The organism is Pseudomonas sichuanensis, assembly GCF_024749065.1.
Lineage (GTDB): Bacteria > Pseudomonadota > Gammaproteobacteria > Pseudomonadales > Pseudomonadaceae > Aquipseudomonas > Aquipseudomonas sichuanensis.
Map to the genome: position 1 here is coordinate 1759776 of NZ_CP087185.1, position 450730 is coordinate 2210505.

The following is a 450730-nucleotide window of genomic DNA, read 5'->3' on the forward strand; positions in this document are numbered from 1 at the left end:
GGGCGCGGCCGAGCCGCTGCGTCGCATGCTGCGGATTTTGCTGGAGCGTTGATCGTTCTGGGGTGATTTGTGGTTTGAGAGAACCCGTGCCATGAGAGTGGTGCGGGTTTTTTATGGGGGCTGGGTTAGTTGTTGGTTTGTTGGTTTGTTTTGGAAGTTTTATGCGCATTCATTTGTGATGTCGACGCGTAGTCACCTTTCCGCCCTTACGGCGGCCTACTTTGGTCTTGGTGTATGGACCGGACACATGGTGGACACGTGTGCGGAGACATGGTGGACACTTTTCGGCAAGCAATCTGCCGGGAATACGACCATGCCTTGGAACGCGAGAGATGCCATGAGCTTGAGAGAAGAGTTCGTTAACCTGGCCAATCACCCGGACGCCAACATGAGGGAGCTGTGCCGCCGGTTCGGCATTAGCCCTCAGACGGGTTACAAATGGCTCAACCGATTTCGACAGGACGGCCTGCCTGGCTTGCAGGAGCGCTCTCGAAAGCCGGCCGTCAGCCCTCGCAAGACTCAGCCTGGGCTAGAAGAGGAAGTGATTGCCATCCGTAAGGAGCACTCCACGTGGGGTGGCCGAAAGATCAGTCATCTGCTTGATCAGCGAATCTGTGCCAGCACCGTAACCAATGTCCTGCATCGGCATGGATTGATCACCGCAGAGGCCTCTGAGGCTGCTAAACCATGGACACGCTTTGAGCGCGAAGCCCCAAATGATCTGTGGCAGATCGATTTTAAAGGCTTCTTCCAAACGGCCCAGGGACCTTGTTATCCGCTGACGCTGATTGATGACCACTCTCGCTTCAACCTTGTGATACAGGCCTGCGCACATCAGCGCACAGGGTTGGTCATGGAGCACCTGACCGATCTATTCAGCCGGTATGGACTGCCTGCGCAGATCAACGCGGATAATGGCTCGCCCTGGGGAGCACCAAGAAATCCTGGAGAACTCACACCGCTAGGTATCTGGCTGGTTCGCCTGGGAATTCGACTGACTTTCAGCAGGCCAGGCCACCCACAAACCAATGGCAAGGATGAGCGATTCCATCGGACGCTCAAGGCCGAGGTACTGACAGGGCGCAGCTTTCGGGATCTGCGAGAAGCGCAGGAAGCTTTCGACCTCTGGCGGGGCATCTACAACTACAAGCGTCCTCATCAGCAACTGGACTACAAAGTGCCGGCAGATCGCTACCAGATGAGCAGGCGGGCTTTCCCAAGCCGTCTACCGACCATTGAATACGGTCCCGACGATATTCTGGTGAAGCCCTACAGCAGTCAGTTCCGCTTCAAGAAGCGCTCATTTCGGATAGCGAAGGCGCTAGCGGGCTATGTGTTAGCGCTCCGCCGTAGCGATCAAGGAGCTGACCATTTTGATGTTTACTTCTGCCAACACAAGCTGCGAACCATCGACTTCAACAACCCCGACGGTAAGCGATAATGTGTCCACCATGTCCCCGCACAGGTGTCAACGATGTCTCAAGTCCATACATCTTGGCCAAAGTAGGCAAAGCCGCTCGCTCCCATCATACGGCCCCTACGCTGCGCTTCGGGGTCCCTTCGCTCCGGCGTCCTGCGGGCCCGCGCGGCCTCCGACTTGCTGCGCAAGTCTACATCTCGCGCCTTCGGCTGCGCCGAAGGGTGCTGCGCACCAGGGCCCTCCAGACGCCTACGCTCAGCCTCCTGAAGTCGCGAAGTTAGGGGCGGCGCCTGGGCTGGCGTTAGCTGTCGCTAGTTGGATTGGCTGGGAGCTCAGGATTGCAATCGCTGGCAAGCCAGCTCCCACAGGTTAGTGCGAACTTTCAGACTTGCGCTGTACCTGTGGGAGCCGGCTTGCCGGCGATAGGGCCCGAACAAACAACACGGAAACAACAGCCAAACCTAGTTAGCCGCATTACTGCTCTTGACCTGCTCTTGACCTGCTCTTGACCTGCTCTTGATCTGCTCTTGATCTGTTTTTGATTTTGCTTCTAAGCGCGCAATAGTCCAGGCAACACAAATTGCGACTTCAGGAGGCCGAGTGGAGGTGACTGTAGGGCCCTGGTGCGCAGCACCCTTCGGCGTAGCCGAAGGCGCGAGATGTAGACTTGCGCAGCAAGTCGTAGGCCGCGCGGGCCCGGAAGGCACCGGAGCGAGGGGACCCCGGAGCGCAGCGCAGGGGCCGTATGATGGGAGCAGGCGGCTTTGCCTACTTTGGCCAAGACCAAAGTAGGCCGCCGTAAGGGCGGAAAGGTGACTAAGCGTCGCCATCGCCAACGAATGCGCATACATCTATCAAAACCCACACTCTGAAAGCAGAAGCCGAAGCCAAACCTATCTCCCACCCCACAATCCAAGTAAAGTGCCGCTCCCCGCCGTACCCGCTGAACACAGAAGGAACCCCAGCCATGACCACCCCAGTAGATATCGCCGTAGTAGGCGCCACCGGCGCAGTCGGTGAAACCCTCGTGCAAATCCTCGAGGAACTGTCCTTCCCGGTGGCCACCCTGCACCTGCTGGCCAGCATGGAATCGGCGGGCAGCAGCGTCATGTTCGCCGGCAAGAAGCTCAAAGTCCGTGAAGTGGACAGCTTCGACTTCAAGCAAGTGAAACTGGTGTTCTTCGCCGCCAGCCCCGCCGTCAGCCGTAGCTTCGCACCCAAAGCACAGCAAGCCGGCTGCACCGTGATCGACCTGTCCGGCGTGCTGGACGGGGCCGTGGCGCTGGTGCCGGAAGCCAACGCCGAGCGCATCGCCGACCTGCCGCAGCCAGCCCTCATCACCAGCCCCTGCGCAGGCGCGGTGGCACTGGCCGTGGCGCTGGCGCCCCTCAAGGGCTTGCTCGACATCGAGCGCGTTCAGGTCAACGCTTGCCTGGCCGTTTCGGCCCAGGGCAGGGAGGCGGTCAGCGAGCTGGCCCGGCAAACCGCCGAGCTGCTCAACGCCCGCCCGCTGGAGCCGCGCTTCTTCGACCGCCAGGTGGCCTTCAACCTGCTACCGCAGGTCGGTGCGTCCGACGAGCAGGGCCATACCGCCGTCGAGCGGCGCCTGGTCAGTGAGCTGCGCCAACTGCTGGGCCTGCCTCAATTGAAGATTTCCGTGTCCTGCATTCAAGTCCCGGTGTTTTTCGGCGATAGCTTCAGTGTGGCGGTGCAGAGCCGTCGCCCGGTCGATCTGGGCGCTGTGAACACCGTACTCGAGGCGGCCGAGAGCATCGAACTGGTAGAGCCAGGCGATTATCCGACCCCGGTAGGTGACGCAGTGGGCCAGGACGTGGTCTATGTTGGTCGTGTACGTCACGGGATAGATGAGGATGAACAGCTCAACCTCTGGCTGACCACCGACAATGTGCGCAAAGGCGCGGCACTCAACGCCGTGCAGGTGGCGCAATTGTTGATTAAACACATGGCGTAAAAGATACTGACCAGCAATTTTGTCCTGCACCACAACAGGGTTTTTGGGACGGTTCTTACAAGGGAAGAGTTCATGCTTCGAATTCGCAAACTGGTACTGGCCATCGCGGCAGCCTCGGCGCTGTCGTCCGGCGTGGCGAATGCCTTGGGGTTGGGGGAGCTGGCCCTGAAGTCGGCACAGAACCAGCCACTGGATGCCGAGATCGAACTGCTCGACGTGCGCGACCTCACCGCAACCGAGATGGCGCCAAGCCTGGCGTCGCCGGAGGAGTTCGCCAAGGCCGGGGTGGCTTACCCGACCTACCTCGAAGACCTGACCTTCACCCCCGTGATCAACCCCAATGGCCGCAGCGTGTTGCGCGTCACCTCCAGCAAGGCGTTGCCGGAGCCGGTGGTCAAGTTTCTGGTCCAGGTGATGTGGCCGCAGGGGCGTCTGCTGCGCGACTACAACGTGCTGCTCGATCAGGCCAAGGCCCAGGGCAGCCAGCCCTCCCAGGCCAACATCAACCCAGCGCAAAGCTCCGGCAGCTACACCACCAAGCGTCGTGACACGCTGTGGCAGATTGCTGCGCGCAATACCCAGGGCGGCTCGGTCCAGCAGACCATGCTGGCGATCCAGGCGTTGAACCCGGATGCGTTCATCGGCAACAACATCAACCAGCTCAAGACCGGGCAGGTGCTGCGCCTGCCCGATCAGCAGCAGGTACAGAGCATTGCCCAGGGCGAAGCCAACCGTGAAGTGGCCGAGCAGTACGCCGCCTGGCGTGAAGGCCGACGCCTGGGGCCGCGCGCCCGCCAGTTGGACGCCACCCGTCGTGGCCAGGCCGGCGAGGCCCCGGCGCGTATCGCCCAGGGCGACAACCTGCGCCTGGTGGCCCCCGGCGGCAAAGGCGCCGCTGGCCAGGCCAAGGCACTGAACGACAAGCTTGCCGTGGCCCAGGAAAGCCTGGACACCAGCCGTCGCGACAACGACGAGCTCAAAAGCCGCATGGCCGATCTGCAGAGCCAGCTGGACAAGCTGCAGCGGCTGATCGAACTGAAGAACGACCAACTGGCACGCCTTGAAGCTCAAGGTGCGGCACCGCAGGCACAGCCAGGCGAACCTGCCCCCGCGCAGCCAGCCCTCAACGCCCAGTTGACGCCCGCCGAACCTGTGGTGGCGCCAGCACCTGCTGCGGTCGATACCGCGCCGGCAACCACACCGGCCACCAGCGAAGCACCTGCTGCCCAAGAGCAGGGCGCGCTCGATCAACTGATGGGCAATCCGCTGCTGCTGGGGCTGATTGCCGGCTCGGCGTTCCTCGCCCTGTTACTGTTGCTGCTGCTTTTGGCGCGCAAGCGCAAAGCCCAGCAGGAAGCTGAAAAACACCTGCGTATGGCTCGCGCCCTGTCCGAAGAGGGCGACCGTGCCCCGGACCTGGACCTGCCGCCGGACAGCTTCGACGGCCTGGACGTCTCGGCGCCCAGCGTCACCCTGTCGCCTGCGGTGGTCGCCGCCTCGGCGGCGGCGGCAACGGCTGCCGAGATACCTGCGCCTGCGCCAGCGCCTGCCGCGCCCGCAGTGGACCCGCGCGCCGCGCTGTTCGCCGAGGTAGATGAGAGCCTGGCCCGTGGTCGCCTGAACCATGCCGCCGACCTGCTGGAAGCCGCCGTCGCTTCCGAGCCGCAGCGCAGTGACCTGCGCCTGAAACTGATGGAAGTGTATGCCCGTCAGGGTGACCAGGATGCCTTTGCTGGCCAGGAGCGCAAGCTGGCGCCGGGCGAGCAGAACCAGGCCGAAGTCGCTTCGCTCAAGGAGCGCTTCCCGGCGATGCTCGGCGTCGCAGCGGTGGCGGCTGGCGCCGCAGCCTTGGCTGCCGAGCTGGACGAACAGTACGTTCAGGACCTGTTGCAGGACCCGGCGCCGGCTGCCGTCGAAGCCGAGCCTGAGCCGGCAGTGGAGCCCGAGGCCGTTGCCGAAGCCTTCCAGGAGCCAGAGCCAGAGCCTGAACCGGCCCCGGTTGCTGAAGACGACCTGGACAGTGCCTTCGACTTGAGCCTGGGTGATGACCTGCCGGAAGAAGACCCTCTCGATCTGACTTCACTGGAAGAGGCGGTGTCGGCTGCCGCGCTACCTCAGGCCGATGCTGCGCCTGCCGTCAGCGAAACCGATGCCGACGATGATTTTGAAGCTCTGTTGGCTCAGGCGCAGGCTCAGGCACCGGAGCAGCCGCAGGCCCTCGATGACCTGGCCGATTTCGACCTTGATGTGGGTGAGCCAGAGGCCTTGGCCAGCAGCGAGGAGCCGGCGGTGGATGTGGCGGCCGAGTTGGCGGCCTTCGAAGCCATGCCCGAGTTCGACCCGATTTCCGAGCTGGAGCTGCCGGACGACTTCGACCTGTCGCTGTCGCTGGATGACGACTCGCCGGCGGCGCAGAAATTTGCTTCCGAACTGGACGACGTCAACGCCGAGCTCGACAAGCTGTCGCAAAGCCTCGATGCGCCAGACAATGCGCCAAGCTTCACCGCCGAAGACGCCGCCCAGGAGCCGGAGCCGCTGGATGACCTGGACTTCGATTTCTTCTCCGGTACCGACGAAGTGGCCACCAAACTGGATCTGGCGCGTGCCTACATCGACATGGGTGACCACGACGGCGCTCGCGACATCCTTGACGAAGTGGCCAAGGATGGCGATGAGAACCAGCGTCAGGAAGCCAACGAGATGCTCTCGCGCCTGGTCTGATCGCTGAATCGATCGCGGGGCAAGTCGCATCGGCGCACCGCCGCTCCCACAACAGCCCTGTAATGAGGGGCGCGTGGGAGCGGCGGTGCGCCGATGCGACTTGCCCCGCGATCGTTTCGGCCAGCATGCGGTTTACCGCTATACTGCCTGCCTTTTTGTTACATCATCAGGTTTCACGTTCTTGGACATCATCGACAACGCCGCCGCCGAATCAGCGGCCGAAGGCTTCACCCGTATCGCCCTGGGCGTGGAATACAAAGGTTCGCGCTACCGCGGCTGGCAGCGCCAGGCCAGTGGTGTGCCCAGCGTCCAGCAAGCGCTCGAGCAGGCGCTGTCGAAGGTGGCCAATGAACCGATCAGCGTGATCTGTGCCGGGCGCACCGACGCCGGGGTGCATGGCTGCGGGCAGATCGTGCATTTCGATACCCAGGCCGTGCGCGATGAACGCGCCTGGACCCTGGGCACCAACTTCAACCTGCCCCACGACATCAGCGTGGTCTGGTCCAGGCCAATGCCTGCGGATTTCCATGCCCGCTTCAAAGCCAATGCGCGGCGCTACCGCTATGTCATCTACAACGACCCGATCCGTCCGGCCCACCTTGCCGAGGAAGTGACCTGGAACCATCGGCCGCTGGATGTCACGCGCATGGCCGAAGCCGCACAGTACCTGCTCGGCACCCATGACTTCAGCGCCTTCCGCGCCAGCCAGTGCCAGGCCAAGTCGCCGGTCAAGCACATCCATCACCTGCGCGTTACCCGCCATGGCCAGATGATCGTGATCGATGTGCGTGCAACCGCCTTCCTCCATCACATGGTGCGCAACATCGCCGGCGTGCTGATGGCCATCGGTACCGGCGAACGCCCGGTGGAATGGGCTCGCGAGGTGCTCGAGGGGCGTGATCGCCGCGCGGCGGGGGTGACCGCGCACCCTTATGGGCTGTACCTGGTGAAGGTGGAGTACCCGCCCGAGTACGAGCTGCCGCAGCGTTACATCGGCCCACACTTTCTCACCGGTTTCGAGGCGTTGCTGGACTGACGGAGCAAAGGTCATTTGCTACCATCGGCGCTTTCATCGATCACTCAAGGTTCGCTGTCCATGAGCAAGGTTCGCAGCAAGATCTGCGGGATTACCCGCATCGAGGACGCCCTCGCCGCTGTCGAGGCCGGCGCCGATGCCATCGGCCTGGTGTTCTATGAAAAAAGCCCACGTGCCGTGGACGTACGCAAGGCCCGGGCGATCGTCGAGGCCTTGCCGCCCTTCGTGACGACCGTAGGCCTGTTCGTCAATGCCTCGCGCTGCGAGCTGAACGAGATCCTCGAAGTCGTTCAACTGGACCTGCTACAGTTCCACGGCGATGAGAGCCCGGCTGATTGCGAGGGTTACCATCGCCCCTGGATCAAGGCCCTGCGTGTACGGCCCGGCGATGACCTCGAGGCGGCCTGCAAGCACTACGCCGGCGCCCGCGGCATCCTGCTGGACGCTTATGTGCCCGGCATCCCGGGGGGAACCGGCGAAGCGTTCGACTGGTCTTTGATACCGCAACACCTGAGCAAACCGATCATCCTGGCTGGCGGCCTGTCGGCCGATAATGTCGCCGAGGCCATCCGTCAGGTGCGCCCGTACGCGGTGGATGTCAGTGGCGGCGTGGAGCAGGCCAAGGGCATCAAGGATGCCGTGAAGATCGAGGCCTTCATGCAGGCAGTGCGCCAGGCGTGATGGTGGATGTGACGGCTGGCCGCGCGCCATCGTCCATAGGTTTCGCAGCCCGATGCTGCCAGGCCGCGCCTGCAAGGCAGCGGCTCAGGCCATCGGCGTAATTATTGGAGGTGGGGCGGTACATGGCGCAGTCATGGCCGGCCCATCGTCGTTTCAAAGCAGAATTTGAGCTCAAGGGCAGGGTGGGGCAGGCAATGCCTCCCGCCCGCCATTACTGGAGAAAGAAAGCATGAGCAACTGGTTGGTAGACAAACTGATCCCTTCGATCATGCGTTCCGAGGTGAAGAAGAGCTCGGTGCCCGAAGGGCTGTGGCACAAGTGCCCGTCCTGCGAGGCCGTGCTTTACCGTCCGGAGCTGGAAAAGACCCTCGATGTCTGCCCCAAGTGCAACCACCACATGCGCATCGGCGCACGTGCGCGCATCGACATCTTCCTCGACCAGGACGGCCGTGCCGAACTGGGTGCCGACCTGGAACCGGTCGATCGCCTGAAGTTCCGTGACGGCAAGAAGTACAAGGACCGCCTGACCGCTGCCCAGAAGCAGACCGGCGAGAAAGACGCACTGATCTCCATGAGCGGTACCCTGATGGGCATGCCGATCGTGGTCAGCGCATTCGAATTCTCCTTCATGGGTGGTTCGATGGGTGCCATCGTCGGCGAACGCTTCGTGCGCGCTGCCAACTACGCCCTGGAGAACCGCTGCCCGATGGTGTGCTTCTCCGCCTCCGGTGGTGCGCGCATGCAGGAAGCGCTGATCTCGCTGATGCAGATGGCCAAGACCTCGGCGGTGCTGGCGCGCCTGCGTGAAGAAGGCATCCCGTTCATTTCGGTGCTGACCGACCCGGTCTATGGCGGTGTTTCCGCCAGCCTGGCAATGCTCGGCGACGTGATCGTCGGCGAGCCCAAGGCACTGATCGGTTTCGCCGGCCCGCGGGTCATCGAGCAGACCGTGCGCGAGAAACTGCCAGAAGGCTTCCAGCGCAGCGAGTTCCTGCTGGAGCATGGCGCCATCGACCTGATCATCTCCCGTGACCAGTTGCGTCCGCGCCTGGCCCGCCTGCTGGCCCAGATGACCGGCCAGGCAACCCCGGCAGAAGCCCGTGAGGCGGCTGCGGTAGCGTGATGAGCCAGCGCAACCTGGGCGAGTGGCTCGCCTACCTCGAACAGTTGCACCCTACGGCCATCGACATGGGCCTGGAGCGTTCCCAGCGGGTGCTGGCGCGCCTGCAGTTGGGCAAGCTGGCGCCTCGCGTGGTGACGGTCACCGGCACCAACGGCAAAGGCTCCACCTGTGCTTTCGTGGCCTCGCTGCTGCGCGCCCAGGGGCTCAAGGTCGGGGTTTACAGTTCACCGCACCTGTTGCGTTACAACGAGCGCGTGCTCATCGATGGCGTCGAAGCCAGCGATGAGCAGCTGTGCGAAGCCTTTGTCGCCGTCGAGGCGGCACGCGGCGATACCTCGCTGACCTATTTCGAGATGGGTACCCTGGCGGCGTTCTGGCTGTTCAGCCAGTCGCAACTGGATGCCGTGGTGCTCGAGGTAGGCCTGGGCGGCCGGCTGGATACGGTCAATGTGGTGGATGCCGACATTTCGCTGGTCACCAGTATCGGTGTCGATCATGTCGACTACCTGGGGAACACCCGCGAATTGGTGGCCTTCGAGAAGGCCGGGATCTTCCGCCAGGGCAAACCGGCCCTGTGCGGTGACCTGGATCCGCCGCAACCCTTGTTGGACAAAGCGAGCGAGCTGGCTTGCCCGTTGTTCCTGCGCGGGCGCGACTTCGACCTGGCCAGTACCGACGACCACTGGCATTGGCGCGGCAGCAAGGCCGATGGAACGCAGCTTGAGTTGCGCGACCTGCCGTTGCTCGACCTGCCCATGGAGAACGCAGCGCTAGCCCTGCAGGCTTTTGCGCTGATGGGCCTGCCGTGGGATGAGGCACTGGTTAAGCAGGCGCTGCTGGACACCCGTATCACCGGTCGGCTGGATCGGCGCTCGCTGGTATTCAAGGGCAAGCGCGTTGAGTTGCTGCTGGATGTGGGCCACAACCCGCATGCGGCCGAGTATTTGGCGCGTCGCCTGGCGGCCCGCCCGCCGAAGGGTCGGCGCCTGGCTGTTTTCGGTCTGTTGGCCGACAAGGATCTGCAGGGCGTAATCGAGCCTTTGCAGGGATTGGTCGGGCATTGGGCTGTGGCTCCGCTGGATACGCCGCGCAGCCGCCCGGCTGAGGAACTGGCCAAGGCCTTGACGAACCTCGGTGCGACAGTGAAGTCTCACCCCAGCGTCGATGCTGCCCTGGAAGGGCAGTGCGCCCAGGCGACGGCGGATGACCAGATCCTGCTGTTCGGTTCGTTTTTCTGCGTCGGCGAGGCCCTGGCCTGGCTTGAACGGCAGGCCCCAGAGGATGGAGTAGATGGCAGTGCTGGATAAAGGGATGAAGCAGCGCATGGTCGGTGCGCTGGTGCTGGTGGCGCTGGCGGTGATCTTCCTGCCGATGCTGTTCACCCGCGAGGACGAGATGCGTCAGGTGCGCGTCGAGGCGCCCCAGGCGCCAGCCATGCCGAGCTTGCCTCAGGTGCAGGTCGAGCCGGTGCAGGTGCCGGAGCCGCAACCATTGCCGGAGCAGGTTGATCCAGCGCCGGTGGTGATCGATGAATCGACGGCGCCAGTGACCACGCCAAGCCAGCCTATCGCGCCCGCGCCTCAGGCCCAGGTGGCTGTTGCGCCCAAGCCGCAGACGCCGGTGCCGACGCCAAAGGTTGAAACTCGTCCAGCACCTGCGCCCGCACCTGCTCCGGCAGTCACGGCGGCGGCGAGCAAGCCGGCCGCGCCAGGCAAGATCGACGTCAACGGCCTGCCGGTGAGCTGGTCGATCCAGCTGGCCAGCCTGTCCAACCGCGCTGGTGCCGAAAAACTGCAAAACACCCTGCGTAGCCAGGGCTACAACGCCTACATCCGTTCGGCCGGTGGCATGAACCGGGTGTATGTGGGGCCGTTGATCGAGCGCGCCGAGGCCGAGCGCGTGCGTGACGTGATCAATCGCCAGCAGAATCTCAAGGGGATTCTGGTGCGCTTCCAGCCGGAGCGCGGCTGAAACCATCGCGGGGAAGTATCAGCGGCGCACCGCCGCTCCCACGGGTATTGAGGGTTGTGCAATCCCTGCGGGAGCAACTGTCTGCTGTTGCCTGTGCTGGCCTTATCGCTGGCAAGCCAGCTCCCACAGGTATGGCATTAGTCCTGAAGGTCATGTGACTCCTGTGGGAGCCGGCTTGCCGGCGATAGGGCCCAGGCAGGCGCTACGGCCCGAACGGCAAGGCGCAAAGCTGTCCCTGGAGTCAGCCTGCAGCCCTTCAAACACCTGACATTCCGCTTACCCCAAGCCCTCCGCTCTGGTAAAATGCGCCGCCTCAAACGTCGGCAGGCAGCACCGTGGCATTTACCTGGGTTGATTGGGCGATCATCGCGATCATCGCCGTTTCCTCACTGATCAGTCTCAAACGCGGCTTCGTCAAGGAAGCTCTGTCTCTGGTCATCTGGATTGTCGCCGGGGCGCTGGCCTGGATGTTCGGTGGCTCGCTCTCGGTCTATCTCGAAAGCTACATCCAGACGCCCTCGATGCGCACCATCGCCGGCTGCGCCATTCTTTTCGTCGCCACCTTGCTGGTGGGGGCAATGCTCAACTTCCTCATCGGCGAGCTGATTCGCGTGACCGGGTTGTCCGGCACCGATCGCTTCCTCGGCACGGCCTTCGGCGCCGCGCGTGGGGCCTTGCTGGTGGTGGTGGCTGTCGGGCTGCTCAGCCTGGGGCCGGTACAACAGGATCCGTGGTGGCAGGAATCACGCCTGATACCACAATTTCTATTGGTAGCCGACTGGTCGAAAAACCTGATTCTCGGGTTCACCGGCCAGTGGATGTCCAGTGGGGTCAGCGCACCCGTTGACCTTCCGTTCAAGGAACAGCTGCTCGGGCCTGCAAAGCCCTGAGCGCTATTCACTCAAGTTTCATCAAAGTAGGGGTTGCGTCGCATGTGTGGCATCGTCGGTATCGTCGGTAAGTCGAACGTCAATCAGGCGCTGTATGACGCGCTTACGGTCCTCCAGCACCGCGGCCAGGACGCTGCCGGTATCGTGACCAGCCATGACGGCCGGTTGTTCCTGCGCAAGGATAATGGCCTGGTGCGCGACGTGTTCCAGCAGCGCCACATGCAGCGCCTGGTCGGCAGCATCGGTATCGGTCATGTGCGTTACCCGACCGCCGGCAGCTCCACCTCGGCCGAGGCCCAGCCGTTCTATGTCAACTCGCCGTACGGCATCACCCTGGCGCACAACGGCAACCTGACCAACGTCGAGCAGCTGGCCAAGGAGATCTACGAGTCCGACCTGCGTCACGTCAACACCAACTCCGACTCCGAAGTGCTGCTGAACGTGTTCGCCCATGAGCTGGCGGTGCGCGGCAAGCTGCAGCCTACCCAGGAAGACGTGTTCGCCGCGGTGTCCCACGTGCACAGCCGCTGCGTCGGCGGTTACGCGGTGGTGGCGATGATCACCGGCTACGGCATCGTCGGTTTCCGTGACCCCAACGGCATCCGTCCGGTGGTGTTCGGCCAGCGTCACACCGACGAAGGCGTCGAATACATGATCGCCTCGGAAAGCGTCGCGCTCGACGTGCTCGGCTTCACCCTGATCCGTGACCTGGCGCCAGGCGAAGCGGTGTACATCACCGAAGAAGGCCAACTGTTCACCCAGCAGTGCGCGAACAACCCCAAGCTGCAGCCGTGCATCTTCGAGCACGTCTACCTGGCCCGCCCGGACTCGATCATCGACGGCGTCTCGGTGTACAAGGCGCGCCTGCGCATGGGCGAGAAACTGGCCGAGAAGATCCAGCGCGAGCGCCCGGACCATGACATCGACGTGGTCATCCCGATCCCGGACACCAGCCGCACCGCCGCGCTGGAGCTGGCCAACCACCTGGGCGTGAAGTTCCGCGAAGGCTTCGTCAAGAACCGCTACATCGGCCGTACCTTCATCATGCCCGGCCAGGCTGCGCGCAAGAAATCGGTGCGCCAGAAGCTCAACGCCATCGAGCTGGAATTCCGCGGCAAGAACGTGATGCTGGTGGACGACTCGATCGTGCGCGGCACCACCTGCAAGCAGATCATCCAGATGGCCCGCGAAGCCGGCGCCAAGAACGTCTACTTCTGCTCCGCGGCCCCTGCGGTACGCTACCCCAACGTCTACGGCATCGACATGCCGAGCGCTCACGAACTGATCGCCCACAACCGTACCACCGAACAGGTGGCCGAGTTGATCGGCGCCGACTGGCTGATTTACCAGGACCTGCCGGACCTGATCGAATCGGTCGGTGGCGGCAAGATCAAGATCGAGCACTTCGATTGCGCGGTGTTCAACGGTGAGTACGTCACCGGCGACATCGACGACGCCTACCTCGAGCGCATCGAGCAGGCCCGTAACGACCTGGCCAAGGTGAAGACCCAGGCAGTCAGCGCGATCATCGACCTGTACAACAACTGACTTTGGGAGCGACGGCATGACGGATCAATGGGATGCCGGGCGACTGGACAGTGACCTCGAGGGTGTCGGTTTCGACACCCTGGCGGTTCGCGCCGGTCAGCACCGCACACCGGAGGGCGAGCACAGCGAAGCGCTGTTCCTGACCTCCAGCTATGTCTTCCGCACGGCCGCCGACGCCGCCGCGCGTTTCGCCGGCGAGACGCCGGGCAACGTTTATTCGCGCTACACCAACCCGTCCGTGCGCGCCTTCGAAGAGCGCCTGGCGGCAATGGAAGGTGCCGAGCAGGCCGTGGGTACTTCCACCGGCATGGCGGCGATCCTGGCCGTGGTGATGTCGCTGTGCAGTGCCGGCGACCACGTGCTGGTGTCGCAGAGCGTGTTCGGCTCGACCATCAGCCTGTTCGAAAAGTACTTCAAGCGCTTCGGCGTGCAGGTGGACTATGTGCCGCTGGTCGATCTGAGCGGTTGGGAGCAGGCCATCAAGGCCAACACCAAGCTGCTGATCGTCGAGTCGCCGTCCAACCCGCTGGCCGAGCTGGTGGACATCACCGCGCTGGCCGAGATCGCCCATGCCCGTGGTGCCATGCTGGTGGTGGACAACTGCTTCAGCACCCCGGCCTTGCAGCAGCCGCTCAAGCTTGGCGCCGACATCGTGTTCCATTCGGCCACCAAGTTCATCGACGGCCAGGGCCGTTGCATGGGCGGCGTGGTTGCCGGGCGCAGCGAACAGATGAAAGAAGTGGTGGGCTTCCTGCGCACCGCCGGGCCGACCCTCAGCCCGTTCAATGCCTGGATCTTCACCAAGGGCCTGGAGACGCTCAAGCTGCGCATGCGCGCCCATTGCGAGAGCGCCCAGCGCCTGGCCGAGTGGCTCGAGCAGCAGGACGGTGTGGAGAAGGTGCACTACGCCGGGCTGCCTAGCCATCCGCAGCATGAGCTGGCCAAGCGCCAGATGAGCGGTTTCGGCGCGGTGGTCAGCTTCGAGGTCAAGGGTGGCAAAGAGGGCGCCTGGCGCTTCATCGATGCTACTCGGGTGATCTCGATCACCACCAACCTGGGCGACAGCAAGACCACCATCGCCCACCCGGCCACCACCTCCCACGGCCGCTTGTCGGCGCAGGAGCGTGAAGCGGCGGGCATCCGTGACAGCCTGATCCGCGTCGCCGTCGGCCTGGAAGATGTGGCCGACCTGCAAGCCGATCTTGCCCGCGGTCTGGCGGCGCTGTGATCGACTGGAAGGGTGGCGAGCCTGGCCATAACGGCCGGGTGGCCCTGGTCACCGGTGCCGCGCGTGGCATCGGCCTGGGCATCGCCGCCTGGCTGATCTGCGAAGGTTGGCAAGTCGTCCTCAGTGACCTGGACCGCCAGCGTGGCGCCCGGGTGGCCAAGGCGCTGGGCGACAATGCCTGGTTCGTCAGCATGGATGTTGCAGACGAAGCCCAGGTCAGTGCCGGGGTGTCCGAAGTGCTCGGGCAGTTCGGCCGGCTGGATGCGCTGGTGAGCAATGCGGCCATCGCCAATCCGCACAACCAGACGCTGGAAAGCCTGTCGCTCAGCCAGTGGAACCGTGTGCTGGCGGTCAACCTCAATGGTCCGATGCTGCTGGCCAAGCATTGCGCACCGTACCTGCGCGCCCATGGCGGTGCCATCGTCAACCTGACCTCTACCCGTGCCCGGCAGTCCGAGCCGGATACGGAAGCCTACGCGGCAAGTAAAGGCGGGCTGATGGCACTGACCCACGCCCTGGCGATGAGCCTGGGGCCGGAAATCCGCGTCAATGCCGTCAGCCCCGGCTGGATCGATGCCCGTGACCCGTCGCAGCGTCGAGCCGAGCCCTTGACTGAGGCCGACCATGACCAGCACCCGGCGGGCAGGGTAGGGACGGTGGAGGACGTGGCGGCCTTGGTGGCATGGTTGCTGTCGCGCCAGGCGGGGTTCGTCACCGGCCAGGAATTCGTGGTCGATGGCGGCATGACCCGCAAGATGATCTACACCTGAGCGACAAGCTATTAGCTTCAAGCTGCAAGAAGGGACCGCGAGGTCCTTTCGTTGTTTCAGGGTTTCAAAAGGGTGTGCAGGCGACGTGCTTTTTTCTTGCCGCTTGCAGCTTCAAGCTAGCAGCTGCTTTTTCATCTTTTTTAAAAAAAATTCAATGGGGCTATTGACTTAGCATCGGTACCTGCGTAAATTTCGCGGCCTCAGCGAAGCAAACGCAACAAGCAACATCGCGGGGGTGATTAGCTCAGCCGGGAGAGCATCTGCCTTACAAGCAGAGGGTCGGCGGTTCGATCCCGTCATCACCCACCACTTCCTGAGAATGTTTCTGGTACAGGATGCTTCTAGCGAAGCTGAAAGTCAGAGAGGAACAGGACGCAAGTCCACACTGCGCGGCGGTAGTTCAGTCGGTTAGAATACCGGCCTGTCACGCCGGGGGTCGCGGGTTCGAGTCCCGTCCGCCGCGCCATTTTTCAGTATCAGATGGGTGCCTGGCACCGGTCTGAAGTCGAAGGCAAATATGCCTGAGGCTGATCCCAGTTTCAATCAGGTGCAAACCTGAACGATACGCAGCGGTAGTTCAGTCGGTTAGAATACCGGCCTGTCACGCCGGGGGTCGCGGGTTCGAGTCCCGTCCGCTGCGCCATCTTGTGTTTTGAACTCCTTGAACAGTTCGAAGCAAAACAAAAAAGGCGATCTCGCATCGCTTTTTTTGTGCCTGGCTTTCGCGTCCAAAACGCTTGAAAGCCTGGATCCCAGTTTCAATCGGGTGCAAGCCCGAGCGATACGCAGCGGTAGTTCAGTCGGTTAGAATACCGGCCTGTCACGCCGGGGGTCGCGGGTTCGAGTCCCGTCCGCTGCGCCATCTTCAGTTCTGAGCCCCTTGAACAGCTCGGAACAACAAAAAAGCGACCTTCGGTCGCTTTTTTCGTTTCTGGCGCTTGTCAGGTTGCCTCATTCAGAGCCTGAAATTACCGATCAACCCTTTCAGCTCGCCGCCCACCCGCTCCAGTTCGATAGACGCTTCCTCGATTTGCCGGCTGGCATCGAGAGAGTGGCCGGCGACATCGCGCACCCGCTCCACATTACGGCGAATGGCCACCACGACCGTGCTTTGCTGCTCGGTACTGGCGGCAATCTGCTGATTCATGCCTTGGATATCATCAACGCTGGTCGTGATGACCTGCAGGGCCTCGCTCGCCTGATTGGCAAGCTCAACGGTGGTGCTGGCCACGCGGCGGTTGCCTTGCAGGCATTCCACCGCCTGGCGGGCACCGTCCTGCAGGCGGGTGATCAGTGCTTCGATCTCGGCAGTGGAGCGCTGGGTACGCAGGGCGAGACCGCGCACCTCGTCGGCCACCACCGCGAAGCCGCGCCCGGCATCGCCGGCGCGGGCGGCCTCGATGGCCGCGTTCAGGGCCAGCAGGTTGGTCTGCTCGGCCACCGAGCGGATAACTGTCATGATGCTGCTGATCTGTTCGGCAGAGGCGCACAGCTGTTGCACGGCCTCGGTGCTGCTGCTGATGTCACTGGCCAGCTGGGCAACCTGGCTCTGGGTATTGCTGACCACCTGCTGACTGAGTTCGGCCTTGTCAGTGGCCTGGCGGGTCGCCTCGCTGGCCAGCGAACTGTTGTGCGCCACCTCCTGCACGGCGCAGGCCATCTGGCTCATGGCCGCCGCCACCTGGCGAGTTTCGCTCTGCTGGCTGGCGGCACCGCTGCTGGTGCGTTCGATCACGCAAGCCAGGGCCGCCGAGGCCTGTGAAAGCTGCTCGCAGGCCTGGCCGATCCGGCGCAAGATACCGCGCAAATTGGCGCTGCTGCGCTCAAGGGCCTGGAGCAGTTGGCCGAACTCATCGTGGCGTGGGCCAAGGTCATTGGCGCTCAGGTCGCCTTCGCCAATGCGCCGGGCCATGTCCAGTGCCTGTTGCAGGGGGGCGCAGATCTGCCGGATCAGCAGCCAGGCTACCAGGCAGGCCAGCAGCAATGTGCCGCAGAACACGGCAAGCATGAGGCGCGTGCGTTGGCCGAGCTCGGCGGCACTGACCTGGTTCTGCTGGGTGATCAGTTGGTTGATGTGTTCGATGGCCGCAAGCACTTGTGTGGTGAGCTGTTTGCCCGTGGAGCCGACCAGTGTCTCAGTACCTGCCTCGAGGCTGTGCTGCAGATCGCCCATGTAGTTGCCCATGATCTTGCGTGTGACGCCAAGATGGGTCTGCGCCTGGGGGGAGGGCATCTGCGTCAGATTCTCGTCGATCAGCTCGTTTACTTTTCGGTAGGCGTGGCGCAGGTTTTCCAGCTCTGCATGTTCACCGTTCAGCGCATAGGCCATCTGTGTGGCGCGGATGTCGTTGAGGTTGTCGAGAATGTAGTTGACCGAGACCAGGCGTTCAGCCCGATGGGTCAGGGTGCCGAGGGTGAAGATCGCGGTCAGGACGAGGAGGGCTGCCAGCAAGACCAGTGGGGAGAGGCTAAGCAAGAGTTTCAGGCGGACCGGCAGATTCTTCATCAGCGATTTCCTTGGGCATTCGAACGGGCGAATGAGTCTAGCGAGGGAATTTCCTTGTCTGGTTAGGAGGTTCTTGTGACTGGCGTACGAAAAATCGCTAATTATCGCGAGAAAGTTCCCAGCGCTTTGGTCGGCGTCATCCACGCCTTTACATGAACCTTGCGCAATGTTGGCCCTTTCAAGGTTTCGGTGGCTTGTGGATGTGTTGCACAATAGGCACCGTTCGATTTACCCGGAATTCACGATGTCCAGATCATCCGTCTACGGTGCGCTCGGGCTGGCCCTTGTGCTGGCGGGCGTATCCGGTTGCTCCTCGAAGAAGGCTACCGTGTACGAGCACGAGAACTTCGACGACTCGGGCACCTTCTCACGCAGTTTCCCGGTCAGCGAAGCGGGCTCCTGCGAAGCTGCCCGGCGTGCGCTGCTCAGCCAGGGCTACATCATCACCAGCAGCGATGCCAACCAGGTGGCCGGCAACAAGAGTTTTCAGCAGAGCGCCGAAAACCACATGCAGATCAGCTTCAACATCACCTGCGTGCCGGACATGAGCGACAAGCAGCGTTCGACCATGTTCGCCAACGCCCTGCAGGACCGCTACACCCTGAAAAAATCCAACACCTCTGCCAGCCTGGGGGTCGGGGTGCTGGGCTCGGTGTCGATGCCGATCGGCTCCAGCGACGACTCGATGGTCAAGGTCGCCAGCGAGACAGTGGCCGCGCCACAGTTCTACGAGCGTTATTTCGCCTTGGTGGAGGGCTACCTGCCGAAGCCGAAAAAGGTGAAGAAGGCCGATACCCCTGCCGAGCCGCCGAAAGTGGAGCAACCAGCGCCAGCCTTGGGGCTGCCCGAGCCTGCGCCAACTTCGCTGGCACCCGCCCAGCCAGAGGCGGCGCCGCTGGCGGCAAGCGCCCCGGTGGCCGCGTCTGCCGCAGCCCAGGCCAGCGCACCTGCCGCCCCTGAGCCGGCCCCCGCCGTGCCCGTTCACGAAGCGCCGGCAGCTCCGGTGGTGGATGACAGCCACGGTTCGCAACCGGTTGCACCGCCCGTCGAGGCGGCCCCGATCCAGGCCCTGCAGCAGCCTGCGCAGAGCGAAGCGGCACCGGCTTCGCCGTGAGCGGTCGCTAACTTCCCGCAGGCCTGCTACGTTTACCGTTCATGGGGCTGTAATGGCTCTGTCATTCGACCCGCTTAGGGTTTGTACGAAAAGTCGCCGAGCGGCGATCAGGCAAGGCGAAAACAGGCGAGGAAGCGGAGTTTGCTGGTTGCAAATGAGCATTCCGAGCCTGTTTTCAACGCAGCATGATCGTCGCGCAGGCACTTTCCGTACAAACCCTAGGGTGGCGGTGGATCCCATGAACGAAGAACGAGGAAGCAGGCAGATGGACGACTACCAGGAAGAATTGCTCGAATTCCAGGCTTATGAACTGGATGTGCCTGAGCCGGCGGACGACGCCACCGAGCTTTAACCCACCTGCCGCTGATGGCGGCGAAACTCCCCCGGCGTTACGCCCGTCCAGCGCTTGAATGCGCGCTGGAAGGCCTCGGCCGATGCAAACCCCAGCAGATAGGCGATTTCGCCGAAGGCCAGCTCCGTGTCGCGGATGTAGGTCTCGGCCAGGTCGCGGCGTGTATCGTTGAGCAGGTTGCGATAGCGCGTGCCTTCTTCGGCGAGTTTGCGCCGCAGGGTCCAGGTGGGCATCTGCAGGTGCTGCGCCACTTCCTCCAGATCCGGTTCGCGGCCGCCATTGAGCAGCGGCCCCAGCAGGTGGGTGATACGTTCGCCCAGGCTGCGTACCCGGGTGCGCTGGGCCAGTTCCGTTTCGCACAGCTGCAACAGGTGCTGCCAGGTGCTCGGGCAGTGTTGCGGGTTGGCCAGGGCCAGGGTGGCCTGGCCCAGGCGTAACTGGTTGGCTGCGGCGCCAAACTGCACGGTGGTGCTGCACAGGCGCTGGTATTGATCGGCATAAGCCGGCGCTTCGAACTCGATCTCCAGCCGCTCGGCCTGGATCGGCCTGCCGGCCAGGCTGGACAGTTGCGCCAGCCAGCCGCCGAGCAGCGAGTCGACCACGAAGCGGTTGTAGGCGTTGTACGGGCTGATGGAGTAGAAGCGCAGCCAGGCGCCTTGTTGGTCTTCATGAAAGCTCGACTGGCCACGGTAGTTGGCGGCATACAGCGGCTCGAAGCGCAGCAGCGTACGCGCGGCCTCGCCGAGGGTCGGCGCCTGGGCGGCGGTGACGCCGGCCAACCCGGCCTGGGCCAGGTGGCTGAGCTGGCCCATGTGCAAACCCAGGGCAGGCTCAGCGCTCAAGGCGATGGCGGCGTGGCCCAAGTGCATGTAGCGCGGAATCGACAGGCGCGCCCCGGGTTCGGCCAGGCGCCGATTATCCAGCCCATAACGCAGCAGCAGTGGCTGCGGATCGTGGCCGAGCTGGCCGAGCGCTTCGGCCAGGGGCTGGACGAAGCCTACCGACAACTCGCCCAGGCGCACGCGCTGACGGGGCATGGCGTTACAGCCACAGGTTGAGCAGGCGGGCGCCCTGGCTGGCGCTGCCCGCCCACAAGGTGCCGGCCTCGCTGGCAAAGCCCTGGCCGCCACCGCTCTGTTCCCAGAACTGCCCACGCATGAACACGCTCATGCTGGCGGCGCCGTCGCTGGCCGCCTGGGTCAGCCGTTGCCAGGCCTCCTGCTCGCTGACCTCGCCACGCTGCAACGGCAGTTCGGCCGCCGCGGCCTGGTGACGGTTGCCGCGCCAGGGCAGTTGCCAGCGCTGCTTGCCGCTGAGAAACACCGGGTTGGCGATCAGTTGCACCGACTGCCCGGCCAGCAGCCGGTAGTTGTCCGGGTACCAGCTGTCACTGCCGACCAGCACGCCCAGGCGCCCGGCGGGTGTCTGCAGCACCTGCAGCGGCTGCTGGCGGCCATGGTGGATGTAGCGGCGGGTTTCGCTGTCCGGGTAGCGCTGGTATTGCGGTTGCCCCAGCACGCTGCCGTCAGCGGCGAACACCAGGCTGCTGTTGAACAGCGGGCCGCTGCCGGCATGCAGCACGCCGTTCTTCACGTAAGGGGCGGGCAAGACAATCGAACCGGCCACCAGGGTGACCCCGAACTCCCGCGCCAGACCGCCGAACAGCTGCTGGTAATCGGCGGCCATCTGCGCGGCCTTCATGCGCAGGCGCGCATCGCTGCGCCGGTCGTCGCCGCTGGCCGACAACATCGCCAGGCCGTAGCGCAGCGGGTTGCTCAACTCCAGCCATTGCCAGGCCTCGCGGTCGCGGGTGGCCTGGTACAGCTCGTTCTTCTCGCCACGGGCCCACAGCCAGGTGCCGATATGCTCGGGCAGCACCACCACGGTACGGGCATTCACCAGGCCCTGGTCACGGGCCTGCTGCAGGTACGCCGACAGCTTGCGGTGCAGGCGTGCAAGGTTCTGGTAATCGCCTGGGTACAGCAGCGGTTCCACACCCAGGAGGTTGCCGTGCTCGCCCGGCACTCCCTGGTTGAGCGCCAGCTCGATACGCAGGTCGGACAGGTAGTGGCCTTCCGGTCGTTGCAGGGTCCAGAAGCCATAGCCGCAAAGGCCGGCGATGATGACCAGCGCCAGGGCGCCGGCTAGCAGTTTTCGCATGGAGCGGTTCAGCGCAGTGGGGAAAGAGGAGGTTAGGGTAAGCCTGCTGTGCAGCAGGATCAATAAGTTGTCAGTTTCGATCATTGAGCGCATTCAAACGCCTGTTTAATGTCGGTCACAGACAAACGACGGGGCCCGCCTTCGAGGTTCCCGCATTCCGTGATCACGCCACCTGTGGAGCTTATCCATGGCCAACACCCCTTATCCGCACCTGCTGGCCCCACTCGACCTGGGCTTCACCACCTTGCGCAACCGTACGCTGATGGGCTCGATGCACACCGGGCTCGAAGAGCGCCCGGGCGGCTTCGAGCGCATGGCGGCCTACTTCGCCGAGCGTGCCCGCGGTGGTGTCGGCCTGATGGTCACCGGCGGCATCGCTCCCAACGACGAGGGCGGGGTGTATTCCGGTGCGGCCAAGCTGAGCACCGAAGCCGAAGCTGACAAGCACCGGATCGTCACCGAGGCCGTGCATGCAGCCGGTGGCAAGATCTGCCTGCAGATCCTCCACGCCGGGCGCTATGCCTACAGCCCCAAGCAGGTGGCGCCCAGTGCCATCCAGGCGCCGATCAACCCGTTCAAGCCCAAGGAGCTGGACGAGGAGGGCATCGAAAAGCAGATCGCCGACTTCGTCACCTGTGCCAGCCTGGCCCAACGCGCCGGCTACGACGGCGTCGAAATCATGGGTTCGGAAGGCTACTTCATCAACCAGTTCCTGGCGGCCCACACCAACCACCGCACTGACCGCTGGGGCGGCAGCTACAAGAACCGCATGCGCCTGGCGGTGGAGATCGTGCGCCGGGTCCGCGAGGCGGTAGGGCCGAACTTCATCATCATCTTCCGCCTGTCGATGCTCGACCTGGTCGAGGGCGGCAGCAACTGGGAAGAGATCGTGCTGCTGGCCAAGGCCATCGAGCAGGCCGGCGCCACCCTGATCAACACCGGGATCGGCTGGCACGAGGCGCGCATCCCGACCATCGCCACCAAAGTGCCGCGCGCGGCATTCAGCAAGGTCACCGCCAAGCTGCGCGGCGCGGTGAGCATTCCGCTGATCACCACCAACCGCATCAACACCCCTGAGGTGGCCGAGGCCGTGCTGGCCGAAGGCGACGCCGACATGGTGTCGATGGCCCGGCCGTTCCTGGCCGACCCGGACTTCGTCAACAAGGCCGCGCAAGGCCGCGGCGACGAGATCAACACCTGCATCGGCTGCAACCAGGCCTGCCTGGACCACACCTTCGGCGGCAAACTGACCAGTTGCCTGGTCAACCCGCGTGCGTGCCACGAGACCGAACTCAACTACCTGCCAGTGCTCAACGTCAAGCGCATCGCCGTGGTCGGCGCCGGCCCTGCCGGCCTGGCTGCCGCCACCGTGGCTGCCGAGCGTGGCCACCAGGTGACCCTGTTCGATGCCGCCAGCGAAATCGGCGGGCAGTTCAATGTGGCCAAGCGTGTGCCGGGCAAGGAGGAGTTCTTCGAGACCCTGCGCTACTTCCGTAACAAGGTGAAGAGCACCGGCGTCGACCTGCGGCTCGATACGCGCGTCGATGTGGCGGCGCTGGTCGAGGGCGGTTTCGACGAAATCATCCTGGCCACCGGCATCGCACCGCGCACCCCGGCCATCCCCGGCATCGACAACGCCAAGGTACTCAGTTACCTGGACGTGCTGCTGGAGCGCAAGCCGGTGGGCGAGCGGGTGGCGGTGATCGGCGCCGGCGGTATTGGTTTCGATGTGTCCGAGTACCTGGTGCACAAGGGCGTGGCCACCAGCCAGGACCGCGAGGCGTTCTGGAAGGAGTGGGGCATCGACGGCCAGTTGCAGGCCCGTGGCGGCGTGGCCGGTATCAAGGCCGAACCGCATGCCCCGGCGCGCCAGGTGTACCTGCTGCAGCGCAAGAAAACCAAGGTCGGTGACGGCCTGGGCAAGACCACCGGCTGGATCCACCGCACGGGGCTGAAGAACAAGCAGGTGCAGATGCTCAACAGCGTCGAGTACCTGAGCGTGGACGATGCCGGCCTGCATGTGCGCGTCGGTGAAGGCGAGCCGCAGTTGCTGGCGGTGGACAATATCGTCGTCTGCGCAGGGCAAGACCCGCTGCGCGAGTTGCACGAAGGGTTGTTGGCAGCGGGGCAGTCGGTGCACCTGATCGGTGGCGCGGACGTGGCTGCAGAGCTGGATGCCAAGCGTGCGATCAACCAGGGGTCGAGGTTGGCCGCCGAGCTGTGATCCATCGCAATCGCGGGGCAAGCCCGCTCCCACGGGCTAGCGTGGGAGCGGGCTTGCCCCGCGATGCGTTTGTCCGGGCAACTGATAAACTCGCGCCATGCCCGAATTCTCCCTGCCCCAAGCCCCCCTGCAGCGCCTCGATCTGCCCTGGCTCCAGCATGCCGGTCTGGAGGCCGCCGTCCTGCGCCTTGACCTGATCGACCCACTGATCAGCGGCAATAAATGGTTCAAGCTGCGCCACCACCTGCTCGAAGCCCGGCAGGCCGGATCACCGGGCCTGATCAGCCTGGGCGGCAACCACTCCAACCACCTGCATGCCCTGGCCGCTGCCGGCAAGCGCTTCGGCTTCGCCACCGCCGGGCTGCTGCGTGGCCATGAGCAGGACACGCCGACCGTGCGCGACCTTCGGGCGCTGGGCATGCAGTTGCACTGGCTGGGTTACGCAGGTTACCGAGACCGGCACCAGGCGGGTTTCTGGCAGCCCTGGCAGGCCCGTTATCCGGGCTGGCACTGCGTCCCCGAAGGCGGCGGCGGCCCCGCCGGTGCCCAGGGCTGCGCGCTGATCGTCGAGCAGTGCCGGGCACAACTGGCCGCACTGGGTTGGCAGGACTACGACGCCTGGTGGCTGGCCGCCGGTACCGGCACCACCCTGGCGGGGCTGGTGTTGGCGGAGCAGGGCAGGCATGCGGTGCATGGTGCCCTGGCCGTGCCCCTGGATCATGGCGTGCCGCAAACCGTGGCGGCACTGGCTGGGCCGTACGGATACACGCTGCATGAAGCCAGCCGTGGCGGCTTCGCCCGGATCGACGACGAGCTGCTGGCGTTCGTCGCCGATAGCGAACGGCAGGCCGGCTTACCTCTGGAAGCCTTGTACACCGGCAAGGCGCTGCTGGCCCTGCGTGACCAGGTGGCGGCCGGGCGCTTCAAGCCCGGCACCCGCCTGGTGTTCCTGCACAGCGGTGGCCTGCAGGGGCGACGCGGTTACTTGTAGGGCAGCATGCGCAGCAGGGTGTTGTCGCGGCGCACGTAGTGGTGATACAGCCCGGCGAGTGCGTGCAGGCCGATCAGCCAGTAGCCCCAGCTGCCGATGCGTTCATGCCAGCCTTTGATGAACTTGGCCAGGTCCGGGTCCGGCGCGACGATGGCCGGCAGCTCCAGGCCATAGAAGGGGATCGGCTTGTCGGCGGCGCTGAGGATCGCCCAGCCGGCCAGCGGCAGGCCGATCATCATCAGGTACAGCAGCAGGTGCACCAGGTGCGACAACCCGGTCTGCCAGGCCGGTGGCTTGGGCACGATCGCTGGGGTGGGGCGCGACAGGCGCAGGGCCAGGCGCAGCCACACCAGCACGAACACGCTCAGGCCAAGCATGAAGTGCAAATCCTTCATCACATCGCGTTCGGCGCTGCCCTTGGGGAACAGGCCGCGCAGCTCGATGCAGGCGTAGACGGCGGCCAGCAGCACCAGCATCAGCCAGTGCAGGGTGATCGACAGCCGCGAGTAATGGGCTGCGGGGGTGGATGAAACCATGGTGGATCCTCGTCATCAGGTCTGGAAGGGCGCTCTTGATTGGCGCCTGCCCTCAACTTTAATCGCTGGCGTGAAAAACGGCTTGCTTCAGATCTATCAAGTGCAGCCGACATAGCGAACCAGGTGGTGGCCATGGGCCTGCGCCTGTTTTCTATCGCACAAGGATGATGTGTTCAATGAAACCCCTGATTACCGCCCCTCGGGCGGCGCTGTTGGCTTCCCTTTCCCTGCTGCTTGCCGGTTGTGAGCAAGCCCCGGCCGTCAAGACGCCGCCGGTTGCCCAGATGACCATTCCGCTGTGCGTCAACGACCAGTGCGCGGTACTGGATCAAAACGGCGCCTTTCGCGTTGGCCCCGACAACGACTACGACCTGATCTACACCCAGCCCTTCACCAATGCCTTCATCTTCGGCAAAGGCGACTACTGGAACCTGGCCAGTGGCGACGGCAAGCAGGTGCTGCGCGCCGAGCTCACCGATGAGGTCTTCCCCTTGACGCCGGGCCTGTTCGGCTTCGTGCGCGATGGCAAGTCCGGGGTGATGGACGAGCAGGGCAAGGAAGTCCTGCCGGCCGCGTTCGATAGCATTTATGTCGGTGGCGAAAATGACTTCATCGTCGTTGAGCTGGATGAGCGGCGCGGCATCCTTACGCCCAAGGGCGAGAAGGTCAGCGAAGCGGTGTTCGATTCGATGTACGTGCGCGACGATTTCGCCAAACGCGGCAACTGGGTGCTCGCCCAGAAAGGCAGTGAAAACTGGGGCTACAACCTGCAGACCAAGGTGCTGCGCAAGCTTGATTTCGACACCATTACCAGCGCGGCGGATGGTTTCCTGGTGGTCTCCCGCGAAGGGCAAGCCGGTGTCGGCCTGGCCAATGCCGCAGGCGATCTGGTGATCCCGCTCGGTAAATACTGGCTGGGCACTCCGGGCGCTGGCCTGGTGGGTTACCGCGATGGCTACGACAAACCCTGTGGTTATCTCGACTACCAAGGCAAGGTGATCATCGAGGCGCAATACCAGAGCTGCGAAACCTTCGGCAAGACCGGTGCCATGGTGCAGGTGCCACGCACCGAGGAAGATCGTGGCAAGGCCGGCATGATCGGCCACGACGGCAAGTGGCTGATCCAGCCCGAATACGATTCGGTCGGTGACGCAGGCCTCGGCCTGATGGGCATGAGCGGCCATCGCCCGGGTTTCAACCATATCGGCAAGCTGCAGAACGCCTTCCTGGCGACCTACGGCACCATCGACCTGGACCAGGGCAAAGTGCTGGTTCAGCCCACCTACCAGCAGATTGGCGTGATCACCCCCAAGCGCTTTGCCTTCACCGAACTGAAGTCGCCGCGCAAGACCGTGACGTTCCTCGGCATGCCGAGCGAGACCGCCACCGTGGGCCTGATGGACGAGCAGGGCAAGGTGCTGATCAAGCCTGAGCAGTTCGTGATGATCAAGCTGACGGCGGACGGGCACCATCTGGTGGCTTCCGAGGGCAGCACTTCGGACGCTTCGCGGGCGCTGTACGACCTCGACGGCAAGCTGCTGGTGCCGGCCAAATGGCAAGACCTGCAGGTTGACGAAGCAAGGGGTGCAATCTTCGGCTACCGGGTCGAGGGCAATGGCGACGACGCCGTGCGAACCCTGCGTGCCCTGTACCGCCTGGACGGCACCGTGGTGTTCGACACCAACCGTCTGCCGTGCGGTGCGGAGCAGGTAGTGGATGGCAAGGGCAAGGTGCTGTGGCCGCAGGATGCCCAGGCCCATTGCCCGGCGCCTGAGCCTGTGGCCGAGGCCTCCTGATCTTCCCTCGCGCCTGCCGGGCCTCTTCACGGATCAGCCGCTGAAGGGGCCTGGGCTCATCACCCAGGCAGGTGTGGCCAGCTGTCGGCCACCAGGAATACCCGCTCGACCTCTTCCCAGGCCCCGTCTGCCTGCTGCGCCATTCTGGCCAGCAGTTGTGCGGGTGCGTGGGCGTCCAGCCCCGCCAGCCACGCCTGGAATTGCGCTGCACTCAAGCAGTCCCCTGGCGCCAGGCGTGCCGGTGCCAGCCAGGCATGCCGGGGCAGGGGCTGCCAGCGCTGCGCCGGGTCGTTGGCCCAGTCTCGCCGGTGCAGCCAGCCGCCGCGCAGGTGTTCGGGGTTGCTGCCGGTGGGCGGTCGGGCTGCCGGGCCTGCCAAGGGATAGAACAGATAACCGCCGAGCCACAGGTGTGCCTGCACTTTGTCCACGCCCAGCGAGTCGAGCACCTGACGACTGTGCGGGCCACTCGACATGGGCAACTGGTGGTGCGCCAGGTGCGCCAGTTTCTGTCCCAGCCGGTCATGACAGCCAGGCCCAAGCCAATCGGCCGGGTCGCTGCCCTCACCCGTACTGGGCCCCAGGTAAAGCTTGATTGCCAGCTCCAGGTGATGATCGCCTTGGCGGTCGCGCAGCAGGATGTCCAGCTCGCCCAGGGTGTGCCCGCCATCGCGGATCGCCAGGTTGGCCGCCAGCAGCTCGATGCCGGGCGCCTGGCGCAAGGCGAACTGCCACAGCGCTTCGTAGTACAGCCCCAGCCGACGGCTGCTCAGGCGTGCCAGCCCTTCGAGCAACGGCGCCGGGGCCTGGTCGAGTGCGCGCAGCCAGTCGGCCAGGCGCGCCGGGTCGTCGGCCCAGCCGCTGGCGTGGAGCGGGTGGCGCTGTGGCTGCGGGGTGTCTTGCAACAGGGGCGGCGACAGGATCGTCCAGGCCAGGTCGCGCACCGCGGGGTGGCGCAACTGGCGGGGCAGGGGGGCGAGGTCGGCGAAGGGCATCATCCCGCGAGCATAGCCGGTTTGCCGCTGCCCGGTGCTTTCGCCCATAATCCCGGCATAGTCACCCCGCCGCAGAGCCTTGCAGGAGCACCATGGAGCAATTTCGCAATATCGGTATCATCGGACGCCTTGGCAGCTCCCAGGTGCTCGACACCATTCGCCGACTGAAAAAATTCCTCCTCGAGCGCCACCTGCACGTGATCCTCGAGGACACCATCGCCGAAGTACTGCCCGGCCACGGCCTGCAAACCTCCACCCGCAAGCTGCTGGGCGAGGTGTGCGACCTGGTCATCGTGGTCGGTGGCGACGGCAGCCTGCTTGGCGCCGCCCGCGCCCTGGCTCGGCACAACATTCCGGTGCTGGGCATCAACCGCGGCAATCTGGGTTTCCTCACCGATATCCGCCCCGATGAGCTGGAACAGAAAGTCGCCGAAGTGCTCGACGGCCACTACCTGGTAGAGAACCGCTTCCTGCTGCAGGCCGAGGTGCGCCGCCACCACGAGGCCATCGGCCAGGGCGATGCGCTCAACGATGTGGTGCTGCACCCGGGCAAATCGACGCGGATGATCGAGTTCGAAATCTACATCGACGGCCAGTTCGTCTGCAGCCAGAAGGCCGACGGCCTGATCGTCGCCACCCCCACCGGTTCCACGGCCTATGCGCTGTCCGCCGGTGGGCCGATCATGCACCCCAAGCTCGACGCCATCGTCATCGTGCCGATGTACCCGCACACGCTGTCGGGCCGGCCGATCGTGGTGGATGGCAACAGCGAGCTGAAGATCGTGGTGTCCAACGACCTGCAGATCTACCCGCAGGTCTCCTGTGATGGCCAGAACCACTTCACCTGCGCCCCCGGCGACACCATCACGGTGAGCAAGAAGCCGCAGAAGCTGCGCCTGATCCATCCGCTCGACCACAACTACTACGAGGTCTGCCGCACCAAGCTTGGCTGGGGCAGCCGCCTGGGGGGCAGGGACGACTGATGCTCGATCCGGCGCGCAGTTTCGACATCATCGGTGACGTGCACGGTTGTGCGCTCACCCTCGAGCGCCTGCTCGACGCCCTCGGTTACAAACGCATCGGTGGTGTATGGCGGCACCCACGGCGCCAGGCGCTGTTCCTCGGCGATATCGTCGACCGGGGCCCGCGCATTCGCGAAGCGCTGCACATCGTCCACGACATGGTCGAGGCCGGCCAGGCCTTCTGCATCATGGGCAACCACGAATACAACGCCCTGGGCTGGGTCACGCCGGCGCTGCCGGGCAGTGGCAAGGCCTACGTGCGCGAACACACGCCACGGCATGCCCGGCTGATCGACGAAACCCTCACCCAGTTCGCCCAGCACCCCGGCGACTGGCACGACTTCATCCAGTGGTTCTACGAGCTGCCGCTGTTCGTCGACGCCGGGCGTTTCCGCCTGGTGCACGCCTGCTGGGACCCGCAGTTGATCGAACCGCTGCGTAAGCAGTACCCCAACGGCTGCATCGACGAGCACTTCGTGCAGGCCTCGGCAGTGTCCGGCAGCTTCGCCGCTACCGTGTGCAATCGCCTGCTGCGCGGCACCGACATGCGCCTGCCGGACGGCCTGACGCTGACCGGCGGCGATGGCCTGACCCGCGCCTTCTTCCGCACCAAGTTCTGGGAAGAAGACCCGCAGACCTACGGCGATATCGTCTTCCAGCCCGACGCGTTGCCCGACGAGGTGGCGCGTGCGCCGCTCAGCCATCACCAGAAGAACGCCCTGTTGCGCTACACCGAGGACGAACCGCTGCTGTTCGTTGGCCACTACTGGCGCAGCGGCCGCCCGGCGCCGATCCGCGGCAACCTAGCCTGTCTGGACTACAGTGCCGTGCTGTACGGCAAGCTGGCCGCCTACCGGCTGGATGACGAAACCCGCATCGACCCGCACAAGTTCGTCTGGGTCGACGTCGAACGCCCACAGGCCAATCAATGAACGTGATCGAAGTGCTGCGCCTGCCGCTGGCGGTCGACCTCAGCGGTTTCGTCGCCCTGCTGCGGCGCCTGCAGGTGCCGCACCGGGTGGTCGAGGAGGGCGGGGAGCAGGTGCTGTGGGTGCCGCCGGCAATTGCCGAGGATGTTCGCGAGCTGTACACGCGCTACCCCGACGGCAATGCCGATCTGCAAGCCATCCCGGAGCAAGCGCAAGGCAGCTTGCCTGCGCCTGTGCCCTCCTTGAAAGAACAGGCCATCGCCTGCAAGGTCACCGCCAGCGTGCTGTTCCTGAGCCTGGTGGTCGCCGGCCTGACCGGTCTGGGCGACAACCTGACCACCATCGCCTGGTTCACCTTCCTGCCGTTCCAGGTGCAGGGCGAGTACCTGTATTTCACCCCGCTGCTGCAGGCGCTCGGCGAAGGCCAGTGGTGGCGCCTGGTGTCGCCCATGCTGCTGCACTTCGGCGTGCTGCACCTGGCGATGAACGGGATGTGGTACTGGGAGCTGGGCAAGCGCATCGAGCTGCGCCAGGGACCGTGGATGCTGCTGTCACTGACCCTGCTGTTCAGCCTGGTGTCCAACCTGGCCCAGCACTTCACCAGCGGGCCGAGCCTGTTTGGCGGCTTGTCCGGCGTGCTGTACGGCTTGCTCGGGCATGTCTGGCTGTACCAGAAGCTGGCGCCCAATCCGCAGTTCAGCCTGCCCCGGGGCGTGCTGGCGATGATGCTGATCTGGCTGCTGGTGTGCCTGAGCGGTGTGGTGGGGCAGCTCGGCTTCGGCCAGATCGCCAACGCCGCCCATGTCGGCGGGTTGCTCATCGGTTGCCTGACGGGGCTCTTGGGTGGATGGCTCGCCCGGCGTAAACTGTCCGCCTGACTGAGGAGACACCATGTCCACGTTCGCGCAAATGATCGAAAACATCACCCCCGAGATCTACGAAAGCCTGAAAACGGCCGTCGAAATCGGCAAATGGTCCGATGGCCGCAAGCTCACCGCCGAGCAGAAAGAACTGTCGCTGCAGGCCGTGATCGCCTGGGAAATCCAGAACCTGCCCGAAGACCAGCGCACCGGCTACATGGGCCCGCAAGAGTGCGCATCGAAGTCCGCGCCGATCGCCAACATCCTGTTCAAGTCGGACTCGGTACATTGATCGAACTCGCTCGTGGCTCTTTGAGCAAGATGGCGGTGCGTCTGGAAGCACCGGTCGTTCAATACAGTTTCCGCCTGGACGACACCCAGGTGCCGGTGAACCCGCTGATCGGCCAGTCGATCCGCCTGGAGTACCTCGGCGCCATCCACTGCACCCACTGCGGCAAGCGCACCAAGACCAGCTTCAGCCAGGGTTACTGCTACCCGTGCATGACCAAGCTGGCCCAGTGCGACGTGTGCATCATGGCCCCGGAACGCTGCCACTACGATGCCGGCACCTGCCGTGAGCCGTCGTGGGGCGAGCAGTTCTGCATGACCGACCACGTGGTGTACCTGGCCAACTCGTCGGGCATCAAGGTCGGCATCACCCGTGCCACCCAACTGCCCACCCGCTGGCTCGACCAGGGCGCCAGCCAGGCGCTGCCGATCATGCGCGTGGCCACCCGGCAACAGTCCGGGCTGGTCGAAGACATCCTGCGCAGCCAGGTGCCGGACCGCACCAACTGGCGTGCATTGCTCAAGGGCGATGCCGAGGTGCTCGATCTGGTGGCCATCCGCGAACAGATTTTCGACGCCTGCGCCGACGGTATCCGTGGGTTGCAGGAGCGCTTTGGCCTGCAGGCCATCCAGCCGCTGCCCGACGCCGAGGTGGTGCAGATGCGCTACCCGGTCGAGGCTTACCCGAAAAAGATCGTCAGCTTCAACCTCGACAAGGACCCGGTCGTGGAAGGCACGCTGCTGGGCATCAAGGGCCAGTACCTGATCTTCGACACCGGCGTGATCAACATTCGCAAGTACACGGCCTATCAACTGGCCGTGCTCCAGTAAAGGATCGTCACCATGCGTACCGAACAACCGCAAGTGATCTACCTCAAGGACTATCAGGCCCCCGAGTACCTGATCGACGAGACGCACCTGACCTTCGAGCTGTTCGAGGACCACACGCTGGTGCACGCGCAACTGGTCATGCATCGCAACCCCGCGCGTGGCGCGGGCTTGCCGCCACTGGTGCTCGACGGCCAGCAGCTGGAGTTGCTGAGCGCATCGCTGGATGACCAGGAACTGCAAGCGGGCGACTATCAACTCGACGACAGCAGCCTGACCCTGCAGCCGAAAACCGAGCGCTTCACCCTCGACACCAGCGTGAAGATCCACCCGGAAAGCAACACTGCGCTGGAAGGCCTGTACAAGTCCGGCAAGATGTTCTGCACCCAGTGCGAGGCCGAGGGCTTCCGCAAGATCACCTACTACCTCGACCGCCCGGACGTGATGAGCGTGTTCACCACTACCGTGATCGCGGAGCAGCATCGCTACCCGGTGCTGCTGTCCAACGGCAACCCGATCGGCAGCGGGCCGGCCGAAGACGGCCGCCACTGGGCCACCTGGGAAGACCCGTTCAAGAAACCGGCTTACCTGTTCGCCCTGGTGGCGGGTGACCTGTGGTGTGTCGAGAGTGAGTTCACCCGTCAGTCCGGCCGTGACGTGACCCTGCGTATCTATGTCGAGGAAGAGAACCTCGACAAGTGCGACCACGCCATGGTCAGCCTGAAGAAGTCCATGCGCTGGGACGAAGAGGTCTACGGCCGTGAATACGACCTGGACATCTTCATGATCGTCGCGGTCAACGACTTCAACATGGGCGCCATGGAAAACAAGGGCCTGAACATCTTCAACTCCAGCTGTGTGCTGGCCCGTGCCGAGACCGCCACCGACGCTGCCCACCAGCGCGTCGAAGGCGTGGTCGCCCACGAGTACTTCCACAACTGGTCGGGCAACCGCGTGACCTGCCGCGACTGGTTCCAGCTGTCGCTCAAGGAAGGCTTCACGGTGTACCGCGATGCCGAGTTCAGCGCCGACATGAACTCGCGCACGGTCAAGCGCATCGAGGACGTCGCCTACCTGCGCACCCATCAGTTCGCCGAAGACGCCGGCCCCATGGCCCACCCGATCCGCCCGGACAGCTTCATCGAGATCTCCAACTTCTACACCCTGACGGTGTACGAGAAGGGCGCCGAGGTGGTCGGCATGGTCCACACCCTGCTGGGGGCCGAGGGCTTCCGCAAAGGCAGCGACCTGTATTTCGAGCGCCATGACGGCCAGGCGGTGACCACCGACGACTTCATCAAGGCCATGGAAGACGCCAACGGCGTCGACCTGAGCCAGTTCAAGCGTTGGTACAGCCAGGCCGGCACCCCGCGCCTGGAAGTCAGCGAGGCTTACGATGCCGCTGCGCAGCGCTACAGCCTGACCTTCCGCCAGAGCTGCCCGCCGACCCCGGACAAGGTCGAGAAGTTGCCGTTCGTGATCCCGGTGGCACTGGGCCTGCTGGACGCCGAAGGCAATGACCTGCCGCTGCGCCTGGCCGGCGAAAGCGCCGCCAACGGCACCAGCCGCGTGCTGTCGGTGACCGAAGCCGAGCAGACCTTCACCTTCGAAGGTATCGCCAGCAAGCCGCTGCCCTCGTTGCTGCGCGGCTTCAGCGCCCCGGTCAAGCTGAGCTTCCCCTACGACCGCGACCAGCTGATGTTCCTCATGCAGCACGACAGCGACGGCTTCAACCGCTGGGAAGCGGGGCAGCAGTTGTCGGTGCAGGTGCTGCAGGAACTGATCGGCCAGCACCAGCGTGGCGAAGCGCTCACGCTTGATCAGCGCCTGATCACCGCACTGGGTACCGTGGTTGGCAATGAGTCGCTGGACCCTGCCATGGTCGCCGAGATGCTCTCGCTGCCGGGCGAGGCCTACCTCACCGAGATCAGCCAGGTGGCCGATGTGGACGCCATCCATGCGGCCCGCGAGTTTGCCCGCCAGCAGATCGCCGCGCAGTTGTTCGACGCCCTGTGGGGCCGTTACCAGGCCAACCGCGAAGTGTCGCGCAAGACCCCTTACGTCGCCTCTGCCGAGCACTTCGCGCGCCGCAGCCTGCAGAACATTGCGCTGTCGTACCTGATGTTGAGCGGCAAGCCGCAGGTTGTGGAAGCGACCCTGGAGCAGTTCGATCAGTGCGACAACATGACCGAGCGCCTCACCGCCCTGGCGGTGCTGGTCAACTCGCCGTTCGAGGCTGAGCGGGCCAAGGCCCTGGAAACCTTCGCCGAGCACTTCAAGGACAATCCGCTGGTCATGGATCAGTGGTTCAGCGTGCAGGCGGCAAGTGCCTTGCCGGGCGGGCTGGCGCGGGTCAAGGCACTGATGCAGCACCCGGCCTTCACCTTGAAGAACCCGAACAAGGTGCGGGCACTGGTCGGTGCTTTCGCCGGGCAGAACCTGGTCAACTTCCATGCCGCTGACGGTTCGGGGTATCGCTTCCTGGCGGACCTGGTGATCGAGCTCAATGCACTGAACCCGCAGATCGCTTCGCGCCAATTGGCGCCGCTGACCCGCTGGCGCAAGTATGACGATAAACGTCAGGCGCTGATGAAGGGTGAGCTGGAGCGGATTCTGGCTTCGGGCGCGCTGTCCAGTGATGTGTATGAGGTGGTGAGCAAGAGCCTGGCGTAAGCCTGGAGAAGTTGGGGCTGCTGCGCAGCCCTTCGCGGGTAAACCCGCTCCCACAGGGTTTCATGCAATCCCTGTGGGAGCGGGTTTACCCGCGAAGGGCCGCGCAGCGGCCCCAAATGTTTTTGTGGTTAACAAAACATAACGTCCCGCTCGTTGTTTTCTGTCGGATTACCCCGATAGGATGGCCCGAAGCTATTCCAGGGCTCTGGAACAGGGTTTCTCAGCACCTGGCAATAGATTGACCCAGCACAAGAACACAAAAGGGGCAGTCATGAGAGAGCGGATCACGGCACGGGGCCGGCACGGCGCCTGGCCATTGGCAGCCAGCGCGATGCTGGCGCTGGCACTGGCGGCATGGGCGGGCAGCGTCGATGCGGCGGTGGCCGCCGAGGAATACTCGGTGGAGTCGGCCAAGGCCAGCCAGAGCCTGTTGATCGGTGCCACCCACGCAGGCAAGCGCCTGGTGGTGGTCGGCGACCGCGGCCATATCCTGTTCTCCGACGACCAGGGCAAGACCTGGACTCAGGCCCGGGTACCCACCCGGCAACTGCTCACCGCCGTGTTCTTCCTCGATGACAAGCGCGGCTGGGCCGTTGGCCATGACGCGCAGATCCTCGCCAGCAGCGACGGCGGCGCGACCTGGAGCAAGCAGTTCGAAGACCGCTCCCGCGAAGCCCCGCTGCTCGATGTGCGCATGCTCGACCCGCAACAGGGTTATGCCGTCGGTGCCTATGGCACGGTGCTCGAAACCCTCGACGGTGGCCAGCACTGGCAAGACGTCGGCGAGCGCCTGGACAACCCCGATCAATTGCACCTCAACGCCATCACCTTGGTGAAGGACGCCGGCCTGTTCATCGTCGGCGAACAAGGCAGCATGTTCCGTTCCAGCGACAACGGCCAGAGCTGGTCGAAAGTCGAAAGCCCCTACGAGGGCTCGTTGTTCGGCGTGATCGGTACCGCCCAGCCCAACACCCTGCTGGCTTACGGCCTGCGCGGCAACCTGTTCCGCTCCACCGATTTCGGTGACAGCTGGCAGCCGATCGAGCTTCGGGCCGAACGTGGCCCGCTCGAATTCAGCCTGGCAAGCGCTACGCTTCTCGAGGACGGCAGCGTGGTACTGGTCGGTAACAGCGGCAGCGTGCTGCGCAGCCATGACGACGGGCAGAGCTTCAGCGTGCGCAACCGCGCCGACCGCGTCGCCCTGGCCGGGGTCAGCGGCCTTGCCGGCGGCGGCCTGCTGCTGGTAGGGCAGGGCGGTGTGCACCTGGCATCGGCCGACGGCACCCAGGAGGTGCGCCCATGACCAGCCGGGAGAGCTTCGACATGCAGCACAAGGACAAGGCCACCCTGCTGGAACGCCTGATCTTCAACAACCGCCCCATGGTCATCGCCATCTGCGTGCTGGTGAGCCTGTTCCTGTTCTGGCAGGCCACGCAGATCCGCCCGTCCACCAGTTTCGAAAAGATGATCCCGCTGCAGCACCCCTTCATCGAGCAGATGATGGAGCACCGCAACGACCTGGCCAACCTCGGCAACACCGTGCGCATCTCGGTCGAGGCGGTCAACGGTGACATATTCGACAAGGACTACATGGAAACGCTGCGGCAGATCCATGACGAGGTGTTCTACATCCCCGGCGTCGACCGCGCCGGCCTCAAGTCGTTGTGGAGCCCCAGCGTGCGCTGGAGCGAAGTCACCGAAGAGGGCTTCTCCGGCGGCGAGGTGATCCCCAACACCTACAACGGCTCGCAGGGCAGCCTCGACACCCTGCGCGACAACGTGCTCAAGTCCGGCCAGGTCGGGCGCCTGGTGGCTAACAACTTCAAGTCCAGCATCGTCGACATTCCGCTGCTGGAGAGCTTCCCCGACCCCCAGGACCCAGGCAAGCAGGTCAAGCTCGACTACCAGCAGTTCTCCCATCAGCTGGAAGAAAAGATCCGCGACAAGTTCCAGGCGCAAAACCCCAACGTCAAGATCCACATCGTCGGCTTCGCCAAGAAGGTCGGTGACCTGATCGACGGGCTGGTGATGGTGGCGATGTTCTTCGGCATCGCGCTGGTGATCACCTGGGCGCTGCTGTACTGGTTCACCTGGTGCATCCGCAGCACCATCGCCGTGCTGATCACCACCCTGGTGGCGGTGGTCTGGCAGTTGGGGCTGATGCATGCGGTGGGCTTCGGGCTCGATCCGTATTCGATGCTCGTGCCGTTCCTGATCTTCGCCATCGGCATCTCCCACGGGGTGCAGAAGATCAACGGCATCGCCTTGCAGTCCAGTGACGCCGACAATGCCCTGACCGCAGCCCGGCGTACCTTCCGCCAGTTGTTCCTGCCGGGGATGATCGCCATCCTGGCCGACGCCGTGGGCTTCATCACCTTGCTGATCATCGATATCGGGGTGATTCGCGAGCTGGCCATCGGTGCCTCGATCGGCGTGGCGGTGATCGTCTTCACCAACCTGATCCTGCTGCCCGTGGCCATCAGCTATGTCGGCATCAGCCAGAAGGCCATTGCCCGCAGCAAGAAGGACGCTACCCGCGAGCACCCGTTCTGGCGCCTGCTGGCCAACTTCGCCAGCCCCAAGGTGGCGCCGGTGTCCATCGTGCTGGCACTGCTGGCCTTCGCCGGCGGCCTCTGGTACAGCCAGAACCTGAAGATCGGCGACCTCGACCAGGGTGCCCCGGAGCTGCGCCCCGACTCGCGCTACAACCAGGACAACCGTTTCATCATCAGCAACTACTCGACCAGCTCCGACGTGCTGGTGATCATGGTCAAGACCCCGGCCGAGAGCTGCTCGATCCACTCGACCATGGCGCCCATCGACGAGTTGATGTGGACCATGGACAACACCCCGGGCGTGCAATCGACCATCTCCCTGGTGACCGTGTCCAAACAGGTCATCAAGGGCATGAACGAGGGCAGCCTGAAGTGGGAGACGCTGTCGCGCAACCCGGGCATCCTCAACAACTCCATCGCCCGTGCCGACGGCCTGTACAACGGCGACTGCTCGCTGGCACCGGTGCTGGTGTTCCTCAACGATCACAAGGCCGAAACCCTGGAACGGGTCACCGCCGCGGCCAAGGCCTTCGCCGACAGCCACAACAAGGACGGCCTGCAGTTCCTCCTGGCGGCGGGTAACGCCGGTATCGAGGCAGCGACCAATGAAGTGATCAAGTCGGCCGAGCTGACCATCCTGATCCTGGTCTACCTGTGCGTGGCGGTGATGTGCATGATCACCTTCCGCTCCTTTGCCGCCACCCTGTGCATCGTGCTGCCGCTGGTGCTCACCTCGGTGCTGGGCAACGCGCTGATGGCGTTCATGGGCATTGGCGTGAAGGTCGCAACGCTGCCGGTGGTGGCGCTGGGTGTGGGCATTGGCGTGGACTACGGCATCTACATCTACAGCCGTCTGGAGAGCTTCCTGCGCGCAGGCCTGCCACTGCAGGAGGCCTACTACCAGACGCTGCGCTCCACCGGCAAGGCGGTGCTGTTCACTGGCCTGTGCCTGGCCATCGGCGTGTGCACCTGGATCTTCTCGGCCATCAAGTTCCAGGCCGACATGGGCCTGATGCTGACCTTCATGCTGCTGTGGAACATGTTTGGCGCACTGTGGCTGCTGCCGGCGCTGGCGCGGTTCCTGATCAAACCGGAGAAGCTGGCGGGCAAGGAGGGCGGGTCGATCTTCGCCCACTGATCCTCAGCAAGGGGCCGCTCTGCGGCCCGATCGCCGGCAAGCCGGCTCCCACAGGTATTGCGCTGGCCTTGAAGATGGCGCGATCTCTGTGGGAGCCGGCTTGCCGGCGATTGGGCTGCAGCGCAGCCCCATGGCTATAATGGCCGCCCAATTTCCCGGATGTCCCCATGACCCTCGCCACCACCCTCGCAGCCTGCGACATGCTGCTGATCGACGGCCTGCATGCCTTCGACTTCACCTTCGACGAAACCGGCCTTGTGATCGAGTGCATGGACGGTCGCCAGCTGCGCCGCTGGACCTTCACCCCCGAGCAAGTCGCCGCCGCCACTGGCGCGGGCGACGACTGGCGGCTGGCCTCTGCCGAGGGTGAGCATCGTCTAGTCTGTATGAGTGCTTTCAGAGCCCCGGATGAAGAAGACGATGAATCGGACGTGGACCAGCCTGCTGACCGCTAGCCTCATGACCCTTGCAATCAATGCCCACGCCGCCACCTTGCTGGTGGGCAGCTACACCGATGGCCCCAGCCAGGGCATCTACCGCTACGGTTTTGACGAGCGCAACGGCCACATCGATGCCAAGCCCCAGCAAGTGGTCAAGGCGGTCAGCCCGTCATGGCTGGTGCTGTCCGCCGACCAGCGCCTGCTGTTCGCGGTCAACGAGACTGCCCAAGGCCATGCCAGCAGCTTTTCGCTGAGCAGCAAGGGCGAGATCAAACCGCTGAACCAGGTACCCAGCCAGGGCGACGAGCCGACCCACGCCAGCCTCAGCCACGACCAGCGCTACCTGTTTGTTGCCAACTACGCCGTCGCCCCCGACCCCGGCGGCAGCCTGGTGGTGATCCCGGTGGCGAAGGACGGCAAGCTCAAAGCGGTGGTGCAACAGGCACGGCATGCGCCGAGCAAGGTCAACCCCGAGCGCCAGGCCGGTGCCCATGTGCATTCGCTGGTGCTGTCGCCCGATGGTCGCCACCTGTACGCCTGCGACCTGGGCGCGGACAAGGTGTTCATCTACCGCTACGACGGCGCCAGCCCCGAACACCCGCTGAGCCCGGCGATCCCGCCAGCGGTCGACCTGCCGCCGGGCAGCGGGCCGCGGCATCTGCTGTTCGACGCCAAGGGCAAGCACGCCTACCTGACCCTGGAAATGAGCGCCGAAGTGGTGGTTTTCGATGCCCAGGATGGCGCGCTCACCGAGCGCCAGCGCTTGCCGCTGACCGACCTCAAGGACCCCGCCGCCAAAGCCGCCGGCGGGCTGCACCTGTCGGCGGATGGCCGTTTCCTTTACGTCAGCAACCGTGGCACGGCCAATGAGATCGTGGTGTATGCGGTGGGCAAGGACGACGGCCAGCTGACCCTGCTGCAGCGCCGTTCGGTGGAGGGCGATCATCCCCGGGAATTCACCCTCGACCCCAGTGGCGACTTCCTGCTGGTAGCCAACCAGAAGAGCAACCAGATCGTGGTCATGCACCGCGATCCGCGCAAGGGCACCCTGGGCCAGACCGTACAGAAGTTCGACCAGCCGGCGCCGTCGGACCTCAAGTTCCTCGAGTGATAAGTCTTGCTTGTGGGGGCAACTGTCTTGCTCGCCATTCAAACAGCTGCGCGATTCCTGTGGGAGCGGGTTTGCCCGCGAACACGGGCAAAGCCCATGCCAGGCACCTAGGTTCATCTTCGCGGGTAAATCGCAGCGGCGAACCGCCGCTCCCACAGGCAGAGTGCAGGGCGAGGCAATTATCGATTGCCGTGATATTTGCTACTGCCGCAATGAATTTCAGACAGCGGCTGCATCGGCGTAAGTTTTGACCCAAGGCCCCGACGGGCCAACGTCAAACCACCGAAGTCGAGGTCCGCCCACATGAACTTCAATCTTTTCTCGCTCATCGCCGCTTCCGCCATCTCCGCCTCGGTCGTGCTGCCAGCACACGCGCAGGCCGAACACAGCGGCAAGCCATCCACTACCCACAGCTACACCGACAAATACCTGCAACAGAGTGCGCATTTCCACGCCGCCCTGAGCAAGCACTCCAATTGAGTGTGTAAAGCCATTGGTAATAGCACAACGCCATGTGATTTAATTTGACGCTAAATTTTTGACTCTCCAGGGGGCAGAGCATGATGTGGCGTATCACGGCGGTAGTGCTGTTGCTGATGTCGGCGCCGATCCTGGCGCTGTGAGCTGCAAGCACAGAGTTTCAAGCTACAAGACAAAGCAGAGTCAGCCGCTCGACTTGGCGCTTGAGGCTCGTAACTTGAAGCTGCTTCACCTGGCCATGATGGCCTTGAACAGGTCCGATTCCAGCAGGCCCTGCAACCAGCTCCGCACCCGCGGATAAGCCGCCTCGGCGAACCACTCAGGTTCGACCCCGGCAAACTGGCGCATCAAGGGCAGCAAAGCGGCATCGGCCAGGCTCGGGTGGTCGGCCAGCAGGTAAGGCCTGCCTTCGAGCAGGCTTTCCAGCTCCACCAGCCACGCTTCGGCCTGTTGCCGGTAATGCTCCCGGGAATGCTCGGGGTAGCGCTCGGCATATTTGTACAGGTTCACCTGGGCCTTGAACGTGCTGTCGTTACGCGCGATCAGCGCATCGGCCCGTTGTGCCGCCGCTGGGTCGGCCAGCAGGCGCCAGTCCTCGGGGTCATGTCGGGCAAGGGCCCAGCGCATGATATCCAGGCTCTCTTCCAGCACCCCATCCCCGGTATCAAGCACTGGCACCGTGCCTTTGGGCGACAGTGCCAGCAGCTCGGCCGGCTTGTTCTTCATCGCCACCTCGACAATCGCCACCGGGCACTGCGCATAGCGCAGGGCAAGGCGCGCACGCATGGCCCAAGGGCAGCGGCGGAACGAGTAAAGGATCACCCGCTCACCTCGACATCGCTCAGACCGTTACCTTGCCGGCGCACCTGGATCTGCACCGGGATGCGCTCGTGCATCTCCTGTACGTGGGAGATCACCGCCACTTTGCGGCCCTGGGCCTGCAAGCCGTCGAGAGCGTCCATGGCCAGTTGCAGCGACTCGGGGTCGAGGCTGCCGAAGCCCTCGTCGATGAACAGCGATTCGATGCGCAAGGTGCTGGAAGCCATCGAGGCCAGGCCCAGTGCCAGTGCCAGCGAGACCAGGAAGGTTTCGCCGCCCGACAGCGAATGCACCGAACGCAGTTCGTCGCCCATCTCGGTGTCCAGCACCAGCAGGCCCAAGGCACTGCCGCCGCGCTTGAGGCGATAGCGCCGGGCCAGTTGGCGTAGCTGGCTGTTGGCGTGGTGCAGCAACAGGTCGAGGTTGTAGCCCTGGGCGATCTTGCGGAACACATCGCCCGAGGCGGAACCGATCAGGGCGCTCAGGCGTGCCCAGCGTTGCCACTGCTGATAGGCCTGGTCGATCTGTTCGGCCAGGGCCTGGTGTGCCTGCTGGCGGCGTTGATCGTCAGCCTGCTGGGCGCGCAGTTCGGCGCATTGCTGCTCCTGGGCGACCAACTGCTGTTGCAGCTCGGCGAGGCTCTGCTCCAGCGCTTCGACCGGCAGTTCGCCATGGGCTTGGGCAGCATGTTGCTGCAGGCGCTGCTCGCGCTCCTGCAACAGTACCCGGCCTTGCTCGATGGCCTTCTCCGCCGCCTGCAACTGTTGGCGCAGCTCACCGAGCTGGGCGTCGTCGATGGCCAGCAGGCGGTCGAGGCCGGCGTCGTCCAGTTCCGGGTGGCTGCTGCGCCATTGGGCGATTGCGCCCTGCAGCTGCTGGTGCTCGTGCTCCAGGGCCTGCTGGCGCTGGCTGTTGGCGTTGAGTTCAGCGGCCAGTTGCACGCCCTGGGTACGCAATGCCTGCAAGCGCTGGGCAGTGTCGGCGTCGGCGGCGCGAGCCTGTTCCAACTGCGCTTCCATATGCTGCTGCCAGGCTTCGGCGCTGGCCTGCTCGCCGAGCAGCTCGCCGAGGGTGGCCTGGGCCTGCTGGCGCTGTTCGTCCAGTGCGGCGATTTTCTCCAGCAGTTGTTGCTGATTGTGCTGCCGGGCCTGTTGCTGGTCGCGCAGCTTGTCCAGCTGCTGCTGGCGGGCCTGTTGTTCTTCCTGTTCGTCCTTGCGCTGGTCGAGTTGCTGACGGCGCAGGGCAATCTGCTGGTCAAGACCGAGGAAGGCCTGGGCCGGGTCGTCGCGCAGGGCCTGAAGAATGTCCTGGGGCAGCACGCTGGCCAGGTCGTTCAGGCCCTGTTCCAGTTGCTGCTGGTCGGCAGCCAGGGCTTGGTGTTGCTGGTCGAGGTGGCGCTGGGCCTGTTGCTGGGCCTCGCTAGCAGCCTGCAACTGCTGGGTGAGGCGAGCGGCGTCCTTTTGCAAGGCGAGCAGGGCGCCCTGGCGTTTTTCGTCGCGGTCGATCTCGTCGCCCAGGCGGCGCAACTGGCCGTCGAGCCAGGCGCTGCGAGCCTTGTCGTCCTGGGGCGCGAGCGCCGGCCACAGGGCATGGGCCTGAACCTGTTCGAGCAACGGTTGTAGCTGTTCGCCCAGCGTGAGCTGTTGCTGCTGATAATCCTTGAGCTGGGCGTTGACCACGCCCAACTCGGTACGCAGCTCCACCAGCCTGGCGTTGAGGTGTTCGACCTGTTTCTGCGCTGCTTCCTCCTCGGCCTGGTCGTGGCGGCCCAGGCTGTGCAGCAAGGCTTCTGGCTGATGGAACGGGTGCTCGGCGCTGCCGCATACCGGGCACGGCTCGCCATCGCGCAGCTGGGCGCGCAGTTCTTCGACGCTGGTGTTGCGCGCCAGGCGCTGGCGATCAAGCAACTGGCGGGTCAGGGTCAGGGCCTGCTCGGCGCTTTCCAGCTCGCTCTTGGCCGCGGTGCCTGCGCCGATCAGTTGCTGGCGCTGCTGCATGGCCTGCTGCTGGCGGTCACGCAGGGCGTCGATTGCCTGGCGCAGTTCCAGTTCACGGCCATGCAGGCGGGCAAGTTCCTCGACGGCGCGCTGCTGCTTGCGGTTGTCCTGGAGCATGGCGCCGAGCAGGTCGATCTGCTCGGCCAGGGCATGGGGTTCGGCCCCGGCTTCGCGGAACAGCATCTCGAAGTTGTCGCGCTGGGCTTGCAGCTGGGCATTGGCCTGGCTCACCTGGGCCTGCAAGCCTGGCAACTCCTCGCGGCCCTTGGCCAGCCGGCCGCCGATCAGCATCACTTGCTTCAATTGCGGCAGATAGGCCTGCCAGGCGTTGGCCAGGCTACCCAGGTGTTCACTGTCGGCCAATGCCGCATCGATCTGCGCCAGTTGCTGCTGGCTGCGCAGCTGGTTTTCCTGCAACTGCTGCAGGTGTTGCTCAGCGTCGCTGACTTCCTGCGCAGCCTGCTGGCAGGCTGCGCGTTGTTCGCCCAGTTCTTTGTCGAGGCGGGCGAGGTCGCCTTGGGCGGCGAATGCCTGGCGCAGGCGCGGGGCGTTATCGCTGTGCTGGGCCTGATGCTGGGCCAGGGCCTGGCGCGCCGTTTCCAGTGCCTGCTCGAGTTCGCTGGTGCGGCTATGCAGTTCGCCTTGTTGGCGCTGCTGTTCGGCAATCGCCACGGCCAGCGGCGCCAATTGCCCGGCCAGATCCTGCTGGCGATGGAACTGGTGACGCTGCGGTGCAAGGCGTTCCAGGCGCTGCAGGTCGAGGCGCGGTTCGGCCAGTTGCTGCCAATTGTGCTCGGCGGCTTGCAAGGCTGCATGGGCTTCGCCGTGCTGGGCTTGCAGCTGGCGTTGTTCGTCGAACCAGACGCGCTGCTGTTCCAGCTGGCGCTGGCGGGCCTGGTCGGCCTTGAACTGCTGCTGGGCCTGGTCCAGTTGCTGGTCGAGCAGGGCGCGGGCGTCGCTTGCCATCGGCAGTAGGTGCTCGGCCTGCTTCTTCAGGTCGTTGTGGCGTTCGCCGGTTTCCCGCGCCTTGCTGAAGGCGCGCTGGCCGAGGCGGGTGTAGATCGCCGTGTTGGTGAGCTTTTCCAGCAGCTCGCTGCGCTCTTTGTCGTCGGCCTTGAGGAAGGCGCCGAACTCGCTCTGGGCCAGCATTACCGCGCGGGTGAACTGTTCGAAGTTCAGCCCCAGGCGCGCTTCGATCAGTTGCTTGTATTCATTCTTGCCACTGCCAAGCAGCTGTTCGCTGTCCAGGTCGTACAGGCTCTGGCGGCTATTCTGCAGCTTGCCATTGGCTTTCTCGCGGGCGCGGTTGGCTTCCCAGCGGGCGCGGTAGCGGCTGCCGTCGATGCCGACGAAGTCGACCTCGGCAAAACCGCTGCCGGTGCCGCGGCGCAGTAGGTTGCGCGGGTCCGAGGTGGGGATGTCGCCGTCGGCGTCGGGCACCTTGGCTTCCCGGGCAATGTCGTTCAGCCGCGGCACAGTGCCGAACAAGGCCAGGCACAGGGCATCGAGCAGGGTGCTCTTGCCGGCGCCGGTGGGCCCGGTGATGGCGAACAGGCCGGCGCTGGCCAGGGGCTCTGCGGTGAAATCGATGTCGATCGGCCCGGCCAGCGAGGCGAGGTTCTTCAGGCGGATGGCAAGAATCTTCATGGCTGCTCCTCTTCGTGCAGGACGTCCTGCAGCAGCTCGGCAAAATCGGCCAGGGCCTGCTCGTCGGCGGGGTTGCCGTAGGCCTGCTGCCAGGCGCGGCCGAACAGGTCCTGCGGGGTCATCTGGGCCAATTCAACGAAGGCGAGTTCGTCGTCTTCCTGGCGGCCCGCGCCTGCGTACTCGGCGCTGATGCGCACCAGGCGCACCGCCTTGCCCTGCAGGGCAACCTCGATCTGCTGGCGCAGGTCGGGCTGCGGCTCGTCCAGCACTACCCGAACTTCGAGCCATGGCTGGCGGTTGGGGTCTTCGAGCAGGTCGATCACCGGCAGTTCGCCGAGCTGCACCAGCAGCTCGCCCAGCGGGGCCGGACCGACCCGCTGCAGGGCCACCGCCCGCGGGACCAGGCGTGGTTCGACGCTGACCAGTTCGCTGCCGTCGAGCTCCACTTCCAGCACCTGGTGCGGGTAGTTGATCTCGGCGAACGACAGCGGGATCGGCGCGCCGCTGTAGCGGATGCGGTTCTCGCGGTTGACCTTCTGTGGTTTGTGCAGATGGCCAAGGGCAACGTAGCCGATGGCCTTGTCGAACAGCCGCGCAGGCAGGGCTTCGGCATTGCCGATGATCAGGCTGCGTTCGGAGTCTTCCGAGATGCTGCCGCCGGCCATGTGCGCATGGCTGATGGCGACCAGCGCATGGTCCTTCTTGCGCTTTTTCTGCGCTGCCGCGATCAGTTGCTCGTGCACCTGGGTGATGCCTTGCAGGTAGTCGTCCCCCAGTGCCGGACCGGTGACTTCGGCCGGGCGCAGGAACGGCAGGGCCAGGCACCAGGCTGCCACCTTGCCGCGGGCGTTGGTCAGCGGGATCAGCAGCCGCTCGGCGTCCAGCTGGCCTTCGTCCAGCCAGTGCACCCGGCCCAGGGCATGGGTGCGCAGGCGGCGCATCAGCGGCGCAGGCAGCTCGATGCGCGAGCCGGAGTCGTGGTTGCCGGCGATCATCACGATATCCAGCTTGGGCTGCTGCTCATGGGCCTGGACGATGAAGTCGTACAGGCGTTCCTGGGCTTTGACCGGCGGGTTGACGGTGTCGAAGATGTCGCCGGCGATCAGCAGCGCATCGGGCTGGCGCAGGTGCAGTTGACCGAGCAGCCAGTCGAGGAAGCAGGCGTGTTCGAAGTCGCGTTCCTGGCCATGCAGGCTCTGGCCAAGGTGCCAGTCGGAGGTGTGAAACAGACGCATGGAAGATCCGTTGGATGAGCGGCAGGGGGCATTTGGGTGAGGGCGGTATGGTAACCCATTGCGGGGTAAGCTCGCTTTCGCTGTGCCGCCTCGATTGAGAATGGGGCGAAAGGTGGGCCAAAGCTTCTGACAGATATCAATACGTTCTTGCGGAGTTTTTTTGTTAAGGACAAGGCATGTTCGAGTGAGTGTTCTGCTGTTGCTGTAGGACGTTTCTTGATCCGCTTCCGGTGCCGTCGGAGGCGTCATCAAGCTGCTAGCGTTCGGCGTTTTCTGCGTACAAAGGAAAGGCCGCATGACCCGCAACTCTTTCAAGGGCATCGCCGCAGGTGACCGCCCATGACCTATCGCATCGTGATTTTCGGCAAGGGGCAGGGCCTGGTGGGCGACCGCACCACCACCGGCGCCACCTGCATCGGAGACCGCGCAGCGGGTAACGTGAATGGCCGCGCCTGGCTGCTCGAAGGCGACCAGACCACCGCCTGCCCGAAGTGCGGACAGGTGGGCACCCTCATCGACGGCGAACAGCGCTTCCTCCAGGATGGCGTACCCACCGTCGTCGACGGCGCCCGCGTGCGCTGTGGCTGCCCGTTGGGCAGCAACCGCCTGATCGCATCCTCGCAGGCCGCCCCGGCCAAGGCGCCTGTCACTTCACCGGTGGCTGCTGAACGCGCCACACTCACCCCACAAGCCGCCATGGCGACCCCTGCAGGGCTGCAACCCGGTTTCTACATCGTGCCGCGCAGCATGACCGGCGAGCAGGTGCTGCAACAGCTGGCCGCGCTGCCGGGCAACCTGCCGCTGTCGCTGGTGCGTCGCCTCAACCCCACCTTCGACGAGGGCTTCAAGGCGGGCGAGCTATTCGTGCTTGGCGCCCCCGAGCACAGCTACGCCTGCACTCGCGAAGAAGCCGAATTGATGGCAGCGGCCCGCAGTGCCCGGGCGTCGCTGGCGCAGCTCAGCACCGAAGAAGCCGACTTCATGATGCGACACATGGCCGAGATCGCCGGTGTGCTCAACGGCGCGAGCCAGTCGATGGGGGTGGGCAAGGACATGCTGTCGCGGGGGCTGGGTCAGGTGGAAGACACACTCAAAGGCATCGAGCGTTTGCACCAGCGCGAGTTCATTGCGCATCGGCACCTGAACAGCCCGCAGTTCTTCGCTGAGCGCAAGGCGCTGTATGGCCAGCTGAACGCACAGCTGCGCAGCGCGTTTCTCGGCAAGTACCTGAACCTGGGGCAGCACGAGGACCTGCGCCGGGGGCTGGGGATCTCGACCAAGAGCCTGGTGCATCACTGGTCGAAGGCCGGCGCGTCGGGGGCGATTCCTGGGTATGCGACGCACCTGGATGAAGTGGCGAAGATGACCAAGTACCTGAAGTACGGCGGGCATGTGGCGGTGGGGGTGGGGGCGACATCGTCGTACATGAAGATCTACGAGGCGTGCCGGGCGGGGGAGACCGAAGAGTGCAAACGGATTCGGTTCACTGAGACAGGTAGCTTTGCTGGAGGGTTGGCCGGAGGAACAGCTGGCGCTTTGGCCGGGCAGTCGGCAATCAAGTACGTTTGCTACTTCGGCCCGTGGGGGCGAGCAGTCTGCGCAATAGCAACAGTTGGGGCAGGTTCTTTTGCAGGCAGTTCGTTCTTGGGGCAAGCCGCTGAGTATGTTGGAGAGACAATTTACGAGACATTCTATGATTGATCTGAATGATTGGCCGGCAGGTGTGAAAATCGCAGTATTGATTACACCCTTTTTAACTGGGCTCACAGGCATAGGAATCAGTGCGCATATCGCTTCCTCGAGGCACTTTGATTTGATGTGTGAAGCGCTTCAGAGAAGTAAATGTTTGCATGATGAGTTGAGGCGAGGAGGGGGGTTTACATTAAAGCTCCGATTGATGACGGTGGGTGCTATTGCGGGAGTGCTAATCTGGCCAGGGTTATCGATTAGGCGGGGTGATCTGGATTCGGAGGACTATCAAAACTTTCCTGCCTATCTCAAGAGGCGTATAAGAGCCGCTATTGTCTGTGTCTATGTTTCTTTGGTTTGGGCAGCCGTCATTGAGCTATTTGTTGAGCTGAAACGGACATAATAGTTGCGGGGTCAATCATCTCGGCTATTAATGGAGGTTGTGGTGATGCGGTCACCGTCGAGGACTTGGCCTTTGCGGTAGATCACGATGCGATAGACCATAGCGATCACCTGCGGCAATGACCTTGAAGCGGTTGCTGGTCATGCGGGCTTTCCTTGTGCGCAGAAAACGCCGAACGCTAGCAGCTCGATGGGGGTTATTTATAATGCTGAATATGATTGATGTCAGTGGGGGCTCTGTTGTTGTAAAGCTGCTGTTGCTGGTGACTCCATTTCTTTTGTTGATTGTCGGGCTCGTCGTTAATGCCTATATTGCGGGTTCACGCCACTTTCACGTCATGTGTCGTGCCTTTGGGCGCAGCAGTGGCCTGCAGGATGAGCTTGTTCTTTGGGGGGCGACGAGGTTGCGGTCTCGGATGTTGATCGTTAGTGCTATGAGCCTTGCTGCGGTTTGGCCATCACACGGGTTCCGCCGTGGATGGTTGGACGCTAACGACTGGCGAGATTTCCCTGAATATTTGAAATGCTGCATGAAAGTGAGTAGCTATTGTTTATTTATAGGGCTGGGAATGCTTTTTCTCTTGGTGTCATTTGTGAGGGTTGTACCTTGAGAAAGTGATAATTCAGGTAAGGCTTTGATGCCTTGCAGTAGTCTGTGGTTTGAGCTTGGGGTAGCACGAGGACCTGCGTCGGGGGATCTCTTGGCCGAGTAGCCAGTCGAGGAAGCAGGCATGTAATAAGTCGTTCCTGGCCATGCAGGCTCTGGCCAAGGTGCCAGTCGGAGGTGTGAAACAGACGCATGGAAGATCCGTTGGATGAGCGGCAGGGGGCATATCGGTGAGGGCGGTATGGTAACTCATCGGGGGGGAATTGGAGCCAGGGGTGTGGTGCTGAGGTTGGATCGGAGTTTCGGCCTTGATGTGTTCGCCGAAAGAGTTGTAGCGCCTACAAGATCGAGCGCCGCCCGCGCGGCGCTTCGCGGGTAAACCCGCTCCCACCGTTTGTTTCGGGCCAGTCTCTCCTGTGTCAGCACCTGGTCCGCCTTGTTGGCACGACGCGGTTTCAGTGTGGGCGTTGCCGCCGCCCCACATGGTTCAAGACATGCACCAAGGCAGGCGCCGATACTTTCACAGGAATAATTGGCCCGAAACAAACTGTGGGAGCGGGTTTACCCGCGAAGCGCCGCGCGGGCGGCGCTCGATCTCGAGAGCGCTGCAAGACTGTCGCCTGGCACCTCGCCGCCCTCGCACGATAGATCTCAAAACCCCAAAAAGCCCAACCCTAGCTATTTCGGATACAACGGCGGCAAGCTCCCCGCCTCACCCGCCGGCGCCAGCACCTGCTCGGCCCGGGGAATGTCGCCGATCGCCCGCCACAGTTCATCCCCGTGCCAATACTGGCCGCTCTCGCTGTACAACGCCCCGTTCAAACCATCCAGCGCATCCGACAACGGCACGAACCGCGCCGCCATCTCGGCCAGGGTCTCCGGCTGCTGCCGCGCCCAGGCGTCGAGCGCCTGGCGCGTGGCCTGGGGGTCGTTGGCCTGGCAGGCACGCTTGAGGTCGTCGAGCAGTGTGCGCGGGCTCGGGCCGGTCTGCGCGGCGCGCAACACCGCCGGTTGCGAGCGGGCGCGCCACCACAGGGTGAAGCCGAGCAGGGTGGTCAGCGCCAGGATCAGCGTGGCCAGTTGCCAGGGCCACAGCAGGCGGCTGGCGCTGCTGCTGTCGCCGACCGGGGTGTCGGCGCTCAGCGCCGGGTTGTCCTGCACGCTGAGGGTGCGCGCCGGCAGGCTGGTCTGTTGCAGGTGGTCTTCGAGGGTGTTCCACCAGGTCACCTCCAGCGCCGGCAGGGCCAACTCGCCACTGTGGGTGGGCACCAGCGCCTCGCGCTCTTCGCGGTTGGCGACCATGCCGCGCTCGCTGATCTCGTTGCGCAGCAGCGGCTGGTCCGGGTAGCGGCGCAGGCCGACTGCCTCGGTGGCCGGCAGCGGCGGCAGCTGGGTGCTCGACAGCCCGTCGGCGCGCAGGGTGACATTGCGCGTCAGCGAGTCGCCGATCTGGGTAGGCTGGCTTGCTGGGTCGGGGTACCAGTGCTCTTCCAGGGTCAGGTTGCGTGTCGGCAGCCAGGGGCGGTCTTTCGGATAGTTGGCGGGGATTGGCTTGACGGTCAGGCGCAACGGCAGCGAGCTGACCTGCACCTGGCGGCCGACCCGGGGGCTGCCGGCCGCTTGCGTGCCGTTGTCTGCGGCGGTGGCGGTGAACTGCAGCGGTGGGATTTCGAGCTCGCCACTTTGCTGCGGGTAGAGCGCGTAGCGGGTTTCGATCACCCCGTGGCGCACGCCGTTGATGTCTTTTTCATAGGTGCGCGACTCACCCAGCGGGTCGACCTTGGCGTTGTCCAGTTGCAGCGGGCTGAGGCTGCTGTCGTCGTACAGCGCCACCGAATGATAGATGCGCAAGGTGAGCACGGCCTGGGCCTGCACATACACCTCGTTGCTGTCCAGGGTGGTCTCGACGAACACCTGGGAGGCGACGTCCGGGCGTTGGCTTTCGGCCTGCTGCACTTGCAGGTCGATGGCCTGGCTGTGGGACTGCCCCAGTTGCAGTTCGGGGATGCGCAGGCTGCCGCTGCGCCGCGGCAGCAGGGTGATGATCCAGCGGGTGCTGGCGCGGGTTTCGCCGTCAAGGCTGTGCAGGCTGTTGAGCTGGCGCGTGCCGCGCACCTCGAAGTCGGCGTCGAGGGCATGCAGGTCGGGTTTGCCGAACTGGGTGACGTCCTGGCTCTCGAGGGTGAGCTCGAGGGTTTCGCCGGCTTCCAGGCGCGTGCGGTCGACACTGGCCTTTAGGGTGAGCTCGGCCTGGGCCGCCAGGGCCCACAGCAGGGTGAAAATCAAGACGCCGAGGCGACTCATCGTGAGGTTTCCTGATGCAATTGCTGTTCATACCAGAATTTGCGCCGCAACAGCTCCGCCGGGTTGTCGGGGATCTCGCGCAGCCATTGTTCCAGGGCCTGGCGCTGTTCGGCGTCGAGGCTGGTGGAGACCGGCCGCTGTGGCGGCTGGGTGACACTGTCATCGTTGCCCCCGGCAGTGCCCGGCGCTGTCTGGCTGGTGTTGCCGTTGGCATTTTCAGCGGACTGCTCTGGCTGGGCCTGCTCATCGGCGCCAGGGGTTCCCTGGGCGCTGGATGAACTGCTGTTGCCTTGGTTGTCGGTGCCGGGTGTGTCCTGGGCATCGGCATTGGCCGGCGGTTCCTCGGCCTTGGCCTCGCGCTGTTGCAGCAGCTGCTGGACCAGGGCCTGGTTGTCCAGCGCCGGCTTCAGGTCGGGCTGGCGCTCCAGCGCCTGTTCGTAGGCGTCCAGCGCCGCTTCCAGCTCGCCGGCGCGGGCCAGGGCATTGCCTCGATTGTAGTGGGCGGCGGCGTCGCTGCCTTGGGCGAAGGCGGCGGCGGCGCCCGCGAAGTCGCCGGCCTGGTACAGGGCCATGCCGCGCCATTGCGGGTCCTGGAAGTGGCGCGCGGCCGCCGCCGGTTGCTGGCGCTGGAGCAACTGCTGGCCCTGCTGGTCCGGCCTTAGCCACAGGTCATTGAACTCGAAGGCCTGGCTCGGTTGCGGCAGCGCCAGCAGCAGCGGCAGGCAGAACAGCCACCCGCGTCGACCGGCGCAGGCGGCCAGCAGCAGCAGGGGCAGCAACAGCCAGTAACCCTGGTCTGCCCAGCTGTCCAGTTGCACGGTCTGGCCGTCGTTGCGCAGCAGGCGTGGGTTGTCGAACAGGCCCAGGCCGCGCAGGTCGAGGTCGTCGATCCGGGCGTGGCGGTAGCGCCCGCCGGTGCCATTGATGAAGCTCTTGAGCGCGGCGCTGTCCAGACGCGGCATGAGGATGCCGCCCTGATCGTCCTTGAGGTACTCGCCGTTGGCCTGGCGCACGGGCGCGCCTTCAGTGCTGCCGATGCCCAGCATCAACAGGCTTGGGCCCTGGCGGCCCAGGGCCTTGGTGATGCCGTCGCGCTCCTGTTCGCTCAGGGCCGAGCCGATCAGCAGCAGGCGGCCCTGGCCAAGGCCGCTCTGGGCCAGCAGCGAGAGGCCTTTCTGCACGGCCAGGTCGGCGCGCTGGCCGGGCTGGGGCATGATCGACGGGTCGATCGATTCGAGCAGATTGCGCGTGGTACCGAGGTCGTCGGACAGCGGCACCAGGGTGTGCGCGGAGCCGGCGTAGACCACCAGCGCGGTCTGGCTGTCACGCCGGTGTTCGAGCAGGTCGAGGATCTTGCGCCGGGCCTGCTCCAGGCGGTTGGGCGCGGTGTCTTCGGCGAGCATCTGCGGGGTGAGCTCGAGCAGGATCACCAGCGGGTCGGCGGGGCGCTGGCGGGTTTCTTCAAGGCGCTGCCAGCTTGGCCCGAGCAGGGCCAGCACCACCAGCAGCCAGGCCAGGCCCAGGGCGACCCAGGGCAGTTTGCTGGTGCTGCCGCTGCCGCCACCGAGTAGCACGGCGTGGAACTGCTGGGGCAGGATCAGTTGCCAGCGCCCGGCACGCTTGCGCCGGTGCCAGAGCTTGAACAGCAGCCAGCCGAGCAGGGGCACTACCAGCAGCCAGAGTGGGCGTAGCCATTGCGGCCAGAGTTCGATCATCGCCGCCTCCTCAGGCGCAGGCGTTTGAGGCGCTGGCGCCATTCGGGGTGCGGCTGCAGAAAGCGCGGTTTGCGCAGCAGGCGTTGCAGCAGGTTGTCCGGCCACTGCACGGCTACCACCAGCAGCACGCTGAGCAGCAGGGCCAGGGCCAGCGGCCAGGCGTACAGCTCGCTGGCGGTGCGGGCCTGGGTGGGTTGCTGGGCCACCGGTTCCAATTGGTCGAGGGTGTCGCCGATGGCGTTGAGCTCAGCGCCGTCATGGGCACGGAAGTAGCTGCCGTGGGTGATGTCGGCAATCTCCTTGAGCGAGGCCTCGTCCAGGTCCAGGCTCGGGTTCAGCCCGAGCAGGCCGGGGGTGCCGCTGGCCTCGGGGTTGGCGCCGATGCCGATGGTATAGATGCGCACGCCTTCCTGGGCCGCCAGGCGGGCGGCGGTCAGCGGGTGTATCTGCCCGCCGTTGTTGGCGCCGTCGGTAATCAGTACCAGCACCCGGCTTTGTGCCGGGCGCTGGCGCAGGCGCTTGACCGCCAGGCCGATGGCGTCGCCGACGGCGGTGTTCTTGCCGGCGATGCCGATCTGCGCTTCGTCGAGGAAGGTGCGCACGGTGCGCCGGTCGAAGGTCAGCGGGGCCTGCAGGTAGGCCTGGCTGCCGAACAGGATCAGCCCGACCCGGTCGCCCTGGCGGTCCTGGAGGAAGTCGCCCATCAGGGCCTTGACCAGGTCCAGCCGGCTGATTTCCTCGCCTTGCCATTGCATGTCGGGGAAGTCCATGGAACCGGACACATCCACCGCCACCAGCAGGTCGCGGCCGCTGGCCGACACCGGCACCGGCTCGCCCAGCCATTGCGGGCGGGCGGCGGCCAGCAGCAACAGCAACCAGATCAGGATGAACGGCGCCTGTTGGCGCCAGGTCGGCAGGTTCAGCCGTGCGCGGCGCCCGGCCAGGCCTTCGAGCTCGTCGAGGAAGCCGACCTTGAGTACCGGCTCGCCACTGTCGGCGGCGGGCAGCACCAGGCGCGCCAGCCAGGGCAGCGGGAACAACGCCAGGAGCCACGGCCAGGCCAGTTCAAACATGCTTGCGGATCCAGGTTTCGACCGCCTGGGCGAGCCCGGCGATGGCTTTATCGTCGAGCTTGCACTCGGGCTTGTAGGCGCCTTCGACCAGCACCATCCAGCGTGTCAGGCCGGCGGCCGGGCAGCGGTTGTCGAGGAAGGCCAGCCATTGCCGGCCATTGAGGGTATGGCTGTTGGCGCCGGGGTAGTGGTTGCGGCACAGGCGTTTGAGCAGGGCGTTGATCTGCTGCAGCCAGGCGCCGGCCGGCACACCGTCGTAGGGGCGCGGCAGGCGCGCCAGCTCTGCCAGCGCTTCGACGCGCACCGGGTCCAGCGGCAGTTCGGCACGCACCACCTTGCGCTTGCCTGGGCGCCAGCGGCGCAGGCGCCAGGCACCCCAGGCCAGCAACGGCAGCAGGGCCAGCAGCAACCACCAGCCCGGCGCCGGTGGCCACAGGCCGATCGGCGCCGGGGCGATCAGAGGCTGCAGCTGATCCAACGGGTTCATTGGCGGCTCCCGGAGCGCTGGGCATTCAGGTATTCGCGCAGTTGCTCGATCATTTCGCTCTGGGTGCTCAGCGGCATCAGCACCACCCGCAGTTTTTGCGCCAGCAACTCCCAGCGCTCGATGCGTGCTTCGGCCTGCTGGCGATAAGCCTGGCGCAGGTTGGCGTCGAGGGTGTCGAGTTCCAGTTGCGCACCGCGCTGGGCGAAGCGCAACAAGCCGGCGGCGGGCAGGGCGTGGTCCAGCGGGTCGCTGACCGGCAACAGCAGCACATCGCAATGGCGCGAGAGCATCGCCAGGTGTTGCTCGACGCTGGCGCTGAGGGCGCGTTCGTCGCAGATGACGATGGCCAGGCTGCCCGGGCGCAGTACCTCGCGCGCCCGGCGCAGGGCCAGGCCGAGGCTGTCGGCCTGGGGCAGGGCTTCGGTATGCAAGGCCTGGTTGACCTTCGCCAGGCGGTTGAGCAACTGCAGCAGGCTTTGTTTGCTGCGCCGTGGCTTGATCTCCAGGTGCTCGTTGTCACCGAACACCAGCCCGCCGATACGGTCGTTGTGGCCCAGCGCGGCCCAGCCGAACAGGGCAGCGGCCTGGGCCGCCAGCACCGACTTGAACATCAGCCCTGAGCCGAAGAACAGGCGCTGGCTCTGTTCGACCATGATGAAAATCGGCCGCTCGCGCTCCTCATGGAACAGCTTGGTGTGCGGCTCCTGGGTGCGCGCGGTGACGCGCCAGTCGATGTTGCGCACATCGTCGCCGGCCTGGTAGACCCGCACCTGGTCGAAGTCCACCCCGCGCCCGCGCAGCTTGGAGTGGTGCAGGCCCACCAGCGGGCTGCGTTGCCCGGGCCGCGAGAACAGCTGGATTTCGCGCACACGGTGGCGCATGTCGATCAAGTCGGCGAGGCCGATGCGGATGCCGGAGTCGGCCAGCGTGCGGGTGGGCATGGGTTCAGGCGACGGCGACGACGTCGAGGATGCGCTGCACCACGCGGTCCTGGTCGACCCCCGCGGCCTCGGCCTCGAACGACAGGATGATGCGGTGGCGCAGCACGTCGAACAGCACCGCCTGGATGTCCTCGGGGCTGACGAAGTCGCGCCCGGCCAGCCAGGCGTGGGCGCGTGCGCAGCGGTCCAGGGCGATCGAGCCGCGCGGGCTGGCGCCATAGGCGATCCAGTCGGCCAGTTCGCTATCGAACTTGGCCGGGGTACGCGTGGCCATCACCAGTTGCACCAGGTATTCCTCCACGGCGTCGGCCATGTACAGGCCGAGGATTTCCTTGCGTGCGGCGAAGATGGCCTGCTGGCTGACCCGCCGCTCGGGTTTCACTTCACCGCCCAGTGCTTCGCCACGGGCCTGCTGAAGGATGCGCCGCTCGACCGCAGCATCGGGGAAGCCGATCTTCACGTGCATAAGGAAGCGGTCGAGTTGGGCTTCGGGCAGCGGGTAGGTGCCTTCCTGCTCGATCGGGTTCTGCGTGGCCATCACCAGGAACAGCGGCGACAGCTCGTAGGTGCTGCGCCCGACGCTGACCTGGCGCTCGGCCATGGCTTCGAGCAGCGCCGACTGGACCTTGGCCGGGGCGCGGTTGATTTCGTCGGCCAGCACCAAGTTGTGGAAGATCGGCCCCTGCTGGAACACGAAACTGCCGGTTTCCGGGCGGTAGATTTCGGTGCCGGTGATGTCGGCGGGGAGCAGGTCGGGGGTGAACTGGATGCGATGGAATTCGGCTTCGATGCCCTCGGCGAGCTCTTTGATGGCCTTGGTCTTGGCCAGGCCCGGAGCCCCCTCCACGAGCATGTGGCCGTCGGCCAGCAGCACGATCAGCAGGCGCTCGACCAGTTTTTCCTGGCCGAGGATCTGGGAAGAGAGAAAGGTGCGCAGCGCGTTCAGCGCCTCACGGTGTTCCATCGTCGACGGTTCCTGGGAGTGGGCCTGGGGTGCGCTGGGGCGCGGTTGCCGGGCGGGGGGATACTTTAATCTATCCGGGGGTGCGGGGCCTAATGGGCGGGGGTAAAAATCTTGAAAAGAAAGGGTGTGTGAGGGCGGCTGGGAATTGCGTCAGGGCCACCGGGTGTTCGCCTTGGTTTTGGGGTTGGGGCACAGATCGAGCGCCGCCCGCGCGGCGCTTCGCGGGTAAACCCGCTCCCACAGTCTGTTTCGGGCCAATTATGCCTGTGAGGGTACCGCTGCCCGCCTAGGCGCATGTCTCAAGTCAGGTGAGGCGCCAGTGGTGCCCACCTCACTACCGCGTCGTGCCAACAAGGCGGACCAGGTAATGGCACAGGAGAGACTGGCCCGAAACAAACTGTGGGAGCGGGTTTACCCGCGAAGCGCCGCGCGGGCGGCGCTCGATTTCACAGGCGCAACACCTCTCAAGGCGAACACATCTCCACCTTTTCCCCAAAGTTGGAAAGCTTCTTGCAAAGCCAGCGCCAGGCGCCACCCAGGCGTCAAAGTTTTGCTTCAAGAGGACTCGCGGTGGATCGCACTCAGTTAATCAGCAACGCGCGCAACAACCTGGCCGGTCTCGGCAGGGGCAACCTCGGCGTGCCGCTGTTACTGCTGGTGATGTTGGCAATGATGATGTTGCCGATACCGCCGTTCCTGCTCGACGTGTTCTTCACCTTCAATATCGCCCTGTCGATCGTGGTCCTGCTGGTGTGCGTCTATGCCCTGCGCCCGCTCGACTTCGCCGCCTTCCCGACCATCCTGCTGGTGGCCACGCTGTTGCGCCTGGCGCTGAACGTCGCGTCCACCCGCGTGGTCATGCTGCATGGCCAGGAAGGGCATGGCGCCGCGGGCAAGGTGATCCAGGCGTTCGGTGAAGTGGTGATCGGCGGCAACTACGTCGTCGGTGCGGTGGTGTTCGCCATCCTCATGATCATCAACTTCGTGGTGGTGACCAAGGGCGCCGGGCGTATCTCCGAGGTGAGCGCGCGTTTCACCCTTGACGCCATGCCCGGCAAACAGATGGCCATCGACGCCGACCTCAATGCCGGCCTGATCGACCAGGCCCAGGCCAAGGCGCGTCGTAGCGAAGTGGCCCAGGAGGCCGAGTTCTACGGCTCGATGGACGGTGCCAGCAAGTTCGTCCGTGGCGATGCCATCGCCGGCCTGCTGATCCTGTTCATCAACCTCATCGGCGGCATGCTGATCGGCATGCTGCAGCACGGCATGACCTTCAGCGATGCCGGCAAGGTTTACGCGCTGCTGACCATCGGTGACGGTTTGGTGGCGCAATTGCCATCACTGCTGCTGTCCACCGCTGCCGCGATCATGGTGACCCGTGCTTCGGGCTCCGAGGACATGGGCAAGCTGATCAATCGGCAGATGTTCGATTCGCCCAAGGCCCTGGCGGTTTCCGGCGCGCTGATGATCGTCATGGGCCTGGTGCCGGGCATGCCGCACATGGCTTTCCTCAGCCTGGGCGGGGTGGCCGCCGGCGCTGCCTACCTGGTGTGGAAGAAGCAGCAGAAGGCCAAGGCCCTGGCCTTGGAAGAGATTCAGCGCCAGCAGGACCTGCTGCCATCGCCGCAGCGTGCCATGGACACCAAGGAACTGGGCTGGGATGACGTCACCCCCATCGACATGATCGGCCTGGAGGTGGGTTATCGCCTGATTCCGCTGGTGGATCGCAACCAGGGCGGCCAATTGCTGGCGCGGATCAAGGGTGTGCGCAAGAAGCTGTCCCAGGACCTGGGCTTCCTCATGCCCACCGTGCACATTCGCGACAACCTCGACCTGCAGCCCAGTGCCTATCGCCTGACGCTGATGGGCGTGATCCTGGCAGAGGCCGAGATCTACCCGGACCGTGAGCTGGCAATCAACCCCGGCCAGGTATTCGGCACGCTCAACGGCATCGCCTCGCGCGACCCGGCGTTCGGCCTGGAGGCGGTGTGGATCGATGTGGGTCAGCGCGCCCAGGCGCAGTCGCTGGGTTACACAGTGGTGGATGCCAGTACCGTGGTCGCCACCCACCTCAACCAGATCCTGCAGAAGCACTGCCATGAGCTGATCGGCCATGAAGAAGTCCAGCAGTTGCTGCAGGTGCTGGCCAAGGCGTCGCCGAAACTGGCGGAAGAGCTGGTGCCGGGTGTCATTTCCTTGTCGGGTTTGCTCAAGGTTCTGCAGGCGTTGCTTTCCGAGCAGGTGCCGGTACGCGACATTCGCAGCATTGCCGAAGCCATCGCCAACAATGCGGTGAAGAGTCAAGATACCGCCGCGCTGGTGGCGGTGGTGCGGGTCGGGTTATCCCGCGCTATCGTTCAAAGCATTGTCGGCGTTGAGTCCGAGCTGCCTGTGATCACCCTTGAGCCAAGGTTGGAACAGATCTTGCTCAATAGTTTGCAAAGGGCCGGGCAAGGTCAGGAAGACGGTGTTCTTCTTGAACCGAGCATGGCCGAAAAGCTTCAGCGCTCGTTGATCGAGGCGGCCCAGCGTCAGGAAATGCAGGGCCAGCCGGCCATCCTTCTGGTGGCGGGCCCGATCCGCGCCATGCTGTCGCGTTTCGGTCGCCTGGCTGTACCGAATTTGCATGTTTTGGCGTATCAGGAAATACCTGACAACAAGCAAGTCACCATTGTTGCCACCGTGGGCCCCAACGGCTGAGGTAGTGGGTTATGCAAGTTAAGCGTTTTTTCGCCGCCGATATGCGTCAGGCCATGAAGCTGGTTCGTGATGAGCTTGGCTCCGATGCCGCCATCATCGGCAACCGGCGCATCGCTGGCGGTGTCGAGTTGACGGCCGCGCTGGACTACAAGCTGTCCGCCCTGGCCCCACGGGTGCCCAATGCCGAGCTCGAGGACGAGTTGCGCAAGACCCAGTCGCGCATTGTCACCGCCCAGGCTGAAATCAGCGGGCGCAACGAAATCGGCGAGGGCAACCGGCAGTTGTTCGCCGGCCAGTCGCTGACCGCTTCCGAACCGCTGGTCGAGCCGCATGTCGACGTGCCTGCGGCGCCTGCCGCACCGGCTGCCGCGCCGGTCGACCCGCGCCTGTTCGACGCCATGCGCTCGGAGCTCACCGGCCTGCGCGAGCTGCTTGAAGTGCAGCTCGGTTCGCTGGCCTGGAGCCAGCTGCAAGGTAACAAGCCACAACAGGCCAACCTCTGGCGCCGCCTGCAGCGCTTGGGCTTGTCGGGCGGGCTGGCCCGCGAACTGCTTGAGCTGACCGCCGAAATCGAAGAGCCGCGCCACGCCTGGCGCATGGTCCTGGCGCACCTGGCGCGGATGATCGACGTGCCCGAGGTCGAGCCGATCGAAGAGGGCGGGGTGATCGCCATGGTCGGCCCGGCCGGCATGGGCAAGACCACTACCCTGGCGAAACTGGCCGCACGCTATGTGCTCAAGTACGGCGCGAGCAATATCGCCCTGGTGAGCATGGACAGCTTCCGCATCGGCGCCCAGGAACAGCTGAAAACCCTGGGGCGCATCCTCAATGTGCCGGTTACCTACGTCGACCCGGGCGAGTCCCTGGCCCAGGCGCTCGAACCGCTGCTGCGCAAGCGCGTGGTGCTGATCGATACCGCCGGCCTGCAGGCCAGCGACCCGGCGCTGCGCATGCAGCTGGAGACGCTGGCCGGGCGTGGCATCGCCTCGAAGAACTATCTGGTACTGGCCACCACCAGCCAGAAACAGGTGCTCACCGCCGCCTACCACAGCTACAAGCGCTGCGGCCTGGCCGGTTGCATCCTGACCAAGCTCGATGAAACTGCCTGCCTCGGTGAAGTGCTGAGCCTGGCCATCGGTCACGAATTGCCGATTGCCTACCTGACCGACGGGCCACGCATTCCGGATGACCTGCAATTGCCGCGTAAACACCAGTTGGTGAGCCGCGCGGTGAGCGTACAGATGCAGGACGAGCCCAGCGAAGAGGCCATGGCCGACATGTTCGCTGATCTCTACCACAACCCCGGCAAGCGGGCGGGGTGAAGGTGAACACTGTGCAAAGTACCTACATCATGGGGTTGCCCGGCCTGGCCGCGGCGCTGAGCATCAAGCCCCTCATGTGGCCTGGGTCCAAGCAAGACAAGGTAAACAACAGACATGGGTAGCATGCATCCCGTACAGGTGATCGCCGTCACCGGTGGCAAAGGTGGCGTCGGCAAGACCAACGTTTCAGTGAACCTGTCCCTGGCGCTGGCCGAACTCGGCCGCCGGGTCATGCTGCTCGACGCCGACCTGGGCCTGGCCAATGTCGACGTGCTGCTGGGCCTGACACCCAAGCGCACCCTGGCCGACGTCATCGAGGGCCGTTGCGAGCTGCGTGACGTGCTGCTGCAGGGGCCGGGCGGGGTACGCATCGTGCCGGCCGCCTCGGGCACCCAGAGCATGGTGCACCTGGCACCGGCCCAGCACGCCGGCCTGATCCAGGCGTTCAGCGAAATCGGCGACAACCTCGATGTGCTGGTGATCGACACCGCCGCCGGGATCGGCGAATCGGTGGTCAGCTTCGTGCGTGCGGCGCAAGAGGTGTTGCTGGTGGTCTGTGACGAGCCTACCTCGATCACCGATGCCTACGCCCTGATCAAGCTGCTCAACCGCGACTACGGCATGAACCGTTTCCGCGTGCTGGCCAACATGGCGCAGAGCCCGCAGGAAGGGCGCAACCTGTTCGCCAAATTGACCAAGGTCACGGATCGCTTCCTCGACGTCGCCCTACAATACGTCGGCGCCGTGCCTTACGACGAATGTGTGCGCAAGGCGGTGCAGAAGCAGCGGGCGGTCTATGAGGCCTTCCCACGGTCCAAGTGTGCGCTGGCCTTCAAGGCCATCGCGCAGAAGGTCGACAGCTGGCCGCTGCCAGCCAACCCACGCGGGCACCTGGAGTTTTTCGTCGAGCGTCTGGTGCAGCCCACCAGCGCGGGGCCAGTGCTATGAGTGCGAGCGGCTTCAAGATGTACAGCAAGGCGTCGAAGGACGCCCAGTACGAGCTGGTCGAGCGCTACGCGCCGCTGGTCAAGCGCATCGCCTACCACCTGCTGGCGCGCCTGCCGGCCAACGTGCAGGTCGAGGACCTGATCCAGGCCGGCATGATCGGCCTGCTGGAAGTCGCCAACAAGTACGACGCCAGCAAGGGCGCCAGCTTCGAGACTTACGCCGGCATCCGCATCCGCGGCGCCATGCTCGACGAGGTGCGCAAGGGAGATTGGGCACCACGTTCGGTGCACCGCAATACGCGCATGGTCAGTGACGCAATGCGCTCGGTTGAAGCAAGAACTGGTCGCGACGCTAAAGATCACGAGGTTGCTGCCGAACTCCAATTGAGTCTCGATGATTACTACGGGATTCTGAACGACACCTTGGGCAGCCGCCTGTTCAGTTTTGACGACCTGTTGCAGGACGGTGAACACGAAGGTTTGCACGAGGACGGGGCCAGCGGCCAGCTGGAGCCATCGCGTGACCTGGAAGACGAGCGCTTCCAGCGCGCCCTGGCCGAGGCGATCGCCAACCTGCCGGAGCGTGAGCGCCTGGTGCTCGCGCTGTACTACGACGAAGAGCTGAACCTCAAGGAAATCGGTGAGGTACTGGGGGTCAGCGAGTCACGTGTCAGCCAGTTGCATAGCCAGTGCGCGGCGCGTTTGCGCGGCCGCCTGGGGGAATGGCGGGCACGCTGAGCCCGGGTTCGATGCAGTCGTTTTTTGCTCTACCGAATTGATTGACTGCGCGCTCGGCGCCGAGCGCGTTTAAGACTGCTTGGAGGTCTACTTGAACAAAGACATGAAAATCCTCATCGTTGACGACTTTTCGACGATGCGGCGGATCATCAAGAACCTGTTGCGTGATCTGGGGTTCACCAATACCTCGGAAGCTGACGACGGCAACACCGCGTTGCCGATGCTGGAAAGCGGCCACTTCGATTTCCTGGTGACCGACTGGAACATGCCGGGCATGTCCGGTATCGAACTGCTGCGCAAAGTCCGCGCTGACGAGCGTCTGAAGCACCTGCCGGTGCTGATGGTGACCGCCGAAGCCAAGCGTGAGCAGATCATCGAAGCGGCCCAGGCCGGGGTAAACGGCTATGTGGTCAAGCCTTTCACCGCCCAGGTGCTCAAAGAAAAGATCGAGAAGATCTTCGAACGCGTCAACGGCTGAGTCACCTCAGGGGGCGCCATGGAGTCAACCAACAACTCGCTGGGTGAGTTCGAATCAACCCTGAAAAAACATGCCCAGGAACTGGTCGAGAGCCTCGAGCGCGGCCGTTTCGGCGATGCGGTGCAGCTGATTCATCAGCTCAACCAGACTCGCGACCGGGGCTTGTATCAGGAAGTCGGCAAACTCACCCGTGAACTGCACAGTGCGATCGTCAGTTTCCAGATCGATCCGGCGATGCCGCAGGCCGAGGAGGTCTCGCAGATCACCGATGCCACCGAGCGCCTTTCATACGTGGTGCGCCTCACCGAAGGCGCGGCCAACCGCACCATGGACCTGGTGGAGGAGAGCACGCCGGTGCTCAACACCCTGGCCAGCGAAGCCCAGGACCTGTCCGCCGATTGGCAGCGCTTCATGCGCCGCGAAGTGGCGGCGCCGGAATTCCGTGAGCTGGTCAAGCGTGTCGACAGTTTCCTGGCGCACAGTGCCGAAGGCAACCGCAAGGTCGCCGGGCACCTCAACGATATCTTGCTGGCTCAGGACTATCAGGACCTGACCGGCCAGGTGATCAAGCGGGTTACCGCGCTGGTCACCGAAGTAGAAAGCAATCTGCTCAAGCTCGTGCTGATGGCCAGCCAGGTCGACCGCTTCGCCGGTATCGAACATGACCACCAGCAGCTGCGCGCTGAAAAAGATGAAGAAAAACATCCGACTCGGGGTGAAGGTCCGCAGATTCATGCCGATAAGCGTGAAGACGTCGTGTCCGGTCAGGACGATGTCGATGATCTGCTGTCCAGCCTGGGTTTTTAAGGAGCACGTTTAATGAGCTTCGGCGCCGATGAAGAAATCCTTCAGGATTTCCTGGTAGAGGCCGGCGAAATCCTCGAGTTGTTGTCCGAGCAACTGGTCGAGCTGGAAAGCCGGCCCGATGATGCGGACCTGCTCAATGCGATTTTCCGCGGTTTCCACACTGTAAAAGGGGGCGCCGGCTTCCTTCAGCTCAACGAACTGGTGGAGTGCTGCCACATCGCCGAAAACGTGTTCGACATCCTGCGCAAAGGTGAGCGCCGGGTCGACGCGGAACTGATGGACGTGGTGCTTGAAGCGCTCGACACGGTCAACAGCATGTTCGGCCAGGTGCGTGAGCGTACCGATGTCACCCCGGCCACCCCGGAGCTGCTGGCGGCGCTGTCGCGCCTGGCCGAACCGGGTACCGCCCAGGCACCCGCCGCCGTGGTCGAGGCCGAGCCTGTGGTCGAGGCCAGCGCCGAGCCGGACATCACCGACACCGAGTTCGAGCAACTGCTCAATTCGCTCGACGCGGTCAAGGCCGAAGCCGAGCTGCATGAGCAGATGCAAGGCGAGGCGCCGGTCACCGGCGGTGACGAGATCACCGACGCCGAGTTCGAAAACCTGCTCGACCAGTTGCACGGCAAAGGCCAGTTTTCGACCGAAGTGGCGGCCAGCGAGCCGGCAACTGCCGCTCCCGCTGCAGCCAGCGACGAGATTACCGACGACGAGTTCGAGTCGTTGCTTGACCAGTTGCACGGCAAGGGCACCTTCGCCGTCGATGCACTGCAGGGCGCTGCCGCGCCGGCTGCAAGTGCCGCGCCTGCTGCTGGGGGCGATGACATCAGCGAGCATGAATTCGAAGCACTGCTGGACCAGTTGCATGGCAAGGGCAAGTTCTCCGCTGATGCGGCGGTTGCCGAAGCACCCGCTGCCGCCGTGGCGACCGCGCCCAAGGCAGAAGCAAAGCCTGTGGCCAAGCCTGCACCTGCGCCAGCTGCCGCACCGGCCCCGGCTGCTGCCGCCAAGCCGGCCGCTGCGGCTCCTGCCCGTGCCCCGGCACCGGCCGCCGAGAAGCATGGCGCCAGCGAAGCGGAAACCACGGTGCGGGTCGACACTGCGCGCCTGGACGAGATCATGAACATGGTCGGCGAACTGGTGCTGGTGCGTAATCGCCTGGTACGCCTGGGCCTGAACAGCGGCGACGAGGCCATGTCCAAGGCCGTGTCCAACCTCGACGTGGTCACCGCCGACCTGCAGACCGCGGTCATGAAGACCCGCATGCAGCCGATCAAGAAGGTCTTCGGTCGCTTCCCGCGCTTGGTTCGTGACCTGGCGCGCCAGCTCAAGAAAGAGATCAACCTGGAACTGGTCGGTGAAGAGACCGACCTCGACAAGAACCTGGTCGAGGCCCTGGCCGACCCGTTGGTGCACTTGGTGCGCAACGCCGTCGACCATGGTGTAGAGATGCCCGACGAGCGCGAAGCTTCGGGCAAGGCCCGTACCGGCCGCGTGGTGCTGTCGGCGGAACAGGAAGGCGACCACATCCTGTTGTCGATCTCCGACGACGGCAAGGGCATGGACCCAAGCGTGCTGCGTGCCAAGGCCGTCGAGAAGGGCCTGATGGACAAGGACGCCGCCGACCGCCTGAGCGAGTCGGACTGCTACAACCTGATCTTCGCCCCGGGCTTCTCGACCAAGACCGAGATCTCCGACGTGTCCGGCCGCGGTGTCGGCATGGACGTGGTGAAGACCAAGATTTCCCAGCTCAACGGTTCGATCAACATCTTCTCGGCCAAGGGCCAGGGCTCGAAGATCGTCATCAAGGTGCCGCTGACCTTGGCGATCATGCCGACCTTGATGGTGATGCTGGCCAACCAGGCGTTTGCCTTCCCGCTGGTCAACGTCAACGAGATCTTCCACCTCGACCTGTCGCGCACCAACGTGGTCGACGGCCAGGAGGTGGTGATCGTCCGCGACAAGGCGCTGCCGCTGTTCTACCTCAAGCGTTGGCTGGTCCAGGACCAGGCGCACGAGGAGCAGCACGAAGGCCACGTGGTGATTCTGTCGGTGGGCACCCAGCGCATCGGCTTCGTGGTCGACCAGTTGGTGGGGCAGGAAGAAGTGGTGATCAAGCCGCTGGGCAAGATGCTGCAGGGTACCCCGGGCATGTCCGGCGCCACCATCACCGGTGACGGCCGTATCGCGTTGATCCTCGACGTTCCGAGCATGCTCAAGCGTTACGCCGCCCGGCGTATTTGATTTCGGTGGCGCGCCCTGGCGGGTGCGCCACCTAATGGAGTGTTTATGGCAGTCAAGGTCCTGGTGGTGGATGATTCCGGTTTCTTCCGCCGCCGTGTCTCGGAAATTCTCTCGGCCGACCCGACGATCCAGGTCGTGGGCACCGCGACCAATGGCAAGGAAGCTATCGACCAGGCGCTGTCGCTCAAGCCCGATGTCATCACCATGGACTACGAAATGCCCATGATGGACGGCATCACTGCGGTGCGGCACATCATGCAGCGCTGCCCGACGCCGGTGTTGATGTTCTCCTCGCTGACCCATGAAGGCGCCCGCGTTACGCTGGATGCGCTGGATGCCGGTGCAGTGGACTACTTGCCGAAGAATTTCGAGGACATTTCGCGCAACCCGCAGAAGGTCCAGCAAATGCTGTGCGAGAAGGTTCACACCCTTGCACGCAGCAACCGCCGTTTCGGCGCCTATTCCAGCCCGGCGCCGGCCGCAGCGCCTGCACCGGCCAGCAGCCACGCCCCGGCCAGCAGCTTTGCCGGCAGCGCGCCTGCTCGCCCGGCCGCGCCGGTGCGCACCGCCGCGCCTGCGGCTGCCCATTCGCCAGCACCCAAGCGCAAGCCTTACAAACTGGTGGCCATCGGTACCTCCACCGGCGGCCCGGTCGCGCTGCAGCGCGTGCTCACCCAGCTGCCTGCCAGCTTCCCGGCGCCGATCGTGCTGATCCAGCACATGCCGGCGGCCTTTACCAAGGCCTTCGCCGAACGCCTGGACAAGCTGTGCAAGATCAGCGTCAAGGAAGCCGAGGACGGCGACGTGCTGCGCCCGGGCCTGGCCCTGTTGGCGCCTGGCGGCAAGCAGATGATGGTCGACGGCCGTGGCACGGTGAAAATCCTGCCGGGCGACGAGCGCCTGAACTACAAGCCTTGCGTCGACATCACCTTCGGCTCCGCCGCCAAGTCCTATGGCGACAAGGTGCTGTCGGTGGTGCTCACCGGCATGGGCTCCGATGGCCGCGAAGGCGCGCGCCTGCTCAAGCAGGGTGGCAGCACCGTATGGGCGCAGGATGAGGCCAGTTGCGTGATCTATGGCATGCCCATGGCGATCGTCAAGGCCAACCTCGCCGACGCGGTGTACAGCCTGGACGAGATCGGCAAGCACCTGGTCGAGGCGTGCGTCTGATGGATGTCTTGAGCCTGATCGGCCTGATCCTCGCTTTCGTCGCCATCGTTGGCGGTAACTTCCTCGAGGGTGGGCATGTCGGTGCGCTGCTCAACGGCCCGGCGGCGCTGATCGTCCTGGGCGGCACCCTGGCGGCGGCGCTGCTGCAGTCGCCGCTGTCGTCGTTCAAACGGGCGCTGCAGATCGTCCGCTGGATCTTCTTCCCGCCACGGGTGGACCTGGCCGGCGGTATCGACCGTGTCGTCAACTGGAGCCTGACCGCGCGCAAGGAAGGCCTGCTGGGCCTGGAAGGCGTGGCGGATGCCGAGCCCGACCCCTATGCGCGTAAAGGCCTGCAACTGCTGGTCGACGGCGCCGAGCCGGAAGCCATTCGCAGCGTCCTCGAGGTGGATTTCCTGACCCAGGAGTCCCGCGACATCCAGGCGGCCAAGGTGTTCGAGAGCATGGGCGGCTATGCGCCGACCATCGGTATCATCGGTGCGGTGATGGGTTTGATCCATGTGATGGGCAACCTCGCCGACCCTTCGCAGTTGGGTAACGGCATTGCCGTGGCGTTCGTCGCCACCATTTACGGTGTTGCCAGTGCCAACCTGATCCTGCTGCCGATCGCCAACAAGCTCAAGGCCGTCACCCTGCGCCAGTCGCGTTACCGCGAGATGCTGCTCGAGGGCCTGCTGTCGATCGCCGAAGGGGAGAACCCGCGTTCGATCGAACTCAAGCTGCAAGGCTTCATGGAGTAACCCATGGCCCGTCGTCGTCATACCGAGGAACATGAAAACCACGAGCGCTGGCTGGTGTCGTACGCCGACTTCATCACCTTGCTGTTCGCCTTCTTCGTGGTCATGTACTCGATTTCCTCGATCAACGAGGGCAAGTACAAGCAGATCTCGCAGGCGCTGATCGGGGTGTTCAACGACCCCGAGCGCAGCATGAAGCCGATCCCCATCGGTGACGAGCGCCCGCTCACGGTCAAGCCGGCCGAGCCGCTGGTCAAGGACAGCGAGCAGACCGACGCCGGCCTGGCCCAGGCCAGTGTCGATCCGCTCAAGAGCATTGCCGACGATGTGCGCGATGCGTTCGGCGACCTGATCAAGTCCGACCAGATGACCGTGCGCGGCAACGAGCTGTGGATCGAGATCGAGCTCAACTCCTCGCTGCTGTTCGGCAGCGGTGACGCCATGCCCAGCGATGTTGCGTTCTCGATCATCGAAAAAGTGGCGAAGATCCTCAAGCCGTTCGCCAACCCGGTGCACGTCGAAGGCTTCACCGACAACCTGCCGATCCGCACGGCGCAGTACCCGACCAACTGGGAGCTGTCTTCGGCGCGTGCGGCGAGCATCGTCCGCCTGCTGGCGATGGAAGGCGTCAACCCGGCGCGCATGGCTTCGGTGGGCTACGGCGAGTACCAGCCGGTGGCCGGCAACGACACTGCTGAAGGGCGCGCGCGCAACCGTCGGGTGGTGCTGGTGATTTCACGCAACCTCGAGGTGCGTCGCAGCCTGACCGGTAGCGGCAGTGCCAACGCCACGCCGGATGCGGCCTTGCGCCGGGCTGGCACACAAAGTGCACCAGCCTCGCCAGCATCGGTGGCGGGGCAATAACTCGTCAATTCTCTGTCGCCGCAAGGCGGTGATCGCCGGCATCAACGAGTCAAGAGTTGTCCTATGAGAGTCTGGGCAGTAGCCAATCAAAAGGGTGGCGTTGGCAAGACCACCACCACCATCGCCCTGGCCGGCCTGCTGGCCGAGGCGGGCAAGCGCGTGGTCGTTGTCGACCTCGACCCGCACGGCTCGATGACCAGCTATTTCGGGCACAACCCCGACGCGCTCGAGCACAGCTGTTACGACCTGTTCCTGCATAAAGGCACGGTGCCCGAAGGGCTGCCGGGCCAGTTGCTGCTGCCCACCAGCGACGAGCGTATCTCGCTGCTGCCGTCGAGCACCGCGCTGGCGGTGCTGGAGCGCCAGTCGCCGGGGCAGAGTGGCCTGGGCCTGGTGATCGCCAAGAGTCTGGCGCAGCTGTGGCAGGACTTCGACTTTGCCCTGATCGACAGCCCGCCGCTGCTCGGCGTGCTGATGGTCAATGCCCTGGCCGCCTGCCAGCAGCTGGTGATCCCGGTGCAGACCGAGTTCCTTGCCGTCAAAGGCCTGGAGCGCATGGTCGGGACCCTGGCCATGGTCAACCGTTCGCGCAAGCAGGCACTGCCCTACCAGATCGTCCCAACCCTGTTCGACCGCCGCACCCAGGCATCGCTGGGCACCTTGAAAGTGCTGCGCGACACCTATGGCGAGCAGGTCTGGCAGGGCTACATCCCGGTTGACACGCGCCTGCGCGATGCCAGCCGCAATGGTGTCACGCCCTCGCAGTTCGACGGCAAGAGCCGTGGCGTCATTGCCTACCGGGCGCTGCTCAAGCACCTGCTTACTTATCGCTCCGCGCTGCAGGTGGCCTGATGAACCAAGCCCGGCATATTGCCAGCAAACCGCAAATGGCCCTGCAGTCGTACCTTGATGGCCTGCTGCAGGAAGCCACCGAGTCGTTCGAGCTGCCAGAACCTGCGCCTGCCGCGCAGCCGGCCAGCCAGGCGCCCAGTGACGAATTCGAAGCGGCTGTTCGCGAAGAACAGGCCGCTGACGCCCGCCGCCAGGCCGAACCGGCACCCGCAGCGCCGCGACCTTTTGCCGAGCCGCAGGTCAAGGTGCTGCCGACCGTTCTGCCGCCGGCCCAGCCAGTGGTCAGCGTGGTCGAGCAAGAAGTGCCGGCCGAGGTGCAGGCCGCCGAACCGGTCGCACCCTTGGTCGAGGTGCACCTGCCAGCACCCGCCGCGCCTGTGCCACCGGCCACGGTCGACGGCCGCCCAGCCTGGGCGGCCGAACCGTTCGAATGCCTGCTGTTCGACGTCGCCGGCCTTACGCTGGCGGTGCCGCTGGTATGCCTGGGCTCGATCTACTCGCTGGCCGGTCAGGAACTGACGCCGCTGTTCGGCCAGCCCGACTGGTTCCTCGGCATCCTCAGCTGCCAGGCGGGCAACCTGAAGGTCCTCGATACCGCGCGTTGGGTCATGCCCGACCGCTACCGCGAGGACTTCCGCCAGGGCCTGCAGTACGTGATTTCGGTGCAGGGCTACGAATGGGGGCTGGCGGTACACCAGGTCAGCCGTTCGCTGCGCCTGGACCCGAACGAGATCAAGTGGCGCAGCCAGCGCGGCCAGCGCCCGTGGCTGGCCGGCACGGTGATCGAACACATGTGCGCGCTGCTCGACGTCGCCGAGCTGGCCGAGCTGATCGCCAGTGGCGCGGTCAAGCAGATGAATACCAAACACAACTGAATCAACGCCGCTACTGCCGCGGCTATACAGAGCACACCGCCGAAGGCGGATTGAGAGGGCTAGGGGAATGAAGAAGTCGTCTGCACAAGGTTCCGAAGATCCGATCCTGCAATGGGTTACTTTCCGTCTGGACAACGAGTCCTACGGCATCAACGTCATGCAGGTCCAGGAAGTGCTGCGCTACACCGAGATCGCTCCGGTGCCGGGCGCACCCAGCTACGTGCTGGGCATCATCAACCTGCGCGGCAACGTGGTGACGGTGATCGACACCCGCCAGCGCTTCGGCCTGATGCCCTCGGACATCACCGACAATACCCGCATCGTCATCATCGAGGCGGACAAGCAGGTGGTCGGTATCCTCGTCGACAGCGTCGCTGAAGTGGTGTACCTGCGTCAGTCGGAAATCGAGACTGCGCCGAACGTCGGCAACGAAGAATCGGCCAAGTTCATCCAGGGCGTCTGCAACAAGAACGGCGAGCTGCTGATCCTGGTCGAGCTGGACAAGATGATGACCGAGGAAGAGTGGTCCGAGCTGGAGAGCATCTGAGTTGATTTTCGAGGCTGCTGTCATCCTCCTGGCGCTGCTGTGGGCGCTGAGCCTGTGGTTCTTCCTCAATTACAGCAAGCGCCAGCGCGAGCTGGCGGCACAGCAGGCCCAGGGCGATGCGCTGCGTGATCAGCGCATCAAGGACCTGGGCAAGCGCCTGGACGACTACCAGAACGGTACCGTGCGCATGGGCGAGGCCATTCACGAACTGCGCGCGGTGGTCGCGCCGTTGCCGGAGAAGCTCCAGCAACTGGAACAACGCGACCCCAACAGCGTCACCTTCACGCAGGCCGCCAAGCTGGTAGGCATGGGGGCCAGTGTCGAGGAGCTCACGCAAACCTGCGGCCTGACCCAGGCCGAGGCCGAACTGATGCGCAAGCTGCACCACGGCGAGTGATCCTCGCCGGCTCGCTATCGAGGGCGCGCAGCGGCCCCGACAGGCTTGAGTGACATCAGGTGGTGGCCCAGGAATGGCTGCCGCCGATCCTGACGATGCGGCCCAGTGGCAGCCACTGGTGCTGCAATTGGTTGAAGCGCTGCAGGTCGACGAAGTGCCCTGCGTTTACCCGGGGCATGCCATACAGGTTGGTGATCTGGCGCAGCGTGGCCTGCAGTGGCATGTGCCTGTCGATTACGCTGTTGAGCATGGCCGGACCGGTCAACTTGTTCAGTCTCGTTGCATAGTCGTAGGCGGCCTGCGGGTCGACCTGTGGGTCGGGTCGGCTGTCATAGAAGCCCGGCTCCGCGGCAAACCTTGAATGCATTTCCTCCGAAATGGCCTCCAGCAGTGGGTTGCCTGGGTGGCTGCCGATCGGTGTGGTGTTGTACAGCAAGTGCATGCCGAGCTTTTCGTTGGAAACCGGTGGGTACAGCAGCAGGCCATCCCTGGGGGCGAGCAATTCGATCGAATCGATGGCCTCGCCCGGCTCGCCCCGTGGCTGGCCATTGATCATCAGCGGCCTGCCAGGTTCGCGCAGGGTGTCGTCCACGTCCAGGTACAGGCCGCCCTCGTGGTTGAGCAACGGATAACGCAGCACGTCCGAAGCAGAGGAAAAATTGGTGGCCACGCCACTGTTGCCGTCGATGGCCGCCTGGTACTGAGCGAAGTAGCGACTGCGTTGGAAGCTGGCGTAGAACGGCTGTTCTTCCAGGGTCATGACCTGGAGGGTCGGTGCGTGTTCGGCGAGCAGGCGCAGGTTCTCCCGGTAGGCTTCGGGCGTTGTGTTCGACAGGAACAACCGGTAGGCATACTGGCTTTCACTCAGGCGCGTGGCGTTCCTTCCGAGGTTGGTCAGCAGCGCTGGACTGATCACCTTGTCACCGACCCAGATGCTCGATACCTGTTTGGGGATCGGCTGCAGTGCCGTGGCGTCGATAGTGGGGTACTCGACCGGCAGGTGCAGGTCGATACCCAACGCACGCAACGTGCCCATGCGCATGGCGTCGGTGACCGGGCGGGTGCGCACATCGACTTCCATCAGACGGTTGGTCTCTGGATCCGGTACATGGAAGTTAGGGTCCACATGGTTGAGTTCGTCCTCCCGGATGAACGCATCGAACTCCACGTCGTAGATCATTTCGGTGACATAGCCGTCGACCGTCGCATACAGGCTGTCGGGTGTGCCGTCGTAGCGCGGCGTGCGTGTAACCCTGCTGCTGACCAGTGGATCGGCGTCAGTCAGTGGGGCGATCGGTTCGGGGTTGTGAAAGTACTCGACTATTGCTTCAGGAAAGTGAGGCGGCGAGACCGGCCCCATGGGATAACCCAACTGGCCGTTGACCTGGCTGGGCATGACGAAGCGTTCGTCCTTGAAACTCAGCAGCAAGGGTGATTCCTGGGCGAGCTGGTGCAACAGGGGCGCGGCGTTGAGCAGGCCGAAGGCGGCCCCTTGCACGCCCGCGGCCTGTTGCGCCTGGCTCTTGCCGTGGATGGCCTGATCCAGCCCGAGGCCGAATTGCGCCATGCCGCCGATGGCGAACAGCGGAGCCAGTTCCGGTACCACCAGCGCCAGGGGCGCAAGGTAGTCGAGCGCCGACTTCAGGTAACCGCGCCAGCGCGCCTTGAGCACTTCGTTTTGGTCGGTGACGATAAAGTCCGCGTCCTGATAGCTGCGACGTTTGTGGCGCTGGGCCAGCGCCAGGAACAGCTCGCCTGCGATGGGCGGGCTGTAGGTGTTGATCTTGTAGTTCACATAGTCCCGAGGCGCCCAATGGCCTTCTGTGGTGAACCCGGGGCGCTGAGGGTTCAGGTCGTTGCTGCGCGGGTATGCCGCCAGGCCGTCGAGGGCAGTCGCCAGGCCGCTGTAGCTCAGGCCGTCCGGCGTATCGGCCTGGGCGAAGTGTTCCATCAGCGCCTGGCGTTTTTGCAGGTCCTTGCACTGCTGCGCGAACCACTCCTTGAGCAGCGCCTCGTTGGCGAACTCATGCAGGGGCGAGGCGTTGCCGGGTATGTACAGCAGGGTCAGGCCGCTGGTCCTGTCCTTGAAGCAGAGCAGGTCGGTCGCGGTATAGCCATACACATTCAGTGGGCGGACCAGGACGCTGGAAGGTCGGGTGGTCACTCCAGCGGCCTGCCAGGCGAGGCGTACGCCGGCGCGGCTGAGGCTGCCTTGCGCTGCCTGCTTGTTGCAGGCAGCGAGGAAGTTGATCTGCGCGCTGACGCGATAGCTGTCCAGGTGGTTGGACCAATAGCTGTCCAGCAAGGCCTTGTAGCGGGTATGAAAATCCAGGTTCCAGATGAACCGCTGCAGGTCTTCGGCCGGCACATCGATATGGGTCTTGTGGCTGTATTCCTGAGGCTGCGAGCGTCGGAACAGGCCGTTGTACACTGCGTAGGCCGCGCCATTGCTGTACCACTCGCGCTCACGCAATTTTTCGACCAGGCGGATCTTGCCGGGAAAATGCCCGGCCCAGGGTTCACCGAACAATCCGCCAACCAGATTGTTGTTGGATTCGCCTTGCCAGTTCGACAGCATGGCCTGCGTCAGGCTCTGCTTCTGCACGACGATACCCTCCCAGCTGGCGTTGCTGCCTGACTGGTAGTGCAGGGTCACCACATCGACCTGGTCGGGGTCCAGATTCAGCTGGTGCTGGGCCGCCCAGGCCTTGATGGCATCGGCAGCGATGCGGTCGGGGCGAGGAAAGTGGCGCAGATGGTCGCGGACGTACTGCACACCCGCGTTGTTGACGATGGGAGTATTCAAGGTAGTGCACCTTAGCCGTTAACGAGTTGGCAAAGGTGGCAGGCGGCGGGGGCGCGCGGGCCCTACATAGTTATCGTCGCGGTTCGGGCAGGGCGAGTACGGATGGGGAAATGTCCCGTTCGCCTGGCGGTGTGTCGTCGAAGCCGGCCGGCACCTTGCCGCGCAGTTGCCAGGCGAAGGCGATGATCTCGGCGATGGTCAGGTACAGCGCTTCGGGGATCTGCTCGCCCAGTTCCAGGCGCGCCAGCAGGCGTACCAGCTCGGCATTCTCGTAGATCGGCACTTCATGCTCGCGGGCCAGCGCGAGGATGGCTTCGGCCAGTTCGTCGTCGCCCTTGGCACTCAGAGTGGGGGCCTGCTGGCCGTCGTAGCTCAGGGCAATGGCCTGGCGTGGTTGCGGCTGCTTCATGCGTTCTCGTCCACCCAACGTTGTTCCAGGCGTGTGCGTGGGCCTTGCGGTGGCGTGCCGGGATGGCATTCCAGGTCGCCGACATCCAGGCCGCAGGCCAGCAGGCGTTCGCGCAGGGCGCCGAGCTGGCTGTCGATCAGCCGTGCCGTGCGCTCCTGCTCGGCCCAGAGCTGGCCCGACAGGCGCCCCTGGGACAGTTGAGCCTGGACTTGCAGGGGGCCAAGGGGGGCCAGATCGAAGGCCAGCTCGATGCGCCATAGTGCGGCCAGCGGATCACGCTGTTCGTGCTGTTCACGTTCACGGTCGGCTTGCTGCTGCGGGGTTTCCTCGCGTTGCAGCTTGACCTGCAGGGGGATGAACTCCTGGCCGTGGCGGATGGGGATTTCGGTCTGCCAGGTGGTCTGCAGGTTGCCGTTTTCCAGCTGGCCGGATTGCTGCAGGCTGGACAGCGCATGGCTCTGCAGGCGCGACACGGCCCCGGCGGCCAGGCGCAGCAGTTGCTGCAGATCGCCTTCCTGCTCCAGCTTCTGCAGCAGGCGCGTGGGCAGCGGGAAGGGGCCCGACTGTGGGCGTGGGCTGACCTGGCCGAGCATGCCCAGTGCGCTGCGGGCAAAGCCAGGCAGCGCCTGGGCCAGGGAAGTGCTGGTCAGCATCGGGCTGAGTGTCGCGTTGGCCGGTGGCGGCGGCAACTGGGCGATCAGGCGCACCAGCTGTGCCTTGAGGTCGGGTGCCACGCCGCTGGCAAGGCCGCCGAGCAACTTGGACTCCAGGAATGCGCCGCTGCTGCTGAGCGCCTGGGCGAGGTTCTTCGGTTCGCTCAGTTGGCGGGCGTCCGGCAGGCTGGCCAGCAGGCGCTCGGCGCTGGCGCGTAGTTCGACACCGGCGTCTGGCGAGCGGGCGATCTGCTGAAGGCCGCTGAGCAGCCCCGGCAGTGATGCCTGCTGCCCTTGCTGGGTGACCAGGTGCTGGGCGATCGCCAGTTGATCCTGACGGCCACTGAGGGGCACGAAACGCAGCGACTGGTCGCCTTGCACCAGGGCGCTAAGCAGGCTGCCGACCGGTAGTGGGCGTGGGCTGTCGATGGTCAGGGTGGCTCCGGCCTGGCTGCTGTTGAGCAGGCTCACCAGCGAACGGAAGCTGGCTGCTTCTCCGGGGGGCTGCGGCAATGCCTGGCTGGTCAGCACTTTGCCTTGCAGCAATGTGCCGACCGGCACTTGGCGGGTGTCGAGGCGGGTGAGGGTGGCGATATTGTTGGCGTTGGCCTGCTGCACCAGCACCGCGAGGCGGTTGCTGTCGGTTTGGCTGACGGTGATCAGGCTGCCCTGGGGCAGTGGCTGGCTGGCGCTGGCCTGCAGCTGGGTCTGGTTGCCGTTGGTCTGGGTCAGGCGCAGCAGGAGCTGGAATTCCTGGCCGACCTGGCGCAGCGACATGACTTCGGCGCGCGCCGTCTCGCCCGGTGCCAGCAGATCGGGCTGCGATTGCAGCAGGCGCAGCAGTTCACCGGTCATGGCGGCCCTGGTCGCCTGGGGGCTTGGCGCAGTTTGTGCGCCGAGACTATTGATTTCAGTCATGATTGTATACAACCTGTCGAACCCGCCCTCTTGGCAGCGGGACAGCGCGTGTAATAATGCCGGCCGCCCGCCTGCCAGTATAACGGCAGGGCAGGGGGCGACTTGAGACACAGGGTTTAAGACCGGTGTCGTCTGCTTCGCGGGTAAACCCGCTCCCACAGGGATTGCGTTGGTCCTTGTGGGAGCGGGTTTACCCGCGAAGGAGCGGCGTAGATCATGAGCCCAACCTTAATAAGGCGAAACCGTGACCCTTCACCTCCAAGCCGCAGGCCTGGCCTGCGAGCGCGACTGGCGACTGCTGTTCGAGCACCTGGACTTCGAACTGCGCCCTGGCGACATGCTGCAGATCGCCGGCCCCAACGGCAGCGGCAAGACCAGCCTGTTGCGCCTGCTGGCCGGGCTGATGCAGCCCACCGCCGGGCAGATCCTGCTCGGCGGCCAGCCATTGGCCGAGCAGCGCCACGCCCTGGCCAGCATCCTCATCTGGATCGGGCACGCCGCCGGCATCAAGGACTTGCTCACCGCCGAGGAGAACCTCGCCTGGCTCTGCGCGCTGCACCAGCCGGCGGGCCGCGATGCCATCTGGCGCGCGCTGGAGGCCGTCGGCCTGCGCGGTTTCGAGGATGTGCCGTGCCATACCCTGTCAGCCGGCCAGCAACGGCGCGTGGCGCTGGCGCGGTTGTACCTGGACAGCCCGCCGCTGTGGATTCTCGACGAACCGTTCACCGCCCTCGACAAGCAGGGCGTCGCCCAGCTCGAGGCGCACCTGGCGGCGCATTGCGAACAAGGCGGCACGGTGGTGCTGACCACCCACCACAGCCTCGCGCACAAGCCTGCCGGTTACCGTGAACTTAACCTGGGGCAATGGGCGGCATGAGCGTATTCCTTCTGCTGTTGCGCCGCGAAGCGCGCCTGTTGTTCCGCCGTCCGGCGGAACTGGCCAACCCGCTGGTGTTCTTTGCCATAGTGGTCGCGCTGTTCCCCCTGGCGGTGGGCCCTGAGACGCAATTGTTGCAAACCTTGTCGCCGGGACTGGTCTGGGTCGCGGCGTTGCTGGCGGTGTTGCTGTCGCTGGACGGGCTGTTTCGCAGTGACTTCGAGGACGGCTCGCTGGAGCAGTGGGTGCTGTCGCCGCACCCACTGGCGTTACTGGTGCTGGCCAAGGTCCTGGCGCACTGGATCTTTTCCGGCCTGGCGCTGGTATTGTTGGCGCCACTGTTGGCGCTGATGCTCGGCTTGCCGGCCAGTTGCCTGCCGGTGCTGCTCGCTTCGCTGTTGCTGGGCACGCCGGTACTGAGCCTGCTGGGCGCGGTGGGGGCGGCGCTGACGGTCGGTCTCAAGCGCGGCGGTTTGCTGCTGGCGTTGCTGATTCTGCCGTTGTATATCCCTGTATTGATCCTGGGCAGTGGTGCGTTGCAGGCGGCGTTGCAGAATATGCCGGCCACCGGCCACCTGCTCTGGCTCGCCAGCCTGACGGCCCTGGCGGTGACACTGGCACCCTTTGCGATCGCCGCCGGCCTGAAGATCAGCGTCGGCGAATAACGAGTTCCGGGCATTGCAGCCTGGCCAACACCCTGGATGTACCCTGATGAAAATTAGCTGGACGTGGTTCCACAAGCTGGGTTCCCCCAAATGGTTCTATGCCATCAGCGGCCGCATGCTGCCGTGGCTGACCGTTTCCGCCATCCTGCTGCTGCTGGTGGGCATCACCTGGGGCCTGGCCTTCGCCCCCCAGGACTACCAGCAGGGCAACAGTTTCCGCATCATCTATATCCACGTGCCGGCAGCGATGCTGGCGCAGTCCTGCTACGTGATGCTGGCGGTGGCCGGGGTGGTGGGGCTGGTGTGGAAGATGAAACTGGCCGACGTCGCCCTGCAATGCGCAGCGCCCATCGGCGCCTGGATGACCGCAGTGGCGCTGGTTACCGGCGCCATCTGGGGCAAGCCGACCTGGGGCAGCTGGTGGGTGTGGGACGCGCGCCTGACCTCGATGCTGATCCTGCTGTTCCTGTACTTCGGCATCATCGCCCTGGGCCAGGCCATCAGTAACCGCGACAGCGCGGCCAAGGCCTGCGCGGTGCTGGCCATCGTCGGCGTGATCAACATCCCGATCATCAAGTACTCGGTGGAGTGGTGGAACACCCTGCACCAGGGCGCCACCTTCACCCTTACCGAAAAACCGGCGATGCCGGTGGAAATGTGGCTGCCGTTGCTGCTCACGGCGCTGGGTTTCTACTGCTTCTTCGGCGTGGTGCTGTTGCTGCGCATGCGCCTCGAAGTGCTCAAGCGCGAAGCCCGCGCCAGTTGGGTCAAGGATGAGGTAATGAACAGCCTGGGCCGGGGGGCAGCACGATGAGCTTCGCCTCGTTCAATGATTTCCTCGCCATGGGCCACCATGGCCTGTACGTCTGGTCGGCCTACGGCATCTGCCTGGCGGTGCTGGCGCTGAATGTCGCCGCGCCCCTGCTGGCCCGCCGGCGCTACCTGCAAGAAGAGGCGCGCCGTCTGCGCCGGGAGAGCAAACCGTGAATCCGCAGCGCAAGAAACGCCTGTTCATCATCCTCGGCCTGCTGGCCGGTGTCGGCGTGGCCGTGGGCTTTGCCCTGAGTGCCCTGCAGCAGAACATCAACCTGTTCTATACCCCCACGCAGATCGCCAACGGCGAAGCGCCGCTGGACACCCGCATCCGCGCCGGCGGCATGGTCGAGAAGGGCTCGGTGCAGCGCTCGGCGGACTCGCTGGACGTGCGCTTCGTGGTCACCGACTACGCCAAGTCCGTGCCGATCACCTACCGCGGCATCCTCCCCGACCTGTTCCGCGAAGGGCAGGGCATCGTCGCGCTGGGCAAGCTCAACGCCGACGGCGTGGTGGTGGCTGACGAAGTGCTGGCCAAGCACGACGAGAAATACATGCCGCCGGAAGTCAGCAAGGCCCTGAAAGAAAGCGGCCAGGCGGAGGCCAAGCCATGAACGCGGCCCTGGTGATCCCCGAACTCGGCCAGTTGGCGATGATCCTGGCGATCTGCTTCGCGGTCGTGCAGGCCACGGTGCCCTTGCTTGGCGCCTGGCGCGGCGACAGCCTGTGGATGAGCCTGGCGCGCCCGGCGGCCTGGGGGCAGTTTGCCTTCCTTGCCTTCGCCTTCGCCTGCCTGACCCACGCCTTCATGACCGACAACTTCTCGGTCGCCTATGTGGCCAGCAACTCCAACAGCGCCTTGCCCTGGTACTACAAGTTCAGCGCCGTGTGGGGCGCCCACGAGGGCTCGCTGCTGCTGTGGGCGCTGATCCTCGGTGGCTGGACCTTCGCCGTGTCGATCTTCTCGCGCCAACTGCCGCAAGTGATGCTGGCCCGGGTGCTGGCGGTGATGGGCATGATCAGCGTCGGCTTCCTGAGCTTCCTGATCATCACGTCCAACCCGTTCTCGCGCCTGTTGCCGCAGGTGCCAGGCGACGGTCGCGACCTCAACCCGCTGCTGCAGGACTTCGGCCTGATCGTTCACCCGCCGATGCTGTACATGGGCTACGTGGGCTTCTCGGTGGCCTTCGCCTTCGCCATCGCCGCGCTGCTCGGCGGGCGCCTGGACGCTGCCTGGGCGCGTTGGTCGCGGCCCTGGACCATCGTGGCCTGGGCCTTCCTCGGGGTGGGCATCACCCTCGGCTCGTGGTGGGCCTACTACGAACTGGGCTGGGGCGGCTGGTGGTTCTGGGACCCGGTGGAAAACGCCTCGTTCATGCCCTGGCTGGTGGGCACGGCGCTGATCCATTCGCTGGCGGTCACCGAAAAGCGCGGCGTGTTCAAGAGCTGGACCGTGCTGCTGGCCATCGCGGCGTTCTCGCTGAGCCTGCTGGGTACCTTCCTGGTCCGTTCCGGCGTGCTGACGTCGGTGCACGCGTTCGCCGCCGACCCGTCGCGCGGCATCTTCATCCTGATCTTCCTGCTGTTCGTGGTCGGTGGCTCGCTGACCTTGTTCGCCCTGCGCGCACCCGTGGTCAAGAGCCAGGTCGGCTTTGCCCTGTGGTCGCGGGAAACCCTGCTGCTGGCCAACAACCTGGTCCTGGTGGTGGCGGCCTCCATGATCCTGCTCGGCACTCTCTACCCGCTGGTGCTCGATGCCTTGACCGGGGCCAAGCTGTCGGTTGGCCCGCCTTACTTCGATGCCTTGTTCCTGCCGCTGATGGCGCTGCTGATGCTGGTGCTGGGCGTGGGTGTGGTGGTGCGCTGGAAGGACACCCCCGGCAAATGGCTGGCCAGCATGATGACCCCGGTGCTGATCGGCAGCGCCGTGCTGGCGCCGCTCGCCGGGTTGCTGGTCGATGATTTCGACTGGCCGGCCCTGAGCGTATTCGCCCTGGCTGCCTGGGTGGTCCTCAGCGGCGTACGCGACATCCTCGACAAGACCCGCCACAAGGGCCTGTTCAAAGGCCTTGGCGGCCTTGGTCGCAGCTACTGGGGCATGCAGCTGGCCCACCTCGGCCTGGTGGTGTGCGCCCTGGGCGTGGTGCTGTCGAGCAACAACAGCGCCGAGCGCGACCTGCGCATGGCGCCGGGCGAGACGGTCGAGCTGGGCGGCTACCACTTCCTGTTCGAAGGCGCCAAGCACTTCGAGGGCCCGAACTTCATCTCCGACAAGGGCACCGTGCGCGTTTCCCGCGAGGGCCGGGAAGTCTCGGTACTGCACCCGGAAAAACGCCTGTACACCGTGCAGCAGTCGATGATGACCGAGGCCGGCATCGATGCCGGCTTTACCCGCGACCTGTATGTCGCTCTGGGCGAGCCGCTGGAAAACGGCGCCTGGGCGGTGCGGGTGCATATCAAACCCTATGTCCGCTGGATCTGGCTGGGCGGTCTGCTGACCGGCCTGGGCGGCTTGCTGGCGGCCTTCGACCGACGCTACCGCGTCAAGGTCAAGACCCGGGTGCGTGAGGCCCTGGGCGTGTCTGGAGCAACTGCATGAAGCGTTGGGTCATGGTGGTGCCACTGGCGGTATTTCTGCTGGTGGCGGTGTTTCTTTACAAAGGGCTGTTCCTCAAGCCCGACGAGCTACCCTCGGCGATGATCGGCAAGCCGTTCCCGGCCTTCTCGCTGGGTACCGTGCAGGGCGACCGCACGCTGACCCAGGCCGACCTGCTCGGCCGTCCGGCGCTGGTCAACGTGTGGGGCACCTGGTGCCCGTCGTGCAAGGTCGAGCACCCCTACCTCAACCAGCTCGCCGAGCAGGGTGTGGTGATCCACGGGGTCAACTACAAGGACGACAACGCCGCCGCGTTGAAATGGCTGGCCGAGTTCCACAACCCCTACCAGCTCAATATCGCCGACCCGCAAGGCTCGCTGGGCCTGGACCTGGGGGTGTACGGCGCGCCGGAAACCTTCCTGGTCGATGCCAAGGGCATCATCCGCTACAAGCACGTCGGTGTGGTCGATGCCACGGTGTGGCGCGAGCAGCTGGCGCCGCTGTACCAGGGCCTGGTCGATGAGGCCAGGCCATGAAGCGCTGGTTAGCCGCCGCCGTGCTGGGTTTGAGCCTGGCCGGCGCCGCCAGGGCGGCCATCGACACCTACCAGTTTCGCGACGAAGCCGAGCGTGAGCGCTACCAGCAACTGACCAAGGAACTGCGCTGCCCCAAGTGCCAGAACCAGGACATCGCCGACTCCAACGCGCCGATTGCCGCCGACCTGCGCCGCGAGATCTTCCGCATGCTTGGCGAGAACAAGAGCAATCAGCAGATCGTCGACTTCATGGTCGATCGCTATGGCGACTTCGTGCGTTACAAGCCAGCGCTCAGTGGGCGCACCTTCCTGCTCTGGTTCGGCCCGGGCATCCTGCTGGCTGGCGGTTTCGTGGTGCTGGCGCTGATCGTGCGCCGCCGCCGTGGCCAAGCCGCGGCCGGCCCCGCCGAATTGTCTGCCGACGAACGCGAGCGTCTCGCCAAACTGCTGGAAAAAGACCGTACCCATGACTGAATTCTGGCTTAGCGCGGGCCTGCTGCTGCTCGCCGCCCTGGCATTTCTGCTGCTCCCGATCCTGCGTGGCCGCCGTCGCCAGCAGGCCGAGCAGGACCGTACCGCACTCAACGTGGCGCTGTTCGAAGAACGGGTCGCCGAGCTGGCTGCCCAGCAGCAGGCCGGGGTGCTCGACGCCGAACAACTGGCCAAGGGCCGCGACGAAGCGGCCCGCGAGCTGCTGGCCGACACCGAGCGCGACGGCGCCGCCCGCCAGGGCCACCTGGGCAAGGCCATCCCGCTGCTGGCGGCGGTGCTGGTGCCCGCCATGGCGCTGGGGCTGTACCTGCACTTCGGCGCTGCCGACAAGGTCGAGCTGACCCAGGAGTTCGCCAAGGCGCCGCAATCCATGCAGGAAATGACCTCGCGCCTGGAGCGGGCGGTACAGGCCCAGCCGGACTCGGCCGAAGCCCTGTACATCCTGGGCCGCACCTATATGGCCGATCAGCGCCCGGCGGATGCCGCCAAGGCCTTCGAGCGCGCAGTATCCCTGGCCGGGCGCCAGCCGGAGCTGCTCGGGCAATGGGCCCAGGCGCTGTACTTCGCCGCTGACAAGCAGTGGAGCCCGCAGTTGCAAGCGCTGACCGAGGAGGCCTTGAAGGCCGACCCGCAGGAAGTCACCAGCCTTGGCCTGCGCGGTATTGCCGCGTTCGAGGGGCAGCGTTACCAGGAGGCCATCGGCTTCTGGCAGCGCCTGCTGGCGCAGCTGCCCGAGGGCGATGCCTCGCGTGCCGCACTGCAGGGCGGCATCGACCGCGCCGCAGACAAGCTCAAGGCTGGCGGCGCCAAGGTCGAGCAAAGCGCACGTCTGAAAGTGCGGGTAGAGCTGGCCGCCGCGCTCAAGGACAAGGTCCGCCCGGACGACACCGTGTTCATCTTCGCCCGCGCCAGCAATGGCCCGCCCATGCCGCTGGCGGCCAAGCGGGTGACCGTGGCGCAGTTGCCGATCGAGGTGGAGCTGTCGGACGCCGACGCGATGATGCCGCAGATGAAACTGTCGGACTACGCTGAAGTCCAACTGGTTGCCCGTGTCTCCCGTGCAGGCCAGCCGACCCACGGTGAGTGGAAAGGCCAGAGCGCCCCGCTGGCCAGCGGCACCCAGGCCATCCAGCACCTGACCATCGACAGCCCCGATTCATAAGAGAGCAACGCCATGAACAGCACCGTCCGCCTGACCCTGATTACCCTGGCCCTGGGTCTGTCCGCGTGTACGGTGCATCAGCCAGGCGAGCGCGAGCCGCTGCCGCCAATCCAGACCACACCGCCGCCGCACCAGGGGCCGGCGGTCAAGCCGCTGCCAGGCAGCAAGCCCGGTGGGCCGGCGGCGACGCCCAAGCCAATGCCGCGCACTTCCGCCAGTTTTGCCCCGCCACCCGGCGGCGCCAGCCACTGGGACCCGAAGCTGGGGGTCTATGTGCTGGAAAAGCAGCCCAACACCTTCTACCGCCAACGCACCTATTACCGCTGGAACAACGGCTGGAGCTGGTCGTTGAGCCCCAACGGCCCGTGGCAGGACACCGACAGCAGTGGTGTGCCGGGTGGCCTGGGCAGGGCGTTCGGGCAATAACTGCCGTGGTCTGATCGCGGGGCAAGTCGCATCGGCGCACCGCCGCTCCCACGATTCTTCGTGGGAGCGGCGGTGCGCCGATGCGACTTGCCCCGCGATAGGGCCGGCAGCGTCAACAACTGGCATACTCCCCCTTCGCATTCAATGGAGGGTGGCATGAGCAAGACAGTCCTGGTGCTGGTGGAAACCGTCGATGACTACCTACCCCTGCTGGAACAGGCCGGTTACCGCCTGATCCGCGCGCCCTCGCCGCAGCTGCGCGCCGATGCCATCGCCCGGCACGCTGGCGAAATCGATGCTGTGCTCACCCGTGGCCCGTTGGGCCTGACTGGTGCTGAAATCGAACAGCTGGTGAAGCTGCAGATCATCTGCGTGATCGGCGCCGGCTACGAGCAGGTCGACCTGGCCGCCGCCGCGGCACGGGGCATCACCGTCACCAATGGCGCCGGGGCCAATGCCGGCGCGGTCGCTGACCATACCCTGGCCCTGCTGCTGGCGCTGCTGCGCGACATCCCGCGTGCTGACGCCAGCACCCGTCGCGGTGAATGGAACCGAGTGATCAGCCCATCGGTGAGTGGCAAACGCCTGGGCATCATCGGCCTTGGCGCTGTCGGGCAGGCCATCGCCCGGCGCGCCGCCCTGGGCTTCGACATGAACGTCAGCTACCACAGCCGCACCCCGCGCACCGATGTGCCCTACACCTGGTACGACAGCCCGCTGCACCTGGCCGACGCGGTGGACATCCTCGTGGTGGCCACTCCGGGCGGCAACGGCACTCGCCACCTGGTGGATGCCCAGGTGCTCGAAGCCTTGGGCGCCGAGGGCTATCTGGTCAACATCGCCCGAGCCAGCGTGGTGGATACCCAGGCGTTGGTCGCTGCCTTGCAGCAGGGTGCGATCGCCGGCGCTGCGCTGGATGTGTTCGATGACGAGCCTGCCGTGCCCGATGCGCTCAAGGCGCTGGCCAACACCGTACTCACCCCGCATGTCGCCGGCCAGTCACCGCAAGCGGCCCGTGACACCGTGACCCTGGTGCTACGCAACCTGGAGGCGTTCTTCGCCGGCCAGCCAGTGCTCACGCCCGTTCGCGGCTGAACCTTTTGCCGATGTTTGCCTGGCACCCTGCCGGGCTTGAGGAGTTTTTGCATGCAACTCGAGATCTTCCAGGTCGATGCGTTTTCTGCCGTGCCTTTCGGCGGCAACCCCGCGGCGGTAATTCCACTGGAGCAGTGGTTGCCGGACGACCTGCTGCAACGCATCGCCGAAGAGAACAATCTGTCGGAAACCGCCTATTTCGTCCGCAATGGCGAAGTGTTCGACTTGCGCTGGTTCACGCCGGCCGTGGAGGTCGACCTGTGTGGTCATGCGACCTTGGCGGCGGCCTGGGTGCTGTTCGAGCAACTGGGCGAGCGAGCCGAGGTGCTGCGGTTCAGTACCCGTAGCGGTGAGTTGCGGGTCAGCCGTGCTGCCGATGGCCGGCTGGCCATGGATTTCCCGGCCAAGCAGCCGGTTGCAGTGGATATACCCGAAGGCTTGCTGGCGGCATTGGGTCTGGGTACCGCGAGTGCAGTGTACCGATCGGACGATTATGTGGTGATGATCGATGACGCCTCGCTGCTCGACGCGCTCGAACCGGACTTCGTTGCACTGTCGGCTTTCGATGTACGTGGCATCGCAGTGACCGCGCCGGGCCGCGGCTTCGATTTCGTTACCCGCTGGTTCGGCCCTCGGGTCGGGGTCAATGAGGACCCGGTCACAGGCTCTGCTCATACTTCGCTGGCGCCGTTGTGGGCGGCTCGACTGGGCAAACCAGTGCTTAGTTGCGAACAGGGCGGTGCTCGCAAGGGGCAGTTGACTTGTGAAGTGCCGGGTAATGGGCGGGTGATCATTCTTGGGCTTGGGGCGCTGTATCTTCGCGGCTCGATTCATATCTGAACATGCGGGCCTGCTTCGGCTCGAAGCAGGTCCGTCAAGGATTGGGCTATTGATCGCCGGCAATATATTGGAAAGTGGCATCGCCACTGGGCACTGTCGGCAGCGTGACCTTGATGAGCGGAATACTGATACCGGTCTTGCTCAGGAATTTTGCCCTGTCCTTTTTGGCATCGATCAAGGCCGTACTGTTGTTGTAGAAGAAGGCCTGTAGCGGTAGACGGCCATCCAGATTGTCATCCCAGACTTTTAGCAACAGTTCATTCCATTGGTTGAAGTAGCGTGAATCACGCCATTTGGAGCGCATGCCTTGATAGAAGTTGGGGCCTGCATACTGGTTCAGTTCATCACGAACATCCCAACCACAGATTCTGCTGCCGGCGGTACCTGGCGGATAGGCCGCGTTCCACTGCTCCGCCATTGTGATATTCAGGCGATGGCATTTGTCGGAATTGGCAACGCCCGGGTAAACGCCACAACCTTGATCCGCCTTACGGTTGTCGGTCCAACCGTCCATGGGGAAAAAGCAAAGCACTTGTATGCGTTCAAGACCCGCAGGCGTGTTCAGCACGGGATAGAAAATCAGGCCGTTCACATTGGGACGATCCCAGGCGAAGGAGGCAAAGTTGTTGTCCTTGCGCAAGTACGAGAATGAAACGCTGCCCTTGGCGTGTGCCTTGGGGCTGGGGTCCCAGGAATCATAGGCGTCCCCGTAAGTGGTGACGCGAATCATCACCCCTGAGCACAGAAAAGCGGGCATGGTGTCGCTGCCGCAGTCTGCCGGTCTTTCATGATAGCTGCTGGTCAGCGCCGCTGCGGTCGCCGGGCCATCGGCCCTGGTGACGGTCGTGGAGGGGCGTTGCCCGGCACACCCGGTAAGTAGCAACACAATCAACAGAAAGAGCCTGGTCTTCATGGCAGGTGACCTCGATTCGCCACTGAGGCGTAAGTGATAGCCGCTGCATCCCGGTTGGATGCGGCAAGCATCGGGTTACATGTTTCAAGGCCTAGGCGTGAGTGAAACTAAGGCAGGAGGGCAGAGAGCCACAACTGGCAAAAATACCAGGTGGCGAGGCTGCGCGTTGTGGGATGGGCACATGTCCCTCTCGGGCTATCAGTGCGGGTTCTGACTATACTCGCTGCCTCATCCAGCAGAGATGCTCAACTATGTCCATGGAAAAGCAAGGCACCTGCCTGTGCGGTGCGACCCGCTTGAAGGCCACCGTCGGCAACACCCATATCAGCGCCTGCCACTGCAGCATGTGCCGCAAGTGGACCGGCGGCCCGCTGCTGGCGGTGCATTGCGCCGCGCCGCCGCAGATCGAGGGCCCGGCGCCCAGCGTCTACGACTCCTCGCCATGGGCCCAGCGCGGTTTCTGCGGCCAGTGCGGTACGCACTTGTTCTACCGCTTGAAAAAGGACGATATGTACGTTGTGCCGGTAGGCTTGTTCGACGGTAAGCAAGACTGGACCTTCACCGAGCAGATCTTCATCGATGAAAAGCCCACCTGGTACTGCTTCAGCAACGAGACCAAAAATCTCACCGGCCAGCAGATCTTCGAGCAGTTCTCCCCATCCTGAGGCAGCCGGTCTTGCCAAGCAGCTGCATTCCTGCGAAAAGGGCGGCCACGAAAAACCGCTTCGAGGAACCTGCCATGAGCAGTGAGCTGCAAGTCATCGATCTACAGGAAGGCGACGGCAAGGCCGTGGTCAAGGGCGCGCTGATCACTACCCAGTACCGGGGCACCCTGGCCGACGGCAGCGAGTTCGATTCGTCCTGGACGCGCGGCAAGCCGTTCCAGTGCGTGATCGGCACCGGCCGGGTGATCAAGGGCTGGGACCAGGGCCTGATGGGCATGCGCGTGGGCGGCAAGCGCAAGCTGCTGGTGCCGGCACATCTGGGCTATGGCGAGCGCAGCGTGGGCACGATCCCGCCGAATTCCGATCTGACCTTCGAGATCGAACTGCTCGAAGTACTGACCCGGGACGATTGAGGCACGGGACATCATTTGGCAACAGTCCTCTACTAACGTGGTCGCTGGTCACGGAACGGCAGTTGTATCCAGGGAGGAACCAAACGGGGCGAGGGCACTCTGACCCTCACGCGCGGCCAAGGATGGCATCCACTTCAAGGGCGCCTGCGGCATCGACGGCAGGCCATGTGGCGAGCCTCGATACCTTCTGTCACAAGAGCCTGCCGTAGATGAAACTGCCCCCTTCGTTCGCCGTCGTCGTCACCTGCTGTTGAGCCTGTTGCTCACCGCTGCGGCCGTGCCCCTGGCAATGGATGTGGTCGAAAGCCGGGCGCAACCGGTGGATGGCACCCAGACCCTGGTGTTCCTGCGCCACGCCGAAAAGCCTGGCGAAGGCTTGGGCCAGTTGAACTGCCAGGGGCTCAACCGTGCCATCGACCTGGCCACCTTGCTGCCGGAGCGTTTCGGCAAGGCCGACTACGTGTTCGCCGCCAATCCTTCGCGGCATGTCGAGGAGGGCAGCCAGGACCGAAGCTACAGCTATATCCGCCCACTCATGACCATCACCCCCAGTGCCATCCGCCTGGGCCTGCCGGTGAACATCGACTACGGCGCAAACGACACCGACGGCCTGGCCAGGGAACTGCTGCGCGACAAGTACCGCAATGCCACCGTCTATACCGCCTGGTCCCATGGTTACCTGCCGGAACTGATCAATGCCGTGGCCGGCAAGGCCCTGGGTGAGGATCGGGTGATCACCCAGGACTGGAGCGGGGATGACTTCGACACCCTGTACGTGCTCACCCTGACCTGGCACGACGGCAAGGCCAGCCTGCTCAGCCGTAATGTGCGCCAGGGCCTCGACAACGGCGAGTCTGGCTGCCCGACCTGAGCTGCTGGTACTGTCTTGCGCTGAACCCATGCACAGGGATGTACGGATGAGCCAGCGGGTAACAGTGATCGGAGGAGGGGTGGTTGGCCTGGCGACCGCCTATGCGCTGGTGCGCGAGGGGTACTCGGTCGACCTGGTCGAAGCCCGTGACAGCCTGGCCAGTGCCACCAGTTTCGCCAATGGCGGGCAGCTGTCGTACCGCTATGTGGCGCCGCTGGCCGATGCCGGAGTGCCATGGCAGGCGCTTGGTTGGTTGTTGCGGGGCGATTCGCCCTTGCGCTTGCGCCTGCGCCTGGACCCGGCCCAGTGGCGCTGGCTGGCGGCCTTCGTCATGGCCTGCCGCACAGGGGTCAATCGCCGCAATGCTGCCCAGTTGTTGAACTTGGCCCTTGAGAGCCAGGCGGCGCTGGCGCGTTGGCGCGAGGAGGACGGCCTGACGGATTTTGCCTGGCGGCGCAACGGCAAACTGGTGGCCTTTCGCACCCGGCAGGCCTTCGCCCATGGGCGCGAACAGTTGCTCGATCCACTCAATCAGCAGGTGCTGGATGCCGGGCAATTGCGCCTGCTCGACCCGGCGTTGGCCGAGGCGCCTTTTATCGGCGGTGTGTTCACCCCGGACGAGGAAGTCGCCGATTGCCACCGCTTCTGCCTGCGCCTGGCCGAGCGGCTGGAGGCGTCGGGGCACTGCCGGCTGCACCTGGGCCAGGCGGTGACTCGGCTGATACGGCGCAAGGACGAAGTGGTGGCGCTGGCGCTCGCTGATCGCCAGTTGGACGTCCAACGCCTGGTGCTGTGCGCCGGGCACCGCAGCGCCAGCCTGGCATTGCCCGGCTTGAACCTGCCGGTTTATCCACTCAAGGGCTACAGCCTGACCGCACCCGTCACCGAGGCGCATCGGGCGCCTGACGTGAGCCTGACCGACTACGAGCGCAAGATCGTCTATGCGCGGCTGGACCAGCAGCTGCGGGTGGCGGCGATGGTGGACATTGTCGGCTATGACGAAACGGTGGATGCCGGCAGGCTGCGCAGCATGCGCCGTCTGGCGGGAGAGACGCTGCCCGGGGCGGCCGATTATGGCCAGGCGGTGGAGTGGGCGGGGATGCGGCCGGCAACGCCGACCGGGGTGCCGATCATCGGGGTGACGATGTACCGCAACCTGTGGTTGAACCTGGGGCATGGGGCGTTGGGGTTCACCCTGGCCTGTGGCAGTGGCGAGCGGTTGGCCAGGATGATGGGGTGAGTCTGCGGGCCCTATCGCCGGCAAGCCGGCTCCCACAAGTGCATGTGGGAGCCGGCTTGCCGGCGATAGGGCCAGTACTGGCGGTAAGTGATTCAGCGACCGAACCGCATCGGCCAGCCCACCACCTTCTTCACCCGCGGCGTGGCATAGGTGCGCACCTTGGATGTGCTCAAGCCCAGGCGCACCAGCGATTCGGCGATGGTCACCGCCGCACTCACACCATCCACAACCGGCACCCCGGTGCGCTGGCGAATTTCTTCGTCAAGCCCGGCCATACCGCCACAACCCAGGCAGATCACCTCGGCCTTGTCCTCCTGCACGGCGCGCTCGGCCTGCTCGACGATGGCTTCAACGGCCCGCCTTGGGTCGGCCTCCAGCTCCAGTACCGCCAGCCCGCTGGCACGCACCGAGGCGCAGCGGTCGTACAGGCCCGACAGTTTCAGACGGTCCTCGATCAGCGGCACGGTGCGGTCCAGGGTGGTTACCACCGAGTAAGCGTGGCCCAGGTACATCGCCGTGCTGGCGGCGGCGTCGGTGATGTCCACCACTGGTACGTTGAGCAACTCCTGCAGGCCTTCGCGGCCATGTTCGCCGTAGCCGGCCTGGATGACGGCGTCGTAGGGCTGGTCATAGGCCAGCACCCGGTCCATCACGGCGATGGCGGCCAGGTAGCTCTCGAAATTGCCTTCCACCGATTCGGCGCCGAACCAGGGCGTCAGGCCGACGATCTCGGTGCCCGGCGCGGCGACGCTGCGCGCCTGCTCGGCGATGGCCTCGGTTATGGCTGCGGTGGTGTTGACGTTGGCGATCAGAATACGCATGACGGACTTCCCTGAAATCAGTGGCTGCTGTGGTCGACGGCGATGCACTCGCCGCTGACGTCGTGGTACTGGGCGTGGCGCGGTGCGATCAGCAGGTACAGGGCGGCGGCGATGCCGGCCCCGATCAGCCAGGAGAACGGCGCGACACTCTGGAAGTTGGGTACCAGGGCCAGGACGATGGCCAAGAGCGCTGCGGGGATGAACGCGGCGAGGGCGCGCAGGTTGATGCCCTTGCTGTAGTGGTAGGCGCCGGCAGGGTTTTCGCTGTACAGCTCGGGCACGTTGATGCGGCCCTTACGCAGCAGCCAGTAGTCGGCCATGATCACGCCGTACAGCGGGCCGAGCAGGGCGCCCAGCCCCGACAGGAAGTACACGATCACCAGCGGGCTGTTGTACAGGTTCCACGGCAGGATCAGCACCGCCAGGGTGGCGCTGATCAGGCCGGCACGGCGGAAGTTCAGGTGGCGTGGCGCCAGGTTGCTGAGGACGAAGGCCGGGGCGACGAAGTTGGCCATGATGTTCACCGCCACGGTGACGATCAGGAAGGCCATGCAGCCCAGCACCAGGAACAGGGTGTTGGGGATGCTGGCGACGATCTGCGTCGGGCTGTCGATGATCTGGCCGTTGATCTGGAACTGCGCGCCGCACAGCACCACTGTGATGGCGGCGAACACCAGGATGTTCACCGGCAGGCCCCAGAAGTTGCCGACGCGGATGGTCTTGCGGCACGGCGAGCTGCGCGCGAAGTCGCAGAAGTTCAGCACCAGGGTGCCGTAGATCGCCAGCCACAGTGCGCCGCCGGCAAAGATGTTGCGCCACATCTCGTAGCCGGTCAGGGGTTCGGCAACCGACCAGGCGATGCGCGCGTCGGCCTTGAAGTACATGAATACCGCCAGGCAGGCCACGGTCAGCAGGATCACCGGGCCGGCGAAGGCTTCGTAGCGGCGCACCATTTCCATGCCGTAGGCGAGGATCACCAACTGCACCAGCCAGATCGACACGAAGCACACCCAGCCCAGGCTCGACAGGCCGAGGATGCTGTCGTGGTCGTAGGCGGCCACTTGCGGCCAGACGGCCGTGAGCAGCACCCGCAGCACTACAGAGGCGAGGTAGGTCTGGATACCGAACCAGGCGATGGCGATCACCGCGCGGATCAGCGCCGGGATCTGCGCGCCGTGGATGCCAAAGGCGATGCGGCTGATCACCGGGAACGGCACGCCGGTTTTCTGCCCCATGTAGCCGGACAGGTTCATGAAGAAGTACACCAGCGCCGCGCCGATCGCCAGCGACAGGAGGATCTGCCAGCCGCCCAGGCCGAGGGCGAACAGCCCCATGGCGAAGGAGTAGTTGGCGATGTTGTGCACGTCGTTGGTCCACAGCGCGAAGATGCTGTAGCCGCCCCAGCGCCGGCCTTCGGCTTTGGTCGGGGCGAGGTCGCGGTTATGCAGGCGCGGGCTCAGTTCGAGGTCGGCCGGGTGGCCTTGGAGGGTGGTTGCGGCGGGGCTGGTGCTGGCAACGGAAAGTTCAGGGGCAAGGGGGAGGCTGCTACTCATTCCGGCGGCTCCTGATGCGTGTGACTGCGATGAGCGGGCGCTGGCGCACGGGCTCGCCATCTCGTCGGTGCAGGCGTTGGCATCACTGGGTTCTGGGCGCGGCGGTCGCGGTTCGGGGCGACGCTGCGGGTTCTTGTGTATTTATGTTTCGTTCAACTTGTATACAAAACACGAACACACAAAAGCCAGTTCTATGCCAGGGTGAATCCAAGTTTCAGGCTGCCACCATTTTGAATTTGGCTAGTTGAAATATAAGTTGCTGAAATTAAGGATTTATAAGTTGACCGAATGAACAGTTTAAATTTTTTAAGATGCGAATTAGTTGATCAACTGGTCAAAATTAGTTGGCTGTGGTGTGTAACCTAATGGGGCGCTGCTTCGCAAAAGTGCACACAAAAATGGCACTTAAGGTGACATTTATGTGTACAAAAAATCGCCAAGGTTCTTCGCCGGCAAGCCGGCTCATTCAGCGCGCACTGCGATACCCCGCCATGCCAACAAGGCGGACAGCGGTGATGCCACAGGAAAGACTGGCCCGAAACAAACTGTGGGAGCGGGTTTACCCGCGAAGCGCCGCGCGGGCGGCGCTCGATCTCATAGGCGCTGATGAAACATCGGCGAACACCTAGTGGCCCATATGCGAATTCAAGACAGGCCCCTGGGCGTCACACCGCTGGCCTTGGGTAATCAGGATCGGGTAACGGCCACCAGGCGCATGGCGGGAGATTGGGTGAAGGCCACCAGGTGCCTGGCGATGTTTTTGTAGCGCCTATGAGATCGAGCGCCGCCCGCGCGGCGCTTCGCGGGTAAACCCGCTCCCACAGTTTGTTTCGGGCCAGTCTTTCCTGTGCCATCACCTGGTCCGCCTTGTTGGCATGACGCGATATCGCGGTGCGCGCGGATGCCGCTGCGCCTGTCTCACAGGCAATCCACCCCTCAGTGCTTCATCCCCAACTCCGCATCATCCATCAGTGCCTTGGCCAGCGCGCTCAGGTAATACGACGCCCAGAGCAGTTGCGGCTTTTCCTCCATGATCCCGGCGATGGTCAGGTCGCGCACGCAGCCCATCAGCTCCGAGGCCTGGTCCCGCGCATGCTGGCAGGGGATGCCGGGCTCGATGCAGAACAGCGGGGCGGTCATCCCTTCGCCTTGATAGAACTTGGTTTTGCCCACGGTGGTGCGGGGCGTGGTGTCGTCTGTGTTCATTGCTCACTCTCCCTGAAATGATCGATGCCTGGACGGCCCCTGTCGCTGGCAACCCAACGCCACAGTTACGGCACCGGTGCTAGGGCAAAGCCAATCCCTGTGGGAGCCGGCTTGCCGGCGATGAGGGCGGCCCAGGCAAAACACGCCTACCGGCCTAGTGGAACGCCCGGCGCTCCAGCTGCGGCATCTGCGCTTGAATCAACGCCGACTCGAGCAGCACCCGCAGCGCCTCGATCTCATGCATCAACGCCATGATCAGAAGCGACGCGGGCGACTTGGGTTGCTGGACCGAAATGGCCTGATGCGCCATGGCCTGAGCGCACAGGGCGTACTCCGTGGCCTGGACGAGGGTGTCTTCGAGGGAGTGGTGGTTGTGGGGTGGATCGGGGACGATCTTCAACATAGCTATTTACCTTTCAGGTGCGACCACCTGCCTGCTGTCAAACAGGAGGGTGGCAGCTGTACGTGGGTTGACAGACCGGCGGAAATAGCAAAGTTCCGGCGCACGCGAACGTGCCCGCACGTACAGCCGCCATAACGGCAAACCGCACGCTATTTACCGTCACAGCCTGTCAAAGCTGTGTCGTTGATGAGCAACGACTCGCCGAGACTAGGGGGCCGCCAGGGCGACCGCAACGGAAAAAAGGCGGCAGGAGTATGTTTGGGAAATGGACTACAAGTAAGGGCTTTAATCTGATTCTTCGTGGCCGGTAGCAAAGTCAGGAGTTGCAGACATCGCATGGATATTGGCCGGTCTTCGTAGGCGCATTTCAGCGCGCACAAAGATATCGCGCCATGCCAACAAGGCGGACAGCGGTGATGGCCCAGGCTTAACTGGCCCGAAACAAATGTGGGAGCTGGCTTGCCAGCGATGCGCCGCGCGGGCGGCGCTCGATCTGATAGGCGCTGCAAACCTGTCGCCATGCACCTGGTGGCCCACATGCGATTTCAAGACAGGCCCTTGGGCCTCACACCGCTGGCCCTGGGTAGTCAGGATCGGGTAACGGCCACAAGGTGCATGCCGGGAGATTGGGTGAAGGCCACCAGGTGCCTGGCGATGATTTTGTAGCGCCTACAAGATCGAGCGCCGCCCGCGCGGCGCTTCGCGGGTAAACCCGCTCCCACAGTTTGTTTCGGGCCAGTCTTTCCTGTGCCCTCACCTGGTCCGCCTTGGCGCATGTCGAAAGTCCTGCGCTGGCCCATCTTCAAGCCATCGGCGGCAGTCTGCGCTTCACCGGGGTCTTCTTGATGATTGCGGTATTGGTCTCGGCCAGCGTATTGAGCAGGTCGAGCAGGGTGTCCAGCTGTTCCATCGAACGCACATGCAGGCGGGCGATAAAGCAGTCCTCCCCCGTAACCTTGTCGCATTCGGTGAACTCGGGGATGGCGATGATCTGCCGCTCCACCTCCTGCAACTTCCCCGGCAGTGGGCGCACGCGCACGATGGCCTGCAACTGGTAACCAAAGCAGCGTGGGTCCACCTCCACCGTATAGCCACGCAGCACGCCACGTTCCTCCAGGCGGCGCAGGCGCTCGCTGACGCTGGGCGCGGACAGCCCGCTGATCTGCGCCAAAGCCTTGAGCGAGCGGCGAGAGTCCTCCATCAAGGCGTTGATCAACAGCTGATCAATGTCGTCAGTCATGGCTACCTCGTTAGGCAATTCTGGAGATTGGCCTTGATAGTAAAGGCGAATGGCTAAATCTGCCTTCGCTATCCGCTGGAAGGCCCATCGGCACCCCGCGCATACTGTGGCCATCGTGTACAGGAGGTGTGAGATGGACAATTCGCTGCGCCGCGGCTCCCTGGAAATGGTCGCCGCCATGCTGATCTCCGGGACCATCGGCTGGTTCGTGCTGGTGTCCGGGCAGCCGGTGCTGGAGGTGGTGTTCTGGCGCTGCTTGTTCGGCGCCGGCACCTTGCTGCTGATTTGCGCGGCCATGGGGTTTCTCAAACCCGGCGTGCTGACCCGCGCCACCTTCCTGCTGGCGGTGGTCAGCGGGGTGGCGATCGTCGGCAACTGGGTGTTGCTGTTCGCCTCTTACTCGCGGGCATCGATCGCCATCGGCACGGCGGTATACAACGTCCAGCCGTTCATGCTGGTGGGGCTGGCGGCGCTGTTTCTCGGCGAGAAGATCACTCTGCCCAAGCTGACCTGGCTGGGCGTGGCCTTTGTCGGCATGCTGGCCATCGTCAGCGCCCATGGTGCCGGGCAAGCCAGCGGCAGCGAGTACTTGTTGGGCATCGGCCTGGCGCTGGGGGCCGCTTTCCTTTATGCGGTGGCGGCACTGATCATCAAGCGCCTGACCGGCACGCCGCCGCACCTGATCGCACTGATCCAGGTGAGCACCGGGGTGTTGCTGCTGGCGCCGTGGGTGAAGCTCGGCGGCCTGCCGGGTGAGTGGCCGGCTTTGGGCAGCCTGGTGACCTTGGGCATCGTCCATACCGGGTTGATGTACGTGCTGCTGTACAGCGCCATCCAGCGCCTGCCCACCGCGCTGACTGGCGCGCTGTCGTTCATCTACCCGATCGCGGCGATCCTGGTGGACTGGGTGGCCTTCGGTCATCGACTGGCGCCGTTGCAATGGCTGGGGGTAGCGCTGATCCTGCTGGCGGCCGCGGGCATGCAGCAAGGCTGGTGGTTGCGCCCGGCGCGCACTGAGGGCGCGGCCAGGACTTAGTCGCGGGCCGCTTCAGAACTTCTTGGCGACGCTGGCCACCAGCGTCGCCGAGCAGACATCGTCGAAGCCATAGCTGCTGGCGCACTCGGTCTGCGACAGGTCGGTGTCGACATAGGCCAGGCTCCAGTCGACCCCGGCGAAGGCGCGGGTCAGCTTCACTTCCCATTCGCGGTAGCTGTCGGCCGTGCGCTCGCTGGCCGAGACGAACATCGGGTCCTTGAAGTCCATGCGCCCGTAGCGCAGCTGCAAGCCTAGCTCCAGGGGCAGTTGAGCTTCGTAGCCGACATAGGTGTAGAGGGTGTCCTGGTCCTCGCCGAACAGGTTGCCGGCGTCGTCGGAATAATTGGCGGCCAGCTTGAAGCCGTAGGCCGTCAGGGCGGCGTAGTACTCGCTCTGGTTGTACAGGCTCGACTTGGGGTAGGTGTACCTCAGGTAGCCCAGGTCCAGGCTCACCTCTTCGCTGGCCTGCCAGTACCAGCCGGCGTAGTAGTCCACCTCCTGGCGTGTCTTGGAACCGAAACCGAAGTCGACGTTGGAGGTCCAGGCGCCGAGGTACAGGCCGCTGGCGTGCTGCAAGGTGGCGCCGAACTGGGCGGCGGGGTCGTTCTGGGTCTGCGAGATGCCGCGGTTGCGGTAGTCGCTGTGCAGGGCGAGGTCGAACTCCAGGCTGAAGTCGTCGTTCAGTGGCACGGCCTGGCAGGCGAGGGGGGCCAGGGTGAGGGCGAGCAGGGTGATGCGGCGCATGGCGATACCTGTTGTTGTGATTGTCGGTAGATGCGGGGCACGGCTGGGCCAGGCCCCCGCCGTGCGACGGGAGCCGGGCAGGGGGCGACGGGGTCAGAGCTCGGCTTTGTACACTTCGCGGCCGCCGAACCAGGTCTGCAGCACGCGGGTGTCGGCCAGGTCCTGATCGGCGACGCTGAGCACGTCGCGGTCGAGGATGATGAAGTCGGCCTGTTTGCCGGGGGTCAGCGAGCCGATCTGCCGCTCCAGGCCGATGGCCTTGGCCGCGTTGAGGGTGTAGGCCTGCAACAGGGTCTGGCGGTCGATGCGCTCGGCGGCGTTGAGCACGCCCTTGGGGCCTTCGCGGGTGATGGCCTGGTGAATCGCCAGCCACGGGTTGGGCGAGGACACCGACCAGTCACTGGCGCCGGCGATGGTGGCGCCATGGCTGAGCAGCGAATGGGCCGGGTACTGGTAGGGGTAGATCGCGCTGCTGACATAGGGCTTGACCATGTCCACGGTGTACTCGTCGGCCGAGGCCCACAGCAGTTGCATCGAAGCGATCACGTCCAGCGGCTTGAGGCGGGCGAACTCGGCGGGGTTGACCAGTTGCAGGTGGGTCAGCGAATGGGTGACGCCGCTGTGGCGGTCCTTGCGCGCCTGCTCGATGCCATTGAGCGACTCGCGCACCGCGCGGTCGCCGATGGCGTGGATGTGCACCAGCCAGCCACGGGCGTCGGCGGCGCTGACCAGCTCGCCGAAGTGCGCCGGGTCGATCAGCAGCTCGCCGTTGCCGTGGGTGTTGCTATAGGGCTCGAGCATGGCTGCGCTCTGCGCCGGGTACTCGACCACGCCGTCGGCGAAGATCTTGATCCCCGGCAGGGTGAGGTTGGGGATGCCCTGGAACTGCTGGCGCACCTTGTCCAGGGTATCGAGGTCGGCCGGGGTGCTTTTCGGGTTGGCCACCAGCAGGGCGGCGACGTGGGCATTCAGCCCGCCCTGGGCGGCCAGCGCCTTGTAGGCCGGCAGCACGCCGACCGATTTCTCCGTGGGTTTGAGGCTGAACAGCGATTCACCTGGGGCAGCGTTGACGGCCGGGTCCATCCAGGCGGTGATGCCGAAGCTGTTGTTGTACTTCACTGCGGCGTCGGCGGCGTGCAGCAGCGCCTCGGCGCTGTGCGCGGGCATGGCGGCGGCGATGCGGTCCCAGCCGGCGTCCACGGCGAAACCGTTGGGGCTGCCGTCCTTGCGCTTGCCCAAGGTACCGCGTTCGGCCGCCGGCAGGCTGGCCAGCAGGCGGGCGTCTACACCTGCGCGGTCGAGCATGGCCTGGTTGGCCCAGGCGGTGTGGTGGTCGCTGCCGATGAACACCACCGGCACGTTCTGCCACTCGCCATGGCTGAAGGTGCGGCCCAGCTCCTCGGCTTTGGCCCAGTAGGTCGAGCTCACCCCGACCACCACCAGCACGTCGCCCAGGCGCGCCCGGCCATCGTCGCGCCAGCCGCGCAGGCGTTGTTGCAAGTCTTGGGTGCTGACCCCTTCTTCGCTGTCGAGGTTGGCCGCCGACAGTTCCAGGCCGCCGAAGATGGCGTGGTTGTGGCTGTCGATCATGCCGGGCAGCAGGCGCTTGCCGGCCAGGTCGACCACCCGGGTCGAGGCGTCGGCCAGGGCCTTGATTTCGCTGTCGCTGCCCACCTTGAGCACCTTGCCGTCCGCCACGGCCATGGCCTGGGCCGATGGCTGGGCGGGGTCGGCGGTGTACAGCTTGCCATTGAGCAACACCAGGTCGGCCGCGGCCATGGCGTCCAACGAGGCAAAAGCCAGCGCCGCCGCCAGCAGGGTGGGTTTGAAAGCTTTCATCGACGAACCTCTTGTTTTTTTGGGCTTGCCGGCGAGACTAGCCACTGGCCCGGGCCGGCAGAACGCCCGAAACGCGAAAAACGCTTTTGCCTGCCAGGAAAAACCATGGACAAGTTCGCCGCTGTCAGCATGTTCGTCGCCACCGCCGAGCACGGCAGTTTCAGCCGCGCCGCAGAGCAGTTGGGCAAGACTCCGTCGGCGTTGACCAAGGCCGTCAGCCACCTGGAGGCGGAGCTGGGGGTGCGCCTGTTCGAGCGCAGCACCCGGCGCACGGTGCTCACCGAGGCGGGCCGGGTGTACCTGGAGACCGCGCGCCAGGTATTGATGCGCCTGCACGAGGTGGGTGAGGTGGTGGGGCAGATCCAGCATGGCCTGCACGGCATCCTGCGCCTGACCGCGCCACTGGCCTATGGCCGGGCGTTTCTCGATGAGGTGTGCGCGGGTTTCCTGCGCGAGTACCCGCAGATCCGCCTGCGCGTGGACCTGTGCGACGCCTTCGTCGACCTGGTCGAGAGTGGCTACGACCTGGCCCTGCGCGAGGGCCGGGGCGACTTGCCGGGGTTGATCGGCAAGGCCGTCGGGCGCAACTGCCTGACCCTGTGCGCCAGCCCCGCGTACCTGGCGCGCAACCCGCTGCCGGTCACCCCGCAGACCCTCGACCGACACGACTGGCTGTTGTACCGGCATGCCGCCTTGAGCCGGACCTACTGGTGGGTGGAGAAGGACGGCGAACGGCTCAGCCTGCTGCAGCCTGCCAACGCGCGACTGGAAAGCGACAACTATGACCTGCTGCTGGCCAGCGCGCTGGCCGGGGGCGGCTTGTTCCACGTGCCCATGTGGAGCGGTGCGCCGTATCTGGCCGATGGGCGGCTGGTGCAGGTGATGGCGGATTACGCGATCGACCCGGACGCCTTCGGCCCGCAGATCCTGGCCGTGTACCCCAGCCACCGTCGGGCCACGGGCAAGGTGCTGGCGTTCATCGACTACCTGGCCGGGTATCTGGACGCGCGCGGCTTGGGCTGAATGCTCGGCATTCGATGGCGGCGCGAGCCCCAGCAGGTAGAATGGCGCTTTTGCCCGACCCATGACCGATATGAGCCCAGCCATCGCCACCCTCGAGCAGCACCTGCTCGCCGCCCTCGATCCCGCCCCGACTGAGACCCGCCGTCTGTTCCATGGCCGTGGCCGTTGCTGGCCGGGGCTGGAGCAGATCACCGTCGACTGGCTCGACGGTGTGCTGTCGGTCGCACTGTTCCGTGAACCACCCGAGGGTCAGTTGGCTGAGCTCGAAGCGATGCTGCGCAGCCTGGCCGAGCGCCCGCAGTGGACTGGCCAGGCCATGCTGTTGCAGCACCGCTACCTGCCCGACAGCCCAGGCCAGTGGCTGCTCGGTGAACCCTGCCAACAGCGCGAAGTCACCGAGGATGGCCTGAAGTACCTGCTCGACCTGGGCGTGCGCCAGAACAACGGCCTGTTCCTCGACATGCGCTATGGCCGGCGCTGGGTGCGCGAGCAGGCGGCGGGCAAGCGGGTGCTCAACCTGTTCGCCTATACCTGCGGGTTTTCGGTGGCGGCGATTGCCGGGGGCGCCGAGCAGGTGGTCAACCTGGACATGGCCAAGTCGGCGTTGTCCCGTGGGCGTGACAACCACCGGCTCAACGGCCACGACGCGTCGCGCGTCGCCTACCTGGGGCATGAGTTGTTCAAGTCGTGGGGCAAGGTGCGCAAGTACGGGCCGTACGATCTGATCATCATCGACCCGCCGACCTTCCAGCGCGGCAGCTTCGTGCTGACCCAGGACTACGGGAAGATCCTGCGGCGCTTGCCGGAGCTGTTGAATGCGGGCGGGACGGTGCTGGCGTGTGTCAACGACCCGGGGATCGAGTCGCAGTTTCTGATTGACGGCATGGCTGAGCATGCGCCGGGGCTGGCGTTTGTCGAGCGGCTGGATAACCCGCCGGAGTTTCCCGATGCGGACGCGGAGGGTGGATTGAAGGCCCTGGTATTCCGCCAGGTGTGATATTGCCTTTGCCGGCCTCTTCGCGGGTAAACCCGCTCCCACAGGGACCCTACAGTATTCAGACCTGTAGCGATTCCCGTGGGAGCGGGTTTACCCGCGAAGGGGCCGGACCTGCCTGAATCAGTTGCTACTTATTGGTATAGATCTGGTCGAACACGCCACCGTCGTTGAAGTGGGTCTTCTGCACGGTGCGCCAGTCACCGAAGGTCTTCTCCACCGACAGGAAGTCCACTTTCGGGAAGCGGTCGGTGTACTTGGCCAGTACCGTGGCGTCACGCGGGCGCAGGTAGTTGTTGGCGGCGATTTCCTGGGCTTCAGGCGACCACAGGTACTTCAGGTATTCCTCGGCCACGGCCTGGGTGCCTTTCTTGGCCACCACCTTGTCGACCACGCTCACCGGCGGCTCGGCTTCTGCCGACACGCTTGGGTAGACCACTTCGAACTGGTCGCGGCCGAACTCGCGGGCGATCATTTCGGCTTCGTTCTCGAAGGTCACCAGCACGTCGCCGATCTGGTTGGTCATGAAGGTGGTGGTGGCGGCGCGGCCACCGGTATCGAGCACCGGCGCCTGCTTGAACAGCTTGCCGACGAAGTCGCGAGCCTTGCCTTCGTCGCCGCCTTGCTTGAGCACATAGCCCCAGGCCGACAGGTAGGTGTAGCGGCCGTTACCCGAGGTCTTGGGGTTGGGCACGATCACCTGTACGCCGTCCTTGAGCAGGTCGGGCCAGTCTTTCAGCGCTTTCGGGTTGCCCTTGCGCACGATGAACACGGTGGCCGAGGTGAACGGCGCGCTGTTGTTCGGCAGGCGGGTCACCCAGTTGTCCGGCACCAGCTTGCCGTTGTCGGCCAGGGCATTGATGTCGGTGGCCATGTTCATGGTGATGACATCGGCCGGCAGGCCATCGATCACTGCGCGGGCCTGTTTGCTCGAGCCGCCGAAGGACATCTGCAGGTTGACCTTCTCGTTGTGTTCTTTCTCCCAGTGTTTCTGGAACGCCGGGTTGTAGTCCTTGTAGAAGTCGCGCATCACGTCGTACGAGACGTTGAGCAGGGTCGGGGCGGCCTGGGCGAGGTTGCCCAGGGCCAGGCCCGCGGCCAGCAGCGAGGCGCTGAAGAGTTTTTTCACTGGGGGCATTCCTTGTTCTGGTTCAAAGGGTTGGCGATATGCCAGCGACTATAGCGGGTGGCTTTGCGTGGGTTAAAGAACAAAAAGGACTTTGGTTATGTCGTTGTCAGTACTGGCCTCTTCGCGGGTAAACCCGCTCCCACAAGGAGGTCACAATACTTCCGGGTTGCGCAGTACCTGTGGGAGCGGGTTTACCCGCGAAGTGGCCAGCACAGGCGACCTCAATGCTTGGGAAACAATGCATTGCCGCAGCGCGAACAGAACGCCGCGCCATGTTCATGGTGGTTCTTGGCGCAGGTCGGGCAGTCGTGCTGCAACTGCTCCCCACGCAGCGCGTTGGCCAGCTCGGCAGTGAAAATGCCGGTAGGCACGGCAATGATCGAGTAACCGATGATCATCACCAGCGACGACAGCACCTGCCCCAGCGGAGTCTTCGGCACGATGTCGCCGAAGCCCACGGTGGTCAGGGTGACGATGGCCCAGTAGATGCCCTTGGGGATGCTGGTGAAACCATGCTCGGGGCCTTCGATCACGTACATCAGGGTGCCGAACACCGTCACCAGGGTCGACACGCTGACCAGGAACACGATGATCTTCTGCTTGCTGCCCTGCAGCGCCGCCAGCAGGTAGTGGGCCTGCTTGAGGTAGGGGCTGAGCTTGAGCACGCGGAAGATCCGCAGCATGCGGATGACGCGAATGATCAGCAGGTACTGGGCATCGCTGTAGTACAGGGCGAGGATCCCCGGCACGATCGCCAGCAGGTCCACCAGCCCATAGAAGCTGAAGGCGTAGCGCAGCGGTTTGGGCGAGCAGTACAGGCGGGTGATGTATTCGGCGAGGAAGATCGCCGTGAAACCCCACTCGATGGCGGCCAGCAGGCCGGCGTAGCCCTGGTGTACTTCGTCGATGCTGTCGAGGATCACCGTGACCAGGCTGGCGAGGATGATCAGCAGCAGGGCCTTGTCGAAGCGTCTTCCAGCTGCGGTATCGGTCTGGAAGACGATGACGTAGAGCCGCTCGCGCAGGCTTGCAGGGTTATCCATGGGCGCGTTCCATTGTGCAAATGGGCAGAGCCTAGGGGCTGGGTATCAGCTGTGCAAGCGCGGCGCGTTGCGGCGTTGGTTGAGCTGCGCCAGGTGGCTGCCCAGGTGCATCAACCAGCAGGCGACCACAAACGGCGCGGTCAGCCCGGCAATCGGCAGCAGGTTGAACAGCGGTTGCAGCAACAGCGCCAGAGCGATGGCCAGCAACGTCACCCAGGGTCTCTCACCCTGACGGCTGAAGGCCAGTGCAGCCAATGCCGCGTTGAAACCATACAGCCCTAGCCAGGCCCCTTGCGCCTCACCGGCCAGCAGCGCAACACCACCACCGATGGCCGCACCGATCACCGCCCAGGTGGCGGCATAAGGGTTGGCAAAGTACATCCCGATGACGATCAGCAACCCGGCCATTGGCTTGTCGAGCAGGAAGATCTGCCCGATGCCGCGCAGCATGGCATACAGCGGGTCGGCCTCGACGTAGCTGTTGGTGGTGGGTTCGGCCAGCAGCAGCGCGGCCCAGCCCAGCAGCACGAAGGGCGCGGTGTAGGCCACCAGCAACTTGCCGCCGCGTTTACGCCACTGATGGGTGAGCATGCTCGACAGCCCACCGGCGGCGATGATCAGCGGCGGCAGGATGGCCGACCAGGGCAGCACGGCGCTGATCAGGATGCCGATCAGTACGCCGTTATAGCAGTACAGCCCGGCCTGGCGGTCGGCGCGGTCATAGCCGCGACGTTGGGCGGTGAGCAGGCCGGCGAGGGCACCGAGCAGGGCGCCGCCGACCAGCGAAGGGGCGGTCAGCAGGATGGCCAGCAGGCAGCACAGGCCGCACAGGGGGTTGCGCAGCAACAGCACCTGGCTGAAGCCGTTGAGCAGCGCCGTGGCCCAGTCGGGGCACGGGTTGACGAAATTTTTGGTGTACATGGGCAGTCGGTAAGGTGAGTGGTCAGCGGTGGGCCTCTTTGGGCCTCGGTTTTCCGCGGGTTCGGTGTATCGGGAGGGCTTTGCCCTCCTTTCGCGACACAAGGCCGCTCCTACAAGGGATCGCGGTCTCCTGTAGGAGCGGCCTTGTGTCGCGAAAGGGGCGCAAAGCGCCCCCGGCGATCTCAGACCAAGGTCTCGATTCGCAGCGTATTAGTCGAACCTGGCTTGCCGAAAGGCACACCGGCGGTGATCAGCAGCGTGTCGCCGCGGCTGGCCATGCCTTGTGCCTGGGCGATCTCCAGCGCGGTGGAGACCACCTCGTCGACCTGGCGCAGGCGGTCGTTGACCACCGAGTGCACACCCCAGGCCACGCTCAGGCGCCGTGCGGTGTTGAGGTTCGGCGTCAGGTTGAGGATCGGCGCCCGTGGCCGCTCGCGGGCGGCGCGCAGGGTGGAGTTCCCCGACTCGCTGTAGTTGACCAGCACCGCCACCGGCAGGATGCCGCTGATGCGGCGGATCGCGCAGCTGATGGCATCCGATACCGTGGCCTCGGCCTTGGGCCGGCCGACGTCGAGCTGGGCCTGGTAGTCCGGGCCGTTCTCCACCTGGCGGATGATCTTGCTCATCATCTGCACCGCTTCCAGCGGGTAGTCACCCGAGGCGGTCTCGGCCGACAGCATCACCGCGTCCGCACCTTCGGCCACGGCGTTGGCCACGTCGGTGACTTCGGCGCGGGTCGGGGCAGGGGAGAAACGCATGGATTCGAGCATCTGCGTGGCCACCACCACCGGTTTGCCCAGCTGGCGACAGGTGCCGATGATGGCTTTCTGGATCTGCGGCACGCTCTCGGCCGGGACTTCCACGCCCAGGTCGCCACGGGCGACCATGATCGCGTCGGACAGCTCGGCGATGGCTTGCAGTTGCTCGACCGCCGAGGGCTTCTCGATCTTGGCCATCAGGTAGGCGCGGTCGCCGATCAGCTGGCGCGCCTCGACGATGTCTTCCGGGCGCTGCACGAACGACAGGGCCACCCAGTCCACGCCCAGCTCCAGGCCGAAGGTGAGGTCGCGGCGGTCTTTGTCGGTGAGCGGGGACAGGTCGAGCACCGCTTGCGGCACGTTGACGCCCTTGCGGTCGGACAGCTCGCCGCCGGCCAGCACTTCGGTGTCGATGGCATCGCTGTGCTTGGCGGTCACCCGCAGGCGCAGCTTGCCGTCATCGAGCAGCAGGTCCATGCCGGGCTCCAGCGCGGCGATGATCTCCGGGTGCGGCAGGTTCACCCGGCGGCTGTCGCCCGGGGTCTTGTCCAGGTCCAGGCGCAGGGCCTGGCCACGCTGCAGTTGCACCTTGCCGTCGGCGAAACGGCCAACGCGCAGTTTCGGGCCCTGCAGGTCCATGAGGATGCCCAGCGGGTAGTTGAGCTGCTGCTCGACTTCGCGGATCCACTGGTAGCGCAGGGCGTGATCGGCGTGTTCGCCGTGGCTGAAGTTGAGGCGGAAGATGTTCACCCCGGCTTCGACCAGCTGGCGGATGTCATCGATGCCTTTGATCGCAGGCCCGAGGGTGGCGAGGATTTTTACTTTTTTATCAGGCGTCATGATTGCGGAGTCTCGAGGATCAGGATGGCGCGGAAGTCGTTGACGTTGGTGCGGGTCGGCTCGGTGACGATCAGCGCATCCAGGGCGGCGAAGTAGCCGTAGCCGTTGTTGTTGTCCAGCTCATCGCTGGCCGACAGGCCCAGGGCCTCGGCGCGGGCGTAGCTGTCCGGGGTCATGTAGGCGCCGGCGTTCTCTTCCGAGCCGTCGATGCCGTCGGTGTCACCGGCCAGGGCGTACACGCCCGGCAGGCCCTTGAGGCTTTCGGTGAGGCTGAGCAGGAACTCGGCGTTGCGCCCGCCGCGGCCGTTGCCGCGCACGGTGACGGTGGTCTCGCCGCCGGAGAGGATCACGCAGGGCGCCTTCAGCGGCTGGCCATGCAGGACGACCTGCCGGGCGATGCCGGCGTGGACCTTGGCCACTTCCCGCGACTCGCCTTCCAGGTCGCCGAGGATCAGCGGGCTGAAGCCGGCCTGGCGGGCCTTCACGGCGGCGGCCTCGAGCGACTGCTGGGGTTTGGCGATCAGCTGGAAGTGGCTGCGCGCCAGCGCCGGGTCGTCGGCCTTGACGGTTTCGGAGGCCGGGTTGTTGAGCCAGTCGATGACGGCTTTGGGGGCCTCGATGTTGTAGCGCTTGATGATCGCCAGGGCATCGGCCGAGGTGCTCGGGTCGGCCACGGTAGGGCCGGAGGCGATGACCGTGGCCAGGTCGCCCGGTACATCGGAAATCGCATAGGTGTAGACGGTGGCTGGCCAGCAGGCTTTGGCCAGGCGGCCGCCTTTGATCGCCGAGAGGTGCTTGCGCACGCAGTTCATCTCGCCGATGGTGGCGCCGGATTTCAGCAGCGCCTTGTTGATCTGCTGCTTGTCGGCCAGGGTCAGGCCTTCGGCGGGCAGGGCCAGCAGGGCCGAGCCGCCGCCGGAGAGCAGGAAGATGACGCGGTCGTCTTCGGTGAGGTTGCTGACCAGCTCGAGCACGCGCTTGGCCACGGCCAGGCCGGCGGCGTCGGGGACCGGGTGGGCGGCTTCGACCACTTCGATCTTCTGGCAGTTGGCGCCGTGGCCGTAGCGGGTGACGACCAGGCCTGAGACTTCGCCCTGCCAGCTTTTTTCGACCACTTCGGCCATGGCGGCGGCGGCTTTGCCTGCACCGATGACGATGACCCGGCCGCTGCGGTCGGCGGGCAGGTAGGGTTCGAGGACCTGACGGGGGTGGGCGGCGGCGATGGCTGTGTCGAACAGTTCGCGCAGGAGGTTTTGTGGATCGACCGACATGGCAGGCTCCCAGATTATTGTTGTTCTGCAGAATCAAAAACGCCCCTGGAACTGCCTCCGTGCAGGCCGAACCAGGGGCGGTCCCCACAGCTGCAAGCTTCAAGCTACAAGCTGCAAGTAAAAGCAGATCTGCTTTTGCTTGCCGCTTGAAGCTTGCAGCTTGAAGCTTGAAGCTTATTTCTCGTCGCGGATCGAGAAGTTGGCCATGTGCTCCAGGCCTTTGATCAGCGCCGAGTGGTCCCAGTTGCCGCCGCCCAGGGCCTGGCAGGTGTTGAACACTTGCTGGGCATTGGACGTGTTGGGCAGGTTGATGCCCAGCTCCTTGGCGCCTTGCAGGGCCAGGTTCAGGTCCTTCTGGTGCAGGTTGATGCGGAAGCCTGGGTCGAAGGTGCCTTTGATCATGCGCTCGGCATGCACTTCGAGGATCTTCGAGGAGGCGAAGCCGCCCATCAGGGCCTCGCGCACCTTGGCTGGATCCGCGCCGTTCTTGGCAGCGAACAGCAGCGCTTCGGCAACGGCCTGGATGTTCAGGGCGACGATGATCTGGTTGGCGACCTTGGCGGTCTGGCCGTCACCGTTGCCGCCGACGCGGGTGATGTTCTTACCCATGGCTTCGAACAGCGGCAGGGCGCGTTCGAAGGCTTTCGGGCAGCCGCCGACCATGATGCTCAGGGTGGCGGCCTTGGCGCCGACCTCACCGCCGGACACCGGGGCGTCCAGGTAGGCGGCGCCGGTGGCCTTGATCTTCTCGGCGAAGGCTTTGGTGGCGGTAGGCGAGATCGAGCTCATGTCGATCACGACCTTGTTCGGGCCCACGCCTTCGGCAACGCCGTTTTCACCGAACAGGACGCTCTCGACCTGCGGGGTGTCGGGCACCATGACGATGATGAATTCAGCTTCCTGGGCCACTTCCTTGGGGTTGGCCAGGGCCACGCCGCCGGCGGCGATCAGGTTGGCTGGAGCTGCGTCGTGGTGGGTCGATACGAAGATGCTGTGACCTGCTTTTTGCAGGTTCTGGGCCATGGGGTTGCCCATGATGCCGGTGCCGATGAAACCGATTTTAGCCATGAGAGATTACCTCGTTGTAATTGTTGAATCTCGATGGAGCAGGCTGAACAGGCCCCTGTGGGAGCGGGTTTACCCGCGAAGCAGGCACTGCGGTGGATGGCACCGGCTTCGCCGGTGTTCGCGGGTGAACCCGCTCCCACAGTGTCCTGTTTTCAACAGGGGCCTGCGCTCAGCCGTTAGATAGCGTTGTGCGTCTTCAGCCAACCCAGACCCGCCTCGGTGGTGGTCTTGGGCTTGTACTCCGCGCCCACCCAGCCCTGGTAACCGATGCGGTCCAGGTGCTCGAACAGGAAGCGGTAGTTGATCTCGCCGGTGCCGGGCTCGTGGCGGCCCGGGTTGTCGGCCAGCTGCACGTGGTTGATCAGCGCCAGGTTGGCTTCCAGGGTGCGGGCCAGGTCACCTTCCATGATCTGCATGTGGTAGATGTCGTACTGCAGGAACAGGTTGTCGCTGCCCACTTCGGCCTGGATTTCCAGGGCCTGCTGGGTGGTGTTCAGGTAGAAACCGGGGATGTCGCGGGTGTTGATCATTTCCATGACCAGGCGGATCCCGGCGGCCTTGAGCTTGTCGGCGGCGTACTTGAGGTTGTCGACGAAGGTCTTGCGTACGTCGGCGCACTGCAGGCCTTGCGGACGGATGCCGGCCAGGGCGTTGACCTGGGTGTTGCCCAGCACCTTGGCGTACTCGATGGCCTTGTCGACGCCGGCGCGGAACTCTTCGACGCGGTCCGGGTGGCAGGTGATGCCGCGCTCACCCTTGGCCCAGTCACCGGCCGGCAGGTTGAACAGCACCTGGGTCAGGCCGTGGGCGTCGAGCTGCTGCTTGATCTCGGCGGCGCTGAAATCGTACGGGAAGAGGTATTCGACACCGCTGAAGCCAGCATCGGCGGCGGCCTTGAAGCGGGCCAGGAAGTCCTGTTCGGTGAACAGCATGGACAGGTTGGCAGCGAAGCGAGGCATGGTTGTCTCCTTGCAATGAGGGCCCCCGGCACGCCGGTGCGCGGGGGCGTCAGGCAATCAGTCGAGCATCGAGATGGCGGTTGGCGCGTCGTTGCCGACCAGGGCGAGGTCTTCGAACTCGTTGACCGCGTTGATCTCGGTGCCCATGGAAATGTTGGTGACACGCTCGAGGATCACTTCGACCACGACCGGTACGCGGAACTCTTCGGCCATCTTCTGCGCCTTGAGCAGGGCAGGGGCGATCTCGGCCGGTTCGAACACGCGGATGGCCTTGCAGCCCAGGCCTTCGACCACGGCGACGTGGTCGACACCGTAGGTGGCGGCGTCGGTGGAGTTGATGTTCTCGAACGCCAGTTGTACACAGTAATCCATGTCGAAGCCACGCTGCGCCTGGCGGATCAGGCCGAGGTAGGCGTTGTTCACCAGCACGTGGACGTACGGCAGGTTGAACTGCGCGCCCACTGCCAGCTCTTCGATCATGAACTGGAAGTCGTAGTCACCGGACAGCGCGACAACCTTGCGTTTCGGGTCGGCCTTGACCACGCCCAGGGCAGCAGGGATGGTCCAGCCCAGCGGGCCGGCCTGGCCGCAGTTGATCCAGTGGCGTGGCTTGTACACGTGCAGGAACTGCGCGCCGGCGATCTGCGACAGGCCGATGGTGCTGACGTAGGTGGTGTCCTTGCCGAACACTTCGTTCATTTCCTGGTACACGCGCTGTGGCTTGACCGGAACGTTGTCGAAGTTGGTCTTGCGCTGCAGGGTCGCCTTGCGCTGCTGGCAATCTTCCAGCCAGGCCTTGCGGCACTTCAGCTTGCCGGCGGCTTTCCACTCGCGGGCCACTTCGAGGAACACGTCCAGCGCCTTGCCGGCATCGGAGACGATACCCAGGTCCGGGGTGAACACGCGGCCGATCTGGGTCGGCTCGATGTCCACGTGCACGAACTTGCGGCCTTCGGTGTAGACGTCGACGGAGCCGGTGTGGCGGTTGGCCCAGCGGTTGCCGATACCGAACACCAGGTCGGATTTGAGCATGGTCGCGTTGCCGTAGCGGTGCGAGGTCTGCAGGCCGACCATGCCGACCATCAGTGCGTGGTCGTCAGGGATGGTGCCCCAGCCCATCAGGGTCGGGACTACCGGTACGCCGGTCAGTTCGGCGAACTCGACCAGCTTGTCGCTGGCGTCTGCGTTGATGATGCCGCCACCGGCTACCAGCAGTGGGCGCTCGGCGTCATTGAGCAGGGCCAGGGCTTTTTCGGCCTGTACGCGGGTGGCGGACGGCTTGTTGATCGCGAGTGGCTCGTAGGCGTCGATGTCGAATTCGATCTCGGCCATCTGCACGTCGAACGGCAGGTCGATCAGCACAGGGCCTGGGCGGCCGGTGCGCATTTCATAGAAGGCCTTCTGGAACGCGTAAGGCACCTGGCCCGGCTCCAGCACGGTGGTCGCCCACTTGGTCACCGGCTTGACGATGCTGGTGATGTCGACGGCCTGGAAGTCTTCCTTGTGCAGGCGGGCACGCGGAGCCTGGCCGGTGATGCAGAGGATCGGGATGGAGTCGGCCGACGCACTGTACAGGCCGGTGACCATGTCGGTGCCGGCAGGGCCGGAGGTGCCGATGCATACGCCGATGTTGCCCGGGTTGGCGCGGGTGTAGCCCTCGGCCATGTGCGAGGCACCTTCGACGTGGCGAGCGAGGACGTGATCGATGCCACCGACTTTTTTCAGGGCCGAGTAAAGCGGGTTGATCGCGGCGCCAGGAATGCCGAACGCGGTATCTACACCTTCACGGCGCATGACCAGAACGGCTGCATCGATTGCTCTCATTTTGCTCATGGTTTGTGCCTCATCGATTTTGTAATTGTATACAACTTGCTTTGCGACAGAGTGTATTCACGCTTCGACCCAAAGGTCAATCCATTTTCGTCGGCAGGGTTTGATTGGCGCTTGGGCCCGTGAAAAGCGGCATTTCGTCGCAGTGGGTACGATTGCGTCAAATTATTGTATACAAAACATATCTCTGTTGTGTTCTATTCTCTCATCGGTTTTCAACTGCCCTCAGGGCTTCTCACAACAAGAAGAGGACCTTTTCATGAACGCATTGACCCTTAAAGTCGCCGTCGGCGTGGTAAACGCCGCGCTGGCCGCAGGCCGCAAGATCAACGCAGCGCCACTGACCGTGGCGGTGCTGGATGCCGGCGGGCACCTGCTGGCGCTGCAACGGGAGGATGGCGCCAGCCTGCTGCGACCGGAGGTGGCCATCGGCAAAGCCTGGGGGGCAGTGGCCCTGGGCAAGGGCTCGCGCCTGCTGGCGCTGGATTCGCAGCAGCGGCCGGCGTTTTATGCCGCGTTGAATGGCTTGGGTGAGCGGCCGGTGGTGCCGGTGCCGGGGGGTGTGCTGATTCGCGATCAGGACGGCAAGGTGCTGGGTGCGGTAGGGATCAGCGGGGATACGTCGGATATCGACGAGCAGTGTGCGATCAGTGCGATCGAAGAGCTGGGGCTGACGGCGGATGCCGGGGTGGCTGCCTGATTCTTTATTGACGCTACCGGCCCTTTCGCGGGTAAACCCGCTCCCACAGGTTCACCACAATGTTGAAGGTTGTGGTGACCCCGTGGGAGCGGGTTTACCCGCGAAGGGGCAATCGCCGTGGTTCAGGCTGCCTCTGGCTCGCAGCCCTTCAGCACCAGGCGAATGATGGTTTCTGCCGCCGCATCGTAGTCACTGTCGGCCAACTTGGCCTTCCCCGTCACCACGGCAATCTGCCAGTCGAAATCCGCGTAGGTCTGTGTCGCTGCCCAGATGCTGAACATCAGGTGGTGCGGGTCGACGTTGGCGATCTGCCCGCGGTCGATCCAGCGCTGGATGCACTCGATGTTATGCCGGGCCTGCTCGTTGAGCTGCTCGACCTGGCGCGGCGACAGGTGCGGCGCGCCGTGCATGATCTCGCTGGCGAACACTTTCGAGGCGTGGGGCAGGTCGCGGGAGATGAGGATCTTCGAGCGGATATAGGCGCTCAGCACTTCCTTGGGGTCGCCATCGGCGCTGAACGGCGTCGAAGCCTGCATGATCGGCGCGATGATGCTTTCGAGCACCTCGCGGTAGAGGTTTTCCTTCGACTTGAAGTAGTAGTACACGTTCGGCTTGGGCAGGCCGGCCTTGGCCGCGATATCGCTGGTCTTGGTGGCGGCGAAGCCCTTGTCGGCGAATTCTTCACTGGCCGCGCGCAGGATCAGTTCCTTGTTGCGCTCGCGAATGGTGCTCATTGTCGGGGGTCTTCCTCGTGTATGGCCCCCTCCGTGAGGGGTCCGGCATGGTAGCACCCGCCTCGACGGGGGCTCAAGGCAGCGACTTTCGGCTAGAATCCGCAGCACTCAAACCACGGGATACAAGCAAACATGGCAGGAAGCAGTCTACTGGTACTGATCGACGACATCGCCACGGTACTCGACGATGTGTCGCTGATGACCAAGGTCGCGGCGAAAAAGACCGCCGGCGTGCTCGGTGACGACCTGGCGCTCAATGCCCAGCAGGTTTCCGGCGTGCGCGCCGAGCGCGAGATCCCGGTGGTGTGGGCGGTGGCCAAGGGCTCGATGGTCAACAAGGCGATCCTGGTGCCGGCGGCGCTGCTGATCAGCGCGTTCATTCCCTGGGCGGTGACGCCGCTGCTGATGGTCGGTGGCGCCTACCTGTGCTTCGAGGGTTTCGAGAAGCTGGCGCACAAGTTCCTGCACAGCAAGGAAGAGGACGAGGCGCAGCACGAGGCGCGTAAAGAAGCCGTAGCCGATGCCAATGTCGACCTGGTGGCCTTCGAGAAGGACAAGATCAAGGGCGCGGTGCGGACCGACTTCATCCTCTCCGCCGAGATCATCGCCATCACCTTGGGTACCGTCGCCGATGCGCCGCTGACCCAGCAGATCATCGTGCTGTCGGGCATCGCCATTGTCATGACCGTGGGTGTGTATGGCCTGGTCGGCGGCATCGTCAAGCTCGATGACCTCGGGCTGTGGATGAGCAAGAAGGCCTCGAGCGTCACCCGTGCCGTCGGCAACGGCATCCTGCGCGCGGCGCCATACCTGATGAAGAGCCTGTCGGTGATTGGCACTGCGGCCATGTTCCTGGTTGGTGGCGGCATCCTGGTGCACGGCATTGCACCGCTGCATCACGCCATCGAGGCCTTCGCCGAAGGCCGGGGCGGGGCGCTGACCGGTGCCTTGCTCAACGGCGTGGCCGGCGTGGTCGCCGGGGCCGTGGTGCTGGCGCTGGTCAGCGCTGTATCGAAGCTATGGCGCGCGGTCAGGGGCTGACCGTGACGCTCTTCTCCTGTGGGCGCCAGCTCAGCAGGTTCTGGCTGAAGCCGTAGGCCGCACTCTGGTAGTAGGCAATGGCCCGGCGGATCAGCGGGTTGTCCACGCCCACCTTGGTTTCATGGCTGTTGCCCAGGGCATCCTGGTGAATCCGCAGGCCACCGCGTGGGCTGAGGATCGCCAGGTCCTTGCCGTCGTACAGGCCCAGGTGCTGGTAGTTGCCGATCAGCACCCGGGGTGGCAAGTCGTCGCCCTTGAGCAGGTCGCGGCCGAAGAAGGTCGAGGTGTAGCTGAGGTTGAGCAGGCCGAGCAGGGTCGGCGCCAGGTCGATCTGGCTGGCCAGGGTCGGGTTCTCGGCCGGTTCGATCATCTTCGGTGCATAGATCCACAGCGGAATTTGGTAGTTGGCGACCGGCAGGTCCTCTTTGCCGGCGCTGCCGGCTGTGTGGTCGGCGACGAAGATGAACAGGGTATTGTCGAACCAGGGCTTTTTGCGGGCCTGTTGCAGGAACTGGTCGATGGCGTAGTCGGTGTACTTCACCGCACCTTCGCGACCGTCACCGGAGGGGATGTCGATACGCCCCTCGGGGTAGGTGTAAGGGCGGTGGTTGGACGTGGTCATCAGCTGCAGGAAGAACGGCTTTTGCGTGGCGTGGTCGGCATCGGCCAGCTTGATCGCCTGGCGATACAGGTCTTCGTCGGCCATGCCCCAGGCATTCTTGAAGCTGATTTCGCTTTCATCGACGCTGCTCTGGTCGACGATGCGATAGCCGTTGCCGCTGAAGAACGCGTTCATGTTGTCGAAGTAGCCGCGCCCGCCATAGACGTAGACCGCGTCGTAACCCACGGCCGCCAGTTGCTGGCCGAGGCTGGCGTAGCCGCTTTCGCGGCCGATGCGCTTGACGATCGAGCGCCCGGGGGTGGGCGGAATCGACAGGGTGATGGCTTCCAGGCCACGGTCGGTGCGCGTGCCGGTGGCGTAGAAATTGTTGAAATACAGGCTCTGCTTGCGCAGCACGTCGAGGTTGGGCGTGAGGTTGCGCGGGTCGCCGTTGCTGCCCATGTACTTGGCGCTGAAGCTTTCGATGGTCACCAGGATGATGTTTGGCGTGCGCTGCGGGCCGCTGGCGCTGATGTGGCGGCGGATGTCCTGGGGCTCGCGCAGGTCGAAGCGGGCATTGGCGGCGGCCAGTTCATGGTGCATCTGCGCACCGACATCATCGGCGCCGAGGGTGGCGTAGAACTGGCTGTAGTCCAGTTCGTTGTTGCGAAAAGCGGCGAAGAACTGGTACGGGCCGTTGCTGGACAGCTCGCTGGTAGGCGTTGCCATCCGGGTTGCGCGGGAACTGCTGGTCGATGATCAATACCGAGGCGCCGCACAGTACCGTCAGCACGGCAATGCCGGCCAGGCGCTGGCGCGCGTTGGCGGGCGCTGCGGACAGTGCGCGGAGCAGTGGCTTGCGCAGCAGCAGGCAAAGCACCACGGCAGCCACCGCGAGGCTGCCGAGCAGGGTTGGCAGGGGGTAGGACTCGCGGATGTTGTCCAGCACTTCCTTGGAATACACCAGGTAGTCGACGGCGATGAAGTTGAAGCGCACGCCGAATTCGTCCCAGAACAGCCATTCGGCCACGGCGACGAACAGCATCACGAACAGGCTGACGGCCAGCACGCCCTGCATCAGCCAGCGGTGCGCCCGGGTGCGCCACAGCGACTCTGGGCATAGGGCCAGGTAAAGGCCTAGCGGCAGGGCGGCATAGATGAGGAAGCTGAGGTCGTACAGCGCGCCGGTGAAAAACACCGCGAAGTAGTTACCGCTGAACTCGTCTGCGTGGGCCAGCAACAAGACCAGTCGGGTCAGCAGAAAAACGCCGAACCAGGTAGAGCACAAAAGAATGAGGAAGCGCCAGGGGCGGCGAGAGGTGCACGCATGAGTTCTGCCTATGTCCTTATTGGGTGCAGGAAAGCGTGCAGAGTACCGGAGTGTTTGCAAAAGTTTTGTCAAAGTTTCGCTGTATGCTGAGTGAATTTTCACCTTTATAGTTCAGGCCTTTCTTTATTAATAAAGGCGAGGGCTGAACATGTTTGGCAATGTGTTGACCTATGATGCCTATCACTTGGCGCTATACCTGCTCACTGCGCTGGCCTGGAGCGTTCTGGGCCTGTGGTTGCTGATGAGTGGCGTGGGCGTCGCGGCGTTGCTCAGGTGTTGCGCCATGTTTGGCGTGGCGCTGCTGATCAATGGATTCATGCTGATGCTGGATATTTGGCGGGTGCTCGATCATGCCCAGGTTGAGGCTGGTTTATTGGCGGTAGGTGTAGTTTTGCCAATAATGTTGATGTTGATTTACAAGACAAGTTTTTCAAAAGTAAGAAAAGGCTGACTTATATGTAGGTTTATTCCTACATGCTCTAACGAAACAGCGCCTCTATTAGAGGCGCTGTTTCGTTTTAGTCATCAGAAGTGCACTTTCACCAACAAGCTTGCGGTGTTCTGGTCGGTGGTGAAGGCGTCGCTGTCCTTGATGCCGTACTTGTTCTTCCAGTAGTCGTACTCGATACCGACGTACAGCTGCTTCTCACCCAGGTGCAGGGCTTTACCCAGGTCGTACTTGATCTGCGGGTTGAAGTGCAGGTTGGCCTGGTAGGTGCCGCGACGGTTCTCGTCGTTGTCCACCACCCAGTCCATGAAGCCGTCGATCAGCACGTCGGACGAACCCACAGGGATGGTGTAGGACCACACTGGGGTGATCTGCCAGACGTTGTCGCCCGGGCGGCTGCCGTCGGTGGTGCGCTGGTAGAAGTTCAGCTGGAAGTAGTCGAAGCCTGGAATGGCCAGGTCGAAGCCTGGGCCGATCAGGTAGGACTCGGTGTCACCCTCGCCGAACTCGTAGGTCATGGCCAGCAGCACGTCCTTGACCGGGCCGAACTCGATCTTCTGGTCGAAGATCTTGCCGAACGACAGGCGTGGGCTGAACTCGCCGTAGTAGGTGTTCGGGCCGTTATTGGCGTCCTTCTTGCCCTGGTAGAAGATCTTGTCGAGGAAGAAGAAGTTGTCGCCGTACTTCCAGGCATCGGCGTGCTCGAAGGTCACCGTCTGCTGGATTTCGGGGTTGACCTTGAAGTTCTTGCCCCACAGATAGGTCAGGCTGTTGTTCTGCCACTGCAGCAGGTCACCGGCTTGGCTGGCGCCGCAGGCCAGCAGGCCGCCAGCGAGGATCAGGCTATTGATGATGCGCATTGCGTGTGTCGCTCCCTTGATTGGATCTGTTGTCAGCGCTCGGGCGCCGTTTTTTGTCTTTTGAGTCAGCTTTTTTCGATTGGCCACAGCTGTTTGGCAAGAGCTGCGCCAACTTTTCCGGGTTGGCCACAACCATCCTGCTCGACGTCTTGCTGAACGGATGAACATGGTTCTTTCAGGCTGGCAACACGTTGACCAACCGCCCGAATTCATTGACTGAGCGGTCAGCAAACGTGGGCAGGATCCTTCCTGCCCCGATCGAGGGGGCGCGCAGATTACTGGCTTGCGCGCCGGTCCTCAAGTGCTCCGTCCTGGAGCACGGTGTTACAAAGTTGTGCGTTTGGTCAGGTTATCAGAAGTGGACCTTGATCAGGGCACTGGCGACGCTCTGGTTGCTTTCCAGGTTGCCGCGGCTGTCGATGCCGTATTTGTCCTTCCAGTAGCTGTACTCGAAGCCCACGTAAAGCTGCTTGGCGCCCAGGTTCAGGGCCTTGCCCAGGTCGTATTTGACCTGTGGGTTGAAGTGCAGGTTGGAATGGTAGGTGCCACGGCGGGTCTGGTCGTTGTCGGTGACCCAGTCCATGTAACCGTCGATCAGGATGTCGGAGCGGCCCACGGGAATGGTGTAGGACCAACCGGGGGTGATCTGCCAGACGTTGTCACCCGGGCGGCTGCCTTCGGTGTTGCGCAGGTAGAAGTTCAGGGTGAAGTAGTTGAAGCCGGGAATGTTCAGGTCGAAGCCGGGGCCGATCAGGTAGGCCTCGTTGTCGCCTTCGCCGCGTTCGTAGGTCATGGCCAGCAGCACGTCCTTGACCGGGCCGAAGCTCAGGTTGCGGTCGAGGATCTTGCCGAACGACAGGCGCGGGCTGAACTCGCCGTAGTAGGTGGTCACGCCTTTGCTCGGGTCGGGCTTGCCGTTGTAGAAGATCTTGTCGACGAACAGGAAGGTGTCGCCGTACTTCCACTTGTTGGCGTGCTCGAAGGTGATGGTCTGCTGGATATCGGGGTTGACCTTGAAATCCTTGCCATACAGGTAGGTCAGGCTTTCGCCGTGCCACTGCAGCCATTCGCCGGCGTGGGAGGGGAGGGTGGCCAGCAGGCTGCTGCCCAGCAACAGCGAGGAAGTGATGCGCTTCATGTTGTGTTTCCCGGACTTATTGTTTTTGTTGGCGGTTTTTTCGGCGCGCAGGCGCCCCGGGCGGCCCATTCCGGCGGGCCGACGGTCATGCGGTTACTGCGGGTGGCAAGCGGGGCGGCAAAGGCTGCCGCCCCTGGTCCTCAATGCTGGTGGCAGGCGTCGTTGTGCGCGGCGCGTTCGGCGCCACCGAGGATGTTGAACAGCAGGTTCAGCACCAGGGCGCTGAGGGTGGCCATGGCAATGCCACTGTGGGTGATGGGTTCCATCCACTGCGGCATCTGTGCGAAGAACTCCGGGCGCACCACGGGGATCAGGCCCAGGCCGACGCTGACCGCAACCAGCAGCTGGTTGCGACGGTCGGAGATGTCCGCTTCCTGGAGGATCTTGATCCCGGTGGCGGTGACCATGCCGAACATGGCGATGGACGCGCCGCCCAGTACTGCAGGCGGGATCGAGGCGATCAGGAAGGCCGCCTTGGGCAGCAGGCTGAGCAGGATCAGCAAGCCACCGGCCATCACCGTGACGTAGCGGCAACGCACCCCGGTCATCTGCACCAGGCCGATGTTCTGGGCGAACGAGGAGTGGGTGAAGGTGTTGAAGAACCCGGCGATGAACGATGCCCCGGCGTCGCACAGCAGGCCGCGACGCAGCATCCCAGGGGTAACTTCACGGTCGGTGACCTTGCCCAGGGCTAGGAACATGCCGGTGGACTCGACGAAGATGATCACCACCACCAGGCACATCGACAGGATCGGCGCCAGGCTGAAGGTCGGCATGCCGAAGTGCAGTGGGGTGACCACCTGCAGCCAGGGCGCCTCGTTCAGGCCGGACAGGTCGACCATGCCGATGGAGCCGGCGAGAATGTAGCCCAGGCCCATGCCCACCAGTACCGAAACGTTGACCCAGAAACCGCGCATGAAGCGGTTGATCAGCAGGATCACCGCCAGCACCAGGCCGGCGACCATCAGGTAGATCGGCGAGCCGAAGGTCTGGGCCTCATGGCCGCCACCGGCCCAGTTGACCGCCACCGGGAACAGCGACAGCCCGATGGAGGTAATGACCGTGCCGGTCACCAGGGGGGGGAAGAACCGCACGACCTTGGACATGAATGGCGCGATCAGCATGCCGAAGAACCCGGCGGCGATGGTCGCGCCGAAGATCCCCTGCAAACCGACGCCAGGCATGCCGGCCATGGCCACCATGCTGCCGACGGCAGCGAAGCTGGCGCCCATCATGACTGGCATGCGGATGCCGACCGGGCCGATACCGAAGGATTGGATGATGGTGGCAACGCCGGCGACCAGCAGGTCGGCGTTGATCAGAAAGGCGACTTCCTCGCGGGACAGGCCGGCGGCCTGGCCGATGATCAGCGGCACGGCAATGGCGCCACCGTACATCAGCAGAACGTGTTGCAAACCCACCAGGATCAGCTGGAACAGGGGCAGGGGCTGTCGTGGCGGCGCAACAGGAATGTACGCCTTGGGTGACTCGGACATGCAGCACCTCGAGTTTTGTTTTTATTCTCGGATCCAAGCCAAAAGCTCCAAGCGGCAAGCTTCAAGTAGAAGCTTGTGGTTCCCGCTCGAAGCCTGAGGCTCGATGCTTGCTTGTTATCTAGCTACTTACCGCTTGTAGCTTGCAGCTGCTTTCAGTTGACCTGGGCGCCTTTGGCGATCCAGTCGCCGACCAGCTTGCGTTCTTCAACGGTCATCTGGGTGATGTTGCCCAGCGGCATGATCTGGCTGGCGACGGCCTGCGCCTGGATGCGCGCGGCCTGGGCCTGGATTTGCTGCGGGGTGTCGAACATCACGCCGGCAGGGGCGGCGCTGAACAGTGGGCTGGTCGGCTTGGACGAGTGGCACACGGTGCAGCGTTCCTGGATGACGTTGTGGATCTTGTCGAAACCGCCGGTGGCTGCCTGGGCGGTGGCCTGGGCAGGTGCTGCGGTTGGTGCTTCGGCAGGCTTGGCAGCTTCCTCGGCGCGCAGCTCGGCGGCGGTCTTGCCACCCACGGCCGTGGCCGGCAGCGGCTGGTATTCGACCTTGGCGGCGGCCTGCTCAGGGGCGGTCGGCAGCGGCTTGGGGCCGGTCACGTAGGCCAGGCAGATCATCGCCAGGGCGCCGACAGGCAGGGTCCAGGCGTACTTGTTGCTGTCGTGGCGGGTGTTGAAGTAGTGGCGGATCAGTACCGCGGCCACCGCGATCCCGGCCAGGATCAGCCAGTTGTACTGGCTGCCGTAGGTGCTCGGGAAGTGGTTGCTGATCATGATGAACAGCACCGGCAGGGTGAAGTAGTTGTTGTGGCGCGAGCGCAGCAGGCCCTTGGCCGGCAGTACCGGGTCGGGGGTCTGGTTGTTCTCGATGGCCGCCACCAGCTGGCGCTGGGCCGGCATGATGATGCGGAACACGTTACCGACCATGATGGTGCCGATGATCGCGCCGGTGTGCAGGTAAGCACCGCGGCCGCTGAACACCAGGCTGAAGCCCCAGCATGCGGCGATGATCAGCACGAACAGCACGCCACCCAGCAGGGCTGGTTTCTTGCCCAGGGGCGAGTCGCAGAGGAAGTCGTAGACGAACCAGCCGGCGATCAGCGAACCGATACCGATGGCCACGCCTTCGGCACCGCTCAGGGTGCTGCCGGGGGCCAGCAGGTACAGAGCCGGGTTCCAGTAGAACACCACGCACAGCAAGGCGATCCCGGACATCCAGGTGAAGTAGGCTTCCCATTTGAACCAGTGCAGGTTCTCGGGCATTTTCGGTGGCGCGAGCTTGTATTTTTCCAGGTGGTAGATACCGCCACCGTGGATGGCCCAAAGGTCACCCGACAACCCATCGCGCGGGTTGCTTCGGTTCAGGTGGTTCTCCAGCCAGACGAAGTAGAACGATGCACCGATCCAGGCGACGCCGGTGATCATGTGAACCCAGCGAATGCTCAGGTTCAGCCATTCGTGAAGGTGTGCTTCCACAGTAGTTACCTCTCGCCGGTCACCACATAGATGACCGACCCTTTCTTATTGGTGGGGATTGAGGATCAGCATCTGTTCCTCGGGGAAGTAATGCTCATCGCAGTTGTTGCCAGAACCACTGCGATCAACCACCAGGAAATCATCCCGCTTTTCGATCGTAAGCACCGGGTGGTGCCAAACGCCGCGATGGTAATTGATGCCCTGCCTGCCGTTACTGCGGAAGGCGCGGACCAAGCCTGATACAGGTGCATCGCCAACTGGCGCGACCACGATCAGAAAGGGGTTGCCGAGCAGCGGGATGAAAGCCTGGCTGCCCAGCGGATGGCGTTCCAGCATGCGCACGGTCAGCGGCATTTCCAGCGCGTCGGCGCGGAAGATGCTGATGATCGCCTTGTCCTCAGGCTCGGCGGTCTCGACCGTGGCGAGCTTGTGGAAGCGCATGGTCGAGCCGTTGTTGATCATGAAGTGGTCGCTGCCATCGGTTTCGATCACATCACCGAACGGGGCAAAGGCTTCTTTGGTCAGGGGCTCGATCATCAGGGTGCGCATGCGGTTATCTCTTCTATGTTCGTTGTTCTTGATTTGGGTGGACTGGTAGCTCTTGCCAGGCCCTGGGTACGGACGCGTCACGCACTCGGGCCAGGCCTTCGCACAGTCCTCAAAGCTGCAGCAGGCGGAACAGGGCGATCAGGTTGATCTGCGCCAGGGCTTCCTTGAACTCGGCATCCTTGTCGTTGTGGATGCGCTTTTCGAAGGAGGCGAGGATCTGGTGCCGGTTGCTGCCCTTGACCGCCATGATGAACGGAAACTGGAACTTGGCTTTGTAGGCGTCGTTCAGTTCGGTGAAGCGGGCGAACTCTTCGGCGGTGCACTGGTGGATACCGGCGCCGGCCTGTTCGTTGGTGCTCGATTCGGTCAGCTCGCCCTGCACGGCGGCTTTGCCGGCCAGGTCCGGGTGAGCGTTGATCAGGGCCAGCTGGTCGCTGTGGTTGGCGCTGAGCAGGATGTCGCTCATACGCTGATGCAGCGCTTCGATCTCGTCCAGTTCAGCCAGTTGGCCGAGGTCGTAGGCTTTTTCGGCGACCCACGGCGAGTGCTCGTAAATGTCGGCGAATGCTTCGACGAAGGCGGCGCGGTCCAGGCTGGACGGTTTGAGGGTCTTGAAGGCAGTCATCAGGCGTTCTCTTTCTTGTACGGGTGGGTGGCGTGCCAGTGGCGGGCGATGTCCACGCGACGGGCGAACCAGACCTGCTCATGGCTCTTGGCGTAATCGACGAAGCGCTTGAGCGCGGCGAGGCGCGCCGGGCGGCCGACCAGGCGGCAGTGCAGGCCGATGGAGAGCATTTTCGGGGCTTCGGCGCCTTCGGCGTACAGCACGTCAAAGGCGTCCTTGAGGTACTGGAAGAACTGCTCGCCGCAGTTGAAGCCCTGTACCTGGGTGAAGCGCATGTCGTTGGTGTCCAGGGTGTAGGGGATCACCAGGTGCGGCTTGCCGGTCGGGTTGTTCGGTTCCCAGTAGGGCAGGTCGTCGTCGTAGGTGTCGCTGTCGTAGAGGAAACCGCCTTCCTCCATCACCAGGCGCCGGGTGTTCGGGCCGGTGCGGCCGGTGTACCAGCCCACCGGGCGCTCGCCGGTCAGTTCGGTGAGGATGCGGATGGCTTCGAGCATGTGCTCGCGCTCTTGCGCTTCTTCCATGTTCTGGTAGTCGATCCAGCGGTAGCCGTGGCTGCAGATCTCGTGGCCGGCCTCGGCCATGGCACGGATCACGTCGGGGTGGCGCTGGGCGGCCATGGCCACGGCGAAGATGGTCAGCGGCACGCCGCTGTCCTTGAACAGCTTGAGCAGGCGCCATACACCGGCGCGGCTGCCGTATTCGTAGAGCGATTCCATGCTCATGTTGCGCTGGCCCTGCAACGGCTGGGCGGCCACCATTTCAGACAGGAAGGCCTCGGACTCTTTGTCGCCGTGCAGGATGTTGCGCTCGCCACCTTCTTCGTAATTGAGCACGAAGGACAGTGCAATGCGGGCATTCCCCGGCCATTGCGGATGAGGTGGGTTGTTGCCGTAACCGATCAGGTCGCGAGGGTAGTCAGCGCTCACTGCAGTCTTCCTTCTTGTACGTTAGTGCGGTTGGTGGGCGGGCCGCGTCGGGATGTCGCACCACCGGATGGGCTGATTGTATACAACTTCTTAAATACTTTGTAAGCCTGTTTTTCCGCATTTCTTCCCATTTGTCGCCCAGAAACGGCTTGCAAGAAACCTGCCTGATTGGTCAGCTAATAACGGTGACGCCTGCTTGCTGCCTGTCTTTGCGATTGGTGGCCTGTTTTCAGGGGTGAGCGGGCCGCTAGGAAGAAGGGTTCAAAAAATTGTGTACAATTTTTTGAGAAACTGTCTTAATGGCGTCATTCCCGCACACCGCTGGCCCCCGTGCCCGGTGCATGCCGTGTATTTTTTGCCCACGCATACGACAAGAGGCGACAAGCAAATGGGACGTTTGACCACACACGTACTGGACGCCGCGCATGGCTGCCCGGGCAGCTCGATCAAGGTTGAGCTGTACCGTGTCGAAGGCCAGCAGCTGGAGTTGATCAACACCGTGCTGACCAACAGCGATGGCCGCGTCGACGCACCGCTGTTGCAGGGTGACGACTACCGCACCGGCGTTTACCAGTTGCAGTTCAGCGCTGGCGATTATTACCGCGCTCGCGGCGTGCAACTGCCGGCCGCGGCGTTCCTTGACGTTGTCGTGCTGCGCTTTGGCATCGACGAGCAGCAAGAGCACTACCATGTGCCGCTGCTGATCTCGCCGTACAGCTACTCGACCTATCGTGGAAGCTAGTTGGTCGCTAGAAGAATCTTCGTAGGTCCTTGCCCGCTCTCACACTGGCGGGCTTTTTTTTGCCCGTGTGTAGGAGCGGCGCAATTCCTGTGGGAGCGGGTTTACCGGAGTGCCGGACCACCGCGAAGCAGGTGGCGCGATGGATGGCACCGGCTCTGCCGGTGTTCGCGGGTAAATCGCAGCGGCGAACCGCCGCTCCCACAGGATGCGCGCCGCTTTGACGCCAAGCGTTGTAACTGTAGGGGCGCAGCCTGTGATGAGTTAAACGCAGGCAGATACGACAAAGGGGCGCCATGCGCCCCTTTGTCGTTTGCTCGTGTAGCCCGTTCGACGTCAGGGCGCGATGCCCGCCGTGCCGTTGGCCAGCTTCGGTTGCCGGTAGAGGTCCAGCAAGACCTGGTCCAGCACCTGCGAGGCGCCCCAGGGTTTGGGGTCGTTGAGGATGGCTGCGACCGCCCAGGTGTTGCCATTGCTGTCGCGGCTGAAGCCAGCGATCGCGCGGACGGTGTTGAGGGTGCCGGTCTTGATATGGGCCTCACCGCTCATGGCCGTGCGCTTGAGGCGCTTGCGCATGGTGCCATCCATGCCCACCAGAGGCATGGAACTGATGAATTCGGCGGCGTACGGGCTGTTCCAGGCAGCCTGCAGCAGCGCGGCCATCTCGCGGGTGCTGACCCGTTCCGCGCGGGACAGGCCCGAGCCGTTCTCCATCACCAGGTGCGGCGCGGTGATGCCTTTCTTCGCCAGCCACTGACGCACCACGCGCTGGGCGGCACGGGCATCGTCGCCATCGGCATCGGTGCGGAACTGCGCGCCGAGGCTGAGGAACAACTGCTGGGCCATGGTGTTGTTGCTGTACTTGTTGATGTCGCGGATCACTTCGACCAGGTCCGGCGAGAAGGCCCGGGCCAGCAGGCGGGCGCTCTTGGGCACGTTCTCGATGCGGTCGGCGCCCTGGATGCTGCCGCCCAGCTCGTTCCAGATGGCGCGCACGGCCCCGGCGGCATAGGTCGGGTGGTCCAGCAGCGACAGGTAAGTCTGCGAGTTGCAGCCTTCTGCCAGTTGGCCGCTGACCGTCACGCTGACACCGTCGGCCTGGGTCACCGGGTTGTAGCGCACTTCGCCGGTGCACTGCTTGCCCGCCACGGCCTTGACCTGGTTGTCGATGCGGATGCTGGCGATCGGCGGTTCGACTGCCACCGTGACCTTGCCACCGTCGTTGCGGGCAACGAAGCGCAGCGCCTTGAGGTTGACCAGCAACGAATCGGGCTTGACCAGGAACGGCTTGTTGTCGTCGCCGCCGTCGTCATTGAACTGTGGCAGGTTGGGCTGCACGAAATGGCTGCGGTCCAGGACCAGGTCACCGGTCACGGTGCGCACGCCGTTGGCGCGCAGGTCGCGCATCAGCAGCCAGAGCTTTTCCATGTTCAGTTTGGGGTCGCCGCCGCCCTTGAGGTAGAGGTTGCCGTTGAGCACCCCGTTGTTCAGGGTACCGTCGGTGTAGAACTCGGTCTTCCACTGGAAGGTGGGGCCCAGCAGCTCGAGTGCGGCGTAGGTGGTGACCAGTTTCATGGTCGAGGCCGGGTTCACCGAAACGTCGGCGTTGAACACCGTAGCGGTGCCGGGGCCATTGAGCGGCAGCATCACCAGGGACAGGGCGGAGTCTTGCAGCTTGTTGGTCTTGAGGGCCTGCTGCACCTTGGCTGGCAAGCTGGTGTTGACGGCGGCGGCCTGGCTGGGCAGGGCGAGTGGCAGAAGCAGGCCGGCGAGCAATAGTGGGCGGAGCGTCTTGATCATGGATAGATGAACCCTGCAGGCGAGGGAAAAAGACCATGGGGCTGTAAGAATGATGGCCCCAACACGTAAACGAGTGCGCATTATGCCCCAAGCGCACGCTGTATGCGCCCCGTTCGACACAAATGCGCCGCAGCTCGCCGGAAACTGGTAAAGTGCCGCGCGTTAATACTTGAGAGGATTGTTTCATGGCTACCAACCGTTCCCGTCGTCTGCGCAAGAAACTGTGCGTGGATGAATTCCAGGAGCTGGGTTTCGAACTGAACCTGGGTTTCAAGGAAGACCTGTCCGATGAAGCCATCGATGCCTTCCTCGACGCCTTCCTGACCGAAGCCATGGACGCCAACGGCCTGGACTATGTCGGCGGCGATGACTTCGGCCTGGTTTGCAAGGCTACCCGTGGCTCGGTGGAAGAAGCGCAGCGCGCTGCTGTCGAAGCCTGGCTCAAAGGCCGCAGCGAACTGACCAATATCGAAGTCAGCCCGCTGCTGGACGCCTGGTACCCGGAAAAGCCGATCAACTCGGCTTCCTGATCCGTGGCGGCGGTGCCCGAGCGGGCGCCGCCTCACCTTGGCTCGGCCTGGCGCTCCAATTGCCGGGCCAGGGCTTTCTCCACACGGCGCATGTGCCGTGCCAGTGCCTGACGGTACAACTTCATCTCTGCCAGGGGTAACCCGGGTTCCTCCAGTAGTTCACACGCCTGAATCAACGACCTGGCATCCAGCATTCGCGCCGCGCTGAGGATCTTGTGTGCCTGCGCAGCAAGCGCATCGGCGTTCTGCTGCGGGTCGATGGACATCAGGATGCCCAGGTCCTGCTGCAGGCTCAGGTGCAAGGTGCTGAGGATGCGGTCGCGGTCACTGGCGCTGTCGCCGACAATGGCGCTCAGGCCCTGCAGGTGGAAGCGATGACCGCACTCGTCGCAGCCCTCCTTGCACGGCCGGGTGTTGCGGGCAATGGCCGCCAGCCGCTGGCCGAGCACCTGCAAGCCGATGGGTTTGAGCAGGCAGTCGTCCATCCCCGCATCCAGGCACTGTTGGCGCACTTCGGGTTGGGCGTTGGCGGTATAGCCGACCAAGGTGCAGCGTGGCCTGCCGTGCAGGCGTTCCTCCGCGCGCACGGTCCTGGCGAGCTCGTAGCCGTTCATCTGTGGCATGTTGCAGTCGACGATGAGTACGTCGAAACAGCCTTCGCGCCATTTGCGCAATCCTTCACGACCATCGCGGGCGCTGTCCTGGCGCAAGCCCAGGTAGTTCAACTGTTGTGCTATCAGCAACAGGTTGGCCGGGTGATCGTCGATCACCAGGATCCTCAGCCGTGCATCCGGGCGCTCGATGTCGTTCGCGTCCTGAGGCCTCGACTCGACCGGGGAAACGCACTGCAAGGGCATGCGCAGCCTTACCCGTGTACCTACGCCATGCAGGCTCTGCAGGCTCAGTTCGCCGCCCATCATCGCGCACAGGCTTTGGCTGATCACCAGCCCGAGGCCGGTGCCGGCCCGAGCACCGTCGCTGTAGGGGTTGGCCTGCACGAAGGGGGTGAACAGCTGCTCGAGTTCCTGCTCGTGGATGCCGATGCCGGTGTCGCGGACCTCCATGTCGAGGGTCTGGGTCAGTGGCTCGCCACTGTTGCACAATTTGACGCTGATGCTCACCTGGCCCTGTTCGGTGAACTTGATCGCGTTGCTCACCAGGTTCGACAGCACCTGCTTGAACCGCAGCGGGTCGAGCAGCGCATGGCAACGTGCCTCGGCGGCGATCACCACTTCGAGCGCCAGGCCCTTGTGGCGGGCCAGCCCGTCGAATACACGTCCGACGGACTCGACCAACGCTGCCAGGTCCACCGGCTCCGGGGCCAGGGACAAATGGCCCGACTCGATCCGAGCGATGTCGAGGATATCGCCGATCAACCCCAGCAGGTCCCTTGCCGAGTGATGGGCAATCTCCAGGGCCGGGCGGTCCAGTTGGCCCTGTTCGGCGCGCCGGGAGGCGAGTTCGAGCATGCCGATCAAGGCGTTCATGGGGGTGCGGATTTCGTGGCTGATGGTGGCGAGGAATGTGCTCTTGGCGCGGTTGGCGTCATCGGCCTGTTGCTTGGCCAGGCGCAGGTCCTGCACCAGGTTGCGACGTTCGCTGATATCGATCCAGCCGCCGATGATGCCCTGCATTTCCCCCAGCGAATCGCGGTAGGGGAGGATCCAGTGGTAGATGGTCAGCTCCTTGTCCCGCAACCGCAGAGGGCGATCGAGGATCAAGGGTTTGCCTTGCTCCATCACGCGTCGGTAATCGTCCTGGATCTGCCGGGTGTAGTCGCAGTCGCTGAAGCGGGTGTCCTGCAGGCGCTTGCCGATGACCTGCTCAAGGCTGGCGCCGACCGCTTGCAGGTAGCTGTCGTTGCAACTTTGCAGGCGCCCTTCGCGGTCACGCACGTACATGGGGTGTGGCGTGCCATTGAGCAAGGCACCCATGAACTCCAGCTGGTCGTTGAGCGCCCGCTCGGCGCGTTGACGCTGTTTGATCTGGCGGCGCAGCCGGGCATTCCACACCAGTGCCAGCACCAGCAGCACACCGATGACAGCGACCACCTGCAGGATCACCCTGCGGTAATTGCGCCAATAGGCGTCGTCGGCCGCGCCGTGATCCCGCCAGCGACTGTTGATCACCCCCAGTTCCTCCGGAGAGATGCTCAGCAACGCCTTGTCGAGGATCGAAGCCAGTTCGCTGGCCTGGGGCAAAGTGGCCAGCGCGAAGGTCGCAGGCTCGGTGCCGACGGTGGTGCGGATCACCAGGTCGTTGTTGCTGGCCAGCATATGGTTGGCATCGATCAGTGTGACGATCGCGGCATCCACGGCGCCGCTGCCCAGCAGGGCCAGGGAGTAGTAGGTGCTGTCGGTGGCCACCTGATGAATCAATGGGTGTTTGGCATTGAGCAGTGCAGCCACGCTGCTGTCACGCGGTACCGCGACGCGCTTGCCCTTGAGCTGCTTCAGATTGGCAGGCTGGTGATTGCCGTCGCGGCTGACCAGTACGTAGGCGCTTTCCAGGTAGGGCCTGCTCAGTTGCAGGGGGTTGCCTGGGCGGGTGTCGGTGGAGAGCGTGGCGATGATGTCGGTGCGGCCGGACTCAAGCTGATCGATCATGTCGCCATCGCCACTGGCGCGACCAATGTCGAAGCGCAAGCCGGTGCGCAGGCGGATGAGTTCGAGCAGATCGGCGACGATGCCGCGCAACCGGCCGTTACCGTCGAGGAAGGTCAGCGGCGCTGCGGTGTCGTTGACCACGACCCGCATTACCGGGTGATCGCGCAGCCAGTTCTCTTCCCGTGGCGACAGCTGCAGCTTGCGATCAGTCAACAGGCTGCCGCTGCTGGCACTCCAGCGCTTGAAGATATCGTTGCGGGTGGCGCTCGACTGGGCGTCGAGGGCGGCATTGACCAGGGCCAGCAGCATCGGGTCGTCGTCACGCATGGCAAAACTGAAGCCCACGGCCTCATGCTTGCCGAAATTGGCCATGCGCAGACGCGGCAGGTGCCCCTGGCTGATCAGGTAGTGCGTGGAGACCGTGTCACCGATGAACACGTCGGCCTGCTCGAAGGCCACGGCATTGAGCGCCTGGGTGGAGGACTCGAAGGTCAGCAGCTCGGCCTTGGGGTAATTGGCACGGATCTCTTCGGACGGCAGGTAGTGATAGAGCATGCTCAGGCGCATCCCGTCCAGGCCGGTGTCCAGGGCACGGGTTTCGTCCTCCCGGGTTACCAGTACGGGTTGGTCGATGGCGTAAGGGCGTGAGAGCGCCAGCCCCTGGGTGGTGGCTTCATAGCCATTGGCGCTACCGAGCAGATCTATGCGCCCGCTCTTGAGCGCCGCGACTGCTGCTGGCCGGCTGGGAAAGCGTTGCACTCGCACCGGCAGGCCCAGGGCATTGCCGATCAGGCCTGCGTAGTCGGCGGTCAAGCCTTGGTACTCGCGCCCTCCGCTGGCGATGTCGAACGGCGGATAGTCAGGTGCGGAAGTGCCGAGTACCAGTTCATGGCGGGTGGCCAGCCAGTTGCGTTGCTCCAGGGTCAGGGCGGGGTGGATCGACGTCGGTGCCGAGCGGCTGAGCAGGGCGTAGCTCCTGCCTTCGTCGATGTTCGCGCAGACAGTCGGCATGGGGGCGCCCAGGCTCAGGCAGAGCAGCGATATACCGAGGTACTTCCACATCACGACCTCAGACCAGCGCGTTGCGTTTGGCGACGTCGATCAGCTCCACCAGGGTGCTGGCCTGCAACTTGTGCATAAGGCGTTTCTTGTAGGTGCTGACTGTCTTGTTGCTGAGAAACATGCCCTTGGCAATTTCCTTGTTGCTGCGGCCCTGAGCGAAGAGTTGCAGCACCATCAGTTCGCGGTCATTGACCTGGCGGAACAACTCCAGTTCCTTATTGCAGTTTTTTTGCGCAGCGTTGAGTGCCTGGCTGGGGAAGTAGTTGTAGCCGGACAGTACCGCCTTGATGGCGCTGAGCAATTCGCCCAGGTCTTCTTGCTTGCAGACGTAGCCCGCAGCGCCAGAGTGCATGCAGCGAATCGCGAACAGCGCGGGAGATTGTGCGGTCAGTACCAGGACCTTGAGCGGCATTGCCATGGACTGGAAGCGAGACAGCATCTCAAGGCCGTCGAGCTTGGGGATGCTGATGTCGAGGATGACCAGGTCGGGGCGGTATTCGCGAATCATCTGCATGGCATCGACACCATTGTCAGATTCGCCCAGGACGTTGTAGCCCTGGTTCTCCAGCAGCATCCGAATAGCCAGGCGGATAACGGGATGATCGTCGACGATAAATACTGTTTGCATATTCAACATTCCATGCGGCGAGGCGAAAGCAGTCGGCACATTAGCTCAGTTGAATGGTGGCGGGCAGGGATGCTCAGGCTAATTTATGTATATAGGAAATTCCTTACGGCGAGAGCGTGTGTGTGCTACGAGAAATGTGGATTTTTAGGCGGTTTGATTGGTTTTGCAGGTTTAATTAGTTGTCTTTGAGGTTAATGTTTAATGCTTTTGGTATTTGTGGGAAGAGTCTTACAAGTTTGGCGGTGAAGGTAATAACCACACTACCGTCACCGCCCTGATTCAAGTTGGACTGGTGCGTCCGGTCATCTCGCAGGCCATTTCACTGGCATAGCTGTCTGTCATGCCGGCGATGAAATCGATCATGCGCAGGAAGGCGCCATGCAGCGAGCCATGTGGATTGGGCGCGTTATTGCCGATCAGGTCCAGCACGCGGCGGCTCTTGAACGACGGCGTGCGCCCGCCATGTTGTTCCAGCGCCGCGCCGCAGAAGGTGTTGAGGAGGATTTCCAGGGTGGTATAGGCGCCGATTTCATGCAGGGTCTTGCGCTTGTCCTGAAAGATCTTCTTGCGCGCCATGTCCTTGGCCTGCAGCACACAGCGCTGGGCCGGGCCGTGCATGTGCTCGACCAGGTCGCCGGGCAGGCGGCCGGCGAGCAGGGCGCTTTGCTGTTCGACGAAGGCTTGCGCGGCGGCGTTGGTCAAGTGCTCGATGGCTTTGCCGCGCAGGATTGCCAGCTTGCGCCGGCGGGATTCGTTGGGGCCGAGCTGGCGGTAGGTCTCCGGCAGGTCGTCACCGACCAGGTCGAGCAGCAGCGCTTCGACTTCGGCGTACTGCAGCAGGTCCATCTCGAGGCCGTCTTCGAGGTCGATCAGGGCATAGCAGATATCGTCGGCGGCCTCCATCAGGTAGACCAGCGGGTGCCGGGCCCAGCGTTGGTGTTCGAGCTGTGGCAGGCCCAGCTTGCCGGCGATCTGCTCGAGCAGGGGCAGCCCACTGCGGACAATTAAACAACCATTTGTAATGATTGCTAATCCTCTGTTTTAAATAGGAAAAATCTCGTATACGACCTGAATCGTCGATGTCTGCCATAAGCAGACTCGCTGGTGTTTTTCACTTGACATCGGCACTGAGAGTGGTTGCTCGGAAAACGAAGCTTAGAGATACTGGCGACGTGCCTCCATTCCGTGGGGCAAGAGAGTCACGCTTGGAGACAGGGATGAAGATGAAGCTTGCATTCGGCTTGGTTTGCTGCCTAGGGGTCAGTGGTGCAATTGCCGCTCCGCTTAAATTTGAGCAGCAAGAGCTACCACCAGATCGCACGAGCATGGAGTACGGAACGCAAATTTCTGACTTCTCTGAGAAGGTCTTAGGGCATAAATGGGTTTCCGATAAAGGTGTTGGCTACGTTTTCTATGAAAAGGAAAACTTAAAGCGAAAAGACCCATATGCCGAGCGGTGGGTTAAAGATGGTTATTTCTTTGAAATCGATAAATACATGTATCGGACGAAAATCAAAGAATATAATAATGGGCTTTTTGCAAGGCAAAGTGCTCGCGTAGGGTTCATCGAATTTACTGATACCGGTGATCAGAGCTTACATTTCAAGCTCATTGATGACAAAACTCTGGAGTGGGTGCCTTACGCAAACACGGCTAGCACTCAGAGTCAACTTATCCTCAAGCGAGTTGAGGAATTTCCGGAAAACCCTAATCCTGTTCGCTTGAAAAGTGCAAAAGAGCGTGGGACATTCCAGTGATCTGTGGTTTGAGTTTTTAACTTGTATCGATTTTTATGAAAGTTTTGGCTGGTAGGAGAAGTGATGAAACTACGGATGATTTCTGGTGCTTTGCTTTTGTTCAGCGTTTCTGGAATTAGTGCCGCTCCATTAAAGTATCAAGAAGTAGATCTTCCACCTGATCGCACGAGTATGGAGTACGGGACGCAAATCTCTCACTTTTCAGAGAAAGTCTTAGGGCATAAGTGGGTGTCCGATAAAGGCGTCGGCTTCGTCTTCTATGAAAAAGAAAATCTGAAGCGGAAAGATCCTTATGCTGAAAGATGGGTTAAAGATGGCTATTTCTTTAAAGTCGATAAGTACATGTATCGAACGAAAATTAAAGAATATGATAATGGTTTGTTTGCAAGGCAGAGTGCTCGTGTAGGATTTATTGAGTTCACAGATACTGGCGACCAAAGCTTGCACTTCAGATTGATTGACGATAAGACTCTGGAGTGGGTGTCTTACGCAAACACGGCCAGCACTCAGAGCCAACTTATCCTAAAGCGGATGGGAGAGTTCCCACAAAGCCAAAAGACTAAAGGGAAACGTCTGGAAAGTGCAGAAGAAAGTGGGCTGATTTACTAAGGAGTGGTGATGACTAATTCCCCTGTTTTCAAATGTCTTCCCGTTATTGTAAGGGATAAAGTTGTAAGTTCTCATACCTCTGGGTCTGTAACGGCTACGGGGCAAGGTAGAAACATTTCCGTTAGTAATACGGTTTCGACCAATGTGATCTTGGATGTAGTACTTGAATTTCCTGATGGAGATCTCTTGCCGATAAAGCTTATCAACGAGAGTCTGCACGCACCAATAGGCCAGAAGATACTTATGGCATTCAAGGGCGGCGAGCCAATTGCTTATCAAGTCACCCCAATGGGTAAGGTGTACCCACTGGGGTACACTACGAATGTTAGTGAATTCACTCTAAAAGATTTTGGTTATCTAGCCTGTTTCGGTTCTGGGACATTTTTTAGTGGGGCGATGATATTTATGGATGAAAGCTATTATAGAAATGGAGAAATGAAGCCTTATAGTGCTACTAAAGTCGTATCAGCATTGTGCTTGGCTGGTGTAGGTTTGGCTACTTATGTAACCAAGGGGTGGCTGGGTTATATCGGTGGAACCGCTGTAGCCTCATTTCCAATAATGATCTCCTGCATGATTCATAACTCGAAGGAAAATGCGGGCAGAAAGGAGATGTTGCAGGATGTGGCTAAAAAATTTGAGGGGTTGAAATCGGTCTTGCAGTTAGAGGGGGCGGTTGTCGAGGGGAGGGGCTAATAATACGGTCAAAAATAGATACTTTGCAAAGATTAGGAGGTGGTTGTGAGTGGGAGTCTGCTTGATTTAAAAGTAGTAAAAAAGAATGTCGTAATGGAGAACAAGCTTCTAACGAAGTCTAAATCTTATAGCAGGAGGACAGGGAGAAAAGACAAAGACGGTCATCCCATTGAGGAGTGGGCAGGTCAAAGCTCTACGTATTCATATAAAAGCTTCACGAAATCTGATGTGGAGTTTTTTGATGAAAGTGCTAGCGAAAGCTATCAGTTGACTGTAATTGAAGATGACTTTTTGCCTTTATTAGGTCGATCAATTAACGTGTATGTCGGCCATGATAAAGAGGTTCTAGCTTATCAGCCATACAGAAATGCAAAGCCTGTAATGGTAGACGATAATTTTCCGAATTTTTCTCCAGCACTAATAATCAAGCGGTTTTTGACAAATTTAGTTTTTGCAGTGCCTATTCTACCCGTGTTTGCTGTATTTGGTATGCATAAGGAATGCAAAGAATACAAGGCTGGGGTCATAAAAAATAGATTGTTCTTAAATATTCTTGTGATGCTTATCTTGTTCTCGTTCCAAGCCTACTTCACCTATTTTTTGTATGATAAAGGTCGGCACCACTTTTGGGAAGCTATGGCTGGATTTCTGGCAGGTGGTGTGATTGTGGCAGTAATTTATGCTTATTCAGATATCCAGAATATGCTTAACACTGTGAATTATAAACGTCAGATAAAGCGGAATTTTAAGTCTGAATAAAGAAGATTCGGAGCGTGCAAGATGTTAAGGATCTACAAGACTGTTGTGAGAGAGAAGAGAGCCCTCAGGCTCGCTGGCGGTGAGCATTATAGTTCTGTATATCATGATAGGACATGGCTGGGTGAGTTAAAAACAGAGAAGCAAGATGTAAAAGATATTAAGTGGAAGTCTGTTTATCATTATGCTTTAGAGGATGAAGAAACGGGTAGGCTGTTTCTGTTAAAGGTAGATGATGGAGACGTTCATGTAGATGATATTCTATATGTGGGTGAGAGGGGGGGGAGGATTTCCACATACTCTAAATCCCAATTGGGCGAGGCCACGGGTGCGGAGGAAAGTAAGAGTTTAAGTGAGGATGCTGCAGGCGTCGTTGTGAGGGCTGCAAACCCATTTAAAAAGCTGAAAGCAAAGTCCATTATCATTGCTGTTATAGCCTTTGTCGGCTTTCTAACCCCTTTTCTATCCACGCTGATGAATTTTTACTTGGCCTTTAAACATGATTACAAATCTGTTATGGCCGAGCATCCAGAGGTGAATACTAAGCTTGTAAGGTTTGTTTGTGGTGTCTGTGCAGTTATGCCAGTGTTCTTCACTGTGAAGGTCATGCTTCTCGCAAATATCTTAAGTTTAAATACATTTATATCTTCATCTTCGACATGGGGCTTGGTTTCAGGCTTGTTCGTGGTCGGAGGGTATATATATGTGGTGTCGGGCAAGGAAAAGGATATCGAGAGGTTGGGCAGAAAGACAAAATAGATTACATGTTTGTTTTCTGTGCTTTCATTGTTTTGAATAAAGCCATTTGTCTTATGTGATTTTTAGGAAAAAAATGAATAAATCTATTGGGTTTTGTTTTGCGGTAGTCCTAATTGCGTCATCAGTATTAAGCAATGCACAAGCCTACGAGAGGTTAGAGCTTAATCACGATAGGGCTAGCATTGAATATTCCGGTCCTATCAATTCGGTCGCTAAGGTCATTGAGGGTTACAGGTGGCTTGGCCAGACTAAGGAAATGAATGGTGGCGTAGTGTTTGAAGCGTACGACAATAAATACTTTGGCCGAGCTGATACCTCATTGGGTAATGCTATCTTGGTTAAGGCTACTTTCTATACTTACGACCAAGTGAGTAAAGAAGCAATCATGATTGCTAGGCAGAGTGAAATTTCCGGCTTTGTTGAACTCTACGGAATGGAAAGCCCAGAATTGCAGATGCATATCAAAACCGTAGGTGAAAATGAGTTCCAAGCGTTTTCCAGTAAATATGACTTTGATAATCCCAAAAAGTTGATGACCTACAAGAAAGTCCAACAGTTCAATAAAAGCCCTTATGGTGAAAGACTAAAATCGGCAGAAGAAGACGGAACTTTTTTTTGAGGAAGGCTTAGTTTAATAATGAAAAATACCATCGGATTGTGCTTTTCAGTAATTTTGTCCGCTTCATCATTGGCATCTACCGCACAAGCATATGAACGAGTAGAGCTTGACCACGATAGGACTAGCGTTGAATATTCCGGTCCTATTAAGTCAATAGCTAAGGTCATTGAGGGCTACAAATGGCTTGGTCAGACTAAGGAAATGAATGGCGGAGTAGTCTTTGAAGCTTATGATAATAAATATTTTGGTCGAGCTGACACCTCATTGGGCAATGCCATCATGGTTAAGGCAACCTTTTATACTTACGACCAAGTGAGTAAAGAAGCAATCATGATTGCCAGACAGAGTGAAATTGCCGGCTTTGTTGAACTCTACGGAATGGAAAGCCCCGAACTCCAGATTCATATCAAAACCGTAGGCGAAAACGAGTTCCAAGCTTTTTCCAGTAAATATGATTCTGATAGTTCCCATAAGTTGATGACCTACAAGAAGGTTGAGCAGTTTAATAAAAGCCCGCACGGTGAACGTTTGAAGTCTGCCAGTGATAGCGGGATGGTATTTTAAGGAGGAAATATGAAGAGGTTTATTGGGTTTTGTTTTTCTGTGGTTTTAGTTGCGTCGTCGTTAGTGGTAAATGCACAAGCCTATGAAAGGGTGGAGCTTGACCACTTGAGAACTAGTCTCGAATACTCGGGTCCTATCAAGTCAGTGGCTAAAGTTATTGAAGGCTATAGATGGCTCGGTCAGACCAAGGAAATTAACGGTGGTGTAATATTTGAGGCCTATGATAATCCATATTTTGGTCGGCCTGATACTTCACTGGGTAATGCCATCATGGTTAAAGCTACCTTTTATACTTATGATAAAGTCAGCAAGGAGGCAGTCATGATTGCCAGACAGAGTGAGATTACCGGCTTTGTCGAACTCTACGGAATGGAAAGTCCAGAGCTACAGATGCATATCCAGACCGTAGGTGAAAATGAGTTTCAAGCCTTTTCCAGTAAGTACGATTCTGATAAGCCCCAGAAGCTGATGACTTACAAAAAGGTCGAGCAATTCAATAAGAGCCCCTATGGTGAGCGGCTGAAGTCGGCTGAGGAAAGGGGGATGATTTGGTAGTTTCGTAAATTCTTTTGATTTTAAGGTCGTCTTGTAAGGTGGCCTTTTTTGTGCTCGTCAACTAAATTTTATTGCCTTCACCACTCGCTCACGATATTGGCAAACCGCCTTTTTGATACACTAGTGAAGAGGCAATAAGTCATCAGTTCGCTATTTCAGGGTTTCCCCTAAAGGTCTGCACCACATGGATAGCTAGCGTTAGCGGTAGGGAACCTCTCTAGATACAATTAGACTGTCATCGTCAGGCAGCGATTTTTCTTGATGATGAATGGACAAGGCTAGGTACATCATTGCCGTTTTAGACATTTTGAATAGGCCCATGATCTGCTGCTCAAGGTCTTCGATTGATATGGCTTCACCATACGACTGGAGCCGTTTTTTTTCTTTTATAAGCTCAACTAGTTCTTTGTGCTCTTCGCTATCAGTGTCCAGCTCGCTCAGCTTTGTTTCGGCGGCTTTTAGGGTGTTTTCCGGGTTATAGGGTTTCTGGGATAGCTCATATCCGAACGAGTCAACTATTTTCAGCGATTTATGCTCAAGAGCATTCCGTATTTTGTTTACAACGTTTGCTCTTGGGTAGTTAACATCGGCTAGGAAAAGTTTGGCGTTAAGATCTTTATTGGTAGTGCTGTTCTTTTCACCAGTATCATGTATGTCTTGGCTCAGAAAATAAAGTGCTCTCAAATATGGGTTTTTGACTTCACTTAACCAAAAAGCGGGTTTTTGGTTAGAAGAAAATATGCTGTTTATATTGACTTTGTGTTCGGGTATTTCACTGTCTGGGACTTTAAAAAACTTATAGATGAAGTAAGCGATTTTGTCTTGTATTGAATAAAGGCAGCGAAGGGCTGTTCTGTAGTGATTGGTTTTTAAGTCGTAAAAGGTCGAATCATAGCTTTCGACTTGTGAGGTTGTCGAATTATACATATGCTCAGTTTCGATTGGGATTTGTAAGGCTGTATGGAATAGGTATCTAGCATATTTATAGGTGTCTTTTATTTCTTCAAAATGAGAGTGGTACGCAAGCTCTTCACTGGGGAGTAGTAGGTGATTGATTTTTCCGCTAAATGGCGGTAGGGAAAGACAATCCTCGTATGCGTATTCTGCTGTAATTAAATTGTTTGTGAAATTTAGGAATAGTTTATTCTTTCCCGTCCAATCAAGATATGATTTATGCTTCCTATTCATAAATTTTTCTTTGTGAGTGTCTGAGTGGTCAAAATCTATATATTCAGGGTATTGGACCTCGAACCAATCGCAGTAATGGTTAAGACGATAACTCAGCTGCTCAAATAAGTCTTGTTCTCCCGGGGTACTTACGCTTTCTGATGATTTTGCTTTTTTAGAAAGTATATATGAATGTTTGTAAAAAAAGAATCTTGAGTTTTCATCATATATGTTCTCGCTAGCTTCTATCAGGCATCGTGCTTTGGTGGTGAGGCCGAAAGCATTGTTTTCATCAATAGCTAAATCATAAAATTCTAAGGCTTCAAGATGTCGATGTTGCTCAGTCAGGTAGTTTGCAAGATTTATACTTATTTTTGAGCGTAGGTGTGCAGTGCTAAAGTGGGAAAGTCCTTTAGAGCTTTCAAAGCTATAGTATTTATCTTTTTGACTGCTCAGCTCATGCAAGGCTTTCCGCAAATAATAGATAGCTCTTTTTATGTGAGGTGAACTCCACTCGTCCGCGATTATAGCTCTGTATGCTGAGTAATATCCGGTGCCGACTGTGTAATACAGTTGAGCTGTTAGGAATTTGGTTTCACCTTTCTTTTGTTGGACTATCTGGCAGTAATTTATTAGGTTGGTGCTTGAGGTTTCTATCAGTAAATCCATTTTTTGACTGATTTTATCTATTTCTCGATTGTTGAGCGGTTTTTCAGTCATATCTAACCTCCTGTAAGATTTTTCAGGGACGATACATGAAATTATATTCCGTTGTGTAGGGGTTGGTAAAGTAGCGTGATAGATGCGGCGTTAGTCTTTGTTTGGGCTGTGTGGTATGAGGTTTGTATAGGCGGTTTTTACAGGTTGCGTGATTCGAGGTTTTTTCACATGGTTTTGATTGATAATGTTAGTGTCTGAGCTATGCTTATGAAATTTCGCTTGTTTAAGGTAGTAGTATGCCTAGCATGAGTTGGGACAGTTTGTTGAACACCACTCGCTTAGGCGGGCGGCCCCCGAAGTCGGAGCTTGGTCGTTCCCCCTTCCACTCTGACCACGATAAAGTCATTTTCTCAGGTGCGTTCAGACGCCTTGCAAGAAAGACTCAGGTACATCCTCTGGCGACCAATGACCATGTGCATAATCGCCTGACCCATAGTTTGGAGGTGGCTTGTGTAGGTAGGACACTCGGAGTTCGAGTTGGGCAGGAGCTTTTGAAGGAAAAGCTAATTTCTGATTACTATTCAGCTTCGGACATTGGCGACATCGTACAGACTGCATGTCTCGCTCACGACATTGGCAACCCACCATTCGGACACACTGGTGAAGAGGCCATACGTCATTGGTTCACTAATGATGCAGGTGCGAAGATGATTGAGCATTTGCCTTTCAATGAAGCTACTGACTTCCGTAGATTTGAAGGGAACGCCCAAGGTTTCCGAGTGTTAACAACCTCAGAGTATCATCCGTATGATGGGGGTATGCGTCTAACTTATGCATCATTGGGGGCTTTTATAAAGTATCCGTGGATGGCAGGTGATGCAGTCAATCAGTTGCGGCCTATTAAGAATAAATACGGTATTTACTGCTCGGAGCTTGGTTTTTTCGATGAGGTAGCGGACGCGACGGGGTTATTAAAGCTTGGTGATGGCTGGCGTTGCAGGCATCCGCTAGCTAACCTGATGGAAGTTTCAGATGATTTTTGCTACGCCATTCTTGATTTGGAGGATGGTGTGGAGATGGGTATTCTAGAATGGGACAAGGTTTTTGATATTTTGTGCCTTGTTCTTGATGAGCAGCAACGGGACCAGTTGGCCAAAGAAACGCAGGGAATGAAAGTTGGACGTAGGTTGTCGATGGCTCGTGGTAAGGTAATCTCGGCCTTTGTAGATGCCGGGGTGGCTGCATTTATGGGTAATTATGATCAGATTATGGCCGGGAACGCTCTTGGTATATTTGAGCTGTGCAGTAACAATGTACGTGATTGCGTAACTGCGGCCAAGGTTCTTGCCCGAGAGGAAATTTTCCAGCATCCTCGTAAGGTAGAGCTAGAAATTGGGGCATACAGCACTATATCAACGTTGTTGCAAGTTAGTTGTTCGGCAGCTCTAAGTTTTGCTAAGAACGGCGGAGTAGCTGACTCAAAGACCAAGCGTGTGGTTGATTTGTTAGGGCTTGACTTGGATGCTATAAACTCTTGTGGAAATGTTTCGAGGGATTACTCGGCAATTATGCAGGTGCTGGACTACGTTAGTGGCATGACCGATAACTACGCCATGCACTTGGCTCGACAGTTTAGCGGTATGGGTGGGGAGCGAATTTAGGTGGATTGGCTTTCGCCAATGGTGGTATGCTCAAGCTCAGCAAAGCCCTCCTTATTCTTTTTTTGATTATCAAGCTTAATTTTCATGCCAAAATAGTAGCACTTATAACTTTTTGGCTGTTGATTTTCAAAAAATGTCATTTTTGGCTGTTTTCTATAGCCACAGCTCGCTCTGGTAGCAACCGAACTTGTGCTTCTTGTAGCCCTGTGCGTCGGCATGGCGCGAAGTCCAGGGGTACTTGAGGTAGGTGCCCAGTGTCGCGTAGGTCAGGCGCGTGCCACCATCGAACTGGTGGTATTCGAGCTGGGTCAGCACGCGAAAGCCTTGCGCGTTGCCCTCGAAGTTGAGGAAGTCGGCGCGTTGGTCGTCGCTCATGTCGTCCAGCCAGCCACGCCCGGCGGCCTGCTGGAACCAGTGGCGGATGGCGTCTTCGCCGGAGTGGCCGAAGGGTGGGTTGCCGATGTCGTGGGCCAGGCAGGCCGACTGCACGATCATCCCCAGGTCGCTGGGCTCGCACCAGTCGGGCAGGGCGCCGCGCAGGGTTTCGCCAACACGCATGCCCAGCGAGCGGCCAACGCAGCTGACTTCCAGCGAATGGGTGAGGCGGGTGTGGATATGGTCGTTGCTGGTGACCGGATGTACCTGGGTCTTGCGCCCCAGGCGGCGGAAGGCGCCGGAAAAGATGATGCGGTCGTGGTCCTTGTGGAAGGGGCTGCGGCCAAGCTCTTCTGGGCTGTAGAGGGCTTTGCCCAGGCGTTCGCGGGTCAGCAGGGTGTGCCAGTCCAAGGCTCGATCTCCGGTCGTTGTATCGGCATAGCTTCCTGCGTCTGGCGCGCCCTGGCAAGGGCGCGCACGACGTTCAGGGGCGCCGGCTGCTGCTCAGGAACAGGCGGATCAGTGGCGCCAGGCTGGTGCCCAGCTGCAGCAGGCGACTGATGTTGCCACTGCGCACGCCTTTGCCAGTGAGAAAGCCCAGCGCGACGATAGCGCCCAGGCCCCACAGCGAGCCGTGCTTGACCCCCAGGCCTTCGCCAAGCGAGCTACCCATGCCGCGCAGGCGGCGCGCCGGTTCGAGCATCTGGCTGGTTTCGTGGCTGATCTGCTGGCGGTGCATCTCCATGCGCAGGCGCAGCAGCGCCTTGCGCAGCTCACGCGGGTTACGTGTGTCGGGCATTTCGGGCAGGTTCATGGCAGCAGGCGCTCCCGGTCCTTGGCCAGCTCTTCGAGCGTGGCGCTGAATGGCGATGACTCATCGAACACCGCCGCTTTCAGGCGCAGGCCGCAGTACAGCGCGGCGATGCCGTAGAACAGGCACAGGCCGATGATCCCGGCCAGTCGATAGCTGTCCCACAGCAGCACCAGTACCAGCCCCGATAGGGCGGTGAGCAGCAGCAGGGCGAACACCAGTGCCAGGCCGGCGAACAGCAGCAGGCGCAGGGTGCGCCCCTTCTGCTCCTGCAGCTCAATGCCGAACAGCTCGATGTGGCTGTGCAGCAGGCCCAGCATCGCGGCGCCCAGGCGCCGGCCGGACGCGCCGGCGCCGATGGCGTCGTTGTCCATGGCGGCTCCTCAGCGCTTGGCCAGCAGGCCGATCAGCAGGCCGACGCCGGCAGCGATACCGATCGCCTGCCAAGGGTTTTCCTGCACGTATTGCTCGGCGCTGCCCACGGCCGCCTGGCCGCGTAGGCGTACCGAGTCCTGGGTGAGTTGCAGGGTTTCGCGGGCCTGGGCCAGGCGCTCGTGGATCTGTTCGCGCAGCTCGTCAGCCTGGTCGCCGGCGAGGTTGGCGGTGTCGGCGAGCAATTTCTCGGTGTCGCGGACCAGGGCCTGGAAGTCAGCCATCAGTATGTCTTGAGCAGTCTTTGCCGATTTGCTGGCCATATGGGCCTCTCCCTGTGGATGTGTGTGGCTATTTCGAGTGATGGCGGGCGCGGAAGGTTCAGCGCGATGTGCTGGTACAGCGCTTGCTTATGTTCGAGGCGCGCTCGCAAGCGTGCGCGCCGAAACCGTGCAGCCGTCTCGCGGATCACGCTAAACCTTAACCCAATCCACGACAAACCCAAGAAAAAACCACGCAGGCGTTCACCCACTCACAGAAGCGGGGCAGGCGCCTGGCACCGATTCGGTGCAGGGATGCCGGTTCTTGAACTGTCCTGGTGCCTTTTTGCAGGCCTGCCTCTTCATGGAAAACATGCACAGCGCGATGGACTCCCTGGTCCATGGCTCCAACACCCTGTTCATCCTCATGGGCGCCATCCTGGTGCTGGCCATGCACGCCGGCTTCGCCTTTCTCGAAGTCGGAACCGTGCGCCACAAGAACCAGGTCAACGCCCTGTCGAAGATCCTCAGCGACTTCGCCATCTCGGCGCTGGCGTACTTCTTCATCGGTTACTGGATCGCCTATGGCGTGACCTTTTTCCAGCCCGCGGCAGTGCTGGCCAACGATCATGGCTATGCACTGGTCAAGTGCTTCTTCCTGCTGACATTCGCCGCTGCAATCCCGGCGATCATCTCCGGCGGCATCGCCGAGCGTGCGCGGTTCGTCCCGCAGCTGTGCGCCACTGCGTTGATCGTGGCGTTCATCTACCCCTTCTTCGAGGGTGTGGTGTGGAATGGCAACTTCGGCTGGCAGGCCTGGTTGCAGGCGCGCTTCGGTGCACCCTTCCATGACTTTGCCGGCTCCGTGGTGGTGCACGCCATGGGCGGCTGGCTGGCGCTGGCGGCGGTGATCCTGCTGGGTGCGCGCCGTGGCCGTTATCGCGATGGCCGGCTGGTGGCGTTCGCGCCGTCGAGCATTCCGTTCCTGGCGCTGGGTTCGTGGATCCTGATCATCGGCTGGTTCGGCTTCAACGTAATGAGCGCACAGACCCTGCAAGGGGTGAGCGGCCTGGTAGCGATCAACTCGCTGATGGCCATGGTCGGCGGCACCGTGTCGGCGCTGGTGGCCGGGCGCAACGACCCCGGCTTCCTGCATAACGGCCCGCTGGCAGGGTTGGTGGCGGTCTGCGCCGGTTCCGACCTGATGCACCCGATCGGTGCGCTGGCCACCGGCCTCATCGCAGGCGGCCTGTTCGTCTGGTGCTTCACCGCGGCGCAGAACCGTTGGAAGATCGACGATGTGCTCGGTGTCTGGCCGCTGCACGGTGTGTGTGGGGTGTGGGGCGGCATCGCCTGTGGCGTGTTCGGCCAGGCCGCACTGGGCGGCCTGGGTGGCGTGAGCCTGGTCAGCCAGTTGCTTGGCAGCTTGGCCGGTGTGCTGGTAGCGCTGGCCGGCGGTTTTGTCGTGTACGGCCTGATCAAGGCGGTGCACGGCCTGCGCCTGAGCCACGAACAGGAGTTCCAAGGGGCCGACCTGTCGCTGCACCGCATTGGCGCCACCAGCCAGGATTGACCTGGCGCAGGTGCGCGATGGCAAGCACGGACCTAGAATAAGCATCCCTTATCTTCGATTTCCGGGTTTGCCCCATGCTCCCTGAATGCCAGCTGTTCGGCACCCTCGGGTGCCATCTGTGTGAAGTGGCCGAGGCCATGTTGATGCCGTTCGTCGAGCATGGCTTGCTGGTCGAGCTGGTCGACATTGCCGACGCCGAGGTGCTGTTCGAGCGCTACAGCCTGACCATCCCGGTATTGCGCCGCTGTGATACCGGGGCCGAGCTGAACTGGCCCTTCGATGCCGAGCAGGTGGTGGCCTTCCTGCGCTGAGCCGCGCATTGACGACGGCGTGGCCTGCTCCGTATGCTGTATATAAATACAGTATCGAGGTGAAGCCATGCTCAATGTCGAGCAACTCAAGTACAGCATCAACCACATGGCCCCGGAGCGTGTGTGCGACGCCGTGCTGGAACTGCGCCTCGACGGCATCGTCACCGATGAGCAGACGCCGTTCGGCAAGGTCCATTTCAATACCTGTTTCGCCGAGATCGAGGCATTGTTCCAGCGCGCCGGCTTTCACCGGCCGCTGGACGTGGTTGGCTACCAAGGCCTGAGCTACGCCTTGTTCGACCCCGGGCGCTGGGATGCGGTGCAGGTGCTGCGCTGGCTCAAGGCGCGCTGCGAGCCGGCCGGCGAGGCTGGTTGCGCCGCGCAGGCTGGGGGATAATGCCCGGCTCCCGATCAGCAGAGCCCGACGATGACCACGCCTTTCAACCCTGCCCACCTGCAAGCCAGCACGGTATGCCTGCCGCCCGGGCGCTGGGCGACAGTGCTCGATTGCCTGTGCGATCACTTCAAGGGCATCGACCGTGAGCAGTGGCTGGACCGTTTCGCCCGGGGCCGGGTGCTGGACGCGCAAGGCCAGGCGATTGCCGCCGACCTTGCCTACCGCCAGGGCATGCGCCTGCATTACTTTCGTGAAGTACCCAACGAGAAGCCGATCCCGGTACAGGAGCAGATCCTGCACATGGATGAGCATCTGGTGGTGGCGGACAAGCCGCATTTCCTGCCGGTAACGCCCACTGGCGAGTATGTCGAGCAGACCTTGCTGCGCCGCTTGATCCGCCGGCTGGACAACCCGCACCTGGTGCCGCTGCACCGCATCGACCGTCACACCGCGGGGCTGGTGTTGTTCTCGGCCAACCCGCAAACCCGGGGTGCCTATCAGCGGCTGTTCCCCGAGCGGCGCATCGACAAGCACTACCAGGCCATCGCCGCTGCGCTGCCGCAGCATGATTTCCCCTTGGTGCATTGCAGCCGCCTGGTGCATGGCGAGCCGTTCTTCCGCATGCATGAAGTGCAAGGGGCCGATAACAGTGAAACCCATGCCTGTGTGCTGGAAAAGAACGGTGGGTTGTGGCGCTATGGACTGTCGCCGGTCACCGGCAAGACCCATCAGTTGCGGGTGCACATGGCGGCGCTGGGGGCGGGGATCTGCAACGATCCGTTCTACCCGCAGCTGGTCGAGGAACAGGATGACTATGAGCGGCCATTGAAGCTGCTGGCCCAGAGCCTGCGCTTCGAAGATCCGTTGACGGGTGAGGCGCGTTACTTCGAGAGCAGGCTGAAACTGGACTGGTAAAAGCATCGCGGGGCAAGTCGCATCGGCGCACCGCCGCTCCCACAAGTCCTGTGCAGAGTGCCAGACCTGTGGGAGCGGCGGTGCGCCGATGCGACTTGCCCCGCGATGGTTCGTACAGGCTTTAGCGGTTGAAGCGCTCCACCAACGAGTACTGCGTGCCGGCGGTGCTGGTCAGCTCTTCGCTGAGCAGCGCCGAGCGCTGGGCCTGGCCGGCGGTCTGGTCGGCCAGGTCGGCAATGGTGCTGATGTTGCGGCTGATCTCTTCGGCCACCGCGGTCTGCTCTTCGGTGGCGGCGGCGATCTGGGTGGCCATGTCGGTAATGTTGGCGACCGCTTCGCTGATGCCCACCAGCGCCTGGTCGGCTTCCATGACCCGCTCGACACCTTCCTGGGCCTGGCGGTGGCCGGTCTCCATGGTCTGCACCGCGTTGTTGGCGGTCTGTTGCAGCTTGGCGATCAGGCCGTGGATCTGCCCGGTGGACTCGGCGGTGCGCTGGGCCAGCTGGCGAACTTCGTCGGCAACCACGGCGAAACCTCGGCCCATCTCACCGGCACGAGCTGCTTCGATGGCGGCGTTGAGCGCCAGCAGGTTGGTCTGGTCGGCAATGCCCTTGATCACATCGACCACGCCACCGATTTCGTCGCTGTCCTTGGCCAGTTGCGTCACGGTCAGGCCAGTCTCGCCCACGGCAGCCGACAGGCGCTCGATGGCGTCACGGGTTTCGCCGGCAATGTTGCGGCCCTGGCTGGTCAGGCGGTTGGCTTCCTGGGTGGCATCGGCGGTGCGCTGAACGTGGTTGGCCACTTCCTGGGTAGTGGCGGCCATCTGGTTGACGGCGGCGGCCACCTGCTCGGTTTCCACGCGCTGGCGCTCCAGGCCCGACGAGCTCTGGTGAGCGAGGGTGTCGGACTGGCGGGCCTGGTCGCTGAGCTGTTCGGCGCTGTCCTGCAGGCGGGTCAGGCAGGTCTTCATCCGTGCGTCCTGGCTGAGCATGGCCATTTCCAGGCGTGCCTGGACGCCGCGGCTGTCGGTGTACATCTGCGCGATCAGCGGGTCGGACGTGCTCTGTTCGGCCAGACGCAGCAGGCGCTTGAGGCCGCGCTGCTGCCAGCTCAGGCCGAGCAGGCCCAGCGGGACCGACAGGCCGGCGGCCAGGGCGAAGCCCCAGGAGTGGCCGAGCCAGTTGCCGATCAGGAAGCCGACCTGGCTGATCAGGATGAACGGCAGCCAGTCCTGCAGCACCGGCAGCCACTGGTCGCGGCGCGGGATCGCTGACTTGCCCTGGTTGATGCGCTGGTACAGGCCTTCGGCGCGGCGGATCTGCTCGGCGGTGGGTTTGACCCGCACCGACTCATAGCCAACCACCTGGTTTTTCTCGAATACAGGGGTGACGTAGGCGTTGACCCAGTAGTGGTCGCCGGACTTGCAGCGGTTCTTGACGATGCCCATCCATGGCAGGCCTTGCTTGAGGGTCTGCCACATGTGGGCAAACACCGCAGGCGGTACATCGGGGTGACGCACCAGGTTGTGCGCCGCGCCCATGAGTTCCTCGCGAGAGAAACCACTGATCTCGACGAAGGCATCGTTGCAGTAGGTGATCACGCCTTTGGCATTGGTCGTGGAGATCAACCGCTGTTGGGCAGGGAAAGTCCGTTCTCTCTGGGTAATCGGCTGGTTGTTACGCATTGGCTGTTCAATCCGCAAGGCTTTCGACAGGTATCGGCAAGCCGCTGGTTTTATTGAATGAATATTTAACTTGCATTGATCTGGCGCAACGGATGCATGCGGCGATTGTGGTTTAAGCCCACGCGTTCGCGTACGTTGCCGTCAATATTGCAGCTTTATTTATGGTTTATGACGATCAGGTCGGATCATGACCGATTGCTCAGCCAAGTGCCAGCATCGGGTAACTGAAGCCCGCGAAGTGCGCCAGGTTGACGCAGGCATGGCAGGCCACCGCTGCAGCCAGCCCGCCATGGCGGTACGCCAGGCCGTAACCCACCCCTGCCAACGTCGCCAGGTAGAACCACTGCCAGCCGCCCCCCAGGTGAGCCAGGCCGAACAGCAGCGCTGCTGCCAGCAACGCCAGGCCGTCATGCCTGAACAGACGTTGCAGGCCGCCCTGGATGTAACCGCGAAACAGCAGTTCTTCGGTCAGGCTGACCAGCAGCAGGTTGTTCAACAGCCACAGCCAGGCCTGGTCCGGCCATTTCGGAGCCCAGGCCACCAGCCCCAGAGACCAGGCGCCGCCCAGGCAGGCGAGCAGGGTCAGCGGCAGGATGGCGAGCAGGCTCAGCGCCAGCCCCCGCCCGCGCAACACCACCAGCCACGGGCAGGCCAGCAGCAGCCACAGGCTGATCAGCGGCTTGTCCAGGTTCAGGTACATCGAGAACGGCAGCGCACCCTGGCTGAACACAGCCTTGTCGATGACCTTGGCGCTATTGAAGCCCGGCAGCCAATGCAGGGCCAGTGCTGCAGCCATGCCGATGAACAGCAGGTGGCCGAGGGTCTGTTGCCAGCGCACCCTGCGCCGTACCAGCAGGGCGGTGCACAACAGGGCGAGCAGGCTGGGCAGGGCAGCCAGGCCGAGGCTGCCGTGGGCCAGTGCAAAGCAATAGCCGAGGGCCAGCAGGCCCAGCGCGATCCAGTGGGGCAACGACATGCAAAATCCTTGTGGCAGCGAGTGCGGAACTGCTTCGACTGAGCTCGCGCCCTTCAGGACACCTGATCAGGGGCCAATAAGTGGCCCCTGGCCATGATCACCCTGCAATCAGTTGCCGCAGCACATAGTGCAGGATGCCCCCCGCCTTGAAGTATTCCACCTCATTGAGCGTGTCGATCCGGCACAGCACCTCGATCTGCGTCTGTTGCCCGTCCTCACGGGTAATACGCAATGGCAGGCTCATCCCCGGGCGGATCTGCGCGCCGCCAAGCCCCAGCACATCGATGCGCTCCTTGCCGGTCAGCCCCAGGCGCTTACGGTCGTCACCGGCCTTGAACTGCAGAGGCAACACGCCCATGCCCACCAGATTGGAGCGGTGGATGCGCTCGAAGCTTTCCGCCAGCACGGCCTTGACCCCCAGCAGGTTGGTGCCTTTGGCCGCCCAGTCGCGGCTGGAGCCGGTGCCGTATTCTTGCCCGGCGATCACCACCAGCGGCGTACGTTCCTGCTGGTAGCGCATGGCGGCGTCATAGATCGACAGCTTTTCGCCGCTCGGCACATGCAGTGTGTTGCCGCCTTCCTCGCCGCCGAGCATTTCGTTGCGGATGCGAATATTGGCGAACGTGCCGCGCATCATCACTTCGTGGTTGCCGCGGCGCGAGCCATAGGAGTTGAAGTCGCGCGGTTCCACGCCCTTTTCGCGCAGGTAGCGCCCGGCGGGGCTTTCGGCCTTGATGTTGCCGGCCGGAGAAATATGGTCGGTGGTCACCGAGTCGCCGAGCAGGGCGAGGATGCGAGCCCCTTGAATATCGGTGATCTGCGGCAGCGGGCCGCCAATGTCGTCGAAGAACGGCGGGTGCTGGATGTAGGTGGAGTCGTCCTGCCAGACATAGGTGGCCGCCTGTGGTACCTCGATGGCCTGCCACTGGGCGTCACCGGCGAACACTTCGGCGTATTCCTTGTGGAACATGCGCGTGTCGACGTTGCTGACCGCTGCGGCAATCTCCTGCTGGCTGGGCCAGATATCGCGCAGATAGACCGGTTGGCCATCCTTGCCCGTGCCCAGGGCATCCTGGCTCAGGTCCACGCGCACGCTGCCGGCCAGGGCGTAGGCCACCACCAGCGGTGGCGAGGCCAGCCAGTTGGTTTTCACCAGCGGATGCACCCGGCCCTCGAAGTTGCGGTTGCCCGACAGCACCGAGGCGACCGTCAGGTCGGCGCTGCCAATGGCTTGTTCGATGGCCTCGTCAAGCGGCCCTGAGTTGCCGATGCAGGTGGTGCAGCCATAACCCACCAGGTCGAAGCCCAGCTGGTCCAGGTAAGGGGTCAGGCCGGCGGCCTTGTAGTAGTCGGTGACCACCTTGGAGCCGGGGGCCAGCGAACTCTTGACCCAGGGCTTGCGTTGCAGGCCCTTTTCCACGGCTTTTTTCGCCACCAGCCCGGCAGCCATCATCACGCTCGGGTTGGAGGTGTTGGTGCACGAGGTAATGGCGGCGATCACCACCGCGCCGTCACGCAGGGTGTGAGTCTGGCCGGCATGGCTGTAGTCGATCTCGCCGGCCTGGTCGGCATTGCCCACGGCCACGCCGCCACCGCCTTCGCTTTCCAGGCGCCCGACATCCTTGGCCAGTGGCTTGGGCTGTAGCTCGATGAATTGGTCGAAGGCTTGGCGAACCTGGTTCAGGGCTACCCGGTCCTGCGGGCGCTTGGGGCCGGCCAGGCTGGCTTCGACCTCATGCATGTCCAGCGCCAGGCTGTCGCTGAACAGCGGTTCCTGGCCGGGCAGGCGCCACAGGCCCTGGGCCTTGCAATAGGCTTCGACCAGTTGCACCGCCTGCTCCGGGCGGCCCGACAGGCGCAGGTAGTCGAGGGTCACCTGGTCGACCGGGAAGAAGCCGCAGGTGGCGCCGTATTCCGGGGCCATGTTGGCGATCGTGGCGCGGTCGGCCAGCGGCAGATCGGCCAGGCCGTCGCCGTAGAACTCGACGAATTTGCCCACCACACCTTTCTTGCGCAGCATCTGCGTCACGGTCAGCACCAGGTCGGTGGCGGTGATGCCCTCGCGCAGCTTGCCGGTGAGCTTGAAGCCGATTACCTCGGGGATCAGCATCGACACCGGCTGGCCGAGCATGGCCGCCTCGGCCTCGATGCCGCCCACGCCCCAGCCGAGCACGCCCAGGCCGTTGATCATGGTGGTGTGCGAATCGGTGCCGACCAGGGTGTCGGGGAAGGCGTAGGTGCGCCCGTCCTCGTCGCGGGTCCAGACCGTGCGCCCGAGGTATTCCAGGTTGACCTGGTGGCAGATGCCGGTGCCCGGCGGCACCACGCGGAAGTTGTCGAAGGCGTTCTGGCCCCAGCGCAGGAACGCGTAGCGCTCGCCATTGCGCTGCATCTCGATGTCGACGTTCTGGGCGAAGGCGGCGGGGCTGGCATAGCGGTCGACCATCACCGAGTGGTCGATCACCAGGTCCACCGGCGACAGCGGGTTGATGCGCTGCGGGTCGCCACCGGCCTTGTCCATGGCAGCGCGCATGGCCGCCAGGTCGACCACGGCCGGTACGCCGGTGAAGTCCTGCATCAGGACCCGCGCCGGGCGGTACTGGATCTCGCGGTCCGAGCGGCGATCCTTGAGCCAGCCGGCCAGGGCATGCAGATCGTCGCCGGTCACGGTCTTGCCGTCCTCCCAGCGCAGCAGGTTCTCCAGCAGCACTTTCAGCGACATCGGCAGGCGTTGCAGGTCGCCCAGCTGGCGGGCGGCTTCGGCGAGGCTGAAATAGTGGTAGGTGTGATCGGCCACCTGCAGCGACTTGAGGGTTTTCAGGCTATCGAGCGAGGGCATTGACAACTCCTTGTGCTCCGGTGCCCGGCGACTGCCAAAGGATCGCCAGTGTCACCGCTGTGAATCGGTCCGCACGGCACGGACCTGGCTGAACAGTCAGGTTAGACCCGTTTAGCGGGCCTGACCCTTTTCTGGACCGGTGGGGCGTGTCGCGGGTTCCGATCTTCCTTTATCATTCGCCGCCCGGCCGCACCTTGTGTTGCGTCGGGTCAAGGCTGGCGCCGCCTGCGCCAGTGATGTGGAGTTAGAGATGAATACCCTGTTCATGCATTGCCGGCCCGGCTTCGAGGGCGAGGTCTGCGCCGAAATCAGCGAACACGCCGCCTACCTGGGCGTGGCCGGCTATGCCAAAGGCAAGCCAAACAGCGCCTGCGCCGAATTCGTCTGCAGCGAGCCTGACGGTGCCGCGCGGCTGATGCGTGAAATGCGTTTCGACCAGCTGATCTTCCCGCGCCAGTGGGCGCGCGGCAGCTACATCGAGTTGCCCGAGACCGACCGCATCAGCGTGCTGCTCGAGCACCTGGCCGAGCTGCCGGTGTTCGGCAGCCTCTGGCTGGAGGTGCTCGACACCAACGACGGCAAGGAGCTTTCGACCTTCTGCCGCAAGTTCGAAGTGCCGCTGCGCAAGGCACTGGAGAAGGCCGGGCGGCTGGTCGACGACGCGCAGCGTCCGCGCCTGCTGTTGACCTTCATCAGTGGCCGACGGGTATTCCTGGGCCAGGCCGAAGCGGGTAACCAGGCACTGTGGCCAATGGGCATTCCGCGCCTGAAGTTCCCACGGGAAGCGCCCAGCCGTTCGACCCTCAAGCTGGAAGAAGCCTGGCACCAGTTCATCCCGCGCGAGCAGTGGGACCAGCGCCTGAACGACGACATGACCGGTGTCGATCTGGGCGCTGCGCCCGGTGGCTGGACCTACCAGCTGGTCAAGCGCGGCATGCTGGTCACCGCCATCGACAACGGCCCGATGGCCGAGAGCCTGATGGACACCGGGCTGGTCACGCACCTGATGGCCGACGGCTTTACCTGGAAGCCGAAACAGACCGTGGACTGGATGGTCTGCGACATCGTCGAGAAGCCGGCGCGCACTGCGTCACTGATCGAGACCTGGCTGGGCGAGGGGCTGTGCCGCGAGGCGGTGGTCAACCTCAAGCTGCCGATGAAGCAGCGTCACGCCGAGGTGCGCAAGTTGCTCGACCGCATCGAGGAAGGCTTCAAGGCGCGCAAGGTCAAGGTGTCGATCGCCTGCAAGCAGCTGTACCACGACCGCGAGGAAGTGACCTGCCACCTGCGCCGGCTGGACCTGAAACCGCGTTGAACGGGCGTGCACGGTACTGTAGGAGCGGCCTTGTGTCGCGAAAGGGCCGCTGCGCGGCCCCAGGATTTCAGCGTGAAAGCAGAAATCGCCGGGGCTGCCTTGCAGCCCTTTCGCGACACAAGGCCGCTCCTACAGCGGGCGTGCAGTTCAGTGTGCGGGAGTCGGCTTGCCAGCCCCTTGGAGCACCTCGACGGATGCGCCACAATGACGATCATTTCGCGGAGCCTTTCATGACCGATTTCACCCCCGACGCCATCCTCGACGCCACCGGCCTGAACTGCCCGGAGCCAGTGATGATGTTGCACCAGCACGTGCGCAACCTGGCCGCCGGCGGCCTGCTCAAGGTGATCGCCACCGACCCCTCGACCCGCCGCGACATCCCCAAGTTCTGCAACTTCCTCGGCCACGAACTGGTAGGCCAGCAGGAAGAGGCCGGCACCTACCTGTACTGGATCCGCAAGAAGGCCGACTGAGGCCGGCGCGATCAGGCTACACTGCGCTCCCCTGACAGGAGAGCGCCATGCTGATAGTTGCCGACGAAAACATCCCGCTGCTCGATGCCTTCTTTGCCGGTTTCGGCGAGATCCGCCGCTACCCCGGCCGGGCCATCGATGCCGCCTGCGTGAAGGACGCCGACGTGCTGCTGGTGCGCTCGGTGACCCGCGTCGACCGGCAACTGCTCGAAGGCAGCAAGGTGCGCTTTGTGGGCACCTGCACCATCGGAACCGATCACCTCGCCCTCGACTACTTTGCTGAAGCTGGCATCCACTGGAGCAGCGCCCCAGGTTGCAACGCCCGTGGCGTGGTCGATTATGTGCTGGGCAGCCTGCTGACCCTGGCCGAGCTCGAGGGTGTCGAGCTGGGCAAGCGGGTCTATGGCGTGGTCGGTGCCGGCGAAGTCGGCGGGCGTCTGGTGCGCGTGCTGCATGGCCTGGGCTGGAAAGTGCTGGTGTGCGACCCGCTGCGCCAGGCCAGCGAGGGGGGCGACTTCGTCGACCTTGCGACCATCGTCGAGCAGTGCGACGTGATCAGCCTGCACACACCGCTGCAGCGCGGGGGCGAACACCCGACCTGGCACCTGCTCGATGAAGCGCATCTGGCGCGCCTGCGCCCCGGCGCCTGGCTGATCAATGCCAGCCGTGGCCCGGTGGTGGACAATGCCGCGCTGCGTGAGCTGCTGCTGGATCGCGAAGACCTGCATGCGGTGCTCGACGTGTGGGAAGGCGAGCCGCAGGTGGACCTGCAACTGGCCGACCTGTGCACCCTGGCCACCCCGCATATCGCCGGCTACAGCCTGGACGGCAAGCAGCGCGGCACGGCACAGATCTACCAGGCGTTCTGCCGCGTGCAGGGTGAACCCGAGCAGGTACGGCTGGCGGACCTGCTGCCAGCCCCGGCGCTGGCGCAGATCGAGCTGGATGCTGGCGCCGAGCCGGCCTGGGCGCTGGCCACCCTGTGCCGGGCGGTGTACGACCCGCGCCGCGACGATGCCGATTTCCGTCGCAGCCTGAGCGACGACCCGGCCGAGCAGCGTGCGGCCTTCGACCTGCTGCGCAAGCAGTATCCGGTGCGGCGCGAGATCGAGGGGTTGGCGGTGCGTCTACGAGGTGAGGCGCCGCAGCTGGCGCAGGTGGTGAGTGCGTTGGGCGCGGTGCCGGTTTGACAGTTTGACCTGCAAATAAAAACCCGGCGCAGGCGCCGGGTTCGAAGGAATTCTTGTTTTAGTCTTTGCCGACTTTCTTGACCCGGCTTTCTTCCAGGTCCTTGCAGGCTTTCTGGATCATCTGCTCGGTGATCGGGATCTCACGGCCCTGGCCATCGATGATCGAACCGCAAACTTGAGGTTGCGGGTGTTTCGGGGTCTTGGGCGTCTCGTTGCCGTGCTGCAAGCTCATGTCCTGTCTCCTCTTCAGGTTCAAGCTCAAACGTACCGCTTTGCCATGACTGGCCTGTGACAACGGGCGGGGCATGACAGGCCCAGTCCAACAGAAAGCGTGGCAAAGCTCCAGCGGCACCTTAGAACGAAAGGTCATAGGCAGGGCATAAGGCTTTTTCAGCCCACGCCGTCCGATACCTCTGATGTGATGCCCCTGCGGGTGGAGCAGTTCCTGCCAGGTGGACCAGTGGTAGGCTTGGCCCATCTTCCTGCCGAACATGCCCGCCATGCCTGAATCGATCTCTTCACGCCAACGTCGTGCCCTGCACCTGGGCTGGCAGTTTCTGCGCCCATACCGCCGCCAGGCCCTGCTGGCCCTGCTCGCGCTGGTGGTCACTGCCGGCATCACCCTGTCCATGGGGCAGGGCATTCGCCTGCTGGTGGACCAGGGCTTCATGACGGGTTCGATGCACCAGCTCAACCAGACCATCGGCCTGTTCCTGCTGCTGGTGCTGGCCCTGGCCGTGGGGACTTTCGCCCGCTTCTACCTGGTGTCGTGGATCGGTGAACGCTGCGTCGCCGACATCCGTCGTGCGGTGTTCGATCATCTGCTGGGGCTGCACCCAGGGTTCTTCGAGGACAACCGCAGCTCGGAGATCCAGTCGCGGCTGACCGCCGACACCACCTTGCTGCAGTCGGTGATCGGCTCGTCCCTGTCGATGTTCCTGCGCAATGCCCTGATGGTGGTGGGTGGGGTGATTCTGCTGTTCGTCACCAACCCCAAGCTCACCAGCATCGTGGTGCTGGCCTTGCCGCTGGTGCTGGCGCCGATCCTGTTGTTCGGCCGGCGGGTGCGCAGCCTGTCGCGGCAAAGCCAGGACCGGGTCGCCGATGTCGGCAGCTACGTCGCCGAGAGCCTCGGGCAGATCAAGACCGTGCAGGCCTACAACCACGAAGCCCGTGACCGCGCGCTGTTTGCCGAGACCGTGGAAGCGGCGTTCGGCGTGGCGCGACGGCGTATCGCTCAGCGTGCCTGGCTGATCACCCTGGTGATCGTGCTGGTGCTGGGAGCAGTGGGGGTGATGCTCTGGGTGGGTGGCATGGATGTGATCGCCGGGCGCATCTCCGGCGGCGAGCTGGCGGCCTTCGTGTTCTACAGCCTGATCGTCGGCAGTGCCTTCGGCACCCTGAGCGAGGTGATCGGCGAACTGCAGCGGGCCGCGGGTGCTGCCGAGCGTATTGCCGAGCTGCTGGCGGCGCAGAGTGCGATCCTGGCGCCACGCCAGGCCGTCAGCCTGGCAGGCGGGCGCGCCAGTGGTGCCATCGAGCTGCGCGAGGTGCGCTTCGCCTACCCGTCGCGCCCGGCGGTGCCTGCCGTCGATGGCCTGAACCTGCAGGTGCAGCCCGGCCAGACGGTCGCATTGGTCGGGCCGTCGGGTGCCGGCAAGTCGACCCTGTTCGACCTGTTGCTGCGCTTCTACGACCCCCAGGGCGGCAGCATCCTGCTCGATGGCCAGCCGATCACCGGCCTGGAGGTGGCCGAGCTGCGTCGTCAGTTCGCCCTGGTGGCCCAGCAACCGGCGTTGTTCCGCGGCACGGTCGAGGCCAACATCCGTTATGGCCGCCCCGAGGCCAGCCAGGCCGAGGTCGAGGCAGCGGCGCGCAGCGCCCATGCCCACGAATTCATCGCCCAGTTGCCGCAGGGTTACCAGACGCTGTTGGGGGAGGGCGGCATCGGTTTGTCCGGCGGCCAGCGCCAGCGCCTGGCGATTGCCCGGGCGCTGCTGGTGGATGCGCCGATCCTGCTGCTGGACGAGGCCACCAGCGCCCTCGATGCGCAGAGTGAGCACCTGATCCAGCAAGCGTTGCCGCAACTGATGGCCGGGCGCACCACGCTGGTGATCGCCCACCGCCTGGCCACGGTGCAGCATGCCGACCGCATCGCGGTGATCGACCAGGGGCGTTTGGTCGCGGTGGGCACGCACCGCCAACTGGTGGAAGAGAGCCCGCTCTATGCGCGCCTGGCGGCGCTGCAGTTCAACAATGGCTGAGGCTGTCGCGAGTTTGTAACATTTCTGTAGCAATTGCCTGAGAGTATCTGGCTCAGCTGTTGCGTATGTGCTCGACCTGGCTGCTATCGATCGATGGCAGCTTTTTTTTGGCCTGCGAACGAGGACAAGGATGTCTTTAGTCGGCGGCGCTGTCGTGTCCGCTTCCTTACCTCCTTGTTCCGAGATCCACGATGTTGCGTAAATCCCTCAGAGTGCAAATTCTCACCCTGCTCGGCGGCAGCCTGGCGGCGATGTTGCTGATCGCCCTGGTGTGCTTCCAGTTCCTGTCGTCCAGCGTGCGCGGCTATGCCCAGCTGGTGGACGGGCCCTTGCAGGCCTCGCAGTTGATCGATGAAGCCAACCTGCAGTTCAAGATCCAGGTGCAGGAGTGGAAGAACGTGCTGCTGCGCGGCCGCCAGCCGGCCGAGCTGGACAAGTACTGGCAGCAGTTCCAGGCCCGTGAGCAGCAGGTTCAGACCCTGCTCGGGCAACTGATCGAAAGCAGCGATCCGGCACTCAAGGCGCGCCTGGAACAGCTCAAGGCCAGCCACCGGCAGTTGGGTGTGGCTTACCAGCAGGGCCGCCAGGCCTTGATTGCGGCCGGCGGTGACCCGGTGGCCGGCGATGTGGCGGTCAAGGGGGTGGACCGCGCCACCAGCGACCAGATGAGCGCGCTGGTCGAGCAGTTGCGCGGTGATGCCCGTGGCCGTGCGGCCGAAATCAATGCTGACGCCGAGCGCACCGTATGGCTCGGCGTACTGGTGATGCTGGCTTCGGCCGTGCTGGTCGGGCTGCTGAGCCTGTGGCTGATCAACCGCAGCCTGGTCGAGCCGATTCGCCAGTTGATCGACTATGTCGCCCAGCTCAGCCAGGGCCGCTTCGGCGCGCGGGTCGACAGCCGTCGCGAGGACGAGCTGGGGCGCCTGGCGCGGGCCGCCAATACCCTGCGCGATTTTCTCGCCGACACCGTCGGCCGCCTCAAGGACAATGCCGAAGAGCTGGAAAGCGCCAGCGGCCAGCTGCGCAACATCGCCGGCGACATGGCCAGCGGCACCCATGACCAGTTCCAGCGCACCGACCAGGTCGCCACCGCCATGCACGAGATGTCCGCCACCGCCCAGGAGGTGGCGCGCCATGCCGCCGAGGCGGCCCGCGCGGCGGACGACGCCGACCACAGCGCCCAGGCCGGCGAGCAGGTGATGCAGCAGACCATCGATATCATTGGCCTGGTCAACCGCGAGATCGCCGGCACGGCTGCGGTGATTCGCCATCTGGAGAACGACAGCACGCGCATCGGCAAGGTGCTCGAGGTGATCCGCGGCATTGCCGAGCAGACCAACCTGCTGGCGCTCAACGCCGCCATCGAGGCGGCACGTGCCGGCGAGGCCGGGCGTGGCTTTGCGGTAGTGGCGGACGAGGTGCGCAGCCTGGCCCAGCGCACGGCGGCGTCGATCGCTGAAATCCACCAGATCATCGAAGCGGTGCAGTCGGGCGCGGTAGAGGCGGTCAAGGCCATCGAGAGTGGCCAGCAGCGCAGTGAAGAGGGCGCCGAACAGGTGCAGCAGGCCGGGCAGATGCTGCAGCGCATCACCCTGGCGGTGGAGGCGATCCGCGACATGAACCGGCAGATCGCCACGGCGGCCGAGGAGCAGACCAGCGTTGCCGAAGATATCTCGCGCAACCTGATCGAGATCACCCGCATCGCCACGGCCAACCAGCAGGCGGTGCAGCATACCGAGCAGGCCGGGCAGCGTTTGCATGGCTTGTCGGGGCAGTTGGGTGAGGTCACCTCGCGCCTGACCGCCTGAAGCTGACATCGCGGGGGAAATCCGCCATCCGGGCGGGATCTTCCCCCTATCCGTGGCGGTTTGTCGCCATGCGACCTGATGTCGCCCCCCCATGAACATTGGCTTGCAACCGGTTGGCACGCTCTTCGCTATCGAGGCCGCGCTTACATAACAACCGGATAGATCCAATGAAGAAAATCCTGCTGACGCTCCTGTGCCTGAGCGTCATCGGTTGCTCCAAGCCTGCGGAGCCACAAAAGACCGTCGATGTCCTGCTGATCGGCGGCGGCATCATGAGCGCCAGCCTGGGGACCTACCTCACCGAGCTTGAGCCGGGCTGGAAGGTCGACGTCTACGAGCGCATGGACCAGGTCGCCGAGGAGAGCTCCAACGCCTGGAACAACGCCGGTACCGGCCACTCGGCCTTCTGCGAGCTGAACTACACCAGCGAGGGCAAGGACGGCAGCATCGACATCAGCAAGGCGGTCAACGTCAATGAGCAGTTCGAGGTGTCCAAGCAGTTCTGGGCCTATCAGGTCGAGCAGGGCGTGCTGAGCAACCCACCTTCGTTCATCAACAATGTGCCGCACATGAGCTTCGTCTGGGGTGAGGAGAACATCGCGTTCCTGCACAAGCGCGTGGCGGCGCTGCAGCACAGCTCGCTGTTCCGCGGCATGCAGATCTCCGAAGACCGCGAGCAGATCCGCCAATGGGCACCGCTGGTAATGGAAGGGCGCGACCCGGGGCAGAAAGTCGCGGCCACGCGCATGGCCATCGGTACCGACGTGAACTTCGGCGAGATCACCCGCCAGCTGTTCGCCTCGATGACCCGCAACCCCAATGTGCAGCTGCACCTGAGCCATGAAGTGCGCGACATCGTGCGCAATGAAGACGGCAGCTGGAACGTGGTGGTGGCCGACCTGGCCAACGGCGGCGCGCAGACCAGCGTCAAGGCCAAGTTCGTGTTCATCGGTGCCGGCGGCGGTGCGCTCAAGCTGCTGCAGAAATCCGGCATCCCGGAGGCCGACGGCTATGCCGGCTTCCCGGTGGGCGGCCAGTTCCTGATGACCGACAACCCCGACACCGTCGCCCGGCACCAGGCCAAGCTGTACGGCAAGGCGTCGGTCGGTGCGCCACCGATGTCGGTGCCGCACCTCGACACCCGGATGATCGATGGCAAGCAGGTCCTGCTGTTCGGCCCGTTCGCGACCTTCTCCACCAAGTACCTGAAACACGGCTCGCTGTTGGACATGTTCGCTTCGCTGACCAGTCACAACGTCAGCCCCATGCTGCATGCCGGTATCGACAACATCGACCTGAGCACCTACCTGATGGGCCAGCTGATGCTCAGCTTCGATGACCGCATGGCGGCCCTGCGCGAGTATTTCCCCAATGCCAGGAACGAGGACTGGAAGCTGCTGCAGGCGGGCCAGCGGGTGCAGGTGATCAAGAAGGACCCTGTGCACGGCGGTATCCTGCAGTTCGGCACCGAGGTGGTGGCGGCCGAGGACGGCAGCATCGCCGCGCTGCTGGGTGCTTCGCCCGGCGCGTCGACCGCCGCGCCTATCATGCTGACGGTGCTGGAGAAGACCTTCAAGGACCGCATCAAGAGCCCTGAATGGCAGGCCAAGTTGAAAGCGATAGTGCCAACCTACGGGCAGAAGCTGAACAACGATGTGGCGCTGACCAACAAGACCCGCGAATGGAGCAGTGCACGGTTGCAGCTGCTGCATGTGCCGGTAATGCCGGAGACGGCGGTGTCGGCTCGATAATCGCCAATCGCGGGGCAAGCCCGCTCCCACACTGCCGAGGATTTGCGGCAACGTGGGAGCGGGCTTGCCCCGCGATGCGTTTCGGGCACAAAAAAGCCCGCACTTGGCGGGCTTTTCGGGGATTTGGTCGGAGAGACAGGATTCGAACCTGCGGCCTTCTCGTCCCGAACGAGACGCGCTACCTGGCTGCGCTACACTCCGATGGCCAAAATGCTACTGCATCGTTTTTTTCAACGCAACCCCTTGTTGCAAAAAGGAGTTGCGCCGAAAAGCAGTGGCTGGATCACAGCTCTTTGACCGTGCGGATCTGGTCTTTGTTGATGCGCGTGCGCTTGCCGTCAAGCTGTTCGAATTCGTAGAAGCCGGAGTCTTCGTCATAGCTCGGGGTATCCACCGCCTGGATCTCACGGCCGTCGTTCAGGGTGATGACGGCTGGCGAGGCGCAGCCGGCGAGAGCGCCCAGGCCCAGGGCAAGCAGGAAAGCGGGAAGGGTCCGTTGGATCATCGTGTTTCTCCTGGTTCGAGTGTGCTTGATGACGTTATGACGCAGGGCGTCCACGCAAGTTCCTTGTCCAGTGCAGCATAGCGCCCAGGCCGGGGCATTGACCGGCAGCAACGGCGGGGCAGCGCTCGGCCGGCCTGTGATATAACAGCGCACATCCCAGTTTCCCTGCGACGGACCCCCATGAAAGCCAAGGCAGATACCCCCTTCGTGCCGTTGAACATCGCTGTACTGACGGTCAGCGACACCCGTACCTTCGAGACCGACACCTCCGGCCAGCTGTTCGTCGATCGCCTCACGGCGGCCGGCCATCAGCTCGCCGCCCGGGTGCTGCTCAAGGATGACCTGTACAAGATCCGCGCCCAGGTCGCGACCTGGATCGCCGATGACCAGGTGCAGGTGGTGTTGATCACCGGCGGTACCGGTTTCACCGGCCGTGACAGCACCCCGGAAGCCGTGGCCTGCCTGCTGGACAAGCAGGTCGAGGGTTTCGGCGAACTGTTCCGGCAGATCTCGGTGGCCGATATCGGCACCTCGACCGTGCAGTCCCGGGCCTTGGCGGGCCTGGCCAATGGCACCCTGGTGTGCTGCCTGCCGGGTTCGACCAATGCCGTGCGCACCGGTTGGGATGGCATCCTCGCCGAACAGCTCGACGCCCGCCACCGCCCCTGCAACTTCGTCCCTCACCTGAAGCAGGCGGCGGCCTGTGACAGCCGTGGTTGAGGCCGCGACTGTCCGGCCATTGATGCCGGTGGAAGAAGCCCTCGAGCGCCTGCTGGCGCTGGCCGAGGCCGCGCCGATCGGTGACACCGAAGAGGTGGCGCTGGCCGATGCCGAAGGCCGCGTGCTGGCGCGTGAGCTTGTAGCCGGGCTCGACCTGCCGCCCTGGCCCAACAGTGCCATGGATGGCTATGCGCTGCGCCTGGCTGATTGGCAGGGCGAGGCGCTGCCGGTGAGCCAGCGCATTTTTGCCGGCCACGCGCCGCAGCCTCTGCAGCCGGGCACCTGTGCGCGTATCTTCACCGGTGCGCCATTGCCGGAAGGGGCCGATTGCGTCGAGATGCAGGAAAACGCCGAAGTGCTGGAGGATGGCCGGGTGCGTTTCCTCGAGCCACTGGCCGTCGACCAGAACGTGCGCCCCAAAGGTCAGGAAACCCGTGCCGGCGAGCAGGTAATGAGCGCCGGCACACGCCTGGGGCCGATCCAGCTCGGCCTGGCGGCCACCCTGGGTTTTGCGCGCCTCGACGTGGTGCGCCGGCCCCGGGTGGCGGTGCTGTCCACCGGCGATGAACTGGTTGAGCCCGGCTTGCCGCTGGGCCCGGGGCAGATCTACAACAGCAACCGGCGCCTGCTGGTCAGCTGGTTGCAGCGCCTGGGTTGTGAAGTGGTGGATGCCGGCATTCTGGCCGATGACCTTGAGCGCACTCGCCAATGCCTGGCCGGGCTGGGCAATGTCGACCTGATCCTGTCCACTGGCGGCGTGTCGGTGGGTGAGGCCGACTACCTTGGCCTGGCCCTGCGCGAAGCCGGTGAACTGGCGTTGTGGAAGCTGGCGATCAAGCCGGGCAAGCCCCTGACCTTCGGTCACTACCAGGGTGTACCGGTCATAGGCCTGCCGGGTAACCCCGCATCGACCCTGGTCACGTTCGGCCTGCTGGCCCGCCCATACCTGCTGCGTCGTCAGGGCGTGGCCGATGTCGCACCGCTGCGCTTCAGCGTGCCGGCGGGTTTCGACTGGCCCAAGCCGGGCAATCGTCGGGAATACCTGAGGGCGCGCATCGAAGATGGCCAGGTACGCATCTACAAGAACCAGAGCTCCGGGGTGCTGCGCAGCGCTGCCTGGGCCGAGGGAGTAGTGGAGGTGCGTGAGGGCAGCATGCCGCGCCAGGGCGAGCTGGTGCCGTTCATTCCCTTCAGCGAGCTACTCGGCTAGCACCTCTCCGCTGGGCGATTCGCCTGCGGGGGCCAGTTGGGTCAGGCGCATGTGCACGTTCTCCAGCTGTTGCGCCGCGACACTCCAGTCGTGGCGCTGGCGGGCGAACTGGCGGCCGGCTTCACCCAGTTGGGCCATGCGCCAGGGCTGGTTGAGCAGTTGGGTGATCAACAAGGCCAGTTGGCCGCTGTCGTCGCTGCCCAGATAGTGCTCGCCATTGTTGGCCGCCAGGCCCGAAACGCCCTTGCCGGTGCTGATCACCGGCAGGCCCGCGGCCATCGCTTCGAGGATTTTCACCTTCGAGCCACCGGCATAGCGCAGCGGTGCGAAGAACAGCGCCGAGCGCCGTTGTATTTCGCGCAGGTCGGGGCGGTAGCCGAGCCACTCGATGCGCGGGTCGTTCCAATGCAGTTTCCAGCTGGCCGGCAGCGCATGCCCGGCAATGGCCAGGCGTACCGCCGGGTTGCTCATCCACACCTGTGGCAGGATTTCTTCCAGGGCCCACTCGATGGCTTCGAGGTTGGCCCCGTACTCGAAGTTGCCGACGAACAGCAGGCGCTGGCTGTGGGGGCACGGCCGGACAGCCTCGAAGTAGTCGCAGTCGACGCCATTGACCACCACATTGACTGCTCGCCCGCTGATCTGCTCGATCAGCTCGGCATCATGGTTGCTGACCGCCACCACTTCGCTGGGTTGACGCAGCACGCGCTGCTCCCAGCGGCGATAGCGCCAGCGGTCGAAGGCATTGAAGGGGCGCAGCCACAGTGGCAGGCGGTCATGGCAGGCGCCGCCCATCACCGATTCAAGGGTGTGTTCGCTGAGCATGAAGGGCAGGCCACGGGCCTGCAGGGCCTTCTCGAAGGGCTGGAAGCTGTAGCTGTGCTCGATCTGGATGACATCCCAGGGTTCGTCAAGCAACTGCTCGAAGCGATGCCGCAGGCAGGGTGCCAGGCCATTGACGATCGCCCGCATGGGGTAGTCGATGATCGGTGAGGCCAGCAGGTTCAGCGGGCTGTGCAAGGGCCGGCGGGGCAGCACGATCAGGCGTTCGAGCAAGGGCTCAAGGGCTTCAAGCGCCGCATCGCCCAGCGGCACCTTGGATTGCACCAGCAAGGTGATCCGGTGACCACGCTGCGCCAGTTGGCGCAACAGATGATATTGCCGGGTCTTGCTGCCGCTGGTGGTGGGCCAGGGCAGGTAGGGCAGGGTCCAGAGTATGCGCATGAGCCCGATTCCTCGTTGCATGGCCGGGTGTCGGCCCTGGAAGCCAAGACGCGCCCGCTGGCAGTCAACCGATGGCGGCTGCCGGGGCGCGTCCATGGATATCAGTAAAGCGTACGATGCCGTCCTCGCCCAGGTACGCGCCGCTCTGCACCTCGATCATCACCAGGTCGATGACGCCCGGGCTTGGGCATGGTTTCGCGGGAAACCGGCCATGATCGGTCGCCAGCACCGCCAGCGATGATAAAGGGGGCAGAGGGATCATCGTCATAGCCTCTACTCAGGGCGCTGGGGACAGCGCAGTGAACGGAAATACGACCTGTCAGGCATCTGGCGGCAAAAGTCAATAAAATGACTTTCGTGAGCTTTGTCGTCATTGATGGCCAAATATTTGTCGAATGATGCGCCTGAAGCCTCAGGCTTTCAATGTCAATTGTATGAAGTCAGCTTTAATCGCTTAGCTCAGGGAGCAATTTCAGGTTGATGGTGGTCGAGATTGCGGTAGGGCTTTTCCATGGAGAACAACGATGAATGAGCGCAAGGCACTGCTGATCCTGCATGGCAAGCAGGCGACCAACGACGAGGTGCGCGAGGCCGTGGGCCAACTGCGTGAGCGCGGCTGGCAGCTGGATGTGCGCCTCACCTGGGAGGCTGGCGACGCCCGGCGCCTGGTCGAGGAGGCGCAGGCTGCAGGCTATCCGCTGGTGGTGGCAGGTGGTGGTGATGGCACCTTGCGTGACGTGGCCGAGGCTTTGGCACAGGGGGCCGCCAACACTCGGCCAAGCCTGGCGTTGCTACCCCTTGGGACGGCCAATGACTTCGCCAGGGCCGCCGGGGTGCCGTTGGAGCCGGCGGCGGCACTTGCGCTGCTGGACATGCCGGCGCAGCCGATCGACCTGGGGCAGGTGGGCGACCAGCTGTTCCTCAACATGGCAACCGGCGGCTTTGGCAGCCAGGTCACGGCCAGCACCTCGGAAGACCTCAAGAAAGTGCTGGGGGCGGCGGCGTACCTGTTCACCGGCCTGTCGCGCTTCAGTGAGTTGCAGGCCGCATCGGTCACGTTGCATGGGCCGGGTTTCGAGTGGCAGGGCGAGCTGCTGGCGCTGGGCATCGGCAACGGGCGCCAGGCCGGTGGCGGGCACGTGCTCTGTCCGGACGCCAAGGCCGACGATGGCCTGCTGGACATCGGCATCCTGCCGGCGCCGCAGGAAATGGTGGGGGCTTTGCGCGGACTGCTGGCGGGGGAGGAACTGTTCGTGCGGGCGCGGCTGCCATGGGTGGAGATCAAGAGCGCCCAAGGCCTGGACATCAACCTCGACGGCGAGCCGCTGCAGGCCGACAGCCTGCGCTTCGAGGCCGTGCCCCGGGCGCTTTGCGTGCACCTGCCGGCGGATTCGCCGTTGCTCAGTCGTCCAGGCTGATGATCTTTTCGCGCACGGCGAACAGCACCAGGCCTGCCACGTCGTAGATTTGCAGGCGTTTCATGATTTGCGAACGATGGGTTTCCACGGTCTTGATCGACAAGCCCAGGCCATTGGCGATTTCACGGGTTGATTTGCCACGTACGATCAGGCGCAGGATCTCCAACTGGCGAGCGGTCAGGTTGTGGCGCTCTTCGCTGGGTGGCTTGCCGCTCTGCGCGCGCAGCAGCGCCTGGTTGATCACGGTATGGGCGATGGCCGGGCTCAGGTAACGCTCGTTGTTGCGCAGTGCGGTGAGGGCCTGTTCCAGCTCGGTGGCGCTGGTGTCCTTGAGCAGGTAGCCATGGGCGCCGCTTTCCAGGGCGCGCATGATCAGGTCGGGGTCGGTGTGCATGGACAGCATCAGCACCTTGCAAGCGCAACCGTTTGCGCGTAGCTGCGCAAGCGCGTCCAGGCCGCTGGTCGAACGCATGGATATGTCCAGCAGGATAATGTCCGGCGCCAGGCGCAGGACCTGCTCCAGCAACTGGCCGCCATCCTCGACTTCGCCGACCACCTGGTAGTCGGGCAGGTCCGATACCAGCGCGCGCACGCCGGCGCGAATCAGCGAATGGTCGTCTACCAGCAGCAATCTACACGTCATGATGGGGGGAGGTCCTGGCACGTTCCTGGCTGCGTGGCGGCCACGGGAACAGGGCTTCGATCTGGCAGCCTTGGCCGGGTTGGCTGTTGACGGTCAAGCTGCCTTGCAGGGCGGTGGCCCGCTCCTGCATGCCAGCCATGCCGCGTTGACCAGCCTCGGCCGGGGCTAGGGCGGGCACGAAGCCACAGCCATCGTCCTGAATCGACAGGGCAAGGCCTGGCGGCGTGCGTTGCAGGCGAATCAGCAGGTTGCGGGCGTTGGCATGACGCAGCACGTTGGTGACCGCTTCCTGGGTAATGCGGAAAGCCGCCATGGATACTTCTTCGCTGATGCCGCCCAGGCGCTGGTGGCAGTCCAGGCTCCAGTGCAGGTCGCTGCTCTGCAAGGTGCTCTGCAGGTGCGCGCGCAGGCTGGCCTCAAGGCCCAGGCTGGCCAGTTGCCGCGGGTTGAGGATGGCGGACAGATCGCGAACATTGCTCAAGGTATGGTCCAGGGTGCTGCGCAGGGTCGTGCACTGGGCCTGCAGCTGCTCGGGGACCCGGCGTTGCAGCCAGTCGAGCTGCAATTTGGCAGCGGTCAATAACTGGCCGATATCGTCGTGCAGTTCTCGGCTCAGGTGCTGGCGCTCGCTCTCCTGCACTTTGAGCATGCGGTCGGCAAGCTCCGCCGGGCGCAGGCTGATCGAGTGCGCGCCGTGGCGCAGCTGCCAGGCAACGCCGAGCATCGCCAGTACCTGGAGCAGCAGCAGGCCGCCGGGCAATGGTTGCGCTCGCCAGTAGAAAAGCAGGTTGGCTGCCAGTGAGGCCAGGCACAACAACGCGGTTGCCCAACGCAGCAGGGCGATGCTAGAGCGGCAGCGCTGGAAAAACGTCAAGCCTGGGAACATAGGGAGGGAGGCCAATAAATTATTGCTGTTGGAGGCAGTACACAGGTTTGGCCAGAAGTTTGGCGTCCCGTTTTCAAGTAAACATCGGGCACGAATGCAAAAGCCCGGTAACGACGGAGCACGCGTTCGAGTGCACGCATGTTAACACTTCGGTTTGCTTTGGTCGCGGGGGTGCAACTGCTTGAAAGCTCAGAATTCACGGGCTATCGCGGAGTATCTGTGCGCTCCGCAGGCTGGCACAGTGCCACGGCCGCTGCGCGGGAGCATGGGGGTAAGTGCAACTAAGGCAAACCCTGATGTGCAGGTTTTACGCAACTTGTGCAACTTTGCAAGTTGGACGATCGTCTCGCCTAGTTGCAACGCAAGAGCAGCCTGTTAGTTGCCGATCGTGGCGGTTTTAACATTGCAGGCCGGTACTTGCCTGCCCGGCATGCGCCGATGCGCAGTTGGCGTCGGTGCCCAGGCCGGGCACGCACGGCTGCCCAAGTGCACTGGCCAGTTCGTTCAGCAGCATATTTTGCTCTTCGCTGTCCAGGCTCAGGCGGCCGGTGAGCGGGTCGACCAGCTCCAATTGCCACGCCAGAAGGGTCAGGCAGGCTGCCAGCGCCGGCAATGTCTTGCCCTGCAAGTGTCGTTGCCTGCAGGCAGGGGCGAGCAGCTGTTGCAGGGTGCGGGTGTAATGCGCCACTTCAAGCAGGCCAAGGGTGTCGGCGCGCAGTGCCAGCAGGTCAAGGCTTTCGTCAAGGCAGTGGCAGGCGTCGGGGTCGTTGCCGATCAGTTCGAGGTGCTGCAGGCATTCCTGTGCCTTGCTCAGCAGGGTCTGCGCATCCAGCAGGAAACCCTGCAGGACGCTGCTGGGCAGTGGTGCGATATCCATCATGTCACTCCAGCGCGCAGGGCTAGAGCAGGGGTGGGCCATACCTGGACGATTGCGAGCAAAAGCCTGACTCCATTCATGCATTGAGAATGGCGTCACATTAATGGCTAAAGGATATTGCGAACATCAGGTTGCACCCGATTGCGGGTAGGGGTTTCCCTGATGAAGATAGGGGCGAATGCTTCGTTGTGGGGTGTCCTGCGGTAGGGCGTGGCGGCAGTAAAGCATGATGGTAAAGTGATATCAATCTCTGGCCCCGGCTTTTTCCGTTCGGGGTCAAGCTGCGCGAATACCCGCCGATACATCGGCGGATGCAATCAATTTTCCCGACACAAGCCAGGGGGTTGTCCAAATGGCCGGCATTCTCGACACGGTAGACCAACGTACGCAACTGGTAGGTGAGAACCGCCTGGAAATCCTCATGTTCCGTCTGGCTGGCCGGCAACTGTTCGCCATCAACGTGTTCAAGGTGCAGGAGGTACTGCAGCTGCCCAAGCTGACGCTGATGCCGCAGCGCCATTCATTCGTCTGTGGCGTGGTCAACCTGCGTGGACAGACGCTGCCGGTGATCGACCTGTCCCAGGCGATCGGCATGCGGCCACTGCAACCGGGGCCAGGCAGCACCATCATCGTCACCGAGTACAACCGTTCGGTGCAGGCCTTCCTGGTGGGGGGCGTCGACCGGATCGTCAACATGAACTGGGAGGCCATCATGCCGCCGCCGACCAGCGCCGGTCGCCAGCACTATCTGACGGCGATCACCAAGGTCGAAGAGCAGTTGGTGGAAATCATCGACGTGGAGAAGGTGCTGGCCGAGATCGTGCCCTACAGTGCCAAGGTATCCCGTGACAAGCTCGAAGACCCGGTGCTGGCCCGCGCCCGTGGCCGTGAAGTGCTGCTGGTGGATGACTCCAGCGTGGCCCTGGCGCAGTTGCGCGATACCTTGTCGCAGTTGGGCGTGAAACTGCACGTGGCCAGTGATGGCCTGAAGGCGCTGCGTCTGCTCAAAGGCTGGGCCGATGCCGGGGAGGATGTCTGCGAGAAGCTGCTGATGATCTTCACCGATGCGGAAATGCCTGAGATGGACGGCTACCGGCTGACCACCGAGATTCGCAACGACCCGCGCCTGCGCGGCCTTTACGTGGTGCTGCACACCTCACTGTCGGGCAGCTTCAACGAGTCGATGGTGAAGAAGGTCGGTTGCGACAACTTCCTCTCCAAGTTCCAGCCCGACCGCCTGGTGGATGTGGTCCGTCAGCGCCTGAGCATGGATACCGCGTCGGCCTGATACCTGGTACACCTGTGTCCGGTATAAGCTTGGGCTTTTACTGGCGCAGGGTGAGGCAGGGATGATTCTGAGTGCGTTGTATCGTTATCCGGTGAAGTCGACGCAGGCGCAGAGCCTGCAACGCTCCCCGGTCGATTACCTGGGCCTGGACGGTGATCGGCGCTGGTTGGTGGTAGAGGCCGAGAACGGTCGTTTCCTCACCCAGCGGGCATGGCCTGCGCTCGGGCAGATCACTGCCGACTACAGCGCGAATGGCCAATTGCTGCTCACCGCGCCAGGGCGGGCGGCATTGAGCGTGCCAGTGCCGCCTGCAGACGACGAGTTGCGTGGTGTCACCATCTGGCGTGACACCCTGCGCGTGCCCGATGCCGGGGATGCGGCAGCGGCATGGCTCAGCGAACTGTTGGGCAAGCCGGTGAGGCTGGTGCATTGCCCTGACCAGCGGGCGAGGTACCTGCCCAGCGGATATGGCCTGAACAGCGACCGCGCGGCATTCCCTGATGGTTTTCCGTTGTTGTTGATCGGCCAGGCTTCCTTGGACGAGCTGAGCGCGCGCATCGGGCGCCCCATGGAGATACTGCGTTTTCGGCCGAACCTGGTGGTCGAGGGCGCCGAGGCATTTGCAGAAGACCGCTGGAAGCGCATCCGTATTGGTGACATGACCTTCCGTGTGCTCAAACCCAGCGTGCGTTGCATCCTCACCACTCTCGACCCCGCCACGGGCGAACGCAGCCCGGACCGTGAGCCGCTGACCACGCTCAAGACGTTCCGCGAGAAAGAGGGGGATGTGCTGTTCGGCCAGAACCTGGCGGTGGATGGCGCGGGGGAGCTGAAGGTGGGGGTGGCGGTTGAGGTTATCGAGTAAGGCAGGGCGATTGCGATTGTGTGAGGGCTGCAAGGTGTTGGGCGATAGTCTTGCAGTGCTCACGAAATCGAGCGCCGCGCGGGCGGCGCTCGATCTCATAGGCGCTGCAGCACCCTCGGCGAACGATCACATATCGTCGAAATACCGCTCATGCCAATCCACCAGCGGTTGCGGCGAATTGAGCTTTTGCCCGTAGATCACCGAATACGACAGCACGTTCTGCACGTACTGGCGCGTCTCGTCGAACGGGATCGACTCGACCCATACGTCGAAGCTCAGGTGCTTGGCGCCCTTGAGCCATTGCCGTACGCGGCCGGGGCCGGCGTTGTAGGCGGCCGAGGCCAGCACGCGGTTGCCGTTGAACTGGCTGTGAACCTGGCTCAGGTAGGCGGCGCCGAGCTGGATGTTCTTGTCCGGGTTGAGCACCTGGGCCGGGGAGGCCAGCGGGATGCTGAACTTGCGCGCAGTCTCCTTGGCGGTGGCAGGCATCAGCTGCATCAGGCCGCTGGCGCCAACGCTGGAGCGGGCGTCTTCCATGAATGCGCTTTCCTGGCGCGTGATGGCGAACACCCAGCTCGAGTGCAGGCCGCGCACCTTGGCTTCGCGCACCAGGGTGTCGCGGTGGGCCATGGGGAAGCGGATGTCCAGGTCGTCCCAGTACTGGGCCTGGCTGATGGTGCGAATGGCCGGGAAGTACCAGCGCATGTCATAGGCAAGGCGTGCCTGGGCGACCATTTCGTCACGATTGAAGTGGCGGCTGACGTGGTACCACTCGCGTCGGCCTTCGACAATCTGGCCGCGGGCGTGGAACTCCAGGGCACGGCGCACGCCGGGGGTATTGCGCACCTTGTTGATTACCTGCTGACTGAGCTGCAATGGCTTGTTGTTCAGCTGGTAGGCGGTCTGTGCCCGGTCGGCGGCGAGGAAGCCATAGAAGTCACGCTCGCGGGCCACGGTCTTGTACAGCAGCGGGATCTGCGGGTTGTTGGGCTGCGCCAGTTCCAGGCTGCGGGCTTGCCAGTACTTCCAACGGTTGCTGCTGGCCAGGTCCTGCGGCAGGCGTTTGCTCAGCTCATAGGCTTCTTCCCAGCGGCCCAGGCGCAGCAGCAGGCGCATGCGCCACTCGCTGACGGTGTTGTCGCGCAGTTCGGGGTCGTAACGGGTCATGAGGTCCAGCGCGCGCGGGTCATAGCGACGTGCAAGCGTGAGGCCGATCTCGCGGGCGATGGCGACCTTCTCGTCGCGGGAGAAGTGCATGCGCTGGGCGTAGTCATCGAGCAGCGCCATGGCTTGCTCGGGATCCTGGCGTGCCAGGCGGCGCAGGCCGAGGCTGACCACGTCGGACATGGCTTCGTTGACCGGGGTGAAGCGCGAAGGCTGGTTGAGCAGTTCGGGCTTCTGCGCCACATCGATCAGCAGCTTGCCCTGGGGAGCCAGAGTGGTGAGGGTCTTCACCAGGTTGTTGGCCAGCCCGTAGTTGCGGGCCTGGGCCGCCAATTTGGCGCGCTGCCAGCGTTTGGCCTCGGTCAGTTGCCCCTCGGCTGCCCACATGGCGAACAGCGTATCGCAGGCCTCTGGTTGCGATTTGCCGACGTTCCATAGCTTGTCTGCCGTGGCGAAGCCCTGGGCGCGCTGGCCGTGGCTCAGCTGGTACTGGCCGTTGAGGCAGTCCAGCTCGGTGAAGTTGAGCTTGGGGTCGTAGTATTTGACGAAGGTGTTCCATTCGCCGCGTTCGGCCAGCCAGCGCAACCAGCGCAGTTTCATCCAGTTGGCCTGGGGCAGGTCGCCGTGGGCGGCGAGGAAGCCTTCGATTTCCTCGTTGCTGGCGCTTTTCAGCCGGGCAGTGAGCTCGTCATATGTGAGGTAGGGCGTCAGCGGGTAGTCGCGCAGTGCTTGCGCGTAACGCAGGTAGGGGCCTTTGTCGCCTTTGGCCAGGGCGCGCTTGGCCTCGTCGTAGTACTGGCGCTGCTGGGTGAGGTCGGCGGCCTGTGCGGCACTCGCAGCGGTTGCGGTGAGCAATAGGCAGGAAGCAATGTGTAACAGGCGGCTGCGCATGATACGTCCGGGCAGTTGAACCATTAGAGAGTGACGGCGGAGCCAGCACTGTTGGGTATTACTGCCTAGCTTAGCCGTTTGCCGTGGGCCGGTGAAAGCACTGTGCTTGTATCGAGTTGTTATCCGACGCGGTGCTGCTGGCAACGCGGTTTTAATGCCCTGCGCAGGCAAGTCGGGTAGAATGCGCGCCCAGTTTTTGGAGATGATCATGACCCTGCTCAAATTCAGCGATGTGTCCCTCGCATTCGGCGCCATGCCGTTGCTGGACAAGGTTTCCTGGCAGATCGCCCGTGGTGAGCGGGTGTGCATCATCGGCCGCAACGGTACAGGCAAGTCGAGCATGCTGCGCCTGATCAAGGGCGAGCAGAAGGCCGACGATGGCGATATCTGGCGCGCCCCGGGCCTCAAGATCGGCGAGCTGCCGCAGGAACTGCCGGTGGCCGACGAACGCACGGTGTTCGATGTGGTGGCCGCTGGCCTGGATGGCGTGGGCGAGCTGCTGGCCGAATACCACCACCTGAGCCTGAACATCCACACTGCCGAAGACCTGGACAAGCTGATGCACGTTCAGCACGAGCTGGAAGCTCGCGATGGCTGGCGCCTGCAGCAGGTGGTCGAGAGCACCCTCAGCCGCCTGCAACTGCCGGCCGACAAGACCCTGGCCGAGCTGTCCGGTGGCTGGCGCCGCCGTGTACTGCTGGCCCAGGCGCTGGTATCCGAACCGGACCTGCTGCTGCTCGACGAGCCCACCAACCACCTGGACATCGGCGCCATCGCCTGGCTGGAAGAGGCCTTGAGCAGCTTCAACGGTGCAGTGCTGTTCATCACCCACGACCGTTCATTCCTGCAGAACCTGGCGACGCGCATCCTGGAACTGGACCGTGGTGGCCTGATCGACTGGAACGGCGACTATGCCAGCTTCCTGGTGCACAAGGAGGCCGAACTGGCTGCCGAGGCGACCGCCAACGCGCTGTTCGACAAGCGCCTGGCCCAGGAAGAAGTGTGGATCCGCCAGGGCATCAAGGCGCGGCGTACCCGTAACGAAGGTCGCGTGCGCGCGCTCAAGGCGCTGCGCGTGGAGCGTGGCGAGCGCCGCGAGCGTCAGGGTAAGGCGAACATCCAGATCGAAGTGGCGGACAAGTCCGGCAAGCAAGTGATGTTGCTGGAAGACGTCAGCTTCGCGCACCAGGGCGGGCCGAAGCTGGTCAAGGACTTCTCCATGGTGCTGCAGCGCCAGGACCGTATCGGCCTGCTCGGCGCCAACGGCACCGGCAAGACCACCTTGCTCAAGCTGATGCTGGGTGATCTGCAACCGACAGCGGGCAAGGTCGAGATCGGCACCAAGCTGGAAGTGGCCTACTTCGACCAGATGCGTCACCAGCTCGATCTGGAAAAGACCGTTATCGATAACCTGGCCGAAGGCCGCGACTTCATCGAAATCGATGGCCAGAGCCGCCATGTGCTCAGCTACCTCGGTGATTTCCTGTTCAGCCCTCAGCGTGCCCGTACCCCGGTCAAGGCGTTGTCCGGTGGTGAGCGTGCCCGCCTGCTGCTGGCCAAGCTGTTCAGCAAACCCGCCAACCTGCTGGTGCTGGACGAGCCGACCAACGACCTGGACGTGGAAACCCTCGAGCTGCTCGAAGAGGTGCTGTCGAACTACAAAGGCACTGTCCTGATGGTCAGTCACGACCGGGCTTTCCTCGATAACGTGGTCACCAGCACCCTGGTGTTCGAAGGTGAAGGGCGCGTGCGCGAGTACGTGGGCGGCTACGAAGACTGGATTCGCCAGGGTGGTTCGCCGAAGTTGCTGGGCGTGACCGAAAGCAAGGGCGGTAAGTCCGAGCTCAACAGTGCGGTGGTCGAGAAGGTGGCGGAGCCAGTGGCCCCCGCACCGGTTGCTGCGGCCCCCGACGCGTCGAAGAAAAAGCTCAGCTACAAGCTGCAGCGTGAGCTGGAGATGCTGCCAGGGCAAATCGACGAGGTGGAGCAGCGCATGGCTAAGGCGCAGGAGGAAGTGAACGCTGCGGGCTTCTATCAGCGGCCGATTGCCGAGACTTCGGCGGTGCTGGCCAAGATCGAGGCGTTGCAGGGTGAGCTGGATGCGCTGGTGGAGCGGTGGGCTGAGCTGGAAGGCTGACATCATCGCAGGGCAAGTTGGATAACCGCACCGCAGCTCCCGCAGCCATCAAGGTTTTGTGGGAGCGGCGGTGCGGCGATCCGACTTGTCCCGCGATCAAGACATCATTATTCCTTTTTCAACAGGCGTACTGCCAATACATCGCACGGCGCGCCATGCAGCACATCGTTGGCGGTGCTGCCCAGCAGCAGCGCCAGGCCATGCCGGCCATGGCTGCCCACCACGATCAGGTCGCACTTCTGGTCTTTCGCCAATTGGTGAATTTCCTGGCGTGGCTGGCCGTAGGTGAGGTGCAAATCGCCGCGGTTGATGTCCGGGTACTTGTTGAACAGGCGCTCCATGCGCTCCTTGGCCTGATCGAACTGTTGCTGCTGCAGCTGCGAGAGGTCCATGGGCACGTCACCACCAAAGGCCATGGCCATGGGTTCGACGATATGCACCAGGGAGACCTTCGCGCCGCTGCCCAGGGCGATCGCTTTGGCGCGCTTGATCACCGGGTCGCATTCTTCGGTCAGGTCGACGGCGACCAGAAGATGTTCGTAGGACATGAGCTGTACTCCTGACAATCGCGATAGAAGAAGTATGGTCGCTTTCACGCGGGTCGTCCGTGAAGCTGAGTAACCCGCTCATTTGCAACGCTTTATAAGGTCTACAGATATGACGGTATGGCTGGTGGTGTCAATCCTTGCGCTGATTCTCAGCCCGCTCGCCTGGTTGCGTCCCTCGCGCAAGCAGAGCCGGCAGATGAATCTGCGCCTGGAGGGGCGACGCATGGGCCTGGCCATGCAGCTGGCGCCGCAAGAGTGGCCGCACTGGCTGGAAAAACAGCCCCCCAGTCCATGCCCGCAGTACCATCGGGCACGGCGCAAGGGGCACGACGACAGCTGGTGCTACTGGCAGGTCAGCACGGGCGTCTGGTGGAACCGTTACCGCGAGCCCTGCGAGGATTCGCGGTTGCTCGAGGCCTTCGCCGGGTTGCCGGAAAGCGTCTACAAGATCGAGGCCGATACCCAGATGGTCGCCCTGTTCTGGGGTGAGCGTGGCGAAGATTCTGTTTTGCAGGATATTGCCAAGGTGCTCGAAACCCTCGCCTGATCCCTTCTCATCAACGACAAAGCGGCGCGCAGGAACCGGAAGGCTCCTGCGCGCCGCTTTGCGTTCTGCTGCGCAGAAAAGGCCAGGCAGGCCGGGAACACGTTGAACACCTGCCAGTGTAGCCAGTGTTGGCGAGTGTGTTTAAGAAAATGCAGTCGTTAGCACTTGCCCATGGTCTATCGCTGACATGAATGGTCGGCGATCACTGTCATCATGCTTCATGCCTGCAGCGTACAAAATGACTGGAAAGTCGCGTTTTCAAGGTGCTTGAGAGCATTTGACAACGCCGATCTTTTCGGAGAATGTGTGCACACCCAAATCAAACGGGCGTATGAATTGAGCGTTTGTATGTCAGATCGCTCTTACAGAACCCCGATTAGCGCGCCGACGGGTGTGCCTGCGGCAAGACACCGGCAGACCGGCTCTTGCGCCAGCGATCGGCGTGTACAGTTCAGCTTCCATATCGTGGAGATCAGTTGATGATTTACGAAGGTAAAGCCATCACGGTTAAGGCTCTTGAAAGCGGCATCGTCGAACTGAAGTTCGACCTCAAGGGTGAGTCCGTCAACAAGTTCAACCGCCTCACTCTGAACGAGCTGCGCGAGGCCGTCGACGCCATCAAGGCCGACGCTTCGGTCAAGGGCGTGATCGTCAGCAGTGGCAAGGACGTGTTCATCGTCGGCGCCGACATCACCGAGTTTGTCGATAATTTCAAGCTGCCCGAGGCCGAGCTGGTTGCCGGCAACCTGGAAGCCAACCGTATCTTCAACGCCTTCGAAGACCTCGAAGTGCCGACGGTTGCCGCCATCAACGGCATCGCCCTGGGCGGTGGCCTGGAGATGTGCCTGGCCGCCGATTACCGAATCATGTCCAGCACTGCCAAGATCGGCCTGCCGGAAGTCAAACTGGGCATCTACCCAGGCTTTGGCGGCACCGTGCGCCTGCCGCGCCTGGTCGGCTCGGACAACGCCATCGAGTGGATCGCTTCGGGCAAGGAAAACCGTGCCGAAGACGCCCTGAAAGTCGGCGCCGTCGATGCCGTGGTTACCCCTGAGCTGCTGCAGGCGGGTGCACTGGACCTGATCAAGCGCGCCATCAGCGGCGAGCTGGACTACAAGGCCAAGCGCCAGCCCAAGCTGGAGAAGCTCAAGCTCAACGCCATCGAACAGATGATGGCCTTCGAGACTGCCAAGGGCTTCGTCGCAGGCCAGGCCGGCCCGAACTACCCGGCGCCGGTCGAAGCCATCAAGAGCATCCAGAAAGCCGCCAACTTCGGCCGTGACAAGGCGCTGGAAGTCGAGGCTGCGGGCTTCGCCAAGCTGGCCAAGACCTCGGTTGCCGAGAGCCTGATCGGCCTGTTCCTGAATGACCAGGAGCTCAAGCGCAAGGCCAAGGCCCATGACGAGATCGCCCACGACGTGAAGCAGGCCGCCGTACTCGGCGCCGGCATCATGGGCGGCGGCATCGCCTACCAGTCGGCCGTCAAGGGCACGCCGATCCTGATGAAGGACATCCGCGAGGAAGCCATCCAGCTGGGCCTGAACGAGGCGTCCAAGCTGCTCGGCAAGCGCGTCGAGAAAGGCCGCCTCACCCCTGCGAAGATGGCCGAAGCGCTCAACGCCATTCGCCCGACCCTGTCGTATGGCGATTTCGCCAACGTCGATATCGTGGTCGAGGCCGTGGTCGAGAACCCGAAGGTCAAGCAAGCGGTCTTGGCCGAGGTGGAAGGGCAGGTGAAAGAGGACGCCATCCTGGCCTCCAACACCTCGACCATCTCGATCAACCTGCTGGCCAAGGCACTCAAGCGCCCAGAGAACTTCGTCGGCATGCACTTCTTCAACCCGGTGCACATGATGCCGCTGGTCGAAGTCATCCGTGGCGAGAAGTCCAGTGAAGTGGCCGTTGCCACCACCGTGGCCTACGCCAAGAAAATGGGCAAGAACCCGATCGTGGTCAATGACTGCCCGGGCTTCCTGGTCAACCGCGTGCTGTTCCCGTACTTCGGCGGCTTCGCCAAGCTGGTCAGCGCCGGTGTCGACTTTGTGCGCATCGACAAGGTCATGGAAAAGTTCGGCTGGCCGATGGGCCCGGCCTACCTGATGGACGTGGTCGGGATCGACACCGGCCACCATGGCCGTGACGTAATGGCTGAAGGCTTCCCGGACCGCATGAAGGACGATCGTCGCTCTGCCGTCGATGCGCTGTACGAGGCCAACCGCCTGGGCCAGAAGAACGGCAAGGGCTTCTACGCCTACGAGACCGACAAGCGCGGCAAGCCGAAGAAAGTCTTCGATGCCGACGTGCTCGACGTGCTCAAGCCGGTCGTTTTCGAACAGCGTGAGGTTACCGACGAAGACATCATCAATTGGATGATGGTCCCGCTGTGCCTGGAGACCGTGCGCTGCCTGGAAGACGGCATCGTCGAAACCGCCGCCGAAGCCGATATGGGCCTGGTCTACGGCATCGGTTTCCCTCCTTTCCGCGGTGGCGCGCTGCGCTACATCGATTCGATCGGGGTCGCCGAGTTCGTCGCACTGGCCGACAAGTACGCCGACCTGGGGCCGCTGTACCACCCCACCGCGAAGCTGCGCGAAATGGCCAAGAGCGGCCAGCGCTTCTTCAACTGAGCGCCCAACGAGCTAGAGCGAGAATACTGATATGAGCCTGAATCCAAGAGACGTGGTGATTGTCGACTTCGGTCGCACGCCGATGGGCCGCTCCAAGGGTGGCATGCACCGCAACACCCGCGCCGAAGACATGTCCGCGCACCTGATCAGCAAGCTGCTGGAGCGCAACGACAAGGTCGACCCGAAAGAAGTCGAGGACGTGATCTGGGGCTGCGTCAACCAGACCCTGGAGCAGGGCTGGAACATCGCGCGCATGGCGTCGCTGATGACCCAGATCCCGCACACCTCTGCCGCGCAAACCGTCAGCCGCCTGTGCGGCTCGTCGATGAGCGCGCTGCACACCGCCGCCCAGGCGATCATGACCGGCAACGGTGACGTGTTCGTCATCGGCGGTGTCGAGCACATGGGCCACGTCAGCATGATGCACGGCGTGGACCCGAACCCGCACATGTCCCTGCACGCCGCCAAGGCCTCCGGGATGATGGGCCTGACTGCCGAGATGCTGGGCAAGATGCACGGCATCAGCCGTGAGCAACAGGACCTGTTCGGCGTGCGTTCGCACCAGCTCGCCCACAAGGCGACGGTGGAAGGCAAGTTCAAGGACGAGATCATCCCGATGCAGGGCTATGACGAGAACGGCTTCCTGAAGGTCTTCGACTTCGACGAGACCATTCGCCCGGAAACCACCCTCGAAGGCCTGGCATCGCTCAAGCCGGCCTTCAACCCGAAAGGGGGCACCGTCACCGCCGGTACTTCGTCGCAGATCACCGACGGCGCTTCGTGCATGATCGTCATGTCCGGCCAGCGCGCCATGGACCTGGGCATCCAGCCGCTGGCGGTGATCCGCTCGATGGCGGTGGCGGGCGTGGACCCGGCCATCATGGGTTACGGCCCGGTGCCTTCGACGCAGAAAGCCCTCAAGCGCGCCGGCCTGAGCATGGCCGACATCGACTTCATCGAGCTCAACGAAGCCTTCGCTGCACAGGCCCTGCCAGTGCTGAAAGATCTGAAAGTGCTCGACAAGATGGATGAGAAGGTTAACCTGCACGGCGGCGCCATCGCTTTGGGCCACCCGTTCGGTTGCTCGGGTGCGCGAATTTCCGGCACCCTGCTCAACGTAATGAAGCAGAATGGCGGCACGCTCGGCGTGGCGACCATGTGCGTCGGCCTGGGCCAAGGCATCACCACTGTCTTCGAACGCGTCTGATCGCGTTGCAAGGCAGCAACCGGGGCCCTGTGCCCCGGTTTTTGTTTTTTACAGGATTTGTTCAAGAGGCAGGGCGACATGCAGATACAACCCGGTGTGTACCGGCACTACAAGGGCCCCGAGTATCGTGTGTTCGGCGCTGCGCGCCACTCCGAGACCGAGGAGTGGGTGGTGTTCTACCAGGCCCTGTACGGCGAATTCGGCCTATGGGTGAGGCCGCTTTCGATGTTCCTGGAGTCGGTCGAGGTTGACGGCGAGCAGGTGCCACGCTTTGCTTTGGTCGAGGCCGAAGAAGGGCTGTCCGGGTTGCTGGCCAAGGCCGACGACTGAGCGTTCGCGCTTGACCTCACTGTTTTGCCACTATATATAGCGGTGCCGCGTCTGGCACCTGACGCGTTTTTCATCTTCAGATTCAGGAATACTCCGATCCATGGGCAAATCGCTGGTCATTGTGGAATCCCCGGCCAAGGCCAAGACCATCAACAAGTACCTGGGCAACCAGTACGTGGTGAAGTCGAGTATCGGCCATATCCGCGACCTTCCCACCAGCGGTTCCGCCAGTGCGAGCAAGGAGCCGGCGGCCAAGCGTGGCAAGGCCGCAGCTGAGGCTCCGGCACTGTCGCCCAAGGAAAAGGCCCGCCGCACGCTGGTGGCACGCATGGGCGTCGACCCTGAGGCCGGCTGGAAAGCCAAGTACGAGATCCTTCCCGGCAAGGAGAAGGTGATCGAAGAGCTGCGCCGCCTGGCCAAGGATGCCGACACCATCTATCTCGCAACCGACTTGGATCGCGAGGGGGAAGCCATTGCCTGGCACCTGCGCGAAGCCATCGGTGGTGATGACAGCCGCTACAAGCGTGTGGTGTTCAACGAAATTACCAAGAAAGCCATCCAGGAAGCGTTCTCGCAGCCGGGCGAGCTCGATATCGATCGGGTCAATGCCCAGCAGGCGCGTCGCTTCCTCGATCGCGTGGTTGGTTACATGGTTTCGCCGTTATTGTGGGCCAAGATCGCCCGTGGCCTGTCCGCTGGCCGAGTGCAGTCGGTGGCGGTGAAGCTGGTCGTCGAGCGTGAGCGCGAGATCCGTGCGTTCAACCCGGAAGAGTACTGGGAAGTCCACGCCGACCTGGGCACCGCCAAGAACGCCAAGGTGCGCTTCGAAGTGGCGCGCGAGAAGGGCGAAGCCTTCAAGCCGCTCAACGAAGCCCAGGCCATGGCCGCCCTGGAGAAACTCAAGGCGTCGAGCTACAGCGTCAGCAAGCGCGAAGACCGGCCGACCAGCAGCAAGCCCTCGGCACCGTTCATCACCTCCACCCTGCAGCAAGCCGCGAGCAATCGCCTGGGCTATGGGGTGAAGAAAACCATGATGATGGCCCAGCGTCTGTATGAAGCCGGTTACATCACTTACATGCGTACCGACTCGACCAACCTGTCGGTCGATGCCGTGGAAATGGCGCGTAGCTACATCGAGAAAGAGTTCGGCAAGCAGTACCTGCCGGCCGCGCCCATCGTCTATGGCAGCAAGGAAGGGGCCCAGGAAGCGCACGAGGCGATTCGCCCGTCCGACGTCAACACCCACCCGACCAAGCTCACCGGTATGGAGCGTGATGCCGAGCGCCTGTACGAACTGATCTGGCGCCAGTTCCTGGCCTGCCAGATGCCGCCGGCGCAGTATTTGTCCACCAGCGTTACCGTGGCGGCTGGCGATTTCGAGCTGCGCGCCAAGGGCCGCATCCTCAAGTTCGACGGTTACACCCGCGTCTTGCCGCAGCAGAGCAAGCCAGGTGAAGACGACGTTCTGCCAGACATGGCGCAGGGCGAAGCGCTCAAGCTGATCCAGATCGACCCTAGCCAGCACTTCACCAAGCCGCCGGCGCGCTTCACCGAAGCCAGCCTGGTCAAGGAAATGGAAAAGCGCGGTATCGGCCGACCATCGACCTATGCCGCGATCATTTCGACTATCCAGGATCGCGGCTATGTGACCCTGCACAACCGCCGCTTCTACTCCGAGAAGATGGGCGACATCGTCACTGAGCGCCTGTCGGAGAGTTTCTCCAACCTGATGGACTACGGCTTCACCGCGGGCATGGAAGAGAACCTCGACGACGTAGCCCAGGGCGAGCGTGACTGGAAGAACGTGCTGGACGAGTTCTACGGTGACTTCAGCAAGAAGCTGCAGACCGCCGAGTCTACCGAGCATGGCATGCGTGCCAACCAGCCGACCCCAACCAATATCGAGTGCAAGGAATGTGGGCGGCCAATGATGATCCGCACGGCCTCCACCGGCGTATTCCTGGGTTGCTCGGGTTATAGCCTGCCACCCAAAGAGCGTTGCAAGGCCACTGTGAACCTGGTGCCGGGCGACGAGATCGCTGCCGACGACGAAGGTGAGTCCGAGTCGCTGGTATTGCGTGGCAAGCATCGCTGCCCGATCTGCTCGACCGCCATGGACGCCTACCTGCTCGACGAGAAGCGCAAGCTGCACATCTGCGGTAACAACCCAGATTGCGTCGGCTACGAGATCGAAGAGGGCAGCTACCGCATCAAGGGTTATGAAGGGCCGAGCCTGGAATGCGACAAGTGCGGCAGCGAGATGCAGCTCAAGACCGGCCGTTTCGGCAAGTTCTTCGGTTGCACCAATGCTACGTGCAAAAACACCCGCAAGCTGCTCAAAAGCGGCGAGGCGGCGCCACCGAAGATGGACAAGGTGGACATGCCCGAGCTCAAGTGCGAGAAGGTCGACGACACCTATGTGTTGCGTGACGGTGCCTCGGGTCTGTTCCTGGCCGCCAGCCAGTTCCCCAAGAACCGCGAAACCCGTGCGCCGCTGGTGCTGGAAATCGTGCCGCACAAGCACGAGATCGATCCGAAATACCACTTCCTCTGCGAAGCGCCGCAGAAGGACCCTGAAGGCCGCCCGGCGGTGATCCGCTACAGCCGCAAGACCAAGGAGCAGTACGTTCAGTCTGAAGTCGACGGTAAGCCGACTGGCTGGAAGGCGTTCTACGACGGCAAGGCGTGGAAGGTCGAAGACAAGCGCTGATCGTTCAGGGCTTTGACCGGGGCCGCTTAGCCCCCATTGCCGGCAAACCGGCGATGGGGGCTAAGCGGCCCCACTCATTTGATGACAAGCAAAGCGCAATCCCTGAAACTGCATGCAATCGCCTTGCAGCCTTCAGGAGGTCACCCGACATGGCCCAGGAACTCTACACCCGCACCAATCAGAAACTGTTCTTTGCCGGCCTAGCGCTGGAGTCCATGGCCAAGGCCTCTGCAAGCGGTGCCATGAACGCCCAGGGGTTGGTCCAGGCCGAGCGCGAAGCAGCGTTGTTCCACCTGTATGGTGCGCTGCTGGGCTTGTGCCATGAGATCGCTGGTTTCTACCGCTTGCCGCAAGCGGCTGCGGCACGGGCCGAGCTGCTGCTCAACGATGAGATGCTGCAGAGCGTGGCAATTCCGGAGATGGCAGAGATGCTGGAGCTGGCACGGCAGCCGGAAACCTGGCTGGCTCGCCTGCTTGCAGCTTATGCCGATTTGTTCCGACCGCCGGTCGCGAAGAAAAGCGCGAAAACCGATGTTACCCAGCCATTGATCCAGGCGATCAATCTGGATGAGGCCGAGCCGCTAGAGCTTTCGCAAGCAGAGCTTGAGGCCTGGCGGAAGAACCTGAAGGACTTGGTGAGACGATTCCGCGACGCGCTGAGTGAGTGCTGACAGCAATCATGGCTGATACACTATCGGCCTTTCGTGCAAAGCAGGCCCCAAGTATGTCAACGTCCTTTCTAGAAATTGTCGAGTTGCCTGACGGCCGGATCGAGCTGCGCCGCGCCGAGGATGAAGGTTCCCTGGTAACCCTGGATTTCTCCGAGGATGCCAAGGCATTCCTGCAAGGACAGCATGTGGAAGTGGCCAAGGCCATGCTCAGCGTCGGTGTGCAAATGGCCGGTCGCTTGGTAGAGGGCGATTTCGAGCGTGAAGAGGGGCCACGAGTCCTTCACTGAGCCACGCTAGAGGCTCACGGCTACAAACAGATGACAGGCAAAGCCTGAACATCAGCCAAGGCGGATGTTCAGGCTTTGTGCTTTTCCGCTGGCAGCGGCGCGCAGCAGCTGTTGCCGAGCGCTGTTGCTCACGCTGCCCAGCCAGCTGACGACGGTATGGCTGTGCCCCAGGCGTAATGCTTCGCAAGCCAGCTGCAGGGCGTTCTGGTTGCTGCCCGGTTGAAGCAGCAGGATGCGTTCACGGTTGAGGCCGGCATCGCGCAGCCATGCTTGCGTGAGGCTGGTAGGCGGGGCGATCAAGGTGAGCCAGCGGCTGTCGTCCTCTTCGCTGAGTTCGCGCAAAACAGGCGCCAACAGGCTTTGGCAATGGCCGGGGGCGCCGCGCAGGGCCAGTTCACTGAACAACTCGGGTTGGTTGCTTTTGCGTGGCTGTTCGCGGGCCTTGAAACCCGGCAAAACCGGATTGGCGAAAAATGCCTCGAACAGTGGCAACTGGACTTGTTGCGGTGCAGGGATGAACGGCTGCATGACGCCTCCTCGATCAGCGGCGCAGAACGCCAACGCTCAAGCCCTCAATCACCAGTTCCTGTTCTTTCAGGTCGACTTCGATAGGGGCGAATTCCGGGTTCTCAGCAATCAGCCAGACCTTGCTGCCTTCACGCTGGAAGCGCTTGACGGTTACTTCGTCGCCGATGCGCGCGACCACCACCTGGCCGTTGCGGGCCTCGCGGGTGGTGTGCACGGCGAGCAGGTCGCCGTCGAGGATGCCGATGTCCTTCATGCTCATGCCGTGCACGCGCAGCAGGTAGTCGGCGCGGGGGTGGAAGAATGCAGGGTTGATGCTGCAGGAGTCTTCGATGTGCTGTTCAGCGAGGATCGGTGCCCCTGCGGCGACACGGCCAATGATCGGCAGGCCGTTCTCTTCGGCCTTGGCTTCCAGGCCAGGGATGCGGATGCCGCGCGAGGCGCCGGGGGTCATCTCGATGGCGCCCTTGCGCGCCAGTGCCTTGAGGTGTTCCTCGGCCGCATTGGGTGACTTGAAGCCCAGTTCCTGAGCGATCTCGGCACGGGTCGGAGGGAAGCCGTTGTCTTCGAGGCAGCGTTTGATGAAAGCCAGGATCTCGGCTTGGCGTGGCGTGAGTTTCAGCATGGGCGAGGACTCTGTCTTTTTATACAGTGACTGGGATTATATACAGTGGGTTGCGAGCTGCAAGCTGCAAGCTGCAAGAAAGATCAAAAGCCCCGCGCATCTTGTCGCTTGCAGCTTGTGACTTGGCGCTTTTAAATGGCGACTGCCCAGTCACCGAGCCTTGACATCAGCAGGCCTGAAACGTATGTTTCAAACAACTGTTTGTCAGGCGGAGTAGTCATGGCCCAATCGGAAACCGTTGAACGCATCCTCGATGCGGCGGAGCAGCTGTTCGCGGAGCGCGGGTTCGCAGAAACCTCATTGCGGCTGATCACCAGCAAGGCGGGGGTCAACCTGGCGGCGGTGAACTATCACTTCGGTTCGAAGAAGGCCCTGATCCAGGCGGTATTCTCGCGTTTCCTCGGGCCGTTCTGCGCCAGCCTCGAACGTGAGCTGGAGCGCCACCAGGCGCGCCCCGAGCACAAGGCTTCGCTTGAAGAACTGCTGGAGATGCTGGTCGAGCAGGCCCTTGCGGTCCAGCCGCGCAGCAACAACGACCTGTCCATCTTCATGCGCCTGCTGGGCCTGGCTTTCAGCCAGAGCCAGGGTCACCTGCGGCGCTACCTGGAAGACATGTACGGCAAGGTGTTCCGCCGCTACATGCTGCTGGTCAACGAGGCCGCCCCGCGCATTCCTCCGCTGGAGCTGTTCTGGCGTGTGCATTTCATGCTGGGGGCCGCGGCGTTCAGCATGTCCGGGATCAAGGCCCTGCGCGCCATCGCCGAGACCGACTTCGGCATCAATACCTCGATCGAGCAGGTGATGCGCCTGATGGTGCCGTTCCTGGCAGCCGGCATGCGCGCTGACACGGGCGTCACCGACGAGGCCATGGCTGCCGCGCAGCTGCGTCCACGCAGCAAAGCCAGCGCCGCGGCCAAGGCCTGACACACTGGGCGGAGCAGGGCGCTTCAGATAAGCTAGCGCCATGCCCGACCTCGATTTCCTGCACATTTCCCTCGCTGATCAATGCCTCTATGGCTTCGCCCATGGCGTGCTGCTGTTGCGCCTGCCGATCTCCACGGCGCGCAATGGCGCGGGGGAGCGCAAAGGCTCCGGGTGCACGCCTCGTGGCCTGCATCAGGTGCGCGCCAGGATCGGTAGCGGCCTGCCACAGGGCGCAGTGCTCAGCAGCCGGCGCTGGACCGGTGAGGTCTGGTCGCCGGCGCTGCAAGCGCAGTTTCCCGATCGTGACTGGATCCTCACGCGCATCCTCTGGCTCAGTGGCTGCGAACCGGGGTACAACCGGCTGGGTCCGGTCGATACCTTCCAGCGTTACATCTATCTGCATGGCACACCCGACACTGAACCTATGGGCATTGCGCTGTCCCATGGCTGTGTACGCCTGCGCAACGACGATTTGCTTGCCTTGTTCGATCGCGTACCCGCCCATTGCCCGGTACGGATAGACGAGGCCGCTTGCCCGCACTGGGCCTCCCTGAATCTTCAATGAAGGACTCGCTATGACCGCCAGCCTGCAAGGCTCTCTGATGGTAGATATCGCCGGCAAATGGCTGACCGCCGAAGACCGCCATCTGCTGCGCCAGCCCGAAGTGGCCGGCTTGATCATCTTCGCCCGCAATATCGACAGCCCGCGCCAGGTGCGCGAACTGTGCGCGTCGATCCGTGCCATCCGCCCCGAGCTCATCCTTGCCGTGGACCAGGAAGGCGGCCGGGTGCAGCGCCTGCGTCAAGGCTTCGTGCGCCTGCCGGCCATGCGCGCGATCGCCGACAACGACAACGCCGAGTACCTGGCCGAACAATGTGGTTGGTTGATGGCGACCGAAGTACTGGCGGTTGGCCTGGACCTGAGCTTCGCGCCGGTGCTCGACCTCGACCACCAGCGCAGCGCCGTAGTGGGCAGCCGGGCCTTTGAAGGTAACCCCGAGCGTGCCACGCAATTGGCCGGGGCCTTCATCCGTGGCATGAATGCCGCCGGCATGGCTGCCTGCGGCAAGCACTTCCCCGGGCACGGCTGGGCCGAGGCCGACTCCCACGTTGCCATCCCGGTCGATGAGCGCAGCCTGGAGCAACTGCGCGCCGCGGACCTGGTGCCGTTCAGCCGCCTCAGCGGCCAGTTGGCGGCAGTGATGCCGGCCCACGTCATCTACCCGCAGGTCGACAACCAGCCGGCTGGCTTTTCGCGCCGCTGGTTGCAGGACATCCTGCGTGGCGAGATGGGCTTCGATGGGGTGATCTTCAGCGATGACCTGTCGATGGCTGGCGCTCACGTGGTGGGCGATGCCGCCAGCCGTATCGAAGCCGCGTTGAGCGCCGGTTGCGACATGGGCCTGGTGTGCAATGACCGGGCGGCAGCGGAGCTGGCTCTGAGCGCAGCGCAGCGCATGAAGGTCAAGCCGTCGCCGCGCATCGCGCGCATGCGCGGGCAGGGCTTCGCGTGCACCGATTACCGCCAGCAGCCGCGTTGGCTGGAGGCGCTGGGTGCGTTGAAAGAGGCGCAGTTGGTCGACTGACCTTACCGGCCTCTTCGCGGGTGAACCCACACCCACAGGTAAAGTGTCTAGTTCAAGGGTTGTGGGAGCGGGTTTACCCGCGAAGAGGCCGGCACTGACTTACCCGGTTCAACGGCCGCGCTTGCCTGGCAGCGGTGCAAACAGCGCGTCAATCTCCTCATCCCCCAACCGCCACTGCCCGGCCTGGCCACCATCGAGCAGCCCGGCCGCCAGCGCCGCCTTCTCCTGCTGCAGTTGCTGGATCTTCTCTTCAACCGTGCCCCGAGTGATCAGCTTGAACACGAACACCGGCTTGTCCTGGCCGATGCGATAGGCGCGGTCGGTGGCCTGGTTTTCGCTGGCCGGGTTCCACCACGGGTCGTAGTGGATCACGGTATCGGCTGCGGTCAGGTTCAGGCCGGTGCCGCCGGCCTTGAGGCTGATCAGGAACACCTCGCTGTCGCCGTTCTGGAACTGCTGCACCGGGGCGCGGCGATCACGGGTGTCGCCGGTCAGCAGGCTGTAGCGGATGCCGCGCTTCTCCAGCTCGAACTCGATCAGCGCCAGCATCGAGGTGAACTGCGAGAACAGCAGGACCTTGCGCCCCTCACTGAGCAACTCCTCGAGCATCTCCAGCAGGCTGCCCAGCTTGCCCTTGTCGGCAAAGTTGCCCTTGCTTTCGGTGCCCTGGACCAGGCGCAAGTCGCAGCACACCTGGCGCAGCTTGAGCAGGGCGTCGAGGATGATGATCTGGCTACGCGCCGCGCCGTTACGGGCGATCTCGTCGCGGACCTTCTTGTCCATCGCCACCCTGACCGCCTCGTAGGTGTCGCGTTGGGCGTCACTGAGCTCGACCCAGTGGATCATCTCGGTCTTGGCCGGCAGCTCGGTGGCCACCTGTTCCTTGGTGCGGCGCAGCAGGAACGGGCGGATGCGGCTGGCCAGGTGGGTCATGCGCTCGGTGTCGCCGTGGCGCTCGATCGGGGTGCGGTAGTCCTGGGTAAAGCGCTTGCTGTCGCCCAGCCAGCCGGGCATCAGGAAATGGAACAGCGACCACAGCTCACCCAGGTTGTTTTCCATGGGCGTGCCGGTGAGGCACAGCCGCTGGGTGGCCTGCAATTCGCGCACGGCCTGGGCCGCCTTGCTGGTGCTGCTCTTGATGTTCTGCGCCTCGTCCAGCACCAGCAGGTGCCAGGGCTGTGGCTTGAGGTGCTCAAGGTCGCGGGGTACCAGCGCGTAGGTGGTCAGCACCAGGTCGTAGTCGCCCAGTGTGGGGAAATGCTTGTTGCGGCCTGGGCCGTGCAGGGCCAGCACCCGTAGCTCGGGGGCGAAGCGCTTGGCTTCGTCGAGCCAGTTGGGCACCAGGCTGGTGGGCATCACCGCCAGGGCTGGATGGGTCAGGCGCCCGGCCTCTTTCTCCAGCAGCAGGTGGGCAAGCGTCTGCAGGGTTTTGCCCAGGCCCATGTCGTCACCGAGAATGGCGCCGGTGCCCATCTCGCGTTGGGCCTGCAGCCAGTTCAGGCCTTGCTGTTGATAGGGGCGCAGGGTTGCATTGAGGCCTTTGGGGGCTTGCACCTGCAGGTCGCGGGCGTCGCGCAGGCGCCGGCCCAGGTCGCGCACCTGGGCGCCACCTTCCCACAGCAGGGGCAGGTGTTCGATGTCGTTCAGGCGCGCTGCGTCAGCGCGCTCCAGGCGCAGGCTCGGGCCGACGGCGTCTTCGTGCAGGTACAGCTCGCCGAGGGTGCCCATCACCGCCTTGATGCGCCCGTAGGGCAGGGCGACGCGCAGGGCAGGGCTGTCGTGGCGGGCGCGGTTGAGGTCGATCAGCAGGTGTTCGTCGTCGCTGCGCCGTGCCAGCTCGCTGGCGCGCAGCAGTTCCGGGCTGCTGCGCAGCAACTGCAGGACGATGGGTAGCAGGCTGTGGCGCTGTCCCTCGACCACGATACCCAGTTCCAGATCGAACCATTCGTGGCCCGGCGCTTCGTCGATGGTGGCGTACCAGTCGTCGACCTCATGCAGGTTGAAGGCGAAGTCGCGGTGCACATCCACTGCCCAGCCGGCTTCGCGCAGGCGCGGCAGGCCCTCGCGGGCAAAGCGCAGCCAGGCTTCGTCATCGGCCAGCTGATACATCTCGCCGGCGCTGTCGGGCAGCGCTTTGCTCTGGCGGGTGGCGGGTTTGAAGCCGGCATCGCGCAACGTATTGCGCAGCGCCTGCTCGGCCTGGGGCTGGCGGCGGATGCGCTGGCTGGTGCTCTCGACCAGGCGGGTCAGCGGCTTGCTGTCGTTGCCACTGGTGCGCAGGCCGTCGTAATCGAACGAGAGCGCTGCGCGGTGTTGCATCTGCCGCTGCATGCGCCCGGTCTTCGGTGTGTAGGCGCTGTATTCGAGGCTGCCGAGGGTCAGGCGCGCGGTGGGCTGGATGTCCTCGATCTGCTCGCTGCGCACCGTCGTGGGCGTCGGTACCTGGCGGTTCAGGGCGTTCAGGCGGTGGCTCAACGGCACGATCAGGTGTTCCGGGACCGTGGGCGCGCTGGCCAGCTGGCTGGCGATGAACGGGTCGAGATCATGCAGCAGTTTGCCGCTCTGTCCCGTTTGCGGGTCTACGTAGTAGAGCGGTTCGAGTGGCAATGCCAGCCAGTGCGCCTTGTCTTCATGGTGCCAGGCGCCGCGGTAGCTGCCATTGTCCAGCCGCACCCAGCGAAAATCGGCATGCAGGTCGGGCCCTGGGGCGAGCGGGGTCTGCTGTTCGCTGTACAGCAGTCGGCCCGTTGCCAGCGCGTACTCGTAAAGGTCCGCACCTTTCTTGCCTTCCAGGCGAGCAATGGGCAGGGCGTAATCCTTGCTCATGGCGTCGATCAGGCGCAGTGTGCGCAGGTCTTCGTCAGTCACATAGCGCGGTGTGTAATAGATCAGCTCCGGCATCGAGCCGGGGCGTGTCAGTTTCAAGCTGCCGTCGGCCTGGCGCGTGCCCTTGAACACGCTGAGCATGCAGCGGCCGTGATCGATACCCAGCAGGTAGTACAGCGAAGGGCCCTTGCGCCTGGCTGGCTCGCTGGCTGGCGCCACCGGTACCTCGAGTGCCTCCACCCAGTGCGCAAGCTCGGGCGGCAAGTCCAGGGACTGCGCCGCGGCTGGCGAGCGGGTGGCCGGGAGCTGTTGATCACCTTCGACATGGTCGGCACCGCGCTCAAGGACGAACAGGGCAGCTGCACAGTGCTTGCAGTTATGGCCTACCGGGCATGAACAGGTGCCGTCACAGGTCAGGCCGTCCTCGGTCATGTCCAGCGTGATCCGCTGGTAATAGACGCGGCCAGCGGAACCATGGCATTCGGCGCGGATGGTCGTGCCGAGGATCGACACGATCTCGCTTCTGCCCTCTTCGGCATACTTCAGGCCGCGCTGCAGTGCCCCGCGGTCGAACGCGAACGTCCAGCCGTCGTGATTACGGACGAGGAACTGCGCATCGCTTTCGCTCACCTCACTGCTCCATCATCTCCGGGTCCGGCAGCGGCATCTTGCGCATGCCGGCAGGCGACACCTTGATCAGCACGGCCAGATGACCGCCGTCGAGGAAGGTCAGCTGGCCAGCCTTCATGTTGCTGTTGCTCTGCTTGAGCTGTTCGCTCTGCAGCACGCTGCCATTGCTGTCGAGCTGGTTGACCCAGAAGTTGGCGTCAACGGCGATGAAACGATCTTCCTTGATGCTCAGGTTGCCTTCGATGGGGAAGTGGCCGAACTGTTCGTTGCCGGCGCTCAGGGCGATGGCCTCGCCGTCCTGCTGCCAGGCTTTGTGCAGCAGCACGGTGTAGTCGGCGGTGGCCTGCAGGCGGGTGATTTCGTCACCCAGCCCGGCCGGGCGCTCGGCGCCTTTTTCCAGGCGTGGCGCGCCGGCGCTCCAGTCTTCCGGGGCGAACGGGCTGGTGATCGCCGGCACGGCGTTCTGCCGCACCAGGATCATTTCCACCTGATAGGGGCCTGCGGCGAAGGCGGTCGGGGCGAACAACGCCAGCAGCAGGGTCAGGGAACGAATGGCACGCATGGAGCTTCCTTAGTTTGGCTGTGGGGTCAGGCGCTCGAACAGCGCCTCCAGTGTATTGAAGCGTTCTTCGGGGCGTTCCATCGGCACCATGAAGCGGAACTGGGTTGCACCTTCGAACTTGTAGCGTTTGGGCTGGCCCTGGATCAGCTTGATCAGGGTCAGCGGGTCGACCGGGGTTTGCGCCTCGAACTCGAGCTTGCCGCCATTGGGGCCGGCATCGACTTTCTTGATGCCGAGCTTTTCCGCCTGCAGCTTGAGCAGGGTCAGGCGCATCAGGTTCTTGCTCGGCTCGGGCAGCAGGCCGAAGCGGTCGATCATCTCGACCTGCAGGTCCTTGAGGCCTTCCTCGTCCGCCGCTGATGCGATGCGTTTGTAGAGGATCAGGCGCGCATGTACATCCGGCAGGTAGTCCTCGGGGATCAACGCCGGCAGGCGCAGGTTGATCTCCGGGCCGCCGCCAAGCGGTTGCTCGAGGTTCGGCTGGTTGCCCTTGCGGATGGCCTTGACCGCGCGCTCGAGCATTTCCATGTACAGGGTGAAACCGACCGCCTGGATCTGCCCGCTCTGGCCGTCGCCCAGCAGCTCGCCGGCGCCGCGGATCTCCAGGTCGTTGGTGGCCAGGACGAAGCCGGCACCCAGGTCCTGGGTGTTGGCGATGGCTTCCAGGCGTTTTTCGGCGTCGGCGCTGATCTGCTGGCGCGGCGGCGTCAGCAGATAGGCGTAGGCCTGGTGGTGGCTGCGGCCAACCCGGCCGCGCAGCTGGTGCAGCTGCGCCAGGCCGAACTTGTCGGCGCGCTCGATGACGATGGTGTTGGCACTGGGCACGTCGATGCCGGTCTCGATGATGGTCGAGGCGATCAGTACGTTGAAACGCTTGTGGTAGAAGTCGCTCATCACCTGTTCGAGTTCGCGCTCGCGCATCTGCCCGTGGCCGATGCCGATACGTGCCTCCGGGACCAGCTCGGCCAGCTCCGCGGCGCACTTCTCGATGGTCTTCACGTCGTTGTGCAGGTAGTACACCTGGCCGCCGCGCAGCAGTTCACGCAGCAGCGCTTCCTTGACCGTGCTCTTGTTCTGCTCCATGACGAAGGTGCGCACCGACAGGCGTCGCGCCGGCGGGGTGGCGATGATCGACAGGTCGCGCATACCCGACACCGCCATGTTCAGCGTGCGTGGGATCGGCGTGGCGGTGAGGGTGAGGATGTCCACCTCGCTGCGCAGGGCCTTGAGCTGTTCCTTCTGGCGCACGCCGAAGCGGTGCTCCTCGTCGATGATCGCCAGGCCCAGGTCCTTGAAGCGCACGTCGTCCTGCAGCAGCTTGTGGGTGCCGATGAGGATGTCGATCTTGCCTTCGGCGAGGTCCGCGGCAGCGGCGCTGACCTCCTTGGCCGACTTGAAGCGGCTCATCACCTCGACCGTCACCGGCCAGTCGGCGAAGCGGTCGCGGAAGCTGTTGTAGTGCTGCTGGGCGAGCAGGGTGGTCGGCACCAGCACCGCCACCTGGCGGCCGCTGTGCACGGCGATGAACGCCGCGCGCATGGCCACCTCGGTCTTGCCGAAGCCGACATCGCCGCACACCAGGCGGTCCATTGGCTTGGCGGCGAGCATGTCCTCGCGCACGGCTTCGATGGCGTTCTGCTGGTCGGGGGTTTCCTCGAACGGGAAGCCGGCGCTGAAGGTGGCGTAGTCGGCGGCCGGGTCGGCGAATGCGTAGCCTTTGCGCGCGGCGCGGCGGGCATAGATGTCGAGCAGTTCGGCGGCGACGTCGCGCACCTGCTCGGCGGCCTTGCGCTTGGCCTTCTGCCAGGTTTCCGAACCCAGCCGGTGCAACGGCGCCAGGGCGTCGTCGCTGCCGGTGTAGCGGGCGATCAGGTGCAGGTTGGCCACCGGCACGTAGAGCTTGGCGCCTTCGGCGTATTCAAGGGTGAGGAACTCGGCGGCCTGGCTGTCGATTTCCAGCGTGGCCAGGCCCAGGTAGCGGCCCACGCCATGGTCGATGTGCACCACCGGCGCGCCTTCGCGCAGCTCGGTGAGGTTCTTGATCACCGCGTCGTTGGCCGCCTCGCCGCGCTTGTCGCGGCGCCGGCGCTGCATCACGCGCTGGCCGAACAAGGGGCTCTCGGCCACCAGGGCAATGGCCGGGTCGTCCAGCAGCAGGCCGTCGTCGAGCGGGGCGATGGTGATCGCCAGGCGCTCGCTGCCAGTGATGAAGTCGGCCCAGCCCTCGACGGTCTGCGGGCGCAGCTTCAGGCGTTCGAGCAGCTCCAGCAGTACTTCGCGCCGGCCGGCGGACTCGGCGGTGAACAGCACGCGGCCCGGGAACTGCTCGAGGAAGTTCGACAGCGCCGCCAGCGGCTGGTTGGCCTTGGCCTCGATCGCCAGGTTGGGCAGGGCGCGCGCCGGGAAGCGCTCACGACCGGCGCCGGGCTCGAGGTCATCGGTGCTGACCACCACCCGGGGCCACTGCTTGAGCTTGGCGAAGCAGTCCTCGACCGGCATGAACAGCTCGGCCGGCGGCAGCAGTGGGCGGCTGAGGTCGCCGCGGCGCTCTTCGTAGCGCCCGCGCACGTCGTTCCAGAAATGCTCGGCAGCCTGCTCCACGCCCGGCAGGGAGAACACCTGGGTGTCCGCCGGCAGGTAGTCGAACAAGGTCGAGGTTTCTTCGAAGAACAGCGGCAGGTAGTACTCGATGCCGGCCGGGATAATGCCGCTGGTCAGGTCCTGGAAGATTGCGCTGCGCCGGAAGTCCACGTCGAAGCGCTCGCGGAAGCGGGCCTTGAAGCGGGTCACCTCGTCCTTGTGCATGGGGAATTCGCGGGCCGGCAGCAGGCGTACCGAGTCGACCTTGTCGATCGAGCGCTGGGTCTCCGGGTCGAAGGTGCGCAGCGTCTCGATCTCGTCGTCGAACAGGTCGATGCGGTACGGCTGTTTGCTGCCCATGGGGAACAGGTCGATCAGCGCCCCGCGCACGGCGAACTCGCCATGCTCGTAAACCGTGTCGACGCAGCGGTAGCCGCTGGCCTCGAGGCGCGTGCGCATCTGCTCGACGTCGATCTTCTGGCCCACGTCCAGTACCAGGCTGCTGCCCAGCAAGAAGCGGGTGGGGGCCAGGCGGTGCAGGGCGGTGGTCACGGGCACCACCAGGATGCCGTGGTCCAGCTCCGGCAGCCGGTACAGGCTGGCGATGCGCTGCGAGATGATGTCCTGGTGCGGCGAGAACAGGTCGTAGGGCAGCGTTTCCCAGTCGGGGAAGGGCAGCACCGGCAGGTCCGGGGCAAAGAAGCGCAGCTCCTGCTCCAGGCGATCGGCGGCCTGGCTGTCGGCGGTCAGCAGCAAGGTGAAGCGGCCGGCACTGCTGGCGGCTTCGGCGATGGCCAGGCTCAAGGCGGCACCGGGCAGGTTGCCCCAGGTGTGTTTGCCGGCCGTGGCCGACATTTGCGGTAGGCGCAGAACTGACACGGGAGATCGGACTCCAAGCGTTGCGGCAAAGAGGTCGATTGTACCGGTGAGCGGGCGCGCTGTCAGGCTCGAAAGGGCTTGGCGACGGGGCTTGTGGCCGGCGACAGGCGCTCATTGCCCGATACGCCGCGGGGCGTCATAATGTAGCCCCTTTTTTGTTCCCCTACATGTGGAAGGTTACCGTGACTCAGAAGCCCGACCAGTGTCTTGGTGAGTGGATCGATCGTGAAGCCCTGGCTGAAGCGATGATCCCGCTTATCGGTCAGCTCTACCGCAACAACAATGTGGTGAGCTCGATCTATGGCCGCAGCCTGATCAACCGTTCGGTTATCTCGATTCTCAAGGCCCACCGCTTTGCGCGTCACCGTCAGACCGACGAAACCGAACTGTCCGTCCACGAGACATTCCCCCTGCTCAAGGCCATGAGCGAGCTGAAACTGGGCGCCGCTTCGGTTGACCTGGGCAAGCTGGCCAACAAGTTCAAGCAGGAAGGCAATGGCCGCACCGCCGAGCAGTTCGTGCGCGAAGAACTGGCCGATGTGGTCGGTCAGCAGAACGCCTCCGCACGCAAGGGCACTGATGTCGTGCTGTACGGCTTTGGCCGTATCGGCCGCCTGCTGGCGCGCATCCTGATCGAGAAGACCGGTGGTGGCGACGGCCTGCGCCTGCGCGCCATCGTCGTGCGCAAGGGCGCCGAAAACGACCTGGTCAAGCGCGCCAGCCTGCTGCGTCGTGACTCGGTGCATGGCCCGTTCGATGGCACCATCACCATCGACGAAGCCAACAACACCATCACCGCCAACGGCAACCTGATCCAGGTGATCTACGCCAAGAGCCCGAGCGAAGTCGACTACACCCAGTACGGCATCAAGGATGCACTGATCGTCGACAACACCGGCGTATGGCGTGACGCCGACGGCCTGGGCCAGCACCTGGCCTGCCCGGGCGCTGCCCGCGTGATCCTCACCGCGCCTGGCAAGGGCGCGCTGAAGAACATCGTGCACGGCATCAACCATGGCGACATCAGCGCCGATGACAAGATCATCTCCGCTGCTTCCTGCACCACCAACGCCATCGTGCCGGTGCTCAAGGCCATCAACGACCAGTACGGCATCGTCAACGGCCACGTCGAAACCGTTCACTCGTTCACCAACGACCAGAACCTGATCGACAACTTCCACAAGGGCAGCCGTCGTGGCCGTGCCGCGCCGCTGAACATGGTTATCACCGAGACCGGTGCCGCCACCGCTGCCGCCAAGGCACTGCCAGTGCTCAAGGGCAAGCTGACCGGCAACGCGATCCGCGTGCCGACGCCGAACGTGTCGATGGCCATCCTCAACCTGAACCTTGAGAAGGCCACCAACCGCGAGGAACTCAACGAGTACCTGCGCCAGACCGCCATGCACTCCGAGCTGCACAAGCAGATCGACTACGTGAGCTCGCAGGAAGTGGTTTCCACCGACTTCGTCGGTTCGCGCCACGCCGGTGTGGTCGATGCTGAAGCGACCATCTGCAGCGACAACCGCGTTGTCCTGTACGTCTGGTACGACAACGAGTTCGGCTACAGCTGCCAGGTGGTTCGTGTGATGGAAGACATGGCCGGTGTGAACCCGCCAGCGTTTCCACGCTGATCCGCTTGTAATGCGTTGAGAAAACGGGAACCTTCGGGTTCCCGTTTTTTTTCGCCAAGTATTGTGTCGTCCATGCGGGCCTCTTCGCGGGTAAATCGCAGCGGCGAACCGCCGCTCCCACACGGCTTGCGCTGTACCTGTGGGAGCGGGTTTACCCGCGAAGAGGCCGGTGCACCCCGTCGAGAATTTGAATTTGCGCGCAGCACTCTTGTCCATCCTGATGCTCCTGACTGGCTGCGAACAGGGCCCCACCCTCGAACGCTTCGGCGGCCCGACCATGGGCAGCAGTTACAGCATCCAGTACGTGCGCCAAGTCGGCGGCCCGGCGCCGGAGCAGGTGCGGGCGGCCGTCGAAAGCATCCTGCAGGCCATCGACGCGCATTACTCCACCTACCGCGGTGACTCCACCGTCAGCCGCTTCAACCAGCTGCCGGCCAACCAGTGCCTGCCCGTCGATGCCGACATGCTCGAACTGGTCACCTTCGGCCAGCACCTGGCCGAGCAGAGCCAGGGCGCCTACGACCTCACCGTCGAGCCGCTGCTGGACCTCTGGGGCTTTGGCCCGCAGGCCCGTGCGCTGCACGTGCCGGATGCGCAGGCGCAGGCCCAGGTTCGTCAGCGAGTTGGCTACCGCCACTTGCGCATCGAGGGCGAAAACCTGTGCAAGGACGCGCCGATCGAGCTGGACTTCAACAGCATCGCCGCCGGCCATGCGGTCGACCTGATCGCTGCGCACCTGCATAAGATGGGCATCGACAGCTTCCTCGCCGAGGCCACCGGCGAGCTCAAGGCCATGGGCCGCAAGCCCGATGGCAGCCCCTGGCGGGTGGCCTTGGAGCTGCCCCGCGAAGATCGCCAGGTCGCCCGCCAGGTCATTGCCGTGCAAGGGCTGGCGGTGTCGACCTCGGGTGACTATCGGCACTATTTCGAGGACAATGGCCGGCGCTATTCGCACACCTTCGATGCCCGCCTCGGGCGCCCGGTCGAACATGACCTGGCGTCGGTGACCGTGCTCGACGCTTCGGCCTTGCTGGCCGACGGCTACTCGACCCTGCTGTTGATCCTCGGGCCGCAGCAGGGCTGGGACTTCGCCATTGCCCACGGTATCGCGGCGGTGTTGGTGACTCGGGCCGAAGGTGGCTTCGTCTCCCGTTCCACCCCGGCGTTCGAGCGGGCGCTGAAAGGCGAGTGAAAGGCAAGCCACGGATGATCGCCACCATGGATTCGGTGAAACCACATGTAGTGCAGGCAAAAGTGGCCTACGACGCGACCAAGGGTTAATGTGCGCGGCGTTCACGCTTGATTAGACTGCACCCGAATTTTCTCATGGCGCCCCGGCGACATGATCGCGCCCCGCGGCCAACCGGCCGGCGGGCCAGTTCTGAAGGAGTACGCATGGCTGTCTACAACTACGACGTAGTGGTGCTGGGTTCCGGCCCGGCCGGAGAAGGCGCGGCAATGAACGCCGCCAAAGCAGGGCGCAAGGTGGCCATGGTCGACAGCCGTCGCCAGGTCGGCGGCAACTGCACCCACCTGGGCACCATCCCGTCCAAGGCGCTGCGTCACTCCGTGCGGCAGATCATGCAGTTCAACACCAACCCGATGTTCCGCGCCATCGGCGAACCGCGCTGGTTCTCGTTCCCCGACGTGCTCAAGAGCGCCGAGAAGGTGATCAGCAAGCAGGTCGCCTCGCGTACCGGCTACTACGCCCGTAACCGCGTCGACGTGTTCACCGGCACTGGCAGCTTCGCCGACGAGCAGACCGTCGAAGTGGTCTGCCCCAACGGTGTGGTCGAGAAGCTCAACGCCAAGCAGATCATCATCGCCACCGGCTCGCGCCCGTATCGCCCCGCCGACATCGATTTCCACCACCCGCGCGTCTACGACAGCGACACCATCCTCAGCCTCAGCCACACCCCGCGCAAGCTGATCGTCTATGGCGCCGGGGTGATCGGTTGCGAATACGCCTCGATCTTCAGCGGCCTGGGCGTGCTGGTGGAGCTGGTCGACAACCGTGGCCAGTTGCTGAGCTTCCTCGACTCGGAGATCTCCCAGGCGCTGAGCTACCACTTCAGCAACAACAACATCACCGTACGCCACAACGAGGAGTACGACCGGGTTGAAGGGCTGGACAACGGGGTGATCCTGCACCTGAAATCGGGCAAGAAGATCAAGGCCGACGCCTTGCTGTGGTGCAACGGCCGTACCGGCAACACCGACAAGCTGGGCCTGGAGAACATCGGTATCAAGGTCAACAGCCGTGGCCAGATCGAAGTCGACAAGAGCTACCGCACCAGCGTGCCGAACATCTACGGCGCCGGCGACGTGATCGGCTGGCCGAGCCTGGCCAGTGCCGCCCACGACCAGGGCCGCTCCGCCGCTGGCAGCATCGTCGACAACGGCAGCTGGCGCTTCGTCGATGACGTGCCCACCGGCATCTACACCATTCCGGAGATCAGCTCGATCGGCAAGAACGAGCAGGAGCTGACCCAGGCCAAGGTGCCGTACGAAGTGGGCAAGGCCTTCTTCAAGAGCATGGCCCGCGCGCAGATCGCCGGTGAGCCGCAAGGCATGCTGAAGATCCTGTTCCACCGCGAAACCCTGGAAATCCTCGGCGTGCACTGCTTCGGTTACCAGGCCTCGGAGATCGTCCACATCGGCCAGGCGATCATGAACCAGCCGGGTGAGCAGAACAATCTGAAGTACTTCGTCAACACCACCTTCAACTACCCGACCATGGCCGAAGCCTATCGGGTAGCTGCCTACGACGGTCTGAACCGGCTTTTTTGAGCGGCTCCGGCCGGTGGCCTGAGCCGGTCGGGGAGACCGATTTCAGCCCTACCCGAGGGTGGTCTTGGCCAAACCGGGAAAGTCTGTAATCAGGCTGTCCACGCCAAAATCAGCGAGCCGGCGCATCAGTGCCGGTTCGTTGACCGTCCACACCGACACGTGCAAACCCTGGCGCTGTGCCTTGATCAGGCGCTCGGGGGTGCACAGCGTCCAGTTCAACGCCAGCATCTCGCAACCGTAGTTCTGCGCGACCTTCAGTGGGTCGAGCCAGGCGTATTCGGCCACCAGGCCGCGCTTCACGTCGGGCACCAGTTCCTGGGCGGCGCCCAGCACTTCTCGTGAGCTCGAGGTGATGGTGACCTTGTCCAGCAGGCCGTACTGCTGGGCCAGTTCGCGAATCGCCAGCACGGTGGTGGCGGCGCGGGTGCGCGAGGCGCTTTTCACTTCAAGTTGCCAATGCTCGAACGGGCATTTCTCGAACAGCTCTTCCAGGCGAGGGATAGTGCAAGGCTGCACATGGCCCGGGCCGCCCTGGCGCGCGTCGTAGGTGACCAGGGCGGCAGCCGGGTGCTCGACCACCTTGCCACGCCGGCCAGTGGTGCGCTTGAGGGTAGAGTCGTGGATCACCATCAGTTCGTTGTCGGCCGACAGGTGCAGGTCGAGTTCACAGCGGTTCACGCCGTGGGACAGGCATTGGCGGAAGCTGGTCAGGGTGTTCTCGGGGGCTTCGCCCTTGGCGCCGCGATGGCCATAGATCAGGGTCACGTTCGTTCCTTCAAATCAGAGAAAAAATGGCTCAGGAGGCGGGGTTGTTCTGTTCCAGTGCCTGGCGCCGTTGCTGTTGCTGGCGCTGCAGGATGTAGCGTGCCAGCAGCTGGCGCTGGGCGTCGGTCATGTCGATGAACTCGGTGCCCACCTCGAAGCTGCCATCGGGGCGCGGGTCGCAATGGGTGACGCGGCCACGCAGCAGCAAACCATGGGCTCGGGGCATCAGCACCATCTTCACTTTCACCCGCGTGCCGGCGCTGATCTGTTGCCGCTGGGCGAACTCGATGCCGCCTTCGGAGATGATCACCGGCTGCGGTTGGCCGACTTCGCCGAGCAGGGTTTGCGCGACTACGGCGCTGAGCAGGTCGAGGCGTTTGTTCTGGGCGCGCAGGAAGGCGGCGAGGGTCCGGTCCTTCTCACTCAGCTGGCGCAGCAGGTGTTGCGACTCGAAGTCGGACAAGTGCAGTTCGCTGAGCAGGTTGAACAGCTCGGAATCATCCTGCAACAGTTCTGTCTCAAGGGCTTCGGCCGCGCTTAAGGGGCTGATTTGAAGTGCGATCCGATCTTCGATGCGGTAGTATTCGCGGCGATCTTCTTCGTCTAATGTCGTCATGGCGAACCCAAGGTTACGGCGGTGGTCCGAGTGTAAAGCCGCCGTAGGCGCATCGCCACAAGGACGTTCCCTTTCATCCGAACAAGCCCCGACATGTTCAGACCTCTTTTCGTATTCATTGGTACGCGTTACACCCGTGCCAAACGTCGCAATCACTTTGTCTCGTTCATTTCACTCACTTCGATGATCGGCCTCGCCCTGGGCGTGGTGGTGATGATCGTGGTGTTGTCGGTCATGAACGGCTTCGATCACGAGATGCGTACCCGCGTGTTGGGGATGATCCCCCATGCCACGCTGGAGACCGGCCAGCCGATCGACGACTGGCAGGGCCTTGCCTCCAAAGTAAAGCAGAATCCGCAGGTGTTGGCGGTTGCGCCTTTCACCCAGATGCAGGGCCTGCTGACGCACGAAGGCAAGGTGCAGAAAGTGCTGCTCAATGGCGTGGAGCCGGCGCGCGAGCGTGACGTGTCGATCATCGACAAGTTCGTGCTCGATGGCAGCCTCGACAAGTTGGCGCCGGGCGAGTGGGGCATCATGATCGGCGACAAGGCCGCGCAGAAGCTCGGCGTCGGCATCGGCGACAAGCTGACCTTCGTCGCCCCCGAAGTCAGCGTCACGCCGGCGGGTATGTTCCCGCGCATGAAGCGCTTCACCGTGGTCGGCATCTTCCACGTCGGCGCCGGCGAGATCGACGGTTACCTCGGCCTCACCAACATTACCGACCTGTCGCGCCTGCACCGCTGGAAGCCAGACCAGGTCCAGGGCATCCGCCTCAAGTTCGACGACCTGTTCCAGGCCCCACGTGCCGCCTGGGCCATCGCCCAGCAACTGGGCGAACAGGAGTTCTATCCGCGTGACTGGACCCGCACCCACGGCAACCTCTACCAGGCCATCCGCATGGAAAAATCCATGATTGGCCTGTTGCTGCTGCTGATCGTGGCGGTGGCGGCGTTCAACATCATTTCCACCCTGGTGATGGTGGTCAACGACAAGCGCGGCGACATCGCCATCCTGCGTACTCTGGGCGCAACGCCGGGCCAGATCATGGCCATCTTCATGGTCCAGGGCACGGTGATCGGCGTGGTCGGCACCCTGATCGGCGCGGTCGTCGGCATCCTCGGCGCACTCAACGTCAGTGCGGCGATCGCCGGCGTCGAGACGCTGATCGGGCACAAGTTCCTCAATGCCGATGTGTACTTCATCGATTACCTGCCTTCGCAGCTCCAGGCACAGGATGTGTGGATGGTCTGCGGTGCGGCATTGGTCCTGAGTTTCTTCGCCACCCTGTACCCGGCCTGGCGTGCCTCGCGCACCCAGCCTGCAGAGGCGCTACGTTATGAGTGAGTCGCGCATGAGTGATAAAGCCGTGTTGAGTTGCCGCAACCTGGGCAAGAGCTACGACGAGGGGCCGGAGTCGGTCCAGGTGCTGTCCGGCTTGAACCTTGAGCTGCACCCTGGTGAGCGGGTGGCCATTGTCGGCAGTTCGGGCTCGGGCAAGAGTACCTTGCTCAACCTGCTGGGCGGCCTCGACACGCCAACCCAGGGCAGTGTCTGGCTGGCCGGCGAAGAGCTCTCGGCGCTCGGCGAGCGTGCCCGTGGGCTGCTGCGCAACCGCGCGCTGGGCTTCGTCTACCAGTTCCACCACCTGCTGGCGGAGTTCACCGCGCTGGAGAACGCCTGCATGCCGCTGCTGATCGGCAAGACGCCGATCGCCGAGGCCCGCGAGCGTGCTGAAGCACTGCTCAAGCGCGTCGGCCTGGGCCATCGGCTGAATCACAAGCCGGCCGAGTTGTCCGGCGGTGAGCGCCAGCGCGTGGCGATCGCCCGTGCCCTGGTCAACCGCCCGGGCCTGGTGATGCTCGACGAGCCGACCGGCAACCTCGACCACCACACCGCCCTGGGTATCCAGGAGCTGATGCGTGAGCTGTCCACTCAATCGCAGACCGCGTTCCTGGTAGTGACCCACGACCTCAACCTGGCGCGCCAGATGGACCGCGTGCTGAGCCTGGAAGACGGGCGCCTGGTGGCGATCTGAATCGCCTGCGCGGGGCGCCCTGAGGCGCCCCGGTTCACACTTTCATTGGGTATCCCGGTTCATGTTCAGACCCTTGTCCTTGTTCATCGGTGCTCGCTACACCCGTGCCAAGCGTCGCAACCACTTCATCTCGTTCATCTCCATGACCTCGATGATCGGGCTGTCGCTTGGCGTGCTGGCAATGATCACGGTGTTGTCGGTGATGAACGGCTTCCAGCGCGAGATGAGCTCGCGCGTGCTTGGCCTGGTGCCGCATGCCGCCATCCTTGGCGTGCAGCCGCTGGATGACTGGCGCAAGGTCGCCGGCACCGCCGAAGGCAACCCGGCGGTGATGGCCGCGGCGCCTATCACCGAAATGGAAGGCATGCTGTCGTACCGGGGGGCGATGCAGCCGATCCAGGTCGCCGGTATCGACCCGGCCGAGGAAGCCAAGGTCTCCATCGTTACCCAGCACATCGTCCAGGGCAGCCTGCAGGCGTTGCAGCCGGGTGACTACGGGGTGGTCATCGGCGAGTTGACGGCCCGGCGCTTCCGCCTCAATACCGGTGACAAGCTGACCTTGATCGTCCCCGAAGTCAGCAAGGAACCGGGTGGCATCACCCCACGCATGCAGCGCCTGACCGTGGTCGGCATCTTCAAGGTGGGCGCCGAACTGGATGGTTCCCAGGCCTACATCCACATCGCCGATGCCGGCGAGATGCAGCGCTGGGCCCCGGGCCAGGTGCAGGGCGTGCGCCTCAAGCTGCATGACCTGTATGCCGCGCCGCAGGTGTCCAAGGCCATTGCCGCGGGCCTGGGTGATGGCTACCGCGCCGATGACTGGTCGCACACCCAGGGCAGCCTGTTCAGCGCCATGAAGATGGAAAAGACCATGATCGGCCTGCTGCTGATGATGATCATCGCGGTAGCGGCGTTCAACATCATCGCCACCCTGGTGATGGTGGTGAACGACAAGGGCGCGGACATCGCCATCCTGCGCACCATTGGCGCCACCCCGGCGCAGATCATGGGCACCTTCATGGTCCAGGGCAGCCTGATCGGCATCGTCGGCACCCTGCTCGGTGGTGTGTTCGGGGTGGCCCTGGCGTTGAACGTCAGCGCGGTGGTCGGTTGGCTGGAGCGGGTCAGCGGCCAGCACATCTTCACCTCCGACATCTACTTCATCAGCAGCCTGCCGTCCGAGCTGCAGTGGGGCGACGTGGCGCTGATCTGCACCGCGGGCCTGGTGATGAGCTTCCTGGCGACGATCTACCCGGCGTACCGCGCCTCGCAGATTGAGCCGGCGATGGCGTTGCGCTACGAGTAAGGCTTCAAGTTGTCATCGCGGGGCAAGCCCGCTCCCACAAAAAGCAGGCATGCGCGAGCCCTGTGGGAGCGGGCTTGCCCCGCGATGGGCTGCAAAGCAGCCCCGGTTCACGGCCTGTCAGGTAACTCGATCACAAACCGCGTCCAGCCATCCGCGCACTCTGCCCTGATGCTTCCCCCATGCGCCTGCACGATCGAGCGGGTGATCGCCAAACCCAACCCCGCATGCTCGCTGCTGCCTTCCTGGCGTGCCGGGTCTGCCCGATAGAAACGGTCGAACAACCGCTCCAGCAACGCTGGCGCAATCGCCGGCCCCTGATTGGCCACCACGATGCGCAGCCCGGGCTCCAGCGTCACGCGGATCTCGCCTGCGGCAGGGGTGAAGCGCAGGGCGTTGTCCAGCAGGTTGGACAGGGCGCGGCGCAGCATGTGCCGGTCACCCTCGGTGTGCGCCATACCCTCGCGCAGCAGCCGCACCTCGGCGTCTTCGGCCAGCGGCGCGTAGTACTCCAGCAATGCATCCACCTCCGCCGCCAGGTCCAGTGGCTGGCGGCTGGGCATCAGCAGGCCGTGGTCGGCCTTGGCCAGGTAGAGCATGTCGTTGACCAGCTGGGCCATCCACTGCAGCTCTTCCAGGTTGCCGTGCAACGCTTCGCGGTACTCCTCAAGGCTGCGCGGGCGGGTGAGGGTGACCTGGGTGTGGGTGAGCAGGTTGGACAGCGGCGTACGCAGTTCGTGGGCGATGTCGGCAGAGAACGCCGACAGTCGCTGGAAGGCGTCATCCAGGCGTTGCAGCATGGCGTTGACCGTGGCGCCGAGTTCGGCCAGCTCCTCGGGCAACTGCGCCAGCGGCAGGCGCGTGGTCAGTGAGCGGGCATTGACGCTGGCGGCCACCTTGCCCATCTGCCGCAGCGGCTTGAGCCCGCGGCGCGCGGCCCAGGCGCCGAGCAGCGCGGTGGCCAGCGCGGACAGGCCGACGGTGAGCCAGATCAGGCGCTGCATGCCCTGCAGGAAGTGCTGGTGATGGGTGATGTCGAGGAACAGGGTCAGCTGCGGGGCGCTTGGCTGATGGTCTGCCAGCGCGGTGCTCAGGCTGCGGTAGTCAATGCCGCTGGTATGCAGGGTCGCAAGGCCCGGCTGGCTCGGTTCGTCCGGCAGGCCGGTACGGCTGTCGAACCAGGGTGTGCCGTCGGCGCCCCGCACGCGCAGGGCCAGCTCGGACTGGTGGCTCAGTTCGTCGCGCAACTGGGGCAGGCGTGAGCGCAGCTGCTCAGGTGTGGCCACATCCTCGAGCAGGCTGCGCATCAATGACAGCCGGCCGCTGAGCAACTGCTGGTCGAGTTCGACGAAGTGCTGTTCGCTGGCGCGGCTGAACAAAAGCCCGGCACCCAGTGAGACGCTGGCGGTGCAGGCGGCGAACAGCAGGGCCAGGCGGCCGCCGAGGGACAGGCGGCGCATCAGTCCTGGCGCTCTTCAAGCACATAACCCATGCCGCGCACGGTATGGATCAGCTTGGTGGCGTGGCTGTCGTCGATCTTCAGGCGCAGGCGGCGGATGGCCACTTCGATGACATTGGTGTCGCTGTCGAAATTCATGTCCCACACCTGGGAGGCGATCAGCGACTTGGGCAGCACCTCGCCCTGGCGGCGCAGCAGCAGTTCGAGCAGGGCGAACTCCTTGGCGGTCAGGTCGATGCGCTGGCCCGAGCGTTCGGCGCGGCGGCGGATCAGGTCCAGGCGCAGGTCGGCGAGCATCAGGCAGGTGTCCTGGCTGGCGCTTGCGCCGCGGCGCAGCAGGCTGCGTACGCGGGCCAGCAGTTCGGAGAAGGCGAAGGGCTTGACCAGGTAATCGTCGGCGCCCAGCTCCAGGCCGTGCACGCGGTCTTCGACGGCATCGCGGGCAGTGAGGAACAGCACCGGGGTGGCCAGCCCCGCCTGGCGCACCGCCTGGAGGATCTGCCAGCCATTGCGCCCGGGCAGCATCACGTCGAGGATCAGCAGGTCGTGGTCGCCGGTCAGCGCCAGGTGCTGGCCAGTGTCGCCGTCACCGGCCAGCTCGGTGTTGAAGCCGGCCTCGCTCAGGCCCTGGGCCAGGTATTGGCCAGTCTTGGCCTGGTCTTCGACGATCAGTAGTTTCATGGGCGTCCACAGTTCTGAAGGTTCACTCGGGCCCTGTGGGAGCGGGTTTACCCGCGAATACGTCGGTGCATTCACTGCAGCATTCGCGGGTAAACCCGCTCCCACAAAGACAGTGCTCGAAATCATACGTGACGATCCTCTGCCTCGCCCAAGCTGACAAAGTTGTAATCTTCCCGTCAGCCAGCTGCCAGCCAGCGCTTTCCAGAATGACCTCATTCTCGCTGCAGTTCCCGGAGTTCACATGAAGCACCTGTTCATCACCGCCGCCCTTGCGCTGGTCAGCTTGCCCACCTTCGCTGGCGAAGCCCAGCACTTCGCCTTCGGCGAGCCGGCGCCGGCAGCCAAGGCCACCCGCACCGTCGAGGTCGTGCTCAAGGACATCGCTTTCGAGCCCAAGAGCCTCAGGGTCAAGGCCGGTGAGACGGTACGTTTCGTCCTGGTCAACGAAGGCAAGCTGCCCCACGAGTTCAACCTGGGTGACAAGGCCATGCATGCCGAGCACCAGAAAGAGATGGTGGCGATGCAGGGCAAGATCTTCACCGCCGGCATGAATCACGAGGGCATGGACCATGGCCAGATGAGCCAGGGCGGCCACGCGCACGGCGGCGGCAACACAGTGCTGGTGCAGCCCGGCCAGCGTGCCGAGTTGACCTGGACCTTCCGCACCTCGGCGCCCATCGAGTTCGCCTGCAACGTACCCGGGCATTACCAGGCCGGCATGGTTGGCCCACTGACCATCGAGTAGCTTGCGCTCCAAGGCGGGGTGTAAAACCGGTAGACTAGGGGCATTTTCGAACCCTCAGGTCAGTTTCCATGCATCCCGCCGCCGAACACTCCCCGCTGGGCAAGTCCAGCGAATACATCGCCACCTACACCCCCGCGCTGCTGTTCCCCATTCCGCGCCTGGCCAAGTGGGCCGAGCTGGGCGTCAGCGGCGACGCCCTGCCGTGGCAGGGCGTGGATTTCTGGAACTGCTTCGAGCTGTCCTGGCTGCTGCCGTCGGGCAAGCCGGTGGTGGCCATCGCCGAGTTCGCCATCCCCTGCGACTCGCCGAACATCATCGAATCGAAGTCGTTCAAGCTGTACCTCAACTCGCTGAACCAGACCGTGTTCGCGTCGTTGACCGAGCTGCAGGCCTGCCTTGAGAAAGACCTGTCCGGCGCCGCCGGCAAGCCGGTGCTGGTCAAGGTTCGCACCCTGGCTGAGGTGGAAGCGCAGGGCGTGACCGCCTTGCCGGGCCAGTGCATCGATGCGCTGGATATCACCATCAGCAACTACGAACAGCCACAGCCTGAGTTGCTGCGCTGCTCTGCGGAGCGCGTGGTGGAAGAGACCGTGCACAGCCACCTGCTCAAGTCCAACTGCCCGGTGACCGGCCAGCCGGACTGGGGCAGTGTGGTGGTGGAGTACAAGGGGCGGGCGCTGGATCACGCCAGCCTGCTGACCTACCTGATCAGCTTCCGCCAGCATGCCGACTTCCATGAGCAGTGCGTGGAGCGAATCTACCTGGACCTGAAGAACCTGCTGCAGCCGGAGTACCTGACGGTGTACGCGCGCTATGTACGTCGTGGCGGGCTGGACATCAACCCGTATCGCAGCACCGGGCCGATCAGTCCGGCGAACCTGCGCCTGGTTCGTCAGTAAGGCAGTTGGGGCCGCGTTGCGGCCCATCGCTGGCAAGCCAGCTCCCACACCGACGGCACACTTCAAGCCATGTGCTGCACCTGTGGGAGCCGGCTTGCCGGCGATGGGCTGCAACGCAGCCCCAGCGGTGTTTGAAAGGCTCAGATCCCCATGCTGTGCAACGAATTGACGATGCTGCGCAGGGTGGCGGTGAGGTCCGGGTGGTCGGCCTCGAAGCGTTCGATGGCAAGGTTCACGCCATCCACCAGGTTGTTGTCAGGCGTGGCTTCCTCAAGTTTCAGTTGAGCCTCGATCTGCCGGGCTTCTTCATGCAGGTTGGCCAGCTCTTCATCCGAAAGCGGCACGTTGCGGTCCAGTTGCTCGCGCAGGCTGTTGAGGCGCTCTTGCAGTTCGCGGGCAGGCATTGTTCGTTCTCCATCAATGGCTTGGCAAGGCATGGACCTCGGCGCAATGGTAAAGGTTCGTGCCTGACCTCTAGCGTAATCCACCTGCCGGTGCTTTGCATGACCCGTATCAACGCGGATGTGTCAGGGCTTCTCGCCCTTGTGCCGGCGCAGGGCGATGTCCGACAGGCAGGTGTCGAGGGATTCCAGATGGTCGATGACCGAATGCACGCCCAGGCCGAACAGCTCGAGCGTGGCTTTGCCGCGGGCACGCTCCTGCTCCTGTTGGGTCATGGCCTGCCACTGGCTTGAGGCCTGGTCGCAGGACGGGCTGCAGGCGGCCAGGCCGACGGTCCACAGCCCGGCATTCAGGCCCGACTGCAGCAGCAGCGGCTCGCCACTGATCAGCACGCAGCCTTCCAGTTGCTGGCTTTCGAGGGCCATCAGGGCGTGCCAGCAGGCATCTGGCGCCGGCCATTTGCAGCCGTTGCTGGGCAGGCCCGGCAGCCAGTCAGGGAGTACGCTGGTCAGGCGTTTGCCCGCGCTGGGGCTGACCTCGTCAAGCCAGATGCACGGCACTTGCCGGGCGCGCAGGCTGGCCAGCAAGGCCAGGGCGCCGGGGGCGGGCAGGGGGCTGCCGTTGCTGGCATGGACCAGGCAGCCACGCAGGCCGAACAGCACGGCAGTGAAGGCAGGTGCGTCTTGCATGGCAACTTCCCTGAAATACCCTGCAGGCTATCCAGCGTTTGTTACCGAGCGATGACTGCAACAGTTGTTCACAAAATGTTGAGCTAATTTATGTAAAGCTGTTTATCAGCCAGCGAGCCATTATACTGGCGCCTTGTTCGCAGCGCGCCCAGGGCCGTTGCCGCCCTGAAATCCGATGGAGAAACATCTATGCGTAGGATCGGTGCCGGAGTGATCGAGCGACTCACCCAGGCCTGTGTCTGCGCCAGCCTGTTGCTGGCGCCCGTGGCAGCCACCCAAGCGGCCACCGAGGACGACCCGTGGGAGACGGTCAACCGACCGATCTTCAAGTTCAACGATGTGTTGGATACCTACGCCCTCAAACCCCTGGCCCAGGGTTACCAGGCCGTCACCCCGCAGTTCCTCGAAGATGGCATTCACAAAATCTTCCGCAACCTGGGCGACGTGACCAACCTGGCCAACAACGTGTTGCAGCTCAAGCCGCGTGCGGCGGGCATCGACACGGCACGTTTGATCGTCAACACCACCTTCGGCCTGGGCGGTTTCTTCGATGTCGGCACCAAGATGGGCCTGCAGCGCAGCGACGAAGACTTCGGCCAGACCCTTGGTTACTGGGGCGTGCCCAGCGGCCCCTACGTGGTCATCCCGCTGCTCGGCCCAAGCACCGTGCGTGACGGCCTGGCCAAGTACCCGGACACCTACACCGAACCCTACCGCTATATCGACCACGTGCCGACGCGCAACTCGATCTTCGCCCTGGACGTGATCGATACCCGCGCCAGCCTGTTGCCTGCCGAGAAGCTGATCCAGGGCGACAAGTACATCTTCATCCGCAACGCCTACCTGCAGAACCGTGAGTTCAAGGTCAAGGACGGCGAAGTCGAAGACGACTTCTAAGCCTTGTGGGTGTGAAAAAGGCGACCTTCGGGTTAGTGCCAGTCAGTTAGTTGGGGCTGCTTTGCAGCCCTTCGCGGGTAAACCCGCTCCCACAGGTTTCGCGCCGACTTGAGGCTCTGCGCGATCCTGTGGGAGCGGGTTTACCCGCGAAGGGGCGCGCAGCGACCCCAATTGGCTTAATTGACCGGCATTGGCCTTCGGGTCGCCTTTTTGCGTCTTGCGTTCAGTGCATGGCCAGGATGCGCAGGCCGAACTTCTGTTCGCCTCCTGGCTGGTCGGCGATCCACACCACTTCGGTGCTGGCATGCAGGCCCTTGAGGGCAGGGTGGTCGGAGTCGATGCGCACCTCGATGCGGTCGCCCACCTGGAAGCACTGTGGCGCCTGCACCTGCATTCCGCTGCTGGACAGGTCCAGGCAGACGGCGGCGATTACCTGGCCCTCATGCAGCAGGCTGACCTCGGTGTCGATGCGCATGCGGATGAAATCGCGTTTTTCACTGTGGCTGTCGGGCGTCAGGTGCATGCTCGGTCCTTTCCATCGGTTGCGCCGCTGTGCAGGCTGTAGCGCCGATCATACGTCCGGGCAAATTGCATCGGCAATCGCCAGTTGCAGGGCAGGCCCGCAACGCCTGCGGGGCCTGCGGATATGCATAACAGTGTGCGAAACAGAGCCCTTAATAACCACGAGTGATTAGTGCGCAGCACTCGACCCTTGCATGCTTGAAACGCCCGGCGGATGGGAGTACCGTCTGCGCCTTACAGGGCACCACTGCTATTTGCCGGGCGAGTTTTCTTGTCCTACAACTCAGAGAGTGAGTGATCACACAGTATTCCAGTAGCTTTGCGCCGGCTTGCCGACGCCCGCTACGCCAACCCAAATCGGCGCCGTTCGCCCACATGCAGAAAACCAGTGCAACGCTGCTGATTATCGATGACGACGATGTGGTCCGTGCCAGCCTCGCCGCCTATCTGGAAGACAGTGGCTTCAGCGTCCTCCAGGCCGGGAACGGCCAGCAGGGCCTTCAGGTCTTCGAAGAACACCAGCCCGACCTCGTGATCTGCGATCTGCGCATGCCGCAGATGGGCGGCCTCGAACTGATCCGCCAGGTCAGCGAGCGCGCGCCGCAGTTGCCGGTGATCGTGGTGTCCGGTGCCGGTGTCATGAGCGACGCGGTCGAGGCCTTGCGCCTGGGCGCCGCCGATTACCTGATCAAGCCGCTTGAAGACCTCGCCGTGCTCGAGCACTCGGTGCGCCGCGCGCTCGACCGCTCGCGCCTGGTGCTGGAAAACCAGCGCTACCGCGACAAGCTCGAAGCCGCCAACCGCGAGCTCGAGGCCAGCCTGCACCTGCTGCAGGAAGACCAGACCGCCGGGCGCCAGGTGCAGATGAACATGCTGCCCGAGAACCCTTGGGTTGCTGGCGAGTACACCTTCGAGCACCAGATCATCCCGTCGCTGTACCTGTCGGGTGATTTCGCCGACTACTTCCGCGTGGATGAACGGCGCATTGCGTTCTACCTGGCCGACGTTTCCGGCCATGGCGCGTCGTCGGCGTTCGTCACCGTGCTGCTCAAGTTCATGACCACGCGTCTGCTGTTCGAATTCAAGCGCGGCAGCAAAGTGCGTGAGTTCAAGCCTTCGGAAGTGCTCAGCCACATCAACCGCGGGCTGATCAACTGCAAGTTGGGCAAGCATGTGACCATGGTCGGTGGCGTCATCGACGAGGAAACCGGCCTGCTTACCTACAGTGTCGGCGGCCATTTGCCGTTGCCGGTGCTGTACACCCCGGGTGAAGTCCGCTACCTGGAAGGCCGCGGCCTGCCGGTGGGGCTGTTCGAAGAGGCCAGCTACCAGGACCTGGTGCTGGAGCTGCCACCGCAGTTCAGCCTCACGCTCATGTCCGATGGCATTCTGGACCTTTTGCCAGGGGGCACACTCAAAGATAAGGAAGCGACCTTGCCGGAAATCGTCAAGGAAGCGGGGGGTAGCCTGGAGGGGCTGCGCCAACGATTCGAATTGGCTACGCTTGGGGAGATGCCGGATGATATCGCCCTATTGGTGTTGAGCAGGAACCTTGAATGAGTACCGGTAGAATCCAGTTCGCCGAACAGAGCGGCACCTTCGTTCTGAAATTTGTCGGTGAAGTGCGCCTGACCCTGTGTTCGGCGCTGGATGCGACGATCGAGAAGATTTTCACTGCGCTGAATTTCTCGGCCATCGTCATCGACCTGACCGAAACCGAAAGCATCGACAGCACCACGCTGGGCCTGTTGGCCAAGCTGTCGATCCTGTCGCGGCAGAAGATCGGCTTGCTGCCGACCGTGGTCACCACCAACCCGGACATCTCGCGCCTGTTGCAGTCCATGGGCTTCGACCAGGTGTTCAACATCGTCGACCGCCCGGTGCCGTGCCCCGAGTGCCTGACCGACCTGCCATCGCAGGACCAGAGCGAAGATGTGGTGCGTTCCAAGGTGCTGGAGGCGCACAAGATCCTCATGGGGCTGAACGACTCCAACCGCGAGGCGTTCCACGACCTGGTGAGCGCGCTGGAGCGTTCCTGATCCAGCGCCTGCACAAACCTCTTCGCGGCTAAAGCCGCTCCCACAGGTTTTGTGCTTCCCCTGTGGGAGCGGGTTCACCCGCGAAAGGGCCAGTTAAGCCGGCTTCATTCCCTGCGCACAAACTCCGTCGCCGCCGCCCCATTGGCATTGAGCTGATACACCCGCTCTGGCCGCCCCTGCTCATCGAAGAACACCTGTCCCAGCCCCGCGCTGTTCCACAGCCGCTCACCGGCCTTGCTGTGGCTGGGCACTCGCGGCACCACCTCCATCTCCCGGCGCTTGGTGAACCAGTTGAGTGGCGAGCGCGGTGAATACAGCCAGCGGTTGAGCCGGTCGAGCACATCCAGCAGGCGCCGGGGGAATTCGTTCTTGATGCCACTGCTGGTGACCTGCCACAGGTGTGGGCTGCGCTGACGGTGGCGGATCAGCACTTCGTAGACGAACGAGTAATGCACGTCGCCCGACAGCACCACGTAATGCCCAGGCGTGCGCGAGTGGCGGAAGATGTTGAGGATCACCTGTGCCGCGCCGCGGTGGGCCATCCAGTTCTCGGCATCCACCAGCAGCGGATAGCCCAGCGCACTGAATACCCGCTGCACGGCTTCGATCAGCTTGACCCCGAAAATCGGCGCCGGCGAGACGATCACCGCCGAAGGGTGGTCGATCAGCGCCTGCTGCAGTTCGCACAGCGCTTCCCAGTCGAGCAGGCCGGACGGTTTGCCCAGGTTGCTTTCGCTGCGCCAGCGGCGGGTACGGGTGTCCAGCACCAGCAGCGGCGGGTTGCTGGGCAGCTCATACTGCCAACCCTGGAAGCGCAGCAGTTCGCCGATCAGTTCATCCTGGGTGGTGCGCTGCTGAGCAAAGCGCTGGCACTGCTCGATCAGCGGCGCGCAGGTATCCGGGTCGTTGCCCCAGCCCTGGCACAGCAGGTAGCCGAGCAGCGCATTGCCGATGATGCGCCGCGAGAACGGGTGGCCATAGGCGGTCTGTTCCCACTGCGCCGAGAGGTTCCAGTCATCGGTGATGTCGTGGGCGTCATAATCTGATATTTTTGAGAGATGGACATGCTTCCAGCCCCTTTCTTAAGGCATTGCGGTGAGGACGCTGTCTGTCCATATGGACATTAGAATCCATGGACAAAACAAAGTTCTCTGTCCATACGGGCCATTGCATGGATGATTTCCTCCCGATGCAGCGATCGTAATATTCAAGCTATGTAGCCGTGCCGCCAAACTTCCTCAAAAATTCGATTTCTTGACGCAACTGATGGTTTTGATGTGTCAGGGAGATTATTTTGCCTAATGCTAACTCGTAGTCTTTCTTTAGGCATAGCAAGTCTTCTTGCAAAGAGATTCTAGCAAGTTTTTGTTTGTCGCTTTCTTCAGGGGGGCGCCGGTTATTTTGAGTTTTGGATTTGATGAGCGAAGCTGCTTCGATGGCTTCGATAAGTGCTTTGTGTTCTTGACGGCTTTTTTTTATAGATCCTCTTTTTCTGCCGGCCTCTAAAGAAACACTGTCGTTATTGATTGGGGCGCCTTTGGGTAGAATCTGAGTTTTTCCATCTATAAGACGCCTTAGCGCGAAGTAGTAATCATCGATCGCTCTCATGTGCTGCGCTCGTTAGTTAAAGAGATTGTATTTGTCTAGAAATTCATTGATATGATTTATTTCAGATTGGAGCTGTTTGTATTCAGGGCTTTTCGGGTTGAATTGAGATTGGCCGTGCCTTAGACTATCAATGCCACGGCGTAGCTTCAAAATACTTTGTTGGTCAAGTATGGAGTGGCTGCAGTTGATGCAAACAGTTAAGACGTTTGTGAATGATATTTTTTCACAAAGCTCTGTGTTGGTGCAGAACCCTATCGGGCTAGCCTTCAAGGCCATTTCACCTTTAATAAATTTCCTTTCGGTTATTTTTCGATCAGTGGTGATAATTAGCGGTCTGCCCTTGTCAGTTGCTGTCTGTATTCGCGTTCCTTCACCACCCCAAAGACGGCCTGTTGAATTGATTATGAGATTTTCATAGTTAATGAATTGTGCCTTTCTTTGCTCGAATTCAAATTCTCTAAGTAGTTGCTGGCTGTCTTCAGTGTTTATAAAATTTTCCGCAAATGGACTTCCCCGGCGATAGTAGGAGGTCATTGTTTCTGTGAATTGCTTAAGTTGAAGAGCGAGAGAGCCAACAGATACAATCTTGGATCTTGAGCAGTAGACTGCTAGTGAGCGACGGCATTGATGAGTGGTAAGAGGCCAGGGTTTACCTATTTCAAGTGCTGGATCTTTCCGCCAGTCGCTGAAACCATCGAACATTTCAAGCTCTCGGATATCAGTCTCTTGTATTGCTAATTCGGATAGTCGTGCTAGTACTCGCACAAGTGCTCTGCTGTGACAATGCTCTGACACTACTGGTGCTCCTTCAAAAGCTTTATTGTCATAGAGTGCGGTTTTTAGCCCGGGAAAAAGTGGGTAAGAACTTTCGTGTGCGTTATCAAAATTTAAATTCTGTGCTGAAATATTGCCGATTGTCTTGGCCGCATCGACCCCCTTTTCAACGATTTTTGATGTGATCCAGAATGTTTTTGAGTGGTTTTGAGCGCCAATTTTTGATGTGTAACCCTCGAGTATGTTAAGCGTAAAGTTAGTCTTTTCGATTATTTTGAGTGAATCGGAGGGTAAGTGTCGAGCTTCATTGCTGCGCATGCCACTAAATATATGTATCCAGTACTTCGCTATGCACTGTACATCGCCGAGGTAACTATTTAACTCTTTCCAGTTGAAGATTTTTTTGTTCGAGAACAATGAAGAAAGATTGAATGTATCAATGGCTTTTTTCCATGATGTACTGACTTTGTTTTTATTGGCTCGCTTGGCTGGAAGTCCAAATAGCGGGTCTATATTTTTTGCTTTGTAGAAAGCCTTTAGATGCGAGGCATGCTGATTAAAGTCATCAAGCTCCGTGCTGAAATTTACGATTAGGGCAGCATACAGTCGAGAAGGAATTAATTTTGTTTGTTGTGGGTCGTTACGTTGCTGCTTGGGATATTTGTCGTATATTTTCTGCATTTGCTCAATTGGCGTATAGGACTGAGGTGAAAAAATAAAATCTGGGTGTTTTCTACCTAAGTGGTAAAGCTCTTTTAGAAGGTTTAACATGGCGCGCATCGGCGCACAAGATAGTCCTGAGTAGCTTGGAATTAAATATAGTTTAATATTGTGTTCTTGAAATAGTTCGTGAAGTGTTAGGCCATTATTCATGGCGAGTGTTGAAATTTTGTTCAGCTCGATTAGGGAGATTGATCCGGGTTTTCTTATTTTGTCATGAAGCTGCAGTCTTGCAAGTTGGATTATTTTTAGTTCGTTTATTATTGTCGCTGTGAGCGGGTGTTCAGGGTTGTTAACCCAGCTTTTGAAGTTGTATACGCATCGACCTTTGGCGTCATACATCTTTAAAATCCATACGTCATCCTTGTAGGTCGATACGGCGCTTCCATCAAGTGCTCGTGAAATAACTAAATCGTCATTGCTTTTGTATAGGTCCGAGGCGTTATGCAGCCTATCTGGTAGTTGGTGCTCTTGAAAGCTATCTAGTTGGAGGCAAAAATTAATGCTCATTTTAATATCCCCGCCGCGACCATCGTGTCGAAATGAATTGCCCAGAATGGGTCAAGCCCACCACAGTCAATCTCTTCACGGATTCTTCCGATTGTTTTGCTGTCTATTCCATTGGTTTTGATTATCGCGGAAATGATATCTTCAACTCTGTCTATAATGATGCTGTGCTTACTTTTGTTTTCGGTTGGCGCTAGATGGCGGGGCATTGAGTCAGCAACGTACCGAAGAGATAACAGGCGCCGTACATCTTGTGCATCGGCATGTACTGCGTAGTGCTCGCAAAAAAGGCAAGTTTCGGGCATGTCGCAAGCCGGAGTAGGGGCGAACTTAGTAAAGCCGGATGCATATGTTGCTGTGTCGCTATCTTCTTTGCTGCAGGTCCCTAAGGCTGTTTGAGGCAGAAATTCTTCGGGGTTAATAACTCGTACAGAAGTAACTTCTTGATTTCGTGAGCGGGCAATGGCTGCTTGATAAACTGAGTCTAGAAAATTTGTCATCTCTGTCGCGTAGTCTTCAATTGTAGGTCGGCTATAATTCTTCCGTACTACTTCTTCAGTGTTTCCCAGTTTTTCGGCGGTGAGTAAAGTGTCGCCGCTGCTCAGTTTTGCGTAATGGTAGCTTAAATTTTTTCTCCACTGTGTTGGCGAGATCCATTTTGTATTTGGGAGAATTTTAAGTAAATGTTCCTTAAATTTGTTTATGGCGTCAGAATTGAAAGATAACCCATCTTTTCCAGGTAGAAACGGAAATAATAAGTCGGTGTGGTAGCCGTTGAGTAGCCATTCTCTAATCTCAAGATACTTTTTAAATACAGGTGTGAAGCGCGAGCCGAACTCAGGCGTAACCACTTTTCCCATGGCTCGGGACTTAGTTCCAGAAAGCCGCATCCCTTTTGTGCTCGGTACAAAATCAATTGAGTCAATTACTAGGGAGAGGGCTACACTTCGATTGCAGCCCGTCGCTGCTATAAATGCGAGTAGGGCTGCGCTGGTGGCGTGCTTTCCGACACGTTGCCTGAACGAGCAGAAGAGGTCCTTGTTGTTTCTCTCATATCTTGCTCTTTGACTATAATAGCTACTGGCTTCATTGACCGTCGCAGCCGCAGTCCATGTAAGCGAGAAGTGACGAACTACGTTCGGCCAGGTGGGAAAGCTTGGAGATTTTTTGAGTAAGGCGGGCATGGAAAATTTGCCCTCAGGTACTTCGGGCGGTATTACCATTGTGTAGAGGTAGTAGGTGGGGTCGTTGGGGGATACGACGCGAAGGGGGAGGCTCCCACCTTCGACCAACAGGCGATGGCTGTCTTCAATATAATTTACAAGCACCGCAAATGTTCTCGACTGCTCATCGGCTGACGGCGTGCTTAAACGGACATGTCTCTTCCTGTCGTTTTCCCGAATGCAAGTGCAAATGCTCGCCAATTCAGAGGGGTAGATTTCGGTTGAGATTGAAATAAATGCTCTGGCATGGCTTTGCAGAGCAGCAGCTGTTCCCATGTTTATTTGTTTGCTATTGGTTTCGGAGCTCTGCATTCGATGTATTAAATATGTCGTATAAGTGATATACGCTCCTTTCATTTCTGAAGGGCTACCAAGATTAACTTTCTGTTCTTGGTTGTCGAGCCATCGCATAAAATTCTTAATGCCATTAAAAAAATTTGCTATGTAAACGCTGCTTTTTTCTACTAGCTGTTCTATTACGTTTTTTATTATTGGTATCCGGTTCTCATCTAAGGAAGTAGGGTCCACTTTGAAACCTTTATGTTGAATCTGATTTGTCGCTCTCCTTGTATAGCACATCGCCCCGATATCTAAATGGTTGTAGCTACTATAGCTGTGCGTTTTTATTCTTAGCACCGTCAGGTTGGGGTGAATAGGTGAGGCGCAATCATTGGGAGTGTCGATAATTACTATGGGTCGATGAATATAATTGGTGTGCATACATCAGACTCCTTTTTTTGAGGATGTATTTATGTGCTTAAATAGTGACTCCTCAAATTCGTGCTGTATGCGATTTTTCCAGTTGAGTCTTGATTTGTAGTTTAGGTACTGTATGGTTGTTGTTTTATTTGTGTGTCCCATGCGCTGCTGGACATAGTCAATGCACTCTGTCGCTAGATGTTCGCCAAGTAATTTAATTTGGCTTTCAAGTAGGTTCATGCCGAAAGTCGCTCGCAAGTCATGAAACGTGAAGCTTTGGAAGTTTGAGTGCGTTGAACGGATTTTAGGCAGTATAATTTGTTTTATGTGTGTCCTTAATGCTGCGCCATCTTGAAGTTTGACTGACTTAGGCGTTTTTTGAGGTTTATGGTTACTCCGGTCCAAAATCTCCTTTTTGCTCGTGTAATAGGGTAGGCCGTTTTTGCTAAGGAAAAGATAGTTTTCATGCGTATCTCCATAGAAGGATCGACCGCGTCGTTTTTGTGCTTCTTGGCATCTGCTGTAGATCCGCATGTCCTCAACAAGCCAGCCTGGGATTATTAGAGTTATTTGCTTATTGTGCTTTGTATCAACAAGTGTCCCAAACCCCACCGGAAGCCTGAGATCTCCATGGCTGTCAACTGTTCCATCAAGGTGCTTGAGTCGAATCGTGCAGACGGTCTGTAGTCTCGCTCCGGTGAACAGAGCAAGGTAAAACATGAATCGCCCCTGGTTTCCTAGACACTCTCCAAGCTCAGGAAATAGCGTTTCTCATACTCTACTGGAGACAGCTGCATAGCACTGCTGTGTCGACGCTTGGGGTTATAGAACATCTCGATGTAATCGAAAATATCACTTCGGGCTTCGTCACGCGTTGCGTAGATCTTTCGTCGGATTCGCTCCCGCTTCAAAAGCTGGAAAAAGCTCTCGGCTACGGCATTGTCGTGGCAGTTTCCCCGTCGGCTCATGCTGCTGATCACATTGTTGGCCTTCAGGAAGCTTTGCCAATCTGAGCTACTGAACTGACTGCCTTGGTCTGAGTGAATCATCACTTGCTGCTGTGGCTTGCGTCGCCACACGGCCATCAGCATGGCGTCGATGGCTAGGTCGCTGCTCATCCTGGGCTTCATTGACCAACCAATGACTTGGCGAGAGAACAGATCCAGCACTACCGCCAGGTACAGCCACCCTTCATAGGTGCGGATGTAGGTGATATCGGTCACCCAGACCTTATTCGGCTCACAGACCTTGAACTGCCGGGCCAGATGGTTGGGCGATGCCACTGTTGGTTTTCCGCCATAAAACCCAGGACGACGGCGATAGCCCGTTTGCGAACGCAGCCCCTCTGCCTGCATCAAGCGACCGACTCGATTTCGCCCACAGATCTCTCCTAGCTCTCGCAGGTCATCGTGAATCTTGCGATAGCCATACACGCCGCCGCTTTCTAACCAGGCCCGCTTGATCAAGCCAAGCAGGCGCTGATCTTCTTTGGCTCGGGCAGATTGAGGCTCGGCCAACCAAGCGTAGTAGCCGCTGGGATGCACCTTGAGGGTTTGGCAAAGGCGACGCACTGGGTAATCCGTCGAGTGCTTGTTGATGAAGGCGTACTTCAGCCGCACTCCTTGGCAAAGTACGCGGCGGCCTTCTTTAAGATGTCTCGCTCTTCTGTCACCCGCTTGAGTTCAGCGCGTAGCTTGCGCAGTTCAGCCTGCTGATCATTGTCTTGCTGACGCTGCTCTTGGGGCTTGCTGTAGACCTTGATCCAAGCGTAAAGGCTGTGCACGGACATGCCCAGGCGCTGGGCGACCTCGGCGACAGGTTTGCCTTTTTCGGTCACTTGCTTGACCGCTTCGATCTTGAATTCTTCGGGGTAACGCTGACGACTCATGGCACCTCCTATTTGGGCCTCATTATGAGGCTTGGAGGTGTCTACGAAACCAGGGGCGATTCAATGGATACGGCCCGAAAGATGTCGAGCATTATTTGAAAGCCTGTGCCAGCGTTACAGTCATTGACACATTGCTCTGGGGCAAAGGGACCAAGTCTCTTGAGCAAGAACCTGCCAGCGATGCAATGAGTCGCTAGCCTGGAGAAGACTAAATAGGTGTGCTTGCGGGCGCTTCTGATTCAGTCTGGCCTGGCCCGCAGGCCAGACCAGCATCACCATCAACCGTTCTGAATGGCTCGGACTTTTTCAGTGGTGATAGGCTCGCCACCGATGCCCCAGTCGCCGCTCTTCACTTCTTCGAAAATTACCCAAGTCACAGCACGCATTTTCTCTCCCTCGACGGAGACCATGGCGTCAGTAATCTTGCTGATGATCTCGGCTTTTTGCTCCGAAGAGAAAACACCTTCAATGCCTTTTACAGTAACCAGTGGCATGTCGGGACTCCTACAGTAGTTGAATAGCACCGTGGATCAACCGAGATGGTTATCCTTGGTAGGTCTCATAATCGGTGTAACCCTTCGCGCCAATCACACCGTAATAGGTGGAGTGGTCACTGGTCGCGAGTGGCCAGCCATTCTGCATCCGCTCGACCAGGTCAGGGTTCGCGATGTACGAGGTTCCGAAAGCGATCAAATCGTGGTCGCCGTTTTCCAGCTCAGCTTCTGCCAACTCAGCGGTAAAGCCGCCGGCGCCGATGACCGTGCCTTTGTAGAGCGAGCGGAAATGCTTGTAGAAGCCCTCTGGGAATGGAACCGCGTCCAGCGTTGGCTGGTAGTTCACGTGAACGAAAGCCACCTCGCGCTTGTTGAGTTCAGCGGCAACGCTGTTCCAGGTCGCCTCTTCTTCCGGGTAAGGGCGCAGGTCGTACAGACGTCCGAACGGAGAGATACGCACACCAACGCGGAAGCCACCAATCGCGTCTGCGATCGCATCGACCGTTTCCAGCAGGAAGCGCTGACGGTTTTCGATCGATCCACCGTACTCGTCGGTACGCGTGTTGATCTGGCTGCTCAGGAACTGGTCGAACAGGAATGCGTTGGCTGCCATGAGCTCCACGCCATCGAAGCCCGCGTCCACCGCACGCAATGCGGCGGCAACGAAGTCGTCGGTGACACGGTGAATCTCATCGACAGTCAGCGCACGCGGTACGCTCGGCGCAACCGGGCCAGCTACACCAGGGCCAGTCCAGGCGTAAACCGTGGTGCCGACAGCTGGCTCGGCACTCGCCGAAACGGGTGCAGCATTGCCTGGCTGCAGCGACACGTGCGACATGCGGCCCACATGCCACAGCTGGGCGAAGATCTTGCCGCCTTTGGCATGAACGGCATCAGTCACTTCGCGCCACGCGCGGGTCTGCTCGTCGGTGTAAATACCTGGGGTGTACAGGTAACCACGCCCCTCGTCCGAGATCGGCAAGCCTTCAGTGATGATCAGGCCCGCCGAAGCACGCTGCGCGTAATACAGTGCGGTCAACTCGGACGGCACGTTGTCTTCCGTCCGGGTACGGGTCATTGGGGCCATCACAACGCGGTTGGCCAGTTTGAGGCCGTCCAGGTCGTATGGGGAGAACAGCTTTTTCATAATCTACCTCTACAAACGAAAACGTGAATCAGACAACGGCTTGGCCAGTGATAACTTCCAGCTTGGGCACCATGCGGATGGCCCTCGAGAAGTTGGCAAGGTTCACGGAAGTCTTGGTAACGATACGATGCAGCTCTTCCACCTTGTCGGCAGGTGCATCGGTGTGAATGCGCACCACGTAGCTCATCTCGTCGAAGCCTGGGTTGACGCTTTCGTCCATTCCCAGGAAGCCACGCAGATCCAGTTCGCCACTGGTCTCGATTTCCAGGCTGTGGATGGTGATACCCATGACCGACGCATTCACCACATAGCCAACGGAGAGGCAGGCATTCAGACCGGAAATCAGCAGTTCCTGTGGGTTGGGGGCAGAGTTGTTACCCAACAGCTCCAGCGGTTCATCAGCTGCGATCTGGACATTTCGTGGGTAGTCGGTACCGCTCAGGTGAAAGCGGTCGACGGTGGCCACGGTGCGGGTCTGATGTTCCCACTTGGTGTTGATCTTGAAGCGTGCGTGACGCTTGGCTGGATCCTCAGCGACGCCCTGTGCAAAGGCTTGCAGAGCAGCGATGTCGATACCGTTGAGATGCTTGTCCATTTTCAAATCCTCTTAAATTCGTGGATAAAAGATCAAAATCACGAGGCACCCGAAGGTGATCACTTGGTTAGTGCGAGCAGCCAGTGATTGAACAGCTGGTGGCACTGATTGCCTCTTCATCACTTGAAAGCTCTTCCATCGCAGCACGGAGCACTTTGGTAAACACTGCCGGCTCCTGTGCACCGGAGATGTAGCGGTTGCCGTTGATCACGAACAACGGAATGCCGGTACCTAGTCCGTTCACTGCTGCTTCATCAGTCAGGATTGCGGCTTGCGCCGAATCGAAACCAACGAGGTCGGTTGCACCCACCTCAGCAGCCAAGTCCCGCAAGACTCGCTCGTTGAAGATGTCCTGGCCCTCAGTCGTTCCAGCCAGATAAAGCCGCTCGACATAGCGTGTCTGCAGAGCCGGATCAGAAATCGCTTTTACGTACTGGTGGGCGGCGGAGGTATCCCCGAAGCGCATTAAGTCAAACCGATAGTCCAGCCCTTCAAGCGCAGCACTGTCTCGCACGGTTTCCATGAACATGTCCGCTCGAGCTTGGCTACCGGTTTTCTGTACCAAAGCCTGGTTGAAAGAGATCGGTGTCATGCCTTTGGCTAAGCGGTACGCACGCGGCACGATTTCAACTTCGACCTCGCCCTGGAGCTCATCAATAGCCTTCTCCAAGCGCTTCTTTGCTATCCAGCACCAGGGACAGACAAAGTCGGACCAGACTTCAACCGTAACTTTCTTCATGGAATCTCCTCTCTATCTGTCTCTGCTGGATCAGCTGCGAAAGCCACTCAGCTCTGAGGTTTGCTGTCCATGGCATCCAGGACATGCGTGCTGTAAACCACTGCGGCACCGGCGTTCATGCTCACGGCTACACCAAGAGCTTCGGCGACCTCCTCGGTGGTGATCCCGAGCTTCTTGGCTTCCGCAGCGTGGAATGCAATGCAACCATCGCAGCGTGTGGTGACCGCGACAGCCAGCGAGATCAGCTCACGGGTCTTGGCATCGAGATGATTGGTTTTGCTACCTGCGTTACCGAGCATTGCCACGCCCCGCAGGGTGTCAGGCGAATGTGCGCCGAACTCTTTCAGGCGGGCGCTTACGTCGGTGATGGTTTGTTGCCAGTTTGGCATGCTAGACATGATTACCACCCTACTAGTTGATAGGTAAGAGTTTCCAAAAAATGGGCCGACGCAGGTCGCGTATCGGCCCTCTTATACGCAGAGATCAGTACTCTGCGATCATCCGTAAAACAGCCATATTCACAGTCTCACCATCCTTGGTAGCCCAGTTAATGAAGCTCGAGCCCTCAAGGATGCTGAGCAACAAGTAAGACTTCTCTCTGGACCCTCGCCCCTGGGGTAACTCACCAGCGGCAATGCCTTCGTCCATCACTCTGGTCAACCAAGACAACTGAACATCGAAGAAGCGTCGTGTCAGGCGCTGAAGCCCATCTGGCAGCGCAGCCATTTCAGCTGCCAGCGCACCACACAAAGGCAAAAGACCACCCTCAGTGCTGGAGTAGAAAAGCACATAGAACGCCTTGAGCCTTTCCTCCGCACCTTTCTGATTGATCTCAATACGCTCGAACTCAGCCTGCACTTGCGAAACGTACTCTTCGACGATCGCGATACCCAAGTCTTCCTTTGTCGGGAAGTGGTAATGGATGCTTGCTTTGCGAATACCAACCGCATCAGCAAGGTCCGCATAACTGAACGCCGCATAGCCTTTGGTCCGCATCAGTCCTTCAGCGGCTTGAATTAACGCGTCCCGTGTTGCCAGTGCCATACATTCTCCTGCCTTCGTCGCCCGACCAGAAAAGAGCGATTCCGGCCACTACTCAGCCAGTTTACTTCCCTTGCTTGCGGGCGGCCATGACCCCACCGTCCACGTCCCACACTGCGCCGGTCACCCAAGACGCTTTGTCAGAGAGCAAGAACACAATGGACTCAGCCACATCACGTGGGGTGCCGTTGCGACCCAGCGGGTGGAAGTTGTTGAAATCATTCAGCGCACCTGCCAATTGCTCACCAGGGATGAAACGCTCGAAGATCTTGGTTTCCACAATGCCTGGGCTGACCGAGTTGACGCGAATGCCGTGCTGCGCCAGCTCGCCTGCCGCGTGCGTGGTCAGGGCATCCAGGCCCATCTTGGCCATGGAGTAGGCCGACGCTGGAACACCTTCGACGGCTTGGCGCGCAGCCACAGCAGTGACGTTCACGATCGAACCGGGTTTGCCCTGTGCTACCAGCTGTGCTGCTACCTGACGGGTCAGGAAGAAGACAGCGCGGTTCAGGTTGAGGAAGTTGTCGTAATCCTCCAGCGAGTGCTCGATGAAGGCTTTCGGGTAGTAGATACCCGCGGAATTGACCATCAGGTCAATGTCCTTGTGGCTGGTGGCCAATTTCTCGATCAGTGCCTGGACACTGACAAAATCAGTCAAGTCGACCGCGTAGGCTACGACCTTATCTTCGCCAGCAACGGCAGCCAGTTGTTGGCGTGCTGCTTCGGCTTTCTCAGGGCGGTTACCCACGATCACCACCGAACCACCTTGCTCGGCGACCATCTGTGCGGTTTCCAGACCGATACCGCTCGTACCACCTACCACCAGAAGCTTGCGACCTTTGAACTGCATGATGATGTCCTCTGTTCGTTTGTCTATCTACTAGTAGGTAGACTATTCTTCGATCTGACGGGTGTCAAGCTACCGCTGATCGGCGAAGCCGGATGGAAGCGAATCAGGTGAGTTGTGCTACAGGCTTGGTGCCGGCGCAGGGAGCGGGATCAGATTCCCTTTTTCGAGGCGCGGCCTACGTAGTTCTACGTAGCCTGCGCCCGTAGTACTGCGCATTTTCTTGTGGACGCAGGACGGCGAGAGTGTCGCCGTCCTTATCAGGGCACACACAACAACAAAAGCCGTCGCCGGGTTTACCACCCGCGACAGGAGAAAATTCGATGACCACACTGGCTACCCGAATTGCCTGGTTCGCCGTCGCCTTGCTGGGTGCGTTTGCTCTAGGCACCCTGGCATTGCGCAGAGGCGAAGCCATCAGCGCTCTCTGGATTGTGACCGCTGCCGTCGCCATCTACCTGATTGCCTACCGCTACTACAGCTTGTTCATCGCCAACAAGGTGATGCAACTGGACGCCACGCGCGCTACCCCCGCCGTGCTCAATAATGATGGCCTGGACTATGTCCCGACCAACAAGCACATCCTCTTTGGGCACCACTTCGCCGCCATCGCCGGCGCAGGCCCCCTCGTGGGCCCAGTGCTCGCTGCGCAGATGGGCTACCTGCCCGGCACGCTCTGGCTGATTGCCGGCGTCGTGCTGGCCGGCGCGGTGCAGGACTTCATGGTGCTGTTCATCTCCACTCGCCGTAACGGCCGCTCCCTGGGCGAGCTGGTGCGCGAGGAGATGGGGCCGATCCCCGGTACCATCGCGCTGTTCGGCGCGTTCCTAATCATGGTGATTATCCTCGCGGTGCTCTCCCTGATCGTGGTCAAGGCCCTGGCGGAAAGTCCCTGGGGCATGTTCACGGTGATGGCCACCTTGCCGATCGCGGTGTTCATGGGCGTGTACATGCGCTACATCCGCCCAGGCCGCATCGGTGAGATCTCGGTGGTCGGCGTGGTGCTGCTGCTCGCCTCAATCTGGTTCGGTGGGATCGTCGCCGCCGATCCTTTCTGGGGCCCAGCGTTCACCTTCACCGGCGTGCAGATCACCTGGATGTTGATCGGCTATGGCTTCGTCGCCGCCGTGCTGCCGGTGTGGCTGATCCTGGCTCCGCGCGACTATCTGTCGACCTTCCTCAAAATCGGTACCATCGTCGCTCTGGCGATCGGTATCCTGGTCATCGCTCCCGACCTGAAAATGCCGGCAGTGACCCACTTCATCGATGGCACAGGCCCGGTGTGGAAGGGCGCGCTGTTCCCGTTCCTGTTCATCACCGTCGCCTGCGGCGCGGTGTCCGGCTTCCATGCACTGATCAGCTCGGGCACCACGCCGAAGCTGCTGGCCAATGAAAGCCACGCGCGCTACATCGGCTACGGCGCGATGCTGATGGAGTCCTTCGTCGCCATCATGGCCATCGTCGCCGCCTCGGTCATCGAGCCGGGCGTGTACTTCGCCATGAACAGCCCGGCTGCATTGGTCGGTGCGGATGTCACCAGCGTCGCGGCCACCGTCAGCAGCTGGGGCTTCACCATCACCCCTGAGGTTCTGCAACAGACGGCCAAGGACATCGGCGAACACACCATCCTGGCCCGCGCCGGCGGCGCGCCGACATTGGCCGTGGGCATCGCACAGATCCTTCACCAGGCGCTGCCAGGCGAGAACACCATGGCGTTCTGGTACCACTTCGCGATCCTGTTCGAGGCGCTGTTCATCCTCACCGCAGTCGATGCCGGTACCCGTGCCGGCCGCTTCATGCTGCAGGACCTGCTGGGCAGTTTCGTGCCTGCGCTGAAGAAGACCGACTCGTGGACCGCAAACCTGACCGCCACCGCCGGTTGCGTGGCCATGTGGGGCTGGCTGCTGTACCAGGGCGTGATCGACCCACTGGGCGGCATCAACACCCTGTGGCCGCTGTTTGGCATCTCCAACCAGATGCTGGCGGGCATCGCGCTCATGCTTGGCTGCGTGGTGCTGATCCGCATGAAGCGTCAGCGCTATGTTTGGGTCACCTTGGTACCGGCGGTATGGTTGCTGATCTGCACCACCACGGCCGGACTGATCAAGCTGCTCGACCCGAACCCTGCGATGGGCTTCCTGGCCCTGGCGAACAAGTACAGCACCGCCGCCGCCGCGGGCCAGGTACTGGCCCCAGCGAAGGACCTGGCGCAGATGCAGCACGTGGTGTTCAACGCCTACACCAACGCGACCCTGACCGCGCTGTTCCTGCTGGTGGTCCTGAGCATCCTCTGGTTCGCGATCAAGGTCGGCCGCCAGGCCTGGGTCATACCCGAACGTACCGACAAGGAGTCGCCGTTCCAGCCACAACCAGATGCCTGAGGAGCCTGCCAGCATGTTCAATGACTTGAGCAAGATGGGCAAATACCTGGGGCAGGCCGCACGGATGCTGGTCGGCATGCCGGACTATGACGCCTACGTGGAGCACATGCAGGGCAAACACCCGGACAAGCCGGTGATGTCCTACGAGGCGTTCTTCCGCGAACGGCAGGAAGCGCGCTACGGCGGTGGCAACGGACGCCCCGTTCGTTGCTGCTGAGCGTCTACTGATGCAAGCGAGCGCCACGCTCATCGTGGCGCTCTCGCGTTCCAGGGCTGGCAACCCGCATAGTGGCGTCGCCAGCTCCTCCTCGCCTCGGAAAAGTCCATGCAACTCAAGCACAAGATCGTCACCCTCAGTGTGCTGCCACTGATCCTCTCGGTGCTGTTCATCTGCGTCCTCGTGTTTGCTCAGAGCCGCAAGCTGGAGGAGGAACAGGCCCGCCTGGTGGAAAGCAGCATCATGACGTCGAAGAAGGCAGAGCTGAGAAACTACCTGAGCTTGGCGATGAGCCTCATCGCGCCGTTGTATGAAGGCAGTACCGACGATGATGCGACTCACCAGCGCGCCTTGGAGATCCTGTCCCAAGCTAACTTCGGCCTTGATGGCTACTTCTTCGTGTACGACCAGCATGGCAAAAATCTCATGCACCCGAGGCAGGCCGAGTTGATTGGCAAAGACCTCATTACGCTGACCGACAAAAACGGATTACCGGTAATCCAGGCTCTACTCAAGAGCGCCCGGGAAGGCGATGGTTACCAGCTGTACGACTGGCAGAAGCCGTCGACCGGCCAGGTCACCGGCAAGCTGGCGTACGTGGTGATGCTCGATCGCTGGGGCTGGATGCTCGGCACAGGCATCTACATCGACGATGTCGAGGTGGCGACCCTCAAGTCGCGCCAGGAGGTGGCCTCGGGCGTGCTGACTACAGTGATGGCGATCGCCTCGTTCTCGCTGGTTGCCGTGCTCGTAATCTTTGCTGGTGGCCTGATGCTGAACGTCAGTGAGCATCGCTTAGCCGACCGAAAGCTTTCCACACTCAACCAACGGATCGTGAACCTGCAGGAGGAGGAGCGCTCGCGGGTTTCGCGTGAACTGCATGATGGAATCAGCCAGGAGCTGGTATCAATCAAGTTTCAGTACGAACTGGCCGCCATCGAACTGGCCAATGGCCGAAATGAGGGGTTGGAAAATCTTCGCAAAGGAACTTCGAGACTCGGAGCCGCCATCGGCGAGATACGTCGCATTTCCCATGATTTACGCCCCTCGCTTTTGGACACACTGGGACTGTCACCTGCCATCGAACAACATGTCATTGAGTTCGAGCTGCGCACCTCGATTCACACCCGGTATGAATGTGGAATGGATGCCACCGACATCGATACGGGCCTTAAACTGACACTGTTCCGCATCATTCAAGAGGCCCTGGCGAACGTTGAGCGCCATGCGAAAGCCAACGCCGCGATCGTCTCAGTCTCACTACAGCAGGGCATGATTGTGCTACGGGTTGAGGACAACGGTGTCGGGTTTGACACTCGGGCAGCCGACGAGAGCCACGGCATCGGTCTGAGGAACATTCGCGAACGAGTGGATCACCACTTGGGTAGCGTTAGCATCACCTCATCTTACGGCCGTACCGAACTGCAGGTGCAGATACCGGTTACGATCACTTGAGCAGCCTCGTCACTCTAACCCTTGAGAACTCCATGAGCGTAACCCCCCCGGTCAGAATTGCCTTGGTCGACGACCACGTCCTTGTGCGCGATGGCGTCAAGGCTCTGCTAGGCGCGATCCCGCATTTCGAGGTAGTCGGTCAGGCCGAGTCAGGTGCCCAAGCAATTGAATTGGTGGCGAACACCGAGCTGGACATCCTCTTGGTCGATGTAGGGCTTCAGGACATGAATGGATTGGAGCTCACGCGCAAGCTGCGTGACCTCTATCCGGATATCAAGATCCTCATGCTGAGCATGTACGACAATCAGGAGTATGTACGCACCTCTATCAGTTCGGGAGCACTCGGTTACGTGCTAAAGAACGCGCCTTCTACAGAACTCATAGCTGCCATTGACGCTATTGCCGCGGGAGGAAGCTTCTACAGCTCGGAGATCACTCGTAAGCTCGCAGGGGGTAACCGCGATGAGCACGATTTGACTCCTCGTGAACTGCAAGTGCTTTCGATGATCGCCAAGGGTAACAACAACAAGGAAGTGGCCCGTCAACTGGATATCAGTGTACGAACAGTTGAAACCTATCGACTAAGCATTAGACGTAAGCTCAACATCGATACTCCTGCGGCACTCGTAAAATACGCCTTGGAGCACGGCCTGATCTCGATTTAAGCAAGCCCCGTCGCCGACCCTCTCTTTGAGTGGACACCTAGAAGTAGGTGTCTCAGCCTGATGCAGCCATTCACGCCTGCCAAATATACATACACTACCAGCCGGCGAAGGCAATAAGCCGAAACAGCTTCCCTAAAAAGACCAGTCAAATGTAAACTAACTCCAACCGAGATTTTCAATCCCGTTCTGGGTCGTCCATTTGCTGCGATTCAGACAAAAACAAAAAACGATAACCAAACAGAAAATGAAAATCCTTGAGCTTCTGAAAAGGCCATTTAGCCGCCTAACCCCTAGCCCAGCCAGTCTGATTGAGGAATGGTCTGCTCACCATAAGCAGTATTTTTTCGGCCAGTTTGGCGAGCAGTTAAAATGGACTACTTACTATGGGCGGGCCCCATTCGATAATCTGCCCGATACTCATGGGTACTGCGCCATGCCCAACATGGTATGCCGATGCAGTGCAAAAGGATACTCCATCGAAATCGGCTGGGTTGAAGGGGTCTCCATGTACGGAGGAGGCATTGCTCGGGTAAAACATTTCGCGCTCAACCCAAAATTGACAAACCGGGAATTGGGGCGCCCTTTCCTCGAGTCCATCCTGTATTTTCTCAAGGCACAGAATGCAACGTGCGTGGAGTTCCACGAGAGCCACACCAAAAAAATTGAACATTACAGGTCCTTCTTTAAAAAGATGGGAATTCCAGAGATTGCTAACGGAGTATGGCGAACCGAGCTGTACCTTGACTCCGCCATTCCCGAATCAGTCTCTAAATTCCATGAGTCTTTGATCAAGCCTGTAAAAAGACGCTCTAGCTCTCTGTAGGACTCTCTAGGCTTCTTAAGGTCAATTGCCGCTCCATTTGTCGCGAATTGCTCCACAAGTCCAACCCATTCACTACTGCCGCCGATGTCTGGCGGTTTCAGCTTGTAAAGACCTCAGTGTGCTCGATTCATGACCCGACCTCCAGATGAGGTGCGTCTGTACGCGAGCCACTTTGGGTGGTAATGGCAATGACCGGACCAAGTTCTCAACTTGGACAGCCTTAAGCACCGACTGCGGCATGATTGCCACACCTGTTCCCGCAGCTACGCAAGCAGCAATGGCATGGTAGGAAGCCAGCTCCAAAAATCGTGTCGGGACGACCTCGCACTGATGTAACCAGTCCTCAAGTATCCGTCGGTATGAGCAGCCACTGGCGAAAGCGATAATGGTCGAACCTTGAAGATCGCGCGCGCTGGGGACTGGGCTGTTCTTAGCGACGATCAACGCAAGCTCCTCGACGAAAGCCTCTTGGCTATCCAGGCCTGCTGTTGTGAAGGGGTCCGATACGAAGGCGGCCTCAATATCACCCCGGCGTACCTTTGCAATCAGTGAGTCAGTTGAGCCGGTCACCAGCTCGATCTGAACGTCAGGAAAGCGCTCGTGATAACTCGATAGAAGCGGAGGTAGCCTTGCTGCAGCGGTGCTTTCCAACGTGCCAATACACAGGGTGCCCCGAAGGGAGCCACGCTTGAGCGCGGTCTCCGCCTCAGTGGAAAGGCGCAGCAGCTTCTCGGCAAATTGGTACAGCAACCTACCCTCATCGGAGGGCATGAGCCGTCCCCCCTGGCGATGAAAGAGCGTCACACCCAAGCGTTCTTCCAGGTTCTTCACTCGGGTGGTGATGTTGGACTGCACACGATTGAGTTGGGCAGCAGCATTTGTGATGCCACCGTAATCGACCACCGCCTTAAAAATCTGCAGAGAGTCGAGATCTAAGTTTCTCATTTCGAGAATCCTGCATGCTGATTATTCATTATCAGAGAATATGTCAGCAGCATACACTTTCACGGAATCGTAGGCTGCAATCAACGCGGCCCACACGTCGGCAAAGCTAGTGCTAACTGGAGAGAGTCGTATGCGTAAGATCGGTCTGATTGGGGGTATGAGCTATGAAGGGTCAGCGGTTTACTATCGCGCGCTGAACCAAGGCATCAACAAGCAGCTTGGTGGCTTGCACTCTGCGCAGATACTGCTGCATTCGGTGGACTTCCAGACCATCGTCGATAAACAGAAGGCTGGCCAGTGGGACGAGGCGGGACATCAACTGGCTGATGTTGCTCGCAGCCTTGAGAAAGCCGGTGCTGACTGCCTGATGATCTGCGCTGTGACAATGCACTTAGTCGCCGACGCAGTGATCGCGGCAACCCCATTGCCCTTCATCCACATTGTTGACGTTGTGGCCGAACGCCTCAAGGCAAGTGGCCACAGCAAGCCATTGCTGATAGCGACGCGCTACACCATGGAGAACGGGTTCTATCCTGCCCGTATGGAGAAACATGGCATTGAGGTCCTCGTACCCCATGCCGAAGGGCGAGGCCAGATCCACGACATCATTTTCAACGAGCTCAGCTTGGGTATTGTGCGGGAGGAGTCTCGAGCCGTACTGGTCGACCTGATCGAGCAAGCGAAGGCGGAAGGCGCCGACTCCGTCATCTTCGGCTGCACTGAAATTTGCTTGATCTTGGAAACGGATAAGCTCCCACTCCCAGGTTTCGACTCGACCGCCATTCATGTTGAAGCGGGGATTGATTTCGCGCTACGTGAAGCACCCTAGCCGTATCTCCGCTGCCATGCCCCGGTCGACAAGTGTTGAAAGGGCTGTACGCCGCAGTGCTCCCGGTAAGATCTCGAAGGTTGTCGGTACTCGCCCGACATCGCGTGTTCAGGGGAGTGCCGCTGGCGTGGCCAGTTGCCTGCGATGAAGCCCTAGACAAAGCCTTTCGTCCGACCCTTAGCTTGAACGTGCCTGAAACAAAAAACGGTGGACATCGAACCCCTCCGTACGTCGACTCCAAGGCTTTCAGCGCCTTGGAATACACGCTACCGGATAGATCGATGCCACCGTAAACAAGCGCTACTGATCAACCAAAGTGATTTTCGCCACTTTCCACAATGCGCTTTCAACTCTGTGCTGCAGGGTCGCCGCTAAGGCTGTTTAAAGACTGTCTGCCTCACCTGACTGAATCTTCTTCACCTGGTCAGCAGTGATAGCCTTACCACCAATCCCCCAATCACCGCTCTTGACCTCTTCAAAGAGAACCCAGGTAACGGGTCGCATTTTTTCACCTTCAACGGAAACCATGGTGTCGGTAATCGCCTCGATGATTTTCGCCTTCTGCTCGGAAGAGAAAACACCTTCGATACCTTTGATTGTTACGAGTGGCATAAACAAACTCCTTCAGTGCTGCAGTTAGTAAATAGTGAATACAGCGCCTTTCAGCTCTCGTACCTGGATATGAACGCGGCAATCCTTCGCTGTGTTGAAGAGGGTCGAGCGGATGAGGCTACCCGCATGCTGGAGGGGTATCTGGTGCAATCGGAGCGAATTGTATTGGCTGCTTATGAGCGACGCACGAAACGGTAGCTTCAATGCTTCTCACTGACCGCCGGTCCAGAGAGTGCTTCAAATACCTCCCGATTAGCCGTCCAAAAAGTAAAAATCGTTGACTACCGCATGACTACTAGATTGCAGATGTCCACAGTCCATGAAACATGGACGATTGATTTTTGAAAATTCATAACAGTCAAGTGAAAGCTCCTCAATTTGGGGTGTTTAGGTCGGAAAAATCATGCGCTATTTAGCCTGAAGCACGCCCATCCATTACCCGGTGCCCCTTGGGGGGAAGAAAGTCGCGGGCAGCGGGCAGGGCGGTTGGGTTTTCTTGGGTTTCTGGTGCGCTATCCCCCCGATTCAAGATCGCTAGCCGGAATACCGGGGGCGCTGGTTTTCCTTATCATTGTCAAGAGCTGGATCGATGTCCGGATCATCAGCTTTTAGAGGGGCGTCAGGTACCTGACGCCCTTCGTTCAGCTGGGTATCACAGCTCACATCCGGCCACTTACTCGCACTGCTGGGATTGCCATCACAGAATTCCTTTCCGTCGATGGTGGGGGACTCTACAAAATCTCAGCGTTCGAAGGGCGGCGATTGGGTTTCTTGGGATCTCGTACAGAGCCTAAAACTCATGATCGGTGCCTGCGGAGGCGCGCAGAGTCGCTGATCAGTGTGGAACGACTGAATTGGCAACTGGCCTAGAGGGGCCCGAGACATCGTTCTCCGACGGCTATCGTCGAAATTTTGAAAGTAGCTGTGTAATGGCTCTAATTAGAAGCGCTAGCGCCAAAATAAGATCAGTAACTTCGCTCATGCTTTTCGTCTCGTGAGAAGGACACGAGGTCAATGTACACCGTTCTAAGTAAATGGATGGGGTGGTACTCACCGCAAGATCGGTGTAGGAAATCCCCCCTATTTTGGGGCGATGAATGTCGCCCCTATTCGCCTGTTTGAAGGTAGGCCACGCTCTTGATCGTATATCTTGGCCAAAATAGAGCTGGCTTCGACAGGGTAAAACACCTCAAGAAATCTCAATAGCGGGGTTTTCTTGTAGCTGTCAGTGGTAGGTTTTGTGGGTCTGATGTTTGCCGACCAAACCAGATGCATACATACCCCATTTACAAACGCTTCTGCTCGGCTATCCGAGCGTTCGCCGAAATCGATGAGGTCAAGATTTTTTTCAAGCAAAAGTCGAATCTCATCTAAAGACGTTAAAGCATTTGCAAGTTGTTTTTTGCTGTCGTTAGCCAAAACCGAAGGAAGTAGTCCGTTAATAATTAACGTGATATCAGAGAAGCTGCTGTTCAATTTTTTCCTGGCGAATTTTATGCTTTTCTTATGGTCTCTAAATACCTCTACGGCTTCGCTCGGTGTTGGGTGGAAACATGCCGAATAGTCATACAGTCTTAGGGCGTCAGCAATAATTAGGGATACGCCGTCTAGCTCGCCGGTGTATCGGCCAAGCTTGATCGTCTGAGTATTAATTCGGTTTCTGTAGGCCCTTCCCATAGACTCGTATGCACGATCTATAAACGACAGGGTATCCTCAATGCTGAATGAAAATAGAGGCTTCTGGCTATACCAGTCCCTAATGCGAGTAAGCGAGAGCTGCTCTGCCGGAGACAGGGAAGTGTAACAGTTGCTCGTTAGATTACCTTGTTCCATTTCAGCCTCAGTACGTTAAGCAAGGCAGTGGTAGTGTATCCTCTCAGTATGCCATCAAGCCAATACCTGTGCGACTGATCCCAATGAACCGTGGGCAGGCTGGGCCAGGCATAGGGTTTACATCTGCTCTGCCTCCGTGGCTCGTTGGGTAAGGGCGCGCCCCATCGCTGCCGTCCGTGTCGAGTGTAGTTGACGTGCAAAAGCGTTCATCCGCAGCGGCGTAAAGAAGCTCGGAGTGATACTTACAGTTGAGGCTATGAGTACACGCCATAAAATTTTCGATAATGATTGTCAGTGGTAAGCATGCAGGGTTAGGATCTTCTTTGTCGCATGCAAAATATTCGGGCTGTTGCAGAGTCCGTGATTGCCTGCAAAGGGCTGAAGTTAGTCTGTAAAAATTTCACGAGCAGTGTTCTTAATTTGTTTATACTGTTGGTTTTTATGGGGGTGTAAGTGGTGTGTATATGGGGATGATTGTATGGCTTGTAGGTGTTGGCTACATGGCTCTGACGGGAATTATTGGTTGTTTAGTGGTTCAGCTGAAGTTAATAAATGCGGTGGTGGATAACCAGCCGAATATTGTTGATAATAAGGATTTTCTTGACTCCTATTCTTGGCATATAAAGGTGAGTAAGCAGTTAGAAAAAATATGGCCAAGAATTAAGAGGGCTACGCTTTCAGATGTGTCTGGGGTGACCTATAAATGGGTGACTATTTTGTTTTTTTCTCTGCTATTTCTTCAGTATTTGTTTTCTGACTTTTTAGCGTCTGCAGCTCCAGCTGTGTTCGTATGCTTAGGTTTTTTAGCTGGTATAGGGAACTCGCTTCAGGGTGAAAAAAGGAGTGCGGAGGCTAGTAAGTATTTATTGCTGCCGTTTTCAATGCTTTTCCCTCTGTTTATTGCTTACAATATTGATAATTCAAGTAAGTTGTTGGCGATAAAAGGTTTTTTTGCTGCGCGGCCTTTGGGGTACGAAGCTACGCTGGCGATATTAGTTGTCGGGCTGGGAGTGTTTTGTTATTTTGGAATTGGCATCATTGAACGCATCCAGAAAGCCATTGTTTTGTGGTTGTTGAAGAGGGCTTTGGTTCTGTCCAAAAATATGGTTTTGGTCGGCGTAGCGCCTAAGATGCCTGAGGAAAAGGAAATGCGCGCTATAGCGAAAGAGGCAATAGTCGTCACGGCTAAAAATATGGCAGTTTTTGGTGCGCTAGTCGGTGTGTTGGTGGGTGCTATCCATTCTGTGGTCGAACTCTTTTGATTTTTCTGTGAATGTAAAATAAATAGAAGCTAGACCTTGATGAGCGACTATTAATTATTGACTTCGCTAGAGCTGAACTCGCTCGGCGCTTCAGTCAGCCGATTCTGCAGCCCGCTCTTTAGCCGACCATTGTTCGAATTTTCATATCTATGTCACACGCACTTGGGGTAGTTATGATTTGGGTCGGCAGTGACCAGTGTCTAGCTGTCCCGACCCAGTACGTTTTCCCAGAGTTAACTGTGAATAGCGGAGTCTCACCTGCTATGACGGTCTTCTGTCTTTGCTAGGCCGCGATTCGGTGAGGAGAGCTCTGATTTACTGTACAATCAAATATTGGTCTGCACCAACGGAGTATTTGTATGGTAACCCCCCTGCGGCCGATCTTTCCTCCTCGGAGGGTTCGATGCCATTAAGGGCAAGAAAATGGATGAGGTAAACGCCTGGGTTCTTGATATTGTGTACAAACGTAATCTCGTAAGTTTCGCCAGGTCCAACATTTACGAAGCGGAGCGGAATACGTGCAAGGTTTCCTACATAACGACCTGAAATCAGGTTGATGGGGGGCTGGTAGCGAGGTTCTCCATTAACAAATTCCACCGGGACCAGCGTTAAGGCATTTTCATCCAACAACACTTTGCTCGCTTTGTTGCCAGAGTTGGAAAGTGTGATTTTGACTTCAAGTAGATTTCGGTCGCCCGCGAACGGTCGGACCGTTGGGTCAACTTTAGCTTGAATATGCGGTGCCTGCGTTGTTTTCTGGTGCAACTCCTTTAATGTGTATTCTGTTATTTCCCTTTCTTTTTTGATGTAATTAGTTGAGTAGATGCCCCATATCGCCACGGCGATTGCCGCGATCATCGTCATTATTTGCGAAGCAATTTGAACTCTAATGTGGGTTTCTTCAATTTTTCTCGGCGAGTTGGCTGGCATTTTACTACTCCTTGTTTGCATTGGCTTCATTAGGCTGCGGGTGAACTTGTGTTCCTGCGTGCTTGCTGTCACATCGCTAATGGATGTCATAAGTAGTAGCAGTTAGCTGCAGCTCAGAAATTAATCGCCGTTGTAGACTATTGCTGGCACGTATCAAGGTGGCTCTAGTTTTCTTGTCCTGGGGTGTCAGGGTGTAAATTTCTATTTTAGATTTTATATTTGTGGGGGTTGTCACTATATAAGGCAATAAAATATGGCGCCGTTATAATGCTTCCGGTCACTACAAGCCATACGTGCTCGAGCTTGAACAAGTTGCTGATCAGGCCTGTGCATGCTCCAAATAAAGCTCCATAAAGAATTGATCGTATAAAGAGTTTTGTATGGAATATGTTGGGGGCCTCCAGCAAGAATATGGCTAGCTCTTGGTCGGAAATGCTTCGCCTTATGTTGTTGGCTTTCTCGACGCCGTATTTGCAAAGTAGTCCGAGCATGAAGAAAAGTAAAAGTAGTGATCCGGTATATGTGCGCTTGGAGGAAAGCTCTATGTTAAAGAACGGAATTATATAGCTTTCTTTACCTTCTCCTGAAATTACCATTGCGTATGCGACGGCACAAACTATTAGTCCGGAGATTAGCGCTCGTTGAGCAAGGGCAAGGGCTTCGTGGTAGTAAGTGATTTTTAGTTCTTCAATCTTCAAAGCTTTTCGCCATTTTGTGGAGTATGCCCTTAAGCAGCCACGGGTTGAGCGCCACAGCCTGCTGTTCGAGCAATCTGCAGGATGTGAAGCTGAGTGGCTGAAGTGTTTGTCGCAGTCACGCGTGCTTCTGTATCTAATCGTGGATCCATTCAGGCTGCTCAGCGATCTTTCAAGGCATGCCCCGTCATATGCTCTCGAGAGCGTCGTCAAATTAAATGTCCTTTTCGCAGCAAGCGTCATGCGAGGTTAGTTGCCCACTCTATGTACAATTGCCGGTAACTGTTGCGCGTGCGAAGGGATGCTCACTCCCCAAGGATAGGTCGGATTATTGGAACGCTCGTACTGATAAATGATTGCCGCCGGCAGCAGTCTTCTGTCATAGATGCGCCCCAGATTGAAGACCACGCTGTTTGGTGCAGCGATCACCAGGTGAATGGTCTTCACCTGCTGAGCCGATAGCTTTTTTAGCATCTGCAGGAACTGCTCCGCCAGAGCGCTTTGTTTCTCAAGGGACCAGTGCGCGTTCGACGAGAGCTCGTTCATCCTCATGTGCGTCAACGGGATACCAGGGAATGTGCTGGCAATACCAACCTCATCGACCGGATACGAGACGGAAAGGGCGAGCACCATATGGTCGGTGTTTTCGGATGGTGCCAAGACGGGGTCCAATCTGTCTCCGTCATCGCGAGCGCTTAGAATCTGACGCCATTCACCGCCCCCCAATGCCAAGCGGTCCCAGTCGAAGATCTTCAGACCGCCACCTTCGTCGTCCACCAAGCAGCCCGTAACGAACGTAAACGGTACCGGCATTAGGCCGCCATATACGATTTCAATGTCGTTTCTGTTTTGACCGCCGAGACGGCGCAACAGGTCACCTCTGCCGTCCACCACCTTTTGCAAGGCGACTTCCGGTTGGGTGATGCGACCTTCATGGATGTTCTCGCGAATGTCTACCAAAATGGTTTCGACGTTGCCGCCTACAGTTTGCCGCACCACCGCATCTAACGGGCTGTCGATACCGTGCAGCCCTTTGTGCTCCAAGAGCAGGACGCGCCTGCGTGTGAACTGCTTGCGTTCATACACGTTAATGCAAACGCCGGTGAGGATCATCAACACGCCTACGACAAAGCCTGCTCCGGCCATCCACCCTGGCGTACCTCCAGAGGTGTCGACACTGGCCTGTAAATAGGTGGCGTCACTCGTGTAGTTAATACCAACGACTAGCCCTCCAGCCAGTGTCGCCAACACAAGCAGTGCGCCGTAGCTGACCAAGAACACGCCGAAGCTCTTCGGGCGAATATACCACTCGAGTAGCTTCCGCCCCCAGCTCAGTAACTCTTTCAATAACATCCAGATAATCCCTTCACGATAGTCTTCGGTGTGCAGAGCATGTGCCCATGCCGTAATCATCGCAGGCCGGGCTATAGCTAGGCTAGAGCCTTGCATTTTTATTTAGAACTAAGTGGTCTCGAGGTCACCAAAGGTTGAACTTTAGAAGTCTGCTAGTACTGACAAGAGTATATTTTTAGTCGCAGGTGGATCTGATGCGGGGTTGACTTCTTGAGCGGGCTAGTGCTTGAATATTGAGCATGTTTTGGAATGGTGAATTTTATGTCGCGACTTGCAGAGTTTCGTGCGCTGGAACAACAGCTTGCAGCCCAGCTGGCAGAGCTGGAAAATTTGAAAAATGACACTGGCTTGAAAAAAGAAATTGAGTTCGAGAATAAGCTGCGCGCCTTGCTCGCCGAATACGGCGTTAGCTTGCGTGACGTTATTGCAATATTGGATCCAGGTACCCGAGTAGATCTCTCGCCTCGCTCAGCTAAAGCCCCTCGCAAGCCGCGCCAGACCAAGGTCTTTAAGAACCCGCATACGGAAGAGGTGATTGAGACCAAGGGTGGGAACCACAAGGCTCTGAAGGAGTGGAAAGCACAGTACGGTGCTGAAACTGTGGACTCTTGGCTGGCTTAGTCGATGCTCTGTTAGCCATTCCCACTCAGGTACTCGAAGGAGAAGGATCGCATGAGTAAAGAACTCTACGTTTCTGTTGATATTGAGGCCTCTGGTCCGATACCGGGCGAGTTCAGCATGCTTTCTTTTGGCGCATGTATTGTCGGGCACCCCGAGAAAGCGATTTATTTAGAGCTCAAGCCAGACAGCCCAAAGCATGATCCAGAAGCGGTGGAGGTTACAGGCTTTGATCTGGAGCTACTGGCTCAAACGGGTCTTGAGCCGCAAGAGGCGATGCAGCAACTTGCAGCCTGGGTAGAGGAGGTTGGGGCGGATGCAGGTAAGCCAGTCTTTGTCGGGCTCAATGCTCCCTTTGATTGGTCGTTTGTGAACTATTACTTTCACAAATACTTAGGCCAGAACCCGTTTGGTTTCGCAGCTCTGGATATCAAAGCCTACTACATGGGGGCTTTTAACCTCGCGTGGAGGGAGACTAAGTCTTCGCATATGGCAACGAGCTTGAACCCCAAGCGGGCTGCGACCCACAACGCGCTGGATGATGCGCGTTACCAGGCTGAGCTTTTCGCCTTGATGTTGCAGCGCAGGGCGCAGTTGGGGTGATTTAGCTCGCCAGCTTCGCCTCTTCGTAACCGCCATTCTGGAAGCGCCAAGCTTTGATGCCGCCAGGTGTTTGCGACAGGCCGACGATCACTGCGATCGGGTGGGGCAGTTCCTGCGCATAGCGTGCTGCAAATCGAGAGAAGCTTGCCACATCTGTCGGGGAGATCGCTGGTATGGCTTGGGGGTGAGTATGCCAGTACCCCACTAGCCTAAGCCCTTGGGCGTTGGCTGCATCGATTTCCTGACGGCAGCGCTCGGTATCGAGTTCGAGCCACGTCCTTCCTGCACGATCTCTTGAGTGGGGGAGTGTGGCCAAGGTCATGACCAGTCCGCTGGGGTCTGCCAGGTCTACAAACAGCTGACCGCCTCGTTCGGTTTTCCATGCGGTTTGCCGGTATTGATCGAAGACCTCAGCGACGCCCAGTGATACGGACAGGGTGCATTCGAGCCCTGGCCACGCCCAGCTCCAGGCAATATTACTCATCTAGGTTGGTCCTCACCGGCTGGCCAGGCACGCTCCAGGACAATGTGCTGAATGCCGTTCTCCACTGTGGGGCCAAGATAAGTACCGCCATGGTTAACAATGTCTTGTGGCTGGTAGATGCTGGTGGTCCATGCCTGCTGTTCGAGTTGGCCAGTCAAGGTTCTCAGTGCAACTTGAGCCACCATTCCTGCCACATTGCTCATGCCTGAGGCGCCTCCAGGAATGAAGGTTTGGCCGCAGGCTGGAAGCGGAACAACGCCGCCGCCAGCTGGCCACTCGGTAAATTTGTGCTGGAAGTTGCCCGCGGCATCGAACAAGGGTTGACCATCAAAGGCTCCACTCGGAGCTAGCAGGGCGTGGCCGACAAAGGAGTGCGGTTCACTCCATGCTTGCAGGAGCGCCCACGGAGCACCTTCTGACTTCCTTTGCCAGAGCGCTACTTCAGATGCCCAGTCTGCTGTGGTTACGATGACCAAATCAGCTCTGTCGAACAGTTCTGGCTTGCGCAGGAGCAGCATCTCCGCGTAATCCAGGTAAGGCGTCACTTTGACGATAGGCAAATCGAGCGTCAGTTTTTCCGCCAGTGCTACTGATTTTGACCTGCCAAGATCGTCTGCGCCCAGGGCATGGCGGCCAAGATTGGCTGACTCAAGGAGTTCAGGATCGATTAAGATGATTTCGCCTATTCCTGAGCGGGCGAGTTGCAGCGCTACAGCACTGCCAAGTGAGCCTGTACCCACCATTACGACCCGGGCTTTTTCGAGGTGCTCTGCAGTCTTACTCAGGTCGCGAGAGAGAATATCTGTGCGGTCGAGAATATTGATTACAGCGTCACGTATGAGCGTCGGTGTGTGTGAGGGCTGATGTTTGCCTGACCAGCGACGAGCTGAGCGGAAGCCATACCACCGGCCATGGTCCGGCTGTTTGCTGTACGAGCGCACGTCCAGGCAGAACAATGGCGCGCCCACAGGCCCAGGGAGCTCCAAGACTAGCCAGCGGTCAGCCAATGACCCTTTGCCAGAGAACCAGGTCAGAAATTTCTTGCAGTCGTCTTCCGTCAAATGCGGAGTCAACCAGTCCAGAAGCCTTTCAGGCGGAGGGATCTGTATGTCGGGATGAGTCTGCAGCTTTACATAGAAGCCTGGCACTGCAGGCGAGCGGATTTTTCCGCTGTAGCCAATCACGCGCCGCAGATGAACTTTGAGTGACTCCAGCTTGGGCGCAAGCCACGCAGTGCGTGTGCGTTTTCCTGGGCGTGGATCGCTAATAGCGAATAACTCCGAGCCCGACTGTGGTCGCTCCAGCAGCAATAGGTCCTGTGGGGAGCTGTTGAGCTGCAAGGCCCAATATGTGGAGAATTCATCCTTGAACTCCGCATTCCGTACATCAGGATCTGAACCGTCAGCTACGAGCCGCAAGATAGAGCGGAGGCGTGAAAGGCTGTCCTTCACCACGGTCTCAGGTGTTCCGGTGATGGGCCTCTCACGGAATCCATGGAGGCAAAAACCGGATTTCGTTGCATGCGGCCACATTAACCACGGCGACGGCTCCACTTGAAGCGTCAGGGGAAATCGGGGGAAATGGCGTGGGAAGGCGATAATTAAGCGTCGCTCTATCCCGGTGTAGTCGGGCGGTAACGGTAGCCCAAATCGCGCAGATTCGAATTTTCCGGGCGGCAGGGATTGAAGAAGCGATGCAACGGCTTCTTCGCCAATGAATTCGTGGAGCGCGGCGATGCCGCGCTCCACGGACGGGGTAAAGGTCGTTTCAACCGAGGCGTTCAACTGGCTTCACATTGCTTTGAGTGGAGGCATGGCTCGCGCTACCGGAAAGCGCGCCCAGAGATACGGCGTTGCGTGTCATACCGACTTTACGACCGGGCATGGTCCAGTGTCCCGGAATCTCACGGTTGACGTCGCTGATGGTCTTCTGGTCAATACCAAAGCTTGCCGCCATGGCCTGGGCGAAGGTATCGGCGCTCTCATGGCTCTGCAGGCCGAGCTGGAAGGAGACTGCGGCACTTGCATGCCAGTCGTAGAACGCCCGACGATACTTGGGCCCTTCATCAGGTCTGTTCCACTTTTCTGAGAAGTTTTCTCCGGCATCCTTCGGGTTGAGCACTTGGTACTCACCATTGATGTACCTAACGTAGTCACGCATCTTCTCGACGATCTGGAGGATCGCATCAATCGGCGTCAGTGGCGCCAACTTCGACTCTTCGACCACTTTCAGATAGGCGTGGGTTGCGAGGGTGGTAATGACCGCCGAGATAGGCCGGTAGTCTTTTCGGCGGGTTTCAATAGCCCACTCGTCACGGTGCCGCTTCAACAGTTTGATGGTTGCGCGCAGCGGATCGAGGGAGTCGTAGTCCTGATAGGTGGGCAGGGGCTCTTGGGTCGCTGCGTCCACCGATTCATTGACGCTGCGATTCGCGGCGACAGCTTTGTACAGGTGCTGCTCCAGCGAAATATGCTGCTGTGACGCGTCGTTCAACCAGTCCGCATAGGAAATCGGGCTGCTGGCTTTCCAGCCAATCTCACGGTCTGGTACCTCCAGTTTGCCCTGGCCATCAACTTTACTGTTTCCCCATACAGCGCGAGCGGGCGTCACGTCGATGTGGAATCCAGGGTTTACGTCGGCATACTCAATCCGGATCCCCCGACGGAGCTGGACGATATCCGACTTCACTCGGCTACCGTCGCGGAAGCGCTCCTCGATGGCATTCAGGACGGTCATCGCGTCGGCCTGAGTGGTATGGGGCAGCCAGATGATGGCGTCCGCATCAATGGTCCCAAGATCCTTGGGGGCCCCACCTACCGGGTTGATCGTGGTTTTCAGCCGCATCGAGCCTTGTGGGAAAATGTGAGCGCCGGACAGCAACGGGTTCGTTGATGCGTCGAGGATCTTTTGCAGCTGGGAATAACGATCTTCGATCGTTGTGTATTGGCTTGGTGTCAGAGAGATGTCACTCGCTGCTCGGAGGAGGAGGCGCTCCCAACTGCGGCGCCTGGTCAGTTCGTCTTGCGATGTCATGGTCGATTTCTCGTCAAAAGTGAGGTCTGGATTTACTACGCCCTAGATTTGGGGCTGCCCTCTCTCTTGGGCCTATCCGCTGACGCAAGCGCAGCGTTTGGGACCAAGCGTAAGAGGGGGCTGCAACGGACACCTGGACTCTCTCACGCAAAAAGCTCGAATACCCTAAGTTAAACTATCCATTTGAGTGTATTTCTAGTAAGGGTGCAGCCATTATTGGCGGCGGTATTTTGACTTTCATTAATTTCGGTAAGAAAAATGACAATCCATGACGACCTCAAATCATCCATGATCAAAGAATGCTTAATGAGTGGTATTTAAATTCAATCATGATTTTTTAGCAGTGTCAAAAGCTTGAAATTCTTAGTTAGTGAGTCGGTTATTCATTTGAGTATGCGAATGGTTTTGGTTTGGGTGGAGTTGTAAATCGTTACACTTGCGGCATGATCTGCCCATAGTGGGCTTGGATTATGGCCGTATTGGAGGCTTGACTTGTGACGCTCATAGAAATCATTTCAATGCGGATAAAGCGCATGAGAAAGGGGCGCCCATTTCATCGAGGTGTTTTGGCGCACATCGGGCCAAGCGGCTCTGTTACGAGGGTGCTTTCGGCGCTAGTGGCTGCGGGTCTACTGGAGCGAGTGGCGCGTGGCATTTATGTACGGCCAAAATATAGTGTATTACTTGGGAGGATTCCGCTGTCCCCTATCGAGTTCGCCAAGCTGGAGGCCAAGCGTCGGGGTCAGAAATTACAGATCCATGGAGCCGAGGCAGTGCGGCGACTAGGTATGAGTACGCAGATGTCGATGATCCCCATTTACAACATGAGTGGGCCAAGTCGTGAAATACGAATTGCGAACGCGGTGGTGCAGCTTCGTCATGTTTCCCCAGTACGCTTACAGGGGGCAGGTAGCCAGGCGGGCTTGATGCTTACTGCTATGCATTATCTAGGAAGGTCCGAGGCAACCACCACAACAGTATCTCTAATGTTAAGCCGATTGAGTGACCAAGACATCAGAGCGTTGCAAGGATTTGAGATGCCGAAGTGGATGCGCAATGTGCTTCTCTTGGCCTCGGAAAAGCGCTAGGTAGAAATTTTTCTTAAATTTCATATAGATAAATTTTCGTAGGCGTTGCAACTCTTTCAGTAAGCAGCTGTTTCACAAGGGGCGGCGCACGTCGAGAGGTATCGATGTGAGCAGCATAGAAGGAGAGGGAAGGCGTATGAGGTGAGTTGTTTCGCTGTCCCTCTCCTATGCCGGTGACGACGATTTAGAAGGGCTTACTCTCCGTGCTTGATACACGGTTTTTAATTGGAGTTCACCTTTCCTGTGGGCTTTGCGCTCGCTGTAGCACCTGCCGGGGGTGTGATAGAGGATTCGATTTGGAATGCCTAATTCATCCACGCTCACCTCAACCTTAATTAGAGGCTCAGACTTCCAATGTCTGCTGCGGTTATCATGCGGGGCTGTAGTGATGACTATCTGTTGAATAGTGACTGCGTTATCAGTGGCGCAGGCAGTCAGATAATCCAAAAACGCACGTGCCGTCGACAGTAGGCAAGTCTCGTTTGTGGTTCGTTCCAAGTGGATCCTGGTATGGACCTGAAAAAATGTTTCACTGGTATCAACTCGAGGCCAGCTTCTGTAGTGCGGATCGACTTTCCCTATCGTGGTGAAGACTTCTTCTAATGGGTCTGAAACAAACAATTGCTCTGCTCTCAGTCATGATGGGTCTTGTTGGCATGTGACGTGTAGGACGTCAGATAAGAATAATTTTGCCACATATGCTGCATGCAGCATAGCGTTTGATGGCTCAGCGAGGCTTTATCGTTCCTTTTGTGAGTACACAGATGGAAGGTAAGCTGGCTTTTGGTTCCGCGCTTAAAGCGGTGAGAGTTAGGAAAGGGATTGCTCAAGAGCAGTTGGGGGCAAGTCAGTCTTTCATTAGCACACTTGAGCGTGGAATTCGTAGCCCGACCATCGAAAAGCTGGAGGAGCTTGCCGATCGGTTGCAGGTTAATCCCGCCACGTTGATCATTTTGATGCAGGTCGGCTTTGAGGGCGGCGAAGAAGCCTTGCTGGAAAAAATTCATCGAGAGATTGGGGCACTCAGGGCCGCTGCCTCTACGGACTGAGGCAGCGGCGGAAGAGGCCTCTCTTGCAAAAAAGCCACCTTGATTCAGGTGGCTTTTTTTTGCCCTGTCCTAGCTCGTCGCTCGGCTTATGGCCATACGTTGCTACCTTCGGATTACACATTTTCTGTATGGACGTTCGGATTGTCGTCGAAGATCATCAGGCAGGGCAGGTGGGCCATGACCCGCGCCACCTGGCCCAGGCCATCGGCGAACGCTTCGATCAGCGGCAGTTCGCGGCGGTAGCGCGCCTGGCGTTGCTCGGTGAGGTCCGCCGGCATGTCCATCCGCACCAGCGCCCACGGCGTCGGCGACCACACCAGCAGGTACATGGCCATCACCTCGGCGAAGGTCACCAGGTGGTTGTCGGCATTGCTGGACGAGAAGATCGGCTTGCGCTTGCCACCGAAGAAGCGCTCGCGCAGGGTTTCGTTGCCCTGCTGCGCCGGCAGCAGGTCGGCGCGGTGGTAGTAGCAGGCCGGGTGGCGGTAGAGTGCCGCGCCGCTGTCGACCACGGCGCCCTCCAGGGGCTCGTCGAACAGCCCCAGGCACTCGATCAGTTCATGGATGGCCCGCAGCATGGGGCCGGCGACGTCATCGGCGTACACCTGGTCGCCGGTCATCAACAGCACGGCGGGGCGTTGTTGCGGCTGGGTGCAGGCGGCCAGCAGGCGGTCGGCGCATAGCAGGCCGTCGGCCGCCGGGTGGTGCGGCTTGCGGCATGAACCGTGGAGTACCTGGTCGAGGCGCTCGCGCAGCACGAAATCTGGCCGGGTGGCGCCGGGGTAGAGCAGGTGTGGCGCCCAGTCGCTGATGCCCTGGCCGTTGATCAGCAGGTCGTATTCAAGCGCGATGTCGCAGGGCAGCGGTCGGTCGAAATGGATGTCCAGCAGGTGCACGAATGCCCGTGCGCCGACCGCGAGGGTGGTGCAGTGAAGGCTGGGGGTGATGCCTGGGTAGCCGAGCACGAATTCGGGCAGCAGCGGTTGCGAGCCGACCAGCCAGATGGCCAGGCGTTGGGGTTCAAGGCGGCGCAGTACCGGGCCAGCAAGAACAAGGGGCAGTGGGGCGCGGGAGGTCATCGACGGCTCTGGGGGCTTGGCTGGCCTCTTCGCGGGGCAAGCCCGTTCCCACAGTTACAGCACAGGATTAATCCTGTGGGAGCGGGCTTGCCCCGCGAAGAGGCCCTTGAATTCAAATGCTTTGCAGGGTGGCAAAACAAAACGGGCGGAAAATGCTGCGCACTTCCCGCCCGCTTGGCAAACCCGATATGTATCAGGCCTTTTCTGCCATCAGCTTCTCGAGCTTCTCCTGGTCGCGGGCGAACTGGCGGATGCCCTCGGCCAGTTTCTCGGTGGCCATGGCGTCCTCGTTCATCGCCCAGCGGAACTGGCTTTCGTTCAACTGCTGCTTGGCCTCACCGGCATTGCCTGGTTTGAGAATACGCGGCAGCTCGCCCTGGTCGTCCGACAGCTGCTGCAACAGCTCCGGGCTGATGGTCAGGCGATCGCAGCCGGCCAGCTGCTCGATCTGGCCAATATTGCGGAAGCTCGCGCCCATCACCACGGTGTTGTAGCCGTTGGTCTTGTAGTAGTCGTAGATGCGCGTGACCGACTGCACGCCCGGGTCTTCGGCGCCCACATAGTCCTTGCCGGTGCTCTTCTTGTACCAGTCGTAGATGCGCCCCACGAACGGCGAGATCAGGAACACGCCAGCATCGGCGCAGGCCTGAGCCTGGGCGAAGGAGAACAGCAGGGTGAGGTTGGTCTGGATGCCTTCCTTCTCAAGCTTCTCGGCGGCGCGGATGCCCTCCCAGGTGGAGGCCAGCTTGATCAGCACGCGGTCGCGGGAAACCCCCGAGGCTTCGTACAGTTCGATCAGCAGGCGGGCCTTTTTCAGCAGTGCCGGCTCGTCGAACGACAGGCGCGCATCCACTTCAGTGGAGATCCGCCCAGGAATGGCTTGCAAAATACCCGCGCCCACGGCCACCGCGAAGGTGTCGCAGGCCAGGTCGACATTGCCCTTGGCCTCGGCCTTGACCTTTTTCAGCAGGTCGGCGTAACCCGGGATGGCAGCGGCCTTGAGCAGCAGCGACGGGTTGGTGGTGGCATCGACCGGTTTGAGCCGGGTGATGGCGTCCAGGTCCCCGGTGTCGGCGACCACGGTGGTGAACTGCTTGAGTTGTTCCAGCTTGGAGGTCATGGGCGTGCTCTGTCCTGTGCAATGGCTCGACATTACCCGAGCCCTCACGCCCGCTCAAGGCCCCGTGTGTAGGAGCGGCCTTGCGCCGCGAAGGGCTGCGCAGCAGCCACGGGGCCAGCCCGGGGATATGCCGAAGGTGACGATTCGAGTCGCAAGCTGACCGGAGGTTCCCGGTGCTATCGTGCGCAGCACAAAGACAATGGACGGCACACCTGACCTGTGGGAGCGGGTTCACCCGCGAAGGCGGTCGTGAAGTAGCCGACGCATTCGCGGGTAAACCCGCTCCCACAGGGCACCCGGCGTCTGCGTGGGAGCGGGCTTGCCCCGCGATGGGCTGCGCAGCAGCCCCGGGGCCAGCCCGGGGATATGCCGAAGGTAACGATTCGAGTCGAAAGCCGACGGGTGCTTCCCGGCGCTATCGTGCGCAGCACAAAGGCAGTGGTTGCCACACTTGGCCCCGGCAGCCTCACCGCCCCTGCAACAACTCCGCCGCCTGATCCAGCACCGCCAGCGGCGTGTCGGTCTTGTGAATATCCGCCGACAGCAACTGCCGGAAGCGCCGCGCCCCCGGGAACCCCTGGCCCAGCCCGAGAATATGCCGGGTGATATGGTGCATCGCACCGCCGCTTTCCATATGCGCGACGATATAAGGCCGCAGCCGCTCCATCGCCTCGCTGCGGCTCACCACCGGCGCCTCGCTGCCAAACAACTCTTGGTCAACCTCGGCCAGCAGGTACGGGTTGTGATACGCCTCGCGCCCCAGCATCACCCCATCGAAGGTCTGCAGGTGCGTGCGGCACTCTTCGAGGGTCTTGATGCCACCGTTGAGCACCAGCTCCAGGTCCGGGAAGTCCGCTTTCAACTGCGCCGCCACGTCATAGCGCAGCGGCGGGATCTCGCGGTTCTCCTTGGGCGACAGCCCTTCAAGAATGGCAATGCGCGCATGCACGGTGAAGCTGCGACAGCCAGCATCGCGCACCTGGCCAACGAAGTCGCACAGCTCGGCATAGCTGTCGCGGCCGTTGATGCCGATGCGGTGCTTGACCGTCACCGGAATACCGACCGCATCCTGCATGGCCTTGACGCAATCGCCCACCAGCGCCGGATGGCCCATCAGGCAGGCGCCGATCATGTTGTTCTGCACCCGGTCGCTGGGGCAGCCGACGTTGAGGTTGACCTCGTCATAACCCGCCTGCTCGGCCAGCCGCGCACAGGCCGCCAGGTCGGCCGGCACGCTGCCACCCAATTGCAGGGCCAGTGGGTGCTCGGAGACGTCGTGGCGCAGGAAGCGCTGGGCATCGTTGTGCAGCAGCGCGCCGGTGGTGACCATTTCGGTGTAGAGCAGGGCGTTTTTCGACAGCAGACGCAGGAAGAACCGGCAGTGGCGGTCAGTCCAGTCCATCATCGGTGCAACGCTGAAACGGCGGGACGGCTCAGGGTGCAGGGCAGGGGAGGTAGCGGTTGGTGATGGCATAAGTCTGGGGCACGCACTCGACGGAGCCAGGCGGCAGGCCGCTGGCAGGCGATGGAAAGGTAGATGGGCGCCAGTTTACCAAGCGCGGGGGGATTCGTCCGATTCGATCGACGATAAGGTGCTGGGTAGGTTGATTTCGGATGGGGAAACCCAGTCAATGGACGATGAACGCCAAAGCGCTTGAGTTCAGAGAGACCCAGCGCATCGAGCAGCAGATCATCGAGAACCCTGCGATCGCTGCGGAGTGGACGCGCCATCAGATTGCGGCTGAAGAAGCCATCTTCTGTTTGGCAACAGGCAGGTGGCCGCACGTCAGAGGAAAATCATGATGTTGACGATCCACCCCGAACCACCCCTCCCTCGAAGACACCATTATCCAGGCCATGGAGTACGCTCTGCGCGCGCAGGCTGTGGCGCATCAGACCATTTCGATCCAGCCCGGGTCGCCCGGATGGCACACCACATACATCCAGCGAGGCGCAATGGGGCAGCAGCTATTCGCCAGTTTCAGTATCAAACTGGCGACGGCGGATCAAGAATTCGCCAGCTCCTGTGAAAGCTCCGGATGCCTTGCAATCAGGCGCATCAGGCAGAGAACGCCGCCCGGTGGTACGAAGCGCCCTTGCTCCCAATCGCGAAGCGTCGCAACGGGAGTGGCGATACGCTCAGCGAAAAGGGCCTGAGTCAGCCCGGAACGTTCTCGGGCCTGGCGCACCAACATCTGTTCAGGGGTAGTGACGCGTCCTGCGCCTGCTTTCGCTTCCATAAGCGCTTGGCGCAAATCGGGGATCGCCTCGCCAGCATCGTCTTCGATTGCCTTGGCAACCTTTTCAATATCTATGTCACGCATTTCATACCACCTTGCTGATCTCAGCTGGGCTCATATTGGCACGCTCGGCCTTGGCGTAGACCGTGACCAACAACACAATCTCGTCTTCAGACAGGTTGAAGTAAATCACCCGTGCGCCGCCGGATTTACCGGCGCTGGAGCGCCCCCAACGTACTTTGCGCGCCCCATCCGCGCCTGGGACGACATCTCCCGCCAGCGGATTGGCCGCGATCCAGTCGATGAACGCCACGCGCTTGTGATCAGACCACAGCTTGGCGGCGTTCTTCTGAAATGTAGGCGTCTCTATGACGGTACGCATGGCCAGAATGTACGGGAATCCCGCACTGCAGACAATATCTCCCTCCTATCGCCGGACCAAAGACATGGTTCCGCGGAACCTTGCCATTACCAGCGAACCCATCCTTGGGTGTGGCGTCACCATGGGGGGCAAGCCCGCTTTACTGTGTGCATAACATGATGGCCATGGGCTTCACCGGCAATGACTCGCCTTGGCTGCCACTGCTAGCATGCGCACCGCGCAACATTGATGGATCGCCCCCATGACACGTATGGACACCGCCACCTCATGACCCGCTACCTCACATTCATTGCCCTGATGGCCACTGTCGGTGTTTGCCAGGCTTTGGAAATGCTCGGCCAGACCACCGACGGATACGTCAAGGCCCACATCAAGCCGCCACCTCGTACGGTCTTTGAGGTTTACCTCGATGTAAAGCGCAACCCGTACGGGGCACTCGGAACCTTCGACTTCAGCCACAGTGATGAGCAGTCCAAAACCTGCTACCGCGTGCTGGGCCGCCGAACTGCAGGGCCGGACGACGTGCGGCAGGTCACGATGGCCAGCGAGCAAGGCCATGCGCTTTGCCAGCATCTGCTGGGCACCCTCTACGAAGCCGGTAACGGGGTATCCCAGGACCTGTACCGCGCTCGCATGTTTTACCTGCAAGCAGCCCCCAACGACCCCACTGCCTACGTCGAGCTGGGCCGCATGGCGCGTGACGGTGTCGGTGAGCCGGTAGACTTCGTCCGGGCGCGTGCCCTCTTCAGGCAGGCCGGCCCAGGTGGTGTGGTTGGGCTGGGCGGGTTGATGGAGCAGGGCAAGGGCGGGCCGCAGGATGTGCAGGGCGCCTTGAACCTTTACATGCAGACGACCCGCAATTTCCGTGACCCCGCGTGGGGGGCTATGCGTGCGTTGCTGGACAACGGCATGTCGTTGGATACCGCGCAGGTGGAGAAGTACAACCAGCTCTGGATCAGCGGGTTCCAGAGCCTTCAGCAAATGAAGATCAAACGCGATGCGTCGCTCAAAAAATTCCGCTACACCGAGTGGATGAGGCTTACGGTGTCGTATCGGTTCCCGGTAGAGCAGGGCCCCCCCGCCGTCTCCCTTGTCGAAAGCAGCGGCGATTCGCAGCTTGATGAGACGGTGCTGAGGGTCTTGGACAAGCTGCCGATGGATGATCCCTACATGGCGCCGTCGGGCATGCGAACCCCTGATATGGTGGCCCCGATTATCCTTGGCCCCGGCTTCTTCGGCAGTTGAACCTCGGGTACTGGCCGGCCTGTCCAGCGGACCAACGCCCCGCTGCAGGCGCCGGCTTGGCCGGCGAACAGGCCCGCCCAGGCTACAAAGGCCTCAGTGCTTCATCCCAAGCTCCGCATCATCCATCAGCGCCTTGGCCAGCGCGCTCAGGTAATACGACGCCCACAGCAGTTGCGGCTTTTCCTCCATGATCCCGGCGATGGTCAGGTCACGCACGCAGCCCATCAGCTCCGAGGCCTGGTCCCGCGCATGTTGGCAAGGGATGCCGGGCTCGATGCAGAACAACGGGGCGGTCATCCCTTCGCCTTGGTAGAACTTGGTTTTGCCCGCAGTGGTGCGGGGCGTGGTGTCGTCTGTATTCATTGCTCACTCTCCCTGAAATGATCGGTGCCTGGGCGGGCCCCATCGCGGGTCAAGCCCGCTCCCACGGATGCAGGCATAACCCTGCGGGCTGGGGGTGGCGTGGGAGCGGGCTTGCCCCGCGATAGCGCCAGCTCAGGCGACACATGACCAACGGCCTAGTGGAACGCCCGGCGCTCCAGCTGCGGCATCTGCACCTGAATCAACGCCGACTCGAGCAGCACCCGCAGCGCCTCGATCTCATGCATCAACGCCATGATCAGAATCGACGCGGGCGTCTTGGGCTGCTGGACCGAAATGGCCTGATGCGCCACGGCCTGTGCGCACAGGGCGTACTCCGTGGCTTGGATGAGGGTGTCTTCGAGGGAGTGGTGGTTGTGGGGTGGATCGGGGACGATCTTTAGCATCGTAGAGGGTGTCAGAAATTTTGTGTTCGGGCATACCATGAGTAAGAGGTGCATGCATGCCAACCAAAAAGAAACCGCTTCGAGAGTTACCGAAGGTCCCGAAAGAGCTGCTTGAACAGTTTTCCGCAACCCCACTGATGACCGCAGAGGCTATCGAAGAGGCTTCTGCCGCCTTCAAGAAAGCGTTGATCGAGCGGGCCCTGAACGCCGAACTTGGCCATCACCTGGGCTATCCTCCGGGCGCGCAGCGCCCAGAGGATGAGACCAACCAGCGCAATGGCACGAGTGGCAAGACAGTGCTGACAGGCGATGGCCCGCTACGGCTGGATATCCCTCGGGACCGTGACGGCAGCTTCTCGCCCATTCTGATCCCCAAGCATGAGCGCCGTTACACCGGATTCGATGACAAAATCATCGCCATGTACGCCCGTGGAATGACGGTCAGAGAGATCCGGGCCTTCCTGTCCGAGCAGTATGGAACCGACGTTTCACCCGATTTCATCAGCTCTGTGACAGACGAGGTCATGGAAGAGATTGGCGCGTGGCAACAGCGGCCACTGGAGCCGATGTACCCGGTCATTTTCTTCGATGCGCTGCGGGTGAAGATCCGCGAAGAAGGTCTGGTTCGCAACAAGGCCATTTACTTGGCCCTGGGCGTTCTCCCCGACGGGACGCGCGATATCCTGGGCATCTGGATCGAGAACACCGAGGGTGCGAAGTTCTGGATGAAGGTCTTTAACGACCTCAAGAAGCGTGGCGTCGAAGATGTGCTGATTGCCGTGACCGATGGCCTCAAAGGCATGCCAGAGGCCCTCAGCGCAGTGTTTCCAGAAACGACGCTGCAGACGTGCATCGTGCACCTGATCCGCAACAGCCTCGACTACGCGGCCTGGGACAAGCGGCGGGCTCTGGCCAAGGAGCTGAAGCCGATTTACCAAGCCATCAATGCCGAAGCGGCTGAGCAAGCACTCGATGAGTTTGAGAACGGGCCGTGGGGCGAGAAATATCCGACGGTGGTGGCTGCTTGGCGACGGGCTTGGGATCGCGTGATTCCATTCTTTGTTTTCCCGCCCGCCATCCGAAAGGTGATCTATACCACCAACGCCATCGAGAGCATCAATGCCCAGCTACGCAAGGTCATCAAGACTCGCGGACATTTCCCGAATGATGATGCAGCGACCAAACTGATTTGGCTGGGATTGCGCAACATCACAGCCAATTGGGGAAAACCGGCCCATGACTGGAAAAGCGCGATGAATCAATTTGCGATTCTGTATGGAGATCGGTTCATCAGGCCAACCTGGTGAGAATCAGGGCCTGCCTAGCGGCAGGCCATTACCGGCCCGCACACAAAAAATCTGACAGTCCCGCATCGTATGATTCCTTTGAGATTTGCCACCACCTGCCTGCTGTCAAACAGAAGGGTGGCAGCTGTACGCGGGTTGACAGACCGGCGGAATCACTAAGTTCCGGCGCACGCAAGCGTGCCCACACGTACAGCCGCCATTGAAGACTAACCGTATGCGTGATTACCGTCGCGGCCTGTCAAAGCCGGTCGCTGAACACCAGCGACTCGCCGAGACTAGGGGCCTGCCCGGGCGACCGCAACGGAAAAAAAGGCGGCAAGAGTATGTTTGGGAAATGGACTACAAGGAAGGGGTTAAGTCTGATTGTCGTTAATCACTTTCGGCACTTTCTGGTTCTGCGAATATTGAGTCTTGCCTGGATATGGCGAGGTCACGGGCGAGTGCGCTTGTGCTGCCTTTTGGATGCTTAACACGTTCAGGCCTGCCTGCGCGACTTGCTTACTACTGCTGACCTGAGGCTATCAGTCCTAGTCGACGCTGGAGTCGCCGCCGCCCAGGCTTGTAGCGGTGGGGTGCGAGCGCCCGCCGGCACCGCAGGGGTGGTGGATGAAGCCTTACGCGCCCAGCATGACCCAGCGCATGCTGGACGAATTGTCGCCATCCCCGACGAGGGCGATTGAGCAGTGATCGCGTCGAAGGCCTGCAAGGCCTACGTGCGCGAAGTCACGAAGTAGTAAAGAGGCGAGCCGGGTGGATGCGTCAACATCCAGCCCGGCCCACCGAGTCCGTAGATGTCATGGGGCAAAAATGGGGCAAACCGAGCGCCATTCTATGCCCCTCTATGCCCTTTTGGCGTCTTGCCAGAAGGTACAAAAAGGCGCAAAGCCCTTTGTGTATGGGGCTTTGGCGCTTGTTTTCGTTAATACTCCAACACAATCGGGGTGTACTGCCCTACGGGATTTTTCGATTTTTGAAAGAATTAAAATTGTGGTGTCATTAAATCTATATGAATCGCCCCTGGTTTCCTAGACACTCTCCAAGCTCAGGAAATAGCGTTTCTCATACTCTACTGGAGACAGCTGCATAGCACTGCTGTGTCGACGCTTGGGGTTATAGAACATCTCGATGTAATCGAAAATATCACTTCGGGCTTCGTCACGCGTTGCGTAGATCTTTCGTCGGATTCGCTCCCGCTTCAAAAGCTGGAAAAAGCTCTCGGCTACGGCATTGTCGTGGCAGTTTCCCCGTCGGCTCATGCTGCTGATCACATTGTTGGCCTTCAGGAAGCTTTGCCAATCTGAGCTACTGAACTGACTGCCTTGGTCTGAGTGAATCATCACTTGCTGCTGTGGCTTGCGTCGCCACACGGCCATCAGCATGGCGTCGATGGCTAGGTCGCTGCTCATCCTGGGCTTCATTGACCAACCAATGACTTGGCGAGAGAACAGATCCAGCACTACCGCCAGGTACAGCCACCCTTCATAGGTGCGGATGTAGGTGATATCGGTCACCCAGACCTTATTCGGCTCACAGACCTTGAACTGCCGGGCCAGATGGTTGGGCGATGCCACTGTTGGTTTTCCGCCATAAAACCCAGGACGACGGCGATAGCCCGTTTGCGAACGCAGCCCCTCTGCCTGCATCAAGCGACCGACTCGATTTCGCCCACAGATCTCTCCTAGCTCTCGCAGGTCATCGTGAATCTTGCGATAGCCATACACGCCGCCGCTTTCTAACCAGGCCCGCTTGATCAAGCCAAGCAGGCGCTGATCTTCTTTGGCTCGGGCAGATTGAGGCTCGGCCAACCAAGCGTAGTAGCCGCTGGGATGCACCTTGAGGGTTTGGCAAAGGCGACGCACTGGGTAATCCGTCGAGTGCTTGTTGATGAAGGCGTACTTCAGCCGCACTCCTTGGCAAAGTACGCGGCGGCCTTCTTTAAGATGTCTCGCTCTTCTGTCACCCGCTTGAGTTCAGCGCGTAGCTTGCGCAGTTCAGCCTGCTGATCATTGTCTTGCTGACGCTGCTCTTGGGGCTTGCTGTAGACCTTGATCCAAGCGTAAAGGCTGTGCACGGACATGCCCAGGCGCTGGGCGACCTCGGCGACAGGTTTGCCTTTTTCGGTCACTTGCTTGACCGCTTCGATCTTGAATTCTTCGGGGTAACGCTGACGACTCATGGCACCTCCTATTTGGGCCTCATTATGAGGCTTGGAGGTGTCTACGAAACCAGGGGCGATTCATGGCTTAAGTCTGGCGCAGCGGTTGCAATGCCCACACTGATATAGCGTCGTGCCAACAAGGCGGACAGCGGTGCAATCACAGGAGTGACTGGCCCGAAACAGATGTGGGAGCTGGCTTGCCAGCGATGCGCCGCGCGGGCGGCGCTCGGTCTAGAGAGCGCTGCAAAATTCCCGGCGAGCACCTGGTGGCCCTCACCCCAATACCCTGACATGCACATGGCGGCCATTACCGAATGCTGACTCAACAAAACCAGCGGTGTCATTTCCAGGCGCCTGCCTTGAGGTCGCATGTGGGCCACTAGGTGCATGGCGACAGGTTTGCAGCGCCTATGAGATCGAGCGCCGCCCGCGCGGCGCTTCGCGGGTAAACCCGCTCCCACATCTATTTCGGGCCAGTCATGCCTGTGGCATCACCGCTGTCCGCCTTGTTGGCATGACGCGGTATCTCGGTGCGCGCCGTAACCACCGCCCCCACCACCGGCAATATCAACTCCGCCCCCTCATTACGCACATTCCCCACCTGGCGCCCCACCGCAAACCACTCAAACGCCTCCACCGGCAAACACTGCTCCCTGGCCACCCGCTCAGCCTCAACAGCCGTCAACTCCGGATCAATCCACATCCGCGCATGCTCCGCCCCCAGCACCAGCGGCCGACGATCATGAATATCCATCATCCCCGCATCACTGGCCGCGGTGATGATTACAAACCCATCCCCCTCATTCGGCTCCAACCCCGGCCGCACCTCGGCCAGCGCCGCCATGAACATCGGCGCGCCACTTTTCAGGCGGATGAAATACGGCTGCTTGCGCTTCGGGTCCTGCGGATCGGCCACCCACTCATACCACCCATCCGCCATCACCAGCGCCCGGCCCTGGGGCCACAGTGCCTTGAAAAACTTGCCAGTGGTCACGGTCTCGACCCGGGCATTGATCGGCGCGGGGCGTTTGTCCTTGGCCCAGAACGGCGCCCAACCCCAGTGGCAGGGGTCGATGCGCAAGCCGTCCTCGGCGTTGTGCAGCACCAGCACGCGGCTGCCGGGGGCCACGTTGTAGCGGGCGATGGGGTGGTTGTCGTAGCCGCTGACCACGTCCTGCTCGGCCTGCAGCTCACGCAGGTAGTCGGCCAGGCCTTGGTATTGGGCGAAGCGTCCGCACATGGGGGCCTCCATTTTTGGGCGTTGCATGCAGCTGGGGTTTTGGGGGCTGTCGGTTATGGGGCGCATGGCACCGGCTTTGCCGGTGATCGCGGGGCAAGCCCGCTCCCACGTTGATCTCTTGAGCCTGGGATATGCGCCGGGGTTTCCATTTGTCGAAATTTCCTACGCCGAAATTGACCGGCGCCTGGAATCACCATTAACTGTATATACATACAGTTTATTTCAAGGCTGCATCATGACCGCCATCCTCGGCCCGATTGCGTGTGGGAGTGCTTCGCTCCCACGCTACCTGTTTCGCGTACCGGCGGGCTTCCCTTCGCCGGCGGCGGACCATATGGAGCAACCGCTGTCACTGGACGACTTGTTCAACCTGCGTGCGCCGCACATGTACCTGGTCAGGATAGACGGCGACAGCATGCAGGGCGCCGGGATCTTCGACGGCGACCTGGTGATCGTCGACCGTGCCCTGGAGGCGCGCCACGGGCATATCGTCATCGCGGCGGTCAACGGCGAGCCGCTGTGCAAGCGCCTGCACCGGGTCGCTGGCGAGGTGGCGCTGCGCTCGGAGAACCCGCGCTACCCGCCGCGCTACATCCTCGAAGGCGACGAGCTGGCGATCTGGGGCGTGGTGACCTTCAGTGTGCGTAGCCATGACCCCAATGCTTGAGCCGGTGTTCGCGCTGATCGACTGCAACAGCTTCTACGCCAGCTGCGAGCGGGTGTTCCGCCCCGACCTTGCGCGCACGCCGATCGTGGTGCTGAGCAACAACGACGGCTGCGTGATCGCCCGCAGTGCCGAGGCCAAGGCCTACGCGCGGATGGGCGAGCCGTACTTCCAGATCCGCGACAAGCTGCGCCGGCACGGGGTGCTGGCGTTCTCGTCCAACTACGCGCTGTACGGCGACATGAGCGAGCGGGTGATGGGCTTGATCGAGTCGATGGTGCCGGCGGTGCAGGTGTATTCCATCGACGAATGCTTTGCCGACTTCACCGGCATCCCGGGCAACCTCACCCAGTTCGGCCGCGATATCCGCGCTCGGGTGCTGCGCTGTACCGGCATCCCGGTGGGGGTGGGCATCGCCCGCACCAAGACCCTGGCCAAGCTGGCCAACCACATGGCCAAGCGCTTGCAGGCGCAAACCGGCGGGGTGGTGGACATCTGCGAGCCGTTCAAGCGTGACTGGGTGCTGCGCAATACCGGGGTGGAGGAGGTGTGGGGGATCGGCAAGCGCATGACCGCGCACCTGGCCGAGCTGGGCATCCGCAAGGCGATGGACCTGGCCCTGGCAGACCCGCGGCTGCTGCGCGAAAAGTTCAGCGTGGTGGTCGAGAAGACCGCCCGGGAGCTCACCGGAACGCCGTGCCTGGCGCTGGAAGAAACCGACCCGCCGAAGCAGGAGATCTGCTGCAGCCGGATGTTCGGCAAGCGCCTCACCGAGCTGGCGCCGATCAAGCAGGCGGTGGCCACTTACACCGGGCGCGCCGCCGAGAAGCTGCGGGCCCAGGGCTCGCTGTGCAAGCGCATGCGGGTGAGCATCCGCACCGGGCTGTTCAACCCCGATGAACGCCACCACGTGCAGGGCGTGCTGGTGGAGCTGCCATACCCTACAGACGACACCTTGCTGCTGACGCGGATGGCGACCGAGGCGGTGGCGCGGATCTACCAGGCCGGTTACCGCTACAGCAAGGCCGAGGTGTTGCTGCTGGATCTGCGCCAGCCGGGGGAGTTCAGCGATGACCTGTTCGCCCAGGGCCAGCCGTTGGCGAGTGGCCGGCTGATGTCGGTACTGGACGAGGTCAACGGGCGCTATGGGCGGGGGACGCTCAGGGCCGGCAGCGTGCCCGCAACGCCCGAGTGGGGGATGCGCCGGGCGATGATGAGCCCGTCCTATACCACGCGGATCGAGCAGTTGTGGACGGTGGGGTCGCGGTGAGTTGCTGCACAGTGCGGGCCGCCGCAGGCTGATTCACCGGCGCCAAGCGGTCATATCTGCCTGTCCAGCCACCCCTGAACCCGCGGGCAACCGTACTCGAGGGCTTTAAACTGATACGCAAACTTCACGTTTTTGTCTTTGGCGCCTGCATCAACCAGCACATCGCGCATGGCGAAATACAGATTCGCCCTGAAGGCCGGTTCATCAAGTTGCATTACCACGGTGGGCATTGGCCGAGCCTGCGAGCAGTACTCAAGAATGGTCGGCTGCGGATAGTAGCGCGCATAAGGCCCGGGCATTTCCGGCAAGGCCTTGACCTGCGCAATGTACTCGGGTGTGTCGATATCGCTCAGGCAGTTCACGCGCATTTGCAGCGCCGCAGGCGTGAAGCCGCGATTGAGGCTCGATTTGAACAACCCGCATATCTTGGCACGCTGCCCCTGGCCGTCCAGGACACCGAGCAACTGCGCCAAGCGATACTCAGCGGCCGGGTTGCCGGCAGCGATGGCGGCCTCCAGCAGTTTGTTGGCGCTGGGTAGATGCTGCTGTGTGTAATCGACGAACGCCAGCCTGGACGCTTCGTTCATTCGGCCGTCTGGCTCGCGTCGATTCACCAGCTCCATCATTCTGCGGTCAATCTCGTCGAGGATCGGCGCCGCTTGCCGATACTCCGCTTCACCGGGAAGCAGCGTTGCGGGTTGGGCGTGCGCCTGGAGGCTGAGGCAGGTAAACAGCAGAGGCGTGAGCAGGCGTCTCATGACAAAAAGTGGCATCCGTGGCGATTGGCGTCGAGAGGCGCGAGTCTACCAAGAAAGCGCCAAGCGCAGGCCCCTCACGCCCTGCCTCGTACTTCGTAGGAAACCGTGATCTGCGGTTCGCGCAGCGCCCAGACCGTTTCGGCAAAGTCGCCGATCATCTCGGCCTGCGCTTCGAGGGTCATCTCGACCGCTTCAAGGCATACAAGATGGCCGGGGGACCAATCGAGCAGTTTGCACTGGGGGTACCTGGCCAGTAACGCGGCCAAGGCCTGTTGCGGCGGTTGCCTGCTGCTATACGCGAAGTCGAAGTACGGGGCCATGTCCGGGAACTGGTAGAGCAGCACCCACGCAGGTGCCGGGCCATCGAACCATAACGTGACGGCGCGATGCGCCCATTGCGCGCCGCCGTTGGCTACGAGCGAAAGGGCGTCGATGATCGACCGGCACTCGGGTATCAGCGTCATGCAGTCAGCGTCGAACCTGCGCACGGGCACCGGGGCATCGGCCAGGCTGGCAAGCATCGCAGCACGACGTGCTTTTCGGTTCATGGTAGGGCCTTGAGGTTGAGTGGTTGCATTCGGTCGGGGTGATGGGCCTGTCACATCCAGTCCAGCGGCGCCCCCGACCTGACCCACGCCTTCATCCCGCCGCGGTACCAATACACCTGGCGGTAGCCCAGGGCAATGGCGCGCAGCGCGCTGTTATAGCTCATCCAGCATTGTGGGTGGTGGCCATAGAACACCAGCGCCCGCGCCTTGTCACCGTGGGTCAACGCTTGCAGGTCGTTGGCCAGGCGTTGCTGGGTCTGGTCGCTGAAGGCGCCGCCCTCGGCGCCGTAGTGCAGGTCGATGGCACCGGGAATGCCGGTACTGGCGCCTATGGCGGCAATCACCACGGGCGGCTTGGGCGTAGCAAGTTCACGGGTGAGCGCTGCCGTCGTGATTAGTTGGCCACCGGGAATGCGGATGGGGGTGTCGCTGCCAAGGCTCGGTCCGGCATGCAGCACGCTGGTGGGTTCGACATCCGTGGCCAACGATTCTTCCTTGGCCACTGTCTCGGCGGGCTCACCGTAGCGGCTTTGGTAGAACGCATTGAACCCCGGGCCACTGGCCTTGAGGTTCATGAACTGCCGGGCAACGGCGTCCACCCGGCCATCGTTCCCCACGTGGAACAGATCGCCGCCAACGATGACGCGTCGCGAGCCCGGCATCACCAGGGTGTCGTCGCGCCTGGCCATTTGCTGCAAATCGACCGGCTCGCCATAGCGCAGGTTCGCGCCACTGGCGCGCAGCACCGCCTTGTTGCAGGTGGCTGCGCAAGCCAGGCGGGCTTCATCGACGGGCCCGATCGCCTTGAAGCCGTCCTCTGGCGGCGTGGTCCAGAAACCCAGCTTGTCGGGGGCATCCCGCCGTGGCCCTTGGCCGGCCTGCTGGCGCAGGGTGTCGATCAGCGCCAGGCTCAGGGTCGAACGGTCGAAATACAGGCTCTCGACCCGCTCGCGGTAGGCCCGTGCCACCGTCGAAACCCCGGGGTTGTCCTTGTCGGCCTGCTGCGCCGGCCGGAAGTAGGCCGCCTTGTCCAACGCCTGCTGGCGGTTGCCCAGCAACGGCACCTCCACGTCCTGGTAGGCCTTGTACATCAGGGCCCTGAAGCGGCTGTCGGTGAACAGGGTCTTGCGGTGGGTGCCTTCGAAGCCATCGTCCACGCCGGCGTGCACGCCCAGCAGTTCGAAACGGGCGTTGCCGGAGTTCCACACCAGCAGAGGCCCGCCAGAGTCGCCGAACCAGATGTTGCAGTAGTGGTTGAACAGGATGGTCCGTTGCTGGGCGTTGTAGCTGTGCCGGCTGATGTCCAGGGTGCACTGCTTGAGTGAGGGCGCGACGAAGCCCAGCCTGGCCATGGACAGCTTGAACAGGTCGCCGGGGTAGCCGATGGCGGCGACTTGCAGTTGCGCCGAGCGGGCGGCGTCGAAGCTGTCGGCGAAGGCCAGCGGCGTCACCGGCGTGGCGGGCGCCTTGCGCAGGCGCAGGAGGGCCCAGTCCGCGCCGCCCTTGTGCTGGTAACTGACCAAAGTGGCCGGGATCACTTCCTTGTGCTCGGCCGAGCGCTCGAATATCACCTGCACCTTGCCTTTGCGGTCGGTCTTGTCGACGCAGTGGCCGGCGGTGACCACCAGGGTCGGCGTGCCCACCACGGCACCGCTGCAGCTGCCGTCTTGGGCTTTCACCTGCACCAGGGCGTCATAGGGCGGCTGGCTGAAATCGGTGATGAACCGGCGGTCTTCCTCGATACCGATACCTCGCCACAGCGAGGGTACGGGCATCAGGCCCACCGTGGGCAAGGGCAGGGGCGCAGGCTGGTCGAGGCTGGCCAGGTCCGTTTCGCGCAAATAACCCACCAGGCCATACACCGCCTGGCGGTCGGGACGCACCTGCGGTTGCCGGTCGAGAAAACGCGTTACCGAGGCTGTGTCGATGGGGTTGAGGTAGCCCAAGGTATCCGGGTAGGGGCCTTCGCTGGCTGCAATCACCGCCAGCCAGCCGGGCGCTTGGGCCGGGCGTGCATACACCAGGTGCCAGCGCCCGATGTCCTGGATCACCGGGGACGCGGGGTCGGGCTTGAGGCGAACCTGCAGCGGGCGCAGGCTCAGGTAGCGGGTGCCGGGCGCATGGCGCAGCCCCCAGGGGATATCCTGCCCGCTGTGCTCGGCGAGGTTGCCGAAAAACGTCTCGCCGCCATAGCGGTTGTCCCTGGGCTTGCCCTCGGGGGTGACGATGGCGGCGGCAATCTCGGCCCAGTGGCGCTTTTCGTCCAGCGTCCGGGCATCGTCCATCAAGCGCCAGGCGCGGCGGATATCGCCGCCGGCCACCGCCTTGCGGTACCAGGCCATGGCCAACGGGGCAAAGCTGTCGTGCAGGCAGGTGTCGAAGTAGGTGTCGCCGATCTGCACCATGGCGTCGGTGTCGCCTGCGTCGGCGCGGCGCAGCAGGGCGGGCAGGTTGCGCGCCTGTTCCACCCACTGGCGGGCCTTGGCGGCATCCGGCTCGACACCTGGCTGGTCGATGAACAGGCAGCCGTAGCGCTGGGCGGCGGCTGGGTCGCCGGCTTCGGCCTGGGCGCGGAGGGTGCTCAGCGTTTGGTTGTCGACGGCGTCCACCGCAGCATGGGCGGGGCAGGCGAGGGCCAGGGCCAGCAATGGCCAACAGCGTCGGCATGGAAGGCTCACGGTGTACTCCAGCAGTCAATCGCCTGGCTGGCCCGGTGGCGCCGGGCCAGTATCAGGCAATTATAGGTGCTGGCCTGGGCGCTCTCGGGTTGTCATCGCCAGCGTCAAGGTGCGCCTCTGCGGCAGTTTGACGCCGGTTTCTTGGACAAATCTTGTAATACAGGCAGTTTCATAGTAACTAGTGGCCCCTAGCCATGAAACGCCAGGAAAGGCAGCGTACCCGCGGGAATGGAGTCCCTGTCACCACTCCCCCCTTATCGCCCCGGCGAGCCTGCAAGCAGGCCCGTTGTCGGTGTGCGCACGCGCCTTTTTCAAGCGGGTTTACAAGGATGCTGCCGGGCACGGCGGCCAGGCATCCGGCACTGACGCTGAAAACGCCCGCTGCAGCGGGCAGCAAAGAGGAAGGGAAATGTTCGGCTCCAGCTTCATGCGGCCCACTGCGCTGGCCGCGGCGGTCGCGCTCGGATTGAGTGGTTGCGCCACCATCGACAAGACGCTCGGTGACAACTCCAATGGTTTCGCTTGCGGTGCTGGCGCGCTGGCCGGTGCCGTGATCGGCGGGGCGATCGTGGCGGCGGCGGGGGGCAACGGCAAGCAGATCGCAGCAGGCTCGGTGGCCGGCGGGGCAGTGGGCTGCGCCGCAGGCTATGCCTATAAGCAGCGAGTCGATCGGCTCAAGGCGGTCGCCGCCCAGGAAGGGCTGCAGGCGCAGGTGCGTGAAATCGAGGTGGTCGATGCCAGCACCGGCAAGAAGGCCTCGGTCGGCCTCGAGGCCCAGGTGCAGATGCAGGAGATGTTCCCCTCCGGCTCCGCCACCCTGACCGCCGATGGCACGCGCAAGCTCAGCGCCCTGGCCCGGGAGTTCGCCAACAACCGTGGCAAGGCCGAGCCCGGCAAACCGAGCAAGAAAGTGCTGGTGGTCGGGCACACCGACTCCACCGGCAGCGCCGAGCTGAACCAGCGTCTGTCCGAACAGCGCGCCCGTGCCGTGGGCGATATCCTCGCCAGCGCCGGTATCGCCCGCCAGGACATCTATTACCAGGGCGCCGGTGCCTCGCGCCCACTGGCCGACAACGCCAGTGACGCCGGGCGCGCGCAGAACCGCCGCGTCGAGTTCGTCGAGGTGGACAACGAGCAGGTGCTGGTCAAGCGGGTCAACGACGAGCGCAGCAACGCCAAGTACCTGGCCCACGGCACGGCGGCCCAGCCCAAGGTGAAGGCCCAGGCGCAGGGCAAGCAGGCCAAGGTCGCCAAGACCACCCGTGCGCCTGCGCCGGTGAATAACGACAAGGCGCCGACCTTGCCCGACCAGTCCGCAGCGGCGGTCATCGTGCAGCTCGATGGCAAGGGCGGCATCGACTTTGGCGGGGAGCCGGTCACCAGCACCCAGTCGGCACTGGCCTCGAACATCACGCCCAAAAGCTCGACCTTCTCGGTCATCAGCCCGGCCTACGCCAGCGCGCCGGTGACCTCGTGCGTGGGCGACCTGCCGCGGGTCGAGGGCGAGGTGAAGAACCTGGCTACCGGCGCCACCCTGAAGGACTACCGCACCAACGACTTCTTCCCTGGCCTCAACGGCCAGGTCTGGGGCAGCAAGGTCAATGGCCATGTGGCCACGGTCGGCCCGGTGGGCATCCTGCGCGACAACGCCCAGGTGGCGGTGGCGCCGAAGATGCAGTTCATCTCCGACTTCGCCAGCGGCTCGAAGAAGCAGAGCCCGGTGTACAGCTCGGTGGCCAACACCTACGAAGGTGAAACCCAGATCCTCTATCGGGTCTTCGCGGTGGACCAGAAGAAAACCCCCGTCACCTGCATGGACATCGTCTTCGACAAGCGTGCCGGTTCCGCCGTCGCCGGCGAGATCTACTACCCCAAACAGAACAACGCCTACGTCGCCCAGTTCAAACCCAAGCTTGCGCGCTAACAGGACCAACCAATGCTAGATGCCATCCGCACATTCTTTTCGCTTTACTGGCACATCGTGGTGCCGATCGTCACGACCCTGTTCCTGGCGATTCCGATCATCACTCACTGGTATGAGGTCCGTTACTGGTTGATGAAGCTGCGTATCGGCCTGCCATGGCTCGGCCGTGTCGCCCATTGGGTGAAGCACCCGGGCTCGCGTGAGGCGGCCGACCAGGAGTGCCCGAACGCCGTCGGTTTCTATGAGTCCGAGGCGCAGCTGTGCCGCCTCTACGAAACCTACTACCTCAACCACCAGCCGTCGGAAGCCAACTTCCGTCGCTGCCAGGACTACCTGGGCAAGATCGACGAAGACAACCGCCACGAGAAGGGCTTCAGCCTGTGGCTGCTGATCATCGTGCTGATGCTGATCGAGGCCAGTGCCTTCGGCTTCGCCCTGGCACCGTTCGCCCTGACCCTGGCCACCCCGAACACCGCCATCGCCGGTGCCTTCGCCATCGGCCTGGTGATCTCGATCATCGGCGTGTTCCTGTCCGAGTTCGCCGGCCGCCAGCTTTACCTCAACAACGTGGTAGCGAAGATTCTCGGCTACGAGAGCGTGCGCGCCTCGGGTGCCGACGGCGACATGGTGCGTACCCACCTGGTGACCCTCGACAATACCCACATCGATGATGGCAAGCCGCATTACCAGCAGATGCTCAATCGGGTGAAGCTGCCCAAGAACGGCGACAAGCCGGCCAAGCGCTTCGGCCTGGTCGTGGCCTATGGCGTGTTCATCCTGGGCCTGGCGATCGCGGCCTTCTGGGTGCGCACCGAAACTCTCAACGCCCAGGAAGCCGAGTTGATCGCCCATCCGCCGGCGGTGTCGCAAGCGGCCGATGACTTCCCGGCTGGCGCTGACGACAGCTTCCCGGTACCGAGCGACATGCAGGGTATCGCCAACGAGGCGGCGGGCAAGTCGGCGCAGGATCAGATCGACGCGCTGCACCGTGCTTCGCTGGTGACCTTCGCCGTGCTCAGCGGGCTGTTCATCTTCATCCAGCTCACCAGTACCTTCCTGGCCTACCGCTTCGGCTTCGCCGGCACCCACTCGCGGGTCGCCTGGGACCTGGTGCGCAAGTTCTCCAGCGCCGCCGATTTTGTGCGTTACCACGAAACCAAGGCGCGCGAAGTCGCCACCGACGCCCAGGATTCGCTGGGCAAGCTGCAGTCCCTGCAACTGAGCGTGTTCCGGGTCAGCGGCGACGACCGCGAGAAGCTGCGCAAGGACAACGCCAAGCGCACCTTCAGCGTATTCATCGCCGAGCAGGAAGCGCGCCGGGCGTTCCGCCGCAAGAAAGAGAACGCCGACAGCATGGCCAATGAAAGCCTCAAGGTGGTGGAGGCTTACATCATCAAGGCTACCGAAGACCTCAAGGCCGCCATCGCCGCCGATGACAACGCGCGCATCCAGGAGATCATCCGGGTTGCACGCCCACGCATCGCCCAGATGAACGACCCGCAGTTGCAGCAGTACCGCGATGCCTTCAATGGGCTGGTGACCATGTTCAGCGTGGATGTCAGCCAGTCGGCGGTGGCGGTGACCACTACCGCACCGGTCACCGTGACCGTCGCGCCAGCCCCTGCGCCAGTCGCCGCGCCAGCCCCGGTGGTGGAAGTGGCGGTCGCGCCTGCGCCGGTCGAGGCGGTTGCCCCGGCCCCCGCACCTGCCGTCGGCGGGTTCGACCCGCACCAGTACGGTGACCTGACCGAGTTCCACGAGGACGACCTGGCCTACGTGGCACAGCGCCTGGGGGCCGAGCTCGACACGCTCAAGCGTGCCCGCCGCCTGCAGATGCTGGACAAGCCCAACAGCCAGCCGGCCTGACCGGACTCACCGCCCGCCGAGGCGCTGCCCATAGCGCTAGCGCCTCGGCCCGGGCACACCCCCTTCGGAGGTACGATGAAACTCAAGCGCCTGCTGCTTGCCCTGATCCTTGCGCCGAGCGCCCTGATGGCGGCCGAGCGCAATGACCTGCCAAGCTGCTACACCCAGGCCCGGGTCGACGAGTTCCGCAGCGCCCCCTCGGGGCGCCTGCTCACCGTCGTGGTCGACCAGACCACGCCCTTGACCACTGACCTGCAACGCACTGCATGGGGGCACATCAAGCGCTTCCTGCAGCCGGGCGACAAGCTGCGCCTGTACTCGTTCAGCGCCTACCTGGACGGGCACTACACGCGCCTGCAATACGCCGCAGAGCTGGAAAAGCCCCTCGACGAGGCGGTGCTGGGCAATGTGCCGATGATGTCGGCACGCAAGCTGGACAACTGCCTCAAAGGCCAGTCGGCGCTGCTGTACCAGCGTTTCGGCAAGGCGTTCGCCGGGGTCATGGGCAAGTCCAGCTCGGACATTCCGCGCAGCGAGATCCTGTTCAGCCTCAAGGCGGTCGGCGAAGACCTGCAGAAGGCCGAAAACGTCAACGAGCACGTCATCCTGGTGATGTCGGACATGCTCGAATACAGCGACTTCGGCAGCTTCTACCAGGCCAACGGCATCCGCCAGATCGACCCCAACGTCGAGCTGGCCAAAGTGCAGAAGCAGAACCTGCTGGCCGATTTCGGCGGTGCGCGCATCTATGTGCACGGCGCGGCGTTCGTGCCGACCACGGCCAAGAACGGCTACCGCAGCGGCAAGATGATCCAGAACCTGGAAACCTTCTGGCGCGCCTACTTCGACAAGTCCAACGCAACCTTGCAAGGCTTTGGCAACCCGGAGCTGACCGCCACCCTGGAGTGATGGCACGGCTGTGCTGCGCGCCGCAGTCGCAATGGCTGCAGCACGCAGCACCTGGTGGCTGGCCGAATTCGAAAAATTACGGTCACAGGGCTGTGTTTTGTATATGGAAATCCGTATATTCGCATCTCCATATGTATTGCCCCTTCGCGGGTAAACCCGCTCCCACAGGTTCACCACAACCTTCCAACATTGTGGTGAGCCTGTGGGAGCGGGTTTACCCGCGAAAGGGCCGGCAGCGTCAAAAAAGAATCAAGCAGCCACCCCGGCATCCGCCGTCAGCCCAAGCTCTTCGATCGCACACTGCTCAAAGGTTTTGCCATGATCACCCCACCCGAGCTCTTCAAGAGCCTGGCGGACGAGACCCGCGCTCGCGCCACTTTGCTGATCGCTCAACTGGGCGAGCTGTGCGTCTGCGAACTGATGTGCGCCCTGGACGACAGCCAGCCCAAGATCAGCCGCCACCTCGCCCAGTTGCGCAGCAGCGGCCTGCTGCTGGATCGCCGCCAGGGCCAATGGGTGTACTACCGTCTCAATCCGCAATTGCCTGCCTGGGTGCACGAGGTGCTGCAGCTGACGCTGCAGGCCAATGCCACGTGGCTGCAGGCCAACGCCACACGCCTGCAGAACATGCAAGAGCGCCCGGTGCGCACTGCCGCCTGCTGCTGAACACCTGCCAAGCGAGGTCCCCATGCTGGTCGCCGTTGCCGTCTTCGTTTTCACCCTCACCCTGGTCATCTGGCAGCCCAGGGGCCTTGGCGTTGGCTGGAGCGCCACGCTGGGCGCGATCATCGCCCTGGCCGTGGGCGCGGTCTCGCTGCAGGACATCCCTGTGGTGTGGGCCATCGTCTGGAATGCCACCGCCACCTTCATCGCGATCATCATCATCAGCCTGCTGCTGGACGAGGCGGGCTTCTTCGAGTGGGCGGCCCTGCATGTGGCGCGTTGGGCGAGGGGCAGTGTTCATCGCCTGTTCGCCTTTTGCATCCTGCTTGGCGCCGCCGTTTCGGCGCTGTTCGCCAACGATGGTGCGGCGCTGATCCTCACCCCCATCGTCATGTCGATGCTGATCGCGCTGCGGTTTTCCCCTGCAACTACCCTGGCGTTCGTCATGGCCGCCGGTTTCATTGCCGATACGGCCAGCCTGCCGCTGGTGGTGTCGAACCTGGTGAACATTGTCTCGGCCGACTACTTCGGCCTGGGTTTCGCCGACTACGCCGCGGTGATGGTGCCGGTGAACCTGGCCAGCATTGGCGCCACCTTGCTGGTGTTGTGGCTGTTCTTCCGCCGTGACCTGCCACAGCACTACCCGGCCGACACCTTGCCGGCGCCGAGCTCGGCGATACGTGACCCGGCCACCTTCGCCGTCGGTGGGGCGACGCTGCTGTTGCTGCTGGTCGGCCTGTTCGCCCTGGAGCCGCTGGGTATCCCGGTCAGCGTGGTGGCGAGCGTGTGCGCGGCGCTGCTGTTCGCGGTCGCCGCCCGTGGCCACCGCATCTCCACCCGCCGGGTACTGCGCGAGGCGCCCTGGCAGGTGGTGATCTTCTCCCTGGGCATGTACCTGGTGGTGTACGGGCTGAAGAACGCCGGCCTTACCGACCTGCTTGCCCGGCTGCTCGATCAGCTCGCCGCCCACGGCCTGTGGAGCGCCACCCTAGGCACCGGCCTGCTCGCGGCGCTGCTGTCGTCGGTGATGAACAACCTGCCCAGCGTGCTGATCGGGGCGCTGTCGATCCAGGCCAGCGGCGCCGAGGGCGTGGTGCGCGAGGCGATGATCTACGCCAACGTCATCGGCTGCGACCTCGGGCCGAAGATCACCCCCATCGGCAGCCTGGCCACGCTGCTGTGGCTGCACGTGCTGGCGCGCAAAGGCATGCGCATCAGCTGGGGTTACTACTTCAAGGTCGGCCTTGTGCTGACCTTGCCGGTACTGCTGATCACCCTGTCGGCCCTGGCGCTGCGCCTGAGCCTGTGACACCCACCACCCTGCGAAGGAGCTTTCATGCGAGTCCTGTTCATGTGCACGGCCAACAGTTGCCGCAGCATCCTCAGTGAAGCGGTGTTCAACCACCTGGCGCCGCAAGGCTTCCAGGCGGTGAGTGCCGGCAGTTTTCCCAAGGGCCAGGTGCTGCCGCGCAGCCTGGCGACCCTGCAGCAGGCCGGCATCGCCATCGCCGGCCTGAGCAGTAAGGGTAACGATGCCTTTGCCGACAACCCGCCGGACATCGTCATCACCGTCTGCGACAAGGCGGCGGGTGAGGCCTGCCCGGTGTACTTTGGCCCGGCGCTGAAGGCCCACTGGGGGCTGGAGGATCCCTCCGAGGTGGTGGGTGACGAGGCGGCGATCGATGCCGCCTTCCAGGCCACCCTGGCTCATATCGAGCGGCGATGCATGGCGTTCTTCGCGTTGCCGTTCGCCACGCTGGAACCCGAGGCGCTCAAACGCGAGTTGCAGCGTATTGGCGGTCTTTGAGCCTTTGCTGCTCGGAAGGGGCCGGCCCACGGCGTATGATCGCCGGCCGCAAGCGCCGACAAGGAAACCGTCATGCTCCCCAACAAAGCCTGTGCAGTGGTGCTGTCATCCTCGCCGTATCCCCGGCTGCTGCTGTTCCGCCATCCTCTGGCGGGTGTGCAGTTGGTCAAGGGCAGCATCGAAAAGGGCGAAGCGCCGGGTGCGGCAGCCGTGCGTGAGTTGTGCGAGGAATCCGGGATCCGCGGTGCGCTGATCAAGGCTGACCTGGGGTGCTGGGATGCCGGCCACCAGGGGCAGGTCTGGTCGTTCCAGCTGTGTGAAGTGAAGGGGCCGCTACCGGAACAATGGGCTCATCAGACACTCGACGACCATGGTCATGTGTTCGAATTTTTCTGGGCCGAGCTCGACCAGCTGCCTCTGAACGAATGTCATCCGCTGTTCCAGCGGGCGCTGGCGTTCCTCGGCGCCGCGCTGCAGGCGCACGGCCATAAGGGCAAGTGGGTTGATTGCGATCCCCTGTAGGAGCGGCCTTGCCGGGGCGCCGGACCGGCAAGGCCGCTCCTACAGGTTTCTGCGTCAAGCGTTGGTAGGCATCAACGTAGCTTGAGCAATCGGTCCAGCGAAAAGGCCCCGGCCCCTCGGGCGATCAGTAACAACAGCAGGCCGGCCCAGGTCAGGTGGGTGGGCCACGCATCGGGGTAGACGAACACTTCGATGACCGTGGTCATGCCGAGCAAGGCCAGGGCCGACAACCGGGTCAGCAGGCCGAGTACCAGCAGCAGCGGGAACAGGTGCTCGGCATAGGCGGCCAGGTGCGCCGCCAGCCAGGGTGAGAGCAGCGGCAGGGCATATTCGCTGCGGAACAGCTCGTAGGTGCTGGGGGTGATGGTCAGCAGGCCTTCGACCTTGGTGCGGCCGGACAGGAAAAACACCGAGGCGATGCCGAACCGGGCAACCAGGCACAACAGGTTGTCGCCCAGCAGCTGTTGCAGGCGTTCGGCAAGCCGGTTCCAGTGGTGGCGCAGGCTGTTTGCCGGCCCGTTGGGGTGGGTGATGTCCATGGCAGCTCCTTCAGGCGAATGTGAGTGGACGAAAAGCCCGAGCTTGCAACAGCCGACCGAGCAGGTCGCTGAAGTCCAGGTCGGGTTGGGCTTGCAGCGCAAGCTGCGATGCCTGATCCAGCGTCAGCCCGCCGGCACAGGCTTGGAGAAAGGCGCAGCCACCGTGTTCCAGGGGGTGATGGCGCACACCGTCGGCATCGCCGCTCAGCAGCACACCTTCGCCGACCCAGGGCTGCTCCTGCGGCCAGGCCAACTGTTCGCGGCTGTAGCGCCACAGGCTGTACGCCGGATGGTGCGCGAACCAGTGCCAACGTACGCTGGCGCGCGGGTGCAGATGGCTGTGCGCCAGGTCGCTGGCGGTCATGCCGACCAGTTCAGCGAGGTCCAGGCAGGGATCGCAGGGCCCGCTGAAGGCCTCGTTCCACAAGCGGTCCAGGCGCGCGACATCGGCCAGGTAAGGCAGGCCGTGCTGCGCCTGCATCGCTTCGAGAAAGGCCGCAAAGGTTGCGCCGTAGTAAATCAGCCGGGTATCGCTGGGCGGTGACTGCTGCGCATAGGCTGCCGCCGCATCGCCCATCCAGGCTGGGCCAACCAGCTGCTCGACACTGGGGAAGTTGGCGCGCAGGGCATCGACGCAGCCAGCCAGCACCGTGTTGCGGTACACCGCAAACGCCGGCTGTTCGGTCAACGCCGCCAGTTGTGGCGCCGGCCGCCCTTGCAGTGCATCGATGAATGCGTCCTGGAACTGGTGCAAAGAGGGATTCATGACAAGGCTCCAGTTTGTTCCAGCATTGCCTGGGCCCGGTCGCGCTCGGCGAGCAGCTCGTTGAAGGGGGGAAGCTTGCCGTCACGTTCGATCAAGGTCGGGCGTGGCCCGATGCGCTCGATCAACCCTTGGTACAGCGCCCAGACCGGCTCGGCGATGCTGGCGTCATGGGAATCGATCAGCAGCGCGCCCTGGTCGTCGTGGCTGTACCCGGCCAGGTGCACCTCGGTCACGGCGTGGGCCGGGAACCGATGGAGGTAGTCGGTGGCGTCGAAACCCAGGTTGTGTGCGCTGACGTGCACATTGTTGACGTCCAGCAGCAAGCCGCAGCCGGTACGCCGGACCAGCTCGGCGAGGAAATCGATCTCGTCCCAGTCATGCCCCTGCAACTGCAGGTAGTGGCTGGGGTTCTCGATGGAAAGGCGCCGCCCCAGGGCCTCCTGGCTGCGCTGGATATTGTCGGCGATCCGCCCAAGCGCCTCGTTGCTGCGGGGGAAGGGCAGCAGGTCGGGGTGGTACTGGCCGCGCCAGGTCGACCAGGCCAGGTGTTCGGACACCAGCGCCGGGCGCACCTGGTCGATCAAGGCGCGCAAACGCCCTAGGTGCGCGGCATCCGGTTCAGCATCGGCTGCCAGTGACAGCGCAACGCCGTGCAGCGACAGCGGATGCTGCTCGGCGATGCGCGTAAGCCAGGCGAGCCGTGGGCCGCCGACCATGTAGTTTTCCGGGTGGACTTCGAACCACAGCCCATCGGCGCGGTGGGCCAAGGCCTGAGCGTAGTGCTCGGCCTTGAGCCCGAGCCCGGCGCCCAGCCGCGTGTTGCCGTTCATGGTCGGCCTCCTGCACTCAGGACTTGATCGGGGTCAGCGAGCCCATGCCGTTGGGCGTCTTGATCGAGGTGCAGGAGCCGGCCGGGACGTTCTTCCAGTGCATGCCGTCATAGTCTTTTTTGGCACTGCCGGCGCAGGTGGTGCCGGCGCCAGCCTTGCAGTCGTTCTTGCCGGCCATGGCAACGCCGTAGCATTTTTCCATGGCGGCACCGGTGCCGGCGGGTTGGGCGGTTTCCGCGGCCATGGCGACACTTGCCAGCGAGGCGAGGGCAAGAGCGGCAGTGGTGAGGGCGAAAGCTTTCATGGCGAGTCTCCAAAGGATGGGGCCGTGGCGAATTACCGGCGGCTCATGGACTAGTTCGCCGCACTCGTCCTTCGGGTTACAGCCACTACAAAATATTTCTCGCAATGTGCGCAGGCCACCTACCTTATTGAGGCAGGCCGACGTTCGCACGGCAGGGGTGTGCGACAGGGGGCCGATAAAAAGAAACGCGGCGAGGGTGTAACCCAGGCGGCCAATGCAACGAACTAATCCTCAGGCAGTGCTCAATGCGCGCGAGTTACAGTTGCAGGCTTTGCTGCTGCGCGGGCTCTCGGGCGATGCAGTGGCATACCGCAATTTTCTGGCGGCTCTGGCGTTGCATGTGCGTGGCTTTTTGCAGCGGCGCCTGGCCAGGCGCCCCAGTGAGGTCGAGGACCTGGTGCAGGAAGTGCTGCTGGCGGTGCACAACGCGCGCCATACCTACCAGGCGCAGCAGCCATTGACAGCCTGGGTGCAGGCGATAGCCCGCTACAAGCTGGCCGATCATCTGCGCAGCTTCGCCCGCCACGAGGCGCGCAACGAGCCGCTGGACGATGACACCGACCTGTTCGCCGGCACCGGTGCGGAGCCGGCCGAGGCCAGCCTGGACCTTGAGCGCTTGCTCGAGCAATTGCCGGCACGTCAGCGCCTGCCCATCGTGCACGTCAAGTTGCAGGGGTTGTCGGTGGAGGAAGCAGCACGCCTCACCGGTCTCTCCAGTTCGGCGGTCAAGGTGGGCATACATCGAGGGCTGAAAGCCTTGGCCAGGTTGATTGGAGGCAGGAGTAACCATGAACACCAATGACTGGATTGACCTGCTGGCCCGCCACGAGGGCCCGGTGGACCGGCACGTGTCGGCCAAGCGCCTGGGTGTTGCACTGCTTGGTGGCTTGCTCGGCGCGGTGCTGATGACAGCGGCCATCTACGGTGTACGCAGCGACCTGGGCGAGGTCATCCGCACGCCACTGTTCTGGGCCAAGGTTGCACTGCCCGCCAGCCTGGCGCTGCTCGGGTTGTGGTTGACCCAGCGGCTGGCCCGGCCGGGTGTGAAGGGCGGTGCCTTGTGGGGGCTGCTTGGCCTGCCCTTGGTGCTGGTCTGGCTGGGCGCGGCGATCAGTCTGCTCGGTACCCCTGTCGAAGCCCGCGCCGACCTGGTTCTGGGCCGTACCTGGCGCACCTGTGCCTTGAACATCGCCCTGCTGTCGCTACCCTGCCTGATCGCTGTGTTCTGGGCCTTGCGCGGCCTGGCGCCAACCCGCCTGCGCCAGGCGGGAGCGGCTGGCGGATTGCTGGCCGGTTCGACGGCAACCCTGGCCTACTGCCTGCATTGTCCGGAGATGGGCGTGCAGTTCTGGGGGCTCTGGTATGTGTTGGGGATGCTGTTGCCGCTACTTTTTGGGGCGGCTATCGGCCCGCGACTGTTGCGCTGGTGACCCGTTGCGCCCATCACGAGGTTGCAGGGCCAGCCTTGCGCTGGCCCTGCTGGCCGGTTATTGCCGGGCAGGTTGCAGGAAGGGGTTGCCCTTGTGCTGCAGGTACTGCTGGCCAAACCAGTACGAGGCGTAATCGGTGATATGACCGATATCGCGGTACACCGGCACCCCGTCGATGGCCATCAGGCAGGCGCCGTCCCGGCACTGGGCATCCTTCGGATCAATGATGATCAACTCTGGATACGCCTCCTGCGCGGCCTTGAACAGAGCGGTGAGCTTGGGCTCTTCAACGCCATCCCAAGGTTGCTGGTTGCAATGCGCGCTTTCGGCCGCGACGCCGAACATCCCACGCATTTTGATGTTGCGGTACACGCAGTTGTTGACGTCGGCCGGCATGAGCATGTTGGCCTTGACGATTACCGGAATGGCACCGGCCTCACGGATGACCTGCAGCCCTTCAAGCAGTGCGGCCTTGAGGCGTTGGTTGGAGAGCGCCTCGGTACGCTCGTCCTCCAGGGAGTTGACCACCCTGTCGGTGTTCACGTAGTTCTCCCAGATCTGGCCGAGCATCACGTACTTGTACTGATTCTGTTTGATCAGTTGGTAATAGTCGGCGCTGGCCGCGTGGCAGGTAACGTACAGCTCCTTGAACTTGTACCAGTCGTAGAGGTAGACGCCAGGCAAGGTCAGGCAAGCGGAGAAGGATTGCGCCATGACCGAGATGTTCGCGTCCTTGGCCAGGGTATCGATGAAACCCCACTCCTGGTTGGAGAACGAGTCGCCGATCAGCAGCGCCTTGGTTGGCGACTGCACGTCACCCATGGCGCAACGCTCGTCCGAGCCATCACGGGCACCCTCCAGGCATTTTTCACGGTGAGGCACTTCGGCGGCCTTGAGGCGGGTCAGGACGCCGTTGGTACCGTAGTCGAAGCGGGCGGGCCAGCCGTCGGCCTTCTTCCCGGCGGCATGCAGTGCCGACAGGCCGATGGCCGGCACGATCAGCATCAGCACCAGGGTCTTGGTGAAGCCCAGGCGCGAGTGGCGCAGTGGTTTTTCCACCAGCAGGTAGGACAGCGTTGCCAGGGCGAAGGTGAGGGCGAAGTAGCTGGCGATGACCGTTGGGGTCTTTTCCATGCCGAGGTAGTTCACGGTGGCGATGATCGGCCAGTGCCACAGGTACAGCGAGTACGAGATCAACCCGATCAATACCACAGGCCTGGACGACAGCAACCTGGAGGTGATGCTGGAGGGGCCGACGAACAGCAGTGCGGCGGTGGCCAGGCAGACCAGCAGCGCGTGGTGGTCCGGGTAGCTCGCCACCGGGATGACCTGCAGGGCGGTCAGGACGATGACCAGCATCGCAACCAGTGCGATGGCCGAGGCCATGACCTTGCCAGGCTGTTTTCTGCCGTTGCCCAGCACGGCGACGCAGGAACCGATCATCAGTTCGAAGATGCGCGCCGTGAAGAAGTAGTAACCATGCCCATAGAAGGCCTTGGAAATGTACAGGGCGGCACCGAACGACAGCAGCGTCAACAGCACACAGGCATAGCCCAGCTGGCGTTTGCTCAGCGAGCGGTTCAGCAGCCACAGCCCCAGCGGCAGCACGATGTACCACTGCCACTCGATGGCCAGCGACCAGGTGTGCATGAGCAGCAGGGTCGCGGCATCCGCCGTCGCATAGCCGCCCGTTGCCTTGCCGAAGTACTGGTTTGACAGCAGCAGGCTTGTGTACTTTTCGCTCTTCAGGAAATTGACATAGTCATAGGGCAGGTACAGGACGGTGGCCACGGCCAGGGTACCGACCAGCAGGGCCAGCACTGCTGGCTGAAGCCGCCAGATCCGTCGCGCGTAGAACCCGGAGAACGTGAACGTGCCCTTTTCCATGGACCTGAGGATGATCGACGAGGTCAGGTAGCCGGAAATGACGAAGAAGATATCGACGCCGATGAACCCCGACGGGAACAGCGTGAGCCCGCCATGGAAGACCAGGACCAGCAGAACGGCAATCGCGCGCAGCCCGTCGATGTCCGCTCGATAATCAACTGTTCTTGCGGTGCCTTGGGCCGGCTGGGTAGTCGTTGCACCGCTGGGCGGAAGAACGTTTGAAACATCGTGTGGCGTGAGCGGATAGCTTTTGTCGTTTGACACAGTGGTAGTCCTTAATTCCCTTCCAATCGCCTTCAGAATCCAGGCAGCACGCAACGTGCCTGCGAGTGGGCCCGCAGGGCACAACAGCTTCCATGGTGAACAGCGCAGGCGTCTCCCAGGGCAGGGCCCTGGCTGCCGGCGCGTATCGTACAGGCCTTTAGTCATTGCATTCCATTTCAATTGCTTGGCGAATGGGCGAGGGCGGCCACAGGTGCCGTGACGACGCCCCGGGCAGCCTCCAGTGCCCTAGCGAAAACCTGCCTTGGTACATCGGGAAACATTGTGAAAGCGCGGGTTACACAGCCGCGCTTCAGCGGCTGCTCCGCAGAGCCATAGTCAATCCCGCGTGTGTGCTCTGGCAGAAGCTATCGGAGCGCCACTGGTCGCCTGAGGCAATGGAAAGCTGGCATTCGCCTCAGGCGTGTACGATGATTTTCGTATCGACAGGGATGTCCTATGCAAAAAGGCTTCAAAGCAGCGAGGCGCGCAGTGATCGCAGCCCTCGAAGCAGGTGATTACCTGCATGCGTCACGCGGCGATATCGAGGTGAAGAACCTGTTGGCGACTGGAGCGGTTACGGCGGCGCAAGTCATCGACGTCATCCTCGCCTGCAACGGCACCCATTACCGCAGCAGCCCCCATCACACCGTGGCATCGGTCGAAGTTCACCTGATCAGGTGGCACGGTTGGTACATCAAGTTCTATTTTCTCGAGCCAGACACCTGGTTCATCAGCGTTCATCAGTGAGTATCCAGGCGATGACAATTCTTTTCGAAGGCGATACCGGCAAGGCGCTCTGCGAGCATTGCCAGGCCGTGGTAACCACGCGTTACCTGCGCCGTGACGTGCCGTTCAGTGATGGGCAAGGCGTGGCACGGGACATTCTGGTGGGCGTGTGCGATGGCTGCGATACGGTGGTCGCCATCCCGCCGCAGTCCACCCCGGCAATCCGCGAGGCGCGCAAGCAGCAGCTCAAGTCTATCGAGGCGCGGCTGCCGGCGGTGTATCTCGATGTGCTCGACGCGGCGATGCAAGCGGTCAGCAGCGAGGCGGGGGCGCACTTGCGCAAGCTGTTCCTCGCCCATTATTTCCATTGGCTGGTGCAGGCCCGCCAGGGGGCGGGTCTGCAGCCCGGCCACGAGGCCTTCGTCCAGGCACTCGACGCGCAGCGGCGTCAGAGGGGGTTGCCGGCGTCCGGAGCCACGCGGCGATTGTCGATGAAGGTCAACGTGCACATGGCCGAGGACTTCCTGATGCTGCTGGGGCAAACCCGGATGAGTCAGACCGAGCTGCTAAAGGCGGTGATCGCAAGAATCCAGTTGGATGTCCTCGAGGCGCGTGATCCGCAGGTGATCGAGGCGCTGCAGCGACTGACGCGGCTGGCGGGTTAGGTCGGGTCGGGTGAGCCTGATTCATCACATGTGAGGCTTGCGGAGCTCATGATCCAGGCGTAACGTGCATCACATGTGAGACAAGGACACCCCCTTCGATGACAGGCAAGAAAAGCTCCACCGACTACATGCGTGACATGCGCGCCCGGCTCAAGGCTGCGGGCCTGGTCAAGCGTGAGCTGTGGATCCTGCCTGAACACGCCGCCGCCCTGCGCGGTATCGAGAAGGCTTTACGTCAGCCCCACGCGGGCAAACAGGTCAGAACGGAGGATTTCATGACCGAGCACACCCACTGGACGATCGAAACGCTGCACGGCGCCCTGCAAGGCCTGGACGAGGTGCGCGGCGGGTCGATCGGCCTGTCCCTGCAACAGGGCGCCGAGCCCAGCCTCAAGCTGGTGATGAACGAACTGGACGGCCTGCCGCTGTACATCGCCGTGGCCGGTGAGCAGATCCTGGTCGACACGCTGCTGGTGGAAGCCAGTCAGGTGAAAGACCGCGCTGCATTCAACGATGCGGTGCTGCGTACCCGCGACGTGTTCCCGCTGTCGTCCATCGGCCTGCACACGCTGCCCTCGGGCGAGTCGGTGTACACCATGTTCGGCGCCCTGAGCGCGGCCTCGTCGTTGGACAACATCGTCCAGGAGATCCACACCCTGGCCGACAACGTCATCACCGCCGCCGAAGATTTCGAAGACTACTTCACCCACTGATTCCGGAGATTGCATCATGAGTTTGTTGAGAAAGATCGTCACCGCCCTGCGTGGCGGCGCTTCGGAAGTCGGTGAGGCGATCGTCGACTCCCAGGCCCTGCGTATCCTCGACCAGGAGATCCGCGACGCGGACAACAACCTGATCGATGCGCGCAACCAGTTGGTCAAGATCATGGCCAAGCACAAGACCGCGCAGCAGCGCATCACCGAGTTCGACAAGACCATCGGCGACTGGGAGCAGAAGGCCATTGCCGCGCTGGACAAGGGCGAGGAGGGCCTGGCCCACGAATGCGCGGCGCGCATCGCCGACCTGACCAACCAGCGTGACAGCGAGCAGGCGCTGGCCGACCAGTTCGGTGCGTCGGTGACGACCCTGACCGCCACCGTGAACAAGACCGAGGCGCAGATCAAGGGCCTCAAGCAACAGGTGGATCTGGTCAAGGCTCGCGAAAGCGTGCAGCGTGCCCAGGTCAGTGCGGCGTCGGCCACCGGCGGCGCCAATGGCAGCCTGGAAACGGCGGTCGGGTCGCTGGATCGCATCAAGAAGCGCCAGGCCGAGCGTGCCGCCGAGCTGGAAGCGGCGGCGGAGCTGGCGGGCAAGGCTGACGGCAGCGATCTGGAAGCACGCCTGAAGTCGGCTGGGATCGGTGCCAGCAACAGTGGTGCCGACGATGTGCTGGCACGCTTGAAGGCCAAGGCGGCCAAGCCGGCGGAGTGATTCGTTGAGTGGGCCGGCCTCATCGCGGGGCAGGCGCGAAAACCCTGTTGCAGACCCGTTGGCGGGGCACACGAAAAGCAGTATCGTGTCGCCCCCGCCAAAGGACTGCCGCGACCCAAGGGATTTTCAATGTCGACTTCTGCCGACAGGCCCAGCCTGTTTGCTACAGCTCCAGTACTGGCTCCTGATCCGTCACCCTCTCACCCAGGAGATGCCCCGTGGGTTGGTTGAAACGCTTCATGGGCTTCGAAGCCCCCAAACCTGCCGCCAGCAGTCATGCTCAAGGCAACCTGCCCTTCGGCCTGGGCAGTGGGCGCATGCTCAAGCTTGATCGCTCGCTCAAACTACTGCTCGACGGGCATTGCGAACTGGAGGTTCCCGAGCAGGAAGTGGTCTGGGCGATTGGTGAGGTTGACCTCGGCCAGTCTGTGCGCCTGACGCGCTTCTATATGGAAGACGAGGACTACTGGCTGCAGGTGGTGATGAACGGCGCGTCCGCTGACGATGTCCGTGACATCATCCTGTTCGGTTACTACAGCGTGGTGCCGGTCACCAGCGACGCGGAGCTCAAGCGCCTGGTCGGCCCCGAGTCGAACATCGGCCTGCCGTACTACGAGCACGAAGGCTACGAGTTCGTTCGCCAGTGGGGCAGCGAAGAGGGGCAGACCGAGCTCACGCCGATCAGCGAGTGGGTCACCAGCCCCGAGACCAGCTACCGCATCCAGCACCTGTCGATGCTGTATGCCCGCGAAACCGGCCTGACCGATCGCCGCGAATTCCTCCTGCTGTCGGTGGAGGAAGACGAGGACGGCAATGTCAGCCTGACCACTTCGGTGGGTGTCACCCTGCAATCAACGGACTTCAACGTCATCTGACAAGGATTCACCATGCTCGACGCACTTCGCATGTCGCTCAACGCCCAGGCAGTGATCGGCTTCATTCTCTACATCAGCGTGGCGCTGGTGCTGTTCTGGCTGTTCCAGTTCATCTACACGCACCTCACCCCGCATCGCGAATTCGCCCTGATCCGCGACAATAACAGCGCCGCCGCTATCGCCTTGGGCGGCGCGCTGATCGGCTTCTCGCTGCCGGCCAGCAACATCATCGCCTACAGCGTCGGCCTGCTCGACTTCGTGGTCTGGGTGGTGATCGCTGCCGTGGTGCAACTGTTGGCCTTTGCCATCACCAGCCTGGTGCTCAAGGGGTTGGCCAGCCGCATCGCCAAGGGCGAGATGGCCGCCGCGATCTATGCCGCCGCCGTGGCGATCAGCGTGGGCTTTCTCAATTCGGCCTGCATGACCCCGTCGGTCTGAGCCGTTTGCGCGCAAGGAGCCATACATGAGACGCAGTTCCGTCAAGCTGGTGCTGGCCAGCTCCCTGCCGCTGGCGCTTACCGCGTGCAGCGCGCCCGAGGAAACCTACACGGTCAGCAAGCGCAGCAACTACACCACCGTCCAGGCCTGTGTCGATGACAAGGTGCCGGTGGACGTGTGTTCCGATGCTTATATGGAGGCGTTGGCCGATCACCGTCGGGTCGCGCCGACCTATGGCGACAAGGCGGCGTGCGAGGCCGATTTCGTGCCGGACTACTGCCAGGTCACCAGCGACAACCGCTACATGCCGCGCCTTGGCGGTTTCGAGCTGGCGGTGTCGGGCGAGGTGAGCCAGTCGCAGGTCGACGCGGCTCGCACCCAGGTCGAGAGCAGTGGCCAGGCTGTCAGTGGTGGCAGCAACTTCAATGGCCTGCTCGCCGGCCTGCTGCTCGGCCAGGTGCTCAGCGGCGGTAATCGCCAGTACTACTCGCAGCCGGTCTACCAGTATCGCGACAGCCGCGGCGACTACCGCACCACCACCCTCGGCCAGCAGATCGACCAAGGCAAACGCTTCGAGCGCTCCGACCAGGCCCAGCAGAGCGGCGGCAGCTACAGCAGCTACTACTCCGGCAGCTCCAGCGGTAGCAGCTACAAGTCCAGAAACTCGACCCGCTCCAGCGTGTCCTCGTCGATCTCCCGTGGCGGCTTCGGCAGCCAGGCCACTGCGCGCAGCGGCTGGGGCGGCAAGAGCAGCGGCGGCTTCAGTTTCGGCGGTTGAGCATGCGCAAGGTCCACTGCGACGAACGCCCGGACTGGCGCACCACCGCCGAGCGCGAAGGCTTCGCCTTTCACACCATCGACGGCGAGCGCTACTGGGATGAGCGCGGTTACTACCAGTTCAGTGAGGCCCAGGTCAGCCGTGACCTGGAGGCGCCCACCCAGGAGCTGCACGCGATGTGCCTGGACGCGGTGGCGCGCATTGTCGACAGCGAAGCGCTGATGACCCGCCTGGCGATTGCGCCGGCGTTTTTCGACCTGGTGCGTCGTTCGTGGAAGGAGGGGCATCCGCACCTCTACGGGCGTTTCGACTTCAGCTACGACGGCACGGGCCCGGCCAAGCTGATCGAGGCCAACTACGACACGCCGACCTCGCTGTACGAGGCGGCGGCGTTCCAGCTGATCTGGCTTGAGCAGCAGATTGAGCGCGGCGTGCTGCCGGCCCATGCCAGCCAGTTCAACACCCTGGCTGAAGACCTGGTGCGGGCTTTTGCGGCCTTCGAATGTGAAAGCCCGTTCTACTTCTCGGCCATCGGCGGCTCGATCGAGGACCGCGGCACCACGGATTTCCTGCGCAAGATGGCCGGGCACGTGGGTATCAGCACCCGACATATCGACCTGGAGGATATCGGTCTGAACGACGAGGGGCGTTTCGTCGACCTCGAAGGCCGACCAATCCCGCGCCTGTTCAAGCTGCACGCCTGGGAGCATATCTTCCACGAGGATTTCGGCCAGGCCATCGCCGGTTGTGATACCCAGTTCGTCGAGCCAGCGTGGAAGTCGCTGATTTCCAACAAGGGCATCCTGCCGTTGTTGTGGGAGTGGCACGAGGGCCATCCGAACCTGTTGCCAGCCTTCCTCGATGAAGACCCCCGGCGGCCGGTGCCCAAGGGCTGGGTGCGCAAGCCGTATTTCTCCCGCGAGGGGGCCAATGTGGACATTCGCACCACCGATGACCAGCGGGTGTTCGAGGATGGGCCCTACGACGATGCACCCTATATCCTGCAAGGTTTCGCGCCTTTGCCGAAGTTCGGCGACAGCTACACCTTGATCGGTTCGTGGGTGGTCGGTGATCTGGCCTCGGGCATCGGCATTCGTGAAGACGACACCCTGATCACCAAGGACAGCTCGCGGTTCCTGCCGCATGTGGTCGTGGACTGACCGGCTGCGCTGTCGCGTAGAGAACTACGTAGCAAGCCTCGTCAACGGGGGAGCGGGCTGATCACAACGTTGCGATTGCCCGCCGATGATGGCCCCTCCAATGGTCGGTTTCAGGACGCGCCGGGTCGCCCGCGCACAACCTCTTCGCGCAATAGCTGCCATGCTCTGGAGATGCCTTCGGACCGCGCGCACCTAGACGCTCGGCCTCAGGCAAGGAGGGTGCCCGGCACATCGTCACCGTGACGTGGCCGCGCACCGCAGCTGAACACCGCCGGGTACTGCTCATGTTTCGGGGTGGCCCGGGTTGCCGAGGTTTGCTGTATGCCTGATGAGTTGAACCACCTGCCCCTGATCCAGCGCGTCCTGGCCCGTGAGAAGGACACTCCCGGCGCCTTGTTGCCAATCCTCCACGCCATCCAGGCCGGCGTCGGCTATATCCCCGACATCGCCATCAATGAAATCGCCCATGCCCTCAACCTCAGCCTGGCCGAGGTGCGCGGGGTCATCAGCTTCTACCACGACTTTCGCACCACACCGCCTGCCCGGCACACGCTGCGCCTGTGCCGCGCCGAGTCCTGCCAGAGCCGCGGCGCCGAGGCGCTGGCCGCACAGTTGCGCGAACAGCTTGGCCTGGACGACCACGGCACCAGCGCCGACGGCGCGTTGAGCCTGCGCCCGGTCTACTGCCTGGGCGCTTGTGCCTGTTCGCCGGCGCTTGAGCTCGATGGCCAGTTGCATGCCCGGCTCACCCCCGAGCGCTTGCGGGCGCTGGTGGATGGCTGCCGTGAGGAGGTGAAGGCATGTTGAACCTGTGCATTCCCTGTGATTCGGTGGCCCGCGCCGTCGGCGCCGATCAGGTGGCCGAGGCGCTGGCCCGCGAGGCCGAACGTCGCCAGCTGCCACTGCGCATCCAGCGCACCAGTTCGCGTGGCCTGTACTGGCTGGAGCCGTTGGTCGAGCTGGAAAGCGACGCCGGCCGCCTGGGTTTCGGGCCGGTCTCGGTCGAAGACGTGCCGGGCTTGCTCGACGCCCTGGCCACAGGCGAGCCAAGCCATGCCCTGGCACTGGGCCTGGTCGAGCAGATCCCTTACCTGAAAACCCAGCAACGCCTGCTGTTTGCCCGCGCGGGCATCACCCGGCCGTTGTCGCTGGACGACTACCACGCCAACGGTGGCTTCGAGGGCCTGCGCCGGGCAACGCTGATGGAAGGCGACGAGGTGGTCGACGCCGTGCTTGAGTCCGGCCTGCGTGGCCGGGGCGGCGCGGCCTTCCCGGCGGGCATCAAGTGGCGCACCGTGCGCCAGGCCCAGGCCGTGCAGAAATACGTGGTGTGCAATGCCGACGAGGGTGACTCCGGCACTTTCGCCGACCGCATGCTGATGGAGGGCGACCCCTTCCTGCTGATCGAGGGCATGATCATCGCCGGGCTCGCCGTCGGGGCGAGCAAAGGCTACATCTATGTGCGCTCGGAGTACCCGGATGCCATCCGCGCCCTGAACGAGGCGATCTTGCTGGCCCGCGAAGCCGGTTACCTGGACGTCGCCGGCAAAGCTGTGGCCTTCGACCTGGAGGTGCGGGTCGGGGCGGGCGCCTATATTTGCGGCGAGGAAACCGCACTGCTCGAATCCCTCGAAGGCAAGCGCGGCATCGTCCGCGCCAAGCCCCCGTTGCCAGCGCTGGAGGGGCTGTTCGGCCTGCCGACGCTGGTGCACAACGTGCTCACCCTGGCCTCGATTCCGATCATCCTGGCCAAGGGTGCTGCGTACTATCGCGACTTCGGCATGGGCCGCTCGCTGGGCACCTTGCCGTTCCAGCTGGCCGGCAATATTCGCCACGGCGGCCTGGTGGAGCGGGCGTTCGGTCTCACCCTACGCGAGCTGGTGGAAGGCTACGGCGGCGGTACCGCCAGCGGCCGGCCGATCAAGGCCGCGCAAGTGGGTGGCCCGCTGGGCGCCTGGGTGCCGCCGGCCCAGTTCGACACGCCGCTGGACTACGAGGCCTTTGCCGCCATGGGCGCGATGCTTGGCCACGGCGGCGTGGTGCTGGCCGACGACACCCTGAACATGGCCAGCATGGCGCGCTTCGCCCTGCAGTTCTGCGCCGAAGAGTCGTGCGGCAAGTGCACGCCATGCCGGATCGGTTCGACCCGCGGCGTCGAGGTGGTCGACCGGCTGATCGCCAGCACCGACCCAGCCATGCGCGAAAGCCAGGCCGGACTGCTGCGCGACCTTTGCGACACGATGCAATACGGTTCGCTGTGCGCCATGGGCGGGATGACCTCGTATCCGGTGGCCAGCGCCCTCAAGCACTTCCCCGCCGATTTCGGCCTGGAGGCCGCGCAATGATCAACTACTTCGACCCCAGCAGCGATATCGACCTGGGTACCCCCGAGCGTGTCAGCGACGTGCAGGTCAGCCTGGTCATCGATGGCCGTTCGATCAGTGTGCCGGCCGGCACCTCGGTGATGCGCGCCGCCGCGCTGCTCGGCACCACCATCCCAAAACTGTGTGCCACCGACAGCCTCGAAGCCTTCGGCTCGTGCCGCATGTGCATGGTCGAGATCGACGGCATGCGCGGCTACCCGGCGTCGTGCACCACGCCGGTCAACGAGGGCATGGTGGTGCGCACGCAAACCCCGCGCCTGGCCGACCTGCGGCGCAATGTGATGGAGCTGTACATTTCCGACCACCCACTGGACTGCCTGACCTGCTCGGCCAACGGCAATTGCGAGCTGCAGACCGTCGCCGGCCAGGTCGGTCTGCGCGAGGTGCGCTACGGCTATGACGGCGACAACCACCTGAATGAACAAAAGGACGTGTCCAACCCGTACTTCGACTACGAACCCAGCAAGTGCATCGTCTGCAGCCGCTGCGTGCGCGCCTGCGAAGACATCCAGGGCACCTTCGCCCTGACCATCACCGGGCGCGGTTTCGACTCGCGGGTGGCGGCCGCCGGTGGCGCCGATTTTCTCAGCTCCGAATGCGTCTCCTGCGGCGCCTGCGTGCAGGCCTGCCCGACCGCGACCCTCAGCGAAAAAAGCCTGGTCCAGCTCGGCCAGCCCGAGCGCGCGGTGATCACCACCTGTGCCTATTGCGGTGTGGGCTGCTCGTTCCGCGCCGAGATGAAGGGCGACCAGTTGGTGCGCATGGTCCCGGACAAGCAGGGCGGCGCCAACCACGGTCACGCCTGCGTCAAGGGCCGATTCGCCTGGGGCTACGCCACTCACCCCGACCGCATCACCAAGCCGATGATCCGCAAGCGTCTGCAAGACCCCTGGCAAGAGGTCAGCTGGGACGAGGCGGTGACCTATGCCGCCAGCGAGCTGCGCCGCATCCAGCTCAAGTACGGGCGCGACTCCATCGGCGGCATCACCTCCAGCCGCTGCACCAATGAAGAGGCGTACCTGGTGCAGAAGCTGGTGCGCACCGCGTTCGGCAACAACAACGTCGACACCTGCGCGCGGGTCTGTCACTCACCGACCGGCTACGGCCTCAAACAAACCCTCGGCGAATCCGCCGGCACCCAGAGTTTCGACTCGGTGATGCAGGCCGACGTGGTGCTGGTGATCGGCGCCAACCCCACCGACGCCCACCCGGTGTTCGGCTCGCAGCTCAAGCGCCGCTTGCGTCAGGGCGCGCGGCTGATCGTCATCGACCCACGGCGCATCGACCTGGTCGACTCGCCCCATGCCCGTGCCGAGCTGCACCTGCAACTGCGCCCGGGCACCAACGTGGCCATGCTCAACGCCCTGGCCCATGTAATCGTCAGCGAAGGCCTGCTCGACCAGCGCTTCATCGATGCCCGCTGCGAGACCGAGGACTTTGCCCGCTGGCGCGATTTCGTTGCCCTGCCCGACAACGCCCCGGAGCTGCTTGGCCCGGTGTGCGGCGTGCCCGCCGAGCAGATCCGCGCCGCCGCCCGGCTGTACGCCACCGGCGGCAACGCGGCGATCTACTACGGCCTGGGCGTGACCGAGCACAGCCAGGGCAGCACCGCGGTGATGGGCATCGCCAACCTGGCCATGGCCACCGGCAACATCGGCCGTGAAGGGGTAGGGGTGAACCCGCTGCGCGGGCAGAACAACGTGCAGGGTTCCTGCGACATGGGCTCGTTCCCCCATGAGCTGCCCGGCTACCGGCATATCTCCAACGCCAGTGTGCGCAGCGAGTTCGAACAGGCCTGGGGCGTGACCCTGCAACCCGACCCCGGGCTGCGCATCCCCAACATGTTCGAGGCCGCGCTCGATGGCAGCTTCAAGGCGTTGTACTGCCAGGGTGAGGACATCGCCCAGAGCGACCCCAACACCCAGCACGTCACCGCGGCCTTGCTGGCGATGGAGTGCGTGGTGGTGCAGGACATCTTCCTCAACGAAACGGCCAAGTTTGCCCATGTGTTCCTGCCGGGCAGTTCGTTCCTGGAAAAGGACGGGACCTTCACCAACGCCGAACGGCGCATCTCGCGGGTACGCAAAGTGATGGAACCGTTGGCCGGCAAGGCTGACTGGGAAGCCACCATGGCCCTGGCCAACGCCCTGGGTTACCCGATGCAGTACCGCCACCCGTCCGAGATCATGGACGAAATCGCCCGCCTGACGCCGACCTTCCACCGCGTCAGCTACAGCGAGATCGACCGCCACGGCAGCCTGCAGTGGCCGTGCAACGACGCCGCCCCCGATGGCACCCCGACCATGCACATCGACCAGTTCGTACGCGGCAAGGGCCGCTTCATGCTCACCGGTTATGTGCCCACCGACGAGAAGGTCAACAACCGCTACCCGCTGCTGCTGACTACCGGGCGCATCCTCAGCCAGTACAACGTCGGTGCGCAGACCCGGCGTACCGACAACGTTGCCTGGCACGCCGAGGACCGCCTGGAGATCCACCCCAGCGACGCCGAGAGCCGCGGCATCAGCGACGGCGACTGGGTCGGCGTGGGCAGCCGTGCGGGGCAGAGCGTGCTGCGTGCCAGGGTCAGCGCTCGGGTGGCGGCGGGGGTGGTGTACACCACCTTCCACTTCCCCGAGTCCGGCGCCAACGTGATCACCACCGACAATTCCGACTGGGCCACCAACTGCCCCGAGTACAAAGTCACCGCAGTGGAGGTGGTGAAGGTGTTCCAGCCGTCGGAATGGCAGAAGCGCTACCAGAGCTTCAGTGACGAACAGCGGCGCCTGCTCGACGAGCGACGTCAGGCGCAAGGCAAGGAAAAGGCGGAGGTACGCCGATGAGCAGCGACAACCTGGTGAAGATGGCCAACCAGATCGCCCACTACTTCGACAGCGAGCCGGACCGGGACAAGGCGGTGCAGGGCGTGCGCCAGCACCTGCAGAGCTTCTGGACCCCGGCGATGCGCAGGCAGTTGGGGGAGTGGATCGAGGCCCATGCGGGGGAGGGGCTTGATCCGAAAGTGCGCGAGGCGCTGGCCTAGCGATTGATGGTGCGGCCTCTTCGCGGGGCAAGCCCGCTCCCACGAGCAACAGCGTGGGAGCGGGCTTGCCCCGCGAAGAGGCCGTGACAGGCAAAAAATGAAATGTCCGTCATATACGTGAGGCTATTCGCAAGCGAATGCTACGCTCGCGAAAACACTGTCACGGAAACCCACCATGGACATGAACTGGCACCAGGCCCTGCAAGACAGCCTGAGCTGGCTGGCAATTGCCACTGGCATCACCCTCGTCTGCTTCACCGCCGCCGCCACGCTGGCCGTGCGCTACACCCGCTGGGGCCGCCAGTTCTGGCAGCTTGCCGGGCCCTACTTCAGCATTCAACGCAGCTGGCGGCCGTTGCTGGCATTTGCCCTGCTGCTGGTGCTGACCCTGTTCTCGGTACGCCTGAACGTGCTGTTCTCGTTCTGGTACAACGGCTTCTACAGCGCGCTGCAGGCCCTGGACCAGGCAGCGTTCTGGTACATGCTGGGGGTGTTCGCGGTGCTTGCCGCCATTCATGTGCTGCGTTCGCTGTTCGCCTTCTACGTCACCCAGGCGTTCAACATCCATTGGCGGGTCTGGCTCACCGAGCGCCTGAGCGCCGACTGGATGCACGGCGATGCCTATTACCGCGGGCAATTCCTCGCCGAACCGGTGGACAACCCCGACCAGCGTATCGAGCTGGATGTGAACGCCTTCGTCACCGGCTCCGTGTCGTTGGCGCTTGGCGCGGTCAGCGCAGTGGTCTCGCTGGTGGCCTTCACCGGGATTCTCTGGGGGCTGTCGGCGCCGCTGGCGGTGGCGGGGGTCGAAGTGCCACGGGCGATGGTGTTCGCCGTGTATGTGTATGTGCTGATCGCCACCTGGATCGCCTTCCGCCTCGGGCAGCCACTGATCCGCCTGAACTTCCTCAACGAAAAGCTCACCGCCAACTTCCGTTACGCGCTGATGCGCCTGCGCGAAAACGCCGAGAACATCGCCTTCTACCAGGGCGCGCAGGTTGAGCGCGGCACGCTGCTCGGCCGCTTCTTCGCCTTGATCGGCAACGCTTGGGCGCTGGTGTTCCGGAACCTGAAATTCAGCGGTTTCAACCTGGGCGTCAGCCAGGTCGCGGTGGTCTTCCCGTTCATCCTCCAGGCGCCGCGCTTCTTCAGCGGTGCGATCAAACTGGGCGACGTGATGCAGACTGCCCAAGCCTTCGGCCAGGTGCAGGATTCGCTGTCGTTCTTCCGCGAGTCCTACGACACCTTCGCCAGCTACCGCGCCACCCTCGACCGTCTGACCGGCTTCCTTGATGCCAACCAGCAGGCCAGTGCCTTGCCCAAGGTCGACACCGACGGCTTGCCCAAAGCATTGGCCATCACCGGGCTGCAGGTGCTGCGCCCGGACGGCCATGCCCTGATCGCCAACCTCGACCTGCACCTGCAGGCCGGCCAGGCGCTGCTGATCAAGGGGCCTTCGGGCAGTGGCAAGACCACCTTGCTGCGCGCCCTGGCCGGGCTGTGGCCCTATGCCGAAGGCGAGGTCCGGCGGCCACTGGGGCACCAGGCGCTGTTCCTTTCCCAGCGCCCGTACCTGCCCTTGGGCGATCTGCGCACGGCCATCGCTTATCCGGCAGACGGCAGGCCCGAGGACGATGCGCGTATGCAGCAGGCGCTGCGCCAGGTCAACCTGGCCCACCTGGCCGAACGCCTCGACGTGCAGTGCGACTGGTCACGGATTCTTTCGGTGGGCGAGCAGCAACGCCTGGCGTTCGCCCGGGTGCTGTTCAACCAGCCCCAGGTGGTGTTCCTCGATGAGTCGACCTCGGCGATGGACGAGGGGCTGGAGCATGGGCTGTATGCGTTGCTGCGCAGCGAGATGCCCGAGACGTTGCTGGTCAGCGTCGGGCACCGCAGCACCCTGGCGGCGTTCCATACCCACCGGCTGGAAGTGGACGGGCAGGGTGGGTGGTCGTTGTTCGAGCAGCAGCCGGTGGTCGAGGAGCCGGCTTAGATCCGCGGCCCTCAATGCCTTCAGACCGCTCCTACAGCGAACGTGCAAGTTCATTGTGGGGGGCGGCTCGTCGGCGACGGCCCCGAGCGGCCCTTTCAGGGCTGGATCTGGCATTTCCATACACCCGCCAAAGTGGCCAGCGCAAAAGCCCCACCCACCAGAAACGTCGCCTGATACCCCAGCCAATCCCACAACCCTCCGGCCAGTGCACTGGCCACCAGCAGCGCCACCCCGGTCAGCAAGTTGAACAGCCCGAACGCCGTGCCGCGCAGGTCGGCTGGCGCGCTGTCGGCGATCAACGCGCTGAACACCCCTTGGCTGAACCCCATGTGCAGCCCCCACAAACTCACGCCCAACGCCAATCCAAGCCCGTTCGGCAGCAGCGCCAGCGAGAGGTCGGCCAATACCAGCAAGCCCAGCCCGACCATCAGCACGCCGCGTCGTCCGAGCCGATCCGACAGCACCCCGGCGGGGTAGGCCGACAGTGAGAACGCCAGCGCCATGGCCACCAGCACCGCTGGCGCCCACAATGCCGGCAGCCCCAGCGCCTGGCCGCGTAGCAGCAGGAAAGCCTCACTGAAACGGGCCAGGGCAAAGCACGTGGCCAGGAGGATCAGCCGCCAGTAGCCGCGCCCCAGGCGTGCCAGTTCGGGCAATGCCAAGGGCGAGCGCACGGGCCTGGGCACGCCACGGTCTTCAGGCTCGTGGACGAAGGCCAGCAGGACGCAGACGGCCAGCACGGCCGGTATCACGGCAACCCAGAACACCGTCTGGAAATGGCTCGCCGTCAGCCACATCAACAGGATGGCCAGCAGCGGCCCGATGAACGCGCCGACCGTATCCAGTGCCTGGCGCAGGCCGAATGCCGCCCCGCGCAACGCGGCTGGGGTAACGTCGGCAATCAATGCATCACGCGGGGCGCCACGTATGCCTTTGCCGATGCGGTCGACGAAGCGGGCTGCAGTCAACCACTCAAGCCCCGAAGCCAGGGGGAACACGGGCTTGGTCATGGCCGCCAGGCCATAGCCGAGCACGGTGAGCAGCTTGCGCTTGCCCAAGCGGTCGCTGAGGGCGCCGGAGAACACCTTGGTGATCGATGCCGTGGCTTCGGCGATGCCTTCGATCAGTCCAACCGCCAGCACCGACGTGCCGAGTACGCCAACCATGTACAGCGGCAGCAGGGCGTGGATCATCTCCGAAGAGATGTCCATGAACAGAGAGACGAAGCCCAAGGCCCAGACGCTGCGGGGGAGGGGTAGGTGGGGCATGGTGATCTCGCGCAGGGCTTCGAGATCACTGTAGACAATGCCGGCCCTTTCGCGGAGCAGGTCGCATCGGCGCACCGCCGCCCCCATGACGCCTTACGACTTGAACCGCCCTACCAGACCGTTCAGCTCATCCGACAGCAGCGCCAGCCGCCCGGAGTCCGACTGCGCCGAGCTGGCCAGCCCTTCCACCAGCCGTGCTTCGTCGTAGATCTGCTGGATGTGCCGGTTGATCTCTTCGGCCACGCTGTGCTGCTCCTCGGCGGCGGCGGAAATCTGCAGGTTCTGGTCGCGGATCTCGTTCACCGACAGCTGGATGCCTTCGAAGCTGTCCCGCGCATGCTCGATCGACGACACGCTGGCGCGCGACAGGTCCAGGCAGCTTTCCATCTTCTGCGAGACCTCCTGGGTCTTGTCGCCGAGGGTATTGAGCAACTGGTCGATCTCGCCGGTGGAGTCGGCGGTGCGCTTGGCCAGTGCCCGCACTTCATCGGCGACCACGGCGAAACCGCGGCCCTGGTCACCGGCCCGTGCGGCTTCGATGGCAGCGTTGAGGGCCAGCAGGTTGGTCTGCTCGGCGATGGCGCGGATGGTGCCGAGGATCTGGTTGATGCTGCGGCTGCCGGCTTCCAGTTCGACCATGGCCTGGGATGATTCGCTCAGGCGGCGGCCCAGGCGGTTGACGTTGTCGGTGGTCTGCTCGATCTGCTGCTTGCCTTCGGCCACTCGGCGATGGCCCTGTTCGGCGGCATCGGCGGCGCTGCTGCATGAGCGCGCCACTTCGTTGGCGGTGGCGACCATCTCGTTGAACGCAGTGGATACCAGCTCCACCGCCTCGCGCTGGCGCCCGGCGGCTTCGTTCATGTCGTCGGCCATGGTGCTGTTGGCCTTCGAGGCCTGCTGCAGGTTGTTCGACGCGGCGCCGATGCGCTGGATCAGCTGGCGGATGGCGGCCAGGAACTTGTTGAACCAACCGGCCAGTTCGGCGGTTTCGTCCTTGCCCTGGATCTGCAAGTCGCGGCGCAGGTCGCCTTCGCCTTCGGCGATCGACTGCAGGCCCAGGCTGACCTGGCCGATGGGCTTGACGATCACCCGCGAGAAGGCCGCGGCCACCAGGGCGAACACCAGCGCCAGCAGCATCACGATGACGGTGGTGACGTAGGTCATGCGCGTGGCCGCGGCCATGACTTCGTCGTATTCGATCAAGCCGATGAAGCGCCAGCCAAGGCCCGGGGAGGTCCATACGTTGGCCATGTAGCGCACGCCATCGATCACCACCTCGGTGGAGCCCTGTGCGGTGGCGGCCAGCTGTGCGTAGGGCGCGCCGAGGTCCTTGAGCTGTTTGAAGCTGTGCGAGGCATCGCGCGGGTCGACCAGCACCGTGCCGTCTTCGATCAGCATCACGTAGCCGCTGTCGCCGAGCTTGATGCTCTTGACCAGCTCGGTGAGGTTTTTCAGTGAGACGCTGACCACGAATACGCCCTTGGCCTTGCCGGTTTCGTCGAGCAGCGCCCGGGCGGTGCCGACCAGGGCCACATCGTCCTTGTCGTAGTAGTAGGCGGCGGTGCGCACGGTCTTGTCCGGGCTGGCCATGGCGGCCTTGTACCAGGGGCGGGTGCGCGGGTCGTACTTGGCCAGTTGCGGGTCGTCCGGCCACTTGGCGTAGCTGCCGTCTTCCAGGCCGATGGACAGGATCGCCGCCGCCGGGTGGGTGGTGCCATAGCGGGCGAAGGCGTCGATGACCTGCTGCGCGGCCGGCGGCAGGGGCTGGCTGGCCGCATCGGCGGCAGTGTAGTTCTTGAGTGAGGCGACCGAGGTGTATACAGGATCCTTGGCCATTTGATCGACATTCTGCAGAGTGCCGTCGAAAAATTGCCGCATGTTGCCGTCGATCTGGCGGATTTCCCGGGTACTGCCATCGAGGAACTGCTCCACCGCTTCACTGCGGATGTTCAGCACCGAAATGCCGCCGACCAGCGCCACCGGGATAAAAGCCACCAGTACGAAGGCCAGGACCAGCTTGTTCTTTATCTTCATGCGTGACGCCCATCCGTGAGAGTGAAGGTGCACATGGCCGTTGTATCTGTCTGATGGCCACTTGCTATCTTTGCTGTTCAGGTGGGTCGGAATATAAACCTTTGACGAAATATTCGTGTACAAAAAATCAAGTAATTGTTTTGATCTTTGAGTCAGGCGGGGGTCAGGCGAGGGTGTAGGGGATGATGTTGGCGGGTTGGCTGGCGAACAGCGGGCCGAGCATCCGGTGATCATCGGTCAGGATGAAATAGTCGGATGCCAGTTGGATGAGAGAGTTGTCGGTGATACCGAAGCGCAGGAAGTGCTCGCCACAGCTGTCGGTATGGATGTCCGACTCGACCTGGCGGAACATCGAGAACAGCTGGCCGGCGACGGCGAGGGCCGAATGGTAGGCGAGGCCAGTGAGGTCGATCAGGTTGGAGATTTCGGTGGCGATGTAAGGGGTGATGTGAACTTCGTCGTGCTCGGCGATGATCGCCAGGACCTTCTGGTAGTCCGCGTCAGCGAACTTCTTCAGGCGTTTTGACACCCGGATGAACCTGCCACCTTCCAGGCTGCCGATTACCAGCAGCAGGAGCAGGTTGGTGTCGATGATCAGCTTCCTGGCCATTCATCACTCCTTGTTCCTGAAACCCTTGAACTTGCCGCTGGCCGCATCGATGAGAAACACCTTGTGCTCGCGGCGAGTACCCATGATCTTCGCCAGCTGGCGCAGGGGTGAAGTGCTGTCGGCGTCGACGTTGAGGGGGGCCGGGTCGAGTTGGTAGCTGTAGGTGATGTGGTAAGTGCTCTCGTCGGGGGAGAGCAACGCTTCCTCGAGTTGCACATGCATGGCGCTGGCGACCAGCTTGTGCAGGTTTTCGGCGGCAATGCCGATGGCGTGATCGAACTCAATCATGGTGGCTGCTCTTGTTGGATGCCTCGGGGCCAAGAGTGGGAGGCAGACAGGCTGTAGGAGTGGATTCTGGCACATGGGAGCACGCAGCGCTGTGAGGGGAAGAGACTGCACGCTAGGGCGATATCCAGGCAGGAGCAAGCGGCAAGCTGTAAGTGCATGTTCCATCGAATGAAATCGCGGTGATTACGCAAGTGATTGGTTTTAAGGAGAATTCTTAGGACTTTCCTTATTTCACGTAGGGTATTTCCCAAGCATGATTTTGCGGCCTTTCGGCGGTTGTTCTCGTCAGCCGAGCTCCTTAGTCTCGCCGGGTCGTTGTCACTTCAACGACCGGGTGTGCAAGCCCGCAGATGTAGTGCGAAGAATACGCCGCTGTTTGATCAAGGCGAATTCGCTCGCAAGCCGCTTATGGTGGCTGCGCGTGGGAGGTCTTCGGACCTGCCGGGTTCCTACATCTCGGTCTTGCACACCTGCGCGCAGCTGCCTCCAACTTTCCGAGTGCAAGCGGATTCAGGCAGCTTTTCATGGCTATGTAGGAGTGCTGACCATGCTGAAAATCGTGCCCGATCCACCCCACACCTGGCTCCGGGAGGTTCACCGATGAACCACGCCCCAGCCGGAACCTCCCGGCCCATTCCCCCGCGCCCAACCACGGCCCACGCCCATTTCGGCACCTGCCACGACGCCCATCCCCCGATGTTCTCGGTTCGCGCCGGCATCGATGGCGAGGACGCGCTGGTCTGCGCCGTGGCGGCCTTGCAGGCGGCCTATGAAACCAACGCCCTGGCGCTGGAAAAAGCCGAAGAACCGTTGCGCAGCCTGCTGGTGGCAACGGAGAACTCGCTGGAAAAAGGGCTGGCGTTGTCTTCGGCAGTACTGGAAGGGATAGAGCGCGGCTGAAAATCTGCGACAAAGGCCGCGTTGCGGCCTTTGCGCGGTGCACTTGGAATAGACGTCCTGACTTTCGTTAATCAAACGCCCCTGGCCGTCGCTATTTAGCGTTAGTCAGCGATTTTGCAGGACTTCTCGGAATACATCTGGTCGCGCAGATGCGATATGGAGTAACGAACGTGCTGCACCTGAGGGGGTGCGTCTGCCCTGTTCCCATTCTTGCAATGTGCGCACGGAGACGCCTAGCAGTTCAGCGAACTTAATTTGCGAGAGCCCGGTTCTGTTCCGTGCTTCGGCAGCTTCGCTGATATCTACGTGATGAACGGCGCCATAATGCCCGGCGTTGACATCTCGAATTGACTGGAGCAGTTCTTCGCCAATGTTGCGTGTGGCATCTCGCTGCATCAGTTCTTTTTCAGTCAGGGGCATGGTTCAGTTCCTTCGCGATCTTGCGCAGCATATGCGCGGGGATATTCTCTGTAGCGCTCTTGCCGTAAATCAGCAGTGTTATCAGGACTCCATTGGCCAGCTGGACGGTGTAGACCACCCGTACAGCCCCACGTTTACCTTGGCCTTCCATGCCCCAGCGGACCTTGCGACACCCCCCTGAACCAGGGATAACCGATCCGACATTCGGATTGTTTGCAAGGTACTGCATGAATGCGCCGTGTTCGTCTTCGGTCCAGTAGTCTGGCCAAAGCTTGGTGAAAAGCGCAGATTCAATGATCGTCAGCATAGCGCATCCCTACGTCTTTGACGTAGGGATTCTGCTGTGCCTTGTCGAGATTCTGAAGCAGATGGTTGTTTCGAGTAATTGCGGTGACATGCTGAGTGGGATCAGTTAGCCGTCACTCTTGCAAACGCGCAGCCTCGCCCCTGTTCACGCCACCGTCTGACGGAGCAAAACACCTCGCTCCTCGAGCCATTGCTCAAAACGCTCGAACGTCGCAAGCGCGGCGTGTACCGAACAGGTCAGCGCGGCCGGTGGCAGCGAGGCCTCTGCCAGGCGGGCGAGGAAGCTGCGCCAGTGCGTCCCGGTCAACGGCCCGTACACGTCGAAAAAGGCAGCGCCGCTTTCGGCCCCGACGCCCAGGCGCTCGGCCATGGCGCGCTTGAGCACCTGCCCGCCAAGCGTCGAACCTTCAAGCACGTACATCACCCCCAAGGCACTGGCCTCGCTGTCGATCAGCGGCAGGGCACCACATTGGGGCAGGGCATCGATCTGGGCTGCGTCGAGGCCAAGTGCGAACAGGTCACGGACGAGAGCCGGGGCTTTGTTGCGCTCGACGCCCTGGTAGCCGGCGAGTGCAGCTTCCAGCGGGGCGTGGAAGCCGTAGTAGGCCTCGATCAGGCGCTGATAGGCAGGCAAGTCGAAGCTGTCGCTGAAAAACGGAAGACGCTGTTCAAGCCCCTTGTGGCAGGCTCGGGTGCCCTCGCGCAGGGCTTGCAGCAAAGGGCTTGCAGGATCGGACATGGGGGAGCTCTGGCAATCGACAGCGGACGATAGTGCCAGCCCGTCCACGGGAAAACCACTATTGGATCCAGGTTCAAGGCGCTTGAACTGTGCGCTGTATCTGCAATCATGGCGCGCCCCCGGAGCGGGGCTTTCAACGGCATGACAGGAAGGCGGCATGATGCGCGCAACAACACGGAACGGCTGGGCCCTGGGCCTTTTAATGGCAACCCCAGGCCTTGCGGCCGCGGCCCCCGAAGCGGTACCGCTATACCGCGAAATCAAGGACTGGGTGGTGGGCTGCGACAATACCCGCTACTGCACCGCAGTGCTGGCCGATCACTCGGAGCAGTCGCGCATTTTCATTCGCGTGCAGCGCGAAGCAGGGGCCACGGGTGCTTTGCACCTGACGCTGTTGGGCAGTACCGACTGGTCTGGCGAACCTCTGCTCGACGGCCAGCCATTGATGGCCGCCTGGCGTATCACCCGCCACGCCGAGACCCAGTTGGAGGTGGACGGCGCGGATGCCTATGCTGTCCTGCGCCAGTTGCGCAACGGGCAAAAGCTGGTGGACGACACCCCTCATCAGGAGCGGGAGAGCTCGTTGCAGGGCCTGAGTGCGGCCTTGCTGCTGATTGACTCCGTGCAGGGGCGCGTCGGTCACCCCAGCGCCCTGGTTCGCCCGGGCGATACGGTCGAAGATGCGCAGTTGCCTACATTGCCAGCGCCCAAGGCCCCCGCCTTCGTTGCGCGACCAGCATTGAGCGAAGCAGAGCAGGCTGGCATCACCCAGGTGGTGATGGCCAGGGCCGCTGCCCAGGATCAGTTGAAGAACGAATACGATGTGCCGCCTGAGCTTGAGGTGCATGCGCTGAACGACCGCCAGGCGCTGGCGCTGCTGAGTTACAACTGCAACGACTTCAACTGCCAGTACGCGCTGTACCAGGTGGCGCGATCAGCGCCCTACGCACTGGCGCCGATGGCCTTCGAGGTGCCGGCCAGCCCGGTCAACAGCCTGACCCGCGACCACATCAGCATCAACCAGAGGACCGGTGAGTTGTACAGCTACGCCAAGAACGATTACCCCGGCAGCTGCGGCACGGAAGAGTTCTGGCGTTTCGACGGCCAGCGCATGCGCTTGACCCGGCTGCTGCGGATGGAGCGCTGCGTGGGGTTGGGGCCGGACTACTGGCCGGTGCTGTGGCGCACTCAGGAGTAGCCCGTTCTCGGCTCAGAACGCCAGTTTGTAGCCGATCAGCAGCAGCATGGCCGCCAGGCAAGGGCGCAGCACGCGGTCCGAGATGCGCCCGGTGAGGTGGCTGCCCAGGTAGATGCCCGGCAGCGAACCCAGCAGCAGGTAGCCCAGCAGCGACCAGTCCATGTTGCCCATGCTGGCATGGCCGAGGCCGGCGACCAGGGTCAGCGGCACGGCGTGGGCGATCTCGGTGCCCACCAGGCGGCGGGTGACCAGGAACGGATACAGCAGGAACAGGGCCACGGTGCCCAGCGCACCGGCGCCGATCGAGGTCAGGGTGACCATAATGCCCAGGATCACGCCGGTCACGACGGTGAGGATGTTGAGGGTGCGGTCGCTGAGGTGGTAGTGGTCACCGGCATGCTTGCTGGCAAAGGCCTGCAGGCGCGACTTGAACAGGATCGCCAGGGCCGTGAGGATCAGCACCACGGCCAGGCCTTGCTTGATGATGGCGTTGAGCGCCGAGGTGTCGGTGTGCAGGGTGCTGAGGAACCACAGGGTAAGCGCTGCGGCGGGTACGCTGCCCAGGCTCAGCCAGCCGGTGATCTTCCAGTCGATGTTCTTGTTGCGCCCGTGCACCCAGACGCCGCTGGCCTTGGTGATGGCGGCATACAGCAGGTCGGTACCCACGGCGGTGGCCGGGTTGATGCCGAACCACAGCAGGATCGGGGTCATCAACGAGCCGCCGCCAACGCCGGTCATGCCGACGATGAAGCCCACAACCAGTCCCGCAATGGTGAAACCGAAAGAACCTACATCCATACGCTACTCGACGCCCAGCTTGCCCGTGATCGGATGGAAGCCAGCATATAGATTTTTTTATAGCCAAATAGACTTGTTCGTTATTAGGTTATAACCGCGTTTGAGAGGCAACTGTCCTGTGTCGCCTGCACTGGCCCCACCTCGACCGCATCGACCTCAAGCCATGCGCGATCCCTGTGGGAGCGGGCTTGACCCGCGAACACCGGCGCAGCCGGTGCCATGCAACGCGTTGGCTGCTTCGCGGGTGAACCCGCTCCCACAGCCTGGCGATCCGTTATCACCACCGTCAAGCTCCTGCATCGACCTTGCGCCATGCGCGATCCCTGTGGGAGCGGGCTTGACCCGCGAACACCGGCGCAGCCGGTGTCATGCAACGCGTTGGCTGCTTCGCGGGTGAACCCGCTCCCACAGGATCTTCAGCTGAGTACCGGTTAACGATCCGTCATCACCACCATCACCTGCGCATCCCCGCCATCCTCGCTTTCCGACAGGTAGATATGCCCCACCTGGCTGTCGAAGTAGGCGGTTTGCTGCGGGCCGATGCTCACTGCCTCGCCGGTCTCGAACTCGATACGCACGCGCCCGCTGAGCACCATGGCGAACTCTTGCCCCGGGTGGCGGATAAAATCGTCGAACTGCCCGCGTTCTCGGGCAATGATGCGGGCATAAGCCGGGGTCATGCGCCGCTCCGGGAAGGCACCGGCAATCGGGTAGTAGTCGTAGGTGCCGGTGGAGTAGCCGGCCACCTCGGCCAGTGAATCGACCACCACGGTGGCGGGCTGCGGTGCGCTCGCCGGGCCGCTGGCGCGAAACAGCTGGGCGATGTCGAGGTTCAGGGCGCGTGCGGCGGCGGCCAGTTTCTCGTAGCTCACCGACACCTGCGCCAACTCCATCTTCGACAGTGTCGACACCGGCACCCCGCTGAGTTCGGACAGCTGCTTGAGCGTCATCTGCCGTGCCTTGCGCACCTGGCGCAGGCGCGCGCCGACTTCGTCGCGGTCAAGCAGGGGGCGGGCAGCGGTGGCGTCAGGCATCAGGGCTCTCGAACAGGCAGTGGGCCGGGCATCTTACCTTGGACGCTTGCGCAATCCGAAATTCTCATATATTAGAATTCTCACAAATGATAATTCATGCGGCGGGAGCGTAGATGACACAGATCCATGACACCCTGATCATCGGTGCCGGCATTGCCGGTGCCTCACTGGGTTACCGCCTGGCCGGGCAGCAGCGGGTACTGATGCTCGAGCGCGAGGCGCAGCCGGGCTACCACGCCACCGGGCGTTCGGCGGCCATGTTCATGGAGGCCTACGGCACCCCGCAGATCCAGGCCCTGACCCGCGCCAGCCGGGCGTTCTACGAGCAGCCGCCGACTGGCTTCTGCGAGCATGGATTGCTGGAACCGCGCGGCTGCCTTTACGTCGCCAGCCACGAACAGCGCGACCTTCTCGACGCCACCTACGCCCAGAACCTGGCCAACGGCACCTCCGTCAGCTTGCTCGATGCCGACGCGGCGGTGGCCCTGGTGCCCAGCTTGCGTGGCGAGCTGCTGGCCGGGGCGGTGCACGAAACCGGTGCCATGGACCTCGACGTGCACGCCCTGCACCAAGGTTTTCTGCGCGGGTTCCGCCAGGCCGGTGGTGAGTTGCGCTGCAACGCCGAACTGGTTCGGGCCCAGTATGTGAGCGGCCTCTGGCAGGTCGAACTGGGAGACGGCAGCCAGTTGCAGGCACGGCAACTGGTCAATGCCGCCGGCGCCTGGGCCGACCGTGTGGCCGGGCTTTGCGGGGTCGATACCATCGGCCTGCAACCCTGCCGGCGCAGCGCGTTCACCTTCCCGGGCCCGGCGCAGCACGATTTCGCCCGCTGGCCTGCAGTGATCGGTGTCGATGAAAGCTTCTATTTCAAGCCCGATGCCGGCCAATTATTGGGGTCACCGGCCAACGCCGACCCGGTCGAGCCTCAGGACGCCGCGCCCGAGGAACTCGACCTGGCCCTGGGCATCTTCAACATCGAAGCCATCACCACCCTCGAGATACGTCGGCCCAGCCACAGCTGGGCAGGCTTGCGCTCGTTCGTCGCCGACGGCGACCTGGTGATCGGCTTCGATCCGCAGCAACCGGCGTTCTTCTGGCTGGCCGCCCAGGGCGGCTACGGTATCCAGTCCGCGGCCGGGGCCTCGCGGCTGGCGGCGGACCTGTTGCAAGGCCTGCCGTTGTGCTCAAGCCTTACCCAGCAAGGGGTCGAGCCTGCGCGGCTGTCCCCGGCACGTTTCAACTCAACCATCAAAGGAGATTGCCATGAGCAATGACATTCAGCGTTTTCCCAGCAGCCTGCCGTTTCCGTTTTCCCGCGCGGTAAAGGCGGGTGGTTTCCTGTTCCTTTCCGGGCAGATCCCGATGAGCCCTGCCGGCGAGGTGGTGAAGGGCGATATCCAGGCCCAGACCCGCGCCGCCTGTGAGCGTATTCAGGAAAGCCTGGCGGCCTGCGGTGCACGGCTCGACCAAGTGGTGAAGGCCACCGTATGGCTGTCGGACATGGGCCATTTCGCCGGTTTCAACGAGGTGTACAAGGAGTTCTTCGGCGCGGCGCTGCCGGTGCGTTCCACCGTGGCTTCGGCGTTGGCGCTGGGGGTGGATGTGGAAATCGAGGTACAGGCATATGTCGGCTAGGGCCGCACCGATTGGCGGCCTCACCAACACACAACAATAAAAACCAGAGGTGCACATGCAAGAGCAGCTGAAAATCGCTGGCGCTTTCGTCGGCGTGATCGTGGGGGCGGGCTTTGCGTCCGGGCGGGAACTGCTGTTGTTCTTCGTCGATTTCGGCATCTGGGGCATGGTCGGGGCGCTGGTCAGCGCCGCCCTGTTCACCTTCCTCGGCATGGCCCTGGCAGGGCTGGGCAACCGCCTGCAGGCGACGTCGCACAAGCAGGTGATCCAGGCCATTTGCGGCCGACACCTGGGCCTGCTGGTCGACTGGATGATCACCTTCTTCATGTTCGGCGTAACGGTGGTCATGCTCGCCGGGGGCGGGGCATTGCTGGAGCAGCAGTTCGGCGTGCCAGCCCTGGCGGGCTGCGTGCTGGTCACGGTGCTGGTGGTGGCCATCGTCTGCCTGGATGTGCAGAAGGTGATGGTCGCCATTGGCGCGATCACCCCCTTGCTGATCCTGGTGGCCTCGGCCATCGCGCTGTACGCAGTGTTTACCCGCGACCAGAGCTTTGCCGCCCTCGACCAGCTGGCCAGCCAGCAGCAGCCCGGTGCCAGCCATTGGCTGCTGGGGGCGTTCCTGTATGTGTCCTACAACATCGTGGCCGGCGCGCCCATCCTGGCGATCCTCGGTGGTTCGGCGAGCAGCCGCCGCAGCGCGGTGGTCGGTGGCTTGCTCGGCGGCGCAGCCCTGGGCGGGCTGATGCTGGTGATGAGTGCCGGCATGCTGTCGCGCCTGGACAGCGTCGCCGAGCTGCCCATGCCGATGCTGTCGATCGCCAACGAGCTGTCACCGCTGCTGGGGCTGGTGATGTGCCTGATCATCTTCGGGATGATCGTCAACACAGCGGTGGGCACCCTGTTCTCGTTCCTCTCGCGGCTGCTGCCGGCGGGCACGGCGAAGTTCCGCGGTGGGGCGGTGGTGGCGGGAGTGGTGGGGTTCGTCTGCAGTCTGGTGGGCTTCATCAGCCTGGTGGGGCAGGTGTATCCGCTGTTCGGCTACCTGGGGTTGGTGCTGATGGCGGCGGTACTGGTGGGGTGGGTGAAACGCGGCAAGAGCAGGAGCGCGGCGGTGGCGTGAAGGGCCATCGCGGGGCAAGCCCGCTCCCACAGGGATAGCGCAGCTGTTTGAATGGCAAGCAAGACAGTTGCTCCAGAGGCGTGGGAGCGGGCTTGACCCGCGGTAGGCATCACATCAGATGCGCAAACCTGTTCGGCCATGGTCAATCACCCGTAGCAATCAGGCTCAGTAAACAGAGCGTTCCACGAAGGCCGAATAATTCAGACGCGCCCGGCATACACGCCCTGAGTGTTTTCGTAGGCTGCGATCCTTTCTCTACAAGGAGTGCAGCCATGGCTTTCAACGGATACATGAGTATTACCGGCAAGCGGCAAGGTCTGATTTCGTCAGGCTGCAATACCCAGGCGTCCATCGGCAACAGGTGCCAGGTCGCGCACCAGGACGAGATCACGGTGATGTCGTTCAGCCACGGCATTTCCAACCTGGACAACACCCAGCGCGGCACCCACCAGCCCGTTATGGTCAACAAGCTCATCGACAAGTCCACGCCCTTGCTGGCCCAAGCCGTGGACAGCCGGGAAGTGCTCGACTGCGATATCCAGCTGTACCGCATTCATCCGGCAGGTCATCGGGAGAAGTACTTCTCCGTGAGGCTGGAGGGCGCGGTGATCGTCAGCCAGGAAATGGATGTGCCTCATGCGGTGCTCTTGACCGACCAGGACGCCGAGGAGCGGCTGCTGATCAGCTATCGGACTATCAGCTGGATTCATCACGCCGCCGGTACCACCGGGTACGCCAGCTGGGGTGAGCAGCCATGAGCCAGCGCGACGAAGAAAATGGTGAGCGGCTGGATGAGGCGTATTGGGAGGTGAATGCGGCGGCGTCTCGGTTGATCAGCTATGGCTGTGGGGTCAGCGCTAAACACCTGCGTGATCGGCGGTTGCGGATGCAGTTCAATCGGGAGTTGGCTTATTACGCGCGGCGGGTTTTGGACGATGTATACCATCGAAAATCCAGTGCCGAGGATGCGCTCATTGAGCTGAGGAATGAGAGAGATAGGCTGAAAGCTCAGTCCGAACGCATCTCTATGCAAGCGATTGGAGTTGTTGGCGGAACAGGTCAGGTCATTACCGGTGCCGGTATTTGTTATGGGTCGCTTGGGTTGCTGTGCGCAACCTTGGGGGCTCCAATGATTGCACACGGAGGAAACAATTTATATGAGAGTGCCAGGGGGTTGTATGAAGGTCGTGACGATATAGAGGGGCCGGTTAAGAAAGGCTATCGTGAAGCCTCTAAGATTTTGGGCTATACCGAACGGGAGGGTACGTTAGCTTACTTGGCCAGCGATGCGGCTCTGTCGGTGGGCGCTCTGTTTCGGCCAGTTCTTAAAGCGGATGCATGGAGGCTCTACAAGTATTACTCCGTTGATAAAGAGGCTGCGATACGACAGATGAGCACGGCTGCGGGTGTTGTAGAAACAGCTACAACCGGTGCTACGGCATATCAGTTTAATAAAGAACACAAAAAATGAGTGTGTTTGAGTTTTTCCTGATCATCGTCGTAGATGTGCCAACTACGTTGCTGATCAGGCGCTATTTTTGCTCCGTGAAAAGTGGAGTGTTCCTTGTGGTGCTGGCCTATATTCATGCGGTTCTGGTGGGAGGTTTCTACATCACGCTTTTAAAGAGCGATGACGTGTTTTTTGTGAAAATCGAACATGGAGATAATTTCTTCCGTGATTTGATTTTTATCAGTGTTGGGGTTTTTGTCATGGTAATGTTTCATGGTTGGTCTGTTTCTTCACGCTATAGATAGTGTTGTGGACTGAGACTGCAGCTAATGCGCTCATCGCAATTTTGATGTGTAAGGGGCAAAGTAAGTGACTATGACAGGTTTGCTGTTTTTCATTGGGCTAGATGTCTTGTTCACCCTTTGCTTTGCCAGGATTTTGCTCCGCGGGGGGGACGTTGGCAACTATAATGACGCTATTCAGCATAGTGATGATGGTTGTTTATTTGAGGCTGATTGGCGGTTCGGGCTTTATTAATTACTCGTTTGACTATGGTGATAGCTTTGGGTGGGAGCTAAATGTCGTGACGACCATAAGTGTTGCTATGATTTTGTTTCACACTTGGTTTATATAGCCTGTCTCAGGCGGGTTCTGAAAATTGGCCTAGGCTAATTCACGAACAAGCTCGTCCCGACGGAAGTGGGCGCAAGTGGTAGAGTAAGGCGCCCGAGCGTTGGGGTTGGGTCAAGGAATGTTGTGGCAATCCGCAATCAGCGCCGGTCGGGTGCTATCACGGGCCAATCCCGCCCCCACAAACGCGTGGGAGCGGGCTTGCCCCGCGATAGGCATCACATCAGATGCGGAAACTGCCCACCAGTTGCTTCAGGCGTCCGGCCTGCTGGCTCAGGGCGTCGCAGTGGCGCAGGGTTTCGTTGAGGTTTTCCACCCCTTGCTGGTTCAGCGCGTTGATCTGGGTGATGTCCAGGTTGAGGCTCTCGACCACGGCGGTCTGCTCTTCGGTGGCGGTGGCCACCGACTGGTTCATGCCGTCGATCTCGCCGATGCGCTGGGTCACGCTGGCCAGGCGCTCGCCGGCCTGGTTGGCCACCTGCACGGTCTCTTCGCTGGAGACCTGGCTGGTGTTCATGGTGTGCACCGCTTCGCGCGAGCCCACCTGCAGGCTGGTGATCATGCGGTGGATCTCTTCCGCCGATTCCTGGGTGCGGTGTGCCAGGTTGCGCACTTCGTCGGCGACCACGGCAAAGCCACGCCCGGCCTCACCGGCACGGGCGGCCTCGATGGCGGCATTGAGCGCCAGCAGGTTGGTTTGCTGGGAGATGCCCTTGATCACGTCGAGGATCTTGCCGATCTCGTCGGTGCTGGCATTGAGCGTTTCGATCTGCTCGCAGGATTCGCTGATGCGCAGCGACAGGGCGGTCATCGCGCTGATCGCTTCTTCCACCACCGCACGGCCGCCGTGGGCCTGTTCGCTGGCGCCGCTGGCGTGTTGCGAGGCGTCGGCGGCATTGCGGGCGATCTCCTGGGTGGCGGCGCCCAGCTCGTTGATCGCTGCGGCGACGCTGTTGGTGCGCATGCTCTGCTCTTCGGAGCCGCTCAGCGAGGCGTTGGAGGCGCCCACCACTTTTTCCGACAGGTCATGCACCAGGCGGGTGGCCGAGGACACTTCGCTGATCGAGGCATGGATCCGCTCGACGAAGCGGTTGAAGGCTGTAGCCAGTTCGCCGAACTCGTCCTTGTTTTCCACGGCCAGGCGGCGGGTCAGGTCGCCTTCGCCTTCGGCGATGTCCTGCATGGCACGGCCCATGGTGGTCAGCGGGCGCATCAGCACCGGGATCAGCAGGCCAAGCAGGCCGGCGATGGCGGCGACGGCGATGAGCATGGCGATGATCGCCGAGGTGCGGAACTGGCTCAGCGGGGCGTAGGCCTTGTCCTTGTCGATCGACAGGCCGATGTACCACTGCGCCGACGGCAAACCTTGAACCGGGGCGAAGGAGATGATGCGGTCCTTGCCGTCGAGGCTCACGTCCTGCATGCCGGGTTCGACGCGCAGGGGGCTGCCGGGGTAGATGTCCTTGAGGTTCTTCATCACCCGATCTTTGTCCGGGCTGACGATGACCTGGCCATCACGGTCGACCAGGAACGCATGCCCGATGCCGCCGAAGTCCACGGCGTTGATGATCTCGACCAGGGTGTTCAGGCTCAAGTCGCCGCCGACCACGCCCAGCAGTTCGCCGTTGGATTTTGCCTTGACCGGGATGGCGATGGTCACCACCAGGCCGCCGACCGACGCCTGGTAGGGCGGCGTCAGCAGGGTTTGGTTGGCGCTGACCGCCTGGGTGTACCACGGGCGTTGGCGCGGGTCGTAGCCGTCGGGCATCTTCGCGTCAGGGCGCTGGGTGAACAGCCCGGTGTTCTGGCCGAAGTAGGTGAACTGGAAGTTGCTGGTGTACGACGGCTGGTCGACCAGCCCAGGTACGTTGCTGCCGGCGCCTTGCTGGGCGATGTCCTGGGCCAGGTTTTCCAGCACCAGGATGCGCCCGCTCATCCAGTTCTGCACGCTGCTGGCGGTCTGCAGACCGGCCTGGCGCACCGATGATTCGATGTTCTGGCGGATGGTATTGCGCTGCAGGTAGTCGTTGTAGAGGGTAAACAACGCGAATGCCAGGACGACGACGCCGCAGGCACTGAGCAGGATCTTGTGGCGGAATTTCAGGTTCATGTTTCGAGACCTTGATTCTGGGAAGGAAGGGCGCCGCATGCTTGTGGCACGAGGGGCGGGGCCTGTTTCCGAGGTATCGGCCGTTTGCGCAAAATGTTGAAAGACTAAATGTCGCAGATGTTGGCTGCTATGCCCTCAAGTGCTTGCAAATCATTTCGAGGCCAGCAGCGCCACCAGTGCCCTGGCCGCCTGGCCCATGGGCTGCTGCTTGAGCCAGAACGCGTGCACCGGCAGTTCCAGGGCGTTGCGGGTATTGCGAAAGTCCAGGCGTACCAGGCGCCCGGCCCTGACCAGCGGCGCGACCCGCGACAACGGCAGGTCGCCCCAGCCCAGGCCCGCCTCGACCATCTGCACGGCCAGGTCGAGGCTGTCGGTGCGCCAGTGCGAGGTGCCAATCAATGAGCGTGGGTCGGCCAGCGGCAGGTCGCGGCTGCGCACCAGGATCTGGCGCAGGTGCACCAGGTCTTCGAGGTCACGAATGCGGCCCTCGACATAGGCAGGGTGTTGCGGTGACAGGGTGGCCACCAGCGATTCCATGGCGATGTGCTGGAAGCTGCGCCGTGGGTCGACCTGCAACCCGGCAAAGGCCAGGCACAGGCTGACCCTGGCGCTGTCGAGCAGTTGCAGGGCGTCTTCCTGTGGCGCGGCCAGCAGCTCGATATCGAGCAGTGGATAGCGCTCGCCCAGGCGGGCGATGGCCGCGAGCAGCGGGCGCTGGTCGATGTCCGGGACCACCGCGATGGCCAGGCTGCTTTCCAACCCGCGCGACAGCTCCAGGGCGTGCACGCTCAGCAGCCCTAGTTGCTCGGCGATCAGCCGCGCGTGGGGCTCCAGGGCCTGGGCCTGGGCGGTGGGGCGCGCCTCGCGCGAGCCACGCTCGAACAGGCTGTAGCCCAGCTCGGCTTCAAGGTTGCCGATGGCCATGCTCACAGCCGATGGAACGCGGCCTAGCGCACGGGCAGCGGCGGAAAACGAACCGTGATCGAGCACGGCGAGAAACAGCAGGATGGTATCGCTGGAAAAATTCATGGCAGTCTCCTTTCAGTAAATCTGAAAGGTGCTGACTTTTTCTGTCAAGGCCGTTGAAGCATCCTTGCCCGCCTTCGACAAACCAGCGGTAAAGGTAACCCCGTGCAAGGACTCAAACGCAAACTGGTCTACGTGACCTTCTATGAATTGATCGGCCTGTGCATGTCGACCCTGGGCCTGGCCTATCTGTCCGACACCCAGGCCTCGCATACCGGCCCGTTGGCGGTGATGATCACCACCATCGCCATGGCCTGGAACTTGATCTACAACAGCCTGTTCGAGTGGTGGGAGAGCCGCCAGGCGACACGCGGGCGCAGCCTGGCGCGGCGGGTGGCGCATGCCATCGGTTTCCAGCTGACCCTGGTGGTGTACCTGATTCCGCTGATCGCCTGGTGGCTGGACATGAGCTTGCTGGAAGCGCTGGTGGTGGACCTGGCGTTCATCATCCTGGTGCCGTGCTACACCTTCGCCTACAACTGGGCGTTCGATCGGATCTTCGGCTTGCCGACGTCGGCCATGGCGCCAGTGCCGGCCTGAAATCCGCGTTGGCCCCATCGTCGGCACTCACAACCGACCAACTCAAGGCGGCAAGCGAATCAGCAGCGGCGCCTGCTGCTGCTCCTGCACTGGCACCCGGTTGGCGAGCAGGCTGTCTTCCACCTGCCCGGACAGATAGTAAACACCCGCCATGGCCCCGCTCTGGCGATTCTCCATCAGTTCCTGCCATTCCTCGTTCAGCGCCACGTTGAGGATCACCCGCAACTGCTCGATCATCTGCGGCTGCTCGCGGTCATGGGAGAGCATGCCGTAGCCGGTCACCACCACCGAAATCATGGCCCCCGCCGCCTTGCCCACCGCGGCGGCGATGGCGCTGGCCGCCCCGCGCGGGGCGAGGCTGGCGCCGAGTTTTTCGCTGGCCTGGGTGGCCACTGATGACAGCCTCGCATCGGTTTGCCCCGGCGCCTTGGAGGCCTGTTGATGCAGCTGCTGGCGCAGCGACTGCCAGGCCGGCTGCTGTTCCAGCGACTTGGCCCTGAGCAACTGATAGAGCGTGGCGTTGCGCGCATCGGGCGGGCCGAGGGCGATGGCCGGGATATGGTTCAGGCGCTGGCTGAACTGCTCGGGCGGAGCGTTGTAGCGCTGGATGATCGCCGGCAGCTGCTGGCCCAGCAGCTGTAGATACAGTTCGCTGGCACGGTCGCGGATGCCTTCGGGGTTGATCTGTTCGGCCACCGGGTCGATCACCCGCTGGTGGTACTGCTCCTGCAAGTACAGGCCAAGGCGCTTTTCGGGCGGCTCGTTGCCATTGCCGTTGTTGATCTTGTACCAGGCCACCTTGAGCGTGAGCCATTGCTGGGTCCAGTAGCCGGTGAACCAGGGGATGAAGTCGTTTTCGGTGCGTTGCTGCACCTGTTCCTTCCACACCCGCATCGAGCGTCGGGCGTAGTCGTTGGCCGAGCCTGCGGCGGCGGCAGAGGCTTCGATGATGTCCTGGTCGATGCGTTGCCAGACGGCGGGGGGCAGGTTTTGCGGTGGCGGCGGGGCAGGGGGGCGTTTGCCGGCGCAGCCGGCCAGGGCCAGGATGAAGCAGGCAGGCAAAAGTAGGGCGAGCGGCTTCACGCGGGCTGCCTCCTTGGGTAGAGGCTTGGATGGTTTTTCGAGTATAGGGCGCTTAAGCGGTCTGTTTGGTGGGGGGCGACATGCTGTCTTGGGATTGCAGGTGGGTGGCCAGATGCAGGGCGACAGTCTTGCAGCGCCTATGAGATCGAGCGCCGCCCGCGCGGCGCATCGCTGGCAAGCCAGCTCCCACATTTGTTTCGGGCCAGTTATGCCTGTGGAGGTACCGCTGCCCGCCTTGGTGCATGTCTCGAGTCAAGCGCAGGGCCTTCAGCGCCCACTTCGAAATCGAGTCGGGCCAACAAGGCGTACAGCGATGTAGTCACAGGAGTAACTGGCCCGAAACAGATGTGGGAGCTGGCTTGCCAGCGATGCGCCGCGCGGGCGGCGCTCGATCTCAAGAGCGCTGCAAAAATACCGGCGAGCACCTGGTGGCCTTTACACCAAATCCCCCCGTCCCAGATCAAGCTTGGCTTCCAGGTGATCCAGATGCTCATGCATCAACGCCAGCGCCGCGCCGCTGTCGCCGCTCTCCACCGCATCGATGATCGCCGCGTGCTCCTGCCAGGCGCAGTGCTCGCAGCAGGGCGACTCATAGCGGGCGATGATCAGCGAGGTCATCGGCACCAGCCCGTTGAGAAATCGCGCCAGCGGTGCGTTGGCGGCCATCTGCGCCAGCTTCATGTGGAACTCGCCACCCAGGCGGATCGCCGTGCAGCGTTCGCCCTGCTCATGGTGCTGGCGTTCGCGTTCAACCAGCTGGCGCAGCTGGCGGATCTGCGCCGGGCGCGCGCGCTGGGTGGCCAGGCCGATCAGCGTGGTCTCGGCCAGGCGTCGGGCGCTGAGCACCTGGCGCGCCTGCTCGGGGTCGGGGGCGGCCAGGTGCGCGGTGTGGCTGGGGCGTTGCACGATCACCTGCTGGTCGGACAGGCGCCCGAGCACCCGACGGATCACCGTACGGCTGACCCCGAAGGCGTTGCCCAGGGCCTGCTCGGGCAAGGCGCTGCCCGGTGGCAGGCGCTGTTCGAGAATGGCGTCGAACAGCCGGGGGTAGATCTGCTCCGCCGACAGGCGGGTTTCGCCGGCACCCAGCAGGGCAGGCAGGTGCGGGGCGGCGTGGGCGCAGGTGGTCATGGTCGCTCTCCTGTTTCAGGTGCCTGGGTGGTCGTCCGGGATGTTCAGGGCGATGCCCATGCGCTCGCCCTCGGCGAGGATGTGCCGGCGCATCTGCAGGCTGGCCAGGGCGCTGTTGCGTTCGCGGATGGCACGCACCACCGCTTCGTTTTCGCTCAGGCGCGCGGCCAGGTGTTCGGGCGATTTGCGCAGCATCTCGGCGCTCTCTTTGAGGGCATTGCCGGTCTGCTGCACCACGCTCTGGAAGATCGGGTTGGTGGTCAGGGCGAACAGCGCCTCGTGGAAGGCGATGTAGGCGTTGACGCCCGCTTCGCTGTCGCCGGCGTCGAGTGCTTCGCGCATGTCCATGAGGTTCAGGCGCAGCTGGCCAATGTCCTGGCTGCCGGCCGATTGCGCCACCAGCCCGGCAATGAAGGGTTCGAGGGTGTAGCGCAGTTCCAGCACGTCGGCCAGGCTGGCTGCGGCAACGGCTTCCGGGCTTTGCGCCTGCGCGGCGTCGGCGTCCAGTACCAGCACGCCCTTGCCGGGCATCGAGCGCACCAGGCCCAGGGTTTCCAGGACGATGACGGCTTCGCGCAGGCTGGGGCGGCTGATCCCCAGTTGCTCGGCCAGCTCACGCTGGCCGGGCAGCATGTCGCCGCTGCGCCACTGGCCTCGGGCCAGGGCCTGGCGGAGTTTCTCCACCACTGATGTGACTACGGTTGAAGAGCTGATCACGGTTCGCTCCTTGAGAGGCGCTGCATTTTTGCGTTTGGCCGACCGGCGCTGGGCGCCGGCCGGTTCAGGCTTAGAATTCCTGTTGATGGGGTTGGCCCTGCTTGCGGGGGGCGTGAGCGAAGCCAGGCTTGTTGGCCAGCACGTTGTGGGCGCGGTCCAGATCGATGTCCTTCTCCCAGCGGGCGATGGCCACGGTGGCGACGCAGTTGCCGATGAGGTTGGTCAGCGCCCGGCCGATGCCCATGAACCAGTCCACCGCCAGCACCAGCACCAGGCCCACCACCGGGATCGCCGGTACCGCGGTCAGGGTGGCGGCGAGAATCACCAAGGCCGAGCCTGGGATGCCGTGGGCACCCTTGGAAGTCACCAGCGACACCAACAGGATGGTCAGCAGGTCGCTCATGGCCAGCGGCGTGCCGGTGGCGTTGGCGATGAACACGATGGCCAGGGTCAGGTAGATGGAGAAGCCGTCGAGGTTGAACGAGTAGCCAGTGGGGATCACCAGGCCGACGGTGGAGCTGCCTATCCCTAAGTGCTCGAGCTTGCGCATCACCTGTGGCAGCACGGCATCGGAGGAGGCGGTGCCCAGTACGATGCTCAATTCCTCACGCAGGTATTTGATGAAGGGCAGCAGGCGCAGCCCCGACAGGCGCATCACGGTACCCAGGACAATCAGCACGAAGCCGGCGCAGGTCAGGTAGAACAGCGCCACCAGGCCGCCCAGGTGCTGCAGCGAGCTCAGGCCATATTTGCTGGTGGTGAAGGCGATGGCACCGAACACACCGATCGGCGCCAGGCGCACGATCATGCCCATGATGCGGAAGATCACATGGCTCAGCTCGTTGATCAGCCGCGAGATGCCCGAGGCCGATTCACCCACCAGGTTCAACGCGCTGCCGAACAGCACCGAGAACAACAGCACCTGGAGGATGTTGTTGTCGGCGAAGGCGCCCACCACCGAGGTGGGGATCAGGTCCATCAGGAAGGTGGTGGTGCTGTGGATATGCGCGCCACGGTCGGCCAGGGCGCCGGCATCGGCACTGGAGAGCTGGTCGAGGTGGATGTTGGCGCCGCTGCCGATACCGCTGGTGAAGGCGAATACCAGGCCGATCACCAGGGCCAGGGTGGTCAGCACTTCGAAGTAGATGACTGATTTGAGGCCGATGCGCCCGACCTTCTTCAGGTCGCCGGCGCCGGAAATACCGCTGACCACCACGCAGAACACGATCAGGCCGATGAGCATCTTGATCAGCTTGATGAAGCCGTCACCCAGGGGTTTGAGTTGCAGGGACAGGTCGGGGAAGCTCAGGCCACAGGCAACGCCTAGGGCGAGGCCGAGCACAACCTGGAGGAAGATCGAACGCGAACACCATTTGAGCATGGGAGGGATCTCGGGTCGGTGTCCTTGCCCCCCAGCCACACGGAGCGAAAGAGTGCAGGACTTAATTATTGTGGTCTTACCGGTTTGTTCACTGCGAGGGTCATGTAACGCCTAAATTTGCCTGATTGCAAGATTTTTTGGCCATACCGGTCTGACCAGTTGTGGTGCAGTGCTGTCGACTCTGCTCTGCTGCGGTGCGCGGGGGAATTTCAGGGCTTTGCGAGGACCTGATCGATGGCGACGATCAACTTGCCCAGGTCCTTGGGGGGCGCTCTGTGGATGGCACGGAACAGGTAGGCGCGCTGCTCTTCTTCGTCGTCCGGCTCGGCGAAAAAGGTTTTGAGTCTCACCCCCAGTACATCGGCAAAGCCGCTCAAGGCCTCGATGCTGGGGGTGTAAGTGCCGGTTTCGAAGCGGCTTATGGTCTTGGGGTCGAAACCGGTCAGTTCGCCCAGTTGCGCTTGCGTGAAGCCCGCCAGTTTGCGGTAGCGGCGCAGGGCAGGACCGAGGCCAGAACTCGTCATCGCTCAATTCCCATTTAGAATCAAGCACTTAACGATATCTATTCGCTCAACGCAACGCCATGATTCATCACCTTTATTTGCAAAATGTGATGGAATTCGTAGAATCGCCAGCTTTGACTGATCAGTCATTCAAGTATCCCTCCAGGGGGAAACGGGCCCTTTCGGACCGCGACACGCTGCTGTTGGGTACTTTGAGCTGATCCAGGATGAACCGTTCCGATGCCCCGACATCCCGTCTGGTCGCTCGTCGGGCCGTTCGCGAATGGAGTTGCATCGTGCGTCTGAACCTCCCGGTCAACCCGGTCGAGCAAAGCTTCCCCGAACACCAGCGGCTCATTTCGGCCACCGACACGGCCAGCCTGATCACTTACTGCAACGCCGAGTTCGCCGCCATCAGCGGCTATAGCCAGGCCGAGCTGATCGGCAGCCCGCACAACCTGGTGCGCCACCCCGACATGCCCGAGGCGGTGTTCGAGCTGATGTGGCAATACCTCAAGGCCGGCCAGAGCTGGATGGGTATCGTCAAGAACCGCTGCAAGAACGGCAATTTCTACTGGGTCAGTGCCTATGTCACGCCGATTCTGGAGAACGGCCAGGTGATCGGCTACGAATCGGTGCGCGTGCGCCCCAGCCGTGAGCAGGTAGCCCGGGCCGAGGCGCTGTATGCCCGGTTGCGGGCGGGCAAGGCTGCCTTGTCGCCCGCACGGCGCCTGGCGTTGCTGCAGCGTGCCATGGCCGTGCCATTGCTCGCCGGCGCGCTGGCCATCGGTGCCAACCAGCTGTGGCCGGGCCTGCCGGCCCAGGCACTGACCCTGGCGTTGTTCGCCGGTGTCGGCGTCTGGGCCCAAAGCCGCATGCGCCGCTATCTGCGGGGGATCGCCGAGGGCGCCGGCAACACCTTCAGCGACCCGTTGGTGGCGCTGACCTACAGCGACCAGGCCGGTGCCGCCGGGCAGCTGGAGCTGATCCTGATCAGCGAAGAGGCGCGCCTGAAAACCGCGCTTACCCGCCTCAGCGACCTTGCCACGCAGATGGCCGACGCCGCGCAGGATGCCGGGCGGTTGTCGCGCGGTACCGAGTCGGCGCTGCTCGAACAGCGCGCCGAAACCGACCTCACTGCCACGGCCATGACCGAGATGGCCGCCTCCATTGGCGAAGTGGCCGGCCATGTGCAACTGACGGCGCAAGAGGCGCACACCGCGCACCTGTTGGCCGAGCAGGGCAGCCAGGTCGCCGATGCCACGGGCGCCGCAATTCGCGGGTTGGCCGACACGGTCGGGCAGATCAACCAGGCGGTCAATGACCTGGCCGGTCAGACCGGTGCCATCGCCGAGGCCGCCGGGATGATCCGCGCCATCGCCGAGCAGACCAACCTGCTGGCGCTCAATGCCGCCATCGAGGCGGCCCGCGCCGGCGAACAGGGGCGTGGCTTTGCGGTGGTGGCCGACGAGGTGCGCGCGCTGGCCGACAAGACCCGCCAGTCCACCCTGCATATCCAGACGATCATCGACACCCTGCGCAGCGGTGCCGAGCAGGCGGTGAGCATCGCCAGCCTGGGCATCGACGGCGCAGGCCAGGGCGTGACCCAGGTCGCCCAGGCCCAACAGGCCTTGCAGGGTATCCGCCAGGCCGTATCGCGCATCAGTGATATGAGCCAGCAGATGGCGGCGGCTTCACAGGAGCAGTCGGCAGTGGCCGAGGATGTCTCGCGGCAGATCAACGGGGTGGCCGGCACAGTTCAGCAAAGTGCTCGTCACGCCAACGCCGCCGCTTCGCGCGGTGCCGAACTGGAACAGGTGTGCGCCGGATTGCGCGCCCTGGTGGAGCGCTTCAACCGCTAGGTTGCCAAGGTTATGGACGACAACTATCGCGCAGCCGTGGATGCGGCTGCGATCTTTTCCGAGACCGACCTGCAGGGTCGGATCACTTACGTCAACCAGCAGTTCTGCAGCATTTCCGGCTACAGCCGCGAGGAACTGCTGGGGGCCAACCACCGCATCCTCAATTCCGGCCTGCATGAGCCGAGCTTCTTCCTCGACATGTGGCGGGCCCTGGCGGCCGGCCGGGTGTGGAAGGGCGAAATCTGCAACCGGGCCAAGGACGGATCGCTGTACTGGGTCGACAGCACCATGGTGCCGCTGATCGACCCGCACACCGGCAAGGTCCGCAAGTACGTGTCGATCCGCTTCGACGTCACCGAGAAGCGCCAGTTGCTGCACACGCTGCAGTGGCGGGTCGGGCATGACGTACTGACCGGCCTGCCGAACCGCGCCTACCTTTCCGACCTGCTCAACCAGGCGTTGGCGTTTTCCCGGCGCGAGGATGTGCCGCTGGCGGTATGCATGCTCGACCTGGACGGTTTCAAGGCGGTCAACGATGGTTACGGCCATGCCGTCGGCGACCTGCTGCTGGTGCAGGTCGCCAAGCGCCTGCAGGGCATCCTGCGGGGCGGCGATGCGGTGGCGCGGCTGTCCGGTGACGAATTCGTGCTGATCCTGCGTTATGTCGAGGGGCCTCAGCAGTTGCAGGCGGCCTTGCAGCGGGTGCTGAAGGCGCTGGCCGCGCCCTATGCGGTCCGTGAGCACTCGCTGAGCCTCAGCGCCAGCATCGGCGTGACCCTGTACCCCCAGGACGACGAAGACACCGACACCCTGGTGCGTCATGCCGACCAGGCCATGTATGTGGCCAAGCAGCGCGGGCGCAACCGCTATCACCTGTTCGACGTGTCCCAGGAGCAAGAGCTCAAGGCCACTCACCAGACCGTGGCGCGGGTGCGTCGGGCCCTGCGTGAAGGTGAGTTGTGCTTGTACTACCAGCCCAAGGTGAACATGCGCAGTGGCCAGGTGATGGGTTTCGAGGCGCTGCTGCGCTGGCTGCATCCCTCCAAAGGGCCGGTGCCCCCAGGGGATTTCCTGCCGCTGGTGGAGCAGACCGACCTGATCGTCGAGTTGGGCGAATGGGTCATCGACCAGGCCTTGAGTCAATTGCAGCAGTGGCGCTTGAGCGGATGTGACTGGTCCGTCAGCGTCAATATCGCCGCCCGGCAGTTGCAGCGCGGTGACTTTACCGAACGCCTGGCCCAGTTGCTGGCGCGTCATCCGGGGGTACCGCCTGCGCGGCTGGACCTGGAAATCGTCGAGTCGGTGGCGATCGACAACCTGGCCCGCGTGGGCCGCTGCCTTGACGCCTGCCGCGCGCTCGGGGTGAGCTTTTCACTGGATGACTTCGGTACCGGCTTTTCCTCGCTGAGCTACCTCAAGCGCCTGCCGGCGCAGACCATCAAGATCGACAGGTCCTTCGTACGCGACATCCTCCATGATCATGACGACCTGGCGCTGACCACTGCGGTGATCGGTCTGGCCCGGGCCTTTGGCCGCGAGGTGGTGGCCGAGGGTGTGGAAAGTGTGGAGCACGGATGTGCGCTGATGGCGCTGGGTTGCGAGCTGGCCCAGGGCTACGGCATCGCCCGGCCCATGCCGGGGGACGCCGTAACGGGATGGGTGTCGGGCTATCGTCAGCCGCCCCAGTGGGCGGCCGACGACGGCCAGCAGGCGCAATGCGATCCGCCGTGCCGGTAAGGGTCAGTCGGAGTAGGTGTTGACCATGACTTCGGTCAGCTCGCGCAGCAATGCCGCCTCGTCGGCCTTGCGGGTGTCGAGCAGCAGTTCGGCCGCGCGATGGTACAGCGCGCTTTCGTTTTGGTAATGGCCCGATACCAGGTCGACGCGCTGCACCACGCCATCGCGGCGCCAGGTGGGCCCCTGGACATGGCCCGGTTGGTTTTCCAGTGCATCGATGTAGCGCGAGGGCACCGCTGGCCCGGTGTAGGCGCCGGCGTCGGGGGCGGGCTCGCTGAGGCTGTCGAAGTATTCGCCAGCCCCCGCCCAGTGTTCGGCGAGCGCTTCGAAGGCTTGCGGACGCAGGCGCCGTACCCATCGCTGCCAGAACGGCTGGCTGACCGACCACTCGACCAGCGTCGTCGAGTCGCTGCCGGCCCGCACGGCATCAGCCAGCCGCTGCAGGGTCGCCTCGCTGAGGTGGGCCATCTGCGGGAAACGCATGGTCTGCGGTTGCGGCGGCAGGTGCAGCCTTTGCCGTAACTGGATGCGCGCCATCAGGGCCATTTCCAGTTCGTCGGGATGGTCGCTGGTCAGTTCGGCATCGTCGATGTCATCGTCGCCGTGCAAGGCCGGGGCGGGGTTTTGCGTTGGTTGGTAGTCGTCCGCCCTGATGGCGCGGCGCCGAGCCAGCCGAGCCTGATAGAGGGCACCGATACGCTCGTCCAGCAGGCGTTGGCGCAACAGTGCCTGGGTGCTGCGTACCGCTACCTGTTCATCGGCATCGGTCGCCGTGGCATGGCTGACGGTCTGCCACACCGTCACCTCGGTCTCGACCTGCTGGAACAGCACGATGGCCTGGTCCACGCACTCCTCGGTGGCGTCATTGAGCAGGTCGATGATCTGCTGCTGGACCTGCGCCCGTCCCCAGCCGCCCTCCACGGCGCCGGCTTCGTCCGTCGCCAGCAGTTGCAACACACGCTGCATGCGCTGGGTCATGGCGACGGGCGCGTTCTGGAAGTCCAGGGTGTCGGGCAGCCGTTGCAGCAGTTCGTAGAGTGGCTGCCACTGCGGGTCCTGGGCGGTGCTGTTGATATGCGACTGAAGTTCTTCGGGCCAGTCGGCCGCCCATAGGTGGCCCTGGCCGATTGGCGCGGTAACGTTGAAGCCTGCGTCGACGAGGTTGCCAAGGGCCACGTCGCTGAAGGGGTTGCCATTTAAGGCGTAGGCGATGCCCGGATGGCTTTCGCGTACCGCGCGAGCGTAGGCCGTGTGCAGTAGGTCAGGTGCATCGATCAGTTCGTTGGCGCTCAGGTCCAGGTGGCGCAGCTCCAGCGGCTCCTGGTTCATCAGAGCTTCGAGCCCCATTGGCCATTGGCTGATATTGGTCAATTCCAGGTCCAACTGTTGCAGCTGCGTCCAGCCAGTGAGATCGGGGGCCAGGCCCAGGGGATTTTCATAGAGCACCAGCATCTGCAGGTGATCGAGGCCAGCAAGCGCGGTGCGTCCGGCCTCGTCGAGCACGATCGCGTTCTGCCCCAGGCTCAGCCCGCGCAAGGCTGGCCAACGCTGCAGGGCCTGAAAGTGTTCGGCGGTCATCACCAGTTCGTTGAGGTCGGCCTGGAACCAGGACAATGATGGCAACGCCGATAAGCGCTCAAGCGTGGCCACCGACAGGCCGCGAATGCCGTCGGTAAGGTTGAGGCGTTGCAGGTTCCCCATGCCGGCGAGCAGCGCCAGGTTGGCCTCAGCGTCCAGGTCGATGTTGTTTTCCGACACATCCAGTGCCTGCAGCTCACCCATCTCGGCCAGGGCCTGGGGTAACTGCTCGAGGGTGTTTTCCGCCAGGTCCAGGAGTTGCAGGCGAGGAAACGCGCCGAGGAAGGTATTCAAGCCGGCCATGTCCACGGAGCCAAGGCCATTGAGGTTCAGCAGGCGGACTGAGTGCAGGCGTACCGGGAGGGAGGGCAGGCTCGTGAGCCCGGTGCCATCGATCACCAGGTTGATGTCATCGATGTTGTCGTGGGGGCCTTGCGCGCTTTCCCGGCGCCATGCGCTGCGAATGCGCTGGGCAGCAGCTTCGCGTAGCGCCCGCTGCTGCTCGAACGCACCGACCGGCGAGCCCTCGGGGGCGTCTACCCAGCGCTGGAGCGCGGTATCGAGCTGGCGATATTCCATCAGCAAGCGGTCCAGCAGGCGCCCGAACGCACCTGGTAGTGGCCCCGCCTGATAACGCAGGCGTTGGCGCAGCATTTCCCGGTCACCCTCGGGCGTAGCGGGGTAGAGCTGGTCGAACAGCTCATCCTCGTTCAACCAGCCCCGGCCCCGACCGCTGAGCCGGTAGCCGATGCGCCGTTCACCCGGCAGTCGGCTCGGCAGGCGGTACTGCGGGCGTACCGGTGTCATGCCAAGGTCGAGGGCGGCTCGGCGTCTGTCGCTGGTGGCCAGCTCGAACAGCCGGTCACGCAGCGAGGGCCCTTCATGGATGTGCAGGCCGAGCGCATTGCGCTCACTGTCGGGCATGGCGTGCAGCAGGGCGCGGTGCAGGTCCTCGTAGCCCGCCAGTTCGTTGCCCTGCTCGTCGTAGGGTTTGTAGCCTTGCTCGGTTCTTACCAGCACCTTGGTGGCGTGGCCAGGCTCACCGGCGGCTGCGATCAGGTCACCTTGGGGCAGGGCGGCGCGCAGCTCCATGCGCAGGTTGCCGGTCCAGCCGGGCAGGCGCGGGAGCATGGCGAACACCAGGGTATCGCGATCATTGACTGGGCCGCTGTCTTGATGGAAGCGGGCCAGGGCTCTGCCGATTCGGCTTTCGCGCAGATACAAACGGGCAGTCTCGGCCACTGTCAGCGGCAGCCGTTCGGTGTGTTGGAACAGCTTCAGGTCGGTGGGGCTGGCCTGGGCGACGATCTCTGTGCGGGCGTTGTGGCTCAGCCCTGGGAAGTCGCGTGCCACCACGCGGGCCATTGGTGATGGCTTGGCCGGGGCGAGGGCTGGGCGCCCGCCCAGTGCTTCGAGGCTGTCGAGCAGCAGCGCCGGTATCGGCCGGTGATCCACCAACGTCCGACGCAATGTCGCGCTGTCATAGCCGCTGCAGCGCAAAGCCTGTTCGAGCCGGGTGGCATCCAGTTTTTCCGTTGCGGGGCCCAGGCGGCCCAGCAAGGTTTCGTCTGGCCACGCCAGCGGCCGATCATGTTCAAGTAGCCATGTGCCCTGGCCGTTGCCCAGCAGTTTGGGTGGGTGACGCAGCCCCTTGACTGGCGCCAGCCTCAGGCTGCCGTCTTTCGCCTGCTCAAGCGGGATTGCCATGTCGTCGCGCGCCAGCCAGAGGTGCTCTTGCCAGTGATACAGGCCACGGCTGTCCGCTACCTGCTCCTGCGGCCAGGGGCGTGGTCGAGCGAAGGGGGTCAGCTCCCCAGGCCATAACTTCTGTGCCTCGCCCGTGCCGATCCGGGACCAGTCGTGCAGTGCGCCGTGAGGTTCGGCGAAATGGCCGGCGGCGCCCAGGGCGGCGAACAACGCGAGGTTTTCCAGCACACTGAACAGATGACCGATGGCGGCGTCCGCATCGCCCTCGTTGGCGGCGTGCACGCCTTCGAGAAACTCATCGACGATCTGGGCGCCGCCGATGACCAGCAGCAGCTCGCCCAGTGCAGGCACGAAAAAGCCAGCGACATTGAGCACGTTCAGCCCGACGCCCAGCCACTGCTCGACGCGGGCCAGCTGGGCCGCGGCATCGCGCTGCGCCACGGGTACGGCAATGGCCGCGGCGTCGGCCAGGCGCTGTTCGACCTGTGTGCGGGCACGTTCGACGAACGCATCCTTGGTCCAGGGGGTGAAGCTCAGTTCCAGGCGCGCGTTGAGGTCCAGGGTTTCCTGCCATAGATCGGTGGGGGCGGGGAAGGCGCGCTTGATCCAGCTGAAATGCTTGCCCTTCTCCAGCACTGGGGGTGTCGGATGCAGTTCGGCGTACGGGTAGCGCGGATAGAGGGTGGCGCGCAGGCGGGCAGCGAAACGGGGCTGTTCGACATGGCTGACGTAGCGGCTGAAGAAGGCGCGTTCGTCCTGCTGGCGCAGCAACTGCGTGAGCGCGGTGCCTGCAGCCTGCAGCGAAGGGTATTGGCGCAGGGGATGGTGGGGGTGGCCCGGCAGGTACAGCAGGCAGGCTTCGATCTTGTCCTTGGGTTGGTCACGGATCAGCATCGGCCCGTTCAAGGGAATGCCGAACACGCTCAGGTATCCACACTGAAGTTGAAGACGGGCTGAGTCTGCCAGGCCGGCGTAGACAGTCTCGCCCATGAGCGCGGCGTGTGGCTGCAGATGCCCCTGCAGCGACGCCTGAGTCAGCTCGGCGGCGAAGGCAGCACGGTCGTGCTGGCGCAGTATCTCGCGAAAGTCAGCGGTGTCGATGTGGTCTTGCAGGTGATAGCGGTAGCGTTGGCCCAGGTCGAGATTTCGCACGCCGCTGACGAAAGTGTGGGCGTCGCTGGTTACGGTGTTGTTGTCCCTGCCGAAGCGCTTGAGGCTAGAGGTGGACGCGTACAGCTCGATGGGGGTGTTCGCATCGAAGTTCTGCAGGGCCGCTTCCATCCAGGACGATGTACGGTTGCCCAGGCCGACCCAGCCCTGCTCTACGCTCGGCAAGTCGCGCCCGGGGAACCAGCGTGACAGCGCCTCTTCGAGCAAAGGACGGCAGAATGCCTCGATGCCTTGCACGGGTGACAGGGCTTGGTGCACACGGCGCATCGCCGCGTGGCTGGCGCGAACGCGCCGTTCGAGCTGTTTGCGCTCGGCCGCGGTGGCGCCTGCCATCCACTGCGGCAGGCGGTGATGGATGAAGGCGAGGTGAGGTGAGAGGGGGGAGTGGGTCATCGGTGCTGCTCCAGTCTTGAGGGAGCAGCGAGGGTAGTGAGTGCAAGCCGATCGGCCGGGTTACATAGTTGCTACCTGGCCGTCGGCTACGGGTTACAGCTGCGGTGTGGTGCTCTTGACCGCCGCCAGTTCCGGGTGGGCGACCAGCTTGTCGATGTGCAGCTCGTCGTTGTTCATCCAGGTCTCGGTCAGCACCCGGTAATGCTCCATGTCGCGGCAGCGCATGCGCAGGCTGTAGTCGAAGTGGCCGCTGATCAGCTGGCATTCGTACACCTGCGGGCAGGCCCGCACGGTGGCTTCGAAAGCGCGCTGGGCCGAGCGCCCGCTCTGGTTGGACAAGGCCACCAGCACCAGCAGCGACAGGCCCGGGGAGACCTGCTGCAGGTCGATGATCGCCCCGTAGCCGCGGATCACCCCGCGCCGCTCCAGCTTGCGCACCCGTTCCAGGCAGGGCCTGGGGGTCAGGTGCACGAGGGTGGAGAGTTTCTCGTAGGTGATCCGTCCGTGGTGGCGCAGCACGTCGATGATGGCTTCATCGATGCGGTCCAGCGGTGCGGCGGCAGGTGTGGTGGCCTTGGTATCCATATACGGCGTGACTTCACTTCAGGCGATTGGAGAGGAACTGCCGCAGGCGCTCGCTCTGTGGCTGGTCGAGGATTTCGGCGCTGCCGTGCTCTTCGACCAGGCCCTGGTGCAGGAACAGCACCTGGCTCGAGACCTGGCGGGCGAAGCCCATTTCGTGGGTGACCATGAGCATGGTACGTCCTTCCTCGGCGAGCGTCTGTATCACCTTGAGCACTTCGCCGACCAGCTCGGGGTCGAGCGCCGAGGTGGGCTCGTCGAACAGGATGATTTCCGGCTCCATGGCCAAGGCGCGGGCGATGGCCACGCGCTGCTGTTGGCCACCGGACAGAAACGCCGGGTATTGCTCTGCGGCGCGTGCCGGCAGGCCGACCTTGTCCAGGTACTTGCGCGCCCGTGCCTCGGCTTCGCTGGCGCTGATGCCCAGCACCTTGCGCGGCGCCAGGCAGATGTTCTCCAGCACCGTCAGGTGGCTCCACAGGTTGAAGTGCTGGAACACCATGGCCAGGCGTGTGCGCAGGTTCTGCAGCTGGGCCGCTGGCGGGGTGCCCTTGCTCAGGTCGAGGGTCTGGCCGTCGAGGGTGATGCTGCCGGCGTTGGGCTTTTCGAGGAAATTGATGCAGCGCAGGAAGGTGCTCTTGCCCGAGCCGCTGGCGCCGATCAGGCTGATCACGTCGCCCTTGCGGGCTTGCAGCGATACGCCCTTGAGCACCTGGTGCTCGCCGTAGTGCTTGTGCAGGCCGTCGACGCTGAGCTTGATGGCGCCGGCCTGAGCATGGCTGCTCGGGGCCTGGGCGAAGTGGGTGAGTGGCAGTGCGGTAGCGGTCATCAGGTCAGCCTCGGGCAGGGTCAAGGAAGCGCATCCAGCGGCGCTCGGCCAGTCGGAACAGGCCGACCAGGGCGAAGGACAGCAGCATGTACAGCAGGGCGGCCACGCCGAAGGCCTGGAAGGTCAGGAATGTCGCGGCGTTGGCGTCGCGGGCCACCTTGAGGATGTCGGCGACGGTGGCGGTGAAGGCCAGGGAGGTGGCGTGCAGCATCAGGATCAGTTCGTTGCTGTAGGCCGGCAGTGAACGGCGCAGGGCCGCCGGCAGCACCAGGAACAAGTTGAGTTTCCAACCACGCAAACCATAGGCCTGGGCCGCTTCCAGCTCGCCGGCGGGCAGGTTGCGGATGGCCCCAGCGAAGATTTCCACGGTGTAGGCGCAGGTGTTGAGCACGAAGGCCAGCAGCGTGCAGTTGAGCGCGTTACGGAAAAACTGGTCGAGCAGCATGTGCTCGCGCACCACCTGCAGGCTGTAGAGGCCTGTGTAGCAGATCAGCAGCTGGATATAGAGCGGCGTGCCGCGGAACACGAAGGTGTACAGCTGCACCGGCAGGCGCAGCCAGACATGCCGCGAGGTACGCGCCAGGGCCAGCGGCAGCGAGAGCAGCAGGCCCAGCACCATGCTGACCACGAACAGCCACAGGGTCATGGTCAGCCCGGAAAACCCGTTGCCATCGTTGTACAGGTAGGCCGGGCCGTATTGCTGAAGGAGTTCGATCATCGCGCCAGCTCCCTGATGCCGATGTTGTAGCGTCGCTCAAGGCGTTTGAGCAGCTGGTTGGACAAGGTGGTGATGACCAGGTAGACCAGCCCGGCGATGCACAGGAAGAACAGCACGTCGTTGGTGGTCTTGCCGGCGTTCTGCGCGGCCTTGACCAGGTCGGCCAGGCCGATGATCGACACCAGCGCGGTGGACTTGAGCAGCACCAACCAGTTGTTGCCCAGCCCCGGCAGAGCAAAGCGCATCAGTTGTGGGAACAGCACCAGCCGAAACCGCTGCGCGCGGCTCAGGCCATAGGCGGTGGCGGCTTCCAGCTGGCCGGCCGGCACGCTGAGGATGGCGCCGCGGAAGTTCTCGGTGAAGTACGCACCATAGATGAAGCCCAGGGTGATCACCCCGGCGCCGAACGGGTCGATCTCCACGTAGTCCCAGCCCAGCGCCTCGGTCAGGTCGTTAAGCCAGATCTGCATGCTGTAGAAGATCAGCAGGATCAGCACCAGGTCAGGGACGCTGCGGATCAGCGTGGTGTAGAGGGTGGCCGGGATGCGCAGCAGCTTGGAGCGCGACAGCTTGGCGCTGGCACCGATCAGGCCCAGCAGCAGGCTGACGGCCAGCGACAGCAGGGCCAGCTTGAGGGTCATCCAGGTGCCCTGGGCCAGCAACGGGCCGAAGCCCTGCAGGCCGTGGGAGAGGAAGTCGTTCATGACAGGGATCTCGCGGGGAGGCCATCGCGGGGCAAGCCCGCTCCCACGTTGTAGTGAGCCCGTGGGAGCGGGCTTGCCCCGCGATCAGCGCTGTAGGTCACTCGTTGTAGATGTCCAGCTCGCCGACGTACTTCTTCTGGATCGCGGCGTAGGTGCCATCGGCGTGGATCATGGCGATGCCTTTATCGAGCAGGGCCTTGAGCTCCGGGTCGGTCTTGCGCAGGCCCATGGCGATGTCCAGCGGCAAGGTCGGGTCCTTGATCGCCGGGCCGCTCTTGAAGTCGGCGCCCTCGGGCTTGGAGAGGAAGTTGAGCTGGGCTTCGAGCTTGTCGGTGACGGTGGCGTCGAGGCGGCCGTTCATCAGGTCGGCGTAGTTCTGGTCCTGGGCCTGGTAGGCCTTGACCTGGGCGCCCAGCGGTGCCAGCACGGCGCGGGCATAGGCTTCCTGCAGCGAGCCTTGCAGCACGCCGACCTGCTTGCCCTTGAGCGATTCGACGGTGTCGCCGAAGCCTGCGGACTTGCGCACGATCACCGAGGTGGGGCTGAGGAACAGGCGGTTGGTGAAATCGATCTGTTTCTGGCGGGCCGGGGTGACGGCCATCGACGACATGATGGCGTCGAACTTGCGCGCCCGCAGGGCGGGGATCATGCCGTCGAATTCGTTGTGCACCCAGGTGCACTTGACCTGGAGCTTTTCGCAGATGGCGTTGCCCAGTTCGATGTCGAAGCCTTGCAGGCTGCCATCGGCGGCGACGGATTCGAAGGGCGGGTATTCGGGGTAGACGCCAAAGCGGATTTCGGTCCATTCCTTGGCCTGGGCAACGGTGGTGGCGCACAACGAGAACAGCAGCACGCCGAGGCGTTTTCGTAGGGTGAGCATAGGTGTAGGTCCCTGGGTGTTGTTATTGGAAGTAGGGGCAGTGCAAGCGTGTGGCTCTGTAACTGTTCTTGTGGGTGACTCGTTGGTCGCGGTCAGAATGCGCGAGGTAGAGCGGTTTTTTGTGTCGTTTGCCTGCGCGCGCGGGGCCGGATTCGGCTGTTGAGTTGCTTGTTGCAGCCGAATCGGCTGTTGCGACAAGGATTTATGGAAGTGCGACAGCGGTTTCTGTCTGGCTCCGATGCCGGGGCCGCTTTGCGGCCCATCGCCGGCAAGCCGGCTCCCACAGGTGCGGTGAAGGTCTTGAAACCAGCGCGAACGAGGTGGGAGCCGGCTTGCCGGCGATGGGCTGCAGCGCAGCCCCAGGCCATCGATCAGGCAGCGCTGGCCTTGCGTTCAACCGCCGTCGGCTGCAGCAGGGCGAACAGATCCTTCGGATTGGCCAGCTCCGGCACCAGGTTGATGTCATGGCCAATGTCCAGCGCCTTGGCCACATCCAGCACATAGCGCAGCGCCGAGTAGTCCTCGATGGCGAAACCGACCGAGTCGAACAGCGTCACCTGCTCGGCACTCTCGCGCCCGGCCGCGATGCCTTCGACCACCTGCCAGAACTCGGTGGTCGGCGAATCGGCCGGCATCTGCTGGATCTCGCCTTCGATACGGCTCTGTGGTTCGTACTCGACGATCACTCGGGCCCGCTCGACGATCTCGCGGTGCAGCTCGGTCTTGCCCGGGCAGTCACCGCCCACGGCGTTCAGGTGCATGCCGGGCTCGATCATTTCGGGGGTGAGGATGGTGGCGTAGGCCTTGTCGGCGGTGACCGTGGTGACGATGTCGCTGCCGCGCACCGCATCGGCCACGCTGGCGGCGATGGTCAGTTTCAGCTGCGGGTAGCCGGCCAGGTTGGCCGCGAGTTTTTCCGAGGCCGCACGGTCGATGTCGAACAGGCGAATCTCCTCGATGCCCAGCAGGGTGTGGAAGGCGATGGCCTGGAACTCGCTTTGCGAGCCGTTGCCGATCAGCGCCATGCGCTTGCTGTCCTTGCGCGCCAGGTAGCGGGCGGCCAGGGCGGAGGTGGCGGCGGTGCGGATCGCGGTGGTCAGGGTCATCTCGCTGAGCAGCACCGGCGCGCCGGTATCGACGTCGCCCAGGGCGCCGAAGGCCATCACCGTGAGCAGGCCGTTGTGGGTGTTCTTGGGGTGGCCGTTGACGTACTTGAAGGCGTACAGGCTGGCATCGGACACCGGCATCAGCTCGATCACCCCGTCCGGCGAGTGGTTGGCCAGGCGTGGGCATTTTTCGAAGTCGTGCCAGCGCAGGTAGTCCTGGCGGATGTACTCGGCCATTTCTGCCAGGCAGGTGGGCAGGCCCTTGCGATTGACCAGGCGGGCGAGGTCTTGCACGTCGATATAGCGGGTCATGGTGATTCTCCTTTGAATTCAGTGGCGCGAGGGCAGGTGGACTTCGGCGAGCATGCAGCGCGCGCTGCCGCCGCCGATGCGTTCGATATGGTCGATGTTCACCACCAGCGGGTGGCTGTGGCGCTCGACCTGGCTGCGCTGGCCGGCGTCCAGCGAGCGCCAGGCGCTGCGCGACATCACCAGCAGCGAGCGACCGTCGCGGTCGTGCACTTCGAGCATGTTGCCGGCGAAGTTCTCCAGCTGGTCGTGATTGAGCGCTAGCACTTGTTTGCCGGTGTCGCGCAGCGAGTGTTCCAGGGCCTGGCGCTCGCTGGCGTGGGGCAGGGCGTCGAGGCACACCACGGCGAGCTGGCGACCGACGTTCATCATCACGTTGCTGTGGTAGATCGGCGCGTGCTGGCGGTCGACGGCGTGGAACAGGCACAGGCGGTAGTCGAGCTGCTCGGCGAACTGGCGCAGGGCCTGTTCGTGGGTGCGGCCGGAGTGGCAGGCATAGCTGATGCGGTGTTCGCGGTCCAGGACCATGCTGCCGGTGCCTTCGAGGAACAGATTCTGCTGTTCCAGCGGGCTCAGATCGACGGTCTGTTTGATGCTGAAACGCCCGTCCAGTGCCCGCAGCACGCCCTTGCTGCGCTCCAGGCGGCGGTTCTGGCCTTCCATCGGATAGAGCACCAGGCTGCCGTCGGCATGGCTGCTCCACCAGTTGTTGGGGAAGATCGAGTCGGGCGTGTGCGGCTCGGGGGTGTCCTGCACCACCAGCACCTCGACGCCGTGCTGGCGCAGGCTGGCGACGTAGCCGTCGAACTCTTCCAGGGCCTTGGCACTGGCGGTATCAGGGTCCAGTGGGGCCTGCTGGAAGCGGTTGTTGACGGCGGTGTCCGGGTTGAAGGCGAACCGCGCCGGGCGAATCATGAGGACGGTATTTGTTGTTTGCATTGGGCACGCATCCACGGGTGGGCTGTGTGACCATTGTCGGGCGGATCAGGGCGAAATCCCGGCTGAAGCGCGTGGGGTGGGCGGCGGGTTCAGCTGAAATAGCGGGTTGGGCAGCGGAATCTGTTGTGCCCGTGCTGACCTCATCGCTGGCAAGCCAGATCCCACAGGGTGGCGCGCTATTGCAGGATCTTTGTGGGAGCTGGCTTGCCAGCGATGAGGCCGGTACAGGTACTGCATTACTCGCTGGAAACCACCAGGCCCTGTTCGCGCAAACGCTTGTAAAGGGTCGTGCGGCTAATCCCCAATGCTCTGGCTACAGAAGAGAGATTGCCATTGGCACGCTGCAGCAGTTTGCCCAGGTCGTTCGGGGTGTGTTCGAGTGTTGCGTTTGCCACGTGGCACTCGGCTTCAGCCAGAAAGCTGTCCGGCAGATGCTCCACCCCGACCGGTTGATCACCAGCCAATGCCAGCGCCACCTGCATCACACTGACCAGCTCACGCAGATTGCCCGGCCAGGGATGCCGCTCCAGCATCGTCAGCACATCATCCGCCAGGCGCTCGGGCTGGCCGGGCTCGCGATGGCGCCCATGCACCTCTTCGATCAGCGCGCGGCGGTCGCTGCGTTCGCGCAGCGCCGGCAGCACCAGGGTCAACCCGGCGATGCGGTAATAAAGGTCTTGGCGAAAACGCCCGACACGCACCTCGGCGGCGAGGTCGCGGTTGCTCGCCGACACCACGCGTATGTCCAGCGCCACCGGCTCGCCGCTGCCCAGCGGCTGGATGCTGCGGGCCTGCAGTACACGCAGCAGGCGGGCCTGGGTGGCCAGCGGCATGTCGCCGATTTCGTCGAGGAACAGCACGCCGCCGTCGGCCTTGCGGATCAGCCCGGGGTTGCCTTTATGGTGGGCGCCGGTGAAGGCGCCTTTTTCGTAGCCGAACAGCTCCGACTCCACCAGTTCCGCCGGGATCGCCGCGCAGTTGACCGCGATCAGCGGCTGGCGCGCCCGGCTGCTGGCCTGGTGCAGGGCGTTGACGAACACCTCCTTGCCTACCCCGGTCTCGCCCTGCACCAGCAGCGGGATGTCCTTCTCCAGTAGCACACCGGCCTGGGCCAGCGCCTTGCTCACACGCGCATCCGTGGCGTTTGGCACACGGCGCGCGGGTGGCCGGCGAGGCCCCTGCCACTGGCAATGCAGGCGCTGGCGGCCATGGGCGAGCAGGGCGAAGGGGCGCCCTTCGGTGTGTTCGAGGATCTGCCGCAACGGCACCTGGAACAGCTGCGCCAGGTTCAGGTGGCGCGGGTCGGCGCCCAACAGGCTGCCTGCGCGGTGGTTGGCCGCACGCACCTCGCCGCGCTCGTCGAACAACAGCAGGCCGGCCCAGGGGCTGTCGAGGTTGTCGGCGCCGGTGTTGAACAGCAGCTGCCAATGCTGCTCGCCGGGCCCGGCGAGGATCAGCCGGTTCTCCAGGCTCTGGCTGAGCATGCGTACCAGGCCCAGGGTCTGGGCGGCGGGCAGGTAGCCGTCGCTGGCCACGTCGAGTACGCCGACCAGGCGCCGCTCGGCGTCGAACAGCGGTGCGGCAGCGCTGGCCATGTAGCGGTTCTGTCTCAGGTAGTGCTCGTCCTGGCCGACATGGATGGCCTCGCCGCACACCAATGCCGTGCCCAGCGCGTTGGTGCCGACGCCTTGTTCGCGCCAGCGTGCGCCGGGGGTGAAGGCGTGCTGCTGGCGCGGGTCGACGAAGCGCCGGGTACCCCAGGCGCCGAGCAGGCAGCCGCTGGCGTCGCCAAGCATCACCAGGTGGCTGGCGTTGCCCAGCAGGTGCGCGTATTGCGGCAGCACGTCGTCATGGGTGAGGCGCAGGAGCACTTGGTTGCGTTCGAGCAGGGCATCGAGCTCGGCACCGGTCAGGCAATCGAAGTCGGGCGCTTGCTGGGGCTGCAGGCCGTGCTCGCGGCAGCGCGCCCAGGAGGCCTGGATCAGTTGGGCGTGGGTCGAAACGGATTGGGCCATGGGCCTGTCCTGTGGGGTGTTGTTTTTATTGGCGACCGCGATTGAGTGTCGTTCAGTGCTGTTCAATGTCAAACCCGAGGGTGTTCAGTTGTTCAGCGAAACTGTTCACATCTGTACAGGCCGAGTGCCGTGCCCGGGCGCAAGATGCTGGTATAGAGCGGTTGTGCCGGGCTGGCACGGAACTGGCTGAGTGGGCTGGACAACCATTACAAGAAGGCCACGCCATGTCCCTGGTGCTGGAGCAGGTACGCCGCAGTGTCGACAACCAGCTGTGGATCGACGACGCCAGCCTGCGCTTCGAGCCCGGCTCGTTCAACGTGCTGCTGGGCCGCACCCTGGCCGGCAAGACCAGCCTGATGCGCCTGATGGCCGGCCTCGACCGCCCGGACAGCGGCCGGGTGCTGATGGATGGCGAGGATGTCACCGGGCGGCCGGTGCGCAGCCGCAACGTATCGATGGTCTATCAACAGTTCATCAACTACCCCACCCTCACGGTGTTCGAGAACATCGCCTCGCCGTTGCGCCAGGCGCGCATGGCCGAACCGGACATCCAGCGGCGGGTGCGCGAAACCGCCGAGATGTTGCGCATCGAGCCCTTTCTCGGGCGCCTGCCGCTGGAATTGTCGGGTGGCCAGCAGCAGCGCACCGCCATGGCCCGGGCATTGGTCAAGGACGCCTCGCTGATCCTGTTCGACGAGCCCTTGGTCAACCTCGACTACAAGCTGCGCGAGGGCTTGCGCCAGGAGCTGCGCGGCCTGTTCGCCGAGCGCAACTGCATCGCCGTGTATGCCACCACCGAGCCCAACGAGGCGCTGGCCTTGGGTGGCACAACCACCTTGCTGCACGAGGGCCGGGTGATCCAGAGCGGCCGCACCACCGAGGTGTATCAACGGCCCGCCAGCGTGCTGGCCGCCGAGCTGTTCTGCGAGCCGCCGATCAACCTGGTGCCCGGGCGCATCGTCGGCAACGAGGTGAGCCTGGCCGGTGCCGTGCACTTTGCCCGCACGGCCGACCTGCGTGAACTGGCGGACGGCGAGTATCGTTTCGGCATCCGCCCCGGCCACCTGACCCTGGTGCCGTCGCGCGACGATGACCTGGAGCTGGCGGTGCTGGTGGAGCTGGCCGAGATCAGCGGCTCGGAAACCTTCCTGCATGTGCGCAACGAGCACTGGCGCATGACCCTGCATCTGCCGGGCGTGCACGAATATCAGGTGGACACGCCGATCCGTGTGTTCGTCCCCACCCACAAGCTGTTCATCTTCGACAGCGCCAACACCCTGGTGCAGGCGCCGCGCCTGCGCGACGCGAGGAGCGCCTGATGGCCGAGATCCGCCTGCACCAGCTGGCCCACAGTTACAGCCGCTCGCCCGCAAGCGCCGACGACTACGCCTTGCATGAGCTGGAGCATGTGTGGGCTCAGGGCGGTGCCTATGCCTTGCTCGGGCCGTCCGGCTGCGGCAAGTCGACCTTGCTCAACATCATCTCTGGCCTGCTGGCGCCCTCCCATGGCGAGGTGTTGTTCGACGGCAAGGTGGTCAACGCCTTGACCCCGCAGCAGCGCAACATCGCTCAGGTGTTCCAGTTCCCGGTGGTGTACGACACCATGACGGTGTTCGACAACTTGGCCTTCCCCCTGCGCAACCAGGGCTTGGACGAGGCGCGGGTGCGTGCGCGGGTCGAGGAAATCGCCGAGGTGCTGGAGCTGACCGCGGTGCTGCACAAGCGCGCGCGCAACCTCAGCGCCGACGAAAAGCAGAAGGTCTCCATGGGCCGCGGGCTGGTGCGCGACGACGTGTCGGCGATCCTCTTCGATGAGCCGCTGACGGTGATCGATCCGCACCTGAAATGGAAGCTGCGGCGCAAGCTCAAGCAGATCCACGAGCAGTTCAACATCACCATGATCTACGTCACCCACGATCAGCTGGAGGCCTCGACCTTCGCCGACAAGATCGCGGTGATGCACGCCGGGCGCATCGTCCAGTTCGGCACCCCACGCGAGCTGTTCGAACGGCCCCGGCATACCTTCGTCGGCTATTTCATCGGCAGCCCCGGGATGAACCTGATCGATGTGCGCGCCGAGGCCGACGGCGTGAGCTTTGGCGATGTCCATCTGGTGTTGCACGAGGGGGTGCGTGAGCGCCTGGCAACCTCTGAAGGCGGGCGTTTGCAGGTGGGCATCCGCCCGGAGTTCGTGCAGGTGTGGGAGCACCCCTTCGACAACGCTTTCGAGACGCGCGTGGTGGACGTGGAGGACCTGGGTACCTACCGCATCCTCACGCTGGTGCTGGCGGGGGTGACCCTCAAGGCGCGCCTGGGCGAGGACCGGGTGGTGCCCCATGGCCGGGCCTGGGTGAGCCTGCCGCCGCAATGGCTGATGCTCTACCTGGACGATCTGCTGGTGGAGGCCGAGGCATGAACAAGGTGCCGAACAACAAGGCCTGGTGGCTGGTGCTGCCGGTGTTCCTGCTGGTGGCGTTCAGCGCCGTGATCCCGATGATGACCGTGGTCAACTACTCGGTGCAGGACATCTTCGATGCCTCCAACCGTTACTTCGTCGGTGCCGACTGGTACCGCCAGGTGCTACGCGACCCGGCGCTGCATGATGCGCTGCTGCGCCAGTTCATCTATTCCGGGTGCGTGCTGGCCATCGAAATCCCGCTGGGTATCGCCATCGCCCTGACCATGCCGACCCGTGGGCGCATGGCGTCGGTGTGCCTGATCCTCATGGCCATCCCCTTGCTGATCCCGTGGAACGTGGTGGGCACCATCTGGCAGATCTTCGGCCGCGCCGACATCGGTCTGCTCGGCGCGACGCTGGCCAAGCTTGGGGTCAACTACAACTATGCCGGCGACCCGCTTGACGCCTGGGTCACCGTGTTGGTGATGGACGTGTGGCACTGGACTTCGCTGGTGGCGCTGCTGTGCTACTCGGGTTTGCGCGCCATCCCCGACGTGTACTACCAGGCCGCGCGCATCGACCGGGCATCGGGCTGGGCGGTGTTTCGCCATATCCAGCTGCCGAAGCTCAAGAATGTGCTGCTGATCGCGGTGATGCTGCGGTTCATGGACAGCTTCATGATCTACACCGAGCCGTTCGTGCTCACAGGCGGCGGGCCGGGCAATGCCACCACGTTCCTCAGCCAGACCCTCACGCGCATGGCGGTCGGGCAGTTCGACCTGGGGCCGGCGGCGGCGTTCTCGCTGGTGTACTTCCTGATCATCCTGCTGGTGTCGTGGCTGTTCTACACAGCCATGACCCACGCCGACAAGGAGTAGGCCATGAGCAAGCGCAAAACGCTGGCCCTGCTGTTGTACTTCTTCTTCCTGTTGGTGCCGATCTACTGGCTGCTGAACATGTCGTTCAAGAGCAACAGCGAGATCCTCGGTGGGCTGACGTTGTGGCCGCAGGTGTTTACCTTCGACAACTACCGGGTGATCTTCACCGACGCCAGCTGGTACAGCGGCTATATCAACTCGCTGTACTACGTGTGCCTGAACACGGTCATCTCGCTGACGGTGGCCTTGCCGGCGGCCTATGCCTTTTCGCGCTATCGCTTTCTTGGCGACCGGCACCTGTTCTTCTGGCTGCTGACCAACCGCATGGCGCCGCCGGCGGTGTTCCTGCTGCCGTTCTTCCAGCTGTATTCGTCGATCGGCCTGTTCGATACGCACATTGCCGTGGCCCTGGCCCACTGCCTGTTCAACGTGCCGCTGGCGGTGTGGATTCTGGAGGGCTTCATGAGCGGGGTGCCGAAGGAGATCGATGAAACCGCCTACATCGATGGGTACAGCTTCCCGCGGTTCTTCGTGAAGATCTTCATCCCGCTGATCGGTTCGGGGATCGGCGTGACGGCCTTCTTCTGCTTCATGTTCTCTTGGGTCGAGCTGCTGCTGGCACGCACCCTCACTTCAGTGAACGCCAAGCCGATCGCGGCGGTGATGACCCGCACGGTGTCCGCCTCGGGTATCGACTGGGGCGTGCTGGCGGCGGCCGGGGTGCTGACCATTTTGCCGGGCATGCTGGTGATCTGGTTCGTGCGCAACCATGTGGCCAAGGGCTTTGCCCTGGGCCGGGTGTGAGGAGGGCGGATGATGGAGTGGATGGCCTGGACCCTGCCGACCGCGCTGTTCTTCTCGGCGATCGGCCTGTTGTTGATGTGCATGACCCTGTTCGAACTGCGCCGCCCGTGCCTGGAACGTCGCGGTTTTCTGCCGATTGCCACGACCCGTGGCGACCGGCTGTTCATCGGCTTGTTGGTCAGCGCCTACCTGCATCTGCTGGTGGTGGGGGTGAGCGACTGGCCGTTGTGGGTGGCCTCGCTGCTGTCGCTGGCGTGGCTGGTGGTGGTGCTGCGCTGGGGTTGAGCCTGGGGCAAGGATCCTTCTGCAATCTGGAGATCACAATGTTCGATAACGACAACAAACGGCGACATTTGACCCTGGCCGCACTGCTGGTGCTGGCCGGCCTGCACGGCACGGCCTGGGCCGACCAGTACGAAGACGCGGCGAAAAAATGGATCGGCAGCGAGTTCAAGCCGTCGACCCTGACCCCGGAGCAGCAACTCGAAGAGCTCAAGTGGTTCATCAAGGCCGCCGAGCCGTTCCGTGGGATGAAGATCAACGTGGTGTCGGAAACCATCACCACCCACGAATACGAGTCCAAGGTGCTGGCCAAGGCCTTCACCGAGATCACCGGCATCCAGTTGACCCACGACCTGCTGCAGGAAGGCGATGTGGTGGAAAAACTGCAGACCCAGATGCAGTCGGACAAGAACATCTATGACGGCTGGGTCAACGATTCCGATTTGATCGGCACGCACTTTCGCTATGGCAAGGTGGAGTCGATCACCGACCTGATGGCCAATGAGGGCAAGAACTACACCTCGCCAACCCTGGACCTGAAGGACTTCATCGGCATTTCCTTCACCACTGCGCCGGACGGCAAGATCTACCAGTTGCCTGACCAGCAGTTCGCCAACCTCTACTGGTTCCGCGCCGACTGGTTCGAGCGCCCGGACCTGAAAGCCAAGTTCAAGGAGAAGTACGGCTACGAGTTGGGCGTGCCGGTGAACTGGTCGGCCTACGAGGACATCGCCAAGTTCTTCAGCGAGGACGTCAAGGAGATCGACGGCAAGCGGGTCTATGGCCACATGGACTATGGCAAGAAGGACCCTTCGCTGGGCTGGCGTTTCACCGATGCCTGGTTTTCCATGGCCGGCGGTGGCGACAAGGGGCTGCCCAACGGCCTGCCGGTGGACGAGTGGGGCATTCGCGTGGAGGACTGCCACCCGGTGGGCTCCAGTGTGACCCGCGGCGGCGACACCAATGGCCCGGCGGCGGTGTTCGCCACGCAGAAGTACGTGGACTGGATGCGCGCCTACGCCCCCAAGGAAGCCCAGGGCATGACTTTCTCCGAGGCGGGCCCGGTGCCGGCGCAGGGCAACATCGCCCAGCAGATCTTCTGGTACACCGCCTTCACCGCCGACATGACCAAGCCCGGGCTGCCGGTGGTCAACGCCGACGGCACGCCGAAGTGGCGCATGGCGCCCTCGCCCAAGGGACCGTACTGGGAGGAGGGGATGAAGCTCGGTTATCAGGACACCGGCTCCTGGACCTTCTTCAAATCCACCCCTGAGAAACAGCGTCTGGCGGCCTGGCTGTATGCCCAGTTCGTCACCTCCAAGACCGTGTCGCTGAAGAAGACCGTCGTCGGCCTGACGCCGATCCGCGAGTCGGACATCAACTCCCAGGCCATGACCGACCTGGCGCCCAAGCTGGGCGGGCTGGTGGAGTTCTACAGAAGCCCGGCGCGGGTGCAGTGGACGCCGACCGGCACCAACGTGCCGGATTATCCGCGCCTGGCGCAGCTGTGGTGGAGCCATATCGCCGAGGTGGCCAGTGGCGAGAAGACGCCGCAAGAGGCGCTGGACGGGCTGGCGCGGGATCAGGACCGGATGATGGAGCGGCTGCAGCGCTCCAACGCGCAGGCCACCTGTGCGCCCAAGCTCAACCCCGAGAAGGATGCCCAGTACTGGTTCGACCAGCCGGGGGCGCCGAAGCCGAAGCTGGCCAACGAGAAGCCAAAGGGCGAAACGGTCAGCTACAACGAATTGCTGAAGTCGTGGGAGGCGGCGCGCAAGTGATCGGTTAGCTTCAAGGGCCTCATCACGGGGCAAGCCCGCTCCCACGCTATGCAGCGCCATGTAGCGTGGGAGCGGGCTTGCCCCGCGATAGGGCTTTTGCAAAAACGCCAGGCAAAAAAAACGGCACCTGCCAGAGGTGCCGTTTTCGCTTCACGCCAACTTACTTGTGCAGCTCTTCAGCGGCATACAGCGTATTTTCCAGCAGGCAGGCGCGGGTCATCGGGCCAACGCCGCCGGGTACCGGGGTGATCCAGCCAGCGCGGGGCAGGGCGGTCTCGTAGACCACGTCGCCGACCAGCTTGCCGTCTTCCTGGCGGTTGATGCCGACGTCGATGACGATCGCACCTTCCTTGACCCACTCACCCTTGACCAGGCCCGGCTTGCCGGCGGCGACCACCAGCAGGTCGGCACGGCCAACGTGGCCGGCCAGGTCCTTGGTGAAGCGGTGGCAGACGGTGACGGTGCAGCCGGCCAGCAGCAGTTCCATGGCCATCGGGCGACCGACGATGTTGGAAGCGCCGACGATGACCGCGTTCATGCCGTACAGGTCCTGGCCGGTGCTTTCCAGCAGGGTGATGATGCCCTTTGGGGTGCACGGGCGCAGCAGCGGGATGCGTTGCGCGAGGCGGCCGATGTTGTACGGGTGGAAGCCGTCGACGTCCTTGTCCGGGCGGATGCGCTCGAGCAGCAGCGAGGCGTCCAGGTGCGCGGGCAGCGGCAACTGCAGCAGGATGCCATCGACGGCCGGGTCGTCGTTGAGGCGGTCGATCAGCTCGGTCAGGGCCTGCTGGGTGGTTTCGCTGGGCAGGTCGAAGGCCTGCGAGATGAAGCCGACTTCTTCGCAGTCCTTGCGCTTGTGCGAGACATAGACTTGGGAGGCCGGGTCGGTACCGACCAGGATCACTGCCAGGCCTGGCGTACGCAGGCCCTGCTGGCGGCGCTCCGCGACACGTTGCGCGATCTGCTTGCGCAGGTTGGCGGCGATCGCCTTGCCATCGATAAGGTGTGCAGTCATAGACGCGTGATTAACCATCGAGAAGGAAACATGAAGAAGCGCGCATTCTCGCACGACACGGCGCAAGGGCAAAGGCGGGTGGTCGGGCAAATCCCCTAACCCCTTCAATAATTTAAATTTTTTTCAGAAACATGTTGACGACTTTGAGGGTCGGCTATAAGATTCGCCGCACTTGTCGGGCACTGCCTGGCACGGGTTGGCAAAGTTGGACGGAATAAGCGGTTTGTTGGCTTGTTGAGTCGGACTGAAAGCTTAAGCGCCCGTAGCTCAGCTGGATAGAGCATCCGCCTTCTAAGCGGATGGTCGCAGGTTCGAGTCCTGCCGGGTGCGCCATTAGGCCTGGGCAAGTAAGCAGTAACGCAATATGGTGGGCGTAGCTCAGTTGGTAGAGCGCCGGATTGTGATTCCGGTTGTCGTGGGTTCGATTCCCATCGTCCACCCCAGATTCGGCAAAGGCGCCAGGATTGAATGATCAGGCGCCTTTGTTTTAAGCGCTTCATGCGGACGTGGTGAAATTGGTAGACACACTGGATTTAGGTTCCAGCGGCGCAAGCTGTAAGAGTTCGAGTCTCTTCGTCCGCACCATGTTTCTGTAAGGCTGTACCGCAACACTGCATTATGGTGGGCGTAGCTCAGTTGGTAGAGCGCCGGATTGTGATTCCGGTTGTCGTGGGTTCGATTCCCATCGTCCACCCCATATTTTATGAAGGCGCCTTGATCGAAAGATCGGGCGCCTTTGTTGTTTTTGCATTGCATGGTTTGCGGTGCTCGAGCCAGCGGCCGCTGCAGAGTCCGGGCTGAGGGGGCTGCAATCATTGCTCGGCTCACCCCTTGCAATCCTCTATTGATGCCCCAATAAAAGCTGTTAGATTTCAGCCGGTTGACCGTCCGGCCAAGATGCTGGCAGAGGAATACCGCAAATGATCGCAAAAGAAGCGCGCCAGGCCCTGGCGCTGCAACGTTTCGTCGAAGCCAATCCGCAACTGCTCGAGGAGATTCGCGAGCTGGATGCCCGCGAGCAGGCGCAGCAGATCGAATGGGCGTTCGAGGATGCCGCCGATGAGCAGGGTATCCAGCCCTGGGAATTGGCCCTGCAATTGATCGCGCAAACGCCGGAGCAGCTGCAGGCGATGCGCCTGGAAACCCACCGCGAGGTGGCTGAGGCGCTGGGGATGGAGTGGGAAGAATACTGCCAGTTCAACGAGATCGAGCCGCAATAAAAGGTGCGTTCGGGTTGGGCGGGGTTTGTTTGACAAGGTTTTACAATCGCGCGGCCCATGACGGCCTGCGCGGGCAACGCTTAAACAGGCTCGACGCCACGGCGCTTGGGCCTTTCAAGGAAATCGACCGGCGTGGTCTGCCGACAATCCGGGTGGGGTGACTTCTGCTGCATGAGTCACTAGAATGCTTGCCCTTGATTCTGGAGTCGGGCTATCGCCGGCTAACGTCTGTGCAACGAGGAATATCCATGCAAGTTTCTGTTGAAAACACTTCCGCTCTCGAGCGCCGCATGACCATCGCCGTTCCGGCCGAGCGCGTCGAGAACGAAGTCAACAAGCGTCTGCAGCAGACTGCCCGTCGCGCCAAGGTTGCAGGCTTCCGTCCTGGCAAGGTGCCGATGAGCGTCATTCGCCAGCGTTTCGAAGCCGATGCCCGTCAGGAAGCTTTCGGTGACCTGGTCCAGGCCTCCTTCTACGAAGCCATCGTCGAGCAGAAGCTGAACCCGGCCGGCGCCCCTGCCGTTGAGCCGAAGTCGTTCGAAAAGGGCAAGGACCTCGAGTTCGTCGCCATCTTCGAAGTCTTCCCTGAGTTCACCGTTTCGGGCCTGGAATCGATCAGCGTCGAGCGCCTGAGCGCCGAAGTGGCCGATGCCGACCTGGACAAGATGCTGGACGTGCTGCGCAAGCAGAACACCCGTTTCGAAGCTGTCGAGCGCGCTGCGCAGAACGACGATCAAGTCAACATCGACTTCGTTGGCAAGATCGACGGTGAAGCCTTCGCCGGTGGTTCGGCCAAGGGCACTCAGCTGGTGCTGGGTTCCGGCCGCATGATCCCAGGCTTCGAAGAAGGTCTGGTCGGCGCCAAGGCCGGTGAAGAGCGCGTTGTCAACGTGACCTTCCCAGAGGACTACCAGAACCTCGACCTGGCTGGCAAAGCCGCCGAGTTCACCATCACCGTCAACAGCGTTTCGGCACCACAGCTGCCAGAACTGAACGAAGAGTTCTTCGCTCAATTCGGTATCAAAGAGTCGACCCTGGAAGGCTTCCGCACCGAAGTTCGCAAGAACATGGAGCGCGAACTGCGTCAGGCCACCAAGACCAAGGTCAAGAACCAGGTCATGGACGGTCTGCTGGCCGCCAACCCGATCGAAGTGCCAAAAGCCCTGCTGGAAAACGAAGTCAACCGTCTGCGCGTGCAGGCTGTCCAGCAGTTCGGTGGCAACATCAAGCCTGACCAACTGCCGGCCGAGCTGTTCGAAGAGCAAGCCAAGCGCCGCGTGGTGCTGGGCCTGATCGTCGCCGAAGTGGTCAAGCAGTTCGAGCTGAAGCCGGACGACGCCAAAGTGCGTGAAATGATCGAAGAAATGGCTTCGGCCTACCAGGAGCCAGAGCAGGTTATCGCCTGGTACTACAAGAACGACCAGCAACTGAACGAAGTGCGTTCGGTTGTACTGGAAGAACAAGTTGTAGATACTGTCCTGCAGAAAGCGACTGTGACCGACAAATCGGTCTCGTACGAAGAAGCTGTAAAGCCAGCACAGGCTCAAGCCGACGCTGAGTAACAGGCTACTCTCGTAGGAAACCCCCACAAGCCAGCCTTCGCGCTGGCTTGTGCGTATTCAAGCCATGACTATTTGGGAGTGAGTGCAGGACATGTCCCGCAATTCTTATATTCAGCAGAGCTCTGACATCCAGGCCGCAGGCGGCCTGGTCCCGATGGTTATCGAGCAGTCCGCCCGTGGCGAACGCGCCTATGACATCTACTCGCGCCTCTTGAAGGAGCGGGTGATCTTCCTGGTCGGCCCCGTAGAAGACTACATGGCCAACCTGGTGGTGGCGCAGCTGCTGTTCCTGGAAGCGGAAAACCCGGACAAGGATATCCATCTGTACATCAACTCGCCGGGCGGTTCGGTGACTGCCGGTATGTCGATCTACGACACCATGCAGTTCATCAAGCCGGACGTCTCGACCATCTGCATCGGCCAGGCCTGCAGCATGGGCGCCTTCCTGCTGGCGGCCGGTGCCGCTGGCAAGCGCCACTGCCTGCCGAACTCGCGCGTGATGATTCACCAGCCGCTCGGCGGCTTCCAGGGTCAGGCGACCGACATCGAGATCCACGCCCAGGAAATCCTCAACATCAAGGCGCGCCTGAACGAGCTGCTGGCCCATCACACCGGCCAGCCGCTCGAGACCATCAAGCGCGATACCGAGCGTGACAACTTCATGAGCGCTGCGCGCGCGGCCGAGTACGGCCTGATCGACTCGGTCTACGACAAGCGGCAACTGGCATCCTGAAGCAATGCGCCAGAGCGGGCGGGCGTGGAAAGCGCCCACCCGCGGACTTGAAAAAGCCTGCGATTGCCTTCATCTTGTGTTTCAAGCCTACCGGATTGGATCGATCGAATGACTGACACCCGTAACGGCGAGGACAACGGCAAATTGCTCTATTGCTCCTTCTGCGGCAAAAGCCAGCACGAAGTGCGCAAGTTGATTGCCGGCCCCTCGGTATTTATCTGCGACGAGTGCGTCGACCTGTGCAACGACATCATCCGTGAGGAGGTGCAGGAAGCCCAGGCCGAGAGCAACGCGCACAAGTTACCCTCGCCGAAAGAAATCAGCGGCATCCTGGACCAGTATGTCATTGGTCAGGAGCGCGCCAAGAAGGTGCTTGCCGTAGCGGTGTACAACCACTACAAGCGCCTGAACCAGCGTGACAAGAAGGGCGACGAAGTCGAACTCGGCAAAAGCAACATCCTGCTGATCGGGCCAACCGGCTCGGGCAAGACGCTGCTCGCCGAAACCCTCGCGCGCCTGCTGAACGTACCGTTCACCATTGCTGACGCCACCACCCTGACCGAAGCCGGTTATGTGGGTGAGGACGTCGAGAACATCATTCAGAAACTGCTGCAAAAGTGCGACTACGACGTGGAAAAGGCCCAGATGGGCATCGTCTACATCGACGAGATCGACAAGATCTCGCGCAAGTCGGACAACCCGTCCATTACCCGCGATGTTTCGGGTGAGGGCGTGCAGCAGGCACTGCTGAAACTGATCGAAGGCACCGTCGCTTCCGTGCCGCCGCAAGGTGGTCGCAAGCACCCGCAACAGGAATTCCTGCAGGTTGATACCCGCAATATCCTGTTCATCTGCGGTGGCGCCTTCTCTGGCCTGGAAAAGGTCATCCAGAACCGTTCCACCAAGGGTGGTATCGGTTTCAGTGCAGAAGTGCGCAGCAAGGAAGAAGGCAAGAAAGTCGGCGAGTCTCTGCGTGAGGTCGAGCCGGACGATCTGGTCAAGTTTGGTCTCATCCCCGAGTTCGTCGGTCGTCTGCCGGTACTGGCGACGCTGGACGAGCTGGACGAGGCTGCACTGATGCAGATTCTGACCGAGCCGAAGAACGCGCTGACCAAGCAGTACGCCAAGCTGTTCGAAATGGAAAGCGTCGACCTCGAGTTCCGCAGCGATGCGCTCAAGGCCGTTGCCCGCAAGGCGCTGGATCGCAAGACCGGTGCCCGTGGCCTGCGTTCGATCCTGGAAGGCGTGCTGCTCGACACCATGTACGAGATTCCTTCGCAGAAGGAAGTCAGCAAGGTGGTGATCGACGAGAGCGTCATCGAGGGTACTTCGAAGCCGCTGCTGATCTACGAAAACAGCGAGCCGCAAGCCAAAGCCGCCCCCGACGCCTGATCGGGCAAGGGGCAGCATGCAGAAAGGGGCCTTCGGGCCCCTTTTTGCATTTCCTGGTATCGACGCTTGTAATTTCAAAGGGCTGCCCCCACATTAGCTCCAAGCACCATTTCCAACGGTTTCCGGCCACAAGGCCGCTGTAGAGGCGAAATCATGAAGACCACCCTCGACTTGCCTCTTTTGCCATTGCGCGACGTTGTCGTCTATCCGCACATGGTCATCCCACTGTTCGTGGGGCGTGAGAAGTCCATCGAAGCCCTCGAGGCGGCGATGACGGGCGAAAAGCAGATCCTCCTGCTGGCCCAGAAAAACCCTGCCGACGATGATCCGGGTGAGGATGCCCTGTACCGCGTCGGTACCGTCGCCACCGTCCTGCAACTGCTCAAGCTGCCCGATGGCACCGTCAAGGTGCTGGTCGAGGGCGAGCAGCGCGGCTCGGTCGAACGTTTCAATGAAATCGACGGCCACATCCGTGCCGAAGTCAGCCTGATCGACGAAGTGGAGGCCGCCGAGCGCGAGTCCGAAGTCTTCGTGCGCACTTTGCTGTCGCAGTTCGAACAGTATGTGCAGCTGGGCAAGAAGGTCCCGGCCGAAGTGCTGTCTTCACTGAACAGCATCGAAGAGCCGGGCCGCCTGGTCGATACCATGGCCGCGCACATGGCCTTGAAGATCGAGCAGAAGCAGGAAATCCTCGAGATTGTCGAGCTGCAGGCCCGTGTCGAGCACGTGCTGGCGCTGCTGGATGCCGAGATCGACCTGTTGCAGGTCGAGAAGCGCATCCGTGGCCGGGTCAAGAAGCAGATGGAGCGCAGCCAGCGCGAGTACTACCTGAATGAGCAGATGAAGGCCATTCAGAAAGAACTCGGCGATGGCGACGAAGGTCACAACGAAGTCGAAGAGCTCAAGAAGCGCATCGAAGCTGCCGGCCTGCCGAAAGACGCCCTGACCAAGGCCCAGGCTGAGCTCAACAAGCTCAAGCAGATGTCGCCGATGTCCGCTGAGGCCACCGTGGTGCGTTCGTACCTGGACTGGCTGGTGCAGGTGCCGTGGAAGGCTCAGAGCAAGGTGCGCCTGGACCTGGCCAAGGCCGAAGAGATCCTCGATGCCGACCACTATGGCCTGGAAGAGGTCAAGGAACGCATTCTCGAATACCTCGCCGTGCAGAAGCGGGTGAAGAAGATTCGCGGCCCGGTGCTGTGCCTGGTCGGCCCGCCTGGCGTGGGCAAGACCTCGCTGGCCGAGTCGATTGCCGCTGCCACCAATCGCAAGTTCGTGCGCATGGCCCTCGGTGGCGTGCGTGACGAAGCAGAAATCCGCGGTCACCGTCGTACCTACATTGGTTCGATGCCGGGCCGCCTGATCCAGAAAATGACCAAGGTGGGCGTCCGCAACCCGCTGTTCCTGCTCGACGAAATCGACAAGATGGGCAGCGACATGCGTGGCGACCCGGCGTCGGCGCTGCTGGAGGTGCTCGACCCGGAGCAGAACCACAACTTCAACGATCACTACCTGGAGGTCGACTACGACCTGTCGGACGTGATGTTCCTGTGCACCTCGAACTCGATGAACATCCCGCCGGCGCTGCTCGACCGCATGGAAGTCATCCGTCTGCCGGGTTACACCGAGGACGAGAAGATCAACATCGCGGTCAAGTACCTGGTGCCCAAGCAGGTCAAGGCCAACGGCCTGAAGAAGGATGAGCTGGAGGTCGATGTTTCGGCGATCCGTGACATCATTCGCTACTACACCCGCGAAGCTGGTGTGCGAGGCCTGGAGCGGCAGATCGCCAAGGTGTGCCGCAAGGTGGTCAAGGAGCACACTGGGCAGAAGCAGTTCAAGGTCAAGGTTACTGGCGAGCAGCTTGAGCAACTGCTGGGCGTGAAGAAATTCCGCTACGGCCTCGCCGAGCAGCAGGACCAGATCGGCCAGGTCACCGGCCTTGCCTGGACCCAGGTGGGTGGTGAGCTGCTGACCATCGAAGCTGTGGTCATTCCCGGCAAGGGCCAGCTGATCAAGACCGGCTCGCTGGGCGACGTCATGGTCGAGTCGATCACCGCTGCGCAAACCGTGGTGCGAAGCCGTGCCGCAAGCCTGGGGATCGCTGCAGACTTCCATGAAAAGCGCGACGTTCACATCCATATGCCTGAAGGTGCTACACCCAAGGATGGCCCGAGCGCAGGCATCGGCATGTGCACCGCATTGGTCTCGGCGTTGACCCAGATCCCCGTGCGCGCAGATGTCGCGATGACCGGCGAGATCACCCTGCGTGGTCAGGTTCTGGCCATTGGTGGCCTCAAGGAAAAACTGCTGGCGGCACACCGTGGCGGGATCAAGACGGTGATCATTCCCGAGGAGAATGTTCGCGACTTGAAGGAAATTCCAGAAAATATCAAACAGGATCTTCAGATCAAACCGGTCAAATGGATTGACGAAGTCCTCCAAATTGCGCTGCAATACGCCCCGGAGCCCTTGCCAGATGTGGCTCCGGAGATTGTCGCCAAAGATGACAAGCGCGACAGCGATGCTAAGGAAAGAATCAGCACGCATTAGTAAGTATTTCGCTGGGGGGCTTTGGTTGACAGCTTTTTCGGGCCCTTGCTATAAAGCGGCACGCCATTTTCAACAGGCCACCCAGCGCTCGTTACACACGCTTTTCATTACATACTTAGAAACAAACTCAATAGAGAAATAAGGGGACTTAGAGTGAACAAGTCGGAACTGATTGACGCTATCGCCGCATCCGCTGACATCCCGAAAGCTGTTGCCGGCCGTGCGCTGGACGCAGTAATTGACTCCGTGACCGGTGCCCTGAAAGCAGGCGACGACGTCGTTCTGGTTGGCTTCGGTACCTTCTCGGTCAAAGAGCGCGCCGAGCGCACCGGCCGCAACCCGCAAACCGGCAAGGCGATCAAGATCGCTGCCGCCAAGGTTCCAGGTTTCAAGGCTGGTAAAGGCCTGAAAGACGCCGTCAACTAAGTCGTCTCTTTCAGCCGGCCCAGGTTTCGGCCAGGGTCGACCGCGTGACGGGCGGGTTCGCAAACGTTCCCGCTGGTACGCAAGCTTCGAAAAGGGCGCATCCACTGGATGCGCCTTTTTTCTATCAGGATTCTACCCACGCTCCGCGGTTGTCGACGCAGTGGTACAGCCGTTTCTGGGGGACGCATGCTGCAGAATATCAGGGACAATTCACAAGGTTGGATTGCCAAGACCATTATCGGCCTCATCGTCGTGCTGATGGCATTGACCGGTTTCGAGGCCATCTTCCAGGCCGCAACCCACAGCCAGGACGCCGCCAAGGTAAACGGCCAGACCATCAGCCAGAACGAGCTGAGCCAGGCCGTGGACATGCAGCGCCGCCAGCTGATGCAACAGCTGGGCAAGGACTTCGACCCTGCGCTGCTGGATGAAAAGATGCTGCGCGAGGCTGCGCTCAAGGGGCTGATCGATCGCAAACTGCTGTTGCAGGGCGCCGAGGATGCCAAGTTCGCTTTCTCCGAAGCTGCACTGGACCAACTGATCCTGCAGACGCCTGAGTTCCAGGTCGACGGCAAGTTCAGTGCCGAGCGTTTCGATTCGGTCATCCGCCAGATGGGCTACGGCCGCATGCAGTTCCGCGAGATGCTCGCTCAGGAAATGCTCATCGGCCAGTTGCGCACCGGCCTTGCCGGCAGCAGCTTCGTCACCGACAAGCAAGTTGAAGCGTTCGCCCGCCTGGAGAAGCAGACCCGTGATTTCGCCGCCCTGACCTTCAAGGCCGACCCGGCTGCGGTCAAGGTCAGCGACGACGAGGTGAAGGCCCACTACGACCAGCACGCCAAGGAATTCATGACCCCCGACCAGGTGGTCATTGATTACATCGAGCTGAAGAAGTCGGCCTTCTTCGACCAGGTCAAGGTCAACGACGACGAACTCAAGGCGTTGTACGACAAGGAAATCGCCAACCTGGGCGAGCAGCGCCATGCTGCGCACATCCTCATCGAAGTCAACGACAAGGCCAACGATGCCCAGGCCAAGGCCCGCATCGAAGAAATCCAGCAGCGCCTGAACAAGGGCGAGGATTTTGCCAAGCTGGCCAAGGAGTTCTCTCAGGACCCAGGCTCTGCCAACACCGGCGGTGACCTTGGCTTTGCAGGCCCGGGCGTGTATGACCCGGCCTTCGAGGACGCGCTGTACAAGCTGAACAAGGATCAGGTTTCCGCCCCGGTGCGTACCGAGTTCGGTTACCACCTGATCAAGCTGCTCGGCGTCGAAGCGCCGGATGTACCTAGCTTCGCCAGCCTGAAGGACAAGCTGACCCACGAGCTGAAAACCCAGCAAGTGGAGCAGCGCTTCGTCGAGGCCACCAAGCAGCTTGAGGATGCCGCGTTCGAAGCCTCCGACCTGGGGCAGCCGGCTCAGGACCTTGGCCTGAAAGTGCAGACCTCTGCGGCATTCGGCCGTGAGGGCGGCCAGGGCATTACCGCCAATCGTGCGGTAATCCAGGCCGCCTTCAGTGAAGAAGTGCTGGAGGAGGGCGCCAACAGCAACGGCATCGAACTGGACCCGGAGACCGTGGTCGTACTGCGCGTCAAAGAACATCGCAAGCCCGAGCAATTGCCGCTCGAAGCCGTGGCCAAGAACATCAGCGAGCATCTGGCCAAGGAGAAGGCGACTGCCGAGCTCAAGGGCAAGGCTGACAAGCTGATTGCCGGCCTGCGTGACGGTTCGATCAAGGCAGCAAGCCAGAGCTGGAAGGTCCAGGAAGCCGCTACCCGTGGCCAGGACGGCATCGACCCTGCCGAGCTGCAGGCGGTGTTCCGCCTGGGCAAGCCGGCGTCCAAGGACCAGCCGGTGTACGGCAGCGTGGTGCTGGGCGACGGTAGCCTGGTGGTGTTGCAGCTCAAGGGTGTCAACGAGGGCGCTGCCGCCACCGACGAGGAGAAGGCGCAGATCCGTCGCTACCTCGCTTCGCGTGCCGGTTCGCAGGACTTCGCGGCCTACCGTAAATGGCTGGAAAGCAGCGCCGACATCACCCGCTACTGAGTGATGCAGCAATGACGAAACAGGCCGCGTATGCGGCCTGTTTCGTTTCTGCTGCGGGGGCCTCTAACGGTGCACCCCTTCATGGCTGTCCAGCGTATCCCGGGCAATCTCGCGCCCCAGTGCGATCAGTTCAGGCGCCTTGTAGAACTCGAAGAACCGGCATACCCGCTTGGGCACGTTGATCAGCACATCCGGCGGGTAACCGGCGATCTTGTACTGCGCCAGTGAGGTCTGCATCACCTCGAAGCTCTGGTTGATCAGGTCGAGCAGTGAAGCAGGGCCGACGTTATCGATGATGAACGAGCCGGTCGCGGACTTTGGCGCGCCTTCGGTCTCGGGCGCCGCGGCGGGCTGCTGGCCCTGTGGTCCGGCGCTTTCGCCCAGCCAGGGGTTGGGCGGGGTCAGGCCGTCGGCGGTGATTTCCTGTTCGATGCGCATCAGCTCCTCAGCGGGTTTGCGGCGAAACGGCAGGTGCGAGCCGAGCGAGCTGATCAGTGAGTCGAAGCGCATCTTGAAGGCCGCCGGGCGTTCGATCACCGGCAACTGGTACTGCTTCTGGTTGGTGGCGTTGAGGTTGACCGCAATGATCAGGTCGCAGTGGCTGGACACCACCGGCACGATCGGCAGCGGGTTGAGGATGCCGCCATCGACCAGCATGCGATTGCCTTGCATGACCGGGGTGAATAGGCTGGGGATCGCCGCCGAGGCGCGCATCGCCTGATGCAGGCAGCCTTCCTGGAACCAGATTTCTTGCTGGTTGGTAAGGTCGGTGGCCACTGCCGTGTAGGGGATGCGCAGTTGCTCGATGTTGATTTCGCCAACGATCTTGCGGATCTGCCCGAACACCTTGTCGCCACGGATTGCCCCCAGGCGAAAGCTGACATCCACCAGCCGCAGCACGTCCAGGTAGTCCAGGCTTTCGATCCAGCTGCGGTATTCGTCGAGTTTGCCGGCGGCGTAGATGCCCCCGATCACCGCACCCATGGAGCACCCTGCAATACAGGCGATTTCATAGCCGCGACGCTCGATTTCTTCGATCACGCCGATGTGCGCGTACCCCCGGGCACCGCCCGAGCCGAGCACCAATGCCACGCGTTTGCTCATGGTCTTCCCCCTGCGTATTGTGCAACCACGGCCCAACAATGCACCCAATGTGGCCTGTGCTTCAATGTAGCCCGCACTGGGCTACGCTGAGCAGGCAACTTTCTGCTCGCCGTGCCGTCGAACGACCACTTTTTCACCTTTGAGGTAACACCGATGAAAGCCTGGATCACCCTTCCTCTGATTGTCCTGGCCTTGGCCGGTTGCGCGGGCAAGACGGCCTATCGCGACAGTTGCGGGACCCAGCTCGATGCTGCGTGGAAGGAACTCGACCTGGCCAAGGCCGAAGGCTTCGCCGGTACTGTCAGCTATTCCAAGGCACTGTCACTGCTGACCGGGGCCAAGACCCAGCAGCAGTTCGAAGCGTTCGAAGGCTGTACCCGCAAAGCCGAGAAGGCGCGCTTCTATATTCGTGAATCCCGCGCCGGGCGTTGACCGAGGAACACGCCATGTCCGCCATGCTCGACCATGTGGTTTTCCAGGTGCTGACGCTGCAGGTAAGGTTGCTGGCCTGCCGTGAGCGGCTGGCTGCCGATACCGACAGCGAGGCGCTGCATGACCTGCGTATCGCCTTGCGGCGTCTGCGCAGCCTCATGCGTCCGCTGCGTGGCTTGCCGGGGGTGGAGCAACTGGAGGGCGCGGCGCAGGCGCTGGGAACCTTGACCACGCCGCTGCGTGACCGCGAGGTGCTGGCGGCGCAGCTCATCCAGCGCGGGCACCTGCAGGCCGGTCAGCGCCGCCTGGAGGGCAGGGCGCGTACGTTCGCCAGCGTGGCGCGTAGCCCCCAGCTTGCGCGCGTACTGGCGATTCTCGACGTGTTCCCGCTGTTCCTGCGTGCGGCCGACCGTGAAGGGTTGGTGCCGCGGCTGGAGCGGCGTGTCGACAGGCGCCTGGTCAAGCAGTGGCGTACCTTGGCGCAGGCGCTGGAAGATCCGGCCCACGACCGGCATCGCTTGCGCTTGTTGATCAAGCGCGTGCGCTACGGTGACGAGGCTTACCCGCAGCTCGATCACGCCGGCAAGCAGCTGCAAAGGCTGTTGAAGAAAGCCCAGGGCGACCTGGGCGACTGGCATGACCGTTTTCAATGGTTGCTGCAAGTGCGCGAGCACAGCGACCTGGCAGGCTGCAAGGTGGCCTGGGAGCACGAACTGCATGCCGCCGAACGCACCTCTGATATCACCCTCGAGGTGTTGCGCAAGGCCGTGGCGCGCCGATAGCCCGGCAAATGACCGATATACGGGCTGCCGCACCTGCGGAGGCTGGTTAAGATCGGGACTTTTGCGCAGGAGCCAGGGCACATGAACTTCACCGAATTGTTGGCGGCAGCACGCCTGCACCCTGAAGCGGTCAGTGTGCCGCCCAGCTGGGCGCAGGGGCGGGCGGTGTTTGGCGGCCTTATGGCCGCGATGGTGCACGAGGCTATGCGGCAGAAACTGGCTGACGACCGCCCGGTGCGTTCGCTGGCCATCACCTTTGTCGGGCCGGCGGCGCCGGATGTACCGATCAGCCTGGAAGTGGAGGTGCTGCGCGAGGGCAAGGCCGTCTGTACCCTGCTTGGTCGTGCCGTGCAGGGCGGCCAGGTGGTGACGCTGGTGCAGGGCAGTTTCGGCGCTGGCAGGCCTTCGGTGGTCGCGGTCGATGCGCAACCCCCGACGGCGATCAAACCGTTGCAGCAGGCAGCGCCAGAGTTGCCGTACATCAAAGGGATGACCCCGGAATTCATGCGTCACGTGGCGCTGCGTTGGGCTATCGGTGGGCTGCCGTTCAGCGGCAACGATTCACGCCACATGGGCGGCTGGGTGCGTCTGCGTGACGTGCCCGATGCTCCCCTTGAGGTGGCGCATCTGTTGGCCCTGGTCGATGCCTGGCCGCCCAGCCTGATGCCGTTCCTGAAGCAGCCAGCCGCAGGTAGCACCTTGACCTGGACCATCGAATTCGTCCAACCCACGCCACGGCTTTCGACGCAGGACTGGTGTGGCTATTGCGTGGAGACCGAGTATGCGCGGGATGGTTATGGGCATGCTGCAGCCCGCCTGTGGACGGCTGACGGCGAGCTGTTGGCATTGAGTCGGCAGACGGTGACCGTGTTCGCTTGAGGCTGCTGGGTGCCTGATGTGTGCGCTCAATCTCGATGCTTGTGCCGCTCACGCCAGGCGCGCCACCAGGCGCCGCTCAGCACGAACCGCGGGAAGGTGATGAACTGCTCGGTGAGCAGGCGTTGCACGGCGTCCTTGCGGTTGGCGAAGGGTTCCGGTTGTTCGGCCTCCAGTCGATGCCCCTGGCGTTGCAGACCAAGGCCGGCGATCAGGGCGATGATGCCGACGGCGATCTGCGACAGGTCCAGGGCGAACAGCCCCGAGAGCACCAGAAGCGCACCCAGGATGAACAGCGGCACGGCAATCAGGTGCAGCACCAGGTTGGCGGGGTGGCGGTGATTATGGTGGTAGCCGCGCCATTGCCAGGCGGGCAGGTTGGGCAGTCGCTTGCTCATGGGCAGTTCCTCATGGAGATGCCCAAAGTCTAGTGCGGCCCCCGGGAGGGGGCCAATCGAGCCTGGCTATGCTGGCAATAGCTAGAGCTAGAGCTTGAGCTGGCCGATGGCCTTGCTCAATTCGCCAGCCAGGGTCGCCAGCTCGCTGCTGGTGGTAGCTGAGCCCACGGTTTGCTGCACGGTCTGCTCGGTGACGTCACGGATGCTTACCACCGCGCGGTTCATTTCTTCGGCCACTTGGCTCTGTTGCTCGGCAGCCACCGCGATCTGGGTATTGTTCTCGCGCATCTGCGCCACGGCACGGGTGATCTCGGCGAGGGCCTCGCCAGCTTCCTGGGCCTGCTTGACGCAGTCGTCGGCCTTGTACGAACTCTCCTGCATGAAGTCCACGGCATCACGGGTGCCGGCCTGCAGGTCGGCGACCATGGTGGTGATCTCGTCGGTGGAGGTTTGCACGCGCTTGGCCAGATTGCGCACTTCGTCGGCGACCACCGCGAAGCCGCGGCCCAGGTCGCCGGCACGGGCGGCCTCGATGGCGGCATTGAGGGCGAGCAGGTTGGTCTGTTCGGCGATGCTGTGGATCACCCCGACCACCCCGTTGATCTTCTGGCTGTCATCGGCCAGTTGGCGGATCATCTCGGCGGTCTGCTGCACACCGCTGGACAGCCCGGCAATCGAGTCCTGGACCCGGCTGACCACGGCCTGGCCGCTGCCGGCGAGGCCGTCGGCGCTCTGCGACAAGTCGCGGGTGGCACCGGCATGCTCGGCGATGTGGTGCACGGTGGCGGTCATCTCGTTGATCGCCGTGGCGGCCTGGTCGGTCTCGCTCTGCTGGCCGATCATGCCGTGGCGCACTTCGTCCATGCTCCCGGCCAGGCGCGCAGCACCCGAGTCGAGCTGCGCAGCGGTGCGCGCGACAGTGCTGACCACGCGGTGGTAGGTGGCCTGCATGGCGTTGAACGCGCCGGCCATCTGCCCGACTTCGTCGCCACAGGCCAGCGGCACCCGGGCCGAGAGGTCGCCAGTTTTTTCCACGTGCAGCATCACGTCCTTCAACGTATTGAGCTGGCTGAGCAGGAAGCGGATCAACAACTGCGAAGCGCAGAGCATGGCCAGCATCAGCACCAGCACGCACACCGCATAGTTGCCGAAACGGTCGAAGAACACCTGGCGCAGGCTAGGCGCCTGGGCCAGCACGGCCAGGTGTCGATCGCCCTGGCGCAACACCTGGGCCCCCAGCACAGGGTTGTTACCTGCGATCCAGGCGCCGGGCAGCTCGACCCAGCCCTGGGCATCACGCAAGGCTTCGAGGGGTTCGCCTGCAAATTCAGGAGTCTGTCCGCTGCCCCAGGTAATCAGCCCAGGCTGGTCCGGAAGGTCTTTTTCGGCGGGCCAGGCGGCCAGCAATTCGGCCTGGCGCTGGGCCAGGGCCTGCGCGCCCGAAGCGCGCGCCTGCTGCTCCAGTGACACTGCATACAGCACCAGCAGCAGGGTGGTGACGAAGGCCACTGCGTTGACGGCCCAGAACTTGTACTTCAGGGAAATATTGCTAAGCCAGGCACCCATGGTAGGTCTTCTCTGAGTTGGCGGAAACATTGTTGGCAAGGTGCCATCATTGTGCCCGCCAAGGCCAGGACCCTCCTTGATATGCGTCAAGAAACCACAGGCAGCCCGAAGAACGCCTGCGCGCAGGCGGTGGTGTGGGCTGCGGTGGACTCGACGGTTTCGCCGCGATGCAGAGCCACCTCGCGCAGTACTTCGGGTAGATACGCCGGCTCGTTGCGGCCGTTTTTCGGTTTTGGCCGCAGGCTGCGCGGCAGCAGGTAGGGCGCGTCGCTCTCCAGCATCAGGCGGCCTGTCGGGATGTTGCCGACCAGCGGATGCAGATGAGTACCGCGGCGCTCGTCGCAGATCCAGCCAGTGATGCCGATGTGCAGGTCGAGGTCGAGGTAGGCGAACAGCGCCTCGCGCTCGCCGGTAAAACAATGCACCACGGCGGCGCTCAGTTGGTCGCGGTAGCCCTTGAGGATTGCCAGCAGGCGCTCGCTGGCGTCGCGTTCGTGGAGGAACACCGGCAGGCGCAGCTCGACGGCCAGGGCCAGTTGGGCTTCCAGGGCTTTTTCCTGCTCCGGGCGAGGGGAGAAGTCGCGGTTGAAGTCCAGCCCGCATTCGCCGACGGCGCGCACCCGCGGTTGTTCGAGCAAGTGGCGCAACTGGCGCTCGCTGTCGCTGGTCCAGCTCTTGGCATCATGGGGGTGTACACCGGCGGTGCTGAACAGGCGCTGGCCTTGCTCATCCAGGCGCTGGCACAGTTCAAGGGCTTCTTCACTGACGCTCAGGCTGGTGCCGGTCAGCACCATCTGCGCCACGCCGGCCTGCACGGCGCGCTCGACCACAGCCGCCTGCTGGTCATGGAAACTGCTGTTGGTCAGGTTGACGCCGATATCGATCAATTGCATGGTGCTACCTCGTGCCGCGGGGCGGCCAGCATAGCAAAAACCGGGAAATCACGAAAAAACCAAGAACTTCAAACGTTTGCCGTGGTCTTTTGCCGTCAGTCATCACGGATCGATCATTGCACATGGTGCCCGCCAACCGCCCTCGGACCTCTTCCTCCATGCTGCGAACCCTGCTGACGACCTTGATGATGTTCGGGCTGCTGGCCGCCGGGCCGGCCACTGCGCGCGAGCCGGGGCCCCAGCAGCATGTGCCCGCCGGCCAGGCCCGCGACTTGGCGCAGATCCGCTCCAGCCAGGTGCTGCGGGTGCTGGTCAACCAGAGCCGCAACAGCTCCGGCGAGGTCAAGGGCGAACCGGTGGGCGTCGAGTACTACCGGCTGCGCGCCCTCGAGCACGCGCTCAATGCCCGGGTCGCCGACAATCAGCAAGTCACCTTGAAAATCATCCCGCGGGCCAAGGAGCAATTGCTCGGTGCCTTGCAGCGGGGTGAAGGCGACCTGGCCGCGCCAGGCGAGCTGCTCGATCCTGCCGGGGTGCGTGGCGTCGAGGCGAGTGCCCCGGTGCTTGACCAGGTGCCGCTGCTGCTGGTCGGGCGCAAGGGCGAGCGCAGCTACAGCCGGGCCGAGCAGTTGTCCGGGCGTACCATCGCCCTGACCAGTGCCAGCGCTGCCGGGGCCGCGATCGAGGCGATCAACCAACGCCTGGCGCTGCGCAAGCAAGCCCCGATCAAGGTGGAGTGGGTTGACCCGACCCTGGCGGTGGAGGATGTGCTGGAGATGGTCCAGGCCGGTATTTATCCGCTGACCGTGGTGGAGCGGCCCATCGCCCAACGCTGGGCGCGGGTGATGCCGCGCCTGCGCCTGGACAGCAAGCTGCAGCTGGCCCAACCGCAAGCACTGCGCTGGTATGTGCGCCCTGATGCGCCGATGCTGCGGGCGGCAGTGGATCGCTTCCTCGCCACTTACCGTGCCCCGGACAACCAGGATGCCGCCTTCGAACGCATCTACCGGCGCCAGTACCGGGTCCACAATCCGCTGGCGCGCCAGGACCGGCAACGCCTGGAGTCGTTGCGCCCGGTCCTGCAGAAGCATGCCGGTGACCAGCAGTTCGACTGGCTGAACCTGGCGGCCCTGGCATTCAAGGAGTCCACCCTCGACCCCAAGGCGCGTGGCACGGGCGGGGCCCATGGGTTGATGCAGATCACTCCGTCGGCGGCGCAGCGGGTGGGGGTGAGTAACACCGCCACGGTTGATGGCAATGTCCAGGCCAGTGCCCGCTATCTGGCGTTGATCCGCCGCAAGTTCTTCGCCAGCCCGCAACTCAACGAGCGCGAGCGCATGGCGTTCATCCTGGCGGCCTACAACCTCGGCCCGGAGCGGGTTCAGGCCATGCGCGCCGAAGCGCGGCGGCGCGGGCTCAACGGCAATCAGTGGTTCTTCCAGACCGAGCGCATCGCCATGGAACAAGTGGGGATGGGGCCGGTGAACTTCGTCAACAGTGTCAACAAGTACTACCTGGCGTTCAATCGTGAACGCGCTTCCCTGGAGCGGCTGGCCAGGCGCTGACAAATCTAAATAATCGATAGTTATTACACGATTATTGCGATTTTTTTATTCGATCAATCGATTAAGATGGCGCTCATCCAACACCTACCCGCTTAAACAAGGAAGCAACAACATGAACAACACCCTCAAAGCCCTGTTCGTTACCCGTGCCGGCTTCGGCCTGAGCGTCGTGCGCATCCTGGTCGGCGTCATCTTCATGGCCCATGGCGCACAGAAACTGTTCGGTCTGTTTGGTGGCTACGGCCTCGAAGGCACCGGCCAGTGGATGGAGAGCATCGGCCTGGCGCCTGGCTACCTGATGGCCTTGCTGTCGGGCAGCGCCGAGTTCTTCGGCGGCCTGGCCCTGGTGGTCGGCCTGCTGGCCCGCCCGGCGGCACTAGCGCTGAGTGTGACCCTGGTGGTGGCGATCTTCTCGGTGCACATCAACAACGGCCTGTTCATGTCCAACAACGGCTATGAGTTCGCCCTGGCGCTGCTGGCAGGCAGTGTGGCGGTGCTGATCGAAGGTGCGGGTCGCTTCTCGCTGGATCGTCTGATCGCACGTTGACTCAAGCTGCAAGCTCCCAGCCGCAAGGTGCAAGTTGATCGCATTCATCAACTTGCACCTTGCGGCTTGAAACTTGGAGCTCATCCCTCTAGCATACCGACTGCGCCGATTTAAACAGCTACTTGCGGGGCGCAGGACAACCCTCCCAGGTCATCCGAAATACCGCTAAAGCGCTGGTTCGGTGACGCCTCCCACCGCTGCCCAGCGGGATCAGCGAGGCGGAGAAAAACTCCATGAGTTGTCCACGTACCAGTGTTTGTTTGACCCCCCTGGCCAAAGACCAGGCGTCCCGCACCCCGCGCATTCTGCTCGGTGGCCAGCATCAGCCTACGCTCCTGCGCAACCTTGACGGTTTTTCCCGTCGCAAGGGCCAGGCCCGGGCTTTCCTCATCCAGTTCTTCGAAACCTGCACCCAGCTTGGCGAGTACGCCAACGACCGTTTCGATCTGGCCGTGATCCAGGCGCCGGCCGCCGAGGATGCCGCCGAGGTTATCGGCCAGCTCACGCGCATCGCCCGCCAGGGGCTGATCACGCGCGCCTGATCGGCGTGCAAAACCCGCAGGTTTTTCGCTAAGCTCGGTCACTCGGTGGGCGCCTGGCGCCCGCTGCAGATGCACTGAGGAGACAGCCGCTTGAGTACCAACATCATCACCACCGAAGGTCATGCCGCCCTGAAGCAGGAGCTTGATCATCTGTGGCGGGTCTATCGCCCGGAGATTACCCAGAAGGTCGCCTGGGCGGCGTCGCTGGGCGATCGCAGCGAGAACGCCGACTACCAGTACAACAAGAAGCTGCTGCGCGAGATCGATCGGCGCGTGCGCTACCTGCGCAAGCGCCTGGAAGACGTCAAGGTCGTGGCCTATTCACCCGAGCAGGAAGGCAAGGTGTTCTTCGGTGCCTGGGTGGAGATCGAGAACGACGACAGCGAGCAGTTGACCTTCCGTGTCGTCGGCTATGACGAGATCCATGGGCGTAACGACTACATCTCCATTGACTCGCCCATGGCCCGCGCCCTGCTCAAGAAGCAGGAAGGTGACGAGGTGCTGGTGCAGACGCCTACCGGCGAGGCGACCTGGTACATCAATCGCATCAGCTACAGGCCGTAGCCGTCTCATCAGAAGCCGGGGGCTGCGTGGCAGGCCCCAGGCCCCTCAGAGCATTCAGCCTTCCCGCAGTACCGCCAGCGGGCTGGCGTTGAGCGCACGCCGCGTGCCGATCACCCCGGCGCCCCCCACCAGCACCGCGCCTGCCAGTGGCAGCCCCAGCAGCCAAAGGTGCGGCGCCCAGTGCAGATCGAAGGCATAGCGGTACAGCGCCCAGGTGATCAGCTCGCAACCCACTGCGGCGAGCAGGCCGCTGACGGCACCCAGCAATCCGAACTCGATACGCCGGGCCTTGACCAGCAGCGGTCTTGCCGCCCCCAGGGCGCGTAGCAGGGCGCCCTGGCGGATGCGTTCGTCGAGGGTTGCCTGCAGGCCTGCGAACAGCACCGCCAGCCCCGCTGCCAGCACGAACAACAGCACATACTCCACCGCCAGCGTCACCTGGGCGAGGATGCTGCGCAGCTGGCCGAGCAGGGCGTCGACCTGGAGGATGGTCGCTGCCGGGAATGCCCGTGACAGCGCGACGATTTCCTGATCATGGCCTGGGGCAAGGTAGAAGCTGGTCAGGTAAGTGGCGGGCAAGCCCTGCAGTGTCCCGGGCTGGAAGATCATGTAGAAGTTGGGCTGAAAACTGTCCCAGTGCACCGTGCGCAGGCTGCTGACCCTGGCCTGACGCTGCTGGCCACCGATGTCGAAGGTCAGCAGGTCGCCCAGTTGCAGGTTGAGGCTCTGCGCCAGCTCCGCCTCTACCGAAACGCCAGGTATGGCAGCGTCTTGCGGCGCCTGTTGCCACCAGTTGCCGGCGCTCAGCGCGTTGCCCTGCGGCAGCTCGGCAGCCCATGTCAGGCTGAGGTCGCGCTGGATCGCCCGCTCGCCGGTGGACTCCTTGCTCACCAACTGGCGTACCGGCTGCTCGTTGATGTGGGTGAGGCGGCCGGGGATTACCGGATACAGCGGTGCGGAGGTCGCGTTGATCTGCGCCAGACGCTCAATGAATGGCTGGCGTTCATCAGGCAGGATGTTCAGGGCGAAATGGTTGGGGGCATCCTTGGGCAGTTGTGCCTGCCAGTTGTCGAGCAGCTCCGCGCGCAGCAGCGCCACCAGGCCCATGGCCAGCAGGATCAGGCCGAAGGCCAGGGCCTGGCCGGCAGCTGCCAGTGGATGACGCAACAGCTGGCCCAGCCCCAGGCGCCAGGCCAGCGGCGCACCGGCCAAGAGCTGGCGCAGGCTGCGCAAACCGAGCAGCAGCAGGCCGCCGAGCAGCAGTGCGGCGATCAAACCGCCCCCCAGCAGGGCGAAGGTGAGCAGCAGGTCGAGGCTCAGGCGCCACATGATCAGGCCCAGGGCGAGCAGGGCTGCGCCATACACCAGCCAGCTACTGGTTGGCGTGGGCAGCAGGTCGCGGCGCAGCACCCGCAAGGGCGGCACGCGGCCGAGGGCGGCCAGTGGTGGCAGGGCGAAACCGGCCAGCGCCACCAGCCCGGTGCCGATCCCGGCCAGCGCGGGCGCGAGGCCGCCGGGGGGCAGTTGGCTGGGCAGCAGGCCTTCGAGCAGGCGGAACAGGCCCAGTTGGGCGAGCCAGCCGAGCAGGGCGCCGCCGAGGGCCGCGACTGTGCCGAGCATGGCCAGCTGCAGGCTGTACAGCCCCAGTGCCTGGTGCCGCGACAGACCGAGGCAGCGCAGCAATGCGCTGGCGTCCAGGCGCCGGGCGGCGTAACGGCTGGCCGACAGGGCCACGGCGACACCGGCCAGCAGCACGGCCACCAGGCTGGCCATGTTCAGGTAGCGCTCGGCCTTGCCCAGCGCCCCGCCGATCTGACGGTTGCCATCACGGGTGTCGAGCAGGCGCTGATTGGCTGCCAGGCTGGCTTCGGCGGTTTTGCGGTACTGGGCCAGGGCATCGATGTCGCCTCGCCACAGCTCCCGGTAGCTGACCCGGCTGCCAGGCTGGATCACTCCGGTGGCCTCGAGGTCGGCAAGGTTCATCAGCACCCGCGGGGTGAGGCTATAGAAGTTGTTGGCGCGGTCTGGCTCGTAGGTCAGTACGCGGCTCATGCGCAGGGTCTTCATGCCCACATCGATGCTGTCGCCCACCGACAGCCCGAGCGCCGCCAGCAGGCGTGGCTCGACCCAGGCTTCGCCGGGTGCCGGGCCACCACCGGGCGTTTCTGTGGCATAGGGTGCGGCGGCGCTGCGCAACTGGCCGCGCAAGGGGTAGGCGGCGTCGGCGGCCTTGATGCTCGACAGCTGAATGCCGTTGTCGCCGCCGACCACGCTGGTGAACTCCACCACCTGGGCGTGGCGCAGGCCCAGTACGGTGCCATCGGCTATTTGCTGAGCCGTTGCCGGCGCGCTGCCTTGCAGCACCAGGTCGGCGCCGAGGAATTCACTGGCTCGCAACTGCATCGCGCCATTGAGGCGGCTGCCGAAGTAGCCGATGGCGGTACTCGCCGCCACTGCCACCAGCAAGGCGAAGAACAGCACGCGCACTTCGCTGGCGCGGGCATCGCGTAGCAACTGGCGCAGCGAGAGCGCACATAGGCGCAGCAAGGGCAGGCGGGTCATCAGGGCTCCAGGGGCGCGACCAAGCGGCCGGCATCCAGGCGGATCAGGCGGCGGCAGCGGCTGGCCAGCCGCTCGTCGTGGGTGACCAGTACCAGCGTGGTGCCGCGCTCCTGGTTCAGTTCGAACAGCAGGTCGCTGATGCGCTCGCCGGTGTGGCTGTCGAGGTTGCCGGTGGGTTCATCGGCAAACAGCACCGCAGGTTGCGCGGCGAACGCGCGGGCGATCGCCACCCGTTGCTGTTCGCCGCCGGAAAGCTGGCGTGGGGTGTGGCTCAAGCGTTTGCCCAGGCCGACCCGCTCGAGCAGGCTGCGGGCGTGCTCGCGGGCATCGCGACGGCCATCGAGCTCCAGCGGCAGCATCACGTTCTCCAGGGCATTGAGGCTGTCGAGCAACTGGAATGACTGAAAGACAAAGCCGACCTGTTCGGCGCGTACCCGGGCGCGCTGGTCTTCATCGAGCGGGCCGAGGTCGTGGCCGGCCAGGATGACCTTGCCGGCGCTGGGGCGATCGAGCCCGGCGAGCAGGCCGAGGAGGGTGGATTTGCCGGAGCCGGAAGCGCCGACGATGGCCAGGCTGTCGCCTTGGGCAAGGTCGAGGGAGAGTGCGTGGAGGATGGTCAGGTCGCCTTCCGCGCTGGGGACCACTTTGCTAAGGTTCTGCGCAACGAGAATGCTGGGGCCCATGGAGAATCCGATGCGAATGTGGTGGTTGAGTGCCGGCCTGGCCCTGTGTTGCCTGGCCCAGGGCGCGGTGGCGGGAACGGTGCTGGTCGTCGGCGATAGTATCAGCGCCGGTTTTGGCCTGGATACCCGCCAGGGGTGGGTCGCACTCCTGCAGCAGCGTCTGCAGCACGAGGGTTTTGACGATCAGGTGGTCAATGCTTCGATCAGCGGCGACACCAGTGCCGGTGGCCAGGCGCGGCTGCCGGCGCTGCTTGCAGCGCACAAGCCGGGGCTGGTGGTGCTGGAGCTGGGGGGTAATGACGGCCTGCGCGGGCAGCCTCCCCAGCAATTGCAACAAAATCTTGCCTCGATGATCGATGATGCCCGTGAGGCGGGTGCAAAGGTCGTATTGCTGGGCATGCGCCTGCCGCCCAATTATGGCGTGCGCTACACGACGGCCTTCGCCCAGGTGTACGAGAAACTGGCCGGCGAGAAAAACGTGGCGCTGGTACCGTTCTTCCTCGAGGGTATCGGTGGGGTGCCTGAGATGATGCAGGCCGATGGTATTCATCCCGCCCAGGGGGCCCAGCAGCGGTTGCTGGAAAATGCCTGGCCGACGATAAAACCCTTGCTGTGACGCTTTTATCGGGGGCCGCTTTCGGCTAATGTTGCGCCCCCCGATTCGAGTGTCCCCGATGCCCCGCCCCGCCTGGTCCCTGTACGCCTATCAACTGATCGAGCCTGACGAGCAGCTCGACCTGTTCGCCTGCCAGGAGATCCGCGTGCACCTGGCGGCCCGCCAGCTGGAGCTGGGTGTGCCGGCCGACCGTACCCTGTGCGGCGGATTGTTGCCGGCGCAACCACGCTGGTCGGTGGTGGAACGCGCCATCTACCGCGACGAGCGCCTGTGCGCGCTGTGCAAGGCCATCCTTGATGCCCAGCGCCACGGCATGCGTCCGGTCTGGCCGGAACTCTGAGCACCTTTCATCATCTGAAACGCTTGCCCGCCGCCAGTGCCTCCCGCTGGCCGGTGCACAGGTGTACAATCGACTCCCTTGACTGACCTTTCGAAGGATTTACCGGATGTTGCCGCGCTTTCCCGCCGTCACCCGTAGCCTGTCCCTGGCCGCCCTGCTGGTAGCCGGCCCCGCCGTTGCGTTGGAACTGCCGTTGCCCCCTCCTGGTGAAGACGTCGTCGGCCAGGTTCGGGTGATCAAGGCCAAGTACGAAGACACCTTCGCCGACATCGGTACTGCCAACGACCTGGGCTACCTCGAAATGATCGCCGCCAACCCGGGCGTCGACCCCTGGTTGCCGGGCGCCGGTACCGAGATCATCCTGCCCACGCGCTACATCCTGCCGCCCGGGCCGCGTGAAGGCATTGTCATCAACCTCGCCGAGTACCGCCTCTACTACTACCCGAAAGGGCAAAACGTGGTGCACACCTTCCCGCTGGGTATCGGCCGCGAAGGTTGGGGTTCGCCGATTGCCAATACCCGCATCACCGCCAAGACTCCTAATCCGACCTGGACGCCACCTGCCTCCATTCGCAAGGAGCACGCTGCCGATGGCGATATCCTGCCCGCAGTGGTCCCGGCCGGCCCGGACAACCCGCTGGGGCCGTTCAAGTTCACCTTGGGCGTGCCGGGCTACCTGATCCACGGTTCGAACAAGAAGTTCGGTATTGGCATGCGCACCAGTCACGGTTGCTTCCGCATGCTCAATAACAACGTGTTGACACTGTCGAAGATGGTCCCGGTAAACACGTCGGTTCGCATCATCAACGAGCCTTACAAGTTCGGCGTCAGTGGCGGCAAAGTCTATCTCGAGGCGCACACGCCGCTGGATGACCAAGGCAACCCGTCGGTGGTCGACAAGCACACTGCAGTCATCAATGCGCTGCTCAAGCGTGAGGACCTGGCCAACAACTTGCGCATGAACTGGGACATGGTGCGTGATGTGGTTGCCGCCGAAGATGGCATGCCGGTTGAAATCGCCGTACCGGTCAATGGTGGTGCCGCACCGGTGGTCTCGAGCATTCCAGCCGAACTGCAGTAAGCCATTCGCGACTCGTGTAGAGGCCTGCCTTAGTGCAGGCCTTTTCGTTTGTGCGCAGTGCCTTTCATCAGGCAATAAAAAAGCCGACCCACAAGTGGGTCGGCTTCTTAACAATCCGTGAGGATTATTACTTGCGGCTGGCTTTGTCCAGCATACGCAGAGCGCGCTCGTTGGCTTCGTCAGCGGTTTGCTGAGCCTTCTGAGCAGCTGCCAGAGCGTCGTCAGCTTTGCGGTAGGCTTCGTCTGCACGAGCCTGGGCGCGAGCTGCTGCGTCTTCGGTAGCGGTCAGGCGAGCTTCAGTTTCTTTGGAGACGCTGCTGCAACCGGTAGCCAGAACTGCGGCCAGGGCCAGAGCAGAGAATTTCAGAACGTTGTTCATCGTGTTCCCCTTCAAGGACTTTCTATTTAAATAGCCATCTCTCGGAAAAGAGAAACTGGCCGGCGTACATAGTACCCATTACTTGTAGTAAGTAAACTGACAGAGCGCAAGAACTGCAAAAAAAATGTCGCGAGCGGGCAGCAGTGACGGGTTCTGCAGGCCATCTGTGAAAATTGTGTGAGACGCACGCAAGCGATTGTAGGGCGGGAACTTTTTTGTTGAACTAAGGGTGACTTCAACTGTCGGTGAGCGTCTTAGCCCAAAGAGCATTCGGCGCGTATCATGCTACCAGGCCATTGTGGCAAAACCGCGCTGTTGGATTTTCAGTCCGGCCGCTTGAGCAACCCCGCATGTGCCGCCTACTATTTGTAGGTGCCCAGGGTCAGAACGATCAAGGTCGTGCAACTGTCCAAGAGGCCAGAGGTGGCGCAGAGGTTCCCCGCCGGAAACAAACACATCGGTAAGGTATGGGTCTGCCGACAAGACCTGCGAGGAGTAGTGATGAGCGAGACGCTGACCATCCACCATGACCAGGCGGGTCATCAATTCGAGACCAATGTGGACGGTCACCGGGCGTACCTCACGTACATGGACCTGGGCAAGCAGACGCTGGACATCTACCGCACCTTCGTGCCCAACGCCCTGCGCGGGCGCGGCATCGCCGCCGCCTTGACCGAAAAGGCACTGGAGTACGCCGAGCAGATGGGTTACACCGTCATCCCGTCCTGTTCGTACGTCGAGCGTTACATGGAGCGTCAGCAGCGTCACTCGAGCAAGGCCTGAAAACCTCACCGTACACATGAAAACGCCGGGCATTGCCCGGCGTTTTCATGTGCGCAAGGTTTAGCCGCGCTGGCGCTGCGGCAGCACATCCTTGAGCTTGGCGTGCATGCTGCGCAGGGTTTTTTCGGTAGCCGCCCAGTCAATGCAGGCGTCGGTCACGGAAACGCCATACTGCAGCTCGTCCAGGTTCTTCGGAATAGCCTGGCAGCCCCAGTTCAGGTGGCTCTCGACCATCAGGCCGATGATCGACTGGTTGCCTTCGAGGATCTGGTTGGCCACGTTCTCCATGACCAGCGGCTGCAGGGCCGGGTCCTTGTTGGAGTTGGCGTGGCTGCAGTCGACCATGATGTTGGCCTTGATCTTCGCCTTGGCCAGGTCCTGCTCGCACAGGGCGACGCTGACCGAATCGTAGTTGGGCTTGCCGTTGCCGCCGCGCAGTACCACGTGGCCATAGGCGTTGCCTTTGGTGGTGACGATCGACACGCCACCCTCCTGGTTGATCCCCAGGAAGCGGTGCGGCTTGGAGACCGACTGCAAGGCGTTGATCGCCACGGTCAGGCCGCCGTCGGTGCCGTTCTTGAAGCCGACCGCCGAAGACAGGCCCGAAGCCATTTCGCGGTGAGTCTGCGATTCGGTGGTGCGTGCGCCGATAGCCGACCAGCTGATCAGGTCCTGCAGGTACTGCGGGGAGATCGGGTCCAGTGCTTCGGTGGCGGTGGGCAGGCCCATTTCGGCGAGATCGAGCAGCAGCTTGCGGCCGATGTGCAGGCCGTCCTGGATCTTGAACGAGTCGTCCAGGTACGGGTCGTTGATCAGGCCTTTCCAGCCTACGGTGGTGCGCGGCTTCTCGAAGTACACGCGCATCACCAGGTACAGGGTGTCCGAGACTTCCTCGGCCAGTACTTTCAGGCGCTCGGCATATTCATGGGCAGCCTTGATGTCATGGATGGAGCACGGGCCTACCACTACGAACAGGCGGTGGTCCTTGCCGTCGAGGATATTGCGCACCACTTCGCGGCCGGCAGTCACGGTCTGCAGGGCTTTGGCGCTGAGAGGGATTTCCTTCTTGAGCTGATCAGGGGTGATCAAGGTCTCGTTGGAGGCAACGTTCAAGTCATCGATCGGTAAATCAGCCATCGTGTTACTCGTCAGGTCACGGGTGCCGGCCGCCAGCAATCCCCGTGCGGCCCAGCAGCAGATTGTTCGCAGCGGGGAGGCCGAACCTTAACGCGTTAGCGGGGGCGGGACAATGGGCTGGGGCCCGTCGATACTGGGTTTTTGCGGGTGGAACGGTGATTCAGGGGGATGTGGCGCCCAGGCTGGCCTCGGAAAAGGCCTCGGCATGCAGGCTGATCCACTGCGCGGCCAATTGTTGCGCCGCGCTGCTGTCAAGGTCGGCCTGGGCGTGCTCCAGGCAATAGTGCTGGATCTGGCAGGCCTGCTCGCCCATGCGTGCACCGAACAGCGCCTGGCTGTCGGTGAAGGCCACGCCCACTCGATAGCCCTGATCAAGCCGTTGGCACCAGGCGACATAGCCGGGGTAATGTGCATCCAGTCCCAGTGACGGGATCAGCACCTCGACGGCGGTGCCGCGACGGTAAGCGCGTGGCTGGTTGCAGGCGATGCCGCCGAGGCCCTGAGTGTAGAGGTGGCGACGAAACAGGCTGGATGTGGGGCGAAGGGTGAGTTCGACCGGGATGTCATCCGGATGAGGCAGGTATCCGCACATGCTCGACTCCGTGTCGATTATTTGACCTTCTTTGCCCCAGTATAGTGAGGGATCGAAAACCGGCTGATTTACGTGCTAAAAACCGACGAACACACACGAAGGAGAGCAGGCATGCAGCTTCGCAATACTCGCATCGGCATCATTGGCAGCGGGGCCATTGGTGGCTTTTATGGCCTGATGCTGGCCCGTGCCGGCTTCGATGTGCATTTCTTGCTGCGCAGCGAGTACGCCACGGTGCGCGAGCACGGGCTGACACTTGACAGCGCGCTGCACGGCCAGTTGCATCAGCAGGTCCAGGCCTACGCCAGTGCTGCCGACATGCCGCCGTGCGATTGGCTGCTGGTGGGCGCCAAGGCCACCAGCAATGCTGAGCTGGCGCCGTCGATCGTGCAGGCGGCGGCGCCCGGCGCCAAGGTGGTATTGCTGCAGAACGGCCTGGGGGTGGAAGAGCAGCTGCGCCCGGCACTGCGCCCGGACATGCACTTGCTAGGCGGCCTGTGCTTCATCTGCGTGAATCGCGAACGCCCAGGGGTAATCCGTCATCAGGCTCTGGGTGCGGTCAATCTCGGCTACCACAGTGGGCCGGCGCAAGATGCCGGGTTGGCGGTGGTGGAAGAGGGTGCCGAGCTGTTCCGCGCAGCCGGGATCGACTCGCAGGCCATGCTCGACCTCAACCAGGCGCGCTGGCAGAAGCTGGTGTGGAACGTGCCGTACAACGGTCTCTCGGTGCTGCTCAAGGCCAGCACCACACCGCTGATGAGCGATCCTGACAGTCGGGTGTTGATCCAGGCCTTGATGGCCGAAGTGGTCGAAGGTGCTCGGGCGTGCGGGCAGGTGTTGCCGGACGGCTACGCCGAGCACCTGTTCCGGGTCACCGAGCAGATGCCGGACTACTGGCCGAGCATGTATCACGACCACGCCGCACAGCGGCCGCTGGAGTTGCAGGCTATCTATGCCGAGCCGCTGGCAAGGGCGCATGCCGCCGGTTGCCGACTGCCGCGGATCGAGGCATTGCATCAGGCGCTGGCCTTCATCGACCGACGCAACCGGCTAGCTTGAGCACCCCTGCGGCCCGCGCCGGACGGCAAAGCGGCGCCCGGTGGCGCTGCTAAGCTCAACCTTGCTCTGCCGTAGCGGCAGTCGAGGAGGCCGAATGATCCGCACCATGCTGTACGCCACCGACCTCGGTGTGTACGCACCTTTCGTCATGCAGCACGCCCTGGCCCTGGCGCGCACCTTCAACGCAGAGCTGTACGTGATCCACGCAGTCGAGCCCATGGGCCAGTTTGCCGAATCCCTGCTACAGAGTTACCTCGATGAGCAAACCCTGGACGCGCTGCACAGCGAAGGGGTCAACACGGTGATGGCTACTATCGAGCAGCGGGTGCTGGAGAATTTTCGTGATGAGCTTGGCGAGGAGGCCGACCTGGCCCTGATAAAGGCGGTGCGGGTACGCCAGGGTGACCCGGCGCAGGTCATCCTTGAACAGGCGCATCGCCTGAGTGTCGACCTGCTGATTTTTGGCAGCCACAGCGCCGGGGCGGGCGTTGGGGTGCCGATTGGTCGCACGGCAGTACGCCTGCTGCAGTTGTCGTCGGTGCCCGTGTACATGGTGCCGCTGGCACAGCACCTTGGACGTAGGAAAACGGAAGGTAGAGAGTAGGTAGTTTCGGGCAAAAGTAACAAAATAGTTCTAGATTTATTTCCCAAGCCACTAATATAGTTATAACTCGTCGCTGCCAGTGCGCCGGTGGCCTACCGTCTTTGAGGGATATCTATGAAGCTTCAACAACTGCGCTACATCTGGGAAGTGGCGCACCATGACCTCAACGTTTCCGCGACGGCGCAAAGCCTGTACACCTCCCAGCCCGGTATCAGCAAACAGATCCGCCTGCTCGAGGACGAGTTGGGTGTCGAAGTCTTCGCCCGCAGCGGCAAGCACCTGACCCGTGTCACGCCGGCCGGTGAACGCATCATCAATACCGCCGGCGAAATCCTGCGCAAGGTCGAGAGCATCAAGCAGATCGCCCAGGAATTTTCCAACGAGAAGAAGGGCACCCTGTCGATCGCCACTACCCACACGCAAGCGCGTTATGCGCTGCCGCCGGTGATCAGCAATTTCATCAAGCAGTACCCTGAAGTTGCCCTGCACATGCACCAGGGCTCGCCGATGCAGATCGCCGAGATGGCTGCCGACGGCACCGTCGATTTCGCCATAGCCACTGAGGCGCTTGAGCTGTTCGGCGACCTGATCATGATGCCGTGCTACAAGTGGAACCGCTGTGTGGTGGTGCCTCAGGGGCACCCGCTGACCAAATTGCCGAAGCTCACCCTGGAAGCGGTGGCCGAGTATCCGATCGTTACCTATGTGTTCGGTTTCACTGGCCGCTCCAAGCTCGACGAAGCCTTCAACCACCGCGGCCTCACGCCCAAAGTGGTGTTCACAGCCGCCGACGCCGACGTGATCAAGACATACGTGCGCCTGGGTCTGGGCGTAGGTATCGTGGCCAAGATGGCGGTCGATCCCAAGCTCGACAGCGACCTGGTGTGTCTGGATGCCAGCGAACTGTTCGAAGCCAGCATTACCAAGATCGGCTTCCGCCGCGGCACGTTCCTGCGCGGCTTCATGTGCGACTTCATCGAGAAGTTCGCCCCGCACCTGACCCGCGAAGTCATGGCCAAGGCCATCCAGTGCCACAACAAGCAGGAACTCGAAGAGCTGTTCGAGGGCGTTGAGCTGCCAGTGCACTGACAGCAGCCGGAAGCTTCAAGCTGCAAGCTACAAGAAAGAGCAGTCCGTACGCGGTCTGCTCTTTTTTCTTGTCGCTTGCAGCTTGAGACTTGCCGCTCTTTTCAAGCCTTGCTGATCAGGTTGCCTGCGTGCAGCCCGCATTCTTTCTGCGTCGACTCTTCCCACCACCAACGCCCTTCGCGCTCGTGCTGGTTGGGCAGTACGGGGCGGGTGCACGGCTCGCAGCCGATGCTGATGAAGCCGCGCTCATGCAGGCTGTTGTACGGCAGCTCGAGCATGCGGATATAGCCCCAGACTTCCTCGCTGCTCATCTGCGCCAGCGGGTTGAACTTGTACAGCGTGCGTTCCGGGGTGGAGAAGGCGCCGTCGATCTCCAGGGCTGCCACCTGGCTGCGGGTGCCCGGGCTCTGGTCGCGGCGCTGGCCGGTGGCCCAGGCGCTGACCGTGGCCAGCTTGCGGCGCAGCGGCTCGATCTTGCGGATACCGCAGCATTCGCCGTGGCCGTCCTTGTAGAAGCTGAACAGGCCCTTTTGCTTGACGAAGGGGTCGAGCTTGTCGCGGTCCGGGCTGAGGATTTCGATCGGCAGGTTGTAGTGCTCGCGCACCTGGTCGATGAAGCGGTAGGTTTCCGGGTGCAGGCGCCCGGTGTCGAGGCTGAATACCTTGACCTGCTTGTTCAGTTTCCAGGCCATGTCCACCAGCACCACGTCTTCGGCGCCGCTGAACGAGATCCACAGGTCGTCGCCGAAGTGTTCGAAGGCGAGCTTGAGGATCTCCTGCGGGGACTTGCTGGCATAGGTCGCGGCCAGGGCGGCGACGTCGAAGGGTTGGCTCATCAGGCGGTTTCCATCGTGTGAGTGGCGCTGTGCGCTCGTAGTAAGCGGATGGTAACAAAAAATGGCGGGGTAGACCTGTCGCCCCGCGATGCTTTACAGGCCCTGCAAGGTCTCCATCAGCACCCGCACCTTGGCGATCGACTCTTCGTACTCGGCCTGCCAGTCGGAGTCGGCCACCACCGCGCCGCCACCCCAGCAACTGACCTGGCCGTCCTTGACCAGCAGGCTGCGAATGGCGATGGAACTGTCCATCTCGCCGCGCACGTCGATGTACAGCAGCGAGCCGCAATACAGCGCCCGGCGGGCGGGCTCCAGCTCATCGATGATCTGCATCGCCCGGATTTTCGGCGCGCCGGTGATCGAGCCGCCCGGGAAGCTGCCGCCAATCAGGTCGAGTGCGTCCTTGCCGGGTGCCAGGCGCCCGGTGACGCTGCTGACCAGGTGATGGACATTGGGGTAGCTCTCCAGGCTGAACAGCTCCGGCACCCTCACCGAGCCGATCTGGCAGGTGCGGCCGATATCGTTGCGCAGCAGATCGACGATCATCAGGTTCTCTGAGCGATCCTTGGGGCTGGCCAGCAATTCGGCAGCGTTGCGCGCATCTGCCAGCGGGTCGGCGTTGCGCGGCCGGGTGCCCTTGATCGGGCGGGTTTCGACATCACCCTGGCTGACGCGTACGAAGCGCTCCGGAGAAAAGCTCAGCAGCGCCGTGCCGGCGTCCAGCTGCTGATAGCCGGAAAACGGTGTCGGGCAGGCGGCGCGAAGGGCCTGGTAGGCGTGCCACGGGTCGCCCTGGCAGGGGGCGCGGAAGCGTTGGGTCAAGTTGATCTGGTAGCAGTCGCCCGCCTGGATGTACTGCTGGACCTTGTCGAAGGCCGAGCGGTATTGCCCAGGTGACAGGTCACCTGCCATGGGCGCGAGCAGCTTGAATTCGCCGCTGTCGGCCTGGTCGGGTGCTTCGAACAGCTGGACCAGGCGCTGGCGTTCAGCGGCTTGCAGGCTGGGGTGAAACACCAGTTGGCTGGTGCGCGCATGATGGTCGCTGACCAGTGCCCAGGCATACAGGCCGAGCTGCGCTTCCAGCAGCCCCAGGTCGTCGATCGCAAGCGTGGGCAGTTGCTCCAGGCGGCGGCCGAAATCGTAGCTCAGGTAGCCGATCAGGCCGCCGGCGAAGGGCAGTTCCACGCCTTCGGGCAATTGCGCCGTTCCCAGTTCCGCCAAGGCACTGCGTAGCCGCTGCAGGTACATCTGGCCCGACTCTGCCGTTTGCGCTTGCAGTTGCTCCAGCGGCCAGGCGCTGAGCAGGTCGAAGCGCCCACGTTCGGCGTTGGGGCGGGCGCTGTCGAGCAAGATCGCGCCGGGTGCTGCGCGCAGGCGTGCGAAATAGTGCGCGGGGTCGGGCTGGTAGGGCAGGGGATGGAGTGTACAGGTCGGCATCAGAATGGACGGCGATGAAAAAGCGAGGAGGGCGATTGTAGACCTGTGTAGGAAATGCGCCTAGCACTGCTGGCGACATTCACATGTTGTGCAGAGGCGTTGGATGGCATCGTGGGAGCGGGCTTGCCCCGCGATTGGGGCTTGCCTGGCTGTGCTAGCGCGGGGCAAGCCCGCTCCCACGGTTCAACCTGTGTGCACGTGCCCGAACAGGCCTTGCGCCACTTTTACCCGTTCTTCGGCGGTCTCGGTGCGGCCTTCCTTGGCCAACGCCTCGATGTGCGCCTCGATGGCATGGGTGCGCTGGGTGAGGCCGCAGTCGTTGGCGATCTGGATGTTCAGGCCAGGGCGGGCGTTGAGCTCGAGGATCAGCGGGCCCTTGTCCTGGTCCAGCACCATGTCCACGCCGATGTAGCCCAGGCCGCACAGCTCGTAGCAGCTGGCGGCAAGCTTCATGAAACCGTCCCAGTTCGGCAGCTGCACACCGTCAACCGCGTTGGTGGTGTCCGGGTGCTTGCTGATGATCTTGTTCAGCCAGGTGCCGCGCAGCGTCATCCCCGTGGTCAGGTCGACGCCCACGCCGATGGCGCCCTGGTGCAGGTTGGCCTTGCCGCCGGACTGGCGGGTGGGCAGACGCAGCATGGCCATCACCGGGTAGCCCATCAGCACGATGATGCGGATGTCCGGCACGCCCTCGTAGCTGATGCTCTTGAAGATCTGGTCCGGGGTGACCCGGTACTCGATCAGCGCGCGGTCACGGTGCCCACCCAACGAGTACAGCCCGGTGAGGATGCTGGAGATCTGATGCTCGATCTCTTCGTGGCTGATGATCTTGCCGGAAACCGTGCGGTAGCGTTCCTCGAAGCGGTCGGCGATCACCAGGATACCGTCACCGCCGGCACCCTGCGCCGGCTTGATGACGAAGTCGGTGCGCTCGCCGATGATCTCGTGGAGCTTCTCGATCTGCTTCTCGGTCTCGATGATGCCGTACATCTCCGGCACATGGATGCCGGCCGCCAGCGCGCGCTCCTTGGTGATGATCTTGTCGTCGACGATCGGGTACAGGCTGCGCTTGTTGTACTTGAGTACGTAGTCCGCGTTACGCCGGTTGATACCCATGATGCCCCGGGCCTCCAGGGCTTTCCACGTCTTGATCAGGCCGAACATCAGGCGTCAGCCTTCTTCAGGAAAGCCTTGAAACGCACGAGCTCGGTCAGGCGGTAGCCGCGGTAGCGACCCATCGCCAGCATGAAGCCCACCAGGATCAGCAGTACCGCCGGGAAGGTGAAGACGAAGTAGGTCAGCTCCGGCACGGTCATCAGCAAGTGCGCCAGGGAGGCGGCGAACAGGGTGCCGATGGCCACTTTCATGGCATGGCCGCCGCCGCGCTCTTCCCAGGTGATCGACAGGCGCTCGATGGTCATGGTCAGGATCACCATCGGGAACAGCGCTACCGACAGGCCGCGCTCCAGGCCCAGCTTGTGGCTGAACAGGCTGATGGCGGCGATCAGCACCACGACGAAGGTCAGCACCACCGACAGGCGCGGCAGCATCTGCAGCTTCAGGTGTTCAAGATAGGAGCGCAGCGACAGGCCCAGGGCGGTGATCACCGTGAACAGCATGATGCCGAAGCCCAGCTGTGTTTCGCGGAAGGCCAGGGCGATCAGCACCGGCGTGAAGGTGCCCAGGGTCTGGATGCCGATCAGGTTGCGCAGCACCAGGATCACCAGCACACCGATCGGGATCATCACCATGATCATGAAGGTCTGCTGGGTCTGCAGCGGCAGGCCGTACAGCGAGTACTCGAGGAAGTCGGCGTCGGTATTCTCGTCGGTCAGCTTGGCCAGGCGGATGGCGTTCATCTCGCTATTGTTCATGCTGAAGGTGACGTTGGCCTTCTTGCCGCCATCGACGGTGATCAGGTTGTCGTCACCGGTCCACCACAGCAGGCGGTCGCTGGGCAGGCCCTGTTCGCCGGTGTCCGGGTTGAAGTAAAGCCAGTCGTTGCCGTTGAAGCTGCGCAGCCACAGTTCAGGGGTTTGCGGGGTATCGGCCACCAGACGGATGGTGTGCACTTTCTCCAGCGGCACATGGGCGATGGACAGCAGCAGGTCGATGATCTGCGCCTTTTTCATCGTCGAGGTGTCGCCGGCCAGCAGCAGCTTGACGTTGTCGTCGTTGAGATTGTTGACACGTTTGATGGTCTCGCCGACGAAGGTCTCGACGTCGGCCGAGTGCTGGCGGATCGGCGCCATCAGCGCCTCGGCGGCCAGCTTCTCAGGGCCTTCGATGGCCAGGCTGTCACGGAAGGTCGGGCCTTTGATCTTGGTCTTCTCGGCGCTGTAGCGCTTGGTCAGTACCAGGCGGTAGTACAGCGTCTGGTTGCCGCTGGCGCGGCGTGCCGACCAGGTCACCTTGCGGTTGCCATCGACCCGGTTGACGCTCACCCCGTAGTTGTTGGAGATGAAGCTCTCGTTGAGGCTGACATAGTCACGGTTGAGCGGGGGCACGAACATCTGCACCTTGACCGGGTCCTTGGTGCTGGCGACGAATTCGACCTTGGCGTCGATGTTCCACAGGTCGTCGGTCTCGTCTTCGGTCACCGGGATGCCGAGGAAGAAGATCTGGTAGGCCGTGACCGCAACGCCCAACAACACCAGGACGGTGATCAGGACTTTCAGGTGGAGGGTAAGAGAGCGCATCGGAATTACTCTGCTTTGGTAACTTCGGTGGCACAGGCAGGTTTGCCGGCCGCGTATTTAAGGCTTGGGTCGACCAGCGCATCGAGGTGCTTGAGGGCCTCGGAACCGATCAGCAGCGGGAACTGGAACGCGCTGCGGTCGGTGAGGTTGACCTCGATGGTGCGTTGGGTCTGGCCCATGCAGATATCGAGCTCGATGACCGGGCGGGCCGTGTAGGCCTTGCCGGACTCGGCGTCATAGTCCCCGGCGCGGCGCTTGATCTTGCTGACGCGGGCCAGGGGGCGTTCGATGGGGTGCTTGTGGGCGGCGTCGATTGCCAGGTAGAAGCGCACCCAGCTCTCGCCGTTGCGCTTGAAACGCTTGATGTCGCGGGCGCTGAGCGAGGCGGTCTTGGCGCCGGTGTCGAGTTTGGCCGCCACTTCCAGGTCGAGGTCGCCCAGGCGCGCGTATTCGTTCAGGCCATAGACGGTTTTCTCCGCCGCAGGCGCAAGGGCCGGCAGCAGAGTCAGGCAGAGCAGCAATAAAGCGGGTATGGGTCTCATAATCCTGGCGCGGTGCTGTGCGGGGTTCAGGGCAAGGCGACTGGCCAAGCGTCCCTATTGGCCTGCCATCAGCATGAAATGATGACAGGCAGCGTATCCATGCTCCCGAAGGAGCGCGGCATTCTATCACGCCGATGTGTTGACGCCAGCGCACCGCGATCAGACCCCACCGCGGTGCGGTAAGTTCGTTATTAGACAATTGTCGACAATGTTCTTTTTGTCTTTGACTCTTCTGGTCTGTTTAGCTAGTTTTGCCGTCATTGAATGCGAAGGTGTCGACAATCATGCTGGACACAGCCCAAGCCACCCCAATCCTGCAGGACGAGACCGAGACCCTCTCGGAAAACGTCTTCCGGCGCATCCAGGCGGCCATCGTCAAAGGCGAAATCGCCCCCGGCAGCAAGATCTCCGAGCCAGAACTGGCGCGCACCTATGGCATCAGCCGCGGCCCGCTGCGCGAGGCGATTCACCGGCTGGAGGGCCAACGCCTGCTGGTGCGGGTGCCGCACGTCGGTGCGCGGGTGGTGTCGCTCGGGCATGCCGAGCTGATCGAACTCTACGAAATCCGCGAGTCGCTCGAAGGCATGGCCTGCCGGCTGGCCGCCGAGCGCATGAGCCAGGCCGCGATCGACGAACTACGCGAAGTGCTCGACACCCATGAGCGCGACGCCGCGTTTCAGGCCGGGCAGGGCTACTACCAGCAGGAAGGCGATCACGACTTCCACTACCGGATCATCCAGGGCAGCGGCAACCAGACCCTCTACAAGATGCTCTGCGGCGAGCTCTATCAACTGGTGCGCATGTACCGCCTGCAGTTCTCGACCACGCCCAATCGGCCACGCCAGGCCTTTGCCGAGCACCACCGCATTCTCGACGCCATCGAAGCCCGCGACGGCGAACTCGCAGAACTCCTGATGCGTCGCCACATTGGCGCGTCCAAACGCAATATCGAGCGTCACTACCAAGGCGCCGACAACAATAGCCCACGAGGTGAGTCATGACAGTGAAGAGCACGCCCGGTCAGCGTTTCCGTGACGCGGTTGCCGCCGAACATCCGCTGCAGGTGGTCGGGACCATCAACGCCAACCACGCTCTGCTGGCCAAGCGCGCCGGCTTCAAGGCCATCTACCTGTCCGGTGGCGGTGTCGCCGCCGGGTCCCTGGGCCTGCCGGACCTGGGCATCAGCAACCTGGACGATGTGCTCACCGACGTGCGTCGCATCACCGACGTGTGCGACCTGCCGCTGCTGGTGGATGTCGACACCGGTTTCGGTGCCTCGGCCTTCAACGTTGCCCGCACCGTCAAGTCGATGAGCAAGTTCGGCGCCGCCGCCATCCATATCGAAGACCAGGTCGGCGCCAAGCGCTGCGGCCACCGCCCGAACAAGGAGATCGTCTCCCAGCAGGAGATGGTCGACCGCATCAAGGCCGCGGTGGATGCGCGCACCGATGACAGCTTCGTGATCATGGCGCGTACCGACGCCCTGGCGGTGGAAGGCCTGAACGCCGCCCTGGACCGTGCCGCCGCCTGCATCGAGGCCGGCGCCGACATGATCTTCCCGGAAGCCATCACTGAACTGTCGATGTACAAGACCTTCGCCGACCGAGTGAAAGCCCCGATCCTGGCCAACATCACCGAATTCGGCGCGACGCCGTTGTACACCACCGAAGAGCTGGCCTCGGTGGACGTGTCGCTGGTGCTGTACCCGCTGTCGGCCTTCCGTGCCATGAACAAGGCTGCCGAGAACGTCTACACCGCCCTGCGCCGCGACGGTACGCAGAAGAACGTGGTCGACACCATGCAGACCCGCATGGAGCTCTACGATGCCATCGGCTACCACGCCTTCGAGCAGAGCCTCGATGCGTTGTTCGCCCAGAAAAAGGCTTGAACCTGTGCGGGCCTCTCGCGGGGCAAGCCCGCTCCCACGGTGAGGCTCACGTTTCAGACATGGCGCTGTACCTGTAGGAGCGGGCTTGCCCCGCGAAAGCGCAGGTTCAGCGCCACACCTGATTAGCCAGAAAGACCTCGATAACAAATTCAAGAAAGGAGAAACACCATGGCCGAAGCAAAAGTACTCAGTGGCGCAGGCCTGCGTGGTCAGGTGGCCGGGCAGACCGCCCTGTCGACCGTCGGCCAGGCCGGCGCCGGCCTGACCTACCGCGGCTATGACGTGCGCGACCTGGCCGCCGGCGCCGAGTTCGAGGAAGTCGCCTACCTGCTGCTGTACGGCGAGCTGCCGAGCAAAGCCGAACTGGCCGACTACAAGCGCAAGCTCAAGGGCCTGCGCGACCTGCCACAGGCGCTCAAGGAAGTGCTCGAACGCATTCCGCGCGACGCCCACCCGATGGACGTGATGCGCACCGGCTGCTCGCTGCTCGGTACCCTGGAGCCGGAGCTGACCTTCGACGCCCAGCACGACAAGACCGACCGCCTGCTGGCGCTGTTCCCGGCAGTGATGTGCTACTGGTACCGCTTCACCCATCACGGTGTGCGCATCGACTGCAGCAGCGACGAAGACACCATTGGCGGCCACTTCCTGCACCTGCTGCACGGCAAGAAGCCAAGCGCGCTGCACGTCAAGGTGATGAACGTCTCGCTGATCCTGTACGCCGAGCACGAGTTCAACGCCTCGACCTTCACCGCCCGGGTCTGTGCCTCGACCCTGTCGGACCTGTATTCCTGCATCACTGCCGCCATCGGCTCGCTGCGTGGCCCGCTGCACGGTGGCGCCAACGAAGCGGCAATGGAGCTGATCGAGCGCTTCCAGAGCCCGCAGGAAGCTACCGCCGAGCTGCTGCGCATGCTCGAGCGCAAGGACAAGATCATGGGCTTCGGCCACGCCATCTACAAAGAGTCCGACCCGCGCAATGAGGTGATCAAGGGCTGGTCGAAGCAGTTGGCCGACGAAGTGGGTGACACGGTGCTGTACCCGGTGTCCGAAGCGATCGACAAGACCATGTGGGAGCAGAAGCGCCTGTTCCCCAACGCCGACTTCTACCATGCCTCGGCGTACCACTTCATGGGCATCCCGACCAAGCTGTTCACCCCGATCTTCGTCTGCTCGCGCCTGACCGGCTGGGCCGCGCACGTGTTCGAGCAGCGCGCCAATAACCGCATCATCCGCCCGAGCGCCGAATACACCGGCGTCGAGCAGCGCCAGTTCGTGCCGATCGAACAGCGTTGATAAGCAGGTAACGAGCTCTTGTGGGAGCGGGGCAAGTCGCAGCGGCGAACCGCCGCTCCCACGGGATCGCCGTCTGCCCAGGTAAACCGTGACCGAGCCAGATAACGATATGAACAGCGCATTCCGCAAGAACCTGCCAGGCACCGCCCTGGACTACTACGACGCCCGCGCCGCGGTCGAGGCAATCAAGCCAGGTGCCTACGACGGCCTGCCGTATACCTCCCGCGTACTGGCCGAAAACCTCGTGCGCCGCTGCGATCCGGCCACCCTCGATGCGTCGCTCGAGCAGCTGATCGAACGCAAGCGCGACCTCGACTTCCCCTGGTTCCCGGCCCGCGTGGTGTGCCACGACATCCTCGGCCAGACCGCGCTGGTGGACCTGGCCGGCCTGCGCGACGCCATCGCCGACAAGGGCGGCGACCCCGCCGCAGTCAACCCGGTGGTGCCGGTACAGCTGATCGTCGACCACTCGCTGGCGGTGGAGTGCGGCGGCTTCGACCCGCAGGCCTTCGAGAAGAACCGCGCCATCGAAGACCGTCGCAACGAAGACCGCTTCCACTTCATCAACTGGACCAAGAAGGCGTTCAAGAACGTCGACGTGATCCAGCCGGGCAACGGCATCATGCACCAGATCAACCTGGAGAAGATGTCGCCGGTGATCCACAGCGAACGTGGCGTGGCCTACCCGGACACCTGCGTCGGCACCGACAGCCACACCCCGCACGTCGACGCCCTGGGCGTGATCGCCATCGGCGTAGGTGGCCTGGAGGCCGAGAACGTGATGCTCGGCCGCGCCTCGTGGATGCGCCTGCCGGAAATCGTCGGCGTCGAGCTGACCGGTCGCCTGGCGCCGAATATCACTGCCACCGACCTGGTGCTGGCGCTGACCGAGTTCCTGCGCAAGCAGAAGGTGGTGGGTGCCTACCTCGAGTTCCATGGTGTGGGTGCCAGCGCGCTGACCCTGGGCGACCGTGCCACCATCTCCAACATGGCCCCGGAATACGGCGCCACCGCGGCGATGTTCGCCATCGACCAGCAGACCATCGACTACCTCAAGCTCACCGGCCGCGATGAGCAGCAGGTGCAGTTGGTCGAAACCTACGCCAAGGCCGCCGGCCTGTGGGCCGACAGCCTGGCCAAGGCCGAGTACGAGCGCACCCTGAGCTTCGACCTGTCGAGCGTGGTGCGCAACATGGCCGGCCCGTCCAACCCGCACGCCCGGGTAGCCACCAGCGACCTGGCGGCCAAGGGCATTGCCGGGCAGTGGCAGGAGGTGCCAGGGCAGATGCCGGACGGCGCGGTGATCATCGCCGCCATCACCAGCTGCACCAACACCAGCAACCCGCGCAACGTGATCGCCGCGGGCCTGCTGGCGCGCAACGCCAACAAGCTCGGCCTGGCCCGCAAACCATGGGTCAAGTCGTCGCTGGCGCCGGGCTCCAAGACCGTGCAGCTGTACCTCAAGGAGGCCGGTCTCGAGCAGGAGCTGGAGCAGCTGGGCTTTGGTGTCGTCGCCTTCGCCTGCACCACCTGCAACGGCATGTCCGGTGCACTGGACCCGGTGATCCAGCAGGAGATCATCGACCGCGACCTGTACGCCACCGCCGTGCTGTCGGGCAACCGCAACTTCGACGGGCGTATCCACCCGTACGCCAAGCAGGCTTTCCTCGCCTCGCCGCCGCTGGTGGTGGCCTATGCCATCGCCGGCACCATCCGCTTCGATATCGAGAAGGATGTGCTGGGCGTGGTGGACGGCAAGGAAATCCGCCTGAAGGACATCTGGCCGAGCGACGAGGAAATCGACGCCGTAGTACGTGCTTCGGTCAAGCCGGAGCAGTTCCGCCAGGTGTACATCCCGATGTTCACCATCGAGGAGGACAAGGGGCCGAAGGTCGCGCCGCTGTACGACTGGCGCCCGATGAGCACCTACATTCGCCGCCCGCCTTACTGGGAAGGCGCCCTGGCCGGTGAGCGCACCCTGCGCGGCATGCGCCCGCTGGCGGTGCTGCCGGACAACATCACCACCGACCACCTGTCGCCGTCCAACGCCATCATGCTCGACAGCGCCGCGGGTGAGTACCTGGCGAAGATGGGCCTGCCGGAAGAAGACTTCAACTCCTACGCCACCCACCGTGGCGACCACCTGACCGCCCAGCGCGCCACCTTCGCCAACCCCAAGCTATTCAACGAGATGGTGCGCAAGGACGACGGCAGCGTGAAGCAGGGTTCGCTGGCGCGCATCGAGCCGGAAGGCAAGGTGACCCGTATGTGGGAAGCCATCGAAACCTACATGCAGCGCAAGCAGCCGTTGATCATCGTCGCCGGTGCCGACTACGGCCAGGGTTCGTCCCGTGACTGGGCGGCCAAGGGCGTGCGCCTGGCGGGGGTCGAGGCGATCGTCGCCGAAGGCTTCGAGCGTATCCACCGCACCAACCTGGTGGGCATGGGTGTGCTGCCGTTGGAGTTCAAGCCAGGCACCGACCGCAAGACCCTGGGGCTCGATGGTAGCGAGGTCTATGACGTGCTCGGTGAGCGCAAGCCACGCGCCACGCTGACCCTGGTGGTCACGCGGCGCAATGGTGAGCGTGTCGAGGTGCCGGTGACCTGCCGCCTGGATACCGCCGAAGAAGTGTCGATCTACGAGGCGGGCGGGGTGCTGCAGCGCTTTGCCCAGGACTTCCTGGAAGGCACGGCCTAACAGGAGCAGCATGGCCCCTGTGGGAGCGGGTTTACCCGCGAATGCGTCGGCAGGATCAACATCATTGCTTGATCAAACGCCTTCGCGGGTAAACCCGCTCCCACAGGGTGTCGTGCAAGACAGGAATTGACCATGACACATGTACCGCAAATCAGAATCCCCGCCACCTACATCCGTGGCGGCACCAGCAAAGGCGTGTTCTTCCGCCTGCAGGACCTGCCCGAACAGGCGCAGATCCCAGGCCCCGCCCGCGATGCCCTGCTGCTGCGGGTGATCGGCAGCCCCGACCCCTACGGCAAGCAGATCGACGGCATGGGCGGCGCGACGTCCAGCACCAGCAAGAGCGTGATCCTGTCGAAAAGCATCAAGCCCGGCCATGATGTCGACTACCTGTTCGGCCAGGTGTCGATCGACAAGGCCTTCGTCGACTGGAGCGGCAACTGCGGCAACCTCTCGGCTGCGGTCGGTTCGTTCGCCATCAGCGGCGGCCTGGTCGACCCCGCGCGGGTGCCACGCAACGGTGTCGCCACCGTGCGCATCTGGCAGGCCAACATCGGCAAGACCATCATCGCCCATGTGCCGATCACCGAGGGTGAGGTACAGGAAACCGGCGATTTCGAACTCGACGGCGTGACCTTCCCGGCCGCCGAGGTGCAGCTGGAGTTCCTCGACCCGGCCGCCGACGAGGACGGTGACGGCGGGGCGATGTTCCCCACCGGCAATCTGGTCGACGACCTTGAAGTACCGGGTGTCGGCACCTTCAAGGCAACCCTGATCAACGCCGGCATCCCGACCATCTTCATCAATGCCGCCGACCTCGATTACACCGGCACCGAACTTCAGGACGCGATCAACGGTGACGTCGCTGCACTGGCGCGGTTCGAGACCATTCGCGCCCACGGCGCGGTGCGCATGGGGCTGATCGAGCATATCGACCAGGCTGCCGGGCGTCAGCACACCCCCAAGGTCGCGTTCGTCGCGCCGCCAACCACCTACACTGCTTCCAGCGGCAAAGTGGTCAATGCGGGCGATGTCGATTTGCTGGTGCGCGCCCTGTCCATGGGCAAGTTGCACCACGCCATGATGGGCACCGCGGCGGTTGCCATTGGCACGGCAGCGGCGATCCCCGGGACCCTGGTCAACCTTGCCGCAGGCGGTGGCGAACGAAGTGCGGTGCGCTTCGGTCATCCGTCCGGGACATTGCGCGTGGGAGCACAAGCCCGCCAGGTGGACGGGCAATGGACCGTGACCAAAGCAATCATGAGCCGCAGTGCTCGGGTGCTGATGGAGGGCTGGGTGCGCGTGCCTGGCGACAGCTTCTAACGCACCAATGGCGCTCGGCTTTCGTTGAGCGGGGCCGCGTTGCGGCCCATCGCCGGCAAGCCGGCTCCCACAGAGACTGAATTCTCCTTGTGGGAGCCGGCTTGCCGGCGATGGGCTGCAAAGCAGCCCCAGTTCCAAAGGAGCCGCAAATGAGCGCCAACGCTGATCTGAACACCCGCCCCGACTACGACCAGGTCCTGCAGACCCTCGCCGACTACGTGCTCGGTTACCGCGTCGAATCCCCCGAAGCCCTGGATACCGCCCGCCACTGCCTGATGGACACCCTTGGCTGCGGCCTGCTGGCGCTGCGTTTCCCCGAATGCACCAAGCTGCTCGGCCCGCTGGTCGAAGGCACGGTGGTGCCCAATGGCGCCCGCGTGCCCGGCACCGCCTACCGCCTCGACCCGGTCAAAGCCGCCTGGGACATTGGCTGCATTGTCCGCTGGCTGGACTACAACGACACCTGGCTGGCCGCCGAATGGGCCCATCCCTCGGACAACCTGGGCGGCATTCTCGCGGTCACCGATCATCTGTCGCAGAAGCGCGTGGCCGGTGGCGAAGCACCGCTGACCATGCGCGAGGTACTCGAGGCCATGGTCATGGCCCACGAGATCCAGGGCGTGCTGGCGCTGGAAAACGCCTTCAACCGGGTCGGCCTGGATCATGTGCTGCTGGTCAAGGTCGCCTCGACGGCAGTGTGCGCCAAGCTGATGGGCGCCAACCGCGATCAACTGCTGTCGGCCTTGTCCCATGCCTTCGTCGATGGTCAGGCCCTGCGCACTTACCGCCATGCGCCTAACGCCGGCTCGCGCAAGTCGTGGGCGGCGGGGGATGCCTCCAGTCGGGGCGTGCGACTGGCCGATATCGCCCTGCGCGGTGAAATGGGCATTCCCGGTGTGCTCAGTGCTGCGCAGTGGGGCTTTTATGATGTTTCGTTCAGCCACAGCAACAAGGACCTGGCCCTCAAGCAAGAGGCCCAGCGCGAATTGCGCCTGCCGCAGCCCTTTGGCAGTTACGTCATGGAAAATATCCTGTTCAAGGTCAGCTTCCCCGCCGAGTTCCATGCCCAGACTGCCTGCGAGGCGGCGGTGATGCTGCATCGGCAGGTGCGCAACCGCCTGCACGAAGTCGACCGCATCGTCATCGCCACCAACGAGTCGGCGATCCGCATCATTTCCAAGGAAGGCCCGCTGGCCAACGCCGCCGATCGTGACCATTGCCTGCAATACATGACCGCTGTGCCGCTGATCTTCGGCGACCTGGTGGCCGAGCACTATGAAGACAGCTTCCACGCCGCCCACCCGAGCATCGACCGCTTGCGCGAGAAGATGGAGGTGGTCGAGGAGCCGCGTTTCAGCCGCGAGTACCTGGAGGCGGACAAGCGCTCGATCGCCAATGCCGTGCAGGTGTTCTTCAAGGACGGCACCCACACCGAGCAGGTGGTGGTGGAGTACCCGATCGGCCATCGGCGCCGGCGGGAGGAGGGGTTGCCGTTGCTGGAGGCCAAGTTCAGGGCCAACCTGGCGACGCGGTTCGTGCGTCAGCGCTGTGAGGAGATTGTGGCGTTGTGCAAGGACCAGGTGAGGCTGGAGGCCATGCCCGTGCACAGGTTTGTCGATCTGTTCGTGATTTGATGTTGCCTGTACTGGCCTCATCGCGGGGCAAGCCCGCTCCCACGTCAATGCGCTGGCGTTGGCATCGTGGGAGCGGGCTTGCCCCGCGATGAGGGCAGTTGCTCCAACAAAAAAGCCCCGGCATCGCTGCCGGGGCTTCTTCTTACCGCTTGTAACTTACCACTTGCAGCTGCTTACGCCTGAACCACCGGGATCTTGGCGTTGGCGGCCGCTTCGCGGAACTCGGCGATCTGGTCGAAGCTCAGGTAGCGGTAGACGTCGGCAGCCATGCTGTCGATGTCCTTGGCGTACTGCATGTACTCTTCGACGGTCGGCAGCTTGCCGATGATCGAAGCGACAGCAGCCAGCTCGGCCGATGCCAGGTACACGTTGGTGGCGTCGCCCAGACGGTTCGGGAAGTTGCGGGTCGAGGTGGAGACCACGGTCGAACCGGTCTGCACACGTGCCTGGTTACCCATGCACAGCGAGCAGCCTGGCATTTCCATGCGCGCACCGGCCTTGCCGTAGATGCCGTAGTAGCCTTCTTCGGTCAGCTGGTGAGCGTCCATCTTGGTTGGCGGAGCCAGCCACAGACGGGTAGGGATACCGCCCTTGACCTTGTCCAGCAGCTTGCCGGCAGCGCGGAAGTGACCGATGTTGGTCATGCACGAACCGATGAACACTTCGTCGATCTTCTCGCCCTGTACCGAAGACAGCAGGCGGGCATCGTCCGGGTCGTTCGGCGCGCAGAGCACAGGCTCTTTGACGTCGGCCAGGTCGATCTCGATGATCTCGGCGTACTCTGCGTCTTTGTCAGCCGACAGCAGCTCAGGCTTGGCCAGCCAGGCTTCCATGGCCTGGGCGCGACGCTCCAGGGTGCGGGCATCGCCGTAGCCTTCGCCGATCATCCAGCGCAGCAGGGTGATGTTGGACTGCAGGTACTCGGCAACGGCCTTCTCTGGCAGCTTGATGGTGCAGCCGGCAGCGGAACGCTCGGCCGAGGCGTCGGACAGTTCGAACGCTTGCTCGACGGTCAGTTCGTCCAGGCCTTCGATTTCCAGGATGCGGCCGGAGAAGGCGTTTTTCTTGCCCTTCTTCTCGACGGTCAGCAGGCCTTTCTGGATGGCGTAGTAAGGGATGGCATGGACCAGGTCACGCAGGGTGATGCCAGGCTGCAGCTTGCCCTTGAAGCGCACCAGGATCGACTCTGGCATGTCCAGCGGCATGACGCCGGTGGCGGCGGCGAAGGCCACCAGGCCGGAACCGGCCGGGAACGAGATGCCGATCGGGAAGCGGGTGTGCGAGTCGCCACCGGTGCCGACGGTGTCAGGCATCAGCATGCGGTTCAGCCAGCTGTGGATGATGCCGTCGCCTGGGCGCAGCGACACGCCGCCACGGGTGCGGATGAAGTCTGGCAGGGTGTGGTGGGTGGTGACGTCGATCGGCTTCGGATACGCAGCGGTGTGGCAGAACGACTGCATGACCAGGTCGGCGGAGAAGCCCAGGCACGCCAGGTCTTTCAGCTCGTCGCGGGTCATCGGGCCAGTGGTGTCCTGGGAACCGACGGTGGTCATCTTCGGCTCGCAGTAGGCACCTGGGCGCACGCCCTGGCCTTCCGGCAGACCGCAGGCACGGCCGACCATCTTCTGCGCCAGGGTGAAGCCCTTGGTCGAAGCGGCAGGTTGCTCTGGCTTCTTGAACAGGTCGGAAGCACCCAGGCCCAGTTCGGCGCGGGCTTTCTCGGTCAGGCCACGGCCGACGATCAGCGGGATACGGCCGCCAGCGCGGACTTCATCGAGCAGCACTTCGGTTTTCAGCTCGAAGCTGGTGACCAGCTCGTCGCTGCCGTTGCGGCGCACTTCGCCCTTGAACGGGTAGACGTCGATGACGTCGCCCATGGCCAGGTTGGTGCAGTCGAATTCGATCGGCAGGGCGCCGGCGTCTTCCATGGTGTTGTAGAAGATCGGGGCGATCTTGGTGCCGAAGCAGAAGCCGCCAGCGCGCTTGTTCGGAACGTACGGGATGTCGTCGCCGAAGAACCACAGCACCGAGTTGGTGGCGGATTTACGCGAGGAACCGGTACCGACCACGTCACCGACGTAGGCAACCGGGTGGCCTTTGGCCTTGACCGCTTCGATCTGGGCCAGCGGGCCGACCGAACCAGGCTGCTTGGGCTCGATGCCGTCGCGGGCCATCTTCAGCATGGCCAGGGCGTGCAGCGGGATGTCAGGGCGCGACCAGGCGTCCGGGGCAGGGGACAGGTCATCGGTGTTGGTTTCGCCAGGCACCTTGAACACGGTCAGGGTGTACTTGTCGGCGATGGCCGGACGCGAGGTGAACCACTCGCCGGCAGCCCAGGATTCCAGCACGGCCTTGGCGTGGACGTTGCCCGCCTTGGCTTTTTCGGCCACGTCGTGGAAGGCGTCGAACATCAGCAGGGTGTGCTTGAGCTGTTCGGCCGCGACGGCGCCCAGTTCGGCGTCATCCAGCAGCGCTACCAGCGTTTCGATGTTGTAGCCGCCCTGCATGGTGCCCAGCAGCTCGACAGCGCGCTTGCGGTCGAGCAGTGGCGACTTGGCTTCGCCCTTGGCGATGGCGGAGAGGAAAGCGGCCTTGACGTAGGCGGCTTCGTCCACCCCTGGCGGAACGCGGTTGGTGATCAGGTCTACGAGGAAGGCTTCTTCGCCGGCCGGCGGGTTTTTCAGCAGCTCGACCAGGCCTGCGGTTTGTTCGGCGTTCAGCGGCTGGGGCACGATACCCAGAGCGGCACGCTCTTCGATGTGTTTGCGGTAGGCTTCAAGCACAGTTATTACCCTCATCAGTGGTCCCTAAAGGGAGTCCGGGACGCTCATCCAGCATTCAATGCACCCATGCGCAGCGCCGACTTTTTGAGTCGCACCGCCAGGGTCGCAAAGAATCCTTACAGAAGCTGCTTTCAAAGTTTTACGCCTGTAGAACGGGAGGCTGATGAGGGCTGGCACGGGCATGCGAGGGGTGCATGGCCCGGGCCAACGCCGTTCTACCGGATCAACTGTGCTCGTGACGCTTTGAAAACAGCTTCCAACGGACATTGTTGCCTTGAAAAGGCGGAGTGATTCTACGGCAAAAAATGCCCGAAGGTAAGGCGGCAAAGATGACTTTAACCAGTGACCCTGGTTAGACAAAGGGCTAACATGAGCCGGTGTTCCGCCCTCAAGCTGTTGTTTTCCAATGACCAACCAGTCCATCAAGACCCCTTGCGTCGGCCTCTGCTCCACGGTGTATGGAGATCTGGTATGCCGTGGCTGCAAGCGTTTCCACCACGAAGTGATCCACTGGAACGGCTACGACGACGAGCAGAAACGCGCCGTGTGGCTGCGCCTGGAGCAACTGCTGGTGCAGGTGATGATGGCCAAGCTGGAAGTGTTCGACAAAGGCCTGCTGCGCCAGCAACTGGAGCAGCGCTCGATCCGCTTTGTCGTGCAGCAGTCGGAATATTGCTGGGCTTACCAGCTGATCGCCCGGGGCGCGCGGATGATCCGCGATCTCGAGGCGTATGGAATGGTGTTGTTGCCGGAGTTCCGCGATTGGGACTTGCCGCAACTGCGCGATGCCATCGATCGCGAGTTCTTCTTGCTGTCCGAGGCGCATTACCAGCGCTACATCGCGCCGAGTTTTCTGCGTGATGCCCTGGATCGCGGTCAGGGCTAAAGCTCTCGGGTGATGCTGCTGGCCTCTTCGCGGGTAAACCCGCTCCCACAGATGCACCACAGTCTTTGAAATCTGTGTCGAACCTGTGGGAGCGGGTTTACCCGCGAAGGGGCTGGTGAAGATTGCGGATCAGTCGCCGGTGTACTCGCAGCCGCTGGTGCAGGTCTCGTGAATACGCACTTTCGACAACTCCGGCAGCAGTGGCTTGACCTGCTCCCAGATCCACTTGGCGAGCACTTCGCTGGTGGGGTTTTCCAGGCCGGGAATGTCGTTCAGGTAGTTGTGGTCCAACTGTTCGTAGATCGGCTTGAAGATCGCCTTGATCTCGGAAAAATCGCGGATCCAGCCGGTGTGCGGGTCGAGCGGGCCGGTCAGGTGCAGGCCGACCTTGAACGAGTGGCCATGCAGGCGGCCGCATTTGTGCCCGGCGGGAACGTTGGGCAGGCGGTGGGCCGATTCGAAAGTAAATTCCTTGAAGATTTCCAAGATGTCAGGACTCTGTGTGTATCAATGATGGGCGCAGTCTACCAGCATGCCCGCTACAAGGCTTGCAACCGATCCTGCAACTGCCCGGTGGCGATCAGCTCCAGCAGCTCATCCCCCAGCCGCTGGCTTTCGGCGATGGCGGTGTACCAGTAACGCTTGCGCGTCGGCGCATCACCCATGAAGCGCTTGAAGTCGTTGCGGTCGGGCAGCTTGCCGTAGGGCAGGGCGGCCAGGTACTGCGGCGACGGGGTTATCAGCAGCACGTTCTGCAGGCGCGTGGCGTCACCCTTGCGCCACGGCAGGGCCTTGTCGAACCAGCCGGGCACCACCTTGTCGGTGAAGTGCGGGTAGAGCACCAGGTCGTCGCCCTGGTAGGGCAGGTCCAGGTGATAGTCGAGCAGGCCGCCGTCGCGGTAGGTGCCGGTGCCGGCACCGGGGATGTCGCGCACGCCCTCCATGACCATGGGGATCGAGCCCGAGGCGAGCAGGGCCTGGCGCAAGTTGGCCAGGTTCAGCGGCAGGCAGCGCGAAGGGAAGTCGGTGAGTGCGTCCAGCGGTGGCGCGGCGCGCTGGTCGTGCAGAATCACTCGTTCGAAATGCCGGCCCAGGCGTGCGCGCCCCAGCAGGTTGCTGGCGATCACCGAAGACAACCCCAGGCCCAGGCGGCCACGGTGGTCGTGGGCGAGTTGGCCGTGGCTCTTCACCACCAGGATGTTCAGGCGGTAGTGCGGGTTGCCGAGAATCTGCTCGTCGCGGCCCAGCAGCAGGTCGTCGAGCATGCGCTGGCTGCTCTGGCTGATCTGCCTGGGGGTGACGCCTTTGGCGAAGTCCTGCTCGGTGTACAGCTCGCCCAGGCGGCGGATGCCGGCCACCGGGTCGTCGAGGCAGGCGCTGGCGAAGCGCCAGGAACCGATCGAGGCACCGATCAGTGCGCGCTGGCGCGGGGCGGTAGGTAGCCATTCACCGAACAGCGCCAGGTCCAGGCCCTGGATGCCCAAAGGCTTGGGCCCGCCGGCGGCGCCGGGCAGCACACCGACATCGGCCGCCTGCAGGCCGCGTTCGCGGATCTGCCGCAGGGCGCGTTGGCCGGCCTTGAAGGTCAGGGCGGGGTACTTGATGTGGATGGCGGTCATGGTGGGCCCTTTGGGTAGCGCAGGCCAGGCAGTATAAAGGCAGATGGCCCCATCGCGGGGCAAGCCCGCTCCCACGCGCAGTGACGTGGGAGCGGGCTTGCCCGCGATGGGGCCGGTACAGGCTGCCTTCCCATCTGCGCTATCATGCGGCCAGCTGTTTTCAGGTTGGATTAAGGACCCCCGGTTAGTCTTGTTTGCGTAGACAACTTGCTCATCCCAAGGAGAGACCCCCATGAAAACCCTGACTGCCCTGTTCACCGCCGCCGCCCTTGCATTGGGTGCCAACGCCGCCTTCGCCAAGGACGTGCAGCCCGATGAAGTGGTCAAGCTGGTGAACGCCAAGACCATCAAGTCGCTGGACGAACTCAAGGCCGCCGCCGTGGCCAAGCACCCCGGCGCCACCGTCACCGACTCCGAGCTCGAAGACGAATACGGCCGCTACATCTACAAGGTCGAACTGCGTGATGCGCAGAACGTCGAATGGGACGTCGACCTGGACGCCAAGACCGGTGAAGTGCTGAAGGACGCGCGGGACAATTGATGAACGCATTACCGCAGGCGGCGCGCTGCCTGGCCCTGGCCTTGCTCGGCATGTGCTCGCTGGCCGCCGCCCGCGACCTGGATCAGGACGAGGCCCTGGCGCTGCGCCAGCAGGGCATCATCCTGCCTTTCGAGCGATTGCTCGAGACCGCCCTGGGGCGTTACCCCGGGGCGCGTCTGCTGGAGGCGGAGCTGGAAGAGAAGCACGGCCGCTACGAATACGAAGTCGAGTTGCTGACCCCCCAGGGCGTGGTGCGCGAGATCAAGCTCGATGCCCGCTCCGGCGAGCTGCTCAAAGACGAGGAAGATGACTGAATGCGCCTGTTGCTGGTCGAAGACAACGTGCCCCTGGCCGATGAACTGATTGCCGCCCTGCAGCGCCAGGGTTATGCGGTGGACTGGCTGGCCGATGGCCGCGACGCGGTGTACCAGGGTCAGAGCGAGCCCTACGACCTGATCATCCTTGACCTCGGCTTGCCGGGGTTGCCTGGGCTTGACGTGCTGGCGCAATGGCGCGGGGCCAACCTCGCCACCCCGGTGCTGATCCTCACGGCGCGCGGCTCCTGGGCCGAGCGAATCGAAGGCCTCAAGGCCGGTGCCGACGACTATCTGAGCAAACCCTTCCATCCCGAGGAGCTGCAACTGCGCATCCAGGCGCTGCTGCGCCGCGCCAAGGGCCTGGCCAACCAGCCGAAGCTGGAAGCCGCCGGCCTGCACCTGGATGAATCGCGCCAGTGCGTCAGCCGCGAAGGTGTCGACGTCCAGCTGACCGCCGCCGAGTTCCGCCTGCTGCGCTATTTCATGCTGCACCCGGGCCAGGTGCTGTCCAAGAGCCACCTGGCCGAGCACCTCTACGATGGCGAGACCGAGCGTGACTCCAACGTCCTTGAAGTGCACGTCAACCACTTGCGCCGCAAGCTCGGGCGCAGCGTGATCGAGACCCGCCGCGGCCAGGGTTATGTGTACGCCGGGAGTGGCGCGTGAAGTCGATCCAGGGGCGCTTGAGCCTGGGGCTGGTGGCGGTGCTGGTGGTGGTGGGCCTGGCGTTTGCGCAACTCACGCTGTGGCTGTTCGAGGCCGGCCTGCAGCGTTATCTGGAAACCGGCCTGCGCAAAGAAAGCGAGAACCTGCTGGTGGCGCTGGTGCGTGGGCCGTCCGGCCTGCAACTGGACGAGCGGCGCATATCGGCGGCCTACCAGCGCCCCTTCTCGGGCTACTACTTCCGTATCGATTTCGACCAGGGCACCTGGCGCTCGCGCTCGCTCTGGGACCTGGACATGCCCAAGCCGGCCAGGCCCGGGCTGGACGACGGCCATGAACTGGGCCCCGAGGGCCAGCAACTGCTGGCCTATCGCGGCGACTACCGGCGCCTGGGCCAGGACATCTCGATCAGTGTGGCCCAGGACTATTCGCCAGTGCGCGAGGGTTTTCGCCGCATGCAGCAGATCGGCCTGGGCATGGGCCTGGTGGCGTTGTTGCTGGTGCTGGTGTTGCAGCGCATCACCGTGACCCGCTCGCTGCGTCCGCTGGAGCGCGCCCGCCAGCAGATCGCCCAGTTGCAGCAGGGCCAGCGCTCGCAGCTGGATGCCCAGGTGCCCAGCGAATTGCAGCCCTTGGTGGATCAGATCAACCACCTGCTCAATCACACCGAAGACAGCCTGCGCCGCTCGCGCAATGCCCTGGGCAACCTGGGGCATGCGCTGAAGACGCCGCTGGCGGTGCTGCTCAGCCTGGCCGCCAGCGAGCGCCTGCAGGCACTGCCCGAGGTGCGCGCGCAGATGCGCGAGCAACTGCAGCAGATCCAGCAGCGCCTGGCCCGGGAGCTCAACCGTGCGCGCCTGGCCGGGGATGCGCTGCCCGGCGCGCAGTTCGACTGCGATGCCGAGCTGCCGGGGTTGCTGGCTACCTTGGCGATGATCCATGGCGAAGGGCTGTTGCTGGAACGCGACGTACCGCCCGGGCTGTTGTTGCCGTGGGATCGCGAAGACCTGCTTGAGCTGCTCGGCAACTTGCTGGACAACGCCTGCAAATGGGCTGACAGCGAGGTGCGCGTGGGCATGGCGGCGACCGAAGAGGGTTATCAGTTGTGGGTCGACGACGATGGCCCCGGCATTCCCGAGTCGCAGCGCCTGCAAGTGCTCGAGCGCGGCTCGCGGTTGGACGAGCAGGTCGATGGGCACGGCCTGGGGCTGGGTATCGTGCGCGATATCGTCGACGCCTGGGGCGGGCGCATCGCCTTGCTGCAAAGCCCGCAGGGCGGGTTGCGGGTGAGTATCGAGTTGCCGCGCAAAAGTCGTTGATCGCCATCGCGGGGTGTCCCGCGATAGGCGTGGGAGCGGGCTTGCCCCGCGATGAGGACCAGATCAACCCTGCAAAAAAATTGCAGTACAGCCGCAGTTTTTTGAATTGGCAGGCTTACCTGCCCTCCCGGCACAATCCCCCCACGAAACCCTCCGGTTTCCATCTCTCCACGGACGGAGCCCCTTGCGTTATTGCCTTTGCAATACCGGGCCCAGGTGCGTTTGCGCTGGGCTTTCTTTTCCAATCAAAAAAACACGACGCCACTACTTCGATGCCTGCCTCTCGCCCCGAAACCCGTCTGCGGCGCCTGCTCCCGGCGCCCCTGAACATCCCCCCCAAAGAATGGCTGCGCGCAGGCCTTGGCGCGCTGCTCGGCCTGTTCCTCGCCGGCTACCTGTGCAGCCTGGCCTACGGTCCGTCGATTGCCTTGCACCTGCTTGGCCCGTTGGCGGCCTCGGCGGTGCTGGTGTTCGCCGTGCATTCCGGACCGCTGGCCCAGCCGTGGCCAGTGCTGGGCAGCTACGCGCTGGCCGGCGCCGTGGGCCTGGCCATGCGCCACGGCTTCGGCGACGGGTTGTGGGTGGCGGCAGCCGCGCTGGCGGTTGCCACCCTGGTGATGTGCCTGCTGCGCTGCCTGCACCCGCCGGGTGGCGGCGTGGCAGTCAGTGCCGTGCTGGCCGACCCGGGGCTGGTGGCGATGGGCGACCACCTGCTCGAACCGGTGCTGCTCAATGCGCTGGTCCTGGTCGCTGTCGCGGTGCTCTACAACCGCCTCACCGGCGTGCGATACCCCAAGGGCGCCGCGCCGCGCAAAGACCTGCACCACACCCATGACCCGCTGCCCAGCGCGCGCGTAGGCATCAACGCCGACGACCTGGACCAGGCCCTGGAAGGCATCGGCGAGTTCGTCGACGTGACCCGCGACGAGCTGGAGCGGATCATCCTGGCCACCGAGCAGCATGCCTTGCAACGCAGCCTTGGCGGTGTCACCGCAGGCTCGGTGATGTCCCGCGATGTGCAGTCGGCCACGCCGCGCACCAGCCTCGAACAGGCCTGGAAGATGCTCGCCAGCCACCACCTGAAAACCTTGCCGGTGCTGGACAACGGCCGCCTGGTGGGCATCGTCAGCCTCAGCGACCTGGTCGGCCCGGCCATGGCGCGCGGGCGTTTCAGTTGGCGTCGCATGTTCCGCCGCAACACGGTGCGCCTGGAGCAGGTAATGAGCCGGCGAGTGGTCAGTGTGAGCAGTCAGCACCCGTTGGAGCGCCTGTTACCACTGCTCGGCGAGCAGGGCCTGCACTGCCTGCCGGTGCTCGACGGCGACAGCCTGGTGGGGGTCATCACCCAGACCGACCTGATCGCCGGCCTCAAGCGGCACCTGCTGACGGCGGCCGCCCAGGGCTCAGATCAGCGGGTCCCAGCGCTGTGACCAGTCGCTTTCGCCGGCGGCCACCAGCCGGCGCAACACCGCGAAGGACTGCTGCAGGGCCTCGCTGTCGCGTTCGCGGGCGTACACCAGGAAGGTCGGGTAGGTGAACTCCGGCGCTTCGGGCACCCGCTCGAACACCCCGCTTTGCAGGTAGGCCTGCACCACCCGGGTGCGGAAGTAGCCGCTGCCGCCCTGGTCGAGGATGAACTGCAGGGCCAGCGGCCCAAGGTTGAAGCTCAGCGCCGGGCGTGACAGCTCGGGCAGGGCGGCGTCGTGCTGGCGGCGGAAGGCCTCGCCCCAGTCGATGTAGATGTACGGCTCGGGCCGGTCCACCCGGCGTACGCGGATCAGTTTCTCCTCCATCAACTGCTCCACCTGCAGGCCTGGGCCGTAGGTCGGCTGGTACACCAGCGCGGCGTCCAGCAGGCCCATCTCCACCTTGCGCAACAGCGACTCACCGTCGCTGACTTCGCTGCGGATTGCGTGGCCTTGCAGTTCGCGGTGCAGCGCGCTGACCCAGTCGAGCATCATCGGGTTGCCCAGGCTCACCTCGCCGCCCACATGCAGCACCTGCTGGCAGCCCTGGGGCAGCGGCAGGTCGCGGCGCGCGGCTTCCCAGGTCTGCACCAGCTGGTTGGCATAGCTGACGAAGGCCTCGCCGTCACTGGTCAGGCTGGCGCCGTTGCGGCTGCGCACGAACAACTGGCAGCCCAGTAGCCGTTCCAGCCGTTGCACGCGCGCGGTGATGGCCGTCTGCGAAACGAACAGGCGCTCGGCGGCGGCGACCAGGCTGCCGCAACGCACGATTTCCAGGAAGGTTCGGGCCTGATCGATGTCCATGTTGCTGCTCTGTGGCGGAAAGGGCGCCTAGTCTAGAGGCTTTGCACCGAAATAGGGCGTTATAGGGCCCGGCGAGTAACATCAGCCTTCGGGAATCGCCACCCGCGTGCTGGCCTTCACCTCGCGCAGCGCCAGGCTCGACTGGATAGAGGCGATCCCCAACTGCCGGCGCAGCACCTGTTCGATGAATTCACTGTAGCTGTCCAGGTCCTCGGCCAGCACTTGCAGCAGGTAATCGGCATCACCAGTGATCTTGTGGCAGGCGACCACCTCGGGCAGCGCGCGCACCACCGCCTCGAAGTCGTCCGGCGCCTTGTCGCCGTGGCTGGCGAAACGTACCTGGACGAAGGCAAGGATCTCCAGGCCCAGCAGGCGGCGGTCGAGGTTGGCCTGGTAGTCGCGGATCACGCCTTCTTCTTCCAGGCGTCGGCGCCTGCGCCAGCAGGGCGTGACGCTGAGCGACAGGCGCTCGCTCAGCTCGGCGTTGGACAGGCTGGCGTCGGCCTGCAACAGGGCGAGCAGGGCACGGTCGGTATCGTCGAGGGCCACGTGCTTGGATAATTTTTTCGCCATGGGTGCCAGTCCTGAAATAACAGACTCGAAAAGCTAGCATTACGAGTCGATAAAGCAAAGAACACCCAGCGATGACGCAATAGCCTAGTGGTCAATCAACCACCACACAGGCTTCGCCAGCATGTTGACCGTCTTCAGCGCCAACCACCGCCTGCACCATGGCACCGAACTCAAGGATGGCGTGCTCAAGCCATCGTTCGAACAACCCAGCCGCGCCGACACCGTGTACGACCGGGTGCGCACGGTCGGCCTGGGCGATATCGTCTCGCCACAGGCGTTCGACCGCGCCTGCTACGTCAAGGCCCACAGCGAGCGTTACGTGCACTTCCTGGAAACGGCCTGGCAGCAGTGGACCGCCCTGGGCCGCAGCCACGACGCGTTGCCATTGGTGTGGCCGGTACGCGACCTGGCCGGCGAGCGGGTGCCTCGGCATATCGATGGCCAGCTCGGCTTCTTCGCCATGGACGCCGGCGCGCCGATCACCGCCACCACCTGGCAGGCGGTGAAGACCAGCGCCGACCTGGCCCTGACGGGGCTTGAACTGCTCGACCAGGGCCAGCAGGCCGCCTTCGCCCTGTGCCGCCCGCCGGGGCATCACGCCGCCCGCGAGTACATGGGCGGTTACTGCTACCTGAACAACGCCGCCATTGCCGCCGAGCATGCCTTGACCCGTGGGGCGGCCAAGGTGGCGGTACTGGACGTCGACTTCCACCACGGCAACGGCACCCAGACCATCTTCTACGACCGCCCGGACGTGCTGTTCGTCTCGCTGCACGGCGAGCCGGCGGACTCCTACCCCTACTTCAGCGGCTACGCCGACGAGCTTGGCGCCGGCGCGGGCGAGGGCTTCAACCTCAATCTGCCGCTGCCCAAGGGCACGCGCTGGGCGGCTTACCAGCAGGCCCTGGAGCAGGCCTGTGCGCGCCTGCGCCGCCATGCGCCTGAGGTGCTGGTGGTATCGCTGGGCGTGGACACCTTCAAGGACGACCCGATCAGCCACTTCCAGCTCGACAGCCCGGACTACCTGGCCATGGGCCGGATGATCGCCGCCGTGGGCGTGCCGACCCTGTTCGTCATGGAGGGCGGCTACATGGTCGATGAGATCGGCATCAATGCGGTGAACGTGCTGATCGGGTTCGAAGAAGCCCGCGGCTGATCCAAAGGCCCCATCGCGGGGCAAGCCCGCTCCCACGGTGTGAACGTGGGAGCGGGCTTGCCCCGCGATGAGGGCGTTGAAGACACAAAAAATCCTGCCTCGAAAACACCAACAACAAACCCAGAGGTTTCCCCATGCAGCCTGATTCCTCGGCAGCCCCAAGCGGCCGCCACCTGCAACGCACCCTGAGCAACCGCCATATCCAGCTGATCGCCCTCGGTGGCGCTATCGGCACCGGCCTGTTCATGGGTTCGGGCAAGGTCATCGCCTTGTCCGGCACCTCGATCCTGCTGGTCTACATGATCATCGGTTTCTTCCTGTTCTTCGTCATGCGCGCCATGGGCGAGCTGCTGCTGTCAGACCTCAACTTCAAGTCGTTCGCCGACTTCGCCGGCGCCTACATCGGCCCGCGCGCGGCGTTTTTCCTCGGCTGGTCGTACTGGCTCAGCTGGAGCGTGGCAGTGGTCGGCGATGCGGTGGTGGTCGGTGGCTTCTTCCAGTACTGGTTCCCCGGGGCGCCGGCCTGGGCGCCTGCACTGGCGATGCTGGTCACCCTGTTCACCCTCAATGTGCTGACGGTGAAAGCCTTCGGCGAGGTCGAGTTCTGGTTCGCGATCATCAAGATCATTGCCGTGCTGGCACTGATCGCCGTGAGCCTGGTGCTGATTGCCACGGCGTTCGTGTCGCCCACCGGGGTGACCGCTTCGCTGTCGCACCTGGTGCAGCCGGAAGCGGCGTTTCCCCATGGGCTCAGTGGCTTCTTCGCGGGCTTCCAGATCGCCATCTTCTCGTTCGCCGGCACGGAGCTGATCGGCACCACCGCCGCCGAAACCCGCGACCCGCGGCGCAGCCTGCCCAAGGCGATCAACGCGATCCCGGTGCGCATCATCCTGTTCTATGTGGTGGCCCTGGCCTGCATCATTGCCGTGACCTCGTGGGCCAAGGTCGCGCCCAACCGCAGCCCGTTCGTCGAGCTGTTCCTGCTGGCCGGCTTCCCGGCGGCGGCGGGCATCGTCAATTTCGTGGTGCTGACCTCGGCCGCCTCGTCGGCCAACAGCGGCGTGTTTTCCACCAGCCGCATGCTGTTCGGCCTGGCCGAACGCAGCCAGGCGCCCGGTGTGTTTCGGCGCCTGTCGGGCAACAGCGTGCCGCTGGCCAGCCTGGGCTTCTCGTGCCTGTTGATGCTGCTGGGGGTGCTGCTGCTGTTCATCTTCCCCGAGGTGATGACGGTGTTCACCCTGGTGTCGAGCCTGTCGGCGGTGCTGGTGATCTACACCTGGTCGACCATCCTGGTGGCCTACCTGGGCTACCGCCGGCGCCACCCCGAGCGCCACGCCCGGGCCAGCTTCCGCCTGCCCGGCGGGGTGCCGATGGCCTGGCTGAGCCTGGCGTTTTTGCTGTTCGTGCTGGTGCTGCTGGCACTGCAGCCGGACACCCGCATGGCGCTGTACGCGATGCCGCTGTGGTTCGCCGGCCTGGCCATCGCCTACCGGCGCCTGGCCGGGCGCGGGCAGGGCCTGCCAGCCGCCCAGTCAACCCTCTGAACCCTGGCGCCACGTGCCGGCGTAGCCTGCTGCAAATCTGCATAAGGGTTGCGACTTTAGTCCGGTGGCGGGCACGTGGCGCCGGTCCATACTCAAGGTTCGCCCTTCAATAACAACAAGTACCGGGTTGCGAACCAATGACCTATCAGCACAGTTACGCCCACTCCATCGCCGACCCCGCGGCCTTCTGGCAGGCCCAGGCCGACCAGCTGGCCTGGCAGCGCAAGCCAACCCTGACCCTGCAGCAGAACCCCGACGGTACCCACCGCTGGTTCGCCGACGGCCGCCTGAACAGCTGCCATCTGGCCCTCGACCATCAGATCGAGCTGGGCCGGGGCGAGCAGTTGGCGCTGATCTACGACTCGCCGGTGACCGGCGTGCAGCAGACCTACACCTACCTGCAACTGCGCGACGAAGTGGCGCGCCTGGCCGGCCTGCTGCGCACGCTTGGGGTGGGTAAGGGCGACGGGGTGATCATCTACATGCCGATGGTGCCGCAGGCGGCCATGGCCATGCTCGCCTGCGCACGCATTGGCGCGGTGCATTCGGTGGTGTTCGGCGGCTTTGCCGCCAACGAACTGGCGCTGCGTATCGATGATGCCCGGCCGGTGCTGTTGCTCACCGCTTCCTGCGGGCTGGAGTTCGACCGGGTGATCGAATACAAGCCGCTGGTCGACCGTGCCCTGCAACTGGCCAAGCACCAGCCCAAGCAGGTGCTGGTGCTGCAGCGCCAGCAGGCGCGTGCCGAGCTGCAGCCAGGGCGCGACCTGGACTGGCAGCAAGCGCTGGCCGGCGCAGAGCCGGTGGCCCCGGTCGAGCTGGACGCAGGCGATCCGCTGTACATCATGTATACCTCCGGCACCACCGGCAAACCCAAGGGCATCGTCCGGGAAAACGGCGGCAACGCCGTGGCCCTGTGCTACGCCATGCGCCACATCTATGGCATGCAGGCGGGCGATGTGTGGTGGGGGATTTCCGATGTGGGGTGGGTGGTTGGCCATTCGCTGATCGTCTACGGGCCCTTGATGAGTGGCTGCACCACGGTGTTCTACGAGGGCAAGCCGATCCGCACGCCCGATGCCTCGGCATACTGGCGCATCGTCGAGCAGTACAAGGTCAATGCACTGTTCTGCGCACCTACCGCCATGCGCGCGATTCGCAAGGAGGATCCGGAGGGCGAGCTGATCCGCCGTCACGACCTGGGCTCGTTGCGGCAACTGTTCCTGGCGGGCGAAAAGCTCGATTCCAGCACCCATGAATGGCTGGAGCGGGTCAGTGGCAAACCGGTGCATGACCACTGGTGGCAGACCGAGACCGGTTGGCCGGTCACCGCCCCCTGCGTGGGCCTTGAGGGCAGTGCGGCCCGGCCAGGCTCGAGCAACCGCGCGGTGCCGGGTTACCACGTGCAGGTGCTGGACGACGACGGCAAGCTACTGGGGCCGAACCAGCAGGGCGCCATCGTCATCGCCTTGCCATTGCCGCCTGGCTGCAGCCAGACGCTGTGGGGCGACCACGAGCGCTACCTGCAGGCCTACTTGCACAACTACCCGGGGTATTACCACACCGGTGACGGTGGCTACCTGGATGACGACGGTTTCGTCTACATCATGGGCCGCACCGACGATGTGATTAACGTCTCGGGCCATCGCCTGTCGACCGGCGAGATGGAGGACCTAGTGGCCCGCCACCCGGCGGTGGCCGAATGCGCCGTGATCGGTGTGCACGACGAGATCAAGGGCCAGGTACCGCTGGCGCTGGTGGTGCTCAAGGACGGGCAGGGCATCGGCGAGCTGCAGTTGCAGGGCGAACTGGTGGCCAGTGTGCGCGAGCATATCGGTGCGCTGGCCTGTTTCAACCGGGTGCGCCTGGTCAAGCGCCTGCCCAAGACCCGCTCGGGCAAGATCCTGCGTGCGGTGCTGCGCAAGATTGCCGATGGGCAGGACTATGTGCCGCCTTCGACCCTGGATGATCCGGCGGTGCTGGGGGAGATCGAGGGGGTATTGGCGGATTTGCCAAGGGCGGGGTGACGCCATCGCCGGCAAGCCGGCTCCCACACTGTGGCGTGCAATTGCCTGATTTTGTGGGAGCTGGCTTGCCAGCGATGACGCCGTTTCAGGATGCGCTGTCTGGCGGCCCCACCTGATGCAACTGCCCCAGCCGGCTGCGAGTACGCATCAGGTCGGCAATCGCGCCACCCAGGCTTTCCTGCAAGGCCCGCTGGCCGATCACCGTCAGTTGGCGGTCCTGGTCATACAGCACATCCACCAGGTTGACGAAGCGTTGCTGCGCCGCCAGCGAGCATTCGGCCAGGTCGTCCAGGCCGTCGATGATCCATTGATCGTACTGCTCGGCCAGCGCCAGGTAGTCGATCACTGCGGTGGGCTGCTCGCACAACCCGTTGAAGCTGAACATCACCCGCCGGCCATCCACCGCCAGCGCACGCAATGGCCGGTTGTTGACCTGCAGCGTGGTCGGCTGCCGGGCGGGCAGGTCTAGGCCCAGACGTTGCTCCGCATTCCCTGGCCAGACGTAACGCCCCTGGGTGAAGCACTGATGCTCGCGGTTGGCCGGCAGGCTGCGAAAATCGGTATTGCCACCCACTTCCAGCACCTGCATGCGGCTATTGATCAGGCGAATCACCGGCAGGAAGCGTTCGTGGTACAGCGGGTTGGGCAGCAGCCCCTCGGGCGCGTAGTTGGAGGTCACCAGCAGGAAGATGCCGCGTTCGAACAGGGCGTTGAACAGCCGGGTCAGCAGCATGGCGTCGCCGATGTCGTGCACGTGGAATTCATCGAAGCACAGTACCTGCACGTCACCCAGCAATTCGTCGAGGGTCGCCCCCATGGCATCGTCCAGTGCCCGATGGCGGTGCATGCCCTGGTGCAGGCGGGCGAAGAAGTCGTGAAAGTGCAGGCGCCGCTTCTGCGCCACCGGCACCGCCGCGAAGAAATTGTCGAGCAGCCAGCTCTTGCCGCGGCCAACCGAGCCATGCAGGTACAGGCTGCGCGGCTGTCCGTCGCCCTGGGCCGTCAACTGCGTGGCCATGGCCTCGATCACCCGGCACTGGCCGTCGCTCAGGGTGTAGCCGCGCTCGGCGGCCTTGTCCTGAAAGTGGGTCATCAATGCGCTGGACTGACGCTTGGCGGCGCGCAGGTACTGGTTCAGCTGCCGCATGGGTGTGGGAAGCCAGCTGGGCAATGGTCAAGTTCCTTGGGGAGTGAAGATCGGCAAGCAGCTTGCACGAGAGCGGGGATAACAGACAATCGCGATGATGAATTTGCACCCTGTTGGAGAAGAGCATCTGGCGTAATGTGAACGTTGTAAAGCTGCCTGAGTAGAAACCGGAGAAACTGTTCGAACTCAGGCAGATGCCAATGACACTATGATGTGTGAGGGTGACGGGCAATCAACCCACGGCCTCTCAGTTCGATGACGGGCTGCATGTTGTAATCCAGTGTCAACAGCGTCTTGCAGTTGGGCATGGGGGGAGTCAGCAAGCTGCCGCCGCTTCCAAATGCGGTATCAATCTGTCCGTTCGCATCCAATCGAATGATGACGGTGGGTGCATCTTGTACAGGAGACGAATGCTGAACACCTACCAGCACTCCTTGGTTGTCGGGCGTGACTGCGAACGCGACCGCACGGTCAAACTCAGAATGGTCGAACAGTCTCGCATTACCGCCGTTGAACGTTTGATCGACGGTGCCGTTCAGGTTCAGACGGAGCAAGAACCCGCTGTCTGCAATACTTCCTACGATGTAGATTGCATCGTGGGCCTGAACTGCGGAGTGGACGACGATATGAGCCTTGTCGGGATGGCCCGGCAGGCGCGTTGCCATCCATACACCCTGATCACCAAAATCGGAAATCACATTACCGTTTTTGTCCGTCGCGCCAACCCACCCTTGCACATCGTCGCCAAGGTAGCGGTACATTCCACAGTAATAGAAACCAGTATGTTCGGCGCTATTAAACCGAGCGACCACTGAGAGTGTCGACAGCAAACGACCGTCCTTTACGAAGAATCTGCGCATGCCTACTTCGTTGAACGTAGTGTCAAGGTTGCCATCCAGATCGAACTGAGCAAGGCCGGAGTTTACTGCTTGACGCAACTTGCCATCGGGGAACTGGGGTACGCTACCGGCATATCCTGCAGCGCTGTCATTGTGCTGTGCAATGCTCGGGAGACCTGGCTCTTCAGGGTAAGCGCTGAGCTTGAAACCACGGTGACCAAAATTTACGTCCTGCACGCCCGTGCCTTTGTCCAGTTGGAAAATGGCAAAGTGTTCATTGGTGCGAAGTGCAACCCCACAAGTTAGGACATCACCGTTTTCGACGAAGCATAGCCAGTCACCTCGTTCGCCTGGCATGGTGATACGGACGGTCCCTTGCAGGCCAAATCCGGTAACGATGTGACCGGCGGGGGTGTGCTTGGTGATGACCATAGAATGTTGTCCCGTATCGTCCACGGCTGCGATCGAACTATAGAAAAAACCGCCCACAAAGTAAGGAGGCCGGCTGATGATCTCATTGGGTTGATCCGGTGGAAGTGGCAGGTCGATGCGAGTCCACGCTTGTTTGTCGGTAGCCATCTCTGGGTGCTCCTGCTAAGTGAGTGCACAGTTAGCGGCAGCTATGCAAAACCGTCACCTGGCAAAGTTATCAGTTGCCAGGCAAATTCTGGGTGCTATACGTGTGCCCATGCACGCCATGCATTGCATCCCCAACATCAGGCCAGTGGCCGCGCTGTAGACCGATCACGACAAGAGCGCCCAGGGCGGACAGTCCATGCTTTCAACCTTTGCGCTCCAGTTGTCGCTCGATCATGTTGTGCTGAAGCGAGGCGGGAGAAAAACGACGGACAGCCGCTTTGCGCCACCTCGCGAGCCATCCCGCGCCTACGTGCAAACCAGTGACAAATCGGTGAGCTTGAGTAACCTGCTGTTTTCCAGAGATTTTTTTCAAAAAAAGCTTCCCAACCGAAAACTTCGCTGGTAAAGTGCCGGCCATTCCCGAACAGAAACAATCTGAACGGTGAATGATCAGATCGACAGTGCATCAGTCACTTGTCATATCCGATACAGGGGCGTCGCCAAGCGGTAAGGCAGCAGGTTTTGATCCTGCCATGCGTTGGTTCGAATCCAGCCGCCCCTGCCATTTTCTCTATCTCTAAGCAGTATCTCGCCATCGCCTCAGGGCGATTTTTTCGTTTCTGTTCCCCGGTTTTTCAGCAGCTCGGCCAGTGCCAGGGCCAGCACGTGCTCGTGCACCGGTTTCTGGATCAACAGGCTGTTCGGCAGCTCCATGTTGTCCAGCTCGGCGTAGCCGGTGAGGAACACCACCGGCAGTTGCGGGAAATGCTCGCGGGCCGCCAGGGCCAGTTGCGCGCCATTGAATTCGGGCATGGCGAAGTCGGTGAGCAGCAGGTCGGTGCGTTCGTCGAGCTGGGCCAGGGCCTGTTCGCCGCTGTGCGCCTCGCGTACCTGGTAGCCCAGGCGGCGCAACAGGTCGCCGATCAGTTCACGTACCAGATGGTCGTCATCCACCAGCAGGATGTGGTGGTTGCCGCCGTCGGCCAGCTGGCTGCCAACCCTGGGCGGGGCTGGTAGCGTGGCGCTGGCCTGTGCCCGGACGGCGGGCAGGTACACGCTGACCTGAGTGCCGCGCCCGGGTGTAGTCTGCAGGCTCACGCCGCCTCCGGATTGCTTGGCGAAGCCAAACACCTGGGCCAGGCCCAGCCCCGAGCCCTTGCCGACGCCCTTGGTGGTAAAGAATGGCTCGAACACCTTGGCCGCGACCTCTTCGCTCATGCCGCAACCGGTGTCGCGAATGCTCAGCATCACGTACTCACCGGGCTCTGGGTCTTGCGGGTTGCGCGGCGAGGCGCTGATACGGGTGTTGCGGGTGGCCAGGGTCAGTTGGCCGCCGCCGGGCATGGCATCGCGGGCGTTGATCGCCAGGTTGAGGATGGTCATCTCGGTCTGGGTCGGGTCGGTCAGCGCTTGCCACAGCTGGGTGTCCAGCTCCAGGCGTACCGAGACGCTGCCGCCCAGGGTGCGCCGCAGCAACTCCTCGAGTCCGGACAGGGTCCGGTTGAGGTTCAACGGCACGGGCTCCAGGCGCTGCTTGCGCGAGAAGGCCAGCAGTTGCGCGGTCAGCTTGGCGCCGCGCTCGCCGGCCTCGCGAATGTTCTGCAGGCGCTTGGCGGCCTTGTCCAACCGGCCGTTGTCCAGCTCGTTCTGGAGGAAACTGGCGCCCGTGAGAATCACCGTCAGCAGGTTGTTGAAGTCGTGGGCCACCCCGGCGGTGAGCTGGCCAACCGCCTCCAGCCGTTGCATCTGTTGCAGCGCGGCTTCGACGCGCTCACGCTCGGCGATTTGCTCACGCAGGCGTTCGTTGGCCTTGGCCAGGTCCAGGGCGGCTTCGCGCTCGCTGCTGATGTCGCGGGCTACCACGTGCAACAGCGTGTCGTCCGCCACCACCACCCAGGACAGCCAGCGCTGCTGGCCGCTGGCGTGCAGAATGCGGCCGATGAAACGTGCGCTGCTGTGGCCGAGCGACAAGGCGGCGAGCTGCGTGAGCAAGGCGTCCTGATCATCCTCGGGCAGCAACTGCAGCAGCGAGATCTGCCCCAGGCGTTCACGGCTGAAGCCCAGGCAGGCCTCCCAGGCCGGATTCAGCGCCACGGGGGTGAGGTCCTTGTTCAGTACCGCCAGCAAGTCCTGGGACAGCTCCCAGGCGCGGTCGCGTTCGCGGGTGCGGCGCTCGACGCGCTCACCGAGCATTTCATTGAGTTGCTCCAGGGCACGGGTGGCCTGGCGCTGGCTGTGGATGTCCTGCAGCACCCCGGAAAACCGCACGCAGCGGCCCTCGCTGAACTGGGTCTGGCCGCTGGACAGCAGCCAGCGTGGCTCCGGGCTGCCGGCCTGGGCAATGCGGAACTCCACCCGGTAGCTGCCATCACTGTCCGGGTGCATGGCTTGCTCGACCGCCTCACGCACCCGCGGCAGGTCATCGGGGTAAATGCCGGCATAGAACAGGTCAAGGCTCATTGTGGCGTCGAGCGGCAGGCCGAACAGCAACTTGCAGCGTTCATCCCAGCGCATCAGGCCATCTTGCGGGTGATAGTCCCAGGTACCCATGCCAGCGGCATCGATGGCGATACGCGCGCGCGCCTCGACATCCGCCAGGGCTTGTTCGGCCTGGCGCCGGCGCTGACGCTCCTGCACTTCGCCCAAGGCCCGGCGCACGGCCTTGGGCAGCAGTGTCAGGTTCTTTTTCAGCACATAGTCGGTGGCGCCCAGGCGGATCATCTCTACCGCGTGTTCTTCGCCGTAGATTCCGGACAGGAAGATGAACGGTACGTCCGGTGCCAGGCGCTGGGCCGTGGCCAGCACGTCGGCGCCGGACGAACCCGGCAGCACGCAGTCGCAGAGGATCAGGTCGAAGCGGCCCTCACGCAGAGCCTGCTCGGCACCGACATGCTCGAACACCTGCGTTGGCTGCACCTGCAGCCCGCTGCGCTCCAGGCGTATCAGGATCAGCTCGGCATCCATGCTGCTGTCTTCGACCATCAGCAGTTTCAACGGTGTTTGTTGCATCGTGCCGGCCTCAGTGGTCCAGGTGCTTCGCGCCGGGCGCGGGTTCGTCGAGCAGTGCCCGGAACACCTCGAGGCCGGCGATCGCGCTGACGAAGTCCTTGAACTCCACGGGCTTGACCAGATAAGCGCTGACGCCCAGTTCATGGGCGCGCTGCAGATCGGGCTGCTCCTGGGACGAGGTCAGCATGACGATCGCAATGCTGCGCAACAGTGGGTGGGCGCGCACCTGCGCCAGCACCTGCAGGCCATCGACCTTGGGCAGTTTGAGGTCGAGCAGCATCGCGGCCGGGTTGCCCTCGGCACGCCCGGCGTAAGTGTTGCGCCGCAACAGGTAGTCCAAGGCATCGGCACCGTCGCGCAGCACGATCACCTCGTTGGCCAGCTGGCTGCGCTCCAGTGCCAGCAGGGTCAGCTCCAGGTCCCTGGGGTTGTCTTCGACCAGCAGGATGGGCTTGAGCATGATCGTCAGCGGCCTCAGGCAGTCGTCGGTTGGTGGGGCAGGGTGAAGTGGAAGCTGGCGCCCTGGTCGGGCTGGCCGTTGGCCCACACCCGGCCATCGTGGCGCTCGATGATTCGCCGCACGCTGGCCAGGCCGATCCCGGTGCCTTCGAACTCCTCCATGCGGTGCAGGCGCTGGAACACGCCGAACAGCTTGTCGACGTAGGCCATGTCGAAGCCTACCCCGTTATCGCGCACGTACACCTCGGTTTCGTGGCGGTGGCGCACGGCGCCGATCTCGATATGGGCGGATTCGCGGCCACGGCTGTACTTGATGGCGTTGGCGATCAGGTTGTGCAGGACCATGTTGATGAACGCCGGGTCGGCGATCACCTTGGGCAGCGGTGCCACCGCCCAGGTGATCGTCCGCCCGGCGTAGTCCGGTGCCAACTCCGTGCGGATTATCTCGACCAGCGCATTCAAGTCGACATCGCACAGACGCAGCGCCGAGCGGCCCATCTGCGAGAAGTTGAGCAGGTTGTCGACCAGGGTGCCGGCAAATTGCGCGGCTTCCTCGATATGGCTGAGGAAGCGCTTGCCACGCTCGGTCAACTGACCGCCTTCGATCTCGCCCAACAACTCGCTGTAGCCGGCGATATGCCGCAGCGGTGCGCGCAAGTCATGGGACACGCTGTAGGAGAACGCCTCGAGTTCCTGGTTCGAACGCTTCAGCTCGCCTGCCAGTTGCGCCAGCTCCTCGGCCTTGCGCAGGACAATACCCAGCACCGCGCCGCGCAGTTCGGTCACGCCTTCGATGATCAGTGGGTCCCAGGCGGCACTGAAGTCACGGACCTCCTGCTGCCAGCAGTCGAAACTGTGCCGCGGGTTGAGGTTGCCCAGCGGGCCTGCCTGTTTATCCGGGCGCCCGGCCCAGTTCACCGTGTGTGCCTGTTCGGGGCGGAACCACAGCAGGTAGTGCGAATGCAGCTGCGAGATGGCCACCGCCAGCACGCCGGCGGCATGCTCGGCCAGCTCTGGTAGCCCCTCGACGTCGCGGCGTGCGTTGTCGGTGTGGAACAGCGTCTCGTCGCCACGCTCGGCCAGCCAGCGCACCAGGGCATTGACCTGCGCCGCCGGCGGCGTTTTGCCAATCAGGTCGCAGCGCTCGGCGCTGATGATCGCCGCCCCCGAGGCCCCGGCAAACTGCAGCATCACCTCGGGCAGGGCCAGCAAGCCTGCGCTGACGCTGTCGTGGTCGGCCATCGACGCAAGCATGCGCACGATGTGCTGGCGCAGGTCGAGCAGCCGACGCGTGCTGGCATGCTTTTCGTGGGCTTCGATCTGCAGCGACAGCACATTGGCCAGCAGCTCGCAGGCGGTGCGGGTCTGGAAGCCTACTGCGCGGGGTTGGTCGTGGTGGCAGGAGATCAGGCCCCAGAGCTGGCCATCGACCACGATCGACAGCGACATCGAGGCCTGGGTGCCCATGTTGCGCATGTACTGCAGGTGCACCGGCGAGACGCTGCGCAATGCCGCGAAGCTCATGTCCAGGGCCCTGCCGGTGCGCGGGTTGGCGGCAGGCAGCAGCGGGGAGGGCTGGTAGTCGGCGTCCTCGATCACCCGGATGCGGTTGATGCGGTACAGCTCGCGGGCCTGGCGGGGGATGTCCGAGGCCGGGAAGCACAGGCCCAGATAGCGCGGGTAGCCGGGGTCGGCGTCTTCGGCGAGCACCGTGCCGATGCCCTGGGCATCGAAACGGTAGGCCTTGACCCGGCCGAAGCCGGTGATGCGCTTGATCTGCCGCGCCGATCGCTGCAGCAGTTCTTCGATGCTGGTGGCCTGGTGCAGGGTGCTGATGAAGGCACGTACCAGCGGGTAGTAGTCGCCTTGCTGGGCATCCGTTTCGCGACAGGTTTCGAATTCGAGGATGAGTACCTGGTCGTGGCGGTGGGCCAGTATCCGCAGTGTGGCCTGGCAGGGCGCTTGCGCGTGCAGGCGCACGTCACCGACATGAAAGGGGAAGACCTCGTCGACGGGCAGGCGGCCCAGCTGGCCACGCAGGTCGAAGGTACTGTCGAGCAGCGCGGGCAGGGCCTGGCCAAGCAGTTCGCTGGCTGACATGCCCAGCCATTGGTCGATGTTTTCGCTGGCCTGCAGGATGCGCAGGTCATGTTCGTCCAGTACCAGCAGAAAACCCTGGGGCTGGATGCTGCCAGGCACCTGGATCGGCTCCTCGGCGCAACGCTCGATGGCTTGGTCGAGCGGGTTGGCGGTAGTGCTCAAAGTTATCTCCTGCTGGTTCCGTCCATGCATGAGGCATGACGGTAACAGAAGGCTGGCTGTTTTTGTCGGAACAAGGTGTTTTGGGGTGTGGGATGTATTGATGCCCCCTGCGGTCAAGGTGAATTTCCGCAGAGGTTGTTGCGTGTTTCCCGCGCGTTGCCAGCCCTTTTCATTAATGCCAAAGAGAGGGATCCCACGGCTGTTCGGATCCGATCGCGCTGCTACGCTCAAGCTCAACCCTTCCAGACAAGGATCGACCGCTGATGCAACGCTTTATGGCCGCGCTGTTGGGCCTGTGGTTGAGCGGCAGTGCCGTGGCTGCAGAGTTTCTCGTGGACGTGCAGGTGCGCGTGCAACGCGGCTGCATGCTGGTCGGCCAGCAGCGCGAGGCAGGTGCCCAGGTCCTCGGGGTGATCGACCTGGGTAGCGCGGCCCGGCTGGACGGGCCGGGCGCGCCCTTGAGTGGCGCATTGTTCAGTCAGCGCCCGCCGCGGCTGGAGTGCAATCCTGACACCCCTTATCAAGTGCGCGTCGATGGCGGCCAGCATGGCGGTACCGGTGCGCTGCGTTACCTGGCCAGCGACGACCGCCAGGCCAAGCCGATCCCTTATCGCTTGTTCCGCGACGCCGCCTGGCGCGAGCCGCTCGAGGTGGGGGTGGCGCAGTCGGCGCGGGTGCCGGGCAGCGGCTCGGTGGAGTTGCCCCTGTTTGCGCGGATCGACACCCTGGCCTGGGTGCCGCGCGCAGGCCTGTACGCCGACCTGCTCAAAGTCACGGTCACCTGGTGAGGAGCCACGCCACCATGCACAAGGACGCGCTGCAACGCACTTCGCTACTGCTGCTCACCCTCGGCCCGCTGTTGCTGCCCAGTGGCGCCGCCCATGGCACCAGCACCGGCTTCATCCAGGCCCGCCTGGTGATCAGTGCGGCCTGCCAGATCGACAGCGGCCAGCAGCCGGCGTCGCTGGGTAACCCCGGGCTGATCGACTTCGGCGCCCGCGGCCCGACCTGGGACCAGGCGCTGACCAGCCGGGTGGACGAGGCGGGCGGCGAGGGCAGCCTGCAGATCAGTTGCTCGCCGCAGGTGCGTGCCTTCAGCGTGCGGATCAATGGCGGGCTCAATGGCAGCGACGGCGTGCGCCGGCTGAGCAATGGCCGTGAACTGATCCCCTACCAACTGGCGGTCGACCCAAGCGGCAACGGCCGCTATGTGGTCGGGCAGGCCCGTACCTTCACCATCAGCGGCACGCAGCAGGTGCCCGTGCCTATCTACGGCGTGGTGGTCGCGCAACCGCGCGCGCTGCCTGCCGGGCTGTATCGCGACACCCTCAGGGTGACACTGGACTGGTAACACGCAAGGAGACCCTCATGCCCAAGCACATGACCCGCTGCATCCTCGTCGGCCTTGGCCTGGCGCTGACAGCCCAGGCCCAGGCGGCCACGGTTACCGGCACCATCAACTCGACCCTGACGCTGACCGCTGCCTGCCAGGTCAACGGCACCGGCGGCACTTCGGGGCTGAACTTCGGCAACCTCAATTTCGGCACCCAGGATTCGCTGTTCACCACAGCCAACGGGCAAGTGCTCGGTGGCGGCGGTGGCGCCATGAGCATCCTCTGCTCTTCGGGCACCATACCGGTGATCAAGGTGCGCGGCGGCTCCCATGACGGGCAGTCAGCCGGTGGTACCCGCGCGCTGGCCGATGGCTCCGGCAACTTCGTGCCCTATGACTTCTACACCGACGCCGGGCACACGACCCCGCTGGCCATCGACGGCACCATCACCCTGCCGACCAGCACTGGCGTGGCGCAGACCGTCAACCTGTATGGCCAGGCACGCGGCAAGGCGGGCCTGCCGGCTGGGGTATACACCGACACGGTGGCGGTCGAGCTGAGCTTCTGAGCCATGCCAGGCGCATGGCGGCTGCCGGTTGTCGGGCTGGGCCTGCTGCTGGCGCAAGGCGCGCTGGCCGCGACCGGCAGCACCTTTCAGGTGAGCGCGCAGATCGTTGCCGGCTGCCTGGTGGTTGGCGGGGTGACTACCTATGGCGTGCTGGACTTCGGCACCAGTTCGGCATTGTCCACGGCCACCTTGAGCACTTCGCTCGGCGGCACCACGGTGACCTTCCAGTGCACCCCCGGGGTGGCCATGAGCATGAGCCTGGACGGCGGCCAGAACAGCGCCAGCGGCACCCGCAACCTCAAGCGCAGCGGCGGCAGCCAGCTGCTGGCCTACCAGCTGTTCCGCGACGCCGCCTTCAGCCAGAGCCTGGCCATCGGCAGCAGCGTCACCGTGAGCTACAGCGACCCGACGGCGATCAAGTTACCGGTCTACGGCCGTACCACCTTGCCCGGCACCCTGCCGGCGGGGACCTATACCGACGTGGTGCAAGTGACGGTGAGCTGGTGAAGCCGGCGCCGTGAACCATTGGATGCAGAAGGAGAGGGGCATGGGGGCAAGCGCGAAACTGGCGCAAACGCTATTCGGGATGCTGCTGGCCGGTACCCAGGCCATGGCGGCGACGTCGGTGCTGATCTGGCCGATCGACCCGGTGCTGGAGGCCGAGCAGAAGGCTGGCGCGCTGTGGCTGGAAAACCGTGGCACGGCGCCGGCCAGCCTGCAGGTCCGGGTATTCGCCTGGCGCCAGGGGGAGTACCAGGAGCAGTTCCAGGCCCAGCGCGAAATCATCGGCAGCCCGCCGGTGGCCAACATTGCGCCGGGGCAGAAGCAACTGATTCGCCTGACCCGCACCGGCAGTTCGCCGGTCGGCCAGGAGCAGGCCTACCGCATCATCATCGACGAAATCCCGTCGCCGATGCCGGCCGACACCGCCAGCGACGGGCCGAAGGCGGCAATCCGCCTGCAGATGCGCTATTCGGTGCCGTTGTTCGTCTATGGCGAAGGGCTGTGGGGCAAGCCCGACCCGGACGGCAAGCGCAGTGCCGAGGGCGTGGGCAAGCCGCAACTGAGCTGGCGCGCGGTGACGGTGCAGGGCAAGCCCTATGTCGAACTGCGCAACACCGGCCCGGTGCACGCCCGGCTCACCGATGTGGTGTTGCAGCAAGGCGGGCAGGACAAACCCCTGGTCGAGGGGCTGCTGGGGTATGTGCTGCCGGGTGCGAGCATGCGCTGGCCGGTGCCGGCCGCACCCGGTGCGGCCAGTGTGCTCAAGGGGCGGGTCAACGGTCAGGAGGTTGCGCAAGCCATCCGGCAAGGGCAGTGACGCGGCATTGAACGAACGACAGGGGCCAGGGAGGACCCGACAATGGTTGGACATCGTGCGTGAGTTGGGTGCGGGTGGCAGCGCACCGTGTGTGGCTGGGCCTGGCGGTACTGGTGCCCGGTGTGGGCGTGGCCGACGAATTGCCGCCGCCACCCACCGAGCAGGCCGCCATCACCGATGCCACGCTGTACCTCGACCTGTTGGTGAACCAGGTGGGCAAGGCTGAGCTGGTGCCGGTGCAGCAGCGCGCCGGGCGCCTGTACCTGGACAGCGAGGTGTTGCGCGCGGCCGGCATCAAGCTGCCCGGCGAGCCCCAGGGCGAGGTGGCGCTGGACGCCATTGCCGGCTTGCACACCGACTACGACAGCCAGAACCAGCGCCTGCTGCTGCAAGTGCCAGCGGCCTGGCTGCCCGACCAGCAGGTGGGCGGGCGCAGCCTGTACCCGGCCAGCGATACCCGCACCAGCTTCGGTGCCTTGTTCAACTACGACGCCTACCTCAACGACACCGATGACGGTGGCACTTATCTGGCCGCCTGGAACGAGCTGCGCCTGTTCGACGATTGGGGCACGTTGTCCACCACCGGGCAGTGGCGCCAGGCCTTCAACGGTGCGCAAAGCGATACCCGCCAGGGCTTTTTGCGCTACGACACCACCTTCCGTTACACCGACGAGCAGCGGCTGCTGACCTATGAAGCCGGCGACCTGGTCACCGGCGCCTTGCCCTGGAGTACCTCGGTGCGTATCGGTGGCTTGCAGCTGTCCCGCGACTTCGGGGCGCGTCCCGACCTGGTCACCTACCCGCTGCCGGCCTTTGCCGGTGAGGCGGCGGTGCCCACCTCGCTGGACCTGTTCATCAACGGCTACAAGAGCAGTACCACCGAGCTGCAGCCGGGCCCTTACACCCTGACCAATGTGCCGTTCATCAACGGCGCCGGCGAGGCGGTGGTGGTGACCACCGATGCCCTGGGCCGGCAGGTATCGACCACCTTGCCGTTCTATGTCACCAGCAGCCTGTTGGCCAAAGGCCTGACCGATTATTCGGTGGCCGCCGGCAGCCTGCGCCGCGATTACGCCGTCCGCGATTTTGCCTATGGGCCGGGCGTCGCCTCGGCGAGCCTGCGCCATGGCCTGTCTGACTACTTCACCGTCGAGACCCATGCCGAAACCGCCGCGTCGATGATGCTTGGCGGCCTGGGCGGCAACCTGCAACTGGGCACCTTCGGGGTACTCAACGCCGCCGTGGCCCAGAGCCGTTTCGACGGCGACACTGGCCAGCAGGTGGCGCTGGGCTACCAGTACAACAGCCGCCGGCTGGGCTTCAACTACCAGCGCATCGAGCGCCATGGCGACTATGCCGACCTGTCGCTGGTGGACAACCCCTACACCCGGCTGAGCCGACGCAGCGAACAGGCCACCGTGAGCCTCAACCTGGACAGCTACGGCAGCCTGGGCGCCGGCTATTTCGACATACGTGCCGGTGATGGCACGCGCACCCGGCTGATCAACCTGAGCTGGAGCAAGCCGTTGTGGGGTAACAGCAGCCTCTACCTGTCGGCCAACCGCGATGTCGGCGACAGCCAGTGGGCGGTGCAGGCGCAACTGGTGATCCCCTTCGACCTGCACGGCACCCTGGCCTTCAGCGCCGAGCGCAGCAAGGACGGCCAGGACCTGCAACGGGTCAACTACAGCCGCGCGGTGCCGGTGGGCGGTGGCGTCGGCTACAACCTGGGCTATGCCACGGGCGGTACCAGCGGTGACTATCGTCAGGCCGACCTGACTTGGCGGCTGCAGTCGGTGCAGTTGCAGGCCGGGCTGTATGGCAACCCCGAGCAGATGACCCGTTGGGCTGACGCCAGCGGCTCGGTGGTGCTGATGGATGCCGGGCTGTTCGCCGCCAACCGCATCGACGACGCATTCGTGGTGGTCAGCACCAACGGTTATGCCGATGTGCCGGTGCGTTACGAAAACCAGGAAATTGGCCGAACCGACCGCAACGGTCACTTGCTGGTGCCTTACAGCAGCGGCTACTACCGCGGTAAATACGAGATCGACCCGATGGAGCTGCCAGCCGATGTGCTGGCGCCGGAGGTGGAGCAACGCGTGGCGGTGCGCCGCGGCAGCGGCTACCTGCTGGAGTTCCCGCTCAAGCGCGTGCTGGCGGCGAGCCTGGTGCTGGTCGACGGCAACCAGCAGGAACTCAAGCTGGGCAGCCGGGTGTTGCACCGGGAAAGTGGCGCCGAAGCGGTGGTGGGCTGGGATGGCCTGGTGTACCTGGAGAACCTGTCGCCGAGCAATCATCTGCAGGTGAGCAAGGCCGATGGCGGGCAATGCCAGGTCGCGTTCGAACTGCCCGACGGGGAGGGGCCGATCCCGCTGATCGGCCCGCTGGTGTGCCAGTGAGGGCGGCGGCGCGTTGCCTGTGGTTGCTGGCCGGTTGGATGCTGCCGGGCGCGGCCTGGGCCCTGTGCTCCTCGGTGGCGACGGCGCCGGCGGCATTCGGCACGATCAATTCGACCCTGGTGCGCACCACGATACAGAGCGCTTCATCCAGCAACGCTGGGTTGCAGTGCACCGGCTCGTTGCTGTCGCTGCTGGCTACCAACGATCACTTCTATGCCACCATCACCTCCAGCACCAGCGGGCTGGTAGGGCCGACGGGCGACGTGATCCCCTACACGCTGTACGCCAACGCCACCACGAGCTACCCGATCAGCCGTGGTGTGCAGTTCGATTTCGCCCGTAACGGCATCATCGACGCCTTGGGGCTGCTCAATGGCACCACGCCCAAGAGCGTGCCGCTGTACCTCAAGACCGTGATCGGCGCCAACGTGGCGGCAGGCTTGTACCAGGAAACGCTGAACATCGCCTGGAGCTGGAACTACTGCGCGGGCGTCGGCGCCTTGGGCGCCTGTGTGCTGGGGCGGGATATCGGCAGCGGCAACCAGACCCTCACCGTCACCCTCACGGTCAGCAACGACTGCCAGATCACCAGCCCCAACATCAGCTTCGCCAGCGCGCCGGTGGTGGCCGGGTTCGGTACGGTGAACCAGAACATCAGCCTGTCGTGCACCAAGGGCAGCAGCTACACGGTGGGGCTGGATGACGGGCAGAACGTGGCGGGCGGGCGACGGCGGATGAAATCCAGCGCCGGCAACTACCTGGCCTACGACATCTTCAAAAGTGGTGGCAGCGTGCGCTGGGGGGTGCTGTCGTCGGCGCGGCGCTCAAGCAGCGATGCCGATGTGAATCCCGGCAATGGCACCGGCACGGGCAGCCAGACGTTCAACTACAACGCCAAGGTGTATACCGACCAGGCCACGCCGCCGGCGGGGAGCTATCTCGACAATGTGATCCTGGATGTGCAGTTCTAAGCCGGCCGGGGGATCGTGGGAGCGGCGGTGCGCCGCTGCGACTTGCCCCGCGATTGGCGTCAGAATACCTGGCATCGTTGCCTGACCTGGCGCCAATCGCGGGGCAAGCCCGCTCCCACGGTGGTTCAGCGCAGATCGTCGACCATCTTCAGTAGCGTCTCCAGCACCGCGCCCGCCAGTGCCTTCGACCGCTCGCCGGACCAGCCGGTACGCGGATTCGGCGCATCGTCGTGGTCCTTGAACGGCATCTCCAGGGTCAGCGACAGGCAGTCATAGGCTTGGCCCACGGCGTTGCAAGCCAAGGTCATGTTGGCCTGGCCGGGTTCGTCGCGGGTGTAGCCGTACTTGGTTTGGAAGTCTGGCGTCAGGCTGCACAGCGTGCTGCGGAACTGCTCTTCCAGCTTGGCGATACGCGGCGTGTAACCCGGGTTGCCCTCGCAGGCAGCGGTGAATACGTGGGGGATTTCCTCGTCGCCATGGGCATCGACGAAGGCGTCCACGCCATGCAGTTTCATCTGGCTCTGGGCGAAGAACACCTCGGGGCTCAGTTCGACACTGGCGTCCTGCCAGGCGCGGTTGAGGTCTTTGCCCTTGAAGTTGGTGCGCAGGTGGCCGAGGAAGGCGCCGTCCGGGTTCATGTTGGGGATCAGGTACAGGTCGGCCTTGGTCAGCAATTGCTGGATGACTTCATCGTTGGCCTGCAGGCGATCGATCACGCCTTCCATGAACCATTCGGCCATGTGCTCGCCCGGGTGCTGTTGGGCGATGATCCACAGCTTGCGCTTGCCGACGGCGCCGTCGCCTGCACGCAGCAGCGGGATGTCACGGCCCTGCACGCTGCGCCCGTTGGCCAGCAGCGTTACGCCGGGGATCTGCTGGGCACGTTCGATCAGTTGGTTGTGGCGGGCGCGGGTGTAGGGTTCGAAGTAGGCGAACCACACCTGACTTTGCTCGGCCTTCAATTCGAAGCTCAGTGCCTTGCCGTCAAACTGGCTTGGTACGCGGAACCAGGTCTGCTGGTCGTAGGAGGCCACGGCGTGGTAACCGGTCCAGGCATTCTTGTAGGAGGACTCGGCAGCGTTATCCAGGCTGAAGCGATGGACCTGGCCAGGGGTGAGGCCGCTGACCTTGAAGTGGAACCACTGGAAGTGGCCACTGTTGGTGTCCGGGCGAATGTTCAGGCGGACCTGCGCGGGGTTGCTGGCGTCCAGCACCAGGATGTTGCCGGAGTCGAAGTCGCAGTCGATCTGCAGCGGGGACAGCGTCACGGTCATTGCCAGGCTCCTGTCTTGGCGTTGTTGTGACGGTACTGTACACCGCATGGTGGCGGCATTGTGCAGCGAATGCTCTCACGGGCTGAGCGATCCCTTTAGGATCGCGAAGCCTTCAGGCCCACAAACCCAGTGCCACCAGTGCGGCGACACCCAGCCCGACGGCAATCGAACACCCACCCAACGACAATGCGGCGCGCCCTTGCCGATACCAGCCGTCGTCACCCAGTTGGCGTGCCGGCGCGAGCAGGCTGCGCCAGCGCAGTTCGGTTTGCTGGAAGGCGTGCAGATGTTCGGGGGCCGCATCCAGCCAGCGGCGGAAGTCGATGCGTTCGCTGGCGGTCACTTCAGGGCTTTGCAGGCGCACATACCATTGCCCGGCAAGGCTGGCCACGGCATCGCCTTGTGCGCGGGTGGTCTGCAGGGCCTGGTTCATGTGGCGCTCGATGCTGATCAAGGGCAGGTCGAGGCGTTCGGCGATGGCGGCGAAGCCCAGCTGGTCGAGACGGTTGAGCAGAAAGACTTGCTGCACCCGGCGCGGCAGGCGCTTGAGCGCATGCATCAGGTTGTCCTGATCATGCTGCTTGGCGATTTGAGGGTCATGCTCAAGGGGCAGTAGCAAGCGGGTCATGAACAGCTCCTTGCTCATTGGGGGAGGGGGTGGGGGGCATCTTCCTTGACGCGAGATCAGCTTAAGCTTAACGAGATTGATTCTCAAGTGCTGATTCGGCAAAGATTTGTAATGAGCGTTCACGTCCTGACACAGTTTTGCTATCATCGCCGGCATTAACGATCTTCATTAGCCTGAAGAGCCAAAAAAAATGACCCGGCAAAAAGCCGGGTCAAAAACCGTGATTAGCCTGATGAGGAGATAATCTGAGCGTCCGACCTGAGGACGTTGCAGGTTATCCAGCGGGTCTCGCGACCTGCTGAGCGCAATAATAATGGTTATCATTTGCCAGTCAAATGATTTTTCCAGCTATCGGTAAAAAAATCTTCCTGACGCGCTCCTCGTCCCCGGCAATCGGGGCTTTTGCCGTTCGTCGGCTGTCACGTTCTCCCTTCTATATCGCCCCTTGTTCCGTGGTTTTGCGCTGTTCCAGCAGGGCCCGCGCCATGTTGACCATGTGCATCAGGGCAAATACCACATCCCGTGTCGTGCCCTGCAGATGGGCGCCCGTTTCCTGTGCGGTGGCTGCCGCGCAGCGCAGCAGGGCCATGGCGTGTTCGTTTGCTTGCTCGCCGGTGACGCCTTCGCGCAGGGTCCACAGTGGGCGCTGCAGTTCCGACGGGGTAGGGGTGGGGTTGAGGTAGAAGTCGAGGGCGCGGCGGGCGGCCTCTTCGTCGAGATCTGTTTCTTCTTTTTTCGAATTGCTCATGACTGCACCTATGAAATCCGTTCCAGGACAATGAGCGAATGATGTTAGGTCATTCTGTATTATTGATATCTGTTAAGATAATTCAGGATGTGTATTGAAGCCATTCATCCAGTCCGTATCGTTCACAACCATGGAAAACTGGATCGAATTTCTCTCGCGCTACAAGCGCGAGCACAACCTCAAGCAATATCAACTGGCCGAACGCTTAGGGATGACCCAGGGCGGTCTCGGCCATTGGTTGCGTGGCACGCGCCGGCCGACCCTGGAGACCGTCAACGAGAAGCTGGAGCAGCTTGGGCTGGTGTCTCTGGAGGCCAGGGTGATGGTGGTCGAACGGAGTATCACCCGCGAAAGCCGAGGCGTTTATGCGGTGGACCGGCCGTTGCCGGTGAACGCACTGCGCCATGCCAGTTTCCGCTTCCCGGTGTTGAGCTGGGCCGAGCTGCAGGGGCCATTGCCCGAGTCCAGTGAAACCCAGGAACTGACTGGCTATATGCCTGCCGGCAATGCGTTCTGGTTACCGGTGGAGAATGACTCGATGAACGCCACCCGTGGCAGGAGCTTGCCGCAGGGGGTGCTGGTTTTGGTGGATGCCGGGATCGAGGTTGCGCCAGGCAGGCTGGTGGTGGCCCGGCAACCGGGCAAGCCGGCGGTGCTGCGGGAGTTGATCGAGGAGGGCGGGCAGCGGATGCTCAGGCCGCTGAATACCTTGTATCCCACCGTGCTGTGCGAGGAGGGGTGCGAGTTTTTGGGTGTTGTGGTGCGGATGCACGGGGTGCTCTAGGTTTGCTCGGGGACCGCGTTGGGGCTGCGAGGTGCCAGGCGGTAGCCTTGCAGCGCTCTTGAGATCGAGCGCCGCCCGCGCGGCGCATCGCGGGGCAAGCCCGCTCCCACATTTGTTTCGGGCCAATTAGTCCTGTGAAAGTACCGCTGCCCGCCTTGGTGCATGTCTTGAGTCATGTGAAGCAGCGTCAGCGACCACGCCAGAACCGCGTCATACCAACAAGGCGGATCAGGTAGTGGCACAGGAAAGACTGGCCCGAAACAGATGTGGGAGCGGGCTTGCCCCGCGATGCGCCGCGCGGGCGGCGCTCGATCTCATAGGCGCTAAAGCTCTCTCGGCGAGCACATTGCCGCCGTTACGCCCCCTCCAACTCCACCAGCACTGTCCCCTCGCTGACCATATCCCCTTCCTGGCAGAACAACGCCTTCACCGTCCCGCCATGGGGCGCGCGAATGCTGTGCTCCATCTTCATGGCTTCAAGCACCACCAGCGCGGTGCCGGCCTCCACCACCTGCCCCGGCTCGACCAGCACACGCACGATGCTGCCGTTCATTGGCGCACCCAGGCCACCCTGATGACCATGGCTGGCTTCAGCAGCGGCAATCGGGTCATGCACGCTGACCGCATGCAGCTCGCCGTGCCATTGCAGGTACAGGGTGCCGCCCCGGCGCACGGCCAGATGGCGACGACGGATGCCGTCCTGGTCGTGGCACAGCTGTTCGCCAACGAGCTGGTAGGCAGACGGCGCAGTGCGCTCCAGGGTGACCGCCTGCTCATGCCCCTCACACTGCAAATGCAGGCTGCTACGCGCTGGCAGACCCAGGCGCAGCCCCTCGTGGGCGGCCCACGGCGAGGCCGGGTCGTCCTCGCGTTGCAGGGCCGGCGCGCTTTGTAGCCAGGCTTCGGCGGCAGCTTCCCAGAACGGCGCGGGCAGGGCTTCGACCGCTGGCAGCAGGACGTCCTGGTGACGTGGGATAAACCCTGTGTCCAGCTCCGCCGCGGCAAACGCCGGGTGGGCGAGGATGCGGCGCAGGAAGGCGATGTTGGTCTTCAGGCCACCGATGGCGAACTCATCGAGCATCGCCAGCAGCCGCAGGCGCGCTTGCTCGCGGTCCTGGCCCCAGGCAATCAGCTTGCCCAGCATCGGGTCGTAGAACGGCGACACCACATCGCCCTCGCTGACCCCGCTGTCCACCCGCCGCCCTTCACCCGGCGCCGACTCGCGGTACAGCGCCAGGGTGCCGGTGGCCGGCAGGAATTCGTTGGCCGGATCCTCGGCGTACAGCCGCACTTCGATCGCATGGCCGAGCAGCGGTACCTGCTCCTGGGTGATCGGCAGCGCTTCGCCACAGGCGACGCGAATCTGCCAGGCCACCAGATCCAGGCCGGTGATGGCCTCGGTGACCGGGTGCTCCACCTGCAGGCGGGTGTTCATCTCCATGAAGAAGAACTCGCCACGGGCGTCGAGCAGGAACTCCACGGTACCGGCACCCACGTAGCCGATGGCCTGGGCCGCGCGCACCGCCGCCTGGCCCATGGCCTGGCGCAGTTGCGGGGACAGGCCCGGGGCTGGCGCTTCCTCCACGACCTTCTGGTGGCGACGCTGGATCGAGCAGTCGCGCTCGTTCAGGTACAGGCAATTGCCGTGCTGGTCGGCGAACACCTGGATCTCCACGTGGCGCGGCTTGAGCACGTATTTTTCCACCAGCATGCGCGCATCGCCGAACGACGACTGTGCCTCACGCTGGGCCGAGGCCAGGGCGTCGGCCAGCTGGCTTTCCTCCTCGACCACCTTCATGCCCTTGCCACCACCGCCGGCGCTGGCCTTGAGCAGCACCGGATAGCCAATGCGTTCGGCGGCGGCGCGGAAGGTGTCGATATCCTGCGCTTCACCGTGGTAACCCGGTACCAGCGGCACGCCGGCAGCCTCCATCAGCGCCTTGGCCGCCGACTTGCTGCCCATGGCGTCGATGGCGCTGGCCGGTGGGCCGAGGAAGATCAGCCCGGCCTGTTCGATGGCGCGGGCGAAGCCGGCGTTCTCCGATAAAAAACCATAGCCGGGGTGGATGGCCTGGGCGCCGCTGGCCTTGGCCGCGGCGATCAGCTTGTCGATCACCAGGTAGCTGTCGGCGGCCTTGCTGCCGCCCAGGTCGACGCGGATGTCGGCTTCGCGGCTGTGGCGGGCGTCACGGTCGGTGGCGCTGTGCACGGCCACGGTGGTCAGGCCCAGGGCCTTGGCGGTGCGCATCACCCGGCAGGCGATCTCGCCGCGGTTGGCGACCAGCAGGGTGGTCAACGTGGGACGGCTCATGGGCGCGGTTCCTTCTTCTGTTCGGTTTGCCAGGCGGGGCGGCGTTTTTCCAGGAAGGCGCGCAGGCCCTCCTGGCCTTCGGCGCTTACGCGGATACGGGCGATGGTGTTTTCGCAGTAGCGGCGCAGGGCCGGGCTCAGCTCGCCGTCGTCCACTTCGCGCAACAGGTCCTTGGTGGCGCGCAGGGCCTGGGGGCTGTTGTGCAGCAGGTTGTCCACCCAGGCTTCGACCTGGGCGTCCAGTTCGCCGGCCGGGTACACCTCGGCCAGCAGGCCCAATTCACGGGCACGTACACCGCTGAAGCGCTCGGCGGTGAGGGCATAGCGGCGCGCGGCGCGCTCGCCGATGGCCTTGACCACGAACGGGCTGATCACCGCCGGGGCAAGGCCGATGCGCACTTCCGACAGGCACAGCTGCGCGTCTTCGGTGCCGATGGCCATATCGCAGCAACTGATCAAGCCCAGCGCGCCACCAAAGGCCGCGCCTTGCACCACGGCCAGGGTCGGGGCCTTGAGGCGGTGCAGGGCATACATCAGCTCGCCCAGCTCATGGGCGTCATCGAGGTTGGTATTGAAGTCCAGTTGCGCCGACTGCTGCATCCAGGCCAGGTCGGCGCCGGCGCTGAAATGCCGGCCACGGCCACGCAGCAGCAGGAAGCGCAGGCTGCCGTCTTCGGCCAGCCGGTCCAGCGCGACGATCAGCTCGCGGATCATCTGGGCGTTGAAGGCGTTGTTCTTGTCTTCCCGGCTCAGCCACAGGGTGGTGAAGCCGCGGGGGTCGTGTTCCAGCTCGATAGTGGCGAAATCGGTCATGGGTCACATCCGGAAAATGCCGAAGCGGCTCTGTTCGATCGGGGCGTTCAGCGCGGCAGACAGCGCCAGGCCGAGCACGTCGCGGGTCTGCGCCGGGTCGATGACGCCGTCGTCCCACAGCCGGGCGCTGGAGTAGTAGGGGTGCCCCTGGTGCTCGTACTGGTCGAGGATCGGCTGCTTGAGCTTCTTCTCGTCTTCCAGGCTGAACACTTCGCCGCTGCGCTCGCTCTGCTCGCGCTTGACCTGGGCCAGCACGCCGGCCGCCTGTTCGGCACCCATCACGCCGATCCGCGCATTGGGCCACATCCACAAAAAGCGCGGGTCGTAGGCGCGGCCGCACATGCCGTAGTTGCCGGCACCGAAGCTGCCGCCGATGATCACCGTGAACTTCGGCACCTGGGCGCAGGCCACTGCGGTTACCAGTTTGGCGCCGTGCTTGGCGATGCCGCCTTCTTCGTATTTCTTGCCGACCATGAAGCCGGTGATGTTCTGCAGGAACAGCAGCGGGATGCCGCGCTGGCAGGCCAGCTCGATGAAGTGCGCGCCTTTTTGCGCGGCTTCGGCGAACAGGATGCCGTTGTTGGCCAGGATCGCCACCGGGTAGCCGTGCAGGTGGGCAAAACCACAGACCAGGGTGGTGCCGAACAGCGCCTTGAACTCATCGAACACCGAACCATCGACCAGGCGCGCAATCACCTCGCGCACATCGAATGGTTGCTTGGCATCGGCCGGTACCACGCCATACAACTCTTCGGCGCCATACAGCGGTGCAATCGGTGCCTGGCATTGCAGCTTGCCGAGCTTGTGCCAGTTGAGGTTGGCCACGCTGCGCCGGGCGATGGCCAGGGCGTGTTCATCGTTGTCGGCATAGTGGTCGGCCACGCCGCTGGTGCGACAGTGCACGTCGGCGCCGCCGAGGTCCTCGGCGCTGACCACCTCACCGGTCGCCGCTTTCACCAAGGGCGGGCCGGCCAGGAAGATGGTCGCCTGCTGGCGCACCATGATCGCCTCGTCGGCCATGGCCGGCACATAGGCGCCACCGGCGGTGCACGAGCCCATCACCACGGCGATCTGCGGGATGCCCAGCGCGCTCATGTTGGCCTGGTTGAAGAAGATCCGCCCGAAGTGCTCGCGGTCGGGGAACACTTCGTCCTGGCGTGGCAGGTTGGCGCCGCCGGAGTCCACCAGGTAGATGCACGGCAGGCGGTTCTGCAGGGCGATGGTCTGGGCGCGCAGGTGCTTCTTCACCGTCAGCGGGTAGTAGGAGCCGCCTTTGACCGTGGCGTCGTTGGCCACGATCATGCACTCCACGCCCTCGACGCGGCCGATACCGGCGATCACGCCAGCGGCGGGTACGTCCTCGCCGTACACCTCATGGGCGGCCAGCTGGCCAATCTCGAGGAACGCCGAACCCGGGTCGAGCAGGCGGTCGATCCGCTCGCGCGGCAGCAGCTTGCCCCGTGAGGTATGCCGCTGCTGGGCCTTGGGCCCGCCGCCTTGACTGACTTGGGCGAGCAGGCCGCGCAGGGCCTGGACCTGCGCCGCCATGGCGGCCCGGCTCTGCGCGAACTCTGGTGACTTAACGTTCAACTGTGACTTCAGGATCATCATGACTCCTCGCGCAGAATCAAGCTTCAAGCTTCAAGCTGCAAGATGGTTCAGTGTTGTGGCTACAAGCGTGCAGGGCTGTTACTTGCCGCTTGTAGCTTGCTGCTTGAAGCTTCTTCAGCGGGTTTCGTTGAACAGTTCGCGACCGATCAGCATCCGGCGGATCTCGCTGGTGCCGGCGCCGATTTCGTACAGCTTGGCATCGCGCAACAGGCGGCCGGCCGGGAACTCATTGATGTAGCCGTTGCCGCCGAGGATCTGGATCGCCTCCAGGGCCATCTGCGTGGCGCGCTCGGCGGTGTACAGGATCACCCCGGCGGCGTCCTTGCGAGTGGTCTCGCCGCGGTCGCATGCCTGGGCCACGGCGTACAGGTAGGCGCGGCTGGCGTTGAGCTGGGTGTACATGTCGGCGATCTTGCCCTGGATCAGCTGGAACTCGCCGATGCTCTGGCCGAACTGCTTGCGGTCGTGAATGTAGGGCACCACCAGGTCCATGCAGCTCTGCATGATGCCGGTCGGGCCGCCCGAGAGCACCACGCGCTCGTAGTCCAGGCCGCTCATCAGCACCCGCACGCCGCCGTTGAGCTGGCCGAGGATGTTCTCTTCCGGTACTTCCACGTCATCGAAGAACAGTTCGCAGGTGTTGGAGCCGCGCATGCCCAGCTTGTCGAACTTGTTGCTGCGGCTGAAACCCTTCCAGTCGCGCTCGACGATGAACGCGGTGATGCCGTGGGGGCCCTTGTCCAGGTCGGTCTTGGCGTAGATCACATAGGTGTTGGCGTCGGGGCCGTTGGTGATCCAGGTCTTGCTGCCGTTGAGCACATAGCGGTCGCCGCGTTTTTCGGCGCGCAGCTTCATCGACACCACGTCGGAGCCGGCGTTGGGTTCGCTCATGGCCAGGGCGCCGATGTGCTCGCCGCTGATCAGCTTGGGCAGGTACTTGAGTTTCTGCTCGTGGGTGCCGTTGCGGTTGATCTGGTTGACGCACAGGTTGGAGTGGGCGCCGTAGGACAGGGCCACCGAGGCCGACCCGCGGCTGATCTCTTCCATCGATACCACGTGGGCCAGGTAGCCCAGGCCGGCGCCGCCGTACTCCTCCGAAACCGTGATGCCCAACAGGCCCATGTCGCCGAACTTGCGCCACATGTCGGCGGGGAACAGGTTGTCGTGGTCGATCTGTGCGGCGCGCGGGGCCAGCTCGGCGGCGACGAAGGTGCGCACCTGGTCGCGGAGCATGTCGATGGTTTCGCCCAGGGCGAAGTTGAGGGTGGGGTAATGCATGTGGGCACCTTCTTGTTCTTGATATTCGGGTACCACGGCGACCTTGTGGAAACGGGGTTGTGGGAGCGGCGGTGCGCCGATGCGACTTGCCCCGCGATGCCCGTCAGAACGGCCAGCTGTGTTGCCTGGTCCGGCCTCATCGCGGGGCAAGCCCGCTCCCACAACCTCGTTCCCGTCCGGCCGCCGTGATGCGTGGTTGACGTTAACGTAAACCTGCCTTCCGGCACTGTCAATCAGATCATCACCTTTACGTAAACGTAAATCTGCGCCAGAGTAATTGCCGCCTGCTTCAGTCATGCCCAGAACAACCACAAGAAGGGACAACCATGCCTCAACCAAGCTATACCCGCGGCCGCCAGGACCATCCTTTACTGACCCTGACCATCGGCCAGGCCTTCGACGCCACCGTGGCCCGCCATGCCGAGCGCGAGGCGCTGGTGGTGCGGCACCAGGGCCTGCGCTACAGCTGGCGCGAACTGGCCGTACAGGTCGAGCTGCACGCCCGGGCGCTGATGGCGCTGGGCGTGGCCGGCGGCGAGCGGGTGGGCATCTGGGCACCCAACTGCGCCCAGTGGTGCATCCTGCAGCTGGCCACGGCCAAGGTTGGCGCGATCCTGGTCAACATCAACCCGGCCTATCGGGTGGGCGAGCTTGAGTATGTGCTACGCCAGTCTGGCTGCCGTTGGCTGGTGTGCGCCGATGCGTTCAAGACCTCCGACTACCACGCCATGGTGCAGGCGCTGGTGCCGCAGCTGGCCGAGCATCCCGTCGGCCAGTTGAGCAGCGAACGACTGCCCGACCTGCGCGGGGTGATCAGCCTGGCCGCCGAGCCGCCCGCAGGCTTCCTGCCCTGGGCTGCGCTGGCTGGGCGGGCAGGGGAGACCGACCCCGCCACCTTCGAGCAGCGACAAAACAGCCTGCAGTTCGACCAGCCAGTGAACATCCAGTACACCTCCGGCACCACCGGCGCGCCCAAAGGCGCGACCCTGAGCCACTACAACATCCTCAACAACGGCTACATGGTCGGCGAAAGCCTTGGCCTTACCGAACACGACCGCATGGTGATCCCGGTGCCGCTGTACCACTGCTTCGGCATGGTCATGGCCAACCTCGGTTGCATCACTCACGGCAGCACCATGGTCTACCCCAACGACGCCTTCGACGCCGAGCTCACCCTGCGCGCCGTGGCCGAAGAGCGCGCCAGCATCCTCTATGGCGTGCCGACCATGTTCATCGCCATGCTCGACCATCCGTCGCGCCCGCAGCTGGACCTCTCGACCCTGCGCAGCGGCATCATGGCCGGCGCCACCTGCCCGATCGAGGTGATGCGCAAGGTCATCGAGCAGATGCACATGGCCGAGGTGCAGATCGCCTACGGCATGACCGAAACCAGCCCGGTGTCGCTGCAGACCGGCCCGGATGATGAGCTGGAGCTGCGCGTGACCACGGTCGGCCGCACCCAGCCGCAGCTGGAAACCAAGCTGGTGGACGCCGACGGTTGCATCGTCCCGCGTGGCGAGATCGGTGAACTGTGCACCCGCGGCTACAGCGTGATGCTTGGCTACTGGGACAACCTGCAGGCCACCCATGACGCCATCGATCCGGCCCGCTGGATGCGCACCGGCGATCTGGCAGTGATGGACGAGCAGGGTTACGTGCGCATCGTCGGGCGCAACAAGGACATGATCATTCGCGGCGGCGAGAACATCTATCCGCGTGAGCTGGAGGAGTTCTTCCATACCCACCCAGCGGTAGCCGAGGCGCAGGTGGTGGGGATTCCGTGCAGCAAATATGGCGAGGAGGTGGTGGCCTGGGTTCGCCTGCACCCTGGGCACAGCGCCACGGCTGATGAATTGCAGCAGTGGTGCAAGGCGCGGCTGGCGCATTTCAAGGCGCCACGGCATTTCCGCTTCGTCGATGAGTTCCCGATGACGGTGACGGGGAAGGTGCAGAAGTTCAGGATGCGCGAGATCAGTGTCGAGGAGCTAGGCGCCGCGGCTGGGCATCAATCGCCTGGCGCACCAGCTTGAGCAATTGATCGAAGGTGACGTCGACGGAAATCTCCGTTTCGATCAGGATGTGCAGCTCTTCCTCGATCCGTGCCTGCAACTCGACCATGTCGAAGCTGTCGGCGCCCAGTTCGCCCATGCCATAGCCAGCCCTGAGCGCCTTGTGCCTGCCATTGAGTTCAAGGAAGTCGTCGATGATCCACAGCAGGATCGAGGTGACACGGTCGTCGGCGGGCATGAGGGCGGCTGGCGTCAGGGGGTGAGTGCTCTGTTTAACCAGCTTCGCCCGCCTGCGCTACTGGCAAAAATATCAGGTGCCCCGCCAGCCTCACCCCCAGCCTTGTCTATCCTCAAGCTCTCACCGGCGGCTCCTCGCTCGGCGGGTCGCCCACTGTGGGCGGCACGCTCGGCTTGATCGGCGCTTCGTCCGGATCTTCCTCGGGCACCGGCGGCGGTAATGTCGGGTCGTCGATGTTCGGGTCGGGTGTCTCCGGTGGAATGGGAATACTCATGGGCCTGACCTCGCGGGATGAATGAAGAGGTGTCGCAGGCTTCGACCCACGCCTGGCACCATTCGCTCAATTTTATTGAACCCCACCCTCGGGCACGGCTCTGAACCCTTACCGCCACAATCCCCACGGAGCGAGTGCGATGACAGGTAGTGAGCCCTTCGAAAGCGTACCCATGGCAGGTGACCACCCGGACCAGGCCATCAGCCTTTCCCAGGCGTTGCTGGCGCCACGCATCGTGATTGAGGACGCGACGCCCGTGATAGACGGCGGTACCTTTGCCGCCAAGGCAGTGCGCGGGCACAAGGTCGACGTCAGCGCCAAGGTGTACGCCGACGGCCACGACCGCCTGGCGGTGATGCTGTACTGGCGCCAGGCCCACAGCCGTCGCTGGCACGGTGTGGCCATGCACTCGCCGGGCAACGACCTGTGGCTGGCCGACTTCACACCCGGCGAGCTGGGCCTGCACCTGTTCAGCATCGAAGCCTGGATCGACCCGTTCGCCACCTATTGCCACGACCTGGAGAAGAAGTACGCCGCAGGCCAGGACGTACAGCTAGAACTGCAAGAGGGCCGTGTGCTGCTGGGGCAGGGCATCCAGCGCAGCGAAGGCCTGTTGCGCGAGCAGTTGCAAGCCTTGCAGCAGCGCCTGCCGGAGTTGTCGGTGGATGACCAGGTGGCGCAGCTGCTGCACCCCGATGTCACCCGGTTGATGAGCGAGACCGAGCACCTCAGCTACCTCACCCGCAGCCCCGAGTTCCCCCTGGACGTGGACCGCGAAGCCGCGTTGTTCGCCAGCTGGTACGAGCTGTTCCCACGTTCGGTCACCGACGACCCCGAGCGCCACGGCACCTTCAACGACGTGCACCAGCGCCTGCCGATGATCCGCGACATGGGCTTCGACGTGCTGTACTTCCCGCCCATTCACCCCATCGGCCTGCAACACCGCAAGGGCCGCAACAACGCTTTGCAGGCCGAGCCCGGCGACCCCGGCAGCCCCTACGCCATCGGCAGCCCCGAAGGCGGCCACGATGCCATCCACCCGCAATTGGGCAGCCGTGATGACTTCCGCCGGTTGGTGGCGGCTGCCGCCGAACACGGCCTGGAGATCGCCCTGGACTTCGCCATCCAGTGCTCCCAGGACCACCCCTGGTTGAAGGAGCACCCCGGATGGTTCAGCTGGCGCCCCGACGGCACCATCCGCTATGCCGAGAACCCGCCGAAAAAGTACCAGGACATCGTCAACGTCGATTTCTACGCCGCCGAGGCGGTGCCCAGCCTGTGGCTGGCCCTGCGCGACGTGGTGGTCGGCTGGGTCGAGGAGGGGGTCAAGACCTTCCGCGTCGACAACCCGCACACCAAGCCGCTGCCGTTCTGGCAATGGCTGATCGCCAATGTGCGCAGCCAGCACCCCGAGGTGATCTTCCTCGCCGAAGCCTTCACCCGCCCGGCGATGATGGCGCGGCTGGGCAAGGTGGGGTACGCCCAGAGCTACACCTACTTCACCTGGCGCAACAGCAAGCAAGAGCTGCGCGAGTACTTCGAAGAACTCAACCAGCCGCCGTGGAGCTTGTGTTATCGGCCGAACTTCTTCGTCAACACGCCGGACATCAACCCGTTCTTCCTGCACACCTCTGGCCGGGCAGGCTTTCTGATCCGCGCTGCGCTGGCGACCATGGGCTCAGGGCTGTGGGGCATGTATTCGGGTTTCGAACTGTGCGAAGGCACGCCGCTGCCCGGCAAGGAGGAGTACCTGGACTCGGAGAAGTACCAGATCCGCCCGCGCGACTTCAACCAGCCCGGCAATATCGTCGCCGAAATCGCCCAGCTCAACCGCATCCGCCGGCACAACCGGGCCCTGCAGACCCACCTGGGCGTGCTCTTCCTCAACTGCTGGAACGAGCAGATCCTGTTCTTCGCCAAGCGCACCGCCGAGCGTGACAACTACATCCTCGTCGCCATCAGCCTCGACCCGCACAACGCCCAGGAAGCCAGCTTCGAGCTGCCACTGTGGGAGCTGGGCCTGGATGACAACGCCGACACCCAGGGCGAGGACCTGATGACCGGCCACCGCTGGACCTGGCACGGCAAGACCCAGTGGATGCGCATAGAGCCCTGGCACCAGCCGTTCGGCATCTGGCGCATTGAACGGATGGGGTAAGCGATTTTGTGGGAGCGGGTTTACCCGCGAACACCGGCAACGCCGGTGCCACACACCGCGGAGTCTGTTTCGCGGGTAAACCCGCTCCCACAGGGGGCGCGTCAAACCGAGAACCGAAAGGAGTCGCACATGGCCAAGCGTTCCCGCCCGGCAGCCTTCATCGACGATCCCCTCTGGTACAAGGACGCGGTGATCTACCAGCTGCACGTGAAATCGTTCTTCGACGCGAACAACGACGGCATCGGCGATTTCGCCGGCTTGATCAGCAAGCTCGACTACATCGCCGAACTTGGCGTCAACACCCTCTGGCTGCTGCCGTTCTACCCCTCGCCACGGCGCGACGACGGCTACGACATCGGCGAATACAAAGCTGTGCACCCGGACTACGGCGGCATGGCCGACGCCAAACGTTTCATCGCCGAGGCCCACAAGCGCGGCCTGCGGGTGATCACCGAACTGGTCATCAACCACACCTCCGACCAGCACCCCTGGTTCCAGCGCGCCCGCCACGCCAAGCGCGGCAGCAAGGCTCGGGATTTCTACGTGTGGTCGGACGATGACCAGAAGTACGACGGCACCCGGATCATCTTCCTCGACACCGAAAAGTCCAACTGGACCTGGGACCCAGTGGCCGGCCAGTACTTCTGGCACCGCTTCTACTCGCATCAGCCGGACCTGAACTTTGACAACCCGCAGGTGCTCAAGGCCGTGATCGGGGTGATGCGCTTCTGGCTCGACATCGGCGTCGATGGCCTGCGCCTGGACGCCATCCCCTACCTGATCGAGCGCGACGGCACCAACAACGAGAACCTGCCTGAGACCCATACAGTGCTCAAGGCGATCCGCGCCGAGATCGACGCCAACTACCCCGACCGCATGCTGCTGGCCGAGGCCAACCAGTGGCCGGAGGACACCCGGCCGTACTTCGGCGAAGGTGAAGGCGACGAATGCCACATGGCCTTCCACTTCCCGCTGATGCCGCGCATGTACATGGCCCTGGCCATGGAAGACCGCTTCCCGATCACCGATATCCTGCGCCAGACCCCAGAGATCCCTGCCAACTGCCAATGGGCGATCTTCCTGCGCAACCACGATGAGCTGACCCTGGAGATGGTCACCGACCGCGAGCGCGACTACCTGTGGAACTACTACGCCGAAGACCGTCGCGCGCGCATCAACCTAGGCATCCGCCGACGCCTGGCGCCCTTGCTGCAGCGCGACCGGCGGCGCATCGAGCTGCTGACCAGCCTGCTGCTGTCGATGCCCGGCACGCCCACGCTGTACTACGGCGACGAACTGGGCATGGGCGACAACATCTACCTGGGCGACCGCGACGGCGTGCGCACCCCCATGCAGTGGTCGCCGGACCGTAACGGCGGTTTCTCCAAGGCCGAGCCGCAGCGCCTGGTGCTGCCCCCGATCATGGACCCGCTGTACGGCTACCAGACCATCAACGTCGAGGCCCAGGCCCACGACCCGCACTCGCTGCTCAACTGGAACCGCCGCCTGCTGTCGGTGCGCAACCAGCAGAAGGCCTTTGGCCGTGGCACCTTGAAAATGCTCACCCCGAGCAACCGGCGCATCCTCGCCTATATCCGCGAGTACACCGATGCCGAGGGCAACAGTGAAGTGGTGCTGTGCGTGGCCAACGTTTCACGCGCCGCCCAGGCCGCGGAGCTGGAGCTTTCGCAGTACGCCGAACGGGTGCCGGTGGAGATGCTCGGTGGCAGCGCGTTCCCGCCCATCGGCCAGTTGCCGTTCCTGCTTACCCTGGCGCCATACGGCTTCTACTGGTTCCTGCTGGCCGCCCACGACCGCATGCCCAGTTGGCATGTGCAGCCCACCGAAGGCCTGCCCGAGCTGACCACCCTGGTGCTGCGCAAGCGCATGGAAGAGCTGCTCGAAGCACCGTCCCGGGGCGCCCTGGAAAGCGCGATCCTGCCCCAGTACCTGCCCAAGCGGCGCTGGTTCGCCGGCAAGGAAGGGCCGATCGACCAGGTGCACCTGCGGTACGGCGTACGCTTCGCCACCGCGACCTTGCCGGCATTGCTCGGCGAGCTGGAGGTGCACAGCAACGGGGTGGTGACCCACTACCAACTGCCGTTCGGGTTGTTGCCGGAGGAGCAGATCAACGCCGCGCTGCCCCAGCAACTGGCGCTGTCGCGGGTGCGCCGTGGTCGTCAGGTGGGGCTTATCACCGATGCCTTCGTCCTCGAGCCCTTCATCCGTGCGCTGCTGCGCGGTTGCCAGGACGGCCTGCGCCTGCCCTGTGGCAACGGCATGGGCGAACTGCGCTTCCAGTGCACCAAGCAGCTGGCGGCGCTGGCGCTCGATGAGCAGAGCGAGGTGCGCTACCTGGGCGCGGAGCAGTCCAACAGCTCGGTGGTGGTGGGCGGCAGCCTGGTGCTCAAGCTGATCCGCCGGGTCAACCCGGGGATCCACCCGGAGCTGGAGATGAGCGCCTACCTCACTGCTGCCGGTTTCGCCAATATTTCACCCTTGCTGGCCTGGGTCAGCCGCGTCGACGATAGCGATCAATCAACCCTGCTGATGATCGCCCAGGGCTACCTGAGCAACCAGGGCGATGCCTGGGACTGGACCCAGAACACCCTGGAACGGGCGATCCGCGACGAGATGGAACCGACCCGCAACGAGCAGGAAGCGCACACCGACGCCCTGGCCGAACTCACCGGCTTCGCCGCCTTGCTGGGCCAGCGCCTGGGCGAGATGCACCTGCTGCTGGCGGCGCCCACCGGTGATCAAGCGTTCCAGCCGCGGCCGAGCGATGCCCGCGACAGCGAGCGCTGGAGCCGGCAGATCAGCACCGAGCTCGAGCATGCCCTGGACCTGCTGGCCCAGCACCGCAACAGCCTGGACGGTGACAGCCAGGCTCTGGTCGACGACCTGCAGCAACAACGCCAAGGCTTGCGCCAGCACATCGACAACCTGGCCCGCCAGGCCCAAGGCGGCTTGTTGATGCGTGTGCACGGCGACCTGCACCTGGGCCAGGTGCTGGTGGTGCAGGGCGATGCCTACCTGATCGATTTCGAGGGCGAACCGGCGCGTCCGCTGGACGAGCGCCGGGCCAGACACAGCCCATACAAGGATGTCAGCGGCGTATTGCGATCCTTCGACTATGCTGCTGCCATGATCCTGCGCAGCGCCTCGGCGGTAGACCTCTCCGACGCGGCGCGCCAGGCCCGTCAGCGGGTTGCCCGGCAGTACCTGCACCAGTCGCGTCACGCCTTCGTCGAAGCCTATGGCCTGGCCACCGCCGCCATGCCCCATGCCTGGCAGCAGGCCGAGGGCGAGCGCGCCGCACTGGAACTGTTCTGCCTGGAAAAAGCCGCCTATGAAATCAGCTACGAAGCCGAGAACCGGCCGAGCTGGCTGGCCGTGCCTTTGCATGGCCTGCATGGGTTGATCAGCACCTGGGGGGAGTCATGAGTTTCGTAGTTTCGTGGGAGCGGCGGTGCGCCGATGCGACTTGCCCCGCGATGGGGCCGCTACCCTCATCGCGAGGCAAGCTCGCTCCCACGCCCCAAAGGTCGTCAAGCAATCTTGTGAATACATGGAAAGGGGCAGTGAGATGAATGCAACCACGCGTGACAACGGCAGCCTTCGGCAACGGGACCTGGACGCCCTTGCCAGCGCCACGCACGCCGACCCGTTCGCCGTGCTCGGCCCGCACCCCGATGGTGCAGGCGGTCAGTTTATCCGGGCCTTCCTGCCCAACGCCCTGAATGTGCGCGTGCTGGCCCGCGATGGCGGGCACGTGCTCGCTGAAATGCAGCAACAGCGCCTGCCAGGGTTGTTCACCGCGCACATCGACGATGCACAACCGTATCTGCTGCAGATCGGCTGGGCCGGGGGCGAGCAGGTCACCGAAGACCCTTACAGCTTTGGCCCGCAACTGGGCGACATGGACATGTACCTGTTCTCCGAAGGCAACCACCGCGACCTGTCCGGCCGCTTCGGTGCGCAACCGACCCAGGCCGACGGCATCGACGGCGTGTGCTTCTCGGTGTGGGCGCCCAACGCCAGGCGGGTTTCGGTGGTGGGCGACTTCAACAACTGGGACGGCCGCCGCCACCCCATGCGCCTGCGCCACAGCGCCGGGGTGTGGGAATTGTTCGTGCCGCGCCTGGGTGTCGGCGAAACCTACAAGTTCGAAGTGCTCGGCGCCGACGGCGTGCTGCCACTCAAGGCCGACCCGCTGGCCCGCGCCACCGAGCTGCCACCGAGTACCGCCTCGAAGGTGGCCGGCGCCCTGGCCCACGACTGGCACGATGAGCAATGGATGGCGCAGCGCGCCCAGCGCCACGCCTACAACGCACCGCTGTCGATCTACGAGCTGCACGCCGGCTCCTGGCGCTGCGAGCTGGACGATACCGGCGAGGTCGCGCGCTTCTACAACTGGCGCGAACTGGCCGAACGCCTGGTGCCTTACGTGCAGGAACTGGGCTTCACCCATATCGAGCTGATGCCGATCATGGAGCACCCGTTCGGCGGGTCCTGGGGCTATCAGCCGCTGTCTTTGTTCGCCCCGACCTCACGCTACGGCACGGCGGAAGATTTCGCCTTCTTCATCGACGCCTGCCATCAGGGCGGCATCGGCGTGATCCTCGACTGGGTACCGGCGCATTTCCCCACCGACGAACACGGCCTGGCGCGCTTCGACGGCACCGCGCTGTACGAGTACGACAATCCGCTGGAAGGCTTCCACCAGGACTGGAACACGCTGATCTACAACCTCGGCCGCAACGAGGTGCGCGGCTTCATGCTGGCCTCGGCGCTGCACTGGCTCAAGCATTTCCACATCGACGGCCTGCGCGTCGATGCCGTGGCGTCGATGCTCTACCGCGATTACTCGCGCAAGGCCGGCGAGTGGGTGCCCAACCGCCATGGCGGGCGCGAGAACCTCGAAGCCATCGACTTCATCCGCCACCTCAACGGCGTCGCGGCCCACGAGGCACCGGGCGCATTGATCATCGCCGAGGAATCCACCGCCTGGCCCGGCGTCAGCCAGCCCACGCAACAGGGCGGCCTGGGCTTTGCCTACAAGTGGAACATGGGCTGGATGCACGACACCCTGCATTACATCCAGAACGACCCGATCCACCGCACCTACCACCACAACGAGATGAGCTTCGGGCTGATCTATGCCTACTCCGAGCACTTCATCCTGCCCATCTCCCACGACGAGGTGGTGCACGGCAAGCACTCGCTGATCGACAAGATGCCCGGCGATCGCTGGCAGAAGTTTGCCAACCTGCGCGCCTACCTCGCGTTCATGTGGGCCCACCCAGGCAAGAAGCTACTGTTCATGGGCTGCGAGTTCGGCCAGTGGCGTGAGTGGAACCACGACAGCCAACTGGACTGGTACCTGCTGCAATACCCCGAGCACCAAGGAGTACAGCGCCTGGTCGGCGACCTCAACCGGCTGTACCGCGAGCAACCGGCACTGCATGAACAGGACTGCCAGCCCCAGGGCTTCCAGTGGCTGATCGGCGACGATGCGCACAACAGCGTGTACGCCTGGCTGCGCTGGAGCAGCCAGGGCGAACCCTTGCTGGTGGTGGCCAACTTCACCCCGGTGCCGCGCGAGGGCTACCGGATCGGCGTGCCGTTCGGCGAACGTTGGCAAGAGTTGCTCAACAGCGATGCCGGGCTGTATGCAGGGTCGAACGTGGGCAACCTGGGGGCGGTGGCCAGTGATGAGATTGCCAGCCATGGGCAGCCATTGTCGCTGGCGCTGAACCTGCCGCCGTTGGGGGTGTTGGTGATGAAGCCGGCTGGTTAGCTCCCGGTAATGACTTCTTGGCGGGGTCTCCCGCCAAGAAGTTGCCTGAGCTACAGCGTTGAAGAAAAGCGGCTAGCCCCGGCGCGTATTATCTTCGATAAATTCCCGTTTAACGATGACTTGCAATGCGACTTGACCATTGGAGACCACGCCTTCCCTAGTGCTGGTTGCTTCATTTTGTATGTTGTCTATTAACTCGTTGAAGGATTTGGATTTTAGAGTCGATGGTAGGTCAATTGGTGTCACTGAAATTGAGAATATATAGGTCCCGCTGTAGTCTGGACTTTCAGTGCTGCGATTGATCTGGAATCCGATGTCTTTATTTGAAGCGTGCAATAATTCGGCGCAATGTACAGCGTCGGTGAACATGGTGGCGTAATGTCCAGGTATGCCATTAATCCCGTAGATCTCCATCCCTGCAAAGGGGCCTGGGGATGCTAGGTATAAAAAACTGCGATATTCTTCTAGGAATGATTCGGCTTTGCTGGCTGCGAAGATCTTCAACGCCTCTATGAATTCGTAATGATCGGTTTCTGGTATCGGAGTCAACGTGCTATCTGGTAGGTCCTCTGTTTCGAGTAAGTTTGAAATGCTATTGTTGTATGCTTTCAGGAATTCGCTATTATACAAATATCTATTGCTAAGCGAGGTGTCATTAAATGGATTTGAAAATTCGGCGAATGTCCTCTTGAAGTGAGTGCTTGTCACAGGCTGTGTTACTTTAACTTCGGCTCGTTCAAGGTCTGCTTTAGTTGCATCGCTTGGTTCTTCCAAGGCGCGCCGGATGGCAGCATTCATCAATAACGGGTGATGGTTTTTGGTGAGATCTTCTGGCGCGCGTTGCGTAGCCAGGGCGGCGATTACAGGATGAATCAGATCGAGGAGCTTGTATGCCTGTTTCAGTTTGTTCGGGTCATTGATGGCGTATATATTGTTTAATTGTTCGATGTATTTTTTGCTTTGTTCTTCGTCCGCCAAGGGTTCGGTTGTCATGATGTTTTCCCTCAAATCTATGCTTCAGTTAGGCTGGGTGGCTACCTGGGGTCGATATCAATTTCCAAGTGGATTTTTTCGCAGTGGCAATTGATCGACCTGCAGAGATTTTTCGCCGGTTGATAGAGCACGGCAACTGATAAAAATGTCAGGTGCGACATAGCGCTGGCGGCTTTATCATGGCTATTCAGGCCGCCAGGCAGTGTCCGGAAACAGAGTGCGCGATGCTTGCAAGTATTGATGTCGGCATTCAAGTGAGCCTGTCGGAATCTGCTACCGCGTTTTGCAAATTCGAGCATGGCTCTATCTGTTTTCACCTCGCGTGGCTGATATCCAGCGTCGTGAATAACCCGCAAGCCAGAGTTCCAGTGTGCCTGGGCAATGGGTGCGTTCGCTTGTCTACCAGCGCATCCTCACCCCGAGGCTGCCAATCAGCCCATTCAGATCGTTGTCATCCACGTCGCTGCTGTAATCGGCACTGACGAACAGCGCCACGTTCGGCGTGACCCGCGCCACCAGCCCCAACCCCAGGTCCACCGAGGTCGAACTGCGCGAGCTGGAGATCTTGTCGACCTGGTCCAGCTTCACCGAGTCGCTGTTGCTGAAGTCGTACCAGACGTTGGTGCGCACATAGGGCTCGATGGGCATGCCTTTCACTTCATAGCGCGCCGACAGCTTGGCACCGACCCGGCCGCTCCAGCTTGGCTGGCTGTCGAACGCCTGCAAGGTTTCCTCCTGCACCTGGCTGCCAGGGAAGAACTGCTGGTTGATCAACTGCGCCTGGGGCTCGATCACCCAGCCGCCCCCCAGGCCGATGGGGAAACCGCCCTCCACCGAAAAGGTCATCGCATGGCCACTGTCGTCCACTCGCTGGCCGGCCTGGGAGCGGCCATTGACGTCGATGCGCGTACCCATGGCCACGGCGTCCACGTGCCAGCCCTGCTCATGGGTCATGCTCCAGTACACGCCCAGGCTCTCGCCGCTGAGGTTCACCGCATTGCGTTGTTTGTCACCGAGCAAGGGGCGCATGCCGTTGAAGCTGCTCTGCAGGTTGTTGTGGCCGACGAAGATCCCGGCACGGTGAACGTTGCCTGCGCTGGTTTCGCGCACGAACAGGTCGGGGCCGATCATCAACTGCTGGCTGGGCGCCTCCAGCTGCGCCGGCGCCTGGGCTGCTGGCCTTGGTGTGCCGGGGAAGAACTGCGCCCACTGGCTGGCGATCATGTCGCTGGCCAGTGGGCCGTGGCGCTCGCTCATCTGCGTGGAGAATGCCGAGAGCATGCCCTGGTTGAGGCCATTGACGCTCAGCGGGTCGAGTGAGAGTTGGGGGACCTCGGGCTGTTCCAGGAACCGGGCGAAGGGTTCGCCCTCCTGCAGTTCGAAGGCGAAGGTTTCCACCGGGGTTGCCAAGAGCAGCGACGTGGAAACCGCGCAGCAAAAAGCTTCGAAACGCAGGGGGTTCGAGGTGCTTTTCATGGCGGATCTCCTGTTGTTGTGTGTTGGACAGCACGTTGAACAGCCGGGCAATCTGGCCTGATGTCACGGGCTGTACGACAAAAACAGGGGCGACCCAAGCCAGCGCGCCAGCCTGCTTGAGCGCGCACAAAGGCGCGAGCTAGAGGCCCGGCACGAATTTTTACGTCTGTTGGTTCTGTTCAGCTAAGGAGAGGACAGGGCTTGCGTCAAGAATGTGTGAAGGCTTTGGCAAGGGTTCGTTGAGTAATTCAAGCCATTGAATTTGTACAGAATTGGCGAGGCCATATCGTCAATGGTGATTGCTCGCCGGGCGGCTATGCCGAATCGTTGCTACAGGCGCACTTCCACAGCCAGCGGCAGATGATCGGACAGGTGTGTCCAGGGCTTGTGGCCGAGGATCATCGGCCCATGGCTGTCGGCGTTGCGCAGGTAGATACGGTCCAGGCGCAGCAGCGGCAGGCGTGCGGGATAAGTGCGGGCGAGCAGGCCGTGATGGCGTTCGAAGGCTTCGTGCAGGCCCTGTTGCCGGCCCAGGGTGCGGTTGCCGTGCAACTGCCAGTCGTTGAAGTCACCGGCGATGATCACCGGGGCGTCGGCGGGCAGTGCATCGAGCAGCTTGCTCAACAGTTGCAGCTGTTTTTGCCGATGGCTTTCCAGCAGCGACAGGTGCACGCAAATGGCATGCACCGGTGCTTGCCCGGGCACGTCGAGCACACAGTGCAGCAGGCCGCGCCGTTCGGGGCCGGTGATCGACACGTCGAGGTTGCGGTGTTCGATGATCGGGTACTTGGACAGCAGAGCGTTGCCGTGGTGGCCGTCCGGGTACACCGCGTTGCGCCCGTAGGCGAAATCGCTCCACATGCTGTCGGCGAGGAATTCGTACTGCGAGGTCTGCGGCCAGCCGGGGTAGCGGCTGGCGTGGCGATCGTGGCTGCCCAGCACTTCCTGCAGGAACACGATATCGGCCTGGGTGCTGCGCACCGCCTCGCGCAGCTCCGGCAGGATGAAGCGCCGGTTGAAGGCGGTGAAACCCTTGTGGGTGTTGACCGTCAGCACCTTGACCCGGTGCACGGCCGGGGCCTGGCTGACGCTGGCGAAACCTGGACTGCCGGCTTCGGGGTTCACAGGAACTCCTGTAGCGATTTACACGATTCTTGTGGGAGCGGGTTTATCGAGCCGTCGAACCGCCGCGAACACGGGCGTAGCCCGTGCCATGCACCGTAGTGTGGTCTTCGCGGGTAAACCCGCTCCCACAGGTATTTTGGTGATCATGGCTACGGATTAGGACCGCCCGTCCGTTGCCAGGTTCAGTCCTCTTCCCGCTGCAACGCCATCAACAGCAACGAACGCCCCTGCACCTCGAACACCGTGTCGAACTGCAGATGCTGCGGCTTGCGCAGCTCCGGTCGATCGGTGTCGACCAGGCAGCTCCAGTATTCGCCCTGCGGCACCGCCGGCAGCTTGAACGGCACCACGTCGTGGTAGGCGTTGACGATCAGCAGCAAGGTCGCCTCGGCCCCGGGCCGGGCAATGCCGCTGACCTGGGCGCGGCCGTCCATCAGCATGCCCAGGCAACGCCCGTGCGGGTCTTCCCACTGCTCCACGGTCATCTCGCTGCCGTCCGGGGCCAGCCAAGTGACGTCCTTGACCCCGATCGCCTCGTTGTAGTCACCCACCAGAAAGCGCGAGCGGCGCAGGATCGGGTAGGCCAGGCGCAGGCGGGTCAGGCGTTTGACGAAGGCCAGCAAGGCCTTGCCGTCCTCGTCCAGCTCCCAGTTGACCCAGCCGATCTCGCTGTCCTGGCAATAAGCGTTGTTGTTGCCATGCTGGGTGCGGCTGAACTCGTCGCCAGCGACAATCATCGGCGTGCCCTGGGCCAGCAGCAGGGTGGCGAAGTAGTTGCGCATCTGGCGCATGCGCAGGGCATTGATCGCCGGGTCGTCGGTCGGGCCTTCGACGCCGCAGTTCCACGACAGGTTGTTGTTGGTGCCGTCCTGGTTGTTCTCGTCGTTGTCCTCGTTGTGCTTGTCGTTGTACGACACCAGGTCGCGCAGGGTGAAGCCGTCGTGGGCGGTGACGAAGTTGACCGAGGCGTAGGGCCGCCGGCCACGGTTGTTGAACAGGTCGCCGGAGGCTGTGATGCGCGCGGCGAAGTCGGCGAGCATGCCTTCGTCGCCTTTCCAGAAACTGCGCACGGTGTCGCGGAAACGGTCGTTCCACTCCGCCCAGCCGGGGGCGAAGTTGCCCACCTGGTAGCCGCCGGGGCCACAATCCCAGGGTTCGGCGATCAGCTTGACCTGGCTGAGCATCGGGTCCTGGCGGCAGGCCACGAGGAAGCCGTGGCGTTCGCTGTAGCCATCGTGGTAGCGGCCGAGGATGGTCGCAAGATCAAAGCGAAAACCGTCCACGTGCATCTCGCCCGCCCAGTAGCGCAGCGAGTCGGTGACCAGTTGCAGCACGCACGGATGGCTCAGGTCGAGGGTGTTGCCGGTGCCGGAATCGTTGATGTAGAAGCGCTTGTCGTCGGGCATGAGGCGGTAGTACGAGGCGTTGTCGATGCCGCGCATCGACAGGGTCGGGCCGCGCTCGTTGCCCTCGGCGGTGTGGTTGTAGACCACGTCCAGAATCACTTCCAGCCCGGCGTCGTGCAGGTGCGCGACCATCTCCTTGAACTCGGCGATCTTGCCGCTGGCCAGGTAGCGCGGGTGCGGGGCGAAGAAGGCGATGCTGTTGTAGCCCCAGTAGTTGTTCAGGCCCTTGTCGAGCAGGTGCTGGTCGTTGACGAAGGCATGGATCGGCAGCAGCTCGATGCTCGATACCCCAAGCGCCTTGATGTGCCCGAGCAGTTCGTCGTTGGCCAGGCCCGCGAAGGTGCCGCGCAGCGCCTCGGGCACCGCCGGGTGGCGCATGCTGATGCCGCGGGCGTGCGCCTCGTAGATGATGGTGCGCTCCCAGGGGATCTGCACACGTTGGTCGCGGCCCCAGGTGAACGCTGGGTCGATGACCTTGCATTTGGGCACGAAAGGCGCGCTGTCGCGCTCGTCGAACGACAGGTCGTCGTCGGGGTGGCCGATGGTGTAGCCGAACAGGGCCTCGGACCATTTCAGTGTGCCAACCAGTTGCTTGGCATAGGGGTCGATCAGCAGTTTGTTGGGATTGAAACGGTGGCCGTTCTGCGGTTCATACGGGCCATGCACGCGGTAGCCGTAGACCAGGCCAGGGTGTGCATCGGGCAGGTAGCCGTGGTAGATCTCGTCGGTGTACTCGGGCAGCTCGATGCGCTCGAGCTCCTGTTCGCCGGTTGAATCGAACAGGCACAGTTCGACTTTGCTGGCGTTGGCCGAGAACAGGGCGAAGTTGACCCCCAGGCCGTCCCAGGTGGCGCCCAGTGGGAAGGGCATGCCTTCGCGGATGCGCGATGGGGCGACGGAGCGGGTTTTCTTCGGGGTGCGGGGGCTCATGGCAGTCCTCGTGGTGCGGGGGAGGGGGATCCATCAGAGGATCGGTGCCGGCTCTTTCGCGGGTAAACCCGCTCCCACAGGTTCTCCATCTCACCCAAGGCTAATGGTGATCCTGTTGGAGCACAGGTTCTCCAACACACCCAAGCACACCCAAGGCTAATGATGATCCTGTGGGAGCGGGTTTACCCGCGAAGAGGCCGGCACAGCACTCAGCCTGCAGCAGGCTTTTTCACTGCCTTTGGCTTCTTCGCCGCCACTGGCTTTTCTGCAGCCACCGCCGCCTTCGGCTTGGCCGCCGCCTTCTTGCGCGGCGCGGCCTTGGGCGCTAACGCTTCAGCCTCGGCCAGCTTGCGGGCCATCTCCCAGTGGCGGATTTCCTGGCCCTCCGGCTTGCCCTCCGATTCCCAGATTTGATAGGCGAATTCGCGAACACGTTTTTCTTCGACACTCATCACGACGCTCCTGAATGCAGTTAGGCATGATCAATCAACACATTGACCGGGAACTCCATCAGTACGGTGCTCAACTTCAGCTCCTTTGAAGGGCTGACAGCACCGCCACCGAAAAGTCCCGAGCAGTTGGCAGGCGACAAGGCAAACGGCAGGATCAGCCGCGTATCGTCCCAGTTCTGTGCCGGGATCAATGGGGTTGTGGCGTTACCCAGCAAGCTGCTGGCAAGCCGTGGTGCGACAACGATGGCGCGCTGCTCCTCGCCCAGTCGGGCGAAGGCCAGCACCTTGTCGGCGTGGCGCCCCTGCACGTTCAGCGGCAGGTAGGCGCCACCCCGGAACAGTTCGGGATGGCTCATGCGACAGTCCAGCAGCCGGGCGATCAGTGCCTGCTTGATGCGCCCGTCCTGCCAGTGGCCGAGCAGTTCGGCCAGGGGCGTGCTGGCGTCCAGGCTGGCACGCCTTGCAGCGTAGTCCACCGGGCGCCGATTGTCCGGGTCGACCAGGCTGAAGTCCCAGTACTCGTTGCCCTGGTACAGGTCGGGCACGCCCGGCGTGGTCATGCGCAGCAGGCATTGCACCAGGCTGTTCAGCGCGCCGGGGCAGGCGATCTGCCGCGCCGCCTCGTGCAGCGACTGGCGCAGCTGCTGGTTCTGCGCGTCCAGCAGCAGGCCGTTCACATAGGCGGCGCAGGCCTGTTCATAAGCCTCGTTCGGCGCCGCCCAGCTGCTGCGCAGCTTGGCCTCGCGCAGGGCCTTCTGTTGCCAACCGCCGATGCGCTCGGCGTAGTGGCGCAGTGCGTTGGCGTCATGCAGGTCGAGCGCCAGCGGCCAGCTGCCGAGCAGGGTCTGCCACAGCAGCAGCTCATCGCCCGGGCCGGGCGCGGCGCCATCCTCCAATGCCTCGCGCAGCGGCGCTGCCAGTTCGCGCCAGTGCTCCACCCGGCTGGCCAGCCAGGCCCCGCGCTCGCTGAGCACCGCCAGGCGCGCCCGGCAGTCTTCGCCACGCTTGTGATCGTGGGTGGCGGTGGCCAGCAGGTTGTCGGGGAAGTCGCGCAGGCGGCGCTGGGCTTGCGTGTGAAACCATTCAGGGGCGGCACTGAAACGCTCGGCCTCGAAGCCCACATCGTTGCGCGACAACAGCCGGGCGCTGCGGTAGAAGGCGGTGTCTTCCACGGCCTTGGCGGCGGTTGGCGCGGTCAGCTGCTGGAAGCGCACGCAGGCGTGACGCAGGTGCTTGCGTGGTCGGCCCGGGGGCAGGCGCCGCCAGGGCTGGCCGCCGAGCCACTGCGCCAGGTGCTCGAGCAGCGGCCAGTCGGCCTCGCCCAGTGACTGGCGGGCGTCAGCGAGGGCTTGCTGGAAGAACCCCTCGTCCTCGGCCGGGCGGCCACAGGCGTTTATGTAGGTGCGGTACACCGGGTAGTGCTCGGCCAGCGCCTGCAGCGCGCGGCGGATGGCACCGAGGGTGAGGTCACGGGTCATCAGGTCGTCGCGGGCCACCTGCAGCAAGGCCAGGGCCACCGACTCGCAGTCGCCGGCCAGGCCGGCGTTGAGCACCAGGTGGCGAGCCTGGCGCACTTCCTCGGCAAATGCCGGCCGTTCGCTGACGGTGCTCCACAGCTCGGTCAGCGGTGCTTCGCCCGCCGGGTCGTGTTGCAGCAGCGAGACCTGGTTCATGAACTCGTAGCCGGTGGTGCCATCGGTGAGCCAGTCGCGGTGCAGGTGTTCATCGGCGCCGAGGATTTTCTCGACGTAGATCGGGAAGTGCTCCACGCCCGCCTGCAGCGGCCGGCGCGCCAGCAACCCGTCGACCCGCCGGCGCAGGTTGCGGCAGTAACGGCGCGGGTCGGCCAGGCCGTCGATATGGTCGATGCGCAAGCCATCCACCAGCCCGCGCTCGATCAGCTCGAACAGCTTGGCGTGGGTGGCTTCGAACACCACCGCACGCTCCACCCGCAGGCCGCCTAGTTCATTGATGTCGAAAAAGCGGCGCCAGTTGATGTCGTCGGCGGCGGTGCGCCAGTTGGCCAGGCGATAGGTCTGGCGCTCCAGCAACTGGTGCAGGCGCTTGAAGCCGGCTTCGGTGCGGCTGTCGAAGGCGGCCAGGGCGGCTTCGAGGCTGGCCCCGGCGCTGACCACCAGGGCCAGGTCGCGGTGCAGCGCCACGGCGTCGGCCAGCGGTTCGGCGGCCTCCTGCAGAGCACTGAAGTGTTGCGCCAGGGCCTGCAACCGTGGGTCTTCGGCACGGCCGAGAATGCGCTCGTAGTCCAGCGGGCAGATCGGGAAACGATGCTCGTGATGGGCGACCTCGAACCGGCCATGCTCGGCGTCGAAGGTCAGGGGCATGTCACCGTTGAGCAGCGCCACGCCATAGTCGCTGCCGAGGAACGGCAACAGCAGTTGCCCGGCCAGCAGCGGGTCGCTGGAGTGCCACTGGATATCGAAGAACTCTGCATAGGGGCTGCGCCGGCCCCAGGCCAGCAGGCTCTGCCACCAGGGGTTGTCGGCGCCGCCCACGGCCATGTGGTTGGACACCGTGTCGAGGATCAGGCCCATGCCGTGCTGGCGCAAGGCGGCCACCAGGCGCTCCAGCGCGGCCTCGCCGCCCAGCTCGGGGTTGACCCGGGTCGGGTCGACCACGTCGTAGCCGTGGCGCGAGCCTGCACGGGCAGTGAGGATCGGCGAGGCGTACACGTGGCTAATGCCGAGCTGGGCGAAGTAGGGCACCAACGGCGTCGCGTCATCCAGGGTGAAGTCGCTGTGCAGCTGCAGGCGCAGGGTGGCGGTCAGCGCCTTCATCGATCACGCTCCCAGGCTTGTTCGCGGGCCTGGGCCAACAGCTCCAGGCGCCGCGCTGCGTCCTCGTCGTCGAGCAGCCCGAGGGCGGTGGCCTTGAAGCGGCGCCGCCAGTTGGGGTGGCCAGCGGTGGTGCCGGGCAGGTTGGGTTGCTCGTCGCAGCCCAGCAGGTCTTCCAGTGGCACCAGCACCAAGGGGGCGCGGGTGTGGCCGACGTAACGGATCGCCGCGTCAATCAATGCGCTGTCGTCCGCCAACGGGCCGTAGTTGTGCTCCAGGGTGCGGCGCAGGCCGTCGCGCTCCAGCGCCCGGCTATCGCGCCAGTGCCCTTCGGTGGTGGCGTCGATCAGTTGCAGGCGGTTGTGCCAGTCGATGTCACGGGCTTGCAGCCAGCCGGCCAGCGGCGCCAGGTCATGGGTGCCGGTGGTGGCCAGGGCGTTGTCCGGCCAGTCGAGGATCGGCTTGAAGTGCCCGGGCGCATCCTGCTCGAAGGGCAGCACGCGCATGCCCAGCACGGCCTTGGCCGCCAGGCGCTCGCGCAGGCCTTCGGGCACGGTGCCCAGGTCCTCGCCAAGGATGATCGCCCGGTGCCGTACCGATTCCAGGGCCAGCAGGCGCAGCAGGTCGTCGAGCGGGTAGTTGAGGTAGGCGCCCTCGCGGGCAGTGGCGCCACGGGGGATCAGCCACAGCCGGCGCAGGCCCATCACATGGTCGATACGCAGGCCGCCGGCGTGGGCCAGGTTGGCTCGCAGCATCTCGATGAAGGCGCGGTAGCCGTTGCGCTTGAGCCCTTCGGGGGAGAAGGCGCAGATGCCCCAGTCCTGCCCCGCACGGTTGAGGATGTCGGGCGGCGCGCCGACCTTGAGGTCGGCCAGCAGCTCGTCCTGGCGGCTCCAGGCCTGGCTGCCGGCGCCGTCGGCGCCCACCGCCAGGTCGGCGATCAGGCCGATCGCCATGCCGTTGCTGCGTGCCGCGTCCTGGGCGCGTTGCAGGCTGCGTTCGCTGAGCCACTGGCAGAACGCGTGGAATTCGACACGGGCCGGGTAGGCGGCGGCGAAGGCTTCGACTTCCGGGTGATAGGGGTCGTGCCAGGCTTTTGGCCAGTTGCGCCAATCGGCGCCCAGGCCCTGGTCCACCGCCTCGCTTTGCAGCACTTCGAAACGGCAATGGTGTTCGAGCCGTTCGCCGCCGGCCTCGCGGAAACTGGCGAAGTCTGCGCGCAGCGGGTGGTCGCCCTGGCTGAAATCCTGGTATAGCGCTTCCAGCAAACGCTGTTGGGCCTTGGCGGCGCGTGGCCAGTCCACCAGCGGCTGTTGCTGCAGGTCTTCCAGTGTCTGCGCAAGCCCGCAGGCCTCGATCGCCATGCGCACGGCGCGTTCGCCCAGCAGGGCTGCGGGGCTGGCGTACAGTGCGTTGAGCAACAGCCGGCTGGACGGTGAATAGGGGCTGAAGTGCTGTTGGTCGAAGGCCGACAGCGCGTGCATCGGGCTGATCGCCAGGGCATCGGCGCCGCGCTCGGCGGCACTGCGCGCCAGCTGTTCCAGCGCCAGGCAGTCGCCATAGCCGCCATCGTCGGGGCGGCGCAGGCTGTACAACTGCACCGCCAGGCCCCAGCAGCGCGGTGGCGGTTCGCCGATGGCATCTTCGAGCGCCTGGCAGCGCTGCGGCGCCACGGCGAGGGTGAAGGTGCGGCCATCGATGGCCAACCGGTGATAGCCGGTCGGCAGCCCGCCCTGCAGGCGTGCCTGGGTGTCCAGCACCAGTGTGCGCTGGCTGGCGTCCTCCAAGGTGCAGTGCACGTGGCTGCCGGCGCTGAACCAGCGTTGCAGGCCGAGGGGCTGGTCGACATCGACGGTCAGCAGCGGCGGCAGGTGTTCGCTGTCTTCGGCCTGTTCGACCAGGCGCAGGCTGCTGGCGATGGCCTGGTCGTTGTCAGCGGGGTGGCCAAGGGCTTGCAATACACGGCGCAGCACCTCGTCGCTGACCTGCTGCGGGCGGTTGTTGGCGTCGATCCAGTCGCGGGCAAGGCCGACGCGGGCGGCCAGGCGGTGCAGGGGCTGTTCGCTCATGGCGTCTCCGGTTCGGGGGGCAGCAGGCTGACCACGCAGCTGTACGCGGCGAGTGTCGAGTCGGGGTGGGCGTTGTCGCTGCTGTCGTACAGGCGCAGCGCTTGGGGCGGCAGTTGCGCGGCCTGGGGCTGGGCGCCGAGGTTGAGGTCGATACGCAGCTGCTGGCCGTTGCCCAGGCGCCAGCGCGCAGTGAGCGCCTTGTCGCCCAGCACCTCGGTGCCGAGTGCGCGGGTGCCGGGCAGGTGCGGGATGAGGTGGCGTTTACGCAGGTCGAGCAGCTGCTGATAAAGGCCGTGCCAGCCGGCCAGCACGTCCTTTGGCTGCGGCCGGGAACGTTCGAAGGTGGTTTCGGCGTTGGGGTCGGGGATCTGTGCGCGCCTGGCGGGGTCGGCGAAGGCGTCGAAGTGGGCGAACTCACCACGCCGGCCCTCGCGCACGGCATCGGCCAGCGCGTCGTGGAAGTCGGTGAAAAACAGGAACGGCTTGCAGCTGCCGTCGTCGTCGCCCATGAACAGCAGCGGGATCATCGGCGCCAGCAGCAACAGCCCGGTGGCCGCGCGCAGGGCCTGCGGCGGGCAAAGGCGGGTAAGGCGCTCGCCCAGTGCGCGGTTGCCGACCTGGTCGTGGTTCTGCAAAAACAGCACGAACGCGCTGGGCGCAAGGTGGCCGCTGGGTTCGCCCCGTGGCGTGCCATGGCGGTTGGCCTGGCCCTGGAACACGAAGCCTTCGGCCAGGCAGCGTGCCAGCTGCTCGATCGGCCGCTGCTGGTAGTCGGCGTAGTAGCCCTCGGTTTCGCCCGTCAGCAGTACGTGCAAGGCGTTGTGGCCGTCGTCGTTCCACTGGGCGTCGAAGCCCTGCTCCAACAGCGCGGCCTGGTTGTGTTCGTTTTCCAGCACCAGCCAGATCTGCCGGCCCGGCGCTACCGCCGCGCGCACCCGCTGCGCCAGTTCGACGAGGAAATCCGGCTGGTCGATGGCGTGCACCGCATCCAGGCGCAGGCCGTCGCAGCGGTAGTCGCACAGCCACATCAGCGCGTTCTGGATGAAGTACTCGCGCACCGCTGGCCTGCGAAAGTCGATGGCCGCGCCCCAGGGTGTCTGCCGGTCCTGGCGAAAGAACGGGCTGGCGTACTGGTGCAGGTAGTTGCCGTCCGGGCCGAAGTGGTTGTAGACCACGTCCACCAGCACCATCAGGCGGTGGCCGTGGGCTTGGTCGATCAGTGCGCACAGCTCCTGCGGCGTGCCGTAGCTGTGCTGTGGGGCGAACGGCAGCACGCCGTCATAGCCCCAGTTACGTTCACCGGGGAACTGGCCCAGCGGCATCAGCTCGATGGCGCTGATGCCCAGCGTGGCCAGGCGTGGTAGCGCCTCGGCCACGCCGCGGTAACCGCCGAGCAGGCCCACGTGCAACTCCTGGATCACCGCCTCGTGCCACGGGCGGCCCTGCCAGGGGTGTTGCCACGGATAGCCGGCAAGGTCCACCAGCTCGCTCGGCCCCTGCACGCCCTCGGGCTGATAGCGCGAAGCCGGGTCGGCCACCTTGAGCTGCCGGTCGATAAGCAATTGATACCGCTCACCTGCCTGGCACGGGGCAACGCCGACGTACCAACCGTCATCAACGGGCGACAGCTCAACGGCGGGCTGCCGCTCGACTTCCACGCTCACGCTGCGCGCATCCGGCGCCCAGAGGGCAAAGCGCGCCGACGTGGCGTCCACTACCTGCGCGCCATGCCTGTGCATCGTCCGCTCTCCGCTCAGTAGTGGGCGATCTGGGTCTGCTTGACCAGGTCCTCATACAGCCGCGCGTAGGGTTCCACCGCCTGGCACCAGTTGAAGGGCTGGGTCATCGACAGGCAGCGCATGGCGTTGAGCAGGTGCTTCTTGCCATACACGTAGAAGGCGCGGCTCAGCGCTTCGCGGTAGCTGTCCAGGGTCGAGTCGTCGAACAGGAACCCGGTGACGCCGTTCTCGATGGTGTCGGCCAGCCCGCCGGTATTGCGCGCCACCGGCAGCGAACCGAAGCGTTGCGCGTACATCTGGCTCAGGCCGCACGGCTCATAGCGCGATGGCATCAGCAGAAAATCGCTGCCGGCGAACATCCGTCGGGCATCAGTTTCGTTGAAGCCGATGCGCACGCCGATGCGGCCCGGGTGACGCAGTGCCAGCTCGCGCATGGCCTGTTCTTCCTCGGGCTCGCCACGGCCGATGATGGCGATCTGGCCGCCTTGCTCGACGATGTAGTCGGCCACGCCCAGGGTCAGGTCCAGGCCTTTCTGGTAGACCAGCCGCGAGACCACGGCGAACAGCGGCCCCTTGGACGCGTCCAGGCCGAACAGCTCGCGTACCTGCTGGGTGTTGCGCGCCTTGCCGTCCCAGTCATTGAGGCTGAAGTTGTGCACCAGGTGCCCGTCGGTGGCCGAATCCCAGCTCTCGTCGATGCCGTTGGGGATGCCGCCGAGCAAGCCTTGCTGGGCCTTGCTGGCAAGGAATCCGTCGAGGCCGCAGCCGAACTCGGGGGTGGTGATTTCCCGGGCGTAGGTGGCGCTCACCGTGGTGATGTGGCTGGAGTAGGCCAGGCCCGCCTTGAGGAACGACAGCTTGCCGTAGAACTCCATGCCTTCCTGTTGCATGGCGTGGTCGGGGATCGCCAACTCCGGGCTGCAGGCGCGGCTGTAAACGCCCTGGTAGGCCAGGTTGTGGATGGTGAACAGGGTCGGGGTGCTCAGCCCACGCCAGTGCATGTAGGCCGGGGCCAGGCCGGCCGGCCAGTCGTGGGCGTGCACCAGGTCGGGGCGCCAGTGGGCCATGCCTTCACCGGCGGCAATTTCTGCGGCGGCCAGGCCCAGGCGGGCGAAGCGAATATGGTTGTCCGGCCAGTCGCGGCCGTTGTTGGCGCCGTAGGGAGTGCCTTCGCGCTGGTACAGCTCGGGGCAGATCAGCACATAGATCACCAGGCCGTCGGCCAGGTCCATGCGGCCGATCTTGCACGGTGGCAGTGCCGCGTGGCCGCCCAGTTCACCGACGATATGGATGGGGTTGTCGCTCTCCATCACCTGGGGGTAGCCGGGGATCAGCACCCGCACATCGTGCAGGTGGGCCAGAGCCCGTGGCAGGGCGGCGGACACGTCGCCCAGGCCGCCGGTCTTGACCAGGTCGGCGATTTCCGAGGTGACGAACAGGACCTTGCGCTTGTTGGGGTTGTGCTGGCGCTGGGCGCCGGGTGCCTTGACTGTCGGGGCGAGGCTGGGTGGCAGCGGCTCGCGGCTATCCGATTTGAATGCATCTACGTGAGGTTCGACAGCGGCACTGATCATACTTCTCTCCGTCCCTTGTTTTTGCGGGTGCGGGCACCCGTTGCGTTATTTCGTGCTGGTTCTCTCTGATCGGTAGTGCATCTTCGTAGTGCGGTCCTTGCCCGATATCGGTGCGCGCAGGCACGGCACGCTCGGCAATCCGGCCGAAAAGCGTGTAGGCGGGTGGGGGTGGGTGGGCCTGGCGTGAGGAAGTCCCTTTGCGTTGGCCTACTTAGCTCCTGACCTGCCCGCATTTCGGAAAGTTCGACTTTTTTACGTCACTTTTTCCGAGCAAAACGCGGGCCGAATCTGGAGTGTAGGGGACGAAACGACATTCTTGTGACTTGCTGGTCATTTTTATGATGACCGTTCGTCCCCGCAAACGTTGGCGGGTGTTACAAAATTTGTACAGGTAGGGAGGTGCCTGGTCGGCGGGTAGGGCGGGAGGTGAAAACGGGCAGGGCGGGGAGCCGCTTGGCTCCCTGCGCAGGGGCGGTGACTCAGAGGCTGGCGGGCTTGCCTTGCAGGCGGGCCTGTTCTAGCAGTTGGTTCAAGTGCGCCACTTGCTGGCGCAGCTGGTCACGTTCGTCCTTCAGCTGGCGCAGTTCATCACGGCGTACGGACACGTAGAGGGTCTGGGTGGGAGTAGCAGGCATCAGGGTACCCATGAGCACACCTCGCAGGGCTGGCTGGTGACAAATCAAAGCGTAGTCGCTTCACGCGGCGCGCATTCTGAATTCTTTCCCTGGCCATGGGAACTTTTTTGTTTATCGTGGTCTCGCCGTTCGTCGGTGAACCCTCTGCGGGTACGCTGGACTAATCTGAAATCCTTAACGGCTGTAATCCATTTCTAACGGGAGCGTCACCACATGCAACTGGGAATCGTCGGGCTGGGCCGCATGGGCGGCAATATCGCAAGGCGGCTGATGCGCGCCGGCCACCGCACCGTGGTGCATGACCGCAACCGTGAAGCGATCACTGGGCTTGAGGGCGAGGGCGCGCAAGGGGCTCACGACCTTGGTGCGCTGGTGCAGAAGCTCAAGGCGCCGCGCGCGGTGTGGGTCATGCTGCCGGCGGGCGAGCCCACCGAGCAGACCATCGCCCAACTGGCCGAACTGCTGGAGCCGGGCGATGCGATCATCGACGGCGGCAACACGTTCTATAAAGACGACATGCACCGCGCGGCCGAGCTGGCCAAGCGTGGCCTGCATTACCTGGACGTGGGCACCTCCGGTGGCGTGTGGGGCCTGGACCGCGGCTACTGCATGATGATCGGTGGCGAGAAGGAGGTGTTCGAGCGCCTGGAACCGCTGTTCAAGGCCCTGGCCCCCGGCGTCGGCGACATCCCCCGCACTCACGGGCGCAGCGGTGAGCACGAGCGCGCCGAGCATGGCTACATCCACGCCGGCCCACCGGGCGCCGGCCACTACGTGAAGATGGTGCACAACGGCATCGAGTACGGCCTTATGCAGGCCTACGCCGAAGGCTTCGACCTGCTGCGCAGCAAGGGCGGCGACGAACTGCCCGAAGACCAGCGCTTCGACCTCAACCTGACCGAGATCGCCGAAGTGTGGCGCCGTGGCAGCGTGGTCACCTCCTGGCTGCTGGACCTGACCGCCGACGCCCTGGTCGCCGACCCACAGTTGTCCGCGTTCAGCGGTTCGGTGTCTGACAGTGGCGAAGGGCGTTGGACCATCGATGCCGCCGTGGAGCAGGCAGTGCCGGTGCCGGTGCTGTCCAGCGCGCTGTTCGCCCGCTTCCGCTCGCGCCAGCAGCAGGGTACTTACGGTGACAAGATCCTCTCGGCCATGCGCCTGGGCTTCGGTGGCCACGTCGAGAAGAAAGGCGAATGACCAAACCAAACATCCCTGCCGCTCCACCCTGCACCCTGTTCCTGTTCGGCGCCAACGGCGACTTGGTCAAGCGCCTGCTGATGCCGGCGCTGTACAACCTGAGCCGAGATGGCCTGCTGGACCGCAACCTGCGCATCGTCGGGGTCGATCACAATGCGGCCACCGCCGAAGCGTTCGCCGAGCGCCTGCATGCCTTCATGCTGGAGCGTGACCAAGGCCGCGAAGGCAGCGAGCGCTGCCTGGACGACAAGCTCTGGGCGCGCCTGGCCAAGCGCCTGGACTACCAGACCGGCGACTTCCTCGACCCGGCGACTTACCAGGCCTTGGCCAAACGCATCGACAAGACCAGCCACGGCAATGCCATCTTCTACCTGGCCACCTCGCCGCGCTTCTTCCCGGAAGTGGCCCAGCGCCTGGGCGATGCCGGCCTGCTCGACGAGTCTGCCGGGGGCTTCCGCCGGGTGGTGGTGGAGAAGCCCTTCGGCACCGACCTGGCCAGCGCCGAAGCGCTGAACGCTCGCCTGCTGAAGGTGATGAGCGAGCGGCAGATCTACCGCATCGACCATTACCTGGGCAAGGAGACGGTGCAGAACATCCTGGTCAGCCGTTTTTCCAATGGCCTGTTCGAGTCGTTCTGGAACAACCATTACATCGACCACGTGCAGATCACAGCGGCCGAGACTGTCGGCGTCGAGACCCGCGGCGCCTTCTATGACAGCACCGGCGCCCTGCGCGACATGGTGCCCAACCACCTGTTCCAGCTGCTGGCGATGGTCGCCATGGAGCCGCCGGCCGCCTTTGGCGCCGATGCGGTGCGTGGCGAGAAGGCCAAGGTGATCGGCGCCATCCGCCCGTGGACGACGAAGATGGCACTGAAAAATTCGGTGCGTGGCCAGTACACCAGCGGCAAACAGGGGCGCAAGCCGCTGGCCGGTTACCGCGACGAGCCCAATGTTGGCAAAGACAGCCAGACCGAGACCTACGTCGCCCTTAAAGTGATGATCGACAACTGGCGCTGGGCCGGCGTGCCGTTCTACCTGCGCACCGGCAAGCGCATGAGTGTGCGCGACACCGAGATCGCCATCTGCTTCAAGCCCGCGCCTTATGCGCAGTTCCGCGAAAGCGAGCTGGAGCGGCCCAAGCCCAACTACCTGAAGATCCAGATCCAGCCCAACGAAGGCATGTGGTTCGACCTGCAGGCCAAGCGGCCCGGTCCGGAGCTGGTCATGGAAAACGTCGAGCTGGGGTTTGCCTACAAGGACTTCTTCAAGATGACCCCGGCGACCGGTTACGAGACCTTGATCTACGACTGCCTGACGGGTGACCAGACCCTGTTCCAGCGTGCCGACAACATCGAGAACGGCTGGCGCGCGGTGCAGCCGTTTCTCGATGCCTGGGCCAACGAGGCGGGTGAGGTGCATGGCTATGCGGCCGGGGAGGATGGCCCGGAGGCAGGCAACGAGCTGCTGACCCGCGACAAGCGCGAGTGGCACAACTTGGGTTGATGGTTGCCTGCACTGGCCTCATCGCGGGGCAAGCCCGCTCCCACGAAAGTGGGCTGCCCCCAAGAAGTTGGACACCAATTTAAGCCTTGGGGGTGGTCCAAAGCGTGGGAGCGGGCTTGCCCCGCGATGAGGCCGACTTAGGCGGAACGACTAGCGCCCACCAGGCATCCAACCTCAGGCCCACCCGCCAAAGGAGCCCCGATGCCTGCCCTCATCGAAGACTACGCCCTCATCGGCAACTGCCGCAGCGCCGCGCTGGTCAGCCGCGACGGTGCCATCGACTGGCTGTGCCTGCCACGCTTCGACGCCCCGGCCGTGTTCGCGGCATTGCTGGGCAACGAAGAAAACGGCCGCTGGCGCATCGCCCCCAGTGACCCGGTGGAACACTGCACACGCCGCTACCTCGACGACACCCTGGTGCTGGAAACCCACTGGACCACCGCCAGCGGCCGTGCCCGAGTGCTCGACTGCATGCCCCTGGGTGACAGCAACACCATCGTGCGCATCGTCGAAGGCCTGGCGGGCGAAGCCGCGTTCGAGATGGACCTGGTGCTGCGCTTCGACTACGGCCGCAGCGTGCCCTGGGTGGAAAAGCTCGACCCGCTGACCCTCAGCGCGGTGGCCGGCCCCGACCGTCTGATATTGCGCAGCAGCGTCGAAGCCCATGGCCAGGACCATCACAGCGTTGCGCGTTTTCGCGTGGGCACTGGCGAGCGTCAGGTGTTCAGCCTTTGCCACCAGCCCTCGCACCTGGCCGTGCAGCCCGGGTGCGATGTCGATCATGATCTGCAACAGACCATCGCCCAATGGCAGGCCTTCGCCGCCCGCTGCCCGGACGTCGGCCCCTACACCCATCTGGTGCGCCGCTCGCTGCTGACGCTCAAGGCCATGACCTATGCGCCCACCGGCGGCATGGTCGCCGCCGTCACCACCTCGCTGCCCGAGCGCGTGGGGGGCGAGCGCAATTGGGACTACCGCTACTGCTGGCTGCGTGACGCCACCATGACCTTGCTGGCCCTGATGAACCTCGGTTACTTCGACGAAGCCCAGGCCTGGCGCGAATGGTTGCTGCGTTCGGTGGCCGGCAACCCCGAGCAGATGCAGATCATGTACGGCCTGGCGGGGGAGCGTGACCTACCCGAGTTCAGCTTGCCCTGGCTGGCGGGCTACGAGCACTCCCGGCCGGTGCGCGTCGGCAATGCCGCCTCCGAGCAGTTGCAGCTCGATATCTACGGCGAACTCGCCGACGCCATGACCCAGGCCATCAAGGGCGGCCTGCCACGCCATCCGCGCAGCTCCGCCATCGCCAGGCTGATCCTGCCCTACGTGGAAAGCATCTGGCGCGAGCCTGACGAAGGGCTGTGGGAGGTGCGCGGCGGCCGTCAGCATTTCGTGCATTCCAAGGTCATGGCCTGGGTCGCCTTCGACCGCGCCGCCAGCCTGGCCGAGACCACCGAGGAAGACCGCGAGCGAGGCAGGCATTACCGACGCGTTGCCGAGCAGATCCGCGCTGAGGTCTGCGTGCGTGGCCTGGACCCCGGCGGGCAGCACTTCGTGCAGGCCTATGGCTCGACCGAGCTGGACGCCAGCCTGCTGCAGATTGCCCTGACCGGTTTTTTGCCGGCGGATGATCCGCGCTTTCTGCGCACCCTTGAGCAGGTCGAACAGCGCCTGCTGCGCAACGGCCTGCTGCTGCGCTACGACAGCGACAGCTGCAGCGATGGCCTGACGCCGGGGGAGGGCACGTTCCTGGTGTGTTCGTTCTGGCTGGCGGATGTGTATGTGCTGCTCGGGCGCCAGCAGGATGCGCAAATGCTGTTTGAGCGGTTGACTGGGTTGTGCAATGACGTCGGGCTGCTGGCCGAGCAGTACGACCCGGTGGGTAAGCGGATGCTGGGGAATTTTCCGCAGGCGTTCAGCCATATCGGGATTATCAATACGGCGTTGAATCTGCACCGGGCGCGGTGTCCGGTGCGGGATAGGGCGCATAGGGAGGGTCGGGATAGTGGGTGAGGGCTACCAGGTGCCTGCCGTTGTTTTTGCAGCGCCTATGAGATCGAGCGCCGCCCGCGCGGCGCATCGCTGGCAAGCCAGCTCCCACAGTTTGTTTCGGGCCAGTTACTCCTGTGGAAGTACCGGCGCCTGCCTTGGTGCATGCCTTGAAACATGTGGGGCGGCGGCAATGCCCACACTGAAACCGCGTCGTACCAACAAGGCGGACAGTGATGAACATGCAGGAGTAATTGGCCCGAAACAGATGTGGGAGCTGCGGTTCGCCGCTGCGACTTGCCAGCGATGCGCCGCGCGGGCGGCGCTCGATCTCGAGGGCGCTGAAGATCTATCGCCAGGCATCAGGTAGCCCAGACTCAATCCGAAGACGAGCGCCAGATCGCTATGACATGATGGCCGCCCCCGTGCACATCGACACCCGCATCGAAGAGGACTGCCCAATGACTTCATCGCCCCCCGACGGCCTGCCGGTCTACCGCCTGATCACCGGCAAGGACGACGCCAGCTTCTGCCAGCGCATTTCGCAGCTGCTCGCCTTGGGCTACAAGCTGCATGGTTCGCCCAGCGTCACCTTCGATGCCAACCTGGGCCACGTGATTGCCGCCCAGGCGGTGCTCTGGCCAACGGTGGAAGAATGAACGCCATCACCCTGCGACAGGCCGTAGTAGAGGATGCCGACGCCATCGCGGCGCTGGTCAGCGAAGCCTACAGCCCTTACATCGCCAGAATTGGTCGCGAACCGGCACCGATGCTCGACGATTACCAGCAGGTCGTGCACGAGGACGATGTGTTTGTTGCCACGCTGGCCTCGCGCATCGTCGGGCTACTGGTCATGCGCCGGGAAGAGCGTGAGCTGCTGTTGGTGAACGTCGCGGTTTTGCCCGCGTGCAAAGGGCAGGGCATCGGGCGGATGCTGATGGACTTCTGCGAGGCACATGCCTGCGCCGCCGGGTGTGAAACCATCCGGCTCTATACCCATGAGCGGATGACCGAAAACATCGAGATCTATGCCCGGTTGGGCTATCACGAGACGCATCGGGCTGCGCAGGATGGGTTTGAGCGGGTATTCATGCGTAAGTCATTGCTGTAACCACGGCCTGCGCAGCCCTTTCGCGACACTGGGGAATATCCCGCAGGCGTTCAGCCATATCGGGATTATCAATACGGCGTTGAATCTGCACCGGGCGCGGTGCCCGGTGTTGGATAGGGCGCAAGTGGCTGATCGGGAGAGTGGGTGAGGGCTGCCAGGTGCCTGGCGGGAGAATAGGTGAAGGCCACCAGGTGCCTGGCGGTGTTTTTGCAGCGCTCTCAAGATCGAGCGCCGCCCGAGCGGCGCATCGCTGGCAAGTCGCAGCGGCGAACCGCAGCTCCCACATTTGTTTTGGGCCAATTATGCCTGTGAGGGTACTGCTGCCCGCCTTGGTGCATGTCTCAAGTCAGGCGCAGGGCCTTCAGCGCCCACTTCGAAATCGAGTCGGGCCAAAAAGGCGTACAGCGATGTAGTCACAGGAGTAACTGGCCCGAAACAGTTGTGGGAGCTGGCTTGCCAGCGATGCGCCGCGCGGGCGGCGCTCGATCTCATAGGCGCTGCAGACCTGTCGCCAGGGGACTGTCAGATTTTTTGTGTGCGGGCCGGTAATGGCCTGCCGCTAGGCAGGCCCT

397 protein-coding genes, 10 tRNA genes and 12 pseudogenes (1 of these 419 running past the window's edge) are annotated in these 450730 nt (G+C 63.0%); 234 read left to right on the plus strand and 185 right to left on the minus strand.

Annotated elements, in window-relative coordinates:
- From asd to LOY51_RS08285, 17 genes are all read left to right on the plus strand, one after another.
- Nucleotides 1-52: the final stretch of an aspartate-semialdehyde dehydrogenase gene (gene asd / locus LOY51_RS08205; RefSeq protein ID WP_125463257.1), read on the plus strand. It extends 1061 nt beyond the left edge of the window; the window shows 52 of its 1113 coding nt (coding positions 1062-1113); its start codon lies off the left edge, out of view; its stop codon occupies nucleotides 50-52.
- A gap of 261 nt (nucleotides 53-313) precedes the next feature.
- Nucleotides 314-1441, plus strand: coding sequence for an IS481 family transposase (locus tag LOY51_RS08210; RefSeq protein WP_258641705.1), 1128 nt, complete (start codon nucleotides 314-316; stop codon nucleotides 1439-1441).
- Between the two features lie 946 nt (nucleotides 1442-2387).
- Nucleotides 2388-3392: an aspartate-semialdehyde dehydrogenase gene (locus tag LOY51_RS08215; RefSeq protein WP_125857914.1), complete on the plus strand. Its 1005-nt coding sequence runs from the start codon at nucleotides 2388-2390 to the stop codon at nucleotides 3390-3392.
- A 72-nt stretch (nucleotides 3393-3464) separates the two neighbouring features.
- A complete protein-coding gene (locus LOY51_RS08220; RefSeq protein ID WP_258645640.1) occupies nucleotides 3465-6113 on the plus strand; it encodes a motility hub landmark protein FimV in 2649 nt (882 codons plus the stop codon).
- A gap of 181 nt (nucleotides 6114-6294) precedes the next feature.
- Complete coding sequence (gene truA, locus LOY51_RS08225; protein WP_125463260.1) at nucleotides 6295-7149, plus strand: tRNA pseudouridine(38-40) synthase TruA; 855 nt, start codon at nucleotides 6295-6297, stop codon at nucleotides 7147-7149.
- Nucleotides 7150-7209: 60 nt separating this feature from the next.
- Nucleotides 7210-7830: a phosphoribosylanthranilate isomerase gene (locus tag LOY51_RS08230; protein WP_125463261.1), complete on the plus strand. Its 621-nt coding sequence runs from the start codon at nucleotides 7210-7212 to the stop codon at nucleotides 7828-7830.
- Between the two features lie 229 nt (nucleotides 7831-8059).
- Nucleotides 8060-8953: an acetyl-CoA carboxylase, carboxyltransferase subunit beta gene (gene accD, locus LOY51_RS08235; protein ID WP_125857917.1), complete on the plus strand. Its 894-nt coding sequence runs from the start codon at nucleotides 8060-8062 to the stop codon at nucleotides 8951-8953.
- Nucleotides 8953-10260 carry a bifunctional tetrahydrofolate synthase/dihydrofolate synthase gene (gene folC, locus LOY51_RS08240; RefSeq protein WP_258645642.1) on the plus strand — a complete coding sequence of 436 codons (1308 nt, stop codon included), beginning with the start codon at nucleotides 8953-8955 and terminating at the stop codon, nucleotides 10258-10260. Before accD ends, folC begins: the two co-directional genes overlap by 1 nt.
- Entirely contained in the window at nucleotides 10244-10924 is a 681-nt protein-coding gene (locus tag LOY51_RS08245) for an SPOR domain-containing protein (protein ID WP_258645645.1), read from the plus strand. Before folC ends, LOY51_RS08245 begins: the two co-directional genes overlap by 17 nt.
- Before the next feature lie 335 nt (nucleotides 10925-11259).
- Entirely contained in the window at nucleotides 11260-11814 is a 555-nt protein-coding gene (locus LOY51_RS08250) for a CvpA family protein (protein ID WP_125463266.1), read from the plus strand.
- Nucleotides 11815-11856: 42 nt separating this feature from the next.
- The gene (gene purF / locus LOY51_RS08255) at nucleotides 11857-13362 is read left to right on the plus strand and encodes an amidophosphoribosyltransferase (protein WP_110995844.1); all 1506 of its coding nucleotides are present in this window, start codon (nucleotides 11857-11859) and stop codon (nucleotides 13360-13362) included.
- 16 nt (nucleotides 13363-13378) lie between these two features.
- On the plus strand, nucleotides 13379-14590 hold the full coding sequence (locus LOY51_RS08260) for an O-succinylhomoserine sulfhydrylase (RefSeq protein ID WP_125857919.1): 1212 nt from the start codon (nucleotides 13379-13381) through the stop codon (nucleotides 14588-14590).
- Nucleotides 14587-15360: an SDR family oxidoreductase gene (locus LOY51_RS08265; protein WP_258645649.1), complete on the plus strand. Its 774-nt coding sequence runs from the start codon at nucleotides 14587-14589 to the stop codon at nucleotides 15358-15360. The genes LOY51_RS08260 and LOY51_RS08265 overlap by 4 nt, the downstream gene beginning before the upstream one ends.
- 233 nt (nucleotides 15361-15593) lie before the next feature.
- Nucleotides 15594-15669, plus strand: a tRNA-Val gene (locus tag LOY51_RS08270).
- Nucleotides 15670-15749: 80 nt separating this feature from the next.
- Nucleotides 15750-15826, plus strand: a tRNA-Asp gene (locus tag LOY51_RS08275).
- A 100-nt stretch (nucleotides 15827-15926) separates the two neighbouring features.
- Nucleotides 15927-16003, plus strand: a tRNA-Asp gene (locus LOY51_RS08280).
- Nucleotides 16004-16145: 142 nt separating this feature from the next.
- Nucleotides 16146-16222 (plus strand) — tRNA-Asp (locus tag LOY51_RS08285).
- Nucleotides 16223-16315: 93 nt separating this feature from the next.
- On the opposite strand, the gene LOY51_RS27335 is transcribed toward LOY51_RS08285, so the two are convergent.
- Complete coding sequence (locus tag LOY51_RS27335; RefSeq protein WP_258645651.1) at nucleotides 16316-17866, minus strand: methyl-accepting chemotaxis protein; 1551 nt, start codon at nucleotides 17864-17866, stop codon at nucleotides 16316-16318.
- Between the two features lie 244 nt (nucleotides 17867-18110).
- On the opposite strand from LOY51_RS27335, the gene LOY51_RS08295 reads away from it, so the two are divergent.
- Complete coding sequence (locus tag LOY51_RS08295) at nucleotides 18111-18980, plus strand: DUF2242 domain-containing protein (RefSeq protein WP_125463268.1); 870 nt, start codon at nucleotides 18111-18113, stop codon at nucleotides 18978-18980.
- Nucleotides 18981-19328: 348 nt separating this feature from the next.
- On the opposite strand, the gene LOY51_RS08300 is transcribed toward LOY51_RS08295, so the two are convergent.
- Entirely contained in the window at nucleotides 19329-20369 is a 1041-nt protein-coding gene (locus LOY51_RS08300) for an AraC family transcriptional regulator (protein WP_125857923.1), read from the minus strand.
- 4 nt (nucleotides 20370-20373) lie between these two features.
- Nucleotides 20374-21492 carry a nitrilase-related carbon-nitrogen hydrolase gene (locus tag LOY51_RS08305; protein WP_125857924.1) on the minus strand — a complete coding sequence of 373 codons (1119 nt, stop codon included), beginning with the start codon at nucleotides 21490-21492 and terminating at the stop codon, nucleotides 20374-20376.
- Nucleotides 21493-21679: 187 nt separating this feature from the next.
- Here LOY51_RS08305 and LOY51_RS08310 point away from each other — a divergent pair, with 187 nt between their 5' ends.
- Both LOY51_RS08310 and LOY51_RS08315 read left to right on the plus strand, forming a co-directional pair.
- Entirely contained in the window at nucleotides 21680-23716 is a 2037-nt protein-coding gene (locus tag LOY51_RS08310) for an NADPH-dependent 2,4-dienoyl-CoA reductase (protein ID WP_258645654.1), read from the plus strand.
- 97 nt (nucleotides 23717-23813) lie between these two features.
- Entirely contained in the window at nucleotides 23814-24707 is an 894-nt protein-coding gene (locus LOY51_RS08315; RefSeq protein WP_258645656.1) for a 1-aminocyclopropane-1-carboxylate deaminase/D-cysteine desulfhydrase, read from the plus strand.
- On the opposite strand, the gene LOY51_RS08320 is transcribed toward LOY51_RS08315, so the two are convergent.
- Nucleotides 24698-25243 (minus strand): cytochrome b, encoded by a 546-nt coding sequence (locus tag LOY51_RS08320; protein ID WP_110995853.1) that lies wholly within the window; start codon nucleotides 25241-25243, stop codon nucleotides 24698-24700. The genes LOY51_RS08315 and LOY51_RS08320 overlap by 10 nt on opposite strands.
- A gap of 176 nt (nucleotides 25244-25419) precedes the next feature.
- Here LOY51_RS08320 and LOY51_RS08325 point away from each other — a divergent pair, with 176 nt between their 5' ends.
- Nucleotides 25420-27039: a WG repeat-containing protein gene (locus LOY51_RS08325; protein ID WP_258645657.1), complete on the plus strand. Its 1620-nt coding sequence runs from the start codon at nucleotides 25420-25422 to the stop codon at nucleotides 27037-27039.
- A 59-nt stretch (nucleotides 27040-27098) separates the two neighbouring features.
- Here the strand turns inward: LOY51_RS08325 and LOY51_RS08330 are convergent, their stop codons facing one another.
- Complete coding sequence (locus LOY51_RS08330; protein WP_258645658.1) at nucleotides 27099-28079, minus strand: DUF1853 family protein; 981 nt, start codon at nucleotides 28077-28079, stop codon at nucleotides 27099-27101.
- A 44-nt stretch (nucleotides 28080-28123) separates the two neighbouring features.
- On the opposite strand from LOY51_RS08330, the gene LOY51_RS08335 reads away from it, so the two are divergent.
- The 11 genes from LOY51_RS08335 (at nucleotide 28124) to LOY51_RS08385 (ending at nucleotide 40355) form a co-directional block, all read left to right on the plus strand.
- The gene (locus LOY51_RS08335; RefSeq protein WP_110995856.1) at nucleotides 28124-29014 is read left to right on the plus strand and encodes an NAD(+) kinase; all 891 of its coding nucleotides are present in this window, start codon (nucleotides 28124-28126) and stop codon (nucleotides 29012-29014) included.
- Nucleotides 29014-29985 (plus strand): metallophosphoesterase, encoded by a 972-nt coding sequence (locus tag LOY51_RS08340; RefSeq protein WP_125463276.1) that lies wholly within the window; start codon nucleotides 29014-29016, stop codon nucleotides 29983-29985. Before LOY51_RS08335 ends, LOY51_RS08340 begins: the two co-directional genes overlap by 1 nt.
- On the plus strand, nucleotides 29982-30860 hold the full coding sequence (locus tag LOY51_RS08345) for a rhomboid family intramembrane serine protease (RefSeq protein ID WP_258645661.1): 879 nt from the start codon (nucleotides 29982-29984) through the stop codon (nucleotides 30858-30860). The genes LOY51_RS08340 and LOY51_RS08345 overlap by 4 nt, the downstream gene beginning before the upstream one ends.
- A gap of 13 nt (nucleotides 30861-30873) precedes the next feature.
- The gene (locus LOY51_RS08350) at nucleotides 30874-31134 is read left to right on the plus strand and encodes a YeaC family protein (protein ID WP_110995859.1); all 261 of its coding nucleotides are present in this window, start codon (nucleotides 30874-30876) and stop codon (nucleotides 31132-31134) included.
- A complete protein-coding gene (locus tag LOY51_RS08355) occupies nucleotides 31131-31961 on the plus strand; it encodes a DUF2797 domain-containing protein (RefSeq protein ID WP_110995860.1) in 831 nt (276 codons plus the stop codon). The genes LOY51_RS08350 and LOY51_RS08355 overlap by 4 nt, the downstream gene beginning before the upstream one ends.
- Before the next feature lie 12 nt (nucleotides 31962-31973).
- A complete protein-coding gene (gene pepN, locus LOY51_RS08360) occupies nucleotides 31974-34631 on the plus strand; it encodes an aminopeptidase N (protein ID WP_258645663.1) in 2658 nt (885 codons plus the stop codon).
- A gap of 271 nt (nucleotides 34632-34902) precedes the next feature.
- Entirely contained in the window at nucleotides 34903-35934 is a 1032-nt protein-coding gene (locus tag LOY51_RS08365) for a WD40/YVTN/BNR-like repeat-containing protein (RefSeq protein WP_258645665.1), read from the plus strand.
- Complete coding sequence (locus LOY51_RS08370) at nucleotides 35931-38324, plus strand: efflux RND transporter permease subunit (protein ID WP_125857933.1); 2394 nt, start codon at nucleotides 35931-35933, stop codon at nucleotides 38322-38324. The genes LOY51_RS08365 and LOY51_RS08370 overlap by 4 nt, the downstream gene beginning before the upstream one ends.
- 167 nt (nucleotides 38325-38491) lie before the next feature.
- Complete coding sequence (locus tag LOY51_RS08375) at nucleotides 38492-38779, plus strand: DUF5629 family protein (protein WP_125857934.1); 288 nt, start codon at nucleotides 38492-38494, stop codon at nucleotides 38777-38779.
- Nucleotides 38745-39875 (plus strand): lactonase family protein, encoded by a 1131-nt coding sequence (locus LOY51_RS08380; protein ID WP_190306039.1) that lies wholly within the window; start codon nucleotides 38745-38747, stop codon nucleotides 39873-39875. Before LOY51_RS08375 ends, LOY51_RS08380 begins: the two co-directional genes overlap by 35 nt.
- 303 nt (nucleotides 39876-40178) lie before the next feature.
- Nucleotides 40179-40355 (plus strand): hypothetical protein, encoded by a 177-nt coding sequence (locus tag LOY51_RS08385; protein ID WP_189654529.1) that lies wholly within the window; start codon nucleotides 40179-40181, stop codon nucleotides 40353-40355.
- A 228-nt stretch (nucleotides 40356-40583) separates the two neighbouring features.
- On the opposite strand, the gene LOY51_RS08390 is transcribed toward LOY51_RS08385, so the two are convergent.
- The 3 genes from LOY51_RS08390 to LOY51_RS08400 are packed head-to-tail and all read right to left on the minus strand — an operon-like array spanning nucleotide 40584 to nucleotide 46053.
- Nucleotides 40584-41177 carry a glutathione S-transferase gene (locus tag LOY51_RS08390; protein ID WP_125463284.1) on the minus strand — a complete coding sequence of 198 codons (594 nt, stop codon included), beginning with the start codon at nucleotides 41175-41177 and terminating at the stop codon, nucleotides 40584-40586.
- Entirely contained in the window at nucleotides 41174-44818 is a 3645-nt protein-coding gene (locus LOY51_RS08395) for an AAA family ATPase (RefSeq protein ID WP_258645670.1), read from the minus strand. The genes LOY51_RS08390 and LOY51_RS08395 overlap by 4 nt, the downstream gene beginning before the upstream one ends.
- Entirely contained in the window at nucleotides 44815-46053 is a 1239-nt protein-coding gene (locus LOY51_RS08400; protein ID WP_258645672.1) for an exonuclease SbcCD subunit D C-terminal domain-containing protein, read from the minus strand. The genes LOY51_RS08395 and LOY51_RS08400 overlap by 4 nt, the downstream gene beginning before the upstream one ends.
- A gap of 339 nt (nucleotides 46054-46392) precedes the next feature.
- On the opposite strand from LOY51_RS08400, the gene LOY51_RS08405 reads away from it, so the two are divergent.
- Nucleotides 46393-47754 carry a PAAR domain-containing protein gene (locus tag LOY51_RS08405; RefSeq protein ID WP_258645674.1) on the plus strand — a complete coding sequence of 454 codons (1362 nt, stop codon included), beginning with the start codon at nucleotides 46393-46395 and terminating at the stop codon, nucleotides 47752-47754.
- Between the two features lie 1091 nt (nucleotides 47755-48845).
- On the opposite strand, the pseudogene LOY51_RS27075 reads toward LOY51_RS08405, so the two are convergent.
- The 7 genes and pseudogenes from LOY51_RS27075 to LOY51_RS08435 all read right to left on the minus strand — a co-directional run.
- Nucleotides 48846-48945, minus strand: a pseudogene (locus tag LOY51_RS27075) (hypothetical protein); the annotation flags it as partial.
- Between the two features lie 484 nt (nucleotides 48946-49429).
- Complete coding sequence (locus tag LOY51_RS08410; RefSeq protein WP_258645676.1) at nucleotides 49430-51055, minus strand: BatD family protein; 1626 nt, start codon at nucleotides 51053-51055, stop codon at nucleotides 49430-49432.
- Nucleotides 51052-52770, minus strand: coding sequence for a vWA domain-containing protein (locus tag LOY51_RS08415; protein ID WP_258645679.1), 1719 nt, complete (start codon nucleotides 52768-52770; stop codon nucleotides 51052-51054). The genes LOY51_RS08410 and LOY51_RS08415 overlap by 4 nt, the downstream gene beginning before the upstream one ends.
- The gene (locus LOY51_RS08420) at nucleotides 52767-53843 is read right to left on the minus strand and encodes a vWA domain-containing protein (protein ID WP_125463289.1); all 1077 of its coding nucleotides are present in this window, start codon (nucleotides 53841-53843) and stop codon (nucleotides 52767-52769) included. Before LOY51_RS08420 ends, LOY51_RS08415 begins: the two co-directional genes overlap by 4 nt.
- Complete coding sequence (locus LOY51_RS08425; protein ID WP_125463290.1) at nucleotides 53836-54330, minus strand: DUF4381 domain-containing protein; 495 nt, start codon at nucleotides 54328-54330, stop codon at nucleotides 53836-53838. The genes LOY51_RS08420 and LOY51_RS08425 overlap by 8 nt, the downstream gene beginning before the upstream one ends.
- Nucleotides 54327-55271 (minus strand): DUF58 domain-containing protein, encoded by a 945-nt coding sequence (locus tag LOY51_RS08430; protein ID WP_125857940.1) that lies wholly within the window; start codon nucleotides 55269-55271, stop codon nucleotides 54327-54329. The genes LOY51_RS08425 and LOY51_RS08430 overlap by 4 nt, the downstream gene beginning before the upstream one ends.
- Before the next feature lie 4 nt (nucleotides 55272-55275).
- The gene (locus LOY51_RS08435) at nucleotides 55276-56235 is read right to left on the minus strand and encodes an AAA family ATPase (RefSeq protein ID WP_110995264.1); all 960 of its coding nucleotides are present in this window, start codon (nucleotides 56233-56235) and stop codon (nucleotides 55276-55278) included.
- Between the two features lie 570 nt (nucleotides 56236-56805).
- Here LOY51_RS08435 and flhA point away from each other — a divergent pair.
- From flhA to LOY51_RS08505, 14 genes are all read left to right on the plus strand, one after another.
- Complete coding sequence (gene flhA, locus LOY51_RS08440; protein ID WP_110995265.1) at nucleotides 56806-58935, plus strand: flagellar biosynthesis protein FlhA; 2130 nt, start codon at nucleotides 56806-56808, stop codon at nucleotides 58933-58935.
- A gap of 11 nt (nucleotides 58936-58946) precedes the next feature.
- Entirely contained in the window at nucleotides 58947-60257 is a 1311-nt protein-coding gene (gene flhF / locus LOY51_RS08445) for a flagellar biosynthesis GTPase FlhF (protein WP_125857942.1), read from the plus strand.
- Nucleotides 60258-60371: 114 nt separating this feature from the next.
- Entirely contained in the window at nucleotides 60372-61205 is an 834-nt protein-coding gene (fleN, locus tag LOY51_RS08450; RefSeq protein ID WP_008093270.1) for a flagellar synthesis regulator FleN, read from the plus strand.
- Nucleotides 61202-61942, plus strand: a complete 741-nt coding sequence (gene fliA, locus LOY51_RS08455; RefSeq protein ID WP_110995267.1) for an RNA polymerase sigma factor FliA — start codon at nucleotides 61202-61204, stop codon at nucleotides 61940-61942. Before fleN ends, fliA begins: the two co-directional genes overlap by 4 nt.
- Before the next feature lie 103 nt (nucleotides 61943-62045).
- A complete protein-coding gene (locus LOY51_RS08460; RefSeq protein WP_178125875.1) occupies nucleotides 62046-62420 on the plus strand; it encodes a chemotaxis response regulator CheY in 375 nt (124 codons plus the stop codon).
- Nucleotides 62421-62438: 18 nt separating this feature from the next.
- Nucleotides 62439-63227 (plus strand): protein phosphatase CheZ, encoded by a 789-nt coding sequence (locus LOY51_RS08465; RefSeq protein ID WP_125857943.1) that lies wholly within the window; start codon nucleotides 62439-62441, stop codon nucleotides 63225-63227.
- Nucleotides 63228-63239: 12 nt separating this feature from the next.
- Entirely contained in the window at nucleotides 63240-65468 is a 2229-nt protein-coding gene (locus LOY51_RS08470; protein ID WP_258645687.1) for a chemotaxis protein CheA, read from the plus strand.
- Between the two features lie 45 nt (nucleotides 65469-65513).
- A complete protein-coding gene (locus LOY51_RS08475; RefSeq protein ID WP_258645689.1) occupies nucleotides 65514-66638 on the plus strand; it encodes a protein-glutamate methylesterase/protein-glutamine glutaminase in 1125 nt (374 codons plus the stop codon).
- Nucleotides 66638-67378 (plus strand): flagellar motor protein, encoded by a 741-nt coding sequence (locus LOY51_RS08480; protein WP_110995272.1) that lies wholly within the window; start codon nucleotides 66638-66640, stop codon nucleotides 67376-67378. The genes LOY51_RS08475 and LOY51_RS08480 overlap by 1 nt, the downstream gene beginning before the upstream one ends.
- 3 nt (nucleotides 67379-67381) lie before the next feature.
- Nucleotides 67382-68239 (plus strand): flagellar motor protein MotD, encoded by an 858-nt coding sequence (gene motD / locus LOY51_RS08485; protein WP_125857945.1) that lies wholly within the window; start codon nucleotides 67382-67384, stop codon nucleotides 68237-68239.
- A gap of 63 nt (nucleotides 68240-68302) precedes the next feature.
- Nucleotides 68303-69091: a ParA family protein gene (locus LOY51_RS08490; protein WP_110995274.1), complete on the plus strand. Its 789-nt coding sequence runs from the start codon at nucleotides 68303-68305 to the stop codon at nucleotides 69089-69091.
- Nucleotides 69091-69966 carry a CheW domain-containing protein gene (locus LOY51_RS08495; RefSeq protein ID WP_258645695.1) on the plus strand — a complete coding sequence of 292 codons (876 nt, stop codon included), beginning with the start codon at nucleotides 69091-69093 and terminating at the stop codon, nucleotides 69964-69966. Before LOY51_RS08490 ends, LOY51_RS08495 begins: the two co-directional genes overlap by 1 nt.
- A 67-nt stretch (nucleotides 69967-70033) precedes the next feature.
- Entirely contained in the window at nucleotides 70034-70513 is a 480-nt protein-coding gene (locus LOY51_RS08500; RefSeq protein ID WP_110995276.1) for a chemotaxis protein CheW, read from the plus strand.
- Between the two features lies 1 nt (nucleotide 70514).
- Nucleotides 70515-70910 (plus strand): DUF2802 domain-containing protein, encoded by a 396-nt coding sequence (locus LOY51_RS08505; protein ID WP_110995277.1) that lies wholly within the window; start codon nucleotides 70515-70517, stop codon nucleotides 70908-70910.
- A gap of 55 nt (nucleotides 70911-70965) precedes the next feature.
- Here the strand turns inward: LOY51_RS08505 and LOY51_RS08510 are convergent, their stop codons facing one another.
- The 3 genes from LOY51_RS08510 to fliK all read right to left on the minus strand — a co-directional run bounded on the left by LOY51_RS08510 (nucleotide 70966) and on the right by fliK (nucleotide 75696).
- Nucleotides 70966-73716 (minus strand): dermonecrotic toxin domain-containing protein, encoded by a 2751-nt coding sequence (locus LOY51_RS08510; protein WP_125857947.1) that lies wholly within the window; start codon nucleotides 73714-73716, stop codon nucleotides 70966-70968.
- A gap of 70 nt (nucleotides 73717-73786) precedes the next feature.
- On the minus strand, nucleotides 73787-74125 hold the full coding sequence (locus tag LOY51_RS08515; RefSeq protein ID WP_125463299.1) for an EscU/YscU/HrcU family type III secretion system export apparatus switch protein: 339 nt from the start codon (nucleotides 74123-74125) through the stop codon (nucleotides 73787-73789).
- Nucleotides 74122-75696, minus strand: a complete 1575-nt coding sequence (gene fliK / locus LOY51_RS08520) for a flagellar hook-length control protein FliK (RefSeq protein ID WP_125857948.1) — start codon at nucleotides 75694-75696, stop codon at nucleotides 74122-74124. The genes LOY51_RS08515 and fliK overlap by 4 nt, the downstream gene beginning before the upstream one ends.
- 244 nt (nucleotides 75697-75940) lie before the next feature.
- Between fliK and ccmA the strand changes: the two genes are divergently transcribed.
- From ccmA to LOY51_RS08580, 12 genes are all read left to right on the plus strand, one after another.
- Nucleotides 75941-76573 carry a cytochrome c biogenesis heme-transporting ATPase CcmA gene (ccmA, locus tag LOY51_RS08525; RefSeq protein WP_125463301.1) on the plus strand — a complete coding sequence of 211 codons (633 nt, stop codon included), beginning with the start codon at nucleotides 75941-75943 and terminating at the stop codon, nucleotides 76571-76573.
- Nucleotides 76570-77238, plus strand: a complete 669-nt coding sequence (gene ccmB, locus LOY51_RS08530) for a heme exporter protein CcmB (protein WP_110995309.1) — start codon at nucleotides 76570-76572, stop codon at nucleotides 77236-77238. Before ccmA ends, ccmB begins: the two co-directional genes overlap by 4 nt.
- 46 nt (nucleotides 77239-77284) lie before the next feature.
- A complete protein-coding gene (locus LOY51_RS08535; protein WP_125857950.1) occupies nucleotides 77285-78052 on the plus strand; it encodes a heme ABC transporter permease in 768 nt (255 codons plus the stop codon).
- Nucleotides 78049-78225: a heme exporter protein CcmD gene (gene ccmD, locus LOY51_RS08540; RefSeq protein WP_110995283.1), complete on the plus strand. Its 177-nt coding sequence runs from the start codon at nucleotides 78049-78051 to the stop codon at nucleotides 78223-78225. The genes LOY51_RS08535 and ccmD overlap by 4 nt, the downstream gene beginning before the upstream one ends.
- Nucleotides 78222-78665, plus strand: a complete 444-nt coding sequence (gene ccmE / locus LOY51_RS08545; protein WP_110995284.1) for a cytochrome c maturation protein CcmE — start codon at nucleotides 78222-78224, stop codon at nucleotides 78663-78665. Before ccmD ends, ccmE begins: the two co-directional genes overlap by 4 nt.
- 11 nt (nucleotides 78666-78676) lie before the next feature.
- Nucleotides 78677-80650, plus strand: coding sequence for a heme lyase CcmF/NrfE family subunit (locus LOY51_RS08550; RefSeq protein WP_189654562.1), 1974 nt, complete (start codon nucleotides 78677-78679; stop codon nucleotides 80648-80650).
- Complete coding sequence (locus LOY51_RS08555; RefSeq protein WP_125463303.1) at nucleotides 80647-81183, plus strand: DsbE family thiol:disulfide interchange protein; 537 nt, start codon at nucleotides 80647-80649, stop codon at nucleotides 81181-81183. The genes LOY51_RS08550 and LOY51_RS08555 overlap by 4 nt, the downstream gene beginning before the upstream one ends.
- Nucleotides 81180-81656 (plus strand): cytochrome c-type biogenesis protein, encoded by a 477-nt coding sequence (locus LOY51_RS08560; RefSeq protein WP_110995287.1) that lies wholly within the window; start codon nucleotides 81180-81182, stop codon nucleotides 81654-81656. Before LOY51_RS08555 ends, LOY51_RS08560 begins: the two co-directional genes overlap by 4 nt.
- Entirely contained in the window at nucleotides 81649-82836 is a 1188-nt protein-coding gene (gene ccmI, locus LOY51_RS08565) for a c-type cytochrome biogenesis protein CcmI (RefSeq protein ID WP_258645705.1), read from the plus strand. Before LOY51_RS08560 ends, ccmI begins: the two co-directional genes overlap by 8 nt.
- Before the next feature lie 12 nt (nucleotides 82837-82848).
- Nucleotides 82849-83262 carry a hypothetical protein gene (locus tag LOY51_RS08570; protein ID WP_125857953.1) on the plus strand — a complete coding sequence of 138 codons (414 nt, stop codon included), beginning with the start codon at nucleotides 82849-82851 and terminating at the stop codon, nucleotides 83260-83262.
- 156 nt (nucleotides 83263-83418) lie between these two features.
- Nucleotides 83419-84357, plus strand: coding sequence for a 2-hydroxyacid dehydrogenase (locus tag LOY51_RS08575; RefSeq protein WP_258645707.1), 939 nt, complete (start codon nucleotides 83419-83421; stop codon nucleotides 84355-84357).
- Between the two features lie 51 nt (nucleotides 84358-84408).
- Nucleotides 84409-85197: a PhzF family phenazine biosynthesis protein gene (locus LOY51_RS08580; protein WP_125857955.1), complete on the plus strand. Its 789-nt coding sequence runs from the start codon at nucleotides 84409-84411 to the stop codon at nucleotides 85195-85197.
- Between the two features lie 46 nt (nucleotides 85198-85243).
- Here the strand turns inward: LOY51_RS08580 and LOY51_RS08585 are convergent, their stop codons facing one another.
- A complete protein-coding gene (locus tag LOY51_RS08585; protein ID WP_258645708.1) occupies nucleotides 85244-86110 on the minus strand; it encodes a halovibrin HvnC in 867 nt (288 codons plus the stop codon).
- A gap of 251 nt (nucleotides 86111-86361) precedes the next feature.
- On the opposite strand from LOY51_RS08585, the gene LOY51_RS08590 reads away from it, so the two are divergent.
- The 4 genes and pseudogenes from LOY51_RS08590 (at nucleotide 86362) to LOY51_RS08605 (ending at nucleotide 89299) form a co-directional block, all read left to right on the plus strand.
- Nucleotides 86362-86775, plus strand: coding sequence for a GFA family protein (locus LOY51_RS08590; protein ID WP_258645709.1), 414 nt, complete (start codon nucleotides 86362-86364; stop codon nucleotides 86773-86775).
- Between the two features lie 74 nt (nucleotides 86776-86849).
- A complete protein-coding gene (locus LOY51_RS08595) occupies nucleotides 86850-87188 on the plus strand; it encodes an FKBP-type peptidyl-prolyl cis-trans isomerase (RefSeq protein ID WP_125463310.1) in 339 nt (112 codons plus the stop codon).
- Nucleotides 87189-87397: 209 nt separating this feature from the next.
- Nucleotides 87398-88059, plus strand: a pseudogene (locus LOY51_RS08600) (histidine phosphatase family protein).
- A 46-nt stretch (nucleotides 88060-88105) separates the two neighbouring features.
- Nucleotides 88106-89299, plus strand: coding sequence for a D-amino acid dehydrogenase (locus LOY51_RS08605; protein WP_258645711.1), 1194 nt, complete (start codon nucleotides 88106-88108; stop codon nucleotides 89297-89299).
- Between the two features lie 92 nt (nucleotides 89300-89391).
- On the opposite strand, the gene LOY51_RS08610 is transcribed toward LOY51_RS08605, so the two are convergent.
- The 5 genes from LOY51_RS08610 to LOY51_RS08630 all read right to left on the minus strand — a co-directional run bounded on the left by LOY51_RS08610 (nucleotide 89392) and on the right by LOY51_RS08630 (nucleotide 94522).
- Nucleotides 89392-90120, minus strand: coding sequence for an aspartate/glutamate racemase family protein (locus LOY51_RS08610; protein ID WP_125463313.1), 729 nt, complete (start codon nucleotides 90118-90120; stop codon nucleotides 89392-89394).
- A gap of 17 nt (nucleotides 90121-90137) precedes the next feature.
- Entirely contained in the window at nucleotides 90138-91673 is a 1536-nt protein-coding gene (locus LOY51_RS08615) for an NCS1 family nucleobase:cation symporter-1 (RefSeq protein WP_258645714.1), read from the minus strand.
- 936 nt (nucleotides 91674-92609) lie between these two features.
- On the minus strand, nucleotides 92610-92879 hold the full coding sequence (locus LOY51_RS08620) for a DUF3077 domain-containing protein (RefSeq protein ID WP_258645717.1): 270 nt from the start codon (nucleotides 92877-92879) through the stop codon (nucleotides 92610-92612).
- A gap of 154 nt (nucleotides 92880-93033) precedes the next feature.
- Nucleotides 93034-93282 carry a hypothetical protein gene (locus tag LOY51_RS08625; RefSeq protein WP_125857962.1) on the minus strand — a complete coding sequence of 83 codons (249 nt, stop codon included), beginning with the start codon at nucleotides 93280-93282 and terminating at the stop codon, nucleotides 93034-93036.
- Nucleotides 93283-94084: 802 nt separating this feature from the next.
- Nucleotides 94085-94522 carry an Lrp/AsnC family transcriptional regulator gene (locus tag LOY51_RS08630; protein ID WP_125857963.1) on the minus strand — a complete coding sequence of 146 codons (438 nt, stop codon included), beginning with the start codon at nucleotides 94520-94522 and terminating at the stop codon, nucleotides 94085-94087.
- Nucleotides 94523-94655: 133 nt separating this feature from the next.
- Between LOY51_RS08630 and LOY51_RS08635 the strand changes: the two genes are divergently transcribed.
- On the plus strand, nucleotides 94656-95558 hold the full coding sequence (locus LOY51_RS08635; RefSeq protein ID WP_258645720.1) for a DMT family transporter: 903 nt from the start codon (nucleotides 94656-94658) through the stop codon (nucleotides 95556-95558).
- Between the two features lie 12 nt (nucleotides 95559-95570).
- Here the strand turns inward: LOY51_RS08635 and LOY51_RS08640 are convergent, their stop codons facing one another.
- A complete protein-coding gene (locus tag LOY51_RS08640; protein WP_125857965.1) occupies nucleotides 95571-96302 on the minus strand; it encodes a TorF family putative porin in 732 nt (243 codons plus the stop codon).
- Between the two features lie 93 nt (nucleotides 96303-96395).
- Nucleotides 96396-98141, minus strand: a complete 1746-nt coding sequence (locus tag LOY51_RS08645) for an amidohydrolase (protein ID WP_258645723.1) — start codon at nucleotides 98139-98141, stop codon at nucleotides 96396-96398.
- Nucleotides 98142-98246: 105 nt separating this feature from the next.
- On the opposite strand from LOY51_RS08645, the gene LOY51_RS08650 reads away from it, so the two are divergent.
- Together LOY51_RS08650 and LOY51_RS08655 are read left to right on the plus strand one after the other, a co-directional pair.
- Nucleotides 98247-99164 (plus strand): LysR family transcriptional regulator, encoded by a 918-nt coding sequence (locus LOY51_RS08650; protein WP_125463320.1) that lies wholly within the window; start codon nucleotides 98247-98249, stop codon nucleotides 99162-99164.
- A 70-nt stretch (nucleotides 99165-99234) separates the two neighbouring features.
- Nucleotides 99235-100161, plus strand: a complete 927-nt coding sequence (locus LOY51_RS08655; RefSeq protein WP_258646612.1) for a class I SAM-dependent methyltransferase — start codon at nucleotides 99235-99237, stop codon at nucleotides 100159-100161.
- Nucleotides 100162-100288: 127 nt separating this feature from the next.
- On the opposite strand, the gene LOY51_RS08660 is transcribed toward LOY51_RS08655, so the two are convergent.
- The 8 genes from LOY51_RS08660 to gcl all read right to left on the minus strand — a co-directional run bounded on the left by LOY51_RS08660 (nucleotide 100289) and on the right by gcl (nucleotide 109980).
- A complete protein-coding gene (locus LOY51_RS08660; RefSeq protein WP_125857967.1) occupies nucleotides 100289-101287 on the minus strand; it encodes a sulfate ABC transporter substrate-binding protein in 999 nt (332 codons plus the stop codon).
- A gap of 221 nt (nucleotides 101288-101508) precedes the next feature.
- Nucleotides 101509-102330, minus strand: coding sequence for an ion transporter (locus tag LOY51_RS08665; RefSeq protein ID WP_125463321.1), 822 nt, complete (start codon nucleotides 102328-102330; stop codon nucleotides 101509-101511).
- 45 nt (nucleotides 102331-102375) lie between these two features.
- The gene (locus LOY51_RS08670) at nucleotides 102376-103251 is read right to left on the minus strand and encodes an urea transporter (protein WP_125463322.1); all 876 of its coding nucleotides are present in this window, start codon (nucleotides 103249-103251) and stop codon (nucleotides 102376-102378) included.
- A 182-nt stretch (nucleotides 103252-103433) separates the two neighbouring features.
- Nucleotides 103434-104849, minus strand: coding sequence for a pyruvate kinase (gene pyk / locus LOY51_RS08675; protein WP_125857970.1), 1416 nt, complete (start codon nucleotides 104847-104849; stop codon nucleotides 103434-103436).
- Complete coding sequence (locus LOY51_RS08680) at nucleotides 104846-106120, minus strand: glycerate kinase type-2 family protein (RefSeq protein ID WP_125463323.1); 1275 nt, start codon at nucleotides 106118-106120, stop codon at nucleotides 104846-104848. The genes pyk and LOY51_RS08680 overlap by 4 nt, the downstream gene beginning before the upstream one ends.
- Nucleotides 106121-106294: 174 nt before the next feature.
- Nucleotides 106295-107188 (minus strand): 2-hydroxy-3-oxopropionate reductase, encoded by an 894-nt coding sequence (locus LOY51_RS08685; RefSeq protein WP_125463324.1) that lies wholly within the window; start codon nucleotides 107186-107188, stop codon nucleotides 106295-106297.
- A gap of 176 nt (nucleotides 107189-107364) precedes the next feature.
- Complete coding sequence (gene hyi, locus LOY51_RS08690; RefSeq protein WP_125857971.1) at nucleotides 107365-108147, minus strand: hydroxypyruvate isomerase; 783 nt, start codon at nucleotides 108145-108147, stop codon at nucleotides 107365-107367.
- 57 nt (nucleotides 108148-108204) lie between these two features.
- Complete coding sequence (gene gcl / locus LOY51_RS08695; protein WP_125463326.1) at nucleotides 108205-109980, minus strand: glyoxylate carboligase; 1776 nt, start codon at nucleotides 109978-109980, stop codon at nucleotides 108205-108207.
- 256 nt (nucleotides 109981-110236) lie between these two features.
- Here gcl and LOY51_RS08700 point away from each other — a divergent pair, with 256 nt between their 5' ends.
- Nucleotides 110237-110677, plus strand: coding sequence for a GlcG/HbpS family heme-binding protein (locus LOY51_RS08700; protein WP_125463327.1), 441 nt, complete (start codon nucleotides 110237-110239; stop codon nucleotides 110675-110677).
- Nucleotides 110678-110799: 122 nt separating this feature from the next.
- Here LOY51_RS08700 and LOY51_RS08705 read toward each other — a convergent pair whose 3' ends face one another.
- The gene (locus tag LOY51_RS08705; RefSeq protein ID WP_125463328.1) at nucleotides 110800-111411 is read right to left on the minus strand and encodes a TetR/AcrR family transcriptional regulator; all 612 of its coding nucleotides are present in this window, start codon (nucleotides 111409-111411) and stop codon (nucleotides 110800-110802) included.
- Between the two features lie 132 nt (nucleotides 111412-111543).
- Between LOY51_RS08705 and LOY51_RS08710 the strand changes: the two genes are divergently transcribed.
- The gene (locus LOY51_RS08710; RefSeq protein WP_258645725.1) at nucleotides 111544-112452 is read left to right on the plus strand and encodes a DUF808 domain-containing protein; all 909 of its coding nucleotides are present in this window, start codon (nucleotides 111544-111546) and stop codon (nucleotides 112450-112452) included.
- Here the strand turns inward: LOY51_RS08710 and LOY51_RS08715 are convergent.
- Nucleotides 112442-114347 (minus strand): annotated as a pseudogene (locus LOY51_RS08715) (LTA synthase family protein). The gene LOY51_RS08710 and the pseudogene LOY51_RS08715 overlap by 11 nt on opposite strands.
- Nucleotides 114348-114531: 184 nt before the next feature.
- On the opposite strand from LOY51_RS08715, the gene LOY51_RS08720 reads away from it, so the two are divergent.
- Nucleotides 114532-114834: a hypothetical protein gene (locus LOY51_RS08720; RefSeq protein ID WP_125463331.1), complete on the plus strand. Its 303-nt coding sequence runs from the start codon at nucleotides 114532-114534 to the stop codon at nucleotides 114832-114834.
- Between the two features lie 74 nt (nucleotides 114835-114908).
- Here the strand turns inward: LOY51_RS08720 and LOY51_RS08725 are convergent, their stop codons facing one another.
- The 7 genes from LOY51_RS08725 to puuE form a co-directional block, all read right to left on the minus strand.
- Nucleotides 114909-115691 carry an outer membrane protein OmpK gene (locus LOY51_RS08725; RefSeq protein WP_232880068.1) on the minus strand — a complete coding sequence of 261 codons (783 nt, stop codon included), beginning with the start codon at nucleotides 115689-115691 and terminating at the stop codon, nucleotides 114909-114911.
- 352 nt (nucleotides 115692-116043) lie between these two features.
- A complete protein-coding gene (locus LOY51_RS08730) occupies nucleotides 116044-116829 on the minus strand; it encodes an outer membrane protein OmpK (RefSeq protein WP_125463333.1) in 786 nt (261 codons plus the stop codon).
- Nucleotides 116830-116969: 140 nt separating this feature from the next.
- Nucleotides 116970-118325, minus strand: a complete 1356-nt coding sequence (locus tag LOY51_RS08735; protein WP_125857975.1) for a nucleobase:cation symporter-2 family protein — start codon at nucleotides 118323-118325, stop codon at nucleotides 116970-116972.
- Between the two features lie 152 nt (nucleotides 118326-118477).
- The gene (locus LOY51_RS08740; protein WP_258645730.1) at nucleotides 118478-119797 is read right to left on the minus strand and encodes a urate hydroxylase PuuD; all 1320 of its coding nucleotides are present in this window, start codon (nucleotides 119795-119797) and stop codon (nucleotides 118478-118480) included.
- A 45-nt stretch (nucleotides 119798-119842) separates the two neighbouring features.
- Entirely contained in the window at nucleotides 119843-120346 is a 504-nt protein-coding gene (locus LOY51_RS08745; RefSeq protein ID WP_046856488.1) for an ureidoglycolate lyase, read from the minus strand.
- 109 nt (nucleotides 120347-120455) lie between these two features.
- Nucleotides 120456-120971, minus strand: coding sequence for a 2-oxo-4-hydroxy-4-carboxy-5-ureidoimidazoline decarboxylase (gene uraD, locus LOY51_RS08750; RefSeq protein WP_110993585.1), 516 nt, complete (start codon nucleotides 120969-120971; stop codon nucleotides 120456-120458).
- Nucleotides 120971-121897, minus strand: coding sequence for an allantoinase PuuE (gene puuE / locus LOY51_RS08755; protein WP_125463336.1), 927 nt, complete (start codon nucleotides 121895-121897; stop codon nucleotides 120971-120973). The genes uraD and puuE overlap by 1 nt, the downstream gene beginning before the upstream one ends.
- 388 nt (nucleotides 121898-122285) lie before the next feature.
- Between puuE and uraH the strand changes: the two genes are divergently transcribed.
- Nucleotides 122286-122639, plus strand: coding sequence for a hydroxyisourate hydrolase (uraH, locus tag LOY51_RS08760; protein ID WP_110993583.1), 354 nt, complete (start codon nucleotides 122286-122288; stop codon nucleotides 122637-122639).
- 333 nt (nucleotides 122640-122972) lie between these two features.
- Here the strand turns inward: uraH and dacB are convergent, their stop codons facing one another.
- Nucleotides 122973-124436, minus strand: a complete 1464-nt coding sequence (dacB, locus tag LOY51_RS08765) for a D-alanyl-D-alanine carboxypeptidase/D-alanyl-D-alanine endopeptidase (RefSeq protein ID WP_125463338.1) — start codon at nucleotides 124434-124436, stop codon at nucleotides 122973-122975.
- Nucleotides 124437-124621: 185 nt separating this feature from the next.
- On the opposite strand from dacB, the gene LOY51_RS08770 reads away from it, so the two are divergent.
- Nucleotides 124622-124966 (plus strand): YggL family protein, encoded by a 345-nt coding sequence (locus tag LOY51_RS08770; protein WP_125463339.1) that lies wholly within the window; start codon nucleotides 124622-124624, stop codon nucleotides 124964-124966.
- Nucleotides 124967-124998: 32 nt separating this feature from the next.
- Here the strand turns inward: LOY51_RS08770 and LOY51_RS08775 are convergent, their stop codons facing one another.
- The 3 genes and pseudogenes from LOY51_RS08775 to LOY51_RS08785 all read right to left on the minus strand — a co-directional run.
- Complete coding sequence (locus LOY51_RS08775; protein WP_258646613.1) at nucleotides 124999-128583, minus strand: transporter substrate-binding domain-containing protein; 3585 nt, start codon at nucleotides 128581-128583, stop codon at nucleotides 124999-125001.
- Between the two features lie 58 nt (nucleotides 128584-128641).
- A complete protein-coding gene (locus LOY51_RS08780; protein WP_125463341.1) occupies nucleotides 128642-129262 on the minus strand; it encodes a response regulator transcription factor in 621 nt (206 codons plus the stop codon).
- Between the two features lie 279 nt (nucleotides 129263-129541).
- Nucleotides 129542-130258 (minus strand): annotated as a pseudogene (locus tag LOY51_RS08785) (deoxyguanosinetriphosphate triphosphohydrolase family protein); the annotation flags it as partial.
- Between the two features lie 221 nt (nucleotides 130259-130479).
- On the opposite strand from LOY51_RS08785, the gene LOY51_RS08790 reads away from it, so the two are divergent.
- The 8 genes from LOY51_RS08790 (at nucleotide 130480) to LOY51_RS08825 (ending at nucleotide 135577) form a co-directional block, all read left to right on the plus strand.
- Nucleotides 130480-131019: a hypothetical protein gene (locus LOY51_RS08790; RefSeq protein WP_258645734.1), complete on the plus strand. Its 540-nt coding sequence runs from the start codon at nucleotides 130480-130482 to the stop codon at nucleotides 131017-131019.
- Between the two features lie 63 nt (nucleotides 131020-131082).
- Nucleotides 131083-131628 (plus strand): hypothetical protein, encoded by a 546-nt coding sequence (locus LOY51_RS08795; RefSeq protein WP_258645736.1) that lies wholly within the window; start codon nucleotides 131083-131085, stop codon nucleotides 131626-131628.
- 9 nt (nucleotides 131629-131637) lie between these two features.
- Nucleotides 131638-132324, plus strand: a complete 687-nt coding sequence (locus tag LOY51_RS08800) for a hypothetical protein (RefSeq protein ID WP_258645738.1) — start codon at nucleotides 131638-131640, stop codon at nucleotides 132322-132324.
- A 45-nt stretch (nucleotides 132325-132369) separates the two neighbouring features.
- A complete protein-coding gene (locus LOY51_RS08805; protein ID WP_258645739.1) occupies nucleotides 132370-133083 on the plus strand; it encodes a hypothetical protein in 714 nt (237 codons plus the stop codon).
- A 21-nt stretch (nucleotides 133084-133104) separates the two neighbouring features.
- Nucleotides 133105-133839, plus strand: a complete 735-nt coding sequence (locus LOY51_RS08810; RefSeq protein ID WP_258645740.1) for a hypothetical protein — start codon at nucleotides 133105-133107, stop codon at nucleotides 133837-133839.
- 73 nt (nucleotides 133840-133912) lie between these two features.
- A complete protein-coding gene (locus tag LOY51_RS08815; RefSeq protein ID WP_258645741.1) occupies nucleotides 133913-134458 on the plus strand; it encodes a hypothetical protein in 546 nt (181 codons plus the stop codon).
- Nucleotides 134459-134476: 18 nt separating this feature from the next.
- Nucleotides 134477-135022, plus strand: coding sequence for a hypothetical protein (locus LOY51_RS08820; protein ID WP_258645742.1), 546 nt, complete (start codon nucleotides 134477-134479; stop codon nucleotides 135020-135022).
- Between the two features lie 9 nt (nucleotides 135023-135031).
- On the plus strand, nucleotides 135032-135577 hold the full coding sequence (locus LOY51_RS08825; RefSeq protein WP_258645744.1) for a hypothetical protein: 546 nt from the start codon (nucleotides 135032-135034) through the stop codon (nucleotides 135575-135577).
- Between the two features lie 198 nt (nucleotides 135578-135775).
- Here LOY51_RS08825 and LOY51_RS08830 read toward each other — a convergent pair whose 3' ends face one another.
- Nucleotides 135776-137464 carry an LA2681 family HEPN domain-containing protein gene (locus LOY51_RS08830; protein ID WP_258645745.1) on the minus strand — a complete coding sequence of 563 codons (1689 nt, stop codon included), beginning with the start codon at nucleotides 137462-137464 and terminating at the stop codon, nucleotides 135776-135778.
- Between the two features lie 245 nt (nucleotides 137465-137709).
- On the opposite strand from LOY51_RS08830, the gene LOY51_RS08835 reads away from it, so the two are divergent.
- Complete coding sequence (locus tag LOY51_RS08835) at nucleotides 137710-139065, plus strand: deoxyguanosinetriphosphate triphosphohydrolase (RefSeq protein WP_258645747.1); 1356 nt, start codon at nucleotides 137710-137712, stop codon at nucleotides 139063-139065.
- Between the two features lie 162 nt (nucleotides 139066-139227).
- Here LOY51_RS08835 and dgt read toward each other — a convergent pair.
- The 4 genes and pseudogenes from dgt to LOY51_RS08855 form a co-directional block, all read right to left on the minus strand.
- Nucleotides 139228-139851 (minus strand): annotated as a pseudogene (gene dgt, locus LOY51_RS08840) (dGTP triphosphohydrolase); the annotation flags it as partial.
- Between the two features lie 73 nt (nucleotides 139852-139924).
- Nucleotides 139925-140254, minus strand: coding sequence for a hypothetical protein (locus LOY51_RS08845; protein ID WP_125857979.1), 330 nt, complete (start codon nucleotides 140252-140254; stop codon nucleotides 139925-139927).
- Nucleotides 140251-140625 carry a phage holin family protein gene (locus LOY51_RS08850; RefSeq protein ID WP_110993575.1) on the minus strand — a complete coding sequence of 125 codons (375 nt, stop codon included), beginning with the start codon at nucleotides 140623-140625 and terminating at the stop codon, nucleotides 140251-140253. The genes LOY51_RS08845 and LOY51_RS08850 overlap by 4 nt, the downstream gene beginning before the upstream one ends.
- 9 nt (nucleotides 140626-140634) lie before the next feature.
- Entirely contained in the window at nucleotides 140635-140946 is a 312-nt protein-coding gene (locus LOY51_RS08855) for an ElaB/YgaM/YqjD family protein (protein ID WP_258645748.1), read from the minus strand.
- Between the two features lie 301 nt (nucleotides 140947-141247).
- Here LOY51_RS08855 and LOY51_RS08860 point away from each other — a divergent pair, with 301 nt between their 5' ends.
- The 4 genes from LOY51_RS08860 (at nucleotide 141248) to LOY51_RS08875 (ending at nucleotide 144079) form a co-directional block, all read left to right on the plus strand.
- On the plus strand, nucleotides 141248-142456 hold the full coding sequence (locus tag LOY51_RS08860) for an ammonium transporter (protein ID WP_125857981.1): 1209 nt from the start codon (nucleotides 141248-141250) through the stop codon (nucleotides 142454-142456).
- Between the two features lie 74 nt (nucleotides 142457-142530).
- The gene (locus tag LOY51_RS08865; RefSeq protein ID WP_125463345.1) at nucleotides 142531-142767 is read left to right on the plus strand and encodes a glutaredoxin family protein; all 237 of its coding nucleotides are present in this window, start codon (nucleotides 142531-142533) and stop codon (nucleotides 142765-142767) included.
- Nucleotides 142768-142834: 67 nt separating this feature from the next.
- Nucleotides 142835-143164 (plus strand): transcriptional regulator, encoded by a 330-nt coding sequence (locus tag LOY51_RS08870; RefSeq protein WP_110993572.1) that lies wholly within the window; start codon nucleotides 142835-142837, stop codon nucleotides 143162-143164.
- Nucleotides 143165-143194: 30 nt separating this feature from the next.
- Nucleotides 143195-144079, plus strand: a complete 885-nt coding sequence (locus tag LOY51_RS08875) for a pseudouridine synthase (protein WP_125857982.1) — start codon at nucleotides 143195-143197, stop codon at nucleotides 144077-144079.
- A 121-nt stretch (nucleotides 144080-144200) separates the two neighbouring features.
- Here LOY51_RS08875 and aer read toward each other — a convergent pair whose 3' ends face one another.
- The 3 genes from aer to acnA all read right to left on the minus strand — a co-directional run bounded on the left by aer (nucleotide 144201) and on the right by acnA (nucleotide 149581).
- Nucleotides 144201-145766, minus strand: a complete 1566-nt coding sequence (gene aer / locus LOY51_RS08880; RefSeq protein ID WP_125463347.1) for a methyl-accepting chemotaxis protein — start codon at nucleotides 145764-145766, stop codon at nucleotides 144201-144203.
- A 199-nt stretch (nucleotides 145767-145965) separates the two neighbouring features.
- Nucleotides 145966-146742: a CPBP family glutamic-type intramembrane protease gene (locus tag LOY51_RS08885; RefSeq protein ID WP_125857983.1), complete on the minus strand. Its 777-nt coding sequence runs from the start codon at nucleotides 146740-146742 to the stop codon at nucleotides 145966-145968.
- 97 nt (nucleotides 146743-146839) lie between these two features.
- Nucleotides 146840-149581, minus strand: coding sequence for an aconitate hydratase AcnA (acnA, locus tag LOY51_RS08890; protein ID WP_258645753.1), 2742 nt, complete (start codon nucleotides 149579-149581; stop codon nucleotides 146840-146842).
- Between the two features lie 250 nt (nucleotides 149582-149831).
- Between acnA and rlmM the strand changes: the two genes are divergently transcribed.
- The 3 genes from rlmM to pdxB all read left to right on the plus strand — a co-directional run bounded on the left by rlmM (nucleotide 149832) and on the right by pdxB (nucleotide 152559).
- Nucleotides 149832-150896 carry a 23S rRNA (cytidine(2498)-2'-O)-methyltransferase RlmM gene (gene rlmM, locus LOY51_RS08895; protein ID WP_258645756.1) on the plus strand — a complete coding sequence of 355 codons (1065 nt, stop codon included), beginning with the start codon at nucleotides 149832-149834 and terminating at the stop codon, nucleotides 150894-150896.
- A 230-nt stretch (nucleotides 150897-151126) separates the two neighbouring features.
- A complete protein-coding gene (gene tusA, locus LOY51_RS08900) occupies nucleotides 151127-151369 on the plus strand; it encodes a sulfurtransferase TusA (RefSeq protein ID WP_110993565.1) in 243 nt (80 codons plus the stop codon).
- A 47-nt stretch (nucleotides 151370-151416) separates the two neighbouring features.
- A complete protein-coding gene (gene pdxB, locus LOY51_RS08905; RefSeq protein WP_258645759.1) occupies nucleotides 151417-152559 on the plus strand; it encodes a 4-phosphoerythronate dehydrogenase PdxB in 1143 nt (380 codons plus the stop codon).
- A gap of 58 nt (nucleotides 152560-152617) precedes the next feature.
- Here pdxB and LOY51_RS08910 read toward each other — a convergent pair whose 3' ends face one another.
- Nucleotides 152618-152791 carry a PA1571 family protein gene (locus tag LOY51_RS08910; protein ID WP_167409823.1) on the minus strand — a complete coding sequence of 58 codons (174 nt, stop codon included), beginning with the start codon at nucleotides 152789-152791 and terminating at the stop codon, nucleotides 152618-152620.
- Between the two features lie 268 nt (nucleotides 152792-153059).
- Here LOY51_RS08910 and LOY51_RS08915 point away from each other — a divergent pair, with 268 nt between their 5' ends.
- The 4 genes and pseudogenes from LOY51_RS08915 to mqo all read left to right on the plus strand — a co-directional run bounded on the left by LOY51_RS08915 (nucleotide 153060) and on the right by mqo (nucleotide 158382).
- A complete protein-coding gene (locus LOY51_RS08915; RefSeq protein ID WP_258645762.1) occupies nucleotides 153060-154823 on the plus strand; it encodes an ABC transporter transmembrane domain-containing protein in 1764 nt (587 codons plus the stop codon).
- 764 nt (nucleotides 154824-155587) lie between these two features.
- Nucleotides 155588-155698, plus strand: a pseudogene (locus LOY51_RS27080) (hypothetical protein); the annotation flags it as partial.
- A gap of 228 nt (nucleotides 155699-155926) precedes the next feature.
- On the plus strand, nucleotides 155927-156631 hold the full coding sequence (locus tag LOY51_RS27085; RefSeq protein ID WP_374045882.1) for a methyl-accepting chemotaxis protein: 705 nt from the start codon (nucleotides 155927-155929) through the stop codon (nucleotides 156629-156631).
- Nucleotides 156632-156798: 167 nt separating this feature from the next.
- Nucleotides 156799-158382 carry a malate dehydrogenase (quinone) gene (gene mqo, locus LOY51_RS08925; protein ID WP_258645765.1) on the plus strand — a complete coding sequence of 528 codons (1584 nt, stop codon included), beginning with the start codon at nucleotides 156799-156801 and terminating at the stop codon, nucleotides 158380-158382.
- A 124-nt stretch (nucleotides 158383-158506) separates the two neighbouring features.
- Here the strand turns inward: mqo and LOY51_RS08930 are convergent.
- Nucleotides 158507-158583 (minus strand) — tRNA-Pro (locus tag LOY51_RS08930).
- An 82-nt stretch (nucleotides 158584-158665) separates the two neighbouring features.
- Entirely contained in the window at nucleotides 158666-158887 is a 222-nt protein-coding gene (locus LOY51_RS08935) for a YgdI/YgdR family lipoprotein (RefSeq protein WP_110993561.1), read from the minus strand.
- A gap of 180 nt (nucleotides 158888-159067) precedes the next feature.
- On the opposite strand from LOY51_RS08935, the gene moaB reads away from it, so the two are divergent.
- Together moaB and LOY51_RS08945 are read left to right on the plus strand one after the other, a co-directional pair.
- Complete coding sequence (gene moaB / locus LOY51_RS08940) at nucleotides 159068-159607, plus strand: molybdenum cofactor biosynthesis protein B (RefSeq protein ID WP_125463355.1); 540 nt, start codon at nucleotides 159068-159070, stop codon at nucleotides 159605-159607.
- 22 nt (nucleotides 159608-159629) lie between these two features.
- Nucleotides 159630-160817 carry a molybdopterin molybdotransferase MoeA gene (locus tag LOY51_RS08945; protein WP_189654563.1) on the plus strand — a complete coding sequence of 396 codons (1188 nt, stop codon included), beginning with the start codon at nucleotides 159630-159632 and terminating at the stop codon, nucleotides 160815-160817.
- Here the strand turns inward: LOY51_RS08945 and LOY51_RS08950 are convergent.
- Both LOY51_RS08950 and LOY51_RS08955 read right to left on the minus strand, forming a co-directional pair.
- Entirely contained in the window at nucleotides 160806-162041 is a 1236-nt protein-coding gene (locus LOY51_RS08950; protein ID WP_125463357.1) for a glycosyltransferase family 4 protein, read from the minus strand. The two genes, LOY51_RS08945 and LOY51_RS08950, sit on opposite strands and share 12 nt — an antisense overlap.
- A gap of 64 nt (nucleotides 162042-162105) precedes the next feature.
- Nucleotides 162106-162225: pseudogene (locus LOY51_RS08955) on the minus strand (hypothetical protein); the annotation flags it as partial.
- 340 nt (nucleotides 162226-162565) lie between these two features.
- Here LOY51_RS08955 and yegS point away from each other — a divergent pair.
- Nucleotides 162566-163459 (plus strand): lipid kinase YegS, encoded by an 894-nt coding sequence (gene yegS / locus LOY51_RS08960; RefSeq protein ID WP_125857991.1) that lies wholly within the window; start codon nucleotides 162566-162568, stop codon nucleotides 163457-163459.
- Here the strand turns inward: yegS and LOY51_RS08965 are convergent.
- The 3 genes from LOY51_RS08965 to LOY51_RS08975 form a co-directional block, all read right to left on the minus strand.
- A complete protein-coding gene (locus LOY51_RS08965) occupies nucleotides 163443-164102 on the minus strand; it encodes a response regulator (RefSeq protein ID WP_258645768.1) in 660 nt (219 codons plus the stop codon). The two genes, yegS and LOY51_RS08965, sit on opposite strands and share 17 nt — an antisense overlap.
- Nucleotides 164092-164988, minus strand: a complete 897-nt coding sequence (locus LOY51_RS08970; RefSeq protein WP_125466165.1) for a sensor histidine kinase — start codon at nucleotides 164986-164988, stop codon at nucleotides 164092-164094. The genes LOY51_RS08965 and LOY51_RS08970 overlap by 11 nt, the downstream gene beginning before the upstream one ends.
- Before the next feature lie 397 nt (nucleotides 164989-165385).
- Nucleotides 165386-165865 (minus strand): histidine kinase, encoded by a 480-nt coding sequence (locus LOY51_RS08975; RefSeq protein ID WP_374046945.1) that lies wholly within the window; start codon nucleotides 165863-165865, stop codon nucleotides 165386-165388.
- A 352-nt stretch (nucleotides 165866-166217) separates the two neighbouring features.
- Here LOY51_RS08975 and LOY51_RS08980 point away from each other — a divergent pair, with 352 nt between their 5' ends.
- Both LOY51_RS08980 and LOY51_RS08985 read left to right on the plus strand, forming a co-directional pair.
- On the plus strand, nucleotides 166218-167153 hold the full coding sequence (locus LOY51_RS08980) for a chemotaxis protein CheV (protein ID WP_110993554.1): 936 nt from the start codon (nucleotides 166218-166220) through the stop codon (nucleotides 167151-167153).
- A gap of 61 nt (nucleotides 167154-167214) precedes the next feature.
- Complete coding sequence (locus LOY51_RS08985; protein ID WP_258645773.1) at nucleotides 167215-168018, plus strand: MOSC domain-containing protein; 804 nt, start codon at nucleotides 167215-167217, stop codon at nucleotides 168016-168018.
- A 126-nt stretch (nucleotides 168019-168144) separates the two neighbouring features.
- Here the strand turns inward: LOY51_RS08985 and LOY51_RS08990 are convergent, their stop codons facing one another.
- On the minus strand, nucleotides 168145-170073 hold the full coding sequence (locus LOY51_RS08990) for a transglycosylase SLT domain-containing protein (RefSeq protein WP_258645776.1): 1929 nt from the start codon (nucleotides 170071-170073) through the stop codon (nucleotides 168145-168147).
- Nucleotides 170074-170281: 208 nt separating this feature from the next.
- On the opposite strand from LOY51_RS08990, the gene LOY51_RS08995 reads away from it, so the two are divergent.
- Nucleotides 170282-172210: an ATP-binding cassette domain-containing protein gene (locus LOY51_RS08995; protein WP_125463362.1), complete on the plus strand. Its 1929-nt coding sequence runs from the start codon at nucleotides 170282-170284 to the stop codon at nucleotides 172208-172210.
- 107 nt (nucleotides 172211-172317) lie between these two features.
- On the opposite strand, the gene LOY51_RS09000 is transcribed toward LOY51_RS08995, so the two are convergent.
- Complete coding sequence (locus tag LOY51_RS09000; RefSeq protein WP_258645780.1) at nucleotides 172318-172758, minus strand: universal stress protein; 441 nt, start codon at nucleotides 172756-172758, stop codon at nucleotides 172318-172320.
- 109 nt (nucleotides 172759-172867) lie between these two features.
- Here LOY51_RS09000 and LOY51_RS09005 point away from each other — a divergent pair, with 109 nt between their 5' ends.
- The 7 genes from LOY51_RS09005 (at nucleotide 172868) to LOY51_RS09035 (ending at nucleotide 181137) form a co-directional block, all read left to right on the plus strand.
- Complete coding sequence (locus LOY51_RS09005) at nucleotides 172868-173305, plus strand: hypothetical protein (protein ID WP_125857995.1); 438 nt, start codon at nucleotides 172868-172870, stop codon at nucleotides 173303-173305.
- A 479-nt stretch (nucleotides 173306-173784) separates the two neighbouring features.
- Nucleotides 173785-175932 carry a fatty acid oxidation complex subunit alpha FadB gene (fadB, locus tag LOY51_RS09010; RefSeq protein WP_125463365.1) on the plus strand — a complete coding sequence of 716 codons (2148 nt, stop codon included), beginning with the start codon at nucleotides 173785-173787 and terminating at the stop codon, nucleotides 175930-175932.
- A gap of 31 nt (nucleotides 175933-175963) precedes the next feature.
- Complete coding sequence (gene fadA, locus LOY51_RS09015; RefSeq protein ID WP_125463366.1) at nucleotides 175964-177139, plus strand: acetyl-CoA C-acyltransferase FadA; 1176 nt, start codon at nucleotides 175964-175966, stop codon at nucleotides 177137-177139.
- 78 nt (nucleotides 177140-177217) lie between these two features.
- Nucleotides 177218-177469: a DUF1653 domain-containing protein gene (locus LOY51_RS09020; RefSeq protein ID WP_125463367.1), complete on the plus strand. Its 252-nt coding sequence runs from the start codon at nucleotides 177218-177220 to the stop codon at nucleotides 177467-177469.
- A 100-nt stretch (nucleotides 177470-177569) separates the two neighbouring features.
- Nucleotides 177570-180179 carry a type I DNA topoisomerase gene (topA, locus tag LOY51_RS09025; protein ID WP_125463368.1) on the plus strand — a complete coding sequence of 870 codons (2610 nt, stop codon included), beginning with the start codon at nucleotides 177570-177572 and terminating at the stop codon, nucleotides 180177-180179.
- 149 nt (nucleotides 180180-180328) lie between these two features.
- Nucleotides 180329-180850 (plus strand): DUF6586 family protein, encoded by a 522-nt coding sequence (locus LOY51_RS09030; RefSeq protein ID WP_125857996.1) that lies wholly within the window; start codon nucleotides 180329-180331, stop codon nucleotides 180848-180850.
- Between the two features lie 53 nt (nucleotides 180851-180903).
- The gene (locus LOY51_RS09035; protein WP_023630868.1) at nucleotides 180904-181137 is read left to right on the plus strand and encodes a hypothetical protein; all 234 of its coding nucleotides are present in this window, start codon (nucleotides 180904-180906) and stop codon (nucleotides 181135-181137) included.
- Between the two features lie 51 nt (nucleotides 181138-181188).
- Here the strand turns inward: LOY51_RS09035 and sulA are convergent, their stop codons facing one another.
- Both sulA and lexA read right to left on the minus strand, forming a co-directional pair.
- Complete coding sequence (gene sulA, locus LOY51_RS09040; protein WP_125857997.1) at nucleotides 181189-181665, minus strand: SOS-induced cell division inhibitor SulA; 477 nt, start codon at nucleotides 181663-181665, stop codon at nucleotides 181189-181191.
- A 13-nt stretch (nucleotides 181666-181678) separates the two neighbouring features.
- On the minus strand, nucleotides 181679-182287 hold the full coding sequence (gene lexA, locus LOY51_RS09045; protein WP_125463371.1) for a transcriptional repressor LexA: 609 nt from the start codon (nucleotides 182285-182287) through the stop codon (nucleotides 181679-181681).
- A gap of 219 nt (nucleotides 182288-182506) precedes the next feature.
- Here lexA and LOY51_RS09050 point away from each other — a divergent pair, with 219 nt between their 5' ends.
- The 3 genes from LOY51_RS09050 to nagZ are packed head-to-tail and all read left to right on the plus strand — an operon-like array spanning nucleotide 182507 to nucleotide 184797.
- Nucleotides 182507-183211, plus strand: coding sequence for a TetR/AcrR family transcriptional regulator (locus LOY51_RS09050; RefSeq protein WP_258645785.1), 705 nt, complete (start codon nucleotides 182507-182509; stop codon nucleotides 183209-183211).
- Nucleotides 183212-183251: 40 nt separating this feature from the next.
- Nucleotides 183252-183776: a L,D-transpeptidase gene (locus LOY51_RS09055; protein ID WP_125857998.1), complete on the plus strand. Its 525-nt coding sequence runs from the start codon at nucleotides 183252-183254 to the stop codon at nucleotides 183774-183776.
- Nucleotides 183777-183798: 22 nt separating this feature from the next.
- Entirely contained in the window at nucleotides 183799-184797 is a 999-nt protein-coding gene (gene nagZ / locus LOY51_RS09060) for a beta-N-acetylhexosaminidase (protein WP_189654564.1), read from the plus strand.
- Nucleotides 184798-184905: 108 nt separating this feature from the next.
- Here the strand turns inward: nagZ and LOY51_RS09065 are convergent, their stop codons facing one another.
- From LOY51_RS09065 to mfd, 3 genes are read right to left on the minus strand one after another with little or no spacing between them, the layout of a single operon-like run.
- Nucleotides 184906-188253 (minus strand): DEAD/DEAH box helicase, encoded by a 3348-nt coding sequence (locus LOY51_RS09065; protein WP_258645788.1) that lies wholly within the window; start codon nucleotides 188251-188253, stop codon nucleotides 184906-184908.
- Nucleotide 188254: 1 nt separating this feature from the next.
- Nucleotides 188255-188815, minus strand: a complete 561-nt coding sequence (locus LOY51_RS09070) for a CsiV family protein (RefSeq protein WP_125858000.1) — start codon at nucleotides 188813-188815, stop codon at nucleotides 188255-188257.
- Nucleotides 188816-188824: 9 nt separating this feature from the next.
- Nucleotides 188825-192274 carry a transcription-repair coupling factor gene (gene mfd / locus LOY51_RS09075; protein ID WP_258645791.1) on the minus strand — a complete coding sequence of 1150 codons (3450 nt, stop codon included), beginning with the start codon at nucleotides 192272-192274 and terminating at the stop codon, nucleotides 188825-188827.
- Between the two features lie 167 nt (nucleotides 192275-192441).
- Between mfd and LOY51_RS09080 the strand changes: the two genes are divergently transcribed.
- From LOY51_RS09080 to sthA, 3 genes are all read left to right on the plus strand, one after another.
- Entirely contained in the window at nucleotides 192442-193905 is a 1464-nt protein-coding gene (locus LOY51_RS09080) for a glyceraldehyde-3-phosphate dehydrogenase (RefSeq protein WP_110993536.1), read from the plus strand.
- Nucleotides 193906-194098: 193 nt separating this feature from the next.
- Nucleotides 194099-195097 carry an FAD:protein FMN transferase gene (locus LOY51_RS09085; RefSeq protein WP_258645795.1) on the plus strand — a complete coding sequence of 333 codons (999 nt, stop codon included), beginning with the start codon at nucleotides 194099-194101 and terminating at the stop codon, nucleotides 195095-195097.
- A gap of 203 nt (nucleotides 195098-195300) precedes the next feature.
- On the plus strand, nucleotides 195301-196695 hold the full coding sequence (sthA, locus tag LOY51_RS09090; protein ID WP_110993534.1) for a Si-specific NAD(P)(+) transhydrogenase: 1395 nt from the start codon (nucleotides 195301-195303) through the stop codon (nucleotides 196693-196695).
- Nucleotides 196696-196743: 48 nt separating this feature from the next.
- Here the strand turns inward: sthA and LOY51_RS09095 are convergent, their stop codons facing one another.
- Both LOY51_RS09095 and LOY51_RS09100 read right to left on the minus strand, forming a co-directional pair.
- The gene (locus tag LOY51_RS09095; protein WP_125463379.1) at nucleotides 196744-197460 is read right to left on the minus strand and encodes a glycerophosphodiester phosphodiesterase; all 717 of its coding nucleotides are present in this window, start codon (nucleotides 197458-197460) and stop codon (nucleotides 196744-196746) included.
- 31 nt (nucleotides 197461-197491) lie between these two features.
- Entirely contained in the window at nucleotides 197492-198076 is a 585-nt protein-coding gene (locus tag LOY51_RS09100; RefSeq protein WP_125858002.1) for a PilZ domain-containing protein, read from the minus strand.
- A 93-nt stretch (nucleotides 198077-198169) separates the two neighbouring features.
- On the opposite strand from LOY51_RS09100, the gene LOY51_RS09105 reads away from it, so the two are divergent.
- From LOY51_RS09105 to LOY51_RS09115, 3 genes are all read left to right on the plus strand, one after another.
- A complete protein-coding gene (locus LOY51_RS09105; RefSeq protein WP_125463381.1) occupies nucleotides 198170-199420 on the plus strand; it encodes a lipoprotein-releasing ABC transporter permease subunit in 1251 nt (416 codons plus the stop codon).
- Nucleotides 199421-199427: 7 nt separating this feature from the next.
- Entirely contained in the window at nucleotides 199428-200111 is a 684-nt protein-coding gene (gene lolD / locus LOY51_RS09110) for a lipoprotein-releasing ABC transporter ATP-binding protein LolD (RefSeq protein ID WP_178125737.1), read from the plus strand.
- A gap of 61 nt (nucleotides 200112-200172) precedes the next feature.
- Complete coding sequence (locus LOY51_RS09115) at nucleotides 200173-201417, plus strand: lipoprotein-releasing ABC transporter permease subunit (RefSeq protein WP_258645800.1); 1245 nt, start codon at nucleotides 200173-200175, stop codon at nucleotides 201415-201417.
- Between the two features lie 107 nt (nucleotides 201418-201524).
- On the opposite strand, the gene LOY51_RS09120 is transcribed toward LOY51_RS09115, so the two are convergent.
- Together LOY51_RS09120 and LOY51_RS09125 are read right to left on the minus strand one after the other, a co-directional pair.
- The gene (locus LOY51_RS09120) at nucleotides 201525-202877 is read right to left on the minus strand and encodes a heavy metal sensor histidine kinase (protein WP_258646614.1); all 1353 of its coding nucleotides are present in this window, start codon (nucleotides 202875-202877) and stop codon (nucleotides 201525-201527) included.
- Nucleotides 202874-203554, minus strand: coding sequence for a heavy metal response regulator transcription factor (locus LOY51_RS09125; RefSeq protein ID WP_125463384.1), 681 nt, complete (start codon nucleotides 203552-203554; stop codon nucleotides 202874-202876). The genes LOY51_RS09120 and LOY51_RS09125 overlap by 4 nt, the downstream gene beginning before the upstream one ends.
- 241 nt (nucleotides 203555-203795) lie before the next feature.
- Here LOY51_RS09125 and LOY51_RS09130 point away from each other — a divergent pair, with 241 nt between their 5' ends.
- A complete protein-coding gene (locus LOY51_RS09130; RefSeq protein ID WP_258645801.1) occupies nucleotides 203796-204299 on the plus strand; it encodes a cupredoxin domain-containing protein in 504 nt (167 codons plus the stop codon).
- Between the two features lie 68 nt (nucleotides 204300-204367).
- Entirely contained in the window at nucleotides 204368-205198 is an 831-nt protein-coding gene (queF, locus tag LOY51_RS09135; protein ID WP_125858006.1) for an NADPH-dependent 7-cyano-7-deazaguanine reductase QueF, read from the plus strand.
- 140 nt (nucleotides 205199-205338) lie between these two features.
- On the opposite strand, the gene LOY51_RS09140 is transcribed toward queF, so the two are convergent.
- Together LOY51_RS09140 and pcrP are read right to left on the minus strand one after the other, a co-directional pair.
- Entirely contained in the window at nucleotides 205339-205602 is a 264-nt protein-coding gene (locus LOY51_RS09140; protein WP_110993524.1) for a DUF4404 family protein, read from the minus strand.
- 123 nt (nucleotides 205603-205725) lie between these two features.
- The gene (gene pcrP, locus LOY51_RS09145) at nucleotides 205726-206289 is read right to left on the minus strand and encodes an HAD superfamily inactivated hydrolase PcrP (RefSeq protein ID WP_125858007.1); all 564 of its coding nucleotides are present in this window, start codon (nucleotides 206287-206289) and stop codon (nucleotides 205726-205728) included.
- Between the two features lie 189 nt (nucleotides 206290-206478).
- On the opposite strand from pcrP, the gene LOY51_RS09150 reads away from it, so the two are divergent.
- Nucleotides 206479-207186, plus strand: coding sequence for an MlaA family lipoprotein (locus LOY51_RS09150; protein WP_258645804.1), 708 nt, complete (start codon nucleotides 206479-206481; stop codon nucleotides 207184-207186).
- 223 nt (nucleotides 207187-207409) lie between these two features.
- Here LOY51_RS09150 and LOY51_RS09155 read toward each other — a convergent pair whose 3' ends face one another.
- Nucleotides 207410-207709 carry a PilZ domain-containing protein gene (locus LOY51_RS09155; protein ID WP_258645806.1) on the minus strand — a complete coding sequence of 100 codons (300 nt, stop codon included), beginning with the start codon at nucleotides 207707-207709 and terminating at the stop codon, nucleotides 207410-207412.
- A 374-nt stretch (nucleotides 207710-208083) separates the two neighbouring features.
- Between LOY51_RS09155 and rssB the strand changes: the two genes are divergently transcribed.
- Both rssB and rssC read left to right on the plus strand, forming a co-directional pair.
- On the plus strand, nucleotides 208084-209268 hold the full coding sequence (rssB, locus tag LOY51_RS09160) for a two-component system response regulator RssB (RefSeq protein WP_125463389.1): 1185 nt from the start codon (nucleotides 208084-208086) through the stop codon (nucleotides 209266-209268).
- Nucleotides 209265-209747: an anti-sigma factor antagonist RssC gene (gene rssC / locus LOY51_RS09165; RefSeq protein WP_110993518.1), complete on the plus strand. Its 483-nt coding sequence runs from the start codon at nucleotides 209265-209267 to the stop codon at nucleotides 209745-209747. Before rssB ends, rssC begins: the two co-directional genes overlap by 4 nt.
- Before the next feature lie 104 nt (nucleotides 209748-209851).
- Here rssC and LOY51_RS09170 read toward each other — a convergent pair.
- The 13 genes and pseudogenes from LOY51_RS09170 to LOY51_RS09230 form a co-directional block, all read right to left on the minus strand.
- Nucleotides 209852-210784, minus strand: a pseudogene (locus LOY51_RS09170) (metallophosphoesterase family protein); the annotation flags it as partial.
- 175 nt (nucleotides 210785-210959) lie between these two features.
- Nucleotides 210960-211355 (minus strand): hypothetical protein, encoded by a 396-nt coding sequence (locus LOY51_RS09175; RefSeq protein ID WP_258645808.1) that lies wholly within the window; start codon nucleotides 211353-211355, stop codon nucleotides 210960-210962.
- A gap of 12 nt (nucleotides 211356-211367) precedes the next feature.
- Nucleotides 211368-213359 carry a hypothetical protein gene (locus LOY51_RS09180; RefSeq protein WP_258645811.1) on the minus strand — a complete coding sequence of 664 codons (1992 nt, stop codon included), beginning with the start codon at nucleotides 213357-213359 and terminating at the stop codon, nucleotides 211368-211370.
- Nucleotides 213356-215299, minus strand: coding sequence for a hypothetical protein (locus LOY51_RS09185; RefSeq protein WP_258645814.1), 1944 nt, complete (start codon nucleotides 215297-215299; stop codon nucleotides 213356-213358). The genes LOY51_RS09180 and LOY51_RS09185 overlap by 4 nt, the downstream gene beginning before the upstream one ends.
- Nucleotides 215300-215302: 3 nt before the next feature.
- Nucleotides 215303-215998 (minus strand): tyrosine-type recombinase/integrase, encoded by a 696-nt coding sequence (locus LOY51_RS09190; RefSeq protein ID WP_258645817.1) that lies wholly within the window; start codon nucleotides 215996-215998, stop codon nucleotides 215303-215305.
- 17 nt (nucleotides 215999-216015) lie between these two features.
- A protein-coding gene (locus LOY51_RS09195; RefSeq protein WP_258645820.1) for an IS3 family transposase occupies nucleotides 216016-217166 on the minus strand; the annotation gives its coding sequence in 2 pieces (ribosomal slippage) (nucleotides 216016-216932 and nucleotides 216932-217166; 1152 coding nt in all).
- A gap of 278 nt (nucleotides 217167-217444) precedes the next feature.
- Nucleotides 217445-217660, minus strand: coding sequence for a tautomerase family protein (locus LOY51_RS09200; protein ID WP_047595890.1), 216 nt, complete (start codon nucleotides 217658-217660; stop codon nucleotides 217445-217447).
- Between the two features lie 49 nt (nucleotides 217661-217709).
- Nucleotides 217710-218807 (minus strand): alkene reductase, encoded by a 1098-nt coding sequence (locus LOY51_RS09205; RefSeq protein ID WP_258645825.1) that lies wholly within the window; start codon nucleotides 218805-218807, stop codon nucleotides 217710-217712.
- A gap of 28 nt (nucleotides 218808-218835) precedes the next feature.
- Nucleotides 218836-219402 carry an OsmC family protein gene (locus LOY51_RS09210; protein WP_258645827.1) on the minus strand — a complete coding sequence of 189 codons (567 nt, stop codon included), beginning with the start codon at nucleotides 219400-219402 and terminating at the stop codon, nucleotides 218836-218838.
- A 67-nt stretch (nucleotides 219403-219469) separates the two neighbouring features.
- Nucleotides 219470-220141 (minus strand): DsbA family oxidoreductase, encoded by a 672-nt coding sequence (locus LOY51_RS09215; RefSeq protein WP_258645828.1) that lies wholly within the window; start codon nucleotides 220139-220141, stop codon nucleotides 219470-219472.
- Nucleotides 220142-220188: 47 nt separating this feature from the next.
- Entirely contained in the window at nucleotides 220189-220530 is a 342-nt protein-coding gene (locus LOY51_RS09220; protein ID WP_258646615.1) for a carboxymuconolactone decarboxylase family protein, read from the minus strand.
- Between the two features lie 94 nt (nucleotides 220531-220624).
- Nucleotides 220625-221185: a TetR/AcrR family transcriptional regulator gene (locus LOY51_RS09225; protein ID WP_258645830.1), complete on the minus strand. Its 561-nt coding sequence runs from the start codon at nucleotides 221183-221185 to the stop codon at nucleotides 220625-220627.
- 61 nt (nucleotides 221186-221246) lie between these two features.
- Nucleotides 221247-222032, minus strand: coding sequence for an SDR family NAD(P)-dependent oxidoreductase (locus LOY51_RS09230; protein ID WP_064491855.1), 786 nt, complete (start codon nucleotides 222030-222032; stop codon nucleotides 221247-221249).
- Between the two features lie 320 nt (nucleotides 222033-222352).
- Here LOY51_RS09230 and LOY51_RS09235 point away from each other — a divergent pair, with 320 nt between their 5' ends.
- From LOY51_RS09235 to LOY51_RS09255, 5 genes are all read left to right on the plus strand, one after another.
- Nucleotides 222353-224410 carry a carbon starvation CstA family protein gene (locus LOY51_RS09235; RefSeq protein WP_258645833.1) on the plus strand — a complete coding sequence of 686 codons (2058 nt, stop codon included), beginning with the start codon at nucleotides 222353-222355 and terminating at the stop codon, nucleotides 224408-224410.
- A 13-nt stretch (nucleotides 224411-224423) separates the two neighbouring features.
- A complete protein-coding gene (locus LOY51_RS09240) occupies nucleotides 224424-224627 on the plus strand; it encodes a YbdD/YjiX family protein (protein ID WP_258645834.1) in 204 nt (67 codons plus the stop codon).
- Nucleotides 224628-224735: 108 nt separating this feature from the next.
- Nucleotides 224736-226082 carry a cache domain-containing protein gene (locus LOY51_RS09245; RefSeq protein ID WP_258645837.1) on the plus strand — a complete coding sequence of 449 codons (1347 nt, stop codon included), beginning with the start codon at nucleotides 224736-224738 and terminating at the stop codon, nucleotides 226080-226082.
- Between the two features lie 32 nt (nucleotides 226083-226114).
- A complete protein-coding gene (locus LOY51_RS09250; RefSeq protein ID WP_258645839.1) occupies nucleotides 226115-226747 on the plus strand; it encodes a response regulator in 633 nt (210 codons plus the stop codon).
- Between the two features lie 244 nt (nucleotides 226748-226991).
- Nucleotides 226992-227570 carry a hypothetical protein gene (locus tag LOY51_RS09255; protein ID WP_258645842.1) on the plus strand — a complete coding sequence of 193 codons (579 nt, stop codon included), beginning with the start codon at nucleotides 226992-226994 and terminating at the stop codon, nucleotides 227568-227570.
- Between the two features lie 72 nt (nucleotides 227571-227642).
- Here LOY51_RS09255 and LOY51_RS09260 read toward each other — a convergent pair whose 3' ends face one another.
- Entirely contained in the window at nucleotides 227643-228515 is an 873-nt protein-coding gene (locus LOY51_RS09260) for a LysR family transcriptional regulator (protein WP_258645844.1), read from the minus strand.
- A 130-nt stretch (nucleotides 228516-228645) separates the two neighbouring features.
- Here LOY51_RS09260 and LOY51_RS09265 point away from each other — a divergent pair, with 130 nt between their 5' ends.
- Complete coding sequence (locus LOY51_RS09265; protein WP_258645847.1) at nucleotides 228646-229344, plus strand: aspartate/glutamate racemase family protein; 699 nt, start codon at nucleotides 228646-228648, stop codon at nucleotides 229342-229344.
- 381 nt (nucleotides 229345-229725) lie between these two features.
- On the opposite strand, the gene LOY51_RS09270 is transcribed toward LOY51_RS09265, so the two are convergent.
- Nucleotides 229726-229956 carry a tautomerase family protein gene (locus LOY51_RS09270; protein WP_258645849.1) on the minus strand — a complete coding sequence of 77 codons (231 nt, stop codon included), beginning with the start codon at nucleotides 229954-229956 and terminating at the stop codon, nucleotides 229726-229728.
- A 54-nt stretch (nucleotides 229957-230010) separates the two neighbouring features.
- Here LOY51_RS09270 and LOY51_RS09275 point away from each other — a divergent pair.
- Nucleotides 230011-230154 (plus strand): annotated as a pseudogene (locus LOY51_RS09275) (GntR family transcriptional regulator); the annotation flags it as partial.
- 882 nt (nucleotides 230155-231036) lie between these two features.
- On the opposite strand, the gene LOY51_RS09280 reads toward LOY51_RS09275, so the two are convergent.
- Nucleotides 231037-231789 (minus strand): hypothetical protein, encoded by a 753-nt coding sequence (locus LOY51_RS09280; protein WP_258645850.1) that lies wholly within the window; start codon nucleotides 231787-231789, stop codon nucleotides 231037-231039.
- A 464-nt stretch (nucleotides 231790-232253) separates the two neighbouring features.
- Here LOY51_RS09280 and LOY51_RS09285 point away from each other — a divergent pair, with 464 nt between their 5' ends.
- Nucleotides 232254-233051: a hypothetical protein gene (locus tag LOY51_RS09285; RefSeq protein ID WP_258645851.1), complete on the plus strand. Its 798-nt coding sequence runs from the start codon at nucleotides 232254-232256 to the stop codon at nucleotides 233049-233051.
- A gap of 315 nt (nucleotides 233052-233366) precedes the next feature.
- On the opposite strand, the gene LOY51_RS09290 is transcribed toward LOY51_RS09285, so the two are convergent.
- The 3 genes from LOY51_RS09290 to LOY51_RS09300 all read right to left on the minus strand — a co-directional run bounded on the left by LOY51_RS09290 (nucleotide 233367) and on the right by LOY51_RS09300 (nucleotide 236023).
- On the minus strand, nucleotides 233367-233981 hold the full coding sequence (locus tag LOY51_RS09290; protein ID WP_258645852.1) for a cupredoxin domain-containing protein: 615 nt from the start codon (nucleotides 233979-233981) through the stop codon (nucleotides 233367-233369).
- A gap of 206 nt (nucleotides 233982-234187) precedes the next feature.
- A complete protein-coding gene (locus tag LOY51_RS09295) occupies nucleotides 234188-234889 on the minus strand; it encodes a hypothetical protein (RefSeq protein ID WP_258645854.1) in 702 nt (233 codons plus the stop codon).
- Nucleotides 234890-234925: 36 nt separating this feature from the next.
- On the minus strand, nucleotides 234926-236023 hold the full coding sequence (locus LOY51_RS09300) for an SAVED domain-containing protein (RefSeq protein WP_258645856.1): 1098 nt from the start codon (nucleotides 236021-236023) through the stop codon (nucleotides 234926-234928).
- 267 nt (nucleotides 236024-236290) lie between these two features.
- Here LOY51_RS09300 and LOY51_RS09305 point away from each other — a divergent pair, with 267 nt between their 5' ends.
- Together LOY51_RS09305 and LOY51_RS09310 are read left to right on the plus strand one after the other, a co-directional pair.
- Nucleotides 236291-236650 (plus strand): histone-like nucleoid-structuring protein, MvaT/MvaU family, encoded by a 360-nt coding sequence (locus LOY51_RS09305; protein ID WP_258645858.1) that lies wholly within the window; start codon nucleotides 236291-236293, stop codon nucleotides 236648-236650.
- A gap of 51 nt (nucleotides 236651-236701) precedes the next feature.
- The gene (locus LOY51_RS09310) at nucleotides 236702-237250 is read left to right on the plus strand and encodes a 3'-5' exonuclease (RefSeq protein ID WP_258645860.1); all 549 of its coding nucleotides are present in this window, start codon (nucleotides 236702-236704) and stop codon (nucleotides 237248-237250) included.
- A 1-nt stretch (nucleotide 237251) separates the two neighbouring features.
- Here the strand turns inward: LOY51_RS09310 and LOY51_RS09315 are convergent, their stop codons facing one another.
- Genes LOY51_RS09315 through LOY51_RS09325 form a run of 3 tightly spaced genes read right to left on the minus strand, consistent with a single transcriptional unit; the run spans nucleotide 237252 to nucleotide 240767 of the window.
- The gene (locus LOY51_RS09315) at nucleotides 237252-237734 is read right to left on the minus strand and encodes a Mov34/MPN/PAD-1 family protein (RefSeq protein WP_258645862.1); all 483 of its coding nucleotides are present in this window, start codon (nucleotides 237732-237734) and stop codon (nucleotides 237252-237254) included.
- A complete protein-coding gene (locus tag LOY51_RS09320) occupies nucleotides 237731-239518 on the minus strand; it encodes a ThiF family adenylyltransferase (RefSeq protein WP_258645863.1) in 1788 nt (595 codons plus the stop codon). Before LOY51_RS09320 ends, LOY51_RS09315 begins: the two co-directional genes overlap by 4 nt.
- The gene (locus LOY51_RS09325) at nucleotides 239502-240767 is read right to left on the minus strand and encodes a nucleotidyltransferase domain-containing protein (protein ID WP_258645865.1); all 1266 of its coding nucleotides are present in this window, start codon (nucleotides 240765-240767) and stop codon (nucleotides 239502-239504) included. The genes LOY51_RS09320 and LOY51_RS09325 overlap by 17 nt, the downstream gene beginning before the upstream one ends.
- Before the next feature lie 518 nt (nucleotides 240768-241285).
- On the opposite strand from LOY51_RS09325, the gene LOY51_RS27090 reads away from it, so the two are divergent.
- Nucleotides 241286-241855, plus strand: a complete 570-nt coding sequence (locus LOY51_RS27090) for a DUF6088 family protein (protein ID WP_374045884.1) — start codon at nucleotides 241286-241288, stop codon at nucleotides 241853-241855.
- 764 nt (nucleotides 241856-242619) lie between these two features.
- On the plus strand, nucleotides 242620-242904 hold the full coding sequence (locus tag LOY51_RS09330) for a helix-turn-helix domain-containing protein (protein ID WP_258645867.1): 285 nt from the start codon (nucleotides 242620-242622) through the stop codon (nucleotides 242902-242904).
- A 140-nt stretch (nucleotides 242905-243044) separates the two neighbouring features.
- Here the strand turns inward: LOY51_RS09330 and LOY51_RS09335 are convergent.
- From LOY51_RS09335 to dusA, 3 genes and pseudogenes are all read right to left on the minus strand, one after another.
- Nucleotides 243045-243983, minus strand: a pseudogene (locus LOY51_RS09335) (alkaline phosphatase family protein); the annotation flags it as partial.
- A 193-nt stretch (nucleotides 243984-244176) separates the two neighbouring features.
- A complete protein-coding gene (gene tal, locus LOY51_RS09340) occupies nucleotides 244177-245103 on the minus strand; it encodes a transaldolase (RefSeq protein ID WP_258645869.1) in 927 nt (308 codons plus the stop codon).
- 466 nt (nucleotides 245104-245569) lie between these two features.
- Nucleotides 245570-246577, minus strand: coding sequence for a tRNA dihydrouridine(20/20a) synthase DusA (gene dusA, locus LOY51_RS09345; RefSeq protein ID WP_258645871.1), 1008 nt, complete (start codon nucleotides 246575-246577; stop codon nucleotides 245570-245572).
- Nucleotides 246578-246741: 164 nt separating this feature from the next.
- Here dusA and LOY51_RS09350 point away from each other — a divergent pair, with 164 nt between their 5' ends.
- The gene (locus tag LOY51_RS09350) at nucleotides 246742-246906 is read left to right on the plus strand and encodes a hypothetical protein (protein ID WP_258645872.1); all 165 of its coding nucleotides are present in this window, start codon (nucleotides 246742-246744) and stop codon (nucleotides 246904-246906) included.
- A 203-nt stretch (nucleotides 246907-247109) separates the two neighbouring features.
- Here the strand turns inward: LOY51_RS09350 and LOY51_RS09355 are convergent, their stop codons facing one another.
- Together LOY51_RS09355 and LOY51_RS09360 are read right to left on the minus strand one after the other, a co-directional pair.
- Nucleotides 247110-247427, minus strand: coding sequence for a helix-turn-helix domain-containing protein (locus tag LOY51_RS09355; protein ID WP_125858059.1), 318 nt, complete (start codon nucleotides 247425-247427; stop codon nucleotides 247110-247112).
- Nucleotide 247428: 1 nt separating this feature from the next.
- Complete coding sequence (locus LOY51_RS09360) at nucleotides 247429-247725, minus strand: type II toxin-antitoxin system RelE/ParE family toxin (protein ID WP_258645874.1); 297 nt, start codon at nucleotides 247723-247725, stop codon at nucleotides 247429-247431.
- A 267-nt stretch (nucleotides 247726-247992) separates the two neighbouring features.
- On the opposite strand from LOY51_RS09360, the gene LOY51_RS09365 reads away from it, so the two are divergent.
- A complete protein-coding gene (locus LOY51_RS09365; protein WP_258645876.1) occupies nucleotides 247993-248970 on the plus strand; it encodes a tetratricopeptide repeat protein in 978 nt (325 codons plus the stop codon).
- Nucleotides 248971-249063: 93 nt separating this feature from the next.
- Here LOY51_RS09365 and LOY51_RS09370 read toward each other — a convergent pair whose 3' ends face one another.
- Together LOY51_RS09370 and LOY51_RS09375 are read right to left on the minus strand one after the other, a co-directional pair.
- Nucleotides 249064-249333: a DUF3077 domain-containing protein gene (locus LOY51_RS09370; RefSeq protein ID WP_125463394.1), complete on the minus strand. Its 270-nt coding sequence runs from the start codon at nucleotides 249331-249333 to the stop codon at nucleotides 249064-249066.
- A gap of 155 nt (nucleotides 249334-249488) precedes the next feature.
- Complete coding sequence (locus LOY51_RS09375) at nucleotides 249489-249737, minus strand: hypothetical protein (RefSeq protein ID WP_258645878.1); 249 nt, start codon at nucleotides 249735-249737, stop codon at nucleotides 249489-249491.
- Between the two features lie 56 nt (nucleotides 249738-249793).
- Between LOY51_RS09375 and LOY51_RS09380 the strand changes: the two genes are divergently transcribed.
- Together LOY51_RS09380 and LOY51_RS09385 are read left to right on the plus strand one after the other, a co-directional pair.
- Nucleotides 249794-251044, plus strand: coding sequence for an IS256 family transposase (locus LOY51_RS09380; RefSeq protein ID WP_125858773.1), 1251 nt, complete (start codon nucleotides 249794-249796; stop codon nucleotides 251042-251044).
- 476 nt (nucleotides 251045-251520) lie between these two features.
- Nucleotides 251521-251724 (plus strand): annotated as a pseudogene (locus LOY51_RS09385) (lysis protein); the annotation flags it as partial.
- Nucleotides 251725-252069: 345 nt separating this feature from the next.
- On the opposite strand, the gene LOY51_RS09390 reads toward LOY51_RS09385, so the two are convergent.
- A protein-coding gene (locus tag LOY51_RS09390) for an IS3 family transposase (RefSeq protein WP_258645820.1) occupies nucleotides 252070-253220 on the minus strand; the annotation gives its coding sequence in 2 pieces (ribosomal slippage) (nucleotides 252070-252986 and nucleotides 252986-253220; 1152 coding nt in all).
- A 445-nt stretch (nucleotides 253221-253665) separates the two neighbouring features.
- Nucleotides 253666-254442 carry an SOS response-associated peptidase family protein gene (locus LOY51_RS09395; protein WP_258645879.1) on the minus strand — a complete coding sequence of 259 codons (777 nt, stop codon included), beginning with the start codon at nucleotides 254440-254442 and terminating at the stop codon, nucleotides 253666-253668.
- A gap of 235 nt (nucleotides 254443-254677) precedes the next feature.
- Here LOY51_RS09395 and LOY51_RS09400 point away from each other — a divergent pair, with 235 nt between their 5' ends.
- Nucleotides 254678-255109, plus strand: coding sequence for a LexA family protein (locus tag LOY51_RS09400; RefSeq protein ID WP_258645880.1), 432 nt, complete (start codon nucleotides 254678-254680; stop codon nucleotides 255107-255109).
- Complete coding sequence (gene umuC / locus LOY51_RS09405) at nucleotides 255102-256376, plus strand: translesion error-prone DNA polymerase V subunit UmuC (RefSeq protein WP_258646616.1); 1275 nt, start codon at nucleotides 255102-255104, stop codon at nucleotides 256374-256376. The genes LOY51_RS09400 and umuC overlap by 8 nt, the downstream gene beginning before the upstream one ends.
- A gap of 50 nt (nucleotides 256377-256426) precedes the next feature.
- Here umuC and LOY51_RS09410 read toward each other — a convergent pair whose 3' ends face one another.
- From LOY51_RS09410 to LOY51_RS09420, 3 genes are all read right to left on the minus strand, one after another.
- On the minus strand, nucleotides 256427-257134 hold the full coding sequence (locus LOY51_RS09410; RefSeq protein WP_258645882.1) for a hypothetical protein: 708 nt from the start codon (nucleotides 257132-257134) through the stop codon (nucleotides 256427-256429).
- Nucleotides 257135-257208: 74 nt separating this feature from the next.
- Nucleotides 257209-257682, minus strand: a complete 474-nt coding sequence (locus LOY51_RS09415) for a hypothetical protein (protein ID WP_258645883.1) — start codon at nucleotides 257680-257682, stop codon at nucleotides 257209-257211.
- 50 nt (nucleotides 257683-257732) lie between these two features.
- Nucleotides 257733-260360 (minus strand): trypsin-like peptidase domain-containing protein, encoded by a 2628-nt coding sequence (locus LOY51_RS09420; protein ID WP_258645885.1) that lies wholly within the window; start codon nucleotides 260358-260360, stop codon nucleotides 257733-257735.
- 409 nt (nucleotides 260361-260769) lie between these two features.
- Here LOY51_RS09420 and LOY51_RS09425 point away from each other — a divergent pair, with 409 nt between their 5' ends.
- From LOY51_RS09425 to LOY51_RS09455, 7 genes are all read left to right on the plus strand, one after another.
- Nucleotides 260770-262284: an OmpA family protein gene (locus LOY51_RS09425; RefSeq protein ID WP_125858071.1), complete on the plus strand. Its 1515-nt coding sequence runs from the start codon at nucleotides 260770-260772 to the stop codon at nucleotides 262282-262284.
- A 12-nt stretch (nucleotides 262285-262296) separates the two neighbouring features.
- Nucleotides 262297-264150: a hypothetical protein gene (locus tag LOY51_RS09430; RefSeq protein WP_190306044.1), complete on the plus strand. Its 1854-nt coding sequence runs from the start codon at nucleotides 262297-262299 to the stop codon at nucleotides 264148-264150.
- A 75-nt stretch (nucleotides 264151-264225) separates the two neighbouring features.
- Complete coding sequence (locus LOY51_RS09435) at nucleotides 264226-265059, plus strand: hypothetical protein (RefSeq protein WP_223811896.1); 834 nt, start codon at nucleotides 264226-264228, stop codon at nucleotides 265057-265059.
- Nucleotides 265060-265377: 318 nt separating this feature from the next.
- Nucleotides 265378-265725 carry a metalloregulator ArsR/SmtB family transcription factor gene (locus tag LOY51_RS09440; protein ID WP_125463407.1) on the plus strand — a complete coding sequence of 116 codons (348 nt, stop codon included), beginning with the start codon at nucleotides 265378-265380 and terminating at the stop codon, nucleotides 265723-265725.
- Nucleotides 265726-265747: 22 nt separating this feature from the next.
- Nucleotides 265748-267031 (plus strand): arsenic transporter, encoded by a 1284-nt coding sequence (locus LOY51_RS09445; protein WP_258645888.1) that lies wholly within the window; start codon nucleotides 265748-265750, stop codon nucleotides 267029-267031.
- Nucleotides 267032-267058: 27 nt separating this feature from the next.
- Nucleotides 267059-267529: an arsenate reductase ArsC gene (locus LOY51_RS09450; protein WP_258645890.1), complete on the plus strand. Its 471-nt coding sequence runs from the start codon at nucleotides 267059-267061 to the stop codon at nucleotides 267527-267529.
- Nucleotides 267530-267601: 72 nt separating this feature from the next.
- Nucleotides 267602-268051, plus strand: coding sequence for an NUDIX hydrolase (locus tag LOY51_RS09455; RefSeq protein ID WP_258645892.1), 450 nt, complete (start codon nucleotides 267602-267604; stop codon nucleotides 268049-268051).
- A gap of 71 nt (nucleotides 268052-268122) precedes the next feature.
- On the opposite strand, the gene LOY51_RS09460 is transcribed toward LOY51_RS09455, so the two are convergent.
- Genes LOY51_RS09460 through LOY51_RS09475 form a run of 4 tightly spaced genes read right to left on the minus strand, consistent with a single transcriptional unit; the run spans nucleotide 268123 to nucleotide 270490 of the window.
- A complete protein-coding gene (locus LOY51_RS09460) occupies nucleotides 268123-268590 on the minus strand; it encodes a DoxX family protein (protein ID WP_258645894.1) in 468 nt (155 codons plus the stop codon).
- A 10-nt stretch (nucleotides 268591-268600) separates the two neighbouring features.
- Nucleotides 268601-269356: an HvfC/BufC N-terminal domain-containing protein gene (locus LOY51_RS09465; RefSeq protein ID WP_258645896.1), complete on the minus strand. Its 756-nt coding sequence runs from the start codon at nucleotides 269354-269356 to the stop codon at nucleotides 268601-268603.
- Nucleotides 269353-270186, minus strand: a complete 834-nt coding sequence (bufB, locus tag LOY51_RS09470) for an MNIO family bufferin maturase (protein ID WP_258645898.1) — start codon at nucleotides 270184-270186, stop codon at nucleotides 269353-269355. The genes LOY51_RS09465 and bufB overlap by 4 nt, the downstream gene beginning before the upstream one ends.
- Before the next feature lie 16 nt (nucleotides 270187-270202).
- Nucleotides 270203-270490: a BufA1 family periplasmic bufferin-type metallophore gene (locus LOY51_RS09475; protein WP_125463414.1), complete on the minus strand. Its 288-nt coding sequence runs from the start codon at nucleotides 270488-270490 to the stop codon at nucleotides 270203-270205.
- A 214-nt stretch (nucleotides 270491-270704) separates the two neighbouring features.
- Here LOY51_RS09475 and LOY51_RS09480 point away from each other — a divergent pair, with 214 nt between their 5' ends.
- Nucleotides 270705-271292, plus strand: coding sequence for a sigma-70 family RNA polymerase sigma factor (locus tag LOY51_RS09480; protein ID WP_258645901.1), 588 nt, complete (start codon nucleotides 270705-270707; stop codon nucleotides 271290-271292).
- Complete coding sequence (locus tag LOY51_RS09485) at nucleotides 271279-271920, plus strand: DUF1109 domain-containing protein (RefSeq protein ID WP_258645904.1); 642 nt, start codon at nucleotides 271279-271281, stop codon at nucleotides 271918-271920. The genes LOY51_RS09480 and LOY51_RS09485 overlap by 14 nt, the downstream gene beginning before the upstream one ends.
- A 57-nt stretch (nucleotides 271921-271977) precedes the next feature.
- Here the strand turns inward: LOY51_RS09485 and LOY51_RS09490 are convergent, their stop codons facing one another.
- Nucleotides 271978-274071 carry an acyltransferase family protein gene (locus LOY51_RS09490; protein WP_189654531.1) on the minus strand — a complete coding sequence of 698 codons (2094 nt, stop codon included), beginning with the start codon at nucleotides 274069-274071 and terminating at the stop codon, nucleotides 271978-271980.
- A 456-nt stretch (nucleotides 274072-274527) separates the two neighbouring features.
- Here LOY51_RS09490 and LOY51_RS09495 point away from each other — a divergent pair, with 456 nt between their 5' ends.
- The 13 genes from LOY51_RS09495 to LOY51_RS09555 all read left to right on the plus strand — a co-directional run bounded on the left by LOY51_RS09495 (nucleotide 274528) and on the right by LOY51_RS09555 (nucleotide 287564).
- Nucleotides 274528-274818 (plus strand): hypothetical protein, encoded by a 291-nt coding sequence (locus tag LOY51_RS09495; protein ID WP_258645910.1) that lies wholly within the window; start codon nucleotides 274528-274530, stop codon nucleotides 274816-274818.
- An 11-nt stretch (nucleotides 274819-274829) separates the two neighbouring features.
- Complete coding sequence (locus tag LOY51_RS09500) at nucleotides 274830-275462, plus strand: hypothetical protein (RefSeq protein WP_258645912.1); 633 nt, start codon at nucleotides 274830-274832, stop codon at nucleotides 275460-275462.
- Between the two features lie 98 nt (nucleotides 275463-275560).
- Complete coding sequence (locus tag LOY51_RS09505) at nucleotides 275561-276175, plus strand: YjfI family protein (protein ID WP_125858084.1); 615 nt, start codon at nucleotides 275561-275563, stop codon at nucleotides 276173-276175.
- A 16-nt stretch (nucleotides 276176-276191) separates the two neighbouring features.
- Nucleotides 276192-276893: a PspA/IM30 family protein gene (locus tag LOY51_RS09510; RefSeq protein WP_125463421.1), complete on the plus strand. Its 702-nt coding sequence runs from the start codon at nucleotides 276192-276194 to the stop codon at nucleotides 276891-276893.
- Between the two features lie 218 nt (nucleotides 276894-277111).
- Nucleotides 277112-277768 (plus strand): DUF2491 family protein, encoded by a 657-nt coding sequence (locus tag LOY51_RS09515; RefSeq protein ID WP_258645915.1) that lies wholly within the window; start codon nucleotides 277112-277114, stop codon nucleotides 277766-277768.
- Nucleotides 277769-277780: 12 nt separating this feature from the next.
- Entirely contained in the window at nucleotides 277781-278206 is a 426-nt protein-coding gene (locus tag LOY51_RS09520; RefSeq protein ID WP_125463422.1) for a DUF350 domain-containing protein, read from the plus strand.
- A gap of 25 nt (nucleotides 278207-278231) precedes the next feature.
- Entirely contained in the window at nucleotides 278232-278984 is a 753-nt protein-coding gene (locus LOY51_RS09525) for a DUF1190 domain-containing protein (RefSeq protein WP_125858086.1), read from the plus strand.
- A 2-nt stretch (nucleotides 278985-278986) separates the two neighbouring features.
- Nucleotides 278987-280144, plus strand: a complete 1158-nt coding sequence (locus LOY51_RS09530; RefSeq protein WP_125463424.1) for a glutathionylspermidine synthase family protein — start codon at nucleotides 278987-278989, stop codon at nucleotides 280142-280144.
- A 321-nt stretch (nucleotides 280145-280465) separates the two neighbouring features.
- Nucleotides 280466-280951: a formate dehydrogenase subunit gamma gene (locus LOY51_RS09535; RefSeq protein WP_110996094.1), complete on the plus strand. Its 486-nt coding sequence runs from the start codon at nucleotides 280466-280468 to the stop codon at nucleotides 280949-280951.
- Nucleotides 280945-282489, plus strand: a complete 1545-nt coding sequence (locus LOY51_RS09540) for a formate dehydrogenase beta subunit (protein WP_258645917.1) — start codon at nucleotides 280945-280947, stop codon at nucleotides 282487-282489. The genes LOY51_RS09535 and LOY51_RS09540 overlap by 7 nt, the downstream gene beginning before the upstream one ends.
- The gene (gene fdhF, locus LOY51_RS09545) at nucleotides 282486-285371 is read left to right on the plus strand and encodes a formate dehydrogenase subunit alpha (protein ID WP_125858089.1); all 2886 of its coding nucleotides are present in this window, start codon (nucleotides 282486-282488) and stop codon (nucleotides 285369-285371) included. Before LOY51_RS09540 ends, fdhF begins: the two co-directional genes overlap by 4 nt.
- Complete coding sequence (locus LOY51_RS09550) at nucleotides 285368-285571, plus strand: formate dehydrogenase subunit delta (protein WP_125463428.1); 204 nt, start codon at nucleotides 285368-285370, stop codon at nucleotides 285569-285571. Before fdhF ends, LOY51_RS09550 begins: the two co-directional genes overlap by 4 nt.
- A 175-nt stretch (nucleotides 285572-285746) precedes the next feature.
- On the plus strand, nucleotides 285747-287564 hold the full coding sequence (locus tag LOY51_RS09555) for an ABC transporter ATP-binding protein/permease (RefSeq protein WP_125858090.1): 1818 nt from the start codon (nucleotides 285747-285749) through the stop codon (nucleotides 287562-287564).
- Nucleotides 287565-287659: 95 nt separating this feature from the next.
- Here the strand turns inward: LOY51_RS09555 and LOY51_RS09560 are convergent, their stop codons facing one another.
- The 4 genes from LOY51_RS09560 to LOY51_RS09575 all read right to left on the minus strand — a co-directional run bounded on the left by LOY51_RS09560 (nucleotide 287660) and on the right by LOY51_RS09575 (nucleotide 291764).
- Nucleotides 287660-288832, minus strand: a complete 1173-nt coding sequence (locus LOY51_RS09560; RefSeq protein ID WP_258645918.1) for an MFS transporter — start codon at nucleotides 288830-288832, stop codon at nucleotides 287660-287662.
- A 93-nt stretch (nucleotides 288833-288925) separates the two neighbouring features.
- Nucleotides 288926-290866, minus strand: coding sequence for a methyl-accepting chemotaxis protein (locus LOY51_RS09565; RefSeq protein WP_125858092.1), 1941 nt, complete (start codon nucleotides 290864-290866; stop codon nucleotides 288926-288928).
- Nucleotides 290867-291029: 163 nt separating this feature from the next.
- Entirely contained in the window at nucleotides 291030-291476 is a 447-nt protein-coding gene (locus tag LOY51_RS09570; protein ID WP_125858093.1) for a PIN domain-containing protein, read from the minus strand.
- A 3-nt stretch (nucleotides 291477-291479) separates the two neighbouring features.
- A complete protein-coding gene (locus LOY51_RS09575) occupies nucleotides 291480-291764 on the minus strand; it encodes a hypothetical protein (protein WP_125858094.1) in 285 nt (94 codons plus the stop codon).
- A gap of 600 nt (nucleotides 291765-292364) precedes the next feature.
- On the opposite strand from LOY51_RS09575, the gene LOY51_RS09580 reads away from it, so the two are divergent.
- Nucleotides 292365-292664 carry a hypothetical protein gene (locus LOY51_RS09580; protein WP_125858095.1) on the plus strand — a complete coding sequence of 100 codons (300 nt, stop codon included), beginning with the start codon at nucleotides 292365-292367 and terminating at the stop codon, nucleotides 292662-292664.
- A gap of 105 nt (nucleotides 292665-292769) precedes the next feature.
- Here the strand turns inward: LOY51_RS09580 and LOY51_RS09585 are convergent, their stop codons facing one another.
- From LOY51_RS09585 to LOY51_RS09595, 3 genes are all read right to left on the minus strand, one after another.
- Nucleotides 292770-293084, minus strand: coding sequence for a helix-turn-helix domain-containing protein (locus LOY51_RS09585; RefSeq protein WP_125858096.1), 315 nt, complete (start codon nucleotides 293082-293084; stop codon nucleotides 292770-292772).
- Nucleotides 293071-293391: a transcriptional regulator gene (locus LOY51_RS09590; RefSeq protein ID WP_190306046.1), complete on the minus strand. Its 321-nt coding sequence runs from the start codon at nucleotides 293389-293391 to the stop codon at nucleotides 293071-293073. The genes LOY51_RS09585 and LOY51_RS09590 overlap by 14 nt, the downstream gene beginning before the upstream one ends.
- 144 nt (nucleotides 293392-293535) lie before the next feature.
- The gene (locus tag LOY51_RS09595; RefSeq protein WP_258645920.1) at nucleotides 293536-294129 is read right to left on the minus strand and encodes a biliverdin-producing heme oxygenase; all 594 of its coding nucleotides are present in this window, start codon (nucleotides 294127-294129) and stop codon (nucleotides 293536-293538) included.
- A 202-nt stretch (nucleotides 294130-294331) separates the two neighbouring features.
- On the opposite strand from LOY51_RS09595, the gene LOY51_RS09600 reads away from it, so the two are divergent.
- Nucleotides 294332-295327 (plus strand): DUF1176 domain-containing protein, encoded by a 996-nt coding sequence (locus LOY51_RS09600; RefSeq protein WP_258645922.1) that lies wholly within the window; start codon nucleotides 294332-294334, stop codon nucleotides 295325-295327.
- A gap of 12 nt (nucleotides 295328-295339) precedes the next feature.
- On the opposite strand, the gene LOY51_RS09605 is transcribed toward LOY51_RS09600, so the two are convergent.
- Together LOY51_RS09605 and LOY51_RS09610 are read right to left on the minus strand one after the other, a co-directional pair.
- A complete protein-coding gene (locus LOY51_RS09605; RefSeq protein WP_125463438.1) occupies nucleotides 295340-296125 on the minus strand; it encodes a sulfite exporter TauE/SafE family protein in 786 nt (261 codons plus the stop codon).
- A 431-nt stretch (nucleotides 296126-296556) separates the two neighbouring features.
- Complete coding sequence (locus LOY51_RS09610; RefSeq protein WP_125463439.1) at nucleotides 296557-297159, minus strand: helix-turn-helix domain-containing protein; 603 nt, start codon at nucleotides 297157-297159, stop codon at nucleotides 296557-296559.
- A gap of 113 nt (nucleotides 297160-297272) precedes the next feature.
- Between LOY51_RS09610 and LOY51_RS09615 the strand changes: the two genes are divergently transcribed.
- The 6 genes from LOY51_RS09615 to LOY51_RS09640 all read left to right on the plus strand — a co-directional run bounded on the left by LOY51_RS09615 (nucleotide 297273) and on the right by LOY51_RS09640 (nucleotide 301669).
- Nucleotides 297273-298433: an NAD(P)/FAD-dependent oxidoreductase gene (locus LOY51_RS09615; protein ID WP_258645924.1), complete on the plus strand. Its 1161-nt coding sequence runs from the start codon at nucleotides 297273-297275 to the stop codon at nucleotides 298431-298433.
- The gene (locus tag LOY51_RS09620) at nucleotides 298423-298794 is read left to right on the plus strand and encodes a RidA family protein (RefSeq protein ID WP_110994383.1); all 372 of its coding nucleotides are present in this window, start codon (nucleotides 298423-298425) and stop codon (nucleotides 298792-298794) included. Before LOY51_RS09615 ends, LOY51_RS09620 begins: the two co-directional genes overlap by 11 nt.
- 55 nt (nucleotides 298795-298849) lie before the next feature.
- On the plus strand, nucleotides 298850-299914 hold the full coding sequence (locus tag LOY51_RS09625) for a YkvI family membrane protein (RefSeq protein ID WP_258645927.1): 1065 nt from the start codon (nucleotides 298850-298852) through the stop codon (nucleotides 299912-299914).
- A 272-nt stretch (nucleotides 299915-300186) separates the two neighbouring features.
- On the plus strand, nucleotides 300187-300672 hold the full coding sequence (locus LOY51_RS09630; RefSeq protein WP_258645930.1) for an Hcp family type VI secretion system effector: 486 nt from the start codon (nucleotides 300187-300189) through the stop codon (nucleotides 300670-300672).
- The gene (locus tag LOY51_RS09635) at nucleotides 300669-301385 is read left to right on the plus strand and encodes a DUF4225 domain-containing protein (RefSeq protein WP_258645931.1); all 717 of its coding nucleotides are present in this window, start codon (nucleotides 300669-300671) and stop codon (nucleotides 301383-301385) included. Before LOY51_RS09630 ends, LOY51_RS09635 begins: the two co-directional genes overlap by 4 nt.
- Entirely contained in the window at nucleotides 301382-301669 is a 288-nt protein-coding gene (locus LOY51_RS09640; RefSeq protein WP_258645934.1) for a hypothetical protein, read from the plus strand. The genes LOY51_RS09635 and LOY51_RS09640 overlap by 4 nt, the downstream gene beginning before the upstream one ends.
- 548 nt (nucleotides 301670-302217) lie before the next feature.
- On the opposite strand, the gene mcpA is transcribed toward LOY51_RS09640, so the two are convergent.
- On the minus strand, nucleotides 302218-304104 hold the full coding sequence (gene mcpA, locus LOY51_RS27340; protein WP_110994381.1) for a methyl-accepting chemotaxis protein McpA: 1887 nt from the start codon (nucleotides 304102-304104) through the stop codon (nucleotides 302218-302220).
- 150 nt (nucleotides 304105-304254) lie between these two features.
- Nucleotides 304255-305133 carry a LysR family transcriptional regulator gene (locus tag LOY51_RS09650; protein WP_125463444.1) on the minus strand — a complete coding sequence of 293 codons (879 nt, stop codon included), beginning with the start codon at nucleotides 305131-305133 and terminating at the stop codon, nucleotides 304255-304257.
- Between the two features lie 102 nt (nucleotides 305134-305235).
- Between LOY51_RS09650 and LOY51_RS09655 the strand changes: the two genes are divergently transcribed.
- On the plus strand, nucleotides 305236-305670 hold the full coding sequence (locus LOY51_RS09655) for a PACE efflux transporter (protein WP_258645937.1): 435 nt from the start codon (nucleotides 305236-305238) through the stop codon (nucleotides 305668-305670).
- A gap of 42 nt (nucleotides 305671-305712) precedes the next feature.
- On the opposite strand, the gene LOY51_RS09660 is transcribed toward LOY51_RS09655, so the two are convergent.
- The 5 genes from LOY51_RS09660 to LOY51_RS09680 form a co-directional block, all read right to left on the minus strand.
- Nucleotides 305713-306753, minus strand: coding sequence for a hypothetical protein (locus tag LOY51_RS09660; protein WP_125858104.1), 1041 nt, complete (start codon nucleotides 306751-306753; stop codon nucleotides 305713-305715).
- Nucleotides 306754-307188: 435 nt separating this feature from the next.
- Nucleotides 307189-307884: a GntR family transcriptional regulator gene (locus LOY51_RS09665; protein WP_258645940.1), complete on the minus strand. Its 696-nt coding sequence runs from the start codon at nucleotides 307882-307884 to the stop codon at nucleotides 307189-307191.
- 15 nt (nucleotides 307885-307899) lie between these two features.
- The gene (locus LOY51_RS09670; RefSeq protein WP_125463448.1) at nucleotides 307900-308601 is read right to left on the minus strand and encodes a FadR/GntR family transcriptional regulator; all 702 of its coding nucleotides are present in this window, start codon (nucleotides 308599-308601) and stop codon (nucleotides 307900-307902) included.
- A 70-nt stretch (nucleotides 308602-308671) separates the two neighbouring features.
- Nucleotides 308672-309982 (minus strand): C4-dicarboxylate transporter DctA, encoded by a 1311-nt coding sequence (locus tag LOY51_RS09675; RefSeq protein ID WP_110994375.1) that lies wholly within the window; start codon nucleotides 309980-309982, stop codon nucleotides 308672-308674.
- Nucleotides 309983-310191: 209 nt separating this feature from the next.
- Nucleotides 310192-310506: a helix-turn-helix domain-containing protein gene (locus tag LOY51_RS09680; RefSeq protein ID WP_125858106.1), complete on the minus strand. Its 315-nt coding sequence runs from the start codon at nucleotides 310504-310506 to the stop codon at nucleotides 310192-310194.
- Between the two features lie 206 nt (nucleotides 310507-310712).
- Between LOY51_RS09680 and LOY51_RS27105 the strand changes: the two are divergent.
- From LOY51_RS27105 to LOY51_RS09690, 3 genes and pseudogenes are all read left to right on the plus strand, one after another.
- Nucleotides 310713-311063, plus strand: a pseudogene (locus LOY51_RS27105) (PAS domain-containing protein); the annotation flags it as partial.
- Nucleotides 311064-311237: 174 nt separating this feature from the next.
- Nucleotides 311238-312347: a methyl-accepting chemotaxis protein gene (locus LOY51_RS27345; RefSeq protein WP_445081724.1), complete on the plus strand. Its 1110-nt coding sequence runs from the start codon at nucleotides 311238-311240 to the stop codon at nucleotides 312345-312347.
- A gap of 12 nt (nucleotides 312348-312359) precedes the next feature.
- Nucleotides 312360-314084, plus strand: a complete 1725-nt coding sequence (locus LOY51_RS09690; protein ID WP_125463451.1) for a putative bifunctional diguanylate cyclase/phosphodiesterase — start codon at nucleotides 312360-312362, stop codon at nucleotides 314082-314084.
- Nucleotides 314085-314087: 3 nt separating this feature from the next.
- Here the strand turns inward: LOY51_RS09690 and LOY51_RS09695 are convergent, their stop codons facing one another.
- From LOY51_RS09695 to LOY51_RS09735, 9 genes are all read right to left on the minus strand, one after another.
- Complete coding sequence (locus LOY51_RS09695) at nucleotides 314088-318932, minus strand: dermonecrotic toxin domain-containing protein (RefSeq protein WP_258645947.1); 4845 nt, start codon at nucleotides 318930-318932, stop codon at nucleotides 314088-314090.
- 93 nt (nucleotides 318933-319025) lie between these two features.
- Entirely contained in the window at nucleotides 319026-319517 is a 492-nt protein-coding gene (locus tag LOY51_RS09700) for an Lrp/AsnC family transcriptional regulator (protein WP_258645949.1), read from the minus strand.
- Between the two features lie 13 nt (nucleotides 319518-319530).
- Nucleotides 319531-320343, minus strand: coding sequence for an ABC transporter ATP-binding protein (locus LOY51_RS09705; protein ID WP_223811898.1), 813 nt, complete (start codon nucleotides 320341-320343; stop codon nucleotides 319531-319533).
- A 4-nt stretch (nucleotides 320344-320347) separates the two neighbouring features.
- Nucleotides 320348-321061, minus strand: a complete 714-nt coding sequence (gene hisM, locus LOY51_RS09710) for a histidine ABC transporter permease HisM (RefSeq protein ID WP_125463453.1) — start codon at nucleotides 321059-321061, stop codon at nucleotides 320348-320350.
- A complete protein-coding gene (locus tag LOY51_RS09715; RefSeq protein WP_125858109.1) occupies nucleotides 321058-321765 on the minus strand; it encodes an ABC transporter permease in 708 nt (235 codons plus the stop codon). The genes hisM and LOY51_RS09715 overlap by 4 nt, the downstream gene beginning before the upstream one ends.
- A 97-nt stretch (nucleotides 321766-321862) precedes the next feature.
- Nucleotides 321863-322645 carry an ABC transporter substrate-binding protein gene (locus tag LOY51_RS09720; RefSeq protein WP_125858110.1) on the minus strand — a complete coding sequence of 261 codons (783 nt, stop codon included), beginning with the start codon at nucleotides 322643-322645 and terminating at the stop codon, nucleotides 321863-321865.
- Nucleotides 322646-323016: 371 nt separating this feature from the next.
- Nucleotides 323017-324063, minus strand: a complete 1047-nt coding sequence (gene ocd, locus LOY51_RS09725; protein ID WP_125858111.1) for an ornithine cyclodeaminase — start codon at nucleotides 324061-324063, stop codon at nucleotides 323017-323019.
- 18 nt (nucleotides 324064-324081) lie between these two features.
- Nucleotides 324082-324999 carry a citrulline utilization hydrolase CtlX gene (ctlX, locus tag LOY51_RS09730; protein WP_125858112.1) on the minus strand — a complete coding sequence of 306 codons (918 nt, stop codon included), beginning with the start codon at nucleotides 324997-324999 and terminating at the stop codon, nucleotides 324082-324084.
- Nucleotides 325000-325235: 236 nt separating this feature from the next.
- Nucleotides 325236-327014, minus strand: a complete 1779-nt coding sequence (locus LOY51_RS09735) for a sigma-54-dependent Fis family transcriptional regulator (RefSeq protein ID WP_258645953.1) — start codon at nucleotides 327012-327014, stop codon at nucleotides 325236-325238.
- 224 nt (nucleotides 327015-327238) lie between these two features.
- Between LOY51_RS09735 and LOY51_RS09740 the strand changes: the two genes are divergently transcribed.
- The 6 genes from LOY51_RS09740 to LOY51_RS09765 are packed head-to-tail and all read left to right on the plus strand — an operon-like array spanning nucleotide 327239 to nucleotide 333157.
- Nucleotides 327239-328333, plus strand: a complete 1095-nt coding sequence (locus tag LOY51_RS09740) for an ABC transporter ATP-binding protein (protein WP_258645956.1) — start codon at nucleotides 327239-327241, stop codon at nucleotides 328331-328333.
- On the plus strand, nucleotides 328333-329430 hold the full coding sequence (locus LOY51_RS09745) for an ABC transporter ATP-binding protein (protein WP_125858115.1): 1098 nt from the start codon (nucleotides 328333-328335) through the stop codon (nucleotides 329428-329430). The genes LOY51_RS09740 and LOY51_RS09745 overlap by 1 nt, the downstream gene beginning before the upstream one ends.
- Complete coding sequence (locus tag LOY51_RS09750) at nucleotides 329427-330290, plus strand: carbohydrate ABC transporter permease (RefSeq protein ID WP_125463461.1); 864 nt, start codon at nucleotides 329427-329429, stop codon at nucleotides 330288-330290. Before LOY51_RS09745 ends, LOY51_RS09750 begins: the two co-directional genes overlap by 4 nt.
- Nucleotides 330291-330293: 3 nt before the next feature.
- Nucleotides 330294-331094 carry a carbohydrate ABC transporter permease gene (locus LOY51_RS09755; RefSeq protein WP_125463462.1) on the plus strand — a complete coding sequence of 267 codons (801 nt, stop codon included), beginning with the start codon at nucleotides 330294-330296 and terminating at the stop codon, nucleotides 331092-331094.
- A 12-nt stretch (nucleotides 331095-331106) separates the two neighbouring features.
- On the plus strand, nucleotides 331107-331379 hold the full coding sequence (locus LOY51_RS09760; RefSeq protein WP_110994396.1) for a DUF2160 domain-containing protein: 273 nt from the start codon (nucleotides 331107-331109) through the stop codon (nucleotides 331377-331379).
- A 38-nt stretch (nucleotides 331380-331417) separates the two neighbouring features.
- Entirely contained in the window at nucleotides 331418-333157 is a 1740-nt protein-coding gene (locus LOY51_RS09765) for an ABC transporter substrate-binding protein (protein ID WP_110994359.1), read from the plus strand.
- A 160-nt stretch (nucleotides 333158-333317) separates the two neighbouring features.
- Here LOY51_RS09765 and folD read toward each other — a convergent pair whose 3' ends face one another.
- Nucleotides 333318-334172 carry a bifunctional methylenetetrahydrofolate dehydrogenase/methenyltetrahydrofolate cyclohydrolase FolD gene (gene folD / locus LOY51_RS09770; RefSeq protein ID WP_110994358.1) on the minus strand — a complete coding sequence of 285 codons (855 nt, stop codon included), beginning with the start codon at nucleotides 334170-334172 and terminating at the stop codon, nucleotides 333318-333320.
- A 256-nt stretch (nucleotides 334173-334428) separates the two neighbouring features.
- Between folD and LOY51_RS09775 the strand changes: the two genes are divergently transcribed.
- The 11 genes from LOY51_RS09775 (at nucleotide 334429) to LOY51_RS09825 (ending at nucleotide 344101) form a co-directional block, all read left to right on the plus strand.
- Nucleotides 334429-334505: transfer RNA gene (locus LOY51_RS09775), tRNA-Arg, on the plus strand.
- A gap of 34 nt (nucleotides 334506-334539) precedes the next feature.
- Nucleotides 334540-334615: transfer RNA gene (locus tag LOY51_RS09780), tRNA-His, on the plus strand.
- A gap of 57 nt (nucleotides 334616-334672) precedes the next feature.
- A tRNA-Leu gene (locus tag LOY51_RS09785) sits at nucleotides 334673-334757 on the plus strand.
- A gap of 36 nt (nucleotides 334758-334793) precedes the next feature.
- Nucleotides 334794-334869: transfer RNA gene (locus LOY51_RS09790), tRNA-His, on the plus strand.
- 223 nt (nucleotides 334870-335092) lie between these two features.
- The gene (locus LOY51_RS09795; protein WP_258645963.1) at nucleotides 335093-335392 is read left to right on the plus strand and encodes a DUF6388 family protein; all 300 of its coding nucleotides are present in this window, start codon (nucleotides 335093-335095) and stop codon (nucleotides 335390-335392) included.
- A gap of 248 nt (nucleotides 335393-335640) precedes the next feature.
- A complete protein-coding gene (gene tig / locus LOY51_RS09800) occupies nucleotides 335641-336954 on the plus strand; it encodes a trigger factor (protein ID WP_125858118.1) in 1314 nt (437 codons plus the stop codon).
- A gap of 91 nt (nucleotides 336955-337045) precedes the next feature.
- Nucleotides 337046-337687, plus strand: a complete 642-nt coding sequence (clpP, locus tag LOY51_RS09805; RefSeq protein ID WP_023629742.1) for an ATP-dependent Clp endopeptidase proteolytic subunit ClpP — start codon at nucleotides 337046-337048, stop codon at nucleotides 337685-337687.
- A gap of 108 nt (nucleotides 337688-337795) precedes the next feature.
- Nucleotides 337796-339079, plus strand: coding sequence for an ATP-dependent Clp protease ATP-binding subunit ClpX (gene clpX, locus LOY51_RS09810; protein ID WP_125463465.1), 1284 nt, complete (start codon nucleotides 337796-337798; stop codon nucleotides 339077-339079).
- 153 nt (nucleotides 339080-339232) lie between these two features.
- Entirely contained in the window at nucleotides 339233-341629 is a 2397-nt protein-coding gene (gene lon, locus LOY51_RS09815; RefSeq protein ID WP_125858119.1) for an endopeptidase La, read from the plus strand.
- A gap of 153 nt (nucleotides 341630-341782) precedes the next feature.
- On the plus strand, nucleotides 341783-342055 hold the full coding sequence (hupB, locus tag LOY51_RS09820; RefSeq protein WP_054892387.1) for a nucleoid-associated protein HU-beta: 273 nt from the start codon (nucleotides 341783-341785) through the stop codon (nucleotides 342053-342055).
- A 186-nt stretch (nucleotides 342056-342241) separates the two neighbouring features.
- Complete coding sequence (locus tag LOY51_RS09825) at nucleotides 342242-344101, plus strand: SurA N-terminal domain-containing protein (protein ID WP_258645967.1); 1860 nt, start codon at nucleotides 342242-342244, stop codon at nucleotides 344099-344101.
- A gap of 63 nt (nucleotides 344102-344164) precedes the next feature.
- Here the strand turns inward: LOY51_RS09825 and LOY51_RS09830 are convergent, their stop codons facing one another.
- Nucleotides 344165-345205: a patatin-like phospholipase family protein gene (locus tag LOY51_RS09830; RefSeq protein WP_258645970.1), complete on the minus strand. Its 1041-nt coding sequence runs from the start codon at nucleotides 345203-345205 to the stop codon at nucleotides 344165-344167.
- Nucleotides 345206-345358: 153 nt separating this feature from the next.
- Between LOY51_RS09830 and LOY51_RS09835 the strand changes: the two genes are divergently transcribed.
- The 3 genes from LOY51_RS09835 (at nucleotide 345359) to LOY51_RS09845 (ending at nucleotide 347298) form a co-directional block, all read left to right on the plus strand.
- On the plus strand, nucleotides 345359-345637 hold the full coding sequence (locus LOY51_RS09835; protein ID WP_125463469.1) for a hypothetical protein: 279 nt from the start codon (nucleotides 345359-345361) through the stop codon (nucleotides 345635-345637).
- 14 nt (nucleotides 345638-345651) lie between these two features.
- Nucleotides 345652-346419, plus strand: coding sequence for a CHAD domain-containing protein (locus tag LOY51_RS09840; protein WP_258645973.1), 768 nt, complete (start codon nucleotides 345652-345654; stop codon nucleotides 346417-346419).
- 81 nt (nucleotides 346420-346500) lie between these two features.
- Nucleotides 346501-347298, plus strand: a complete 798-nt coding sequence (locus LOY51_RS09845; RefSeq protein WP_258645976.1) for an acyl-CoA thioesterase — start codon at nucleotides 346501-346503, stop codon at nucleotides 347296-347298.
- Between the two features lie 26 nt (nucleotides 347299-347324).
- On the opposite strand, the gene LOY51_RS09850 is transcribed toward LOY51_RS09845, so the two are convergent.
- The 3 genes from LOY51_RS09850 to LOY51_RS09860 form a co-directional block, all read right to left on the minus strand.
- Nucleotides 347325-347693 carry an Mpo1-like protein gene (locus LOY51_RS09850; RefSeq protein ID WP_258645978.1) on the minus strand — a complete coding sequence of 123 codons (369 nt, stop codon included), beginning with the start codon at nucleotides 347691-347693 and terminating at the stop codon, nucleotides 347325-347327.
- Between the two features lie 87 nt (nucleotides 347694-347780).
- A complete protein-coding gene (locus LOY51_RS09855) occupies nucleotides 347781-349259 on the minus strand; it encodes a methyl-accepting chemotaxis protein (protein WP_258645981.1) in 1479 nt (492 codons plus the stop codon).
- 86 nt (nucleotides 349260-349345) lie between these two features.
- Nucleotides 349346-350152: a TatD family hydrolase gene (locus LOY51_RS09860; RefSeq protein WP_125858126.1), complete on the minus strand. Its 807-nt coding sequence runs from the start codon at nucleotides 350150-350152 to the stop codon at nucleotides 349346-349348.
- 158 nt (nucleotides 350153-350310) lie between these two features.
- Between LOY51_RS09860 and LOY51_RS09865 the strand changes: the two genes are divergently transcribed.
- The 4 genes from LOY51_RS09865 to greB all read left to right on the plus strand — a co-directional run bounded on the left by LOY51_RS09865 (nucleotide 350311) and on the right by greB (nucleotide 353370).
- Nucleotides 350311-351717 (plus strand): MltF family protein, encoded by a 1407-nt coding sequence (locus LOY51_RS09865; protein WP_258645985.1) that lies wholly within the window; start codon nucleotides 350311-350313, stop codon nucleotides 351715-351717.
- A gap of 112 nt (nucleotides 351718-351829) precedes the next feature.
- Nucleotides 351830-352264 (plus strand): DoxX family protein, encoded by a 435-nt coding sequence (locus tag LOY51_RS09870; protein WP_110994343.1) that lies wholly within the window; start codon nucleotides 351830-351832, stop codon nucleotides 352262-352264.
- Nucleotides 352265-352497: 233 nt separating this feature from the next.
- Nucleotides 352498-352806, plus strand: coding sequence for a hypothetical protein (locus LOY51_RS09875; RefSeq protein ID WP_110994342.1), 309 nt, complete (start codon nucleotides 352498-352500; stop codon nucleotides 352804-352806).
- Between the two features lie 90 nt (nucleotides 352807-352896).
- Nucleotides 352897-353370: a transcription elongation factor GreB gene (gene greB / locus LOY51_RS09880; RefSeq protein WP_125463476.1), complete on the plus strand. Its 474-nt coding sequence runs from the start codon at nucleotides 352897-352899 to the stop codon at nucleotides 353368-353370.
- A gap of 54 nt (nucleotides 353371-353424) precedes the next feature.
- Here greB and LOY51_RS09885 read toward each other — a convergent pair whose 3' ends face one another.
- Together LOY51_RS09885 and LOY51_RS09890 are read right to left on the minus strand one after the other, a co-directional pair.
- Complete coding sequence (locus LOY51_RS09885; protein ID WP_258645988.1) at nucleotides 353425-355932, minus strand: ABC transporter permease; 2508 nt, start codon at nucleotides 355930-355932, stop codon at nucleotides 353425-353427.
- Complete coding sequence (locus tag LOY51_RS09890) at nucleotides 355932-356615, minus strand: ABC transporter ATP-binding protein (protein ID WP_258645990.1); 684 nt, start codon at nucleotides 356613-356615, stop codon at nucleotides 355932-355934. Before LOY51_RS09890 ends, LOY51_RS09885 begins: the two co-directional genes overlap by 1 nt.
- Nucleotides 356616-356625: 10 nt before the next feature.
- On the opposite strand from LOY51_RS09890, the gene LOY51_RS09895 reads away from it, so the two are divergent.
- The 3 genes from LOY51_RS09895 (at nucleotide 356626) to LOY51_RS09905 (ending at nucleotide 358652) form a co-directional block, all read left to right on the plus strand.
- A complete protein-coding gene (locus LOY51_RS09895; RefSeq protein WP_125463479.1) occupies nucleotides 356626-357231 on the plus strand; it encodes an arylesterase in 606 nt (201 codons plus the stop codon).
- Nucleotides 357232-357289: 58 nt separating this feature from the next.
- Entirely contained in the window at nucleotides 357290-357571 is a 282-nt protein-coding gene (locus tag LOY51_RS09900) for a hypothetical protein (protein WP_125463480.1), read from the plus strand.
- Between the two features lie 106 nt (nucleotides 357572-357677).
- Entirely contained in the window at nucleotides 357678-358652 is a 975-nt protein-coding gene (locus tag LOY51_RS09905; protein ID WP_125858131.1) for a L,D-transpeptidase family protein, read from the plus strand.
- A gap of 127 nt (nucleotides 358653-358779) precedes the next feature.
- Here LOY51_RS09905 and oprI read toward each other — a convergent pair whose 3' ends face one another.
- A complete protein-coding gene (oprI, locus tag LOY51_RS09910) occupies nucleotides 358780-359031 on the minus strand; it encodes an outer membrane lipoprotei OprI (protein ID WP_003259780.1) in 252 nt (83 codons plus the stop codon).
- 501 nt (nucleotides 359032-359532) lie between these two features.
- Here oprI and LOY51_RS09915 point away from each other — a divergent pair.
- Nucleotides 359533-359814, plus strand: a complete 282-nt coding sequence (locus tag LOY51_RS09915) for a GNAT family N-acetyltransferase (RefSeq protein WP_110994199.1) — start codon at nucleotides 359533-359535, stop codon at nucleotides 359812-359814.
- Nucleotides 359815-359874: 60 nt separating this feature from the next.
- On the opposite strand, the gene LOY51_RS09920 is transcribed toward LOY51_RS09915, so the two are convergent.
- A complete protein-coding gene (locus LOY51_RS09920) occupies nucleotides 359875-360951 on the minus strand; it encodes a 3-deoxy-7-phosphoheptulonate synthase (RefSeq protein WP_125463482.1) in 1077 nt (358 codons plus the stop codon).
- Between the two features lie 160 nt (nucleotides 360952-361111).
- A complete protein-coding gene (locus LOY51_RS09925; RefSeq protein WP_125858132.1) occupies nucleotides 361112-361543 on the minus strand; it encodes a PilZ domain-containing protein in 432 nt (143 codons plus the stop codon).
- A 111-nt stretch (nucleotides 361544-361654) separates the two neighbouring features.
- Here LOY51_RS09925 and LOY51_RS09930 point away from each other — a divergent pair, with 111 nt between their 5' ends.
- The 3 genes from LOY51_RS09930 (at nucleotide 361655) to cysB (ending at nucleotide 364295) form a co-directional block, all read left to right on the plus strand.
- Nucleotides 361655-362602: a putative 2-dehydropantoate 2-reductase gene (locus LOY51_RS09930; protein WP_258645993.1), complete on the plus strand. Its 948-nt coding sequence runs from the start codon at nucleotides 361655-361657 to the stop codon at nucleotides 362600-362602.
- Nucleotides 362603-362696: 94 nt separating this feature from the next.
- Nucleotides 362697-363206, plus strand: a complete 510-nt coding sequence (locus LOY51_RS09935; protein WP_125463485.1) for a universal stress protein — start codon at nucleotides 362697-362699, stop codon at nucleotides 363204-363206.
- Between the two features lie 114 nt (nucleotides 363207-363320).
- Complete coding sequence (gene cysB / locus LOY51_RS09940) at nucleotides 363321-364295, plus strand: HTH-type transcriptional regulator CysB (RefSeq protein ID WP_011533140.1); 975 nt, start codon at nucleotides 363321-363323, stop codon at nucleotides 364293-364295.
- Nucleotides 364296-364396: 101 nt separating this feature from the next.
- On the opposite strand, the gene LOY51_RS09945 is transcribed toward cysB, so the two are convergent.
- The 5 genes from LOY51_RS09945 to rloA form a co-directional block, all read right to left on the minus strand.
- Entirely contained in the window at nucleotides 364397-365131 is a 735-nt protein-coding gene (locus LOY51_RS09945; RefSeq protein ID WP_110994204.1) for a phosphoadenylyl-sulfate reductase, read from the minus strand.
- A 93-nt stretch (nucleotides 365132-365224) separates the two neighbouring features.
- Nucleotides 365225-366568 (minus strand): aminodeoxychorismate synthase component I, encoded by a 1344-nt coding sequence (gene pabB, locus LOY51_RS09950; protein WP_258645994.1) that lies wholly within the window; start codon nucleotides 366566-366568, stop codon nucleotides 365225-365227.
- Nucleotides 366569-366751: 183 nt separating this feature from the next.
- Nucleotides 366752-367732, minus strand: coding sequence for an alpha-L-glutamate ligase-like protein (locus LOY51_RS09955; protein ID WP_125858136.1), 981 nt, complete (start codon nucleotides 367730-367732; stop codon nucleotides 366752-366754).
- Entirely contained in the window at nucleotides 367732-369267 is a 1536-nt protein-coding gene (gene rloB, locus LOY51_RS09960) for an osmotic stress tolerance membrane protein RloB (RefSeq protein WP_125463489.1), read from the minus strand. Before rloB ends, LOY51_RS09955 begins: the two co-directional genes overlap by 1 nt.
- 5 nt (nucleotides 369268-369272) lie before the next feature.
- Nucleotides 369273-369809: a retropepsin-like aspartic peptidase RloA gene (rloA, locus tag LOY51_RS09965; RefSeq protein ID WP_125463490.1), complete on the minus strand. Its 537-nt coding sequence runs from the start codon at nucleotides 369807-369809 to the stop codon at nucleotides 369273-369275.
- Nucleotides 369810-370093: 284 nt separating this feature from the next.
- On the opposite strand from rloA, the gene LOY51_RS09970 reads away from it, so the two are divergent.
- From LOY51_RS09970 to prpD, 6 genes are all read left to right on the plus strand, one after another.
- Nucleotides 370094-370810 carry a GntR family transcriptional regulator gene (locus LOY51_RS09970; RefSeq protein ID WP_125463491.1) on the plus strand — a complete coding sequence of 239 codons (717 nt, stop codon included), beginning with the start codon at nucleotides 370094-370096 and terminating at the stop codon, nucleotides 370808-370810.
- Complete coding sequence (gene prpB, locus LOY51_RS09975; RefSeq protein ID WP_258645997.1) at nucleotides 370807-371697, plus strand: methylisocitrate lyase; 891 nt, start codon at nucleotides 370807-370809, stop codon at nucleotides 371695-371697. The genes LOY51_RS09970 and prpB overlap by 4 nt, the downstream gene beginning before the upstream one ends.
- Nucleotides 371698-371865: 168 nt before the next feature.
- On the plus strand, nucleotides 371866-372993 hold the full coding sequence (gene prpC / locus LOY51_RS09980; protein ID WP_125858138.1) for a bifunctional 2-methylcitrate synthase/citrate synthase: 1128 nt from the start codon (nucleotides 371866-371868) through the stop codon (nucleotides 372991-372993).
- A gap of 109 nt (nucleotides 372994-373102) precedes the next feature.
- Complete coding sequence (gene acnD / locus LOY51_RS09985; protein ID WP_125858139.1) at nucleotides 373103-375691, plus strand: Fe/S-dependent 2-methylisocitrate dehydratase AcnD; 2589 nt, start codon at nucleotides 373103-373105, stop codon at nucleotides 375689-375691.
- A 132-nt stretch (nucleotides 375692-375823) separates the two neighbouring features.
- Nucleotides 375824-377014: a 2-methylaconitate cis-trans isomerase PrpF gene (gene prpF, locus LOY51_RS09990; RefSeq protein WP_258645999.1), complete on the plus strand. Its 1191-nt coding sequence runs from the start codon at nucleotides 375824-375826 to the stop codon at nucleotides 377012-377014.
- A 149-nt stretch (nucleotides 377015-377163) separates the two neighbouring features.
- Nucleotides 377164-378648 (plus strand): 2-methylcitrate dehydratase, encoded by a 1485-nt coding sequence (prpD, locus tag LOY51_RS09995; protein ID WP_125463495.1) that lies wholly within the window; start codon nucleotides 377164-377166, stop codon nucleotides 378646-378648.
- Between the two features lie 173 nt (nucleotides 378649-378821).
- On the opposite strand, the gene acnB is transcribed toward prpD, so the two are convergent.
- Nucleotides 378822-381431, minus strand: a complete 2610-nt coding sequence (acnB, locus tag LOY51_RS10000; RefSeq protein ID WP_125466170.1) for a bifunctional aconitate hydratase 2/2-methylisocitrate dehydratase — start codon at nucleotides 381429-381431, stop codon at nucleotides 378822-378824.
- 406 nt (nucleotides 381432-381837) lie between these two features.
- On the opposite strand from acnB, the gene LOY51_RS10005 reads away from it, so the two are divergent.
- Complete coding sequence (locus LOY51_RS10005) at nucleotides 381838-382317, plus strand: DUF1289 domain-containing protein (RefSeq protein WP_125463496.1); 480 nt, start codon at nucleotides 381838-381840, stop codon at nucleotides 382315-382317.
- 129 nt (nucleotides 382318-382446) lie between these two features.
- On the opposite strand, the gene queD is transcribed toward LOY51_RS10005, so the two are convergent.
- Together queD and LOY51_RS10015 are read right to left on the minus strand one after the other, a co-directional pair.
- Nucleotides 382447-382803, minus strand: a complete 357-nt coding sequence (gene queD / locus LOY51_RS10010; protein WP_125463497.1) for a 6-carboxytetrahydropterin synthase QueD — start codon at nucleotides 382801-382803, stop codon at nucleotides 382447-382449.
- Between the two features lie 53 nt (nucleotides 382804-382856).
- Nucleotides 382857-383936, minus strand: a complete 1080-nt coding sequence (locus LOY51_RS10015; protein ID WP_258646000.1) for a patatin-like phospholipase domain-containing protein — start codon at nucleotides 383934-383936, stop codon at nucleotides 382857-382859.
- Between the two features lie 232 nt (nucleotides 383937-384168).
- On the opposite strand from LOY51_RS10015, the gene LOY51_RS10020 reads away from it, so the two are divergent.
- The 5 genes from LOY51_RS10020 (at nucleotide 384169) to LOY51_RS10040 (ending at nucleotide 388206) form a co-directional block, all read left to right on the plus strand.
- Complete coding sequence (locus LOY51_RS10020; RefSeq protein ID WP_110994219.1) at nucleotides 384169-384477, plus strand: PepSY domain-containing protein; 309 nt, start codon at nucleotides 384169-384171, stop codon at nucleotides 384475-384477.
- On the plus strand, nucleotides 384477-384791 hold the full coding sequence (locus tag LOY51_RS10025; protein ID WP_125463499.1) for a PepSY domain-containing protein: 315 nt from the start codon (nucleotides 384477-384479) through the stop codon (nucleotides 384789-384791). Before LOY51_RS10020 ends, LOY51_RS10025 begins: the two co-directional genes overlap by 1 nt.
- Nucleotides 384792-385460, plus strand: a complete 669-nt coding sequence (locus tag LOY51_RS10030) for a response regulator transcription factor (protein ID WP_125463500.1) — start codon at nucleotides 384792-384794, stop codon at nucleotides 385458-385460.
- Nucleotides 385457-386776, plus strand: a complete 1320-nt coding sequence (locus LOY51_RS10035; protein WP_258646002.1) for a sensor histidine kinase — start codon at nucleotides 385457-385459, stop codon at nucleotides 386774-386776. The genes LOY51_RS10030 and LOY51_RS10035 overlap by 4 nt, the downstream gene beginning before the upstream one ends.
- 272 nt (nucleotides 386777-387048) lie before the next feature.
- Entirely contained in the window at nucleotides 387049-388206 is a 1158-nt protein-coding gene (locus tag LOY51_RS10040) for an HPP family protein (protein WP_258646003.1), read from the plus strand.
- Here LOY51_RS10040 and LOY51_RS10045 read toward each other — a convergent pair.
- Both LOY51_RS10045 and LOY51_RS10050 read right to left on the minus strand, forming a co-directional pair.
- Nucleotides 388180-389046 carry a LysR family transcriptional regulator gene (locus LOY51_RS10045; protein ID WP_258646004.1) on the minus strand — a complete coding sequence of 289 codons (867 nt, stop codon included), beginning with the start codon at nucleotides 389044-389046 and terminating at the stop codon, nucleotides 388180-388182. The genes LOY51_RS10040 and LOY51_RS10045 overlap by 27 nt on opposite strands.
- Nucleotides 389047-389127: 81 nt before the next feature.
- Nucleotides 389128-389619, minus strand: a complete 492-nt coding sequence (locus tag LOY51_RS10050) for an Lrp/AsnC family transcriptional regulator (protein ID WP_125858146.1) — start codon at nucleotides 389617-389619, stop codon at nucleotides 389128-389130.
- Between the two features lie 121 nt (nucleotides 389620-389740).
- Here LOY51_RS10050 and LOY51_RS10055 point away from each other — a divergent pair, with 121 nt between their 5' ends.
- The 3 genes from LOY51_RS10055 (at nucleotide 389741) to LOY51_RS10065 (ending at nucleotide 394346) form a co-directional block, all read left to right on the plus strand.
- Entirely contained in the window at nucleotides 389741-390775 is a 1035-nt protein-coding gene (locus LOY51_RS10055; RefSeq protein WP_258646009.1) for a histone deacetylase family protein, read from the plus strand.
- Nucleotides 390776-390909: 134 nt separating this feature from the next.
- The gene (locus tag LOY51_RS10060) at nucleotides 390910-392319 is read left to right on the plus strand and encodes an amino acid permease (RefSeq protein WP_258646011.1); all 1410 of its coding nucleotides are present in this window, start codon (nucleotides 390910-390912) and stop codon (nucleotides 392317-392319) included.
- Between the two features lie 137 nt (nucleotides 392320-392456).
- Nucleotides 392457-394346 carry a propionyl-CoA synthetase gene (locus LOY51_RS10065; RefSeq protein ID WP_125858149.1) on the plus strand — a complete coding sequence of 630 codons (1890 nt, stop codon included), beginning with the start codon at nucleotides 392457-392459 and terminating at the stop codon, nucleotides 394344-394346.
- Nucleotides 394347-394431: 85 nt separating this feature from the next.
- Here the strand turns inward: LOY51_RS10065 and zapE are convergent, their stop codons facing one another.
- Both zapE and LOY51_RS10075 read right to left on the minus strand, forming a co-directional pair.
- Entirely contained in the window at nucleotides 394432-395517 is a 1086-nt protein-coding gene (gene zapE, locus LOY51_RS10070) for a cell division protein ZapE (RefSeq protein ID WP_125858150.1), read from the minus strand.
- 182 nt (nucleotides 395518-395699) lie between these two features.
- Nucleotides 395700-396911 (minus strand): NHL repeat-containing protein, encoded by a 1212-nt coding sequence (locus LOY51_RS10075; protein WP_125858151.1) that lies wholly within the window; start codon nucleotides 396909-396911, stop codon nucleotides 395700-395702.
- Between the two features lie 490 nt (nucleotides 396912-397401).
- Between LOY51_RS10075 and LOY51_RS10080 the strand changes: the two genes are divergently transcribed.
- Nucleotides 397402-397476: transfer RNA gene (locus tag LOY51_RS10080), tRNA-Gln, on the plus strand.
- A gap of 35 nt (nucleotides 397477-397511) precedes the next feature.
- Here the strand turns inward: LOY51_RS10080 and LOY51_RS10085 are convergent.
- Genes LOY51_RS10085 through LOY51_RS10095 form a run of 3 tightly spaced genes read right to left on the minus strand, consistent with a single transcriptional unit; the run spans nucleotide 397512 to nucleotide 402641 of the window.
- The gene (locus tag LOY51_RS10085) at nucleotides 397512-399920 is read right to left on the minus strand and encodes a PAS domain-containing hybrid sensor histidine kinase/response regulator (RefSeq protein ID WP_125858152.1); all 2409 of its coding nucleotides are present in this window, start codon (nucleotides 399918-399920) and stop codon (nucleotides 397512-397514) included.
- A gap of 10 nt (nucleotides 399921-399930) precedes the next feature.
- Nucleotides 399931-400380: a response regulator gene (locus LOY51_RS10090; protein WP_258646014.1), complete on the minus strand. Its 450-nt coding sequence runs from the start codon at nucleotides 400378-400380 to the stop codon at nucleotides 399931-399933.
- Nucleotides 400381-400394: 14 nt separating this feature from the next.
- The gene (locus LOY51_RS10095) at nucleotides 400395-402641 is read right to left on the minus strand and encodes an ATP-binding protein (protein WP_258646015.1); all 2247 of its coding nucleotides are present in this window, start codon (nucleotides 402639-402641) and stop codon (nucleotides 400395-400397) included.
- Between the two features lie 263 nt (nucleotides 402642-402904).
- Here LOY51_RS10095 and LOY51_RS10100 point away from each other — a divergent pair, with 263 nt between their 5' ends.
- From LOY51_RS10100 to LOY51_RS10130, 7 genes are all read left to right on the plus strand, one after another.
- On the plus strand, nucleotides 402905-403429 hold the full coding sequence (locus LOY51_RS10100; RefSeq protein WP_374046919.1) for a Csu type fimbrial protein: 525 nt from the start codon (nucleotides 402905-402907) through the stop codon (nucleotides 403427-403429).
- Between the two features lie 29 nt (nucleotides 403430-403458).
- Nucleotides 403459-403992 (plus strand): Csu type fimbrial protein, encoded by a 534-nt coding sequence (locus tag LOY51_RS10105; RefSeq protein ID WP_125466171.1) that lies wholly within the window; start codon nucleotides 403459-403461, stop codon nucleotides 403990-403992.
- Between the two features lie 17 nt (nucleotides 403993-404009).
- Entirely contained in the window at nucleotides 404010-404543 is a 534-nt protein-coding gene (locus LOY51_RS10110; protein ID WP_125858155.1) for a Csu type fimbrial protein, read from the plus strand.
- Nucleotides 404544-404546: 3 nt separating this feature from the next.
- Nucleotides 404547-405050 carry a Csu type fimbrial protein gene (locus tag LOY51_RS10115; protein ID WP_125858156.1) on the plus strand — a complete coding sequence of 168 codons (504 nt, stop codon included), beginning with the start codon at nucleotides 404547-404549 and terminating at the stop codon, nucleotides 405048-405050.
- A gap of 40 nt (nucleotides 405051-405090) precedes the next feature.
- Nucleotides 405091-405864, plus strand: coding sequence for a fimbrial biogenesis chaperone (locus LOY51_RS10120; protein WP_190306047.1), 774 nt, complete (start codon nucleotides 405091-405093; stop codon nucleotides 405862-405864).
- Nucleotides 405865-405938: 74 nt separating this feature from the next.
- A complete protein-coding gene (locus LOY51_RS10125) occupies nucleotides 405939-408266 on the plus strand; it encodes a fimbria/pilus outer membrane usher protein (RefSeq protein ID WP_374046946.1) in 2328 nt (775 codons plus the stop codon).
- 38 nt (nucleotides 408267-408304) lie between these two features.
- Nucleotides 408305-409237 carry a Csu type fimbrial protein gene (locus LOY51_RS10130; RefSeq protein ID WP_125861279.1) on the plus strand — a complete coding sequence of 311 codons (933 nt, stop codon included), beginning with the start codon at nucleotides 408305-408307 and terminating at the stop codon, nucleotides 409235-409237.
- A 125-nt stretch (nucleotides 409238-409362) separates the two neighbouring features.
- On the opposite strand, the gene LOY51_RS10135 is transcribed toward LOY51_RS10130, so the two are convergent.
- From LOY51_RS10135 to LOY51_RS10145, 3 genes are all read right to left on the minus strand, one after another.
- A complete protein-coding gene (locus LOY51_RS10135; protein ID WP_258646017.1) occupies nucleotides 409363-410511 on the minus strand; it encodes a M14 family metallopeptidase in 1149 nt (382 codons plus the stop codon).
- Between the two features lie 112 nt (nucleotides 410512-410623).
- A complete protein-coding gene (locus tag LOY51_RS10140) occupies nucleotides 410624-411139 on the minus strand; it encodes a DUF4880 domain-containing protein (protein ID WP_258646019.1) in 516 nt (171 codons plus the stop codon).
- Between the two features lie 433 nt (nucleotides 411140-411572).
- On the minus strand, nucleotides 411573-411887 hold the full coding sequence (locus LOY51_RS10145; protein ID WP_125463519.1) for a DUF6124 family protein: 315 nt from the start codon (nucleotides 411885-411887) through the stop codon (nucleotides 411573-411575).
- Between the two features lie 130 nt (nucleotides 411888-412017).
- Here LOY51_RS10145 and LOY51_RS10150 point away from each other — a divergent pair, with 130 nt between their 5' ends.
- Nucleotides 412018-412671 (plus strand): LexA family protein, encoded by a 654-nt coding sequence (locus tag LOY51_RS10150; RefSeq protein ID WP_258646022.1) that lies wholly within the window; start codon nucleotides 412018-412020, stop codon nucleotides 412669-412671.
- Nucleotides 412672-413026: 355 nt separating this feature from the next.
- Here LOY51_RS10150 and LOY51_RS10155 read toward each other — a convergent pair whose 3' ends face one another.
- The 4 genes from LOY51_RS10155 to LOY51_RS10170 form a co-directional block, all read right to left on the minus strand.
- Nucleotides 413027-414982 (minus strand): acetyl/propionyl/methylcrotonyl-CoA carboxylase subunit alpha, encoded by a 1956-nt coding sequence (locus tag LOY51_RS10155; protein WP_258646025.1) that lies wholly within the window; start codon nucleotides 414980-414982, stop codon nucleotides 413027-413029.
- On the minus strand, nucleotides 414979-415794 hold the full coding sequence (locus LOY51_RS10160; protein ID WP_125858160.1) for a gamma-carboxygeranoyl-CoA hydratase: 816 nt from the start codon (nucleotides 415792-415794) through the stop codon (nucleotides 414979-414981). The genes LOY51_RS10155 and LOY51_RS10160 overlap by 4 nt, the downstream gene beginning before the upstream one ends.
- A 3-nt stretch (nucleotides 415795-415797) precedes the next feature.
- On the minus strand, nucleotides 415798-417405 hold the full coding sequence (locus LOY51_RS10165; RefSeq protein WP_125463523.1) for a carboxyl transferase domain-containing protein: 1608 nt from the start codon (nucleotides 417403-417405) through the stop codon (nucleotides 415798-415800).
- Nucleotides 417406-417519: 114 nt separating this feature from the next.
- Complete coding sequence (locus LOY51_RS10170) at nucleotides 417520-418683, minus strand: isovaleryl-CoA dehydrogenase (protein WP_258646028.1); 1164 nt, start codon at nucleotides 418681-418683, stop codon at nucleotides 417520-417522.
- Nucleotides 418684-419009: 326 nt separating this feature from the next.
- Between LOY51_RS10170 and LOY51_RS10175 the strand changes: the two genes are divergently transcribed.
- Nucleotides 419010-420713, plus strand: coding sequence for an AMP-binding protein (locus LOY51_RS10175; RefSeq protein WP_258646030.1), 1704 nt, complete (start codon nucleotides 419010-419012; stop codon nucleotides 420711-420713).
- On the opposite strand, the gene LOY51_RS10180 is transcribed toward LOY51_RS10175, so the two are convergent.
- On the minus strand, nucleotides 420655-420930 hold the full coding sequence (locus tag LOY51_RS10180) for an acyl carrier protein (protein WP_125858163.1): 276 nt from the start codon (nucleotides 420928-420930) through the stop codon (nucleotides 420655-420657). The two genes, LOY51_RS10175 and LOY51_RS10180, sit on opposite strands and share 59 nt — an antisense overlap.
- Before the next feature lie 112 nt (nucleotides 420931-421042).
- A complete protein-coding gene (locus LOY51_RS10185) occupies nucleotides 421043-421204 on the minus strand; it encodes a hypothetical protein (RefSeq protein WP_258646033.1) in 162 nt (53 codons plus the stop codon).
- 139 nt (nucleotides 421205-421343) lie between these two features.
- Here LOY51_RS10185 and LOY51_RS10190 point away from each other — a divergent pair, with 139 nt between their 5' ends.
- From LOY51_RS10190 to glgB, 3 genes are all read left to right on the plus strand, one after another.
- Nucleotides 421344-423362, plus strand: coding sequence for an alpha-1,4-glucan--maltose-1-phosphate maltosyltransferase (locus tag LOY51_RS10190; RefSeq protein ID WP_258646037.1), 2019 nt, complete (start codon nucleotides 421344-421346; stop codon nucleotides 423360-423362).
- A gap of 129 nt (nucleotides 423363-423491) precedes the next feature.
- Nucleotides 423492-426809, plus strand: a complete 3318-nt coding sequence (treS, locus tag LOY51_RS10195; RefSeq protein ID WP_258646043.1) for a maltose alpha-D-glucosyltransferase — start codon at nucleotides 423492-423494, stop codon at nucleotides 426807-426809.
- Between the two features lie 142 nt (nucleotides 426810-426951).
- Complete coding sequence (gene glgB / locus LOY51_RS10200) at nucleotides 426952-429165, plus strand: 1,4-alpha-glucan branching protein GlgB (protein ID WP_125858166.1); 2214 nt, start codon at nucleotides 426952-426954, stop codon at nucleotides 429163-429165.
- Between the two features lie 72 nt (nucleotides 429166-429237).
- Here the strand turns inward: glgB and LOY51_RS10205 are convergent, their stop codons facing one another.
- The 10 genes from LOY51_RS10205 to LOY51_RS10250 form a co-directional block, all read right to left on the minus strand.
- Nucleotides 429238-430158: a hypothetical protein gene (locus LOY51_RS10205; protein WP_258646049.1), complete on the minus strand. Its 921-nt coding sequence runs from the start codon at nucleotides 430156-430158 to the stop codon at nucleotides 429238-429240.
- A gap of 399 nt (nucleotides 430159-430557) precedes the next feature.
- Nucleotides 430558-431634, minus strand: coding sequence for an autotransporter domain-containing protein (locus LOY51_RS10210; RefSeq protein ID WP_125858168.1), 1077 nt, complete (start codon nucleotides 431632-431634; stop codon nucleotides 430558-430560).
- 330 nt (nucleotides 431635-431964) lie between these two features.
- Complete coding sequence (locus LOY51_RS10215; RefSeq protein WP_125463535.1) at nucleotides 431965-432759, minus strand: endonuclease/exonuclease/phosphatase family protein; 795 nt, start codon at nucleotides 432757-432759, stop codon at nucleotides 431965-431967.
- A gap of 182 nt (nucleotides 432760-432941) precedes the next feature.
- The gene (gene glgX, locus LOY51_RS10220; protein WP_258646051.1) at nucleotides 432942-435095 is read right to left on the minus strand and encodes a glycogen debranching protein GlgX; all 2154 of its coding nucleotides are present in this window, start codon (nucleotides 435093-435095) and stop codon (nucleotides 432942-432944) included.
- Between the two features lie 209 nt (nucleotides 435096-435304).
- Nucleotides 435305-435550 carry a DUF2934 domain-containing protein gene (locus LOY51_RS10225; RefSeq protein ID WP_125463537.1) on the minus strand — a complete coding sequence of 82 codons (246 nt, stop codon included), beginning with the start codon at nucleotides 435548-435550 and terminating at the stop codon, nucleotides 435305-435307.
- A gap of 17 nt (nucleotides 435551-435567) precedes the next feature.
- Complete coding sequence (locus LOY51_RS10230; protein WP_258646054.1) at nucleotides 435568-438342, minus strand: malto-oligosyltrehalose synthase; 2775 nt, start codon at nucleotides 438340-438342, stop codon at nucleotides 435568-435570.
- Complete coding sequence (gene malQ / locus LOY51_RS10235) at nucleotides 438339-440408, minus strand: 4-alpha-glucanotransferase (RefSeq protein ID WP_258646056.1); 2070 nt, start codon at nucleotides 440406-440408, stop codon at nucleotides 438339-438341. The genes LOY51_RS10230 and malQ overlap by 4 nt, the downstream gene beginning before the upstream one ends.
- On the minus strand, nucleotides 440405-442147 hold the full coding sequence (treZ, locus tag LOY51_RS10240) for a malto-oligosyltrehalose trehalohydrolase (protein WP_258646057.1): 1743 nt from the start codon (nucleotides 442145-442147) through the stop codon (nucleotides 440405-440407). Before treZ ends, malQ begins: the two co-directional genes overlap by 4 nt.
- 14 nt (nucleotides 442148-442161) lie before the next feature.
- Nucleotides 442162-443721, minus strand: a complete 1560-nt coding sequence (glgA, locus tag LOY51_RS10245; protein ID WP_125858176.1) for a glycogen synthase GlgA — start codon at nucleotides 443719-443721, stop codon at nucleotides 442162-442164.
- A 479-nt stretch (nucleotides 443722-444200) separates the two neighbouring features.
- Nucleotides 444201-444368 carry a DUF6026 family protein gene (locus tag LOY51_RS10250; protein ID WP_167409825.1) on the minus strand — a complete coding sequence of 56 codons (168 nt, stop codon included), beginning with the start codon at nucleotides 444366-444368 and terminating at the stop codon, nucleotides 444201-444203.
- Between the two features lie 201 nt (nucleotides 444369-444569).
- On the opposite strand from LOY51_RS10250, the gene gnd reads away from it, so the two are divergent.
- From gnd to LOY51_RS10275, 5 genes are all read left to right on the plus strand, one after another.
- Nucleotides 444570-445553 carry a phosphogluconate dehydrogenase (NAD(+)-dependent, decarboxylating) gene (gene gnd / locus LOY51_RS10255; RefSeq protein ID WP_125858177.1) on the plus strand — a complete coding sequence of 328 codons (984 nt, stop codon included), beginning with the start codon at nucleotides 444570-444572 and terminating at the stop codon, nucleotides 445551-445553.
- Nucleotides 445550-447058, plus strand: coding sequence for a glucose-6-phosphate dehydrogenase (gene zwf / locus LOY51_RS10260; RefSeq protein ID WP_258646058.1), 1509 nt, complete (start codon nucleotides 445550-445552; stop codon nucleotides 447056-447058). Before gnd ends, zwf begins: the two co-directional genes overlap by 4 nt.
- A 201-nt stretch (nucleotides 447059-447259) precedes the next feature.
- Nucleotides 447260-449071 (plus strand): glycoside hydrolase family 15 protein, encoded by a 1812-nt coding sequence (locus tag LOY51_RS10265; protein WP_258646060.1) that lies wholly within the window; start codon nucleotides 447260-447262, stop codon nucleotides 449069-449071.
- A gap of 386 nt (nucleotides 449072-449457) precedes the next feature.
- Nucleotides 449458-449706 (plus strand): DUF1737 domain-containing protein, encoded by a 249-nt coding sequence (locus LOY51_RS10270; protein WP_309475590.1) that lies wholly within the window; start codon nucleotides 449458-449460, stop codon nucleotides 449704-449706.
- The gene (locus LOY51_RS10275; protein ID WP_125858180.1) at nucleotides 449703-450158 is read left to right on the plus strand and encodes a GNAT family N-acetyltransferase; all 456 of its coding nucleotides are present in this window, start codon (nucleotides 449703-449705) and stop codon (nucleotides 450156-450158) included. The genes LOY51_RS10270 and LOY51_RS10275 overlap by 4 nt, the downstream gene beginning before the upstream one ends.
- The last annotated feature ends 572 nt before the right edge of the window (nucleotides 450159-450730 follow it).

Excerpts from the sequence above, each read along its gene's own strand:
- LOY51_RS09380 (WP_125858773.1), top strand. The coding sequence starts at position 249,794 with ATGCCAACCAAAAAGAAACCGCTTCGAGAGTTACCGAAGGTCCCGAAA.
- LOY51_RS10050 (WP_125858146.1), bottom strand. The coding sequence starts at position 389,619 with ATGGCGAAAAAATTATCCAAGCACGTGGCCCTCGACGATACCGACCGT.
- LOY51_RS09855 (WP_258645981.1), bottom strand. The coding sequence starts at position 349,259 with ATGGGTGCCTGGCTTAGCAATATTTCCCTGAAGTACAAGTTCTGGGCC.
- umuC (WP_258646616.1), top strand. The coding sequence starts at position 255,102 with ATGCTTGAGCCGGTGTTCGCGCTGATCGACTGCAACAGCTTCTACGCC.
- LOY51_RS10065 (WP_125858149.1), top strand. The coding sequence starts at position 392,457 with ATGACCTATCAGCACAGTTACGCCCACTCCATCGCCGACCCCGCGGCC.
- LOY51_RS09875 (WP_110994342.1), top strand. The coding sequence starts at position 352,498 with ATGAGTTGTCCACGTACCAGTGTTTGTTTGACCCCCCTGGCCAAAGAC.
- LOY51_RS08490 (WP_110995274.1), top strand. The coding sequence starts at position 68,303 with ATGAGAGTCTGGGCAGTAGCCAATCAAAAGGGTGGCGTTGGCAAGACC.
- LOY51_RS08475 (WP_258645689.1), top strand. The coding sequence starts at position 65,514 with ATGGCAGTCAAGGTCCTGGTGGTGGATGATTCCGGTTTCTTCCGCCGC.
- LOY51_RS09445 (WP_258645888.1), top strand. The coding sequence starts at position 265,748 with ATGCTGGTCGCCGTTGCCGTCTTCGTTTTCACCCTCACCCTGGTCATC.
- LOY51_RS09925 (WP_125858132.1), bottom strand. The coding sequence starts at position 361,543 with ATGTGCGGATACCTGCCTCATCCGGATGACATCCCGGTCGAACTCACC.
- LOY51_RS08480 (WP_110995272.1), top strand. The coding sequence starts at position 66,638 with ATGGATGTCTTGAGCCTGATCGGCCTGATCCTCGCTTTCGTCGCCATC.
- LOY51_RS10145 (WP_125463519.1), bottom strand. The coding sequence starts at position 411,887 with ATGAGCAATTCGAAAAAAGAAGAAACAGATCTCGACGAAGAGGCCGCC.
- LOY51_RS09375 (WP_258645878.1), bottom strand. The coding sequence starts at position 249,737 with ATGCTAAAGATCGTCCCCGATCCACCCCACAACCACCACTCCCTCGAA.
- LOY51_RS09640 (WP_258645934.1), top strand. The coding sequence starts at position 301,382 with ATGAGTGTGTTTGAGTTTTTCCTGATCATCGTCGTAGATGTGCCAACT.
- LOY51_RS08980 (WP_110993554.1), top strand. The coding sequence starts at position 166,218 with ATGGCCGGCATTCTCGACACGGTAGACCAACGTACGCAACTGGTAGGT.
- LOY51_RS09190 (WP_258645817.1), bottom strand. The coding sequence starts at position 215,998 with ATGTTTTACCTTGCTCTGTTCACCGGAGCGAGACTACAGACCGTCTGC.
- LOY51_RS09540 (WP_258645917.1), top strand. The coding sequence starts at position 280,945 with ATGTTGAACCTGTGCATTCCCTGTGATTCGGTGGCCCGCGCCGTCGGC.
- LOY51_RS08560 (WP_110995287.1), top strand. The coding sequence starts at position 81,180 with ATGAAGCGCTGGTTAGCCGCCGCCGTGCTGGGTTTGAGCCTGGCCGGC.
- LOY51_RS10140 (WP_258646019.1), bottom strand. The coding sequence starts at position 411,139 with ATGACCCGCTTGCTACTGCCCCTTGAGCATGACCCTCAAATCGCCAAG.
- lexA (WP_125463371.1), bottom strand. The coding sequence starts at position 182,287 with ATGCTGAAACTCACGCCACGCCAAGCCGAGATCCTGGCTTTCATCAAA.
- flhF (WP_125857942.1), top strand. The coding sequence starts at position 58,947 with ATGCAAGTTAAGCGTTTTTTCGCCGCCGATATGCGTCAGGCCATGAAG.
- aer (WP_125463347.1), bottom strand. The coding sequence starts at position 145,766 with ATGCGTAACAACCAGCCGATTACCCAGAGAGAACGGACTTTCCCTGCC.
- LOY51_RS09050 (WP_258645785.1), top strand. The coding sequence starts at position 182,507 with ATGGCCCAATCGGAAACCGTTGAACGCATCCTCGATGCGGCGGAGCAG.
- sulA (WP_125857997.1), bottom strand. The coding sequence starts at position 181,665 with ATGCAGCCGTTCATCCCTGCACCGCAACAAGTCCAGTTGCCACTGTTC.
- accD (WP_125857917.1), top strand. The coding sequence starts at position 8,060 with ATGAGCAACTGGTTGGTAGACAAACTGATCCCTTCGATCATGCGTTCC.
- LOY51_RS10075 (WP_125858151.1), bottom strand. The coding sequence starts at position 396,911 with ATGGCTACCGACAAACAAGCGTGGACTCGCATCGACCTGCCACTTCCA.
- LOY51_RS09680 (WP_125858106.1), bottom strand. The coding sequence starts at position 310,506 with ATGACGAGTTCTGGCCTCGGTCCTGCCCTGCGCCGCTACCGCAAACTG.
- queF (WP_125858006.1), top strand. The coding sequence starts at position 204,368 with ATGCATCCCGCCGCCGAACACTCCCCGCTGGGCAAGTCCAGCGAATAC.
- LOY51_RS09565 (WP_125858092.1), bottom strand. The coding sequence starts at position 290,866 with ATGAAGATAAAGAACAAGCTGGTCCTGGCCTTCGTACTGGTGGCTTTT.
- prpB (WP_258645997.1), top strand. The coding sequence starts at position 370,807 with ATGACAGTGAAGAGCACGCCCGGTCAGCGTTTCCGTGACGCGGTTGCC.
- hyi (WP_125857971.1), bottom strand. The coding sequence starts at position 108,147 with ATGCCTCGCTTCGCTGCCAACCTGTCCATGCTGTTCACCGAACAGGAC.
- LOY51_RS08340 (WP_125463276.1), top strand. The coding sequence starts at position 29,014 with ATGCTCGATCCGGCGCGCAGTTTCGACATCATCGGTGACGTGCACGGT.
- LOY51_RS08380 (WP_190306039.1), top strand. The coding sequence starts at position 38,745 with ATGAATCGGACGTGGACCAGCCTGCTGACCGCTAGCCTCATGACCCTT.
- LOY51_RS09700 (WP_258645949.1), bottom strand. The coding sequence starts at position 319,517 with ATGGATACCAAGGCCACCACACCTGCCGCCGCACCGCTGGACCGCATC.
- LOY51_RS08685 (WP_125463324.1), bottom strand. The coding sequence starts at position 107,188 with ATGGCTAAAATCGGTTTCATCGGCACCGGCATCATGGGCAACCCCATG.
- LOY51_RS09675 (WP_110994375.1), bottom strand. The coding sequence starts at position 309,982 with ATGCTCAAATGGTGTTCGCGTTCGATCTTCCTCCAGGTTGTGCTCGGC.
- LOY51_RS09130 (WP_258645801.1), top strand. The coding sequence starts at position 203,796 with ATGAAGCACCTGTTCATCACCGCCGCCCTTGCGCTGGTCAGCTTGCCC.
- LOY51_RS09905 (WP_125858131.1), top strand. The coding sequence starts at position 357,678 with ATGTTGCCGCGCTTTCCCGCCGTCACCCGTAGCCTGTCCCTGGCCGCC.
- LOY51_RS09435 (WP_223811896.1), top strand. The coding sequence starts at position 264,226 with ATGAAACTCAAGCGCCTGCTGCTTGCCCTGATCCTTGCGCCGAGCGCC.
- LOY51_RS08680 (WP_125463323.1), bottom strand. The coding sequence starts at position 106,120 with ATGTCGGTCGATCCACAAAACCTCCTGCGCGAACTGTTCGACACAGCC.
- LOY51_RS08370 (WP_125857933.1), top strand. The coding sequence starts at position 35,931 with ATGACCAGCCGGGAGAGCTTCGACATGCAGCACAAGGACAAGGCCACC.
- acnD (WP_125858139.1), top strand. The coding sequence starts at position 373,103 with ATGAACAGCGCATTCCGCAAGAACCTGCCAGGCACCGCCCTGGACTAC.
- LOY51_RS09665 (WP_258645940.1), bottom strand. The coding sequence starts at position 307,884 with ATGACCACCTGCGCCCACGCCGCCCCGCACCTGCCTGCCCTGCTGGGT.
- LOY51_RS09560 (WP_258645918.1), bottom strand. The coding sequence starts at position 288,832 with ATGCCCCACCTACCCCTCCCCCGCAGCGTCTGGGCCTTGGGCTTCGTC.
- LOY51_RS09450 (WP_258645890.1), top strand. The coding sequence starts at position 267,059 with ATGCGAGTCCTGTTCATGTGCACGGCCAACAGTTGCCGCAGCATCCTC.
- sthA (WP_110993534.1), top strand. The coding sequence starts at position 195,301 with ATGGCTGTCTACAACTACGACGTAGTGGTGCTGGGTTCCGGCCCGGCC.
- LOY51_RS08970 (WP_125466165.1), bottom strand. The coding sequence starts at position 164,988 with ATGTTCCCAGGCTTGACGTTTTTCCAGCGCTGCCGCTCTAGCATCGCC.
- LOY51_RS08335 (WP_110995856.1), top strand. The coding sequence starts at position 28,124 with ATGGAGCAATTTCGCAATATCGGTATCATCGGACGCCTTGGCAGCTCC.
- LOY51_RS09635 (WP_258645931.1), top strand. The coding sequence starts at position 300,669 with ATGAGCCAGCGCGACGAAGAAAATGGTGAGCGGCTGGATGAGGCGTAT.
- LOY51_RS10165 (WP_125463523.1), bottom strand. The coding sequence starts at position 417,405 with ATGATGATCCTGAAGTCACAGTTGAACGTTAAGTCACCAGAGTTCGCG.
- LOY51_RS09425 (WP_125858071.1), top strand. The coding sequence starts at position 260,770 with ATGTTCGGCTCCAGCTTCATGCGGCCCACTGCGCTGGCCGCGGCGGTC.
- LOY51_RS09310 (WP_258645860.1), top strand. The coding sequence starts at position 236,702 with ATGAGTAAAGAACTCTACGTTTCTGTTGATATTGAGGCCTCTGGTCCG.
- LOY51_RS09325 (WP_258645865.1), bottom strand. The coding sequence starts at position 240,767 with ATGACATCGCAAGACGAACTGACCAGGCGCCGCAGTTGGGAGCGCCTC.
- LOY51_RS09495 (WP_258645910.1), top strand. The coding sequence starts at position 274,528 with ATGCAAAAAGGCTTCAAAGCAGCGAGGCGCGCAGTGATCGCAGCCCTC.
- LOY51_RS08975 (WP_374046945.1), bottom strand. The coding sequence starts at position 165,865 with ATGGATATCGCACCACTGCCCAGCAGCGTCCTGCAGGGTTTCCTGCTG.
- LOY51_RS09520 (WP_125463422.1), top strand. The coding sequence starts at position 277,781 with ATGCTCGACGCACTTCGCATGTCGCTCAACGCCCAGGCAGTGATCGGC.
- dusA (WP_258645871.1), bottom strand. The coding sequence starts at position 246,577 with ATGCCATCACCAACCGCTACCTCCCCTGCCCTGCACCCTGAGCCGTCC.
- LOY51_RS09525 (WP_125858086.1), top strand. The coding sequence starts at position 278,232 with ATGAGACGCAGTTCCGTCAAGCTGGTGCTGGCCAGCTCCCTGCCGCTG.
- LOY51_RS10045 (WP_258646004.1), bottom strand. The coding sequence starts at position 389,046 with ATGGACATCGATCAGGCCCGAACCTTCCTGGAAATCGTGCGTTGCGGC.
- LOY51_RS08835 (WP_258645747.1), top strand. The coding sequence starts at position 137,710 with ATGAGTTGGGACAGTTTGTTGAACACCACTCGCTTAGGCGGGCGGCCC.
- LOY51_RS08850 (WP_110993575.1), bottom strand. The coding sequence starts at position 140,625 with ATGGACAACGACGCCATCGGCGCCGGCGCGTCCGGCCGGCGCCTGGGC.
- gcl (WP_125463326.1), bottom strand. The coding sequence starts at position 109,980 with ATGAGCAAAATGAGAGCAATCGATGCAGCCGTTCTGGTCATGCGCCGT.
- LOY51_RS10175 (WP_258646030.1), top strand. The coding sequence starts at position 419,010 with ATGCCTCAACCAAGCTATACCCGCGGCCGCCAGGACCATCCTTTACTG.
- LOY51_RS09100 (WP_125858002.1), bottom strand. The coding sequence starts at position 198,076 with ATGACGACATTAGACGAAGAAGATCGCCGCGAATACTACCGCATCGAA.
- LOY51_RS08935 (WP_110993561.1), bottom strand. The coding sequence starts at position 158,887 with ATGATCCAACGGACCCTTCCCGCTTTCCTGCTTGCCCTGGGCCTGGGC.
- LOY51_RS09475 (WP_125463414.1), bottom strand. The coding sequence starts at position 270,490 with ATGAAAGCTTTCGCCCTCACCACTGCCGCTCTTGCCCTCGCCTCGCTG.
- LOY51_RS08310 (WP_258645654.1), top strand. The coding sequence starts at position 21,680 with ATGGCCAACACCCCTTATCCGCACCTGCTGGCCCCACTCGACCTGGGC.
- LOY51_RS08220 (WP_258645640.1), top strand. The coding sequence starts at position 3,465 with ATGCTTCGAATTCGCAAACTGGTACTGGCCATCGCGGCAGCCTCGGCG.
- LOY51_RS10085 (WP_125858152.1), bottom strand. The coding sequence starts at position 399,920 with ATGCAACAAACACCGTTGAAACTGCTGATGGTCGAAGACAGCAGCATG.
- LOY51_RS09410 (WP_258645882.1), bottom strand. The coding sequence starts at position 257,134 with ATGAGACGCCTGCTCACGCCTCTGCTGTTTACCTGCCTCAGCCTCCAG.
- LOY51_RS09620 (WP_110994383.1), top strand. The coding sequence starts at position 298,423 with ATGAGCAATGACATTCAGCGTTTTCCCAGCAGCCTGCCGTTTCCGTTT.
- LOY51_RS09865 (WP_258645985.1), top strand. The coding sequence starts at position 350,311 with ATGCTGCGAACCCTGCTGACGACCTTGATGATGTTCGGGCTGCTGGCC.
- LOY51_RS09330 (WP_258645867.1), top strand. The coding sequence starts at position 242,620 with ATGGAAGGTAAGCTGGCTTTTGGTTCCGCGCTTAAAGCGGTGAGAGTT.
- LOY51_RS08585 (WP_258645708.1), bottom strand. The coding sequence starts at position 86,110 with ATGAAGACCAGGCTCTTTCTGTTGATTGTGTTGCTACTTACCGGGTGT.
- LOY51_RS08745 (WP_046856488.1), bottom strand. The coding sequence starts at position 120,346 with ATGCGCACCCTGATGATCGAGCCCCTGACCAAAGAAGCCTTTGCCCCG.
- LOY51_RS08990 (WP_258645776.1), bottom strand. The coding sequence starts at position 170,073 with ATGCGCAGCCGCCTGTTACACATTGCTTCCTGCCTATTGCTCACCGCA.
- dacB (WP_125463338.1), bottom strand. The coding sequence starts at position 124,436 with ATGATCAAGACGCTCCGCCCACTATTGCTCGCCGGCCTGCTTCTGCCA.
- fliA (WP_110995267.1), top strand. The coding sequence starts at position 61,202 with ATGAGTGCGAGCGGCTTCAAGATGTACAGCAAGGCGTCGAAGGACGCC.
- LOY51_RS27335 (WP_258645651.1), bottom strand. The coding sequence starts at position 17,866 with ATGAAGAATCTGCCGGTCCGCCTGAAACTCTTGCTTAGCCTCTCCCCA.
- LOY51_RS08730 (WP_125463333.1), bottom strand. The coding sequence starts at position 116,829 with ATGAAGCGCATCACTTCCTCGCTGTTGCTGGGCAGCAGCCTGCTGGCC.
- prpD (WP_125463495.1), top strand. The coding sequence starts at position 377,164 with ATGAGCGCCAACGCTGATCTGAACACCCGCCCCGACTACGACCAGGTC.
- LOY51_RS09485 (WP_258645904.1), top strand. The coding sequence starts at position 271,279 with ATGAACACCAATGACTGGATTGACCTGCTGGCCCGCCACGAGGGCCCG.
- ccmD (WP_110995283.1), top strand. The coding sequence starts at position 78,049 with ATGAGCTTCGCCTCGTTCAATGATTTCCTCGCCATGGGCCACCATGGC.
- LOY51_RS09230 (WP_064491855.1), bottom strand. The coding sequence starts at position 222,032 with ATGCAGTTCAAAGGTCGCAAGCTTCTGGTGGTAGGTGGTACGAGCGGT.
- moaB (WP_125463355.1), top strand. The coding sequence starts at position 159,068 with ATGAAAGCCAAGGCAGATACCCCCTTCGTGCCGTTGAACATCGCTGTA.
- LOY51_RS08605 (WP_258645711.1), top strand. The coding sequence starts at position 88,106 with ATGAGCCAGCGGGTAACAGTGATCGGAGGAGGGGTGGTTGGCCTGGCG.
- LOY51_RS09535 (WP_110996094.1), top strand. The coding sequence starts at position 280,466 with ATGCCTGATGAGTTGAACCACCTGCCCCTGATCCAGCGCGTCCTGGCC.
- LOY51_RS08665 (WP_125463321.1), bottom strand. The coding sequence starts at position 102,330 with ATGGATAACCCTGCAAGCCTGCGCGAGCGGCTCTACGTCATCGTCTTC.
- LOY51_RS09505 (WP_125858084.1), top strand. The coding sequence starts at position 275,561 with ATGACAGGCAAGAAAAGCTCCACCGACTACATGCGTGACATGCGCGCC.
- LOY51_RS09825 (WP_258645967.1), top strand. The coding sequence starts at position 342,242 with ATGCTGCAGAATATCAGGGACAATTCACAAGGTTGGATTGCCAAGACC.
- LOY51_RS10210 (WP_125858168.1), bottom strand. The coding sequence starts at position 431,634 with ATGAAAAGCACCTCGAACCCCCTGCGTTTCGAAGCTTTTTGCTGCGCG.
- rlmM (WP_258645756.1), top strand. The coding sequence starts at position 149,832 with ATGAATACCCTGTTCATGCATTGCCGGCCCGGCTTCGAGGGCGAGGTC.
- LOY51_RS09115 (WP_258645800.1), top strand. The coding sequence starts at position 200,173 with ATGTTCAGACCCTTGTCCTTGTTCATCGGTGCTCGCTACACCCGTGCC.
- LOY51_RS09735 (WP_258645953.1), bottom strand. The coding sequence starts at position 327,014 with ATGGCCCAATCCGTTTCGACCCACGCCCAACTGATCCAGGCCTCCTGG.
- LOY51_RS09555 (WP_125858090.1), top strand. The coding sequence starts at position 285,747 with ATGGACATGAACTGGCACCAGGCCCTGCAAGACAGCCTGAGCTGGCTG.
- LOY51_RS09935 (WP_125463485.1), top strand. The coding sequence starts at position 362,697 with ATGATCCGCACCATGCTGTACGCCACCGACCTCGGTGTGTACGCACCT.
- LOY51_RS09350 (WP_258645872.1), top strand. The coding sequence starts at position 246,742 with ATGAACGCCAAAGCGCTTGAGTTCAGAGAGACCCAGCGCATCGAGCAG.
- LOY51_RS09400 (WP_258645880.1), top strand. The coding sequence starts at position 254,678 with ATGACCGCCATCCTCGGCCCGATTGCGTGTGGGAGTGCTTCGCTCCCA.
- LOY51_RS09155 (WP_258645806.1), bottom strand. The coding sequence starts at position 207,709 with ATGCACCTGACGCCCGACAGCCACAGTGAAAAACGCGATTTCATCCGC.
- LOY51_RS08535 (WP_125857950.1), top strand. The coding sequence starts at position 77,285 with ATGAAAATTAGCTGGACGTGGTTCCACAAGCTGGGTTCCCCCAAATGG.
- LOY51_RS09605 (WP_125463438.1), bottom strand. The coding sequence starts at position 296,125 with ATGGATGTAGGTTCTTTCGGTTTCACCATTGCGGGACTGGTTGTGGGC.
- LOY51_RS10040 (WP_258646003.1), top strand. The coding sequence starts at position 387,049 with ATGCCTGCCTCTCGCCCCGAAACCCGTCTGCGGCGCCTGCTCCCGGCG.
- LOY51_RS08575 (WP_258645707.1), top strand. The coding sequence starts at position 83,419 with ATGAGCAAGACAGTCCTGGTGCTGGTGGAAACCGTCGATGACTACCTA.
- LOY51_RS09465 (WP_258645896.1), bottom strand. The coding sequence starts at position 269,356 with ATGAATCCCTCTTTGCACCAGTTCCAGGACGCATTCATCGATGCACTG.
- LOY51_RS08210 (WP_258641705.1), top strand. The coding sequence starts at position 314 with ATGCCTTGGAACGCGAGAGATGCCATGAGCTTGAGAGAAGAGTTCGTT.
- LOY51_RS09500 (WP_258645912.1), top strand. The coding sequence starts at position 274,830 with ATGACAATTCTTTTCGAAGGCGATACCGGCAAGGCGCTCTGCGAGCAT.
- LOY51_RS09895 (WP_125463479.1), top strand. The coding sequence starts at position 356,626 with ATGCGAATGTGGTGGTTGAGTGCCGGCCTGGCCCTGTGTTGCCTGGCC.
- LOY51_RS09590 (WP_190306046.1), bottom strand. The coding sequence starts at position 293,391 with ATGCTGACGATCATTGAATCTGCGCTTTTCACCAAGCTTTGGCCAGAC.
- LOY51_RS08425 (WP_125463290.1), bottom strand. The coding sequence starts at position 54,330 with ATGAACCCGTTGGATCAGCTGCAGCCTCTGATCGCCCCGGCGCCGATC.
- LOY51_RS08910 (WP_167409823.1), bottom strand. The coding sequence starts at position 152,791 with ATGAGCTTGCAGCACGGCAACGAGACGCCCAAGACCCCGAAACACCCG.
- LOY51_RS09280 (WP_258645850.1), bottom strand. The coding sequence starts at position 231,789 with ATGGAACAAGGTAATCTAACGAGCAACTGTTACACTTCCCTGTCTCCG.
- folD (WP_110994358.1), bottom strand. The coding sequence starts at position 334,172 with ATGACTGCACACCTTATCGATGGCAAGGCGATCGCCGCCAACCTGCGC.
- LOY51_RS09235 (WP_258645833.1), top strand. The coding sequence starts at position 222,353 with ATGACCACACTGGCTACCCGAATTGCCTGGTTCGCCGTCGCCTTGCTG.
- glgX (WP_258646051.1), bottom strand. The coding sequence starts at position 435,095 with ATGAGCCCCCGCACCCCGAAGAAAACCCGCTCCGTCGCCCCATCGCGC.
- fadB (WP_125463365.1), top strand. The coding sequence starts at position 173,785 with ATGATTTACGAAGGTAAAGCCATCACGGTTAAGGCTCTTGAAAGCGGC.
- LOY51_RS27085 (WP_374045882.1), top strand. The coding sequence starts at position 155,927 with ATGTCCGCCACCGCCCAGGAGGTGGCGCGCCATGCCGCCGAGGCGGCC.
- zwf (WP_258646058.1), top strand. The coding sequence starts at position 445,550 with ATGACCAAACCAAACATCCCTGCCGCTCCACCCTGCACCCTGTTCCTG.
- LOY51_RS08395 (WP_258645670.1), bottom strand. The coding sequence starts at position 44,818 with ATGAAGATTCTTGCCATCCGCCTGAAGAACCTCGCCTCGCTGGCCGGG.
- LOY51_RS09625 (WP_258645927.1), top strand. The coding sequence starts at position 298,850 with ATGCAAGAGCAGCTGAAAATCGCTGGCGCTTTCGTCGGCGTGATCGTG.
- LOY51_RS09955 (WP_125858136.1), bottom strand. The coding sequence starts at position 367,732 with ATGTTCGGCCTGATCAAGACGTGGAAAGCCCTGGAGGCCCGGGGCATC.
- LOY51_RS08640 (WP_125857965.1), bottom strand. The coding sequence starts at position 96,302 with ATGCGCCGCATCACCCTGCTCGCCCTCACCCTGGCCCCCCTCGCCTGC.
- LOY51_RS09970 (WP_125463491.1), top strand. The coding sequence starts at position 370,094 with ATGCTGGACACAGCCCAAGCCACCCCAATCCTGCAGGACGAGACCGAG.
- LOY51_RS08470 (WP_258645687.1), top strand. The coding sequence starts at position 63,240 with ATGAGCTTCGGCGCCGATGAAGAAATCCTTCAGGATTTCCTGGTAGAG.
- LOY51_RS09055 (WP_125857998.1), top strand. The coding sequence starts at position 183,252 with ATGCCCGACCTCGATTTCCTGCACATTTCCCTCGCTGATCAATGCCTC.
- LOY51_RS09105 (WP_125463381.1), top strand. The coding sequence starts at position 198,170 with ATGTTCAGACCTCTTTTCGTATTCATTGGTACGCGTTACACCCGTGCC.
- LOY51_RS09695 (WP_258645947.1), bottom strand. The coding sequence starts at position 318,932 with ATGACCCACTCCCCCCTCTCACCTCACCTCGCCTTCATCCATCACCGC.
- LOY51_RS08825 (WP_258645744.1), top strand. The coding sequence starts at position 135,032 with ATGAAGAGGTTTATTGGGTTTTGTTTTTCTGTGGTTTTAGTTGCGTCG.
- LOY51_RS08430 (WP_125857940.1), bottom strand. The coding sequence starts at position 55,271 with ATGCCCACCCGCACGCTGGCCGACTCCGGCATCCGCATCGGCCTCGCC.
- LOY51_RS10265 (WP_258646060.1), top strand. The coding sequence starts at position 447,260 with ATGCCTGCCCTCATCGAAGACTACGCCCTCATCGGCAACTGCCGCAGC.
- tig (WP_125858118.1), top strand. The coding sequence starts at position 335,641 with ATGCAAGTTTCTGTTGAAAACACTTCCGCTCTCGAGCGCCGCATGACC.
- tal (WP_258645869.1), bottom strand. The coding sequence starts at position 245,103 with ATGACCTCCAAGCTGGAACAACTCAAGCAGTTCACCACCGTGGTCGCC.
- LOY51_RS08415 (WP_258645679.1), bottom strand. The coding sequence starts at position 52,770 with ATGATCGAACTCTGGCCGCAATGGCTACGCCCACTCTGGCTGCTGGTA.
- ccmB (WP_110995309.1), top strand. The coding sequence starts at position 76,570 with ATGAGCGTATTCCTTCTGCTGTTGCGCCGCGAAGCGCGCCTGTTGTTC.
- fadA (WP_125463366.1), top strand. The coding sequence starts at position 175,964 with ATGAGCCTGAATCCAAGAGACGTGGTGATTGTCGACTTCGGTCGCACG.
- ccmI (WP_258645705.1), top strand. The coding sequence starts at position 81,649 with ATGACTGAATTCTGGCTTAGCGCGGGCCTGCTGCTGCTCGCCGCCCTG.
- LOY51_RS10230 (WP_258646054.1), bottom strand. The coding sequence starts at position 438,342 with ATGAAGGCGCTGACCGCCACCCTGCGCCTGCAGCTGCACAGCGACTTC.
- LOY51_RS10025 (WP_125463499.1), top strand. The coding sequence starts at position 384,477 with ATGAACGCATTACCGCAGGCGGCGCGCTGCCTGGCCCTGGCCTTGCTC.
- treS (WP_258646043.1), top strand. The coding sequence starts at position 423,492 with ATGGCCAAGCGTTCCCGCCCGGCAGCCTTCATCGACGATCCCCTCTGG.
- hisM (WP_125463453.1), bottom strand. The coding sequence starts at position 321,061 with ATGATCGAACTCCTTCAGCAATACGGCCCGGCCTACCTGTACAACGAT.
- clpP (WP_023629742.1), top strand. The coding sequence starts at position 337,046 with ATGTCCCGCAATTCTTATATTCAGCAGAGCTCTGACATCCAGGCCGCA.
- LOY51_RS09200 (WP_047595890.1), bottom strand. The coding sequence starts at position 217,660 with ATGCCACTGGTTACTGTAAAAGGCATTGAAGGTGTTTTCTCTTCGGAG.
- LOY51_RS09395 (WP_258645879.1), bottom strand. The coding sequence starts at position 254,442 with ATGTGCGGACGCTTCGCCCAATACCAAGGCCTGGCCGACTACCTGCGT.
- LOY51_RS08410 (WP_258645676.1), bottom strand. The coding sequence starts at position 51,055 with ATGAGTCGCCTCGGCGTCTTGATTTTCACCCTGCTGTGGGCCCTGGCG.
- LOY51_RS10130 (WP_125861279.1), top strand. The coding sequence starts at position 408,305 with ATGCTGCCGGGCGCGGCCTGGGCCCTGTGCTCCTCGGTGGCGACGGCG.
- LOY51_RS09530 (WP_125463424.1), top strand. The coding sequence starts at position 278,987 with ATGCGCAAGGTCCACTGCGACGAACGCCCGGACTGGCGCACCACCGCC.
- LOY51_RS09600 (WP_258645922.1), top strand. The coding sequence starts at position 294,332 with ATGGCAACCCCAGGCCTTGCGGCCGCGGCCCCCGAAGCGGTACCGCTA.
- LOY51_RS10020 (WP_110994219.1), top strand. The coding sequence starts at position 384,169 with ATGAAAACCCTGACTGCCCTGTTCACCGCCGCCGCCCTTGCATTGGGT.
- LOY51_RS08845 (WP_125857979.1), bottom strand. The coding sequence starts at position 140,254 with ATGAACCTGCCCGAAATGCCCGACACACGTAACCCGCGTGAGCTGCGC.
- LOY51_RS09900 (WP_125463480.1), top strand. The coding sequence starts at position 357,290 with ATGCCCCGCCCCGCCTGGTCCCTGTACGCCTATCAACTGATCGAGCCT.
- LOY51_RS08820 (WP_258645742.1), top strand. The coding sequence starts at position 134,477 with ATGAAAAATACCATCGGATTGTGCTTTTCAGTAATTTTGTCCGCTTCA.
- LOY51_RS08620 (WP_258645717.1), bottom strand. The coding sequence starts at position 92,879 with ATGAACACAGACGACACCACGCCCCGCACCACCGTGGGCAAAACCAAG.
- LOY51_RS09580 (WP_125858095.1), top strand. The coding sequence starts at position 292,365 with ATGAACCACGCCCCAGCCGGAACCTCCCGGCCCATTCCCCCGCGCCCA.
- LOY51_RS08580 (WP_125857955.1), top strand. The coding sequence starts at position 84,409 with ATGCAACTCGAGATCTTCCAGGTCGATGCGTTTTCTGCCGTGCCTTTC.
- LOY51_RS08595 (WP_125463310.1), top strand. The coding sequence starts at position 86,850 with ATGAGCAGTGAGCTGCAAGTCATCGATCTACAGGAAGGCGACGGCAAG.
- LOY51_RS08865 (WP_125463345.1), top strand. The coding sequence starts at position 142,531 with ATGCTCCCTGAATGCCAGCTGTTCGGCACCCTCGGGTGCCATCTGTGT.
- LOY51_RS09885 (WP_258645988.1), bottom strand. The coding sequence starts at position 355,932 with ATGACCCGCCTGCCCTTGCTGCGCCTATGTGCGCTCTCGCTGCGCCAG.
- LOY51_RS09850 (WP_258645978.1), bottom strand. The coding sequence starts at position 347,693 with ATGAGCAAGCGACTGCCCAACCTGCCCGCCTGGCAATGGCGCGGCTAC.
- LOY51_RS10110 (WP_125858155.1), top strand. The coding sequence starts at position 404,010 with ATGCCCAAGCACATGACCCGCTGCATCCTCGTCGGCCTTGGCCTGGCG.
- LOY51_RS09845 (WP_258645976.1), top strand. The coding sequence starts at position 346,501 with ATGAACTTCACCGAATTGTTGGCGGCAGCACGCCTGCACCCTGAAGCG.
- LOY51_RS08365 (WP_258645665.1), top strand. The coding sequence starts at position 34,903 with ATGAGAGAGCGGATCACGGCACGGGGCCGGCACGGCGCCTGGCCATTG.
- LOY51_RS09290 (WP_258645852.1), bottom strand. The coding sequence starts at position 233,981 with ATGCCAGCCAACTCGCCGAGAAAAATTGAAGAAACCCACATTAGAGTT.
- ctlX (WP_125858112.1), bottom strand. The coding sequence starts at position 324,999 with ATGCAAACAACAAATACCGTCCTCATGATTCGCCCGGCGCGGTTCGCC.
- LOY51_RS10135 (WP_258646017.1), bottom strand. The coding sequence starts at position 410,511 with ATGACCGTGACGCTGTCCCCGCTGCAGATCGACTGCGACTTCGACTCC.
- LOY51_RS09550 (WP_125463428.1), top strand. The coding sequence starts at position 285,368 with ATGAGCAGCGACAACCTGGTGAAGATGGCCAACCAGATCGCCCACTAC.
- LOY51_RS10250 (WP_167409825.1), bottom strand. The coding sequence starts at position 444,368 with ATGGGTACCCTGATGCCTGCTACTCCCACCCAGACCCTCTACGTGTCC.
- malQ (WP_258646056.1), bottom strand. The coding sequence starts at position 440,408 with ATGAGCGAACAGCCCCTGCACCGCCTGGCCGCCCGCGTCGGCCTTGCC.
- LOY51_RS08385 (WP_189654529.1), top strand. The coding sequence starts at position 40,179 with ATGAACTTCAATCTTTTCTCGCTCATCGCCGCTTCCGCCATCTCCGCC.
- LOY51_RS08590 (WP_258645709.1), top strand. The coding sequence starts at position 86,362 with ATGTCCATGGAAAAGCAAGGCACCTGCCTGTGCGGTGCGACCCGCTTG.
- LOY51_RS09835 (WP_125463469.1), top strand. The coding sequence starts at position 345,359 with ATGAAAGCCTGGATCACCCTTCCTCTGATTGTCCTGGCCTTGGCCGGT.
- fdhF (WP_125858089.1), top strand. The coding sequence starts at position 282,486 with ATGATCAACTACTTCGACCCCAGCAGCGATATCGACCTGGGTACCCCC.
- LOY51_RS09030 (WP_125857996.1), top strand. The coding sequence starts at position 180,329 with ATGGCCCAGGAACTCTACACCCGCACCAATCAGAAACTGTTCTTTGCC.
- LOY51_RS09455 (WP_258645892.1), top strand. The coding sequence starts at position 267,602 with ATGCTCCCCAACAAAGCCTGTGCAGTGGTGCTGTCATCCTCGCCGTAT.
- LOY51_RS09215 (WP_258645828.1), bottom strand. The coding sequence starts at position 220,141 with ATGAAGAAAGTTACGGTTGAAGTCTGGTCCGACTTTGTCTGTCCCTGG.
- LOY51_RS10005 (WP_125463496.1), top strand. The coding sequence starts at position 381,838 with ATGACCAACCAGTCCATCAAGACCCCTTGCGTCGGCCTCTGCTCCACG.
- LOY51_RS09210 (WP_258645827.1), bottom strand. The coding sequence starts at position 219,402 with ATGGACAAGCATCTCAACGGTATCGACATCGCTGCTCTGCAAGCCTTT.
- LOY51_RS10270 (WP_309475590.1), top strand. The coding sequence starts at position 449,458 with ATGATGGCCGCCCCCGTGCACATCGACACCCGCATCGAAGAGGACTGC.
- LOY51_RS08570 (WP_125857953.1), top strand. The coding sequence starts at position 82,849 with ATGAACAGCACCGTCCGCCTGACCCTGATTACCCTGGCCCTGGGTCTG.
- LOY51_RS10015 (WP_258646000.1), bottom strand. The coding sequence starts at position 383,936 with ATGACCGCCATCCACATCAAGTACCCCGCCCTGACCTTCAAGGCCGGC.
- LOY51_RS09365 (WP_258645876.1), top strand. The coding sequence starts at position 247,993 with ATGACCCGCTACCTCACATTCATTGCCCTGATGGCCACTGTCGGTGTT.
- fleN (WP_008093270.1), top strand. The coding sequence starts at position 60,372 with ATGGGTAGCATGCATCCCGTACAGGTGATCGCCGTCACCGGTGGCAAA.
- LOY51_RS08870 (WP_110993572.1), top strand. The coding sequence starts at position 142,835 with ATGCTCAATGTCGAGCAACTCAAGTACAGCATCAACCACATGGCCCCG.
- LOY51_RS09890 (WP_258645990.1), bottom strand. The coding sequence starts at position 356,615 with ATGGGCCCCAGCATTCTCGTTGCGCAGAACCTTAGCAAAGTGGTCCCC.
- LOY51_RS09265 (WP_258645847.1), top strand. The coding sequence starts at position 228,646 with ATGCGTAAGATCGGTCTGATTGGGGGTATGAGCTATGAAGGGTCAGCG.
- prpC (WP_125858138.1), top strand. The coding sequence starts at position 371,866 with ATGGCCGAAGCAAAAGTACTCAGTGGCGCAGGCCTGCGTGGTCAGGTG.
- LOY51_RS08630 (WP_125857963.1), bottom strand. The coding sequence starts at position 94,522 with ATGACTGACGACATTGATCAGCTGTTGATCAACGCCTTGATGGAGGAC.
- LOY51_RS08945 (WP_189654563.1), top strand. The coding sequence starts at position 159,630 with ATGCCGGTGGAAGAAGCCCTCGAGCGCCTGCTGGCGCTGGCCGAGGCC.
- LOY51_RS09140 (WP_110993524.1), bottom strand. The coding sequence starts at position 205,602 with ATGCCTGCCCGCGAACTGCAAGAGCGCCTCAACAGCCTGCGCGAGCAA.
- LOY51_RS08875 (WP_125857982.1), top strand. The coding sequence starts at position 143,195 with ATGACCACGCCTTTCAACCCTGCCCACCTGCAAGCCAGCACGGTATGC.
- LOY51_RS10030 (WP_125463500.1), top strand. The coding sequence starts at position 384,792 with ATGCGCCTGTTGCTGGTCGAAGACAACGTGCCCCTGGCCGATGAACTG.
- treZ (WP_258646057.1), bottom strand. The coding sequence starts at position 442,147 with ATGCACAGGCATGGCGCGCAGGTAGTGGACGCCACGTCGGCGCGCTTT.
- LOY51_RS09510 (WP_125463421.1), top strand. The coding sequence starts at position 276,192 with ATGAGTTTGTTGAGAAAGATCGTCACCGCCCTGCGTGGCGGCGCTTCG.
- LOY51_RS10190 (WP_258646037.1), top strand. The coding sequence starts at position 421,344 with ATGACAGGTAGTGAGCCCTTCGAAAGCGTACCCATGGCAGGTGACCAC.
- LOY51_RS09745 (WP_125858115.1), top strand. The coding sequence starts at position 328,333 with ATGGCCGAGATCCGCCTGCACCAGCTGGCCCACAGTTACAGCCGCTCG.
- glgA (WP_125858176.1), bottom strand. The coding sequence starts at position 443,721 with ATGATCAGTGCCGCTGTCGAACCTCACGTAGATGCATTCAAATCGGAT.
- LOY51_RS09185 (WP_258645814.1), bottom strand. The coding sequence starts at position 215,299 with ATGCACACCAATTATATTCATCGACCCATAGTAATTATCGACACTCCC.
- LOY51_RS10170 (WP_258646028.1), bottom strand. The coding sequence starts at position 418,683 with ATGCATTACCCCACCCTCAACTTCGCCCTGGGCGAAACCATCGACATG.
- LOY51_RS08995 (WP_125463362.1), top strand. The coding sequence starts at position 170,282 with ATGACCCTGCTCAAATTCAGCGATGTGTCCCTCGCATTCGGCGCCATG.
- LOY51_RS10205 (WP_258646049.1), bottom strand. The coding sequence starts at position 430,158 with ATGACAACCGAACCCTTGGCGGACGAAGAACAAAGCAAAAAATACATC.
- LOY51_RS08515 (WP_125463299.1), bottom strand. The coding sequence starts at position 74,125 with ATGAAGCAGCCGCAACCACGCCAGGCCATTGCCCTGAGCTACGACGGC.
- LOY51_RS09180 (WP_258645811.1), bottom strand. The coding sequence starts at position 213,359 with ATGAGCATTAATTTTTGCCTCCAACTAGATAGCTTTCAAGAGCACCAA.
- LOY51_RS08325 (WP_258645657.1), top strand. The coding sequence starts at position 25,420 with ATGAAACCCCTGATTACCGCCCCTCGGGCGGCGCTGTTGGCTTCCCTT.
- LOY51_RS08465 (WP_125857943.1), top strand. The coding sequence starts at position 62,439 with ATGGAGTCAACCAACAACTCGCTGGGTGAGTTCGAATCAACCCTGAAA.
- LOY51_RS09150 (WP_258645804.1), top strand. The coding sequence starts at position 206,479 with ATGCGTAGGATCGGTGCCGGAGTGATCGAGCGACTCACCCAGGCCTGT.
- LOY51_RS09480 (WP_258645901.1), top strand. The coding sequence starts at position 270,705 with ATGCAACGAACTAATCCTCAGGCAGTGCTCAATGCGCGCGAGTTACAG.
- LOY51_RS27345 (WP_445081724.1), top strand. The coding sequence starts at position 311,238 with ATGGCCGTGCCATTGCTCGCCGGCGCGCTGGCCATCGGTGCCAACCAG.
- glgB (WP_125858166.1), top strand. The coding sequence starts at position 426,952 with ATGAATGCAACCACGCGTGACAACGGCAGCCTTCGGCAACGGGACCTG.
- LOY51_RS10120 (WP_190306047.1), top strand. The coding sequence starts at position 405,091 with ATGGGGGCAAGCGCGAAACTGGCGCAAACGCTATTCGGGATGCTGCTG.
- LOY51_RS09080 (WP_110993536.1), top strand. The coding sequence starts at position 192,442 with ATGTGGAAGGTTACCGTGACTCAGAAGCCCGACCAGTGTCTTGGTGAG.
- LOY51_RS08965 (WP_258645768.1), bottom strand. The coding sequence starts at position 164,102 with ATGACGTGTAGATTGCTGCTGGTAGACGACCATTCGCTGATTCGCGCC.
- LOY51_RS08950 (WP_125463357.1), bottom strand. The coding sequence starts at position 162,041 with ATGCGCATACTCTGGACCCTGCCCTACCTGCCCTGGCCCACCACCAGC.
- LOY51_RS09795 (WP_258645963.1), top strand. The coding sequence starts at position 335,093 with ATGATCGCAAAAGAAGCGCGCCAGGCCCTGGCGCTGCAACGTTTCGTC.
- LOY51_RS09225 (WP_258645830.1), bottom strand. The coding sequence starts at position 221,185 with ATGGCACTGGCAACACGGGACGCGTTAATTCAAGCCGCTGAAGGACTG.
- LOY51_RS08815 (WP_258645741.1), top strand. The coding sequence starts at position 133,913 with ATGAATAAATCTATTGGGTTTTGTTTTGCGGTAGTCCTAATTGCGTCA.
- LOY51_RS08830 (WP_258645745.1), bottom strand. The coding sequence starts at position 137,464 with ATGACTGAAAAACCGCTCAACAATCGAGAAATAGATAAAATCAGTCAA.
- LOY51_RS08985 (WP_258645773.1), top strand. The coding sequence starts at position 167,215 with ATGATTCTGAGTGCGTTGTATCGTTATCCGGTGAAGTCGACGCAGGCG.
- LOY51_RS09575 (WP_125858094.1), bottom strand. The coding sequence starts at position 291,764 with ATGATTGAGTTCGATCACGCCATCGGCATTGCCGCCGAAAACCTGCAC.
- LOY51_RS10155 (WP_258646025.1), bottom strand. The coding sequence starts at position 414,982 with ATGAGCCGTCCCACGTTGACCACCCTGCTGGTCGCCAACCGCGGCGAG.
- LOY51_RS08375 (WP_125857934.1), top strand. The coding sequence starts at position 38,492 with ATGACCCTCGCCACCACCCTCGCAGCCTGCGACATGCTGCTGATCGAC.
- LOY51_RS09370 (WP_125463394.1), bottom strand. The coding sequence starts at position 249,333 with ATGAATACAGACGACACCACGCCCCGCACCACTGCGGGCAAAACCAAG.
- LOY51_RS09255 (WP_258645842.1), top strand. The coding sequence starts at position 226,992 with ATGAAAATCCTTGAGCTTCTGAAAAGGCCATTTAGCCGCCTAACCCCT.
- motD (WP_125857945.1), top strand. The coding sequence starts at position 67,382 with ATGGCCCGTCGTCGTCATACCGAGGAACATGAAAACCACGAGCGCTGG.
- pyk (WP_125857970.1), bottom strand. The coding sequence starts at position 104,849 with ATGACGCCTGATAAAAAAGTAAAAATCCTCGCCACCCTCGGGCCTGCG.
- LOY51_RS08295 (WP_125463268.1), top strand. The coding sequence starts at position 18,111 with ATGTCCAGATCATCCGTCTACGGTGCGCTCGGGCTGGCCCTTGTGCTG.
- uraD (WP_110993585.1), bottom strand. The coding sequence starts at position 120,971 with ATGACTGCCTTCAAGACCCTCAAACCGTCCAGCCTGGACCGCGCCGCC.
- pdxB (WP_258645759.1), top strand. The coding sequence starts at position 151,417 with ATGCTGATAGTTGCCGACGAAAACATCCCGCTGCTCGATGCCTTCTTT.
- LOY51_RS08555 (WP_125463303.1), top strand. The coding sequence starts at position 80,647 with ATGAAGCGTTGGGTCATGGTGGTGCCACTGGCGGTATTTCTGCTGGTG.
- LOY51_RS09250 (WP_258645839.1), top strand. The coding sequence starts at position 226,115 with ATGAGCGTAACCCCCCCGGTCAGAATTGCCTTGGTCGACGACCACGTC.
- LOY51_RS09595 (WP_258645920.1), bottom strand. The coding sequence starts at position 294,129 with ATGTCCGATCCTGCAAGCCCTTTGCTGCAAGCCCTGCGCGAGGGCACC.
- LOY51_RS08790 (WP_258645734.1), top strand. The coding sequence starts at position 130,480 with ATGAAGATGAAGCTTGCATTCGGCTTGGTTTGCTGCCTAGGGGTCAGT.
- LOY51_RS09760 (WP_110994396.1), top strand. The coding sequence starts at position 331,107 with ATGGAGTGGATGGCCTGGACCCTGCCGACCGCGCTGTTCTTCTCGGCG.
- LOY51_RS08230 (WP_125463261.1), top strand. The coding sequence starts at position 7,210 with ATGAGCAAGGTTCGCAGCAAGATCTGCGGGATTACCCGCATCGAGGAC.
- LOY51_RS09945 (WP_110994204.1), bottom strand. The coding sequence starts at position 365,131 with ATGAGCCAACCCTTCGACGTCGCCGCCCTGGCCGCGACCTATGCCAGC.
- LOY51_RS09870 (WP_110994343.1), top strand. The coding sequence starts at position 351,830 with ATGAACAACACCCTCAAAGCCCTGTTCGTTACCCGTGCCGGCTTCGGC.
- rssB (WP_125463389.1), top strand. The coding sequence starts at position 208,084 with ATGCAGAAAACCAGTGCAACGCTGCTGATTATCGATGACGACGATGTG.
- LOY51_RS08915 (WP_258645762.1), top strand. The coding sequence starts at position 153,060 with ATGCCTGAATCGATCTCTTCACGCCAACGTCGTGCCCTGCACCTGGGC.
- LOY51_RS08770 (WP_125463339.1), top strand. The coding sequence starts at position 124,622 with ATGGCTACCAACCGTTCCCGTCGTCTGCGCAAGAAACTGTGCGTGGAT.
- LOY51_RS10090 (WP_258646014.1), bottom strand. The coding sequence starts at position 400,380 with ATGCTCAAGCCCATCCTGCTGGTCGAAGACAACCCCAGGGACCTGGAG.
- yegS (WP_125857991.1), top strand. The coding sequence starts at position 162,566 with ATGAATGAGCGCAAGGCACTGCTGATCCTGCATGGCAAGCAGGCGACC.
- LOY51_RS09285 (WP_258645851.1), top strand. The coding sequence starts at position 232,254 with ATGGGGATGATTGTATGGCTTGTAGGTGTTGGCTACATGGCTCTGACG.
- lon (WP_125858119.1), top strand. The coding sequence starts at position 339,233 with ATGAAGACCACCCTCGACTTGCCTCTTTTGCCATTGCGCGACGTTGTC.
- LOY51_RS08615 (WP_258645714.1), bottom strand. The coding sequence starts at position 91,673 with ATGAGTAGCAGCCTCCCCCTTGCCCCTGAACTTTCCGTTGCCAGCACC.
- purF (WP_110995844.1), top strand. The coding sequence starts at position 11,857 with ATGTGTGGCATCGTCGGTATCGTCGGTAAGTCGAACGTCAATCAGGCG.
- lolD (WP_178125737.1), top strand. The coding sequence starts at position 199,428 with ATGAGTGATAAAGCCGTGTTGAGTTGCCGCAACCTGGGCAAGAGCTAC.
- LOY51_RS09840 (WP_258645973.1), top strand. The coding sequence starts at position 345,652 with ATGTCCGCCATGCTCGACCATGTGGTTTTCCAGGTGCTGACGCTGCAG.
- LOY51_RS09650 (WP_125463444.1), bottom strand. The coding sequence starts at position 305,133 with ATGAATTTTTCCAGCGATACCATCCTGCTGTTTCTCGCCGTGCTCGAT.
- LOY51_RS10275 (WP_125858180.1), top strand. The coding sequence starts at position 449,703 with ATGAACGCCATCACCCTGCGACAGGCCGTAGTAGAGGATGCCGACGCC.
- LOY51_RS08860 (WP_125857981.1), top strand. The coding sequence starts at position 141,248 with ATGGAAAACATGCACAGCGCGATGGACTCCCTGGTCCATGGCTCCAAC.
- LOY51_RS08305 (WP_125857924.1), bottom strand. The coding sequence starts at position 21,492 with ATGCGAAAACTGCTAGCCGGCGCCCTGGCGCTGGTCATCATCGCCGGC.
- LOY51_RS08800 (WP_258645738.1), top strand. The coding sequence starts at position 131,638 with ATGACTAATTCCCCTGTTTTCAAATGTCTTCCCGTTATTGTAAGGGAT.
- fliK (WP_125857948.1), bottom strand. The coding sequence starts at position 75,696 with ATGACTGAAATCAATAGTCTCGGCGCACAAACTGCGCCAAGCCCCCAG.
- LOY51_RS08635 (WP_258645720.1), top strand. The coding sequence starts at position 94,656 with ATGGACAATTCGCTGCGCCGCGGCTCCCTGGAAATGGTCGCCGCCATG.
- LOY51_RS09720 (WP_125858110.1), bottom strand. The coding sequence starts at position 322,645 with ATGCTCACCCTACGAAAACGCCTCGGCGTGCTGCTGTTCTCGTTGTGC.
- LOY51_RS09205 (WP_258645825.1), bottom strand. The coding sequence starts at position 218,807 with ATGAAAAAGCTGTTCTCCCCATACGACCTGGACGGCCTCAAACTGGCC.
- LOY51_RS09920 (WP_125463482.1), bottom strand. The coding sequence starts at position 360,951 with ATGGCTGATTTACCGATCGATGACTTGAACGTTGCCTCCAACGAGACC.
- LOY51_RS09930 (WP_258645993.1), top strand. The coding sequence starts at position 361,655 with ATGCAGCTTCGCAATACTCGCATCGGCATCATTGGCAGCGGGGCCATT.
- LOY51_RS08495 (WP_258645695.1), top strand. The coding sequence starts at position 69,091 with ATGAACCAAGCCCGGCATATTGCCAGCAAACCGCAAATGGCCCTGCAG.
- LOY51_RS08700 (WP_125463327.1), top strand. The coding sequence starts at position 110,237 with ATGAACGCATTGACCCTTAAAGTCGCCGTCGGCGTGGTAAACGCCGCG.
- LOY51_RS27090 (WP_374045884.1), top strand. The coding sequence starts at position 241,286 with ATGCGGATAAAGCGCATGAGAAAGGGGCGCCCATTTCATCGAGGTGTT.
- bufB (WP_258645898.1), bottom strand. The coding sequence starts at position 270,186 with ATGAACGGCAACACGCGGCTGGGCGCCGGGCTCGGGCTCAAGGCCGAG.
- LOY51_RS09615 (WP_258645924.1), top strand. The coding sequence starts at position 297,273 with ATGACACAGATCCATGACACCCTGATCATCGGTGCCGGCATTGCCGGT.
- tusA (WP_110993565.1), top strand. The coding sequence starts at position 151,127 with ATGACCGATTTCACCCCCGACGCCATCCTCGACGCCACCGGCCTGAAC.
- gnd (WP_125858177.1), top strand. The coding sequence starts at position 444,570 with ATGCAACTGGGAATCGTCGGGCTGGGCCGCATGGGCGGCAATATCGCA.
- LOY51_RS09610 (WP_125463439.1), bottom strand. The coding sequence starts at position 297,159 with ATGCCTGACGCCACCGCTGCCCGCCCCCTGCTTGACCGCGACGAAGTC.
- LOY51_RS09755 (WP_125463462.1), top strand. The coding sequence starts at position 330,294 with ATGAGCAAGCGCAAAACGCTGGCCCTGCTGTTGTACTTCTTCTTCCTG.
- LOY51_RS08350 (WP_110995859.1), top strand. The coding sequence starts at position 30,874 with ATGTCCACGTTCGCGCAAATGATCGAAAACATCACCCCCGAGATCTAC.
- LOY51_RS09360 (WP_258645874.1), bottom strand. The coding sequence starts at position 247,725 with ATGCGTACCGTCATAGAGACGCCTACATTTCAGAAGAACGCCGCCAAG.
- LOY51_RS08720 (WP_125463331.1), top strand. The coding sequence starts at position 114,532 with ATGTTTGGCAATGTGTTGACCTATGATGCCTATCACTTGGCGCTATAC.
- LOY51_RS09245 (WP_258645837.1), top strand. The coding sequence starts at position 224,736 with ATGCAACTCAAGCACAAGATCGTCACCCTCAGTGTGCTGCCACTGATC.
- LOY51_RS08330 (WP_258645658.1), bottom strand. The coding sequence starts at position 28,079 with ATGGGCGAAAGCACCGGGCAGCGGCAAACCGGCTATGCTCGCGGGATG.
- LOY51_RS09705 (WP_223811898.1), bottom strand. The coding sequence starts at position 320,343 with ATGACCGCTACCGCACTGCCACTCACCCACTTCGCCCAGGCCCCGAGC.
- LOY51_RS08245 (WP_258645645.1), top strand. The coding sequence starts at position 10,244 with ATGGCAGTGCTGGATAAAGGGATGAAGCAGCGCATGGTCGGTGCGCTG.
- cysB (WP_011533140.1), top strand. The coding sequence starts at position 363,321 with ATGAAGCTTCAACAACTGCGCTACATCTGGGAAGTGGCGCACCATGAC.
- LOY51_RS09415 (WP_258645883.1), bottom strand. The coding sequence starts at position 257,682 with ATGAACCGAAAAGCACGTCGTGCTGCGATGCTTGCCAGCCTGGCCGAT.
- LOY51_RS08645 (WP_258645723.1), bottom strand. The coding sequence starts at position 98,141 with ATGAAAGCTTTCAAACCCACCCTGCTGGCGGCGGCGCTGGCTTTTGCC.
- LOY51_RS09305 (WP_258645858.1), top strand. The coding sequence starts at position 236,291 with ATGTCGCGACTTGCAGAGTTTCGTGCGCTGGAACAACAGCTTGCAGCC.
- LOY51_RS08710 (WP_258645725.1), top strand. The coding sequence starts at position 111,544 with ATGGCAGGAAGCAGTCTACTGGTACTGATCGACGACATCGCCACGGTA.
- LOY51_RS10115 (WP_125858156.1), top strand. The coding sequence starts at position 404,547 with ATGCCAGGCGCATGGCGGCTGCCGGTTGTCGGGCTGGGCCTGCTGCTG.
- LOY51_RS08735 (WP_125857975.1), bottom strand. The coding sequence starts at position 118,325 with ATGTCCGAGTCACCCAAGGCGTACATTCCTGTTGCGCCGCCACGACAG.
- LOY51_RS08855 (WP_258645748.1), bottom strand. The coding sequence starts at position 140,946 with ATGGCCAGCAAATCGGCAAAGACTGCTCAAGACATACTGATGGCTGAC.
- rloA (WP_125463490.1), bottom strand. The coding sequence starts at position 369,809 with ATGAGACCCATACCCGCTTTATTGCTGCTCTGCCTGACTCTGCTGCCG.
- LOY51_RS09220 (WP_258646615.1), bottom strand. The coding sequence starts at position 220,530 with ATGCCAAACTGGCAACAAACCATCACCGACGTAAGCGCCCGCCTGAAA.
- LOY51_RS09765 (WP_110994359.1), top strand. The coding sequence starts at position 331,418 with ATGTTCGATAACGACAACAAACGGCGACATTTGACCCTGGCCGCACTG.
- clpX (WP_125463465.1), top strand. The coding sequence starts at position 337,796 with ATGACTGACACCCGTAACGGCGAGGACAACGGCAAATTGCTCTATTGC.
- LOY51_RS08435 (WP_110995264.1), bottom strand. The coding sequence starts at position 56,235 with ATGGAACACCGTGAGGCGCTGAACGCGCTGCGCACCTTTCTCTCTTCC.
- LOY51_RS09750 (WP_125463461.1), top strand. The coding sequence starts at position 329,427 with ATGAACAAGGTGCCGAACAACAAGGCCTGGTGGCTGGTGCTGCCGGTG.
- acnA (WP_258645753.1), bottom strand. The coding sequence starts at position 149,581 with ATGCCCTCGCTCGATAGCCTGAAAACCCTCAAGTCGCTGCAGGTGGCC.
- LOY51_RS08780 (WP_125463341.1), bottom strand. The coding sequence starts at position 129,262 with ATGCAAACAGTATTTATCGTCGACGATCATCCCGTTATCCGCCTGGCT.
- LOY51_RS10185 (WP_258646033.1), bottom strand. The coding sequence starts at position 421,204 with ATGAGTATTCCCATTCCACCGGAGACACCCGACCCGAACATCGACGAC.
- prpF (WP_258645999.1), top strand. The coding sequence starts at position 375,824 with ATGACACATGTACCGCAAATCAGAATCCCCGCCACCTACATCCGTGGC.
- ocd (WP_125858111.1), bottom strand. The coding sequence starts at position 324,063 with ATGACCCGCTATATCGACGTGCAAGACCTCGCCCGCCTGGTCAATCGC.
- LOY51_RS08795 (WP_258645736.1), top strand. The coding sequence starts at position 131,083 with ATGAAACTACGGATGATTTCTGGTGCTTTGCTTTTGTTCAGCGTTTCT.
- LOY51_RS09715 (WP_125858109.1), bottom strand. The coding sequence starts at position 321,765 with ATGAACGACTTCCTCTCCCACGGCCTGCAGGGCTTCGGCCCGTTGCTG.
- LOY51_RS09430 (WP_190306044.1), top strand. The coding sequence starts at position 262,297 with ATGCTAGATGCCATCCGCACATTCTTTTCGCTTTACTGGCACATCGTG.
- LOY51_RS08420 (WP_125463289.1), bottom strand. The coding sequence starts at position 53,843 with ATGTTTGAACTGGCCTGGCCGTGGCTCCTGGCGTTGTTCCCGCTGCCC.
- LOY51_RS08885 (WP_125857983.1), bottom strand. The coding sequence starts at position 146,742 with ATGTCGTTGCCCCACTGGATCGCGCTGGGCCTGCTGGCCCTCGGCTAT.
- topA (WP_125463368.1), top strand. The coding sequence starts at position 177,570 with ATGGGCAAATCGCTGGTCATTGTGGAATCCCCGGCCAAGGCCAAGACC.
- LOY51_RS09270 (WP_258645849.1), bottom strand. The coding sequence starts at position 229,956 with ATGCCACTCGTAACAATCAAAGGTATCGAAGGTGTTTTCTCTTCCGAG.
- LOY51_RS08320 (WP_110995853.1), bottom strand. The coding sequence starts at position 25,243 with ATGGTTTCATCCACCCCCGCAGCCCATTACTCGCGGCTGTCGATCACC.
- folC (WP_258645642.1), top strand. The coding sequence starts at position 8,953 with ATGAGCCAGCGCAACCTGGGCGAGTGGCTCGCCTACCTCGAACAGTTG.
- LOY51_RS08500 (WP_110995276.1), top strand. The coding sequence starts at position 70,034 with ATGAAGAAGTCGTCTGCACAAGGTTCCGAAGATCCGATCCTGCAATGG.
- LOY51_RS10160 (WP_125858160.1), bottom strand. The coding sequence starts at position 415,794 with ATGACCGATTTCGCCACTATCGAGCTGGAACACGACCCCCGCGGCTTC.
- LOY51_RS09000 (WP_258645780.1), bottom strand. The coding sequence starts at position 172,758 with ATGTCCTACGAACATCTTCTGGTCGCCGTCGACCTGACCGAAGAATGC.
- LOY51_RS08300 (WP_125857923.1), bottom strand. The coding sequence starts at position 20,369 with ATGCCCCGTCAGCGCGTGCGCCTGGGCGAGTTGTCGGTAGGCTTCGTC.
- LOY51_RS09740 (WP_258645956.1), top strand. The coding sequence starts at position 327,239 with ATGTCCCTGGTGCTGGAGCAGGTACGCCGCAGTGTCGACAACCAGCTG.
- LOY51_RS10055 (WP_258646009.1), top strand. The coding sequence starts at position 389,741 with ATGTTGACCGTCTTCAGCGCCAACCACCGCCTGCACCATGGCACCGAA.
- LOY51_RS08775 (WP_258646613.1), bottom strand. The coding sequence starts at position 128,583 with ATGCCGACTGTCTGCGCGAACATCGACGAAGGCAGGAGCTACGCCCTG.
- pepN (WP_258645663.1), top strand. The coding sequence starts at position 31,974 with ATGCGTACCGAACAACCGCAAGTGATCTACCTCAAGGACTATCAGGCC.
- LOY51_RS09440 (WP_125463407.1), top strand. The coding sequence starts at position 265,378 with ATGATCACCCCACCCGAGCTCTTCAAGAGCCTGGCGGACGAGACCCGC.
- LOY51_RS09035 (WP_023630868.1), top strand. The coding sequence starts at position 180,904 with ATGTCAACGTCCTTTCTAGAAATTGTCGAGTTGCCTGACGGCCGGATC.
- LOY51_RS08400 (WP_258645672.1), bottom strand. The coding sequence starts at position 46,053 with ATGCGTCTGTTTCACACCTCCGACTGGCACCTTGGCCAGAGCCTGCAT.
- LOY51_RS09690 (WP_125463451.1), top strand. The coding sequence starts at position 312,360 with ATGGACGACAACTATCGCGCAGCCGTGGATGCGGCTGCGATCTTTTCC.
- LOY51_RS09020 (WP_125463367.1), top strand. The coding sequence starts at position 177,218 with ATGCAGATACAACCCGGTGTGTACCGGCACTACAAGGGCCCCGAGTAT.
- LOY51_RS08705 (WP_125463328.1), bottom strand. The coding sequence starts at position 111,411 with ATGAGCACCATTCGCGAGCGCAACAAGGAACTGATCCTGCGCGCGGCC.
- LOY51_RS09830 (WP_258645970.1), bottom strand. The coding sequence starts at position 345,205 with ATGAGCAAACGCGTGGCATTGGTGCTCGGCTCGGGCGGTGCCCGGGGG.
- LOY51_RS08655 (WP_258646612.1), top strand. The coding sequence starts at position 99,235 with ATGAGCCCAGCCATCGCCACCCTCGAGCAGCACCTGCTCGCCGCCCTC.
- LOY51_RS10150 (WP_258646022.1), top strand. The coding sequence starts at position 412,018 with ATGGAAAACTGGATCGAATTTCTCTCGCGCTACAAGCGCGAGCACAAC.
- LOY51_RS09585 (WP_125858096.1), bottom strand. The coding sequence starts at position 293,084 with ATGCCCCTGACTGAAAAAGAACTGATGCAGCGAGATGCCACACGCAAC.
- LOY51_RS08215 (WP_125857914.1), top strand. The coding sequence starts at position 2,388 with ATGACCACCCCAGTAGATATCGCCGTAGTAGGCGCCACCGGCGCAGTC.
- LOY51_RS08725 (WP_232880068.1), bottom strand. The coding sequence starts at position 115,691 with ATGCGCATCATCAATAGCCTGATCCTCGCTGGCGGCCTGCTGGCCTGC.
- LOY51_RS09915 (WP_110994199.1), top strand. The coding sequence starts at position 359,533 with ATGAGCGAGACGCTGACCATCCACCATGACCAGGCGGGTCATCAATTC.
- LOY51_RS08625 (WP_125857962.1), bottom strand. The coding sequence starts at position 93,282 with ATGTTGAAGATCGTCCCCGATCCACCCCACAACCACCACTCCCTCGAA.
- LOY51_RS08315 (WP_258645656.1), top strand. The coding sequence starts at position 23,814 with ATGCCCGAATTCTCCCTGCCCCAAGCCCCCCTGCAGCGCCTCGATCTG.
- LOY51_RS09315 (WP_258645862.1), bottom strand. The coding sequence starts at position 237,734 with ATGAGTAATATTGCCTGGAGCTGGGCGTGGCCAGGGCTCGAATGCACC.
- mqo (WP_258645765.1), top strand. The coding sequence starts at position 156,799 with ATGAAGAAAATCCTGCTGACGCTCCTGTGCCTGAGCGTCATCGGTTGC.
- LOY51_RS09260 (WP_258645844.1), bottom strand. The coding sequence starts at position 228,515 with ATGAGAAACTTAGATCTCGACTCTCTGCAGATTTTTAAGGCGGTGGTC.
- LOY51_RS09630 (WP_258645930.1), top strand. The coding sequence starts at position 300,187 with ATGGCTTTCAACGGATACATGAGTATTACCGGCAAGCGGCAAGGTCTG.
- LOY51_RS08610 (WP_125463313.1), bottom strand. The coding sequence starts at position 90,120 with ATGCGTATTCTGATCGCCAACGTCAACACCACCGCAGCCATAACCGAG.
- pcrP (WP_125858007.1), bottom strand. The coding sequence starts at position 206,289 with ATGCAAGACGCACCTGCCTTCACTGCCGTGCTGTTCGGCCTGCGTGGC.
- LOY51_RS10060 (WP_258646011.1), top strand. The coding sequence starts at position 390,910 with ATGCAGCCTGATTCCTCGGCAGCCCCAAGCGGCCGCCACCTGCAACGC.
- LOY51_RS08260 (WP_125857919.1), top strand. The coding sequence starts at position 13,379 with ATGACGGATCAATGGGATGCCGGGCGACTGGACAGTGACCTCGAGGGT.
- LOY51_RS08345 (WP_258645661.1), top strand. The coding sequence starts at position 29,982 with ATGAACGTGATCGAAGTGCTGCGCCTGCCGCTGGCGGTCGACCTCAGC.
- rloB (WP_125463489.1), bottom strand. The coding sequence starts at position 369,267 with ATGCGCTCTCTTACCCTCCACCTGAAAGTCCTGATCACCGTCCTGGTG.
- LOY51_RS09355 (WP_125858059.1), bottom strand. The coding sequence starts at position 247,427 with ATGCGTGACATAGATATTGAAAAGGTTGCCAAGGCAATCGAAGACGAT.
- uraH (WP_110993583.1), top strand. The coding sequence starts at position 122,286 with ATGGGACGTTTGACCACACACGTACTGGACGCCGCGCATGGCTGCCCG.
- mcpA (WP_110994381.1), bottom strand. The coding sequence starts at position 304,104 with ATGAACCTGAAATTCCGCCACAAGATCCTGCTCAGTGCCTGCGGCGTC.
- LOY51_RS08650 (WP_125463320.1), top strand. The coding sequence starts at position 98,247 with ATGGACAAGTTCGCCGCTGTCAGCATGTTCGTCGCCACCGCCGAGCAC.
- LOY51_RS09860 (WP_125858126.1), bottom strand. The coding sequence starts at position 350,152 with ATGCAATTGATCGATATCGGCGTCAACCTGACCAACAGCAGTTTCCAT.
- LOY51_RS10100 (WP_374046919.1), top strand. The coding sequence starts at position 402,905 with ATGCAACGCTTTATGGCCGCGCTGTTGGGCCTGTGGTTGAGCGGCAGT.
- LOY51_RS08810 (WP_258645740.1), top strand. The coding sequence starts at position 133,105 with ATGTTAAGGATCTACAAGACTGTTGTGAGAGAGAAGAGAGCCCTCAGG.
- LOY51_RS10180 (WP_125858163.1), bottom strand. The coding sequence starts at position 420,930 with ATGCCCGCCGACGACCGTGTCACCTCGATCCTGCTGTGGATCATCGAC.
- LOY51_RS08670 (WP_125463322.1), bottom strand. The coding sequence starts at position 103,251 with ATGTACACCAAAAATTTCGTCAACCCGTGCCCCGACTGGGCCACGGCG.
- LOY51_RS09240 (WP_258645834.1), top strand. The coding sequence starts at position 224,424 with ATGTTCAATGACTTGAGCAAGATGGGCAAATACCTGGGGCAGGCCGCA.
- oprI (WP_003259780.1), bottom strand. The coding sequence starts at position 359,031 with ATGAACAACGTTCTGAAATTCTCTGCTCTGGCCCTGGCCGCAGTTCTG.
- rssC (WP_110993518.1), top strand. The coding sequence starts at position 209,265 with ATGAGTACCGGTAGAATCCAGTTCGCCGAACAGAGCGGCACCTTCGTT.
- pabB (WP_258645994.1), bottom strand. The coding sequence starts at position 366,568 with ATGCCGACCTGTACACTCCATCCCCTGCCCTACCAGCCCGACCCCGCG.
- LOY51_RS09125 (WP_125463384.1), bottom strand. The coding sequence starts at position 203,554 with ATGAAACTACTGATCGTCGAAGACCAGGCCAAGACTGGCCAATACCTG.
- LOY51_RS08405 (WP_258645674.1), top strand. The coding sequence starts at position 46,393 with ATGACCTATCGCATCGTGATTTTCGGCAAGGGGCAGGGCCTGGTGGGC.
- LOY51_RS09460 (WP_258645894.1), bottom strand. The coding sequence starts at position 268,590 with ATGGACATCACCCACCCCAACGGGCCGGCAAACAGCCTGCGCCACCAC.
- LOY51_RS08460 (WP_178125875.1), top strand. The coding sequence starts at position 62,046 with ATGAAAATCCTCATCGTTGACGACTTTTCGACGATGCGGCGGATCATC.
- LOY51_RS09175 (WP_258645808.1), bottom strand. The coding sequence starts at position 211,355 with ATGAGAGCGATCGATGATTACTACTTCGCGCTAAGGCGTCTTATAGAT.
- LOY51_RS09570 (WP_125858093.1), bottom strand. The coding sequence starts at position 291,476 with ATGGCCAGGAAGCTGATCATCGACACCAACCTGCTCCTGCTGCTGGTA.
- LOY51_RS09005 (WP_125857995.1), top strand. The coding sequence starts at position 172,868 with ATGACGGTATGGCTGGTGGTGTCAATCCTTGCGCTGATTCTCAGCCCG.
- LOY51_RS09070 (WP_125858000.1), bottom strand. The coding sequence starts at position 188,815 with ATGCGTGCCATTCGTTCCCTGACCCTGCTGCTGGCGTTGTTCGCCCCG.